This window comes from Pseudoxanthomonas sp. YR558 (genome assembly GCF_900116385.1).
Lineage (GTDB): Bacteria > Pseudomonadota > Gammaproteobacteria > Xanthomonadales > Xanthomonadaceae > Pseudoxanthomonas_A.
The window spans coordinates 342,193-795,224 of the sequence record NZ_FPCI01000002.1 but is presented as its reverse complement, the minus strand read 5'-3'; the positions used below and the strand labels follow the sequence as shown (position 1 = coordinate 795,224).

Annotated in this window: 441 protein-coding genes, 1 tRNA gene, 2 other RNA genes, 5 pseudogenes and 2 riboswitches (2 of these 451 only partly in view); of the genes and pseudogenes, 212 read left to right on the top strand and 237 right to left on the bottom strand. The window is 66.8% G+C overall.

Features of this window, described 5'->3' with window-relative positions; translation table 11 throughout:
• Together BM365_RS15320 and BM365_RS15315 are read left to right on the top strand one after the other, a co-directional pair.
• A protein-coding gene (locus tag BM365_RS15320; RefSeq protein ID WP_093490359.1) for a GspH/FimT family pseudopilin crosses the window boundary here: on the top strand, window positions 1-334 show its 3' portion. It extends 254 nt beyond the left edge of the window; only the last 334 of its 588 coding nucleotides appear in the window; its start codon lies beyond the left edge, outside the window; the stop codon is at window positions 332-334.
• Window positions 335-440: 106 nt separating this feature from the next.
• Window positions 441-517, top strand: a tRNA-Asn gene (locus BM365_RS15315).
• A gap of 51 nt (window positions 518-568) precedes the next feature.
• Here the strand turns inward: BM365_RS15315 and BM365_RS15310 are convergent.
• Genes BM365_RS15310 through BM365_RS15285 form a run of 6 tightly spaced genes read right to left on the bottom strand, consistent with a single transcriptional unit; the run spans window position 569 to window position 7,459 of the window.
• Window positions 569-1,000, bottom strand: a complete 432-nt coding sequence (locus BM365_RS15310; protein WP_254772711.1) for a type IV pilin protein — start codon at window positions 998-1,000, stop codon at window positions 569-571.
• A 19-nt stretch (window positions 1,001-1,019) separates the two neighbouring features.
• Window positions 1,020-4,691 carry a pilus assembly protein gene (locus BM365_RS15305; RefSeq protein WP_093490357.1) on the bottom strand — a complete coding sequence of 1,224 codons (3,672 nt, stop codon included), beginning with the start codon at window positions 4,689-4,691 and terminating at the stop codon, window positions 1,020-1,022.
• A 59-nt stretch (window positions 4,692-4,750) separates the two neighbouring features.
• A complete protein-coding gene (locus BM365_RS15300) occupies window positions 4,751-5,332 on the bottom strand; it encodes a pilus assembly PilX family protein (RefSeq protein WP_175502101.1) in 582 nt (193 codons plus the stop codon).
• Window positions 5,329-6,348 (bottom strand): PilW family protein, encoded by a 1,020-nt coding sequence (locus BM365_RS15295; RefSeq protein ID WP_093490355.1) that lies wholly within the window; start codon window positions 6,346-6,348, stop codon window positions 5,329-5,331. Before BM365_RS15295 ends, BM365_RS15300 begins: the two co-directional genes overlap by 4 nt.
• Window positions 6,345-6,851 (bottom strand): type IV pilus modification protein PilV, encoded by a 507-nt coding sequence (pilV, locus tag BM365_RS15290; protein ID WP_233210827.1) that lies wholly within the window; start codon window positions 6,849-6,851, stop codon window positions 6,345-6,347. The genes BM365_RS15295 and pilV overlap by 4 nt, the downstream gene beginning before the upstream one ends.
• 8 nt (window positions 6,852-6,859) lie before the next feature.
• Entirely contained in the window at window positions 6,860-7,459 is a 600-nt protein-coding gene (locus BM365_RS15285) for a GspH/FimT family pseudopilin (protein WP_233210826.1), read from the bottom strand.
• Window positions 7,460-7,589: 130 nt separating this feature from the next.
• Between BM365_RS15285 and BM365_RS15280 the strand changes: the two genes are divergently transcribed.
• Window positions 7,590-8,639 carry a sensor histidine kinase gene (locus BM365_RS15280; RefSeq protein ID WP_233210825.1) on the top strand — a complete coding sequence of 350 codons (1,050 nt, stop codon included), beginning with the start codon at window positions 7,590-7,592 and terminating at the stop codon, window positions 8,637-8,639.
• Window position 8,640: 1 nt separating this feature from the next.
• Here the strand turns inward: BM365_RS15280 and ppnN are convergent, their stop codons facing one another.
• The 5 genes from ppnN to grxD all read right to left on the bottom strand — a co-directional run bounded on the left by ppnN (window position 8,641) and on the right by grxD (window position 15,469).
• Window positions 8,641-10,023 (bottom strand): nucleotide 5'-monophosphate nucleosidase PpnN, encoded by a 1,383-nt coding sequence (gene ppnN / locus BM365_RS15275; protein ID WP_093490353.1) that lies wholly within the window; start codon window positions 10,021-10,023, stop codon window positions 8,641-8,643.
• Window positions 10,024-10,152: 129 nt separating this feature from the next.
• A complete protein-coding gene (locus BM365_RS15270; protein WP_254772709.1) occupies window positions 10,153-13,569 on the bottom strand; it encodes a TonB-dependent receptor in 3,417 nt (1,138 codons plus the stop codon).
• 237 nt (window positions 13,570-13,806) lie between these two features.
• Window positions 13,807-14,409, bottom strand: a complete 603-nt coding sequence (locus BM365_RS15265) for a YhgN family NAAT transporter (RefSeq protein WP_093490351.1) — start codon at window positions 14,407-14,409, stop codon at window positions 13,807-13,809.
• Entirely contained in the window at window positions 14,406-15,152 is a 747-nt protein-coding gene (locus tag BM365_RS15260) for an SDR family NAD(P)-dependent oxidoreductase (protein ID WP_093490350.1), read from the bottom strand. Before BM365_RS15260 ends, BM365_RS15265 begins: the two co-directional genes overlap by 4 nt.
• The gene (grxD, locus tag BM365_RS15255) at window positions 15,149-15,469 is read right to left on the bottom strand and encodes a Grx4 family monothiol glutaredoxin (protein ID WP_056878201.1); all 321 of its coding nucleotides are present in this window, start codon (window positions 15,467-15,469) and stop codon (window positions 15,149-15,151) included. Before grxD ends, BM365_RS15260 begins: the two co-directional genes overlap by 4 nt.
• A gap of 157 nt (window positions 15,470-15,626) precedes the next feature.
• On the opposite strand from grxD, the gene BM365_RS15250 reads away from it, so the two are divergent.
• Together BM365_RS15250 and BM365_RS15245 are read left to right on the top strand one after the other, a co-directional pair.
• Window positions 15,627-16,205, top strand: a complete 579-nt coding sequence (locus BM365_RS15250) for a superoxide dismutase (RefSeq protein WP_093490349.1) — start codon at window positions 15,627-15,629, stop codon at window positions 16,203-16,205.
• Window positions 16,206-16,360: 155 nt separating this feature from the next.
• Window positions 16,361-16,786 (top strand): hypothetical protein, encoded by a 426-nt coding sequence (locus BM365_RS15245; RefSeq protein ID WP_093490824.1) that lies wholly within the window; start codon window positions 16,361-16,363, stop codon window positions 16,784-16,786.
• Between the two features lie 71 nt (window positions 16,787-16,857).
• On the opposite strand, the gene BM365_RS15240 is transcribed toward BM365_RS15245, so the two are convergent.
• Together BM365_RS15240 and purE are read right to left on the bottom strand one after the other, a co-directional pair.
• Window positions 16,858-18,000, bottom strand: coding sequence for a 5-(carboxyamino)imidazole ribonucleotide synthase (locus BM365_RS15240; RefSeq protein ID WP_093490348.1), 1,143 nt, complete (start codon window positions 17,998-18,000; stop codon window positions 16,858-16,860).
• A complete protein-coding gene (gene purE / locus BM365_RS15235) occupies window positions 17,997-18,506 on the bottom strand; it encodes a 5-(carboxyamino)imidazole ribonucleotide mutase (protein WP_056878198.1) in 510 nt (169 codons plus the stop codon). Before purE ends, BM365_RS15240 begins: the two co-directional genes overlap by 4 nt.
• Before the next feature lie 67 nt (window positions 18,507-18,573).
• Between purE and BM365_RS15230 the strand changes: the two genes are divergently transcribed.
• The 3 genes from BM365_RS15230 to BM365_RS15220 are packed head-to-tail and all read left to right on the top strand — an operon-like array spanning window position 18,574 to window position 20,044.
• Window positions 18,574-18,843 (top strand): Trm112 family protein, encoded by a 270-nt coding sequence (locus BM365_RS15230; protein ID WP_093490347.1) that lies wholly within the window; start codon window positions 18,574-18,576, stop codon window positions 18,841-18,843.
• Window positions 18,840-19,706, top strand: coding sequence for a carboxylating nicotinate-nucleotide diphosphorylase (gene nadC / locus BM365_RS15225; protein ID WP_093490346.1), 867 nt, complete (start codon window positions 18,840-18,842; stop codon window positions 19,704-19,706). The genes BM365_RS15230 and nadC overlap by 4 nt, the downstream gene beginning before the upstream one ends.
• A gap of 2 nt (window positions 19,707-19,708) precedes the next feature.
• On the top strand, window positions 19,709-20,044 hold the full coding sequence (locus BM365_RS15220) for a DUF3301 domain-containing protein (protein ID WP_093490345.1): 336 nt from the start codon (window positions 19,709-19,711) through the stop codon (window positions 20,042-20,044).
• Window positions 20,045-20,065: 21 nt separating this feature from the next.
• Here the strand turns inward: BM365_RS15220 and BM365_RS15215 are convergent, their stop codons facing one another.
• The 6 genes from BM365_RS15215 to BM365_RS15190 all read right to left on the bottom strand — a co-directional run bounded on the left by BM365_RS15215 (window position 20,066) and on the right by BM365_RS15190 (window position 25,077).
• On the bottom strand, window positions 20,066-20,512 hold the full coding sequence (locus tag BM365_RS15215; RefSeq protein ID WP_093490344.1) for a ClpXP protease specificity-enhancing factor: 447 nt from the start codon (window positions 20,510-20,512) through the stop codon (window positions 20,066-20,068).
• A gap of 62 nt (window positions 20,513-20,574) precedes the next feature.
• Window positions 20,575-21,210: a glutathione S-transferase N-terminal domain-containing protein gene (locus tag BM365_RS15210; RefSeq protein ID WP_093490343.1), complete on the bottom strand. Its 636-nt coding sequence runs from the start codon at window positions 21,208-21,210 to the stop codon at window positions 20,575-20,577.
• Window positions 21,211-21,390: 180 nt separating this feature from the next.
• The gene (locus BM365_RS15205; protein WP_093490342.1) at window positions 21,391-22,137 is read right to left on the bottom strand and encodes a cytochrome c1; all 747 of its coding nucleotides are present in this window, start codon (window positions 22,135-22,137) and stop codon (window positions 21,391-21,393) included.
• Complete coding sequence (locus tag BM365_RS15200) at window positions 22,130-23,389, bottom strand: cytochrome b (protein ID WP_056878191.1); 1,260 nt, start codon at window positions 23,387-23,389, stop codon at window positions 22,130-22,132. The genes BM365_RS15205 and BM365_RS15200 overlap by 8 nt, the downstream gene beginning before the upstream one ends.
• A 3-nt stretch (window positions 23,390-23,392) precedes the next feature.
• Window positions 23,393-24,004 (bottom strand): ubiquinol-cytochrome c reductase iron-sulfur subunit, encoded by a 612-nt coding sequence (gene petA, locus BM365_RS15195; RefSeq protein ID WP_093490341.1) that lies wholly within the window; start codon window positions 24,002-24,004, stop codon window positions 23,393-23,395.
• A 167-nt stretch (window positions 24,005-24,171) separates the two neighbouring features.
• On the bottom strand, window positions 24,172-25,077 hold the full coding sequence (locus tag BM365_RS15190; RefSeq protein ID WP_093490340.1) for a lytic transglycosylase domain-containing protein: 906 nt from the start codon (window positions 25,075-25,077) through the stop codon (window positions 24,172-24,174).
• 216 nt (window positions 25,078-25,293) lie between these two features.
• Between BM365_RS15190 and miaB the strand changes: the two genes are divergently transcribed.
• The gene (gene miaB / locus BM365_RS15185) at window positions 25,294-26,730 is read left to right on the top strand and encodes a tRNA (N6-isopentenyl adenosine(37)-C2)-methylthiotransferase MiaB (protein WP_093490339.1); all 1,437 of its coding nucleotides are present in this window, start codon (window positions 25,294-25,296) and stop codon (window positions 26,728-26,730) included.
• A 9-nt stretch (window positions 26,731-26,739) separates the two neighbouring features.
• On the opposite strand, the gene BM365_RS15180 is transcribed toward miaB, so the two are convergent.
• The 5 genes from BM365_RS15180 to BM365_RS15160 are packed head-to-tail and all read right to left on the bottom strand — an operon-like array spanning window position 26,740 to window position 30,884.
• A complete protein-coding gene (locus tag BM365_RS15180; protein WP_093490338.1) occupies window positions 26,740-27,171 on the bottom strand; it encodes a hypothetical protein in 432 nt (143 codons plus the stop codon).
• 34 nt (window positions 27,172-27,205) lie between these two features.
• Complete coding sequence (locus tag BM365_RS15175) at window positions 27,206-28,291, bottom strand: ABC transporter permease (RefSeq protein WP_093490337.1); 1,086 nt, start codon at window positions 28,289-28,291, stop codon at window positions 27,206-27,208.
• Window positions 28,288-29,214 (bottom strand): ABC transporter ATP-binding protein, encoded by a 927-nt coding sequence (locus BM365_RS15170; RefSeq protein ID WP_093490823.1) that lies wholly within the window; start codon window positions 29,212-29,214, stop codon window positions 28,288-28,290. The genes BM365_RS15175 and BM365_RS15170 overlap by 4 nt, the downstream gene beginning before the upstream one ends.
• 13 nt (window positions 29,215-29,227) lie before the next feature.
• The gene (locus BM365_RS15165; protein ID WP_093490822.1) at window positions 29,228-30,187 is read right to left on the bottom strand and encodes an HlyD family secretion protein; all 960 of its coding nucleotides are present in this window, start codon (window positions 30,185-30,187) and stop codon (window positions 29,228-29,230) included.
• On the bottom strand, window positions 30,177-30,884 hold the full coding sequence (locus tag BM365_RS15160) for a TetR/AcrR family transcriptional regulator (RefSeq protein WP_093490336.1): 708 nt from the start codon (window positions 30,882-30,884) through the stop codon (window positions 30,177-30,179). Before BM365_RS15160 ends, BM365_RS15165 begins: the two co-directional genes overlap by 11 nt.
• A gap of 152 nt (window positions 30,885-31,036) precedes the next feature.
• Between BM365_RS15160 and BM365_RS15155 the strand changes: the two genes are divergently transcribed.
• The 10 genes from BM365_RS15155 to BM365_RS15110 all read left to right on the top strand — a co-directional run bounded on the left by BM365_RS15155 (window position 31,037) and on the right by BM365_RS15110 (window position 41,276).
• Window positions 31,037-31,330, top strand: coding sequence for a hypothetical protein (locus BM365_RS15155; protein ID WP_093490335.1), 294 nt, complete (start codon window positions 31,037-31,039; stop codon window positions 31,328-31,330).
• A 27-nt stretch (window positions 31,331-31,357) separates the two neighbouring features.
• Window positions 31,358-32,341, top strand: coding sequence for a PhoH family protein (locus tag BM365_RS15150; RefSeq protein ID WP_093490334.1), 984 nt, complete (start codon window positions 31,358-31,360; stop codon window positions 32,339-32,341).
• A 24-nt stretch (window positions 32,342-32,365) separates the two neighbouring features.
• Window positions 32,366-32,854, top strand: a complete 489-nt coding sequence (gene ybeY / locus BM365_RS15145; RefSeq protein WP_093490333.1) for an rRNA maturation RNase YbeY — start codon at window positions 32,366-32,368, stop codon at window positions 32,852-32,854.
• Between the two features lie 2 nt (window positions 32,855-32,856).
• Complete coding sequence (locus tag BM365_RS15140) at window positions 32,857-33,423, top strand: hypothetical protein (RefSeq protein ID WP_093490332.1); 567 nt, start codon at window positions 32,857-32,859, stop codon at window positions 33,421-33,423.
• A 71-nt stretch (window positions 33,424-33,494) separates the two neighbouring features.
• Window positions 33,495-34,370, top strand: coding sequence for an HlyC/CorC family transporter (locus BM365_RS15135; protein ID WP_093490331.1), 876 nt, complete (start codon window positions 33,495-33,497; stop codon window positions 34,368-34,370).
• Entirely contained in the window at window positions 34,363-35,541 is a 1,179-nt protein-coding gene (locus tag BM365_RS15130) for a lipoprotein N-acyltransferase Lnb domain-containing protein (protein WP_175502100.1), read from the top strand. The genes BM365_RS15135 and BM365_RS15130 overlap by 8 nt, the downstream gene beginning before the upstream one ends.
• Window positions 35,542-35,586: 45 nt before the next feature.
• On the top strand, window positions 35,587-37,608 hold the full coding sequence (locus BM365_RS15125; RefSeq protein ID WP_233210824.1) for a glycoside hydrolase family 97 protein: 2,022 nt from the start codon (window positions 35,587-35,589) through the stop codon (window positions 37,606-37,608).
• A 226-nt stretch (window positions 37,609-37,834) separates the two neighbouring features.
• Window positions 37,835-38,848, top strand: a complete 1,014-nt coding sequence (gene corA / locus BM365_RS15120; protein ID WP_093490328.1) for a magnesium/cobalt transporter CorA — start codon at window positions 37,835-37,837, stop codon at window positions 38,846-38,848.
• Window positions 38,849-38,960: 112 nt separating this feature from the next.
• Complete coding sequence (locus tag BM365_RS15115; protein ID WP_093490327.1) at window positions 38,961-41,048, top strand: carbon starvation CstA family protein; 2,088 nt, start codon at window positions 38,961-38,963, stop codon at window positions 41,046-41,048.
• Between the two features lie 3 nt (window positions 41,049-41,051).
• A complete protein-coding gene (locus tag BM365_RS15110; protein ID WP_093490326.1) occupies window positions 41,052-41,276 on the top strand; it encodes a YbdD/YjiX family protein in 225 nt (74 codons plus the stop codon).
• 139 nt (window positions 41,277-41,415) lie between these two features.
• Here BM365_RS15110 and BM365_RS15105 read toward each other — a convergent pair whose 3' ends face one another.
• The 3 genes from BM365_RS15105 to BM365_RS15095 form a co-directional block, all read right to left on the bottom strand.
• Window positions 41,416-42,675 (bottom strand): DUF819 family protein, encoded by a 1,260-nt coding sequence (locus BM365_RS15105; RefSeq protein WP_093490325.1) that lies wholly within the window; start codon window positions 42,673-42,675, stop codon window positions 41,416-41,418.
• A 61-nt stretch (window positions 42,676-42,736) separates the two neighbouring features.
• Complete coding sequence (locus BM365_RS15100; RefSeq protein WP_093490324.1) at window positions 42,737-44,806, bottom strand: alpha/beta hydrolase family protein; 2,070 nt, start codon at window positions 44,804-44,806, stop codon at window positions 42,737-42,739.
• Between the two features lie 93 nt (window positions 44,807-44,899).
• Window positions 44,900-46,885 (bottom strand): OPT family oligopeptide transporter, encoded by a 1,986-nt coding sequence (locus BM365_RS15095; protein WP_093490323.1) that lies wholly within the window; start codon window positions 46,883-46,885, stop codon window positions 44,900-44,902.
• Between the two features lie 112 nt (window positions 46,886-46,997).
• Here BM365_RS15095 and BM365_RS15090 point away from each other — a divergent pair, with 112 nt between their 5' ends.
• Window positions 46,998-48,809 carry a peptide MFS transporter gene (locus BM365_RS15090; RefSeq protein ID WP_233210823.1) on the top strand — a complete coding sequence of 604 codons (1,812 nt, stop codon included), beginning with the start codon at window positions 46,998-47,000 and terminating at the stop codon, window positions 48,807-48,809.
• Window positions 48,810-48,855: 46 nt separating this feature from the next.
• Here BM365_RS15090 and rfbD read toward each other — a convergent pair whose 3' ends face one another.
• Genes rfbD through ssb form a run of 5 tightly spaced genes read right to left on the bottom strand, consistent with a single transcriptional unit; the run spans window position 48,856 to window position 52,780 of the window.
• Window positions 48,856-49,743, bottom strand: a complete 888-nt coding sequence (gene rfbD, locus BM365_RS15085) for a dTDP-4-dehydrorhamnose reductase (RefSeq protein ID WP_093490322.1) — start codon at window positions 49,741-49,743, stop codon at window positions 48,856-48,858.
• Entirely contained in the window at window positions 49,740-50,297 is a 558-nt protein-coding gene (gene rfbC / locus BM365_RS15080; protein ID WP_093490321.1) for a dTDP-4-dehydrorhamnose 3,5-epimerase, read from the bottom strand. Before rfbC ends, rfbD begins: the two co-directional genes overlap by 4 nt.
• Window positions 50,294-51,181 carry a glucose-1-phosphate thymidylyltransferase RfbA gene (gene rfbA, locus BM365_RS15075; RefSeq protein WP_093490820.1) on the bottom strand — a complete coding sequence of 296 codons (888 nt, stop codon included), beginning with the start codon at window positions 51,179-51,181 and terminating at the stop codon, window positions 50,294-50,296. Before rfbA ends, rfbC begins: the two co-directional genes overlap by 4 nt.
• A gap of 10 nt (window positions 51,182-51,191) precedes the next feature.
• Complete coding sequence (gene rfbB / locus BM365_RS15070; RefSeq protein WP_093490819.1) at window positions 51,192-52,247, bottom strand: dTDP-glucose 4,6-dehydratase; 1,056 nt, start codon at window positions 52,245-52,247, stop codon at window positions 51,192-51,194.
• A 44-nt stretch (window positions 52,248-52,291) separates the two neighbouring features.
• A complete protein-coding gene (gene ssb, locus BM365_RS15065; RefSeq protein WP_093490320.1) occupies window positions 52,292-52,780 on the bottom strand; it encodes a single-stranded DNA-binding protein in 489 nt (162 codons plus the stop codon).
• A 153-nt stretch (window positions 52,781-52,933) separates the two neighbouring features.
• On the opposite strand from ssb, the gene BM365_RS15060 reads away from it, so the two are divergent.
• Window positions 52,934-53,932, top strand: a complete 999-nt coding sequence (locus BM365_RS15060; protein WP_093490319.1) for a polyprenyl synthetase family protein — start codon at window positions 52,934-52,936, stop codon at window positions 53,930-53,932.
• A 16-nt stretch (window positions 53,933-53,948) separates the two neighbouring features.
• Here the strand turns inward: BM365_RS15060 and BM365_RS15055 are convergent, their stop codons facing one another.
• The 4 genes from BM365_RS15055 to BM365_RS15040 form a co-directional block, all read right to left on the bottom strand.
• Entirely contained in the window at window positions 53,949-54,731 is a 783-nt protein-coding gene (locus tag BM365_RS15055; protein WP_093490318.1) for a dienelactone hydrolase family protein, read from the bottom strand.
• Between the two features lie 74 nt (window positions 54,732-54,805).
• Window positions 54,806-56,209, bottom strand: coding sequence for a UDP-N-acetylmuramoyl-L-alanine--D-glutamate ligase (gene murD, locus BM365_RS15050; protein WP_093490317.1), 1,404 nt, complete (start codon window positions 56,207-56,209; stop codon window positions 54,806-54,808).
• Entirely contained in the window at window positions 56,190-57,545 is a 1,356-nt protein-coding gene (murL, locus tag BM365_RS15045; protein ID WP_093490316.1) for a UDP-N-acetyl-alpha-D-muramoyl-L-alanyl-L-glutamate epimerase, read from the bottom strand. Before murL ends, murD begins: the two co-directional genes overlap by 20 nt.
• A gap of 66 nt (window positions 57,546-57,611) precedes the next feature.
• Window positions 57,612-60,236, bottom strand: a complete 2,625-nt coding sequence (locus BM365_RS15040) for a bifunctional aspartate kinase/diaminopimelate decarboxylase (RefSeq protein ID WP_093490315.1) — start codon at window positions 60,234-60,236, stop codon at window positions 57,612-57,614.
• Between the two features lie 87 nt (window positions 60,237-60,323).
• Between BM365_RS15040 and BM365_RS15035 the strand changes: the two genes are divergently transcribed.
• Both BM365_RS15035 and BM365_RS15030 read left to right on the top strand, forming a co-directional pair.
• Window positions 60,324-61,202, top strand: coding sequence for a PhzF family phenazine biosynthesis protein (locus tag BM365_RS15035; protein WP_093490314.1), 879 nt, complete (start codon window positions 60,324-60,326; stop codon window positions 61,200-61,202).
• Between the two features lie 32 nt (window positions 61,203-61,234).
• Window positions 61,235-62,113, top strand: coding sequence for a PhzF family phenazine biosynthesis protein (locus BM365_RS15030; protein WP_093490313.1), 879 nt, complete (start codon window positions 61,235-61,237; stop codon window positions 62,111-62,113).
• 118 nt (window positions 62,114-62,231) lie between these two features.
• Here BM365_RS15030 and BM365_RS15025 read toward each other — a convergent pair whose 3' ends face one another.
• The 4 genes from BM365_RS15025 to BM365_RS15010 form a co-directional block, all read right to left on the bottom strand.
• Complete coding sequence (locus BM365_RS15025) at window positions 62,232-63,905, bottom strand: amidohydrolase (RefSeq protein ID WP_093490312.1); 1,674 nt, start codon at window positions 63,903-63,905, stop codon at window positions 62,232-62,234.
• A 143-nt stretch (window positions 63,906-64,048) separates the two neighbouring features.
• The gene (locus BM365_RS15020) at window positions 64,049-64,750 is read right to left on the bottom strand and encodes a glycine zipper 2TM domain-containing protein (RefSeq protein WP_093490311.1); all 702 of its coding nucleotides are present in this window, start codon (window positions 64,748-64,750) and stop codon (window positions 64,049-64,051) included.
• 70 nt (window positions 64,751-64,820) lie between these two features.
• Window positions 64,821-65,516: an alpha/beta hydrolase gene (locus BM365_RS15015; RefSeq protein WP_158253486.1), complete on the bottom strand. Its 696-nt coding sequence runs from the start codon at window positions 65,514-65,516 to the stop codon at window positions 64,821-64,823.
• On the bottom strand, window positions 65,513-65,947 hold the full coding sequence (locus tag BM365_RS15010; protein ID WP_056878156.1) for an OsmC family protein: 435 nt from the start codon (window positions 65,945-65,947) through the stop codon (window positions 65,513-65,515). The genes BM365_RS15015 and BM365_RS15010 overlap by 4 nt, the downstream gene beginning before the upstream one ends.
• 203 nt (window positions 65,948-66,150) lie before the next feature.
• On the opposite strand from BM365_RS15010, the gene fusA reads away from it, so the two are divergent.
• The 8 genes from fusA (at window position 66,151) to BM365_RS14970 (ending at window position 72,123) form a co-directional block, all read left to right on the top strand.
• Window positions 66,151-68,196 carry an elongation factor G gene (gene fusA / locus BM365_RS15005; RefSeq protein ID WP_093490309.1) on the top strand — a complete coding sequence of 682 codons (2,046 nt, stop codon included), beginning with the start codon at window positions 66,151-66,153 and terminating at the stop codon, window positions 68,194-68,196.
• Between the two features lie 246 nt (window positions 68,197-68,442).
• Window positions 68,443-68,841, top strand: a complete 399-nt coding sequence (locus tag BM365_RS15000; RefSeq protein WP_062351169.1) for an HU family DNA-binding protein — start codon at window positions 68,443-68,445, stop codon at window positions 68,839-68,841.
• A 137-nt stretch (window positions 68,842-68,978) separates the two neighbouring features.
• Window positions 68,979-69,620, top strand: coding sequence for a tellurite resistance TerB family protein (locus BM365_RS14995; protein WP_093490308.1), 642 nt, complete (start codon window positions 68,979-68,981; stop codon window positions 69,618-69,620).
• A gap of 3 nt (window positions 69,621-69,623) precedes the next feature.
• Window positions 69,624-70,193: a M23 family metallopeptidase gene (locus BM365_RS14990; RefSeq protein WP_093490307.1), complete on the top strand. Its 570-nt coding sequence runs from the start codon at window positions 69,624-69,626 to the stop codon at window positions 70,191-70,193.
• A gap of 107 nt (window positions 70,194-70,300) precedes the next feature.
• Window positions 70,301-70,612: a DUF3861 domain-containing protein gene (locus tag BM365_RS14985; protein WP_233210822.1), complete on the top strand. Its 312-nt coding sequence runs from the start codon at window positions 70,301-70,303 to the stop codon at window positions 70,610-70,612.
• Window positions 70,613-70,640: 28 nt separating this feature from the next.
• Window positions 70,641-70,940 (top strand): helix-hairpin-helix domain-containing protein, encoded by a 300-nt coding sequence (locus BM365_RS14980; protein ID WP_093490305.1) that lies wholly within the window; start codon window positions 70,641-70,643, stop codon window positions 70,938-70,940.
• A 53-nt stretch (window positions 70,941-70,993) separates the two neighbouring features.
• Window positions 70,994-71,563, top strand: coding sequence for a DUF1439 domain-containing protein (locus tag BM365_RS14975; protein WP_158253485.1), 570 nt, complete (start codon window positions 70,994-70,996; stop codon window positions 71,561-71,563).
• Window positions 71,564-71,577: 14 nt separating this feature from the next.
• Window positions 71,578-72,123, top strand: coding sequence for a DUF1439 domain-containing protein (locus BM365_RS14970; RefSeq protein ID WP_175502099.1), 546 nt, complete (start codon window positions 71,578-71,580; stop codon window positions 72,121-72,123).
• A gap of 21 nt (window positions 72,124-72,144) precedes the next feature.
• Here the strand turns inward: BM365_RS14970 and BM365_RS14965 are convergent, their stop codons facing one another.
• Complete coding sequence (locus BM365_RS14965; RefSeq protein ID WP_093490818.1) at window positions 72,145-74,364, bottom strand: DUF5916 domain-containing protein; 2,220 nt, start codon at window positions 74,362-74,364, stop codon at window positions 72,145-72,147.
• 113 nt (window positions 74,365-74,477) lie between these two features.
• Window positions 74,478-74,951, bottom strand: a complete 474-nt coding sequence (locus BM365_RS14960; RefSeq protein ID WP_093490302.1) for an SET domain-containing protein — start codon at window positions 74,949-74,951, stop codon at window positions 74,478-74,480.
• A gap of 123 nt (window positions 74,952-75,074) precedes the next feature.
• On the opposite strand from BM365_RS14960, the gene BM365_RS14955 reads away from it, so the two are divergent.
• Entirely contained in the window at window positions 75,075-75,641 is a 567-nt protein-coding gene (locus BM365_RS14955) for a c-type cytochrome (RefSeq protein WP_175502098.1), read from the top strand.
• 15 nt (window positions 75,642-75,656) lie between these two features.
• Here BM365_RS14955 and BM365_RS14950 read toward each other — a convergent pair whose 3' ends face one another.
• Window positions 75,657-75,860, bottom strand: coding sequence for a hypothetical protein (locus tag BM365_RS14950; RefSeq protein ID WP_093490301.1), 204 nt, complete (start codon window positions 75,858-75,860; stop codon window positions 75,657-75,659).
• 205 nt (window positions 75,861-76,065) lie between these two features.
• Here BM365_RS14950 and BM365_RS14945 point away from each other — a divergent pair, with 205 nt between their 5' ends.
• The 16 genes from BM365_RS14945 (at window position 76,066) to BM365_RS14865 (ending at window position 93,759) form a co-directional block, all read left to right on the top strand.
• Window positions 76,066-76,527 (top strand): SUF system Fe-S cluster assembly regulator, encoded by a 462-nt coding sequence (locus BM365_RS14945; RefSeq protein WP_093490300.1) that lies wholly within the window; start codon window positions 76,066-76,068, stop codon window positions 76,525-76,527.
• A 15-nt stretch (window positions 76,528-76,542) separates the two neighbouring features.
• Complete coding sequence (sufB, locus tag BM365_RS14940; RefSeq protein ID WP_056878144.1) at window positions 76,543-77,982, top strand: Fe-S cluster assembly protein SufB; 1,440 nt, start codon at window positions 76,543-76,545, stop codon at window positions 77,980-77,982.
• Between the two features lie 76 nt (window positions 77,983-78,058).
• Window positions 78,059-78,823: a Fe-S cluster assembly ATPase SufC gene (sufC, locus tag BM365_RS14935; protein ID WP_093490299.1), complete on the top strand. Its 765-nt coding sequence runs from the start codon at window positions 78,059-78,061 to the stop codon at window positions 78,821-78,823.
• Window positions 78,823-80,085: a Fe-S cluster assembly protein SufD gene (gene sufD, locus BM365_RS14930; protein ID WP_093490298.1), complete on the top strand. Its 1,263-nt coding sequence runs from the start codon at window positions 78,823-78,825 to the stop codon at window positions 80,083-80,085. The genes sufC and sufD overlap by 1 nt, the downstream gene beginning before the upstream one ends.
• A complete protein-coding gene (locus tag BM365_RS14925) occupies window positions 80,082-81,329 on the top strand; it encodes a cysteine desulfurase (protein WP_093490297.1) in 1,248 nt (415 codons plus the stop codon). Before sufD ends, BM365_RS14925 begins: the two co-directional genes overlap by 4 nt.
• Before the next feature lie 39 nt (window positions 81,330-81,368).
• Entirely contained in the window at window positions 81,369-81,908 is a 540-nt protein-coding gene (locus BM365_RS14920) for a GNAT family N-acetyltransferase (protein ID WP_093490817.1), read from the top strand.
• Window positions 81,905-82,237: a non-heme iron oxygenase ferredoxin subunit gene (locus BM365_RS14915; protein WP_093490296.1), complete on the top strand. Its 333-nt coding sequence runs from the start codon at window positions 81,905-81,907 to the stop codon at window positions 82,235-82,237. Before BM365_RS14920 ends, BM365_RS14915 begins: the two co-directional genes overlap by 4 nt.
• A 587-nt stretch (window positions 82,238-82,824) precedes the next feature.
• Window positions 82,825-85,116: a TonB-dependent receptor gene (locus tag BM365_RS14905; protein WP_093490294.1), complete on the top strand. Its 2,292-nt coding sequence runs from the start codon at window positions 82,825-82,827 to the stop codon at window positions 85,114-85,116.
• A gap of 64 nt (window positions 85,117-85,180) precedes the next feature.
• Window positions 85,181-85,867: a Fe2+-dependent dioxygenase gene (locus BM365_RS14900; RefSeq protein ID WP_093490293.1), complete on the top strand. Its 687-nt coding sequence runs from the start codon at window positions 85,181-85,183 to the stop codon at window positions 85,865-85,867.
• A 99-nt stretch (window positions 85,868-85,966) separates the two neighbouring features.
• A complete protein-coding gene (locus BM365_RS14895) occupies window positions 85,967-86,422 on the top strand; it encodes a hypothetical protein (RefSeq protein WP_139227446.1) in 456 nt (151 codons plus the stop codon).
• A 104-nt stretch (window positions 86,423-86,526) separates the two neighbouring features.
• Window positions 86,527-88,938, top strand: a complete 2,412-nt coding sequence (locus BM365_RS14890) for a TonB-dependent receptor domain-containing protein (RefSeq protein WP_093490291.1) — start codon at window positions 86,527-86,529, stop codon at window positions 88,936-88,938.
• Window positions 88,939-89,046: 108 nt separating this feature from the next.
• Entirely contained in the window at window positions 89,047-89,682 is a 636-nt protein-coding gene (locus BM365_RS14885; protein ID WP_093490290.1) for a PepSY-associated TM helix domain-containing protein, read from the top strand.
• Between the two features lie 28 nt (window positions 89,683-89,710).
• Complete coding sequence (locus BM365_RS14880; protein WP_093490289.1) at window positions 89,711-90,244, top strand: DUF2271 domain-containing protein; 534 nt, start codon at window positions 89,711-89,713, stop codon at window positions 90,242-90,244.
• A 31-nt stretch (window positions 90,245-90,275) separates the two neighbouring features.
• Complete coding sequence (locus BM365_RS14875) at window positions 90,276-91,088, top strand: DUF4198 domain-containing protein (RefSeq protein WP_093490288.1); 813 nt, start codon at window positions 90,276-90,278, stop codon at window positions 91,086-91,088.
• 41 nt (window positions 91,089-91,129) lie between these two features.
• Window positions 91,130-92,122: an FAD:protein FMN transferase gene (locus tag BM365_RS14870; protein ID WP_093490287.1), complete on the top strand. Its 993-nt coding sequence runs from the start codon at window positions 91,130-91,132 to the stop codon at window positions 92,120-92,122.
• A 53-nt stretch (window positions 92,123-92,175) separates the two neighbouring features.
• The gene (locus tag BM365_RS14865; protein ID WP_233210879.1) at window positions 92,176-93,759 is read left to right on the top strand and encodes a sulfite reductase subunit alpha; all 1,584 of its coding nucleotides are present in this window, start codon (window positions 92,176-92,178) and stop codon (window positions 93,757-93,759) included.
• A 7-nt stretch (window positions 93,760-93,766) separates the two neighbouring features.
• Here the strand turns inward: BM365_RS14865 and BM365_RS14860 are convergent, their stop codons facing one another.
• Together BM365_RS14860 and BM365_RS14855 are read right to left on the bottom strand one after the other, a co-directional pair.
• On the bottom strand, window positions 93,767-94,372 hold the full coding sequence (locus BM365_RS14860; RefSeq protein ID WP_093490285.1) for a HutD/Ves family protein: 606 nt from the start codon (window positions 94,370-94,372) through the stop codon (window positions 93,767-93,769).
• Window positions 94,373-94,648: 276 nt separating this feature from the next.
• Window positions 94,649-94,984: a ComEA family DNA-binding protein gene (locus BM365_RS14855; RefSeq protein ID WP_093490284.1), complete on the bottom strand. Its 336-nt coding sequence runs from the start codon at window positions 94,982-94,984 to the stop codon at window positions 94,649-94,651.
• A 230-nt stretch (window positions 94,985-95,214) separates the two neighbouring features.
• Between BM365_RS14855 and BM365_RS14850 the strand changes: the two genes are divergently transcribed.
• Window positions 95,215-96,705 (top strand): M20 family metallopeptidase, encoded by a 1,491-nt coding sequence (locus tag BM365_RS14850; RefSeq protein ID WP_093490283.1) that lies wholly within the window; start codon window positions 95,215-95,217, stop codon window positions 96,703-96,705.
• A 136-nt stretch (window positions 96,706-96,841) separates the two neighbouring features.
• Window positions 96,842-97,108, top strand: a complete 267-nt coding sequence (locus BM365_RS14845) for a GlsB/YeaQ/YmgE family stress response membrane protein (RefSeq protein ID WP_093300722.1) — start codon at window positions 96,842-96,844, stop codon at window positions 97,106-97,108.
• A 69-nt stretch (window positions 97,109-97,177) separates the two neighbouring features.
• Here the strand turns inward: BM365_RS14845 and BM365_RS14840 are convergent, their stop codons facing one another.
• Window positions 97,178-98,584: a mannose-1-phosphate guanylyltransferase/mannose-6-phosphate isomerase gene (locus tag BM365_RS14840; protein WP_093490282.1), complete on the bottom strand. Its 1,407-nt coding sequence runs from the start codon at window positions 98,582-98,584 to the stop codon at window positions 97,178-97,180.
• 72 nt (window positions 98,585-98,656) lie between these two features.
• Between BM365_RS14840 and BM365_RS14835 the strand changes: the two genes are divergently transcribed.
• The 5 genes from BM365_RS14835 to BM365_RS14815 are packed head-to-tail and all read left to right on the top strand — an operon-like array spanning window position 98,657 to window position 102,248.
• Entirely contained in the window at window positions 98,657-99,673 is a 1,017-nt protein-coding gene (locus tag BM365_RS14835) for an aminoglycoside phosphotransferase family protein (RefSeq protein ID WP_093490816.1), read from the top strand.
• Window positions 99,670-100,374 carry an N-acetylmuramate alpha-1-phosphate uridylyltransferase MurU gene (gene murU / locus BM365_RS14830; RefSeq protein ID WP_093490281.1) on the top strand — a complete coding sequence of 235 codons (705 nt, stop codon included), beginning with the start codon at window positions 99,670-99,672 and terminating at the stop codon, window positions 100,372-100,374. Before BM365_RS14835 ends, murU begins: the two co-directional genes overlap by 4 nt.
• A 48-nt stretch (window positions 100,375-100,422) precedes the next feature.
• Window positions 100,423-100,983, top strand: a complete 561-nt coding sequence (locus BM365_RS14825) for an RNA polymerase sigma factor (protein ID WP_093490280.1) — start codon at window positions 100,423-100,425, stop codon at window positions 100,981-100,983.
• Entirely contained in the window at window positions 100,973-101,362 is a 390-nt protein-coding gene (locus BM365_RS14820; RefSeq protein WP_139227445.1) for a hypothetical protein, read from the top strand. Before BM365_RS14825 ends, BM365_RS14820 begins: the two co-directional genes overlap by 11 nt.
• A 10-nt stretch (window positions 101,363-101,372) precedes the next feature.
• Window positions 101,373-102,248: a PDZ domain-containing protein gene (locus BM365_RS14815; RefSeq protein ID WP_093490278.1), complete on the top strand. Its 876-nt coding sequence runs from the start codon at window positions 101,373-101,375 to the stop codon at window positions 102,246-102,248.
• 1 nt (window position 102,249) lies between these two features.
• Here BM365_RS14815 and hda read toward each other — a convergent pair whose 3' ends face one another.
• Genes hda through BM365_RS14800 form a run of 3 tightly spaced genes read right to left on the bottom strand, consistent with a single transcriptional unit; the run spans window position 102,250 to window position 105,203 of the window.
• Window positions 102,250-102,957, bottom strand: coding sequence for a DnaA regulatory inactivator Hda (hda, locus tag BM365_RS14810; protein ID WP_093490815.1), 708 nt, complete (start codon window positions 102,955-102,957; stop codon window positions 102,250-102,252).
• Between the two features lie 23 nt (window positions 102,958-102,980).
• Entirely contained in the window at window positions 102,981-104,144 is a 1,164-nt protein-coding gene (locus BM365_RS14805; protein ID WP_093490277.1) for an AI-2E family transporter, read from the bottom strand.
• A 12-nt stretch (window positions 104,145-104,156) separates the two neighbouring features.
• The gene (locus tag BM365_RS14800) at window positions 104,157-105,203 is read right to left on the bottom strand and encodes a DUF2066 domain-containing protein (RefSeq protein ID WP_233210878.1); all 1,047 of its coding nucleotides are present in this window, start codon (window positions 105,201-105,203) and stop codon (window positions 104,157-104,159) included.
• Between the two features lie 206 nt (window positions 105,204-105,409).
• Between BM365_RS14800 and purM the strand changes: the two genes are divergently transcribed.
• From purM to BM365_RS14775, 5 genes are read left to right on the top strand one after another with little or no spacing between them, the layout of a single operon-like run.
• The gene (purM, locus tag BM365_RS14795; protein WP_175502111.1) at window positions 105,410-106,426 is read left to right on the top strand and encodes a phosphoribosylformylglycinamidine cyclo-ligase; all 1,017 of its coding nucleotides are present in this window, start codon (window positions 105,410-105,412) and stop codon (window positions 106,424-106,426) included.
• 8 nt (window positions 106,427-106,434) lie between these two features.
• Window positions 106,435-107,055: a DUF2238 domain-containing protein gene (locus tag BM365_RS14790; protein ID WP_093490274.1), complete on the top strand. Its 621-nt coding sequence runs from the start codon at window positions 106,435-106,437 to the stop codon at window positions 107,053-107,055.
• A complete protein-coding gene (gene purN / locus BM365_RS14785; RefSeq protein WP_093490273.1) occupies window positions 107,052-107,705 on the top strand; it encodes a phosphoribosylglycinamide formyltransferase in 654 nt (217 codons plus the stop codon). Before BM365_RS14790 ends, purN begins: the two co-directional genes overlap by 4 nt.
• Before the next feature lie 49 nt (window positions 107,706-107,754).
• Entirely contained in the window at window positions 107,755-108,438 is a 684-nt protein-coding gene (locus tag BM365_RS14780) for a DUF3108 domain-containing protein (protein ID WP_233210821.1), read from the top strand.
• Window positions 108,439-108,440: 2 nt separating this feature from the next.
• Window positions 108,441-109,130, top strand: coding sequence for a DUF3108 domain-containing protein (locus BM365_RS14775; RefSeq protein ID WP_093490271.1), 690 nt, complete (start codon window positions 108,441-108,443; stop codon window positions 109,128-109,130).
• 47 nt (window positions 109,131-109,177) lie between these two features.
• Here the strand turns inward: BM365_RS14775 and BM365_RS14770 are convergent, their stop codons facing one another.
• The 3 genes from BM365_RS14770 to BM365_RS14760 are packed head-to-tail and all read right to left on the bottom strand — an operon-like array spanning window position 109,178 to window position 111,079.
• The gene (locus BM365_RS14770; protein WP_233210820.1) at window positions 109,178-109,519 is read right to left on the bottom strand and encodes an EF-hand domain-containing protein; all 342 of its coding nucleotides are present in this window, start codon (window positions 109,517-109,519) and stop codon (window positions 109,178-109,180) included.
• A complete protein-coding gene (gene murA / locus BM365_RS14765) occupies window positions 109,516-110,787 on the bottom strand; it encodes a UDP-N-acetylglucosamine 1-carboxyvinyltransferase (RefSeq protein WP_093490270.1) in 1,272 nt (423 codons plus the stop codon). Before murA ends, BM365_RS14770 begins: the two co-directional genes overlap by 4 nt.
• Before the next feature lie 52 nt (window positions 110,788-110,839).
• Entirely contained in the window at window positions 110,840-111,079 is a 240-nt protein-coding gene (locus BM365_RS14760) for a BolA family protein (RefSeq protein ID WP_093490269.1), read from the bottom strand.
• A 53-nt stretch (window positions 111,080-111,132) separates the two neighbouring features.
• Between BM365_RS14760 and BM365_RS14755 the strand changes: the two genes are divergently transcribed.
• The 17 genes from BM365_RS14755 to BM365_RS14675 all read left to right on the top strand — a co-directional run bounded on the left by BM365_RS14755 (window position 111,133) and on the right by BM365_RS14675 (window position 126,109).
• On the top strand, window positions 111,133-112,137 hold the full coding sequence (locus BM365_RS14755; protein ID WP_093490268.1) for a KpsF/GutQ family sugar-phosphate isomerase: 1,005 nt from the start codon (window positions 111,133-111,135) through the stop codon (window positions 112,135-112,137).
• 60 nt (window positions 112,138-112,197) lie between these two features.
• Entirely contained in the window at window positions 112,198-112,743 is a 546-nt protein-coding gene (locus BM365_RS14750) for a KdsC family phosphatase (protein ID WP_093490267.1), read from the top strand.
• Window positions 112,740-113,303: an LPS export ABC transporter periplasmic protein LptC gene (gene lptC / locus BM365_RS14745; protein WP_093490266.1), complete on the top strand. Its 564-nt coding sequence runs from the start codon at window positions 112,740-112,742 to the stop codon at window positions 113,301-113,303. The genes BM365_RS14750 and lptC overlap by 4 nt, the downstream gene beginning before the upstream one ends.
• On the top strand, window positions 113,281-113,790 hold the full coding sequence (gene lptA, locus BM365_RS14740; protein WP_093490265.1) for a lipopolysaccharide transport periplasmic protein LptA: 510 nt from the start codon (window positions 113,281-113,283) through the stop codon (window positions 113,788-113,790). The genes lptC and lptA overlap by 23 nt, the downstream gene beginning before the upstream one ends.
• Window positions 113,790-114,509: an LPS export ABC transporter ATP-binding protein gene (lptB, locus tag BM365_RS14735; RefSeq protein WP_093490264.1), complete on the top strand. Its 720-nt coding sequence runs from the start codon at window positions 113,790-113,792 to the stop codon at window positions 114,507-114,509. The genes lptA and lptB overlap by 1 nt, the downstream gene beginning before the upstream one ends.
• A 45-nt stretch (window positions 114,510-114,554) precedes the next feature.
• Window positions 114,555-115,994 (top strand): RNA polymerase factor sigma-54, encoded by a 1,440-nt coding sequence (locus BM365_RS14730; protein ID WP_093490263.1) that lies wholly within the window; start codon window positions 114,555-114,557, stop codon window positions 115,992-115,994.
• Window positions 115,995-116,255: 261 nt separating this feature from the next.
• Window positions 116,256-116,576, top strand: a complete 321-nt coding sequence (gene raiA, locus BM365_RS14725) for a ribosome hibernation-promoting factor, HPF/YfiA family (protein ID WP_093490262.1) — start codon at window positions 116,256-116,258, stop codon at window positions 116,574-116,576.
• 159 nt (window positions 116,577-116,735) lie between these two features.
• Window positions 116,736-117,686 (top strand): HPr(Ser) kinase/phosphatase, encoded by a 951-nt coding sequence (gene hprK / locus BM365_RS14720; protein ID WP_056878463.1) that lies wholly within the window; start codon window positions 116,736-116,738, stop codon window positions 117,684-117,686.
• A complete protein-coding gene (rapZ, locus tag BM365_RS14715) occupies window positions 117,683-118,609 on the top strand; it encodes an RNase adapter RapZ (protein WP_093490261.1) in 927 nt (308 codons plus the stop codon). The genes hprK and rapZ overlap by 4 nt, the downstream gene beginning before the upstream one ends.
• 104 nt (window positions 118,610-118,713) lie before the next feature.
• Window positions 118,714-119,106 (top strand): PTS sugar transporter subunit IIA, encoded by a 393-nt coding sequence (locus tag BM365_RS14710; RefSeq protein ID WP_093490260.1) that lies wholly within the window; start codon window positions 118,714-118,716, stop codon window positions 119,104-119,106.
• On the top strand, window positions 119,099-119,368 hold the full coding sequence (locus tag BM365_RS14705; RefSeq protein ID WP_093490259.1) for an HPr family phosphocarrier protein: 270 nt from the start codon (window positions 119,099-119,101) through the stop codon (window positions 119,366-119,368). The genes BM365_RS14710 and BM365_RS14705 overlap by 8 nt, the downstream gene beginning before the upstream one ends.
• 1 nt (window position 119,369) lies before the next feature.
• Window positions 119,370-121,091, top strand: a complete 1,722-nt coding sequence (gene ptsP / locus BM365_RS14700; RefSeq protein ID WP_093490258.1) for a phosphoenolpyruvate--protein phosphotransferase — start codon at window positions 119,370-119,372, stop codon at window positions 121,089-121,091.
• Window positions 121,092-121,295: 204 nt separating this feature from the next.
• A complete protein-coding gene (mgtE, locus tag BM365_RS14695) occupies window positions 121,296-122,657 on the top strand; it encodes a magnesium transporter (protein ID WP_093490257.1) in 1,362 nt (453 codons plus the stop codon).
• Window positions 122,658-122,666: 9 nt separating this feature from the next.
• Entirely contained in the window at window positions 122,667-123,278 is a 612-nt protein-coding gene (locus BM365_RS14690) for a DUF1294 domain-containing protein (protein WP_093490256.1), read from the top strand.
• A gap of 49 nt (window positions 123,279-123,327) precedes the next feature.
• Entirely contained in the window at window positions 123,328-124,131 is an 804-nt protein-coding gene (locus tag BM365_RS14685) for a carboxylesterase family protein (RefSeq protein ID WP_233210819.1), read from the top strand.
• Window positions 124,132-124,133: 2 nt separating this feature from the next.
• On the top strand, window positions 124,134-124,409 hold the full coding sequence (locus BM365_RS14680) for a hypothetical protein (protein ID WP_093490255.1): 276 nt from the start codon (window positions 124,134-124,136) through the stop codon (window positions 124,407-124,409).
• Between the two features lie 140 nt (window positions 124,410-124,549).
• Window positions 124,550-126,109: a GGDEF domain-containing protein gene (locus BM365_RS14675; RefSeq protein WP_093490254.1), complete on the top strand. Its 1,560-nt coding sequence runs from the start codon at window positions 124,550-124,552 to the stop codon at window positions 126,107-126,109.
• An 18-nt stretch (window positions 126,110-126,127) separates the two neighbouring features.
• On the opposite strand, the gene BM365_RS14670 is transcribed toward BM365_RS14675, so the two are convergent.
• The 3 genes from BM365_RS14670 to BM365_RS14660 all read right to left on the bottom strand — a co-directional run bounded on the left by BM365_RS14670 (window position 126,128) and on the right by BM365_RS14660 (window position 128,191).
• Window positions 126,128-127,072, bottom strand: a complete 945-nt coding sequence (locus BM365_RS14670; protein WP_093490253.1) for an aspartate carbamoyltransferase catalytic subunit — start codon at window positions 127,070-127,072, stop codon at window positions 126,128-126,130.
• Window positions 127,073-127,092: 20 nt separating this feature from the next.
• Window positions 127,093-127,542 carry a Holliday junction resolvase RuvX gene (gene ruvX, locus BM365_RS14665; protein ID WP_093490252.1) on the bottom strand — a complete coding sequence of 150 codons (450 nt, stop codon included), beginning with the start codon at window positions 127,540-127,542 and terminating at the stop codon, window positions 127,093-127,095.
• Window positions 127,543-127,624: 82 nt separating this feature from the next.
• Window positions 127,625-128,191, bottom strand: a complete 567-nt coding sequence (locus BM365_RS14660) for a YqgE/AlgH family protein (RefSeq protein ID WP_093490251.1) — start codon at window positions 128,189-128,191, stop codon at window positions 127,625-127,627.
• Between the two features lie 98 nt (window positions 128,192-128,289).
• Here BM365_RS14660 and BM365_RS14655 point away from each other — a divergent pair, with 98 nt between their 5' ends.
• The 3 genes from BM365_RS14655 (at window position 128,290) to BM365_RS18270 (ending at window position 130,748) form a co-directional block, all read left to right on the top strand.
• Window positions 128,290-128,835 (top strand): DNA-3-methyladenine glycosylase I, encoded by a 546-nt coding sequence (locus BM365_RS14655; protein WP_093490250.1) that lies wholly within the window; start codon window positions 128,290-128,292, stop codon window positions 128,833-128,835.
• 90 nt (window positions 128,836-128,925) lie between these two features.
• A complete protein-coding gene (locus tag BM365_RS14650) occupies window positions 128,926-130,440 on the top strand; it encodes an acetyl-CoA hydrolase/transferase family protein (RefSeq protein WP_093490249.1) in 1,515 nt (504 codons plus the stop codon).
• Between the two features lie 176 nt (window positions 130,441-130,616).
• Window positions 130,617-130,748 (top strand): hypothetical protein, encoded by a 132-nt coding sequence (locus BM365_RS18270; RefSeq protein ID WP_255412328.1) that lies wholly within the window; start codon window positions 130,617-130,619, stop codon window positions 130,746-130,748.
• Between the two features lie 392 nt (window positions 130,749-131,140).
• Here the strand turns inward: BM365_RS18270 and BM365_RS14645 are convergent, their stop codons facing one another.
• The 6 genes from BM365_RS14645 to BM365_RS14620 form a co-directional block, all read right to left on the bottom strand.
• Window positions 131,141-132,064 carry an RHS repeat-associated core domain-containing protein gene (locus BM365_RS14645; RefSeq protein WP_093490248.1) on the bottom strand — a complete coding sequence of 308 codons (924 nt, stop codon included), beginning with the start codon at window positions 132,062-132,064 and terminating at the stop codon, window positions 131,141-131,143.
• 12 nt (window positions 132,065-132,076) lie between these two features.
• The gene (locus BM365_RS14640; protein WP_093490247.1) at window positions 132,077-137,698 is read right to left on the bottom strand and encodes a hypothetical protein; all 5,622 of its coding nucleotides are present in this window, start codon (window positions 137,696-137,698) and stop codon (window positions 132,077-132,079) included.
• Between the two features lie 224 nt (window positions 137,699-137,922).
• Entirely contained in the window at window positions 137,923-138,432 is a 510-nt protein-coding gene (locus BM365_RS14635; protein ID WP_093490246.1) for a DUF6622 family protein, read from the bottom strand.
• A 165-nt stretch (window positions 138,433-138,597) separates the two neighbouring features.
• Window positions 138,598-139,137 carry a hypothetical protein gene (locus tag BM365_RS14630; RefSeq protein WP_139227444.1) on the bottom strand — a complete coding sequence of 180 codons (540 nt, stop codon included), beginning with the start codon at window positions 139,135-139,137 and terminating at the stop codon, window positions 138,598-138,600.
• A gap of 184 nt (window positions 139,138-139,321) precedes the next feature.
• Window positions 139,322-140,452, bottom strand: a complete 1,131-nt coding sequence (locus tag BM365_RS14625) for a PilT/PilU family type 4a pilus ATPase (protein WP_093490244.1) — start codon at window positions 140,450-140,452, stop codon at window positions 139,322-139,324.
• Window positions 140,453-140,511: 59 nt separating this feature from the next.
• Window positions 140,512-141,549 carry a type IV pilus twitching motility protein PilT gene (locus tag BM365_RS14620; RefSeq protein WP_093490243.1) on the bottom strand — a complete coding sequence of 346 codons (1,038 nt, stop codon included), beginning with the start codon at window positions 141,547-141,549 and terminating at the stop codon, window positions 140,512-140,514.
• A gap of 93 nt (window positions 141,550-141,642) precedes the next feature.
• Here BM365_RS14620 and BM365_RS14615 point away from each other — a divergent pair, with 93 nt between their 5' ends.
• The 3 genes from BM365_RS14615 (at window position 141,643) to BM365_RS14605 (ending at window position 143,716) form a co-directional block, all read left to right on the top strand.
• Complete coding sequence (locus BM365_RS14615; RefSeq protein WP_093490812.1) at window positions 141,643-142,326, top strand: YggS family pyridoxal phosphate-dependent enzyme; 684 nt, start codon at window positions 141,643-141,645, stop codon at window positions 142,324-142,326.
• Between the two features lie 30 nt (window positions 142,327-142,356).
• Window positions 142,357-143,199 (top strand): pyrroline-5-carboxylate reductase, encoded by an 843-nt coding sequence (gene proC, locus BM365_RS14610; RefSeq protein WP_093490242.1) that lies wholly within the window; start codon window positions 142,357-142,359, stop codon window positions 143,197-143,199.
• A gap of 61 nt (window positions 143,200-143,260) precedes the next feature.
• Window positions 143,261-143,716: a DUF4426 domain-containing protein gene (locus BM365_RS14605; RefSeq protein ID WP_093490241.1), complete on the top strand. Its 456-nt coding sequence runs from the start codon at window positions 143,261-143,263 to the stop codon at window positions 143,714-143,716.
• Between the two features lie 167 nt (window positions 143,717-143,883).
• Here the strand turns inward: BM365_RS14605 and BM365_RS14600 are convergent, their stop codons facing one another.
• Genes BM365_RS14600 through pdxH form a run of 3 tightly spaced genes read right to left on the bottom strand, consistent with a single transcriptional unit; the run spans window position 143,884 to window position 145,733 of the window.
• On the bottom strand, window positions 143,884-144,678 hold the full coding sequence (locus BM365_RS14600; protein WP_093490240.1) for a cobalamin-binding protein: 795 nt from the start codon (window positions 144,676-144,678) through the stop codon (window positions 143,884-143,886).
• Between the two features lie 3 nt (window positions 144,679-144,681).
• Complete coding sequence (gene aac(6'), locus BM365_RS14595) at window positions 144,682-145,134, bottom strand: aminoglycoside 6'-N-acetyltransferase (protein WP_233210818.1); 453 nt, start codon at window positions 145,132-145,134, stop codon at window positions 144,682-144,684.
• A complete protein-coding gene (gene pdxH / locus BM365_RS14590) occupies window positions 145,131-145,733 on the bottom strand; it encodes a pyridoxamine 5'-phosphate oxidase (RefSeq protein WP_093490238.1) in 603 nt (200 codons plus the stop codon). Before pdxH ends, aac(6') begins: the two co-directional genes overlap by 4 nt.
• 32 nt (window positions 145,734-145,765) lie before the next feature.
• Here pdxH and BM365_RS14585 point away from each other — a divergent pair, with 32 nt between their 5' ends.
• Window positions 145,766-146,602: a kinase gene (locus BM365_RS14585; RefSeq protein WP_233210817.1), complete on the top strand. Its 837-nt coding sequence runs from the start codon at window positions 145,766-145,768 to the stop codon at window positions 146,600-146,602.
• 144 nt (window positions 146,603-146,746) lie between these two features.
• On the opposite strand, the gene BM365_RS14580 is transcribed toward BM365_RS14585, so the two are convergent.
• Window positions 146,747-146,950, bottom strand: a complete 204-nt coding sequence (locus BM365_RS14580; protein WP_056878080.1) for a dodecin family protein — start codon at window positions 146,948-146,950, stop codon at window positions 146,747-146,749.
• A gap of 103 nt (window positions 146,951-147,053) precedes the next feature.
• On the opposite strand from BM365_RS14580, the gene BM365_RS14575 reads away from it, so the two are divergent.
• Genes BM365_RS14575 through BM365_RS14555 form a run of 5 tightly spaced genes read left to right on the top strand, consistent with a single transcriptional unit; the run spans window position 147,054 to window position 150,722 of the window.
• Entirely contained in the window at window positions 147,054-147,596 is a 543-nt protein-coding gene (locus tag BM365_RS14575; RefSeq protein WP_093490237.1) for a shikimate kinase, read from the top strand.
• On the top strand, window positions 147,593-148,696 hold the full coding sequence (gene aroB, locus BM365_RS14570; RefSeq protein ID WP_093490236.1) for a 3-dehydroquinate synthase: 1,104 nt from the start codon (window positions 147,593-147,595) through the stop codon (window positions 148,694-148,696). The genes BM365_RS14575 and aroB overlap by 4 nt, the downstream gene beginning before the upstream one ends.
• A gap of 9 nt (window positions 148,697-148,705) precedes the next feature.
• Entirely contained in the window at window positions 148,706-148,960 is a 255-nt protein-coding gene (locus BM365_RS14565) for a WGR domain-containing protein (RefSeq protein WP_093300856.1), read from the top strand.
• A gap of 18 nt (window positions 148,961-148,978) precedes the next feature.
• The gene (gene hemE, locus BM365_RS14560) at window positions 148,979-150,049 is read left to right on the top strand and encodes a uroporphyrinogen decarboxylase (RefSeq protein WP_093490235.1); all 1,071 of its coding nucleotides are present in this window, start codon (window positions 148,979-148,981) and stop codon (window positions 150,047-150,049) included.
• Between the two features lie 40 nt (window positions 150,050-150,089).
• On the top strand, window positions 150,090-150,722 hold the full coding sequence (locus tag BM365_RS14555; protein WP_093490234.1) for a hypothetical protein: 633 nt from the start codon (window positions 150,090-150,092) through the stop codon (window positions 150,720-150,722).
• A gap of 9 nt (window positions 150,723-150,731) precedes the next feature.
• Here BM365_RS14555 and BM365_RS14550 read toward each other — a convergent pair whose 3' ends face one another.
• Both BM365_RS14550 and BM365_RS14545 read right to left on the bottom strand, forming a co-directional pair.
• Window positions 150,732-151,685, bottom strand: a complete 954-nt coding sequence (locus BM365_RS14550; RefSeq protein WP_093490233.1) for a hypothetical protein — start codon at window positions 151,683-151,685, stop codon at window positions 150,732-150,734.
• The gene (locus BM365_RS14545; RefSeq protein WP_093490810.1) at window positions 151,685-155,254 is read right to left on the bottom strand and encodes a hybrid sensor histidine kinase/response regulator; all 3,570 of its coding nucleotides are present in this window, start codon (window positions 155,252-155,254) and stop codon (window positions 151,685-151,687) included. The genes BM365_RS14550 and BM365_RS14545 overlap by 1 nt, the downstream gene beginning before the upstream one ends.
• Window positions 155,255-155,363: 109 nt before the next feature.
• Here BM365_RS14545 and BM365_RS14540 point away from each other — a divergent pair, with 109 nt between their 5' ends.
• The 3 genes and pseudogenes from BM365_RS14540 to BM365_RS14530 all read left to right on the top strand — a co-directional run bounded on the left by BM365_RS14540 (window position 155,364) and on the right by BM365_RS14530 (window position 157,205).
• Window positions 155,364-156,035, top strand: coding sequence for a YceI family protein (locus tag BM365_RS14540; protein ID WP_093490232.1), 672 nt, complete (start codon window positions 155,364-155,366; stop codon window positions 156,033-156,035).
• Window positions 156,032-156,598, top strand: a pseudogene (locus tag BM365_RS14535) (cytochrome b); the annotation flags it as partial. The gene BM365_RS14540 and the pseudogene BM365_RS14535, both read left to right, overlap by 4 nt.
• Before the next feature lie 46 nt (window positions 156,599-156,644).
• Window positions 156,645-157,205 (top strand): YceI family protein, encoded by a 561-nt coding sequence (locus BM365_RS14530; RefSeq protein ID WP_093490230.1) that lies wholly within the window; start codon window positions 156,645-156,647, stop codon window positions 157,203-157,205.
• Here the strand turns inward: BM365_RS14530 and BM365_RS14525 are convergent.
• Both BM365_RS14525 and BM365_RS14520 read right to left on the bottom strand, forming a co-directional pair.
• Window positions 157,174-157,788, bottom strand: coding sequence for a DUF3365 domain-containing protein (locus tag BM365_RS14525; RefSeq protein WP_139227443.1), 615 nt, complete (start codon window positions 157,786-157,788; stop codon window positions 157,174-157,176). The two genes, BM365_RS14530 and BM365_RS14525, sit on opposite strands and share 32 nt — an antisense overlap.
• Window positions 157,789-157,889: 101 nt before the next feature.
• A complete protein-coding gene (locus BM365_RS14520; RefSeq protein WP_093490228.1) occupies window positions 157,890-158,117 on the bottom strand; it encodes a glutaredoxin family protein in 228 nt (75 codons plus the stop codon).
• A gap of 72 nt (window positions 158,118-158,189) precedes the next feature.
• Between BM365_RS14520 and BM365_RS14515 the strand changes: the two genes are divergently transcribed.
• Window positions 158,190-159,572, top strand: coding sequence for an L-serine ammonia-lyase (locus tag BM365_RS14515; RefSeq protein WP_093490227.1), 1,383 nt, complete (start codon window positions 158,190-158,192; stop codon window positions 159,570-159,572).
• Here the strand turns inward: BM365_RS14515 and BM365_RS18080 are convergent.
• Entirely contained in the window at window positions 159,559-159,966 is a 408-nt protein-coding gene (locus BM365_RS18080; RefSeq protein ID WP_199186242.1) for a helix-turn-helix transcriptional regulator, read from the bottom strand. The two genes, BM365_RS14515 and BM365_RS18080, sit on opposite strands and share 14 nt — an antisense overlap.
• 268 nt (window positions 159,967-160,234) lie before the next feature.
• Between BM365_RS18080 and BM365_RS14505 the strand changes: the two genes are divergently transcribed.
• Window positions 160,235-163,267 carry a ligand-binding sensor domain-containing diguanylate cyclase gene (locus BM365_RS14505; protein ID WP_093490226.1) on the top strand — a complete coding sequence of 1,011 codons (3,033 nt, stop codon included), beginning with the start codon at window positions 160,235-160,237 and terminating at the stop codon, window positions 163,265-163,267.
• Window positions 163,268-163,368: 101 nt separating this feature from the next.
• On the opposite strand, the gene BM365_RS14500 is transcribed toward BM365_RS14505, so the two are convergent.
• From BM365_RS14500 to BM365_RS14490, 3 genes and pseudogenes are all read right to left on the bottom strand, one after another.
• Entirely contained in the window at window positions 163,369-164,445 is a 1,077-nt protein-coding gene (locus tag BM365_RS14500; RefSeq protein WP_093490225.1) for a homoserine dehydrogenase family protein, read from the bottom strand.
• The gene (locus BM365_RS14495) at window positions 164,442-165,665 is read right to left on the bottom strand and encodes an O-succinylhomoserine (thiol)-lyase (protein WP_093490224.1); all 1,224 of its coding nucleotides are present in this window, start codon (window positions 165,663-165,665) and stop codon (window positions 164,442-164,444) included. The genes BM365_RS14500 and BM365_RS14495 overlap by 4 nt, the downstream gene beginning before the upstream one ends.
• Window positions 165,662-166,615: pseudogene (locus BM365_RS14490) on the bottom strand (homoserine O-succinyltransferase); the annotation flags it as partial. The gene BM365_RS14495 and the pseudogene BM365_RS14490, both read right to left, overlap by 4 nt.
• A gap of 181 nt (window positions 166,616-166,796) precedes the next feature.
• Window positions 166,797-166,913, bottom strand: a riboswitch (SAM riboswitch).
• 113 nt (window positions 166,914-167,026) lie between these two features.
• Between BM365_RS14490 and BM365_RS14485 the strand changes: the two are divergent.
• The 6 genes from BM365_RS14485 to BM365_RS14460 all read left to right on the top strand — a co-directional run bounded on the left by BM365_RS14485 (window position 167,027) and on the right by BM365_RS14460 (window position 173,941).
• Window positions 167,027-168,118 carry an NHL repeat-containing protein gene (locus tag BM365_RS14485; protein WP_093490222.1) on the top strand — a complete coding sequence of 364 codons (1,092 nt, stop codon included), beginning with the start codon at window positions 167,027-167,029 and terminating at the stop codon, window positions 168,116-168,118.
• Window positions 168,115-169,044 carry a peptidoglycan DD-metalloendopeptidase family protein gene (locus BM365_RS14480; protein WP_139227442.1) on the top strand — a complete coding sequence of 310 codons (930 nt, stop codon included), beginning with the start codon at window positions 168,115-168,117 and terminating at the stop codon, window positions 169,042-169,044. Before BM365_RS14485 ends, BM365_RS14480 begins: the two co-directional genes overlap by 4 nt.
• Window positions 169,045-169,118: 74 nt before the next feature.
• Window positions 169,119-170,735, top strand: a complete 1,617-nt coding sequence (locus BM365_RS14475; protein WP_093490220.1) for a peptide chain release factor 3 — start codon at window positions 169,119-169,121, stop codon at window positions 170,733-170,735.
• A gap of 129 nt (window positions 170,736-170,864) precedes the next feature.
• Entirely contained in the window at window positions 170,865-171,107 is a 243-nt protein-coding gene (locus BM365_RS14470) for a hypothetical protein (protein ID WP_139227441.1), read from the top strand.
• A gap of 112 nt (window positions 171,108-171,219) precedes the next feature.
• Window positions 171,220-171,897, top strand: a complete 678-nt coding sequence (locus tag BM365_RS14465; protein ID WP_093490218.1) for a PAQR family membrane homeostasis protein TrhA — start codon at window positions 171,220-171,222, stop codon at window positions 171,895-171,897.
• Between the two features lie 172 nt (window positions 171,898-172,069).
• Complete coding sequence (locus BM365_RS14460; protein WP_233210877.1) at window positions 172,070-173,941, top strand: AsmA family protein; 1,872 nt, start codon at window positions 172,070-172,072, stop codon at window positions 173,939-173,941.
• A gap of 9 nt (window positions 173,942-173,950) precedes the next feature.
• On the opposite strand, the gene BM365_RS14455 is transcribed toward BM365_RS14460, so the two are convergent.
• The 3 genes from BM365_RS14455 to mtgA are packed head-to-tail and all read right to left on the bottom strand — an operon-like array spanning window position 173,951 to window position 176,150.
• Window positions 173,951-174,379, bottom strand: a complete 429-nt coding sequence (locus BM365_RS14455; RefSeq protein ID WP_093490217.1) for a CBS domain-containing protein — start codon at window positions 174,377-174,379, stop codon at window positions 173,951-173,953.
• A complete protein-coding gene (locus BM365_RS14450; RefSeq protein ID WP_093490216.1) occupies window positions 174,339-175,370 on the bottom strand; it encodes a glycosyltransferase family 2 protein in 1,032 nt (343 codons plus the stop codon). The genes BM365_RS14455 and BM365_RS14450 overlap by 41 nt, the downstream gene beginning before the upstream one ends.
• Before the next feature lie 3 nt (window positions 175,371-175,373).
• On the bottom strand, window positions 175,374-176,150 hold the full coding sequence (gene mtgA / locus BM365_RS14445; protein WP_093490215.1) for a monofunctional biosynthetic peptidoglycan transglycosylase: 777 nt from the start codon (window positions 176,148-176,150) through the stop codon (window positions 175,374-175,376).
• A 90-nt stretch (window positions 176,151-176,240) separates the two neighbouring features.
• Here mtgA and BM365_RS14440 point away from each other — a divergent pair, with 90 nt between their 5' ends.
• The 4 genes from BM365_RS14440 (at window position 176,241) to BM365_RS14425 (ending at window position 181,336) form a co-directional block, all read left to right on the top strand.
• Window positions 176,241-177,524 (top strand): aspartyl/asparaginyl beta-hydroxylase domain-containing protein, encoded by a 1,284-nt coding sequence (locus BM365_RS14440; protein WP_158253484.1) that lies wholly within the window; start codon window positions 176,241-176,243, stop codon window positions 177,522-177,524.
• Entirely contained in the window at window positions 177,521-178,411 is an 891-nt protein-coding gene (locus BM365_RS14435; RefSeq protein ID WP_093490213.1) for an Hsp33 family molecular chaperone HslO, read from the top strand. The genes BM365_RS14440 and BM365_RS14435 overlap by 4 nt, the downstream gene beginning before the upstream one ends.
• A 120-nt stretch (window positions 178,412-178,531) precedes the next feature.
• Entirely contained in the window at window positions 178,532-179,395 is an 864-nt protein-coding gene (locus tag BM365_RS14430) for an XOO1806 family protein (RefSeq protein ID WP_093490807.1), read from the top strand.
• A 96-nt stretch (window positions 179,396-179,491) separates the two neighbouring features.
• On the top strand, window positions 179,492-181,336 hold the full coding sequence (locus BM365_RS14425; RefSeq protein ID WP_093490212.1) for a tetratricopeptide repeat-containing sulfotransferase family protein: 1,845 nt from the start codon (window positions 179,492-179,494) through the stop codon (window positions 181,334-181,336).
• Here the strand turns inward: BM365_RS14425 and BM365_RS14420 are convergent.
• From BM365_RS14420 to sucC, 7 genes are all read right to left on the bottom strand, one after another.
• Window positions 181,276-182,247, bottom strand: coding sequence for a class I SAM-dependent methyltransferase (locus tag BM365_RS14420; protein ID WP_093490211.1), 972 nt, complete (start codon window positions 182,245-182,247; stop codon window positions 181,276-181,278). The two genes, BM365_RS14425 and BM365_RS14420, sit on opposite strands and share 61 nt — an antisense overlap.
• Window positions 182,248-182,364: 117 nt before the next feature.
• Window positions 182,365-184,914: a TonB-dependent receptor plug domain-containing protein gene (locus BM365_RS14415; RefSeq protein WP_093490210.1), complete on the bottom strand. Its 2,550-nt coding sequence runs from the start codon at window positions 184,912-184,914 to the stop codon at window positions 182,365-182,367.
• Between the two features lie 329 nt (window positions 184,915-185,243).
• On the bottom strand, window positions 185,244-186,143 hold the full coding sequence (locus tag BM365_RS14410; RefSeq protein ID WP_093490209.1) for a DUF4097 family beta strand repeat-containing protein: 900 nt from the start codon (window positions 186,141-186,143) through the stop codon (window positions 185,244-185,246).
• A 10-nt stretch (window positions 186,144-186,153) separates the two neighbouring features.
• On the bottom strand, window positions 186,154-186,633 hold the full coding sequence (locus tag BM365_RS14405; RefSeq protein ID WP_093490208.1) for a hypothetical protein: 480 nt from the start codon (window positions 186,631-186,633) through the stop codon (window positions 186,154-186,156).
• Entirely contained in the window at window positions 186,630-187,205 is a 576-nt protein-coding gene (locus BM365_RS14400) for an RNA polymerase sigma factor (RefSeq protein WP_233210816.1), read from the bottom strand. The genes BM365_RS14405 and BM365_RS14400 overlap by 4 nt, the downstream gene beginning before the upstream one ends.
• A gap of 117 nt (window positions 187,206-187,322) precedes the next feature.
• On the bottom strand, window positions 187,323-188,201 hold the full coding sequence (gene sucD, locus BM365_RS14395; protein ID WP_056878046.1) for a succinate--CoA ligase subunit alpha: 879 nt from the start codon (window positions 188,199-188,201) through the stop codon (window positions 187,323-187,325).
• Window positions 188,202-188,228: 27 nt separating this feature from the next.
• A complete protein-coding gene (gene sucC, locus BM365_RS14390) occupies window positions 188,229-189,398 on the bottom strand; it encodes an ADP-forming succinate--CoA ligase subunit beta (protein WP_093490206.1) in 1,170 nt (389 codons plus the stop codon).
• A 200-nt stretch (window positions 189,399-189,598) separates the two neighbouring features.
• Here sucC and BM365_RS14385 point away from each other — a divergent pair, with 200 nt between their 5' ends.
• A complete protein-coding gene (locus BM365_RS14385; protein ID WP_093490205.1) occupies window positions 189,599-191,221 on the top strand; it encodes a sensor histidine kinase in 1,623 nt (540 codons plus the stop codon).
• Between the two features lie 80 nt (window positions 191,222-191,301).
• Complete coding sequence (locus BM365_RS14380) at window positions 191,302-192,702, top strand: sigma-54-dependent transcriptional regulator (RefSeq protein ID WP_093490204.1); 1,401 nt, start codon at window positions 191,302-191,304, stop codon at window positions 192,700-192,702.
• Window positions 192,703-192,750: 48 nt separating this feature from the next.
• Here the strand turns inward: BM365_RS14380 and BM365_RS14375 are convergent, their stop codons facing one another.
• A complete protein-coding gene (locus BM365_RS14375) occupies window positions 192,751-195,789 on the bottom strand; it encodes a spermine/spermidine synthase domain-containing protein (protein ID WP_175502097.1) in 3,039 nt (1,012 codons plus the stop codon).
• A 484-nt stretch (window positions 195,790-196,273) separates the two neighbouring features.
• Between BM365_RS14375 and BM365_RS14370 the strand changes: the two genes are divergently transcribed.
• The 9 genes from BM365_RS14370 to coaE all read left to right on the top strand — a co-directional run bounded on the left by BM365_RS14370 (window position 196,274) and on the right by coaE (window position 206,090).
• Window positions 196,274-196,684 (top strand): pilin, encoded by a 411-nt coding sequence (locus BM365_RS14370; protein WP_093490202.1) that lies wholly within the window; start codon window positions 196,274-196,276, stop codon window positions 196,682-196,684.
• Window positions 196,685-196,753: 69 nt separating this feature from the next.
• Window positions 196,754-198,802 (top strand): tetratricopeptide repeat protein, encoded by a 2,049-nt coding sequence (locus tag BM365_RS14365; RefSeq protein ID WP_093490201.1) that lies wholly within the window; start codon window positions 196,754-196,756, stop codon window positions 198,800-198,802.
• Window positions 198,799-199,770, top strand: a complete 972-nt coding sequence (locus BM365_RS14360; protein WP_093490200.1) for a glycosyltransferase family 2 protein — start codon at window positions 198,799-198,801, stop codon at window positions 199,768-199,770. The genes BM365_RS14365 and BM365_RS14360 overlap by 4 nt, the downstream gene beginning before the upstream one ends.
• Window positions 199,767-200,378, top strand: coding sequence for a class I SAM-dependent methyltransferase (locus tag BM365_RS14355; protein ID WP_199186241.1), 612 nt, complete (start codon window positions 199,767-199,769; stop codon window positions 200,376-200,378). The genes BM365_RS14360 and BM365_RS14355 overlap by 4 nt, the downstream gene beginning before the upstream one ends.
• Before the next feature lie 92 nt (window positions 200,379-200,470).
• Window positions 200,471-201,280, top strand: a complete 810-nt coding sequence (locus tag BM365_RS14350) for a hypothetical protein (RefSeq protein WP_139227439.1) — start codon at window positions 200,471-200,473, stop codon at window positions 201,278-201,280.
• A gap of 149 nt (window positions 201,281-201,429) precedes the next feature.
• Entirely contained in the window at window positions 201,430-203,172 is a 1,743-nt protein-coding gene (pilB, locus tag BM365_RS14345) for a type IV-A pilus assembly ATPase PilB (protein WP_093490197.1), read from the top strand.
• Between the two features lie 117 nt (window positions 203,173-203,289).
• Window positions 203,290-204,546, top strand: a complete 1,257-nt coding sequence (locus BM365_RS14340) for a type II secretion system F family protein (protein WP_093490196.1) — start codon at window positions 203,290-203,292, stop codon at window positions 204,544-204,546.
• 9 nt (window positions 204,547-204,555) lie between these two features.
• Entirely contained in the window at window positions 204,556-205,419 is an 864-nt protein-coding gene (locus tag BM365_RS14335; protein WP_093490195.1) for a prepilin peptidase, read from the top strand.
• Window positions 205,420-205,469: 50 nt separating this feature from the next.
• On the top strand, window positions 205,470-206,090 hold the full coding sequence (coaE, locus tag BM365_RS14330) for a dephospho-CoA kinase (protein ID WP_093490194.1): 621 nt from the start codon (window positions 205,470-205,472) through the stop codon (window positions 206,088-206,090).
• 10 nt (window positions 206,091-206,100) lie between these two features.
• On the opposite strand, the gene BM365_RS14325 is transcribed toward coaE, so the two are convergent.
• From BM365_RS14325 to BM365_RS14315, 3 genes are all read right to left on the bottom strand, one after another.
• Window positions 206,101-207,051: a Nudix family hydrolase gene (locus BM365_RS14325; protein WP_093490193.1), complete on the bottom strand. Its 951-nt coding sequence runs from the start codon at window positions 207,049-207,051 to the stop codon at window positions 206,101-206,103.
• A 105-nt stretch (window positions 207,052-207,156) separates the two neighbouring features.
• Window positions 207,157-209,910, bottom strand: coding sequence for a preprotein translocase subunit SecA (gene secA / locus BM365_RS14320; RefSeq protein WP_093490192.1), 2,754 nt, complete (start codon window positions 209,908-209,910; stop codon window positions 207,157-207,159).
• Window positions 209,911-210,084: 174 nt separating this feature from the next.
• Window positions 210,085-211,035, bottom strand: coding sequence for a M23 family metallopeptidase (locus BM365_RS14315; RefSeq protein WP_093490191.1), 951 nt, complete (start codon window positions 211,033-211,035; stop codon window positions 210,085-210,087).
• An 8-nt stretch (window positions 211,036-211,043) separates the two neighbouring features.
• Between BM365_RS14315 and BM365_RS14310 the strand changes: the two genes are divergently transcribed.
• On the top strand, window positions 211,044-211,511 hold the full coding sequence (locus tag BM365_RS14310) for a DciA family protein (protein ID WP_093490190.1): 468 nt from the start codon (window positions 211,044-211,046) through the stop codon (window positions 211,509-211,511).
• A gap of 201 nt (window positions 211,512-211,712) precedes the next feature.
• Here BM365_RS14310 and lpxC read toward each other — a convergent pair whose 3' ends face one another.
• From lpxC to mraZ, 15 genes and pseudogenes are all read right to left on the bottom strand, one after another.
• Window positions 211,713-212,627 (bottom strand): UDP-3-O-acyl-N-acetylglucosamine deacetylase, encoded by a 915-nt coding sequence (gene lpxC / locus BM365_RS14305; protein ID WP_093490189.1) that lies wholly within the window; start codon window positions 212,625-212,627, stop codon window positions 211,713-211,715.
• 213 nt (window positions 212,628-212,840) lie between these two features.
• Window positions 212,841-214,067 carry a cell division protein FtsZ gene (gene ftsZ, locus BM365_RS14300; protein WP_093490188.1) on the bottom strand — a complete coding sequence of 409 codons (1,227 nt, stop codon included), beginning with the start codon at window positions 214,065-214,067 and terminating at the stop codon, window positions 212,841-212,843.
• A gap of 84 nt (window positions 214,068-214,151) precedes the next feature.
• On the bottom strand, window positions 214,152-215,387 hold the full coding sequence (ftsA, locus tag BM365_RS14295; RefSeq protein WP_055940270.1) for a cell division protein FtsA: 1,236 nt from the start codon (window positions 215,385-215,387) through the stop codon (window positions 214,152-214,154).
• Window positions 215,384-216,160: a cell division protein FtsQ/DivIB gene (locus BM365_RS14290; protein WP_093490187.1), complete on the bottom strand. Its 777-nt coding sequence runs from the start codon at window positions 216,158-216,160 to the stop codon at window positions 215,384-215,386. Before BM365_RS14290 ends, ftsA begins: the two co-directional genes overlap by 4 nt.
• Window positions 216,160-217,119, bottom strand: a complete 960-nt coding sequence (locus BM365_RS14285) for a D-alanine--D-alanine ligase (protein ID WP_093490186.1) — start codon at window positions 217,117-217,119, stop codon at window positions 216,160-216,162. The genes BM365_RS14290 and BM365_RS14285 overlap by 1 nt, the downstream gene beginning before the upstream one ends.
• On the bottom strand, window positions 217,116-218,567 hold the full coding sequence (murC, locus tag BM365_RS14280; protein WP_175502109.1) for a UDP-N-acetylmuramate--L-alanine ligase: 1,452 nt from the start codon (window positions 218,565-218,567) through the stop codon (window positions 217,116-217,118). Before murC ends, BM365_RS14285 begins: the two co-directional genes overlap by 4 nt.
• On the bottom strand, window positions 218,567-219,667 hold the full coding sequence (murG, locus tag BM365_RS14275) for an undecaprenyldiphospho-muramoylpentapeptide beta-N-acetylglucosaminyltransferase (protein WP_093490185.1): 1,101 nt from the start codon (window positions 219,665-219,667) through the stop codon (window positions 218,567-218,569). The genes murC and murG overlap by 1 nt, the downstream gene beginning before the upstream one ends.
• Window positions 219,664-220,968, bottom strand: coding sequence for a putative lipid II flippase FtsW (gene ftsW, locus BM365_RS14270; protein ID WP_093490184.1), 1,305 nt, complete (start codon window positions 220,966-220,968; stop codon window positions 219,664-219,666). Before ftsW ends, murG begins: the two co-directional genes overlap by 4 nt.
• Complete coding sequence (gene mraY / locus BM365_RS14265) at window positions 220,968-222,053, bottom strand: phospho-N-acetylmuramoyl-pentapeptide-transferase (protein WP_093490183.1); 1,086 nt, start codon at window positions 222,051-222,053, stop codon at window positions 220,968-220,970. The genes ftsW and mraY overlap by 1 nt, the downstream gene beginning before the upstream one ends.
• Window positions 222,043-223,422 carry a UDP-N-acetylmuramoyl-tripeptide--D-alanyl-D-alanine ligase gene (murF, locus tag BM365_RS14260; RefSeq protein WP_093490182.1) on the bottom strand — a complete coding sequence of 460 codons (1,380 nt, stop codon included), beginning with the start codon at window positions 223,420-223,422 and terminating at the stop codon, window positions 222,043-222,045. Before murF ends, mraY begins: the two co-directional genes overlap by 11 nt.
• Window positions 223,419-224,903, bottom strand: a complete 1,485-nt coding sequence (locus BM365_RS14255) for a UDP-N-acetylmuramoyl-L-alanyl-D-glutamate--2,6-diaminopimelate ligase (RefSeq protein ID WP_093490181.1) — start codon at window positions 224,901-224,903, stop codon at window positions 223,419-223,421. The genes murF and BM365_RS14255 overlap by 4 nt, the downstream gene beginning before the upstream one ends.
• A 134-nt stretch (window positions 224,904-225,037) precedes the next feature.
• Window positions 225,038-226,747: pseudogene (locus tag BM365_RS14250) on the bottom strand (penicillin-binding transpeptidase domain-containing protein); the annotation flags it as partial.
• On the bottom strand, window positions 226,744-227,007 hold the full coding sequence (gene ftsL / locus BM365_RS14245) for a cell division protein FtsL (protein ID WP_093490179.1): 264 nt from the start codon (window positions 227,005-227,007) through the stop codon (window positions 226,744-226,746). The pseudogene BM365_RS14250 and the gene ftsL, both read right to left, overlap by 4 nt.
• Complete coding sequence (rsmH, locus tag BM365_RS14240) at window positions 227,004-227,972, bottom strand: 16S rRNA (cytosine(1402)-N(4))-methyltransferase RsmH (RefSeq protein ID WP_255412327.1); 969 nt, start codon at window positions 227,970-227,972, stop codon at window positions 227,004-227,006. Before rsmH ends, ftsL begins: the two co-directional genes overlap by 4 nt.
• Complete coding sequence (mraZ, locus tag BM365_RS14235) at window positions 227,969-228,415, bottom strand: division/cell wall cluster transcriptional repressor MraZ (RefSeq protein WP_056878016.1); 447 nt, start codon at window positions 228,413-228,415, stop codon at window positions 227,969-227,971. Before mraZ ends, rsmH begins: the two co-directional genes overlap by 4 nt.
• Window positions 228,416-228,733: 318 nt before the next feature.
• Between mraZ and BM365_RS14230 the strand changes: the two genes are divergently transcribed.
• Window positions 228,734-229,492, top strand: a complete 759-nt coding sequence (locus tag BM365_RS14230; protein WP_093490178.1) for an NRDE family protein — start codon at window positions 228,734-228,736, stop codon at window positions 229,490-229,492.
• A gap of 214 nt (window positions 229,493-229,706) precedes the next feature.
• Here the strand turns inward: BM365_RS14230 and rnpB are convergent.
• The 4 genes from rnpB to rsmI form a co-directional block, all read right to left on the bottom strand.
• Window positions 229,707-230,056, bottom strand: an RNA gene (rnpB, locus tag BM365_RS14225) — RNase P RNA component class A.
• A 140-nt stretch (window positions 230,057-230,196) separates the two neighbouring features.
• Entirely contained in the window at window positions 230,197-232,011 is a 1,815-nt protein-coding gene (locus tag BM365_RS14220; protein WP_199186240.1) for a DUF885 domain-containing protein, read from the bottom strand.
• Window positions 232,012-232,114: 103 nt separating this feature from the next.
• On the bottom strand, window positions 232,115-233,908 hold the full coding sequence (locus BM365_RS14215) for a DUF885 domain-containing protein (protein ID WP_199186239.1): 1,794 nt from the start codon (window positions 233,906-233,908) through the stop codon (window positions 232,115-232,117).
• Window positions 233,909-233,953: 45 nt separating this feature from the next.
• Entirely contained in the window at window positions 233,954-234,775 is an 822-nt protein-coding gene (gene rsmI, locus BM365_RS14210) for a 16S rRNA (cytidine(1402)-2'-O)-methyltransferase (RefSeq protein WP_093490176.1), read from the bottom strand.
• A gap of 214 nt (window positions 234,776-234,989) precedes the next feature.
• On the opposite strand from rsmI, the pseudogene BM365_RS14205 reads away from it, so the two are divergent.
• Window positions 234,990-236,255, top strand: a pseudogene (locus BM365_RS14205) (penicillin-binding protein activator); the annotation flags it as partial.
• A complete protein-coding gene (locus BM365_RS14200; protein ID WP_093490174.1) occupies window positions 236,245-236,622 on the top strand; it encodes a YraN family protein in 378 nt (125 codons plus the stop codon). The pseudogene BM365_RS14205 and the gene BM365_RS14200, both read left to right, overlap by 11 nt.
• Window positions 236,623-236,625: 3 nt before the next feature.
• Here BM365_RS14200 and BM365_RS14195 read toward each other — a convergent pair whose 3' ends face one another.
• Window positions 236,626-238,029 carry an FAD/NAD(P)-binding protein gene (locus BM365_RS14195; protein ID WP_093490173.1) on the bottom strand — a complete coding sequence of 468 codons (1,404 nt, stop codon included), beginning with the start codon at window positions 238,027-238,029 and terminating at the stop codon, window positions 236,626-236,628.
• A gap of 233 nt (window positions 238,030-238,262) precedes the next feature.
• Here BM365_RS14195 and BM365_RS14190 point away from each other — a divergent pair, with 233 nt between their 5' ends.
• Window positions 238,263-239,648, top strand: a complete 1,386-nt coding sequence (locus BM365_RS14190) for an FAD-binding oxidoreductase (protein WP_093490172.1) — start codon at window positions 238,263-238,265, stop codon at window positions 239,646-239,648.
• Between the two features lie 14 nt (window positions 239,649-239,662).
• Here the strand turns inward: BM365_RS14190 and thiL are convergent, their stop codons facing one another.
• The 13 genes from thiL to BM365_RS14125 all read right to left on the bottom strand — a co-directional run bounded on the left by thiL (window position 239,663) and on the right by BM365_RS14125 (window position 249,371).
• Window positions 239,663-240,616 carry a thiamine-phosphate kinase gene (gene thiL, locus BM365_RS14185; RefSeq protein ID WP_093490171.1) on the bottom strand — a complete coding sequence of 318 codons (954 nt, stop codon included), beginning with the start codon at window positions 240,614-240,616 and terminating at the stop codon, window positions 239,663-239,665.
• 7 nt (window positions 240,617-240,623) lie between these two features.
• The gene (locus tag BM365_RS14180) at window positions 240,624-240,875 is read right to left on the bottom strand and encodes a Pathogenicity locus (RefSeq protein ID WP_093490170.1); all 252 of its coding nucleotides are present in this window, start codon (window positions 240,873-240,875) and stop codon (window positions 240,624-240,626) included.
• 1 nt (window position 240,876) lies between these two features.
• On the bottom strand, window positions 240,877-241,344 hold the full coding sequence (gene nusB / locus BM365_RS14175) for a transcription antitermination factor NusB (protein WP_056878008.1): 468 nt from the start codon (window positions 241,342-241,344) through the stop codon (window positions 240,877-240,879).
• A 38-nt stretch (window positions 241,345-241,382) separates the two neighbouring features.
• Window positions 241,383-241,850 (bottom strand): 6,7-dimethyl-8-ribityllumazine synthase, encoded by a 468-nt coding sequence (gene ribH / locus BM365_RS14170; RefSeq protein ID WP_093490169.1) that lies wholly within the window; start codon window positions 241,848-241,850, stop codon window positions 241,383-241,385.
• A gap of 58 nt (window positions 241,851-241,908) precedes the next feature.
• Window positions 241,909-243,003, bottom strand: coding sequence for a 3,4-dihydroxy-2-butanone-4-phosphate synthase (gene ribB / locus BM365_RS14165; protein ID WP_093490168.1), 1,095 nt, complete (start codon window positions 243,001-243,003; stop codon window positions 241,909-241,911).
• Entirely contained in the window at window positions 243,000-243,602 is a 603-nt protein-coding gene (locus tag BM365_RS14160; protein ID WP_093490167.1) for a riboflavin synthase, read from the bottom strand. Before BM365_RS14160 ends, ribB begins: the two co-directional genes overlap by 4 nt.
• A gap of 138 nt (window positions 243,603-243,740) precedes the next feature.
• A riboswitch (FMN riboswitch) is annotated at window positions 243,741-243,939 on the bottom strand.
• Window positions 243,940-244,022: 83 nt separating this feature from the next.
• Window positions 244,023-244,784, bottom strand: a complete 762-nt coding sequence (locus BM365_RS14155; RefSeq protein WP_093490166.1) for a class I SAM-dependent methyltransferase — start codon at window positions 244,782-244,784, stop codon at window positions 244,023-244,025.
• An 8-nt stretch (window positions 244,785-244,792) separates the two neighbouring features.
• Entirely contained in the window at window positions 244,793-245,887 is a 1,095-nt protein-coding gene (gene ribD / locus BM365_RS14150; RefSeq protein ID WP_093490165.1) for a bifunctional diaminohydroxyphosphoribosylaminopyrimidine deaminase/5-amino-6-(5-phosphoribosylamino)uracil reductase RibD, read from the bottom strand.
• 3 nt (window positions 245,888-245,890) lie between these two features.
• Complete coding sequence (locus BM365_RS14145; protein WP_093490164.1) at window positions 245,891-246,394, bottom strand: GNAT family N-acetyltransferase; 504 nt, start codon at window positions 246,392-246,394, stop codon at window positions 245,891-245,893.
• A 3-nt stretch (window positions 246,395-246,397) separates the two neighbouring features.
• Window positions 246,398-246,934, bottom strand: coding sequence for a transcriptional regulator NrdR (nrdR, locus tag BM365_RS14140; RefSeq protein WP_056878001.1), 537 nt, complete (start codon window positions 246,932-246,934; stop codon window positions 246,398-246,400).
• A gap of 1 nt (window position 246,935) precedes the next feature.
• The gene (locus BM365_RS14135) at window positions 246,936-247,469 is read right to left on the bottom strand and encodes a hypothetical protein (protein ID WP_093490163.1); all 534 of its coding nucleotides are present in this window, start codon (window positions 247,467-247,469) and stop codon (window positions 246,936-246,938) included.
• 11 nt (window positions 247,470-247,480) lie between these two features.
• Window positions 247,481-248,737, bottom strand: a complete 1,257-nt coding sequence (gene glyA, locus BM365_RS14130; RefSeq protein WP_093490162.1) for a serine hydroxymethyltransferase — start codon at window positions 248,735-248,737, stop codon at window positions 247,481-247,483.
• 136 nt (window positions 248,738-248,873) lie between these two features.
• Window positions 248,874-249,371, bottom strand: a complete 498-nt coding sequence (locus BM365_RS14125; protein ID WP_093490161.1) for an RcnB family protein — start codon at window positions 249,369-249,371, stop codon at window positions 248,874-248,876.
• A 220-nt stretch (window positions 249,372-249,591) separates the two neighbouring features.
• Between BM365_RS14125 and ettA the strand changes: the two genes are divergently transcribed.
• The gene (ettA, locus tag BM365_RS14120) at window positions 249,592-251,259 is read left to right on the top strand and encodes an energy-dependent translational throttle protein EttA (RefSeq protein ID WP_093490160.1); all 1,668 of its coding nucleotides are present in this window, start codon (window positions 249,592-249,594) and stop codon (window positions 251,257-251,259) included.
• A gap of 75 nt (window positions 251,260-251,334) precedes the next feature.
• On the opposite strand, the gene BM365_RS14115 is transcribed toward ettA, so the two are convergent.
• A complete protein-coding gene (locus BM365_RS14115; protein WP_104367915.1) occupies window positions 251,335-252,303 on the bottom strand; it encodes a DUF3667 domain-containing protein in 969 nt (322 codons plus the stop codon).
• Window positions 252,304-252,322: 19 nt separating this feature from the next.
• On the opposite strand from BM365_RS14115, the gene BM365_RS14110 reads away from it, so the two are divergent.
• Window positions 252,323-253,405, top strand: coding sequence for a methyl-accepting chemotaxis protein (locus tag BM365_RS14110; RefSeq protein WP_093490158.1), 1,083 nt, complete (start codon window positions 252,323-252,325; stop codon window positions 253,403-253,405).
• A 14-nt stretch (window positions 253,406-253,419) separates the two neighbouring features.
• Here the strand turns inward: BM365_RS14110 and BM365_RS14105 are convergent, their stop codons facing one another.
• Window positions 253,420-253,743, bottom strand: a complete 324-nt coding sequence (locus tag BM365_RS14105; protein WP_093490157.1) for a Rieske (2Fe-2S) protein — start codon at window positions 253,741-253,743, stop codon at window positions 253,420-253,422.
• Between the two features lie 90 nt (window positions 253,744-253,833).
• On the opposite strand from BM365_RS14105, the gene BM365_RS14100 reads away from it, so the two are divergent.
• The 4 genes from BM365_RS14100 (at window position 253,834) to BM365_RS14085 (ending at window position 256,856) form a co-directional block, all read left to right on the top strand.
• Window positions 253,834-254,106, top strand: a complete 273-nt coding sequence (locus BM365_RS14100; protein ID WP_093490156.1) for a hypothetical protein — start codon at window positions 253,834-253,836, stop codon at window positions 254,104-254,106.
• A 65-nt stretch (window positions 254,107-254,171) separates the two neighbouring features.
• Window positions 254,172-254,879, top strand: coding sequence for a fumarylacetoacetate hydrolase family protein (locus BM365_RS14095; protein ID WP_093490155.1), 708 nt, complete (start codon window positions 254,172-254,174; stop codon window positions 254,877-254,879).
• 79 nt (window positions 254,880-254,958) lie between these two features.
• Window positions 254,959-255,360, top strand: a complete 402-nt coding sequence (gene mscL, locus BM365_RS14090) for a large-conductance mechanosensitive channel protein MscL (RefSeq protein WP_093490154.1) — start codon at window positions 254,959-254,961, stop codon at window positions 255,358-255,360.
• A 92-nt stretch (window positions 255,361-255,452) separates the two neighbouring features.
• Complete coding sequence (locus tag BM365_RS14085) at window positions 255,453-256,856, top strand: M28 family peptidase (protein ID WP_093490153.1); 1,404 nt, start codon at window positions 255,453-255,455, stop codon at window positions 256,854-256,856.
• A 3-nt stretch (window positions 256,857-256,859) separates the two neighbouring features.
• On the opposite strand, the gene BM365_RS14080 is transcribed toward BM365_RS14085, so the two are convergent.
• From BM365_RS14080 to cysD, 7 genes are all read right to left on the bottom strand, one after another.
• On the bottom strand, window positions 256,860-257,726 hold the full coding sequence (locus tag BM365_RS14080; RefSeq protein WP_093490152.1) for a TrmH family RNA methyltransferase: 867 nt from the start codon (window positions 257,724-257,726) through the stop codon (window positions 256,860-256,862).
• Between the two features lies 1 nt (window position 257,727).
• Entirely contained in the window at window positions 257,728-259,227 is a 1,500-nt protein-coding gene (locus BM365_RS14075) for an alanine/glycine:cation symporter family protein (RefSeq protein WP_093490151.1), read from the bottom strand.
• A gap of 117 nt (window positions 259,228-259,344) precedes the next feature.
• Window positions 259,345-259,896 carry a GNAT family N-acetyltransferase gene (locus tag BM365_RS14070; protein WP_093490150.1) on the bottom strand — a complete coding sequence of 184 codons (552 nt, stop codon included), beginning with the start codon at window positions 259,894-259,896 and terminating at the stop codon, window positions 259,345-259,347.
• A complete protein-coding gene (locus BM365_RS14065; protein ID WP_093490149.1) occupies window positions 259,889-263,023 on the bottom strand; it encodes an efflux RND transporter permease subunit in 3,135 nt (1,044 codons plus the stop codon). The genes BM365_RS14070 and BM365_RS14065 overlap by 8 nt, the downstream gene beginning before the upstream one ends.
• Window positions 263,024-263,028: 5 nt before the next feature.
• On the bottom strand, window positions 263,029-264,126 hold the full coding sequence (locus tag BM365_RS14060) for an efflux RND transporter periplasmic adaptor subunit (protein ID WP_093490148.1): 1,098 nt from the start codon (window positions 264,124-264,126) through the stop codon (window positions 263,029-263,031).
• A 151-nt stretch (window positions 264,127-264,277) separates the two neighbouring features.
• Entirely contained in the window at window positions 264,278-266,167 is a 1,890-nt protein-coding gene (cysN, locus tag BM365_RS14055) for a sulfate adenylyltransferase subunit CysN (protein WP_093490147.1), read from the bottom strand.
• Window positions 266,167-267,078 carry a sulfate adenylyltransferase subunit CysD gene (gene cysD / locus BM365_RS14050; RefSeq protein WP_093490146.1) on the bottom strand — a complete coding sequence of 304 codons (912 nt, stop codon included), beginning with the start codon at window positions 267,076-267,078 and terminating at the stop codon, window positions 266,167-266,169. The genes cysN and cysD overlap by 1 nt, the downstream gene beginning before the upstream one ends.
• Window positions 267,079-267,280: 202 nt before the next feature.
• On the opposite strand from cysD, the gene BM365_RS14045 reads away from it, so the two are divergent.
• The 6 genes from BM365_RS14045 to BM365_RS14020 all read left to right on the top strand — a co-directional run bounded on the left by BM365_RS14045 (window position 267,281) and on the right by BM365_RS14020 (window position 274,300).
• Window positions 267,281-269,146 carry an assimilatory sulfite reductase (NADPH) flavoprotein subunit gene (locus BM365_RS14045; RefSeq protein ID WP_093490145.1) on the top strand — a complete coding sequence of 622 codons (1,866 nt, stop codon included), beginning with the start codon at window positions 267,281-267,283 and terminating at the stop codon, window positions 269,144-269,146.
• Between the two features lie 85 nt (window positions 269,147-269,231).
• Window positions 269,232-270,950 (top strand): assimilatory sulfite reductase (NADPH) hemoprotein subunit, encoded by a 1,719-nt coding sequence (gene cysI, locus BM365_RS14040; protein WP_093490144.1) that lies wholly within the window; start codon window positions 269,232-269,234, stop codon window positions 270,948-270,950.
• Entirely contained in the window at window positions 270,947-271,660 is a 714-nt protein-coding gene (locus BM365_RS14035; protein ID WP_093490143.1) for a phosphoadenylyl-sulfate reductase, read from the top strand. The genes cysI and BM365_RS14035 overlap by 4 nt, the downstream gene beginning before the upstream one ends.
• Before the next feature lie 140 nt (window positions 271,661-271,800).
• A complete protein-coding gene (locus BM365_RS14030) occupies window positions 271,801-273,063 on the top strand; it encodes a sensor histidine kinase (RefSeq protein WP_093490803.1) in 1,263 nt (420 codons plus the stop codon).
• A complete protein-coding gene (locus BM365_RS14025) occupies window positions 273,060-273,830 on the top strand; it encodes a LytR/AlgR family response regulator transcription factor (RefSeq protein ID WP_093490142.1) in 771 nt (256 codons plus the stop codon). Before BM365_RS14030 ends, BM365_RS14025 begins: the two co-directional genes overlap by 4 nt.
• Before the next feature lie 110 nt (window positions 273,831-273,940).
• Window positions 273,941-274,300: a hypothetical protein gene (locus BM365_RS14020; protein ID WP_175502095.1), complete on the top strand. Its 360-nt coding sequence runs from the start codon at window positions 273,941-273,943 to the stop codon at window positions 274,298-274,300.
• 10 nt (window positions 274,301-274,310) lie between these two features.
• On the opposite strand, the gene BM365_RS14015 is transcribed toward BM365_RS14020, so the two are convergent.
• A complete protein-coding gene (locus BM365_RS14015; RefSeq protein WP_093490141.1) occupies window positions 274,311-274,655 on the bottom strand; it encodes a hypothetical protein in 345 nt (114 codons plus the stop codon).
• Window positions 274,656-274,738: 83 nt separating this feature from the next.
• Entirely contained in the window at window positions 274,739-275,722 is a 984-nt protein-coding gene (locus BM365_RS14010; RefSeq protein WP_056877977.1) for a LysR family transcriptional regulator, read from the bottom strand.
• A 166-nt stretch (window positions 275,723-275,888) separates the two neighbouring features.
• Between BM365_RS14010 and cysG the strand changes: the two genes are divergently transcribed.
• Window positions 275,889-277,349 carry a siroheme synthase CysG gene (gene cysG, locus BM365_RS14005; protein ID WP_233210875.1) on the top strand — a complete coding sequence of 487 codons (1,461 nt, stop codon included), beginning with the start codon at window positions 275,889-275,891 and terminating at the stop codon, window positions 277,347-277,349.
• A 21-nt stretch (window positions 277,350-277,370) separates the two neighbouring features.
• Window positions 277,371-278,345: a cysteine synthase A gene (gene cysK, locus BM365_RS14000; protein WP_093490140.1), complete on the top strand. Its 975-nt coding sequence runs from the start codon at window positions 277,371-277,373 to the stop codon at window positions 278,343-278,345.
• 6 nt (window positions 278,346-278,351) lie between these two features.
• Here the strand turns inward: cysK and BM365_RS13995 are convergent, their stop codons facing one another.
• The 5 genes from BM365_RS13995 to BM365_RS13975 form a co-directional block, all read right to left on the bottom strand.
• The gene (locus tag BM365_RS13995; RefSeq protein ID WP_139227438.1) at window positions 278,352-278,816 is read right to left on the bottom strand and encodes a DUF6265 family protein; all 465 of its coding nucleotides are present in this window, start codon (window positions 278,814-278,816) and stop codon (window positions 278,352-278,354) included.
• A 221-nt stretch (window positions 278,817-279,037) separates the two neighbouring features.
• A complete protein-coding gene (locus tag BM365_RS13990; protein WP_093490138.1) occupies window positions 279,038-279,424 on the bottom strand; it encodes an SMU1112c/YaeR family gloxylase I-like metalloprotein in 387 nt (128 codons plus the stop codon).
• Between the two features lies 1 nt (window position 279,425).
• Window positions 279,426-280,982 (bottom strand): DHA2 family efflux MFS transporter permease subunit, encoded by a 1,557-nt coding sequence (locus BM365_RS13985; RefSeq protein WP_093490137.1) that lies wholly within the window; start codon window positions 280,980-280,982, stop codon window positions 279,426-279,428.
• 140 nt (window positions 280,983-281,122) lie between these two features.
• On the bottom strand, window positions 281,123-282,214 hold the full coding sequence (locus BM365_RS13980; protein WP_093490136.1) for an HlyD family secretion protein: 1,092 nt from the start codon (window positions 282,212-282,214) through the stop codon (window positions 281,123-281,125).
• Between the two features lie 8 nt (window positions 282,215-282,222).
• A complete protein-coding gene (locus BM365_RS13975) occupies window positions 282,223-282,696 on the bottom strand; it encodes a MarR family winged helix-turn-helix transcriptional regulator (RefSeq protein ID WP_093490135.1) in 474 nt (157 codons plus the stop codon).
• Window positions 282,697-282,812: 116 nt separating this feature from the next.
• Between BM365_RS13975 and BM365_RS13970 the strand changes: the two genes are divergently transcribed.
• The gene (locus BM365_RS13970) at window positions 282,813-283,424 is read left to right on the top strand and encodes a DUF6498-containing protein (protein WP_093490134.1); all 612 of its coding nucleotides are present in this window, start codon (window positions 282,813-282,815) and stop codon (window positions 283,422-283,424) included.
• A 75-nt stretch (window positions 283,425-283,499) separates the two neighbouring features.
• Here BM365_RS13970 and BM365_RS13965 read toward each other — a convergent pair whose 3' ends face one another.
• The 7 genes from BM365_RS13965 to gap form a co-directional block, all read right to left on the bottom strand.
• On the bottom strand, window positions 283,500-284,504 hold the full coding sequence (locus BM365_RS13965) for a class I fructose-bisphosphate aldolase (RefSeq protein ID WP_056877970.1): 1,005 nt from the start codon (window positions 284,502-284,504) through the stop codon (window positions 283,500-283,502).
• 138 nt (window positions 284,505-284,642) lie between these two features.
• Entirely contained in the window at window positions 284,643-286,112 is a 1,470-nt protein-coding gene (gene pyk / locus BM365_RS13960) for a pyruvate kinase (protein WP_093490133.1), read from the bottom strand.
• A gap of 268 nt (window positions 286,113-286,380) precedes the next feature.
• Window positions 286,381-287,022, bottom strand: a complete 642-nt coding sequence (locus BM365_RS13955) for an HAD hydrolase-like protein (RefSeq protein WP_093490132.1) — start codon at window positions 287,020-287,022, stop codon at window positions 286,381-286,383.
• A complete protein-coding gene (locus BM365_RS13950; RefSeq protein WP_093490131.1) occupies window positions 287,019-288,194 on the bottom strand; it encodes a phosphoglycerate kinase in 1,176 nt (391 codons plus the stop codon). The genes BM365_RS13955 and BM365_RS13950 overlap by 4 nt, the downstream gene beginning before the upstream one ends.
• 73 nt (window positions 288,195-288,267) lie before the next feature.
• Window positions 288,268-289,632, bottom strand: a complete 1,365-nt coding sequence (locus BM365_RS13945; protein WP_093490130.1) for a DUF3999 family protein — start codon at window positions 289,630-289,632, stop codon at window positions 288,268-288,270.
• Window positions 289,629-292,364: a DUF2339 domain-containing protein gene (locus BM365_RS13940; protein WP_093490800.1), complete on the bottom strand. Its 2,736-nt coding sequence runs from the start codon at window positions 292,362-292,364 to the stop codon at window positions 289,629-289,631. Before BM365_RS13940 ends, BM365_RS13945 begins: the two co-directional genes overlap by 4 nt.
• A 245-nt stretch (window positions 292,365-292,609) precedes the next feature.
• A complete protein-coding gene (gene gap, locus BM365_RS13935; protein ID WP_093490129.1) occupies window positions 292,610-293,614 on the bottom strand; it encodes a type I glyceraldehyde-3-phosphate dehydrogenase in 1,005 nt (334 codons plus the stop codon).
• 163 nt (window positions 293,615-293,777) lie between these two features.
• Here gap and BM365_RS13930 point away from each other — a divergent pair, with 163 nt between their 5' ends.
• The 6 genes from BM365_RS13930 to BM365_RS13905 all read left to right on the top strand — a co-directional run bounded on the left by BM365_RS13930 (window position 293,778) and on the right by BM365_RS13905 (window position 297,924).
• On the top strand, window positions 293,778-294,398 hold the full coding sequence (locus BM365_RS13930) for an OmpW/AlkL family protein (RefSeq protein WP_093490128.1): 621 nt from the start codon (window positions 293,778-293,780) through the stop codon (window positions 294,396-294,398).
• Window positions 294,399-294,455: 57 nt separating this feature from the next.
• Complete coding sequence (locus BM365_RS13925; protein ID WP_093490127.1) at window positions 294,456-295,271, top strand: S1/P1 nuclease; 816 nt, start codon at window positions 294,456-294,458, stop codon at window positions 295,269-295,271.
• A gap of 137 nt (window positions 295,272-295,408) precedes the next feature.
• Window positions 295,409-295,786 carry a molybdopterin-binding protein gene (locus BM365_RS13920; RefSeq protein WP_093490126.1) on the top strand — a complete coding sequence of 126 codons (378 nt, stop codon included), beginning with the start codon at window positions 295,409-295,411 and terminating at the stop codon, window positions 295,784-295,786.
• A gap of 26 nt (window positions 295,787-295,812) precedes the next feature.
• A complete protein-coding gene (gene modA / locus BM365_RS13915) occupies window positions 295,813-296,598 on the top strand; it encodes a molybdate ABC transporter substrate-binding protein (RefSeq protein ID WP_093490125.1) in 786 nt (261 codons plus the stop codon).
• Between the two features lie 7 nt (window positions 296,599-296,605).
• Window positions 296,606-297,307: a molybdate ABC transporter permease subunit gene (gene modB / locus BM365_RS13910; RefSeq protein ID WP_093490124.1), complete on the top strand. Its 702-nt coding sequence runs from the start codon at window positions 296,606-296,608 to the stop codon at window positions 297,305-297,307.
• Complete coding sequence (locus BM365_RS13905; protein WP_093490123.1) at window positions 297,307-297,924, top strand: molybdenum ABC transporter ATP-binding protein; 618 nt, start codon at window positions 297,307-297,309, stop codon at window positions 297,922-297,924. Before modB ends, BM365_RS13905 begins: the two co-directional genes overlap by 1 nt.
• A gap of 38 nt (window positions 297,925-297,962) precedes the next feature.
• Here the strand turns inward: BM365_RS13905 and BM365_RS13900 are convergent, their stop codons facing one another.
• The 3 genes from BM365_RS13900 to BM365_RS13890 form a co-directional block, all read right to left on the bottom strand.
• Entirely contained in the window at window positions 297,963-298,403 is a 441-nt protein-coding gene (locus BM365_RS13900) for an energy transducer TonB (protein WP_093490122.1), read from the bottom strand.
• Between the two features lie 113 nt (window positions 298,404-298,516).
• Window positions 298,517-300,073: a TonB family protein gene (locus BM365_RS13895; protein ID WP_093490121.1), complete on the bottom strand. Its 1,557-nt coding sequence runs from the start codon at window positions 300,071-300,073 to the stop codon at window positions 298,517-298,519.
• Window positions 300,063-300,431 (bottom strand): BlaI/MecI/CopY family transcriptional regulator, encoded by a 369-nt coding sequence (locus BM365_RS13890; protein WP_093490120.1) that lies wholly within the window; start codon window positions 300,429-300,431, stop codon window positions 300,063-300,065. The genes BM365_RS13895 and BM365_RS13890 overlap by 11 nt, the downstream gene beginning before the upstream one ends.
• Window positions 300,432-300,541: 110 nt before the next feature.
• On the opposite strand from BM365_RS13890, the gene BM365_RS13885 reads away from it, so the two are divergent.
• Entirely contained in the window at window positions 300,542-302,485 is a 1,944-nt protein-coding gene (locus BM365_RS13885) for an acetyl-CoA hydrolase/transferase C-terminal domain-containing protein (protein WP_093490119.1), read from the top strand.
• A gap of 61 nt (window positions 302,486-302,546) precedes the next feature.
• On the opposite strand, the gene tkt is transcribed toward BM365_RS13885, so the two are convergent.
• From tkt to BM365_RS13820, 13 genes are all read right to left on the bottom strand, one after another.
• Complete coding sequence (gene tkt / locus BM365_RS13880; RefSeq protein WP_093490118.1) at window positions 302,547-304,544, bottom strand: transketolase; 1,998 nt, start codon at window positions 304,542-304,544, stop codon at window positions 302,547-302,549.
• 99 nt (window positions 304,545-304,643) lie between these two features.
• The gene (locus BM365_RS13875) at window positions 304,644-305,957 is read right to left on the bottom strand and encodes a dicarboxylate/amino acid:cation symporter (protein WP_175502094.1); all 1,314 of its coding nucleotides are present in this window, start codon (window positions 305,955-305,957) and stop codon (window positions 304,644-304,646) included.
• A gap of 141 nt (window positions 305,958-306,098) precedes the next feature.
• Window positions 306,099-307,778, bottom strand: a complete 1,680-nt coding sequence (locus BM365_RS13870; RefSeq protein WP_093490117.1) for a BatD family protein — start codon at window positions 307,776-307,778, stop codon at window positions 306,099-306,101.
• The gene (locus BM365_RS13865) at window positions 307,775-309,535 is read right to left on the bottom strand and encodes a VWA domain-containing protein (RefSeq protein ID WP_093490798.1); all 1,761 of its coding nucleotides are present in this window, start codon (window positions 309,533-309,535) and stop codon (window positions 307,775-307,777) included. Before BM365_RS13865 ends, BM365_RS13870 begins: the two co-directional genes overlap by 4 nt.
• Window positions 309,532-310,554, bottom strand: coding sequence for a vWA domain-containing protein (locus BM365_RS13860; RefSeq protein ID WP_093490116.1), 1,023 nt, complete (start codon window positions 310,552-310,554; stop codon window positions 309,532-309,534). The genes BM365_RS13865 and BM365_RS13860 overlap by 4 nt, the downstream gene beginning before the upstream one ends.
• Entirely contained in the window at window positions 310,551-311,003 is a 453-nt protein-coding gene (locus tag BM365_RS13855) for a DUF4381 family protein (protein WP_093490115.1), read from the bottom strand. The genes BM365_RS13860 and BM365_RS13855 overlap by 4 nt, the downstream gene beginning before the upstream one ends.
• Window positions 311,004-311,005: 2 nt before the next feature.
• Window positions 311,006-311,902 carry a DUF58 domain-containing protein gene (locus BM365_RS13850; protein WP_093490114.1) on the bottom strand — a complete coding sequence of 299 codons (897 nt, stop codon included), beginning with the start codon at window positions 311,900-311,902 and terminating at the stop codon, window positions 311,006-311,008.
• Window positions 311,903-311,930: 28 nt separating this feature from the next.
• Window positions 311,931-312,944 carry an AAA family ATPase gene (locus BM365_RS13845; protein WP_093490113.1) on the bottom strand — a complete coding sequence of 338 codons (1,014 nt, stop codon included), beginning with the start codon at window positions 312,942-312,944 and terminating at the stop codon, window positions 311,931-311,933.
• Window positions 312,945-313,105: 161 nt separating this feature from the next.
• Window positions 313,106-315,031 (bottom strand): type IV pilus secretin PilQ, encoded by a 1,926-nt coding sequence (locus BM365_RS13840; RefSeq protein WP_093490112.1) that lies wholly within the window; start codon window positions 315,029-315,031, stop codon window positions 313,106-313,108.
• Between the two features lie 14 nt (window positions 315,032-315,045).
• A complete protein-coding gene (locus tag BM365_RS13835; RefSeq protein ID WP_093490111.1) occupies window positions 315,046-315,573 on the bottom strand; it encodes a pilus assembly protein PilP in 528 nt (175 codons plus the stop codon).
• Window positions 315,570-316,286: a type IV pilus inner membrane component PilO gene (gene pilO, locus BM365_RS13830; protein ID WP_093490110.1), complete on the bottom strand. Its 717-nt coding sequence runs from the start codon at window positions 316,284-316,286 to the stop codon at window positions 315,570-315,572. Before pilO ends, BM365_RS13835 begins: the two co-directional genes overlap by 4 nt.
• On the bottom strand, window positions 316,283-317,053 hold the full coding sequence (locus BM365_RS13825) for a PilN domain-containing protein (protein WP_093490109.1): 771 nt from the start codon (window positions 317,051-317,053) through the stop codon (window positions 316,283-316,285). Before BM365_RS13825 ends, pilO begins: the two co-directional genes overlap by 4 nt.
• A complete protein-coding gene (locus tag BM365_RS13820) occupies window positions 317,053-318,111 on the bottom strand; it encodes a pilus assembly protein PilM (RefSeq protein ID WP_093490797.1) in 1,059 nt (352 codons plus the stop codon). The genes BM365_RS13825 and BM365_RS13820 overlap by 1 nt, the downstream gene beginning before the upstream one ends.
• Window positions 318,112-318,327: 216 nt before the next feature.
• Between BM365_RS13820 and BM365_RS13815 the strand changes: the two genes are divergently transcribed.
• A complete protein-coding gene (locus tag BM365_RS13815; RefSeq protein ID WP_093490108.1) occupies window positions 318,328-320,754 on the top strand; it encodes a penicillin-binding protein 1A in 2,427 nt (808 codons plus the stop codon).
• A 100-nt stretch (window positions 320,755-320,854) separates the two neighbouring features.
• Complete coding sequence (locus tag BM365_RS13810) at window positions 320,855-321,508, top strand: hypothetical protein (RefSeq protein WP_093490107.1); 654 nt, start codon at window positions 320,855-320,857, stop codon at window positions 321,506-321,508.
• An 86-nt stretch (window positions 321,509-321,594) separates the two neighbouring features.
• On the opposite strand, the gene BM365_RS13805 is transcribed toward BM365_RS13810, so the two are convergent.
• The gene (locus BM365_RS13805) at window positions 321,595-321,984 is read right to left on the bottom strand and encodes an Lrp/AsnC family transcriptional regulator (RefSeq protein WP_158253483.1); all 390 of its coding nucleotides are present in this window, start codon (window positions 321,982-321,984) and stop codon (window positions 321,595-321,597) included.
• 119 nt (window positions 321,985-322,103) lie between these two features.
• On the opposite strand from BM365_RS13805, the gene BM365_RS13800 reads away from it, so the two are divergent.
• The gene (locus BM365_RS13800; protein WP_093490105.1) at window positions 322,104-322,604 is read left to right on the top strand and encodes an isochorismatase family protein; all 501 of its coding nucleotides are present in this window, start codon (window positions 322,104-322,106) and stop codon (window positions 322,602-322,604) included.
• A 54-nt stretch (window positions 322,605-322,658) separates the two neighbouring features.
• Here BM365_RS13800 and BM365_RS13795 read toward each other — a convergent pair whose 3' ends face one another.
• The 7 genes from BM365_RS13795 to BM365_RS13765 all read right to left on the bottom strand — a co-directional run bounded on the left by BM365_RS13795 (window position 322,659) and on the right by BM365_RS13765 (window position 332,633).
• Window positions 322,659-323,948 carry a citrate synthase gene (locus tag BM365_RS13795; RefSeq protein WP_093490104.1) on the bottom strand — a complete coding sequence of 430 codons (1,290 nt, stop codon included), beginning with the start codon at window positions 323,946-323,948 and terminating at the stop codon, window positions 322,659-322,661.
• A gap of 261 nt (window positions 323,949-324,209) precedes the next feature.
• A complete protein-coding gene (locus tag BM365_RS13790) occupies window positions 324,210-324,452 on the bottom strand; it encodes a type B 50S ribosomal protein L31 (protein ID WP_056877932.1) in 243 nt (80 codons plus the stop codon).
• 74 nt (window positions 324,453-324,526) lie between these two features.
• A complete protein-coding gene (locus BM365_RS13785) occupies window positions 324,527-325,465 on the bottom strand; it encodes a nucleoside hydrolase (protein ID WP_093490103.1) in 939 nt (312 codons plus the stop codon).
• 68 nt (window positions 325,466-325,533) lie between these two features.
• A complete protein-coding gene (gene recG, locus BM365_RS13780) occupies window positions 325,534-327,639 on the bottom strand; it encodes an ATP-dependent DNA helicase RecG (RefSeq protein ID WP_093490102.1) in 2,106 nt (701 codons plus the stop codon).
• 86 nt (window positions 327,640-327,725) lie between these two features.
• Window positions 327,726-330,176 (bottom strand): TonB-dependent receptor, encoded by a 2,451-nt coding sequence (locus tag BM365_RS13775; protein ID WP_093490101.1) that lies wholly within the window; start codon window positions 330,174-330,176, stop codon window positions 327,726-327,728.
• A 57-nt stretch (window positions 330,177-330,233) separates the two neighbouring features.
• On the bottom strand, window positions 330,234-331,394 hold the full coding sequence (locus BM365_RS13770; RefSeq protein WP_093490100.1) for an SO2930 family diheme c-type cytochrome: 1,161 nt from the start codon (window positions 331,392-331,394) through the stop codon (window positions 330,234-330,236).
• Window positions 331,395-331,397: 3 nt separating this feature from the next.
• The gene (locus BM365_RS13765) at window positions 331,398-332,633 is read right to left on the bottom strand and encodes a parallel beta-helix domain-containing protein (protein WP_093490099.1); all 1,236 of its coding nucleotides are present in this window, start codon (window positions 332,631-332,633) and stop codon (window positions 331,398-331,400) included.
• Between the two features lie 120 nt (window positions 332,634-332,753).
• On the opposite strand from BM365_RS13765, the gene BM365_RS13760 reads away from it, so the two are divergent.
• A complete protein-coding gene (locus BM365_RS13760) occupies window positions 332,754-333,797 on the top strand; it encodes an AraC family transcriptional regulator (RefSeq protein WP_199186238.1) in 1,044 nt (347 codons plus the stop codon).
• A gap of 6 nt (window positions 333,798-333,803) precedes the next feature.
• On the opposite strand, the gene BM365_RS13755 is transcribed toward BM365_RS13760, so the two are convergent.
• From BM365_RS13755 to BM365_RS13735, 5 genes are all read right to left on the bottom strand, one after another.
• Window positions 333,804-334,187, bottom strand: coding sequence for a RidA family protein (locus tag BM365_RS13755; protein WP_093490098.1), 384 nt, complete (start codon window positions 334,185-334,187; stop codon window positions 333,804-333,806).
• Window positions 334,188-334,347: 160 nt separating this feature from the next.
• Entirely contained in the window at window positions 334,348-336,519 is a 2,172-nt protein-coding gene (locus tag BM365_RS13750) for a RelA/SpoT family protein (RefSeq protein ID WP_093490097.1), read from the bottom strand.
• Between the two features lie 127 nt (window positions 336,520-336,646).
• Entirely contained in the window at window positions 336,647-336,946 is a 300-nt protein-coding gene (rpoZ, locus tag BM365_RS13745; RefSeq protein WP_056881700.1) for a DNA-directed RNA polymerase subunit omega, read from the bottom strand.
• A gap of 135 nt (window positions 336,947-337,081) precedes the next feature.
• Window positions 337,082-337,699 carry a guanylate kinase gene (gene gmk / locus BM365_RS13740; protein WP_093490096.1) on the bottom strand — a complete coding sequence of 206 codons (618 nt, stop codon included), beginning with the start codon at window positions 337,697-337,699 and terminating at the stop codon, window positions 337,082-337,084.
• The gene (locus BM365_RS13735; RefSeq protein WP_093490795.1) at window positions 337,696-338,556 is read right to left on the bottom strand and encodes a YicC/YloC family endoribonuclease; all 861 of its coding nucleotides are present in this window, start codon (window positions 338,554-338,556) and stop codon (window positions 337,696-337,698) included. The genes gmk and BM365_RS13735 overlap by 4 nt, the downstream gene beginning before the upstream one ends.
• Before the next feature lie 111 nt (window positions 338,557-338,667).
• Between BM365_RS13735 and rph the strand changes: the two genes are divergently transcribed.
• The 11 genes from rph (at window position 338,668) to BM365_RS13680 (ending at window position 347,523) form a co-directional block, all read left to right on the top strand.
• Complete coding sequence (rph, locus tag BM365_RS13730) at window positions 338,668-339,393, top strand: ribonuclease PH (protein WP_093490095.1); 726 nt, start codon at window positions 338,668-338,670, stop codon at window positions 339,391-339,393.
• A gap of 4 nt (window positions 339,394-339,397) precedes the next feature.
• Window positions 339,398-339,787, top strand: a complete 390-nt coding sequence (locus tag BM365_RS13725) for a VOC family protein (protein ID WP_093490094.1) — start codon at window positions 339,398-339,400, stop codon at window positions 339,785-339,787.
• Between the two features lie 4 nt (window positions 339,788-339,791).
• Window positions 339,792-340,385, top strand: coding sequence for an RdgB/HAM1 family non-canonical purine NTP pyrophosphatase (rdgB, locus tag BM365_RS13720; RefSeq protein ID WP_093490093.1), 594 nt, complete (start codon window positions 339,792-339,794; stop codon window positions 340,383-340,385).
• Between the two features lie 3 nt (window positions 340,386-340,388).
• On the top strand, window positions 340,389-341,543 hold the full coding sequence (gene hemW / locus BM365_RS13715; RefSeq protein ID WP_093490092.1) for a radical SAM family heme chaperone HemW: 1,155 nt from the start codon (window positions 340,389-340,391) through the stop codon (window positions 341,541-341,543).
• 87 nt (window positions 341,544-341,630) lie between these two features.
• Complete coding sequence (locus BM365_RS13710; RefSeq protein WP_093490091.1) at window positions 341,631-344,132, top strand: DUF1631 domain-containing protein; 2,502 nt, start codon at window positions 341,631-341,633, stop codon at window positions 344,130-344,132.
• Complete coding sequence (locus BM365_RS13705; RefSeq protein WP_093301292.1) at window positions 344,129-344,476, top strand: PilZ domain-containing protein; 348 nt, start codon at window positions 344,129-344,131, stop codon at window positions 344,474-344,476. Before BM365_RS13710 ends, BM365_RS13705 begins: the two co-directional genes overlap by 4 nt.
• Window positions 344,477-344,543: 67 nt before the next feature.
• Window positions 344,544-345,884, top strand: coding sequence for a Xaa-Pro dipeptidase (gene pepQ, locus BM365_RS13700; RefSeq protein WP_093490090.1), 1,341 nt, complete (start codon window positions 344,544-344,546; stop codon window positions 345,882-345,884).
• Window positions 345,885-345,906: 22 nt separating this feature from the next.
• Window positions 345,907-346,239 carry a hypothetical protein gene (locus tag BM365_RS13695; RefSeq protein ID WP_343124178.1) on the top strand — a complete coding sequence of 111 codons (333 nt, stop codon included), beginning with the start codon at window positions 345,907-345,909 and terminating at the stop codon, window positions 346,237-346,239.
• A gap of 45 nt (window positions 346,240-346,284) precedes the next feature.
• Entirely contained in the window at window positions 346,285-346,665 is a 381-nt protein-coding gene (locus BM365_RS13690) for a VOC family protein (protein ID WP_093490089.1), read from the top strand.
• 15 nt (window positions 346,666-346,680) lie between these two features.
• Complete coding sequence (locus tag BM365_RS13685) at window positions 346,681-347,076, top strand: YciI family protein (protein WP_093490088.1); 396 nt, start codon at window positions 346,681-346,683, stop codon at window positions 347,074-347,076.
• A 9-nt stretch (window positions 347,077-347,085) separates the two neighbouring features.
• Window positions 347,086-347,523, top strand: coding sequence for a GFA family protein (locus BM365_RS13680; protein WP_093490087.1), 438 nt, complete (start codon window positions 347,086-347,088; stop codon window positions 347,521-347,523).
• 7 nt (window positions 347,524-347,530) lie between these two features.
• Here BM365_RS13680 and BM365_RS13675 read toward each other — a convergent pair whose 3' ends face one another.
• Both BM365_RS13675 and BM365_RS13670 read right to left on the bottom strand, forming a co-directional pair.
• Entirely contained in the window at window positions 347,531-348,856 is a 1,326-nt protein-coding gene (locus BM365_RS13675) for an aminopeptidase P N-terminal domain-containing protein (RefSeq protein WP_093490086.1), read from the bottom strand.
• On the bottom strand, window positions 348,856-349,398 hold the full coding sequence (locus BM365_RS13670; RefSeq protein WP_093490085.1) for a UPF0149 family protein: 543 nt from the start codon (window positions 349,396-349,398) through the stop codon (window positions 348,856-348,858). The genes BM365_RS13675 and BM365_RS13670 overlap by 1 nt, the downstream gene beginning before the upstream one ends.
• A gap of 202 nt (window positions 349,399-349,600) precedes the next feature.
• Here BM365_RS13670 and BM365_RS13665 point away from each other — a divergent pair, with 202 nt between their 5' ends.
• The 7 genes from BM365_RS13665 (at window position 349,601) to rpiA (ending at window position 354,639) form a co-directional block, all read left to right on the top strand.
• Window positions 349,601-351,796 carry a putative bifunctional diguanylate cyclase/phosphodiesterase gene (locus BM365_RS13665; RefSeq protein WP_233210815.1) on the top strand — a complete coding sequence of 732 codons (2,196 nt, stop codon included), beginning with the start codon at window positions 349,601-349,603 and terminating at the stop codon, window positions 351,794-351,796.
• Between the two features lie 101 nt (window positions 351,797-351,897).
• Window positions 351,898-352,119: a TIGR02449 family protein gene (locus BM365_RS13660; protein WP_056881811.1), complete on the top strand. Its 222-nt coding sequence runs from the start codon at window positions 351,898-351,900 to the stop codon at window positions 352,117-352,119.
• Window positions 352,116-352,412: a cell division protein ZapA gene (locus BM365_RS13655; RefSeq protein WP_093490083.1), complete on the top strand. Its 297-nt coding sequence runs from the start codon at window positions 352,116-352,118 to the stop codon at window positions 352,410-352,412. Before BM365_RS13660 ends, BM365_RS13655 begins: the two co-directional genes overlap by 4 nt.
• An 84-nt stretch (window positions 352,413-352,496) precedes the next feature.
• Window positions 352,497-352,682: non-coding RNA, 6S RNA (gene ssrS, locus BM365_RS13650), on the top strand.
• 206 nt (window positions 352,683-352,888) lie between these two features.
• Window positions 352,889-353,491, top strand: coding sequence for a 5-formyltetrahydrofolate cyclo-ligase (locus BM365_RS13645; RefSeq protein WP_093490082.1), 603 nt, complete (start codon window positions 352,889-352,891; stop codon window positions 353,489-353,491).
• The gene (locus BM365_RS13640) at window positions 353,488-353,955 is read left to right on the top strand and encodes an EVE domain-containing protein (protein WP_093490081.1); all 468 of its coding nucleotides are present in this window, start codon (window positions 353,488-353,490) and stop codon (window positions 353,953-353,955) included. The genes BM365_RS13645 and BM365_RS13640 overlap by 4 nt, the downstream gene beginning before the upstream one ends.
• A gap of 33 nt (window positions 353,956-353,988) precedes the next feature.
• On the top strand, window positions 353,989-354,639 hold the full coding sequence (gene rpiA / locus BM365_RS13635) for a ribose-5-phosphate isomerase RpiA (RefSeq protein WP_056881718.1): 651 nt from the start codon (window positions 353,989-353,991) through the stop codon (window positions 354,637-354,639).
• A 10-nt stretch (window positions 354,640-354,649) separates the two neighbouring features.
• On the opposite strand, the gene BM365_RS13630 is transcribed toward rpiA, so the two are convergent.
• A complete protein-coding gene (locus tag BM365_RS13630) occupies window positions 354,650-355,039 on the bottom strand; it encodes a helix-turn-helix domain-containing protein (protein WP_093490080.1) in 390 nt (129 codons plus the stop codon).
• A gap of 151 nt (window positions 355,040-355,190) precedes the next feature.
• On the opposite strand from BM365_RS13630, the gene BM365_RS13625 reads away from it, so the two are divergent.
• From BM365_RS13625 to BM365_RS13615, 3 genes are read left to right on the top strand one after another with little or no spacing between them, the layout of a single operon-like run.
• Window positions 355,191-355,655, top strand: a complete 465-nt coding sequence (locus BM365_RS13625) for a hypothetical protein (protein ID WP_139227437.1) — start codon at window positions 355,191-355,193, stop codon at window positions 355,653-355,655.
• A gap of 59 nt (window positions 355,656-355,714) precedes the next feature.
• Window positions 355,715-356,158, top strand: coding sequence for a DUF192 domain-containing protein (locus tag BM365_RS13620; RefSeq protein ID WP_093490078.1), 444 nt, complete (start codon window positions 355,715-355,717; stop codon window positions 356,156-356,158).
• A 38-nt stretch (window positions 356,159-356,196) separates the two neighbouring features.
• Entirely contained in the window at window positions 356,197-357,045 is an 849-nt protein-coding gene (locus BM365_RS13615) for a SirB1 family protein (protein ID WP_093490077.1), read from the top strand.
• An 18-nt stretch (window positions 357,046-357,063) separates the two neighbouring features.
• Here BM365_RS13615 and BM365_RS13610 read toward each other — a convergent pair whose 3' ends face one another.
• Window positions 357,064-357,288, bottom strand: a complete 225-nt coding sequence (locus BM365_RS13610) for a rubredoxin (protein WP_081420492.1) — start codon at window positions 357,286-357,288, stop codon at window positions 357,064-357,066.
• Between the two features lie 35 nt (window positions 357,289-357,323).
• On the opposite strand from BM365_RS13610, the gene thiE reads away from it, so the two are divergent.
• The 6 genes from thiE to BM365_RS13580 all read left to right on the top strand — a co-directional run bounded on the left by thiE (window position 357,324) and on the right by BM365_RS13580 (window position 363,183).
• Entirely contained in the window at window positions 357,324-357,962 is a 639-nt protein-coding gene (thiE, locus tag BM365_RS13605; protein WP_093490076.1) for a thiamine phosphate synthase, read from the top strand.
• Between the two features lie 102 nt (window positions 357,963-358,064).
• Entirely contained in the window at window positions 358,065-359,357 is a 1,293-nt protein-coding gene (gene hemL, locus BM365_RS13600) for a glutamate-1-semialdehyde 2,1-aminomutase (protein WP_093490075.1), read from the top strand.
• Window positions 359,354-359,983: an HAD-IA family hydrolase gene (locus tag BM365_RS13595; protein WP_093490074.1), complete on the top strand. Its 630-nt coding sequence runs from the start codon at window positions 359,354-359,356 to the stop codon at window positions 359,981-359,983. Before hemL ends, BM365_RS13595 begins: the two co-directional genes overlap by 4 nt.
• 66 nt (window positions 359,984-360,049) lie before the next feature.
• Entirely contained in the window at window positions 360,050-361,174 is a 1,125-nt protein-coding gene (locus BM365_RS13590) for a type 1 glutamine amidotransferase domain-containing protein (RefSeq protein WP_093490073.1), read from the top strand.
• A gap of 3 nt (window positions 361,175-361,177) precedes the next feature.
• Window positions 361,178-361,867 carry a response regulator transcription factor gene (locus BM365_RS13585; RefSeq protein WP_093490072.1) on the top strand — a complete coding sequence of 230 codons (690 nt, stop codon included), beginning with the start codon at window positions 361,178-361,180 and terminating at the stop codon, window positions 361,865-361,867.
• Window positions 361,864-363,183, top strand: a complete 1,320-nt coding sequence (locus BM365_RS13580) for a sensor histidine kinase (RefSeq protein ID WP_093490071.1) — start codon at window positions 361,864-361,866, stop codon at window positions 363,181-363,183. The genes BM365_RS13585 and BM365_RS13580 overlap by 4 nt, the downstream gene beginning before the upstream one ends.
• Here the strand turns inward: BM365_RS13580 and BM365_RS13575 are convergent.
• The 6 genes from BM365_RS13575 to BM365_RS13550 form a co-directional block, all read right to left on the bottom strand.
• Window positions 363,158-364,390 (bottom strand): acetylornithine transaminase, encoded by a 1,233-nt coding sequence (locus BM365_RS13575; protein ID WP_093490070.1) that lies wholly within the window; start codon window positions 364,388-364,390, stop codon window positions 363,158-363,160. The genes BM365_RS13580 and BM365_RS13575 overlap by 26 nt on opposite strands.
• Before the next feature lie 80 nt (window positions 364,391-364,470).
• On the bottom strand, window positions 364,471-365,001 hold the full coding sequence (locus tag BM365_RS13570; protein WP_093490069.1) for a cysteine hydrolase family protein: 531 nt from the start codon (window positions 364,999-365,001) through the stop codon (window positions 364,471-364,473).
• Between the two features lie 25 nt (window positions 365,002-365,026).
• Window positions 365,027-365,464 carry a VOC family protein gene (locus BM365_RS13565; RefSeq protein ID WP_093490068.1) on the bottom strand — a complete coding sequence of 146 codons (438 nt, stop codon included), beginning with the start codon at window positions 365,462-365,464 and terminating at the stop codon, window positions 365,027-365,029.
• 7 nt (window positions 365,465-365,471) lie between these two features.
• Window positions 365,472-365,879 carry a DoxX family protein gene (locus tag BM365_RS13560; RefSeq protein WP_093490067.1) on the bottom strand — a complete coding sequence of 136 codons (408 nt, stop codon included), beginning with the start codon at window positions 365,877-365,879 and terminating at the stop codon, window positions 365,472-365,474.
• A 35-nt stretch (window positions 365,880-365,914) separates the two neighbouring features.
• On the bottom strand, window positions 365,915-366,736 hold the full coding sequence (locus tag BM365_RS13555; protein ID WP_093490066.1) for an SDR family oxidoreductase: 822 nt from the start codon (window positions 366,734-366,736) through the stop codon (window positions 365,915-365,917).
• A 40-nt stretch (window positions 366,737-366,776) separates the two neighbouring features.
• Window positions 366,777-367,373: a phosphotransferase gene (locus BM365_RS13550; RefSeq protein WP_233210874.1), complete on the bottom strand. Its 597-nt coding sequence runs from the start codon at window positions 367,371-367,373 to the stop codon at window positions 366,777-366,779.
• 129 nt (window positions 367,374-367,502) lie between these two features.
• Here BM365_RS13550 and BM365_RS13545 point away from each other — a divergent pair, with 129 nt between their 5' ends.
• Entirely contained in the window at window positions 367,503-369,509 is a 2,007-nt protein-coding gene (locus tag BM365_RS13545; protein ID WP_093490065.1) for a bifunctional DedA family/phosphatase PAP2 family protein, read from the top strand.
• A gap of 8 nt (window positions 369,510-369,517) precedes the next feature.
• Here the strand turns inward: BM365_RS13545 and BM365_RS13540 are convergent, their stop codons facing one another.
• From BM365_RS13540 to BM365_RS13525, 4 genes are all read right to left on the bottom strand, one after another.
• Window positions 369,518-370,096: an LON peptidase substrate-binding domain-containing protein gene (locus tag BM365_RS13540; protein ID WP_093490064.1), complete on the bottom strand. Its 579-nt coding sequence runs from the start codon at window positions 370,094-370,096 to the stop codon at window positions 369,518-369,520.
• Between the two features lie 100 nt (window positions 370,097-370,196).
• Window positions 370,197-371,582: a S8 family serine peptidase gene (locus BM365_RS13535; RefSeq protein ID WP_093490063.1), complete on the bottom strand. Its 1,386-nt coding sequence runs from the start codon at window positions 371,580-371,582 to the stop codon at window positions 370,197-370,199.
• 289 nt (window positions 371,583-371,871) lie between these two features.
• Window positions 371,872-373,230, bottom strand: coding sequence for a UDP-N-acetylmuramate:L-alanyl-gamma-D-glutamyl-meso-diaminopimelate ligase (gene mpl / locus BM365_RS13530; protein WP_255412326.1), 1,359 nt, complete (start codon window positions 373,228-373,230; stop codon window positions 371,872-371,874).
• Window positions 373,231-373,315: 85 nt separating this feature from the next.
• Window positions 373,316-375,025, bottom strand: coding sequence for a cellulase family glycosylhydrolase (locus BM365_RS13525; protein ID WP_199186236.1), 1,710 nt, complete (start codon window positions 375,023-375,025; stop codon window positions 373,316-373,318).
• A 185-nt stretch (window positions 375,026-375,210) separates the two neighbouring features.
• Between BM365_RS13525 and BM365_RS13520 the strand changes: the two genes are divergently transcribed.
• Complete coding sequence (locus BM365_RS13520) at window positions 375,211-376,395, top strand: S1 family peptidase (protein WP_093490062.1); 1,185 nt, start codon at window positions 375,211-375,213, stop codon at window positions 376,393-376,395.
• A gap of 73 nt (window positions 376,396-376,468) precedes the next feature.
• Here BM365_RS13520 and BM365_RS13515 read toward each other — a convergent pair whose 3' ends face one another.
• Entirely contained in the window at window positions 376,469-377,047 is a 579-nt protein-coding gene (locus tag BM365_RS13515) for an adenylate kinase (RefSeq protein WP_093490061.1), read from the bottom strand.
• Window positions 377,048-377,168: 121 nt separating this feature from the next.
• Between BM365_RS13515 and BM365_RS13510 the strand changes: the two genes are divergently transcribed.
• From BM365_RS13510 to BM365_RS13500, 4 genes are all read left to right on the top strand, one after another.
• On the top strand, window positions 377,169-378,425 hold the full coding sequence (locus BM365_RS13510) for a 6-phosphofructokinase (protein ID WP_093490060.1): 1,257 nt from the start codon (window positions 377,169-377,171) through the stop codon (window positions 378,423-378,425).
• 7 nt (window positions 378,426-378,432) lie between these two features.
• On the top strand, window positions 378,433-378,825 hold the full coding sequence (locus tag BM365_RS13505; RefSeq protein ID WP_093490059.1) for a DUF488 domain-containing protein: 393 nt from the start codon (window positions 378,433-378,435) through the stop codon (window positions 378,823-378,825).
• 71 nt (window positions 378,826-378,896) lie between these two features.
• Entirely contained in the window at window positions 378,897-379,028 is a 132-nt protein-coding gene (locus BM365_RS18265; protein WP_255412325.1) for a hypothetical protein, read from the top strand.
• A gap of 32 nt (window positions 379,029-379,060) precedes the next feature.
• Complete coding sequence (locus BM365_RS13500; RefSeq protein WP_093490058.1) at window positions 379,061-379,429, top strand: nuclear transport factor 2 family protein; 369 nt, start codon at window positions 379,061-379,063, stop codon at window positions 379,427-379,429.
• On the opposite strand, the gene BM365_RS13495 is transcribed toward BM365_RS13500, so the two are convergent.
• On the bottom strand, window positions 379,426-379,944 hold the full coding sequence (locus BM365_RS13495; RefSeq protein WP_093490057.1) for a hypothetical protein: 519 nt from the start codon (window positions 379,942-379,944) through the stop codon (window positions 379,426-379,428). The two genes, BM365_RS13500 and BM365_RS13495, sit on opposite strands and share 4 nt — an antisense overlap.
• 253 nt (window positions 379,945-380,197) lie before the next feature.
• On the opposite strand from BM365_RS13495, the pseudogene BM365_RS13490 reads away from it, so the two are divergent.
• Window positions 380,198-382,225: pseudogene (locus tag BM365_RS13490) on the top strand (sodium-translocating pyrophosphatase); the annotation flags it as partial.
• 60 nt (window positions 382,226-382,285) lie between these two features.
• Window positions 382,286-382,621, top strand: coding sequence for an OmpA family protein (locus tag BM365_RS18200; protein ID WP_233210873.1), 336 nt, complete (start codon window positions 382,286-382,288; stop codon window positions 382,619-382,621).
• 61 nt (window positions 382,622-382,682) lie between these two features.
• Here the strand turns inward: BM365_RS18200 and BM365_RS13485 are convergent, their stop codons facing one another.
• On the bottom strand, window positions 382,683-383,234 hold the full coding sequence (locus BM365_RS13485; protein WP_093490055.1) for a hypothetical protein: 552 nt from the start codon (window positions 383,232-383,234) through the stop codon (window positions 382,683-382,685).
• 139 nt (window positions 383,235-383,373) lie between these two features.
• Window positions 383,374-384,405: a LysR family transcriptional regulator gene (locus BM365_RS13480; RefSeq protein ID WP_093490054.1), complete on the bottom strand. Its 1,032-nt coding sequence runs from the start codon at window positions 384,403-384,405 to the stop codon at window positions 383,374-383,376.
• Between the two features lie 354 nt (window positions 384,406-384,759).
• Here BM365_RS13480 and BM365_RS13470 point away from each other — a divergent pair, with 354 nt between their 5' ends.
• From BM365_RS13470 to BM365_RS13440, 7 genes are all read left to right on the top strand, one after another.
• Window positions 384,760-385,203, top strand: a complete 444-nt coding sequence (locus BM365_RS13470; protein ID WP_093490052.1) for a hypothetical protein — start codon at window positions 384,760-384,762, stop codon at window positions 385,201-385,203.
• On the top strand, window positions 385,200-386,006 hold the full coding sequence (locus tag BM365_RS13465) for an SDR family NAD(P)-dependent oxidoreductase (RefSeq protein WP_093490051.1): 807 nt from the start codon (window positions 385,200-385,202) through the stop codon (window positions 386,004-386,006). The genes BM365_RS13470 and BM365_RS13465 overlap by 4 nt, the downstream gene beginning before the upstream one ends.
• A 130-nt stretch (window positions 386,007-386,136) precedes the next feature.
• Window positions 386,137-387,345: an efflux RND transporter periplasmic adaptor subunit gene (locus BM365_RS13460; RefSeq protein ID WP_093490050.1), complete on the top strand. Its 1,209-nt coding sequence runs from the start codon at window positions 386,137-386,139 to the stop codon at window positions 387,343-387,345.
• Between the two features lie 90 nt (window positions 387,346-387,435).
• Window positions 387,436-390,606 (top strand): efflux RND transporter permease subunit, encoded by a 3,171-nt coding sequence (locus tag BM365_RS13455; RefSeq protein ID WP_093490049.1) that lies wholly within the window; start codon window positions 387,436-387,438, stop codon window positions 390,604-390,606.
• Between the two features lie 31 nt (window positions 390,607-390,637).
• Window positions 390,638-391,387 carry an SDR family oxidoreductase gene (locus BM365_RS13450; RefSeq protein WP_093490048.1) on the top strand — a complete coding sequence of 250 codons (750 nt, stop codon included), beginning with the start codon at window positions 390,638-390,640 and terminating at the stop codon, window positions 391,385-391,387.
• A complete protein-coding gene (locus tag BM365_RS13445; protein WP_093490047.1) occupies window positions 391,381-392,796 on the top strand; it encodes an efflux transporter outer membrane subunit in 1,416 nt (471 codons plus the stop codon). The genes BM365_RS13450 and BM365_RS13445 overlap by 7 nt, the downstream gene beginning before the upstream one ends.
• A gap of 150 nt (window positions 392,797-392,946) precedes the next feature.
• Window positions 392,947-393,465 carry an acyloxyacyl hydrolase gene (locus BM365_RS13440; RefSeq protein ID WP_158253482.1) on the top strand — a complete coding sequence of 173 codons (519 nt, stop codon included), beginning with the start codon at window positions 392,947-392,949 and terminating at the stop codon, window positions 393,463-393,465.
• 143 nt (window positions 393,466-393,608) lie between these two features.
• Here BM365_RS13440 and BM365_RS13435 read toward each other — a convergent pair whose 3' ends face one another.
• The gene (locus tag BM365_RS13435) at window positions 393,609-394,139 is read right to left on the bottom strand and encodes a lipocalin family protein (protein ID WP_233210872.1); all 531 of its coding nucleotides are present in this window, start codon (window positions 394,137-394,139) and stop codon (window positions 393,609-393,611) included.
• 139 nt (window positions 394,140-394,278) lie between these two features.
• The gene (locus BM365_RS13430) at window positions 394,279-394,635 is read right to left on the bottom strand and encodes a BON domain-containing protein (RefSeq protein WP_093490044.1); all 357 of its coding nucleotides are present in this window, start codon (window positions 394,633-394,635) and stop codon (window positions 394,279-394,281) included.
• A gap of 172 nt (window positions 394,636-394,807) precedes the next feature.
• Here BM365_RS13430 and BM365_RS13425 point away from each other — a divergent pair, with 172 nt between their 5' ends.
• Entirely contained in the window at window positions 394,808-395,848 is a 1,041-nt protein-coding gene (locus BM365_RS13425) for an oxidoreductase (protein ID WP_093490043.1), read from the top strand.
• 156 nt (window positions 395,849-396,004) lie between these two features.
• On the opposite strand, the gene BM365_RS13420 is transcribed toward BM365_RS13425, so the two are convergent.
• Window positions 396,005-396,595, bottom strand: a complete 591-nt coding sequence (locus tag BM365_RS13420) for an HAD family hydrolase (protein ID WP_093490042.1) — start codon at window positions 396,593-396,595, stop codon at window positions 396,005-396,007.
• Window positions 396,596-396,599: 4 nt separating this feature from the next.
• Complete coding sequence (soxR, locus tag BM365_RS13415; protein ID WP_093490041.1) at window positions 396,600-397,076, bottom strand: redox-sensitive transcriptional activator SoxR; 477 nt, start codon at window positions 397,074-397,076, stop codon at window positions 396,600-396,602.
• A 68-nt stretch (window positions 397,077-397,144) separates the two neighbouring features.
• Here soxR and BM365_RS13410 point away from each other — a divergent pair, with 68 nt between their 5' ends.
• A complete protein-coding gene (locus BM365_RS13410; protein ID WP_093490040.1) occupies window positions 397,145-397,717 on the top strand; it encodes an NADPH-dependent FMN reductase in 573 nt (190 codons plus the stop codon).
• A 52-nt stretch (window positions 397,718-397,769) separates the two neighbouring features.
• Complete coding sequence (locus tag BM365_RS13405) at window positions 397,770-399,617, top strand: ABC transporter ATP-binding protein (protein WP_093490039.1); 1,848 nt, start codon at window positions 397,770-397,772, stop codon at window positions 399,615-399,617.
• A 161-nt stretch (window positions 399,618-399,778) separates the two neighbouring features.
• Here BM365_RS13405 and BM365_RS13400 read toward each other — a convergent pair whose 3' ends face one another.
• The 7 genes from BM365_RS13400 to BM365_RS13370 all read right to left on the bottom strand — a co-directional run bounded on the left by BM365_RS13400 (window position 399,779) and on the right by BM365_RS13370 (window position 404,675).
• Window positions 399,779-400,222 (bottom strand): hypothetical protein, encoded by a 444-nt coding sequence (locus BM365_RS13400; RefSeq protein ID WP_093490038.1) that lies wholly within the window; start codon window positions 400,220-400,222, stop codon window positions 399,779-399,781.
• Window positions 400,223-400,288: 66 nt separating this feature from the next.
• Window positions 400,289-401,599 carry a PQQ-dependent sugar dehydrogenase gene (locus BM365_RS13395; protein ID WP_093490037.1) on the bottom strand — a complete coding sequence of 437 codons (1,311 nt, stop codon included), beginning with the start codon at window positions 401,597-401,599 and terminating at the stop codon, window positions 400,289-400,291.
• Window positions 401,600-401,662: 63 nt separating this feature from the next.
• Window positions 401,663-401,857 (bottom strand): CPXCG motif-containing cysteine-rich protein, encoded by a 195-nt coding sequence (locus BM365_RS13390; RefSeq protein ID WP_056881760.1) that lies wholly within the window; start codon window positions 401,855-401,857, stop codon window positions 401,663-401,665.
• On the bottom strand, window positions 401,857-402,144 hold the full coding sequence (locus BM365_RS13385) for a DUF3247 family protein (protein WP_056881761.1): 288 nt from the start codon (window positions 402,142-402,144) through the stop codon (window positions 401,857-401,859). Before BM365_RS13385 ends, BM365_RS13390 begins: the two co-directional genes overlap by 1 nt.
• Window positions 402,145-402,202: 58 nt before the next feature.
• Window positions 402,203-402,880, bottom strand: coding sequence for a type 1 glutamine amidotransferase domain-containing protein (locus BM365_RS13380; protein ID WP_093490036.1), 678 nt, complete (start codon window positions 402,878-402,880; stop codon window positions 402,203-402,205).
• A 96-nt stretch (window positions 402,881-402,976) separates the two neighbouring features.
• On the bottom strand, window positions 402,977-403,882 hold the full coding sequence (gene gnd, locus BM365_RS13375) for a phosphogluconate dehydrogenase (NAD(+)-dependent, decarboxylating) (protein ID WP_093490035.1): 906 nt from the start codon (window positions 403,880-403,882) through the stop codon (window positions 402,977-402,979).
• A gap of 94 nt (window positions 403,883-403,976) precedes the next feature.
• Window positions 403,977-404,675 (bottom strand): alpha/beta fold hydrolase, encoded by a 699-nt coding sequence (locus BM365_RS13370; protein ID WP_233210814.1) that lies wholly within the window; start codon window positions 404,673-404,675, stop codon window positions 403,977-403,979.
• A 115-nt stretch (window positions 404,676-404,790) separates the two neighbouring features.
• Here BM365_RS13370 and BM365_RS13365 point away from each other — a divergent pair, with 115 nt between their 5' ends.
• Both BM365_RS13365 and BM365_RS13360 read left to right on the top strand, forming a co-directional pair.
• Window positions 404,791-405,690, top strand: a complete 900-nt coding sequence (locus BM365_RS13365) for a TIGR01777 family oxidoreductase (RefSeq protein WP_093490033.1) — start codon at window positions 404,791-404,793, stop codon at window positions 405,688-405,690.
• Between the two features lie 270 nt (window positions 405,691-405,960).
• Window positions 405,961-406,431: a GNAT family N-acetyltransferase gene (locus BM365_RS13360; RefSeq protein WP_093490032.1), complete on the top strand. Its 471-nt coding sequence runs from the start codon at window positions 405,961-405,963 to the stop codon at window positions 406,429-406,431.
• 1,038 nt (window positions 406,432-407,469) lie between these two features.
• Here the strand turns inward: BM365_RS13360 and BM365_RS13355 are convergent.
• Complete coding sequence (locus BM365_RS13355) at window positions 407,470-407,865, bottom strand: low affinity iron permease family protein (protein ID WP_104367913.1); 396 nt, start codon at window positions 407,863-407,865, stop codon at window positions 407,470-407,472.
• A 159-nt stretch (window positions 407,866-408,024) separates the two neighbouring features.
• Between BM365_RS13355 and BM365_RS13350 the strand changes: the two genes are divergently transcribed.
• From BM365_RS13350 to BM365_RS13340, 3 genes are all read left to right on the top strand, one after another.
• The gene (locus BM365_RS13350) at window positions 408,025-408,411 is read left to right on the top strand and encodes an MmcQ/YjbR family DNA-binding protein (RefSeq protein ID WP_093490031.1); all 387 of its coding nucleotides are present in this window, start codon (window positions 408,025-408,027) and stop codon (window positions 408,409-408,411) included.
• A 119-nt stretch (window positions 408,412-408,530) separates the two neighbouring features.
• The gene (locus tag BM365_RS13345; RefSeq protein WP_093490030.1) at window positions 408,531-408,944 is read left to right on the top strand and encodes a VOC family protein; all 414 of its coding nucleotides are present in this window, start codon (window positions 408,531-408,533) and stop codon (window positions 408,942-408,944) included.
• 91 nt (window positions 408,945-409,035) lie between these two features.
• Entirely contained in the window at window positions 409,036-410,304 is a 1,269-nt protein-coding gene (locus tag BM365_RS13340; protein WP_093490790.1) for an RNA polymerase sigma factor, read from the top strand.
• 6 nt (window positions 410,305-410,310) lie between these two features.
• Here BM365_RS13340 and BM365_RS13335 read toward each other — a convergent pair whose 3' ends face one another.
• Both BM365_RS13335 and BM365_RS13330 read right to left on the bottom strand, forming a co-directional pair.
• The gene (locus tag BM365_RS13335; RefSeq protein WP_158253481.1) at window positions 410,311-412,050 is read right to left on the bottom strand and encodes a caspase family protein; all 1,740 of its coding nucleotides are present in this window, start codon (window positions 412,048-412,050) and stop codon (window positions 410,311-410,313) included.
• 238 nt (window positions 412,051-412,288) lie between these two features.
• Window positions 412,289-412,807 carry a DUF1993 domain-containing protein gene (locus tag BM365_RS13330; RefSeq protein ID WP_199186235.1) on the bottom strand — a complete coding sequence of 173 codons (519 nt, stop codon included), beginning with the start codon at window positions 412,805-412,807 and terminating at the stop codon, window positions 412,289-412,291.
• Window positions 412,808-412,945: 138 nt separating this feature from the next.
• Here BM365_RS13330 and BM365_RS13325 point away from each other — a divergent pair, with 138 nt between their 5' ends.
• Window positions 412,946-413,461: an adenine phosphoribosyltransferase gene (locus BM365_RS13325; protein WP_093490028.1), complete on the top strand. Its 516-nt coding sequence runs from the start codon at window positions 412,946-412,948 to the stop codon at window positions 413,459-413,461.
• A 21-nt stretch (window positions 413,462-413,482) separates the two neighbouring features.
• Here BM365_RS13325 and BM365_RS13320 read toward each other — a convergent pair whose 3' ends face one another.
• Entirely contained in the window at window positions 413,483-413,695 is a 213-nt protein-coding gene (locus BM365_RS13320) for a hypothetical protein (RefSeq protein ID WP_093490027.1), read from the bottom strand.
• 312 nt (window positions 413,696-414,007) lie between these two features.
• The gene (locus tag BM365_RS13315; RefSeq protein ID WP_158253480.1) at window positions 414,008-414,472 is read right to left on the bottom strand and encodes a transposase; all 465 of its coding nucleotides are present in this window, start codon (window positions 414,470-414,472) and stop codon (window positions 414,008-414,010) included.
• A gap of 372 nt (window positions 414,473-414,844) precedes the next feature.
• Between BM365_RS13315 and BM365_RS13310 the strand changes: the two genes are divergently transcribed.
• From BM365_RS13310 to BM365_RS13300, 3 genes are all read left to right on the top strand, one after another.
• Window positions 414,845-415,423, top strand: a complete 579-nt coding sequence (locus BM365_RS13310; protein WP_158253479.1) for an ECF-type sigma factor — start codon at window positions 414,845-414,847, stop codon at window positions 415,421-415,423.
• A 105-nt stretch (window positions 415,424-415,528) separates the two neighbouring features.
• Window positions 415,529-416,161 carry a cysteine hydrolase family protein gene (locus tag BM365_RS13305; protein ID WP_093490024.1) on the top strand — a complete coding sequence of 211 codons (633 nt, stop codon included), beginning with the start codon at window positions 415,529-415,531 and terminating at the stop codon, window positions 416,159-416,161.
• Window positions 416,162-416,372: 211 nt separating this feature from the next.
• Window positions 416,373-416,795 (top strand): hypothetical protein, encoded by a 423-nt coding sequence (locus BM365_RS13300; RefSeq protein ID WP_093490023.1) that lies wholly within the window; start codon window positions 416,373-416,375, stop codon window positions 416,793-416,795.
• Between the two features lie 63 nt (window positions 416,796-416,858).
• On the opposite strand, the gene BM365_RS13295 is transcribed toward BM365_RS13300, so the two are convergent.
• Window positions 416,859-417,695, bottom strand: coding sequence for a hypothetical protein (locus BM365_RS13295; RefSeq protein ID WP_093490022.1), 837 nt, complete (start codon window positions 417,693-417,695; stop codon window positions 416,859-416,861).
• A 193-nt stretch (window positions 417,696-417,888) separates the two neighbouring features.
• On the opposite strand from BM365_RS13295, the gene BM365_RS13290 reads away from it, so the two are divergent.
• Complete coding sequence (locus BM365_RS13290) at window positions 417,889-418,329, top strand: DUF4124 domain-containing protein (RefSeq protein ID WP_139227434.1); 441 nt, start codon at window positions 417,889-417,891, stop codon at window positions 418,327-418,329.
• Between the two features lie 84 nt (window positions 418,330-418,413).
• A complete protein-coding gene (locus tag BM365_RS13285; RefSeq protein ID WP_093490020.1) occupies window positions 418,414-418,992 on the top strand; it encodes a mechanosensitive ion channel family protein in 579 nt (192 codons plus the stop codon).
• Between the two features lie 21 nt (window positions 418,993-419,013).
• On the opposite strand, the gene BM365_RS13280 is transcribed toward BM365_RS13285, so the two are convergent.
• The 4 genes from BM365_RS13280 to BM365_RS13265 form a co-directional block, all read right to left on the bottom strand.
• Entirely contained in the window at window positions 419,014-420,255 is a 1,242-nt protein-coding gene (locus BM365_RS13280) for an MFS transporter (RefSeq protein WP_093490019.1), read from the bottom strand.
• A gap of 60 nt (window positions 420,256-420,315) precedes the next feature.
• Window positions 420,316-420,765 carry a hypothetical protein gene (locus BM365_RS13275; protein WP_093490018.1) on the bottom strand — a complete coding sequence of 150 codons (450 nt, stop codon included), beginning with the start codon at window positions 420,763-420,765 and terminating at the stop codon, window positions 420,316-420,318.
• 22 nt (window positions 420,766-420,787) lie between these two features.
• Window positions 420,788-421,405: a hypothetical protein gene (locus BM365_RS13270; RefSeq protein WP_093490017.1), complete on the bottom strand. Its 618-nt coding sequence runs from the start codon at window positions 421,403-421,405 to the stop codon at window positions 420,788-420,790.
• 75 nt (window positions 421,406-421,480) lie between these two features.
• Entirely contained in the window at window positions 421,481-422,770 is a 1,290-nt protein-coding gene (locus tag BM365_RS13265; RefSeq protein WP_139227433.1) for a glycoside hydrolase family 2 TIM barrel-domain containing protein, read from the bottom strand.
• An 86-nt stretch (window positions 422,771-422,856) separates the two neighbouring features.
• Between BM365_RS13265 and BM365_RS13260 the strand changes: the two genes are divergently transcribed.
• Entirely contained in the window at window positions 422,857-423,243 is a 387-nt protein-coding gene (locus tag BM365_RS13260) for a DUF6165 family protein (protein WP_093490015.1), read from the top strand.
• A 6-nt stretch (window positions 423,244-423,249) separates the two neighbouring features.
• On the opposite strand, the gene BM365_RS13255 is transcribed toward BM365_RS13260, so the two are convergent.
• The gene (locus BM365_RS13255) at window positions 423,250-423,450 is read right to left on the bottom strand and encodes a hypothetical protein (RefSeq protein ID WP_093490014.1); all 201 of its coding nucleotides are present in this window, start codon (window positions 423,448-423,450) and stop codon (window positions 423,250-423,252) included.
• 75 nt (window positions 423,451-423,525) lie between these two features.
• The gene (locus tag BM365_RS13250) at window positions 423,526-423,921 is read right to left on the bottom strand and encodes a helix-turn-helix domain-containing protein (protein ID WP_093490013.1); all 396 of its coding nucleotides are present in this window, start codon (window positions 423,919-423,921) and stop codon (window positions 423,526-423,528) included.
• Between the two features lie 258 nt (window positions 423,922-424,179).
• Here BM365_RS13250 and BM365_RS13245 point away from each other — a divergent pair, with 258 nt between their 5' ends.
• From BM365_RS13245 to BM365_RS13230, 4 genes are all read left to right on the top strand, one after another.
• Complete coding sequence (locus BM365_RS13245) at window positions 424,180-424,518, top strand: hypothetical protein (RefSeq protein WP_093490012.1); 339 nt, start codon at window positions 424,180-424,182, stop codon at window positions 424,516-424,518.
• A gap of 310 nt (window positions 424,519-424,828) precedes the next feature.
• Window positions 424,829-426,694 (top strand): gluzincin family metallopeptidase, encoded by a 1,866-nt coding sequence (locus BM365_RS13240; RefSeq protein WP_093490011.1) that lies wholly within the window; start codon window positions 424,829-424,831, stop codon window positions 426,692-426,694.
• Window positions 426,691-427,965 carry an MBL fold metallo-hydrolase gene (locus BM365_RS13235; RefSeq protein ID WP_093490010.1) on the top strand — a complete coding sequence of 425 codons (1,275 nt, stop codon included), beginning with the start codon at window positions 426,691-426,693 and terminating at the stop codon, window positions 427,963-427,965. Before BM365_RS13240 ends, BM365_RS13235 begins: the two co-directional genes overlap by 4 nt.
• A gap of 15 nt (window positions 427,966-427,980) precedes the next feature.
• On the top strand, window positions 427,981-429,186 hold the full coding sequence (locus tag BM365_RS13230; protein WP_093490009.1) for a patatin-like phospholipase family protein: 1,206 nt from the start codon (window positions 427,981-427,983) through the stop codon (window positions 429,184-429,186).
• A gap of 214 nt (window positions 429,187-429,400) precedes the next feature.
• Here the strand turns inward: BM365_RS13230 and BM365_RS13225 are convergent, their stop codons facing one another.
• The 3 genes from BM365_RS13225 to BM365_RS13215 all read right to left on the bottom strand — a co-directional run bounded on the left by BM365_RS13225 (window position 429,401) and on the right by BM365_RS13215 (window position 432,006).
• Complete coding sequence (locus tag BM365_RS13225; RefSeq protein ID WP_093490008.1) at window positions 429,401-430,171, bottom strand: hypothetical protein; 771 nt, start codon at window positions 430,169-430,171, stop codon at window positions 429,401-429,403.
• Between the two features lie 69 nt (window positions 430,172-430,240).
• Entirely contained in the window at window positions 430,241-431,704 is a 1,464-nt protein-coding gene (locus BM365_RS13220; protein WP_093490007.1) for a hypothetical protein, read from the bottom strand.
• Window positions 431,701-432,006 carry a hypothetical protein gene (locus BM365_RS13215; RefSeq protein ID WP_093490006.1) on the bottom strand — a complete coding sequence of 102 codons (306 nt, stop codon included), beginning with the start codon at window positions 432,004-432,006 and terminating at the stop codon, window positions 431,701-431,703. The genes BM365_RS13220 and BM365_RS13215 overlap by 4 nt, the downstream gene beginning before the upstream one ends.
• 240 nt (window positions 432,007-432,246) lie before the next feature.
• Here BM365_RS13215 and BM365_RS13210 point away from each other — a divergent pair, with 240 nt between their 5' ends.
• Both BM365_RS13210 and BM365_RS13205 read left to right on the top strand, forming a co-directional pair.
• A complete protein-coding gene (locus BM365_RS13210; protein ID WP_139227432.1) occupies window positions 432,247-432,678 on the top strand; it encodes a hypothetical protein in 432 nt (143 codons plus the stop codon).
• Window positions 432,665-433,006, top strand: coding sequence for a hypothetical protein (locus BM365_RS13205; protein WP_093490788.1), 342 nt, complete (start codon window positions 432,665-432,667; stop codon window positions 433,004-433,006). Before BM365_RS13210 ends, BM365_RS13205 begins: the two co-directional genes overlap by 14 nt.
• Before the next feature lie 12 nt (window positions 433,007-433,018).
• Here the strand turns inward: BM365_RS13205 and BM365_RS13200 are convergent, their stop codons facing one another.
• The gene (locus BM365_RS13200; RefSeq protein WP_093490004.1) at window positions 433,019-433,660 is read right to left on the bottom strand and encodes a hypothetical protein; all 642 of its coding nucleotides are present in this window, start codon (window positions 433,658-433,660) and stop codon (window positions 433,019-433,021) included.
• A 206-nt stretch (window positions 433,661-433,866) separates the two neighbouring features.
• Between BM365_RS13200 and BM365_RS13195 the strand changes: the two genes are divergently transcribed.
• Both BM365_RS13195 and BM365_RS13190 read left to right on the top strand, forming a co-directional pair.
• On the top strand, window positions 433,867-435,294 hold the full coding sequence (locus tag BM365_RS13195; protein WP_093490003.1) for a M20/M25/M40 family metallo-hydrolase: 1,428 nt from the start codon (window positions 433,867-433,869) through the stop codon (window positions 435,292-435,294).
• Window positions 435,295-435,335: 41 nt separating this feature from the next.
• Window positions 435,336-435,593: a hypothetical protein gene (locus BM365_RS13190; RefSeq protein WP_139227431.1), complete on the top strand. Its 258-nt coding sequence runs from the start codon at window positions 435,336-435,338 to the stop codon at window positions 435,591-435,593.
• A gap of 60 nt (window positions 435,594-435,653) precedes the next feature.
• Here BM365_RS13190 and BM365_RS13185 read toward each other — a convergent pair whose 3' ends face one another.
• The 7 genes from BM365_RS13185 to BM365_RS13150 all read right to left on the bottom strand — a co-directional run bounded on the left by BM365_RS13185 (window position 435,654) and on the right by BM365_RS13150 (window position 440,754).
• Entirely contained in the window at window positions 435,654-435,896 is a 243-nt protein-coding gene (locus tag BM365_RS13185) for a DUF2789 domain-containing protein (RefSeq protein WP_093490001.1), read from the bottom strand.
• Between the two features lie 146 nt (window positions 435,897-436,042).
• The gene (locus BM365_RS13180) at window positions 436,043-436,396 is read right to left on the bottom strand and encodes an FKBP-type peptidyl-prolyl cis-trans isomerase (protein ID WP_093490000.1); all 354 of its coding nucleotides are present in this window, start codon (window positions 436,394-436,396) and stop codon (window positions 436,043-436,045) included.
• A 133-nt stretch (window positions 436,397-436,529) separates the two neighbouring features.
• A complete protein-coding gene (locus BM365_RS18195) occupies window positions 436,530-437,072 on the bottom strand; it encodes a hypothetical protein (protein WP_233210813.1) in 543 nt (180 codons plus the stop codon).
• 30 nt (window positions 437,073-437,102) lie between these two features.
• Window positions 437,103-438,869: a hemolysin gene (locus tag BM365_RS17880; RefSeq protein ID WP_139227430.1), complete on the bottom strand. Its 1,767-nt coding sequence runs from the start codon at window positions 438,867-438,869 to the stop codon at window positions 437,103-437,105.
• A 2-nt stretch (window positions 438,870-438,871) separates the two neighbouring features.
• A complete protein-coding gene (locus tag BM365_RS13160; RefSeq protein ID WP_139227429.1) occupies window positions 438,872-439,270 on the bottom strand; it encodes a hypothetical protein in 399 nt (132 codons plus the stop codon).
• A 255-nt stretch (window positions 439,271-439,525) separates the two neighbouring features.
• On the bottom strand, window positions 439,526-439,900 hold the full coding sequence (locus BM365_RS13155; protein WP_093489996.1) for a hypothetical protein: 375 nt from the start codon (window positions 439,898-439,900) through the stop codon (window positions 439,526-439,528).
• Between the two features lie 386 nt (window positions 439,901-440,286).
• Window positions 440,287-440,754 (bottom strand): hypothetical protein, encoded by a 468-nt coding sequence (locus BM365_RS13150; protein ID WP_093489995.1) that lies wholly within the window; start codon window positions 440,752-440,754, stop codon window positions 440,287-440,289.
• Between the two features lie 613 nt (window positions 440,755-441,367).
• Here BM365_RS13150 and BM365_RS13145 point away from each other — a divergent pair.
• Complete coding sequence (locus BM365_RS13145) at window positions 441,368-442,138, top strand: hypothetical protein (RefSeq protein WP_093489994.1); 771 nt, start codon at window positions 441,368-441,370, stop codon at window positions 442,136-442,138.
• A gap of 86 nt (window positions 442,139-442,224) precedes the next feature.
• Here the strand turns inward: BM365_RS13145 and BM365_RS13140 are convergent, their stop codons facing one another.
• The 13 genes from BM365_RS13140 to BM365_RS13080 form a co-directional block, all read right to left on the bottom strand.
• Entirely contained in the window at window positions 442,225-443,223 is a 999-nt protein-coding gene (locus tag BM365_RS13140) for a hypothetical protein (protein ID WP_093489993.1), read from the bottom strand.
• A 302-nt stretch (window positions 443,224-443,525) separates the two neighbouring features.
• Window positions 443,526-443,951 carry a hypothetical protein gene (locus BM365_RS13135; protein WP_139227428.1) on the bottom strand — a complete coding sequence of 142 codons (426 nt, stop codon included), beginning with the start codon at window positions 443,949-443,951 and terminating at the stop codon, window positions 443,526-443,528.
• On the bottom strand, window positions 443,948-444,700 hold the full coding sequence (locus tag BM365_RS13130; RefSeq protein ID WP_139227427.1) for a hypothetical protein: 753 nt from the start codon (window positions 444,698-444,700) through the stop codon (window positions 443,948-443,950). Before BM365_RS13130 ends, BM365_RS13135 begins: the two co-directional genes overlap by 4 nt.
• 216 nt (window positions 444,701-444,916) lie before the next feature.
• On the bottom strand, window positions 444,917-445,297 hold the full coding sequence (locus BM365_RS13125; RefSeq protein ID WP_175502093.1) for a hypothetical protein: 381 nt from the start codon (window positions 445,295-445,297) through the stop codon (window positions 444,917-444,919).
• Between the two features lie 91 nt (window positions 445,298-445,388).
• Window positions 445,389-445,607 carry an XAC0095 family protein gene (locus BM365_RS13120; RefSeq protein WP_093489990.1) on the bottom strand — a complete coding sequence of 73 codons (219 nt, stop codon included), beginning with the start codon at window positions 445,605-445,607 and terminating at the stop codon, window positions 445,389-445,391.
• A 275-nt stretch (window positions 445,608-445,882) separates the two neighbouring features.
• Entirely contained in the window at window positions 445,883-446,575 is a 693-nt protein-coding gene (locus tag BM365_RS17875; protein WP_139227426.1) for a DUF6988 family protein, read from the bottom strand.
• Window positions 446,568-446,954: a hypothetical protein gene (locus tag BM365_RS13115; RefSeq protein ID WP_093489989.1), complete on the bottom strand. Its 387-nt coding sequence runs from the start codon at window positions 446,952-446,954 to the stop codon at window positions 446,568-446,570. The genes BM365_RS17875 and BM365_RS13115 overlap by 8 nt, the downstream gene beginning before the upstream one ends.
• Before the next feature lie 124 nt (window positions 446,955-447,078).
• On the bottom strand, window positions 447,079-447,558 hold the full coding sequence (locus tag BM365_RS13110) for a hypothetical protein (protein ID WP_093489988.1): 480 nt from the start codon (window positions 447,556-447,558) through the stop codon (window positions 447,079-447,081).
• Between the two features lie 779 nt (window positions 447,559-448,337).
• Window positions 448,338-449,666 carry an AAA family ATPase gene (locus tag BM365_RS13100; RefSeq protein WP_093489986.1) on the bottom strand — a complete coding sequence of 443 codons (1,329 nt, stop codon included), beginning with the start codon at window positions 449,664-449,666 and terminating at the stop codon, window positions 448,338-448,340.
• A 244-nt stretch (window positions 449,667-449,910) separates the two neighbouring features.
• Window positions 449,911-450,972 (bottom strand): DUF4062 domain-containing protein, encoded by a 1,062-nt coding sequence (locus BM365_RS13095; protein ID WP_093489985.1) that lies wholly within the window; start codon window positions 450,970-450,972, stop codon window positions 449,911-449,913.
• A gap of 66 nt (window positions 450,973-451,038) precedes the next feature.
• Window positions 451,039-451,839, bottom strand: coding sequence for a TSCPD domain-containing protein (locus BM365_RS13090; RefSeq protein WP_093489984.1), 801 nt, complete (start codon window positions 451,837-451,839; stop codon window positions 451,039-451,041).
• A 124-nt stretch (window positions 451,840-451,963) separates the two neighbouring features.
• On the bottom strand, window positions 451,964-452,539 hold the full coding sequence (locus tag BM365_RS13085) for a hypothetical protein (RefSeq protein ID WP_093489983.1): 576 nt from the start codon (window positions 452,537-452,539) through the stop codon (window positions 451,964-451,966).
• Between the two features lie 144 nt (window positions 452,540-452,683).
• Window positions 452,684-453,032 carry the 3' portion of an adenosylcobalamin-dependent ribonucleoside-diphosphate reductase gene (locus BM365_RS13080; RefSeq protein WP_093489982.1) on the bottom strand. It continues 1,802 nt past the right edge of the window, so the window shows 349 of its 2,151 coding nt (coding positions 1,803-2,151); the start codon falls outside the window, past its right edge; it ends in the stop codon at window positions 452,684-452,686.

Genomic DNA, 453,032 nt, shown 5'->3' with positions numbered 1-453,032 from the left:
CCGCGGAGACGGTGCCTGCCGACAGGACAGCGACTGGAGCGATCATTGGCTGACCTTCCGGGATCCCGACGGCAATCGCCAGCCCGATGAAACGATTGACCTCTATCGGAACGATCCGGCCCCTCGAAGCCCCAGGCTTCGCATCTACTCCACAGCAGGGAGGCGCGAATTGAGGTACCTCCCGACCGGCTACAGCTCCGGGAGCAATCTGACATTGCGCGTGTGCTACGACGGTGAAGTCAGTGGCCTGGTGGTCGTCAACAACGCTGGCCGCGTGCGCACGGCGCGCCCCACCCAATCCGAGCCTTGCAGCGAAGCCCCGGACAGCCTTTGAATTCAAGGTTTTGCGGGCACCCCCCTGCTGATCCAGTGAAGCACCCGCCCCATTCCGCTCGAATGACTTGCCCCGGCACGGAACCCGCCGCTACAATACGCGCCCCGCCCGAATAGCTCAGCCGGTTAGAGCACTTGACTGTTAATCAGGGGGTCGTTGGTTCGAGTCCAACTTCGGGCGCCAGATAAATGCAAGAAACCCGCGCTGAGAGGCGCGGGTTTTTTGTTTGCGGGTTCACCAGCATTGATCTGCGGAGGTGGCAGTTCCGCCCTCTCCACGCACCCCTTGCTGGTTGATCGTCAACGTACCGCAAAGGGTATCTCGAGTCGCCTGGGCGCCGGTTGGCACGATCTGCATCGAGTAAGTCTTTGCAGCGGGCGTCCCTACAAAGCTGGGAGCGGCGTAGTGAGCAGCCACTTCAGCGTCACAGGTGGGTGGCGTGGCATTCACGTAACTGAGGTTGGTGGTGTAGTACCTCTCCATGAACTGTGCACCCTGCTGCAGGCAGGAGGCCGCGGCCGCCCTGCGCGACTTAACAATCTGATCCTGATAAGTCGCCACTGCAATGGCTGTCAGGATGCCCACGATTGCAATCACCACCAGCAGTTCGATCAGGGTGAACCCCGCACCGCTACTCCTTTGTATATCCACGTTATGACGCTTCATGCTCATCTCCCCTGTCGAATCAGTCGCCTACCACCTCACGCCACGACACGCGTGCGGGCGCGAGCACGGAAGAATTCGTCTTGATGACGTTGCTTTCCGCGTTGTCCATGTTGGTGAGCATCACATTACCCACGAAAATCGGGTTGTTTGGACCGCTGGGCAGCCCGAGGCCGGATACAACCGCGCCGTTCGACAAGTCACTATTGTTGAAGTTTCCGTCGTTGTTCAGATCGAAGAATGTGGAGTTCAGCCGTCCGCCTGTGAACGGATTGATCGCCATGATCCAACCGCGACCGCTCGGGTCGCAGACGCTGGTGTTGTCCGGGATGCGCGTAGTGCCGATCAACGCCAAGCCCTGGAAAATGTTCGGCACCACCATGCGTTCACCTTCGGCACCTCGCACTGGCGAGACCAGGTCCATGTACCACCCATTGACACTGGGCGTGGTCACGGCATCGATCACGCGGGCGCCGAGTCCATTCGCCAAAGTGGATTCGCTCGTGATAGCCACCCGCTGCAGCACATTGCGACCGCTGATGGCCGCACCTCGATCGATCAGGCCATACCAGCTTTGGACCTGGACGTCAGAAAGGTCTTCTTCATTGACGTACTTGCCCGTGCCGACGTAGACCCACGTATCGTTGTTGTTCGGATTGCGCGAGACGGTCGGCGTCGCGGTGATCGGCTGGGCGATGGCGCCATCCGTCGCCTGGAACATCGAGGTTACCGTCGGCGTGCCGGCCAGGTTACCGAACCGCCACAGGTTCCCGCGCAGGTCGCCTGCATAGACCCGGTCGACGAAGTCGGTTGCACCCGTGTTCCACACATTCGGGCCGGACAGACCGTTGTCGCCAGCTACGCCGGTGCTCGCCGTCGTCACCACACCATTGTTGAGTCGGATCGAAACCAACTGCGCGGTGCCGCCGCTGCCATTGGGGCCGTTGCCAATGAAGACTCGCCAATCCCCATCCGCCACCTGCCCGATGATCGGCTTGCCCAGCGAGTTGCCCATCGCCGGGATATCGGTCGCCGTCTTCTCCCACAACAACTGGACGCTGGACGGGTTGGTCACATCCAACGCGTAGACGCCGCGCCCGCCCCGTCCCATGGTGCCCACAAGAATGGTGCGCCACTGGCCTCCCCAATACGCATCCGCCACCGTGATGTCGCCGTCCACGTAGTACTGATGGACATAGTTGGGGTCCGCCAGTGCGGCCAATCGCGGAATCACTTGCGATGGGATGAAGGCGAAGGTTTCCGCGCCCGTCGTCGCATTGAAGCCATGCAGCATGCCGTCGTTGGCACCGACGTAAACGGTCGGTGTGCGCGTGGCATTGGCAAGCACGAACGCCATGTAATCGTCGGCACCCGTGAATTCAGCACCATAGAACAGGCGTGAGTTGGGGGCGCCTACATAGACGGGTTGCGAATTGACGATGTCGCCCAGCACGCTCTGACGCGTGCGGAGGGTGCCCGCCGGCATCTCGTTCGTGCGGTCGCCGCGGATATAGTCGACCACGGACTGGGTCCCGAGTGCCGTTGCCTGCGACAGCAGAGTGAAACGCTGCAACGCACCCGCATTGTTGATGTAGATCTGCCGATTGACGAAGTTCGCCGGGAACTGCGAGCCCGCCGTCCAGGCCTGCGTCAGCGCGCCGGTGTTCTGGTTCACGTTGTAACCCACCAACTCGCCACGCCACGCGCCGCTGTAGAACTGCGCCTGGTACGTCATGGCGCCCGTCTCCAGCTTGGTGGTATTGGACGCGAACGAGCCGCCCGAACCCCGCATGTCCTGAACGATCTTCGCGAAGACCTGCTTCAAGCTCTCCACCATCCTCGCGGCTTCAGCAGCCACGTAGAAATTGGCAGGACGTTTGAAGCTGGTCACGCCGTTCACGTACTGATTGGTGGCCCACCACTGCGAGTCTGCCAATGGCGTGACATTGGTATCGGGGTTGTAGCCGGCCGGAACGGTGAAACCACCGTACTTGGTCGCCAGCGAATACTGGTTGGTGTGCGGCGTCTTGTAGTCGCGGTTCTCCACCACGTCCACCCAATACGTGGAAATCGTCTGCTTGCCGGCGATCGGGTTAGCGCGCGTGGCCGGACGGATGTCACGGGTGTGTGCATCGTAGGCCAATGCCGCGATGTAAGCGGAGTTGTTGTGCGCGGAAACGTTGAAGTACGTGGGAGCAGAGCGCGCCGTGGCATCCGCGTCGTTGAACCCTTCCATACGCCAGATGTTCTTCATCATCGCAACGACGTCAACGGACGTATCTGCCGTGACTTCCGCGGGCTTCGCCGGCTCGCCCACCGCGCTGGTCGCGCCTGGAAGGTTCTTGTCGCGCCATGTATTCGTGTCTCCGACACCAAGAATGACGTTGGTCTGGCACGAGTAGCGGATCGGGTCATCCCAATCCGTGATCACCGGGAATCCGTCGGCCAGTTGGCGGTCGCCACTGACCACCGCATAGGAGGGAACGTTGCCCTGCCGTTTGAAGTAGCGCAGCGCTGTGTAGTAGAGCTCGCTGACATTGTCGTAAGACTTCGCGTTGCGTCCCGTCTCCATCTGCCCGAACTTGTTCAGATAGTTGATGACGCCGCTATCGACGATGCTGGCGTTGGTATTGGTCGCGTCGGTGGCATCCGGATTCTGGTAGAGGATGCCGGTCACCGGATCCCACTCCCGATTGGGATTGCCCTGCGCGCCCGACTCCGGGAAATTGCTCGCGGGTCCAACGAACTTCTGCCGCGCGCGCATGACACCGCCTTCAGGCTCGGTGCCGCCACCGTTGTTGAGGTAACCGAAGATGCTGTACCGAATGCTGTTGGCGTACTGCTGGATCAAACCTTCCGGCTTCGCGACCCCGCTGTAGCTGGAATTGCAATTGGCTTCCAGCATTCCGGCGACGCACACGGCGACGCGCACACTGACTTCGAATACCACATTGGCCTGGCTGACCTGGACGCCATTGACGGTGATGTTGGTACTGTTCAGCGAGTGGGAGGCCGGATCGTATGCGACGGGCTGACCCGTACCGGGGTTGTTGTTGCCAAGCGCAGTGGCGTTGGCGCCACTGGTGAAGCGCATCTTGTTGCCGAGGCCATCGATGCGCGTGCGGATGGTGTCCCAACTGGCCGCCGTCGCTGCATAAACCGCGATCGCGTTCGGGCTACCAGGGTAGGTGCGGCGAGGGAAGTTGGCCGTCGCGCTCTCGCCACCATCCCGGTCAGCCTTCGCCTTCTCAATCCAGGTCGCCGTCGTCGTGTCGCGCACACGATAGCCACCGGTCAGGGCCGAGCGGAACGGATCGATCGTCTGGGTGGCCGCCCAGTTCATGTAGTTGCCACTCCACAGTGCGCCTGCGCATGTATGCGCTAAGGATGCGGAGTTCGGAGCGAAGTGACGCTCGCTTTCCGTGGCGCTGTAGACGTAGCTGTAGCACTTCTCCGAATCGAAGTAGCCCACGTACGTATTCGTCGCCACGTAGTCACCGAAGTTGGCCACGCTGATCAGCGTGGGGAACTCCACCGAAGGCACGAGCGCAAGGTTGCCCGGCACATCACGACCGATCGACAGCGGCTTCTGGGAGATGTTCAACGAAGCCGCTGGAAAGGCGCTCGCAACGGCGAACACACCGATCAACACCGCAATGGTGCGTTCCCTCGCCTTCCGCAGTGCGGAGCGCATGTGCGGCTCCTGACGACGGGGCGACTCCGACTGGAAAGATTCAAGCGTCATCGCACACCTCACTTGACCACGATGTTGGACTGCAGGACCACGACGGCCCGGTCATTGGCGGACGGATCATGACTACGACCCGTGATTCGATAGAAATGCTGCAGCGGAACGCCGCCCGCGCCACCGTACTGAGCGCTGTTGGCGCTACTTGCCAGCGAGAGATCGTCCTCGTTGGTGTATTGACCCATGTACTCGATGTAGTACTGGGGCGCCCCCGCTCCGCTCGCCAACGTCTGGATGTTGGTCGTGGCATTGGTCCAGCAGTTCCGGCCCCCGGAGCACCCGGTGGTCCCAGAAAGCGCGTTGGCGGGGATCGACGGGCAGGTAACGCCGGCCGTCGAACAGTTGAAGCCTATGATTGCACCGGCCAGCTCAGCGGCCTGCACCGCGGCTTCGGCATCACGCAGGGCGGTTTCGGCCGACTGGAAGGACAAGCTGCGGTCGTAAAGATTCGCGCTCATGCGCTCGTCCAGCAGCGTGGTGCGCAGCACGGCCAACCCCAACAGTGTCATGACCAGCAGCAGAATGAGCACGACGACAAGGGACGCGCCTCGCTGATGCATCGGCGAACAGGGTCCAGGCGGCTTCATGAGTTGCGATTCCTCACCGTAACGGTGTTGGCAATGGTGCGAACGACGGGCGCACCATCAACGCGCTCGTTGCTCTGCAATGTGAGGACCACGCGCACCGCAGTGACCTGCGCCCAGTTGGCTACCGCGTTGGCGTCCTGGTAGTCGGTGCCACCTGCCGACAGATACTGCAGTTGCAAGTCCTGTACGCCTTCGGCGACTTCTTGGACTGTAGACGCAGGTGAGGCACCGCTACTCGTCAACATCACCTGATAAAGCGAGCGCCTCGTCGGGTCGCTGCTACTCACCCCGACGTACCAAGCCGTCGCCTTCAACTTGGCGATCACGGAGTTGGGTCCGTAGGTGTAGTAGGTGCTCGGATTGGGGATGCATGGCACCTGCATGGGATACTTCAATGATTTGCTGCAGTTGCCTGGCGTGCCCGTACCGCTATTGTGGACGATCGTCACGTTGGACGAACTCGCGTTTGTGATCTGGAAGATGGCGGCCTGGATGAAGTCGCATACCATGACAATGTCGCCATCCACCAGTCCATGTGCGGTGGTATTGACTTTGAACTGCGCGGAATTTGGTTTGTGATCAACCACCGTCACGTCGCCGCTGGCGCCAGAGCGCAACTCAACGGCATCGGTGCCCGCGATCCGATTGCCCGTTGCAGTACCGGTTGTGACGGTTGGCAAGGCTTGAGCGGCTTGCCCGTCGTATCCCCGAATCCCATCACCCCACGCCGTACCCCAGGCAGAAGTGTTGTTGAGCACGTTGACGATCGGCACTTTGGCCGAACAGGGTGAACTTGCGGTCTGACGCAGCTCGCGCGCCAGCAACTCGAAGGCCACTCTACCGTTTTCCTGCACGAAGCTGAGGTTGTCGGCGGAACGGAACACCTGGCGATTCGACATGAAAATGCCGATGGCGGCGCCGACCACCAGAAGACCCAGGACCAGCGCGATCATCAACTCGATCAGACTGACACCACGCGCCGTGCGCGCGCTACTGAAGGAATGCCTAGCTTTCATATGCGCACCGCCGTGACGACTCTGTTCCGCGCCGCAATGCCATCCTGAAGGGCGGCAGGCGCGGTTTCCGTATTGTTGCTACCGCGTGAGTCATCCCAATCGACCGTTACCACGAACTGATTGCCGTTCTGTACGATGCTTGCGCAGGCAGTGTTGCCCATAGAATGCGTGTTTTGCATGTCAGCGAACCACGCATGGATATCTTTCAGCGCCAGCGTCGCACCCGTCGCCGGTACAGTGCAGGTGCGCGTCATGTTGTAGTCGCCGGCGATAGCACGCTGGCGGTTGGCCCGCATCGCATCCAGGATCGAATAGGTCTGAATGGTCGCCTGAGTCCGCTCGAGAGCGCTCTGGTTGTTGCGAAGTGCTGTCGCCTGCATGGCAGCCACACCTAGCAGGCCAATACCCATGACGAGCACAGCAACCAGCACCTCAATGAGGCCAGCTCCTCGCTGTGAACGGGGGGGTGCAGAACGCAGACTCATGATTTCAAGTGGCTCCATCTTTGACCTCAAGGGCAGGCGCCCGTGCCCGCAGGCGTTGTGACGGCGATTCGACTGCCTCCCGCCAACGTGACCGAGCGCTTGTTCTGCGCCGGCTGCGTGGTGGGAATGCAGACATTGAGTGTGTTATTGACCAATACACCCGTGGCATTGACGCGCACCATGCCATCGGCACGGAACGTCAGCGATTGATTGGTGCTGCGGACCTCGAGGGGTGCTTTGATACTGCTCGAGCGGAGCAAGACCTCGCCGCCATCCACGGCAGCGTTGCCGTTGGTATCGACGAAACTGATCCAGCGTGTCCAGGTTGCGCCTGCAGCGGTATTACACGTCGCTCCATCCGTGCTTCTGCACACCGTCACGCGTCGATTGCTACGCAGCGCCTCCAGCCGCGCTTCCTGCAAGCCCGCCACCAGCTCATTGGATTGAGCAGCGAGCCGATTGGAGTTGATCAGCGCGGTGAAGCTGGGCACCGCCATGGCGATGAGCACTGCCAGCACCGCGAGCGTGATGATGAGCTCCACCAGCGTGAACCCCGAGGCCATACGCCTGGACGGCATGCCGATGCGCCCCCTGCCCGGTCCGACGGTGTACGTGCACAGATGCATGCGCAGCTTCCCCTTTAACGTGCCGCTACCCTAGGGCACGTCGTCCCGACCAGCCAGAGGTTTACCGATGGACGGGCTGGCCGGGGGGGCCAGCGGCAGGCGGCTGCATCCCGGGACTCGCCGATGCATCATGGGCGCCATCGCCCTGCCCGGTCCCTGCATGTCCCCCTCCCGCCCAGCTCCCCCTCTAGACGCCTTGTGGCAAAGCTCGGTGGTGGTGTGGGTCCTGCTGGCGGGGGAGGGTCTGGCGGCCATCCTGGCCTTGGCCCCAGCCGGCGATGGAAATCGGTGGATCCACTTCGGGGTGGGTTCGCTGGCTATCCAGTGGATCCTGCTGACCACGCTTGGCGCGCTCTACACCTTGCGACGCCCTCTCTCCTCCTGGCGCCCGGCGAGCGTGGCCTATGTCGCACTGATCCTGCTCGTCGTGTCCACCTGGCTGGTCTTTGGATTGAGCACATGGCTCTTGGCTGATCTCTGGCCCATGGACCAGGCCGAGCGGCTGCGATGGCTGGTGCGGCTCACCGCCTTGGCGCTGACCGTAGGGGCGCTGGGGTTGGCGGCGTTCCAGAACCATTGGCGCGCACGCCAACTGGCCGTCCGCGTCGCGCACTCCGAGCTGGAAGCCCTGCAAGCCCGCATCCGCCCCCACTTCCTGTTCAACACACTCAATACGGGCGCGGCGCTGGTGCACCAGCGCCCGGAAGAAGCCGAACGATTGCTGCTGGATCTGTCGGACCTGTTCCGTGCGGCGCTCGCCGGGCCGCGCGAAATCAGCCTGGCGGACGAACTATCGCTGGTGCGTCGCTATCTGGAAATCGAAGGCCTGCGATTCGGCACTCGACTGCGGGTGGAATGGCAGCTCCCGGACGTCTTGCCGTCCTTGGTGGTACCCGCCCTTTCGATCCAACCCCTGGTCGAGAACGCAATCCGGCACGGCGTAGAGCCGGCGGCCAGCGGGGGCGATGTCAGCGTCGAGGTCGCCGAAGCGGCAGGCTTCGTGCAGATCACGGTAGCCAACGGATTGCCCGCCTCGCCCGTGCGCCCCACGGCCGGACACCAGGTGGGGCTCAGTTCCGTCAGGGCGCGGATCCAAGCCATGACCCAGGGGCGCGGTAGCGTGGAGACCCAGGCGAAGGACGGCCGTTACACCGCTGTCCTTCGCCTGCCGATGCAGTGACTCAGGTCACCACGCGGTAACAGGGCTTGTACTCGCCCGCGATCTTCATGCGCCGCTGTTCGACAAAGGCGCGCAGCAACGCATCGAGCGCCTGCATCATCGCGGGGTCGCCATGGATTTCGAAGGGGCCGAACTCTTCGATCCGGCGCATGCCGTCCTCCTTCACGTTGCCCGCCACAATGCCGGAGAAAGCACGGCGCAGGTCCGCCGCCAGGTCGTGGACAGCGCGGCCCGGACGCAGCTGCAGCGCCGCCATCGCTTCGTGCGACGGGATGAAAGGCTGCTGGTAGTCCTCGGGAATCTGGACGGCCCAGTTGAAGAAGAACGAATCCTTGTGCTCGATGCGGTACTCGCGCACACGACGGATGCCCGCGACCATCTTCTTCGCGACCGCCACCGGGTCACCGATGATGATCTCGTAGCGCTCCGCAGCCTCATCGCCCAGCGTCAGCCGGATGAAACGATCGATCTGCTCGAAGTAAGGCGCAGCGATGGTCGGGCCGGTGAGGATCAGCGGGAACGGCAGGTGCGCATTCTCGGGGTGGAGCAAGATGCCGAGCAGGTAGAGGATTTCTTCCGCGGTGCCGACGCCGCCGGGGAATACCAGGATGCCGTGGCCGATGCGGACGAAGGCCTCCAGGCGCTTCTCGATGTCCGGCATGATGACCAGGTGGTTGACGATCGGGTTCGGCGATTCGGCGGCGATGATGCCCGGCTCGGTCACGCCGATGTAGCGGGTCTTCGCACGGCGCTGCTTGGCGTGCGCGATGGTCGCGCCCTTCATCGGTCCCTTCATCGCGCCCGGCCCGCAGCCCGTGCAGATATCCAGGCCTCGCAGGCCGAGCTCGTAGCCGACCTGCTTGGTGTAGAGGTACTCGTCGCGCGAGATCGAATGGCCACCCCAGCAGACGACCAGGTTCGGATCGGTCGGTTTGAGGATGCGCGCATTGCGCAGCAAGCCGAACACCGCATTGGTGATGCCGGCCGAGGACTCGAGGTCGGCGGCATATTCCGGACCCAGCTCGATCGCCGTGTAGGCCAGATCACGCACGACGGCGAACAGCAGTTCGGCCACGCCGCGGATGATCTCGCCATCGACGAAGGCCATCGCCGGCGCATTGATCAGGTCGATGCGCACGCCACGATCCTGCTGCAGGACCTGGATGTCGAAGTCGGGGTAGAGATCGCGCGCCGCGCGCGGATCGTCCGAAGCGCTGCCACTGGTCAGCACGGCCAGTGCGCAACGGCGCAAGAGTTCATGCATGCCGCCGCTCGAGGCGTCACGCAGGCGCGCCACTTCGGCGCGGGAAAGCACGTCCAGTCCGCCGCGCGGGTAGATCCGCGCGTCCTGCACCGGCAACGCCCTCGATGCCGTTTCGCTCATGGGTCTTCCTGTTTTCTGTCGTCAGGGGCGGGACTTTAGCGCAGTCCCGCAGGCAAGAGGAGTCCGCCCAAAAAAGAACGGCCGGGTTTCCCCGGCCGTTCGATTTCACGCATGGTGCGAGTCGCTGGATCAGAACTCGTACTTCAGGCCCACCTGCAGCGACCACTGCGAGATACCGTTGGTCTGGCTGTCCGCATTGGTCGGCAGGCCCAGGGCCGTCGACTGGCCGAACTCCGGCACGCCGTTGAGGTTGCCACGGTAGCCGTAGACGTACTGGCCGTTGTAGATGCCCTGCAGGCTCGCCACCGCATTGTTGGCGTTGAAGCCGTAGTCGATGACGTGGCCCCAGTCCTTGTTGATCAGGTTGCCGACGTTCTGGATGTCCAGCCAAACCTTCGACTTGTGACCCTTGAAGAAGCCGGGGAGCTCCTGGCTGATACGGATGTCGAACGTGTTCACCCAACCGGTGGTGAAGCCGTTCTCCGGCGCATAACTGCCCTTGTAGCGACTCAGGCCTTCCTGGGTCGACAGCCATTCCCAGAAGCGGGCTTCCATTACCGGATCAGCCGTGAACTGACCGGTCGCGCTCAGGCTGCCGAACAGCACGTCGCCCGGGCCCGCCGGCACGTAGAACAGGTCGTTGAAGGTACGGTTGTCGCCATTGGCGTCGCCCGTGAAGATGTAGCTATACGGACGGCCGCTGCGGCCTTCGTAGAACAGGCCGACCTGGGTCGCGTAGTCGCCGAAGAACTTGTGCGACCAGTTCACCGAACCGCTGAAGCGGTCCTTGATCTCATAGCGCGCCGTGGAGCTGGTGGGCTCGTTGATGCTGAAGCCATACTGCGAACCGTAACCCGAGCCGGCGGTGGAGCTGGTCAGCGCGGACACTTCCTCGGCGTTGGTGCGGGTGTAGCCGATGCTCCAGGACCAGTCGCTGTCGCTGGAGAAGGGCTTGGTCAGCGAGACCGTCAGCTGCTGGCCCTTGCCCTTGTTGGTGTTCTCGAGCAGGAACACGTCACCGAAGTACGTATTGCGGCCGGTGCGCGCACCATTGGGTGCCAGCGCACCGGTGCCGGCGCTGGTGTTGCCGAACGGGCGAGCGCTGTTCGGGTTCCAGTACAGCACGCGACCATCGGGACCGATGTAGCCCGGACCCACGTTGAGCGTGCGGTAGAACAGGCCGTTCTTGACGTCGGTCAGCAGCAGTTCGGCCGACGCGACGACGCCGTTCCACGGAGTCTCGACATCGATGGCCAGGTTGGCCTTCCACACCGACGGCAGCTCGAAGTCGTCGCTGATCGCGTTCACGTTGCGTACGCCGGCGCCGCCCGCGGGCACGTTCTGGTTCAGGCCATCGGGGCTGAACGGCACCAGCGTCGGGTTGGTGTAGTTCTGGTAGGAAATGTAGTTCATGCCCGTGCTGCTGTAGGCATTGCCCACCCACACCTGCGGCGCGTCGCCCTGGAACAGACCCACGCCACCGCGCAGCTGGGCCGGACGCTCCCAGTCGAACGTGTAGTTGAAGCCGAAGCGCGGCTGGATGATGTAGTCGCCGTTATAGGTGTTGTTGTTGGCGATGCCGAAACCGCCCGTGTAGGTACCGCCGGTGCACGCGGCGTTCGCGGTGCCGGGAGCGGCGGCGAAGCACTCGTTGAACGGCGGGTTCGGGCTGGCTTCCGGCTTGTCGGCGCGCACGCCCAGGGTCAGCGTCAGGTTAGGCGTGACGTACCAGGTGTCCTGCACGAAGAAGCCGAGCGACTTGTTCTTGTAACGCGCGGCGATCGCATCCGGATCGGTCGGGTTGGTCTGCAGGTCGTAGTCGAAGTAGCGACCATTGATCAGGTTGCTGAAATCCGAAGCGCCATTCACCAGCGGCACGTAGAAGCTGTAGTTGCCCCACGAGTCCTGCAGGAAGAAGTTGTAGATCTCGTTCTCGCTGTACTCGGCGCCGAACTTCAGGTCGTGGTCGCCCAGGGTCCAGGTGGCCGCACCGAAGTAATTCCAGGTCTCGGTCAGCAGCGCATTGCCGGGCGAGCTGCGCTCGGTGCCCAGGCGGATCGCGTCGAGGCCGGCGAAGCTGTTGCTGTTGGTGCCGATCGGGTTGTTGTTGCCGTTGGTCGTGATGCCGTCGTCGAAGTAGACCTGGATGGTCGGCGCGTTGGTCGGGCTGACGCGGACGGCGGAGTAGTCGCGGTAAGACACCTTGAACTCGGTCGAGAACGTCTCGGACCAGTCACTGAACAGCTGGCCGACGTAGCTTTCCACGGTCTTGACGTGGTTGAACCAGTTCGAGCTCAGGGCCAGCACGCTGGCGGTGGACGCTTCAGGACGGATGCGGTTCTGCTCCAGCTTGCTGTAGCGCAGGCTGGCGCGGTGCGCATCGCTGATGTTCCAGTCCAGCTTCAATGCGTACTCTTCCAGCTCGGTGTCGCCACCGCCGCTCAGGTCGCCCGCGTCGAAACCCCACACATCGCGCGCGATACGCTGCACTTCGGCCACGTCGGCGGCGTCGAAGTCCGCGCCACCCGAGGACAGCGGGTTGGTGCCCAGGGTCTTGCCGGCCGGACCGATGTTGGTCTGCTTGAACTTCTCGTAGTTGGCGAAGAAGAACAGCTTGTCCTTGATGATCGGGCCACCCAGCGTGATGCCCCAGGTCTTCTCGTCGTCGTATTCGTCGAAGGGCAGGCCGGTGACGTCGATGGTGGCGCCCGCCACGCGTGCGGGGTAATCACCGAACCAGTCGCCGTCACGGTAGGTGCCGTACACCGAACCGTGGAATTCGTTCGTGCCGGACTTGGTCACGGCATTGACGTTCGCGCCGGCTGCACCGGACATGGTCACGTCGTAGTTCGACAGGTTGATGTCGATGGCCTCGATGGCCTCCATCGACACCGGCTGGCGCTGCGTCGGCATGTTGTTGCCTTCCAGGCCGAAGGTGTCGCTGGCCGACACGCCGTCGATGGTGATCTTGTTGAAGCGCGGGTTCTGGCCGCCGGCGGTGATGCTGCCCGACGCGCGGTCGCTGAAGGTCACGCGCGGATCCAGGCGCATGTAGTCCTGGATGTTGCCGTTCACGGACGGCAGGTTCTCGATGGTGACGCGGTCGACGCTGGTGCCCGAGCCCATCTTGGTGGCGCTGAACACTTCCGAGCCACCGGCAAAGCCCACGGCGGTCACGGTTTCCAGGGTGGTCAGGTCGCCGGTCAGGGCGGCGTTGACGGTGTTCACCTGGTTCAGCGTCAGGAACACATTGTCTTCGGTCTTGGTGCCCGAGCCCGACTTGGTGATGGTCACCTGGTAGGGACCACCGACGCGCAGGCCGCGCGCGGTGTAACGGCCGCTCGCGTCCGTGGTGGCGCGGCTGACCGTACCGGATTCGACGTGGGTGATGGTCACCTCGGCGCCGACGACGGGCTGGCCGCCATTGTCGGTGACCAGGCCACCCACACCCGCCGAGGTGCTCTGCGCAAAGGCAGGCGCGGCGGCAAGTGCGGCAACGAGGCCAAGGCTGAGCTTGGACATGCGAAGACGACGGGATTGGTTCATCGGATAAACCTCAGGTACGGGAGTGATGTGGCGAAGCGGCTGACAAGACGTGCGGAACCGGCCGGTAAGGTCGGTTCAAGAGGGCGTGCTAGGGGTTCCCATGGCCCACGCGGCGTCCGCGGAGGTTAATAACAGGTTAACACGATAGGACCATTTTGTGACCGCGGCATGACAATCTTCCGCGGTGCAACATGACAGCCAGAGACGCGCGTTCGGGCCGACGTGCGGCCTTCCAGATCAGATGTTGGGCGGCGTCAGCTTGAGGTAGGTCCCCACCCCGTCCAGCACCATCTGGACGGAGATGGCGACAAGAAGCATGCCCATTAGCCGCTCGATCGCGGTCAGTACACTGCGACCCAGCCACTTGTACAGCACGGTGGCGGAAATCAGGATCGCGGCCGTCGCGGCCCAGGCGATCAGCAGAGCCAGGCTCCAGTCGCCCAGCCGGTCGGGCTCGGAACTGCCCATCAGCATCACGGCCGCCATGCCAGATGGGCCAGCGACGAGGGGGATGGCCAGCGGCACGATGAAGGGTTCGCCGCCCGGGGTTTCGCCCATGAGGCCCTCGGGGCGCGGGAAGATCATCCTCACGCCGATCAGGAACAGCACGATGCCGCCGGCGATAGCCACGGATTCCTGGCGCAGGTGCATCAGTTCCAACGCGTACTTGCCGCACCATAGGAACAGCATCAACACCGCCAGCGCGATGAGGAGTTCCCGGACCACCACGATGCGCTGCCGGCGCGTCGGCAGCGGCTTCAACACGCTGAGGAACACCGGGATGTTGCCCAGCGGATCCAGGATCAGGAACAGCAGCATCGCCGCCGACAGGATGGTCATGCGCGCACTTTCCAGACCTGCCCGCGGTGGGCGGCGCCAGCAGATGACAGCAGCGTGACACAGGCGCCGGCGTAGTCGGCCGCCTCACGCGCCTGCAGATCGGTGTCGTCCGCATAGGCGCGCGACCGTAGGCCGGTACGCATCGGGCCCGGCTGCAACGCGGAAACACGCACCGACGACGAGGCCAGCTCCGCGTGCAGCATGCCCACCATCGCGGCGAGTCCATGCTCGGCGATACCGTAGGCGCCCCAGTAGGGCTGGCGTACACGCTCGAGGTCGTCCAGCGCGAACACGAGCGCTGCGTCCTGCGACTGTCGCAGCAGCGGCAGGCAGGCCTGCGAAAGCCACCATGGCGCCGTCAGGTTGATGTGCACGACCCGCGCGAACGCCGCAGGATCGGTGTGTTCCAGCGGCGTCAGCCCCTTGAACTCGACAGCACAGTGCAGCACGCCATCGAGGCGACCCAGTTCGGCACGCAACCGATCGGCCAGTTCCGCATAGTCGTCGGGCGTGGCGCCTTCCAGGTCCAGCGGATACAGCAACGGCTCCGCGCCGGCCTGCGCGACCGCGTCGTAGACACGATTCAATTTCGGCACCTTGCGGCCCAGCAGCACCACAGTCGCGCCCGCCTGCGCGCACGCGACAGCCGCCGCGCTACCCAGCCCGCCGTGCGCACCACTGACCAGGATGACGCGCTGGTCCAGTGCGCGCGGCGCGCGGGTGGGCAATCCGATCAGGCTCACGGCGACAGGGCCTCGGCGACGATGCGCTGGAGTTCGCCGGACTCGTGCAGTTCGAGCGTGATGTCGCAGCCGCCGATCAGCTCGCCGTTGATGAAAAGTTGCGGGAACGTGGGCCAGTTCGAGAAGCGCGGCAGGTTGGCGCGGATCTCGGGCTCTTCCAACACGTTGATCGTGTAGAGATGTTCGGCGCCCGCTTCGCGCAACGCCTGCATCGCACGACTGGAGAAGCCGCACATCGGGAACTGCGGCGTGCCCTTCATGAAAAGGACGATCGGGTGGCCATCCACTTCGGCCTGGATGCGTTCCATCACCGGCATGCTGATTTCTCCTTCCTTGACGGTTTGGCAACCACCGTCGGGTACACTTTCGGTCCGCTCCGCAGGCCTCGCCGGCGGATTGCCCATTGTAAGCCTTCGCATCGCCCCGACGATGCCCGGCATGCCCTTTGACCCGCCTAGCGTAAGGAACCGAGCCATGGCCATCGAACTGCCCCCCCTGCCCTACGACCGCACCGCCCTGGAGCCGCACATCTCCGGCGAGACCATCGACTTCCACTACGGCAAGCACCACAAGACCTACGTGGACAACCTCAACAAGCTGATCGAAGGCACCGAGCTGGCCGATGCGTCGCTGGAAGAAATCGTGCGCAAGGCGCAGGGCGGCATGTTCAACAATGCCGCGCAGGTCTGGAACCACACCTTCTACTGGAACTGCCTCAAGCCCAACGGTGGCGGTGAGCCGACCGGCAAGCTGGCCGAGCTGATCAACAAGACCTTCGGCGACTTCGCCAAGTTCAAGGAAGAATTCACCAAGACCGCCATCGGCACCTTCGGTTCCGGCTGGGGCTGGCTGGTGCAGCGTCCGGACGGTTCGTTGGCGTTGGCCAGCACCTCCAACGCCGCCACTCCGCTGACCGGCGAAGACAAGCCGCTGCTGACCATCGACGTGTGGGAACACGCCTACTACATCGACTATCGCAACGCACGTCCGAAGTACGTCGAGTCGTTCTGGGCCCTGGTCAACTGGGACTTCGTGGCCGGCAACCTGCGCTGATCGCGCACAGGCACCGCACGTTCGAACGGCCGGAGAAACCCGGCCGTTTTCTTTTCGCGACACTGGCTGGCTGATGAATGCAGTCCGGCAGCACGTCAACAACCGCAAGCATGCAGGCGTTCCCGGGGGCGTGGTCCCACCCCGAGGAGAACACCATGGCATTGCGTTACGGATTGGCTGGATCCCTGCTCACCGTCCTGCTGGCGATGTCGGCGAACGCCGACGCCGCGCCACGGGACCGCGACAACAACCCACCCGGCCCCATCGGCGGCCGCGGCACCAACTGGGAGAATCCGCCAGGCTGGAAGGGCGGCCCGGGCACATCGCCAGACCGCCGCTGGTATCGACACGGCGGCAAGCGCTACGAGTTCGTCGTGGTCAAGAACGGGTACTACTTCAATCCCCAGTACGGCTACTGGCACCCGCGCTACGGCCTGTGGAACCAGGCCAAACGTTGCTGGTTCGACCTGGACAACAATCCGCCGGGCCCGCGTGGCGGTCGCGGCACGAACTGGGAGAATCCGCCCGGCCCGAAGGGTGGACCGGGCGCATCGCCGGACCGCTTCGGCCGCTGCCGCTGACGCGTAGCCACGCGCAATGAAGAACGGCCGGATGATCCGGCCGTTCTTCGTTCCGGCGATGGCGGCCGATGTCAGTCGGTAAGGCGCGCGATGACGGGGGCGACCTGCGCCTGGCGCGCCAGACCGACGCCGATGCGCGCCAGCGCATGCGCGAGCGCTTCCGCGTCGTCGGCGCGGACGGTGGCGTGTCCCACCTTGCGCCCACCACGCGATTCCTTGCCGTAGTCATGCCAGTGACCGCCGGCTTCCTGCAGCACCGGCGCGGCGGCAGGCATCTCGCCGATCCAGTTCAACATGCACGCGTGCCCCAGCACGCGCGTGTCGCCGAGCGGCAGGCCGAGCACGGCACGCAGGTGGTTCTGGAACTGCGACGTTTCCGCACCTTCGATCGTCCAGTGCCCCGAATTGTGCACGCGCGGCGCCATCTCGTTGGCCAACCATTGGCCATCGCGATGGAAGAGCTCCAGTGCGAATACGCCGACATAGTCCAATGCTTCAGCGAGCTTGCGCGCATGTTCGCGGGCAGCGTGCGCCAGCGCCTCATCGATGCGCGCGGGCGCCAGGCTGGCCGACAACACACCATCGACATGCCAGTTCTCGGTGAGCGGCCACGTGCGGAATTCGCCATCGCGGCCACGCACCGCCACCACCGATAGCTCGCGCTCGAACGGAATGAAGGCCTCCACGATCAGGCCCACCGTTTCCGCCTGCGTACCCAATGCTTCCCAGGCGGCATCGACATCGCCGACGGAACGCAGGCGGAACTGGCCCTTGCCGTCGTAACCCAGCCGACGCGTCTTGAGGATGCAGGCGCCACCGAGACGCTCCACTTCCTCACGCAGTTGTTCGTACGAAGCGACATCGGCGAACGCGCCCACCGGGATGCCCAACTCGCGGAACAGCGTCTTTTCGACCAGCCGGTCCTGTGCGACGGCGAGCGCGCGTGGATTGGGGAACACCGGGACGCGCTGCGCGAGCCATTCCGCGCTTTCCGCCGGCACGTTCTCGAAATCGAAGGTGGCCACGTCGACCTTCGACGCGAATTCGGCCAGCGCGGCTTCATCGCGGTAGTCCCCGACGAGCAGTGGCGCGAACTGACCCGCGCAGGCATCCGGCGCGGTGTCCATCACGAGGAAGCGCAGGCCCAGCGGCGCGCCCGACAGCGCGAGCATGCGTGCCAGTTGGCCACCACCCAGGATGCCGACCGTCGTCATAGCGGTTGGCGCGGGTCGTCGTGCGCCATCACGTCATCGGTCTGGCGCGCGCGGAATGCGGTCAGCGCGGCGCCGATGGCGGGGTATTCCGGGGCAAGCAGCGCCGCGGCGAACAAGCCTGCGTTGGCGGCGCCCGCATTGCCGATCGCGAATGTCGCCACCGGGATGCCCGCCGGCATCTGCACGATGGACAGCAGCGAATCCATCCCATTGAGCGCCTTCGACTGCACCGGCACGCCGAGCACCGGCACCGCAGTCTTGGCCGCAAGCATGCCCGGCAGGTGGGCAGCGCCGCCAGCACCGGCGATGATGGCGCGCAGGCCGCGCGAGGCGGCCTCATCGGCGTACGAGAACAGCACATCGGGCGTGCGGTGCGCCGAGACCACCTTCACCTCGTAAGGCACGCCCAACGCATCCAGTTTCTGCGCGGCGTGCTGCATGGTGTCCCAGTCGGAGCGGGAGCCCATCACGATGCCCACCACGGGGCTGGAAACGCTGGCGGTCATGGCCGTCCTCGGTCGCAAAGACGTATTCTACCCTCCTGACTGAACCACCGATCGAGTCCCGACCTCCATGGACCGCAAACTGCTGGACCTGCTGTGCTGCCCCACCACCCGCCAACCGTTGGCCGTGCTCGACGCGCGTGGCCTTGAAACGTTGAACCGCGCGATCAGCAGCGGCCAGGTCAAGCGGGCCGATGACACGGCGGTCACGGACCCGCTGCGGGAGGCGCTGGTCACGCACGATCGCAAGATCGCGTATCGGGTCGACGACGGCATTCCGGTCCTGCTCGCCGAAGAGGCGATCGCCACCGCCCAGGCAGACGATTTCCCCACCCGATGAGCCAGCGCCCGACGCCCCCGCCCGAGGACGTGATCCGCGACGATGTCGCGCGCGCGTTGGCCGAGGACGTCGGTCCCGGCGATATAACCGCCGCGCTCTTGCCCGACACCGCAGACATCGCCTACCTGCTCTGCAAGGAAGCAGCCGTCATCGCCGGGCGCCCGTGGTTCGATGCCTGCCATCGTGCCCTCGATCCGGATGTACGCATCGAATGGCGCGTGCAGGAAGGCGATCGCGTGGCGGCCCGAACCGTACTGGCGACGCTATCCGGTCGCACGCGTGCCCTGGTCACGGCCGAGCGCGCCGCGCTGAATTTCCTGCAGACGCTGTCCGGTACCGCGACCACCACGTCGGCGTATGTCGATGCGGTGCGCGGCACCGGCTGCACGATCCTCGACACGCGCAAGACGCTGCCCGGCCTGCGCCTGGCGCAGAAGTACGCCGTCCGCTGCGGCGGCGGGCGCAACCATCGCATCGGCCTGTACGACACCGTGATGCTGAAGGAGAACCACGTGCGTGCCGCTGGTTCGCTCACCGCGGCAATCCGCGCCGCGCGGTCCGCGCAGCCGTCATTGCCGCTGATCGTCGAGGTGGAAACGCTCGACCAACTGGATGAGGCGCTATCGGAGGGGTGCGAACGCATCCTGGTCGACGACTTCGATGCCGTTACCCGCCGCGAAGCCGTGCGGCGCGCGAAGGCAGCGCCTTACGACGGCCGCATTCCACTGGAAGTTTCAGGCGGCGTGGACATGACGACGCTCGCCGGGATCGCCGCCGACGGGGTGGATTTCGTCTCTATCGGCGCGCTTACCAAGCACGTACGCGCCATCGACCTGTCAATGAAGCTAGGGCCCGCACCTTGAGCATGTCGCCGCTCAGCGCATTGCTGTGGATGGTGGCGGCCGCAGCGGCCTTCGCCTACTGGAATGCCGCGCGCGCCGCTGCAGAGCGCGCCGGCGTGCTGGGTCGCAACGCCTGCAAGGCAGCCGGCGTGATCTGGCTCGACCAGAGCGTGCACGCCGCGGGGCTCCGGGTGTGCCGTGGCGAAGATGGCTGGCTAGGCTTCGAGCGCAGTTTCCGCTTCGAGTACTCGCACGACGGCATCGACCGGCATGTCGGTCGCATGGTGTTGCGCAAGGGCGAGTTGGTGTCGTTCGTGGGACCGGTCGTTCCGTCGGTCACGCCGCTCGACCTGCACTGACCGCGCTGCGCCCGCAGCGCGCTACTTCACCACGCGCAAGAACGGCGGACGCTTGCCTGGTGTCGGCGGGGTCTCGTCATCGGGCGGCGTATCGTGCGATGGCGGCTCATCGTCGCCGTCGGGTTCCGGGCCGGGAGCCACATCATCAGGCAACGCCATGCCCTGCCCCGTCTCGCGCGAATAAATCGCGAGCACGGCGCTGATCGGAACGTACACCGGATGACTGACGCCCCCGAAACGTGCGGTGAAGCTCACCGCCTCGTTGTCGATCATCAGCCGCACGACCGCGCGCTCGGCGATGTTGAGCACGACCTTGCCTTCCTTCACCGCGCTCATCGGCACCTGCACACCTGCCTGGGTGGCATCCACGAGCAGGTGCGGCGTCATGCCGTTGTCCGCGATCCACTCGTTGAGCGCCCGCAGCAGGTACGGGCGGTGGCTGGTCATGCGGGAGGAATCGTCGGTCATGGAAGTCTCTGGAGCCGATCGCAAGCGACGCTTACGCGCGAATCGGCTGGGCGGGATGCCGGCTAGGCCGGGATCTCGCGAAGCTTCTTCTCTGCGTCCGTCAGACTGCGGATGAAGCCGGGGTTGCGGAAGATGCGGTTGCCGTAATCCTCGATCGCCTTGCCGTCCTTCGGCAGCGGCACGTCCAGTGAAGGCAGGCGCCAGATGATCGGGGCCATCGCGCAATCGGCGAGGCTCATTTCGGGATTGAGGAAGAACTTGCTCGCCTTGAACAGCGGCACCGACGCGGTCAGCAGTTCCTTCAAGCGCTTCCGACCGGCTTCGGCCTGCTGCTTGTTGCCCAGCTGGATCGCCTGCACTTGCGGCACCCAGTCATGCTCGATACGCAGCATCGCCAGGCGCAGTCGCGCGCGGGAGAGCGGATCCACCGGCATCAGCGGAGGATGTGGATAGCGTTCATCCAGGTATTCGCTGACCACCGAAGCGGCGTACAGCACCAAGTCGCGCTCCACCAAGGTGGGCACGGAATGGTAGGGATTGAGGTCGATGAGGTCTTCGGGCGGGTTCTGCGGATCCACCGGCACCAGGTCGTAACTCACGCCCTTGGCGGCGAGTACCAGCCGCACGCGGTGGCAGAGCACATCATCGGTGGAGGAAAACAACGTCAGTGTATTGCGCATACGTGGACTCGCAGCCATTCACGGCTCTCCGACGACCGGAATCCGCCGATCGCACCGACGCCACCGGCCCCTTGCCGAAGGTCGCCCCGGTCCCTGAGTGTGCAATCACCGCCGGAAAAAGCCAAGCAACCCCACGCCCGGCCAAGTCCGTCTACGGCGCGGGCGTATGCCCGCGCCGTGGCGGCGGATGCGACGCCCTTAGTGGACGTCCTTCCAGTACTCCTCCTTGAGGAGGTAGGCCAGGAACGTCAGCGCTGCCAGGAACAGGATCACCCACACGCCGATGCTCTGGCGCTTCAGGGCCGCCGGCTCGCCGACATACTCCAGGAAGTTGGTGATGTCGCGCGCGGTCTGGTCGAACTCCTGCGCGCTCTGGCGACCGGCCTGCGCCACCTTGAGGCCTTCCACGTGGCGCTCGCCCGTCGCTGGATCGGCGGGGCCGAACTCCGCGTGCTGCAAGCCCTGCAGTTCCCACAGGGGGTTCGGCATGGAGGCGTTCGGGAACAACTTGTTGTTCCAGCCCAGCGGACGCGATTCGTCGAGGTAGAACGACTTCAGGTAGGTGTAGATCCAGTCGCTGCCACGCACGCGGGCGATGACGCTCAGGTCCGGCGGCATCTTGCCGAACCACTTCGTCGCCGGGTCGTGCGGCATCGATACCTGGACCTGCTCGCCGAACTTGGCGCCGGTGAAGTTGAGGTTGTTCATCACCTCGTCTTCGGTCAGGCCCAGGTCTTCGGCCATGCGCGAATAGCGCATGTACTTCAGCGAATGGCAGCCCGCGCAGTAGTTCATGTACAGCTGCGCACCGCGCTGCAGCGAGGCGCGGTCGCCCAGGTCGTTGCCGGCCTGCAGCGTGGCGCCGCCTTCTGCGGCGAACGCGGAGAACGAGATCAGCAACCCGCTGGCGAATACAGCTAGGCGAGAGGCGAAAGTCTTAGTCATGCGTCGTCACCCGCTCGGGCACTGGCTTGGTCTTGTCGATCTTGGTCCAGATCGGCATGGTCAGGAAGAACAGGAAGTAGAAGCCGGTCAGGAAGCGGCCGATGATGGTTTCCACCGGATCCGTACCCGGGCCCGCACCGATCTTGCCCAGCCACACGAAGCAGATCGCGAACACGCCCAACAGCACCTTCGACAGCACGCCGCGGTAGCGGTACGACTTCACCTTCGCGCGGTCCAGCCACGGCACCAGGAACAGGATCGCGATCGCACCGAACATCACCAGCACGCCGCTCAACTTGTGCGGCACCACGCGCAACATGGCGTAGTACGGCGTGTAGTACCACACCGGCTTGATGTGCGCGGGCGTCACCAGCCTGTTGGCCTCGGTGAAGTTGTCGTGCTCGAGGAACCAGCCACCCATGGCCGGGGCGAAGAACACGATGAACGCCGCCAGGATCAGGAAGCCACCCACGTAGAAGCCGTCCTTGACCGTGTAGTACGGGTGGAACGGCACGCCGTCGGCCGGCGCGGTCGGCGACCAGCGGTTGCCCTTCGGGCCCTTCTTGATCTCGACGCCATCCGGGTTGTTCGAGCCCACTTCGTGCAGCGCGAAGATGTGCAGCACGACCAGCAGCAGCAGCACCAGCGGCAGTGCGATCACGTGCAGGGCGAAGAAGCGGTTCAGCGTGGCGTCGCCGGGCAGGTAGTCACCCATGATCCACTCGGTCAGGCCGTTGCCGATCACGGGGATGGCACCGAACAGCGAGATGATCACCTTGGCGCCCCAGAACGACATCTGGCCCCACGGCAGCACGTAGCCCAGGAAGGCTTCGGCCATCAGCACCAGGTAGATCAGCATGCCGAGGATCCACACCAGCTCGCGCGGCTTCTGGTACGAGCCGTACATCAGGCCGCGGAACATGTGGATGTAGACGACGATGAAGAACAGCGAGGCGCCGGTGCTGTGCATGTAGCGGATCAGCCAGCCCCACTCAACGTCGCGCATGATGTATTCGACCGAGGCGAAGGCTTCCGCCGCGCTCGGCTTGAAGTGCATCGTCAGGAAGATGCCGGTCAGGATCTGGTTGACCAGCACCACGATCGACAGCACACCGAAGATGTACCAGATGTTGAAGTTCTTCGGCGCGTAGTACTCGCTCATGTGCTTGCGGTACACGGGCATGAAGCCCGGCGCGCGCGCATTGAACCAGTCCATCAGGCCATCAGCGGTACGGGTGATGATGTTCGCCATGGCTTAAGCGCCCCCCTTCGGGTCGACGCCGACGATGATCGTCGTGTCGTTCTCGTAGTAGTGCGGCGGCACCACGAGGTTGGTGGGCGCCGGGACGCCCTGGAACACGCGGCCGGCCATGTCGAAGCGCGACTTGTGGCAGGGGCAGAAGTAGCCGCCCTTCCAGTTCGGGTCGTACGGCTCGGGCTTGATCTCGGCGGCCATTTCCGGCGAGCAGCCCAGGTGGGTGCACAGACCGACCAACACGGAGATCTCGGGCTTCAGCGAGCGCGTTTCGCCCGTGATGTAGGCCGGCTGCTGGTCCTTGTTGGACGACTGCGGGTCGCGCAGGTTGGCATCCAGCGTCGGCAGCGCGTCCAGGATCGCCTTGGAGCGCTTGACGATCCAGATCGGCTGGCCGCGCCATTCCAGGATCAGGCGCTGGCCTTCCTGGAGGCCGCCGATGTCGGCGGTCACCGGGGCACCGGCCAACTTGGCCCGGGCGCTCGGATTCCACGACTTGATAAAAGGTACAGCTGCAATACCGGCACCCACTGCACCCACCACAGCGGTGGTCGCAGTCAGGAACCGGCGTCGGCCCGTATTCACAGGCCCATTGACCCCATCGATGGCCATCCGGCACTCCGCAAAACAATCAGGTAGCTAAAAAGGCTGCCAAGGCCGCACCTCAAACATCGGTGCGGGCCGCAAAAGACGGCAAAGTGTAACGGAAGGCTTAATCGGCCGACAACGGCTGCCTTGAAATCAAGGAGTTGCGCGCGCATCGGCGCGCCCGGGACGACTCAGCGTGCGGCAACGGCCTGGCGGTAGCGGTCGGCCAGCACGGCCACGCGCTCCACATAGCGCTGCGTTTCCTTGTACGGCGGAACGCCGCCGTGGCGGTCCACGGCACCCTCGCCGGCGTTGTAGCCCGCGGCGGCCAGGGTCAGGTTGCCGTTGAAGCGCTTCAGCAGCCACGCCAGGTACTGGGTGCCGCCACGGATGTTCTGGCCGGCGTTGTAGCTGTCGCTCACGCCGAACCGGCGCGCGGTGGCGGGCATCAACTGCATCAAGCCCTGCGCGCCGGCATGGGACAGGGCGAGCGGGTTGTAGGACGACTCGGCGTGCATGATCGCGCGGATCACCGCCTCTTCCACGCCGAATTCGCGCGCCGCAGCGGCGATCTCGGCCTGGTAGGCGCCGGTATTCAGGCGCAGGCGGCCGAAGTCCACGCTCGGGTTGCCGCAGGCGAAGCAGGTTTCGATGTAGCTGTATTTGATCGTGCGCAGGCTGGCGACCTGGGTGCCGCCGCGCGGACGCGCACTGGTGTAATGGCGCACGCCGTCCTTGATGTAGGAGTAGACCTGCCCACTGACCACGCGGCGCGGGCCGGTGGTCGGCGCGGCCGCAGGCGTCGCGGCGGCCGGGACGACGGCGCTGGCAGAATCGGAAAGCGCCGGGGTGACCGCAGCGCCCAGCGCCGGCGCTGCAGGCGGCGGCGTCGCCGGACGCGACACGGTCGTGACCTGTGCGGGGCGGCTGCGATCCGGGGTATAGCGGCTGATCACTTCGCAGCTGGCGCCACTGACGCGCTTGCTGACGTAGTTCGGCACACCGTCAGCGCCGGTGCACTTGTACAGCGTGCCCGCGCTGGCCGGCAGTGCGGTCAACGCGGCCAGCGTGGCCAGAAGCGTCAGAGTCCCCCTCATGGCGCGCAGTGTCCCCAATTCGCCAGCAGTTGCCAAGTCCTTGTCCAACAAAGGTTTCCTCCAATCTGTGCGGCCGGTCGGAGTTCCAACAGCCGGCGGCACGGCGGCCAGGGATGGCCTGTTACCCGCTATCAACGCCATCCGGCACGGGTTCCGGCCGCCCCCAGCGCGTAAACTACGCGGCCCTGCCCGCCCCACCCGACTGGATTAAGCGCCATGACCGGGACGCAAGCCCCCGACCTGCCGACCACGGCCGGCACTGCCGTGACCGACCCCACCCTCGTTCCCTTGCCCATCGGTCGCCCGCGTGCGCCCGAGCAGGTCCGCGGAAAGCTGTACATCAAGACCCACGGGTGCCAGATGAACGAGTACGACTCGGCCAAGATGGCCGACGTGCTCGCCGCCTCCGATGGTCTCGAGCTGACCGACAATCCCGAGGAAGCGGACGTGGTGCTGGTCAACACCTGCTCCATCCGCGAGAAGGCGCAGGAGAAGGTCTTCAGCCAACTGGGCCGCTGGAAGGCGCTGAAGGCCGGCGGCCGCGACGTCATCATCGGCGTCGGCGGCTGCGTGGCTTCCCAGGAAGGCGAGGCGATCGTCAAGCGTGCGCCCTACGTGGACCTGGTGTTCGGCCCGCAGACCCTGCACCGCCTGCCGGAACTGATCCGCGCCCGCCGCGAACAGAACAAGCCGCAGGTGGACATCAGCTTCCCCGAAATCGAGAAGTTCGACCGCCTGCCCGAGCCGCGCGCCGAAGGCCCGTCCGCGTTCGTGTCGATCATGGAAGGTTGCTCGAAGTACTGCTCGTTCTGCGTGGTGCCCTACACCCGCGGCACGGAAGTCAGTCGTCCGTTCGAGGACGTGCTGGTGGAAGTGGCGCAGCTCGCGGCGCAGGGCGTGCGCGAGATCAACCTGCTCGGCCAGAACGTCAACGCGTATCGTGGCCCCTACGGCGACGGTGAATTCGCCGACCTGGGCCTGCTGATCCGCACCATCGCCGAGATCGACGGCGTCGGCCGCATCCGCTTCACCACCTCGCACCCGTTGGAGTTCAGCGACTCGCTGGTGGACGCGTACCGCGACGTGCCGCAGCTGGCCAACTTCCTGCACCTGCCGGTGCAGGCGGGCAGCGACCGCGTGCTGTCGGCGATGAAGCGCGGTTACACCGCGCTTGAGTTCAAGCAGAAAATCCGCAAGCTGCGCGCGGTGCGGCCCGATATCTCGATCAGCTCGGATTTCATCGTCGGCTTCCCGGGCGAGACCGATGCCGATTTCGAGAAGACGATGAAGCTGCTCGAGGACGTCGGCTTCGACCAGAGCTTCAGCTTCATCTACTCGCGTCGCCCGGGCACGCCTGCCGCGGACCTGGAAGACGACACGCCGGACGCCGTGAAGCATGCGCGCCTGGAGCGCCTGCAGCAGCACATCAACGCCTATGCCGCCGGCATCTCGCAGCGCATGGTCGGCACGGTGCAGTCGGTGCTGGTGGAAGGCCCGTCGAAGAAGAACCCGAACGAGTTGACCGGCAAGACCGAGAACATGCGCTCGGTGAACTTCCCCGGCCATCCACGCCTGGTGGGCCAGTTCGTCGACGTGGTGATCACGGAAGCACTGACCAATTCGCTGCGCGGCCGCATCGCCGGCACCGACTGACGTCGCACCTCAGCCGACGGCGGGCAGGGGCACGCCGTCGCGCTCGTTATCCCAGATCATGTGGATGATCTTCCAGCCATCCTCGCCCTTGTAGAGCTGGATGCTATTGATGCCGCGGCGTTCCGCCACCGCATCGCTGGGCGCGTGGCGGGCCTCGTAGGCGCTCCAGACGTGGGCGATGTTGCCGAACACGCGGATCTCGCGCCCGGTCTCCACTTCGAAGAAATCCATCTCCGCCAGTAGGGCATCGGCGTTGGCGCGGTATTCCGCCAGCGAGAACGACAGCCGCCATGGCGTTCCCTGCGCATCGACGCCCGTGCGGATCTGGCGGCAGTCGGGATGGAAGACATCGTCCTGTGTCGACCAATCGCGCGGGCCCGCCGGGCCCGAGATCATCGCGTACATGGCATCCACCACCGTACCGATCGCTGCTTCGTCCATCGCTCGCCCCTCTCGCCGGAAGAGCGCCAGCCTATCAGTCCAGCCGCTTGCGGAACCGCAGGATCGCCGCCGTCATCATCACCGTGGTGAAGGCCAGCAACGCGAGCACGTCCGGCCATAGCTCCCACAGGCTGGCGCCGCGCAACATCACGCCGCGAATCAGGCGCAGGAAGTGGGTCAGCGGCAGCGCCTCGGCGATCCACTGCACGACCTTCGGCATGCCGGCGAACGGGAACATGAAGCCGGAGAGCAGGATCGACGGCAGGAAGATGAAGAACGTCATCTGCATCGCCTGGAACTGCGATTTCGCGCCGGTGGAGATCAGCAGGCCGAGCGTCAGGTTCGCGACGATCAGCAAACATGCAGCGATGTAGACGTGCAGCAGACTGCCGCCCAGCGGCACTTGGAACAGCCACATGCCCAGCGCCAGCACCACCGTGGTCTGGACGAAACCGATGGCCACGTAGGGCAACACCTTACCGATCATCAGTTCCGCGCTGCTGACGGGCGTGGCGATCAGCAGCTCCATGTTGCCGCGTTCGCGTTCGCGCACGATCGCCACGCCGGTGAACAGCACCATCGTCATCGTCAGGATCACGCCGATCAGCCCCGGTACGATGTTCACCGCCGAGCGCCGTTGCGGGTTGTAGAAGCCGACCACGCTGATCGTGCGCGTCGCCAGCGGGCTGCTGGTGCCGTCCAGGGGCATCTGCGCCAGCTGCGCCGCGGCGCTCTGCACGGCGTTGTCGCTGCCGTCGACGAAGATCTGTACGGCTTCGCGGCCTTCCGCACGGCGACGCTCATAGTCCGGCGGGATCACCACGCCGATGCTGATCTCGCCCCGGCGCATCGCCTGCACGAGTTCCTGCGGCGTCGCGGCTTCCTTCGTCGGCGTGACCACGCCGGTGGCGACAATGTCCATCACCAGCGCGCGGGACGCGGCCGTGCGCGACTGGTCGGCGATGCCGGCGGACAGATCGCGCAGGTTCGTGTTGATCGCATAGCCGAACAACAGCAACTGCATCACCGGGATGCCCACGATCATCGCCAGGGTGATGCGGTCGCGCCTCATCTGCCGCAGCTCCTTCACCATCACAGCCATCAGGCGGCGGAATTTCAAGCGGCCTCCTCGCGCGCCGGCTGGCCGCGCGTGGCGGAGACGAACACGTCTTCCAGATTGGCCGGCGCCGCCGATACCTCCGCGTTGATGCCGGCCGTGCGCAGGCCCTGTGCGATGCGGTCCGCCGCCTGTCCATTCTCGGCCAGCAGCACGCGCAGCACGTTGCCGATCTGCGCCACGCTGATCACGCCGGGCAGGCCGACGAGGACTTTCTGCGCCTGGCGCGGCTCCGGGGCCTCCACCACCAGCGTGCGGCCAGCGAGCTCCCCCGTCAGCGCATCGGGCGTGCCGTCCGCCACCAGCACGCCACGATCGAGGATGGCGATGCGATGGCAGCGCTCGGCCTCGTCCATGTAGTGGGTGGAGACCAGCAGCGTGGTGCCGGCGTCGGCGAGCTCGAAGAGCTTCTCCCAGAAATCACGGCGCGATTCGGGATCGACCGCGCTGGTCGGTTCATCGAGGAAGAGCAATTCCGGCGAATGGATCACCGCGCCCGCGAGCGCGAGGCGCTGCTTCTGCCCGCCGCTCATCGTGCCGGCCAATTGCTTCTGCCGGTCCTGGAAGTGGTACTGCTCGACCAGTTCATCGATGCGACGCCGCGCCTGTGCGCGCGGGATGTCCTGTACCGCGGCGAGGAACTCGAGGTTCTCGCGGACAGTGAGGTCTTCGAACAGCGAGAACTTCTGCGTCATGTAGCCGATCCGCGTGCGCAGTTGCTCGGCTTGTTCCGGGATGCGCAGGCCCAGCACTTCGATGTCGCCCGCGGTCGGCGTCAGCAAGCCGCACAACATGCGGATGGTGGTGGACTTGCCGGAGCCGTTGGGTCCGAGGAAGCCGTAGACGTTCCGACGCGGCACATCGAGGTCGACGTCGTTCACCGCGACCAACGCACCGAAGCGTTTGGTCAGCCCGCGGACGCGGATCGCCAGCCCCTCATCATTCGTCGCCATCGGACACCACCTGCAGCGGCGCGCCCACCGGAAGGCCGGCGGCATCCTTGCCCAGGCTGATTTCAGCGAGGTAACTCAGGCGCGCGGCGTCCTGGCCGGTCAGCGCGAAGTACGGCGTGAAGCTGGGCTCGCTGCGGATCATCCGCACGCGGCCCTCGTGTGTCGCGCCCTCGCCTTCCAGGCGCACGCGCACCGTGTCGCCGACTTTCAGCCGGTTGCGCATCGCCTGCGGCAGGTACACGCGCGCATACGGCGCATCGCCGACCAGCATGACCGCGAGCGGCGCGCCGACCGGGGCCTGGTCACCCAGCTTGTACGGCAGGCTGTCGATGCGACCCGCACGTGGTGCGACGATGTTGAGCTTTTCCAGCGTCACCGCCTGCACCCGCGCCTGTGCGTCCGCCGATGCGACGGCGGCCTCGCCTTGGGCGACCTGTTCGGTGCGCGTGCCGTGTTCCAGCTCCAACAACGCGGCCTGCGCCAGGCGCACCTGCGCCTGCGCGCTCTGCGACGCCGCGCGCGCGCGATCCACCTCGGAGGCAGCGACCAGACGCTGGCGCCCCAGCGGTTGCAGGCGCGCGTAATACGCGTCCGCGTCCCGGGCCTGCGCTTGCGCGGCCGCCAGGCTGGCACGTGCTTGAGCGATGGCCTCAACGCGCGGACCGGCGCGCAGTTCTGCCAAGGCTTCGCGACTCTGCGTCGCTTGCGCCTGCGCGGCGGCCAGTTGCGACTGGGTGCGCGCCAGCTCGAGCTGCACCAACGGCGCCCCTGCGGCCACCTGCTGGCCTTCGCGCACGTCGATGCGCACGATTTTCTCGGCGACCGGCGACGGAAGCGTCACCCGGTCCCATTCCAGCGTGCCCAGGGCCGCGGGCGCGTCGGCGGCGCAACCGGCCATCATCAGGATCGCGGCCGCCATCGCGCCGCGTTGCAGTTCATTTCGCATGGTCCAGCTCCAGTCCACGGTCCAGCAGCACCAGCGTGTGCCGGCGCAGGTCGTTGAAGTCGATATCGTCGGCGCCAAACAACTGCCGCCAGATCGGCGCGCTCGCCATCGGGAACATGGTCAGCCCGATCAGCGACACCATCAGCAGGCGCGGGTCGAGGTCCGGATTGAGCTGCCCGGCCTGCTGGGCGGCGGCGAAGCGGCCGGCCATCATCTTCGGCAGCAGCGGGCCGACCTGGCTGATCATCATCTCGCGCAGCGCGCCGCCTTCGCAGAGGATCTCGCGCACCCACAGCGTCGGCAGCCAGGGATGCTGCGCCACCACCCCGCCGATGCCATGTACGAAACCGGCGATCAGGCCCGCGACGTCTCCACTACCGGCCTGCATGACCGGTGCGCGCATCTGCGCCACCACCGGCAGCAGTCGCTCGGCCACCACGGCCTCCTGCAACTGGGCCTTGTCGCCGAAGTAGTAGTGCACCAGTGCCGGCGTCACGCCCGCCTCCGTGGCGATGTCGCGCAGCGAGGTGGCCGCGATCCCACGCCGGACAAAGCAGGCCAGTGCGGCGTCCAGCAGGGTGGCGCGCAGGTCGGCGGTCTCGGCAGTCGGGCGGCGCCCGCGGGTGCGCTTGCGGGGGTCCGGCGCAGGCGTGTCCGCCTGCGTGCTGGAGCGGCTGGAGGGCTTTTTCGTCGTCATGGCGATTATTTAATTTTATGATTAATTAAATTTCAAGCCGATTCCGACGAACGGCACACGGCTGGCCGGTCCGTGGCGCCCGCGCTACGCTGCGCGCCCGCCTTGCGTTTGTCAGGATCGCCGCCATTTCCTCGGATAGCCCCCGCCTGTGGGTGTTCACGCTGGAAGCCCGGCCGCGTGCCGACAGCCCGGACTTCGCCGAAGCCGGCGGCGCGTACGTCACCTGCTACCAAAAGCCCGGATTCGCCGACGACCCGATGCGACGCGCCTCCGAGTTCATCCGCGAACAGGGCTGGGTCGTCCTCGCTGTCGAAGACGAACCCGCCCAGGTCGGTCGCGACGAAGCGCCCAATGCGGAACACTTCGACCAAGCCCTCGTCGAGGACGAGGTCTACGTCTTCAACCAGTGGCCCGTCGACGACGCTGACGACCAGACGCGTCACTAGCCAACGAACCGAACACTCCCCTGCCCCATGACAGAACCCAGCAAACGCGAATTCGCCCTGGAACCCGAGAACACCGAACGCCTGGCCAATCTCGCCGGCCCCTTCGACGCGCACCTGCGCCAGATCGAACTGCGGCTGGGCGTGGAGATCGCCAACCGCGGCGCGGTCTTCCGGGTCACCGGCCCGGAGAAAGCCGTCGTCGCGACGGAGAAACTGCTGCATTCCCTCTACGAGGAAGCCGCCGGCGAAACCTTCGACAGCGAGGCGATCCACCTGCGGTTGAACGCCGCCAACGTGGAGCGCGTCGCCGAGGACGGCTATGAGCCGCAGGACGTGGCGATCAAGGTCAAGCGCGGCACGGTGCGCGGCCGTGGCGCCAACCAGGCCAAGTACCTGCATGCTATCGCCACCCACGACATCAACTTCGGCATCGGCCCGGCCGGCACCGGCAAGACGTTCCTGGCCGTCGCCAGCGCGGTGGAAGCACTGAACGAGTCGCGCGTGCAGCGCCTGATCCTGGTGCGCCCGGCGGTGGAAGCCGGCGAGAAGCTGGGCTTCCTGCCCGGCGACCTGTCGCAGAAGGTCGACCCGTACCTGCGCCCGCTGTACGACGCGCTGTACGAGATGCTGGGCGTGGAGAAAGTGGTCAAGTTGTTGGAGAAGAACGTCATCGAGATCGCGCCGCTGGCCTACATGCGCGGGCGCACGCTCAACGATGCGTTCGTCATCCTTGACGAGGCGCAGAACACCACCATCGAGCAGATGAAGATGTTCCTCACGCGTATCGGTTACGGCAGCACCGCCGTCGTCACCGGCGACCTGACCCAGGTGGACCTGCCGAAGCACCAGAAGTCCGGCCTGAAGGACGCGCTGGAGGTATTGCGCAACGTCGACGGCATTTCGTTCACCTTCTTCACCAGCCGCGACGTGGTGCGCCACCCGCTGGTCGCGAAGATCGTGCGGGCTTACGATGCACGCGACGGCAAGGACGCGGAAACCGGCCCTGCCTGATCCCCTCCGTCGACAGCGATCGTCATGACCCAAGGCCCCGTCCGCCTCGAAGTCTCCGTGAACTACGCGTTGCCCCGCGCCGGCATTCCCTCGGCGGTGAGCTTCCGCAAATGGGTGGCCGCCGCGCTGGCGGGCCGGATCCGCGAGGCCGACCTGGCGATCCGCATCGTCGACAGCAAGGAAGGCCGCGCGCTCAACCGCCATTACCGTGGCCGCGACTACGCCACCAACGTGCTGAGCTTCCCGGCCGAGATGGCCGAAGGCGTGAAGCTGCCCAAGGGCGTGAAGATGCCGCTGCTCGGCGACCTGGTGATCTGCGCGCCGGTCGTGGCGCGCGAAGCCCGCGAACAGAAGAAGCCGCTGGCCGCGCATTACGCCCACATGACCGTCCACGGCACCCTGCACCTGCTGGGCTGGGACCACGAGGATGACAAGGAAGCCGAGTGCATGGAGCAGCTCGAACGCGAGATCCTCGCCGACCTCGGCATCGACGACCCTTACGCGGAAGACTGACCATGCTGCGCACCCTGCTGCTCGCGTCCTGCGTGGCGCTGGCCCTGCCGTTCGCCGTGCGCGCGCAGGCCACCACGAGCGACCTCGCCTCACTGATCGAATGCCGTGGCGACATCGCCGACCTCACCGCGCTCGCCCCCGCGCTGGAAGACCCGCTGAAGGCCGTCGCCCTCGGCTGGCAGCCGCTGCCGCAGGCGAACATGTTCATGACCGAATACCGGCTGGCCTCGCCGATCCGCGTGTTCGGGAAAGACACCGACCACATCGCCTTCACCGGCGGCAGCGTGATGGCGATCCTGGACCTGCCCGATCCGCGACCGTTGGCGAAGGAACTCGCGCTCGAAACCGCCATCGATACGCCAGCCAAGGCCATGTTCGGCAAGGAACTGCGCAGCGAGGAAACGCGTGACGCGAAGAACGGCAAGGTATTGATCGAGTCCGTCGTCCTCAACGTCAGCAACGTCGCCTCGCACCCGGGGAAGACGCTCGTGGGTTGCAGCTACAGCCTGGACGTGCCCGAAGAGGAAGCGCCCGAGGACGCCACGCCGGCGGAACCCGCCGGCGCTTGACCCTGCCTGCAGCCGTGCCCCAACCGGGTTAGACTGGCCCCCACGCCCGACCGGGCGCACACCCCCACGAGATGTCAGAAGACGACAGTACCCACGCGCCGGATGGCTCCGACAAACCTTCGGAGAAACGGCGCACTTGGCTGGACCGCCTCAGTTCGGCGTTCTCCGGCGAACCCAGCACACGCGAAGACCTGGTGGCCCTCCTGCGCGACGCGCAGTCCGACGGCCTGATCGGCGGCGATACCCTGAAGATGATGGAAGGCGCCATCGATGTGGCCGACCTCACCGTGGGCGACGTCATGGTCTCGCGCTCCCAGATGGTCTCGCTGCCCGTCGAGGCGCGCTTCCTCGACCTGATGAAGCAGGTGGTCGAATCCGGCCACTCCCGCTTCCCGGTGCATGGCGAGAACAAGGACGAGATCCTCGGCATCCTGCTGGCGAAGGACCTGCTGCGTGGCGTGGTGGCCGACAACGGCCCCGGCAGCGTGCGCGAACTGCTGCGGCCCGCGGTGCTGATCCCGGAGTCGAAGAAGCTCAACCTTCTACTGAAGGAATTCCGCCTGTCGCGCAACCACATGGCGATCGTGGTGGACGAGTACGGCGGCGTCGCCGGCCTGGTGACCATCGAGGACGTGCTGGAGCAGATCGTCGGCGAGATCGACGACGAACACGATGAAGCCGAGGACGGGGCCGCCTTGATCGCGGCGCAGGCCGATGGCCAGTTCGTGGTGGACGCGCTCACGCCCATTTCCGATTTCAACGAGCGCTTCGGCGCGGACTTCCCCGACGACGAGTACGACACGGTCGGCGGGCTGGTGACGGCCGCGATCGGCCACCTGCCGGAAACCGGCGAGGAGCTGACGCTGGGCCGCTTCATGTTCCGCGTGGCGCGCGCGGATGCGCGACGCGTGCACGCCTTCCACGTCGGAGTGCTGGCCGATGCGTAGCCTGGCCACGCGCCTGGCGCTGCTGGGCGCGCTGTGGCTGCTGGCGGCGAGCGCCTGGGCGGCGCCACGGATCGGCGTGGCGACCATGCAGCCGGGCGAAGTCTTCTTCGAACGCTTCGGCCACAACGCCATCGTCGTGGTCGACCCCGCCAATGGCGATGCGATCTCATACAACTTCGGCTTCTTCGATCCGTCGGAAGCCGACTTCGTCGGCAACTTCGCCCGCGGCCACATGATGTATTACCTGGTCGCGCTGCCGTTCGAGCAGGACCTCGCGCAGTACCGCGACAGCGGACGCGGCGTGTCGCTGCAGTGGCTGGACGTTACGCCCGAACAGGCGCAGGCCCTGGCCGACGCACTGGCCGAGCGTGCGCGCCCGGAGAACGCGCGCTACCGCTACGACTACTTCACCTCCAACTGCTCCACGCAAGTGCGCGACGCACTGGATGCCGCGCTCGGCGGCCGTTTGAAATCGCAGCTCGCCGGCCGTTCGCGCGGCAACACCTTCCGCAGCGAAGCGGTGCGCCTGGCCTCGCCGGCGACGTGGATGTGGCTCGGCTTCGATGTAGGCCTGGGGCCGTCGGCGGACAAGCCCATGTCGCGCTGGGAAGAAGCCTATGTACCGATGCGCCTGGCCGACAGCCTGCGCGAGGCGAAGAACGCCGCGGGACGTCCGCTGGTGCAGTCCGAGATGCAATTGCTGCCGCACCGGATCGCGGCCGAACCCGCCGAGACGCCGCGTCGTTGGTGGCCATGGCTGGCCGCTGGCGTTGCCATCGCGTTGTTGGTCGCATTCGTGGGCCGTCGGAACGCGCGCGTGGTCGCGGCGCTCGCGCTGCCGTTGTGGCTGGTGTGCTTCGTGGCGGGCGCGCTGCTGGTGTATCTCTGGGGCTTCACCGAGCACTGGGCGGCGTGGGCCAACCGCAATCTGCTGCTGTTGAACCCGCTGTGCGTGTTGCTGATACCCGGCGCAATTGCCGTGCTGCGCCGCCGCATCCCGCCCGCGTGGTTCGGCTGGCTTACGGTCGCCATCGCGGTGGGCGCCTTGGTCGCATGGTTCCTGCACTGGCTGCCGCTGCGGCTGCAATACAACCAGTCGTGGATCGCGTTGCTGCTGCCGGTGCACCTGGCACTTGCATACGTATTCATGCCCCGACGCTTGTCGCACTGAGCCACGCCACGCACGATGCGGCCCTCTGCTTATCGCGAGGGTCGCATGTCCCGTTTCCTCCTTCCGCTCCTCGTCCTGCTGTCCAGCGCCACCGCGCATGCCGCACCAGGGCCGCGTGTCGCCTCGCCCGACGGCTCCATCGTGGTGGAGCTGTCCACCGACAACGATGGCAGGCCCGCGTATGCCGTCTCGCGCAAAGGCCAGCCGGTCATCGCCTCGTCGCGGCTTGGCTTCCTGTTGGTGGACGCGCCCAAGTTCGAGCGCAACATCGAGATCGTCCAGCCGCGCACGCGCTCCTTCGACGAGACCTGGGAGCAGCCTTGGGGTGAGCGCCGCTTCATCCGCAACCACTACAACGAACTGACGGTCACGCTGAAGGAGAAGGCCAAGCCCTTCCGCAGCTTCGACGTGGTGTTCCGCGTGTTCGACGACGGCGTCGGCTTCCGCTACCGCTTCCCGAAGCAGCCCGGCCTGGAGCAGGTGAAGATCAGCGAGGAGCTGACCGAGTTCTCGCTGGCCCGTGACGCGACCGCGTGGTGGATTCCCGCCGGGGAATGGAACCGCGAGGAATACCTGTACCACCGCACGCCCGTGCAGCAGGTCGGCGATGCGCAGACGCCGATCACCTTCAAGTTCGAGGACGGCACCCACGTGTCGATCCACGAAGCCGCGCTGGTCGACTACAGCGGCATGAACCTGACCCGGGTCGACGGCCGCAAACTGAAGGCGGACCTGACACAGGGCATCGGCGAGGGCAAGGTCGTGCGTGCCGCGCCGTTCGATACGCCGTGGCGCACGCTGTTGCTGAGCGACGATGCCGCCGGCCTGGCGATGTCCGGCCTGACCCTCAACCTCAACGAGCCCAACGCGCTCGGCGACGTGTCCTGGGTGAAGCCGATGAAGTACGTCGGCGTGTGGTGGGAGATGCACCTGGAGCTGAAGAGCTGGGCCTCCGGCCCCAAGCACGGCGCCACCAACGAGAACGTCCGCAAGCACATCGATTTCGCCGCGAAAAACGGTTTCGGCGGCGTGCTCGTCGAAGGTTGGAACGTGGGTTGGGACGGCGACTGGTTCGGCAACGGCGAGGATTTCAGCTTCACGAAGTCGTATCCCGACTTCGACCTCGAAGCGCTCAGCCGCTACGCCCGTTCGAAGAACGTCGTGCTGATCGGCCACCACGAGACCTCGGGCAACGCCGCGCACTACGAGTCGCAACTCGATGCCGCGTTCGACCTGTACCAGCGCGTCGGCGTGCCTGCGGTGAAGACCGGCTATGTGGCCGATGCCAGTCAGGCCAAGGTCACCGGCACCGACGGCAAGCGCCACTACGCGTGGCACGAAGGCCAGGACATGGCGCGCCACCACATGAAGGTGGTGACTGAGGCGGCGAAGCGCCATATCGCCGTCAATCCGCACGAGCCGATCAAGGACAGCGGTCTGCGCCGCACCTATCCGAACTGGATCACCCGAGAAGGCGCGCGCGGCATGGAGTTCAGCGCCTGGGGCCAGCCCGGCAATCCCCCGGAGCATGAAGCCAACCTGGTGTTCACCCGCCTGCTCGCCGGACCGATGGACTACACGCCGGGCATCTTCGGCATGAAGACGCGCTCCACCGACGGCATCGCCACCACCTGGGCCAAGCAGCTCTCGCTGTATGTCGTCATCTACAGCCCGCTGCAGATGGCCGCGGATCTCCTTGAGAACTACGAGAAGAACCCGGCGCCGTTCCAGTTCATCAAGGACGTGCCGGTGGACTGGGACGACACGCGCGTGCTGAACGGTGAAGTGGGCGACTACGTGACCATTGCCCGCAAGGAGCGCGGCGGCCCCAACTGGTACCTGGGCGCGCTGACCGACGAAGACGGCCGCACGCTCAGCGTGCCGTTGTCGTTCCTCGACGAAGGCCGTCGTTACACCGCGCAGATCTATCGCGACGGCGACAAGGCGAACTGGAAGACCGCGCCGCAGGACATCGTGATCGAGGAGCGCAGCGTGACGCGCGACGACACGCTGACGCTGAAGCTGGCACCGGGTGGCGGCCAGGCGATCCGCTTCGTCGCCCAGTGAGCTGCCCCCGGCTTTCTGTAGGAGCGACGTGAGTCGCGACCGCGGAAGCGGAACACCCATAAAAACGGAAGGAGCACGGATCCTGAGGAAAGAGCCGAAGCGCCCTCCACAGGATCCGTGCGTAAGGGGCTTCCAGGCGTGTCATTCGCTTGGTCGCGACTCACGTCGCTCCTACAGGACGCGCACGGGCTTGTCGGACGCGGCTCCGTGGCGCACGATTCACGCCATGAATGATGTCGCCACCCCCGCCAAGAAACCCATCCTGCCCCAGTGCGTCATCAATTGCGTGGTCTACGACCACGGTGGCAAGCGGCGCGACATCAGCCTGGATGAGATCAGCGACGTGCTGGCCGTCGACGACGGCAGCTTCATCTGGGTGGGCCTGTACGAACCGGCGGACACCATCCTGGAGAAACTGCAGGAGGAGTTCTGCCTGCACGACCTCGCCGTCGAGGACGCGCAGAACGCGCACCAGCGTCCGAAGCTGGAGGCCTACGGCAACTCGCTGTTCGTGGCTGTGCATACCGCGCAGGTGGTGGACGACCGCATCAAGTTCGGCGAGACCCACGCCTTCCTCGGTCCGCGCTATCTGGTGACCGTGCGCCACGGCGCCTCGCTGTCGTATGCGCCGGTGCGCGAGCGCGTGCAGCGCGAACCCGAACTGCTCGCGCTCGGTCCGTCGTATGGACTCTATGCGGTGCTCGACTACATCGTCGACAACTACCGGCCGATCATCGACCAGTTCAAGCAGACGCTGGACACGCTGGAGAAGGACATCTTCGCCGACACCTATCGCCGGGTGACGGTGGTGAAGCTGTACGAACTGAAGCGCGAACTGACCCAGATGCGTCTGGCGGTGGCGCCGCTGCAGGACGTGCTGGCGCAGCTGACCCGCTCGCAGAGCACACTGATCCCCGAAGAAGTGCGGTTGTACTTCCGCGACGTGCAGGACCATGTGCTGCGCGTCAATGAATACACCGACACGCTGCGCGAAATGCTGACGACGGCGCTCAGCGTGAACCTCTCGCTGGTGACGCTGGCCCAGGGCGAGATCGTCAAACGCCTGGGTGCCTGGGCCGCACTGCTCGCCGCGCCCACCCTGATCACCAGTTGGTACGGCATGAACTTCGAGCACATGCCCGAGCTGGGCGGACGCTTCGCCTACCCCATCCTGATCGCGGGCGTGGCGCTGGCCTGCTTCGGCCTGTACCGGCTGTTCAAGCGTTCGCGCTGGCTCTGAGCGCCCTACGCCATCGGATTGCGACCAAAGTTGAAGGCTGAATCGGCCGTTACGGATTGACCGGCCTCCCGCATGGGGTGACCCTTGTCCCGACTTGTCGGAGGGTTCCCGAATGAATGGTTTTTCCAAGATCGGCTGGGCGGCGCTCGCGCTCCTCGGCGCAGGGTGTCTGGGCGTCGTGGCCTTGCGCCAGGGCGAGCAGATCAGCGCGCTGTGGATCGTCGTGGCGGCGGTGTCCATCTACCTGGTGGCGTACCGCTACTACAGCCTGTACATCGCGAAGAACGTGATGGGGCTGGACCCGACCCGCGCGACCCCCGCGCACATCAACAACGATGGCCTGGACTACGTGCCCACCAACAAGCACGTGTTGTTCGGCCACCACTTCGCCGCCATCGCCGGCGCCGGCCCGCTGGTGGGCCCGGTGCTCGCGGCGCAGATGGGCTACCTGCCCGGCATGCTCTGGCTGATCGCCGGCGTGGTGCTCGCGGGCGCGGTGCAGGATTTCATGGTCCTGTTCATCTCCAGCCGCCGCAACGGCCGCTCGCTGGGTGATCTGGTCCGCGAGGAAATGGGCCAGGTGGCCGGCACCATCGCGCTGTTCGGCGCGTTCCTGATCATGATCATCATCCTGGCGGTGCTGGCGATGATCGTGGTGAAGGCGCTGGCTGAAAGCCCGTGGGGTATGTTCACGGTGATCGCCACGATGCCCATCGCGATCTTCATGGGCATCTACATGCGCTACATCCGCCCCGGCAAGATCGGAGAGATCTCGGTGGTCGGCATCATCCTGTTGCTGCTGGCCATCTGGTTCGGCGGCAAGGTCGGCGCGCATCCCACGTGGGGCCCGGCGTTCACCTTCACCGGCACCCAGATCACCTGGATGCTGATCGGCTACGGTTTCGTCGCCGCCGTGCTGCCCGTGTGGCTGCTGCTGGCGCCGCGCGACTACCTGTCGACCTTCCTCAAGATTGGCGTGATCGTCGCGCTGGCCATCGGCATCGTCATCGCCAGCCCGGAAGTGACCTCGCTGAAGATGCCGGCGCTGACCCAATTCGCCAGCACCGGCGACGGTCCGGTGTGGAAGGGCGGCTTGTTCCCGTTCCTCTTCATCACCATCGCCTGCGGTGCGGTCTCGGGCTTCCATGCGCTGATCAGCTCGGGCACCTCGCCCAAGCTGCTGGCCAATGAAACCCACACCCGCTACATCGGCTACGGCGGCATGCTGATGGAATCGTTCGTCGCCATCATGGCGTTGGTCGCGGCCTCGATCATCGAGCCCGGCGTCTACTTCGCCATGAACAGCCCCGCCGCCGCCATCGGCACCAGCGCGGTCGACGTGGCTGCGAAGGTCAGCAGTTGGGGCTTCGTGGTGACGCCGGAAATGCTGACGCAGACGGCGCACAACATCGGCGAAAGCACGATCATCTCGCGCGCCGGTGGCGCACCGACGCTGGCCGTGGGTATCGCCGTGATCCTGCACGACGCACTGCCGGGCGGCGACGCGATGATGGCCTTCTGGTATCACTTCGCCATCCTGTTCGAAGCGCTCTTCATCCTGACCGCAGTGGATGCGGGCACGCGTGCCGGCCGCTTCATGCTGCAGGACCTGCTGGGCAACTTCATCCCGCCGCTGCGCAAGACGGATTCCTGGGGCGCGAACGTCATCGGCACCGCCGGCTGCGTCGCGCTGTGGGGTTACTTCCTGTACCAGGGCGTGGTCGATCCGCTGGGCGGCATCAACACGCTATGGCCGCTGTTCGGCATCGCCAACCAGATGCTTGCCGGCATCGCGCTGATGCTGTGCACGGTGGTGCTGTTCAAGATGAAGCGCGACCGCTACGCCTGGGTCACCGTCGTCCCGGCGATCTGGCTGCTGATCTGCACGACCTACGCGGGCCTTATCAAGATCTTCGACAGCAACCCGGCGGTCGGCTTCGTCGCCCAGGCGAAGAAGTACCAGGCCTCCATCGCCGACGGCCAGCTGCTCGGCGCGGCCAAGAGCATGAGCCAGATGCACCAGGTGGTGATCAACAGCTACGTCAACACCGGCCTGACCGTCCTGTTCCTGTTCGTGGTGTTCAGCGTGCTGCTGTATGCGGTCAAGGCGATCCTGAAGGCGCGCGCCAGCAGCGTGCGTACCGATCGCGAGTCACCGTACGTCGCGCTGACCGACGAACAGCAGAAGGCCTGGCTGTAAGCCATGGGCACGGAACTCGTTCCGCTCTCGCACTTCGCCACGCACAAGCGTGTGTGGCGGAGGCTGGTGCAGACCGCGCGCCTGTGCTGCGGCATTCCGGACTACGACAACTACGTCCGGCATGTGCTGGAGAAGCACCCGGACCGCGAGCCGATGGACTACAAGACGTTCTTCCGCGAGCGGCAGGAAGCGCGGTTCGGCGGCAGGAGCGGGTTCCGCTGTTGCTGATCGATTCCGTCAGGCAAACAAAAAGGGCGAAGCCGGTAGCTTCGCCCTTTTTCGTTCCGGCTTTCCTGTAGGAGCGACGTAAGTCGCGACGTTGATGTTCCCGGTCGCGACTTACGTCGCTCCTACAGTGGAGTCCGTATCAACCCTGCCCCGCCATCGCGCGCAGGCCAACGCCGACCGCGTACGCCGCCACCGTGCCGGTGGCATAGCCCAGCGCACCCAGCAACGCGCCGACCGGCGCGAGCGAGGGATGGAACACCGAGGCCACCACCGGCGCCGATGCCGGCCCGCCGATATTGCTCTGCGAGCCCATCGCGAAATAGAAGAACGGCACACGCAGCAGCTTGCCCAGCAGTGCCAGCAGCACGATGTGCACCAGGATCCAGATCACGCCCAATGCCAGCAGCCACGGCTTGTCGGCCAGCGAGCCGATATCCATCTGCATGCCGATGCAGGCGATGAGGATGTACAGGAACAGCGCACCGATCTTCGACGCGCCCGCACCGTCCAACTCGCGCGCACGGGTCAGGCTCAGGCCCAAGCCGATCAGCGTCGACAGCACGACCACCCAGACGAACGGCTCGTGCAGGCTCACCTGCTTCGCCCATGCGAAGCCGCCAAACCAGGCCGACGCCGGTCCGGCAACGGCGTGCGCGAGACCGACCGTACCGAAGGCGATCGCCAGGATCACCATCAGGTCCGTCAACGTGGTGACCCGCTCGTGCTGCTTCTGATAGGACGCCAGGCGTTCCTTGAGTTCCTCGATCGCGCGCGTATCGGCGCCCGTATGCGCATCGATGGCCTTCGCACGGTTCGCCAGGAAGATCAACACGGCCATCCAGACATAGCCGACCGCGACGTCGATGACGACGAACTGGCCGAACGTGGTCTCGTCGACCTGGAAGACCTCCTTCATCGCCACCATGTTCGCGCCGCCGCCGATCCAGCTACCCGCCAGCGCGGCCATGCCGCCCCAGGTATCACCGGCCACGGTTTCCGGATGCACCGCATCCATCACGCCGAACGCCACGAATGCACCGATCATCACGCTGGCCGATGCCGCCGCATACATCACCAGCAGCTTGGGACCCAGTTTCAGCACGCCCTTCAGGTCGATGGTCAATGTCAGCAACACCAATGCCGCCGGCAGCAGCACGCGGCTCGCGACCGGGTTGTAGAGCTTGCTGGCGGCGCCGTCGATCAGGCCGACGCTGTTGAAAATGCCGGGAATGAAGTAGCACAGCAGCAGCGCGGGCACGTAGGTGTAGAACTTCTTGAAGAAGCCCGTCTCGCGCGAAGACGTCCAGAACACCACGCCCAGCGTGGCGGCGATCAGGCCGAACAGGACGATGTCATTCTGGATGAGCGCAGTGGAAGGTTCGGTGGCTTCGATCGCCATCGGTGGGTTCTCCTTCAGTCAAAGAGAAAGGGCCGGCATGACCGGCCCTTTCGAGAAAGCGTCAGCGGCCGATGTGCTGCTTCAGCCACGCATTGACGGTGTCGTGCCACAGGATGCTGTTCTGCGGCTTGAGCACCCAGTGGTTCTCGTCCGGGAAGTACAGCAGCTTGGATTCGATGCCCTTGCGCTGCAGCGCGGTGAACGTGGACAGGCCCTGATCCACCGGCACGCGGTAGTCTTTCTCGCCCTGCACCACCAACATCGGCACGCGCCACTTGGCGATGTGGTTGACCGGGTTGAATTTCTCGATGTTCTTCGGCACGTCGTAAGGAGTGCCGCCGTTCTCCCACTCGGTGAACCACAGCTCCTCGGTGACGTAGGCCATCGAGCGGATGTCGAACACGCCGTCGTGGTTGACCAGGCACTTCCACGGCTCGTTCCAGTTGCCGGCGATCCAGTTGATCATGTAGCCGCCGTAGCTGGCGCCCAGCGCGCACGCGTTCTTGCCGTCGAGGAAGGCGTACTGCTTCTGCGCCGCCGCCCACCCCTTCTGCAGGTCTTCCAGCGGGCGGTCGCCCCAGTGCTGGCTGATCGCGTCGGTGAAGGCCTGGCCGTAACCGGTCGAGCCGTGGAAATCGATCATCACCACCGCGTAGCCCTGGCCAGCGTAGGTCTGCGGGTTCCAGCGATAGCTCCAACCGTTGCCGAAGCTGCCCTGCGGGCCGCCGTGGATCAGGAACGCCACCGGGTATTTCTTGCCTTCCACGTAGTCGTGCGGCTTGACCACGTAACCGTGCACGGTCTCGTTGTTCCAGCCCTTGAAGTTGAACTGTTCGAAGTCGCCGAACGAGACGTCCTTCAGGACCTCATCGGCGCTGGGCGTGATCGCGCGCAACGTGGTGCCGACGTCATCGCTGGTGGCGTAGATCACGTCGCCGGACTTCAAGGTGTTGCGCGACAACACCAGCGTCTTGCCGACCATGTCGAACGCCGAAACGCTACCGTCGCCGACGATCTTGCGGGCCTGACCGCTCTGGATATCCACCGAGAACAAGGGGTGCTCGCCGATGTCCTGCGCGGTGGTATAGATCCGTTGACCGTCTTCCGAGAGCACGATGCTGTCGGCGCTGCGATCCCAGTTCGGTGCGATCTCGCGGACTTTCCCGTTGTCCAGGTCCATCGACATCAGGCCGTAGCGGTCGGCTTCGAAACCCGGGCGCTTCATCGCGCGGTAGAACAACGTCTTGCCGTCCGCACTGAACACCGGGCCGGTGTCCCACGCAGGGTTGGCGGCAGTCAGGTTGACGGGCGCGCTGCCGCCGTCGGCGGCGATCTTGTACAGGTCGAAGTTGGTCGACCACGCCTCGCCCTTGTCGGCGACGCGCACCGATGCCACCACCGAGGCGCCGTCCGGCGACCAGGTGTACTCATCGGCGCCCCCGAACGGCTTGGACGGCGCGTCGCCATCCAATCGGTCCGTCAACGACGTGGCCGTGCTCACGGCCTTGGCCTTGGCACCCGGCAGCGCCGCCACGAACAGGCGGCTGCGGCGGCCGTCGGCCCAGGTATCCCAATGGCGGACGAACAGGCCGTCGTAGACCACGCCGGTGCTCTTCTTCGCCGCAGTGGCGTCGAGCTTCTTCTGCGTGCAGGCGAAGTCCGCCTTGCAGTCGGCGAAGGTGTCGGCGCTGAACAGCACGCGCGTGCCGTCCGGCGACAGCTTGTAGCTGGCGATGTCCAGCGCGAACGCCGTCAGCTGGCGCGGCGTGCCGCCGGCCAGCGGCAACGCGTAGAGCTGCTGGATGCCCGACTTGCCGCTGAGGAAGTAGACCGTCTTGCCATCGGGCGAGAACGCGGGCGAATTGACGTTCCAGCCTTCGGGCGTCAGGCGCTTGGGCGGGCCCATGTCGCGCGTCAGCAGGTTGCGGAACCACAGGCTGCTGCTGCCCTTGGTCACGTCGGCATCGACCACGCGCTTGGCGAACAGCACGGTGCTGCCGTCCGGCGACAACACGGGCGAGGCAACGCGATCCAGCTTCTGCAGGTCGCGCACGTCGAGGCCGCGCGCAGCGGCCAGCGACGGCAGCGCCACCAGCAGGCAGAAGGGCAACAGGGCGGATTTGAGCTTCATCCGGGGCTCCGGCAACAGGGAAACCCCGATGTTAGGCGCTAAGCGCGCCGCGGCGCAAAGGCGTGAAGTCACGCCCTTGCGCCGTGTATTGGCTTAACGGGGGCCGGGTTCGGCGTCGCCCAGCGCCTTCGACTTGGCGCCGGTGCGGTAGAGCAGCCAGCCCACGATCGCCAGGATCACCAGGCCGACGATCTCGCCCTGCTGGAAGGCTTCCGGCAGCACCAGCACGTCGCGATCCTTGGACACGTAGATGGCGATGCCGACCGCGATGCCCATCAGCGCTTCACCAGTGATCAGGCCCGCGGCGAACAAGGTGCCGGGACGGTGGATGCGGTCGCGCGCCTCCTCGTCCTTCGTGCCGACCATGCCGTGGCGCTTCTCGACCAGGTAGGCGAGCAGGCCGCCGAGGAAGATCGGCACCATCAGCTCCAGCGGCAGATAGATGCCGATCGCGGCAGCCAATACCGGCACGCGGAAGCTGCTTCCCTTGGCTTTCAGCGTCTCGTCGACGGCGATGATGATCGCGCCGATGATCGCGCCGATGCCGATGACGCCCCACGGCAGTTCGCCCCCGAACAAGCCCTTGGCGACCGACGCCATCAGCGTGGCCTGCGGGGCGGAAAGCGGATTCGGATGCTCGGCCGTCGGTGCACCGATGCCGTAGGCTTCGGACAGGATGTTCAGCACCGGCGCCATGATCAGCGCGCAGGAGAATGCGCCGATGCCCAGCATCAGCTGCTGCTTCCACGGGGTCGCACCGACCAGGTAACCGGCCTTGAGGTCCTGCAGGTTGTCGCCACCCACGGCCGCCGCGCAGCACACCACCGCGCCGATCATGATCGCGGCCACGGCGCCCAACGGCGCCCCGCCGGAACCGACCGCCATGCGGCCGCTCTCGCCGAGCAGCAACAGCAGCACGACGGAGGCGAACAGGATGGTAGCGATGGTGATGCCCGACACCGGGTTGTTCGACGAACCGACCAGGCCGGCCAGGTAGGCCGATACGGACACGAACAGGAAGCCGGCCACGATCATGATGATCGCCATCGGGATGCTGACGTGCCACACGCCGACGATGGCTTGGTACAGCAGCAGCAGCGGCAGCACGAAGACCACCAGCGCCACCAGCATCCACTTCATCGGCAGGTCGCGCTCGGTCTCGGCGACATCGGCGCCACCGGAACCGGCGCGCGCGGCGGCGATGCCGCTCTTCACGCCCGACAGCAGCGACTTGCGCAGCGAGAACAACGTCCACACGCCGCCGATCAGCATCGCGCCCACGCCCAGGTAGCGGATCTTCGCCGACCAGATGGCACCGGCCACATCTTCGGCACCTGCGCCTGCAACGCTCTGCGCCAGCGCAGGATCGGTACCCATGAAGAACATGTGGTACAGCGGGATGGCGATGTGCCAGGACAGGATGCTGCCCGACAGCACCACGATGCCGATGTTCAGGCCCACGATGTAGCCCACGCCCAGCAATGCCGGCGACAGGTTGGTGCCCATGTAACCGAGGTACTTGCCGAAGAAGCCTGCGCCCGCGGCGGTGTCGGGGATCAGGCGCATGCCGCTGTGCGCGGCGACCTTCAACACGGCGCCGATGGCGGCGGAGAACGCCAGGATCTTCAGGCCAGGGCCCGGATTCTCACCGGCCTTGAGCACTTCGGCCGCGGCCTTGCCTTCGGGGAACGGTAGCGGCTCCTCGACAATCATCGAGCGGCGCAGCGGTACCGAGAACAGCACGCCCAGCAGGCCGCCCAGGCCGGCGATTGCGAGCACCCAGGAGTACTGGAAGTCCTGCCAGTAGCCCAGGATGATCAGCGCGGGAATCGTGAAGATCACACCGGCCGCGATCGACGAACCGGCGGAGGCGCCGGTCTGCACGATGTTGTTCTCCAGGATCGTGCCGCCGCCCAGCAGGCGCAGCACGCCCATCGAAACGACGGCCGCCGGGATGGCGGTGGCCACGGTCAGGCCGGCGAACAGGCCCAGGTAGGCGTTGGCGGCCGACAGCACGACGGCCAGCACGATGGCCAGCACCACGGCGCGGAAGGTAAGTTGCGGGGTCCCCGAGCTCATTGCATGTTCCCGAATTGCGGAAAGCCGACACGCTAGCGTCCGCTGCCCGGCAAGTCCAGCCGGAACGGGCGCCGTCGCTATACTCGCCCCGGAATCCCCGCCGGAGCGGCCCTTGCCCCCCCTCGCCCCCGCGGCTACCGGCCGCGACGACTTCCTGGGTCATCCCAAGGGGGTCTACGTCTGCTTCTTCACCGAGATGTGGGAGCGCTTCTCCTTCTACGGGATGAAGGCGCTGTTGCTGCTGTACCTGACCAAGTACCACCTGTTCGCGGACGGCGCGGGCTACGACCTCATCGGGGCCTACGGCGGACTGGTCTACTGCGTGCCGGTGATCGGCGGCGTGCTGGCCGACCGCTGGCTGGGCATGCGCAAGGCGGTGGTCTTCGGCGGGTTGCTGCTGGTGGCCGGCCATGCGGGCATGGCGCTGGAAGGCTCGGCGGCGACCATGGACGCTGGCGTGGTCACGCGCGATGAAGGCGCGCTGCGCACGATGTACGTGTCGCTCGCGCTGATCGTGATGGGCGTGGGTTTCCTGAAGCCCAACATCACCGGCATCGTCGGCCGCCTGTATCCGGCGGGCGATCCGCGCCGTGATGGCGGCTTCAGCCTTTTTTACGCCGGCATCAATCTCGGCGCCCTGCTCGCCTCGCTGGTGTGCGGCTATCTCGGCGAGACGCTGGGCTGGAAGTACGGTTTCGGCGCCGCCGGCATCGGCATGCTGCTGGGCCTGGCGATGTTCCTCTGGGGCCAGCGCTACCTGCAGGGCCACGCCGAACCGCCTTCGCCCGCGGCGCTCCGCGCACCGATGTTGGGTATCCCTCGGGAATGGCTGATCTACGCCGGCGCCGCACTGGGTGTGCTGCCCGTGGCGTGGCTGATGTGGGCGGCGGCCAACGGCGCGTTCGCGCTGGGCGGCGAATTCTCGCTCGCACTCGCGCTGATGCTGCTGGTGCTGGCCACGGTGCTGGCGTGGTTCCTCTGGTTCATCACCACGCAGTGCACACCGGTGCAGCGTCGCCAGATGCTGGCGCTAATGGCGCTGATCTTCATGTGCCTGGTGTTCTTCACCCTGTACGAGCAGACGTACGGCTCGTGGGTGATGTTCACCGACCGGATGCTGACGAAAGACCTGTTCCCGTCGCTGGTACAGCCGGCATCGGTAGTGGTCTGGTCGGATAGCGTTACCGCGAACATCGCGCTTTTCCTCGGCAGCGCGCCGTGGTCCACCTGGGCGCTGGTGGCGATGCCGCTGTCGTTCGTGATCGCGTCGCGCTGGTCGGAGCGGAGCACGCGCACGGGGCCGCCGCGCGCCTTGTTCCTCGGCACGGCCGCGCTGATGGTGGTGCTGGTACTGCGTGATTCGTTGGTGCTGCCGCAGACCGCCGGCTCGCTGACCTACCTGGGCGCGATGTTCCTGGTGGTGCTGGCGCCCGTGTTCGCGTGGCTGTGGGCCACGCTGGGCCGGCGCGGCCTCGATCCGTCCAAGCCGGTGAAAGGCGCGCTTGGTCTCTTGTTCGGGGGTCTGTCCTTCATCCCGCTGGCGCTCGCGGCGCAACAGGTAGGCGATACCGGTGTGATCGCGAGCGTGTGGTGGCTGGTGCTGGCCTACCTGCTGCTCGAGATCGGCGAAATGTGCCTGGCCCCCGTCAGCCTGGCCGCCGTCACCGAACTGTCGGTGCCGCGGGTGGTGAGCTCGATGATGGGCATGTGGCTGCTGGCGACCGCATTCTCGGAAACGCTTGCCGCGCAGTTCGGCAAACTTGCAGCGATGGATATTCCAGACGACGGCACGCTCGATATCGCGCACGCGGCCACCGGCTTCGCCGACCTGTTCTGGCTGATGATGTGGATCGGCCTGGGATGCGCCGCGATCGCCCTGCTGGCTTCACCGTGGTTGCGGCGGGCGATGCGCACGACGGACTGAACGCGTTACTCAAACGATGTGCGGCTAACCCCGGAATGAAATGGAATCAGTCGCCGAACACCCGCTGCAAGCCGACGCGCCACTCGGGCAGCGGATGTCCAAGCACGGCTTCCAGCTTGCCGATGTCGAGACGGGAGTAGCCAGGACGACGGGCACGCGTGGAGTAGTCGGATGTGGCGATAGGGAGCACTTTGGGCGCGCGCGCGATTAGCCCGCGTGTCGCAGCTTCCTCGAAGATGGCTTCTGCGAATCCATGCCAGCTCGTTTCGCCACGAGGCGTCAGGTGGAATGTCCCCGACGGAGCGTCCTGCTTGCGAAGCAGTTCCGCCGTCACGTCCGCGATCAGTGCCGCCGGCGTAGGCGTACCCACCTGGTCCGCGACAACGCGCACCTCGTCGCGATCCGCGCCGAGCCGCAGCATCGTCTTCATGAAGTTATGGCCGTGTTTGCCATACACCCACGCGGTGCGCAGGATCAGATGGCGACCGCCGGCCGACCGGATCGCATCTTCGCCAGCCAGCTTGCTGGCGCCGTAGACGCCCAGGGGCGCGGTCGGGTCGTCCTCGCGATAGGCGCGCGCGCCCTGGCCATCGAAGACGTAGTCGGTCGAGTAATGCACGAATGGAATGCCCCGCGCGGCGCTGGCCCGTGCCAGTACGCCCGGCGCTTCGGCATTGGCGCGAAAGGCCGCGTCGGCGTCATCCTCGGCCTTGTCGACGGCGGTGTAGGCGGCCGCATTGACGATCGCGCTCGGCGCCACGCGCTGGACCAGATCGTCCAGGGACGCGAGATCGTCGAAATCGGCCACTTCACAACGCACGCCATCGGGAAGTTCACCGGATCGCGTGGTCACGACGACTTCGCCCATCGGCGCCAGGCTGCGTCTCAACTCATGCCCGACTTGGCCGTTGCCGCCCAGTATCAGGACCTTCATGGCGTGTACGTCGGCAGTCGCTCCGGCACCACGTCCGCCAGCAGCGGCGCGATGGCGTCCTTGGCCGACAATTGCGGATCGGTCACGGGCCAGTCGATGCCGATGGCCGGATCGTCCCAGCGTACGCCTGCGTCCGCCGCTCTGTCGTAGACCGCCGTGCACAGGTAGCTGAACACCGCGCGCTCGGAGACGACCGCGAACCCATGCGCGAATCCCTCCGGAATCCAGAACTGTCGCTTGTTCTCGGCGCTGAGCATGACGGCAGCCCACCGCCCGAAGGTCGGCGATCCACGGCGGATATCGACGGCGACGTCGTATACCTCGCCCTCCAGCACGCTGACCAACTTGCCTTGCGGATTCGGCCACTGGTAATGGAGGCCACGCACGACGCCGCGCACGGAGGCAGACACGTTGCTCTGGACAACCGTGAAATGGAGCCCATGATGGGCATAGCGATCGGCATTCCAGCTTTCGAAGAAGAAACCCCGCTCGTCGTCGAAGACGGCAGGCTCCACGACGACGCACCCCTGCAATGGCGTCTGGATGACCTTCACCGCACGACCCCGCGCGCGACCAGCGACATCAGGTACTGCCCATAACCACTCTTGATCAACGGAGCCGCCAGCTTCTCGACCTGGGCGGCGTCGATCCAGCCGTTTCCGAACGCGATTTCTTCCGGACAGCACACGCGCAAGCCTTGCCGCGCTTCGATCGTCTCGATGAAGTTGGATGCTTCCAGCAGCGCTTGGTGCGTGCCGGTGTCCAGCCATGCATGCCCACGCCCAAGGGGCTGCAGGTGCAATGCACCCTGCTCAAGATAACGGCGATTGAGATCGGTGATCTCCAGTTCGCCACGCGCCGAGGGCTTCAGCTCGGCAGCGTACTCGCTGGCCCGGCCATCATAGAAGTACAAGCCAGTGACGGCGTAGTTGGAGCGCGGCGAGATCGGTTTTTCCTCGATCCCGATCACGCGCCCTCCCTGGTCGAACTCGGCCACCCCGTAGCGTTCCGGATCATTGACCCAGTACCCGAAAACCGTGGCGCCCTCTTCGCGCGCGTTCGCCCGGCGGAGCATCTCGGTGAATCCATGCCCGTAGAAGATGTTGTCGCCCAGCACCAGGCAGCTCGGCTTTCCACCGACAAACTCCTTGCCGATCAGGTAGGCCTGCGCCAACCCATCCGGACTCGGCTGCACTGCGTACTGGATATCCATGCCCCACTGGGAGCCATCGCCCAACATCGCCTTGAACAACGCCTGCTCGTGCGGCGTGTTGATGACCAGCACCTCACGTATCCCCGCCAGCATCAGCACGCTAAGCGGGTAATAGATCATCGGCTTGTCGTAGACCGGCAGCAGTTGTTTGCTGATCGCCCGCGTCAGCGGATAAAGGCGAGTACCCGAGCCGCCCGCGAGGATGATGCCCTTGCGCGTTCCCATCGTTCCCATGTCAAAACGCCTTGCCGATACGTTCGAGGCGGTAGCTGCCATCCAGCACGCGCGTCGTCCAGGCTTGATTGGCCAAGTACCAATCCACCGTTTCCACGATACCTTCCCCGAAGGTGTATTCGGGCTCCCAGCCCAATTCGTCGCGCAGCTTGGACGCATCGATCGCATAGCGGCGGTCATGGCCCGGGCGATCCGTCACGAAGATGATCTGGCTGCTCCGCGGTTTCCCGTCGGTGCGCGGCACCCGTGCATCGAGCAGTGCGCAGATGGCGTGGACTACGTCGAGGTTCTGCATTTCGGCGTTGCCACCGATATTGTACGTCTCCCCCACGCGCCCCTTCTCCAGGACGGTAAAAATGGCCTCACAATGGTCGCCGACGAAAAGCCAGTCGCGGACATTCCGGCCATCTCCGTACACCGGCAGCGGCTCTTCGGCGAGCGCACGCGCGATGATCAGCGGGATCAGCTTTTCGGGAAACTGGTACGGGCCATAGTTGTTCGAGCAGTGAGTCGTCAGGACCGGCAGGCCGAACGTGTGATGGAAGGCGCGCACCAGATGATCCGATGCCGCCTTCGATGCGGAGTACGGCGAGTTGGGCGCGTAGGCCGTGACCTCCGTGAACGCACCGGTCTCGCCCAGCGAGCCGTAAACCTCGTCCGTCGACACGTGCAGGAAGCGGAACCGATCGCGCGCGCCGTGTTCGAGGTCCTTCACGTGATCGCGGACGCATTCAAGCAATCCGAGCGTACCCACCACATTCGTCTGGACGAACGCGGCCGGTCCGTCAATGGAACGATCGACATGGCTCTCCGCAGCAAAATTGACCACAGCATCCGGCCGGTGCTCGGCCAAGAGTCGCGCGACGAGCGCGCGGTCACCGATGTCGCCCTCCACGAACACGTGCGACGGGTCGTCCTTGATCGACGCCAGCGTGTCCACGTTGCCGGCATAGGTAAGAAGATCCAGGTTGACCACCTTCACTCCGCGCGCGACCGCACGCAGGACGAAGTTACCCCCGATGAATCCGGCTCCGCCGGTAACAAGCCATGTCGGCACGCACAACTCCTGCTGGATCGGTCACGACCGCGAAGAGCGCGAGATCAGAACGGAATGTCGTCGTCCGCGAAATCGTCCATCGGCGGTGCCTGTTGTGCGGCCGGCGCCTGGCGACGCTGCGACTGGCCACCGCCCTGGTTTCCGTAGTCCTGGCGCGGTGCGCGGGCCGGGCGGTCACCGCCGCCACCGCCACCGCCCTCACGGCCGCCCAGCATCTGCATCTCGTCGGCGATGATGTCGGTGGAGTACTTTTCCTGACCGTCCTGGCCGGTGTACTTGTCGTAGCGGAGCGAGCCCTCGACGTACACCGAGCTGCCCTTGCGCAGGTATTCGCCGGCGATCTCGCCGAGCTTGCCGAAGAACACCACGCGGTGCCATTCGGTGCGCTCCTGCTGGTTGCCGTCCTTGTCCTTGCGCACGCTGGTGGTCGCCAGGCTGATGCGGGTGATCGCCATGCCGCCCTGGGTGTAGCGGGTTTCGGGGTCGTTGCCGAGGTTGCCGACCAGGATGACTTTATTGATGCCGCGGGCCATATCGATATCCGTTCAGGGATGCCCGCCGAGCGCGGGCAAAGACCAGTGGAGTATACCCGGCAGGCCCCCACCGTCGGCCGCCGCCGCAGTCCTGCGTAGGAAATCCCCGCCATGTAACGCCTATAATTCAGCCACTTCCCGAATCCTGTCCCCATGGCCGTCGTCGAATCCCCCCGCCCCGCGCTCGGCCTGGCCGACATCCAGTCGCTCGCCCGCGCCGACATGGGAGCGGTCGACGCCCTGATCCGGGCCCGCCTGGCGTCCGATGTCGTCCTGATCAACCAGATCGCCGACCACATCATTTCGGCGGGCGGCAAGCGTTTGCGGCCCATGTTGGTGGTCCTGGCCGGGCTGGCCTGCGGTCCCAGCACGCCGGATCACCACCAGTTGGCGGCCATCGTCGAGTTCATCCACACCTCCACCTTGCTGCACGACGACGTGGTGGACGAATCCGACCTGCGTCGCGGCCGCAGCACGGCGAACGCCCTGTGGGGCAACGCGCCGAGCGTGCTGGTCGGCGATTTCCTGTACTCGCGCAGTTTCCAGCTGATGGTGGAACTGGACCGCATGGACGTGATGCGCCTGCTGGCCGACACGACCAACCGGATCGCCGAAGGCGAAGTGCTGCAGCTCCTGCACGTCCACAACCCTGACACCGACGAAGCCGCCTACCTGCGCGTGATCGAGCGCAAGACGGCCGTCCTGTTCGCGGCGGGCACGCAGCTCGGCGCACTGGCGTCCGGCGCCGACGCCGCCACGCAACGCCGCCTCTACGACTACGGCATGGCCCTGGGCTATGCCTTCCAGATCGCCGACGATGTGCTCGACTACACCGCCGATGCGGAGGCGCTGGGCAAGAACCTGGGCGATGACCTGGCCGAGGGCAAGGCGACCCTGCCGCTGATCCATGCCATCCGCCACTCGGATGCCGCCACGGCAAACCGTTTGCGCGCGATCGTGCAGGCCGGCGAAGCGGATGCGATGCCCGAGGTGCTGGCGGCGATCCGTGCGACCGGCGGGCTGGACTACAGCCGCGAGCGCGCGCACCACTACGCGACACTGGCCGAGCAGGTGCTCGACGACCTGCCGGCCTCCGATGCGCTGGCCGCACTCCGCGGCCTCGCACGCTACGCGGTCGAACGCGGGCACTGAGCGCGCCCGCGCCCGGTCAGCGGACGAATACGTCGGCGAAGAAGTCCGCCATCATCCGGTAGGCGCGCTTTGCCGACGGCGCGTGATACACGCAACCCGGCGGATTCTGCGCATCGGATTCGGCGAAGCAGTGCACCGCACCGCCGAAGCTGACGAACTGCCAGTCGGCCCCGGCCTTGCGCATTTCGTCCTGGAATGCGGTGATCTCCGTCGCGGACACATACGTGTCGTCGCCGCCGTTGAGCACCAGCACCGGCGACTTCACCGGACCGCTCGCGGGCAGATCGGTGGCGAGCCCACCGTGCAGACTGACCACGCCGGACAACGCATCGCCCGCACGGACCAGTTCCAGCACCGTGCTGCCACCGAAGCAATAACCGAATGCGCCGATGCGGGTCACATCGACCAGTGTTCCGGGTTGCTGCTTCAGCACCTCGACCGCCTTCTGCACGCGAGCGCGCAATTTAGGCCGGTCCGCGCGCATCGCGGTGGCCACCGGTCCGGCTTCGGCATCGGTCTTCGGGCGGATACCCTTGCCGTAGACATCGGCCACCAGCACCACGTAGTCGTCGCCGGCGACCAGCTGCGCTTTCTCGATCGCGGACGCGCTCACGCCTTTCCAGTTGGGCACCATCACCAGGCCAGGGCGCGGCTTCTTCACGGCATCGTCGTAGACGAGCACACCGGCGAACGTGTCACCGCCGATCTTCCATTCCACCGGCTTGGCGACGGGCGCCGCCAGCAGTGCGGGCGACCACAGCAGGGACAGCAGGCAGGGCAAGAGCAACATGCGGCGCATCGCGCGACCTCCTTGGGGGATGGCCTGCGAGTGTACGCCGCCGGTGTTCAAGCGATTTGACGAGGCATGCGGCCTCAGCCGGCACCCAAGCCGGGAATCGACGTGATCGCGTCAGGGTCGAACCCAGCGAGTTCCGCGAAGTGGCGGCCGCGCGCCACGTAGTCGCGGTACTGACCGAAGCTCGGGGCGCCGGGCGACAGCAACACCACGCCCTCACCACCCAACGCCTCGCGTGCGGCGGCGATCGCCTGCGGCAATGTCTCCACGCCGATCAGCGTGAACCCCACCTCGCGCGCCACAGGCGCCAGCAAGGCGTGGATACGCGGGCCGTTGGCGCCCATCGTGATGATGGTGGCCGGCGCGTCATGGCGCATGTGCGAAGCGAAATCGGACCAGTCCACCCCACGGTCGTGCCCACCCACCAGCAGCGCGATGCGCCGACCGGCGAAGCACTCCAGCGCGGCGAGCGTGGCGTGCGGCGTGGTGCTGATCGAATCGTTGACCCAGGTGATGCCGTCGCGCGTACCCATCGCCTGCAGGCGGTTGGGCAACGGACGGAACGACTGCGCATGCGCCGCCAGCGGCAGCGCATCGATGCCCCGCGCTTCCAGCGCAGTCAGCACGGCGCACAGGTTGCTGCGGTTGTGGCGCCCCGGCAGCGGTAGCGGGCGGGTATCCATGACGAACACGTCGCCGCGATACAGGTCGTCCTCGCGCAGATGCCAGCCCTCGGCATGATTGAACCAGCGCACGGCGATGCGCGGCAGCTCAAGCGCAGCCAGGCGCGGATCGGCGGCGTTGAGCACGGCGATGCGCGGGTGCGCACCAGTGACGAGCTTCAGCTTGTCCTCGATGTAGCGTGCTTCGCTGCCGTGCCAGTCCAGGTGCTCGGGAAACAGGTTCAGCACGATCGCCACGTCCGGGCGTGCGCCGCTGTCGGCGACATCACCGGTCTGGTAGCTGGACAGCTCGATGGCCCACTCGTCCGGCGCCGGCTGCGGATCCAGCACTTCGAGCATCGGCAAGCCGATATTTCCGGCCAGCACCGTGCGTCTGCCTGCCGCGCGCAGCAGGTGCGCCAGCAGCGAGGTGGTGGTGCTCTTGCCCTTGGTACCGGTGACGCAGAACGTGTGCGCGACCACGCCGTCGGCGCCCGCGTGTTCGCCGAACCACAGACCGGTGCCGCCGATGAAACGCGTACCGGCGCCCGCCGCAGCCACCGCGGCGGGCGTGTTCGGGCTGATCCCGGGCGACTTGATGACGATCTCGAACGCCGACAGGCGCTCGGCGGCCACTTCGGTTTCCATCGAGAGCAGCGGATCGCCCAGCGCCGCGGCCTCTGCGGCTTCCTGCGCGTTGCAGAACAGCGTCAGCGGCAGCGAGGGAAGCCGCGCGCGCACCGCGTGATGGGCGGCGCGACCTTCGCGCCCCCACCCCCACAGCGCGACACGCCGTCCCTCAAGCTGCGAAATTCGCACGCAGGCGCTCCCACAGCGCGACGGGGATGCGGTGCTCGCCGCCGATCTCGAGCAACGGCGCCACGACCAGTTCCGATGCGTCGAGTTGCGGCCGGATCTCGCGGTTGAAGCGCGCGACGATCACGTCCTCGCGCCACTCCGGCCGGTCGCCCAGCGTCGCCATCGCGGCGCGCGACTCCTGGCCTTCGCCGACGCACTCGAACGGCTTGTGGTCCTGGTACTCCAGCAACGCGTCGAAGCCGCCCGTCTGGTTGGCGTCATCCAGCAGATTGCGGCCGAAGATGCCGACCAGGCGCGGCTTAGGCATGAACGGCGCCAGCGCGAGGAATACGAAGTGACACTTCGGGCAAACGCCGCACCAGCGATTGGTGGGGCGCTCGCCGAGCAGATGGAAATTGCGGTTGCAGCTGGAGAAATGCGCGTCGTAATGGTCGGTGCGTGCGAACTGCCGCGCCACCGCGAGCTCCGACAACGGACGCAGCAGCGAGTAGTACTGCAGGTCGGCGGCCACGTGCGACTGCACGTGCGCGCCGAACGCGCTCTCGAACGCCCAGCCCTTCGACCACTGGTGGTTCACCTCGCCGGTGCCGGGGATCATGCTGCCGTAGCTGGCCGAGCGCTCGTTCGAGAACACCACCTGGTCCACCCCGTGCAGCAGCGCCGCCAGCACCATGATCGCCGAGTTGATCGCGGTCACCGGGATGTGCCCGTTCCACGCGCCCTGGCGGTTGTATTCGAACAGCTCCGGTGCCAGCGCGCGGCCGATGTTGAGCGTCGGCAGGCCCGTGCGCGCCGCGCAGGCCGCGATCAGCTGCGAACCGCCGATCCAGGTGACGGTCTGCGCGATACCCGCGCCACGCAGGGCCTCGATGCTGACCAGCGAGTCCTTGCCGCCGCCGATGGCGACCAGCGCGTGCTCGCGCAGCCCCGCCGACGGCGCGGCCGACGGCGCCTGGGCACCGACCGGGAAGCGCACGCGGCCGTGCAGGCTCAACCCGTTCCGGTAGGCGAACTCGCCCAGGCCGTGCACGTACACCTGCTCCATCAGCACGGCGGTGGCCGCGTCGATCGCGTAGCCGTCGATGCGGATCTCGTTCGGAACGGCCGCCTTGTAATAGCTAACGCCAGTGATCAGGTGCAGCAGGCGCACCGCCTGCTCGACCGCCTGCGCACGCGTGGCGTCCAGCACGAACGGCGCGCCCGGGACGGTCACGGTCTCGGTCAGCTCCGGACCGTCATCGAAGGCGTACACCAACCGCGCGACACCGGTCTCCGCATCGAAGGAACAGCGGACGAAACGGAAGGTGCGGATGCTGGATTTGTCGAACGTCGTCATGCGTGATCCAAGGAAAGAGCGATCGGCCGTCGATGGCCGGTTGAACAGAAAGCGCGTGCGGCGGCCTTAACCCGGATCGGCATCGCCGACCTCGATGACGTCTTCCGCAGGCAAACCCCGCAGGTTGTAGTGGCTCGCCATCACGAACCCGTACGCGCCGGCATCGGAGAACAGCAGCACATCGCCTTCCGCGGTCGCGGACGCGAGCTTGCGGCGCTTGCCGAAGATGTCGCTGGACTCGCAGATCGGCCCGACCACATCGAAGGGCTCCTGCGCTGGGTCGTCCAGTCGCGACAGGTTGGCCACGTCGTGCCAGGCGTCGTAGAGCGCGGGGCGCACCAGCGTGTGCATGCCGGCATCGCTGCCGACGCGGCGGATGCCCAGCTTCTCGACCACCTGGGTCACGTTCGCCAGCAGCGCGCCCGACTCGGCCACCAGGAAGCGACCGGGTTCGATCACCAGCTGGTACGCCGGATAAGCGGCCTTGATCGCGGCCAGGCCCTCGCCCCAGGCAGCGAGGTCGAATGGCTCATCGCCCTCGGCGTAGGGAATCGGCAGGCCACCGCCGATGTCGATCGTCTCGATGGTGCCGATCTGGTCGGCCAGCCCGCCGAGCTCATCGGCGATCTGGTTCCAGTGCTGTGCGCTTTCCACGCCGCTGCCCAGGTGCGCATGCAGGCCGACGACGCGCACGTCGATCGCGCGGGCCGCCGCGAGGAAGGCCTCCAGCTTGGCCAGCGGCAGGCCGAACTTGGAGGTCTTGCCGCCGGTCTTCACCTTGTCGTGATGGCCGTCGCCGCGCCCCAGGTCGACGCGCAGCCACAGGCGGCGGCCGCGGAAGACCTCGGGCCACTGTTGCAGCGCCTCGACATTGTCGAGAGTGACGTTGATGCCGCGCTCCAGCGCGAATGCGTACTCCTCGCGCGGCGCGAAGCTCGGCGTGAACAGCACGCGCTCCATCGGCAGCGCCGGCACGACGTCGAACACGCGCTCCAGCTCGCCGCGCGACACGCACTCCAGGCCGAAGCCCTCTTCCACCAGCGCCCGCAGGATGGCCGGGTGCGAATTGGCCTTGATCGCGAAGAAGCGATGATCGACGGCCGTGATCGCGGCCAACGCGCGGGCACGGGCGCGGACGATGTCCAGGTTGTAGACGTAGCGCGGCGTGCCGGCCTGCGCCAGCGACAGCAGCCGTTCGCGGGCGGCAGGCGCACTCCACCAGCGCACACCGCGATGGCGGACAGCACCGTTGATCTCGCGCCAGCTGGGGCCGAACACGCTGGCCTCTTCGACGGGCATGGCACCGCTGTCGATCAACGCCTCATGCAGCAGCGGCAGCATGCCGTCGGCATCGGCCTCGTCGATCACGAAGGTCAGGTTGAGGTCGTTGGACGACTGCGAGATCAGATGCACACGCTCGCGACCGAACATCGCCCACACATCGGACAGCTTGTGCAGTAGCGACCGCATGCCGCGCCCGACCAGGGTGATGGCCGTGCACGGTGCGATCACCTTCACCCGGCAGATCTCCGCCAGGTCGGCCGACAGCGCGGCCAGCACGTCGGTGTTCACCAGGTTCTCGCTGGGGTCCAGCGACACGGTCACGTTGGTCTCCGACGAACCGATCAAATCGACCGAGAGACCGTGCTTCTTGAAGCGCGCGAACACGTCGGCCAGGAAGCCGACCTGCTGCCACATGCCGATGCCTTCCATCGACACCAGCACGATGCCGTTGCGCCGGCTGATCGCCTTCACACCCGGCACCGTCAGGGCATTGCCGTCGATGGTGGTGCCCGGCAACTCAGGCCTTTCGGTATCGAGGATGGCCATCGCCACGCCGGCATCGCGGCACGGCTTGATCGAACGCGGATGCAGCACCTTCGCGCCGGTGGTCGCGATTTCCTGCGCTTCGTAGTAATCCAGTCGCGTCAGCAGGCGCGCATCGGGCACTTCGCGCGGATTCGCGCTGAACATGCCGGGCACGTCGGTCCAGATTTCCACGCGCTGCGCACCGAGTAGCGCACCGAAATACGCGGCGGAGGTATCCGAGCCGCCGCGGCCGAGGATGGCCGTGCCGCCATCCGCATGCCGCGAGATGAAGCCTTGCGTCAGCAGCATCGTCGCCGGTTGGCCCGCGAACGCGTGGCGCCAGTCCTGGTCCGGCGCGGTGTTGCACGACACCGACAGCCGCTGCGCCCACGGGCTCTGGTTCGGCAGGAAGTTCGCCTGCAGCCAGTGCCGCGCATCGACCCAGCCGAAATCCAGCCCCTGCGCGCGCAGGTACGCCACGCCGAGCGTGGACGACAGCAGTTCGCCCTGCCCCAGCACCTCGGCCTGCCAGTCGAGCGCGCGGCTCACGGCGCGCGGATCGGTCAGCAGGTTGCGCAGCGCCGCCAGCCGGTCGCCGAGCACGGCATCGGCGTCCAGCTCGAGTTCCGAGAGGAATTCGCGATGGCGCTGCTCCAGCTTCGCCACGCGTTCCGCGCTGTCGGCCGCGCCGTCGGCGATGGCGGTCAGCTCGTTGGTGACGCCGGACAACGCCGACACCACGACCAGCACGCGCGCGCCCTGTTCGTCCGCCCGCTGTTTCGCCAGTTTGCCGATCGTGTTCCAGCGATGGCGACGCGACACCGAGGTGCCGCCGAACTTGAGGACGATCCAACGATCAGACGCGGGGGTGGCAGAGGGCATGGATAGAATGGGGAGGGATGCCCGAACCCTTCGGGCGTGAACCGTCGATTCTAGCCGAAGCCCTCGCGCGCGACCGGACCGTACCGCATGCAACGAACCTCCCATCGCTACCTGCAGGTCGACGTCTTCGCCGATCGCCCCGGCGCGGGCAATCCGCTGGGCGTCGTACTGGACGCCGGTGGCTGGGACACGGCGCGCATGCAGGCGTTCGCCGCCTGGACCAATCTGTCGGAGACGATCTTCTTCCTGCCCCCAAGCGCGCCCGACGCCAGCTACCGCATCCGCATCTTCACCCCGCGCCAGGAGCTGCCGTTCGCCGGCCATCCCAGCGTGGGCGCGGCATGGGTCGCGCTGCACGCCGGCCTGGTGCCCGCCTCCGCGACGCTGGTGCAGGAATGCGCGGCGGGCCTGCTTCCCGTGCGGGTGGAGGGCGACGGCCCGCAACGCGCGATCCGCCTGCGTGCGCCACGGGCGTACCCGGTGGAGGTCGCTGCCGCTCTGCCTGAGCGCGATGCGGTGCTCGCCTCGCTGCCTACGGCAGGCCTGCCCGCCGCGCTCTGGAACAACGGCCCCGTCTGGTGGCTGGTGGAACTGCGCGAAGCAGCCGCCGTGCGCGCCCTGCAGCCGGACCTGCCGGCGATCGCCGCGCTGACACAGGCCACGGGTGCGGTCGGGCTGGCCGTCTTCGGCCGCGCCGGCGCGCACGACGATCATGAGCTGGCGGTACGCGCGTTCTGCCCCGCCGACAACATCCCGGAAGACCCGGTCACCGGCAGCGTCAACGCCTGCATCGCGGCCGCGCTGAGTGCCGCGGGCACGTTGCCCGGCACTGCGGGCCGCTATCTCGCCAGCCAAGGCCGCGAGCTCGGCCGCGATGGCTGCGTTCACCTGACGGTGGACGACGAAGGCGAGGTCTGGATCGGCGGTCAGGTGCAGTCGGTCATCGACGGCCAGGTGACTTGGTAAGCTGCGCGGCCCCCACGCGACAACGCCCCCCCATGACCCTCCGCCGCTACGTCCAGTTGGACGTGTTCGCCGACCGCCCCGGCGCGGGCAATCCGCTGGCCGTCGTTCTCGATGCCGCCGGCCTCGACGATGCCGCCATGCAGGCCATCGCCCGCTGGACGCGCCTGCCCGAAACGACGTTCGTGTTCGCGCCCACCCAACCGGGCGCGAGTTACGCCGTGCGCATGTTCAGTCCACGCCGCGAAGTGCCGTTCGCCGGCCATCCCAGCGTCGGCACCGCGCACGTGGTGCTGGAGGCGGGCCTGGCCGCGCCGGTCGACGGCCTGCTGATGCAGGAAGGCGTCGTGGGCGTGTTGCCGTTGCGTGTCGATGGAGACGGTGCGGACCGCACTATCGCTGTGCGCACGCCGCGCGCGACGGTGGTGAAGGAAGGCGATCCCTCGGGCGACCGTCTGCTGGGCGCCGCCCTCGAAGGCCTCGCGCCGGGCGAGCTGCCCCCTGCTCTCGTCGACGGTGGCCGCCGTTGGTGGCTCGCCGAGGTGCGCGACGAAGCCACGCTCCGCAGCGCCTTACCGGACTGGGACGCGATCAGTGCGTTGGCGCGCGCTACCGAGAGCATGGGTGTCTGCGCCTATGCGCGGACGCCGGGCCGCGACTACGACCTGGCTGTGCGCGCCTTCGTCGGCGCGCCCGCCGCCTTCGAGGACGCGGCGTCAGGTGCGGCCAACGCGACGCTGGCCGCCTGGCTCGCATCGCGCGACGCGTTGCCCGGTCGCGACGGACGCTACGTCGTCAGCCAGGGCCGCGAAGTGGGCTACGACGCGCGCCTGCAGTTGCGCGTGGACGCCGCCGGCGATGTCTGGTCCGGCGGCCATGTGCGCACCATCGTGACCGGTCAGATCGACTGGTAACGATGGCGGCTTCTTGTGGGAGCGACGTCAGTCGCGAACGCGCAGTCCTTGAATGCGCCAGGGGCGACCGGTCGCGGTGAGCCATCGCGACTGACGTCGCTCCCACAGAGGCAAGAACTTACTTCACCTCGTACACCGGCTTGCCGTCCACCCAGGTCGAGCGGACGTGCAGCGCATCGAGCTGTTCGCCCGGCACGGTCAGCGGATCCTCGTCGAGGATGACGAAGTCCGCACGCAGGCCGGGAGCGAGCTTGCCCACCTCCGCCTCGTCGTGCGCCGCCCATGCCGCATCGGCAGTGAAGCCGCGCAGCGCTTCGGTCGCACTCAGGCGTTGATCGGGCATCCAGCCACCCGCGGGCGCATCGTGTCCGTCCTGGCGCGTCACCGCGGCGTGTAGTCCGCGCCGCGGATCGACCGATTCCACCGGGAAATCCGACCCCAGCGCCAGCTTCGCGCCGCTCGCCTGCAGGCGCTGCCACGCATAGGCGCCCTTGATGCGCGTCGGGCCCAGGCGATCCTGCGCCCAGGGCATGTCCGAGGTCGCATGCGTGGGTTGCATCGACGCGATCACGCCCAGCGCGGCGAACCGCGGGAACTCCTCCGGTGCCACCACCTGTGCGTGTTCGATCCGCCAGCGATGGTCGGTCTTCGCGGCATCGCCCAGCACGCGGGTGTACGCATCCAGCACCAGCCGGTTGCCGCGGTCGCCGATCGCATGCGTCGCCACCTGCACGTGGCAGCCGCGCGCCTTGCGCATCGCCGCTTCCAGCGCCGCCGGCTCGGTCACCAGCAGGCCGCGGTTGCCCGGGTCGTCGCTGTAGTCCTCCAGCAGCGCGGCGCCGCGGCTGCCGAGGGCGCCGTCGGCGTACAGCTTCACGCCCCGCATCTGCAGGCGGCCGCCCGCGTGGCGATACGGGCCGTGCGCGCACAGATCCGCCAGTGCGTCGCCGTTGCCGTCGGCGTAGGTATCGATGCGCAGCGGCAGGCGCCCTTCATCGGCGAACTGCTTCATCAGCGCCAGGTCCTCGCGCGACACGCCCATGTCGTGCACCCCCGTCAGGCCATGGCGCACGGCTGTCTGCGCGGCCTTCTCCAGGGCCTGTCGGCGATAGGCCGCATCGGGCGCCGGCACCACCGCGTTGACGAGCGACATGGCCGCATCGACGAACACGCCGCTCGGCCGCCCGTCCACGCGTTCGATGCGCCCGCCGTCGGGTTGCCAGTCGCCGGTCAACGGGCGCGACGCACGTGCCGCCGCCACGCGCAACGCCGCGCTGTTCGCCCAGCCGGCATGGCCGTCGACGCGCTCGAGCCAGACGGGGCGGTCGGGAAACGCAGCGTCCAGGTCGGCGGCGGTCGGGAACGTCTTCTCGGGCCAGTCGTTCTGGTCCCAGCCGCTGCCCAGCAGCCATGCATTGGTGGGCAGTTGCTTCTCGTACTCGCGCAACCGCGCGATCACGTCGGCCTTGTCGCGCGCATCCACCAGGTCGGCGCGCATCAGCGCGTAACCCAGACCCATCACGTGGCCGTGCGCGTCGATCAGCCCGGGAATGACGGTCTTGCCAGCGGCATCCACGCGGCGCGCATCGGGGTAGCGCGCGCGCAATTCATCCGCGCCGCCGACCGCGAGGATGCGGCCCCGCGCATCCCAGGCGATCGCCTGCGCGACCGGGTGCGCCGGATCGGAGGTGTGCACGCGCCCCGCCGTCAGCACGTGGACCTGTGCGTGGGCCATGCCCGCGATGACCACGCATCCCACGCCGAATCCCGTCAACCACGCCAGACGCCGCATGCCGCTCTCCCGTATCGGTCCAGGGCGCGACTATGCGCAATGGCGCCGCGCACGGCAATAAAAAGAGGGGCCTTGCGGCCCCTCGCTTGCGGCATACCCCTGTCCTGCGACGCTGCGTCCGCAAAAGAAACCGGTGCGAAGGCTTATTCGGGACGGACATCCACGCGGATGCGGATGCGGTCGCCGGGATGATGGTCGGTGCGGGTGTGGTAGGTACGGTTGCCGTACTCGTAGGTCACGTCGTATCCACTGACGCGACCGTCGCCGTAATAGTCATCGCCGTAACGACTGTTGCCGGCAGGCACCGGATCGCAGACGCGCACCTGTCCCCGCTGCACGCGACGATCACGCTGCGCGTTGTCGTAGATCGAGCGCCCCGCCATGCCGCCCACCATCGAGCCGACCGCGGTACCGACATAACGGCCGCTGCCGTCGCCGACCTTGCTGCCCAGCACCGCGCCGGCGATGCCGCCGATCACGGTGGCGACAGTACGGCCCGATTCGTTGCTGCGGTCGGGATAGCGGCGATCGCCGTAGTAGCTGTCGTCGCCGTAACGATCATCGTTGTAACCGTCGTTGCGGTAGCCATCGCGATAGGTATCGCGTGCGTAGACGTCATCGGCTTCACGGTAATAGCAACGCTGGCCCGTCGTCGTGTTGGTGTAGCCGTCATTGCGGCCATACCCGTTGTCGATGACCGGGTCGACGCGCACTACGCGCGCGTAGTCGTAATAGGGTTCGTCGCCGTAGCGGTCCGTCGTGCCGTAATAGCGCGTGGACTGCGCGGATGCCACGCCGGAAGCGAGCAGGCCGATGGCCAGCACGGTGGCGGATAGACGCTTCATGTCGGGTACTCCCCCACGCCGGATTGGCGTGCTGGCATGCTCGGCTGATGCGGGTGAAACATGGCTGAACTCAGCCGGTTTTCGCGGCCCGGTTTAGCCATTCGACAGCTTGCGCGGCAATGCCGGCCGCTTCGCGCCCGAGCAACGGCCCGACATGCGAACCTGAAACCGTTTGCAGCACGTCCGCGCCCCACGCCTCGGCCATCGCGCGCGCGATCGCAGGCGGCACGTCATCGTCATGCGCGGACGCCACGCACAGCACCGGGCATGCGGGGCGTTCCGCCGCGACACCGCCATGGGCTTCACGAAGCACGGCGCCGGACTCGTCGCGCCAGTGGCGGAACGCGTACAACGTCGTTGCGTCGTCCGCCTCGGGCAGTGCCCTGCGCGTGCCGGACAATCGCGCGTCGCGCCGCCATGGCACCACATCGGGCCAGTCGCGTGCCGGCATGTCCACGTGCCACGGCGCCGGCGGCAACGGATTCACCAGCACCACCGCATCCGCACCCTCGGCGGCATCCAGTACGAGCAATCCGCCCAGGCTCGCACCGACCAGCACGCGCGGCCGCGGCAATGCCGCCAACGCCGCGCGCACCTGCGCCTGGTAGTCCTCGATATGCGTGGCCGCCACGTCGCCACGCACGGGCATGAGGTCGGGGGCCGCCACCTGGAAGCCCGCCGCCTCGAACACGCCACGCCACACATTCCACTCCCAGCCGCCACCGCCCGCGCCGTGCACGAACAAGGCGGCCCGTGCGCCCGTCAAAGCAGGGTCGCCTCCAGCGATACCGGCACCGACAGCGCGCGCGAGATCACGCAACCCGCCTTCGCCTGCTGGGCGATCTCTTCGAACTGCGCCGCGCTGATCCCCGGCACGCTCGCCGAGACGGTCAGCTTGATCGCGGTGATCGTCGGGCCTGGATCCATGCCCGGTTCCATCGTCGCCTCGGCGCGCGTCTGCAGCTTGTCGGGCGTGAAGCCCGCCTTGCCGAGCACCGCCGACAACGCCATGGTGAAGCAGCCGGCATGGGCGACCGCCAGCAGTTCTTCCGGATTGGTGCCCTTCTCGTCGCCGAAGCGGGTCTTGAACGAATAGTTCTGGCCTTCGAACAGGCCGCTCTGCGGCGTGCTCAGGCTGCCCTTGCCGGACTGCAGATCGCCAGCCCACACCGCATCCGCGTAACGCTTCAAAGCCATGGTCGTGCTCCTCGGGTCAGGGGAAGCGAAGGGTACACCGAGGGATGTTCACGCCATGTACCGCAGTGCGACTTGACCCCTCCCCCGCACGCGCGGATGCTGGCCGCCCGCCATGACCGCCCGCCGAGCGCACGCTCACGGGACGCGCTCAGCCCGGACAGCCATGACGGCCCTTCGACCCAACCTACGGGAGGAACGGCCTCATGTCGTACAGCACACAACAGATCCGCAACGTGGCCCTGGCAGGCCACCCCGGCGCCGGCAAAACAACGCTCTTCGAAGCCCTGCTGCATGCCGGCGGCGCCCTCCAGGTGGCAGGCACCATCGAACGCGGCACCACGGTCTCCGACCACGACCCGATGGAGCGAACGCGTGGCCACTCCATCGACACCGCCATCGCCAGCACCGACCACGGCGGCATGCACGTCAACCTGATCGACACGCCCGGCTATCCGGAATTCCGCGGCCCCGCCCTGTCGGCGTTCTCCGCGGTGGAAACCGCATTGATCGTCGTCGATGCCGACAGCGGCGTCGCCCACGGCACGCGGCGACTGATGGATCGCGCCTCCCAGCGCAACCTCTGCCGCGCCATCGTCATCAACAAGATCGACCACGAGGGTGCGGACTGCGCCGGTGTGCTCGCCGCGCTGCGCGAGGAGTTCGGCGCCGAAGTGCTGCCGCTCAACCTGCCTGCCGACGGCGGCAAGGCGGTCATCGATTGTTTCTGGCAATCGACCGGGACGTCCGACCTGGGCGATGTCGCCGACTGGCACCAGAAGATCATCGACCAGGTGGTGGAGATCAACGAAACGGTGATGGAGCACTATCTGGACCTAGGCGAAGGCGGCCTGTCGGGCGAAGAACTGCACGATGCCTTCGAACAGTGCCTGCGCGAAGGCCACCTGGTGCCGGTGTGCTTCGCCTCCGCGCGCACGGGCGTGGGCGTGAAGGAACTGCTGGACGTGGCCGAACGCCTGTTCCCGAATCCGGCCGAGGCCAATCCGCCGCCGTTCGTGAAACTCAATGGCGCCGGTCCGCAGGCGATCGAGGCCGTGCCCGATCCGCGCGCGCACGTCATCGCCGACGTCTTCAAGATCGTCAACGATCCGTTCGTCGGCAAGCTGGGCATCTTCCGCGTGTACCAGGGCACGCTGAAGAAGGACACGCAGTTGTTCGTCGACGACGGCAAGAAGCCGTTCAAGGTCGGCCACCTGTTCAAGCTCAAGGGCAAGGACCACGTGGAAGTCGACCAGGCCATCCCCGGCGACATCGCCGCCGTGGCCAAGGTCGAGGACCTGCATTTCGACGCCGTGCTCCACGACAGCCACGACGAGGACCACATCCACCTGGCGCCGATCGATTTCCCCAAGCCGATGTTCGGCCTGGCGATCGAAGCCGCCAGCAAGGGCCAGGAACAAAAGCTGTCGACCGCCCTGCACAAGCTGTCCGAAGAGGATCCCGCGTTCGTCGTGGAGCACCAGCCGGAATTGAACGAAACGGTGATCCGCGGGCTCTCCGACCTGCACCTGCGGGTGATGCTGGAGCGCCTGAAGGAACGGCACGGCGTGGAGGTGAAAACGCGGCCGCCACGCATCGCCTATCGCGAGACCATCGGCGCCAGGGCCGAAGGCCACCACCGGCACAAGAAGCAGACTGGCGGTGCCGGGCAGTTCGGCGAGGTGTTCCTGCGGGTGGAACCGCTGCCGCGCGGCAGCGGCTTTCAGTTCGCCGATGAGGTCAAGGGCGGCACCATCCCCGGCCAGTTCATGCCTGCCGTGGAGAAAGGCGTGCGCCAGGCGCTGGGCGCGGGCGCGCTCGCGGGCTATCCGATCCAGGACGTGCGGGTGACGGTCTACGACGGCAAGCATCATCCGGTGGACAGCAAGGAAGTCGCGTTCGTCGCGGCCGGCAAGAAGGCGTTCCTCGATGCCGTGTCCAAGGCCCGACCACAGGTGCTGGAACCAGTCGTGGACCTGGAGGTCGCCGTGCCGGAAGCGCAGGTCGGCGACATCACCGGCGGTCTGGCCGGAAAGCGCGCACGCATCAACGGCACCGATGCGGTGCGTGGCGAGATCGTGGTGAAGGCGCAGGTACCGCTGGCGGAACTGGACGGCTACGCGGCCGAGCTCAAGTCGATGACCGCGGGACAGGGACGCTACAGCCTGGACTTCAGCCACTACGAGCCGGTGCCGCCGAACGTGCAGCAGAAACTGGTGGACGCCTACAAGCCGCACCACGACGAAGAGTGAGTTGTGCAGGTGCGGCATCCGGTCGCAGACACGCGCCGGATGCCGCCCCAGGCGCACATCCGCACCCGGAATAAGGGCATTCCATGCGGTGATTTCCGCCACTTCGGGTGCCGAATCGAAAAAAAACCGAAAAAAAGCGGCTTTCGATGCCAATCGCTCTTGGCGGCGCGAATGCTTTGCCCTACATTTCGCTTGCCGATGCGATCGGCCCGATTACCCAACCACTCGACCGTAGAGACAGGACACATGGCAAAGAGCACCAAGAAGGCCGCGCCGAAAAAGGCCGCCAAGAAAGCTGCACCGAAGGCCGCCGCCAAGCCGGCCGCGCCGAAGCCGATCAAGGAAGCGCTGAGCAAGTCGGGCCTCGTCGCCCACATCGCCGAAGCGACCGCCGTCGCCGCCAAGGACGTCCGCGCCGTGCTGGCCTCGCTGGAAAGCGCCGTGCACGCCTCCGTCAACAAGAAGGGCGCTGGCGCCTTCACGCTCCCCGGCCTGCTGAAGATCACGGCCGTCAACGTGCCGGCCAAGCCGAAGCGCAAGGGCATCAACCCGTTCACCAAGGAAGAGCAGTGGTTCGCTGCCAAGCCCGCCACGGTGAAGGTCAAGGTTCGTCCGCTGAAGAAGCTGAAGGACGCCGCAGCCTGATCGCTGCGCACCTCGCGTGACCCGAACGGGACGGCCATGCCGTCCCGTTTTTTTTGGCATGCCGTAAGTCACGCTTGCGAACGACCGTCATCGCCCGCAGATACTCTGCTCGGTCCCCAACGCAAGGTGCGCCACGCATGAAGATCCAGGGTTTCCTCGACCATCTGCTCAAGTCCTCCAGCGGCCAGGGCAGCGTGCTCAATGCCGACTTCGGCAAGGGCGCGATCACCGGCGGCGCGCTCGGCCTGCTGCTCGGCAAGAACAAGACCTCGCGCAAACTGGCCACATATGGCGGGCTGGCGGCGATCGGCGTGATGGCGTACCGCGCCTACAACGACTACAAGCAGCAACAGGGCGGTTTCGCCGCCGGCGCGGGTCCGCAGACGGTGGACCGGTTGCCGCCCCCGCAAGCGGAGCTGCACAGCCAGGCGATCCTGAAGGCGCTGGTGGCGGCCGCGAAGGCGGACGGCCACATCGACACGCGCGAACGCGAGGTGATCGAAGGCGAGTTCTCGCGCATCGGCACCGACGGCGAGCTGCAGCAGTGGCTGCACGCCGAACTGGAAAAGCCGCTGGACCCGTCCGAAGTCGCACGCGCCGGCAGCACGCCGGAGATCGCCTCGGAGATGTACCTGGCCAGCCTGATGGTGGTCGACGAGCAGAACTTCATGGAACGCGCCTACCTGGACGAGTTGGCGAAGCAGCTGCGACTGGATCCGTCGCTGAAGGCGCAACTGGAGCGCCAGCTGGCGCAACCGCAGCCGCCGCCGCTGCCCTGACGGATGCGCCCCGCCGCCCACCGCCTGCGCCGCCTGGCGTGGACACTACTGTGGCTGGCGGTGCTACTCGCACTGCTCGCATGGGCATGGGGCCAACCCTTCATGGCCTCGCCGCGCATGCTGTGGGACGTCTCGCGTGCGCCGCCACCGGCAGCGCTTCCGGTACCGGTGGACGGCGTGCATGCGAAACAGATCGCCGATACTTTCGGCGCGCCGCGCGGCACCGACCGCACGCACCAGGGCGTGGACATCTTCGCCACGCGCGGCACGACCATCCGCAGCGCCACCCGCGGCGTCGTGGTCGCCGTTCGCGATGGCGGCCTCGGAGGCCGGCAGGTGTGGGTGCTGGGCCCGGGTCGCGAGCGGCACTACTACGCGCACCTCGACGACTGGGCGCCCGGCCTGTCCACCGGCCAGGTGATCCGCGTGGGCGACGTGCTGGGTTTCGTCGGCACGTCGGGCAATGCGCGCGGGACGCCGCCGCACCTGCACTACGGCATCTACGGCGCGCAGGGCGCCTACGATCCCCTGCCGCTGTTCCGGGCCGGCGCCGCGTCCACGACCGTTCGCTGAACCACGCCGGCCGGCGGAACAGTCCATCACGGCGCGCCCCCTCGTTAGGCCTGCCGGGCGCGCCTATCTTGGCCATGGTCCCCACCGCGCCCCCCGCGCACGCCCCCATGCCCAACAACACCCACCGCTACCGCATCACCGTCACGCCCATCGAGGACGATGGCCTGCAATGCAATGGCCGCTGCACGATCGAATTCGAGCACGCCTGCCACGACGACTGGATGCGCACCCTCGAGAACATCCAGCGCCAGCGCGGCTTCAGCGGCGACGAACGCGCCGCGCTGGTCGTCGGCACCAAGCTGCTGAGCGGGCTGATGCTCGACCACCGCAAGGACGCCGATGACCTGTTCGCGCCGCTGCGCCCGCACATGGGCGAGTTCATCCGGACGCTGAAAGAACGCACCCGCGACGCCGGCTGACACGCGCGCAGCGCGGTAAGCTGCGGCCATGAAAGCCCGTCATGCCGACCACGCCAGGATGCTCGAGGACATCCCCAACATCGGGCCGTCCATCGCCAGCGATCTGCGCGGCATCGGCATCGCCACACCGCAGGCGCTGGTGCAGCAAGACCCTTATGCTCTGTACGCACGCGTGAACGCAGCCACCGGCCAGCGCCATGATCCCTGCCTGTGCGATTGCTTCATCGCCGCGGTGCGCTTCATGGACGGCGGACCGCCCACGCCGTGGTGGCATTACACGGACGAACGCAAACAGCATTTCGCCCGGCACGCCGGCATCGCCGGTTAGGGTCCGGACAGGCGCGCCCGGCTATGGTGCGCCGACGTCTTCCGGAGCCCACCATGCGTACCCGACGCCATTTCCTGACCGCCACCCTCGTCGCGGGCGCCACGCTCGTGCTGGCGGGCTGCAGCACGCTCAACGCGGTCACCGGTTTGCTGGGCAACCAGATCAACTTCACCCAGCCGCAGTTGCAGCGCTACCTCAACCAGAGCTTCCCGCGCGAGTTCGACAAGCTAGGCGGCCTGGTGTCGGCCACGCTGACCAACCCGCGCCTGAGCATCCCCTCCGGCGACAACCGCCTGCGCCTGGATTTCGACATCGGCGTCAGCGCGCTGGGCGCGCGCGATGTCAGCCGCGGCCACTTCGCGCTGGCCAGCCGGCTGCGCTACAACCCGGCCACCCAGGGCCTGCATCTGGACAATCCGGAAATCCTGTCCGTCGACGTGCCCGGTGCGGGCTCGCTGATGTCCGGCGGCACCCGCCAGCTGGTCAACACGGTGCTGCAGGAATACGCGCGCAACGAGCCGGTCTACAAGATCGACAGCGACGTGCTGCGCCGCCTGCCGGCCAGCAAGCGGATCGGCAACCCCCAGATCGAGGATGGCCGCGTGGTCATCCCGCTGCAGTGAGAGGTGTCGCGATGATGAAATCGTTCCTGGCGATGCTCGCCCTGCTCGTCGCGCCGATGCTGGCGTCGGCGGCCACGCCGTCGGTGCTGCGCTTCGATGCGGGGCAACTGCAGGCCGCCGCGCGCGCCGGCTTCCCGATGGAGGAGTCGCTGCTGGAAGGCTTCGCCTCGCTGACCCTCAGCGATCCCGATGTGCGCATCCCGACGCCGGGCGAACGCGTCCGGCTGCAGATGAACTACGACATCGCGCTGGCCACCGGCGAACGCCTGGAGTACGGCAACGTCGTGGTCAGCAGCGGCCTGCGCTACGACCCGGCGACGCGCGGCCTGCATCTGGTGGATCCGCAACTGGAACACCTGGGCACCGGGGCCGGTGGACGCGGCCTGCCCGGCGGTTCGCGCGAGGTGCTGCAGGACCTGATCCGCGAATACGCCCGCACCCGTCCGCTCTACCAGCTCAGCGCCGAAGACCTCACCCAGGTGCCGGGGACCCTGACGGCCGATTCGCTGCGCATCCGCGATGGCCATGTCGAGCTGACATTGGACGCCGCCGCACGCTGACGCGCTGCGACGGTCGCGTCCTCACAGTTCGAAGCGGTAGCTCAGCTTCACGATCAGCTGTTCGTCGTTGCGCAGGCTGAAACTGTCGCGCAGTGCGTCGTCGGTGCCGTCCGTGCCGACCAGTTGTTCATAGCCGCCGCGGGCGTACACCACGTACAGGTAGGACAACGGCGCGAGTTCGTAGCGGTAGCGCACCTGGAAACCGAGGTTGCGCACCTGGAAGTCCTCGACCGTGTCGCTGGCCGCGACCGCGTGCCCGGCGGCATCGAAGCGCCACGCATCGTGCGCCCGCGCACTGATGGCAATCGCCTCCAGCTTCACGCGCAGTTCCTGGCGCGGATCGATGTTCCAGTCCAGGCCGGCGCGCAGCGTCGTCTCGCGGCCATCGAAAGCACCGACCAGGTCGCCCTGCGCGGCGCCCTGCCAGATCAGCCAGTCGGGCCGGTGCACGACATTCAAGCCCGCGTTGATGCTGAAGGCGTCGTTGATGAAGTAGGTGGCGCCGTACCAGAAGGCCGAGCCCAGCTTGCGGTTGCCGGCCAGCCCGCCGCCGAAGGCTTCCACCTCGACCTCGTGCGCCCAGTTGCCCTTGCGCGGGCGTTCGTACTCGAAATACGCATTCAAGTTCGTCGGCAGGCGCACGATGCCGTTGCCGCGCAGCAGCGTGTCGTTGAGCCCGGCGCTGTTGACGTTGATCTGGGCGTACTCGTAACTGCCGTCGCGCAGCTGGCCTTCGCGGCTCATCCGGAACTGGTCGTTGAGCTTCTCGCCATGGTTGTTGTGGCTGCTGCTCACGCGCCAGCGCCAGTCCTTGGACGAATAGCGCGATGTGTCCGGCAGGTCGGTGAACCGCTTGCGCGCTTCCCAGTGCAGGTAATTGGTGCTGTTGCGCGACAGGTAACCGAAATCGTTGAGCTGCAGGTCGTTGCCGAAATGCATGGCGATCCACTGCTGGCGCCAGCCATGGTCCATTTCGTAATCGGCCCAGACGGTGGCGCCGTAGTCCTGCACGGTGTCGCCCGCCTGCTCGATGCGGCTGCCCAGCAGGCGCGTGCGGATGTTCCAGCGCGCGGTCGGCCGCCAGTTGTGGTCCACGCCGAGCACGGTGGCCTCGCGGTCGCGGGCGTCGTCGTCCACGCGGGTCAGCATCGCGCCGAGGTTCTGCTTGTCGAAATCGCGCACCACGCGCAGCGCGTTGAAGCGCCGGCCCAGCGCGCCATCCTCGTCGGCCGAGAACAGGCCGTAGTTCACCCGGCCCAGGCTGCCGTTCAACTTCACCGCCGCGGTGATGTCGCCGGTGCTGCCGACGCGGCGCGTATACAGCTGCTGGCTGAAGTCCGACGGCGTGGTCAGCTCGAAGATGCCCTGGTTCTCCGTGAAGAACGGGCGCTTGTCGCTGATGAAGGTCTCGGTGGCGCTGAAGTTCACCACCAGGTCGTCCGCTTCCACCTGGCCGAAGTCCGGCTTGACGGTGGCCGACAGCTGGAAGCGGCCGTTTGGCTTCCAGAAGATGTCGGCGCCGCCATTGAAATCGCTGCCGCCGCCGACGTTGTCGTACAGGCCGGACACGTAGGGCGTGATGGCGAGCAACGACTGGTCGTACCGCGCGACGGTGATCGGCGCGAAATCCGACAGGAAGCGCGGACGCTCGAAGCTCGCCTGCGGCCACGCCATGCGCTCGCCGGTGGAGCCGATCACGCGGGCCAGGAACACCTTCAGCGTACGCTGGCCGTCGGTACCGTCGCGCATCGGCGCGGTGTGCCACGGGATCAGCAGTTCGACCGACCAGCCCTGCTCGTCCTCGGTCACCGCATGCCGCCACTGGCCGTCCCAGTCGTCGCTGAACTGGTTTTCGTTGGTGATGATCTCGTCGGCGATGCCGCCGGTGGAGCTCACGGTGAAGGCATAACCGGTGCGTCCGTCGCCATCGAAATCGATGAAGGCGTTGACGCGGTCGACCTGCGCGTCGAAATCGCGCTGCACCTTCTGCCGCGTGCGCGGCACGCCGGGCGGCTGGGTATTGCGGAATGCGATCGCCAGGCCGTCGGGCGTGGCCAGCACCCAGGCTTCGGTGGCGAGCGAACCGGGTTCGCCGGTCAGCGGCTGGGTCTTGCGGAAGTCGCTGACGTGCCGCGCGTCTTGCCATTCGGCAGGATCGATGCGGCCGTCGATCTCGACGGCCTGGGCCACGGTGCACGGCAGGGCCAGCGCGAGCAGGCCGGCGAATCGGGTCAGGGTCATGGCGTTCGGGTGGTGGTCCGGTGCGCGCACGTTATCGACGCGGGGCGGATGCCACACCTGCCTTCGGTCATTTCAACCTTTCGGCATCCTGCGGCATCCGTGCCTGGGAGAGATCAGCGCCCTTTCTTGGGCTGCAGCATGGTGCCCGTGCATTTCTTGCTGCCGCAGCGGCAGGCCCAGATCTTCTTCAGACGCGCGGTGTGCGGTTCGTCCAGGGTGATGCCGTAGTTGTAGGTCAGCTCTTCGCCGGCCTTGATGGCGCGGATCGCCTCGATGAAGACCTTGTCCTTCTTGCGGTTCTTGCCGTCGTGCTCCTCGATCACCGCCTCGCAGTTCGGGTCGCAGCTGTGGTTGATCCAGCGCGCCTTGTTGCCCTTGTGATTGGCGTCGATGACGTAATCGTCATTGAGGGTGAAGAGGAAGGTGTGGCCGGTTTCGACGTCGCCGGCGTCATCGGCGTCGACTTCGTCGTGCGTGCGCCGCTTGCCCTTGTATTCCACCACCCGCTCGCCCTTCTCGATCGGGGCGATGGCGAACACGCCGTTGCCGTGGATGTCGGATTGGCGGGCTTCGATCTTGCGGGGCATGCGGGGGTCCGGTGGAAGGGAGAAAGGGGGATTCTCGCCCATGCGCATGGCGTTTCCCAACTTTCGCTCGCCTGAACGCTTCGGTGGCGGCGCGTGGCCGGTCTATGCAGGACGGCGCGTTCGATGCCCGTTCCCCTTATTGCGACCACCACCATGCGCGCCAGCCCGCTCCTGCTCGCCACCGCTCTGTGCCTCACCCTGTCCGCCTGCCAGCCGGCGGCAACGCCGACGGCGGCCCAACTGCCACCCCCCGCGCCCCGCGACACCGAGCTGCTCGCCCGCGGCGAATACCTGGTGCGGACCACCGGCTGCAACGACTGCCACACACCGGGCTACGCCGAATCCGGTGGCACCACCGACAAGGCGGGCTGGCTGGTGGGTTCGCCGATGGGCTTCCACGGGCCGTGGGGCACTACCTACCCGAGCAACCTGCGGCTGCGCATGCAGCAGCTCACCGAAGCGCAATGGCTGGAATACAGTGCCAACCTGCGTACCCGCCCGATGATGCCGGACTTCGCCGTGCGCGCGATGACCGAGGAAGACCGTCGCGCGATCTACCGCTTCGTGCATTCGCTCGGTGCCGCCGGCCAGCCCGCGCCCGAGGCGCTGCCGCCGGGACAGACCCCGCCGGCGCCCTACCTCGGCCTGGTGTTGCCGACCCCGTCGGCGGACGCGCCTGCGGCCCACTGAAGGCCCGGGGCCGCCTCACCAGGGGAAGAGGCGGCCGTTGAACATCCAGACCAGGCCCAGCGCCAGGCCGAACACCGTCCAGAACAGCTGGCCCAGCCCGCGGAACAGCTTCACCGCCAGGTAGACGCCGCCGATGGCGAGCAGCACGCGCCAGAGGAAGCCCTGATCCAGTCCGTCGGCGGACGGGGCGGAACCGGAAGAGGCGTGGGAGGTGTTCATCGAAGTGTTCCTGGAAGGGACTGTCCGGAAGTGGACAGGGCCCATGTTCCCGATGTGCGGGGCGCCGCATCAGTCGCAGCCGTCAACCATCGCAGGTGACATTCGTCAGCCGGCGCGCCCTCGCCTGAACGGGGAAAACCCCGGGGTTTGAGCCGGGCGGCCTGAAAGCGTACAATTTCGGTACGTTTTCCGAGTTCCCTCCCCCATGCTCCGCGTCACCAAGCTGACCGACTACGCCACCGTGGTCCTGACCGTGCTCGCCGCCCGGCCGGGCCAGGTGCTCAGTGCCTCCGATCTGGCCGAGCATTCCGGCCTGGAAACCCCGACCGTCAGCAAGGTGCTGAAGCCGCTGGCGCAGGCCGGTCTGGTGGAAGGCCTGCGGGGCGTGCACGGCGGCTACCGCCTGAGCCGCGACGCGGCCGAGATCACCCTGGTGGAAATCGTGGAAGCCATGGAAGGTCCGCTCGCGATGACCGAATGCAGCCAGAGCGAGAGCCAGTGCGGCATCGCCCACCAGTGCGGCGCGCGCGCGAACTGGCGCCTGATCAACGACGTGGTGGCCGACGCCCTGCGCGGCTTCACCCTGGCGCAGATGGTCGCGCCTCCTCCCTCTTCTTCCGACGACGTGCGCAGGCGATCCATCGCCGTGCAGGTCGCGACCCGCTGAACCGTAGGCAGCCCGATGGCCACCGAGAACGCTGAAATCCTGGAACAGCTGGGACGTCGCTACGACGCCGGCTTCATCACCGACATCGAATCCGATTCGTTGCCGCCCGGCCTGGACGAGGACGTCGTCCGCGCCCTGTCGGCGAAGAAGAACGAGCCGGAATGGATGACCGAATGGCGCCTGGCCGCCTATCGCCACTGGCTGACGATGCAGGCCCCGCACTGGGCCAAGCTGAAGATCGGCCCGATCGATTTCCAGGCCATCAGCTACTACAGCGCGCCGAAAGCGAAGTACGCCTCGCTGGACGAGGTGCCGCAGGAACTGCTGGACACCTACGACAAGCTGGGCGTGCCGCTGCACGAGCGCGCGAAGCTGGCGGGCGTGGCGGTGGACGCGGTGTTCGATTCCGTCTCCGTCGGCACCACCTTCCGCAAGGAACTGGCCGAGAAGGGCGTGATCTTCTGCTCGATGTCCGAGGCCATCCACGAACACCCCGAACTGGTGAAGCAGTATCTGGGCAGCGTGGTGCCGGTGGGCGACAACTACTTCGCCGCGCTCAACTCCGCGGTGTTCTCCGACGGCAGCTTCGTGTTCATCCCCAAGGGCGTGCGCTGCCCGATGGAACTGAGCACCTACTTCCGCATCAACGCGGGCCACACGGGCCAGTTCGAGCGCACCCTGATCATCTGCGAAGACAAGGCCTACGTCTCCTACCTGGAAGGCTGCACCGCGCCGATGCGCGACGAGAACCAGCTGCATGCCGCCGTGGTGGAACTGGTCGCGCTGGAAGACGCCGAGATCAAGTACTCGACGGTGCAGAACTGGTACCCCGGCGACGAGGAAGGCCGTGGCGGCATCTACAACTTCGTGACCAAGCGCGCCGAATGCCGCGGCGACCGCAGCAAGGTGACGTGGACGCAGGTGGAAACCGGTTCGGCGATCACCTGGAAGTACCCCTCCTGCGTGCTGCTGGGCGACGACTCCGTGGGCGAGTTCCACTCGGTCGCACTGACCCACCACCGCCAGCAGGCCGACACCGGCACCAAGATGATCCACGTGGGCAAGCGCACCAAGTCCAAGATCGTCAGCAAGGGCATCAGCGCCGGCCGGGGCCAGAACACCTACCGCGGCCTGGTGAAGGTGGACCGCAACGCCGACGGCGCACGCAACTACACCCAATGCGACAGCCTGCTGATCGGCAAGAAGTGCGGCGCGCACACCTTTCCCTACATCGAAGTGAAGAACCCCACCGCGACGCTGGAGCACGAGGCCACCACCTCGAAGATCTCCGACGACCAGCTGTTCTACTGCCGTGCGCGCGGCATCGGCCAGGAAGACGCGGTCTCGATGATCGTCGACGGCTTCTGCAAGCAGGTCTTCCGCGAGCTGCCGATGGAGTTCGCGGTGGAAGCCAAGAAGCTGCTGGAAGTGTCGCTGGAAGGCAGCGTCGGGTAAGGCGGGCTCCGGCCCGCTATCGCAGCAAACACGTACATACACGGTGGGCCACGGCCCACCCTACGGGAAACGCACCATGTTGAAGATCGACAACCTCCACGCCAGCGTCGCCGGCAAGGACATCCTCAAGGGCCTCTCGCTGGAGGTGAAGCCGGGCGAAGTGCACGCCATCATGGGCCCCAACGGCGCCGGCAAGTCCACGCTCGGCAACATCCTGGCCGGCCGCGAGGGCTATGAGGTCACTGCCGGCAGCGTCGAGTTCGACGGCAAGCCGCTGCTGGAACTGGAACCGGAAGAGCGCGCCGCCGCCGGTGTGTTCCTGGCATTCCAGTATCCGGTCGAGATCCCGGGCGTGAACAACACCTACTTCCTGCGCGCGGCGCTCAATGCCCAGCGCAAGGCGCGCGGCGAGTCTGAACTGGATTCGATGCAGTTCCTCAAGCTGGTGCGCGAGAAGCTGGCCGTGCTGCACCTGAAGGACGAACTGCTGCACCGCGGCGTCAACGAAGGCTTCAGCGGCGGCGAGAAGAAGCGCAACGAGATCTTCCAGCTCGCCGTGCTGGAACCGAAGCTGGCGATCCTCGACGAGACCGACAGCGGCCTGGACATCGACGCGCTGAAGAACGTCGCCGATGGTGTCAACGCGCTGCGCTCGCCTGACCGCGCCTTCGTGGTCATCACCCACTACCAGCGCCTGCTCGATTACATCAATCCGGACGTAGTGCACGTGCTGGCCGGCGGCCGCATCGTCGAGACGGGCGGCCCGGAGCTGGCGCTGGAGCTCGAGCAGCACGGCTACGCCTGGATCAAGGACCGGGTCGCCCCGGAGCAGGCTGCCTGATGAGCGCGCTGCTCGATTCCCTGTCCGCCGGCTTCAGCGGCGACGCCGCGCGCCGCGCGGTGCTCGACGAGGCGCTGCGCGACGGCCTGCCCGGCCCGCGCACCGAAGCGTGGAAGTACACCTCGCTGCGCCAGCTGGAACGCCGCAGCTTCGCGGCCGTCGATGCGCTGCCGTCGCTGGACCCGATGCTGCTGGCCGACATCCCGGCGCCGCGCGCGGTGTTCGTCAACGGCCGCTACTCGGTGGCGCTGTCGCTGACCACCGATTTGCCGGACGGCGTCAGCCTGCAGCTACTGTCCGAGGCGCTCGCCGACGGCGGTGATGCGGCGCGCTTCCTGCAGCGTCGCTTCGAACGCACCGATGAAGTCTTCGCCCGGCTCAACGCCGCATTGGCGACCGAAGGCCTGCTGCTGCGCGCCGAAGCCGATGTGCGCAGCGAAAAGCCGCTCCACCTGGTCTTCATCGGCACCGACGACGGCGCCGATCGCGCCTGGCACCTGCGTAATCTGATCGAACTGCGCGCGGGTGCCTCGCTGACGGTGGTGGAGCACCACCTCGCCGCCACGCCACACGCGCACTTCATCAACGCGCTCAGCCATGTGCACCTCGCCGTCGGCGCCACGCTGTCGCACGCCCGCGTGCAGACGGACAGCGACCGCGCCACCACGCTGCTCCGCACCGATGCCGTGCTGGCGCGCGATGCCGATTACCGGCGCGTGGACCTGGAACTGGGCGGGGCATTGTCCCGCCATGAACTCAACGTGCGCCTGGAAGGCGACAACGCGCGCCTGGCGGCGAACGGCGTACTGCTGGCCGGCGGACGACGCCACGTCGACACCCGCCTGGGCATCGATCACATCGGTCGCGATACTGCCTGCGAACTGACCTGGCGCGGACTCGGCGCCGGGCGGGGTCGCGCGGTGTTCCATGGCGGCATCCTGATTCGCGAAGGAGCCGACGGCACCGACGCTGCGCTGTCGAACAAGAACCTGTTGCTGTCGGACAACGCCGAGATCGACACCCAGCCGGTGCTCGAAATCCACGCCGACGAAGTGAAGGCCGCCCACGGCGCCACCGTCGGCCAGCTCGATGCCAATGCCCTGTTCTACCTGCGATCGCGCGGCCTGACCCAGCCGGAAGCGCGACAGCTGCTGACCACCGCGTTCTGCCGCGAACCGCTGGGCGTGATCGAAGACGTGAGCGTGCGCGATGCATTGCTCGCCCGCGTGGACGCCGCGCTGGCGGCAGTGGAGGCGGGATGAACCGCGAAGTCCTGACCGACGCCGGCACCGCCATCGATTGGGCACGCGTCCGCGAGGACTTCCCCCTGCTCGCGCGGCGAGTGAACGGCAAGCCGCTCATCTACCTGGACAGCGCCAACACCGGCCAGAAGCCGGTGTCGGTGATCCGGACGACCGACGACTTCTATCGGCAGCACAACGCCAACGTCAGCCGCGCAGTGCACACCCTGGGCACGGAGGCGACAGAGGCCTACGAGGGCGCCCGCAGGACGCTGGCGCGCTTCCTCAACGTGCGTGCGGACGAACTGGTGTTGTGCAGCGGCACCACCTTCGCGATCAACCTGGTGGCCTACTCGTGGGCGCTGCCGCGCCTGAAGGCCGGCGACACGATCCTGGTGTCGCGCATGGAGCACCACGCCAACATCGTGCCCTGGCAACTGGTCGCCCAGCGCACCGGCGCGACCATCAAGGTCGCGGAGATCCACGCCGACGGCACGCTCGACCTCGATGCGCTGTACACCGCGATGACCGGCGACGTGAAGCTGCTGGCGATCACCCATACGTCGAACGTGCTGGGCACGGTCAACCCGGTGCGCGAGATCTGTCGCGAGGCGCGCAAGCGCGGGATCACGACGGTCGTCGATGGTTCCCAGGCCGTGCCGCATCGCGCGATCGACATCGCCGCCATCGGCTGCGACTTCTACGCGCTGACCGGCCACAAGATGTGCGGGCCCACCGGCACCGGCGCCCTGTGGGCGCGTAAGGAACACCTGCAGGCCATGCCGCCGTTCATCGGCGGCGGCGAGATGATCAAGGAAGTGAGCTTCGACGGCACGGTGTTCAACGACTCGCCGCACAAGTTCGAAGCCGGCACGCCCAACATCGCGGGTTTCATCGGGCTGGGCGCGGCCGTGGACTACCTGGATGCGCTGGGCATGGCGAACGTCGAAGCCCGCGAAGCCGAACTGCTCGCGCACGCCACCGAAGAGCTGGACCGGATCGAGGGCCTGCGCATCTTCGGCCGGGCACCCGACAAGGCCGCGGTGGTCTCGTTCCTGATCGAAGGGGCGCACGCGCACGACCTTGCCACGCTGCTGGACCTGGAGGGCGTCGCCGTCCGCTCCGGTCAGCATTGCGCGCATCCCTTGCTGCAGTTCTTCGGCGTCGCCGCCACCCTGCGGGCTTCGTTCGCGTTCTACAACTCGCACGAGGATGTCGAGCGCTTCATCGCGGCCCTGAAGAAAGCGCGCAGCCTGCTGGCCTGACGCTGGGGTAAAAGGGGTTGCCGCCCTACAATGGGCGGCATGGATACCCTGACCTTTCGCTCCGCCGTCCCCGCCGACATTCCGGCCCTCGTCGCCCTGGTGACCTCCGCCTACCGCGGTGATGTCAGCAAGCAGGGCTGGACCACCGAAGCCGACATGCTCGATGGCCAGCGCATCGATCCGGACGTGCTCGCCCGCGACATCGAACGCGACCGCAGCCGCATCCTGCTGGCCGAGCGCGACGGCGTGCTGTTGGCCTGCGCGCACGTGGCAGAGGATGAGGGTGCGGGCTACTTCGGCATGTTTTCCGTGCGGCCCGACCTGCAGGGCGGCGGCGTCGGCAAGGCCATGCTGGCGGAAGCCGAACGCGTGGCGCGCGACGAATGGCGGTTGCCCGCGATGCGGATGACGGTGATCGACATCCGCGACGAGCTGATCGCGTTCTACGAACGCCGCGGCTACATGCGCACGGGCATCAAAAAACCCTTTCCCTATGGCGATGAGCGTTACGGCATCCCCAAGCGCGACGATCTGCGCTTCGAGATCCTGGAGAAGCCGCTGGCGGGGGCTATCGCGTGAGCGAGACCTGGACGTTCGTCTGCGCTACCGGTGAGCTGCTGCCCGGCGAACTGAAGACCGTGTTCGACGAAGTGACCGCGACGCCTATCGTGGTGCTGAACCACGATGGCGACCTGTACGCACTGGAAGACAAATGCAGCCATGAGGATTTCGAGTTGTCCTCGGGCCACTTCGACCCCGCCGAGGCCAGCATCGAATGCGTCCTGCACGGAGCCCGCTTCGACGTCCGCGACGGGCGCGCCCTGTGCGCGCCGGCCTACTCGCCGGTCGCCAAATTCCCGGTCCGGCTGGAGCACGGGGGCATCTGGACCCGGGACGACCGCGACTGACCCTCAGAATGTGAATATTCTGTTGTAATCGCAAATCATTCTCATTATCCTGTCGCACCCCTGCGGCAGATCGCCGCAGCCCGCCCCTCCGAGGCCCCGGTGCCGCGCGTCCTTCGCCCAGTCCTGCCGACCGCCGTTTGCCTGCTCCTGGCATGCGCGATGCTGTTCGCGGGCGGGCTCTTCGCTACCCCCGTGCATGCGACCGCCGACGCCAAGGGCCCGCTGGTCGAGGCCGCGGCGAATGAAGACCTTGCGCTCAGCGCGAGCGACAGCGAGGTCGACCACGCCGCTTTGCCGATGCCTGCAGAATCCGAACCGGCGGCCGGCGCCATTCGCGCCCTCGCCTCGCGATGCCCCCTCGGCGGGCGATATCTCGCTGCGCTCATGCACGACGGTCCACGCGCACGGTCCCCCGCCTATCGCGGCTGCGGGCCTCCTCGCTGACTCCCGTCTAGGCGCCGCGCGTTTCCGCGCGATGCCTCCGTTTCTCCTGCGCGCCGAACGCCGTGCACGGCCCGAACCCGTTCTTTCCCTCTGCCCCGTAGCTTTCGCCACCGGGTCATCCGCTCAAGCACACAAGGATGCCTATGAACCTCCGTCTCTCTCCCCTGACCGCCGCGCTGCTCATGGCGATCACCGCTCCTGCACTCGCCGCGCCCGGTGGTGACGTGCCCGCCGACGCCGCCATGCAGGCCAAGGAACTGGACACCGTCGAGGTGCACGGTGAGCGCGTCCAGAAAGCCAGCTCGCCGAAGTACACCGAAGACCTGGTCGACACGCCGCAGACGATCACCGTGGTGACCAGCGAAGTCATGGCGCAGCAGAACCTGCTGGGCCTTAAGGACGTGCTGAGCACGCTGCCCGGCATCACCTTCGGCGCTGGCGAGGGCGGCGGCGGCTATGGCGACAGCATCAACCTGCGCGGCTTCACCGCCAGCAGCGACATCACCACCGACGGCGTGCGCGACAGTGCGCAGTACACGCGCAGCGACACATTCAACCTCGAATCGATCGAGCTGATCAACGGCGCCAACTCGGCCATGTCCGGCGCCGGCTCCGTCGGCGGCACCATCAACCTGGTCAGCAAGACCGCGCGCGAGGGCGATTTCAACACCTTCACCATGGGCGCTGGCTCGGACAAGTACAGCCGCGTGACCGCCGATAGCAACGTCGACTTCGAGAACGGTATCGCCGTCCGCTTGAACGCCATGGGCCATACCCAGGACGTGCCCGGCCGCGACGAAGAATTCAAGCACCGCTGGGGTTTTGCGCCGTCGATCGCGTTCGGCCTGGATTCCGACACCCGCTTCACGCTGAGCTACCTGCACCAGCACGACAACAACATGCCGCAGTACGGCGTACCGTTCGCATTGAGTCCGTTCAACGACGGCCCGCTGCCGGGCGTGGATCGCGAAACGTATTTCGGCTACCGGAACACGTCGCGGCAGGAAAGCGATGTCGACATGCTGACCGGCGTATTCGAAATGGATTTCGGCGACCATGTCGGCCTGCGCAGCCTGGCGCGGTTGCAGCGCGTCGAGCAGTACACGAACGCCACCGCACTGCAGGGTTCATGGTGCCTCCCGAACAACACCAACCCGTACACCGGCCAGGCCTGCGTGGGCCAGCCCGCAGGCACGTGGAATCCGAATGGCGGCCCGCGCGGGCTGGTACGCGATACCGAGAATTTCATCGCCCACAGCCAGACGGACCTGACGGCCAGCTTCAGCACGGGCGCCGTGCGCCATGACGTCGTCGTGGGCGTGTCCTTCAGCAAGGAGGACTTCGAACTCGACACCGGCACAACCTTCCGCAATCCCGACGGATCCACGACGGGCATCACCTACCCGATCCAGAACTTCGACAACCCGTACAACGTCTGGACCGGCCCGCAGAACTACTTCCGCACAGGCCGCACCGAGGGCAGCCTCAACAACCAGGCGGTGTACGTATTCGATACGCTGAAGTTCGGCGACCAATGGTTGTTGAACCTGGGCGCGCGCTACGAACACAACGAAGGCGACACGGTGAATTACGCTGTCTCCACCACGGGCCAGATCACTGGTGTGAGCGGCGTCTTCGAGAACGAGGACGATCTGTTCTCGTACCGCGCAGGCCTGGTGTATAAGCCGGTCGACAACGCCAGCGTCTACCTGTCCTACGCCAACAGCAAGACGCCATCGAAGTCGTCGGTCAATGGCGCGTGCAGCGCGGTGACGTGCAACGTCGACCCGGAAACCGCGGTCAACATCGAGCTGGGCACCAAGTGGGACGTGCTGGAGAACCGATTGGCGGTAACCGCCGCACTGTTCCGCAATGAGCGCCAGAACTACAAGGTGGCCAGCGTCGACCCGTTGCAGCCAGAGCAGGTGCTCGACGGCAAGGCGCGTGTGGACGGTATTGCTTTGGGCGTGGCCGGCAACATCACGCGCGAGTGGGCGGTGTTCGCCAACTACACGTTCCTGGATAGCGAAGTCCTGCAGAACGCGGCCGATGGTGCCCCCAGCGATCCGGTCAAGGGCAACGAACTGACCCAGACGCCGCGCCATTCGGCGAGCCTCTGGAGCACGTACGAACTCGGCGACTGGACTTTCGGTTACGGCGCGACGTACCAGGGCAGCTTCTATCCGAACAACTCCTCTGCCACGGCCTACCTGGAGACGGAGGCCTACTGGGTCCACCGCGCGATGGTCGGTTACCAGATCAATGAACGTATCGGCCTGCAGCTCAACGTCAGCAACCTCTTCGACGAGGAGTACTACACCGGCATCCGCAACAACCTGACCGTCAACGGCGCGGGCGTGGTTACCGCCGGCAACGGCTGGGCCAATCCGGGCGAAGGCCGCTCGGCGGTGCTGACGGCCACGTTCCGGTTCTGAGTCACCCACGCGACACGGCCCCGCCCATGCACAATGGGCGGGGTTTCTTTTCGAGGCGAACCGCATGTTGCTGGCGATCCCGGATGTCCTGACTCCCGCGCAGGTCGCGCAAGCACGGGCGCGGCTGGATGCCGCCGATTGGGCGGACGGCCGCATCACCGCGGGCTATCAGTCGGCCAAGGCCAAGGACAACGCGCAGTTGCCGGAGGATTCGCCGGCCGCGCGTGACGTCGGCGCGCTGATCCTGGACGCGCTCTCGCGCAACAGCACCTTCTTCTCGGCGGCGCTGCCGAGGCGCATCTATCCGCCGCTGTTCAATCGCTACGATGGCGGCCAGTCCTTCGGGTACCACGTCGACAACGCGATCCGCTACGACCGCAGCCGCGGCGGCGTAGACCCCGTACGCACGGATCTTTCCGCCACGCTCTTCCTGAGTGCACCGGAAGACTACGACGGCGGCGAACTGATCATCGAGGACACCTTCGGCACCCAGAGCGTGAAGCTGCCGGCCGGCCACATGGTGCTCTACCCCGGCACCAGCCTGCACCGGGTGACGCCGGTGACGCGCGGTGCGCGCGTGGCTTCGTTCTTCTGGCTGCAGAGCATGGTGCGCGATGATGGCCAACGCCGGCTGATGTTCGAACTGGACGTCTCCATCCGTCGCCTGACCGCCGACGTGCCCGAGCACCCTGCGCTGGTGCAACTGACCGGCGTGTATCACAACCTGCTCAGGCAGTGGGCCGAGACCTGACCGGCACAAACAAGATCCAACCTCGTTTGCACTTGATAAGTATTCTCATTTAGAATGTTCATTACGGCCCGCCGATATGGCGTGCCCACGGGGACATTCTTGAACCAGCTGCCTGATAAGCCGTTAGACCTGCACATCCCGGGCATGGCGCATTCGCCGTGGCGCCGGATGGTGGTTTGGGCGGTCCTGGTCGCGGGTCTGGCCGCGCTGCTTGGCGCCTATCTCCCCGCCTCCTCCGGCGTTGCGGGAGGCACTGTCGTCGAAGCGGCCAGCGCACCGTCTTTCGTCTTTCACGACATCCGCACCCCCGACGAGCCGCGCGAAGAGCAGCACCGCGAGACGCCTGCGAAAAAGGCCCGGCTGACGGCACTCAAGGTGCTGACCCAACGCGCAGCAGGCCCGGCGCAGAGCACAGCGTTCCATCTGCAGACTTCACCAGCGCCGTTGGACACGGATTCACAGGCATCCCTGTCGCGCCTCAACGCCCAGGGCGCGCCGCTCAGAACCGATCCCGCGCTGAGCCTCCATCACGGACAGGCGCCTCCGGCCGCCTGATCCGCATCGTGCGGCCCGCATGAGGCCGTCGCTGTACTTCGCTCAACACAGCCGCGCATCCGCGCGATGGCTGCCTCTTTCTTTCATCCCATCCAAATGACCCCATGAACGTCACTCGTACGTCCGTGCGCGCGCCGCTGCGCCGCAACCGCCTTGCCCTCGCCCTGCTGACCCTCGCAGCCTCACCGGCCGTCGCCCAGACCGCTCCGGATGCTTCCGGTGCCAACACGCTTGATACCGTGGTGGTGACGGCTTCCGGCTTCGAACAGAAGATCACCGACGCGCCCGCGAGCATCAGCGTGATCACGCGCGAAGAACTCGCCAAGCGCCCCTACATGAGCCTGTTAGACGCCGTGCGCGACCTGGAAGGCGTCGACGTGGGCGAAACGCGCGACAAGACCGGTCAGGGCACGATTTCCATGCGCGGCATGGGCTCGGATTACACGCTGATCCTGGTTAACGGCAAGCGCCAGAACAACCATGGCGATATCTACCCGAACAACTTCGCCGGCAACCAGTTCAACCACATCCCGCCGCTGGATGCGATCGAGCGTATCGAAGTGATCCGCGGGCCGATGTCCACGCTCTACGGTGCGGATGCGATGGGCGGCGTGATCAACGTCATCACCAAGAAGAACCTGGACACCTGGAGCGCGTCGGCCACGATCGGCCGCACCTTCGAGACCGATGACCAGTTTGGTGACGACACGACGGTGGATTTCTACGTCACGGGTCCGCTCGTCCGTGGCGTGCTGGACTTCAGCGCGCGCGGCAGTTGGTACGAGCGCGATGCGTCGAATCCGGTGTACGCCCCCGTCACCGATCCGGCGGGTGTCACCCACACGCGGCCGCTGGGCTTCGGCAGCGGCGGCAAGACGGTGGACAACACCAACAAGGCCGGTGGCTTCAGCCTGGATTGGACGCTGTCGGACAACCAGACCCTGACGTTCGACTACGACACCTCACGCCAGGAATACGACAACAGCACCAAGATCAACGACTCGGGCGCGGAGGAATATCCGGTCGGCACCGTCGACAGCATCGCCAGCATCTGGTCCGCAGGTAACGCCTGCCTGGGCGCGGCCGGCACGAACGCCAGTACTTGCGCGGCCAATGGCGGCACCTGGGGACGGCGTGCGAATCCGCGCGTGGGCTACGGCCCCACCCAGGAATTCACGCGTGAAAGCTGGTCGCTCACGCACGAGGGCACGTGGGCATTCGGCAACAGCCTCGTCTCGCTCGCGCACATCGCCACCAACAACGATGGCCGTACGCTGCCCTTCACCGTGGCCGAGCGCGAACAGCTGCTGGCGATGATCGATGGCACGGGCGCCTACGCGGGCATGAGCCTGGCCGATCGGCGCGCGCTGGCGGAATCGACCTTCCTGCCGCGGCCCAAGCGCACTCTGGAGAGCCGCCAGTACACGCTGGATGCCAAGGTGGACATGCCGTGGCAGTGGCGTGGCGACCACACCTTGGTGCTGGGCACGCAGGTGATCCGCGGCGAATTGGAAGACGGCGTGTTCGGCATGGAGGCCGGTACCCCGAGCGCGGTGCAGGAGCACAACATGTACTCGGTGTTCGCTGAAGACACCTGGCGCGTGACCGAACCGCTGGCGATCACCGCCGGCCTGCGCTACGACGACCACGAAGTATTCGGCGATCAACTCAGCCCGCGCCTGTATGGTGTGTACACCGTAAGCGACCAGTGGACGGTCAAGGGCGGCATCAGCACGGGCTTCAAGACGCCGAAAACCACCCAGTTGTACGACGGCATCATCGGCTTTGGCGGCCAAGGCACCACGCCGTTGTTCGGCAACCCCGACCTGCAGCCGGAAACCAGCACCAGTACGGAACTGGCCCTGTATTGGCAGCACCCGGATGGGCATGGCTTCAACGCGACCGTGTTCCGCAACGAATTCGACGACAAGCTCTCCACCGAGAGCTGTGGTGTGGGACTGGCCTTGGCCTGCCCCACCGGCGAGTACGCCGACCTCGGCTATGTCAGCGGCAGCGTGCCGGTGAACATCGACGAGGCCGTGGTCCAGGGCGCCGAGCTGGCCGGGCGCTGGCAGATCAGCGAGCGGTTCGGGTTCCGTGCCAATTACACCTACACGGACAGCGAGCAGAAGAGTGGTCCGTCGCGCGGCCTTCCGCTGGGCAACAGCGCCAAGCACATGGCCAACGCCACGCTCGATTGGCAGACCACCGACAGGTTCAACCTGTTCCTGAGTGCGGAAGTCCGCTCCAAGCGCTATCGCGGCGTGGACGCTGTCACTGGCGCCCCGCAGTACTGGAAGGACTATGAAGTGTTCCACCTGGGCGCCGCGTACAAGGCCACCGACTGGCTCACGATCAATGCCCGCATCAACAATCTGCTCGACCGCGACTTCACCAGCTACGAGTACTCGTTCGTCGACAACAACGACGGTACCTACACGCTTTCGGCCCAGGACGACTACAACAACAAGGACAAGGCACGCAGCGTCTGGTTGAGCTTCAACGTCAACTTCTGACGTCTCGGTGCGTTCCCCTCCGGGCCGGGAGGGGAACGCCCTTCAATTGAGAGCCATTCTCATCTGTGATGTAATGGCCGTCCTGCTTCCACGCTATCGAGACCCTGTTTGTCCCCAACCGCCTCTCCTGCCCTGCAACAGCAACGCCGCGGCTTCTGGCTGCGCACGCTGCACCAGTGGCACTGGATCAGCTCGGCGGTCTGTCTGGTGGGGATGCTGCTGTTCACGATCACCGGCATCACGCTCAACCACGCGGCGCGGATCGAGGCCAAGCCCGAGGTCAGCAACCGCACGGCCACGCTGCCGGCGACGGTGCTCGCGGGCCTGGGCGACCGGCAGGAAGGCAATGCGCCGCTTCCACCGCCCGTCGCGGGCTGGCTGGAAGACGAGCTGTCGATCGCCGTCGGCGCACGGCAGGCGGAATGGTCCGATGTCGAGGTCTATCTCTCGATGCCCGGCCCGGGTACCGATGCCTGGCTGAGCATCGATCGCGAAACCGGCGCCGTGGAGTTCGAGCGTACCAACCGCGGCTGGATCTCCTACTTCAATGACCTGCACAAGGGCCGCAATGCCGGCACCGCATGGAGCTGGTTCCTGGACATCTTCGCGGTCGCCTGCCTGGTGTTCTGCATCACCGGGTTGTTTCTGCTCTACCTGCACGGGCGCCAGCGCCGCATGACCTGGCCGATGGTCGGCCTGGGGCTGCTGGTACCGCTGCTGATCACCCTGCTCTTCATCCATTGACCCCTTCCACGAACCCACGAGTGACCGCATGTCGAAGATCGCCGTCCACACCACGCTGACCATCGCGCTCAGCGGCCTGCTGGCCACCCCGGCGTATGCCGCCACCCTGGACATCAGCGTTGAAGTTCCCAAACTCAATGTCGCCGAGTACCACCGTCCTTACGTGGCGATCTGGGTCGAGGGGGCGGACCAGAAGGTCGCCGCCAATCTGTCGGTCTGGTACCAGCAACGCGATACCGCCGAAGGCCATGGCACGAAGTGGCTGCCCGACATGCGCCAGTGGTGGCGCAAGTCCGGCCGCACGTTGAAGGTGCCGGTGGATGGCGTGACGGGTCCGACCAAGCCGGTGGGCAAGCATGCGCTGAGCTTCACCGATAAGCAGCCCGAACTCGCCAAGCTGGCGCCGGGCGAATACACGCTCGTCGTCGAAGCCGCGCGCGAAGTCGGCGGCCGCGAGCTGCTGAAGATCCCCTTCAGCTGGCCGGGCAAGAAACCGCCGCAGACCGGCAAGGCGCAGGGCACCACCGAGCTCGGTGCCGTCACGCTGACCGTCAAGCCCTGATTCCCTTCCACGTACGCAGCTGGAGATTCCGATGAAGCGTTCCCTCGCCGTGGCCATCGCCCTGGCCTCCGTCATTCCCGCCAGCGCCCTGGCGCACAAGGCCTGGATGATGCCGTCGCAGACGGTCATCGCCGGCACCAACCCGTGGATCACGGTGGACGCTGCCGTGTCCAACGACCTGTTCTATTTCAACCATGTGCCGCTGCGCACCGAAGGCCTGGTCATCACTGCGCCGGACGGCAGCACGGCGGAGGCGCAAAACCTCGCCACCGGCAAATACCGCACCGTGTTCGATGTCGAACTGAAGCAGCAGGGCACCTACCGCATAGCGACCATCAACAAGGGCCTGATGGTCCGTTGGGAAGGCGCGGACGGCAAGCCGGCCGGCCTGCGCGGCGCAAAGCCCGAAGACCTCGCCACCAAGGTGCCGAAGGACGCGAAGAACCTGCAGGTCTCGCAGTCGCTGGGTCGCATCGAAACCTTCGTGACCAACGGCTCGCCGAACGACACCGCGCTGAAGGCGACGGGTGAAGGTCTCGAATTGATTCCGGTGACGCACCCCAACGATCTGTTCGCCGGTGAAGCGGCGAAGTTCAAGATGCTGGTCGATGGCAAACCCGCCGCCGGGCTCGAATTCGAGATCACCCGCGGTGGCACCCGTTATCGCAATGCGCAGGAAGAGATCAAGGTCACCACCGACGCCAACGGTGAATTCAGCGTTACCTGGCCGGAAGCCGGCATGTATTGGCTGGAAACCGGCACGGAAGACACCAAGACCACGATCCCGCAGGCCAAGCAGCGTCGCCTGAGCTACGTGGCCACGCTGGAAGTGCTGCCGCAGTAATCCGCACCGCGCCGCCGGATACGATCCGGCGGCGTTTCTGCATGAACGCGACTCTCCCCGCTCCTCCTGCACCGAACGTGCTCACGCAGGCCCTGCATGGGCAGACGATGGGCACGACCTGGTCCGTGCGCTTCCACACGTCTGCTCGCTGGGATCTACATGCCCTGCATGATGCCGCGCAATCGCAGCTGGATCGCGTAGTGGCGCAGATGAGCACCTGGGAGCCGGATTCCGATATCAGCCGCTTCAATCGTGCGGATGCCGGTACGTGGTTCCCGTTGCCCGAAGACTTTGCCAACGTGCTCACCGCCGCGCTGGACGTCGCCGCGCGTAGCAATGGCGCTTTCGACCCCTCCGTGTCGCCGCTTGTCGCCGCGTGGGGTTTCGGCGCGCACGCCGGTGCCCGCGTGCGCCCGTCCGATGCTGCGCTTGCGCATGCACGGAGGAGTGTCGGTTGGAAGCAACTGTCGTTCGATCAAGCGGCCGGTCGCGTGCTCCAGCGCGGCGGCATCACCCTCGACCTCTCGGCTATCGCCAAGGGCTATGGCGTGGACCTGGTGGCTTCGCTGCTGCGCCAACGCGGCATCGAAAGCGCCCTCGTCGAAGTCGGCGGCGAACTCTACGGTTACGGCCGCAAGGCCGATGGACAGCCGTGGCGGGTGTTGGTCGAGTCCTCTCCCGACGAAGAAGCCGACAACGAGGGATTGGAGCCCCGCGTGCTGGTTCTGGACGGAGTAGCGGTCGCGACGTCGGGCGATCGTTGGCATGCGTATGAGCGTGACGGTACCCGTTACTCGCACACCATCGACCCGCGCACCGGTGCGCCCGTCCACGATGTCGCGGCGGCCGTCACGGTCGTCGCGGAGACGGCGATGCACGCCGATGCCTGGGCAACGGCGCTGACCGTGATGGGCACCGATGCAGGCTTGGCCCACGCTTCGGCACTCGGCCTTGCCGCACGTTTCCTCGAACGAACCCCTGATGGTTTGCTGGAGCGCGTAACGCCCGCCTTCGAACGGCATCTCGACGCATGAGTCCGTCGACTTCAGGGTCCGGTCTCCGCGCACGCGCCGGCAATGGCTTGGCCATGCTGGCGCTCGCTGCCGCAGGCGGATTCATGGCGTCATGGCAAGGCGGCGATTGGTGGGTGGCGACGCCCGCGATGGGCCGGTGGGCTGCGGCGGGTGTGGCACTGCTCGCCTATATCGGGCTGACGGCAGGATGGTTGTGGTTTGCACATCGGCGGGATCGCGCGACGTCACCCGGCGGCACCGTGCCGCATGACGCGACATGGGTCGTGCATGCCAGCCAGACCGGCTTCGCTCTCGAGCTGGCAGACTTGACAGCGGCCTCGCTCCGCGCGGCGGGCATGCCGGTGCAGCGCGCGGCGCTGGAACACCTGGATAGCGATCGATTGGCCGCCATCAGGCAGGCGTTGTTCGTCGTCAGCACGACAGGTGAAGGCGATCCGCCGGACCCGGCATTGGGTTTCGTGCGCTCTGTGATGGGGAAATCCGCCACGCTGGCCAACTTGCGTTACGCCGTTCTGGCGTTGGGCGACCGGGAATACCAGCACTTCTGCGCCTTCGGCCATCAACTCGACGACTGGCTGCGTCGGCACGCGGCGCAACCCCTGTTCGATCTCGTCGAAGTCGACAATGCCGACGACGGCGCGCTCCGCCATTGGCAGCATCATCTGGGACAGATCAGCGGCGGCACCGACCTGCCCGACTGGGATGCACCTCGATACTCAACGTGGACGCTGGTCGAACGCCTGGAACTCAATCCTGGCAGCGTCGGCGGTAGCGCCTTCCATCTCGCCCTTGCACCTCCCACGGGAACGACGCTGGACTGGGTGGCGGGCGACATTGTCGAGATCGGTCCACGGCATGCCCGCGCGGACGTCGACGTTTTCCTCGCATCGCGGGGCCTTGCTTCCGAAGCCCGGGTGAGCTGGCAAGGCGAGACCTTCACTCTGGCGGACGTGATCGCGCGCAGCCAATGGCCGTCGGCGCAACTCATTTCACCTGACACCACCCCGCAATCATTGGCGGATGCCGCGCTGCCCTTGCCGCACCGTGAGTACTCGATCGCCTCGATCCCAACGGACGGTACGCTGCAGCTGCTCGTACGCCTGATGACGCGCGATGACGGCTCGCCCGGTTTGGGAAGCGGTTGGCTTTGCCGACACGCGGCGCTCGGCGATGGCATCGCGTTGCGTATCCGCCGCAACCCCAACTTCCACGCACCTTCCGCAACCGTACCGATGATCCTGATCGGCAACGGTACCGGACTGGCGGGACTGCGCGCGCATCTGCGCGCGCGCGCGCACGCGGGCGCTCATCGCAACTGGTTGTTGTTCGGCGAGCGGCAACGGGCGCACGACTATTTCCATCGCGACGAACTCGAACACTGGCACGCGGGTGGACATCTGGAGCGGCTGGACCTTGTGTTCTCCCGAGATGGCGACCCGCATCGCTATGTACAGCACGCACTGCGAGCGCACGCCGAGACGCTGCGCGAATGGATCGGTGCCGGCGCAGCACTCTATGTCTGCGGCAGCCTGGAGGGCATGGCGCCCGGCGTTGACCAGGTGTTGCGCGATGTGTTGGGCGACGCGCAGGTGGAAGACCTGCTGGCCGCGAGCCGTTATCGTCGCGACGTCTACTGACCCGCCATCAAGGCGAAATATCGCCCGGCGCGAGTGTTTGGATGCGAATGGCGAGCAACTCACCCCCGCCATGCAGTGCGTAACGCTTGCGGCCCTCAGGAGAGACGAGCAGCGCGGTGTCCCCGCTCCATAGCGCGGGCAGATCGTCCACCACGTCGAACTCGGCCTGCCCGGCGAGCAGATGAATAGCCCAGGTAACGCCAGGCTCGGCAAAGAACAGCATGGGCCCGACCAGTGGGCGGTGGAACAATTCCGCATGCACCGTATCGCGCCGCCACATCAGGTTGAAATCATGGGTGATTCCGTCGACGAGCTCACCCATTACTCCCTCTTCGCCACGGAAACGGCTTCGCTCGTGCGGGGGTAACAGCTCAACGCATCGGCCATCCTCGAAACGCAAACGAAGTCCGTTTCCGCGCAGCAATACCAGTTCCCGATCGATGCCAGGGAACGATGAGAACGCCGCATCACGCTCGATCTCCGCGATCGACAGCCGCCAGTTCCAAGCATTGTCATCGGGAACCCGCACAATCTCGCGCGTCCATCCCAGGCCGTTCTTCCAGCGCTCGCGCCGATACTCATTCGCTGGAATGACGTGCGATCTCTCGAACATGGGACCCCCGAAGCCGAAGTGCGATTCTAGCGCTATCGGAATCGTCGCCCATGCCCACGCATACGCCCGAAAAGCACATCGCCCGGACGCGCTTCGCGTGCCCGGGCGATGTTTACCTCCGTGTCGGCTCCTGCCTGACGCCAGGCTCCCGCCTGGCCCTTGCGCTTCCATCGCGCGAAAGGTACGTCCTTGTCGGCATCCTGCCTGTTTCCCCCCGGCATCCTGCCCCTGCGCAAGGTGTCCACGTCCTGTGGAGCTGCCTCGCGCGGGAATTGATCAGCGCCTGGCCACCGGCTTCGGCTTGGCTGCGCTCGCGGCGGCAGGCTTGGCTTGCGCCGCGCCACTGCGCAGTTCGATCCGCTCCCGGTTCTGCTCTACCAGACTCAGGCCGATGCCCTTCACCATGGCCAACTCTTCAGCGCTCTTGAACGGACCATTGGTCTTGCGGTACTCCACGATCGCGGCAGCCTTGGACGGCCCCACGCCAACCAGCACCCGGTCCAGCGCGGCGGCGTCGGCCGTATTGATATTGACCTTCTCCGCCGCCAGCGCCGGCACGACCAACAGCAACGACAGCGCGATGGCCTTGGCAAACTGGATGAACGACTTCATGACGACTCTCCTTGTGACGTTGGACTCTCCATGGATGACGGATGCGTCGCCGTATCCGCCATGTTCCCGTCGCTTGCGACGGTGTGGAAAGTCTCCAGCGCCCACGGCAGCCAAGGTATCGCCCCGACGCGCGCGGGTCTGCCCGTAAACCCCCCGCCGCCATGTAGGAAAAGTCCTACCCGCCGGGGGCGTAGAATGGGCGGTCACCGCATTCAGTGCCCGGAGTTGCCATGGATACCGCCAAAGTCGACCGCTACGTTGCCGAGAAATGGGATGACGAGATCGTCCCGCAGTTGGTCGAATACATCCGGATCCCGAACAAGTCGCCAATGTTCGACAAGGATTGGGTGGCCAATGGCTACATGGAGCAGGCGGTGCAACTGATGGAGCGCTGGGCCAGGGCCCAGTCAGTGCCCGGCATGCAGGTGGAGGTGGTCCGGCTGGAAGGTCGTACCCCACTGATCTTCATCGAGATTCCGGCCACTGGCCCGGAAACGGGCGCCGACACGGTGTTGCTGTACGGTCACCTGGACAAGCAGCCGGAGATGACCGGCTGGGACGACGACTTGGGACCTTGGGTGCCGGTCATCAAGGGCGACAAACTGTATGGCCGCGGCGGTGCCGATGACGGCTATGCGATCTTCGGTTCGCTGGCCGCCATCCAGGCGCTGCAACAGCAGGGCGTGCCGCACGCGCGCTGCGTGGTGCTGATCGAAGCCTGCGAGGAATCCGGCAGCTACGACCTCCCTGCCTACGTTGACCACCTCGCCGACCGCATCGGCAAGCCCTCACTGGTGGTCTGCCTGGATTCGGGTTGCGGCAACTACGAGCAATTGTGGTGCACGACCTCGCTGCGTGGCCTGGCCGGCGGCAACTTCACGGTCAAGGTGCTGGAGGAAGGCGTCCACTCGGGCGATGCCTCCGGCGTCGTGCCTTCCAGCTTCCGTCTGCTCCGCCAGTTGCTGTCGCGGCTGGAAGATGAGCAGACCGGCCGCATCCTGCCCGATGGCCTCCGCGTCGAGATTCCCGCAGACCGCCAGGCGCAGGCGCAGGAAGCCGCGCGTGTGCTGGATACGGCGGTGTTCGACAAGTTTCCGTTTCTGCCCGGCATGACGCCGATGGCGAAAGATCTCGCCGAACTGGTGCTAAACCGCACGTGGCGCCCTGCCCTGTCCGTCACCGGCGTCGACGGCATGCCGCCGTTGTCCTCAGCGGGCAACGTGCTGCGCCCTTACACATCGGTGAAGCTGTCGCTGCGCCTACCGCCGACCCTCGAAGGCAAGCAGGCCGGCCAGCTGCTGAAGGAGCTGCTGGAAAAGGATCCGCCCAACGGTGCGCAGGTCAGCCTGGAACTGGAGAAGGCCAGCACCGGCTGGAATGCGCCGGCGATGTCGCCATGGCTCGAGAACGCTATCGACGCCTCGAGCCGCGAGTTCTTCGGCAAGCCCGCGATGTACATGGGCGAAGGCGGCACGATTCCCTTCATGGGCATGTTGGGCGAGAAGTTCCCCGGCGCGCAGTTCATGATCACCGGCGTGCTCGGCCCGCACTCCAACGCGCATGGCCCGAACGAATTCCTGCACATCCCGATGGGCAAGAAGGTCACCGCCTGCGTAGCGCGTGTGGTCGCCGAACATCATGCCGCCAGCGTGCGCGGCGAAACGACGGGCGTGGCGGCCGTGGCCGGCGGCGAGCAACACGGCGACCACGGCTGCTGCTGATCGGCTGACAGATTGAGGCAGTAGAAACGCCGGGGGAACCCGGCGTTTTTTGTATCCACAATGCGCGGGGATAGCCCACCACACTGAGGCCTGCTAGGCTCGCATCGCCCCACACCTTCCCAACCGGAGCGATTCGATGGAACAGATTTTTGGTGGCGGTATTCTCTGGACCCTGCTCATCGGCTTTCTCGCTGGCCTGCTCGCACGTGCGCTGAAACCCGGCGACGACAAGCTTGGCTTCTTCATGACCATCGTGCTCGGCATACTGGGTGCACTGTTGGCCCGCTTCATCGGCGGCGCACTGGGCTGGTACAGCCCGGGCGAACCGACCGGCTTCATCGCCTCGGTGATAGGAGCGATCCTCCTGCTGGTGATCTACGGCTTCGTCCGCAAGAAGAAGTGATCCGCAGACAAAAAAGGCCCCGCATCCGCGGGGCCTTTTTCTTTGCATCGAACTCAGCCGGCAGAACGATCACTGGCTGCGGCCGTACACGTCCTCGAACCGCACGATATCGTCCTCGCCCAGGTAGCTGCCGGACTGTACTTCGATCAGTTCAAGCGGCACCTTGCCCGGGTTCTCCAGGCGGTGCTTCACGCCGAGAGGGATATACGTACTTTCGTTTTCCGACAGCAGCAGCACTTCGTCGCCACGCGTCACCCGCGCGGTCCCGCTGACCACGATCCAGTGCTCGGCACGGTGGTGGTGCATCTGCAGGCTGAGCGAAGCTCCCGGCTTGACCTTGATGCGTTTCACCTGGTGGCGCCCGCCGTTGTCGACGGAATCGTAGCTGCCCCACGGACGGTGCACTTCGCGGTGCAGGATGGCCTGGCTGCGCTGCTCCTTCTTCAGCTGCGCGACAACCTGCTTGACCTCCTGCACGCGGTCCTTGCGCGCGACGAGGACCGCATCGTCGGTTTCGACCACCACGATGTCGTCCACGCCGACCAGTGCGACCAGGCGCTGCGAGTAGGCGTAACTGTTGCGGCTGTCCACGGCGATGACGTCGCCATGGTGCGCGTTGCCGTCGGCATCGCGCTCAGCGACATCCCACAACGCAGACCAGCTGCCTACATCGTTCCAGCCGATGTCGACCGGCAGAACCATCGCGTGATCGGTCTTCTCGAAGACCGCGTAGTCGATCGAGTCGGACGGACAGGCGGCGAAGGCCTCCTTTTGCAGACGCACGAAATCGCCATCGTGGCGAGCCCCCGCATGCGCCGCGCGCACCGCTTCGACGATGTCGGGACGGAAACGCGCAAGCTCTTCGATGTACCGGCTGGCGCGGAACAGGAACATGCCGCTGTTCCAGTAGTAGCCACCCGCGTCCAGATAGGACTGGGCGGTGGCGCCATCGGGCTTCTCGACGAAGCGGGCAACCTTGCGCAATCCGTCGCCGGTTTCGGCCTGGATGTAGCCGAACCCTGTCTCCGGTGCATCGGGCACGATGCCGAAGGTCACCAGCGCGCCCGCATCCGCCGCCGCCGATGCCTCGCGCACGGCGCGCTGGAAGCCGGCGACGTCGCGGACAACGTGGTCGGACGGCAGTACCAGCAGCAAGGGATCGGCGCCGCCGGCCATCGCTTGCAGGGCTGCTGCAGCGATCGCGGGCGCAGTGTTGCGGCCGACCGGCTCCAGCAGGATCGCCGGCACCGGTGCGCCCACCTGGCGCAGCTGCTCAGCGACGAGGAAACGGTGTTCCTCGTTGGCGACCACGATCGGCGCAAGGTCGGCCAGCGCTTCGGCGCGCCGCCAAGTGGCCTGCACCATGGTGTCGTCGCTGGCCAGCGGCAGGAATTGCTTGGGGTAGGCCTCGCGCGACAGCGGCCACAGGCGCGTGCCAGAGCCGCCGGAAAGCAACACAGGTTGGAGTTTGGCCATGCCAGCCTCGCAAGTCGGTAGGGCGCCAGTTTACCCTGTAGCCCTTTATCGCCTGTGCCCGACCGCAACCGCATGAACCCTACGATTCAGGACCCTTCCGGGCGCGGCGCCCAGCGCCTGGACTGGGCGCGCGGAGCGCTCGGCGACCCTTACGCGCAGCTCGAGCGCGCATCGATGGATGCCGGCTTCCGCAGCTACTGGCGCAGCCTCGGCGATGGCCCCGGGCGCATCGTGATGGATTCGCCTCCCGGCCTGGAGGACGTTCGCCCCTGGTTGGCCATGCGCGAACTGCTGGCGAGTGGCGGCGTGCGCGTGCCCGAGGTGCAGGCCATCGACATCGAGCACGGTTTTCTTCTGCTGGAAGACCTGGGTGGCCCGACGCTCGCGCACGTCATCAGCGACGATAACGCCGACACTTGGTTCGATGCCGCCCTCGAACAACTGCTGCGCCTGCAGGCGATCACCCCGCCGGAGGGCATGGGCGAGTTCGGGGAAGCACTGTTGCAGCGCGACGCGGGCTTGTTCGACGAATGGTTCCTGCGTCGCCACCTGGGGCTGACGCTGGGTTGCGGCGAAGCCGAAGGACTGGAACTGGCCCAACGCCGCCTGATGGACAACGCGTTGACGCAGGCGCGCGTGCTGACCCATCGCGACTTCATGCCGCGCAACCTGATGCCGGTGGCACCCGGACCGGCGGTGTTGGATTTCCAGGACTGCGTGCGCGGACCGGTCGCATACGACGCGATGAGCCTGTTCAAGGATGCGTTCCTCAGCTGGCCGCTGGAGCGCGTGGATGGATGGTTGGCTCGTTATCACGCGCGTGCCACCCGTGCGGGCCTGCCGGTGCCGGAACTGAAAGTGTTCTTGCGCGACGCGGACTGGATGGGCATCCAGCGGCACCTGAAGATTCTCGGCATCTTCTCTCGCTTGCACTACCGCGACGGCAAGACCCGGTATCTGCCCGACGTGCCGCGTTTCATCCGCTATCTCGACGAAGTGCTGCCGCGCTATCCGGAGCTGACGGGCCTGCGCACATTGCTTGATGACCGCATCAAGCCGGTCCTGCACGCCCGCGGGGAGATCGCATGAAGGCGCTGGTCTTCGCGGCGGGGCTCGGCGAGCGTATGCGACCGTTGACCGACCGCACGCCCAAGCCGTTGATCGAAGCCGGCGGCAAACCGCTGATCGTCTGGCACTTGGAGAAGCTGGCGGCGCTCGGCGTGCAAGACGTCGTCGTCAACACCAGTTGGCTGGCCGACCGCTTCCCCGAGACGCTCGGCGATGGCACGCGCTGGGGTCTGCGCATCCACTACCTCTACGAGGGCGAAACGCCCTTGGAAACCGGTGGCGGCATGCTCAATGCGCGCCCGCTACTGGGCGAAGCGCCGTTCCTGCTCGTCAATGGCGACATCTGGACCGATTTCGACTTCGCTCGATTGCCACGAGAACCGGCCGGGCTGGCGCACCTGGCGCTGGTGGATCCGCCCGTCTTCGCTCCGCGTGGAGATTTCGCGCTGGATGCGGCGGGTACATTGCATCGCGAGGGCGAACACCGGCTCACGTATGCAGGCTTAGGCATCTACCGCCCCGCCTTGCTCGACGACTGGCAAACACATGCGTCAGCTCAGGTTCGCGAGACCGCCGTCGGGAAGCCGCGGTTCCCGCTCCTGCCATTGCTGCATGCCGGCATGGCGGATGGGTGCATCACGGGGGAGCGCCTGTCGGGGCGCTGGACCGATGTCGGTACGCCGGAGCGGCTGGCGGAACTGAACCGGGAGCTCGCGCCTTAGCGTCCATGGGTGCGACGGAAAGCGTCCTTCGCACGTACTGTGGACCGTATGGATGCCCGCGTTCCCGACCACGCCCCCGCCACGGAAGCACAGTTGCTCCGGCAGGCGCGCCGTGGCGACCAGGCAGCGTTCGAATCGCTGTATCACGACCATGCGCGCGCGGTGCACGCGTTGGCGCTACGGCTGACGGGCAACGCTGCGGAATCGGAAGACATCGTGCAGGAGACCTTCCTGCGTATGTTCGGCTTCCTGTCGGGTTTGCGCGAAGACACACCGCTGCGGCCGTGGCTGAAACGCGTGGCCGCCAACCTGGCCATCGATCGATTGCGCCGACAGCACCCCGCCGGCAAGGAGGCCGACCTCGCCGCCCTGGTGGATGAGACCCAGCTGTCGGCCTCCGATGCCGCCGACGCGGAAGCCTTGTTGCGACGATTGCCACCGCTCGCCCGTACTGTCGTATGGCTACACGAAATGGAGGGCTGGTCGCACGAGGACCTCGCCCGTCGCTTCGGCCGCACGGCCAGCTGGTCCAAGTCGCTGTTGTCGCGTTCGCTCGCCCGGTTGCGCGAAGGCCTCGAGCCCCACGGAGATGTTTCCCATGACCCCTGAATCCATCCAGGCACGCCTAGCTGCCCTCCCAGAACCGGCATTGCCGTCCTCGTTGTGGCCGCGCCTGCATCTGGCGCGCGTGCGCCAGCGGGAGCGACGCCGACGCTTCATCGCGGGCGGCATGGCGGTGCTGGCCTTGGTCGCGCTACCGTTCGTCTATACGCGCATCGTCTCGCCTCCCGCTCCGCCGCCCGATGCTTTCGCCGCCGGTCCGCGCGCCCCGCTACACGAGGAGCCGCTGCGCATCGTCGATCGCGAACTGCAGCACGCGTATGAACGTGGCGCCAGCGAACAGGAATTGCAGCAGCTGTGGCAGCGACGCCAGGCGATCGCGCGCAGTGGAAGCACGAACGTCGTTCCCCAACCTTTTGAAATCTGAGGTCCCCGCAATGAACACCTCCCGCATGCTCACGCGCACGCTGCTCGCCGCGACCTTCGCGGCCGGCATCGCTTCAAGCGCCGTCGCACAGTCGACGCGCGAACTGGACGCTGCCCTGCTGCAGATGTCGGAGCGGGGCGACCTCAAGGACACCGGCAGCCCGCAGGTGATCCAGAAGCCCGCCCAGGTCCGCTATGAATTGGGTGCCGTCATCGACGTGCGCTCTGCGCAGCGGGCCGGATTGCCCGTGCTGGCGCTGACGCCCGACGGACCTGCGGCACGGCTAGGGCTGAAAGTCGGCGACAGGCTGGTCGGTTTGAATGGTGTGCGGCTGGACGGTGCGACACCGCCTGCGCCGCTGTTGGAACAGGCGATGCAGCGGGGTGAGGGCCGCGTCGCCGCGGAGGTGTTGCGTGGTGGCACCGCTTTGAAACTCAATGGGATCGCAGGCGTGGTGGCGGTGCCCGCGTACCGCATCGAGATCGGTACCCAGGCGAAGGGCGCCTGTGGCTTCGTCACCACGCACGGCGGCGTCGTCCCGAAAAGTCGGGACGTCTTCCATGCCGACATCACCACCATCGATGGACGCAGTACGCCGCTGCAACCGGCTAACCGCCATCGTCTGGCGGTGGGTCAGCACGTGCTGGTGGTGCGTGAGTTCATCGATACGCATCGTCTGAACTCGGCGCAACTGTTCCAGATCAACAAGATGAAGCGCTTTGAGATGGCCAAGGCGTACAAACCACTGGTGGTCGACGTCAAACCGAACATGAGCTACCGCATCGGCGCACGCCTGCTGCGCGACAAGCTCGACACCCAGAGCCTGCGCGACAACGCGTACTGGGAGCCGGTGGTGTGGGAGGAAGTCGCAGAGCGGTGCCCCTGAGTCAGGCCGCCGGCGGCCTTCCACTGCCCAAGGTCTGCCGCAGGAACGGCACGGTGATGCGGCGTTGGGCGGCGAGCGAGGCCCGGTCGAGCGTGTCCAACAACGCGACCAGCGCACCCAGATCGCGCTGGGTATGGGTCAGCAGCCAGTCCAGCGCGGCATCGTCCACCACCAGGCCGCGTCGGTGCGCACGTTCGCGCAGGACGTCGCGACGCCCTTCATCGTCCAGCGGATCCAGCATGACGCGCATGCATTGCTGTAGGCGCGAGCGCAGGTCCGGCAGGCCTAGGCCGAGTTCGTCCGGAATGCCTCGCGCGGTGTAAAGCACGCCCTGTGCCTGCGCGCGCGCGCGATTGTGGAAATCGAACAGCGCGACTTCATCCTCGCGATTGCCCGCGATGGCTTCGAGGCCATCGAGCGCGATCACGTCGTAGCCATCGAGGGCTTCCAGCGCATCGCGCGCTCGCCCGGCTGCCGCCATCATGGGCAAGTAGGCTGCACGGCGCCCCTGCTGCTCGGCGGCCGCGCACATGGCCAGTGCCAGATGGGTCTTTCCGGTACGCGAAGCGCCTGCGATGTAGGTCCACGTCGCGTCGGCCTGCGCGGCCAGCGCCCGCAAGCCAGGCAAGGCGCCGTCCGGTGGCCGGACGAACGTTTCGAATCGTTGGTCGGCGGGATAACGCAGTGCCAAGGGCAACTGCGGCCCCACGCTCGCACCGCCCGGGGTTTTGCTCACGGCGCTTCGGTGCCCCGCTCAGATGCTTGTTCCACGCTGCCCTTGTCGATGTAGGAGTCCAGCAGGATGGCCGGCCTGTCACCCGCGTAGAGACGGCTCTGGGTATAGCGCTCGTGGGCGAACCGCAGCAGCACGTTCGCGATCGCGGCGATCGGCAGCGCCAGCAGCATACCCAGAAATCCGAATAATTGACCTCCCGCCATGATGGCGAAGATCACCGCCACCGGATGCAGGCCGATGCGATCACCGACGATGCGCGGCGTGAGCACGTAACCTTCCAGCATCTGGCCGACGACGAACACGCCCATCACCATCGCCACCAGCGACCAGTCGCCGCCGGACTGCACCAGGGCCGCAATCACGCCCAGCACGATGCCGCTTGCCGTGCCCAGATACGGCACGAAGCTGATCAGGCCGGCAATGATGCCGACCAGCAGACCAACCTTGAGGCCCACCACCGACAAGCCGATCGCATAGATGGCGCCGAGCGCCAGCATCACCAGGAACTGGCCGCGCAGGAACGCACCGAGGACCTCGTTCGATTCGAGCGCCAGCCGGTTGACCGTCGCGATATGGTCGCGCGGCACCAGCGCGGCGATGCGCTCCACCAGCAGGTCCCAATCGCGCAGGAAGTAGAACGTCAGGATCGGCAGCAGTACCAGGTTGGCGATCCACGCCATCACCGCGAAACCGGAGCGCGAGAAATAACCGAACAGCGTCGCCGCGACACCGCCTGCCTGCTGCCAGTGACCGCGCACCCACTCGGTCAGTCGATCCGGATCCAACCAGGCGACCAGTTCCAGGCCCGTCCTGCGCTCGATCCAGGGCAGCGCCGTCTGCACGAACCAGTCGCGATAGGCGGGCAGCGATTCGATCACCGTCACCACCTGTCGCTCGATCATCGGCACCAGGATCACCAGCGCGAGCACCAGCAACAGCAGCATCAGCGTGAACACCAGCACCACGGCCGTGGTCCGGGAGCGCCCCGTGCGCTCCAGACGATCGACCCACGGATCGCCCAACCAACCCAACAACGCGGCGCAGACGAACGGCGTCAGCACGGGCGCCAGCAGCCATATCAGCCACCCGACGATCAGGGCGATGAACAACCATTGCCAACGGCGGGCCAGCGTTCCTACCGGCGTGGAAGAAAGGTCCATGCGATCCCCTGGTCAGCGCATCTGGAAGGCCGGCGGCTCGCCTTCGCCGCCGGTGAACGGTGCCTGGTCGCCCATCGTGCGGCGGAAGCCGGCCAAGCCGGAGACCAGTTCGAGATCCAGCTCCAGCGTGTCGCCGCTGGCGCGTACCGGCGTGATGCGGCGGACGACGGCCATCTTCTGCAGGTGGCCGGTCAGGCGCAGGTAGTCGTCGGTGCTGCGAACCCCGGTGAACAGCACACGGTAGGTGCCGGCGGGACCGGCGGTACCGCGCTTGCCGTAGCGCTTCACCAGGGCGTCGGCCGTGCCATCGGCGCCGGACGACATCGCGCGCCTTGCATCGGCGTCGGTGACCGACCACTTCGCCAGGACCTTGCCGGCATCGACGAACACCCAGTCGGCCGTCCAGCCGCTCTTGTCGCGGTACAGCTTGCCGATGAGCTGCATGGGTGGGCTGTAGCGCGAGGAGGCGCGTGCGACGGCCGCGGTGTCCTGACGCCAGATCGCGCCGACCAGCGCCTGCTCCGCGGCGCCACCACCTGGAAGGCCGAGGCTGTAACCACGCTCGACCGCGCGATTGAGCAGCGGGCGCGCGGCATTGGACTGCGGCAAACCGACCAGGCGCGGACCGCTGCCATCGTTGATCGCCAGCCAGACCACCGGCTTCGGTCGCGGCTGTGGCCAGATCGGCAAGCCGAGCGCGCCGGCGAGGCCATTCACCTGGTCTTCGTCGAAGCGCACGACCAGCGTGGTGCGGAACGTGGGGGCGCCGGAGGCCGACGTGCCCTGGTCCTGCCGGTAGTCGTAACCCTCGACATAGTCCTTGGCGTTGCGCAATTCGGCACCCACGCCAGGGCGCGACATCACGCCGCGGTCGCCCGACAGCTTGCCGAGCACGCTGCCCAGCGCGCGCGCGAAGCCGCCCTGACGCTCGGCCTCGCCCTGGCCGTTCACCGGCACTTCCGCTTGGTACAAGCCGCGCGCCGACACGGCGTCGCCTTCCGTGCGCAGGCCGGACTGGGCCTGCACCTGGGGCGTCGTGGTCAAAACCGCCAGCAACATGGCGGCGGCGAGGGCGAAACCAGAAATCCGGCGCATCGAGCGTCCTTGAGCTCTTCTGACCCCTCGAATTGTTGCCCGAATGGCATGCCCTCGCCAACGCCGGCCGTTCAGGCCAGCCGATTCCGGTGGCGATTCCTTTAAAATCACGCCTCTTGCCCCGCCGAAGACCGCCCGTGACCCAGCCGACGACGCCCGCCCCCACCCCGATGACCTATCGCGACGCGGGTGTCGACATCGACGCCGGCAACGAGCTGGTCGAGCGCATTAAACCGTTGGTCAAGCGCAGCTTCCGCCCCGAGGTGATGGGTGGCCTGGGTGGCTTCGGTGCGCTGTTCGACCTGTCGGGCAAGTACCGCGAACCGGTGCTGGTCTCCGGCACCGACGGCGTGGGCACCAAGCTCAAACTCGCGCAGCAGCTGGGCCGCCACGACACGATCGGCATCGACCTGGTCGCCATGTGCGTCAATGACGTGTTGGTGCAGGGCGCAGAGCCGCTGTTCTTCCTCGACTACTTCGCCACCGGCAAGCTCGACGTCGACACCACGGTGGCCGTGGTCGGCGGCATCGCGCGCGGCTGCGAACTCTCCGGCTGTGCGCTGATTGGCGGCGAAACGGCCGAAATGCCGGACATGTATGGCCCGGGCGAATACGACCTCGCTGGCTTCTGCGTGGCCGCAGTGGAGAAGTCGCGCCTGCTGGACGGCGCCAAGGTGCGCGCCGGCGACGTGCTGATCGGCATCGCGTCCAGCGGTCCGCACTCCAATGGTTATTCGCTGGTCCGCCGCATCTATGACCGCGCCGGTCGCCCGTCCGACATCGACGTCGGCGGCGTGAAGCTCGCCGATGCGCTGATGGCGCCGACCACGCTCTACGTGAAGCCGATCCTGGAACTGCTGCAGGCGCACGACATGCACGGTATGGCGCACATCACCGGTGGCGGCCTGACCGAGAACATCATCCGCGTCGTTCCCGAGGGTCTGGGCCTGGAGATCGACGCCAGCGCATGGGCGCTGCCGCCGGTGTTCGACTGGCTGCAGCGCGAAGGCGCCGTCGAGAACAGCGAGATGTGGCGCACGTTCAACTGCGGCATCGGCTTCGTGCTTGTCGTGGCGCCGGACCAGGTGCCGGCCGTGCAGGCCGACCTGGCGCGCCTGCAACTGGCGCACTGGCAGATCGGCCAGGTAGTGCCGTCCCAGGGCGGCGAGCGCGTCCGCATCGGCTGAGCCGCGCGATGTCGCGCGCCAACGGGATCGCCTTCGGCCTGACGCTGGTCGTGTTCGCGGCCAGTTGGATCGCGCCGCGCTGGCCCGTCGAACAGGCCATGCACAGCAGCCTCACGGTGCTCGGCCTGGGTTGGCTGTGGTGGCATGACCGTCGCTGGCCATTGCAGCCGCTGCACTTCGCGCTCATCTGCGGCTTCATCGTGGCGCACTGCATCGGCGCACGCTGGCTGTACTCGTACGTGCCATACGACGCGTGGCTGCAATCCGCGATCGATTGGTCGCCTGCAGAGGCGTTCGGCTGGCAACGCAACCACTTCGACCGCTTCATCCACCTGATGTACGGCGTGTGCTTCGCACCGGCGGTCTGGCACTGGCTTCGCCAACGCTGGCCGGCACTGACGATGGGGCAAGCCTTCGGTATCGCGGTGATGCTCGTCATGTGCAGCAGCCTGGTCTACGAATGGCTGGAATGGGGGATCGCGCTGACGATGTCGCCGGACGCCGCCGAGTCCTACAACGGTCAGCAGGGCGATGTTTGGGATGCCCACGCCGACATGCTGCTGGCCACGCTCGGTGCCCTCGCGACCTGGCCGCTGGCGCGCGCCGAGCGCAGGCAGGCCGCGCCATGACGGCCCGCATCGCGGTGCTGGCGTCCGGCAGGGGCAGCAACCTGCAGGCGATCCTTCGCGCCATAGAAGCGGGCACACTGGATGCCGAGATCGTGGGCGTGTTCTCGGACCGTCCCGCTGCGCCCGCCCTACAACTTGTGTCCGCCGCGGCCCGCTGGAGCGCCAAGCCCTCCGGCTTCCCCGATCGATCGGCCTACGAAGCCGCGCTGACCGACGCGGTGGCCGCATCCCACCCGGACTGGGTCGTCTGCGCCGGCTACATGCGCATCCTCGGTGAAGGCTTCATCGCGCGCTTCCGCGGCAGGTTGCTGAATATCCACCCGTCGCTGCTCCCCAAATATCGCGGCCTGTACACCCACGCCCGAGCATTGGAGGCCGGCGACGCCGAGCACGGGGCCAGCGTGCATTTCGTGGTGCCTGAACTCGATGCGGGGGCCGTCATTGGCCAGGTTCGGATCCCCATCACGGCCGGCGACACCCCGGAAACCCTGGCAGCGCGCCTGCTGCCCCGGGAGCACGCCCTGCTGGTGGCCGCCCTGCGTCTGGCGACGGCGGGTGAGTTAGCTGAACAGGGGGACACGGTGTTCCGTCATGGTCAGCCGCTATTAAATCCCCTGTCTCTAGATTCAGCCGACCGTTTCAATCCCTAAGCTTCGCTCCCCCCGAATGCTCCTCCACCTCCGCCTCCCCATCCTTGGCTTGCTCCTGGCCGGCCTCGCAGCGCCCGCGCAGGCGCTGGAGCCGTTCGTGGCCAGTTACCAGGCGTACAACGAAGGCAAGCTGGCAGGCAGCGCGAGCATGAAGGTCGCGCCGCGTGGCGGGGAGCAGTGGCAGATCGACCTCAACGTGAAGGGCACGCGCGGCTTCGCCCGCCTCGCGGGCTTGAACATCGAACAGAGCACCGTCTTCGACGTGGAAGGTGATCTGTTCCGCCCGCGCAGCCAGGCCACGGTTCGCCATGCCCTGCTGATGGGCAAGAAGATGGTCGGCACCTACGACTGGGCCAACCACACGGCGCAGTGGCAGGGCGACATCAAGAAGAACCGCAGGGCTCCGCTTTCCCTGCAGACCGGCGACCTGAGTGCGCTGCTGATGAACCTTGCGGTCATCCGCGACGCGGCACCGGGCCGCCAACTGAGCTACCGCGTGGTCGACAACGGCCGCGTACGGGAATACGCGTACGCGGTATCCGCCGAGCCAGAGACGGTCCAGGTGGATGATCTGAGCTACAGTGCCTTGCGCGTCAGCCGTACCAACGGCGGCAACGACGAAACCATTTTCTGGGTCGCCGATGGCGTCCCCACCCCCGTGCGCATCCTGCAGCGGGAAGACGGTCAGGACGGCATCGATCTGCGCCTGGTCGAATACCAAGGAGTGCCCTGAACATGACCACGAACGCCTTCCGCACCTCGCGCCTGTTGCTTGCCGCTACGCTGTTCGGCGCGGCCACTGCGCCGGCGCTCGCTGTCGAAGCCTTCACTGCGAACTACAACGCAAGCGCCCTCGGCATGAGCGGCGAAGGCCAAATGGTCGTCGCGCCACAGCCGGGCAATCGCTGGCAGTACACGTTGACCGTGCGCAATCAGGCGGTCGACCTCAGCCAGAAGACGGTGTTCGACGAGCAGGACGGCCGCATGCGTCCGTTGAACAGCAGCGACAGCTCGCGCCTGCTGATCAAGAAAAAGAACGTCAACACCGTGTACGACTGGTCGAAAGCACAGGCCACGTGGACCGGAGACATCAAGCCCGATCGCGCAGGCCCGGTGAAACTGCAGGCGGGCGACATGGACGCCCTTCTGGTCAACCTGGCCATCGTGCGCGACGTCGCCGCAGGCAAGCCGCTCACCTACCGCATGGTCGAGAACGGGCGCGCCAAGGCGATGACCTACCAGGTCGCCGGCAAGGAGCGCATCACCGTCGGCGGCAAGGCGCAGGATGCCACCAAGGTCGTGCGGACCGACGGCGACAAGCAGACCATCGTGTGGGTGGTGGCCAACGCGCCGGTGCCCGCGCGCATCCTGCAGCGGGAAAACGGCCAGGACACTATCGATTTGACGCTGAAGTCCTGGCGCTGAGTCGTCGCCTTCCCGTCAGAAAAAAGCCCGGCGTTGCCGGGCTTTTTTTATTCCTTGACCGGCGACGCGTCGGCCTGGAACACGGTTTTGCAATCCATCCGGATCGTGCCCGCCCCGCTGCGCCACGCGAACGTATTGCAGTGCCGCTGGCCATCCTGCTTCTGCTCCACCACGACAGTGAAGATCGATTGTGCGATCTCACCCTGCGTCACCGTGCCGTCGCCGTTCCAGTCCATGTCCTGGGTAGTGATGCCATGGGTAGCGGCCGAGCCGGTGTAGTGCAGCCATGCCACCAGCGCGAGCAGCGCCACGACGATGCCGAGCAGGATCTTGCGACGCAGTGGGAACCGTGGCCGGATGCCCGACAGTTTCGGATCAGGTCGCGTCACGACACGCGCCTGATCGTCGCGCCCAGCCCACCAAGTTTCTCTTCGATGTTCTCGTAGCCGCGATCCAGGTGATAGATACGGTCGATCGTGGTCTCGCCGTCTGCCACCAAGCCTGCCAGGATCAGCGATGCCGACGCCCGCAGGTCGGTCGCCATCACCGGCGCGCCACCCAGCCGCTCGACACCACGCACGATGGCCGTATGGCCTTCGACGCGGATGTCGGCACCCAGGCGCAGCAGTTCGTTGACGTGCATGAAGCGGTTTTCGAAGATCGTCTCATTGATCACGCCCACGCCGTCCGCCACGCAGTTGAGCGCCATGAATTGCGCCTGCATGTCGGTGGGGAATGCGGGATACGGCGCCGTGGTCAGGCTGACGGCCTTCGGACGCTTGCCCAGCATGTCGAGGGTGATGCTGTCGGCGGTGGTCTCGATCTTCGCGCCGGCCTCGGTCAGCTTGTCGAGCACGGCTTCCAGCGTATCGGGGCGCGCGTTGCGCACGATCACCTTGCCACCCGTCATCGCACCGGCGACGAGGAAGGTACCGGTCTCGATGCGGTCCGGCACCACCGAGTGGCGTCCGCCGCCCAGGCGTTCGACGCCATGGATCACGATGCGCGAGGTGCCCGCGCCCTCGATCTTCGCGCCCAGCGCATTGAGGCATTCGGCCAAGTCGGTGACTTCCGGCTCCATCGCGGCGTTTTCCAACACGGTGGTGCCTTCGGCCAGCGTAGCGGCCGCCATGACGTTCTCGGTGCCGGTCACGGTGACCATGTCGAACACGAAGCGCGCGCCCTTCAGGCGTGCGGCGCGGGCCTTGATGTAGCCGTTCTCGACGGTGATCTCGGCACCCAGCGCCTGCAGGCCCTTGATGTGCTGATCGACCGGACGCGAACCGATCGCGCAACCGCCGGGGAGCGACACCACCGCCGCGCCATGGCGCGCGACCAAGGGGCCCAACACGAGGATCGAGGCGCGCATCGTCTTGACCAGTTCGTACGGCGCCACGAACCGGCTGACGGTGGTCGGATCGACAGTGATGCCGCGTCCTTTCGCCAGCGTGCCCTCGTCGATGGTGATGCCGGCGCCCAGCTCGCCCAACAGTTTCACCGTGGTCACCACGTCGTGCAGGTGCGGCACGTTGGTGATCTCCACCGGCGCGTCCGCCAGCAGGGTCGCGCACAGGATAGGGAGCACGGCGTTCTTGGCGCCGGAGATGGTGACTTCGCCGTTGAGCGTGTTGCCACCGGTGACGATGATCTTCTGCATGGAAGTCCGGAAGGAAAGGTCGGAGAGGAGAGGGGGACGGAAGCGCGGCGCGTCAGTGCGCCGCGGCCGCTTCTTCAGGCGTCAGCGTGCGTAGCTGCAAAGCATGGATCTCGCCGCCCATGCGTTCGCCCAGGGTGGCGTACACCATGCGGTGGCGGGCCAGCGGCAGCTTGCCACGGAAGGCCTCGGCCACGACGGTGGCCTCGAAATGGACGCCATCGTCGCCCTGGACGTCGGCCTGGGCACCCGGCAAGCCGGATTCGATGAGTTTACGGATGGTTTCAGCGTCCAACGGGCTTTCCTAATAAAATACCCGGCCATTCTAACCGTCGGCGCCCCATCCGCATGTCCCAGCCGAACCCCCTGTCCCGGTCCGTCCCGCCCGCCAGCCTGGCCGCCAGCGGACGCCGGGTCATCGAGATCGAGGCACGCGCACTGGATGCCCTCGCCGCCCGCATCGACGGTTCGTTCTCGGCCGCGTGCCAGGCCATCCTCGCTGGGCAAGGTCGCGTGGTCTGCACCGGCATGGGCAAGTCCGGCCACGTAGCGCGCAAGATCGCCGCCACGCTCGCGTCCACGGGCACGCCCGCCTTCTACGTTCATCCGGGCGAGGCGGGCCACGGCGACCTGGGCATGATCACCGACGCCGACGTGGTGCTGGCCTTGTCGTATTCGGGCGAGTCGGACGAAGTGCTGATGCTGCTGCCGGTACTCAAGCGCCAGGGCAATACCGTCATCGCCATGACCGGTCGCCCGCAGTCCACGCTGGCGCGCGAAAGCGACATACACCTCGACGTCAGCGTGCCGGCCGAAGCGTGCCCGCTGGATCTTGCCCCCACCAGCAGTACCACCGCCTCGCTGGCGATGGGCGATGCGCTGGCCGTAGCCCTGCTCGATGCCCGCGGCTTCACCGCCGACGACTTCGCCCGATCCCACCCGGCCGGCAGCCTTGGCCGCCGCCTGCTGCTGCACATCACCGACGTCATGCATGCTGGCGACGACGTGCCTCGCGTGGACGTCACCGCCACCCTCAGCGAGGCGCTGGTAGAGATGAGTCGCAAGCGCCTGGGCATGACCGCCGTGGTCGATGCCGAAGGACGCCTGGCGGGGCTCTTCACCGACGGCGACCTGCGCCGCACCCTCGACAATCCCGCGCTGGACCTGCGCAACGCGCACATCGCCGACGTGATGACGCGCCAGCCCAAGACCATCGGTGCGGACCAGCTCGCCGTGGAAGCGGCGCGCCTGATGGAGACCCACCAGATCAGCGGACTCCTGGTAGTGGACGATGAACAGCGCCCGGTCGGCGCCCTCAACATTCACGACTTGTTGCGCGCCCGCGTGGTGTAACCGGGTGTGGTCAACGACTCCCGGCTTGCCGTCCCTCCCTCCCCACCCCATCCTGTCACCATGCCCCTGCGCCATCTCCACGACCTGACCGATGATGTGCTGGCACGCGCCACGCGCATCCGCCTGGCGTGCTTCGACGTGGATGGGACACTGACCGATGGCCGCATCTTCCTGGACGGCGAGGGCCGTGAGCAGAAGGCTTTCCACGTGCAGGACGGCCAGGGCCTGGTGCTGCTGAAGCGGGCCGGGATCGAGGTCGCCTTCATCACCGCTCGCGGCGGCACCGTCGCGGTGGCGCGCGGGCGCGAATTGGGCGTGCAGGTCTTCACCGGCATCAAGGACAAGCTGGCGAAGGTGCGCGAGCTCTGCGCGACGCTGGAGATCGGACTGGACGAGGTCGCCTTCATGGGCGACGACCTGCCCGATGCGCCCCCGTTCGATGCCGTCGGCCTGGCCATCGCGCCCGCCGACGCGCACCCCTGGACCGCCCGCCGCGCGCACTGGCAGACCCGCCGCGCCGCCGGCCAGGGCGCAGCCCGCGAGGCCTGCGACCTGCTGCTGGGCGCGCAGGGCCACGCACCGGTGTTCGAAGGGGGCATGGCATGAGCTGGCGCGCCATCCTCGGCTTGGTCCTGCTGGCCGCCGCCATCGTCAGCGGCTGGTCGGCCTGGAAGAATCGCGACATTCCGCCGCCGAACCGCGTGCTGGCCGACCGCTCCGACTACGTCATGCGCGATTTCGAGATGATCGCGCTCAACAGTGAGGGCACGGAGGCCGTAGCCGTGCGCGCGCCCCTGATGACGCGCGATCCCCGCGACGAGACCTACACCATCACCACCCCGCTGTTCCTGCTGCCCGAGGAACAGGGCCGCTCGTGGGAGCTGCGCTCGAAGACCGGCTGGCTCAGCGCCAAAGGGGAGGAGTTGCGTCTGCGCGGCGACGTGCACGGGACCTCGCCGGCAGGCAGCGCGCGGAAAGCGGATTTCCGCACCGCATCGCTGAACGTATTCCCCGACCGCGACCTCGCCCAGACCGATGACGAGGTGACGGTCACCCAGCCCGGCTCTAGACTGACCGGGCGTGGCTTTGAGACCAATCTCAAGACCAAGGCTTACGAATTCAAATCCCAGGTGAAATCCATCTATGAACCGCGTTCTGCTCGCTAGCGCCGCACTGCTGCTCCTGCTGCCTGCCGCAGGTGCGATGGCAAAGTCCACGGACCGCAACCAGGCCATGTCGATCGATGCCGGCGGCCAGTCCGGCAACCTGGAAGGCGATGGCAAGACCGTGCTGTCGGGTGGCGTCGTGGTCACCCAGGGTTCGCTGGAGATCCGCTCGAGTGCGGCCGAGATCTACATGGCCGGCGGCGAGATCTCGCGCTCTGTGTTCACCGGCAAGCAGGTGAAGATGAAGCAGCAGATGGACAACGGCAGCTGGATGGACGCCCAGGCCGACCGTGTCGAATACGACATGAAGACCGAAACCATCACCTTCATCGGGAACTACACCGTCAAGTCGGATCGCGGATCCAACAGCGGCCAGCGCATGGTCTACAACACCAAGACCGGCAACATGCAGGCCGGCGGCGACGGTTCGCGCATCAAGACGGTGATCCAGCCGAAGTCCGCCGCACCCGCCCAGGGCAAGAACTGATGTTGATCGCGAAGGGACTACGCAAGCGCTACAAGCAACGCGAGGTCGTCGCCGACTTCGGCCTGACCCTGCAGCCGGGCGAAGTGGTCGGCGTGCTCGGCCCGAACGGCGCGGGCAAGACCACCTGCTTCTACATGATCGTGGGCCTGGTCGCCGCCGATGCCGGCACCATCGAACTCGACGGCAAGGACATCACCGCCGAGCCGATGTATCGCCGCGCCAAACTCGGCGTGGGCTACCTGCCGCAGGAACCGTCGGTGTTCCGCAAGCTGTCGGTGAGCGACAACATCCGGCTGGTGCTGGAACTGCGCGAGGACCTGGATGCGGCCGGCATCGACCGCGAACTGGCATCGCTGCTGGACGAACTGCAGATCACCCACGTGGCCGACCAGCTGGGCGCCAGCCTCTCCGGTGGCGAGCGCCGGCGCGTGGAGATCGCGCGCGCCCTGGCCGCCCGCCCGCGGCTGATGCTGCTCGACGAACCCTTCGCAGGCGTCGACCCCATCTCGGTCGGCGAGATCCAGCGCATCGTGAAACACCTCAAGGATCGCGGCATCGGCGTCCTCATCACCGACCACAACGTGCGCGAAACCTTGGGAATCTGCGACCGGGCGTATATCCTCAATGCCGGTAGCGTTCTGGCGCAGGGGGCCCCGGACGCATTGCTGGCCAATCCGGACGTACGCCGGGTCTATCTGGGCGAGACCTTCCGCCTGTGATCCCCGTCGGCGGCCCTTGGCCGCCACGGGTTTCCAAGGTCGGGAATGAAGCCACGCCTTCAGACATCGCTGGGACAGCATCTGGTCATGACGCCGCAGTTGCGTCAGGCGATCCGGCTGCTGCAGATGTCGACCACGGAACTCGAAGTCGAACTGACCGAGGCCGTCGAAACCAATCCCCTCCTCGACTGGGTGGAATCCGACCAGGAACCCGCCGCGTCCGGCAGCAGTGAAGACGACGCGCCACCTGCCGAACGCACGCGCAGCGAGGACGGCGATGGCGAGGGCGGCGAAGCCCCCGATGACTGGTCTCCCGATGATGGTCCCTGGACCTCGTCCGGCGGCGGCTCCTTCGACGACGACGAGAACGGCAGCCCGGCCGAACGCGTGGTCGAGGCCGATACCCTGCATGGCCACCTGCTGTGGCAGCTCCACCTCTCCCACCTGTCCCCCCGCGACCGCACGATCGGGGCCGCGCTGATCGACGCGCTGGAAGACGATGGCTATCTCCGCGAACCGATCGCCGGCATCGCCGAAGCGTTGCGTCCCGAGATCGAGGCGGCCGAGGAGGACATTCTGGTCGTGCTGCACCAGGTGCAGCGCTTCGATCCCGTCGGCGTGGCGGCACGCTCGCTGGGCGAATGCCTGCAGCTGCAGCTGTCGGTGCTCAGCGACGATACGCCCGGCAAGGCGCTCGCGATGAAGATCGCCGAGACCGCGCTGGAGCGCCTGCCCCGCAGCGGTGTGGCCGGCATCGCACAGGAAATGAAGCGCCCCGTCGCCGAGGTCGAGGAGGCCGTGCAACTGCTGCGCACGCTCGATCCCAAACCCGGCGCCCAGGTCGGCGACCTGTCGCATGACACGTACGTCGTGCCCGACTGCGTGGTCTGGCGCCAGCGCGGCGTGTGGCGCACCGCGCTGGCCGGCAGCGCACTGCCGCGCATCACCATCCATCGCGGCTACGAGCAGATGATCCGCCAGTGCGGCGACAGCGATGCCGGTTATCTCAAGACGCAGCTGCAGGAAGCGCGTTGGCTGCTCAAGAGCGTCGAGGCGCGCGGCGAGACGCTGCTCAAGGTGATGCGCTGCCTGCTGCACCAGCAGGCGGGGTTCCTGGAATTCGGCGAGCAGGCCTTGCGCCCGCTCACCCTGCGCGACGTTGCCGAAGACGTCGGCCTGCACGAATCGACCGTGTCGCGCGCCATCGCGCGCAAATACGTGCGCACGCCGCGCGGCACCCTGCCCATGCGCGCCTTCTTCGCCTCGGGCATCGATACCGAAGGCGGCGGCGAGGCGTCCAGCACCGCCATCCAGGCGATGATCCGGCGGCTGGTGGATGCGGAGAACCCGCGCAAGCCGCTTTCCGACGCCAAGCTGGCGGACCTGCTCAAGGCGTCCGGCATCCCGGTGGCACGCCGCACCGTGGCCAAGTACCGCGAAGCGCTGAACATCCTGTCTTCACACGAACGCGTGCGCATCGCCTGAACCGCCGAGCGGCGCAAACCGTTTTCGTGACCGCGTCCCGCTCTCCCAAAACACTTTTCTAACACCTCGCCGCGCGTGCGAAAAAAAGCACGCGGACGGTTGATAGTTGCCGCCAACGGGTCCATCTTGTCCCTGAAGGCACCGCTTTCCATCGACCAAAAAAGGAGGATTTGCAGGAACCCCAGACACTGCTGCGTTGTCATTTCCCATGACACGCGTTCCGCGCAACCGCGCGGCTCTACAGACCCGAAGGAGGCACACATGCGTATCGAGACTTACGGCCATGAAATCGAAGTCACTCCCGCCCTGCGCGAATATGTCGAGACCAAGCTGAAGCGGCTGGAACGCCACTTCGATCAACCCTTCGAAGTCCGTACGCAACTGGGGACCCGCAAGCCCGATTACCTGGCAGAAGCCACGATCAACGTCGCTGGCCGCACCCTGCACGCCGATGCCGGCGCGCAAACCATGTACGCCGCCATCGATGTCCTGGCCGACAAGCTCGATCGCCTGCTGGTGAAGCACAAGGAAAAACGTTCCGACGTCCAGCGCGTCGGCGTACGCGGCGAACTGATCGGCTGAGCCGTCGCGCGGCGATCGCCGCGCCCTGTCCCCGGGCCGCTCCGCGACGGAGCGGCCCCTTGCGGTCGCGAAGCACGCACCGGCCCTTTACACTGGCCCGGCCGATTCCACCGTCCGCATGCGAACCGGCGCCCTCTTCCTGCCGGCCGCTTCCGCATGATGAATACCAGCATCACCGCCCGCGAACTGTTCGACCACCAGAAGGACAAGCTGGTCCTGCGCTGGCTGGCGGGCCAGAAAGGCGAGAAGCGCGTGCTGGAAGCCGGCGATACCCTCTCGCGACGTCCCTCGCTGGCCGGCTATCTCAATGCCGTGTATCCCAACAAAGTGCAGATCCTCGGCACGGAAGAGCTGACCTGGCTCGACTCGCTGGATTCGCGCCAACGCTGGGAAACCATCGAGAAGATCGTGCAGGCCAAGCCGCTGGCCCTGGTCATCAGCAAGAACCAGTCCTGCCCCGAGGACCTGCGCGAAGCCGCCAACGAGAACGATACGCCGCTGTGGGTCTCGCCCAAGCGCGGCCACGAACTGCTCAACCACATCTCCTACCACCTCGCCCGCACGCTGGCGCCGCGGGTGACGCTGCATGGCGTCTTCATGGAGATATATTCGATCGGCGTGCTGATCACCGGCGAAGCCGGATCCGGCAAGAGCGAACTCGCGCTGGAGCTGCTCAGCCGCGGGCACCGCCTGGTCGCCGATGACGCGCCCGAATTCACCCAGATCGCGCCGGACGTGCTGGACGGCACCTGCCCCGAGCTGCTGCAGGACTTGCTGGAAGTGCGCGGCCTGGGCGTGCTCAACGTGCGTGAGATGTTCGGCGATACCGCGGTGAAGAAGAACAAGTACCTGCGCCTGATCGTCCACCTCACGCGCCCGATGACCGAGCCCAACCCGCACGGCTACGAGCGGCTGACCGGCGACTCCGGCACGCGGCACGTACTGGACCTCGATGTGCCGCTGATCACCCTACCGGTGATGCCCGGCCGCAACCTGGCCGTGCTCACCGAAGCGGCGACGCGCTTGCACATCCTGCGGACCAAGGGCATCGACCCCGCCGCGATGTTCATTGCGCGCCACAGCAACCTGCTCGAGCGCAGCACACCATGACGGACCCTATCGTCCCGCAGGCCGACCCGGCGCACGACGAGCACGGCACGCCGGCCCCGCCCGCGCCCACCGTCGTCATCGTCAGCGGCCTGTCCGGTTCGGGGAAGTCGGTTGCGCTGAAGACCTTCGAGGATCTGGACTACTACTGCGTCGACAATCTGCCGGTGGACCTGCTGCCTTCGTTCGTGCGCAGCCTGATGCGCGAGGACGAGCTGCCGCCGAAGATCGCCGTCGGCATCGACGTGCGCAGCCGCCAGAGCGACCTGTCCCGGTTGGCACAGTGGCGCGCCGCGCTGGCGCAGCTGGGGCTGGAAGGCCGGTTGATCTTTTTCGACGCCAGCGACGAGGTCCTGTTGCGGCGCTATTCCGACACCCGCCGCCGGCATCCGCTGGGCCATGGCGGCCTGTCGCTGCAGGAAGCCATCCGGCAGGAGCGCGCCATCGTCGAGCCGTTGCGCGGCGAAGCCGATGTCATCATCGACACCAGCCAGCTCAACGTGCACCAGTTGCGGCGCCGGATCATCGCCGAGTTCGCCTTCAACAAGAGCGCGCAGCTGTCGCTGCTGTTCGAATCCTTCGCCTACAAGCGCGGCGTGCCGGCCGATGCCGACTTCGTGTTCGATGCCCGCGTGCTGCCCAACCCGCACTGGAACCCGGACCTGCGCCCGTACGCTGGCCGCGACCCGAAGGTGCGGGCGTTCCTGGACGCGCAACCGGAGGTCGCCGAATACGTCGGCCAGGTGAGCGGCTTCCTGGACACCTGGCTGCCGCGCCTGCGCGGCGAGACCCGTAGTTACGTGACCATCGCCTTCGGCTGCACGGGCGGCAAGCACCGCTCGGTCTACCTGGCCGAGACGCTCGCCCGCCATGCGCGCGAGCAGGGCTGGGAGGAAGTGGCCACCTTCCACCGGGAACTGGACTAGCGAGAGCAGGACTGACCGGAGACGGACTGACGCCCGAACCGGGCGCCGCATCGTTCCATCCGCGCGGCTTCCAGCGCGTCATGTCGGTCTGTTAACGTTCCTGCATGGCCTGTGGCATTCTTCTTGTGACTCATCCCGGCGTGGGTGCGGCGATCCTCGCCGTCGCCACGGCGCTGTTGCGGCAACTGCCCCTGAAGGCGGAGGCCTTCGAGGTGCCGTTCGATGCCGACCTGGAGGCGCTGCTCCCGCAGGCTTCCGCCGCGCTCCGGCGCGTGGACGGCGGCGACGGCGTGCTGGTGCTGACCGACCTGTACGGGGCCAGCCCCAGCAACCTGGCGGCCAAACTGGCCCGCCTGGGGACGCCGGTCCGGCGCGTTTCCGCGCTGAGCCTGCCGATGCTGCTGCGGGTGATGAATTATTCGGAACAGGGACTGGACGAACTGCCGGCGACCGCTGCCGCCGGCGCACGCAATGGAGTCATTCACGACGATGCTTGAGCGCGAACTCACCATTTCAAACCGCCTGGGCCTGCACGCGCGCGCGACCGCCAAACTCGTGCAGACGCTGTCCGGTTTCCGCTGCAACGCCACGCTGGCGGCCAAGGGCCGCGAGGTGAACGCCAAGAGCATCATGGGCGTCATGCTGCTGGCCGCCGGCCAGGGGACCCCGGTGACCGTCCGCATCGAGGGCGAGGACGAAGCCGCTGCGATGCAGGAAGTCGTCTCGCTGTTCGAGCGACGATTCGACGAGGACGCCTGAGTTGAGGGCGCTGCTGCCGGGCCATGGAGCGTCGCGCGGCAGCGCGCTGGGACGCGCCCGGGTCAGGCTGCCGCATGTCCTGGAGGTCGCCGAGCAGCGCATCCGCCAGGACCAGATCGACGATGAACTGGCGCGGCTGCACGAGGCTGTCGACGCCACCCGCCGCGAGATGCACAGCCTGCGCGCACGCCTGCATGGTGCGTTGGCCAAAGAGGTCGGCGAGTTCCTCGACCTGCACGCGCTGCTGCTCGACGACCCCGAACTGCTGCACGGCCTGGATCAACTGATCCGCACCGGCCGTTACGCCGCCGATTACGCCCTGCGCCTGCAACGCGACCGGCTGGCCGCCGTGTTCGACGGCATGGACGACGCGTACCTCAAGAGCCGCATGGACGATCTCGACCATGTGATCGGCCGCATCCACGCGCACCTGCACCAGCGCGCGACCGATACGCCCGGCGTGGCGGGCGAAATCCTGGTCAGCGACAACGTGGCGCCGTCGGAATTGGCGGAGCTCCAGCAACAGGGCGTCGTCGCCGTGGTCACGGCCGCGGGCAGCGCGCTGTCGCACAGCGCCATCCTTGCGCGCAGCCTGCACCTGCCACTGGTGGTGGGCAACGCGCAGGCCCTGCAACGCATCAACGACGGCGACGTGCTGCTGGTGGATGGCAGCACCGGCGAAGTCGTGGTCAACCCCGACCCGGACGACCTGCGCCGCTACCGCGAACGGTTGCGCGACGCTGCACGCGAAGCACGCGAGCTCGGCCGCCTGCGCTCCAAGCCCAGCCGGACCCGCGACGGTGTCGACATCGCGCTGTGGGCCAATGCGGAATCGCTGGAAGACGTCGCCAATGCGCATGCGCTAGGCGCCGCCGGCGTCGGTCTTTACCGCACCGAGTTCCTGTTCCTGCAACGCCGCGAACTGCCCAGCGAGGACGAGCAGTTCCAGGTCTACCGCGACCTTGCGCTCGGGATGAGCGGGCGGCCGGTGACGATCCGTACGCTCGACCTCGGCGCCGACAAGGCGGACCGCACCGGCCTGGTGGTGGGCGACGAGGACAATCCCGCACTCGGCCTGCGCGGCGTGCGGCTGTCGCTCGCGCATGCCGACGTGTTCGACACCCAGTTGCGCGCCATCCTGCGCGCCTCGGCCTACGGCCCGGTGCGCATCCTGGTGCCGATGGTCAGCGGCCGCGAAGAACTGCTGGAAGTGCGCCGGCGCCTGCGCCGCGTCGGCCTGCAGCTGCGCAAGCAGGGGCACGAGGTCGCCGAGCACGTCGAACTCGGCGCGATGATCGAAGTACCCGCGGCCGCGATCGCCTTCCACGGCTTCGTGGACGTGGTCGACTTCGTCTCGATCGGCACCAACGACCTCGTCCAGTACCTGCTCGCGGCCGATCGCAACAACGAAGCGCTGGGCGAACTCTATTCGCCGCTGCATCCGGGTGTGCTGCGCCTGCTCCGGCACGTCATCAGCATCGGCGCCGAGCACAAGGTGCCGGTGGCGATGTGCGGCGAGATCGCCGGCGATGCCACGCTCGCGCCGATGTTGCTGGCCCTGGGCCTGCGCGAGTTCAGCCTGCATCCGGCGACCTTGCTGGAACTGCGCAAGGCGATCCGCGAGAGCGACCTATCGGACCTACAGGCCCGTGCGGCGAAACTGCTGCAGGCGCGCGACCGCGCCGGCATCGAGCGCTGGTTGAAGGCCGCCACCGCAACCTGACCCTGCCGCTGTGGGAGCGACGTCAGTCGCGATGGGGCGCCTGTGGTGGTCGATCGCGACTGACGTCGCTCCCACACCCCACGCTTCGTTCCAGCCCTTCCTGCAGGGTGTCCATAAATCGCAGGCCGGGCGATAATGGCGGAATGAACGCTTGATGCCCCGGTCGCATCCGCCTGACGGATCGGCCCCATTCCGGAGTACCGAATGGTCGAGACCATCCGCCACGACAAGACCGCACGCCAGTTGCGCCTGCTCTCCGACGCGCTCGACAGCGGTCGGCTGGGGCCCGTGCGTCGGTTGGTCAACACCTTGTCGCCCGCGGAGATCGGCAACCTGCTGGAATCGCTGCCGCCGGGCAAGCGCGAAGTCGTCTGGGGCCTGGTCGATCCGGAAGACGACGGCGAGGTGCTGGTGCACGTCGGCGACGAGGTGCGCGAAAGCCTGCTGGCGGACATGGACACCGACGAGATCGTCGCCGCGGTCGAGGACCTCGACATCGACGATCTCGCGGACCTGGTCGAGGACCTGCCCGACACCGTCATCGACGAAGTCCTCAAGTCGATGGACCGCGAGAACCGCGAGCGCCTGGAACAGGTGCTGTCGTACGCGGAGGACACCGCTGGCCGCCTGATGAACCCGGACGTGGTCACCGTGCGCGCCGACGTCAACGTCGACGTGGTGCTGCGCTACCTGCGCCTGCGCGGCGAACTGCCGGACCACACCGACCACCTGTACGTGGTCAGCCGCCGCCACCAGTATCTGGGCCGCGTGCCCCTGGCCGCGCTCGTGACGCACGAGGACACCACGCCCATCAACCGGCTGATCGACGACGAGCAGCCGGCCATCGACGTGGGCGAGAGCGCGCAGGAAGTGGCGCGCCAGTTCTCCGACCATGACTGGGTGTCGGCGCCGGTCGTGGACGACAACAACATCCTGCTCGGCCGCATCACCATCGACGACGTGGTCGACATCATCCGTGAACAGGCCGAGCACCAGGCGCTGGGCGCCGCCGGCCTGGACGAGGACGAGGACCTGTTCTCGCCGGTCAAGCGCGCCGTGCGCGGCCGCGTGGTGTGGCTGGGCATCAACCTGTTTACCGCGTTCATGGCCGCCAGCGTGATCGGCCAGTTCGAGATGACGCTGGAGAAGATCGTCGCGCTCGCCGTGCTGATGCCCATCGTCGCCGGCATCGGCGGCAACGCCGCGGTGCAGGTGCTGACGCTGATGGTGCGCGGCCTCGCGCTGGGCCAGGTGGGCGCGAGCAACGCGCGCATCCTGCTGTGGAAGGAAATCCGCGTGGCGTTGATCAACGGCGTGCTGATCGGCAGCATCGTCGGCGTGATCGCCTTCGTCTGGTTCCGCAGCCCGTTGCTGTCGCTGGTGATCGCGATGGCACTCGTACTCAACTTCTGCGCCGCCGCCACCGCTGGCGTACTGCTGCCGCTGCTGCTCAAGCGGATGAACATCGACCCCGCCGTCGCCGGCACCGTCGTCGTCACCGCCGTGACCGACGTGATGGGCTTCTTCTGCTTCCTCGGCCTGGCGACGTTGATCCTGCTGCACTGAGGCCTGCGCATGGAGCGACTCGGCAAGGTCAGCGAATGGAACGACGACCGTGGCTTCGGTTTCGTCGCCCCGCTCGATGGCGAGCCCGCGCGCGTGTTCTTCCACGTCCGCGACTACCGGCTCGACGGTCGTCGTCCCGAGGTCGGCGAGTTGGTGAAGTTCACCGCGCAGCGCCAGCCCGACGGCAAATGGCGCGCACAGGCGGTACGCCGGACGGTTCCGGTCGCGCGCCATGCCAAGCCCGCCGCACGCGCCGCCGCTACGCCCCGCCCCGCTTCCCCCCTCGTCGGTGCGACAGCGGTGGTGCTGTACGCGCTCTTCATCGGCTGGGCGATCCGCGGCGACAGGCTTCCGTTCGAAGCGGTGTTCGTGGCGCTCGGGATGTCGGCCATCACCTTCGTCGTCTACGCGCTGGACAAGCATGCGGCGCAGACGGGGCGATGGCGCACGCCGGAGTCCACGCTGCATCTGCTCGAACTCGCCGGCGGCTGGCCCGGCGCATGGGTCGCGCAACAGCTGCTGCGGCACAAGTCGCGCAAGCCCGGTTACCGCGTCGTGTTCTGGCTCATGGTGGTGCTGCACGGCGTTGCCGTGGCCGCCTGGGTGTGGACGCGCGCGTGAACACGACGGGGTATCCTGCGCGCATCGTCGCCCCCGGATGCCTGCCTTCATGCGCCTTCCCTTCCGCTTCGCCCTCGCGTCCCTGCTGCTGGTCCTGATGAGCGCCTGCCAGACCGTCCCCACCTCGACCACCGGCGAGTTCGTCTCGCGCGAAGTCGCGTTGAACGGCAAGACCTACCGCTACCAGGTCTTCGTGCCCGCCTCGCGCTTCCGTTCGGGGGCGGTGCCCACCGTGCTCTTCCTCAACGGCTCCGGCGAGCGCGGCAGCGACGGCGTGAAGCAGACGATGGCGGGGCTCGGGCCGTACCTGCGCCAGCACGCGGCGGACTTCCCGGGGCTGGTGGTATTCCCGCAGGCGCCGGACGACACCGAATGGACCGAAGACGCGGGCCCGATCGCCTTCGCCACACTCGAGGCGGCGATGCGCGAGTTCAAGGGCGACCCGGCGCGCGTCTATCTCACCGGCATGTCGATGGGCGGCTATGGCACCTGGGAACTCGCACTCCAGCAGCCCACCCGCTTCGCCGCCCTGGTGCCGATCTGCGGCGGCGTCACCGTGGACTGGACCGACGCGCGGCCCGGCCTGCGCGCGCGCACGGTGGGCAACGCGGCCGACCCGTTCGCCGCCACCGCGCAGCGCCTGAAGGACGTGCCGGTGTGGATCTTCCACGGCGGCAAGGACGACGTGGTGCCGCCCTCGCAGTCGCGCCGCATGGATGCCGCGCTGAAGGCCGTCGGCGCGCGCGACGCGCGCTACACCGAGTTCCCCGACGCCAACCACAACAGCTGGGATGCGACCTACGCCTACGCCCCGATGTGGGACTGGCTGTTCGCCCAGCGCCGGGGCCGCTGAGCATGGCGGAACTGGTCGAAGACTATTTCGCCGACGGCTGGCGCGAACGCCCGCTGGCCTGCCCCTGCGGCTGGGAAGGCGATAGCCGCGGCATGGCGATGGAGCTGCACGACGCCGTCACCGACTACGCGTGCCCCACCTGCGGCAACCTGCTGCTGATCGTCAGCCACCCCGATCTGGCCCAGGTGCGGCAGGCCGCCGCGGCCGGCAATGCGGAAGCCGCCGGCCAGTTGGCCATCATCGAAGAAGCCCTGGCCCGCTTCCCGCCCGCCGACTGAGCCGCGGCCCCGGTCACGCTTCGCCGACGCCGCGGGCCCCGGACGCCATCGCACCCTCAACCGCCGCCGATCCCGGCCGATAACCCGGCATCCCCTGGTGGCTGACGGGCATCCGCCCATGGCCGTGCGAGCGACTTCCGATGGCTGACGCAGCCGACGACAACTCCGGAATTTCTGGCGGCCTCCGCCGGTTTTGGTCGCGCCGTCGCGAGGCCACCGAATCCTCATCGCACGAGCTCACCACGACGGGCACGGCCCGTTCGCGACCTGCGATCAGCAGCGCGCAGTTGCAGGCCCTGTTCGCCCATGCGGAAGAACCCGCCGCCCTGCTCTCCGCCTTCGCGTACGGCGTCGCCGGCCTGCCGGGCGAACTGCAGGGCATGGGCGAACGCCTGCAGTCCGCGCATGCCGACGGCGATTGGCCACGCTATGGCCGCGCGATGCGCCAGCTCATCGACAAGTACATCCGCACGATCCTGGACGAGCCGTTGTCCGGCGAAGCCGAGCAATTGCGCGACCTGCTGCACCAGTTGCTCGCGGGCGGCATCGAGCACCTGCTGCGCGACGACGCCGCCCTGCTGCCGCAGGCGCATGCCCTGGCCGACCGCGTCCGCCAATGGCAACCGGCGCAGGCGCTGGACCCGCTCGGCGCGGACCTGAAGGAACTCTGCCTGCAGGTCGGCCTGCGTACGCACGAAGTCAACGACGCGCAGGAACTGATGCGCAGCCTGTTCGACCTGCTGCTGGAGAACGTCGGCGAACTGATCGAGGACGGCAGCTGGCTGCAGGACCAGATCGGCGCGGTGCGCCAGCTGCTGGCCGGTCCGCTCGACCGCACCTCGCTGGAGCAGACCCGCGCCGGCCTGCGCGAGGTGATCTACAAGCAGGGCCTGCTGAAGCAGGGGCTGGCCGAGTCGAAAGCCTCGATGAAGGACATGATGGTCACCTTCGTCGAACGCCTCGACGGCATGGCCAGCAGCACCGGCGAGTACCACGACCGCATCACCTTCCACGCGCAGGCCATCCGCGAGAGCCGCAGCATCGCCGAACTCGGCAAGCGCATGGAAGACATCCTGCAGGACACGGCCGACGTGCAGGCGCAGGCGCTGCGTGCGCGCGACAGCCTGATCGAGGCACGCCGCGAGGTGGAAGCCGCCGAACAACGCGTCGCCGACCTGGAAGTGGAACTGCAATCGGTCTCCGAACTGGTCCGCGTCGACCAGCTGACGGATGCATTGAACCGCCGCGGCTTCGACGAACTGTTCAAGCGCGAATCCGTCCGCGCCCTGCGCAGCGGCCAGACCCTGAGCCTGGCGATGCTGGACCTGGACGACTTCCGCCACATCAACGCCGCGCACGGCCACCTCGGCGGCGACGCCGCGCTGTGCCACGTGGTGGTGATGGCGCGCGCCACGCTGCGCGCGAGCGATGCGATCGCGCGCTTCGGCGGCGAAGAATTCGTGCTGCTGCTGCCCGATACCAGTTTCCTGGAAGCCACCGGCACGCTGGAACGCCTGCGCGGCCGGCTGGCCCACAAGCCGCTGATCCACGATGGGCGCGGCGTGATGGTGACCTTCAGCGCCGGCGTCGCGCGCTGGCGGCCGGGCGAATCGCAGGACGAACTGCTCGCGCGCGCCGACCGCGCCATGTACCAGGCCAAGCAGGCCGGCAAGGACCGCATCGTCGCCGCCGAGGAATGACCTCGGCGCGACGGTGCCTCAGCCCAGCAGCGTCTCCAGCACTGCCATGCGCACGGCCACGCCGTTGCTCACCTGGCGCAGCACCAGCGATTGCGGACCGTCGGCGACTTCGTCGGTGATCTCCACGCCGCGGTTGATCGGGCCGGGATGCAGCACCACCGCATCCTTCGCCGCGCGGGTCAGGCGGGTGGCGTCGAGGCCGTAGTCGCGGTGGTAATCCTCCAGCGAGGCCACCAGCCCTTCCTCCATGCGCTCGCGTTGCAGGCGCAGCATCATCACCGCGTCCACGCCGTCGAGCATGGCGTCGAAATCCTGGCCGACCTCGCAGCCGGCCAGCGTGCCGTCGTCCGGCAGCAGCGACTGCGGGCCGCACACGCGGATCTCGCCCGCGCCCAGCGTGCGCAATGCGTGCAGGTCCGAGCGCGCCACCCGCGAGTGCTTCACGTCGCCGACGATCAGCACCTTCATTTTCGAGAAGTCCGGCCCCTTCGCCTGGCGCAGCGTCAGCACGTCCAGCAAGCCCTGGGTGGGATGCGCGCTGCGTCCGTCGCCGGCGTTGATCAGTGCCGTGCCCTCGCCCGCCTCGGCGGCCAGCGCGGCGACCGCGCCGTCATCCGCGTGGCGGACGATGAAGCCGCGCACGCCCATCGCTTCCAGGTTGCGCAGCGTGTCGCGCGCGGTTTCGCCCTTGCGTGTGGACGAGGTGGACGCGTCGAAGTTCAGCACGTCCGCGCCCAGCCGCTGCGCGGCGATGTGGAACGAGCTGCGGGTGCGGGTGGACGGTTCGAAGAACAGCGTGCAGACCGTGGTGCCGTCGAGCACCGTACGTCGCGGCGTGCGCCCGAGCGCCGCATCGCGGATCTGGCCGGCGCGGTCGATCAACCGGCACAGGGTTTCGCGGGGCAACCCTTCCAGGGTCAGCAGGTGCCGCAGGCGTCCATCCGAATCGAGTTGTGGGGTCATGGGGCGTCGTGTGAGGGAAGTCAGGTCAGCTGGGTCGCGTCGTGCGGCGCGGCCAGCCAGCGTTCGATGATGACGGCCGCGGCGACGGCATCCAGCGCCGCGGCATCGCGGCGGCGCTTGCGGCCTTCGGCACGGTCCTGCGCGAAACGTTGCGAGGCTTCGACGGAACTGGTGCGCTCGTCCACCAGCACCACCGGCAGGTTGTAGCGCACGCGCAGTTCGCGCGCGAAGGCATGGGCGCGCTTGCGGATCGGCTGGTCGCCGCCATCGAGCGTCATGGGGTCGCCGACCACGAGGCCGTCGGGTTTCCATTCGGCATGCAGCTTGTCGATGGCCGGCCAGTCGGGGCCGTGGCCATGCACGTCGATCACGGCCAGCGCGCGTGCGCCGGTGCCGAAGGCGCTGCCCACCGCCACGCCGATGCGGCGGGCGCCCACGTCGAATCCCAGTACGGTGCCGTCCAGCTTCATGCCACCTGCCTCCGTTCGGAAAAACGCATCCCATCCTGCACCCGCGGCCGTGGAGAACGCGTCGGCAAGGGCGCGCGCAGGCTCATGCGTGGCCGCTGTAATCGGTCAGCCGCGTCATGTCCACGCCGATCCGCTGGCCGGCCGCCTGCCAGCGCCGCTCCAGCGGCAGCGCGAACAGCAGCTCGGCGTCCGCGGGCGCGGTCAGCCAGCTGTTCTCGCCCAGTTCGTATTCCAGTTGCCCGGCACCCCAACCCGCGCAGCCGAGCGCGACGATCGCATGCGCGGGGCCGTCGCCGGCCGCCATCGCTTCCAGGATGTCGCGGGAGGTCGTCAGGTAAAGGCCGTCGGCGACTTCCATCGTCGACTCCCAGGCACGCAGGCCGTCGTGCAGCACGAAGCCGCGCTCCGGGTGCACCGGGCCGCCGGCAAGGACGACCTGCCCGGCCAGCTGGGGGTCCTGCGCTTGCAGGTTCATCTGCCGCAGCACTTCGCCCAGCGTGTACTCGGAAGGCCGGTTCACCACCACGCCCATCGCGCCTTCGTCGTCGTGCTGGCAGATCAGGGCCACGCTGCGGGCGAAGTTCGGGTCCGACAGCGCCGGCGACGCGATCAGCAGCTGGTTGGCCAGGGGCGTGGCGACGTCTTGCATGGCCGTCATTCTAGCCCGCCGCGCACGGGCGCGCCCCTGCGGACAGGAACGGTCCGCGATGCCGCCTAGAATGCGCTGTCCCCCTTCTCGCCTTCCCTATGTCCGGCTATTGCGACGTCGCCCACGGCCATCCACTGCACGGCCCCTACCACGACCACGAATACGGCTTCCCGCAGCGCGAGGAAGCGGTGCTGTTCGAACGCCTGCTGCTGGAGATCAACCAGGCCGGCCTGAGTTGGGAAACCATGCTGCGCAAACGCGAGGGTTTCCGCGCGGCCTACAGTGGCTTCAGCGTCGACAAGGTCGCCAGGTACGGCGAACGCGACCGTGCGCGGCTGATGGCCGACGCCGGCATCATCCGCAACCGCCTGAAGATCGAAGCGGCCATCCACAACGCCCAGGTCATCCAGGGCCTGCGCCGCAGCCACGGCGGATTCGCCGAATGGCTGGATGCCCACCACCCGCTGGGCAAGGCCGAGTGGGTCAAGCTGTTCAAGAAGACCTTCCGCTTCACCGGCGGCGAGATCACCAATGAATTCCTGATGAGCCTGGGCTACCTGCCCGGCGCGCATCGCGAGGATTGCCCGGCGTTTCGCCGTGCCGCGAAACAGCGGCCGCCGTGGATGGCCCGCGGCGGGCATTGATCCACCGCAATTCCGGCGTTCCACGATGGTCGTATGCTGGAAGCCGACCCCGGACTCGATAATGTCCGTTTCGCGCCAGCCTTCCCTCCCATGTCCGAAGACCGCATCCGCAACGTCGCCCTGCGCGACCGCCTGACCACGCCGGAGGCCGCCGCCGCGCTGATCCAGCCCGGCGAGACCGTCGCGATGAGCGGCTTCACCGGTTCGGGCTATCCGAAGGCGGTGCCGCTCGCCCTCGCCGCCCGCATCGGACACGCGCACGCGGCGGGCCAGCCGTTCCAGATCAAGCTGATGACCGGCGCCTCCACCGCGCCGGAACTCGACGGCGCACTCGCGAAGGCCGATGCCATCGCGCTGCGCATGCCGTTCCAGAGCGACCCGGACGCGCGCAAGCGGATCAACGACGGCACCCTGGACTACATCGACATCCACCTCAGCCACGTCGCGCAGCACGTGTGGTTCGGCTTCTACGGGCCCATCGATACGGCCGTGGTGGAAGTCTCGGCGATCCGCGAAGACGGCACGCTGGTGCCCTCGACCTCGGTCGGCAACAACAAGACGTGGCTGGACCTGGCGAAGAAGGTGATCGTCGAGGTCAACGACTGGCAGCCGGCCGGCCTGGAGGGCATGCACGACATCTACTACGGCACCGCCCTTCCGCCGCACCGCAAGCCGATCCCGCTGGAACACGTGCAGGACCGCATCGGCGATACCGCGCTGCATTGCGATCCCGACAAGATCGTCGCCGTCGTGCGCACGCACGGCCCCGACCGCAACAGCCCGTTCAGTCCGATCGACGCGACCAGCGAGCGCATCGCCGCGCACCTGATCGCGTTCCTCAAGCACGAAGTCGCGCAGGGCCGCCTGCCGGCGAACCTGCTGCCGCTGCAGTCGGGCGTGGGCAACATTCCCAACGCCGTGCTGGCGGGGCTGGCGAAGAGCGGTTTCCGCGGCCTCACGGCGTTCACCGAGGTCATCCAGGACGGCATGCTCGACCTGCTGCGCGATGGCGTGCTGGATGTCGCTTCGTGCACCGGCTTCGCATTGAGCCCGGAGGCGAACGAGGTGTTCAAGCGCGACATCACCTTCTACCGCGAGCGCATCATCCTGCGCACGCAGGAGATGTCGAACCATCCGGAACTGGTCCGCCGGCTCGGCTGCATCGGCATGAACGGCATGATCGAGGCCGACCTCTACGGCAACGTCAATTCCACCCACGTGATGGGCAGCCGCATCCAGAACGGCATCGGCGGCTCGGGCGACTTCGCCCGCAACGGTTTCATGTCGGTGTTCCTCAGCCCCAGCACTGCGAAAGGCGGCAGCATCTCCGCGCTGGTGCCGATGGTCAGCCACGTGGACCACACCGAACACGACGTCTCGGTCATCGTCACCGAACAAGGCCTGGCCGACCTGCGCGGCCTCACCCCCAAGCAGCGCGCCCGCACGCTGATCGACAATTGCAGCCACCCTGACTACCGCGACGCGCTGCAGGACTACGTCGACCGCGCCCTGCACCACAGCTACGGCAAGCACACCCCACACCTGCTACCCGAGGCGCTGTCGTGGCACCAGCGGTGGTTGGAATCGGGAACGATGAAGAGCTAGGCGCCTTCAAGCGTTCGCCCCATCCACCTAGGTTGGGGTGAACGAAGTGAACCCCAACGCCGTACGCCGTCTGCGACCGTCAACCAGCGCGTAGCGCAGTCGCCATCACCCGTTGGAAGTGCCCAGACGACGTGCATGTGATCGGGTAGAACCATCCACGCGATGATGTCGAACGAATGCCGCTGCTTGACGACACGGACCGCATTGCGGAGATCGTCGACGTGATCGATCAGCAGCGTGCCGGAACGTTCGGGCGGATTGCCAATAAAGATGCAGGTCCGCTTGGCCGGTACGCCGATAGCCTATGACTCATCATCTCCTCCGCGCGCCAGGGCCCATAAGCCATAACCTTTACCCTCGGTTCTTACTTGCCTTCGCGAAAAAAAAATTAACGATATTCGCTCCTCCAAGGTATATGGATATTCCGACGTAAGGAAGAGCCCACGTAATCAGCAAGAAAGGAAACCAATCGGATAGACGTCCTCTAGCCCTAACAACGTGGTATGTGCTGAGCACCATACTGGCAAGGGACAAAATTAACGTTCCTCCAAGTAATATGCCAACTAAATACTCAATATGCGGATTGACGGAACTCTCTTTCGCATAATAATCAAAACCAACTGCGGCTAGCGCGAAGATTGCCAATATTAGAGCCGTCGATGCTGCGCACGATGAAAATCTATACTCATTTACCAACATTTCAACAGTTTTTTGCGTCATAGCACCGCTTCTCCTTGTGTGGCGACTTGACCTCTAACTGATGATCGCCACTACCTTTGGGGGATTCATCCTGCTTGCCGGATCCAGTGAGCGCCTTCACTGCTTTTCCAAGATCTATCGAACCGGTTGCCTTAATGATCACAGCGCCAACCGAACCTGACAATTCCGCGCCTTCTTCATTCGCACTGAGTTCTGCACTCTTCCTTCCAAGTACGCCACCGCCTGGGCTCGATTCTTCACTGTAAACCTGACCATTTCTTCCTTGATATGAGCGCTCGGATGAGCCTACATACCCAGCAGCATAGTTACCCATCTCGATAGCTGCTGACGGGCCAGCAACCTCCTCAAACGCATAAACATCGGGAGCCAGAGTCGCTCCACCACCGTAAGTGGCAGATCCTGCACCCAACGAAACTTTTACCGGGCCAATCTTCACTTTCGCTTCAAGTGAGGCGCCCAAAGCTATTTCGATCTTGAAAGAATCCCCCAACGCCTCCCAATCGATCCTCCCATCTGGATCAACGAATCGATATGGGTTGTTTGCTGCATATCTATAGCGATTGAATCCGGAGATCGGATTGTCATAGGCAGTGACAGGATCATTGGAGAGAAATCGCGCTACAGTCGGATCGTAATACCGCTGCTGCATATACGTCAGCCCGGTCGCCGCATCCTGCACATGCCCGGTGAACCCCGGCCCATCCGTCAGCGGCCGGTTGATCAATTGCCCATAGGGCTCGTACACACTGCGTTCGATCACCGCACCGGCGCTGTTGGTCACCGCGACCGGCGTGCCCAGTGCGTCGGTGTGGATGTACTCCACGGCCGTCTGCGCCGACGCTACTGACGCGACGGCGAGCCACACCGCCAGGACCACCACCATGCGAAGGAGATACCGTTCCATGTCTTCTTCTCCTTAGAGCGTGTAGGGGCTGGACCAGGCCGAGCAACCGACGGCATTGCAGGCGCGTACCCAGTACTGCCGCGTGCCGATGCCTGTTCCCGATACGAAGGCGTTCGGTCCGCTGTACAGCGGCGATCTCGCCCCCGTCCCCACCTTCATCTCCACGTCGTAGTACGTGGCGCCCGTCGAGGCATTCCATGCGACGTACCAGTACGTCACCGCGGGCTGGGAATTCTCGTCCCGCTCCTTCCAACCGCTGAGTCCGGTCGGTACGGCTGGAACGTAGGACACCACGGTATTCGCCGTTCCCGAATACGGTCCGCATCCCGCTGCATTGCAGGCGATCGCACGATAACCGTAGGTGGCGGGCGCGCGACCCGCTATGCCAACAGAGGCTGCAGCGCCGTTGTACAACGTGCTCCAACCGCCACCGCTCACCTGCTCCTGCAACTGATAGCTGGTCGCGCCACCCACAGCGCTCCAGCTGACGGTGTAACTGCCTGTGCCGTTGCTGGCAGGCGCGGATACGCCCGGTGCGCTTGCCGGTGCGTAGAGCACCTGCACCGTGCCCGTCGCCGAGTACGGCCCGCAGCCGGCCGCATTGCAGCCCTTCACCCGGAACGCGTAACTACCCGCTGCCTGCCCGCTGTAGCTTTGCCCTGTGCCCGCACCGTTGTAGACCGCGGTCCATGCGCCGCCGTTGTCGCTGCGCTCCAGCGTGTAGGCGTTCGCCCCGCCGACTGCGGACCAGCCAACCGCATAGGCCCCATTGGCACCCAGCGCGGGAACACTAATGGTGGGTGTAGCCGTCGGCGCATAGATCGCCTGCACCGTGCCGACCGCCGACTGCGGACCGCAACCGGCCGCGTTGCACGCCGACACGCGGAACGCATAGGTCCCCGCGGCTTGCGCGCTGTAGCTCACGCTGCCGCCGGCGCCGCTGTAGACGCTGGCCCACCCGCCGCCATTGATGCTGCGCTCCAAGGTGTAGCTGGTAGCGCCGCTGACGCCCGTCCAACTGACCGTGAAATTTCCCTCCGCGCCAACGGCCGGAACGCTCAGCGACGGCGCCGAAGCAGGCGCGTGCACCGACTGCACCGTGACGGTGGTCGAGTAGGGTCCACAGCCCGCGGGGTTGCACGCCTGCACACGGTAGGCATACGAACCCGCAGCCTGACCGCTGTAGGACTGGCTCAAAGCCGTGCCCGTATAGGCAGCGCCCCACGCCCCCCCATTGACGGCGACTTGCAGCCTGTACTCCGTAATACCGCCGAGCGCGGTCCAGCTGACCGCATAGTTGCCGCCCGCCGCCGTCGTCGGCGCACTCAGTGCCGGTGCGGTAGCGGGTGGGTACTGAACGGCCACCGCGGCGGTCGTGCTCCACGCACTGCAACCTGCATTGAGGCAGGCGCGCACGCGATAGCCATAATTACCGGCCGGCTTGCCCGACACCGCCAGGCTCAAGCCGGTGCCGCTGTAAGCGGATGTCCAGGCGCCACCGGACACCGCTTCTTCCACCTGGTAACCCGTCGCCCCGGCTGACGCGGTCCAACTGACGGTGTAACTGCCCGTCGTGTTGAACGAAGGTGCGGTCACCAGCGGCGTGGCAGGCGCTGTGGAATTCACCACGCGCGCCACCAGGCTGCCGCCCAGGTAGACGTACCGCGTGGTCTTGGCCTGGCGCAGGTCGTTCTCGTACAGCAACTGACCCGACTGGCTGTACAGGCTGTGTTTGTCGGCCGTGGTGCGATCCAGCACACGCCGACCCAGGCCATCGTAAGCGTAGGTGCTGTTGCCCGGCGCATCGCGCAGACGGTTACCGTAATCGAAGCTGTAGGCCTGGCCGTTCTTGTTGGTCAGGTTGCCCTGCACGTCGTAGTCCAGGCCCACGATAGTGGCGCCGGCCGAGTTCTTGATGTTGGTCAGGCGGTTGTTCGTGTAGACGTACTCGGCGTAGTCCTTCGCACCGGTGCGGGTCCAGGAGGTCAGGTTGTCCAACACGTTGTAGGCGAACTGGTGCACCTGTCCGCCACCGCTGGCCGCGAACGCCGGCGAACTGGCCGTCAGCAGGCGGTCCAGACCGTCGTAGGTCATCGCGCGGTTCTGGTTGCCGTCCCGCCAGTCGAGGATCGATTGCACGTTGCCGTTGCGGTCGTAGGCGTACTCGTTGTCGAGCACGCCGCCGCTGTCGATCACGCGACTGGGCAGCTGGCGCGCGTTCTGCGCCATCGAATGCACGATGCCGTTGCCATAGGTGAACTGCTTGATGCCGCCATTGGGGTAGTACTGCACACCGGTGGCGTAGCTGCCCGCCTGGGTCGCCTGGCCGAGCGCATTCGGTGCATACCCTACGGTCAGCCCGGGCGCTGCCGTGGCCGACAGTGTGCCGTTGCCGTCGTAGCTGTACCCCACCGTCAGGTCAACACTGCCCCACTGCTGGCGCTCGCTGACCAACTGGCCGCGGTGCGTGTAGCTGTAAGTGTTGGTGACACCCAGACCGGTGCCATTAGCGGTGGTCAACGAGGCCTGCTTGCCGTCCTTGAAGTAGGTGAAGGCCGTGTTGCCCAAGCCAGGGCTGGGGAACGCCAGGGATGCGACGCGGTTGCGGGCGTCGTAAGTACGGGAGACCTTGCGGGCCAACACAGCGGCGTTGGACGCATCGGCGCAGCCCAGCGTCGCCGCCACACCCGCGGCCGACCATGTCAGGTTGCCCGCGCCGTCGTAGCCCATCAACGTGGCGCCGGTCTCGGGCTCCACACTGCGGCACAGCTGCTGATGGGCGTCGTAGTCGTACGTACGCGTCACCAGCAGGCTACCGGTGGCATTCCGGCGCGTGATCGACAGCGGCTTGCCGAAATCGTCGCGCGCGATATCGGTGATCGCCCCTTCAGGATGCACGATTTCCACAGGCCAGTCCGTCGAAGGGCTGCCATAGGCCTTGAAACGCGTGGTGACGGACGCCGAGCGGGGATTGGTCGTGGTGATGCGGAATTGGCTTTCGTAAGCCGTCAGCGCCGTCAGCGGCCCATGCTCACTGTCCTGCGAAACGGATTTGGCACGACCGAGCCCGTCGTACTCACTCCACATGCCACTAGCTAGTGCATCGGTGGTACCAGGGTAGGAAGCGAACGTGGTACGACCGTCATGATCGTAGGTAAAGCGGGTAAAACGCTGCGTACCGGCGACGTTGGTGGTGTCGTACTCCCTGACCACCAGCGGCTGCCAGCGGGCATCGTAATAGCTGATCTTGCGGGCGTTGCCGGTGCTGATCGTCTGCCGCCAATGACCCGCAGCAATGCCGTACTCGGCAGCCGCCACCTTTTCGAACAGCAGCGTGGTCGGGTTCCACGTCACGGTCGGCTGGGTGACCGGATCGTCGCAGGCGCCGACCGCGGTTTCGGACGGATGCGCGAGCTTGTTCAAGCGGCCCATGCTGTCGTAGCCATAGCAGGTCGTGTCGCCCGTCTCGCTGGTGACCGACGTGATCCAGCCGTTGTTGTCGACGAGCGCGGACTGCGTTGATCCCGACAGCGCCTCAGGCGTGGCCGGATACTGGATCATCCGCGGAATGCCGCGATGCCAGTCGCTCACCGTGATGACGTTGTTGTTGCCGTCCTTGACGGTGGCCAGCGTGCCGTTGGCGTTGTAGGTGAACGTCTGTTGCAACTTGCCGAACGCCGACTTCGTCAGCGGTAGCGCCGATGTCGGGCTGTAGGTTGTCGCTTCGGCGACGACCCCGTTGACCGAACGTTGTTTCGTCTGGCCCAGCACCCACGCCGCCGTGTTGTCCTCGTACACGGTCGCGACCGTCTGGCTGTAGGAGGTCACCCCGGGCGTCACCAGCTCGCTGCGTTGGGTCGCCTGGGTCGGCCTCACGAGTACGTCAAAGCCGGTCGTCGTGTTGAAGAACGAGGCCCCCTGCTGCGTGACTTTCGAAGACAGCAGCGGACGGTTGTACTCGCTGCGCCCCCTTATGTACTCGTACGCCAACGACTCGCCCATCCAGTCCGGGAAGGGCATGGTCCCGATCTGGGAGGTCTGCAGATAGGTGTTCTCCTGACGCGTTAGGACGGTCGACCCCTCGCGCACTTCCCGGCTCAGCAACTGCGCTTCGTTGACTAGCGCATCCGTGCCGAACACTTCCACCACTGTGCTGCCGTCCGGCCGGGTGGAGGTGACCGTGCGAGTGCCGTTGATCGCATAGCCCTCTGGCACCTTGTTCTGGAAAGTGTCCAGATGCTGGAACTGCCAGGTCTGATTCGCTGGCAGGCCCGGGCCCGACAAGGTCTTGCGCTTGACGGCCAACACGTCGTATCGCATGGGGACCAGCGGTTGGCGTTCACGCCAGGTGATCTGGACGCCGTCCGGCGCGCTGACTTCGCCGCAGAAACTGTTCGCACCATCGAGGTTGGAGCGATAAAGCCGGTTGTAGCCCAGGCGATAAACGCCTTGCGCACCCGACGGGTGGGTCATCGTGAGATCGGCTTCGATGCCCGCCAGTGACCGCATCAGCTGACACGTGATCGGGTAGTCGAAGGTATCGGTCGTCAGCGGCACGAACCGGCGTAGATCGACCATCGCGCTGGTTGAAAAGCCCCAGCTGCTGCCGTCTGGCTGAGTGACCGACGTCAGCAGGCCGTCGGCGTAGCCATACTGGAAGGTGCGCGTGCCTGCGGTAGCGGAGGCGATGCGCCCCCCACTGTAGCTAAGGCTGATGGCACGGCCATCGCTTGCACTGATTGAAGTTAGATTGGTTCCGGACCACGTGTAAGTCACGTAGTTCCCAAAGCGGTCTTCGACGCGTGTCGGATACAGGCGATACACACGGCGACCAATTTCAGCCTCAATGCGCTGGGTCGTGCTCGTGTTCTGGATGTATGCGGAGCCACGCATGGGGCGCTCGGCGTAGCTGACCATCCAGTCGAACCAGTAACGGGTGCCATCTGGAGCCAGCGCCAGAAAGCCCTCACCCGCCTGCCCGCTCTGCAGCGTAGCCAGACACCCGAAGTGCCATTGACTCTTCGTCGTCAACGCCGTCCAACTGCCGGTGGTCGGCGCCGGCAAGGTGCCACCCGCCGGCCGGTAGAGCAACTGATCTTCACCTCCACCGGGGATATTGAGCTGGAGACCGTTCCAGAAACTGTAGCTGGCAAAGTTGACGTAACCAGCGATCAGCACGTCGCTGGGACGGAACTGGTTGTACGTCGTCGGTGACGAACACCGCGCCTGCGGCGTAGCCGTATTGACGACCCAACCCTGAGTCTCTGTGTAGGTGCCGGTAAGGTATGGCAGATCCAGATCCCACTCGCCAAACGGATAACCGCGCCACAGGTTTTCGTCGTTGTTGTAACTAGGCGACTTGTTGCCATCCACGATGAGGCGGCGCCTCAACGCGACCGGAAGGGCATCGTTGCCGGGCAGTGAAAGGTCGGTCTGCGAGAACGAAACACCGCCCGTGTAGGTGCTGATTTCTTCACCGAACAAGTCCGGGCCGAGCGCCTTGATATGGATGGCGTGCTTCTGCGGTCCGATGACCTGCTCGCCGTAGCTGATGGCTTCGATGGCGGCCGCTGCCGGCACCGCGAACAACAGAACAAACCCGGCCAGCATGGCCGCCTTCCCCTGCTTGCGCATCTTCCTGCCCCTTTGGACAGCCATCATGGCCGTCGCATTCCATCCTTGCTCGGCGCACGTCCGCACCTCGCCCCTTCGCGGAGAGTAGAGGCAGAGATGACATAAAGAGAAGATGCAGCAACACGTAAATGCATGTACGCGCGGCGCTGTGCGCCACGTCTTCTTTCTCATGTATCCAAGTTAGCAATCACATGCCTTCATCCGGCATGTTCCGTACTTTTCACTCAGGCGCTGCGCTCGACCAGGCGCGGCGACTTCATCACCCCCAGCACCCGCAACGCGCGTGCCATGAACAGGCCACTGAAGAGGCCGTACGTGCCGGCCACCACGACGACGGCCATCGTCGCATCGAGGATGCCCGGCTTCGTGGCATGGATCACGGCCACGGCGTACTTGAAGAAGAAGATGCCCATCATCAGCGCCAGCGGTAACCAGCTGCCGGGTACGGTGAACTGCTTCGTCGATGCGTCGTAGGACGCGCGGCGCGATGGAGTTCGCGCCAACGCGATGGCGACCACGGCGGCCCACGCGCAGGCCCAAGCGGCCAGCGCGGCGAGGTGCGCGTCGAAGGTCGACCAGACCGAGTACAGCGACCACGCCAGCATGGCGACCGGCAGCACGATGAGGCGGCCGCGCGAGACCTGGCGCGTCCTGCTCTGCAGGTAACCCAGGTAGACCAGGCCGACGAACAGGCCGAAGACCCAGAGGGGCGTGTGGGAGAGGATCTGCGTCATGGGGCAAGGGTCCGGGAGAGGCCGACACCGCGTCGGTTCATGCACATCTTCAGACCCGCCCGGCCGTCCGTGAGGTGCCGGAAGTCAACACTTTCAGGTGCCGGAGGTCGTGGCGCCTACCCGCCTCGATCCACTCCGTTGACCTGTGCCGGCCTCGGCAGCCGATCAGAGTGCGCAGCCGCGACGGCTCATCGAAGCCTGGATCGTATTGGCGCTGGAGGGGCTGTTGCGCATGGCGCGGCGAAGTTCTTCGCAAGTCACGTCCTTGAGGAACTGCTGGTAACGGCCGACGAACGAGCTGTCGTGGAGGGTCACGTTGAGCCGTGACGGTGCCTCGAACGCGTGCTTCTCCTGGCGAGCGAAGAGATCACGCTCGCCCGCGCGCAGCGGCGCAGCCGGCAGCGAGAGCACCAGCGGCCCTTCGCCCTGCGATGGCAGCGTCGGCGCGTCGTGCGGCACCGTCTCCGGAGGCGTCGCCGACATGCGCGGCGCGGGTCGCGGGCGTGCAGGCAGCGACGGCAGGTTCGGGCGCGACGCCACGGTGCGTGGGACCACGGTCGGGCGCGCGACGAAGCGCAGGCGTAGGCGATCGCTGTCCTCCGCCATCCGTCCCTGCCCCGGCGGCCGGGAGACCAGCAGCACAACGCCGAAACATGCATGCACCAGCACGACCACGACGACGGCGACGATCCTGTCCCTGCGCATGCGTTCCATCCTGGTGGCGAGCGAGTGTGCGAATGGCTCGCCACCCTACCTGCACGATCACTGCACCACGCATCGCGGCGCGAACACGTTCAGAACGAAGTCAGCCCCATGTAAGGGGAGGGTTAAACGCCCATGAAAAAGGGGCGGTCGCCCGCCCCTTTCCGTGCGACGCGTCGTGCGGAGGTCAGCGGACTTCCGCGATCTCCACGCCGTCCAGGCCCTGCGCCAGCGTGCGGGCGTCGCCGCCCTGGGCCAGCTTGATGCGCAGGCGCACTTCGTTCTGCGAATCGGCGTAGCGCAGTGCGTCCTCGTAGCTGATCTCGCCGGCCTGGTACAGCTCGAACAGGCTCTGGTCGAAGGTCTTCATTCCGAGGTTGGTGGATTCCTTCATCACTTCCTTCAGCTTGTGGATCTCGCCATCGCGGATGTAGTCCTGGATCAGCGGCGTGCCGAGCAGTATCTCCATCGCCACGCGGCGGCCCTTGCCGTCCGGCGTCGGGATCAGCTGCTGCGCGACCACGCCCTTGAGGTTGAGCGAGAGGTCCATCAGCAGCTGGGTGCGGCGGTCTTCCGGGAAGAAGTTGATGATGCGGTCCATCGCCTGGTTGGCGTTGTTGGCGTGCAGCGTGCACAGCACCAGGTGGCCGGTTTCGGCGAAGGCGATGGCGTGGTCCATGCCTTCGCGCGTGCGCACCTCGCCGATCATGATCACGTCCGGCGCCTGGCGCAGGGTGTTCTTCAGCGCCGCATCCCAGCTGTCGGTGTCGATGCCGACTTCGCGTTGGGTGATGATGCAGCCCTCGTGCTTGTGCACGAATTCGATCGGGTCCTCGATCGTGATGATGTGACCGGTGGAGTTCTGGTTGCGGTAACCGATCATCGCCGCCAGCGAGGTGGACTTACCGGTACCGGTGGCGCCGACGAAGATGATGATACCGCGCTTGGTCATCGCCAGCGTCTTGATGACCGGCGGCAGGTTCAGCTCTTCCACCGTCGGGATGCGGGTCTCGATCCGGCGCAGCACCATGCCCACCTGGTTGCGCTGGTAGAAGCAGCTCACGCGGAAGCGGCCCACGCCGGCGACGCCGATGGCGAAGTTGCACTCGTGGGTCTTTTCGAACTCCTCGCGCTGGCCCGGCGTCATCACGTTCAACACCAGGTCGCGCGACTGCTGCGAGGTCAGCGGCGTCTGCGTGATCGGCGAGATCTTGCCGTGCACCTTGATGGACGGCGGCATGCCGGACGTGATGAACAGGTCCGACGCCTTCTGGTGCGCCATCAGCTTGAGGAAGGAGGTGAAGTCGATGGTGCTCATGGGTCTGCTCCGTAGGCGAGGCGGCGGTCAGGCGGCGTAGCGCCGCGCGGGCCCTGCCGTCATTCGAACAACCGCTTGTCCTTCGCGTATTCCTTGGCCTGCTGGCGGGTGATCAGCGCGCGCTTCACCAGGTCCTGCAGGTGCTGGTCCAGGGTCATCATGCCGCTCTGCTGGCCGGTCTGGATGGCCGAGTACATCTGCGCCACCTTGTCCTCGCGGATCAGGTTGCGGATGGCCGGGGTGCCCACCATGATTTCCCACGCCGCGGTGCGGCCGCCGCCGATCTTCTTCAGCAGCGCCTGCGAGATCACCGCGCGCAGCGATTCGGACAGCATCGAGCGCACCATCGGCTTCTCGCCGGCGGGGAACACGTCGATCACGCGGTCGATGGTCTTGGCTGCCGAGCTGGTGTGCAGGGTGGCGAACACCAGGTGGCCGGTTTCCGCGGCGGTCAGCGCCAGGCGGATGGTTTCCAGGTCGCGCAACTCGCCGACCAGGATGTAGTCGGGGTCTTCACGCAGCGCCGAACGCAGCGCCTCGTTGAAGCCGTGCGTGTCACGGTGCACTTCGCGCTGGTTGATCAGGCACTTCTGCGAGGTGTGCACGAACTCGATCGGGTCCTCGACGCTGAGGATGTGCCCGTACTCGTTCTTGTTGATGTGGTCGATCATCGCCGCCAGCGTGGTCGACTTGCCCGAACCGGTCGGGCCGGTGACCAGAATCAGGCCCTGCGGCTGCTGGATCAGTTCGCGGAACAGCGGCGGGCAGCCCAGGTCTTCCAGGGTCAGCACTTCCGACGGAATCGTACGGAAGACGGCGCCGGCGCCGCGGTTCTGGTTGAAGGCGTTGACGCGGAAGCGCGCCAGCGACGGGATCTCGAACGAGAAGTCGACCTCGAGGAATTCTTCGAAGTCGCGCCGCTGCTTGTCCGACATGATGTCGTAGACCAGCGCATGCACCTGCTTGTGGTCCAGCGCCGGGATGTTGATGCGGCGCACGTCGCCATCCACGCGGATCATCGGCGGCAAGCCGGCCGAGAGGTGGAGGTCCGAGGCCTTGTTCTTTACCGAGAACGCCAAGAGTTCGGCGATATCCATGACGCTGCTTCCCCAAGTTGCTGCGAACTGGAACGTTCATTCCCCGAAGGGCAGTATAGCGCCCTTGCCGTTCCCGCCAATGGTTGGATGAACATGCTCGCCGACACCCTCAGCGAGACCCTGCAACACCTTGAAAACGCAGCGAAAGCCGCACATCGGCCAAGCCCTGCGCTGTTGGCCGTCTCCAAGCTGCAACCGGCCGCTGCCGTGGCCGAACTGGCGCGCGCCGGACAGCGCGCCTTCGGCGAAAACTACGTGCAGGAAGCCCAGGCGAAGATCGGCGAACTGGCGGATATGGGCCTGGAATGGCACCTCATCGGCCACCTGCAATCGAACAAGGCAGAACTCGCGGCGCAGCTGTTCGATTGGGTGCAGACGGTAGACCGTCACAAATTGATTGGCGCTCTGTCACGCTATCGCCCTTCCGATCGTGCGCCGCTCAATGTGTTGGTGCAGGTGAACATCGATGATGAAGCCAGCAAGCATGGCTGCCCGCCTCACGAGGTCGCCGCCCTCGCCGATGCCATCGCGGCCGAACCGCGCCTGCGCCTGCGCGGGCTGATGGCGATTCCCGCGCCCCACCCCGACACCGCCCGGCGCATCGACGCCTTCCGCCGCATGCAGGCGCTGCAGGACGAGGTGGCGGCGACGCATCCCGGCGTGGATACCCTGTCGATGGGCATGAGCGACGACTATGCGCTCGCCGTCGCGCACGGCGCCACGATGGTCCGCATCGGCACCGCCCTGTTCGGCGCGCGCCCGCCGCGACCCGCCTGACTCCTTTCGACTTTCCCGAGGCCTGACGCCATGACTCCTTCCACGTCGCGTGTGCTGACGCATCCCCTGGCCTTCATCGGCGGCGGCAACATGGCGCGCAGCCTGATCGGCGGCCTGCTCAAGCGCGGCGCGGAGCCCTCGCGCATCCGCGTGGCCGAGCCCAACGAACCGCTGCGCGCCGCGCTGGCAGCCGACTTCGGCGTACAGGTGTTCACCGAGGCCGGGGAAGCGGCCTACGGCGCGGACACCTGGCTGTTCGCGGTGAAGCCGCAGGTCATGCGCACGGTGTGCGAATCGCTCGCGCCGATGGCGCAGGCGCAGCGCCCGCTGGCCGTGTCCATCGCCGCCGGCATCACCGTCGCGCAGATGCAGCGCTGGCTGGGCGGTGGCGTGCCGGTGGTGCGCAGCATGCCCAACACGCCCGCCCTGCTCGGTGCCGGCGTCACCGGCCTGCATGCGAGCGATGAGGTCGACGCGACCGGGCGTGAGCGCGCGGAACTGCTGCTCTCCGCCGCGGGCCCGACCGTCTGGATCGATGCCGAAGCGAAGATGGACGCCGTCACCGGCGTGTCCGGCAGCGGTCCGGCCTACGTCTTCCTGCTGGCGGAGGCGATGGAATCGGCGGCGGTAGCCGAAGGCCTGTCGGCCGACGCCGCGCGCACGCTGGTGCTGCAGACCGTCCTGGGTGCGGCGCGCATGCTGACCGAAAGCGGCGAGACACCGGCCGAATTGCGCCGCCGCGTGACCTCGCCCAACGGCACCACACAGGCGGCGATCGAGACCTTCCAGGCCGGCGGCTTCGAAGCCCTCGTTGCTCGAGCCGTGCGTGCGGCGACCGCACGGGGCGGCGAACTGTCTGCGGCGAACGATTGACGCCGCATCCGGCCCGCTCAGCACCTCGTAACGTACCTACGACACACAGGCACCGACGCCGATGAAACTCCTGATCGCCCCCCTGGTTCTCGCCCTGTCCTTAGTCGCCTGCTCCGGCGGTGAGACGCCGCGTGCTGCCGAATTCGTCCCACCGGCGCCCGCCGAAACCGACTTCGGCAGCCTGCGCGTGCGCTACAACGCGCTGCCGACGCTGGCGCTGAGCGAGCCCGTCGCGAAGCAGTACGGCGTGCAGCGCGATGCCGGTACCGCGCTGGTGCTGGTCGCCTTGCGCGAGGTGAAAGGCGCCGAGGAACTCGATGCCGACGGCGACGTGAGCGTCACCGCGCATGACCTCTCGGGTGCGCGCCAGGTCGTCACGCTGCGCAAGGTGGACGCCGGCGAGTACACCGACCTGATCGGCACCGCGCGTATCTCGCCGCGCAACTCCTATCGCTTCGAGATCGTGGTGCAGGCCGGTGGCCGCACGGAAACGGTGAAGTTCCAGCGGAATTTCTGAGGTCGGTGGGACCCGATGTAGGAGCGACGTAAGTCGCGACCGCACGCCGTCCCTATCGAACTGGCCGTTGCAGAACACCGTGATGATGACGCACCCGCCCTATCGAACGAGCGGATGGCGTCTGGTCCGCGGTCGCGACTTACGTCGCTCCTACAGAAGCGTCAACCTCAGGACTGGCGAGCCGCCCACGCCTGCACGATCGCCGCGATCGCCTGCACGCCATCGGTCAGCGCGGCCGGCCCGGGCTGCAGGATCAGCGGAGACTTGATCTCGTGCAGTTCGCCGTCGCGGACGGCGGGGATCGCCTCCCACCCTGGACGTGCCGCTACGCGCTCGGGCCGGAACTTCTTGCCGCACCATGAGCCCAGGATGAGGTCGGGTGCGCGCCGCACCACCTCGCTGCCGTCGGCGAGGATGCGGTGCTTGGCCAGCGACTCGCGCGCCATCTCCGGAAACACGTCGTCGCCCCCGGCGATGCCAATCAGCTCGGACACCCAGCGGATACCGGTGATCTGCGGTTCGTCCCACTCTTCGAAGTACACCGTCGGCCGGCGCGGCAGCCGCGCCGCCTGCGCACGGACATCGTCCAGTCCGCGCGCGAGCGTGTCGGCGTACGTGTTGGCGCGCGTCGCGGCGCCCACCAGCGCGCCCAGCCGCCGCACGTAGTCGACGATGCCGTCCACACTGCGATGGTTGCTGATCCACACCTCCACGCCCTGCCGTACCAGCTCGGCGGCGATGTCGGCCTGGATGTCGGAAAAGCCGATGGCGAGATCCGGTTGCAACTTCAGGATGTCGTCGATCTTCGCGCTGGTGAACGCGCTGACCTTCGGCTTCTCCTTGCGGGCCTGCGGCGGACGCACGGTGAACCCGCTGATGCCGACGATGCGGTCCTGCTCGCCCAGCGCGTACAGCGTCTCGGTCGGCTCTTCGGTCAGACAGACGATGCGGCGCGGGCCCATGCGTCAGGGGTCCAGCCGCTTGCGGAAGTAGACGACGCGCTCGGTCTCTTCGAAACCGCAGGCGGCGTGCGCGGCATGGCCGCCGGTGTTGTCCAGCAGCGCATCGGAAGCCAGTTCCGTGCAGCCCCGCCCGCGGGTCCACGCCTCGATCGCGGCGACCAGCGCGCGGCCCACACCGTGGCCACGCCATGCCGGATCCACGTACCAGCCTTCAAGAAAGCCCACCGGCGAGCCGTCGGTGCCATTGACGTAGTCGTGGCGCAGGCCGGCTTCGGCCAGGCCGATGGCGCGGCCGTCGGCATCGAACGCCAGCACGGCGAGCGCCGACGCCGCATCCCACGCGCGTGCTTCCTCACGCAGCTCGGCGAGGTCCGCATCCGGCCACAGCGCCAGGCGCAGGCTGGCCCAGGCCGCCACGTCGTCCGGCGTTGCGACCGCGATGCGGATGGCGCTCAAGGAAACAGCATCCGCTTGCTCCACGCGCCCGCGGCATCGCATTCGTAGCGCCAGCGCTCGTGCAGGCGGAACTGCGCGCCATACCAGAACTCGATGGCGTCGGGCGCCACGCGATAGCCGCTCCAGCCCGCCGGCCGTGGCACGTCGCTGCCGTCGAAGCGCGCTTCCACCTCGGCCATGCGCGCTTCGAACGCTTCGCGCGAGTCCAGCGTCTCGGACTGGATCGATGCCCACGCGCCCAGCTGGCTCTGGCGCGGACGGGAGGCGAAATACGCATCGGCCTCGGCGTCGCCGACCGGCGTCACCGCGCCTTCCACGCGCACCTGGATGCCGGCCTCGCGCAGGCTGCGCCACAGGAACAGCAACGCAGCGCGCGGATTGTCGTGCAGTTCGCGGCCCTTCTGGCTGTGCGTGTGCGTGTAGAAGACGAAACCGCGTTCGTCGAACGCTTTCAGCAACACCGTGCGCGCGGACGGATGGCCGTCCGGCGTGGCGGTCGCCACCGTCATCGCATTGGGTTCGATTTCGGTGCCCGCGGTCTTCGCTTCGCCGAACAGCGTGGCGAACGTGGACAGGGCCTCGGCGTACAGATCGGTCATGGCATCGCAACGGCAGCGCCCGCATCCCGGGCATGCGCTATTGTCGCGCGATGACGACACCCGTGCATCCCGAGGGTTTTCCAGCGCTGCTCGTCGACGACGCGCTGCGGACGGCACGCGCATCGCGGGCGACCCCTCCGGTGTTCGCCATCACCGGCCTGCAGGGCAGCGGCAAGTCGACGCTGGCGGAGCAGCTCGCGGCCCGGGCGCGCGCAGAAGGCCTGCGCGTGGCGGTGCTGTCGCTGGACGACCTGTACCTGACCCGCGCGCAACGGCAGCGGCTCGCGGCCGAAGTGCATCCCTTGCTCGCCACGCGTGGCCCGCCCGGCACCCACGATGTGGCGCTGGGGTGTCGCGTACTGGATGGGTTGCGCAACGGCGAAGCGGTGGTCCTGCCGCGCTTCGACAAGCTGGCCGACGATCGTGCGCCCGACGATGCCTGGACACGGATCGACGGCCGCGTCGACCTGGTGGTGTTCGAAGGCTGGTGCCTGAAGGCGATGCCCGAGGACGACGCCGCGCTGGCCACGCCGATCAATGCACTGGAGCACGACGAGGACGCGGACGGCCGCTGGCGCCGCCATTGCAACGACGCCTTGCGCAACGATTACCCGGCGCTGTGGTCGCGCATCGATGCGCTGTGGTTCCTGCAGCCGCCCGGCTTCGAGATCGTGCGCACCTGGCGCTGGGAACAGGAGCAGGCCCTCGTTGCGCGCGACCCGCAGCGGGCCGGCATGGACCGCGCGCAACTGGACCGCTTCATCCAGCACTACGAACGCACCAGCCGGCACCTGCTCGCGACGCTGCCGGCGATCGCCGAACGCGTCGTCAGGCTGGATGACCAACGAAGGCCGCTCTTGCCGTTGTAGGAGCGACGTCAGTCGCGACCGCACGGCTTGGCGAACGGAAGAACCCGACGTTGGGCGTGTGCGGAGCCGGCCGATGAACTCCAGGACCCCGCAGGTCAGCGGTCGCGACTGACGTCGCTCCTACAAGAGATCCGCGCCGCCCCCTCACGTCACCACGAAGCTGATCCGCAGGTTCACGCGCCACTCGGTGACGTTGCCGCCGTCGTCGGTGACGACCTTGATCTCGTTCACCCAGGCGCCCTTGATGTTCTTCACGGTCTCGGAGGTCTTCTTGAGGCCGACCTTCACCGCATCTTCCATGCTGGTCTTGGACGAAGCGTTGACCTCGATGATCTTGGCGACGGACATGGTGCGTTCCTCTTCGGTGGCCCGGCCGATGCCGGGGAGCCACCGTAGTCCCGTCGGTGTTAAGGCCGCGCCACGCGCGGGCGGTGCTAGCATCTAGCCCATCATGAATCCGGCCCCCAACCTGATCCTCGTCGGCCCCACCGGCGCGGGCAAGACCTCCATCGGCAAGCGCGTGGCCGAACGCTTCGGGCTGGCCTTCGTCGATGCGGACCAGGCCATCGTGGACCGCACCGGCGCCAGCATCGCGACATTGTTCGAACACGTGGGCGAAGCCGGCTTCCGCGAACGCGAGAAAACCACCCTGCGCGAGCTGCTCGCCGGCCACGGCCAGCTGGTCTCCACCGGCGGCGGCGCGGTGCTCGATGCCGACAACCGGGCCCTGATGAAGCAGCGCGGTTACGTGGTCTACCTGCAGGTGAGTGTGGACGCGCAGCTGCGCCGCCTCGGCCGCTGCACCAATCGCCCGCTGCTGCAGCGGCCGGATCGCGAACAGGTGCTGCAGGAGATGGCCACGCTGCGCGAACCGCTGTACCGCGAGATCGCCGATCTGTCCTTGGACACCAACGGGCTGACCCCGCCGGAGGCCACCGCCCGCCTGACCCAGCTGCTGGCGCACCGCTGGCAGCCCATCGAAGAGAACGCATGAACCACGCACGCACCGTCGATGTCGGCGGCGAGATTCCCTACACCATCACCATCGGGCCGGGCCTGCTGGGCGACGGCGCCGCGCTTGTGCGCCATGTGCGCGGCCGGCACGTGCTGCTGGTCAGCGATTCGGTGGTGGCGCCGCTGTATGCAGGCGCCGTGCGCGAGGCGCTGCATGCCGCGCGCCCGGATCTGGCCATCGGCACCTTCATCCTGCCGGCGGGCGAAGAGTCGAAGACGCTGGCCCACTTCGGCCATGCCATCGAGGCGCTGGCCACGCTGGGCGCCACCCGCGATGCCTGCGTGGTCGCGCTCGGCGGCGGCGTGGTGGGCGACCTCGCCGGGTTCGCGGCCGCCTGCTGGATGCGCGGCGTGGATTGCGTGCAAGTGCCCACGACGCTGCTGTCGATGGTGGATTCGTCGGTGGGTGGCAAGACCGCGGTCGACATCCCGCAGGGCAAGAACCTGGTGGGCGCGTTCCACCCACCGCGCGCGGTGTTCGCCGATACGGCGGCGCTGGCCACGCTGCCGCCGCGGGAACTGCGCGCTGGCCTGGCCGAGGTGATCAAGTACGGCGCGATCCGCGATGCACGCTTCTTCCAGTGGCTGGAACAGGAACGTGCAGCGCTGCTGGCGATGGACGGCGAAGCGCTGGCCCTGGCGATCGCGGCCAGCTGCGAGCATAAGGCGGAGATCGTGGCTCGCGACCCGCTGGAGAAGGGCGAGCGCGCCCTGCTGAATTTCGGCCACACCTTCGGCCACGCCATCGAAACCGAACAGGGTTATGGCGGCCTGGGCAACGACAACCTCAACCATGGCGAGGCGGTGGCGGTGGGCATGGTGCTGGCGGCGCGGCTGTCCGCGGAGCTGGGCCTGGCGCCCGCCGCGGACACGGACCGCCTGGAAGCCTTGCTGGCGGCCTACGGCCTGCCGGTCCGGATGCCGGCCGGCCTGGCGCCCGAGGCCCTGCTGGCCCGCATGCGCCTGGACAAGAAGAACCTCGCCGGCCGCCTGCGGCTGGTGCTGTGGCGCGGGCTGGGCCAGGCCGAGGTGGTGCCGGACGTGGACGAAAGCCGGGTGTTGGGCGTGCTGTCCGGCTAAAATGTCGCCATGCGCGTCTTCCTCCAGCAACGCCCCGACGCGGGCGAAGCGCCCCGCTACGTCCAGCTGACCCTCCAGCCCGATTTGTTCGGGGGCTGGGAGCTGTTGCGCGAAACCGGCCAGATCGGCGGCCGCGCCACGCTCAAGCGCGAGCAGTACCTGCTGCAGGACGAGGCCAATGCGGCCTTCGAGAAAGCGCGCGACAGCCACCTCAAGCGCGGCTTCCAGCTGATGTTCGCCCGCGGCGCCGACGCGCCCAAGTAACCCTTTCCCGGAACCACGATGACCGCTTTGAAGAACGATCGCTTCCTGCGCGCGCTGCGCCGCGAACCCGTGGACTGCACGCCCGTCTGGCTGATGCGCCAGGCCGGCCGCTACCTGCCGGAGTACCGCGCCACGCGCAAGGAAGCCGGCAGCTTCCTGGGGATGGCGAAGAATCCGGAGATCGCCTGCGAGGTGACGCTGCAGCCGCTGCGTCGCTACGACCTGGATGCGGCGATCCTGTTCTCGGACATCCTGACCGTGCCGGACGCGATGGGCCTGGGCCTGTACTTCGTCGAAGGCGAGGGCCCGAAGTTCGAACGTACCGTGCGCAGTGCCGCCGACGCCGCCAAGCTCGGCGTGCCGGACATGGAAACCGAGCTGCGCTACGTGATGGACGCGGTGCGGGTGATCCGCCGCGAACTGGACGGCAAGGTGCCGTTGATCGGTTTCTCCGGCAGCCCGTGGACGCTGGCCTGCTACATGGTGGAAGGCGGCGGCAGCAAGGACTTCGCCCGCATCAAGGCGATGGCGCTGAACGAACCGGCCGCGCTGCACCGCCTGCTGTCGGTCAACACCGATGCCGTGATCGCCTACCTGGCCGCGCAACGCGCCGCCGGTGCCCAGGCGCTGCAGGTGTTCGACACCTGGGGCGGCGTGCTGAGTCCGGCGATGTACCGCGAGTTCTCCCTCCCCTATCTGCAGCGCATCGCGCATGAGCTCGACCGTGGCGAAGGCGCGGAGCGCACCCCGCTGATCCTGTTCGGCAAGGGCACCGCGGCCTATCTGGAAGCGCTGGCCGCCACCGGCGCCGAAGGCGTGGGCGTGGACTGGCTGATCGAACTCGGCGATGCCGCGCGCCGCACCGGCGGCAAGGTCGCGCTGCAGGGCAACCTGGACCCGGCCACGCTGTACGGCTCGCCCGAGGCGATCCGCGCGGAAGTGAAGCGCACGCTGGACAGCTACCGCGACGGCAACGGCGGCTCGCGGGAGGGCCATGTGTTCAACCTGGGCCACGGCATGTCGCCGGACATGGATCCGGAACACGTCGCCGTCCTGGTCGATGCGGTCCATACGTTCAGTAGGCGATGAATCCCGCGCGGCCCCGCCGCGCCCCACCCGGAGTGACGCAATGGAATGCCGCCACCTGCTTGCCCCCGCCGCCGCCGGCCTGTTGCTGGTGGCCGGCGTGCGCGTGCGCGCCGAGGAAGCGGCGCCCCGCACCTTGCTGGTCGCCGGAGGCGATTTCCCCGCCTTGGTGATGGTGGTGCCCGCCGAACAGGCGGGCTTCGGCCGCGAGATGCTGCCCGGCTGCGACCGCATCCGCGCGCGCCGCCTGGACGAACTCGCGCCCGGCTGGCGCACGCGGGTGATGCGGGTGGAACTGGACTGCGAGGACACGTTGGCCGACGACGCGCGCGACGCGCTCACCGCCGTCACCGCGCGCGCGGTGCTGCAGCCGGATCGTGTGCGGATGGCGGACCAGCCTGTCGCCGAAATCCGGCTGATGGATTCGCAGCGCTGGGGCGATCATCAGTACGTGGTCGATGCGCCCTACGCCACTGCGGCACCGGCGCTGCGCCGGCTCGTGGAAGATGCCTGCCGCCAGCGCACGCTGGCGCAGGAAGTCCCACTGGAGACCTGCACGATGGTGGAAGCGGATGCCGGCTTCTACCTGCCGCACGATGCGGTCGGTGGCATCTGGATCCATGCCGATCCGGATGACGCCACTCGCACGCTGTACGTCGAAGCCTGGGCCGACTGAGCGACGGCGTCAGCCCAAGCCAGAGCGCGGGCTCCTGAGCCGTGGCGCGGTGCCATCGCTGCCCTCGCCCGGAAGCCGGTACTCGAAGCGGATCTCGCGCATGCCATCGGGTACGGCGACCTCCATCATCTCGGGCGACACGCAACGCCCGCGCAGCACGTCGCGGATCGACTGCGCCTCGTTCCGCAGCCGCGCCGCGTCGCCTTCACGCGCGATGACGCTGGGCCGCAGGTAGACCGCATCGTCGGCGATCCACATTTCCTCTTCCTGCCCGTCGTTGGTGCTGGCCAGGATCGCGTCCGGTCTCGGGCCGTCCGCCGGCATGGGGCGCGCCTGCAGCACTTGCCGGCACGCGCCGGTATTGAAGATGCGGACATCCGCGGCGAAGCCTGCCAGGAGCATCTCCGCCTGCCGCTGCGCGTCCTCGTCGGATGTCTCGTCGGCCTCCACGCTGTACCGGATCTTGACGAAGTACAGGTCACGCACCGTCATCGCCAGCACCGAGCGGTAGCGCGTGTCGCGCATCGGCATTTCCATGACGAAGGAACGGGCCTTCAAGGCCAGATGGCCGAGCATTCGCTCGCCCATGACCGGCGCCGTCGTAAAGGTCCGCGCTTCGCCCAGACGCACCTCGCCTTCGTTGCGCTGACGCGCGATCTGCACGATCTCGTCGACACCCTGCTGGAACGCCCGCTCGAAGACCGGATCGAACATCACGCCGGCCGGATACAGGTACAGGTCCATCCAGCGATCCTGCTTGCGGGTGTCCTGATAACGCACCGCGACGCCCAGCTCGGGCTGCTCGAAGCGTTTTTCGCCGACGGATTCCCAATCGCCCACGCGCAACGGATACAGCGCACGCGTATCGGTGATGTAGTCGCCCAGCAGCGGCGGCTCCGGCGACTCAGCCCACGCCGGAGCGACCATCACCATCAAGGCGACGATCCAGCAACGCATCTTCATCACGAGGCCTCCCCCGGCTCGACATGGGCCGCATGTCCCCGCAGTACGGCGATCACCGTCGCGAGCATGTCGCCAGTGACAGGCTTGCGGATGAACTCGTCGAAGCCTGCCTGCCGCGCCGCAGGTTCGGCTTCCGCGTCGGTGCGCGCGGTCAGTGCGACCAGCGGCGTCGCGATGCCGCGCATCCGCAACTGCTGCGCCAGCGCCATGCCATCGAGCCCGGGAAGATCAAGGTCGAGGAAGGCCACGTCGAAGGCCGCCCCCGCGACTTCCGTCAACGCCGCCAGACCATGCGGCGCGTGGGTGACCCGATGCCCGCGCGCGCGCAGCAGGCCAGCCACGACGTCCGCGACGGTGGCGTCGTCTTCGACCAGCAGGATCTCCAGCGGTCCCGATTCCGCATGCGCATGCACGGCCTCGCCCACGGTCGGAGCGGCGATGTCGCCGCTGCCGGTGGCCTGCAGGCCTGGCAGATCGACGAAGAACCGCGTGCCCTTCCCGGGTGCGCTATCGACGGCGATGCGCCCGCCCATCGCGACGGCGAGTTCCTGGCAGATCGCCAGTCCCAGACCGCTGCCACCGTAGCGCGCTGTCGTCTGCGCGCCTTCAGCCTGTTCGAAGCGACGGAACAGGCGTTCCTGCTGCTCGGCGTTGATGCCGGGGCCGGTGTCGCCGACTTCCAGGCGCACGCCCTGCCCCGCCATCGGCAGCGCCCGCAGCGAGACGTGCCCGGCCTCGGTGAACTTGATCGCATTGCCCAGCAGGTTCAGCAGGATCTGGCGCAGGCGCAGCGGATCACCTCGCACGATGCGCGGCACACCGGCGGCGACGCCGTCGTGGAAGGCGAGCCCGCGCTTGCCGGCCACCGGGCCCATCAAGGCCACCACGTCGCTGAGCAACGCATGCAGGTCGAACTCCACCTGCTGCAGTTCCAGTTTTCCCGCTTCGATCTTGGCCAGGTCGAGCGCATCGTTGACCAGCCGCAGCAAGTGCATGCCGGCGCGCTGGATCGCATCGGTATAGCCCTTCTGCCGCGTATCCAGCGGCGTGGCCTGGAGCAGTTCGGTCATGCCCAGCACGCCGGTCATCGGCGTGCGGATCTCGTGACCCAAGGTGGCGAGGAAGCGCGTCTTCGCCAGCGAGGCCTGTTCCGCGATTTCGCGCTTGTGCTCGGCCAGTTGCCATGCGCTGCGTCGGCGCACGCGGCGCCGGTAGGCCGCGCCGAGCGCGAGCAAGAGCAGAACACCCAGCACCGCGAACAGGGCCAGCCCCCACGCGCTGCGCCACCACGGCGGCAGCACGTGCACGGCCAGCACCTGTTCGCGTGCGGCATTACCGGCGGCATCGAACGCCTGGATACGCAGACGGTAACGACCGGGCGTGAGCGCGGAGAACACGCGCTCGCCGCTGGCACCCTGGTCGACCCAGCCGTTGTCGAAACCTTCGAGAAGCGAACGATACCGATTGCCGAGGGGATTCTCGTAGCTGAGCAGCCGCGTGCCGACGAGCAGCTCGTGGTCTTCGGGACGCAGTTCGATGCCTTCGCCTGCCGGCAGGTGGATCACGCTGTCGCCGCGGCTGACCTGCAGGCTGTCGAGCACGAGATTCGGCGTCACCGGACGCGGATCGGGCAGGTGCGTGTCGAGCAGCGCGACCGAACCATCCGCTGCGGTCGTGACCAGCAAGCCTTCAGTCGTCATCAGCAGGCCGCGATCATTGAGCTCCTGGCTCAGCAGGCCTTCGCGCACACCGAAGTTGCGCAGCAGCGCGCGCGAGCCGCGCAGGTTCGCATCAATGCGGAACAGGCCGCGGCGCGTGCCCAGCCAGACGCGGCGTTGCGGGTCGACCGCCAACCCGGTGGACTCCACGGCGGGTAGTCCCTCGGCTGCGCCGATGCGACGCTCGCGGATCCACTTTCCACCCTCGTGCCGCCATGCTTCCACGCCCGACATGCGATGCAGCCAGAGGCGGTCGGCGTGTTCGAACGCGAAGGCGTAGACGCGGTCGGTGCCCATCTCCGCCACCGCCGAGAAGCGTTCCGAGGTCGGATCCCACTGCAGCATGCCTTGTGCACCGCCGACCCAAGCGCGCCCATCCGGCGCGACGGCGATGCCCTCGATATCGGGCAATCCGGTACCCGCATCGGGGTCCTTCAAGATGGTGCGCAGCACGTGTCCGTCGGCGTCGCGCTGCTGCACGCTGCCCATCTGCGTGACCAGCCAGACGCTGCCGTCCGCGCCTTCCACCAACCAATCGATCGACGTGGAATCGGGTACGGCATCGTCGCCTTCGTGCGCCCATTCCGTTCTCGCACCCGTCGCCGGATCCACGCGCATGAGCCCATTGCGATGACCGATCCACAACAGCCCGCGCCGATCCTGCAGCACCGACGTCAACCGCAGCTCGGCGAGCGCGGCTGCGTGATGCGCCAGCGGCGCGACATGGCCGTTGCGGGTATCCAGGCGTTCGACCTTGCCGGTGCTGCTGGCCATCCACAGTCCACCGGGACCGGCTTGCGAAAGGCCGCGATACAGACCGCCGCCGAGCCCCTGCGCTGTCGAGAACGCCGCGATACGGCGCCAATCCGAGCGAAGGTAGGCGAGGCCGCGCGTCGGTACCGGCACCCACAGGCCGCCGTCGGGCAGCGCGAGCACCGTCTGCAGCACGCGGCCGATGCCGACACCTTGCGCGTCGTAGTTCACCGGCGCGGGTGCGCGATCGCCTTCGGTACGCCACAGTCCGCCCTGGCTGGCCAGCCAATACTCACCCTGCCCGTCGCTGGCCATCGCAATGACGGCATTGGGGCGGGCGAACATCGGCGACCAGGGCGGCGATACCCAGCGCCCATCCGCGAGGCGACGGTGCACGCCATCGGACGCGCCCACCCACAGCGTGTCGGCATCGGCCGTGACCGAGTAGATGATCAGATCTTCGCCTGCGGGCAAGGCGACACGCTGCACGCGCCCGCCTTCGACCTTCGCCAGCCCGGACATCGTGCCCGCCCACAGCACGCCCTTCGCATCGAACGCAAGCGACAGCACGTTGTCCGACGGCAGGCCTTGTGGGTCGGCAGCGTCGGAGGCGAACCGCGTGATGCGGCCATCACCCGCCAGCCGGTGCAGTCCGCCGCCGAACGTGCCGAACCAGACATCGTCGCCGCGACTGGTGATCGCGAAGACATCATCGCTGCCCATCTGCGGATGGTCGGCCTGGCGGTAATGGCGGAAGCCGGCGCGGTTGGCGCCCATGACGCTGAGCCCACCGTTCTCTGTCGCCACCCAGATCCTGTCTGCCGCATCGATGTGCAGCGCCTGCACGACGTTGCCGGGCAGCGAGGCCGCGTCGGCCGGATCGTGGCGCCACACCTTGAAGCCGACGCCGTCATAACGCGCCAAGCCATCCCAGGTGGCGACCCACAGGTAGCCCGATCGATCGCGTGCGAGCGCGGGGATGGTGGCGGACGGCAAGCCATCACCGGCGCCCAGCAGGCGGAAGCGCGGAATCTCGGGCACCGTCGCCTGCACGGACGCGCAGACCCACCACAGCAGCAACAGCCATCCCGCGCGCATCGCCATTCCTGCCTGCCCTCGTCCCTGTCGACCGTTCCGGCATCGTCGCAACGGACCGTTGCACGTGCAAGCGGGGTATCTTCATGGGCCGGCCCCTAGAATCCGCCCCATGCCCGGATCGTCCGCCCGCCGCCTGCTGTTGAGCTCGCTCTTCCTGCTGGCCTTGTTGCCCGCCGCAGCGCGCGCGCGCGATGCGTTGGCCGAGTACCGGCTGGACCCGGTTCACACGCGCGTGATGTTCGCCCTCTCGCACGCGGGGTTCTCCAAGGCCCTCGGCACCGTGTCCGGCAGCACCGGCACGCTGGTGTTCGATCCGGACGACTGGACCCGCGCGAAGGTCGACGTGCGCGTGCCGATCGCCCGCGCGGACCTCGGCGACGCCGACTGGAACAAGGCCACGCTGGCGAAATCCCTGCTCGATGCCGAGGGTCATCCCGAAGCCCGCTTCGTCTCCACCCGCGTCGAACCGGTCGATGCGACGCATGCCCGCGTGCACGGCGACCTGACCCTGCGCGGCGTCACGCGCGAGGTCGTCCTGGATGTGGTGCTCAACGCCGCCAAGCGCCATCCGATGCCGCCGTTCCGCCGCACGGTGGGCTTTTCCGCCACCACCACGCTGAGCCGCGCCGACTTCGGCATCACCGCGTGGAAGTCGGTGATCGGCGACGAGGTGGAGCTGCGCATCGAAGCCGAGGCCACCTACGACGGCAAGGCCGACGATGATGCGCCGGCCACCGACACCCCGCCTTCCCCACCCCCACCGCCGGAGCCGACGCCATGACCTTGAAGAACACCGACGACCGTTGGGGTGCGGTAAGCCAGCTATTCCACTGGGTCATCGTCGTGCTGATCCTGGTGATGGCGTATATCGGCCTGACCATGGGCGACCTGCCCAACGGTCCACGCAAGATCAATATCTATGCGCTGCACAAGTCGATCGGCCTGACAATCCTGGCGCTGGTCGTGCTGCGCGTGCTCTGGCGCGTGTACGCCGGCGCCCCGGCGCCCGTCGCCGGCACGCCCACGTGGCAGCAGCGCATCGCCTCGGTGACGCACGTGTTGCTGTATGCCCTGCTCTTCGCGATCCCGTTGTCCGGCTGGGTGCTCAATTCGTCGGCCGGCTATCCCCTGCAGTGGTTCAAGCTGTTCAACCTGCCGGCGATCACCGGCCGCAACGACGGCGTGCACGAAGCCGCCGAAGGCGCGCACGAGCTGCTGTTCTGGGTGCTGGTGGTGCTGGTGGTCGCGCACGCCGGTGCGGCGCTGTACCACCACCTGTTCCAGGGCGACACCACGCTCACCCGCATGCTGCCGGGACGCCGCAAGGCCCTTGCGCCGGCACCCGTCGCGGCGCCCGCTCCCTCTTCCCCCACTCCGCAGGATTCCCCCGATGAAAACCCCTGATCGCGCGCGCCTTGCGCTCGCCTTCCTGCTGCTCGCCACCGCAGGCCACGCGGCGGCCGCCGATTACGTGCAAGCCCCTGGCTCGACGCTGGTGTTCGCCAGCAACTACCAGGGCGAGACCTTCACCGGCAAGTTCGGCAGCTTCGCCACCACGATGAGCTTCGACCCCAAGCAGCTGGCCACCAGCAAGCTGGACGTCGCCATCCAGTTGGCGGGCACGCAGACCGGCAACAAGGACCGCGACGACACGCTGGTGTCGAGCGATTTCTTCAACGTGGGCAAGTTCGCGCAGGCGCGCTACACGGCGACCAAGTTCCGCGCGCTGGGCGGCAACCAGTACGCGGCCGACGGCACGCTCACGCTGCGCGGCGCGAGCAAGCCGGTGACGCTGACGTTCACCTGGACGCCCGGCGCGCAGCCGGTGCTGACCGGAAAGGCGACGGTGAAGCGGCTCGACTTCGGCGTCGGTGGCGGCGACTGGGCGGACACCTCGACGATCCCGAACGAGGTCGCGATCAGTACGAAGGTCGTGTTGAAGCCGCGTTGATACCCTGGGGCCGGCAGTCCCGCCGGTCGGTCGCATCCGGCGCCACGGTGACGCGGCCCAGCCCGTAGCTGAGGGCACCCAACACATCGCCCTCGCGGTGGTCGCGATGGCACGCCAGGCAATCCAGGCGGGCGCGGATGGGTCCCATCGCGCGCTCGCCGCTTGGTCCTGCTTGCACCACGATGTCGGCGCCACTGACCAGCCTGGCCAAGGCCTCGCGCTCCCACGCCTGCAGTGTGCGGGTCGACGTGGGTAACGCGGGCATGGCGGCATCATCGTCGCGGTGCTGGAAGCCCATGAACCCCGCGCGATGGACGACGGGAGGATCGTGCCGGGCGACGCCGACCAGTTCGACGTCGAACACGCAGCGCCCTTTCTCGCCTACGCCTTCGAACTGGTAGTGGCGCATGCGCGCCATCATCGGCGTGACCCGCCGCTTGCCGAATCCCTGGCTGTCGATGAAGGCCTCGACGAAGGCGTCGTGCATGCGGCGCAGGGCCGCGTCGTCTTCGCCCGGGGTTTGGCCGCGCGCGATCGGCGCACCGATTGCGATCACGGCAAGCACCAGCAACCCCCATCGCATCCGACCCATCGGTGAACCCCCGTACACAGACGACGCCAGCCTAGCCCGCCACGCTCACGCCGGGATGTCGCGTGCAGCCACCGTTTCGCGGACGGACAGCTTCAGGGTTGCAGGAACGCGGCCACGGCCTCGACGCCGAACGGCCAATCCAGCTCCGCACCGCTGTCGCTGCGATGCAACACGGGCACGCGGATGCCGTAGCGCGCTTCCAGCGCGTCGTCCTCATCGATGAAAACGCTTTCGAACTCGGGAATCCGCGCGTTCGCCAGCACGTCGAGGGCAAGGTCGCAGAGGTGGCAGTCGTCGCGCTGGTAGAGGATCAGGGGCATTGCAGCTACGGAGTGAAAGGCGACGGGTGCGTACCTGCTTAGAATAGCCGCCTTTCCGCAGCGGCTCGCAGCATGGCAGTCAGTACGTTCGACCTGTTCAAGATCGGCATCGGCCCCAGTTCCTCGCATACCGTCGGGCCGATGCGCGCCGCGGCGCGCTTCGTCGCGCGCTGGCTGGTCGATGCCGGGCGCCTGCAGGACGTGGGGCGGATCCGTGCGGAAGTGTTCGGTTCGCTCGCGCTGACCGGGCGTGGGCACGGCACCGACAAGGCGGTGCTGATGGGCCTGGAAGGCCACTATCCCAACGAGATCGATCCCGACATCATCCCGCCGGCGCTGGAGCGCATCCGCACCGGCAAGCGCATCCGGTTGGGCGGCACGCACGAGGTCGCCTTCGATGAGAAGCGCGACCTGTTGATGAACAAACGGCAGAAGCTGCCGTACCACACCAATGGCATGCGCTTCACCGCGTACGACGCCAACGACGAGGTGATCGCCACGCGCGATTACTATTCCGTCGGTGGCGGTTTCGTCGTCAACCAGGACGACGCGGCGGTGGACCGCATCGTCGCCGACGAGACGCCGCTGCCGTACCCGTTCAAGAGCGGCGACGAGTTGCTGGCGCAATGCCAGCGCAGCGGCTTGAGCATCGCGGCGTTGATGTTCGAGAACGAGAAGGCCTGGCGCAGCGAGGACGAGATCCGCGACGGCCTACGCGCGATCTGGAACGCGATGCAATCGTGCATGGCGCGCGGCATCCGCGAGGAAGGCACGCTGCCCGGCGGCTTGCACGTGTCGCGTCGCGCACCGACGCTGCATCGCGAGCTGTCCAGCAAGCCGGAAGCCGCGATGCGCGATCCGCTGACCGTGCTGGACTGGGTGAACCTGTATGCGCTGGCCGTGAACGAGGAGAACGCCGCCGGCGGCCGCGTGGTCACCGCGCCTACCAACGGCGCGGCCGGCATCATCCCGGCGGTGCTGCACTACTACGATCGTTTCTGCCCGGGCAACAGCGAGCAGCGCGTGTTCGACTTCCTGCTCACTGCGGCGGCCATCGGCATCCTCTACAAGGAGAACGCCAGCATCAGTGGCGCCGAAGTCGGCTGCCAGGGCGAGGTGGGCGTGGCCTGTTCCATGGCGGCCGGCGGATTGGTCGCCGCATTGGGCGGCAGCCCGAGCCAGGTCGAGAACGCGGCGGAGATCGGCATGGAACACAACCTGGGCCTGACCTGCGACCCGATCGGCGGCCTGGTGCAGATCCCGTGCATCGAGCGCAACGCGATGGGCGCGGTGAAGGCGATCAACGCCAGTCGCATGGCGATGCGCGGCGACGGCAAGCACAAGGTGAGCCTGGACAAGGTCATCAAGACCATGCGCGACACCGGCCGCGACATGCAGGACAAGTACAAGGAAACCAGCCGCGGCGGGCTGGCGGTCAACGTCATCGAGTGCTGACGGCGCCGCAAGCGCGGGCGTCCCGCGCACAGGCGGCATCGGCACGGTTGTCGCGCAGGGCCATGTCCTTGCCGATGGTGTAACCGAACCAGACCACCAGCAGGACCAACAGCATCGCCATCACCAGCCAGGCGGGGAGCCTGGCGGCGGGCGGACCCGTCATTGCTTCACTGGACGTTACCGACATGACGCCTCCATCGGCGGTCAGATCGCTCACCGCAACGTCCAGGGCCGAGGCCAGCGCCAGGCAGGTGTCGTGGGACGCGCCTGCGCCCGATTCGATCCGCTGCAAGGTGCGGGTACTCAAGCCGGCGACCGTCGCCAGGTGTTCCTGGGACCAAGCGCGCTGCTCGCGCAGGGTCCTGATCCTTCGTGCATCCAGTTTCATGTCCATGGGCGTGGGGGCGTCGCTGCCAGTGTAAGCGGGGCCTGATCGTCGCCCGGTGACGCCGCGCCGACCACGACACCGACCCGCCACCGGGCCGACAGCCTTGCGAGGCAGGGCTTTCGCGCCCTTTAGACACACCGTTGCGGGCCGATACGGTAGAGGTAAACAGACTTACCGGAGACGCGCCCTGTCCGATCACACGGACAAGACCCGCCGCGGCCGGCCTTCCTGGCGGCGTCGACTGGCGGCGTGGTGCCTGCCCTTGCTGGGCGGGATGGCGCTGCTTTGCCCGTCCGCGCACGCGTTGGACCCCTCCAAGTCGTTCCATCACTACGTCCGCAACCACTGGAGCCTGGAACAGGGCCTGCCCCAGCTCAGCGTGCTGGCGATCGCCCAGGACAAGCCCGGCTACCTCTGGTTCGGCACCCAGGCGGGCCTGAGCCGTTTCGACGGCGTGCGCTTCACCAACTTCGACCTGGACAACACGCCCGAACTGCCCAGTACCTGGATCCAGGCGCTGCGTACCGACCGCGACGGCCGCCTGTGGATCGGTACGCCGCAGGGATTGGCGGTAAGGGAAGGGAACCGCATCCGCGCCGTTCCCTTGGCACCGGGCGAAGCGGCCGGCGTGGTGGACGTGCTCGCCTTGTCGGCCGATGCCGCCGGACGGCTGCTGGTGGCGACCAGCCGCGGCGTGATGGTGGTCGCCGACGGTCGCCTGAAGATGCTGCACCCCATCGCCGATGGCGGCGCGCTGGCCCTGCATGTCGATGAGGACGGCGCGCTCTGGGTGGGTGGCCGCGGTCGTGTCCACCTGTTCGACGGCGAAGGCGAACGCACGCTGCCCCTGCCCGACGCCGCATCGCTCAACACGATCACCTCGCTGGCACGCCACGATGGCCGCCTGTGGGCGGGTACCGATGCAGGCCTGTTCGTCCTGATGGGCCGCCAGTGGCATCGCCATGGCGACGTGGCGGCCGCCAGCGGCGGCATCCAGGCGCTGCACGAAGATCGCGACGGCATCCTGTGGGCGAGCACGCGTGACATTGTCTACCGCCTGCGCCGGGGCCGGCTGCTGGAGCGGATCCGCGGCGACGGGCCGCTGGCGGAGATCCGCGCGTTCTACGAAGACCGCGAATCCAACCTCTGGCTGGGCAGCAACAACGAGGGCGTGAGTCGAGCATGGAATGGCTGGACGCGCCGCTACAGCCGCGCCGAGGGCTTGTTGCAACCGCTGCTGTGGTCGACGGCGCAAGGCCCCGATGGCCGCATCTGGGTAGGCAGCGACGATGGCGTGAGCGTGCTCGAGGACGGCCGCTACCGCCTGCTCGTCCCGGGGCCCGCGTTGCCGCATCCCGCCGCCTACAGCCTGTTGCCGGAAGACGGTCAGACCTGGATCGGCACGCGCGACGGCGTTGCGCTGTACCGCGACGGCCGGGTGCAGCGACCGCGCGTGCTCGACGCCCTGGATGCCGCGCAGGTGAATGGCATCGTGCGCGACCGCCAGGGACGACTGTGGTTCGCCACCAGCACGGGGCTTTATCGTTGGGATGGCGGTGACCGCCTGCGCCATTACGCCACGAAAGCCGGCTTGCGCGACGCGCGCGTCCGCGTCTTGCTGGAAACGCGTGACGGTCGAATGCTCGTGGGCACGCAGAGCGGGTTGTACGAATTCATCGACGAGCGCCTGGTACCGGTTCCGCTCACCGGGACTGGCATCGATGCGCCCCACATCGTCGCGTTGCACGAACTGGCGGGCGGCCAGTGGCTCGCCGGCGCGCTGTCCGAGGAAGTGATGCTGGTGTTCGATGGCCAGCGTTGGACGCGGCTCGACAAGACGCGCGGCATTCCCGCGAACGCGCCGTTCTTCTTCGCCGAGGACGGCAACGGTTTCCTCTGGGTCGGTGGGCTGCGTGGCATCTACCGGGTGCAGGTGGCCGACATCCTCGCGGCCACGCAGGACCCCGCCAAGCGCGTCACGGCGCGCACGCTGCTCAACGAGCGCGGCGACCGCCATGGCGGCCAGAAGGGCGACTGCTGCAACGGTGCCGGCAACAGCCGCGGCTTCATGACCGACAACGCGGTGTGGTTGCCCACCCGCGACGGCGTGGTGGTGATGGCGACGGACCAGCCGCTGGACAACGATTACGTGCCGGAATCGGTGATCGAGCGCGTGCAGGTCCAGGGCCAGTGGCGACCCGCCGATGCGGCGGCGATGTGGTCGCTGCCCAACGCCGCGCGCGACCTGCGGTTCGAGTTCACCACGCTGAGCTTCCAGGCCTCGGACCACATCGACATCCGCTACCGGTTGAAGGGCTACGACGAAGCATGGAAGCTGCTGGACGATCCGCACCAGCGCAGCGCGACCTACACCAATCTGCCTGCCGGGCGGTACGTGTTCGAGGTCATCGGCACCAATAACAGTGGCGTGTCCGGGCGTGCGGCAGCGATCCAGGCGTTCACCATCGCGCCCTATTTCTATGAGAGCCCCTGGTTCTACGTGCTGTTGGCGATGGCGCTCGGCGTGTTGGTCCTGCTGTCCAACCGTTGGGTCCTGCGTCGACACCAGAACCGCAACATCGCGTTGGAGCGCCTCGTGCAGCAGCGCACGCTGGACCTGCAGCAGGCCAACCGCCAACTCGAAGCGATCAGCCTCACCGATCCGCTGACCGGCCTGCACAACCGCCGCTACCTGACCCGCCAGCTGCCGGCCGACATCGCGTACTACCAACGCATGCCAAAATTCGCCACGGGCGCGGACGTGCTCGCGTTCGTACTGCTCGACATCGACCATTTCAAGTCGATCAACGACGGCCACGGCCATCAGGCCGGCGATCACGTACTGCAGACCGTCGCGCATCGCCTGCGCACGCTCTCGCGCGACGGCGACTACGTGATCCGTTGGGGGGGCGAGGAATTCCTGATGGTGTTCCGGCCGATGCCGCGGCACGACCTGCACGCGCTTGGCCGACGCATCTGCACCGCCATCGCCAGCGAACCGGTGGATGTCGCCGGCAAGCGTCTCCAGGTGACGGCGTCGCTTGGCGTGATCGGTTATCCGCCCTTTCCCGAAGCACCCGATCTGTTGGGGTGGGAACAACTCGTCTCGCTGGCGGATCGTGCACTGTACGAGGTGAAGGCGCACGGGCGAAATGGCTGGGCGCTTTACGAAGCCTCGCCGTCGCCCTCGCCATTGCCCGATGCCGACCACGTGCGCCGCGACCCCGGCGAGCTCGTGCGAGACGGCCACCTCACGCTGCGTGGCCCGCACCATCCCACAGCAGCGGCGCCATCGCCGTCCGATTGACGGCAGGTGGCCGTTCCTTAGCCGGCGTCATCCGTGCACCACAAAGCGCCGGCACGCTCCAATGCCGCCTCGTTGTCCGCACTGAAGTGATGTGCAAACGATCAGCGCGCCGTCGCGATCGCCAGCACGTCATCGAGCAACGCAGCGGCGGTGACATCGGCGCCTGCGCCCGGCCCCTGGACGACCAGCGGCTGTTCGTCGTAGCGGTCGCTGTAAATCGCCACCCGGTTGTCGGTGCCGCTGCCGCCACACAACGCGTGATCGGTCGGCAGCACCTGCAGGCCGACGCTTGCGCGTTCCGTGTCGAAACGGCCGACGAAGCGCAGCCGGCCGCCGTTGCGATAGGCATCCTTGAAACGCGCCGCCAACGGCGCATCCAACTGACCAAGCGCGCCATCGACGCTGTCCAGGGGCAGCGCCGCGAGTTCGGCGGGCACCAGCGATTCCACCCGCACATCGGCCTGCTCCAACGGAAGGCCCGCGGCGCGCGCGAGGATCAGCAACTTGCGGCGCACGTCCTCGCCGGACAGGTCGATACGCGGATCCGGTTCGGTATAGCCCGCCTGACGCGCCTGGCGGACGAAGCCGGAAAACGGACGCATGCCGTCGTAGTGGTTGAACAACCAGGCCAGCGACCCGGACAGCACGCCTTCGACGCGGTGGATGCGGTCGCCGCCGGCCACGAGCGCGCGCAGGCTGCGCAGCAACGGCAGGCCCGCGCCGACCGTGGCGGCTTCGCCATACCGTGCGCCCGATGTCGCCCCTGCGTGTTCGATGGACTGCGCGCGTGACAGTGCACTGCCCGAGCCCAGTTTGTTCGCCGTCACGACATGCACGCCACGCGACAGCCACTCGGCGTGCCAGCCCGCGACGGCGTCGCTGGCGGTCGCATCGATGACGATGTCGCCCGCGTGCAGCGCTTCGGCTTCCGCCCAGGGCGGCAGATCATCATCGCGAACGTCGGCGCGATTGGCTGCCTCCAGCGCGCGTTGCGGCGCGCCCGCGCAGTCGTGCAGGGCGCGGGAGTTCGCCAGCCAGGCCAGCGTCGGCAGCGCTACGTCTCGCGCCTGCAAGCGCTGGTAGCGGGCCACCAGCGCGCTGCCTACGACGCCCGTACCGAGCAACGCGAGTCGCGGTGCACGGCGTGCGGCGGTGCGCAGCGGGACGACCGTACTCATGCGTCGGCGAGCTTGCGTTTGGAGTCGGCCACGACCGCCTCGGCGCGCGCAAGCGCCGCGGCGATATCAGCCAGCAGGTCGTCCGCGGCTTCGATACCGACCGACAGGCGCAGCAGGCCGTCGGAGATGCCGGCCTTGGCGCGCGCTTCCGGCGTCATCGCCGCGTGCGTCATCGTGGCCGGATGCGCCACCAGGCTTTCCACGCCACCCAGTGATTCGGCCAGGGTGAAGTAGCGCAGGCCCTCGACGAAGGCGCGCACGGCTTCTTCGCCACCTTCGAGCTCCAGGCTCAGCATCGCGCCGAAGCCCTTCTGCTGGCGCGCCGCCACCGCATGGCCGGGATGGGTGGCCAAGCCCGGGAAGTAGACCTTCGACACCGCAGGATGCGTCTCCAGCAACGCGGCGATGGCGTCGGCGTTTTCCTGGTGCGCGCGCAGGCGGGCGTCCAGCGTGCGCAGGCCACGCAGCGTCAGGAAACTGTCGAACGGCGAGCCGGTCAGGCCCAGCGCATTCGCCCACCACACCAACTGCTGGTGGGTCTCCGCATCGCGCGCGATCACCGCGCCGCCGACCACATCGCTATGGCCGTTGATGTACTTGGTGGTGGAATGCAGCACGAGGTCGGCGCCGAAGGCGATCGGCGTCTGCAACGCCGGCGACAGGAAAGTGTTGTCCACCACCGTGCGTGCGCCGGCCTTGTGCGCAGCCTCGATGACGAAGCGCAGGTCGGTAATCCGCAGCAGCGGGTTGGACGGGGTTTCGATCAGCACCAGCTTCGGCGACTGCGCCAGCGCATCGGCCAGCGAACGCGGATCGGTCAGGTCGGCGGTGATCAGCTCGAAGTGGCCCTTCTTCGCCAGCGCGTTGAACAGGCGCCAGCTGCCGCCGTACGCGTCGTGCGGCACCACCAGGCGGTCGCCCGGTTCCAGCAGCGCATTCAACACCAGCGTGATCGCGCCCATGCCGGTCGCGGTGACGACGGCGCCGGCGCCGCCTTCCAGTTCGGCCAGCGCTTCGGCCAGCAGGTCGCGGGTCGGGTTGCCGCTGCGGGTGTAGTCGTACTCGCGCTTCTGCGCGAAGCCGGCGAAGCTGAAGTTGGACGACAGCACGATCGGCGGCGTCACCGCGCCATAGGCGGTGTCGCGGTCGATACCGGCGCGCACGGCGGCAGTGGCGGGACGACAGGGCGCGTCGGTATCGGTGGGGGTGTAGCTGCTCATGCGGAATCTCCGGCGGCGCGCAGGGCCGAGGTCAGGATGGAATCGATGCGGTCGGTTTCTTTCAGGAAGGCGTCGTGGCCGTAGGGCGAGCGCAGCACGCGCAACTGGCCCAGCGTGCCGAGGCCTTCCACCAGCGCCACGGAATCGGACAGCGGCACTAGGCGGTCGCCTTCGACGGCAACCACCAGCGTGGGTACGCGCACCTCGGCGGGGTCGACGCGGTGCAGATCGATGGATTCGGACAGGCGCACGTAAGCGTTCACCGGCGTACGTGCGACGTACTGCGCGCCGGCCGCATCCAGGTAATCCTCGGCAGCCACGCGCACGCGGCCATTGACGATCTCGGGCGCCGCGTCGAAGCGCTCGCCGAATTCCTCCGGCGTGCGGTAGCTCAGCATCGCGAACTGGCGTGCCAGCGACAGGCCCTGCGCGTCCGCACACTGCAGCTGGCCGAGCGTCACCGCGCGACGTTGCAGCGCGCGCCACGCGGCGGCATAGGGATGGGCGCGGTGCGCGCCGCTGACCGCGATCAGCTTCTCCACGCGATCGGGGTGGCGCACCGCGAACTGCAGGCCCACCAGCGCGCCGTAGGAATAGCCAACGAAAGCCTGCAGACGCGCGATGCCCAACGCCGACAGCAGCTTGGCGATGGCGTCGGCCTGGTCGGCCGTATCGATCGGGGCGTCGAGGCGGCCGTCGGCGCCGACAAAATCGAACGCGAGCAGCTGCCTGTGCGCCGGATCCAGCGCGCGGCCTTCGCCGACCAGCGCGTTAAGCCAACCGGCTTCGGCGAACACGTCGCTCGCCGCCAGGTGGCGATGCGCGGAGATGCCGCCGGCGACGAACACCACCGGCGCGCCGACCGCGCCCTGCAACTCGTAGCGCAGCGTGACCGCCCGGTTGCCGGCGTGGCGCATCGACAGTTCGACCACGACCTCGCCCCGCACGGCACGCGGTGCGTCGTCCTGTAACGAGGGAATCGCCGCACTGTCGATCGACGACGGTTCGGCAAGGCGGTTGAGCGCGGGACTGGCGTAACTCATGGCGGCTTCCGGTGGGCATCCCTCGCGGGACGGGACTACACCACCGAGCTTCGCGGAGCTCGCGTTCGCCGTGCTGAGGGCACGGTACGAACCATCTTCCGGCAGACGCTGAGGTCCCCGCAGGATTTGGCACCACCACGGCGCTTGCGCGTCGCTGGCTGCCCCGGCTTCTTCGGGCCTGTCCCTCTGCCGGTCTCGATGGTGAGGGTACTTTGCCGGGCGCCGGGACGGATGTCAATCGCTTTATTCGGATGAAGCGATGGACTTTGAACCCGGTCACGCTGCCCCGCGTCCGCGGGATCACGCATAATTCGCGCCATGATCCGGAAATGCCTTATCGGCGGTCTCTGCGCGGTGCTGCTGGCCGCCTGCTCCACCGCCCCCCTGCACACCTCCACGCCCCCGGCGCCCGCCCCGAAGACCGCGGCGGACGCCATCGTCCCGGAAGCCTGGGTGTCCGAGCCGGTACCCGGTGACGAACTGGACTCCCTGGTCGCCTGGCCCACCGAAGACGGCAGCGTCTGGCTGATCGCCACCGCCAAGGCCACCCACCATCTGGCCCTGTACGACGCCGACACCGGCCAGCGCCTGCGCACGGTCGGCGGCCCGGGTTCAGCGGTTGGCCAGTTCAACCGCCCCAACGGCATTGCCGTGTTCGGCGACCTGCTGTTCGTGGCCGAGAGGGACAACCACCGCATCCAGGCCTTCCGCCTGCCCGAGTTCGCGCCGCTGGGTGCCTTCGGCGCCGACGCCCTGCGCGCGCCCTACGGCCTGTGGGTGCACGAAACCGCGCCGGGCGAGTTGGAGCTCCTGGTCACGGACAGCTTCATGGCCGATTTCCGCACCATGACGCTGCCGCCGATGGAGGCGCTGGACGGCCGCGTGAAGCGCTTCCGGGTACGCGTGGAAGAAGGCGGCAAGCTGGAAGCTTCGCTAGTGGAGCAGTTCGGCGATACCGGTCCGGCCGGCGCACTGCGCATGGTGGAGTCCATCGCCGGCGATGCCGTGCACGATCGCCTGATGATCGCCGAGGAAGACCGTCGCGTCGGCTCCACGTTGCGCGACTACTCGCTGGCCGGCCGCTACCGCGGCCACAGCCTGCCCACCTTCGACGCCGATGCCGAAGGCGTCGCGCTCTGGGCGTGCAGTGTCGAGGAAGGTTACTGGGTCGCCGTGGACCAGCTGACGCCAACCCGATTCCGCGTGTTCGATCGCGCCACCCTCGCCCCTGCCGGCGTCTTCTCGGGTCGCGTGACCTCTAACACCGACGGCGAGACCGTCTACGCCATGCCGACCAAGCGCTTTCCGGCAGGCGCGCTGTTCGCGCTGCACAACGACGTGTCGCTGGCCGCGTTCGACCTGCGCGACATCGGCCACGCGCTGAAGCTCCGCGAAGACTGCCTGCGGTGAACATCCGGTGGGCCATGGCGGCGCTGTGCGGCGCGGCCCTGCTGCTCGCCACCGTCGGCGACCTGTCAGCTGCGCGCCTCTACCGCTGGAAGGACAAACAGGGTTACACCCAGTACGGCGACCAACCGCCGCCGCCGGACCAACTGGCCGGCAACGCACTGGACGTGGTGCGCTTCCGCAATCCACCCAGCGCGCTGGTGCGGCTGCGCCTGGAGAAACAGGGTCTTCGTTACGAAGCTTGGGCCGACAACCTGATGCACGGGCCGGTGGAAGTGCAGTTGGGTTTCCGCCGCCAACGCGACGTGCGCAGTGCCCCTGCCCTGCCCGCCCGCGCGGTGGTGCCGGCGCGCAGCAGCGTGCTGGTCGCCAACATCAGCGTGACCGATCCGCTGCGCGGCGGGGATTTCGAACTGACCCTGGACGGCATGCCCGGCGATCCCGGCAGCCGGCCGCAGGACTACGACTACCGCCTGCCGTTCGACTACGGGCGCGTGCGCGTGGACCAGGGCCCCGGCGGCCGCTTCAGCCACAGCGATGCGCAGAACCTGCATGCGGTGGATTTCGCGGTGCCGGAAGGCACCCGGATCGTCGCCGCGCGCGAGGGGCTGGTGATGCAGGTCGAGTCCGACTTCGACAAGGCCGGCCTGAACCGCGAGAAGTACGGCGGCCGCGCGAACTTCATCCGCATCCTGCACAGCGACGGCAGCATGGCGCTGTACGCGCACCTGAAGGCCGAGGGCGTGCAGGTGCGCGTCGGCCAGTACGTCCGTAAAGGTCAGTACATCGGGCTGTCCGGCAACACCGGCTTCTCGACCGCGCCGCACCTGCATTTCGTGGTGCAGGCCAACCGCGGCATGCGGCTGGAATCGGTGCCGTTCCGGATGTTCGGGCCGTTGGGTCAGCTGCAGTTCCCGTCGGCGCGCTGACCGGCGTCCGCGCCGGCACCCCGGTATAATCGCGCCCTTCCCGCCTTTCCAGTGCCCGTCCGGGCGCCCGCCCCATGTCCGATCCGAACAGCGCCGTGGCCAACGAAGCCACCCGTCGCCGCACCTTCGCCATCATTTCCCACCCCGACGCCGGCAAGACCACGCTGACGGAGAAGCTGCTGCTGTTCGGCGGCGCGATCCAGATGGCCGGCTCGGTGAAGGGTCGCAAGGCCGCGCGCCACGCGACCTCCGACTGGATGGCGCTCGAAAAGGAGCGTGGCATCTCGGTCACCTCGTCGGTCATGCAGTTCCCGTACGAAGGCAAGATCGTGAACCTGCTCGACACGCCGGGCCACGCCGACTTCGGCGAGGACACCTACCGCGTGCTGACCGCGGTCGACAGCGCGCTGATGGTTATCGACGTGGCCAAGGGCGTGGAAGAGCGCACGATCAAGCTGATGGAAGTCTGCCGCCTGCGCGACACGCCCATCATGACCTTCATCAACAAGCTCGACCGCGAGGGCAAGGACCCGATCGATCTGCTGGACGAAGTCGAAAGCGTGCTGGGCATCCAGTGCGCGCCCGTCACCTGGCCGATCGGCATGGGCCAGCGCCTGAAGGGCGTGGTGCACTTGATCACCGGCGAAGTGCACCTGTACGAACCGGGCCGCAACTTCACCCGTCAGGATTCGACGATTTTCCCGTCGCTGGATGCGCCTGGTCTGGCGGAGAAGATCGGTGAGGAAATGCTGGCGCAACTGCGCGATGAGCTGGAACTGGTCCAGGGCGCCAGCCATCCTTTCGATAAGCAGGCCTATCTCGACGGCAAGCAAACGCCGGTGTTCTTCGGCTCGGGCGTCAACAACTTCGGCGTGCAGCCGCTGCTGGATTTCTTCGTCGAGCACGCACCGTCGCCGCAGGCGCGCGAAACCACCGGCCGCGAAGTGCAGCCCGACGAGAACAAGCTCACCGGTTTCGTCTTCAAGATCCAGGCCAACATGGACCCGCAGCATCGCGACCGCGTGGCGTTCATGCGCGTGTGCTCGGGCCGCTTCGAGGCGGGCATGAAGACCTTCCACGTGCGCAGCGGCAAGGACATGAAGCTGGCCAACGCGCTGACCTTCATGGCCAGCGATCGCGAAATCGCCGCCGAGGCCTATCCCGGCGACGTGATCGGCATTCACAACCACGGCACGATCTCCATCGGCGATACGTTCACCGAGGGCGAGGCGCTGTCGTTCACGGGCATCCCGAACTTCGCGCCGGAGCTGTTCCGCCGTGCGCGCCTGCGCGATCCGCTGAAGCTCAAACAGCTGCAGAAGGGCCTCGCGCAGCTGAGCGAGGAAGGCGCCACCCAGTTCTTCCGCCCGCTGATGAGCAACGACCTGATCCTGGGCGCGGTCGGTGTGCTGCAGTTCGACGTGGTGGCCTACCGGCTGAAGGACGAGTACGGCGTAGACGCCTCGTTCGAGAACGTCAGCGTGGCCACGGCGCGCTGGATCCGCTGTGACAACGCGAAGAAGCTGGAAGAGTTCCGCGACAAGAACGCGATGAACCTCGCCCTGGACGCGGCCGGCCAGCTGGTCTACCTGGCACCGACGCGGGTCAACCTGCAGCTGGCCCAGGAGCGCGCGCCGGACGTGCAGTTCCTCGCCACGCGAGAACACGCGCACAGCGTCGATCTGGGCTGAGCCGCCGCCGCACCCGGCGTTTCATTGGTTACGCTTGCAACGGCCGCGCGCCCCAGGATTCCTCCCGTCACGCCGATCCGCTACGCTTCCCGGGCCGCCATCCGGCGGCCATATTCGGGGAGATCAGGGATGTATTTTCTAGGGGCTTTGTTGCTGCTGGCGGGCGCCATCTGGATGACCGTCAATGCCGCCAAGAAGGACGGCGCGGTCGCGGCGATCCTGTGCTTCATCTGCGGCTTCTACACCATCTATTACGGCATCAAGAACTTCGCCGAAAACAAGGTGCCGCTGATCCTGTTCCTGGTGGGCCTGGTGGTCTGCGTCGTGTTCCGTCCGGACATGGCGGCGATGAGCGGGGCCGCGGCGATCTGATCCGCCACGCCCCGCACGGAAGAGGGCTCCGGCATTACCGGAAGCCCTCTGTCCGCTGACCCGCGAACGCGCCGGTCATGCACCTCGTGCTGCATTGCGGTAACGTGACCGCATGAGCCGCTCCTCTTCCCTCCAGTCCCTGCGCGCACGTAAGCGGGCCGACCACCTCGTCGACCTTCGCGACGAAATCGCCAGCGCCCTCACGCACGGGCTGGGCGCGGTCGCCGCGCTCGCCGGTGGCGCCGTCCTGATCACCCTCGCCGCGATTTACGGCGACGGCTGGCAGCTGGGTGCCTCGATCGTCTTCGGCATCACCCTGCTGCTGCTCTACACGGCCTCCACGCTGTACCACGCCATCCAGCACCCGGTGGCAAAGGGGCGCCTGAAGGTCTTCGACCACTGCGCCATCTATCTGCTGATCGCCGGCACCTACACGCCCTTCACGCTGATCGGCCTGCGCGGGCCTTGGGGCTGGGGCTTGTTCGCAGCGATCTGGACGCTGGCCATCGCCGGCGTGGTCTTCAAGCTGTTCTACACCGGCCGCTTCAAATTGCTGTCCACCATCATCTACATCGCGATGGGGTGGCTGGTGGTCGTCGCGATCAAGCCGATGCTGCAATCGATCGATGGCTGGACACTCGGTTGGCTGTTCGCCGGCGGCCTGTTCTACACGCTGGGCACATTCTTCTATCACCGCGAATCGATCCGCTACTCGCATGCGATCTGGCATCTGTTCGTGATCGGCGGCAGCGTCTGCCACTTCGTCGCCGTGACCAAGCAGGTGCTCTGACGCGCATGTGAAGCCGTCGCGAGGTTCATGTCCCGCACATGAACCGATGACGGCCGATTTCGCGGCGCGTGAACGCACGGGCTTCAACCATGGGGCCATGAACGACGCGCTCCGCCCCCGCCGCCGTTTCGCCCTGCGCCCGCTCTCGCGGTCGCGTGCCGTGGTGCTCGGTATGTTCGCTGCGCTCATCGTGGTCGGCGCCCTGCTTTTCGAATGGAATTGGTTGCGCGGCCCGATCGAGCGCGTCGTGACGTGGAAGACGGGGCGCGCATTCGACATCGGCGGCAATCTCGATGTCGACCTCGGCCGCGTGACCACGATCCGCGCCGATGCGCTGAGCTTCGGCAATGCGACGTGGTCGAAGACACCGGCCATGGCCGTGGCGGATCGCGCGGAGTTGAGCGTGGCGGTGTGGCCGCTGATCTTCCGCCGCCAAACGCACCTGACGTCCATCCGCCTGACGCGGCCACGGCTGCGCCTCGAGTTCGGCCCCGACGGCACCGGCAACTGGGTTTTCGGCGACAACAGCGGCGAGAGCCGTCTCCGCTACGACGGCCTGTGGATCGAAGGCGGACGACTGGTATTCGTCGATCCCAAGCGGCGTACCGATCTCGACATCCAGATGGACAGCGTCGCCGGCGACGGTGCCGCGTCGCCGTCGGTGGACGTAAAGGGCAAAGGCCGCTGGGCCGGCAGTGCCTTTACCGTCGCAGGACGCGTCGAGTCGCCGCTGGCGCTGCGCCAGACCGACAAGCCGTACCGCATCGATCTGCGTGCGACCGCCGGTCCCACGCGGGCACACGCGCGTGGCACGGTGCTCGATCCCTTCCGGCTGCGCGACTTCGACCTGCGTCTGATGCTCGCAGGCCAGAACATGGAAGACCTGTTCCCGCTGATCGGTGTGGCGACGCCCTCCTCGCCGCCCTACCGCTTGGACGGCCGCTTCACCCGCGACGGCAACACGTGGCACTACGACGCCTTCAACGGCATCGTCGGCGACAGCGACTTGGGTGGATCGGCCAGCGTCACCGTGGGCCGTGACCGTCCGTTGCTGAAAGCGAATCTGATCTCCAAGCGTCTGGACTTCGATGACTTGGCCGGTTTCGTTGGCGCGCCACCGCAAACCGGCGGTTCTGAGGCGAGCAATGCGGAACAGCGCAAGGAGGCCGCCGAACTCGCCGTCGACGCACGCGTGCTGCCGGACACGCCCTACGATCTGACCAAGCTGCGCGCGATGGATGCCGACGTTCGCTGGAAGGCGCACCGCATCAATGCGCCGAAGCTGCCCATCGACGACATGGATGCGCACCTGTTGCTGGACGCCGGACTGCTGCGCCTGGAACCGCTGAATTTCGGCGTGGCGCAAGGCGACATCCGTTCGACGATCCGCATGGACGCCCGCAGCGACGTGATCCGCACGCGGGCCGACATCGCCGTGCGTGGCCTCGACCTCGGCAAGCTGTTCCCCACCGCGCAGCTGACCCAGAGCGCGATCGGCCGGATTGGCGGCAACGTATCGCTCACCGGCACCGGCAACTCGATCGCCGGCATCCTCGGCAGCGCGAATGGCGACATCGCCCTGGGCATGGGGCGCGGCCAGGTCAGCAACCTGCTGATGGAACTCGCCGGCCTGGATATCGCCGAAGCGCTGAAGTTCCTGCTGACGAAAGACAAGACGGTGGCGGTGCGGTGCGCGTTCGGCGATTTCGCGGTGAAGGATGGCGTGATGCAGACGCGCACGCTGGCCTTCGACACCACCGACACGATCATCGTTGGCAAGGGCCAGGTCAGCTTGAAGGAAGAAGCGCTGGACCTGGAACTGAAGCCGCGACCCAAGGACCGCAGCATCTTCGCGCTGCGCTCGCCATTGATCATTGGCGGCACGTTCAAAGACCCGTCGTTCCGGCCGGACTTCAAACGCCTCGGCCTGCGCGGCGCCACGGCGCTCGTGCTGGCGAGCATCACTCCGCCCGCTGCATTGCTGGCGACGATCGAAGTAGGCCCTGGCGAAGACAGCGGCTGTGGCGGGCAGTACGCGAAGTAGCCGTGTCGCTCAGCCGGCGATGTAGCGTTGAAGCTGGTCGAGTTCCACCTGCTGGTCTTCGATGACCGCCTTGACCAGGTCGCCGATCGAGATCACCCCCACGATGGCATCGCCCTCGCTCACCGGCAGATGGCGGATCCGGTGCGTGGTGACCACCTGCATGCAGTGGTCGACGGTGTCGTCGGGACCGACGGTGACGACCTTCGCCGTCATGATGTCGCGCACCGGGGTGTTGGACGACGACCGCCCCTGCAGCACGACCTTTCGCGCATAGTCACGCTCGGACACGATGCCGCACAGTCGCGGCCCCTGCATGGCCAGCACGGCGCCCACGCCTTTCTCCGCCATCAGCTTGATGGCGTCCAGGACGGAGGCGTCGGGAGATACCGCGAAGACTTCAGGGGTCTTGGACCCCAGCAAATGACGAACCGTGCGCATGGCGATCTCCGGGGTGGGGAGCGGGTCGGTCTGGTGCAGGCAAGGATACTCCTGCCGCCCCGGGTTGCCACGTATCCACCAGGTACAGCGGCCGCTGCTTGGACTCCTCGTACAAGCGCCCCAGGTATTCGCCGATCAATCCCAACGCGACCAGCTGCATGCCGCCCAGGAACAGGATCACCGTCATCATCGTCGGCCAGCCGGCGACCGGGTCGCCCCACAGCAGCGCTTTGAGCACCACCCAGATCGCGAACGCGAAGGCGAGCACCGCCGTCATCACGCCCACGTAGGTCGCCACGCGCAGCGGCGCAGTGGAAAAGCTGGTGATGCCTTCCAGGGCGAAATTCCACAGCTTCCAGAAACCGAAGCTGCTCCGCCCCGCTACCCGTGCCTCACGGTGATAGGGCACGGCGATCTGGTTGAAGCCGACCCAGCCGAACAGCCCTTTCATGAAGCGATGGCGTTCGCGCAGTTCGCGTAGCGCGGCCAATGCACGTGGCGACAGCAACCGGAAGTCGCCGGTGTCGGCGGGGATCGGCGTCTTGGAGAGACGCCCGATCACGCGGTAGAACGCATGCGCGGTGCTGCGTTTGATCCAGCTTTCGCCGTCACGCTCTACCCGCGTGCCGTGCACGTTGTCGTACCCGGCCTGCCATTGGCGTACGAACTCGCCGATCAGTTCCGGCGGATCCTGTCCATCGGCATCGAGGATCAGCGCAGCGCCGGCCTGCACACGATCCAGGCCTGCGGTCAGCGCCGCCTCCTTGCCGAAGTTGCGCGACAGGCGCAGGGCGGACACGCGCGGATCGACTGCCATCAGCGCCTGCAGCACCGCCCAGGTGCCGTCCTGGCTGCCGTCGTCGACGTACAGCACGCGACCCTCGATGCCCGGCAATGCATCCAGCGTGGCCGCGATGCGCGGCTGCAGCAGCGGGATCGCCTGGGCTTCGTTATAGGCGGCAATCACGACGGTCAGCAGGGGCGCTTGCATGCGTTACAGGCTCTCCAGATAGGCCTTGCCACCCAACTGCCCCACCTGTCGCTGGATCCAGCGCGCACGGCGTTGCACGTAGGGGCCCGGGTTCGCGGCGTTGTAGCGCCGGGGCGCCGGGAGCACCGCCGCGAGGCGGGCGCTCTCGGCGGGTGTCAGGCGCGCCGCATCCTTGTTGAAGAAACGCACGGCCGCCGCCTGGCCACCGTATACGCCGTTACCGAACTCAGCCACGTTGGCGTACACCTCAAGAATGCGCGATTTCGGCCAGAGCGTCTCGATCAGCAGCGTGTACCAGACCTCCAGGCCCTTGCGCGCCCAGCGCGACACCCGGCTCTGGCCCTGCCACAGGAACAGGTTCTTGGCGACCTGCTGGCTGATCGTGCTGGCACCGCGCAGGCGCGTGGCCGGACGGCCGCGCTTCTCGGCGCGCGCCGTCATCCGCTTGTTGTGGGCCTGTGCCTTTTCGATGGCAGCCAGGTCGAAGCCATGGTGGGCGGCGAAGTTCTGGTCTTCGGCCGCCACCAGCGAAACCGGCAGGCTCGCCGCCATCTGGTCCAAGTCGCGCCAGTCGTGCGCCAGACGGAGCCCCCATTCACCTTCGCCCCACGCCTCGATCTGGCGTGCCGCCATGAACGCCGTAAAAGGCGGATCGACGAAGCGCAGCACCGCCACCTGCAGGATGCTGGCGGCGGCGAACAGAAAAGGGGCCGCCAGCAACCAGCGAAACCAGCGGCGGGCCTTACGAGGGCGGGAAGCATCGGGGCTGCTGTAATTCAAGTTACCGACACCAAGTGTTCAGTTCTCGTTATTCTGCGACCTGCCGCCCCTTCTTGTCTCGCCACCATGTCATCTCCGCCGCTCTCGGCCATGCCCGACGCCCTGAAGCAGTTGCTGGAGCAGGCGAACTGGTGGTCCCAGCAGAACCAGCCGGAGAAGGCGGCCGGCTGCTGGCGAAAGGCACTGGAGCAATTCCCCGATACGGCGCCCGCGCTCAACGGTCTGGGGACGTACCACTTGGCCCGGGGCGATCTGGCCGACGCGCAGCGCTTCCTGGAACGCGCCGCCGCCGTCTCGCCGCAGCCGGCGATGGCGTATGCCAACCTGTCGCGCGTCCACTCAGCCCGAGGCGATCGGACCCAGGCGCTGACCGCCATCAAGCAAGCCATCGACGCGGAGCCCACCGCGTGGGGCGCTCACGTGGAGAAGGCGCGACTATTGCAAGGCTTGGGGCGCGAACGGGAGTCCGCCTCTGCGTGGTCGTCGGCCATGTCCTACATGCCGCCCGCCTTCATGCAGGCGCCTCATATGCAGGCCCTGATTAACGAGGCCAATGCCGCGATCAGCGCCAACCAGGCGCAGCTGCGTGATTTCCTTACCTCGCACATGCAGGGCGCGACGCGCACGGGATCGCCGCGCGAACTGGAGCGGTTCGAGCATTGCCTGGATATCGTGACCGGACGTCGTGCCTTCGTGACGGCGCGCCCGTTGACACTCCCCTTCCCTCGCCTGCCTGCCATTCCATTCTTCCATCGCGAGGACTACGACTGGGTGCCACGGGTCGAATCCGCATTTCCCGAGATCCTGGCGGAGCTGGAGGGACTGCTCGCTCAGCAGCGCTCGTTCGAACCCTACGTGCAAACGCCTGCAGGCGAACCCATGGGGCAGTTCGCGACGCTGGACCGCAAGCTCGACTGGGGTGCCTACTTCCTCTGGCGCAACGGCCGACGCATCGACGCACAGGCCGACCTGTGCCCGCGAACTGAAGGGACGCTGCTCACGCATGCCCCGCTCAACACGATTTCCAACCGGGCGCCGGTCGCGTTCTTTTCAGCCCTGAAGCCAGGCACGCACATCCCACCCCACAATGGCGCAACCAATACCCGTCTGACGGTCCATCTGCCGTTGATCATCCCGCCGGATTGCGCCCTGCGCGTAGGCGGCGAAACGCACGTTTGGAAACCGGGCGAATTGGTGATGTTCGACGACACCATCCAGCACGAGGCCTGGAACTTCAGCGACCGGCTGCGCGTGGTCCTCATCTTCGACGTTTGGCACCCGATGCTGACCGACTTGGAAAGGCAGCTGGTCGCCCATACCGTGGAAGGCATCATGGCCTACTACGGCGAAGGCGCCGACCTCGGAGAACTGTGAGCACCGACCTCGACACCCTGACCCGCTTCCTGCTTCCTGCCGCCGGCGTCCGCGGCGTGGCGGTCCGCCTGGACGAGACCTGGCAGACCGTCGCGGGCCGCGCCCACTACCCGGCCGCCGCGCGCGAACTCCTCGGCGAAGCGGTAGCCGCCGCCGCGCTGTTCACAGGACACACCAAGGTCGACGGCCGCCTGTCGATCCAGCTCCGCAGCCAGGGCGCCCTGCGCACGCTCTTCGCCGAATGCACGGCGACAGGCACGGTGCGCGGCATCGTCCAGGTGCAGGACGGTCTGGACGCGCCCCGCGATCTCCAGGACCTTGGCGAAGAAGCCCTACTGGCCATCACCATCGAAAATCCCGGCCTAGACCCGCGCGAGCCCCAGCGCTACCAGAGCCTGGTCGGCCTGCAGGCCAGCCGACTGGCCGAGGCGTTTGAGGACTACTTCCGTCAGTCCGAGCAACTGCCGACTCGCCTACTGCTCGCCGTCGACGAGAGCCGCGCCAGCGGTCTGATGCTCCAGAAGCTGCCTGGGGACGAGGGTGACGCCGATGGCTGGAACCGGGCCGGCGCCCTATTCGAGACCCTGGGCGAGCCCGAGCTCCTAGCCGTTCCCACCCGGGAACTGCTCCACCGGCTGTTCCACGAGGAAGCCCCGCAAATCCTGACAGAGAGCCCAGTTCGCTTCGGATGCTCTTGTTCCCGCGAGCGGGTTGCGAGCATGCTGCAATCGTTGGGGGAAGAAGAAGCAACGGCCGCTCTGGCCGATGGCGTGGCGGAAGTCCGTTGCGAGTTCTGTGGGCAGGAATACCGGTTCACCCCCTCGCAGATCGCGGAACTTTTCAGCCTGCCGCCGGTCGATGTGGAGGCGCCGGGTCGTTTGCAGTGATCCGGCGGTCGGGCAGCCGCCCCCGGGGACTTGTTAAAGAAACATAAACGGCATAGCATCAGTTCCCCTTCGGGAGGGGAACTCCGGGTTGTCCTTAGGAGTCTGAAGCGAGCCATGAACCTGCGTAGCCTGACACTGTCGCTTGCCCTGCTGCTCGCCTCCGGCGTAGCGGTGGATGCGCATGCGCAGAAGGCGCCGCGCAAGCCCATTGCGGAGCCTCAGGCCACGGCCCTCCCCATCTGGAACAACGACGGCAAGGTCGAGGCGGTACTGCTGCTGGAGCCCACCGGCGAGGCCGAGGCCGGCGCCCGCTGGCGTCTGGGCCGCAACACGTTGACCACCGCCTTCGGTCTGGATAGCGGAGACGCGCTCGGTCTGGTCTGCAACCGCAAGGCAGGTGTGGTCGGCAACATCGGCAACCTCGCCAGCCACTGCATGCTCGCCACGCTGGGCGACGACGACGACGACACGGACAGCCAGCGGATAGGCGCCTCGGCGGTGCTGAGTCGCCCCGGCGGCAAGTTGGGCCTGTCGGCCGGCACCGGTCGCGATACGCTGCCCGCTTGGCTCTCTTCGGGCCGCGCGACCGGCCGCATTGAACAGAACGATCTGGCCGTGTTCGGTCAGAAGAACATCGGCCGCGAAGGCTTCGTGTCGATCGGTGGCGCCGTGGCCAAGGCCACGCTCGTGCCCGCCTCCGACCTGCCCGCCTTCGCTGACCGCTGGAACACCCGCAGCTTGACCGTGGGCGGCGGCTATGGCCCCTTCAGTGCCAATATCATCGGCCGTGTCGTCGACGTGCCCGGCCAGCCCGGCAAGTGGGAAGGCCTGGGCCTGGGTCTGACCTGGCGCACGCCATGGAGCGGCCAGCTGACCGTGGGCGCGGAAAACGTCATCACCCGCGGCAAGAACCCCTTCTCGCTGACCAACGAGAATGCCGACGAAGGCACCGTGCCCTACGTGCGGTACGAACAGGATCTCTGATCCTCATTCGCGCGATGTCTGCCGTCTACGGTGGATTTCTCCACCTGGCCCGTGTCGCTGTAAGACAATAAGGGCTGTGTTGGCGACCTCGACGAGATGAACAAGCAAGGCTCGGCCGCTGCGGCCATCCATCAGGCAGTCGCCGCCGAGCGCGCGGGTCAGGTCGATACCGCTCTATATTGGCTCGAACAAGCCTCCTCGTCCGAAGGACACGATCCGACGCTTCAGCGCTTCGTGGCGCACGCCGCCTTGCGTCTCGGCAACGCAACGCTCGCCCTTGCAGCGATGGCGCGTGCCGTGGAACTCGCACCCAATGACGACGAACTACGATTCCAGTTCGCCTGCCTGCTCGCCCATCAGGGTCGTCATGTAGAAGCCGTGGTGCACTTCCGTGCAAGCCTGCTTGCACAGCCGCAGAACGCCGAAGGGCGCCGCCTGTTGGGCGTCACTCTGCAACGTCTCGGAAGGCACGCGGAAGCGTTGGCGCCACTCCGCGAAGCGCATGCGCTGGCGCCCGGTCACGTGCGCATCCTGGAGACACTCGCCGAGTCGGAGTTCCATGCAGGATATCCGGACGATGCGCTTCCGCTGCTGCAAGCCTTGAACGATGCGCGGCCAGGCGAGCCCCGCACGGCGCTCCGGCTGGCGGAGACGTTCAATCGTCTGGGACGTCACGAGGAAGCGAGGGCACTGCTGGCCTCTGCTGCGATCACGGCCGAAGATCCGAGCGATGTGCTGGTCGCACTCGCGCAGACTGCCGAGGATCAGGGCGATCGCGACGCCGCAAGGCAGGCATATCACGATGCGCTGCTGGTGCGGCCCGGCTGGGCATTCCCGCTGAGCGGTCTGCTTGGACTGGATCGCGCCAAAGCGGACGATACTTTGGTCGAGCACGCGGAGAGGTTACTGGACGACCCGGCGTTACCCGACCCGGATCGCGCCCTACTGGGCTACGAACTGGGCAAGGTCATGGACGGCCGCAAACGCTATACCGATGCGATGCAGTGCTGGCGGCAAGCCAACGATGCGCGGCAGCGCATGGTTGGGCCCGCTAACCTGGACACGTTCGGTCGACAGATCGTCACGATGATGGAGACGTTGACAGCAGAGCGGCTGCAGGCGATTCATGGTCGCTGGCCAGGTAATCCCGACCCTCGCCCTTTGTTCATCGTAGGCATGCCGCGTAGCGGCACGACGCTGACCGAGCAGATTCTCGCCGCGCATCCGTCCGGATTCGGCTGCGGTGAGCTACCGGACATCGGCCTCATCGTGCGCAATCTCCCCGGGAGTATCGGCCCCGGCGCGACCTGGCCCGAATGCGTAGAGACCTTGAGCCACGATGCGCTGGAGGCAGCCAGCCAGCGCTACCTGCGGGCCGCCACCCGCGGTGCACCGGAACACGCGCTACGCTTGGTCGACAAGCTACCCTTGAACTTCCATGAGCTCGGGCTGATCTCGCTGCTATTTCCGAACGCGAGGATCGTCTGGTGCCGGCGCGATCCCCGCGACATCGCGGTATCGGTGTACAGCGAGAACTTCGCGCTTGAGGAACGCCTGGCGAACGACTTGGGCGCGATCGGACACTACATCAATTTCCAGACGCGACTGATGCGGCACTGGCAGAATTCGGTTCCATTGCCGATCCTCGAATTGACCTACGAGGACTTAGCGCGCGATCCGGAACCCTGGGCCCGCACGATCATCGATTTTGCCGGCCTGCCCTGGGATCCAGCCTGCCTGGAGTTCCATCAGAACGAGCGCGGCGTGCAGACGCCGAGTCGCTGGCAGGTCAAGCAACCGATCTATACCCGCTCTATCGGTCGCTGGCGGCACTACGAGGCGTATCTCGGGCCACTGCTCGACGTCCTGGAGCCGGATACCTATCCCGCCATGTCCGATGGACCGGCTACCCAAGCCCAACCCACGATGCCTTCGGCTTGACGGAGCACGCATGACGAAATTTCTGCATCGGGCCTAAGCACGGAGAAGCGGCGACTCAATTCCTCCAGCGCCGCGTCATCAAGCGCGTGATCCACCATTTCCGCTGTGCGCAGCCGAGCGTCGTCCAGTTCCGCTGCATACGCCTGCAGCGCATGGATCGCAGGCGACGGATCTCGCCCGACACTCGCTACCAGACGATGGATCGCGTCGCGCGCCTCCAGCAGTAGATCGGGCGCCACAGAGACCGCCGCACGCTGCGCCAGCACAGCCATGGCTTGATTGTAGAAACCGCGCGCCGCCCTGGCAGCGCTCGTCGGGGTAGCCCCCTCTCGAATGCGGGCGATAAAGGGAACCACGTTCGAGGCCGCCACAAGAAGTCCTTCTTCGGTGCGCAGCCATGCATGGTGCTCCAGTTCCTCACGCCCGACTTTCATCAGCACCGACTCCGTGTGATGCATCACCAATGCGATACGCGCGTTGGGACGCGCCACACGATCGCACTCAGCCAGCGCAGCTTCGCGATCCGCGTACTCGAATCCGTACTGACTGACGACCTGATCGAAACTGGCGTCGCCGAATGGCAACGCTTCGATACGCACGCCGGAATGGAATTGGATGCGCGCATGGAGGACGGGGTCGTGCCAGGCAGGCGCAACGGTGGACAGATCGACGGCATCAATCTCGACGGCATCGCCGAGCAGGTCGTGCATCAACGACGGAAGCGGCCCATTGCCGGTAGCGACGTCAAGGATTCTCGTTCCTCCCGCACCTTGGGAAAAGTGCGAGCGCCAGAACTCACCTATGGCACCCTCGTAATTCCGATCGGACGCGTCCGCGCAGGAGTGGAGGCGACCACTTGCCCAGTACGCCGTCCACGCTTGCCTACGGGTGGCTTCGCCATCACTGCTCATCGTAGACCTCCGATCAAGGACGCATGCTGACACTTCGGGCGCGACACGTCTCCCTTACTCCCCAAAAAAAGAAGGCCCCGTTTCCGGGGCCTTCCAAAACACCGTACTACAGCTTTATCAGAACTGCTGCGTGTAGCGGATGTAGGTGGTGCGACCGTACGCATCGTACAGGTAGAAGTTCCACGGACGGCCGTCATAGGCGACCAGCTCCGGATAACGGTCACCGATGTTGGTGGCACCAACAGCGATGGTTGCGTTCCACGGGGCCTTCCAGGACAGCTGCAGATCGTTGGTCGCGTAGCCGCCGACGCCGAAGCCGCCGGGGGTCTGCTGACCGTCGATGTAGTTGATGCCCCAGATCGCGCTGAAGTCACCCAGCGACCACTCGTTCTGCAGGTTGGCGCGCAGGTCCGGCGTACCGAGGCGGCCGGCGTAGTCGATCGTGCCGCTGACGTCGGTGATCTCGTACTTGTTGATGTACGAAACCGACAGGCGGTTCTTCAGCTTGCCGGCGCCACCGAAGTCGAAATCGGTGTTAGCGCGGAAGTCGTAACCGTCGGTCTTCAGCGTACCCACGTTGCCGTAACCCGCGATGATCTCCAGCACGCGACCGGTGACCGGGTCACGCGTGATGCTCAGGCCGGCCGGGATGGCGCCGTAGGTGTCCGGATCCAGATCGCTGTTGATGATGTCCTGCGCCGAGATCTGCGAGATGTTGTCCTCGACCTCGATGTTGTAGTAGTCCAGCGACAGGTCCAGCCAGTCGACCGGGTCATACACCACGCCCAGGCTCCACTGCGTGGACTGCTCGGACGACAGGCCCGGGTTGGCGATGAAGAACGTGTCGACCTGCACGGACTGCGGGACGCCACCGCCGTTGGTGCAGTCGGCGTTCAGGCCGGCGAACACGCAGCTGGCGGGATCTTGCACCGGCTCGGCCGAGAACGAACGGGCGGCGGTCAGGATATCCAGACCCGGGGCGCGGAAGCCCTGGCCGTACGAACCACGGAAGGTCAGGTTATCCAGCGGCTGCCAGCGCGCAGCGACCTTCGGCGAGAAATCGTTGCCGTAGTCGCTGTACTTGTCGTAGCGACCGGCGACGGTCACGTCGAACGAGCTGGTGAACGGGAACAGCCACTCGAAGTAAGCCGAGGAGACTTCGCGGCCACCGGCCGACGAACCACCCGACGAACCCAGCACCACGCCAGCGCGCGACAGCGAGTCGTAGATGTCCTGGTACTGCTCTTCGCGGTATTCGGCACCGACGATGGCGTTGGAGATGCCGCCGCCCATTTCGAACAGGTCGAACGAGACGTTACCGAACCATTCCTTCGTCTTGAAGAAGGAGTCGCGGCCGATCGTGGCGGTGAACGAGTCCAGCGTCTGCTGGCTGGCACCGAAGGGGTCGGTCAGCAGGTAGTTACCGGCGTCGATCTGCTGGTTGGCCAGGCTCTGGATGATGTAGCCGTAACCCAGTTCGTTGTACTTGTAGTTGGTGCGACGGGCACCGAACTCGACGGCGATCTTGTCGGTCAGCTGGCCCTGGAAGCCCACCAGGAAGTCCGCGTTGTTGGCGGTGGTGAAGTTGTCGCGGTTACCGGCCGCAGCGAAGCGGTGGTAGTAGTAGGTCGGACGACCATCGCCCACCCACAGGTCCTGCGAGGTGCCTTCCGACGCCCACACCAGACCCGGGACCGGCGCATAACGGCCGAACGACTCGACGCGGGTGTTGGTGGCGCTGAGGTAGACGTTCCAGTCGTCGTTGATCTGGTACTCGCCGAAGGCGAAGACCGAGGTGTTGTCCACCGAGGCTTCGTTGGCGGCGACCGAGTTGAAGTCGAACGAGCAACGGCCGTTCGGCTGCGCCCAGAACGTGCCGGTGCAGTCGAAGCCCGGAACGGCGCCGACGGTGCGGGTGTTCGGGTTGTAGACGTTGTTGCCGTAGATGGAGACGCCGAGCGTCTGGCCACCGATCTGGTCACGCGTGAAGACCATGCCGCGGCTGGACTTGGACGCGCCGCCGACCAGGCGACCACGGTCGCTGGACACACCGAACACGGCGGAGGCGTCTTCCAGATCACCACCGGTGACCTTGGTCTGGCCCTTGCCGTAACGCAGCTCGGCGCCGTTGAAGTCCTTGCGCAGGATGATGTTGACCACGCCGCCGATCGCGTCGGAGCCGTACACGGCCGAGGCGCCGTCGGACAGGATTTCGATGCGCTCAACAGCAGCCAGCGGGATGGCGTTGACGTCCGTACCGGACGAAGCCGACATCGGGTTGGTCGGGGCACGGCGGCCGTCGATCAGCACCAGCGTACGGCCCGAACCCAGACCACGCAGGTCGATGCTCGCCAGCGACTGAGCGGAGCTGCCCGACTGCGGCTTGAAGTTACCGAACGAAGCGAAGGTGCTGTCACGCAGCACGTCGGCCACGGACACGTCGCCGGAAGCGTCGATGCTGGCGCGGTCGATCACGATGACCGGCACAGCGCCTTCGATGTCGGCGCGCTTCAGGCGGGAGCCGGTGACCTCGATGCGATCCAGGGTCTTGGCTTCGGTATCGCTGCTGGCAGCTTCCTGGGCGAACGCATTGCCCGTAGCCAGCGAGGCGGCGCTGGCGAACAACGCAAACTTGATCGCGTTGGGCAGCTTCTTGAGGTTAGTCATTAGAGGCTCTCTCTCCAAATGTTCATCAGTAAAGCCAAAGCCTCGCGGCCCAGGCCAATGGTTCAGACGCATGAATGACAGCGACTGGTGTCCGAAGGATAACGTAAATTTTACGGCGATGAAAAGAACCCGCTGATTTTCTGAGAAAAAAGCGTTTTTTCTTGCCATATCAGTTACTTGCGAAACAGTTTCGAGTGCAACGAAAGTGGAGCTGACATGCCGCACGTCGGGCGGATCCCATTTGCGAGGCGAGGACGCCTATTCATAAAACGCAACGGGGCCGCGATGCGGTGTCGCGGCCCCGTCAGATTCCGATGACGTTCTGAGTGTTACTCGACTCGCACTTCGGCGCTGCCGGAGAACGTCTCCACACTCACGCGCGCGCTCCCATCGCCGTAGCGCGTCGTGAAGCTCGATCCGGGCCCACGACGCTTTTCGATGGTCACACCTGTCGCCTTGAGCGAGCCGCTGAAACTCTCTCCGCTCACCTGCGCGGACACGTTCTTCGGCAGGCGAAGGATCAGGTCGCCACTGACGGATTCCATGCTGATCTCGCCTGCAGGCGCCACGTCGGTGCTGACCTCCACGCGACCACTGACCGTGCTTGCGCCCAAGTCGCGGACTTTCTCGCCGTTGACGATCACTTCGATACGTCCGGACACCGTCTCTGCGTCGATCTCGCCGGCAAGGCGGCCACGCAGCAAGATCGAACCGCTCACGGTGGCGACATCGACATCGTCGCTGTTGAGCGTCAGGGTGGCATTGCCGCTTACGGTCTCAACGTCGGCCTTTCGCGGGGCGGCGGCGGCCACGACGTTGCCGCTCACCGTGCTGATGGACAGCTCGCTGGACGCCAGTCCGGTTACATGCACATCGGCGGCCACAGACTCGACATCCAGATCGGCACGCAGCGGCACCATCACCACCAGATCGGTCGGACCGGTCTTTTCGCCGCCCCAGCCGTTGTTCTTCGGGTAGCGCACCTCGATGCTGACCTGCGGGCCAGAACCGTCGATGTCCAATTTCTCCACGCCCTTGCCGAGCGTGCCGGTAACCTGCACTTCGTTGCGCTCCCAGCCGCGCACTTCGATGCGGCCCTTGAGGTTGCTGATGTCCACGCGGCCGCGCGCATCCAACGGGCGGGTCTCGTTGATGGCGGTCTGGGCGAGTGCCGTGGGCGCAACCAGCGCCATCGCCAGCAGCAGGGAGAAGGAAAGTGTCGTACGCATGGGGAACTCCTCAGGTCATGGCCGCGCGCTGGGTCAACACCAGGCGACGGGCGTAGGTACGGCGCAGTTGGTCAAGCAGGAAGCGCGCGTTGGGATCGGTGGCGATGGCATGGCGGATCTCGGCCGCGCTCTCATCCAGCGCATGCAGCGCCGGGGCATACTCGGGCGAACCCTTGGCCTGCACATCCAACTGCGCGAGCGCGCCGGTGTAGTCGCGGGTCAGGGCGGCAGCCTCGCGCTGGATCACCGCATCGCCGGTAGGCGTACGCTGCAGCTGCCACGTCACGGTAACGGCCAACAGCACTGAGGCGGCCAGCGCGAACGGTGCCAGCGCCCGTCGCTTCGGTGCGGCGGCGTGCTGGGGTGCCGATGCCAGTCGCGCGGCGATGTCGGGCCACAGGTCGCGCGTTGGCGGCGTGTCCTGGCGCAGCGCGCGCAATTGCCAGCGCAATGCGTCATCGGACGGCGAAGTGGGATCGTGGGGATTCATGCGTGTACTCCTAAGCGCTCGCGCAGCAAGTGCCGCGCACGGTGCAACTGGGCCTTCGAACTGCCTACCGCCATGCCCAGCTCGGCGGCGATCTCTTCGTGCTTCCAGCCTTCGACGTCGTACAGGACCAGGACTGCGCGGGCGCGCGGCGGCAGGGTGGCGACGGCCCGCTCCAGGTCCATCGACAGGGCCGTGGTCTGCCCCGCACTGTCGGCCAGGCCCAGTCCCTCGATGGCGTCCTCGTCCTCGTCGAAGCGGGGACCGTTGCGGCGGCTGCGCAACTCCATCAGCGCGGTATTCACGGCCAGCCGATGCAGCCAGGTGCCAAAGGCGCTTTCGAACCGGAAGGCCGGCAGCGCCTGCCACGCTCGCACGAAAGCTTCCTGGGTCAGGTCCTCCGCACGGACGCCGTGGAAGCCCACCAGACGTTGGATGACGCCGTGCACGCGTCCGGCGTGGCGACGATAGAGCGCCTCGAAGGCTTGGGTGTCGCCGCCCGCGGCAGACCGCGCTAACGCGATGTCCACGGCGGCGGCCGCATCCGGCGAGGGGCTGTCGGCGATGGGTTCCATGACGGTTGCATTCAGCATACTGACTACGATGCCCGTTCGTGCGGGAAGGTTTAAGGAGCCGGAAAACGCAGAAAGCCGCCCGGAGGCGGCTTTCTGCGAGGCCGGTGGCGGCTGGCCTTACTTCTTCAGGCGGGCCGCGATGGCCGCACCCAGGTCGCCCGGCGAACGCACCGTGGTGACGCCGGCGGCTTCCATGGCGGCGAACTTGCCTTCCGCCGTGCCCTTGCCGCCGCTGGCGATCGCACCGGCATGGCCCATGCGCTTGCCGGCCGGGGCCGACGCGCCGGCAATGAAGCCCACGACCGGCTTCTTGACGAACTGCTTGATGTACTCGGCGCCGGCTTCCTCGGCGTCGCCGCCGATCTCGCCGACCATGATGATGCCTTCGGTCTGCGGGTCTTCGTTGAACAGCTTCAGGCAGTCGACGAAGTTCAGGCCGTTGATCGGGTCGCCGCCGATGCCGATGCAGGTCGACTGGCCCAGGCCCACTTCGGTGGTCTGCTTGACCGCTTCATAGGTCAGCGTGCCCGAGCGCGAGACGATGCCGATCTTGCCGGGCATGTGGATGTGGCCCGGCATGATGCCGATCTTGCACTCGCCCGGCGTGATCACGCCCGGGCAGTTCGGGCCGACCAGCACCGTGTCCGGATGGGCACGCGTCAGCACGTTCTTGACCCGCAGCATGTCCAGCACCGGGATGCCTTCGGTGATGCAGACGATGACCTTGATGCCGGCCGCAGCCGCTTCGAGGATGGCGTCGGCCGCGAACGGCGGCGGCACGTAGATGACGGACGCATCGGCGCCGGTGCTCTTGACGGCATCGGCGACGGTGTCGAACACCGGCAGGTCGATGTGGGTCGTGCCGCCCTTGCCCGGGGTCACGCCGCCGACCACCTGGGTGCCGTACTCGATCATCTGGGTGGCGTGGAAGGTGCCCTGCTGGCCGGTGAAGCCCTGCACGATCACCTTCGTGTTCTTGTTGATCAAAACGCTCATGGAAGATTCCTGGTTCGGTGACGTGGATTAGGCGGCGGCCTTGACCGCTTCAACGACCTTCTTGGCGCCGTCGTTGATGTTGTCGGCCGGGATGATGGCCATGCCGCTGTCGCGCAGCAGCTGCTTGCCTTCTTCCACGTTCGTGCCTTCCAGGCGGACCACGACGGGCACCTTGACGCCCACTTCCTTCACCGCAGCGATGATGCCCTCGGCGATCATGTCGCAGCGGACGATGCCGCCGAAGATGTTCACGAAGATGCCCTCGACCTTGTCGGAAGACAGGATCAGCTTGAACGCCTCGATCACGCGCTGCTTGTTGGCGCCGCCGCCGACGTCGAGGAAGTTCGCCGGCTCGCCGCCGTTGAGCTTGATGACGTCCATGGTGGCCATCGCCAGGCCGGCGCCGTTGACCATGCAGCCGATGTTGCCGTCCATGGTCACGTAGTTGATGTCCATCTCCGAGGCCAGCACTTCGGTCTCGTCTTCCTGGCTCTTGTCGCGCATGGCGACCAGGTCCTTGTGGCGGAAGCTGGCGTTGTCGTCGCTGTTGAACTTGCCGTCCAGCGCGTACAGGTTGCCGTCGTCCAGGATCGCCAGCGGGTTGATCTCGACCAGCGCCAGGTCCTTCTCGTTGAAGATGCGGTACAGGTTCACCATGATGTTGGCGAACTGGCCGGCCTGCTTGGCGGTCAGGCCCATCTTGAAGCCGAACTCGCGGCCCTGGTACGGCTGCACACCTTCGACGAAGTCGACATTGAGGCTGTGGATCTTGTCCGGCGTCTCGGCCGCGACCTGCTCGATCTCCACGCCGCCCTCGGACGAGGCGATGTAGGTGATGGTGCGGGTGCCGCGGTCCACCAGGACCGACAGGTACAGCTCTTTGACGATCTCGCCGGCGGTGGTCACCAGCACCAGATTGACCGGCAGCTCGACGCCGGCGGTCTGGTAGGTGGCCATCTTCGTGCCGAGCATCTTGGCGGCAGCCGCCTTCACATCGTCGGTGGTCTTGCAGAACTTGACGCCGCCGGCCTTGCCGCGGCCGCCTGCGTGGATCTGGGCCTTGACCATCCAGGGGCCATTGCCGAGGGACGTGGCGGCTGCGACCGCTTCGTCCGCCGTGGAGGCGACTTTACCGGCCGGGACCGGGATGCCGTACTCGGCCAGCAGCTGCTTGGCCTGATATTCGTGGAAATTCATGCGTCACCGTGGGTAGGGAACAGAAGACATCGCCCACGGCCAGTGCCAGGGGCAGTGTCGTGGGCAAGCCCCCTATTGTCGCCGACCGGGGCGGGGGGCGCAAAACCTCGGGTCTAAGCCTTTGGTGGAAAAGGACTCGCTGGGCCATGCGGGGGCCGTCATGCCTATACTGTGGGCCTCGCTACAGGGGAAGTACGCGTTTGCGCCAGGCCCAGTCGCTCCTGTCCCGCATCGAATCGGTACCGCGCCGCGAGCTGTATTTCTTCGCGCTGTACCGGCTTCTGGAAGCGGGAATTCTGGCTGCACTGTTGTTCAGCCCCCTCGGCGAAGTGCTGGGCCAGCCCAGGCACGCCGAGCTCGGCACCGCCGTCACCATCGGCTACCTGGTCCTTGCCCTCGTCCTGTTCTTCGTGGGCCGCAACGTCGGCTGGTTGACGTGGATCGTCTTTGCGAGCGTCTGCATCGATGTCGCGGCCGCCGCCCTGGCGACCCATGCCCTGCCCGGCGCCACCGCCGGCATCGCGATGATGCTGCTGTTCAACGTATCGGCGGCAGCCCTGCTCCTACCCTCCACGCGGATGGCATTGCTGGTGGCGCTGATCGCGATCGCGGCGCTGTTCGGCGAGTACTTCTTCACCCTGTCCCACGACAGCACGACGAGCCGCTCGGTGGCCGAGGTCATCATGTTCGCGGTCAGTTATCTGGCGCTGGCCTACCTGGCCCATCAGGCCGGCCAGAAAGCGCGGACGAGCCAGGCATTGGCGGACAAGCGCGGCGAGGAAGTCGCCAACCTGTTCGAAGTCAACGAACTCATCATCCGGCGCATGCGCACCGGCGTGCTGGTGGTCGATGCCGACAACCACATCAAGCTGGCCAACGAAGCCGCGAGCTTGCTGCTGGGCGATGGAGCCGATGGCCAGGGCACGGACGGGAAAGGCGTTTCGCTGCTGCACGCCGCGCCCGAGCTTGCCCGTCGCCTGCAGCGCTGGCGCAATGGCTGGCAGACGGACGAATCGCCGATGCAACTATCGCCGGAGCAACCGGAGGTCCAGCCCCGATTCGCCCGCCTGCTGGCGGACAGCGAGACTTCACTGATCTTCCTGGACGATGCCACCGTAGTCTCCCGCCGCGCCGAGTCCCTGACCCTGGCGGCCCTCGGCCGCTTCTCGGCCAGCCTCGCGCACGAAATCCGCAACCCCCTAGCTGCGATCAACTATGCCGTGCAGCTGCTGGAGGAATCCCAGCAAGTCACCGACGGCGACCGTCGCCTGCTGCAGATCATTCACCAGCAATGCCAGCGCACCAACGGCATCGTCGAAAGCGTGCTGGGCCTGGCCCGCCGGGAACGCGCGACGCCGGAGCACGTGGACCTCAACAGCTTCGTCCGCCGCTTCGTCGACGAGTACCAGCAGACCCTGTCGATCGAGACCGATACGCTGGAGCCCATCATCGGCGCCCGGCCGGTTCCCGCGCTGGTCGATCCCCGCCATCTGCAGCAGGTCGTCACCGTGCTGGTGCAGAACGCACTCAACTACGGCCGCCTGCCGGGCGAATCGGCGCGGGTGCGCCTGCGGGTGTTCAACGCGGAGGGTCGGCCGACCATCGACGTGATGGACCGCGGCCCGGGCATCCCGGAGGCGGTGGCCGCCCAGTTGTTCCGCCCTTTCTTCACCACCTCCGAGCACGGTACCGGGCTGGGCCTCTACATTGCGCGCGAACTGTGCCGTGCCAACCAAGCCACGCTGGAGTACGTACCCGTACCCGGCGGCGGCAGTTGCTTCCGCATCACCCTCCCAGGTCCGCACGCATTGTTGCCGGCCTGAGCGGGACGCCCCGCGGCGCTCGCCTATCATGATTAACATTCAGCCGTTACACTGGCCGTACAGGGGCATGAGGGGGATGCATGAATCAAAGCCGTAGCGCCCTGATCGTCGACGACGAACGCGATATTCGTGAGCTGCTGACGCTGACGCTGGGCCGCATGGGCCTGCGCATCGACACCGCAGCCAACGTGGGCGAAGCCCGCGAATTGCTGACCCGCAATACCTACGATCTCTGCTTCACCGACATGCGCCTGCCCGACGGCAACGGCATCGATCTGGTGGGCGAGATTTCGCGCAACTATCCGAATACGCCGGTGGCGATGATTACCGCCTTCGGCAATATCGAGCTGGCAGTCGAGGCCCTGAAAGCTGGCGCCTTCGACTTCGTCAGCAAGCCGGTCGACCTGGCCGTGCTGCGCGGCCTGGTGAAGCACGCACTGGAACTCAACAACGCCGAGCGCGCCCCGCCCCCGCCTCCCCCGCCGGAGCAGGCCAGCCGCTTGCTGGGCAACTCTGCCGCCATGGCGTCCCTGCGCGAAACGATCGGCAAGGTCGCCCGCAGCCAGGCGCCCGTCTACATCATGGGCGAGTCCGGCACCGGCAAGGAGCTCGTTGCCCGCACCATCCACGAGCAGGGCGCGCGCGCGTCGGGCCCGTTCGTGCCGGTGAACTGCGGCGCCATCCCCGCCGAGTTGATGGAAAGCGAGTTCTTCGGCCACAAGAAAGGCAGCTTCACCGGCGCGCATGCCGACAAGCAGGGCTTGTTCCAGGCGGCCAACGGCGGAACCCTCTTCCTCGACGAGGTCGCCGAACTGCCGCTGCCGATGCAGGTCAAGCTGCTGCGCGCGATCCAGGAGAAGGCCATCCGCCCGGTGGGTGCGTCCAGCGAAGTGCAGGTGGACGTCCGCATCCTGTCGGCCACCCACAAGGACCTCGGCGAGCTGGCGGCCGACGGTCGCTTCCGCCACGACCTGTACTACCGCATCAACGTGATCGAGTTGCGGGTGCCGCCGCTGCGTGAGCGCACCGGCGACCTGGCCCAGCTGACCAGCGCGATTCTCGAACGCCTGGCCAACCAGCATGGTCGGATGTCGCCCTCGGTATCGCCCGAGGCGATGGAGGCATTGGGCCGCTATGCCTTCCCCGGCAACGTGCGCGAGTTGGAGAACATCCTCGAGCGCGCCCTCGCCATGTCCGAAGGCCACAGCATCGAGATCGACGACCTGTACCTACCCCAGGCCCCGGCCGGCAAGAAGTTCGGCGTCGATTTCAGTCCCGGCGAAGTCATCCGCGACGCCCCCGGCGCCGTGGACGTAGACCCCGCCGCAGGCGCCCTGCCCGACTACATTGAGCAACTCGAACGCGCCGCCATCCAGAAGGCTCTGGAAGAAAACCGCTGGAACAAGACCAAGGCCGCCGCCCAGCTTGGCATTACCTTCCGGGCGCTGCGCTACAAGCTGAAGAAGCTGGGGATGGAGTAGGCGACCAGGCATCCCGGCCGGGATGCCTGGTTACGCTCTCGGTAAGCGTCAGCGCGCTGAGGATTGCCTCGCCGCACCGGTCGAAAGCGCGCGCTGCCACACATCAAGGTAACGACGCACGTACATCAGGCGCGGGGATGGCGGCAACGTTTCTTCGTACTGCTTGCTCAACGCGGTCGCCTGCGCGGCATCGCCTTGAGCCAAAGCGCCGAGCTGCGCAAGAACGAGCATCTGCTCCTTAAGGAAAGGGCTGACTTGCTCATCTGAATAAGTCAACACCTTGACCGCAGCGGGTAACACTCGCTCCCAATCACGTGCAGCGCCCGCCGCCAGCGCATCCAGCACATCGAGCACTGCCTGAGGCTGCCCCTCGCGGGCGATCCATGCGGGCGATATCCAGACGCCGACCTGCTCTTCCGCAGGCAGCTGCGCCAACGTGCCCTCGGCGATCGACGATGCGAGTCGCGTCCATAGCAGCAGATCCTGCTCCGGCACAGGCTGCGCAGACTGTTGCAGCAAAGCCATGGCCTGCGGCAGCAGGCTGGGGTCGTCACCGAACAATGCCGTCGCCGGCTTTCGCTGCAGCAACGTCTCGCGCACCGCTAGCGCGGCCCGCTTCGACTTTGCAAAGCGTGAGTGAACGTCGTACTGACTCAGGTCGGCGGATACCTCCCGCCTGCCATCCAGAACCTCCAGAACAGGCATGCCGCTATCTACAAGGTCCAGCAACGATAGTGCGGACTCCTGCTTGAAGCGACTCTTCGGCGCGTTCAACGACACGACCGGGAAGAAGTCCGAGTGAGGTCCCGCCCCCGCGACGCGCACAAAATTTGCCAGCACTTCCGGGCCGCCGATCCGCCGCATTGCGAACTCTTGCGGCGAGCGCAGACCCACACGCGGAAGCTCCTGCATCAACGGCCCCTGCATGATCGCCGACCAGTTGGGCTCTGAGGACTTGCCCGTGCGCGCCAGGATCAAGAAGTCGCCTGCGTTGGTGACATACAGATCGCTATCCGGAAACACCTGGACCAACGCGGCGATCATCGTACCCAGAAGCTCGTCGTTGAGCTCGTAGGCCTGCACCCATTGCACCAGCATGCCGTCCTGCTTCAGGTGACGACGAAGGAAGTCGTAGAACTCCACGGTGAACAGGCTTGCGACGCCACTGACCCACGGATTCGAAGGCTCGGACACGATGACGTCAAACTTCTTGTTGCCCATCGAGAAGTAAGTGCGCGCGTCGTCGATGTGGAGCTTCGAGCGCGGATCGTCGTACGCTCTAGCGACACGCGTTCCGAAATTGCGCGCCGCGTCGTGCATCGACTGCTCGATCTCGATCGTGTGGACTTCCTTCGGCACCGAGCTACCCAACAACGTATGCGTCGTCAGGCCCGATCCCCAGCCGATCACCGCGATCTCCTCGGGCTTGGGATGCATCACCAGCGGCAGCGCGCCGGCCATGATCATCGTGACCTCATCCGCGGTGGTCGCTCCCGCCATGTCCGGGATCAGAGAAGCATCGGGCTTGCCGTTCGTAGAGATGTTGACGATACCGTCCGGGCCCACGGAGCTCGAAACCGTGGCGGTCTTACCGTCATGCAAGTAGAGAATCTTCACTTGATCCGAAACCGTTGCGCGTGCGGTACGGAAAACACCGGCGACCAACGCACGTGGATCGTGCTGCCCCCATACCAGGGTGGCGCCGCCGACCACGAGCGTCGCGACACTCGCCAACACAAGGCCCAGCGAGCGGGGCTTGGGGCTGATCGCGTGCAACAGGTACAGGCCCAGCACCGCATCCGCAACACCCGCGAAAATGATCGATAGGCGAACGCCCATCAACGGGATCAGGACGTGCACCATCACCAGCACGCCGATGATGGCACCCAGCGTATTGGTCGCATACACGCGGCCGATCTGCTTCTCGCCACCCCCGCGCCGCAGGAGCGCCAGCGTGAAGAGCGGCAGCGTCATGCCAGCGAAGAAGGCGGCCGGGAACATCACCAGCAGCGAGATCAACGCGCTGCCAGCGCTGAACAAGGTGTATCCGTTGTCGGTCCGCGACAGCGACTGCATCATCCAGCCGACCCAATGGAACGACCGGCCCAGCACCACCACCGAGACGAACGCGGCCAGGCCCATGAAGACCTGCGCGTAGGCCGCGTAACGGATGGCGTCGACGATGCGCGCGGCGTTGCGGCGCACCCACAACCCGCCGAACGCCAGGCCGAGGATGAAGGCTGCCAGCATCAGTTCGAACGAATGGATCGTGGTGCCGAGCGCCTGATTCAGCAAGCGGACCCAGCCAATCTCGTAAATGAAGGACGTCGCCCCGGTGATAAAGGAAGCCACCAGCACCACGAGGGAGAGCCTGCGGATATCCACGCCACTCGCATCACCGCTGGCAATCGCCGGGGCGGCAGACTCAGCCGCCGGAGACTCCGCTTGTGGATCCGAATCCACCGATTTCCAAACCAACCAGGCGCCGAGACCCACAAGAATGTTCAGCAAACCCGCGGTCATCATGGTGCCCGGCATACCCAGGGCCGGCAGCAGCAGGAACGCTGTCGCAAGCGCACCCAGCGCCGCGCCAAGGCTATTGCTGAAATAGAGCCCACCGAGCACTTCGCCGGCATTGTTGGGCGCCAACCGCAGATAGCCCGCACTAAGAATGGGAAAGGTCATGCCGAGCAGAATGCATTGCGGCACCATCAGCAACGCGCCGCTGAGCCACTGGTACGCGTGACCCGCTACGGACGAAGACAGCGTCGGCAGTACCGTTTGTTGGGAAAAGTCGACGTACGCAACAAACAGTGGATGGAAGACCAATCCAATGAAGCCGATGATCAGCTCGATGATGCCGTAAGCGAGGATCAGGTTGCGCCAACCCGTACTGCGCCGACTGGCCAGCCAGGCACCCAGCGCCATGCCCCCCATAAAAATCCCGAGAACCAGCGTTTGGGCATACGCGGCATGGCCCAGGACCAACCCGAGGTAGTGAGACCAGATGGATTGGTAGATCAGCCCGGCGAAGCCGGACACGATGAACAGGCCGATCAGGGCACGGCCAAGCGCTGCGTTCCGCATATGAGTCCTAGAGACATTCCCCGCCGGCAGCATACTCAAGCCCGGTCACCACGTCACAGTGTCTACTCCGTCAACATCCACCGGGGCGTTCCCGGCATGAGGCCGGGTTGTGGCCTATCAACCCGAGTGACGCGGAACGTCACAAAGTGACAAAATTTTCCCGTGACGGGCTGCGCAGTTGGAACATCCCTGCAAGGAGGCGGCAAACACGCCGATTTCCAATCTGTGATCGCCCGCAGGAATGACCCACGGTCCGGATACACATCACCCCCAAATGATGCGATAGTCCGCCCCGACTTCGGCGTCTGGGTTCCATACCGGGGAAGGTTTGGGGGAACCGCTGGGGGCTCTGAAAGTTGGCACACATCCTGCTCCATATACCTAGCCACGTGCAGCCGTAAGCGCGGCGCCCACGGTCCAACGCTAGGGACACGGGGCTTGTGTGTCCCTACCAACCAAGCCAAATCCTGAAAGGGGAATTGTTATGAAGAAGAACATGCAGGGCTTCACCCTGATCGAATTGATGATCGTCATCGCCATCCTGGGCATCCTGCTGGCCATCGCCATCCCGGCCTATCAGGATTACCTGGCTCGCGCCCGCGCCGCCGAAGGCCTGAACATGGCCGCCCCGGCCAAGCTGGCCGTGTCTGAAGCCACCCTGGGTTCGGCCGACGGCAAGACCCTGCCGCCCACCTCGACCGCCGCTGGCTACACCGCTGCGACCTCGAAGTACGTGGCCAGCATCAAGATCGCCGCCGGCGTCATCACCGTGACCACGAAGAACACGGGCTGCGCCGCAGACCCGGTGTTCACCCTGACCCCGGCCACGGGTACCGGCAAGGTCAACTGGACCTGCACCTCGGGTTCGGCCTGCGCCCCGGCCTCCTGCCGCTAAGGCTGGTTGCACCGCGCTGTATCCAGGACCCCGGCGCAAGCCGGGGTTCCTGTTTCTGGGGCTGACATAATGCGCAGCCGCTCTTCCGGAACCGCCCGCTTGCCTTCGAATCCGGCTCTGCTCTCTGGCCCGCCGCGCGACACCGCCCGCTGGCGCTTTCGACTGGCAAGCCTGCTGACGGCCCTCCTCGCCGCCGCCATCTACTGGCCCGGCTTGGCAGGCGGATTCGTCTTCGATGACTTCAGCTTCATCGTGGCCAACAGGGACCTCCACGTCGAGCGCTGGGCGTTGGGCGACTGGGTACGGGCGGCGATGTCCTTCCCGTCCGCCCATCAGGGCCGCTGGCTGACCATGCTCAGCTTTGCCGCGAATCACATCGCCCATGGGCTGGATCCGTTCGGCTACAAGCTGGTTAACCTGGCCATTCATCTGCTCAATGGATGGCTGGTCTACAAGGTCTCGCGCGGATTGTTCGCTTTGTGGACCGCACAGCGCCCGGAACAGGCGCTCCCCGACGAAAGCCAGCGCTGGGTGGCTCTGCTGGTGGCCGCGCTTTGGCTGTGCCTACCGATCAACCTGACCGGCGTGCTGTATGTCTCGCAGCGCCTGGAATCGCTCTGCAATCTGTTCGTCCTCGCCGGCCTAGCCTGGTATCTACGCGAACGTATGAACCTGCTGCTCGGTCGCGGCAGCCCTCTTCGCCTCGCCGCGGCACTGATCGTCCCCACCCTCCTGGGCCTGCTTGCCAAAGAATCGGCGATCCTGCTTCCGCTCTATACCGCCTGCATCGAGATCGTGTTCTTCCAGGACCCGAGAAGCCGCCCCCTGAGGCGACCCATCGTGCAGCTCTATGCCGCGCTGTTGATGGTTCCCTTGTTTGTTGGAATGTATTGGCTGTCGACCTGGCTCGGCACCGAACAGAGCTATGCGCGCCCGTTCACCATCGCGGAACGCCTGCTGACCGAAAGCCGGGTAATGCTCCACTACATGCAGTGGACGCTCCTGCCCCAACCCAACGACCTGACCCTCTACCACGACGATGTATTGCTATCGAGGGGTTTGATGTCGCCGCCGTCGACATTGCTGGCTATCCTGGTCATCCTCGGCCTAGTGGTAGTTGCCGCGCTCCAGCGCCATCGGCGCCCAATGCTTAGCCTCGGCATCGCCTGGTTCTTCGGCGGGCACCTTCTGACCGGCACCATCATCCCGCTGGAGTTGGTGTTTGAGCATCGCAACTACTTCCCCGCGATGGGTCTGCTGCTGGCCTTGGTTCCGACGCTCTACGCGCAGTTCGTCTCGCGCCGGGGAGCGCTGATCGCCGCCGCACTGGTGATGTTGGGCTTCTACACGTTCTCGACGGCCTTGCGTTCTGTGGAGTGGGGCGATCCGAGCCGTCTGGGGTTGTCGGAAGCGCGCAAACGACCGGAATCCCCCCGCGCCCAGTACGAATTTGCCCACAATTATTTGACCCAGGCGGGTGAGGACAAAGCATCACCGCTACGGCGGGAAGCACGGCAGGCCCTGGAACGTTGCCGTCGAATGCCAACGGCCGATACGCAGTGCGATGCAGCCCTTATCCTGGATGCCAATAGGACCAACCAGGTGCCGGATCCCGACTGGTGGACCTCGTTGACCCACAAGCTTTCCACGCGCACGCCCAATGTCAGCGACTATTCTGCTGTGATGGTCCTGATGCAGTGCCAAATCGCAGGGCGCTGCTACTACCAGCCTGTCGAACTGGAAGCAGCGATCACCGTGGTGATGTCGCGCCCGCACCCCGGCCCGTTGTGGGTGGATCTTGCAGCACAGTTCGAAACCTTCTTGGCGCGGCGCCCGGAGCGGGCGCTCGCATTGTTCGCGGAAGTCGTGCGGCTGGAGCCAGGCAACACGATCACGCTGAGCAACCTGGTTCGCGCACAGATCCTCTTTGGGCGCCTGGACGATGCCGAGCGCGGCTTGGACGTGATCCGACGAGCCAACCGCGTGGGCGCGTACGATGACTTGGTATCGGGACTGGAAGGCGATCTGCAACGAGCGAGGCTTGGACAAGCCTCGCCAGCGACCTCTCCACCTGCATCATCGGCCACCACCGCGCCACAGGACGCTCCGGCTCCATGAAGATCGTCATCCAGATTCCCTGTTACAACGAGGCCGAATCGCTGCCCGTAACGCTGTCGCACCTCCCCAGAACGTTACCGGGATGCGACGAAGTCGAGTGGCTTGTTGTCGATGATGGGTCGGCCGACGACACCGCGCTCGTTGCCCAAGAGCGAGGCGCGCAGCACGTTGTCCGCCACCCGGTGAACCAGGGCCTCGCCGCCGCGTTCATGACCGGCTTGCAGGCGGCCATCGACCGGGGCGCGGACATCATTGTCAACACGGATGCGGACAACCAGTACGATGCCCGCGATATCGAAGCCTTGATTCGTCCAATCCTGGATGGCAAGGCCGAAATGGTCATCGGCGCGAGGCCAATCGCGGACACGGAGCACTTCTCCTGGATCAAGAAGAAGCTGCAGTCGCTGGGCAGCGCCGTCGTGCGACTGGCCAGTGGAACCTCGGTGCGCGACGCGCCCTCTGGATTTCGCGCGTTCACCCGCGATGTGGCGATGCGGCTGAATGTCTTCAGCTCCTACACCTACACCCTGGAAACCATCATCCAGGCTGGCCAAAGCAACATCCGCGTCGTCTCGATCCCGATCCGCACGAACCCGGATCTGCGGCCGTCCCGCCTCGTGAGGAGCATTTCCCGCTACGTCTGGCGCTCTGCCTCCACGATCGTCCGGATCTTCGCGACCTACCGGCCCCTCACATTCTTCTGGATGGCCTCGGGCGTCTTCTTCGCCGCGGGTCTCGGCATGGGCAGCTGGTACCTCTACTTCAAGTTCATCGGGGAAGGCGCAGGCCACGTGCAATCGGCGATTCTCGCCACCGCTTGCGTGATCATCGGCTTCCTGCTGGTCATGATGGGATTCATCGCCGACCTGATCGGCGTGAATCGCCGACTGCTCGAACGCATCGACTGGCGCCTGAAACGCCTGGAACAGCGCGCGGTGTCCAGCCCGTCGCAGGAGCGATCGCCGTGAACCTTCCGATCAGTCAGCCAGCCGGCAACCACTACGACAAATACGGTACCCGCAACCCGATTGCGCGACAGCTGATGCACGGCTTTCTGTCGGACTTTGATCGGCTGGCCGCACATGTCCCTGCAGGCGACGCGCTCGAAGTCGGTTGCGGCGAAGGGGAACTCTCGATCAGGCTCGCTCGCAAAGGACGCCGCGTAAAGGGGTGCGACATTGCGGGCGAGGTCGTCGACGAGGCACGTCGGCGCGCCGAACTGGCGGGCGTCGATATCAGTTTCCGCGTCGAGGGCATCCAGAGCCTGACCCCGGCGGATGCCTGCCCATTGGTCGTCTGCTGCGAAGTACTCGAGCATCTCGACGATCCCGAGGCCGGGCTGGACACGCTGGCCGAACTGGCATCCCCTTGGTTGCTGACCAGTGTGCCGCGCGAGCCGATATGGCGAGTGATGAACATGGCTCGAGGCAAGTATCTCGCCGACTGGGGGAACACCCCTGGACACCTCAATCACTGGAGCCGTAAGGGCTTTCTGAAGTTCCTCGGCAGACGCTTCGACATCGTGCAGGTTGCCTCGCCCTTGCCATGGACGATGGCGCTGTGCCGGAGCCGATGAGGCCCTGGAGAGCGTCTGCGGCGGCGGCTTACCGATGGCTGGGCCGTGGCTTGGCTGCGGCAGCCTTGGTGTTTTTGGCGCACCAAGGACGGATGCACCGCCACACAGCTATTGGTGCGTTCGAAGAACTCTCGTTCGCCCGTACCGCCTCGTCGCTCTTGCTGTACATCGTGGCTTGCCTGGTGTTGTCACTGGCGTGGCCGTTGACGTTGCGCGGGATAGGCTCTCCCGGCATTCCATTGCGTCCATTGGCAGCGCTGCATCTTCGTGCGCAGTTGTCGAAATATCTTCCGGGCGGGGTATTCCATTTCGCCCAGCGACATATAGAAAGCCTACGTTGGGGCTTTAGCCACGGAGAGCTCACCGTGGCACTGGCGGCTGAAGCCGCACTGCTTCTGGGCACGGCGTCGCTGGTCGCGGTTGGCATCATCGGGGATCCTCGGCTGGCGCTGCTCCCGGATTGGCTGCTGCCGTTGACCTACGCGATGCCGCTCGTCCTTCCTGTCGCTTGGCTCGGGCTCCGAATGTGGTCTCGCCGTATCGACAACGGCATGCGGCACATCAAGTTGGTGCCGCTGCTCTGCGTGGTCGGCATCGATCTGGCTTTTTTCCTTCTCAGCGGGCTCGCCTTGCTGACATTGGGCAACCTTGAAGGCGATCCTGCGTTCTGGCTGGGCTGGCTTGCGTTGGCTTGGTTATGCGGCTATCTGGTCCCGGGAGCGCCGGGTGGCATCGGCATCAGGGAGACGGTGCTGGTGCTGGGATTGGCGCACGCCATAGGCTCGGGACAAGCCCTCGCCCTCGCTTTGGCGTACAGGGTAGTCACCCTGTCTGCGGACGGCATATGCACCGTGCTCGGTTTCCTGTTGAGCGGAAGCTCCTCAAAGGCGGACGGAAACTAGCGCCCACGGTGCCGCATCGCGTCACGTTGTGACGCAGCGCTCGTTCGGCGGCCAAGCCAGTGCCCGGCCGCGCGACGCCTGCGCTAGAGTGTGTGCTGGCCCGCTTCTTGCAGGGTCACCAATAGCCGAAGCACCAGGATCCGATCGCCATGAACGCTGTCGCCAGCACCAACGCCAATCTCGTGGGCATCACCGGCATCGCCCGTCGCCTGGTCATGGATGGCGCTATGGACGAGGCCGCCGCCCGCAGCGCGATGGCCAACGCCACGGAGGCCAAGGTCCCCTTGGCGCAATGGGTGGCCGAGAAGCGGCTGGTGGCGCCCGCCCATCTCGCGGCCGCCAACGCGATCGAGTTCGGGATGCCGCTGATCGATACCACCTCCTTCGATCCGGCACATAACGCGCTGAAGCTGGTCAGCGAAGAGCTGATCCAGAAACACCAGGTGCTGCCGCTGTTCAAGCGCGGAGGCAAACTATTCGTTGGTACCAGCAATCCCACCCAGACTGCGGCCCTAACGGAGATCCAGTTCCACACCAATTTGGTGGTGGAGCCCATCCTGGTAGATGAGGAGCAACTGCGCCGCACGCTGGATCAGTGGCTCAATGCCGCCAGCAGCCTGTCCAGCAGTTTTGCGGGAGGCGACGACGAGGGCTTGGACAACCTGGAGGTCGGCACCGACGACGACATGGGCGCGAACGCCGATAGCGCAGTCGACGCCAAGGGCGACGACACTCCTGTCGTTAAGTTCGTCAATAAGGTGCTGGTGGATGCGATCAAGCGGGGCGCGTCCGATATCCATTTTGAGCCTTATGAAACGGACTACCGCGTGCGGCTGCGCATCGATGGCATCCTCAAGCAGGTGGCCAAGGCACCGGTCAAGCTGAGTGCACGCATCGCCGCGCGATTGAAAGTGATGTCGCAGCTGGATATCGCCGAGAAGCGCGTACCGCAGGACGGTCGCATCAAGCTGAACTTGTCCAAGACCAAGCAGATCGACTTCCGTGTCAGCACCTTGCCCACGCTCTTCGGCGAGAAGATCGTGCTGCGTATCCTCGACGGCAGCGCGGCCAAGCTGGGCATCGACAAGCTGGGCTACGAGCCCGACCAGCAAAAGCTGTTCGAGGACGCCATCCAGAAACCGTACGGCATGGTGCTCGTCACCGGCCCTACCGGCTCGGGCAAGACGGTGTCCCTGTATACGGCGCTTGGTATCCTGAACGATGAAATCCGCAATATCTCCACGGTCGAAGACCCGGTGGAAATCCGGCTTCCAGGCGTCAACCAGGTCCAGCAGAACACCAAGCGCGGCATGACCTTTGCTGCGGCGCTGCGTAGCTTCCTGCGTCAGGACCCGGACATCATCATGGTCGGCGAAATCCGCGACCTGGAGACCGCCGAGATCGCGATCAAGGCCGCGCAGACCGGCCACATGGTGCTTTCGACGCTGCACACCAACGACGCGCCGCAGACCATCGCGCGCCTGATGAACATGGGCATCGCCCCGTACAACATCACGAGCTCGGTGACCCTGGTCATCGCCCAGCGTCTGGCCCGCCGCCTGTGCCCCAAGTGCAAGAAACCTGTCGAGCTGCCACAGAAAGCCCTGCTTGCGGAAGGCTTCAGCGAAGCGGAGATCCAGGCCGGCTTCACCCTGTACGACGCCGTCGGCTGCGACGAGTGCACCGAAGGCTACAAGGGCCGTACCGGTATTTATCAGGTCATGCCCATGTCTGACGAGATTCAGGCCATCGTATTGGAGGGTGGCAACGCGATGCAGATCGCAGCCGTCGCCCAGCAGGCCGGTATCCGCGACCTCCGTCAGTCCGCCCTGATGAAGGTCCGCCACGGCGTCACCAGCCTGGCCGAGATCAACCGCGTCACCAAGGACTAAAGGGGCGCTGCGTAAACCCTGCCCCCCGTCACACGGGGGGTGCTTCCCATGGGCCGATAACCGGCTACCATGGGCAGAGACAGTCCGGTTGGGGAAAGCCGGACAGGGGAAAACCTAATGGCCGTCACCCGTTCCGCCGTCAAGAAAGCACCCGCGCCCGTTCGCGAGAACCCGCTGAACCTGTTCGTCTGGGAAGGCACCGATAAGCGCGGCGTGAAGATGAAGGGCGAGCAATCGTCCAAGAACGCCAACTTTCTGCGCGCCGAGTTGCGCAAGCAAGGCATTACGCCCTCCGTCGTCAAGGTAAAGCCTAAGCCGTTGTTCGGCTCAGCGGGCAAGCCTGTATCGCCGAAGGAAGTTGCGTTCTTCAGCCGCCAGCTGGCCACGATGATGAAGTCCGGCGTACCCATCGTGACATCGCTGGAGATCATCGAGGGCGGCCAGAAGAACGTCCGCATGACGAAGATGATCGAGCAGATCCGCTTCGACATCGAAAGCGGCTCGTCCCTTTCCGAAGCGATAAGCAAGTTCCCCGTCCAGTTTGATGAGCTGTACCGCAATCTGGTGCGCGCAGGCGAAAGCGCGGGCGTGCTCGAGACGGTGCTGGATACCATCGCCAGCTACAAGGAGAACCTGGAAGCGCTGAAGGGCAAGATCAAGAAAGCGCTGTTCTATCCTGCAGTGGTGATCGCGGTCGCCCTTCTGGTGAGCGCGATCTTGCTGATCTTCGTGGTGCCCCAGTTCGAGGCAGTCTTCAAGCAATTTGGCGCAGACCTGCCCGCGTTCACCAAAGTCATCGTGGGCGCTTCGCGCTTCATGGTGTCCAACTGGTACATCGTATTCGGCACCATCTTCGCCGCAATTTTCGCATTCATCTATTTCAAGAAGCGCTCCCTGGCGTTCCAGCATTTCCTCGACCGGGTGATCCTGAAGGTGCCGGTCATCGGCCAGATCATGCACAACTCGGCGATCGCCCGGTTCTCGCGCACTCTCGCGGTGACCTTCAAGGCCGGTGTGCCGCTGGTCGAGGCTCTCGATACGGTTGCCGGCGCCACCGGCAATACGCTTTATGAGAAGGCGGTCTTTCGTATCCGCGATGACGTCGCCGTGGGCTACCCACTCAACATGTCGATGAAACAGGTAAACCTGTTCCCGCACATGGTGATCCAGATGACCGCAATCGGTGAAGAGGCCGGCGCGTTGGATACCATGCTGTTCAAGGTGGCGGAGTATTACGAGCAGGAGGTCAACAACGCGGTCGATGCGCTGTCCAGCCTGATCGAGCCGTTCATCATGATCTTCATCGGCGGCGTGATCGGCGCCATGGTCATCGGCATGTACTTGCCCATCTTCAAGCTCGCGGCGACGATGTAAGCTGGCCTAATGGCATTCTTGGATCAGCACCCCGAACTGGGGTACCCGGTGGTGGCAGGCCTCGGCCTGCTGGTGGGCAGTTTCCTCAACGTCGTCATCCTGCGGCTGCCGCGGCGGCTGGAGTGGGAGTGGAAGCGCGACGCCCGCGAGGTGCTCGAAGAGCCCGAGATCTACGACCCGCCCCCACCGGGGATCGTGGTCGAGCGCTCGCATTGCCCGCACTGCAAGACACCGCTGTCCTGGTACGAGAACATCCCACTGTTCAGCTGGCTGGCCTTGCGCGGCAAGTGTCGCCACTGCAAGGCACCCATCTCGCCGCAATACCCGCTGGTCGAACTGCTGACCGCCTTGCTGGCCGTGGCGTCGGTATGGCGATTCGGGTTCGGCTGGCAGGGGTTCGGCGCCGCGTTGTTCAGCTGCTACCTGGTGGCCCTGAGCGGCATCGATCTGCGTACGCGGCTGCTGCCCGACCAGCTGACCCTGCCACTGATGTGGCTCGGTTTGATTGGCAGCCTGGACAACCTCTACATGCCCGCCAAGCCGGCGCTACTGGGCGCCATCGCGGGCTATGTATCGCTGTGGCTGGTCTGGTGGTTGTTCAAGCAGGTGACCGGCAAGGAAGGCATGGGGCGGGGCGATTTCAAGCTGCTCGCTGCCATCGGCGCCTGGGTCGGGCTCAACGGCGTGCTGCCGACGATCCTGCTCTCGTCCGTCGTCGGCGCGGTGATCGGGTCGGTGTGGCTGGCCTTGAAGGGCCGCGATCGGGCGACGCCGATCCCGTTCGGCCCCTACCTGGCCATCGCAGGCTGGATCGCGTTCTTCTGGGGCCCGCAGATCATCGACGCTTACCTGCGCTTCGCCGGCCTGAAGTAGACCGCGCCCGTCGTCAGGCAGGCCCGGTCCGCACGCTCCATAATCGGCGCATGAGCGATTACTTCATCGGTCTGACGGGCGGCATCGCGTCGGGTAAGAGCGCACTCGAAAAGGCTTTCGCCGCCCACGGCATTACCGTGGCCGACGCCGACCTGCTGGCACGTGCCGTGGTGGAGCCGGGAGAGCCCGCCCTGGCGGCCGTGGTAGCGCATTTCGGCGACGGTGTGCTGCAGGCGGATGGCCGCCTGGATCGGGCGGCTTTACGGGTGCGTGTGTTCAACGACGAAGCCGCGCGACGCGCATTGGAAGGCATCCTCCACCCTGCCATCCGCGCTCGCCTGCAGGCGATCTGCGTCGCGGCGACCAGCCCTTACGCAATCGCCATGGTGCCGTTGCTCACCGAAGGCGGCGGGCGCTCGGCGTATCCGTGGCTCCACCGGATCCTGGTCGTGGATGCGCCTGTGGAAGTACAGCGCGCGCGCCTGATGCTACGCGATGGCATCGATGCCGCGTTGGCCGACAAGATGATGGCGGCGCAGGCCACGCGTGCGCAGCGGCTCGCCATCGCCGACGATATCGTGGTCAACGACGGCGACCTCGAACATCTGGTTCGCGCTGCGGACGCGCTGCATGCGCGCTATCTCGCGTTGGCGGCCGCAACGACCACCTGACGCCTGCCGCTTATGCGGCAGGCCAAAGCCCACGGATCGCCGCGATGCCTTGCGCGCCATGCTGCCGGGCCTGGGTGATGTCCGCCGGCTGCAGGCCGCCGATGGCGTAAAGGGGCAGCGAAACGTTTTCGCGCAGGCCCGCGAAGCCGGGCCATCCCAAGGGGTCGCCTCCGGGGTGCGTCTCGGTCGGGAACACGCTGCCGACGACTGCGAAGTCGCATGCGATCGCTTCGGCCTGCCGCAGTTCGGCGGCCGTATGGCAGGACGCAGCAACCAGGACATCTTCCGGCAGGGGCCGGAATACCAAATCGGGCAGTTGCGAAGCGCGCAGATGGACGCCTACGCCTAGCGTGCGCGCCAGTTCGATATCGCCGTTGAGCAACACCTCCGCGCCGGCGGCACTGCAGCAGGCGACCGCTTTGCGGGCGAACTGCTCCCACGCGTCGCCAGAAAGACTGCGCGCGCGCACATGCACGCGGCGGACACCCTGGGCCAGGGCGCGCTCGAGCGACGCCATCCAGAGGCTCGTGTCCGTGGGCTCGGGGGTGACCAGATACCGGTCCGGATGCAGCAGCGCGGCCACGACCGGACGGTCGGCGGGCGGCATGGCGTAGCGCATCAGTTTGTCCGGGACGACCCAGGCCAGCGCCTGCCCTTCATGCCCTCGCGGCGTGCCCTTCCAACCGGCGAGGTGGCGGACTTCGAGCTTCAGGCGCTTGTCGGGGTACTGCTGCGGCACGCTGATGATGTGCTCGCCCACTTGCGCTTCGATGCCCAGTTCTTCGCGCAATTCACGCACCAGCGCGTCTTCCGGGCTTTCGCCGGGCTCGCGCTTGCCGCCAGGGAATTCCCAGCGCCCGGCCAGATCCCGCCCCTCGGTACGTCGGGCCAGCAGGATCCGTCCGCGGGCGTCGGTGATGACGGCGGCCATGACGTGGATCGAACGCAACGGGGTCAGCATGGTGGAACTTTGCCGGGAACCGGCCGGTAGACGCAAATATCCCCGTGCTGAAAAAGGAAAAGCCGCGCAGTGCGCGGCTTTTCCAGGCGGTCCCGGGCGGGGACCTCAGGCCAACTGGCCGTGGCAGTGCTTGTACTTCTTGCCGCTGCCGCACGGGCACGGGTCGTTGCGGCCGACCTTGGGTGCGTCGCGCTGCGCCGGCATCGGTCCGGACTGCACATAGCCGCCTTGCATGGCCGCGGCCTGTTGCGCCTGCTCCGCTTCCTCGTCGGCGCCGTAACCGCCCGCTTCCTGGTGCTGGAACTGCATCTGCCGCGCCTGCGCCTCGGCCATCGCGCGCTCCTGCGCCTCCAGTGCGGCGACTTCCTCTTCGCTGCGGATGCGCACGCGCGACAGCAAGGTCACGACCTCGCTCTTCACCCGCTCCAGCATGCCGGAGAACAGTTCGAAGGCTTCCTTCTTGTACTCCTGCTTCGGCTGCTTCTGCGCGTAGCCGCGCAGGTGGATGCCCTGGCGCAGGTAGTCCATGCGCGCGAGGTGCTCCTTCCAGTTCTTGTCGAGCACGGTCAGCATGATGTGCTTCTCGAGCGCGCGCATGGTTTCGTCGCCGACCACCTGCGCCTTCTCGGCGAAATGCGCGTCCATGCCTTCCTGCACGCGGCGCTCGATCGTTTCCGCATCCAGTTCCTCGGCCTCTTCGCGCCAGCGGCTCACCGGCAACAGCACGCCCATTTCCTCCCCGAGCTCGCGTTCCAGGCCCTGCAGGTCCCACTGGTCGTCCACCGAGTTCGGCGGAACGAAGCGACCCACCAGCTCGGCCACCACGTCGCCGCGGATGCCGTCGATGTTCTCCTGCACCGTCTCGGCTTCCAGCAACTCATCGCGCTGGGCGTAGATCACCTTGCGCTGGTCGTTGTTGACGTCGTCGAAGTCGAGCAGGTTTTTGCGGATGTCGAAGTTGTGCGCTTCCACCTTGCGCTGCGCCTTCTCGATCTGCCGGCTGACCAGCTTGTCTTCGATGACGTCGTCTTCCTTCATGCCGATCAGCTTCATCGCCTTCTGGACCCAGTCCGAGGCGAAGATGCGCATCAGGTTGTCTTCCAGCGACAGGTAGAAGCGGGACGAACCCGGATCGCCCTGACGGCCCGAACGGCCACGCAGCTGGTTATCGATGCGGCGCGATTCGTGGCGCTCGGTGCCCACGATGTGCAGGCCGCCGGCGGCCTTCACTTCATCGTGGCGCTTCTGCCATTCGGCCTTCACCGCCGCGCGTGCAGCATCGTCGGCCTCTTCGCCCAGCGCTTCGTACTCGGCTTCCAGCGAACCGCCCAGCACGATGTCGGTGCCGCGGCCCGCCATGTTGGTGGCGATGGTGATCGCACCCGGACGGCCTGCCTGCGCGACGATGTGCGCTTCGCGCTCGTGCTGCTTGGCGTTGAGTACCTCGTGCGGCACGCCGGCCTTGTTGAGGAAGTCGGACAGCATTTCCGACGTCTCGATCGACGTGGTGCCGACGAGTACCGGCTGGCCGCGCTGGTAGCACTCCTGGATGTCGGCCAGCACCGCCTTGAACTTGCCCTGGCGGTTGAGGAACACCTGGTCGGGCGAATCCTTGCGCACGGTCGGGCGGTTGGTCGGGATGACGATCACCTCCAGGCCGTAGATGCTCTGGAACTCAAACGCTTCCGTGTCGGCCGTGCCGGTCATGCCGGACAGCTTCTTGTACATGCGGAACAGGTTCTGGAACGTCACGCTGGCCAGCGTCTGGTTCTCGCGCTGGACCGGCACGCCTTCCTTCGCCTCGACCGCCTGGTGCAGGCCGTCGGACCAGCGGCGGCCCGGCAGGGTGCGGCCGGTGAATTCGTCGACGATCACCACCTCGCCGTCGCGGACGATGTAGTCCACGTCGCGCTGGTAGATGGCGTGCGCGCGTAGCGCGGCATTGAGGTGGTGGACGACGGACAGGTTGTTGGCGCCGTACAGGCTGTCGTCCTCGCTGACGATGCCGGCCTGGCGCAGCAGCGCCTCGGCATGCTCCATGCCGGCCTCGGACAGGTGGACCTGCTTGCCCTTCTCGTCGACCCAGTAGTCGCCCTCGGCTTCTTCGTCGGCCTGCTTGTTGAGCTGCGGCACGATGCGGTTGACGCGGATGTAAAGTTCCGGCGACTCGTCGGCGGGGCCCGAGATGATCAGCGGCGTGCGCGCCTCGTCGATCAGGATCGAGTCCACTTCGTCGACGATGGCGTAGTGCAGCCCGCGCTGGAAGCGATCGTCCTTGGACATCGCCATGTTGTCGCGCAGGTAATCGAAACCGAATTCGTTGTTGGTGCCGTAGGTGATGTCGGCGGCGTACGCGCCCTGCTTATCGCCGTGCGGCATGCCCGGGTAAACCACGCCCACGCTGAGGCCGAGCCAGTTGTACAGGCGGCCCATCCATGCGGAGTCGCGGCGGGCGAGATAGTCGTTCACGGTGACGACGTGCACGCCCTTGCCTTCCAGCGCATTGAGGTAGGTCGGCAGCGTGGCGACCAGCGTCTTGCCTTCACCGGTGCGCATCTCGGCGATCTTGCCCAGGTGCAGCACCATGCCGCCGATCAGCTGCACGTCGTAATGGCGCATGCCCAGCACGCGCTGGCTGGCCTCGCGGCAGACCGCGAAGGCCTCGGGGAGGATCTTGTCCAGCGCCTCGCCGTTGCGGATGCGCTCCTGGAACTCCGGTGTCTTCGCCTTCAGCTGCTCGTCGGTGAGCTTGCGCAGCTCCGGCTCCAGGGCATTGATCTTGTCGACGATGCGTTGCAGCTGCTTGAGCAGGCGCTCGTTGCGACTGCCGAAGACACGGGTAAGCAGGTTGTTGATCATGTAGGGAACCGGATGGGAAAAGGACGCCGGGGCGCCGCGCTGGCGGCAGGCCCAAAATGAAACAGGGCGCAAGGCGCCCTGTCTGGCAACACCGTATTGTAGCTTGGGGCGCCGCCGGGGGAATCAAGACCGGCGATAGGACCGCCGGTTCCCCGTTTGGTTCCGCAGCCGGCCTCAGCCGCGCTTGACCTGTCCGACCGGCGTCGGGCCTTCACCCAGGAACTTGCGCGGATTGACCACGCGCCCGTTCTCCCACACCTCGAAATGCACGTGCGCACCGGTCGAACGGCCGGTGGAGCCCGCCTTGGCCACTTCCTGGCCCACGCGGACCAGATCGCCGGCCCGCACGCTGAGGCGCGAGTTGTGCGCATAGCGGGTGACGTAGCCGTTGCCGTGGTCGACGTCGATCACGTTGCCATAGCCGCCCTTCACGCCGGCGAAGCTCACCACGCCGTCGGCCACCGACAGCACCGGATCGCCGACGCGCGCCTTGAAGTCGATGCCCTTGTGGTTCTGTCCACCGCCGCCGAACGGATCGGCGCGGCCACCGAAGCCGGAAGTGATGTAGCTGTTGGCGATCGGCATGCGACCCGGGGTCGCGTTCTTGTCCAGCTCGCGGTTGAACAGCAGCGCTTCCAGCACGGACAGCTGACGGCCGGATGCCGCGAACTGCCGCTCGAGGTTGTCCACGCCCTCCTTCAGGTCCGCCGGCTTCATGTCGTAGGAAACGTCGTTACCACCGACGCCCACCGGCTCGTTGAAGTCGAACTCGCCGTCCTGCAACTGGCCCACGCGGGTCAGTCGCTCGCCCAAGGCATTCAAGCGGTTGGCCTGCGCCTGCAGCTCGCCCAGCCGCGCGGCCATGGCATTGATTTCCTGCTGGGCGCCGCGGCGCACCTGCTCCAGTTCCGCATCGCGCTGGCCGGCCTGCGACTGCAGCAGCGACACCTGGCCCATGCCGATCGCACTGCGGCCACCGACACCGACGAGCAGGCCGGCGGCGACGAGCACCGCGGCGCTCGCGAGCGGGCGCGCATGGAAGGCGAGGCGGATCCGGTACGCACCATGGGCGGACGCATGGGCCCACCAGGTACGCGTATTGTTTACGATGGTCTTAAAGCTCATAGATACCGATGTCTGATTCGAAGTCCAAGCCGCGCCGCGCCGGCATCGCACAACCTGCATTGCAGGCTGCCCTGACGGATGCCGCCACCGACCCGGTGCGTCGCGCCATGTGGCTCGACGCCTTGGAACAGCAGCTTCGCCCCTGCCTTCCGCCTGCCCTCGCGCCGCATTGCCGGTTGGCGAACGTGGCGGGCAAACGGCTCGTTTTTATCGTCGACTCCCCCGTCTGGCATGCCAGGCTTCGCCTGGCCGCACCCGAGCTGATCAACGTGGCCCAATCCATCGGACTGGCGGTCACCGAAGTCACCGCCAAGACGAGCCTCGCGCCGCAGGTGAAGCCTGCGCAGGGCCCGGTCGTACCCGTGTCGGAGGCTTCCCGTAGAGGACTGCAAGCGGCCCTCGACCTCCTGTCCGCACCGGACTCCGCCGGTACACCCCCCCAGAAGGGGAGCCATCGTGGCAGGCGGAAAATTTGACCCGGCCATCACGAAGGACGGGGCATGGTACCGGCCACCGCCTATCGGGTCGTTAGCCAAAGGTTAGGAAAATGTTATTTCCGGACCTGAAATCTGACCCAGTTCACAGTTTCGCCAAGGCGTAACCATTCGCACACCACCGCGTGATCGCGGTAGGAAACCGGGCGACAGCGGGGTCACCGTCCGGAGCGGACGGGCGTCTCAGACCGCCAGGGCAGGCGTCGCATAGGTGACCGGGGACGGCGCGATGCCGTTCTCGAACGTCACTTCTTCCCAGGCCGAGGTCTCGGCCAGCAGCGCGCGCACCAGCTTGTTATTGAGTGCGTGGCCGGATTTGAAGCCCTCGTAGGCGCCCAGGATGGGGCGGCCGGCGAGGTACAGGTCGCCGATGGCGTCCAGGATCTTGTGGCGGACGAATTCGTCCGTGTAGCGCAGGCCGTCCTCGTTGAGCACGCGGAACTCGTCCAGCACGATGGCGTTGTCCATCGAACCGCCCAGGCCCAGGTTGCGCTCGCGCATGTACTCGAGGTCGCGCATGAAGCCGAACGTGCGGGCGCGCGCGACTTCCTTGATGTAGGCGCCCGTGGAGAAGTCCACCTCGGCGCGCGACTGCGAAGCCGGGATCATCGGGTGATCGAACTTCACCGTGAAGCCCAGCTTGAAGCCGTCGTAGGGTTCGAAACGCGCCACCTTGTCGCCTTCGACCACTTCGACCGGGCGGGTGATGCGGATGAAGCGCTTCGGGGCGTCCTGCTCGGCGATGCCGGCGGACTGGATCAGGAACACGAACGGGCCCGCCGAACCGTCCATGATCGGCAGCTCGGCCGAGGACAGCTCAACGTAGGCATTGTCGACACCCAGGCCGGCCATGGCCGACATCAGGTGCTCGACGGTCTGCACCTTGGCGCCCTCGCAGGTCAGGCCGGTGCACAGCGTGGTCTCGGTGACCAGCTCGGCGCTGGCCGGGATTTCCACCACCGGCTCCAGGTCGATGCGCCGGAACACGATGCCGGTGTCGACCGGCGCCGGACGCAGCGTCATGTAGACCTTCTCGCCGCTGTGCAGCCCCACGCCCGTCGCGCGGATCACGTTCTTGAGGGTGCGTTGCTGGGCCATCAGGTGGGGTCGCAGGTGGGGGAACCTTGGCGGGGCAGCGAGAATATCACGCAATTCGCTGAATCTTAACGAAAGAACCGCTCTGTCCCACGCCTGAAACAACGTACTGGTAAGGCGTTCCGGAAAGGGCTGCCGGGCCGGTGGGCCCGGCAGCGAAGGGACATGGCGTTGTCGTGCGGGTAGAGCCCCTCCCCTCGCGGGGAGGGTGTTTCGTTAGTCGGCCTGGCGGCGGAGGAACGCCGGGATGTCCAGGTAGTCCGACGGCAGGTCGGCGGCGACCGGTGCGGAGGCCGGCGCCGACGGTGCGGCCGAGGAGGCGCCGCGACGCAGGCCCAGGCCGCTGGTGGCGGCGCTGATCGGATCCATCGAGAAGCCGTCGTCGATCGGCATGCCGGTGGTGGCGTCGCGAACCAGCTTGATCGGCGCGCGCATCGGCTCGCGCAGGTCGCTGCCACGGCCGACCGGCTGGCGGGCGGCGTTGCGGTTCAGGCCGGTGGCGACCACGGTCACGCGCACTTCGTCCTGCATGTCCGGATCCAGCACGGTGCCGACCACGACGGTCGCGTCTTCCGAAGCGAAGCCTTCGATGGTGCGGCCCACTTCGTCGAACTCGGCCATCGTGAAGTCCGGGCCGGCGGTGATGTTGACCAGGATGCCGTTGGCACCGTTGAGGTTGACGTCGTCCAGCAGCGGGTTCTGGATCGCGGCCTCCGCGGCGGCCTGCGCGCGGTCGTCGCCGCGGGCGCTGCCGGTACCCATCATGGCCAGGCCCATCTCGCTCATCACGGTGCGCACGTCGGCAAAGTCGACGTTGATCAGGCCGGGACGGACGATCAGGTCGGCGATGCCCTGCACGGCGCCGAGCAGCACGTCGTTGGCGGCGCGGAACGCCTGGATCATCGTCGCATTGCGGCCCAGCACGGTGATCAGCTTTTCGTTCGGGATGGTGATCAGCGAATCGCAGTGGTGGCTCAGTTCCTCGATGCCCTTCAGCGCGACCTGCATGCGGCGGCGGCCTTCGAAGGGGAACGGCTTGGTGACCACGGCGACGGTCAGGATGCCCATCTCCTTGGCCAGCTGTGCCACGACCGGCGCGGCGCCGGTACCGGTACCGCCGCCCATGCCCGCGGTGATGAACACCATGTCGGCGCCGTCCAGCGCGTCGATGATGCGCTCGCGGTCTTCCAGCGCGGCCTGGCGGCCGACTTCCGGATTCGCGCCCGCACCCAGGCCCTTGGTGACGTTGCTGCCGAGTTGCAGCTGCAGCTTTGCACCACAGTTCTTGATCGCCTGCGAATCGGTGTTGGCGGTGATGAACTCCACGCCGTCCACGCTGCCGTTGACCATGTGCGCCACGGCGTTGCCGCCGCCGCCGCCCACGCCCACGACCTTGATCACTGCATTCGGGGCCATCTTTTCAACCAGTTCGAAATGTGCCATGTCCTTGTCCTCGTTTATTTAGTTATGTGGTGCTGGTGGAACGAACGTCGTGACGCTTACTCGACTCGCGGAATGCCGCCCTGCTCAGAACTCGCCGCGATACCAGTTCTGGAGTTTCTTGAACCAGCTGCCCGCCTTGCCCGTGGGCAATGACGGACGCCGGGGGTGTTCGATCTGGCTGCCCATCAGCAGCAGGCCTACGCCGGTGGCATGCACCGGGTTGCCGACCACTTCGCCCAGCCCGGTGACGTGCTGCGGGATGCCGACACGCACGGGCATCTGCAACATCTCTTCGGCCAGCTCGACGACACCTTCCATCTTCGCGGCGCCACCGGTCAGCACCATGCCCGCGCGCACGCGCTCCTCGAAGCCCGAACGGCGCAGTTCGGCCTGCACCATCTCGAAGATCTCCTCGTAGCGCTGCTGCACGGCCTGCGCCAGCGCATGGCGCGGCAGGCGACGCGGCGGGCGGTCGCCCACGCTCGGCACCTGGATGCTTTCTTCGGCCGTGGCGAGCTGGGCCAGCGCGCAGGCGTAGCGCACCTTGATCTGCTCGGCTTCCGGCGTCGGCGTGCGCAGCATGTGCGCGATGTCGTTGGTGACCTGGTCGCCGGCGATCGGCAGCGAGGCCGTGTGGCAGATCGCACCCTGCACGAATACCGCCAGGTCGGTGGTGCCCGCGCCCATGTCGACCAACACCACGCCGAGTTCGCGCTCGTCGCTGGTCAGCACCGCCACGCTGGAGGCCAGCGAGGAGAAGATCAGGTCGTCGATCTGCAGGCCGCAGCGCTGCACGCACTTGCTGATGTTGGCGGCCGCGGACTGCGCGCAGAACACCAGGTGCGCGTCCACCTCCAGGCGCACGCCGGTCATGCCGACCGGATTGCGGATGCCTTCCTGCGAGTTGTCCAGCTTGTACTCGCGCGGGATGGCGTGGAGGATCTTCTGGTCGGCCGGGATCGCCACGGCCTTCGCCGCTTCCAGCACGCGGTCCAGGTCGCCCCAGGTCACTTCGCCGTCGCGGATCGGCACGATGCCGGGCGAGTTCCGGCACTGCACGTGGTTGCCGGAGATCGACGCGTAGACCGAGCGGATCTCGCAGCCGGCCATCAGCTCGGCCTCTTCGATCGCACGCTGGATCGACTGCACCGTGGATTCGATGTCCACGACGACGCCGCGCTTCAGGCCACGCGATTCGTGCGAGCCGATGCCGATCACTTCGATCGGATTGCCCGGGGCGTACTCGCCGACCAGCGCCGTCACCTTGGACGTGCCGATATCCAGCCCGACGATCAGCGATTTGTCACCCTTGCGATTCATGTCCTGCCCTGCGAATGACCACCTGCGGCCGCAACCGGCGCAGGCAGCGTGGAAGTTTCGGTGTGCGGCGCTCGCGGAGCGTCGCCCCAGCTGAGCGCAAAGCCGTTCGTGTAGCGCAGGTCCGCACGCAGCAGCGGCTGCGCCTGCGCGGCCAGCAACTGCGGCAGCATCCGCGCGAAGCGGCCCAGGCGCGGACGCGCGTCGGTGCGACCGACGACGACCTGCGTGCCGTTGCCGAGCAGCAGCGACCAGCTGCCGCGTGCGTCCATCACCAGCGTGGTGACGTCCAGCCCCATCGGCGCGAACAACTGCCGCGATTCGTTGTAGAGCGCGGTCACTTCCTGCACCTGCGATTCCGGACCGCCCAGTTGCGGCAGCTTGAGTCCGGCCAGCTCCTTCGGCATCGGGAACAGGCGGCCATGCTCGGAGAGCAGCTTGTCGTCGCCCCAGCGCGCGAACGGCTTGTGCTCGATCACGCGGATCTCCAGCACATCCGGCCAACGCTTGCGCACTTCCGCGCGCTCCACCCATGGCAGGCGCTCGACCGCATGCTTCGCGTCATCGAGGCGCACCGCGAAAAACCCGCGCTTCGCGTGCGGCAACACCACGGCGCGCAGCTGCGCCGGATCCACGCGCGCGAATTCGCCCTGCACGCGCAGCGTGCTCAGTGGCCAGCGATCGGCGCCGATCCAGCCGTTCACGACGGCCACGACCGGCAGCGCCACCAGGGCCAGTGCGAGCAACCAGGCGAGGATGCGCAGGGCGGCGTTCATCAGCCCACCACCTCCGGCACCGTCTGCTCCAGGATGCGCCAGCACAGCGCTTCGAAGCCGATCCCGATGTTCGCCGCCGCCTTCGGCACCAGCGAATGGCTGGTCATGCCCGGCGCCGTGTTGACTTCCATCAGCATGAAACGGCCGTCGGCATGGCGCATCACGTCCACGCGCCCCCAGCCGCTGCATCCCGCCGCGCGGAAGCCCGCCAGCGCCAATGCGCGGATCGAGGCTTCGTCGCCGCCATCGTCCAGGCCCGGGCACAGGTACTGCGTGTCGTCAGCGATGTACTTGGCGTGGTAGTCGTACCAGTCGCCGGCCGGCACGATGCGCACCGACGGCAGCGCCACGTCGCCGAGGATGCCCACGGTGAACTCGCCGCCGGTGAGCATCTGCTCGGCGAGCAGTTCGCCGGCATACGTGCTGGCGAATGCCTGTGCGGGTGCGAGATCGTCTTCACCCATCAGACGGAAGACGCCGACGCTGGAGCCTTCCGCGGAGGGCTTCACGAATACCGGGAAGCCGAGCGAGCGCGCCGCGGCGGCCAGATCGCCACCAGCGGGAATGCGCTCGAAGCGCGCGGTCGGCAGGCCGGCCGCTTCCCATACCTGCTTGGTGCGGATCTTGTCCATCGTCAGCGCCGAGCCGAGCACGCCGGGGCCGGTGTACGGCACGCCGAGCGATTGCAGCAGGCCCTGCAGCACGCCGTTCTCGCCATCGCCGCCATGCAGGATGTTGAAGACGCGATCGACCTTGCCCGCACGGATGGCTTCGACCAACGCGGGAATGCCGTCCACGGCGAAGGCCTGGACGCCGCGTGCCAGCAGCGCGTCGAGCACGTTCTGCCCGGAGTTCAGCGACACCTCGCGCTCGCTGGAAACGCCGCCCAGCAACACGGCGACGCGCCCGAAGCGGGCCGGATCGTCGAAGCGCGGCGGCGGCACGGCGATGGCGGTCATGCGCCCTCCCGCCGATTGAAGCCGTGCGACGCGATGTGCTGCGACATGTGGCCGATGTCGCCGGCGCCCATCAGCAACAGCAGGTCGCCGTCCTGCAGTACATCCGGCAGCACGTCGACCAGGTCGGCGACCTGGCTGACCACGACCGGTTCGTTGCGGCCGCGTGCGCGGATCGCACGCGCGAGCGACTTGGCATCGGCACCGGCGATCGGCTGTTCGCCCGCGGGATAGACCTCGCTCAGCACCAGTGCGTCGGCTTCAGACAGTACTGCGGCGAACGCATCGAACTGGTCGCGCGTGCGGCTGTAGCGGTGCGGCTGGAACGCGACCACGAGGCGCTTGTGCGGCCAGCCACCACGCGCAGCGGCGAACACGGCCGCCAGTTCCTTCGGATGGTGACCGTAGTCATCGACCAGCTGCACGCGCGCGCCCTGCGGCGTGGTGATCTCACCCAGGTCGTTGAAGCGGCGACCGATGCCGGCGAACTTCTCGAGCGCGGCGGCGATGTTCTCCGGCGACACGCCCAGCTGCCAGCCCACCGCGGCGGCGGCCAGCGCGTTCAGTACGTTGTGGCGGCCCGGCAACGCGAGGCTGACGCGGATGCTGGCGTCCTCAGGCAGGCGCAGGGTGAAGTGCATGCGCCCGCCTTCCTGCTCCACGTCCTCGGCACGCACGTCGGCATTTTCGGCGAAGCCGTAGCTCATCACGTGGCGCGGGGTTTCCGCGGCGATGGCCGCGACTTCGGGATCGTCGATGCACAGCACGGCGAGCCCGTAGAACGGCAGGCGCTGCAGGAATTCGGCGAAGGCCGCCTTCACGCGCTCGAAGTCGTTGCCGTAGTTCTCCAGGTGATCGGCATCGATGTTGGTGACGATGGAGATCAACGGATTCAGGCGCAGGAAGCTGCCGTCGCTCTCATCCGCCTCGGCCACCAGCCACTGGCCATCGCCGAGCTTGGCATTGGCGCCCGCCGCCAGCAGCTGGCCGCCGATCACGAAGGTCGGATCCAGGCCGCCCTCACTGAGGATCGCAGCCGCCAGGCTGGTGGTCGTGGTCTTGCCGTGCGTGCCCGCCACGGCGATGCCGCGACGGAATCGCATCAGCTCGGCCAGCATCGCCGCGCGCGGCACGATCGGAATGCGCTGGCTGCGCGCCTCCATCAACTCGGGGTTGTCGTGCTTGATCGCGCTGGAAACCACCACGCAATCGGTACCCAGCACGTTGGAGGCGTTATGGCCGCGCATCACGCGCGCACCCAGCGACGTCAGACGGCGCGTGGCCGCGTTGTCGGCATTGTCCGAGCCCGAGACCTCGTAGCCCAGCGTGCACAGCACTTCGGCGATGCCGCTCATGCCGGAGCCGCCGATGCCGACGAAGTGCACCCGGCGGAACTCCTTGGCCAGGTTGCCGGTGTGTTGCAGGCGGCGCTCGCGTGCAGCAGCCATCATCATGCCTGCGTCCTCATTTCAGTTGCTTCCTCAAGAATGATGTCCGCGATGCGGTCGGCCGCATCGGTCTTCGCCAGCGCGCGCGCGGCGTCCGCCATCGACTGGCGGGTGGCGGCATCGTCGGCAAGCTGGCGCAGCGTCGTCGCCAACGCATCGGCCAGGGCGTCGTCCTGCTTCAACAGCAGGGCTGCGCCGCGCTCGACCAGGTATTCGGCGTTGCGGGTCTGGTGGTCGTCCACGGCCTGCGGGAACGGCACCAGCACACTGCCTACGCCGACGGCGCAGAGCTCAGCCAGCGTCGACGCGCCCGCGCGGCAGACGACGAGGTCCGCCCACACGTACGCCGCCGCCATGTCGGTGATGAAGGCTTCGACGCTCGCGGCGACACCGGCATCGGCGTAGGCCTTGGCGGCCTCGTCGCGCAGCTTCTCGCCGCACTGGTGGCGCACTTCGACGGCACCCGCCGGCAATGTGGCTAATGCACGCGGTACGGCCATGTTCAACGCGCGTGCGCCCTGGCTGCCGCCCAGCACCAACAGGCGCAGCGGACCATTGCGGCCGATCAGGCGTTCTGCCGGCGGCGCGACGGAGGCGATCTCTTCGCGCACCGGATTGCCGACCACTTCCTCGCGGCCCGGAAACGCGCCGGGGAAACCCGACATGATCCGGCGCGCAACTTTGGCGAGCATGCGATTGGTGAAGCCGGCAGCGCGATTCTGCTCATGCACCAGCAACGGTGTGCCCATCAAGCGCGCCGCCACGCCACCGGGTCCGGAGGCGAAACCACCGAAGCTGACCACGGCGCGAGGCGCGCGACGGCGCAGCACGAAACCCGCGGCGCGGATCGCACGCAGCACACGCACCGGCGCGCCGAGCAGGGCGAGCTTGCCCTTGCCGCGCAGGCCGGTGATCGCGAGCGTGTCCAGTTCGATGCCGTGCTGCGGCACCAGTCGCGTTTCCATGGCGCCGTCCGCGCCCAGCCACACCACCGGCACACCGCGCGCGCGCAGCACTTTGGCCACAGCCAGCGCGGGGAAGATATGACCGCCGGTCCCACCGGCCATCATCATCACGGGTGCAGGGGAGGTCGCGGTGTTCATGCGATCCTCTCGAAGGTAGGTTCGACACGCGAACGCAGGCGGCTGGTGCCACGCAGCGTCTCGGACAGCGACGGCGCCGGCTTCGGCGTTGCCGGCGCAGCATCGGCGGGCGTCCGCGTTTCGCCACTCGGCGTGGTCTGCAGTGCTTCGCCACGCAAGGCGACCTGGCGCTGGGTGCGCTCGAGTTCGTAAGACACTCGCAGCAGCAGACCCATCGCCACGCACGTCATCAGGATGCTGGAGCCGCCCGAGGAAATCAGCGGCAACGTCAGGCCCTTGGTCGGCAGCAGGCCCAGGTTCACGCCCATCGACACGAAACTCTGCATGCCGATCCACAGCGCGACACCGAAGGCGACGTAGCCGGCGAAGTGCCTGCGCATCTCCACGCAGCGCAGGCCGATCACGAAGGCGCGACCGACCAGTAGCGCGTACAGCGCGATGACCAGGCAAACGCCGACGAAGCCGAGTTCCTCGCCGATCACCGAGAAGATGAAGTCGGTATGCACTTCCGGCAGGTAATTGAGCTTGAGCACGGAACCGCCCAGGCCGATCCCCGACCATTCACCGCGACCGATCGCCATCAGCGCATTGGTCAACTGGTAGCCGCTGCCGAACGGATCGGCCCACGGATCGGAGAACGAGGTGAGGCGACGCATGCGGTACGGCTCGGCGATCGCGATCACGGCGAGGATGGGCAGACCCACCAGCACCGGGCCGAACATGCGCGGCATGTTCACGCCACCCAGCACCAGCATGCCGGCGGTGATCGCCAGCAGCAGCGAGGACGAACCGAAGTCCGGCTGCATCAGCAGCAACGCGACCAGCAGCACCACCACGCCCAGCGGCTTGAGCATCGCCGCCCAGGTCGCGTTGACCTCGTCGCGGAAGCGCACCAGGTAGCTGGCCAGCCAGACGATGAAGAACACCTTCACCACTTCCACGACCTGGAAGTTGGACACGCCCAGGTTGATCCAGCGGTGCGCGCCTTTCACGCTGACGCCCAGGCCCGGCACGAACACCATCAACAGCAGCACCACGCAACCTAGCAGCAGCAGGTGGTTGCGCGCCTCGATGCTTTTGAGTTCGGTACGGGTAACCCACCATGCCAGGCCCGCGCCCGCCACCAGGAACATGCCGTGGCGGATCAGGTAGTAGAACGGGTTGCCGTGCTGGTAGATGGACGCCGATGCGACCATCACCACGCCCAACGACGCCAGCGCCAGCATGGCGCCGAGCAACCAGGGGTCGAAACGGCCCCCGATGGCTTCCAGTCGCGTGGCTTGGCGCGGCGTGTCGTTCATCAGCGCACCTTCAACGTGGCCAAGCCGACGAGGACGAGGACGACGGAGATGATCCAGAAGCGCACGATCACGCGCGGCTCGGGCCAGCCCTTCAGCTCGAAGTGGTGGTGGATCGGCGCCATCCGGAACACGCGCTTGCCGGTCAGCTTGAACGACGCGACCTGGATCATCACCGACAGTGTCTCGATGACGAAGATGCCGCCCATGATCACCAGCACCAGTTCCTGGCGGACGATCACGGCGATGGTGCCCAGCACCGCGCCCAGCGCCAGCGCGCCGATGTCGCCCATGAACACCATCGCGGGATAGGTGTTGAACCAGAGGAAGCCCAGCCCCGCGCCCGCGATGGCGGCGCAGATGATCGTCAGCTCACCGGCGCCCGGCACCTGCGGGATCTGCAGGTAGTTCGAGAACACCGCATTGCCCGACGCGTAAGCGAACACGCCCAGCGCGCACGCCACCAACACGGTGGGCATGATGGCCAAGCCGTCCAGGCCATCGGTCAGGTTGACCGCGTTGGAGAAGCCGACGATCCAGAAGTACGCGATGGCGACGAAGCCGATGCCCGCCAGCGGCATGGCGATCGACTTGAAGAACGGCACGTAGAAGGTCGTCGCCGCCGGCACGTCGGCGTACAGATACAAGTACAGGCCGGCGGCCAGGCCGAAGATCGACTGCAGCAGGTATTTCCAGCGCGACTTCAGGCCGTTCGGATCGCGACGGACGATCTTGATCCAGTCGTCGTACCAGCCGATCACGCCGAAGCAGACCATGACCAGCAGCACCACCCACACGTACTTGTTGCGCAGGTCGCCCCACAGCAGTACCGAGGCCGCCACGGTGATCAGGATCAGCGCGCCGCCCATCGTCGGCGTACCCGCCTTGGAGAAGTGCGACTGCGGGCCGTCCTTGCGGATCGGCTGGCCACCCTTCAGCTGGCCGAGCTTGCGGATCACCGCCGGGCCCAGCCACAGCGACAGCGCCAGCGACGTCAGCGCGGCCAGGATGCCGCGGAACGTCAGGTAGCCGAACAGGCCGAAGAAGTTTTCCAGGCTCTGCAGCCAGCGAGCCAGTTCAAGCAACATGCGGTTTGTCCTCCCCGGTGGACAGCAAGGCGGCGACGATCCGGTCCATCGCGCTACCACGCGACCCCTTGACCAGACAGCGCACGCCGGCCCGCAGGTCGGCGCGCAGGGCGTCGGTCAGCGAGGCGTGATCGTCGAATGGATGCGCGCCCTCGCCGAACGCGGCGGCGGCGGCGGCGCTGAGCGGACCCAGCGTGTACAACCGGCGGATGCCGGCGCTCTTGGCCCGCCGGCCGGCGTCGGCATGCAGCGCCTCGGCGTCCGCGCCGAGTTCGCGCATGTCGCCCAGCACCAGCCAAGCCTCGCCGTGCGCCTGGGCGCTGGCCGCCGCAAGCGTATCGATGGCGGCCATCAGCGAACCCGGATTCGCGTTGTAGCTGTCGTCGATCACCACGGCACCGTTGGCCAGCGTGCGAGCGACCTGGCGGCCCGCCACCGGCTGCGCGGCGGACAGGCCTTCGGCAATCGTCGCCAGCGACACACCGCAGGCCATTGCGATGGCCGCGGCAGCGAGTGCGTTCGACACATTGTGGCGACCCGGCAGATGCAGGTTCACTGGCACTTCGCCATGCGGCGCCACCAGGATGAACTCCGTACCCTCGGCACCGGGACGCAGCGCGCGCGCGGTGATATCGGATGTCGCTTCGAGGCCGAACCGCAGGATGCGGCGGTCCGGCACGCGGCTGGCGAAGTACTCGGCGAAGGCATCGTCGGCGTTGATCACCGCGGTGCCGTCGGCCGGCAGCGCTTCGTAGATCGCGCCCTTGGTCTCGGCCACGCCCATCAGCGACCCCATGCGCTCCAGATGGGCGGCGGCGATGTTGTTCACCAGCGCCACTTCCGGCGTCACGATGTCCGTCAGGTAGGCGATGTCGCCCGGCTTGCCGGCCCCCATCTCGTACACCGAGAAATCGGCGTCGTCGGGCGCATCGATGACCGCCATCGGCAGGCCGATTTCGTTGTTGCGGTTGCCCGGGTTGAAATAGGTGACGCCGGCGCGCTGCAGGATGGCCACCACCAGCGTCTTCACCGTCGTCTTGCCGTTGCTGCCGGTGATGGCGACCGCCTTCTCCACGCGGTCGCGCTGCAGGCCGGCCGCGATGCGTGCCAGGGCCAGCAACGTGTCGGGTACGACGACCTGCGGCACGTCGACCTTCACTTCATGGTCCACCAGGACGGCGGCCGCGCCCCGCATGGAGGCGTCGTAAGCGAAGTCGTGGCCGTCGAAACGCTCGCCGCGCAGCGCCACGTACAGGCTGCCGGGTACCAGCGTGCGGGTATCGTTCGTCAACGAGCCGATTACGAGATCGTCGCCGAGCAGTTCGCCGCCTGCCCAGTGCGCCAGCAATGAAAGGGGAAGACGCTTCATGCGCGTTCCTCCAGGGCCTTGCGTGCCACGGCGGTGTCGTCGAACGGATGCTTCACGCCCTGGATGTCCTGGTAGGGCTCGTGGCCCTTGCCGGCCACCAGCACGATGTCGTCGGCGCCGGCCAATGCGATGGCGTGTGCGATCGCCATCCCGCGGTCGCGCTGCACGGTGGCCGAAGCCGGACGCGCGAAGCCGGCGAGGATATCCGCCACGATGCGGTCGCCGTCCTCGGTGCGCGGGTTGTCGTCGGTGACGATCACCACGTCCGCCAGGCGCTCGGCGATCTCCGCCATCTGCGGACGCTTGCCGGCATCGCGGTCACCGCCGCAGCCGAACACGCAGACCAACCGACCCTGGACATGGTCGCGCAGGCTGGCCAAGGCCTGTTCGAGCGCATCCGGCGTGTGCGCGTAGTCGATCACGACCAGCGGCCGGCGCTGGCCCGACGCATCGGTGTCGCCGCCCAGGCGGTTCATGCGGCCATGGATGGGCAGCAGGCGCGACAGCGTGCGCGCGATCTCGGACGGCGTATCGCCGAGCGCGTACAGCACACCGGCAACGGCCAGCAGGTTGTCGACATTGAAGCGGCCCAGCAGGCGCGACTGCACCGGCTGCAGCTCGTCGCCGATCACCAGATCGAACGCGATGCCGCTGCCGTCCAGGCGCAACGCATCGGCGCGCACCGTGGCCTCGCCTTGGCCACGCGAACTCACGCCCACGCGCTGCAGGCCATGCGGCAGGCGGGCGAACAGGTCGCGGCCATACGCATCGTCGAGGTTGATGACGCCCGCTTTCAATCCGCTACGCGTGAACAGCAGCGACTTGGCCGCGCCGTAGCGCTCCATGTCGCCGTGGTAGTCCAGGTGGTCGCGCGTGAGATTGGTGAATACGCCCACGTCGAAATGCACCGCATCGACGCGACCCTGGTCGAGCGCATGCGAGCTCACTTCCATCGCGACGGCTTTCGCGCCGGCATCGCGGAACTGCGCCAGCAGTGCATGCATCTGCAGCACCAGCGGCGTGGTGAACCCGGTGGGCACCACTTCGCCGTACATGCCGGCACCGAGCGTGCCGACCGTCGCGCAACGGACGCCGCGCAGGTGCCACGCCTGCGCCAGCAACTGGACCGTGGACGTCTTCCCGTTGGTGCCGGTGACGCCCACCATCTTCATGTCGTGCGACGGCGCCGCGTGGAACCGGTCCGCCATCGCGCCCATGCGTGCGCGCAGGCCCGGCACCGGGATCGCATCGCGCGGCGCTTCCAGGCCATCCGGCACAGGCGGCTCGAACAGGACGGCGCTGGCACCGTTCTCCTTCGCCTGCAGGGCGAAGTTCAGGCCGTGCGCGCCGAAGCCAGCGATCGCGACGAACGCATCGCCCGGCTGCACGGCACGGCTGTCCAGCGTGAGCCCGCGCACGACGATGTCGCGCGGCACGTCCACGTCGGGCAGCAGTTCGGCGAGGGCCATCATCCGCCTCATCGTGCCGCTCCCGTCGCCGGCAACGCAGCGTGCGGCGCGTCGAAGGCGGAAGGGTCCGTCATGTCGATGGCGTCATCCACGACCGTCGTCGGGACGGCAGCCGGCGCGACACCGCCCGGCTTCTGCGTGTTCTTGGCCTGCGCGGCGAGCCAGGTCTCGATATCGTCCGGCGGCACGTCCATCAGGCGCAGCGCACCATCCATCACGTCGTGGAATACCGGCGCGGCAACCAAGCCACCGTAATAACCGCCTTCCTGCGAATCGTTGATCACCACGACGGCGGCGAAGCGCGGATTGCTGGCCGGCACCAGGCCAGCGAAGAACGAGGCGTAGCGTCCTTTCGCGTAGCCGCCGCCGGCCGCGATGCGGGCGGTACCGGTCTTGCCCGCCACGCGATAACCCAGCACCCCGGCGCGCTTGGCGCCGCCCTGGGTCACGACGGTTTCCATCATGCCGACGACTTCGCGTGCGATCGCCGGATCCAGCACCTGGGGCGCCTCCGCACGCTGGCCCTTCACGAAGGTCGGCGTGACCAGCCTGCCGCCATTGCCCAGCGCCGAGTAGGCGCGCGCGATCTGCAGCGGCGTCACCGCCAGGCCATAGCCGTACGACATGGTCGCCTTCTGCAGGCCGTTCCAACGATCCGGCGGTGCGAGCACGCCAGCCGATTCGCCCGGAAAGCCGCTACCCGGCTTCTGTCCGTAGCCGAAGCTGTGGATGCTGTCGTAGAAGTAGGTGTTCTGCAGCTTTTCCGCGATCTTGATCGACCCGATGTTCGAACTCTTGGTGATCACACCAGTGACGGTCAGCACGCCGTTGTTACGGGGCACGTCGCGGATGGTGTAGCGGCTGTTCAACGCCATGTAGCCAGGGTTGGTGTTGATCAGCGTGGAAGGCGTCACCACGCCGGCCTTCAATGCCGTCGACACGGTCAGCGGCTTCATCGTCGAACCCGGCTCGATCATATCGGTCAGCGCGCGGTTGCGGCGCGCGTCCGGCTTCACCCGCTCGATCGCATTCGGGTTGTAAGTCGGCAGGTTGACCATCGCGAGCACTTCGCCGGTGGCGACGTCCATGATCACGATCGAGCCGCTGCTGGCCTGGTGCTCGAGCAGCGCGTTGCGCAACTCGCGGTGCGCAAGGTACTGGATGCGGCGATCGATGCTGAGCGTCAGGTCCTTGCCCGGCTGCGCAGAGCGGATCAGGTCCACGTTCTCGACGATGCGGCCGCGGTTGTCGCGGATCACCTTCTGCGCGCCCGGCGTGCCGCTCAACCATTCGTCGAAGGCCAGCTCCAGCCCTTCCTGGCCGCGGTCGTCGATGTTGGTGAAGCCCAGCACGTGGGCCATCGCCGGCCCCTGCGGATAGAAACGACGGAACTCGCGCTGCGAGAACACGCCAGGAATCTTGTGCGCCAGGATCTTCTGCGCCTCGTCCGGGTTGATCCGGCGCTTGAGGTACAGGAATTCCTTGTCGGCCTTCTGCGACAGCCGGTTGGTCAGGTGGTCGAGCGGCACGCCCAGCGCCTGAGCCAGTTCGGGCAGTCGGTCAGGCGCCTTCAGCAGTTCCTGCGGATTGCCCCACACCGATTCCACCGGCGAGGACACCGCCACCGGCTCGCCGTTGCGGTCGGTGATCATGCCGCGCGAGGTCGGGATTGGGATCTCGCGCAGGAAGCGCGCATCGCCCTGGCGCTGGTAGAAATCGTGGTTGATCAGCTGCACGTACGCCGCGCGCCCGACCAGGCTGATCGAGCACAGGCCCATGGCGCCCAGCACCAGTGCCAGGCGGCCGCGCAGGTTGAAGCGCGCGCGGTTGCGGTTCTTGGCAGGCGCGGCGTTCATGGACGCACCACCACGATGTCGGCCGCTTCCGGCGACTTCATGCCCAGGCGCACGCGGGCGATCTGGTCGATGCGGGTCGCCTCGGCGACCGTAGCCTGCTCAAGCTGCAGGCGACCGAATTCGACGTTCAGTTCGTCGCGCGCGCGCTCCAGCCGCGTCACCTCGTCGAACAGCACGCGGTGGCGATGGCGCGCATAGACCACCCCGATCGCCGAAGCGATGCTGGCCAACACCAGGACGACGAGCAGGAAGCGCGTCATGCCGCGACCTCCAGCTTCTCGGCCACGCGCAGCACCGCGCTGCGGGCGCGCGGATTCGCCGACACCTCGTCGGGCTCGCCCTTCTGGCCGCTGCCGATGGCGCGCAGCGTGGGTACGAAGTGCACCGCGACGGGCAGACGGCGGTTGGCCGGCGGCGCCTTCGCGTGCTTGTTGATGAACTGCTTGACGATGCGGTCTTCCAACGAGTGGAAGCTGATGACGGCGAGCCGGCCACCGACCTTGAGTCGCGCCAGCGCGGCATCGAGACCGGCCTCCAGGTCCGCCAGTTCGCGGTTGATGTGGATGCGGATGCCCTGGAAGCTGCGCGTGGCCGGGTGGATCTTCTCGCCGCGCGGCATCACCGATGCGATCACCGCGGCCAGGTCGCCGGTGCGGGTGAACGGTTGGGTGGCACGGCGGGCGACGATGGCGCGCGCGATGCGGCGGCTCTGCTTTTCCTCGCCATAGGTCCACAGCACGTCGGCGATCTCGCGCTCGTCGGCGCGTGCGATCCACGCCGCTGCGCTCTCGCCGGACTCGGGGTCCATGCGCATGTCCAGCGGGCCATCCTTGCCGAAGCTGAAGCCGCGCTCGGCGACGTCCAGCTGCGGCGACGACACACCCAGGTCCAGCAGCACGCCGTCCAGGCCGCCTGCGGTTTCGTCCCATTGGGCCAGGGACGCGAAGCTGCCACGGAAGATCGACACGCGCGCATCGCCCGCGAACGTCTGTTCGGCATGCGCGATCGCTTCGGGATCCTTGTCCATCAACAGCAGCCGGCCTCCCGGGCCGAGTTGTTGCAGCACGCCGCGCGCGTGGCCTCCGCGCCCGAAGGTGCCGTCCAGGTACGTTCCGTCCTCTTTCACCTGCAGCCCTTCCATGACCTGCGTGTACAACACCGGCAAGTGCAGCGCTGGGAGGTGACCGGCCGGCGCGGACTGCCGCTTGCCGTCACCCGTCCTCACAAGCGCAGCTCGAGCATGTGTGCGCTCAGATCGTCGTCAGTGAGGGTCTGACGGATCTGCGCGTGGTGCGCCTGCTCGCTCCAGAGCTCGAACTTCTCGCCCATGCCCAGCAGCACGGCTTTCTTCTCGATACCCACCGCGCTGCGGTGGCTGGCGGGGATGCTGATGCGGCCGTTGCCATCCAGCTCCACCGGAGAAGCCGCGCCGATCAGTTTCAATTGCAGGCTGCGATGGGCGCGCTGGGTGCTGGGCAGCTTGTTGACGTCGTCGCGGACGCGCTGCCAGACCTTCTCGGGGTACAGGTAGAGGCTGCCGGCTTCGAACGGGTTGTAGGTGATCACCAGGCGGTTGCCGCAGTCGCGCGCGACGACATCGCGGTACGCGGTGGGCACCGCGAGCCGTCCCTTGTCGTCCACTGTGATGGCGGTCTCACCTTGAAACACAACCCCTGCCCTTCGATCTGCCGCTGGACGGTCATTGAACCACGAAAAACCACTAAAACCCGGGTTTTCCCTCTGCTACCCACCTTAGCACCGCGCACAGGGTTGTCAACAGGAAACCGAAGGGGAAATCGCTTGGCGGATCAATGGCTTGCAGCGAACTTCAGAGACTTGTTCAAACCTTATCCACAAGTCGCTGTTTCGTCTCAAATTTTAAGATTTGGCGATGATTCAGTGAGGTGACCGTCGCTTCACATGACGCACCTGTTGTCGGGGGCGCGCGGAGTGGAAGTGCGCAGACCGGGGGTCCAGAATCGGGGCATGTGCCTGGTCGCGCTCGCCTGGAATGTCCACCCCCGCTGGCGGCTTGTGCTGGCCGGAAATCGGGACGAATTCCATGGTCGCCCCACGGCAGGGCTGGCCGCCTGGACGGAACCGGCGGACATCCTGGCCGGCCGCGATCTGCAATCGGGGGGCACCTGGGCCGGCACCGACCGGCAGGGCCGGGTTGCGGTGGTGACCAATGTGCGGGACCCCGCCATCGTCGTCCCCGGCGCACCCTCCCGGGGCCAGCTCGCAACCGGATTCCTGGCCTCGCCCGATGGCGCCGACCATCGCACCGCGGGCTTACTGGTGGCGGCGGAGTCCTTCGCCCCCTTCAACCTGGTGCTGGCCGACGCGACGACCTGCGAGTACCTCAGCAACTACCCCACACCTCGCCGCATTCCGTTGGCACCGGGCCTGCACGGGCTCTCCAATGGCGACCTCGACGAGCCCTGGCCCAAAACGGTGGCACTGAAGGCGCGGCTCGCGGCATGGGTCGCCGCCGGCGATGACGATGTCGATCCGCTATGGAAGGCGTTGGCGGACGAAACACCCGCACCCGACGACCACCTTCCCGATACCGGCGTAGGACTTGAACTCGAACGCAGGCTCTCGCCCGCCTTCATCCGCGATGCTCGCTACGGCACCCGTGCGAGCACGCTCATTGCGATCGACCACGCGGGCCATGGCTGGATCAGCGAGCGGCGTTTCGGTCCGGACGGCGTGTTCGAGGGCGAGACGACGTTGCGGATCTAAACTGGCGCGTAGCCAGCGCTATCGAAGCAGGAGGCTCGCCGTCGCGACTTACGTCGCTCCTACAGGGAACCCTGTGATCGCTCGCCTTTATCCGCCTCCTGAGTCAGGGGGCGGCGAGCGCAGCGCGCGAGCGGGGGTGGCAACAAAGACCTGGGGCCCAAAGTTCGCAACGCGAACTTTGGGAGCTTCAACGCGCTTCGCGCGTTGAAGCTGGCGGCGGAGCCGGCCGGTAAGCCGGGTTCTGTCGTGGACAGTCATTCCTCTAGGCGCAACGTCACCATTACGCTCAAGCAACCTACCCGGAGACACTGCGGGCCGCAGCATAGCCTCCCTATTTGGTCTTGCTCCCGGTGGGGTTTGCCGTGCCGGTCCGTTGCCGGACTCGCGGTGCGCTCTTACCGCACCATTTCACCCTTGCCGTCCTGCCGAAGCAGTCTTAGGCGGTATCTTTCTGTTGCACTTTCCGTCGGCTCGCGCCGCCCAGGCGTTACCTGGCACCGTGCCCTGTGGAGCCCGGACTTTCCTCGGCATTGTTTCCAATGACGCGACTGTCTGGCCGACTCCGCCGACGCGCATTCTACGGCTTCGCCGTCGAATACCCCAATGTCTGCTGCGCAGATATCGGGCACCGCTGCGCACGTCCACACCCCCATGCGCGCCAAAGGCGCGAATCGCCCCCTGACTCAGGGGGCTGGCCCCGCGCCCTATAGCGCTTTGCGCGGCGCTCCGGTGATCCCCGCCATCAGCGCCGCTGCACCACCGAGGACGTCCATCGGAAGCGGCCCGGACGCCAGGATGAAGTCGTTGTAGACGCGCGTGTCGAACCGCGCCCCCAAGCGCTGCCGCGCTTTCTCGCGCGAAGCAACGATCTGCTGCTTGCCGACCATGAAACTGCAAGCCTGCCCCGGGTAGACGCAATAGCGGTCGATCTCGCGCTCGGCGGCGTCGCGATGTTCGCCGGCGTTGGCCACCATCCAGTCGATGGCCTGCTGGCGGGTCCAACGCGCGTGATGGATGCCGGTGTCCACCACCACGCGGCAGGCGCGGAACAGTTGGCCTTGCAGGTAACCGATGCGGCCGACCGGATCGCCGTCATAGGCACCGAGCTCATCCGCCAGTTGTTCGGCATACAGGGCCCAGCCCTCGGTCCAGGCCGAAAAACGCACCGACCGCCGGAACAGCGACAGTCCGCCTGCCTCGCGCAGGACGCTGTCCTGGAAATGGTGCCCGGGTATCCCCTCATGGTGCAGCAGGGTCGGGATGCGCCACAGGGCGTTCTCCGCGACCGAGCGCAGGTTGAGGTAGATGGTCGAGGGTTGGGCGGGATTGCTGCTGGCGCTGTAGAAAGCGCCCGGCGCGCCGTCCTGGATCGCGGGCGAGATGCGCTGCACTTCGACCGGTCGATCCGGAATCACGTGGAAACCACGCGGCAGCAGGCCCTTGATCCGATCCAGGTGTGCGCTGGCGTAGTCGATGATCGCCTGGCGTCCCGCTTCCGTATCCGGCTTGAGGAAGCGCGGGTCGCGATCCAGGGCGGCCATGCGCTCACCTACCGATCCGCTTGCCAAGCCCTGCGCACGCAGCAGCTGATCGATCTCCGCAGACAGTTCCTTTACCCAGGCCAGGCCGAGTTGATGCAGGTCCCCCGGCGCATGGCTGGCCGTGGTGTTCGAATGCAGAGCCGAAGCGTAGTAGGCCTCGCCGTCGGGCTTGGCCCAGATGCCCGCCCGATCGTCGGCGCGGGGCAGCAAGGCCGCGAGTGCCTCACTCTGCCGTTGCAGGGCAGGAACGATACGCCCGACGAAGATCGCGGAGGCGCGACTGTCCAGATCGGCAATCCCGGCATCGCGTGCACGCGCGAGCGCCGACGTCGTCAGTGCATTGCCGTTCGGCGCGGCATCGCGCAAGGTCGCGAGCTGCTTCAGGGTCTTGGCCAGAATGAAATCCGGCGGGATGACACCCAGACCTGCGTCGTGCTGGATCTGTTCGGTCTCCTGGTCCAGGGCGACAGCGAACTGGCCCAGCCTGTCCAGATAGCGGTCGGCATCCGCCGCGTCCTTCATGGGCGAGCGTCCGCCGATATCCTCCGGCAGCCAGAAGTAGGCACCGTTCATCTGGCTGACGACGTAAGGGCTGGGTCGCAGGTTGATGTCGGAAAAGCCGTAGCGCCCGTACTGGTCCGCCATGGCCTCGTAAACGAAGCGGGCCGTGTCGTAGTCCAGGGCCGCAGCGGCCGAAAGTGCGGCACGGTCGATCCCGCCCAGTTCGTCCAGGCGCCGCACCGTCGCCTGTCGGTGACGCGCGCGTGCGGCCAGCGAATAGTCGGCCAGACGATCCGGCCCACCCTCCTCTGCCTTCAGGGCCTGGGCATGGCGTTCCAGTAGGTCCGCCAGGCGGACGTCCTCGGCTGGCGCAGCCCCCGTCGTGTCGGAGACAGGATTCGAACCGGCCATGCGCGCGGCCAGGGGCCACGTCATGCCGAGCGCCACGGCGCCGACCAGCAGTTCACGACGACGCATCAGGTGCACCTCCAAAGCAAGGCGTCTTGAGCCTCGAGTGCCGAGAGGCCGGAACGCAGAATGAGATCACGCAATCTCTCCGAACAGGACGCGCGCCCAAGACCTACTGCGCCCCCTCGCTCGACATCAGCCAGCGGTCGATCTTGGCTTCCAGCACATCCAGCGGCAGGGCACCGGTGTCCAGCACCTGGTCGTGGAAACGCCGGATGTCGAAATCCGGGCCCAAGCGCTCGGTCGCGCGGCGCCGGAGCTCCTGGAACTTCAGCTCACCCACCTTGTAGGCGCAGGCCTGGCCCGGATTGGTGATGTAGCGATCGATCTCGACCGCCACGTCGCGCGGTGCCATGGAGGTGTTGGCCAGCATGTAGTCGATCGCGCGTTGACGGTCCCAGTGCAGGGCGTGGAGACCGGTGTCCACCACCAGGCGCACGGCGCGCAGCATCTCCATGTCCAGGTGGCCGAACCACTGGTAGGGATCGGTGAACATGCCCAGTTCCTGGCCCAGGGATTCGGCATACAGGCCCCAGCCCTCGGTGTAGGCGGTGGCCGGCACCTGGCCGAAACGCAACAGCTCCGGCAGGCTCTCGTCCTCCTGGACCAGCGAAATCTGGTAGTGGTGGCCCGGCACGCCTTCGTGCAGTTGCAACGTCTCCAGGGTCGGGATGGGACGCGTGTTCAACATGGCCATGTTGAAGTACAGGACGCCGGGCTCCGACGCGTCCGGCGGACCGGCGCGGTAGTAGCCCGTGCCCCTCTGGTCTCCCAGCGCCGGCAGCGGACGCAGCTCGAATTCGGCACGCGGACGACGCGAGAACAGTTCAGGCATCCGCTCCCAGACCTTTTTCTCGATGCGTTCGAAGTGGTCGATGAGGTCTTCCGGTTTGGAATAGTAGAACCGGGGCCCGGTGCGGACGTGTTCGAAGAAGGCCGGCAGGTCGCCGTCGAAGCCGGTCGCCTGGCGCGCCTGTTCCATCGCGGCGCGGATCCTGGCCACTTCAGCCACGCCGAGCTGGTGGATCTGCTGCGCGCTCATCTTCGTGGTGGTGTGTTGGGCCAGCAGGGACGCATAGACCCGCTCGCCGTCCTTCATCGCCCACAGGCCTGCGCCATCGGTGGCGCCCGGCAGATAGCGTTCGCGCAGGAACGTGCGCCATCGCTCGTAGGCCGGAGTGGCGCGACCTTCGATGGCCTGGCGATACGCGGCCTCCAGGCGGCTGCGGTCTGCCGCTCCGATGGCGTCAGGGAAACGCGTCACCGGGGAGTAGAAGGGATTTTCCTCGACCGGCAGCTTCAGGAAGGCCTCGACCTGCCCCAGGACGTTGTTCACCACCACCTTGGGCGGGTGATAGCCCTGGGCCATGCCCTGCTCCATCCGATCCACCGTGCGGTCCATGAAGTCGGCGAAGCCCCCGAGCTGGGCCAGCCCCACTTCGTAGTCTTCGACCGTCTTGAAGCGCGCGCCCGACAGGTAGTCGGGGAACTCGACGTGCAAACCGAAGGAGGCGTTCAACGGCACCAGGTTACGGATCGCATGGATGCCGCTGTCGATTTCGCCGAGCGCCTGCTCGGCCTGGTAGCGGAACGCGTCGTAGGCGATCTGGTCCTTCTCGGCCAGGGAGGCGCGGTCTATGCCGGCCAGGCCCGACAGTTCGGCCCGCTTGTTCGTCGCCAGCTGCCGGGCAAAGGCCTCGCTCTGGGGGTCGACGAAAACGGCCCCGGTCGGGGGCAGGCCGCGCTCGGCGAGACGCAGTGGATTCAGCGCGTCATCGGCCTTCTGGCTCTCCGCCACCAGCCGGCCAAAACGCGCACGGGCGTCGGGCTGGGTCCACGCGATCGCAGCGGGCGATACAGCCACCACGACCAGCATCGCGACAGCGGCCATGAGCCGTTCACGCATTCTCATCTTCATCCCCTTGCATTCGAGGCCAGCCAACACGGCCCACTACCGCGCGCCATACAACTCCTTCCTCGGCGCGCCGGTGATCTCGGCAGCGAGCTTGGCGGCGGCCGACGGCGGCAGGTGGGCGTTGAGCAGCGCGTAGACGCGACGACCCTCGGCGAGCTGCGCCGTCTCGTCGTCCGGCGCGCCCTGCACCATGACGACAAACTCGCCCTTGCGCTGGTTGTCGTCGGCGTCGACACGCGCCTGCAGGTCGGCCAGGGTGCCGTCGAGGACGGTTTCGAATAGTTTGGTCAGTTCGCGCGCCAGCACGGCCGGCCGGTCGTCGCCGAACGCGGCGCGCATGTCCGCCAGCGACTCCGCGATGCGGTGCGAGGACTCGTAGAACACCAGCGTACGGGCTTCACCTGCCAGGCGCTGCAGTTGCTCGCGTCGCGCGGACGCCTTCGCCGGCAGGAAGCCTTCGAACGTGAAGCGGTCGCTCGGCAACCCCGCCACGCTCAAGGCCGCGATGGCGGCGCAGGCGCCGGGCAACGGGCTGACCTTGATCCCGGCCGCGCGCGCGGCGCGCACCAGGCGGAACCCGGGGTCGCTGACCAGCGGCGTGCCGGCGTCGCTGACCAGCGCCAGCGCATCGCCCGCCTGCAGGCGTTCGACGATCCGCTGCGCCAGGGCGTCCTCGTTGTGTTCATGCAGCGCCACCAGCGGCGTGGAGACGCCGAAGTGCGCCAGCAACTGGCCGCTCCGCCGCGTGTCTTCGGCGCAGATGGCGGCGACCGAGCGCAGCACCTCCAGCGCACGTGGGGTCAGGTCGCCCAGGTTGCCGATCGGGGTGGCGACGATGAACAGGGTTCCGGCGGGCATTCCAGTGGGGTTCCTTGGCTGAGGGTAGAATCGTAGCCGGTTCCCCTGCCTGAAGCCGACGATGCCCATGGACCTGCACGATGCCCGCACGATCTCCACTCGCGTGCGCCTAGGACGGACCCTCGCCGCGCTGATGCTCGCCTTCGTGCTGGTCAGTTGCGCCACCACGTCGGGAACGGGACCGGCCACCTCGACGGCTCGCGTCTCGCCCGCGTTCGCCAGCGCCGCCACGCTCGCCCGCCAGGACGGTGCGCTCAGTGGCCAGGCCCGCAGCGACAACGCACGCGAGATCGATCGCCTGCTCGGCACGCTCGACGACGCCACGCTCGCCCGCGATGCCGCCACGCTGCCGGCCGGCGACCCGCTGTACAACTTCGCCGGGCGCGCGCTGCAGCGCCGCGGCCTGCCCCTGCCGCGCCCGTTCGATCGCGGCAACCAATGGCATTTCGATGCCGGCAACCGCCCTGTCGCGGATGCGGACGGCTATCGCCCGCCGATGAAGCTGGCCGTGCTGCTGCCGCTGTCGGGCAACCTGGCCACCGCGGCCGCACCGGTGCGCGACGGACTGCTGGCCGGCTACTACGGCGAGCGTCGCCGCCGTCCTGAGATCCAGTTCTACGACACCACCGGCACCGCCGCCGGCGCAACGGCGGCGTATGCGCGCGCCGCCGCGGAAGGTGCGGACTTCGTGGTCGGCCCGCTGGGTCGCGATGAAGTGAGCGCCTTGTTCCAGCAACCCAATCTCGCGGTGCCGATGCTGGTGCTCAACCGCGGCACCGTGCCGCCGCCTGATGGCAAGGCCGGCTTCTCGCTGGCGCCGGAAGACGACGGCATCGCCGCCGCCGAGTACGTGCGCGCGCGCGAGCGCAAGACCGTGCTGATCATCGAAGGCAGCGACGACAACGGCCGTCGCGCCTCGCAGGCGTTCCGCGAACGTTTCGTCGAACGCGGCGGCAAGGTCGCACGCGTGATCAGCGTGCCCGAGACCCCGGGCGACCTGTCCGCTCCGCTCGCCGCCGCCGCGCAGGAAGGCGTGGATGCCGTGTTCCTGGCGGTGCGTGGCGCTACCGCGCGCAGCCTGACGCCGCAGCTCGCGCTGGCCGGTCTGGGCGGCAAGACCCGCGTGGGGACTTCACAGCTGACCTCAGGCACCGGCAAGGCCGAAGACGACGCAGCGCTGGACGGCATCGTGTTCCCCACCGAGACCTGGACCTCGCGCGGCGTACCCGCGTTGCCGGCGGCGAGCATGACCGGCGAACGCGTGCCGACGGCGCGTGGCCCGGCCGCCCGCCTGTTCGCCTTCGGCTACGACGCCTGGTTGTTGACGGCGTATCTGGAAAAGCTCGCACTGGGCGCCAACACCGACATCCGCGGTGCCACCGGCCGCCTGCAACTCGATGGTTTCGGCAACGTCGTGCGCGCGCCGTCGTGGTCGACCTTCAGCGGCGGCCAGGCCGTGCCCGTCGCGGATGGCGGCTGACCGCCGTACCGACGGGCGCACGGCCGAAATCGCGGCCCGCGCCCTGCTGCTGAAGGCAGGCCTTACCGAGATCGCCGCGAACGTGAGCTACCGCGGCGGTGAACTAGACCTGGTAATGCTCGACGGCAGCGCAACCGTGGTGTTCGTCGAAGTCCGCTACCGGCGCTCGCGCGCCTTCGGCGGGGGTGCGGCATCGGTCGACACGGGCAAGCGCCGCAGGTTGATCCATGCGGCACTGCGTTTCCTGCAGGACCACCCGAAGTACGCCAACGCACCGTGCCGGTTCGATGTGGTCGACGCCGACGGCGATCCCGCCGCGCCGCGCCTGGAGTGGATCCGCGACGCGTTCCGCGCTGACGACGCCTGATTTCTACAAGCCGGCGGAAAGGGCGAGCTCCCGCGCCACCGCACCGCGCCGTGCAACGCCTGCGCACGGGGTTTCCTGCAGCCGCGACGCCAGCGCCGCCGCCGCGGCGCGCAGCTCGGGGACGGCCGTGATTTCCCACAGCTGCCCACGCAACAGCGGGCCGAGGCAGAACAGCCCGCGCACGACGTCGCCCTGACGGTCGCGCACCTGCAGGTCGTCGCCCGCCTGCACGCCGAGGCCATGCGGATCCGCCGCCAGCAGGCCTGCGTCGACCAGGTGCGAAACCAAGGGGTGCGTGCTGCGGACGATGTCGGTATCGAGTCCGGTCGCGCGGATGATGCAGTCGTACTGTTCGACATCGACACGGTCCTGGCCACGCCCCCGCAGCAGCACCTCCGCGCCCTGCGCGCGCAGGCCGGCGCGCAGCAGGCGGGCAGCGCGCACGCGCAGCTGTCCACTCGCCTGCAGCGCGGCCAGGGTATCGGCGACGCGCGGCGCAATGCGATGGCGCGCCACTTCCCAGTACGAACGCAGGTGGCGCAGGAAGCGCGCACGTTCGCCTGCAGGCAGGCTGCGCCAGAACGCCTGGGTGTGCGGTCGCAGCGCATCCACGACGCTGCGCCAGTCCGGCGCCACACGCACAACCGAACGCACCGCCGCGAGCAGCCCACGCACGCTGCGCCCGCGCAGGGCGATCTGCACGCTGGGAGGCAGCTCGATCGCCTCGCCCGGCCTCGCCGCATGCGCCTGGGGCAGCAGCCCGTGTCGAGAGATCGCGGTCAGCGCGCCACGATGCCCGCGCGCAACGAGCGTGGCCGCCACGTCGGCCATCGTCAGGCCAGTGCCGACGATCAGCACACGCGCATCGGCGGGAATACGATCCAGCGCATCGTCCTGCCATGGCCAGCCGATGTAGCGTGCGCTATGCGCCAGTCGCGGGCCGATGCCGGCCAACCGTTGCGGCGGCAGCGCACCGACGGCGAGCACCACGCGATCGCTGGCGAAATAGCCGCCATCGTCCAGATGCACGCGGAAGCCGTCGCCGACGCGACTGACCGCGATGGCCTCCTGCCGCACCAGCGACAGGTTCCCCGCCGTTTCGTTGGCCTCACGCAGGCGTTCCGCAAGATAGTCGCCGTACGCGACGCGCGGCAGGAATTCGTCCTTGCCCCGTTCGCCCAGGCTCAACCAGCGCGCGAAGCCGCCGGCATCGTCGTACTGCGCACCGAGATGTCCCGCCCGCACGTTCAGCAGATGCTCGGGGCGCGCCTCGCCATACGCGACGCCGCGCGCAAACGTCTCGTCCACACCGACCAGGCAGACGTCCGGCGCGCCGGCGTCGGTCGATGCCAGCAAGGTCGCCAGCGTACTGCCGCTGAAACCCGCTCCCACGATGGTGATGCGCATGGTGTCTCTCCGGTCGGTTGGGCCGGCGTTTTCTATCAGGCGTGTTCGCGATGGTTGTAAGGAATCGGTTAGCGCGGCCGTGTCGAATGACGACGCAGGGCACGTACTTCCCTGCATCCGTTGATTTACCGGGCCTGACGCGCCATCGCGCGCGAACATGGCGATCCGGCATCAACACATGCCGCGACAGCATCAATGCAGGACGCCGCGCGACGAATCCGTAGAATGCACGCATGGATGCAACGCTGCCCCCCGACCTGCACACCGCGATGTCGGCCCGCCTGGGCGATGGCTGGCTGACCGGCGATGCCTGCCGTCCGTTCGGCGGCGATGATTCGCGCCGATGGGCGATGCCTGCCGCCGTCGCATTGCCGCGCACACCCGACGATGTGGTCGCGCTGGTGCGCGCATGCCGCCTGCAAGGCGTGCCGATCATTGCGCGCGGGGCCGGCACTGGCACCACCGGGGCGGCAGTGCCCACGCAGGGCGGCGTGGTGGTGTCGTTTTCGCGGATGAACCGCATTCTTGACGTGCGCGCAGCCGATCGCTGCGTGGTGGTGGAACCTGGCGTGGTGAATGGCGAGCTGCAGCAGGCGCTGATGCCGCATGGCCTGTTCTGGCCGCCGGACCCGTCCAGCGCGGACCTTTGCAGTGTGGGCGGCAACCTTGCGACCAACGCCGGGGGGCCACGCGCGGTGAAGTACGGCACCGCGCGCGACAATGTCCTGGGCCTGGTCGCGGTGACAGGCGCCGGCGAGTTGATCCAGTGCGGCGGCGCGTACACGAAGGATGCGACCGGCTACGACCTCACCCATCTGCTCGTGGGCAGCGAAGGGACGTTGGCCTTGATCGTCGAAGCGACGCTGAAGCTCGCGCCCCGTGCACGCGCGCAAGCCGGGTTGCGCGTGCTGTATCGCGACGCCGCCACCGCCGCGGCGGCGGTCTCGCGGATCATGGCGCGGCCGGCGACGCCGGCAATGCTCGAGTTCATGGATCGCAGCGCTATTGCGCTGATCCGCCGCAATGGCAGCGACGTGCCCGACGCGGGCGCGATGTTGCTGGTCGAGGCCGATGGCGACGACGACACGCTGCCCTATGCATTGCAGGCATTGGCCGAGGCGGCGGAAGGCGACGGCATGATCGCGCTGGATGTCGCGACCGACGGCGGCGCGCGCGACCGGCTTTGGGCCGCGCGCCGCGCACTGTCGCCGGCGCTGCGCACGATCAAGCCCGGCAAGATCAACGAGGATGTGGTGGTGCCCGTATCGCGCATCCCCGACCTGGTCGCCGCCATGGAAGCGCTGTCGCATGAGGTGGATCTTCCGGTCGTCGTGTTCGGCCATGCCGGCAACGGCAACCTGCACGTCAACCTCATGTACGACGACAGCGATGCCGCCGAGACAGCGCGCGCGCACGCCGCATTGCCGAAGATCTTCATGCAGGTGCTGGCGCTCGGCGGCACGCTGTCGGGCGAGCACGGCATCGGCCTGAGTAAGCGCGATTTCATGGCCGACGCGTTCACCACCGCCACGCTGGATGCGATGCGCGCGGTGAAGGCGGCGCTGGACCCGGATGGCATCCTCAATCCGGGTAAGGTATTACCGCCACGCCAGGGTTGAATGCGGGAGCGCCGCTAGACGCTGTCGAAGTGGTCGTAGCCCCGTCGCACCGGCTGCCAGGGTTGCCCATCACGCCTTAGCGCTTGCACCGCTTCGCCTTCCACGATGTAACCGATGCGCGTCATCGGCAGGTCGAGCTGCGACGCCAGCGCGAGGATGCGCTCGCGTTCTTCAATGGGCGCGGTGAAGCACAGCTCGTAGTCATCGCCACCACCGGCTTGCAGCGCGATGCGATCCGCTTCGCTGACGGCATTCCGCAGTGCGTCGGAGGCGGGAAGCGCTTCGACGTCGACACGGGCCCCGACGTTGCTGCGCGCACACACATGGCCGAGGTCGGCGAGCAGTCCATCGGAAACATCGACGCACGCGGTCGCGATGCCGACCAGGGCACGGCCGGCGTCAACGCGCGGCGTCGGACGATCCAGACGGCCACGCAACAGGAGTGAAGAGGGACGCTCCAGGTGAGCGAGACCACCGGCGGCATCCCCGAGCGTGCCGGTGACCCAGACGTCGTCGCCAACGCGCGCACCGTCTCGACGCAAGGCGCGACCGGGCGCGACCAGGCCCATCGCGGTCACCGACACCGACAGCGGCCCGCGCGTGGTGTCGCCGCCGATGAGCGCGATGCCCTGCCGCGCGGCGAGCACGAGGAAGCCATCGAGGAATGCATCGATCCACGTCGGGTCGGACTGCGGCAACGACAGCGACAGCGTGCACCAGGCGGGTTCCGCGCCCATCGCCGCCAGGTCGGAGAGATTCACCGCCAGCGCTTTCCAACCGATATCGGCTGGCAAGGTGCCTTCCGGGAAATGCACGCCGATGTTCAACGTATCGGCGGTGACGACCAGCTGCCTGTCCGGCGGAGGGGCCAGCAAGGCGGCGTCGTCGCCGATGCCGAGCACGATGTCGTCGCGTGTGCCAACACGCGCGCGGATGCGGGCGATCAGGTCGAATTCGCCGGCGCCCATGGCCGTCTCAGGCGCGCAAGCGCGCCAGGTCGATGGCGGCCTGCACCGCCCCGCGGGCCTGCGGGCTGTTCTTCCAGCATGAGGAGCCGGTCAATCCGGCCGCGCTGTTGACGATTTCGGACGCATCCGCGGCGGCCAGCTGGCGCAGCGAGGCGATGCCCATCTCCTCGAGCCGCTGGACAACGGTGGTGCCGACGCCCTTCACGGCGAGCAACGCCGCGCGTTCTTCCTCGTCAAAGCGTGCGTTGCCGCCCGCCATGTCAGCGCCGCGCCTGCGCCTCGGCCGGGCGCCAGTCGACGGCGGCATGGTCGAGCACGCCGTTGACGTAGGTGTGGCCATGTTCGGCGCCGAAACGCTTGGTCGTTTCGATGGCCTCGTTGATGACCACGCGGTACGGCACGTCCAGGCGATGGATCAGTTCGTAAGCGGCGATGCGCAGCACGGCACGTTCGATGGGGTCGACTTCTTCGACGGCACGGTCGAGGAAGGGCAGCAGCGCCTCGTCCAGCGACGCGCGGTGCCGCACGACGCCCCGCACCAGGTCCTCGAAATACTCGAGGTCGGCGATCTCGTGCGCTTGTTCGTGCGCGAACTGCGCGATCACCTGGCCGACCTCGCCCCCCGACATCTGCCACGCGTAGACGGCTTGCAAGGCGCGACGGCGGGCGCGCGCACGGGTGACCGGATCGACGCCGTCCTTGCGGTTGGAATGGGGATGTCGGCTCACGGTGGCTCCTGTGCTGCGTGTTCGTTACGTTCGGAAGATCAGGACAGCTGCGCGAGCAGGTGCGCCATCTCGATGGCGGCCAGCGCCGCTTCTTCACCCTTGTTGCCGTGGCTGCCACCGGCGCGCGCTTCCGCATCCTCAATGCGTTCCACCGCCAGCACGCCGTTCAGCACGGGCACGCCGGTATCCAGTTGCACGCGCATCAGGCCTTCGGCACAGCGATCGGCGACATGCTCGTAGTGGCGCGTGTCGCCACGGATCACGCAACCCAAGGCGATGATCGCCGCGTGCTTGCTGCCTGCTGCAAGACGCGCGGCGGCGACGGGGATTTCCCAGGCACCGGGCACGCGGACCACGTCGACGGATGCCTCGCCCACGCCATTGCCGGCCAGGCTCTGGCGCGCACCGGCCACCAGCACATCGGTGATGCGCGGGTTCCAGCGGCTGGCGATGATCGCGAAGCGGGCGCCGTCGGGCGCGCGCAGATCGCCTTCGTAGTGGGACATGGCGGGTTCCTTGGGGGTGGGCAAGTCTACCAGCCGGGGCGACCGGCCGGTCCGGGGGTCATGGCTGGACGTACTCGACCACGTCAAGGCCGAATCCGGCCAGGCCGACCTGCCGACGCGGCGTACCGAGCACGCGCAGCCGACCCAGACCCAGGTCGGCCAGGATCTGCGCGCCGGCGCCGTTGCGGCGCCACTGGCCCACGTCCTTGGCATTGGCGCGCACCTCAGGCTGCTTGCGCAGGCGGGCCAGCAGGGCCTCGGCGTTGCGGGGCTCGGAGAGCACCACCATCACGCCCTGCCCTTCGGCCGCGATTGCGCGCAGCGCGTCGGTCGCATGCACGCCGAAATCGTCGCGCCGCCAGTGCAACAGGTCGCTCAACGCGTTCTCCACCTGCACGCGCACCAACGTCGGCGTGGCCTTGTCCGGTGCGCCGCGAACCAGGGCGAAATGCAGGTCGTGGGCGATGCGGTCGCGATAGGTCACCAACCGGAACGGGCCGAACTCGGTCTCGATCTCGCGCTCGTCGATGCGCTCCACCGTGTGTTCCGTGGCCAGCCGATAGGCGATCAGATCGGCAATCGACCCCATCTTCAGGCCGTGCTCGCGCGCGAACACTTCCAGTTCCGGACGCCGCGCCATGGTGCCGTCCGGGTTCAGCACTTCGACCAGTACGCCGGCCGGCTCCAGGCCCGCGAGCAACGGCAGGTCGTTGGCGGCTTCGGTATGGCCGGCGCGGGTGAGTACGCCACCGGGTTGGGCGATCAACGGAAAGATGTGGCCGGGTTGGCTGAGGTCGGCGGGCTTCGCATCGGGACGCACCGCGGTGCGCACCGTGTGCGCGCGATCGTAGGCGGAGATGCCGGTGGTGACGCCTTCGGCCGCCTCGATGCTGACGGTGAAGTTGGTGTGGAACTGCGCCGTGTTGGTCTGCACCATCGGTGCCAGGCCCAGTTGCGTGCAGCGCTCGCGGGTCAGCGACAGGCAGACCAGGCCACGCGCGTGGGTGACCATGAAGTTGATGTCGGACGGCTTGACCAGCTCGGCCGCCATGATCAGGTCGCCTTCGTTCTCGCGGTCCTCGTCGTCGACGATGACGACCATGCGGCCGTTGCGGATTTCCTCCAACAACTCGGGAATCGGGGCGAAGTTCATGCGCTGCTCCTCTCGCCCAGCAGGCGCTCGACATAGCGCGCGACCAGGTCGATTTCCAGGTTCACCGCATCGCCGACGGCGGTCTGCGAGAACGCGGTGTGCGACACCGTGTGCGGGATCAGCGCGACCTCGAAGCCTTCGCCGTCCACTTCGTTGACCGTCAGGCTCACGCCATCGACGCAGATCGAGCCCTTCTTCGCGACGTACTTCAACAGCGGCGCCGGGGCGGCGAATCGCCAGCGTTGCGCGCGCGCGTCCTCGTGCACCGACAGCACGCGGCCAACGCCGTCGACATGGCCGCTGACCAGGTGGCCACCGAGGCGGTCGGTCGGACGCATCGCCCGCTCCAGGTTCACCAGCGCGCCTGCGGCCAGGCCGCCGAGCGTCGTCAGCGAGAGGGTTTCGGTGGAGGCGTCGGCCTGGAAGCTGGCGGCGTCGAACGCGATCGCGGTCAGGCATACGCCGTTGACCGCAATGCTCTCGCCCAGCTGCACCGCGTCGAACGGCAGCGTGCCCACGGCCACGGTCAGTCGGACGTCGCCGCCGACGGGTTCCAGCGCCGCGATGCGGCCGACGCCTTCGATGATGCCGGTGAACATCAGCAGGCCTCCTGCAGGAGGACGGGGAAAGCGGTGGGAAGCGTAGAAGGCATGCAACGTCTCTCGCGAAAGCAAAGCGGAGACGCCTCCGGGCGCGAAGGCAGGCGCACGACGCCGCGCTTGCGCGCGGTTCGGCGATGCCGTCTTCTTTCATCCGGACTATGACCGTCGGCTCCGGCATCTGACCGGATCTGCTGACCCTTCGGTGGCATTGGAAAGTCCGCACAGGAATGTGCGGGCTCTTGCGAGGGAATCGCATGCCGCCCAAGGCGCTCGCGGGCTCGTCGCTGGGCGACCTACCGCCGGTGGGGAATCGCACCCCGCCCTGAAGACGTCGTTGGTGGTGTGCCGGCGAACCGGCCCGCGCATTCTACACCCCACCTCCGGCGCAGGCCGGCGAACGGAGTGTTCCGCGGGGTTTCAGGCCGGCTTGCGGCGCAGGTGCAGGATCAGCGGCCAGCGCATAGTGCGCACCCGCTGCGGATCGCCCCAGACCTCGGCCAAGGCTGGCGTGTGGGCGTAGACCGGATCCTCACCCGTAGCCGCGCGGTAGCTGCCGGTGGCCGACAGGCTGCCGAAGTAGCCCAGCAGGGTGGGCAGGTTCCATTCGGCGGTCAGCCACAAGCGCGGCGTGGAGATGATCTCGAACGGCCACACGTAGTCGCCGTAGCCCATGTCCACGTCGGCGCGTTCCGGCGGCCAGTATGGGTCGATGTCGTCGCGGACCTTCTCGGCCGCTTCGGCCAGGTCGTCCTCGAAGATGATGTCCTGGTAGGTCCAGGCCGCCAGCACACCGCCCGGGCGCAGCACGCGCTCGCAGGTGGCGAAGAAGCGGTAGCGGTCGAACCAGTGCAGCGCCTGCGCCACGGCGACCAGGTCCACGCTGGCGTCAGGCAACGCGGTCGTCTCCGCCGGTTCGACGGCCAGGCTGACGTTGCCGCCCGCTTGGCCCTGCGCCCAATGACGCTCGATCTGCGCCGCGCTGGGGTCGGTGGCATGCACATGGGCGAAACGGGTCGCCAGGCCGCGCGTGGCCTGTCCGCTGCCGGCGCCCGGCTCCCACACCTGGGCGGTCGCGGGCACGGCGTCGGCGATCACGTCGTACAACGCATCGGGATACGTGGGGCGGGAGGCGACGTAGACGTCGGCGACCCCGGAAAAATGGTCCTTGAAGGCCACCATGGCGAGCGTCAGCGGGCAGGTTGCAGCAGGAGACGGTGATCTTCGCCAATCATGCGGCTGTCCACAATCTCCAGTTTCAGCCGCTCCGCCATCGCCTGGATGCCCAGGCCGCCGAAGAGCGGCCGCGCCTGGTCGCCCAGCAGCACCGGCGCCATGTACAGCAGCACCTCGTCGGCCAACCCGGCCGCCAGGAACGCGCCGGCCAGGGTGGCGCCGGCTTCCACGTGGAGTTCGTTCACCCCGCGCTGCGCCAGCAATTCCAGCACCGCCTTGAGATCGAAGTTGCTGCCCGTCGCCGGCGCCACCACGCGTTGCACGTCGGTTTCGCGCGGCGGTTTGGCGTCGGCGGTATGCACGTAGAGGGTCGGCGCGCCGCCCTGGCGCACGTTGCCACGGGCGACGGTCGCCAGCCCGGGGTCCAGCACCACGCGCAGCGGCGGTTCGAACGCGGTGTCGTCGCCGAAGCGCACCGTCAGCGACGGATCATCGGCCAGCACCGTGCCGGCGCCGGTCAGGATCGCACCGGCGCGCGCGCGCCAGCGCATCACATCGCGGCGCGAGGCCTCGCCACTGATCCACTTGGAATCGCCGTTGGCCATCGCCGTGCGGCCATCCAGGCTGGTCGCCAGCTTGATCCGCACCCACGGCCGCCCACGTTCGATCCGCGACAGGAATCCGCGGTTCAAGCGCCGCGCCTGGGCTTCCATCAGGCCCGACTGCACCACGATGCCAGCCGCGGTCAGCTTGTCGAAACCCGCACCATCCACCTGCGGGAAGGGATCTCGCATGGCGGCGACCACGCGGCCCACGCCAGCGGCGATCAGCGCATCGGCGCAGGGGCCGGTGCGCCCGGTGTGCGCGCAAGGCTCCAGGGTGACGTAGGCGGTCGCACCGCGCGCACGATCACCGGCGGCCTGCAAGGCGAATACTTCGGCATGCGGCTCGCCCGCCTTCTGGTGCCATCCCTCGCCGACGATCTCCTCGCCCTGCGCGATCACGCAACCCACCATGGGGTTGGGCCGCGTCGTGTAGGCACCGCGCTCGGCCAGGCGCAGCGCGCGCGCCATGGACTGGTGGTCGAAGGCGGAGAAGGCGATGGACATGCGTCAGCCGTGCGACGAAGGGGCGCCAGTATGCGCCACCCGCTCGGCGGGCACGATCGACATGATCACGACCGGCGTGCCGTGCAACATCGTGCGCTCTTCGACCTGCCAGCCGAGCGCGGCATAGAAATCCTCGTGCCACAGCGTGAACAGCCGCAACACCGCAACGCCCTCGCCGGCCGCATGCGCGACGGCCGCGTCGACCAGTACGCGCCCGCCACCCCGCCCTCGCGTCTCGGGCCGCACGTAGAGACTGCCCAACCAGGGGCTGCCGCGATCCTGCAACGCCGGCGCATCCTCGATCAGCAGACTGACCGATCCCAGCAGCGCTTCGCCCTCCATCAACAGCAGCGTGGTGGGCAGCGACGTGCGCGTGGCGTGATCGGCCAGTTCAGCCGTCGCCGCTTCCAGCGTCCAGTCGTCGTAGAGCGGCCCCCACTCGGCGTGATGCCAGGCGGCGAGGTCCGGAATGTACTGCGGGTACAGGCCGATCGCGTCGATGCGCACGGCTCAGCGCTTCTTGTTCTTGTCCGCGTGCTTGTCGAACGGGACGACGTCGCCGCCCAGCAGCGAGAGCTGCCCAGCACCGGCCGGCAGATCGCGCTCCAGCTTCTCGATCTCCTCCCGGAAATCGGCGACATCCTCGAAGCTGCGGTACACCGACGCGAAGCGCACGTAACCCACGTGGTCGAGCTTGCGCAGCTCGTTCATCACGAACTCGCCGATCTTGCGCGAGGCGATCTCGCGCTCGCCGCTCATGCGGATGCTGTGCACCACCGCGCGCACCGCGGCCTCGATCTGCTCTTCCGACACCGGCCGCTTCTGCAGCGCGCGATCGAAGCCGGCGCGCAGTTTGCGCGCATCGAACGCATCACGACGACCATCGCCCTTGATGACCGCCGGCAGCTTGATCTCGATGTTCTCCAGCGTCGAGAACCGCTCCCCGCACGCCTCGCACTCGCGACGGCGCCGGATCGTGGCGCCGTCCTCGGACACGCGCGAATCGATCACGCGGGTGTCGGTGTGTTGGCAGAAGGGGCAGTGCATGTCAGTTCTCGAAGTCGATGGGCATCACGCTATGGAGGCCGCGACCCTTGTAACGCGAGGGCTCGAACCTGAACCCATCGATCAATGCCAACAAAGCGTCGTTGTATGCCGGAGCGGTACTGCAGGTCACCAGCTTGTCCAGCACCTGGCCTTCGCCGTCAACCAGGACGTAGACCTGCGCCTGGAAACCATGTCGCGCCTTGCCGGCGAAGGCAAAACTCATCGTCGGAACGTGAAGCATCCGCGCCGCGGACCAGGAGGCACGGGAGAGATCGACCCCATCCTCCTGCGGCCACACCTCATTGCGATACGCGAACCTACGGAACTCGGCGTGGGTCGCAAGGGCCGTCAATCCCTTCTTGCATGGGAAGTAGCCCGCCGGGGCAGATTCCACATACGCCTCAGGCGCGGTGAACACGGGCTCCTTCAGCACAGTATCAGCCGCTGAGGCCGGCAGACCCAACGACGCCACCGCGAAGAGGGTCAGGAGCGTGGCGCTCTCGATCCGTCTTGGCGGTAGTGTGCGTACGCGCATGCAACCGCCTCTCAGCTGCCGTAAACCGGATATTTGCGGCACTGCGCGGTGACGTTGTCGCGCACCTTCGCTAGCACCGCTTCATCGCTCGGCGCGTCCAGCACGTCGCAGATCCAGTTGGCCAGATCGATGCAGTCCTGTTCGCCATAGCCACGCGTGGTGACGGCCGGCGTGCCGATGCGCAGGCCCGAGGTCACGAAGGGCTTGCGCGGATCGTTCGGCACGGAGTTCTTGTTGACGGTGATGTGCGCCTTGCCCAGCGCCTCTTCCGCGTCCTTGCCGCTGACGTCCTTGCCGATCATGTCGACCAGCATCAGGTGGTTCTGGGTGCCGCCGGAGACGATCTTGTAGCCGCGCGCGATGATCGTCTTCGCCATCGCCTGGGCGTTCTTCACGACCTGGGCCTGGTAGCTCTTGAACTCCGGCTCCAGCGCCTCCTTGAAGGCCACGGCCTTGGCCGCGATGACGTGCATCAGCGGACCACCCTGGATGCCCGGGAAGACGATGCTCTGCAGCTTCTTCTCGATCTCTTCGCCCGCACCCTTGGCCACGATGATGCCGCCACGCGGGCCGCGCAGCGTCTTGTGGGTGGTCGAGGTGACCACGTGCGCGTGCGGCAGCGGGTTCGGATAGACGCCGGCGGCGACCAGGCCCGCGACGTGCGCCATGTCGACGAACAGGTAGGCGCCGACCTTGTCGGCGATCGCGCGGAAGCGCGCCCAGTCCACCACCTGCGAATAGGCGGAGAAACCGGCCACGACCATCTTCGGCTTGTGCTCCAGCGCCAGCTTCTCGACTTCGTCGTAATCGATGAGACCCTGGTCGTTCACGCCGTACTGGACGGCGTTGAAGATCTTGCCCGAGGCGTTGACCTTGGCGCCGTGGGTCAGGTGACCGCCGTGGGCCAGGCTCATGCCCAGGATGGTGTCGCCGGGATTCAGCAGGGCGAAATACACGGCCTGGTTGGCCTGCGAGCCGGAATGCGGCTGCACGTTGGCGTAGTCGGCGCCGAACAGTTGCTTCACGCGGTCGATCGCCAGTTGCTCGGCGATGTCGACGTACTCGCAGCCGCCGTAGTAGCGCTTGTGCGGGTAACCCTCGGCGTACTTGTTGGTCAGCACGCTGCCCTGTGCTTCCAGCACGCGCGGGCTGGCGTAGTTCTCGCTGGCGATCAGCTCGACGTGATCCTCCTGCCGGCGCGCCTCATGGGCGATGGCCTGGGCCAGTTCGGGATCGTAGGTTTCGATGCGGGCGTCGCGCGGGAACATCGGGTCTCCGGGGCTAGAGCGGGCGGGGTTTCCGATTGTATCCCGCCGGGGGGCCGGCCACGACCCGCCCTCTCCCCTGCCCGAAAAAGGAAAAGCGCGCCGAAGCGCGCTTTTCCCGTGGCCGGAGGGGTCCGGCTCAGTGGTGCAGGATCAGGTCGGCGATGATGCCGGTGGCGATGGCCACCATCAGCATGTTGCCGCGGTCGTCCCGCACCCAGTGGTAGCCGCGGGGCGGACGACGCAGGTCGTAGTAGTCGTAGTCGTTCACCACGTAGACCGGGCCGCGGTAGTAGTCGCGGTAGCGCTGGCCCTTGGCCCAGCGGTGGTAACCGGGCGCCGGGCGATAGACGACACGCTGCGGCGGCGCGTAGTAGCGGCGATCATCGTAACGGCGGTCGTAGCGGTCATCGTAACGGCGACCATCCCGGTAACCGTTGCGGTAGGCATGGCGCTGGTCGCGGCGGTCGTCGCGGCGATCATGGCGATCGTCACGGCGGTCATCGCGCCAATCGCGGTCGTAGTGCTGGCGGCCACGGTCACGGCCGCGGTCGTCATCGCGCGCCAGCGCCGGGGCGGTGGTGGCGATCGCCAGCACGGCGATGGCCAGGCCCTGGAAGAATCGACGGCTGTTCATGGCAACTCCGTTGTTAGGGGTACGTGAGGCCATGATGCGCATTGCGTCTGAACCGTTTCCCGCTGGAAAACGGTTACGCGACAACAGTCCCAAAACGCTCGGATCCCGTTCAGCCAGCGGCCCCAGCGGCCTGAACGGCTATACTGGGCGCCTTCCCCATTTCCACCTGCTCGCCTGCCGGTCCCCGGTCGGGTGACGGGCCCTGCGTACCGGAGCCTGCATGTCCTCGCAATACATCTACACCATGAACCGGGTCAGCAAGGTGGTCCCGCCGAAGCGGCAGATCATCAAGGACATTTCGCTGTCGTTCTATCCCGGCGCGAAGATCGGCTTGTTGGGTCTGAACGGCGCGGGCAAGTCCACCGTGCTGAAGATCATGGCGGGTGTCGACAAGGATTTCGAAGGCGAAGCGCGCCCGCAGCCCGGCATCAAGGTCGGCTACCTGGCGCAGGAGCCGGAACTGAATCCCGAGCACACCGTCCGCCAGGCCGTCGAAGAAGGCGTGGGCGATGTGCTGCAGGCCCAGGCGGCGCTGGAAGCGGTCTACGCTGCCTATGCCGAAGAAGGTGCGGATTTCGACGCGCTCGCCAAAGAGCAGGAACGCCTGGAAGCAATCCTCGCCGCCGGCGATGCGCACACGCTGGAGAACCAACTGGATGTCGCGGCCGATGCGCTGCGCCTGCCGCCGTGGGACGCCATCGTCGGCAAGCTGTCCGGTGGTGAGAAGCGACGCGTCGCGCTGTGCCGCCTGCTGCTGCAGAAGCCGGACATGCTGCTGCTCGACGAACCGACCAACCACCTCGATGCCGAGTCGGTCGAGTGGCTGGAACAGTTCCTCGCCCGCTACACCGGCACCGTGGTGGCCGTCACCCACGATCGCTACTTCCTCGACAACGCCGCCGAATGGATCCTCGAGCTGGATCGCGGTCGCGGCATTCCGTGGAAGGGCAACTACACCGACTGGCTGGTGCAGAAGGACGAACGCCTGAAGCAGGAAGAGAACCAGGAAAAGGCGCGCCAGAAAGCCATCCAGAAAGAACTGGAATGGTCGCGCCAGAACGCCAAGGGCGGCCGCTCGAAGGGCAAGGCCCGCCTGGCCCGCCTGGAAGAACTGCAGTCGGTCGATTACCAGCGTCGCAACGAAACCAACGAGATCTTCATCCCGCCGGGTGAGCGCCTGGGCAACAACGTCATCGAGTTCAAGAACGTCTCGAAGAAGTTCGGCGACCGCCTGCTCATCGACAACCTGAGCTTTCTGGTGCCCGGCGGCGCCATCGTCGGCATCATCGGCCCGAACGGCGCCGGCAAGTCGACGCTGTTCAAGATGATCACGGGCCAGGAAAAGCCGGATTCCGGCACGATCACCACCGGCCCCACCGTGCAGCTGGCCTATGTCGACCAGAGCCGCGACAAGCTGGAAGGCAACCACAACGTCTTCCAGGAAATCTCGGGCGGCCTGGACATCCTCAACATCAATGGCGTGGAGATCCAGTCGCGCGCGTACATCGGCCGCTTCAACTTCAAGGGCCAGGACCAGCAGAAGATGGTCGGCTCGCTGTCCGGTGGTGAGCGCGGCCGCCTGCACATGGCCAAGACGCTGCTGCAGGGCGGCAACGTGCTGCTGCTCGACGAACCGTCGAACGACCTGGACATCGAAACCCTGCGTGCGCTGGAAGACGCGCTGCTGGAATTCCCCGGCAACACGTTCGTCATTTCGCATGACCGCTGGTTCCTGGACCGCATCGCCACCCACATCCTCGCCTTCGAGGGCGACTCGCACGTGGAGTTCTTCCAGGGCAACTACCGCGAGTACGAAGAAGACAAAAAGCGTCGCCTGGGCGAAGAAGGCGCGCGTCCGCACCGCCTGCGGTTCAAGGCGCTGAAGTAAGCCACCCGAGGCTTGCTGGGCGCCTCAACAAAAAAGCCGGCGAAAGCCGGCTTTCTTGTTCGCGCGTCAGATGGATCAATGGGTCATCGCGACGAATACGTAAGCCGCGGCCAGGGTGATCAGGCCCTGCACCAGCATGAAGCCCCCCAGGCCCACCAACGTACGCAACGCGGTGGTCCAGACCGCGTGGTTGCGGAACAACTGGACGAGCGAGAACACGGCGTAGAGGGACGCCAGCGCGACGGACCATTCCTGGGCATGCGGTACCCAGTTCCGCACGAGGATGGCTAGCGCCATGAAGACGAACGTCTGTACCGTCAGGAAGGCGGTCACGACGAGCCATTCGGGATAGTTGAGGCCCCTGCCGCGGAACGCGAGCCAGAACGCAGCGGCCTCGAATGGCAGGAGGAAGAGGGTGACGACGGTGAGGTGGGCGTTTATCCAGTCCTTCACCATGTTGAAGGTGCCCATCGCGACAGCGGGATCGACGCCCGAACCCGGCTGCATGGCACCCGATTCCGAAAAGCCTGCCTGCATCGCGGAGCCCAGCAGGTCGCCACCCAGCAGATACTTGCCGAGCAGCACCACGGCGGCGGCCGAGATCATCAGCAGCAGTAGAGGTTTCACCTGCTTCGCACGCCGCCCTTCCAGGTAGCTGCGGATCAGATGCCCCGGCCGCAGCATCAGTTCCTTGAGCGAATAGAGGATGCCGCGATCCATGTGGAGCACGCTGTGCTCCAGCTCGTGACCAAGGAAATGCCAGTCGATGCGATGCACCGGCGTGGGTTGCCCGCAGGCGGGACAGAACTTCTGTTGGAGATCGGCGACGGCTCGGCCGCAGTTGATGCAGATGCTCGCGTCGCCCATGCCGGTCCCCTTTCCGTGGTCGGCGGATTCTAGGTGAAGCGCCGCGCGAACGTCCAACAAGCCCGCCCCCAGTCGCCCCATCGGAGGGAAAACATGCACCGCGAAGGTGCCGGTTAAAGCGGTCGCGAGGTTCGCCGATAGCGCTTCAATGACGACCATGCGCGAACGCACGGTCACCCTCTATGCAAGGAGCCCCATGAACGCACGCGCCGCCGCCCCCACCGACGACGCCGGTATCGACGACCACATCCAGTCCGTCTCCGGACTGTCGGACGCGCTACTGAAGCAACTGCGGCAATCGCTGCAGAAGATCGACGAGATCAACCGCATCACCCGCATCATCTCGATGAATGCCCGCATCGAGGCCGTGCGCATCGGCGCGGCCGGGCGCAGCTTCGGGGTGATCGCCGAAGAAATGGACACGCTCTCGCGCCGCGTCAGCGATACCGCGCAGGAGATCGACCGCATGGCCGGCCGCACCAGCACCGACCTGCGCGAACGGCTTGAGCAGCTGCAAACCGACGTGCGCCGCACCCGCCTGACCGACCTGGCGCTGGCCAACATCGACCTGATCGATCGCAACCTCTACGAGCGCAGCTGCGACGTGCGCTGGTGGGCCACCGATGCGGCCGTGGTCGCCGCCGTGCACGATCCACAGCCAGCGGCCCTTGCTCACGCCAGCCAGCGCCTCGGGCAGATCCTGGATTCGTACACGGTCTACTTCGACCTGGTGCTCGCCGACCTGCACGGCAACGTGATCGCCAACGGGCGACCGCGGCAGTACCGGTCGGTGGGCCAATCGGTGGCCCAGCAGCCCTGGTTCCAGTCGGCGATGGCGACGCAGAGCGGCGAGGCGTTCGGCTTCCAGTCGATGCATGCCAGTCCGCTGGCCGGCGGCGAACGCGTACTCGTCTATTCCTGCACCGTGCGCGAGGGCGGGCGCGTGCAGGGCCGACCGCTGGGCGTGCTGGGCATCGTGTTCCGCTGGGATGCCCTGGCGCAGACCATCGTCGAACACACACCGCTGTCCGATGCGGAATGGAGTCGCAGCCGTGTCTGCATCGTCGACAGCCAGGGGCAGGTGCTGGCCGACACGCAGTCCGTCGGCGCCGCGCCTCGACTCGACTTTCCCGGTCGGGCCACGCTGTTCGCCGAACCCCGCGCCGCCACCGCACTTGTGCTCGACGGTCGGCCGCACTGCGTCGCGCAGGCCGCGTCACCCGGCTACGAAACCTACCGCACCGGCTGGCACTGCGTGATCCTGCAAGGCACCGGCTGAGCCGGCGCGACGACTCAGGCGAGCCACACCTCACCGTCGCGGATCTGCACCGCGACGGCATGCAGGGCATCGCCCCGGCACGGCCCGGCGACACAGTCGCCGCGCTGCAATTCGAAGGAGGCGCCGTGGGCCGCGCAGACCAGATGCCCGTCCTTGCTCTTCAGGAACTGGCCCGGCGCCCAGTCCAGGCGGCGACCCGCATGCGGACAGACGTTGAGCCATGCGCGGACCGCATCGCCATCGCGATGGAGGATGAGGGATTCCGCATCGTCGCCGATCGTGGCCTCAACTTCGGCAAAACCCCCGTCGGCGATGTCATTCAGTGCAGTCAGTCGCATACGGCTTAACGAAGTTCTCACACGGTCATGTAACGGTCATCCGATACTGCGCGCACCGGCCCCCGCCGCATTCTGTCACGACGCAACGCCATGTACGCACGCCACTTTCAGTTCAACGCCTTCCGCAACGCGTTCGCGCCCCGCAAGCCGCGCCATCCGCTGCTGCGCCTGGGTATCGGTCTGCTGGGCCTGGCCGTGTTGGCGGTGCTGGTGTTCTTCAGCGTGTTCGTGGGTGCGGCGATGATCGCCGGCGGGCTGCTGTACAAGCTGCTGCGCCAGCGTGGCAAGCCGGTCGCGCGCGACAACGCGATGGAAGGCGAATACCAGGTGGTCAGCAAACCGGTCCTGCCGCTGCCGCGCTGAGCGACGCCTGCGCGGGACGTGGTTCCCGCCTACACTCTGCGGCTCTCGATTCGCTGGACCGTCGCATGTCCGACATCATCCCGACCCCACCGGTGCCTCGCGTCCCCGTGCGCGGTGGCGGCACCTTTCCGGTGCGGCGCATCTTCTGCGTGGGCCGCAACTTCGCCGACCATGCACGCGAAATGGGCGCTACAGCGCCTGCATCGAAGGCCGAGCGCGGTACGCCCGTGTTCTTCCACAAGCCGGCCGATGCCATCGTCACCGGCAACGCGGACGTACCCTACCCGCCCGGCACGAACGACTTGCACCACGAGATAGAACTGGTCGCCGCGCTGGGCGTTGACGCGCCCGCGGGCGAGCTGTCGCGCGAGGCGGCGCAGGCCCTGGTCATCGCCTACGGCGTCGGCCTGGACCTGACCCGCCGCGACCTGCAGGGCGCCGCCAAGGCCAAGGGCCTGCCGTGGGATACCGGCAAGGGCTTTGATCATTCGGCCCCCATCAGCGAACTGGTCGCCGCCGCGGATGTCGGGGCGCTCGATGCCCGCACGCTGACCCTGCGCGTGAACGGCGATGTCCGCCAGCACGGCGCGCTGCACGACCTGATCTGGGACGTGCCCGACATCCTGCACGAGCTGTCGAAGCTCTATGCGCTGAAGGCCGGTGACCTGGTCTTCATGGGTACGCCGGCGGGCGTCGCGGCGCTGGTACCGGGCGATGCGTTCGTGGCCTCGCTCGATGGCGTGGTGGAGTTGCGCGGGCGCATCGCGGGTTGATTCCCCGCCTTGCGTCATCGACGCACGGGGTTATAGTCCACGCCAGTGGCGTGTCGGCGCCGTTCACGGAGATCACTCGATGGGCATGGTCAGCGAGTTCAAGGAATTCATCGCACGCGGCAACGTGGTCGACCTCGCCGTCGGCGTGGTGATCGGCGCAGCGTTCGGCAAGATCGTCAGCAGCCTGGTCGATGGCATCGTGATGCCGCTGGTGGGACTGCTGCTGGGCGGCGTGAAGTTCAGCGACCTGGCGGTCACGCTGCGGGCTGCCGAAGTGGATGCCGCCGGCAAGGAAATCGCACCAGCGCTGCTGCTGAAGTACGGCGCCTTCTTGCAGACCACCATCGACTTCCTCCTGATCGCCTTCGTGATCTTCCTGGTCCTGAAGGCCTACAACCGCGTACGCGCGCCGGCACCCGCGGCCGCCACGCCCGAGGACGTGCTGTTGCTGCGCGAGATCCGCGACGCGCTGAAGAAATAACGAACGCGGCGTTCCGTATCGGCAACGCCGTCGACGGAAACACGGGGCCACGGGCTGCTAAGCTCGTGGCCTTCGTTTTTCCGGGACTTTCCATGCGCCTTGCTCCGTTGCTGCTCGCCCTGGCCGTCACCGCCCCCGCTTTCGCCGCGTCGCGCGAAACCCGTATCCCCGATACCTCGCTCGCCACCGCCGCGCAGCTGCGCGAACAGGCACTCGCCGACCGCACCGGTTGGAACGTCGTCGAATCGCTGACCACGGAAGTGGGCCCGCGCCTGGCCGGCAGCGAGGCCGATGCGAAAGCCGTGGCGTGGGCACAGGCGAAGTTCAAGGCGCTCGGCTTCGACAAGGTGTGGATCGAACCGGTGACGTTTCCGAAGTGGGTGCGTCGCAGCGAGCGGGCCGCCGTGCTCGGTGGACACGCGCAACCGCTGACCGTCACCGCCCTCGGCGGCAGCCCGAAGGGCACGGTGGAGGCGGAGATCGTCCGCTTCGCCGACCTGGCTGCGCTGGAAGCCGCGCCCGCGGGATCCCTGGCCGGGAAGATCGCCTTCGTCGACTACCAGATGACCTCCGCACGCGATGGCAGCGATTACCGCAACGGCGGCGCGATCCGCTCGAAGGGCCCGTCAGCCGCGATCCGCAAGGGCGCGATCGCCTTCCTGATGCGTTCCGCCGGCACGGATAACCATCGCGTCGCGCATACCGGCATCACCCGGTTCGACGAAGGCCTGACGCCGGTGCCGTCGGCATCGCTGACCATCCCGGATGCCGACCAGTTGGCGCGCCTGCTGCAACGCGGTCCGGTGCGCGTATCGCTCGCGCTGGATTGCGGCTGGGACGGCGAGTACACCTCGCACAATGTGATCGGCGAGATCACCGGACGCAGCCTGCCGAAGGAGGTCGTGGTGATCGGCGGCCACCTGGATTCATGGGACCTCGGCACCGGTGCGATCGACGACGGCGCCGGCATCGCCATCACGATGGCCGCCGGCCACCTGATCGGCCAGCTGAAGCAGGCGCCGAAGCGCACGATCCGCGTGCTCGCCTTCGCCAACGAGGAGCAGGGCCTGTACGGCGGCAAGGCGTATGCGGAGAAGCACCTGGCGGACATCACGCGCCACCAGATCGGCGCGGAGAGCGATTTCGGCGCCGGTCGCATCTATGCGTTCAACACCGGCGCGCCGGACCACGCGCGCAAGGCCACTGAGCAGATCGCGCAGGCGCTGGCGCCGCTGGGCATCGAGTACGCGCCCGGCAAGGGCAGCGCGGGCCCGGACATCAGCCCGTTCGCGGCAAAGGGCATGGCGTGGGCGTGGCTGGCGCAGGATGGCAGCGACTATTTCGATCTGCACCACAACGCAGACGACACGCTCGACAAGATCGACCCGGCCGCGCTGGCGCAGAACGTGGCGGCTTACGCGGTGTTCGCCTACCTGGCGGCGGACGCCGAGGGCGACTTCGGCAGCCAGCTCAAAGAGACCGCCGCCACCGAGTGAGGCTCAGCGGGCGCGCTGCGCCCACTGCGCCAGGAACACCGCCGTGGCAGCGGCCACGTTGAGGCTCTCGACGGCGCCGCTGCCGGGGATCGACAGGCGCATATCACAGGCATCGGCGAGGCGTGCATCCATGCCCTCGCCCTCCGCGCCCATCACGTAGACGAGGCGCTGCGGCAGTTTGGCGGCGAACAGGTCGTCGCCACCGCGCACGACGGTGGCGGCGAGCGAAAAGCCTGCATTGCGCAGCTGGGCGGCGGCGTTGTCCGCCTGTCCCATGCGTACCAGCGGCACCTGCTCGGCGCCGCCCTCGGCCACGCGTGCCGCCGCGCCGGAGATCGCCAGCGTCGAATCACGCGGCAGCAGGATGCCGGCAACGCCGAAGTGCGCGGCCGAGCGCAGGATCGCGCCGAAGTTGTGCGGGTTGCCCACCCCGTCGAGCCACAACGCGGCGACGGGCTTGCCTTCGGGCAATGCGCGCAGCCAGTCCGACATCGGCAGCGGCTCGACCTTGCGCACGTCGGCCACGATGCCTTCGTGGTGTGTACTGGCCGCGAGCCGGTCGAGATCGCCTTCTTCCACCACGCGGTAGCCGACGCGCTGCTTCACGCACCACGCCAGCAACGGCTTCAAGGCCTGGATGCGCGACTCGGTCAGGTAGACCTTGCGGATCGCGTCCGCGCGCCTCGCAAAGACCGCCTGCACGGCATTGAGGCCGTACAGGCGGAGTTCGTCGCGCGCGCTGCCCGCGGGGCGCTCTTCGCGCGGCGCGGGCGCTTGCGGCGGCCGCGGCGCCGCATCGCGCGGCGGCCGCCGCCGATCGGGCGGATTGCCCGGTGGACGCGGCGGCCGGCTGTTCCAGGGATTGCTCACGTCAGGCCTTCGTCTTCCAGAAATCGGCGTTGCGGATGCCCAACGCATCCGGATCGAACGTCGGGTCCAGGCCCAGCTTCTTCTGCCGCTCGTAGTCGCGCAGCGCGATCAGCGCCGGCTTCTGCAGGATCAGGATCGCGATGACGTTCAACCACGCCATCAGACCCACGCCGATGTCGCCCAGGGTCCAGGCCATCGCGGCGTTGTGGTACGCGCCGAAGATCACCATGCCCACGATGCCCACGCGCAGCAACAACGTCGCCAGCGGGTGGGTCTTCTTCGTGCCGGCCAGGTAGGTCAGGTTGGTTTCGGCCATGTAGTAATAGGCCATGATGGTGGTGAAGGCGAAGAAGAACAGCGCCAGCGCCACGAAGCCCGCGCCCCAGCCCGGCAACACCGATTCCACCGCCGCCTGGGTGAACATCGCGCCTTCGGACGGCTGCACGCCCGGCACGCCGGAGAAGATCTCCACCAGCGTTTCCTTGCCGTTCTCGGTAACGCTCTTGAACGTGTTGTACATACCGGTGGACAGCACCAGGAACGCGGTCGACGTGCACACCAGCATAGTGTCGAAGTAGATCGCGAATGCCTGCACGTAACCCTGCTTGGCGGGGTGCGAGACCTCGGCGGCCGCGGCGGCGTGCGGGCCGGTGCCCTGGCCGGCTTCGTTGGCGTAGATGCCGCGCTTGACGCCCCAGATGATGGCCTGGCCGATGATCGCGCCGAACGCCGCATGCGCGCCGAACGCGCTGGAGAAGATGTCGGCGAACATCGTCGGCACCTTGTCGGCGTTGACGATCATCACGATGACCGCCATCAGGATGAAGCCCAGCGCCATGAACGGCACCACGACCTCGGCGAACGTGGCGATGCGCTTGATGCCACCGAAAATGATGACGGCCAACAGCGCGGCCACGCCCAGGCCGATCCACAGCTTCATGCTGCCCATGCCCCCGACGGCTTCACAGCCGCCGGTACCGCACAGCACGTTGCTGGCGCTGTCGGCAATGGCATTCGCCTGCACGCCCGGCAGCAGGAAGCCCGCCGCCACCACCGTGGCCAGCGCGAACGTCACCGCGTACCACTTCAGGCCCATCGCCTTCTCGATGTAGTAGGCCGGGCCGCCGCGGTAGCGGCCTTCGCCGTCTTTCTCCTTGTAGATCTGCGCCAGGGTGCACTCGATGTACGAGGTGGACGCGCCCAGGAAGCCCATCACCCACATCCAGAACACCGCACCGGGGCCGCCGTAGGCGATCGCGGTGGCGACGCCGGCGATGTTGCCGATACCCATGCGGCCGGCCATCGAAATGGCCAGGGCCTGGAAGGAGGACACGCCCGCTTCGGATTTCTGCCCGGTGACGGTCAGCCGGCACATCTCGGCGAAGCCGCGGACCTGCATCACGCGGGTGCGGAGGGTGAACCACAGGCCGGCACCCAGGCACAGCGCGATCAGCGCGTTGCTCCAGATGATGCCGTTCAACCAGTTGAAAAAGGCTTCCACGGGGATGCGTCTCCGTCGTTCGTGCGTGCGCTGGGATACGGGAAGGCGGCGCAGGGCGCCGCCGGGTTCCTGCAAGATAACCGCAACACGCGCCGCTGCGCAGTCCCCGCCGGCGTTTCAGCCCGGCCAGACCCGCCCGAACAGCCTCAGGTCGTGCAGTCCGTCCGCCTTCCGGATCGCGGCCCGTCGGCAGCCTTCTTCGGCGAAGCCGTTCTTTTCCAGCACCCGCGCGGAGCCCGGGTTGGTATCCAGTACGTTGGCCTCGATCCGGCGCAGTGCCAGTGCAGGTACCACCCATTCCACGTACGTGGCGACCACGCGGGTCATGTGGCCCTGGCCCCAGTGCGCGCGTCCGAGCCAGTAGCCCAGTTCCGCGGCATGGCCCCGCTCGCCCGCGTGCGGGCGCACGGCGATACCGCCGCAGGCTTCGCCATCGATCTCGATCGCGAACACCGGATGCCGGAAATCCACCACATGTCCGGCCAGGAAAGCCTCGCCGTCAGCGCGGGTGTATGGATGAGGGAAACGCTCGCTCAGGCCATGCGGCACCTGCGGATCGTCAGCGTGGCGCAGCAGGGCATCGAGATCGTCCTGCCGCCACGCGCGCAGCAGGAACCCGTCGCCCGCGATGCGCACGTCCGCATGCGGGCGCGCGCCGGCGTCAGCCATGGCCGCCAACGGAGGGCGTCTCGGCTTCCAGCTTGCTCAGCTCGTGCGCCACCGCTTCGGGCGAACGCGTGAACGGCGCGAGCAACGCGTAGAACGCCGGCACCACGTACAGCGACAGCAGCGTGGAGAAGGTCACGCCGAAGATCACCACGATGCCGATGGTGGCGCGACTGGCCGAACCCGGGCCGCCGGCGAGCACCAGCGGCACCGCGCCCACGACCGTGGCTACGGACGTCATCAGGATCGGGCGCAGGCGCACGCGTGCGGATTCGGCGATGGCCTGCGCCACGCTGGCGCCATCGTCGCGCAGCTGGTTGGCGAATTCCACGATCAGGATGCCGTTCTTCGCCGCCAGGCCGATCAGCATCACGATGCCGATCTGGCTGAAGAGGTTCAGCGTGCCGCCCGTCACCCACAAGCCAATCAACGCGCCCAGCACCGCCAGCGGCACCGTCAGCATGATGACCAGCGGGTGGACGAAGCTCTCGAACTGCGCAGCCAGCACCAGGTAGACGATCAGCAGCGCCAGCGTGAACGTCAGCAGGATCGCGCCGCCTGCTTCCTGGTATTCGCGCGACTCGCCCTTCCAGTCGATCTGCGCGTAATCCGGCAGCTCTTCCGATACAGCTTGCCGTGTCCATTCCAGCGCCTCGCCCATCGTGTAGCCCGGCGCGAGGCCGGCGCTGATGGTGATGGCGCGCAGGCGGTTGAAGCGGTTGAACGTGCCCGGCTCGGCGATCTCGGTAAGCGTCACCAGGTTAGACAGCGGAATCAATGCACCATCGCTGCCACGCACGTAGGTCTGCGCCAGGTCTTCGGTGTTGGCGCGCTTCTCACGGCCGGCCTGCAGCATGACGTCGTATTCCTCGCCGTTGTCCACGTACGTGGTCACCTGGCGCGAACCCATCATCGTTTCCAGCGTGCGGCCGATCTCCTGCACCGACACGCCCAAGTCGGCGGCGCGGTCGCGATCGATGTTCACGCGCATCTGCGGGCGCGTTTCCTTGTAGTCCGAATCCGGATCCTGGATGCCCGGGTTGGATTCCATCCGCTGCAGAATGCGGTCGCGCCACTGCGCCAGTTCGGCGTAGTCGGGGCCGCCCAGCACCAGCTGGTAGCGCTGGCCGCGGCTGCCGACCAGGCCGCCGGCCACGTTGGCGCGCGCCTGCACGCCGGGCAGCTTGGAGAGTTCGGCGCGCAGGCCGTTGACCACGTCATCGGTGGTGGCCTTGCGCTCGTGCCAGTCCTGCAGGAACACAATCACCTGGCCGGTATGCATGTCGTCGCTGCCGCCGAAGCCGCGCGGCACGCGCGAATTGGCGCGCTCGATCGGCTTGTCGCCGCCGACCTGCCCCATCACGATGCGCTCCACCTGCTGCATCTGGTTGACCATGTAGTCGAAGCCGGCCCCTTCCGGTCCGTCCACCATCACGAAGAAGCGGCCACGGTCCTCTGCGGGCGCCAGCTCGCTGGGCACGCGCAGGCCGAGCACGACGATCGCCACGCCACAGAGCGCCATCGCAAGCAGCACCAACCCGAGGATGCGCTTGCCGCTCAGCGACACCAGCCGTTCGACGTGATGGCCGTAGCCGGTGCTGACGCGGTTGAGCGTGCGGTTGGTCCAGGCATTCAATCCGCGTGGCTCGGTGTGCGGCTTCACCAGCTTGGACGACATCATCGGCGTCAGCGTCAGCGCGACGAAGGCGGAAATCGCCACCGCCGCCGCCAGCGCGACCGACAGTTCGCGGAACAGGCGACCGGTGTTGCCTTCCATGAAGCCCACTGGCAGGAACACCGCCACCAGCACCGCCGTGGTCGCGATCACCGCGAACGCGACCTGCGTGGTGCCGCGGCGTGCCGCGACCAGCGCCGGTTCGCCCAGGTCGGCGCGACGCTGCACGTTCTCCAGCACCACGATGGCGTCGTCCACCACCAGGCCGATGCACAGCACCAGCGCGAGCAGGGTCAGCAGGTTGATCGAGAAGCCGAACGCATACAGCGCGATAAACGCCGAGATGAGGCACACCGGCACCGTCACCGCGGGGATCAGCGCGGCGCGCAGGCTGCCGAGGAACAGCCAGATCACCAGGAACACCAGCACCATCGCCTCGCCTAGCGTCCAGTACACGCGCTCGATGGAAGCTTCGATGAAGGTGGTGCTGTCGAACGCGACGAAAATGTCCGTGCCTTCCGGCAGCGTCTGCTGGATCACCTCGGCCTCGGCGCGCGCCGCGCGGGCCACGTCCAGCGCGTTCGCGGTCGAGGTGCGCACGATGCCCAGGCCGACGTTCGGCACGGCGTTGCTGCGCAGGTAGGAGCGGCGCTCTTCCGCGCCCAGTTCCACCTGCGCCACATCGCCCAGGCGCACCACATAGCCGTCCGCGCCCTTGCGCAGCGGCAGCTGCGCGAACTGTTCGGGGCGCTGGTAGCCGCGCTCGACGCGCAGGGTGAAGTCGCGCGTCTGCGATTCGATGCGGCCGGCCGGCAGTTCGACGTTCTGCGCACGCAGCGCGGTCTCCACATCGCTGGTGGTCACGCCGCGCGCGGCCATCGCCTCGCGGTCCAGCCAGATGCGCATCGCATAGCGCTGGCCGCCGCCCAGCTGCACGCGGGCCACGCCATCGAGCGCGGACAGCCGGTCCAGCACGTAGCGGTCGGCGTAGTCGGTCAGCTCCATCGTGTCCATCACGGTGGAGCGCATGTTCAACCAGATGATGACGTCGGCGTCGGCCTCGACTTTCGAGATCTGTGGCGGATCAGCTTCTTCCGGCAGGCGGTTCATCACCCGGCTGACGCGGTCGCGCACGTCGTTCGCCGCGGCCTCGATGTCGCGGCTGAGGTTGAATTCGATGGTGACGTCGGCGCGCCCGTTGCGGCTGCTCGACTGGATGGTCTTGATGCCCTCGATGCCGGACAGGCCGTCCTCGAGGATCTGGGTGATGCGCGTCTCGACCACCGCGGCCGACGCGCCGGGGTAGTTGACTTCCACCGATACGATCGGCGGATCGATGTTGGGCAGTTCGCGCAGGGTCAGGCGCAGGAAGGACATCACGCCCAGCACGACCAGCAGCAGGCTGACCACCACCGCGAAGACGGGGCGCTTGATCGACAGATCGGAGAGCTTCATGGCGCTCAGCCCTTGCCGTCGGCGGCGGGCGCGTCCTGCTTCGGCGGCGCGGCCGGCGCGGCATCCGCCACCTTCACGCCGGGGCGCAGCTTGCCGGTGCCGTCGATGACGATGCGGTCGCCCGCGGCCACGCCTTTCAGGATTTCCACCTGCCCGTCACGGCGCACGCCGGCGGTGACCGGTGCCTGCTCGACACTGCCGTCGGCCTTCACGCGGTACACGAAGGAGTCGCGCCCCACCTGCACCACCGCGATCTCCGGGATCACCAGCGCCTGCCGCTCGGGACGGAACAGGCGCACGTCGAGCAGCATGCCGGGGCGCAGCTTGCGGTCGTCGTTGGGGAACACGGCGCGCACGGTCACCGCGCGCGTGGTGGGATCGATCCGCGCATCGACGGTCTCGACCTTGCCTTCGAACGTCTCGCCCGGGAACGCGGTCGCGCCCGCGGTGACGGCATTGCCCACACCGACCGTGGCCAGCGCGGCTTCCGGCACCTGGAAGTCGACGTACATGCGCGAGACATCGTCCAGCGTCGCGATGGTGCTGTTGGCGGTGATCAGCGAACCGGGGCTGACCTGGCGGATACCCAACACGCCGGCGAACGGCGCGCGCACGCTGCGGTCGCCGATGTCGGCGCGCGCCTGGCGCACGCGGGCGGCGGCAGCGTCGCGCAAAGCGAGCTGCGTATCCAGCTGCGAGCGTGCGATCAGTTGCTGGTCGGCCAATTCCTTCTGCCGGCGGTACAGGCGGTCGGCTTCCGCATAGGTCGCCTCGGCCTGGACCAGGGCGGCGTGCGCAGCGTCGCCTTTCAGGGTGACCAGCGTCTGGCCCGCGGAAACCTGCTGGCCGCTTTCGAAATGCACGTCCTGGACGATCTCGCTGACCTTGGCGGTCAGCGTCACCGACTCACGCGCCTTGGCCGTGCCGAGGGCCTGCAGCGTGTCGTTCCATGCCGAAAGCTGGACCACGCGGGTGGTGACCGGAATGGGGCGCTCGGCCGCGTTGCCGTTCGCCTTCGCCTGCGGCTCCGAGCCGCCGCACGCGGCGAGCAGCAGGAGCGGCAGGACGGCCGCAAGGCGGAGGGTTCCGGATCGGCTGAGCATGGATCATCCCGTAATCTTCGTTATCCACGCAGTTTAGCGAGCCCGCGTGACATACGCTGCCGTCGATGCGGCGATTCGTGCCTGAAACGCGCCGAAGGGCGCGCGGTGCACACAGCCGACCATGACCAATGACCCTTGTGGCGACCGCCCGTCAGTCGAGTCCGAGATGGGCCAGCACCTGCAGGGCCAGCGCCTCCGGATCGGCGCCCCCCGCATCCAGGTGCAGATCGGGATGTTCCGGCGCCTCGTACGGCGAATCGATGCCGGTGAAGTTGGGGATCAGCCCGGCGCGCGCCTTCTTGTACAACCCCTTCACGTCGCGCGACTCGGCCACCGACAGCGGCACGTCGACGAAGACCTCGACGAACTCGCCGTCGTCGAAGCGCTCGCGTGCCATCCGGCGCTCGGCGCGGAACGGCGAGATGAAGCTGACCAGCACGATCAGGCCCGCATCGGTCATCAGCTTCGCCACCTCGGCGACGCGGCGGATGTTCTCCACGCGGTCCTCGTCGGTGAATCCGAGGTCGCGGTTCAGGCCGTGGCGCACGTTGTCGCCGTCCAGCAGGAAGCTGTGGTAACCCAGCGCATGCAGGCGCTTGTCCACCAGGTTGGCGATGGTCGACTTGCCCGCGCCGGACAGGCCGGTGAACCAGAGCACCTTCGGCGTTTGGCCTTTCTGGCGCGCACGCGCGGCCTTGTCCACGTCGACGTGCTGCCAGTGCACGTTGCCGGCGCGGCGCAGGGCGAAGTCCAGGGTGCCGGCACCGGCCGTCGCATTGTCGTAGCGGTCGATTAGGATGAAGCCACCGAGTGCGCGGTTGCGCGCATAGGCCTCGAAGGCGATCGGTTCGTCGAGGCTGAGGTTGCAGTAGCCTACCTCGTTGAGCTCCAGCCGCTTCGCGGCCAGGTGCTCCTGGGTGTTCACGTCGATGCGGTGCTTGATCTCGGTGACCGTGGCCGACACGGTGCGCGCGCCGATCTTCAGCAGGTAGGGCCGGCCCGGCAGCAGCGGCGCATCCGACATCCACAGCAGGTGGGCGGCGAACTGGTCCGCCACTTCGGGCGGATCGCCGGCGGCGGCGATCACGTCGCCGCGGCTGATGTCGATCTCCTCGGCCAGGGTCAGCGTGACGGCCTGCCCGGCCGATGCCGACGTGACCTCGCCGTTGGCGTCCAGCACTTGGGCGACGCGTGTGCGGCGCGACGATGGCAGCACCACTACCTCGTCGCCGGACTTCACCTGCCCCGCGGCGATCGTGCCGGCATAGCCGCGGAAGTTCTGGTGCGGGCGATTTACCCACTGCACCGGCAGGCGAAGGCCGTCGCCGCTTTCCTGCGCCTCCACCTGCACCTGCTCCAGGTGCTCCAGCAGTGCGGGCCCGGCGTACCAGGGCGTGCGCGCCGAGCGCGACGACAGGTTGTCGCCTTCCAGCGCCGACAGCGGGATGCAGGTGACCTCGGCAATGCCCAGGCGCTGCGCCAGCGCGCGGTAGTCGGCGACGATGCCCGTGAACACAGCCTCGTCGAACCCCACCAGGTCCATCTTGTTCACCGCCAGCACCACGTGCCGGATGCCGAGCAGCGAGACGATGTAACTGTGCCGATGGGTCTGAGTCAGCAGGCCCTTGCGCGCATCCACCAGCACCACGGCCAGGTCCGCGGTGGACGCGCCGGTGGCCATGTTGCGGGTGTACTGCTCGTGGCCCGGGCAGTCGGCGACGATGAACTTGCGCTGGTCGGTGTCGAAGTAGCGGTAGGCCACGTCGATGGTGATGCCCTGCTCGCGCTCGGCGGCCAGGCCGTCCAGCAGCAACGCGTAGTCGATGCGCTCGCCCTGGGTGCCGTGCTTGCGGCTGTCCTTCTCCAGTGCAGCCAATTGGTCGTCGAACAGCCGCTTGCTGTCGTACAGCAGGCGGCCGATCAGGGTGCTCTTGCCATCGTCCACGCTGCCGCAGGTGATGAAGCGCAGCAGCGGCTTGGCTTCGTGCTGCTTGAGGTAGCTGCCGATATCGGTGGGCATGTTGCCGGAAAGCTCGCTCATCAGAAATAGCCCTCCAGCTTCTTCTTCTCCATCGACGCACCCGGGTCGTGGTCGATCACCCGACCCTGGCGCTCGGAGCTGGTGGTGACGAGCATCTCGGCGATGATCTTCTCCAGCGAGTCGGCCTCGGACTCGATCGCGCCGGTCAACGGATAGCAGCCCAGCGTGCGGAAGCGCACGCGACGCTGCTGCGGCACTTCGCCCTCGCGCATCGGCAAGCGGTCGTCGTCGACCATCAGCAGCGCGCCGTCGCGTTCGACGACGGGCCGCTCGGCGGCGAAGTACAGCGGGACCACCGGGATGTTCTCGCGGTAGATGTAGAGCCAGATATCCAGCTCGGTCCAGTTCGACAGCGGGAACACGCGCACGCTCTCACCGGTGTTGATGCGGGCGTTGTAGAGGTTCCACAGCTCCGGACGCTGGTTCTTCGGATCCCAGCGATGCTTGTCGTTGCGGAACGAGAACACGCGCTCCTTGGCGCGCGATTTCTCCTCGTCGCGGCGGGCACCGCCGATGGCTGCATCGAAGCGGTAGTGGTCCAGCGCCTGTTTCAGGCCCTGGGTCTTCATCACGTCAGTGTGGACGGTGGCACCGTGGGTGATCGGGCCGATGTCGCGGGCGATGCCATCCGGATTGATATGCACGCGCAGGTCCACGCCGGTCTCGGCGGCGCGCCGGTCGCGGAAGGCGATCATCTCGCGGAACTTCCAGCGCGTGTCCACGTGCAGCAGCGGGATCGGCGGCCCGGCCGGGGCAAACGCCTTCAGCAGCAGGTGCAGCAGCACCGAACTGTCCTTGCCCACCGAATACAGCAGCACCGGATTGCGGAACTCGGCAGCGACCTCCCTGAGGATGTGGATGCTTTCCGCTTCCAGGCGGTCGAGATGGGACAGGCGGTGTACGGCGGTCATCGAGAGGCGCGGCAGGGCTAGAATCCGGACGCGCTAGCCTAGCAGGGCTTCGCTTGATGGCCGGGAGGGCCGCCAGTATTCGGCCGCGGGCTCATGCCGACGAAATAAGCGGGGGACATAAGCCCATAACCATGCGTCCTTTCTGCCCGCGGGAACGGGTTCCTAACATCGACCGTCCCAGTCGCGCCCGTGGGCCCTGCCGATGTCCGCCACCCAGCCTGTCCTCGCCCCCATCCCCCTCGCGGAGGAACGGCGGGCGCTGCTGGCCCAGGCGGTGTCCGGCCTGGATGGCGCGAGCCTGTGGTGGATCTCCGGCTATGCCGCTGGATTGGCGCAGGCCCAGCTGGCGCCGCAGGCCTCGCCCGCCGCGTTGCCGAAAGCGATCGCCCCGGCCGCCGGTGCGCAGGCCGCGCAGCGCCTGACCATCGTCTACGGCAGCCAGACCGGCAACGCACGCCGTGCCGCCGAGGCGCTGTCCCAACAAGCCGAAGCCGCCGGACTGTCGGTCCGCCTGTTGCGCGCAGACGCCTACCCGCAGCGCGAACTGGCCAGCGAGCGCCTGCTCTATATCGTCATCAGCACCCAGGGCGAAGGCGACCCGCCGGACGACAGCATCGGCCTGGTCGAATTCCTGCGCGGCAAGCGCGCGCCCAAGCTGCCGGAACTGAAGTACGCCGTGCTCGGCCTGGGCGATTCCAGCTATGCCGACTTCTGCGGCATCGCGTCGCGGCTGGATGCACGCCTGGCCGAACTCGGCGGCAGCCGGCTGTTCGCTGCGGGCCTGGCCGACCTCGACATCGACACCGTCGCCACGCCATGGCGCGAACAGGCCCTGGCCCACGCCCGCGACCTGCTGAAAGCACCGGCGGCGGCCACAACCCCGTTGGCGACCGTCACCCCGCTGCGCCCGGGTCACGCCGCCGCGTGGTCGCACGAGCACCCGTTCCCGGCCGAGCTGCTGCTCAACCAGCGCATCAGCGGCCGCGACTTCAAGGGGCCGCGCTTCGGCCAACACGGCGCTGCCGACAAGGATGTGCGCCACATCGAGCTGTCGCTGGAAGGCAGCGGCCTGCAGTACGAGCCCGGCGATGCGCTGGGCATCCGCCATCGCAATCCTGCCGCGCTCGTCGATGCGGTGCTCGATGCGCTGCACCTGGACGGCAACGCCGCGGTCAGCGAAGGTAGCGACACCCTGCCGCTGCGCGAGTGGCTGGCCGCGCGCCGCGAACTGACCCGGCTGTCGCGCCCGTTCCTGGCCACGCATGCGGCGCATGCGCAGGCGGAGGAACTCAACGCGCTGCTCGCACCCGCACAGAACGCCGCGCTGGCGCAGTTGTCCAACACGCACCAGCTGATCGACGTGCTGCGCCGCTGGCCCGCCGGCTGGAGCGCGCAGGAGCTGGTCGCCGCGCTGCGCCCGCTCGCGCCACGCCTGTACTCGATCGCCTCCAGCCGCAAGCGCGTCGGCGAGGAAGCGCACCTGACCGTCGACGTGCTGGGTTACGAAGCGTTCGGCCACGCGCATGGTGGCGCGGCCAGCGGTTTCTTGGCGGCGCTGGACGAAGGCGACCAGGTGCCGGTGTACATCGAGGCCAACGAGCGCTTCCGCGTGCCGGCCGACGGCAGCCGCGACATCCTGATGATCGGTCCGGGTACTGGCGTGGCGCCGTTCCGCGGCTTCGTGCAGGAGCGTGCGGAGACCGGCGCGCGCGGCCGCAACTGGCTGTTCTTCGGCGCCCCGCACTTCAACCACGGCTTCTTCTACCAGAGCGAGTGGCAGGACGCGCTGCGCAGCGGCGAACTGCACCGCCTGGACCTGGCGTTCTCGCGCGACCAGGCGCGCAAGATCTACGTACAGGACCGCCTGCGCGAGCGCGGCCGCGAGGTTTACGACTGGCTGCAGAACGGCGCGCACCTGTACGTCTGCGGCGCCATAGGCATGGGCAAGGACGTGCACGCCGCCTTGCACGCGATCGTCGTCGAGCACGGCGGGCTGGACGAGGATTCGGCGCGCGAGTACCTGGTGAATCTGCAGACGGAGGGGCGCTACGGGCGCGACGTGTACTGACGACCCCGCTGTTGTAGGAGCGACGTAAGTCGCGACCTGCAACCTTCCGGTCGCGACTTACGTCGCTCCTACAGTGAAACAGCCGATGAGCAACCATTCCGTCGAAGACATCAAATCCGAGAGCCACCGCCTCCGCGGCAGTCTGCTCGACAGCCTGGCCGACCCGGTCACCGGTGCACTGCGCGAATCGGACCAGACCCTGATCAAGTACCACGGCAGCTACCAGCAGGACGACCGCGACCTGCGCGACGAGCGTCGCCGGCAGAAGCTGGAGCCGGCCTACCAGTTCATGATCCGCACGCGCACGTCCGGCGGCGTGGTCACGCCGGAGCAATGGCTGAAGCTGGACGCGATCGCCACGCAGTACGCTAACCACTCGCTGCGCATCACCACGCGGCAGGCGTTCCAGTACCACGGCGTCATCAAGCGCGAACTCAAGGCCACCATGCAGGCCATCAACGCCGCGCTGATCGACACGCTGGCCGCCTGCGGCGACGTCAACCGCAACGTGCTTGTCGCGGCCAATCCGCTGGAATCGCGCGCGCATGCCGAGGTGCAGGCGTGGGCAGCGAAGCTGTCGGAACATCTGCTGCCGAACACCCGCGCCTATTACGAGATCTGGCTGGACGAGGAACGCGTGGCCGGCAGCGGCGAGGAAGAGGAGCCCATCTACGGCGCCACCTACCTGCCGCGCAAGTTCAAGATCGGCTTCGCGGTGCCGCCGGTCAACGACGTGGACGTGTTCGCCAACGACCTCGGCTTCATCGCCATCCTCGAGGACGGCGTGCTGGCCGGCTTCAACCTGGTGATCGGCGGCGGCATGGGCGCGACCCATGGCGATGCGGAGACCTATCCGCGCGTCGGCAACGTAGTCGGTTTCATCACACCCGACCAGTTGCTTGAGGTCGCCACGGCCGTCGTCACCACCCAGCGCGACCTCGGCAACCGCGAGCTGCGCAAGCGCGCGCGCTTCAAGTACACCATCGACGACCACGGCCTGGACAAGGTGGTCGGCGAGATCGAACGCCGGAGCGGCGTGGTCCTGCAGCCCGTGCGCGCCTTTCGTTTCGACCACAACGGCGATCGCTACGGCTGGGTGGAAGGCGAGGACGGGCGCTGGCACCTGACCCTGCACCTGTTCGCCGGCCGCATCGCCGACACCGCGCAGGCCACCCACCTGACCGGCCTGCGCGAGATCGCCAACGTGCTTCGTGGCGGCGCTGTCGAACAGCATTTCCGGATGACGCCGAACCAGAATCTGGTCATCGCCGGCGTGCCCGCGGGCGAGCGCGAACGCATCGACGCGCTGGTGAAGACGCACGGGCTGGATGCCGGCGAGCGCCTGGGCACGGCGTTGCAGCGCGCGGCGGTCGCCTGCGTGTCGCTGCCGACCTGCGGCCTGGCGATGGCGGAGGCCGAGCGCTACCTGCCCGACTTCACCGACCGCCTGCAGCCGCTGCTGGAAAAGCACGGCCTGCGCGATGCGCCGATCCTGCTGCGCATCTCCGGCTGCCCGAACGGCTGCTCGCGCCCCTACCTCGCCGAGATCGCCCTCGTCGGCAAGGCACCTGGCCGCTACAACCTGATGCTCGGCGGCGACGCGCGCGGCCAGCGCCTCAACACGCTGTACCGCGAGAACATCGACGAAGCCGCGATCCTCGACACCCTCGACGGCCTGTTCGCGCGTTATGCCGGCGAACGCGCCGACGGCGAAGGCTTCGGCGACTTCCTCCACCGCAGCGGCCTGGTCGCCCTGCCGTCGTACCCCACCCACCGACAAATCGCACTGGAACTGCACGCATGAGCGCCCCCGCCCTTTCCCTGGACACCGACCAGATCGCCGAGCACAACGCCTGGCTGGAAACGCAGACGGCCGAGCAGCGTGTCGCCTGGGCGCTCAAGCACGGCCCGGCGGAAGCGGCGATGTCCTCGAGCTTCGGCGCGCAGGCCGCGGTGCTGCTGCACATGGTGTCGCAGCAGAAGCCGGACGTGCCGGTGATCCTGATCGACACCGGCTACCTGTTCCCGGAGACCTACCGCTTCGCCGACGAACTGGTCGAGCGCCTGAAGCTCAACCTGCAGGTGTTCCGCCCGCTGGTCAGCCGCGCCTGGATGGAGGCCCGCCATGGCCGCCTGTGGGAACAGGGCCTGGTCGGCATCGAGCAGTACAACAGCCTGCGCAAGGTGGAACCGATGAAGCGCGCGCTGAAGGACCTGGGCGTGGGCACCTGGTTCACCGGCCTGCGCCGCACGCAGTCCACCAGCCGTGCGAACGCGCCGGTACTGCAGCAGCGCGAGGCCCGCTGGAAGATCAACCCCATCGTCGACTGGACCGACCGCGACGTCTGGCAGTACATGAAGCAGCACGACCTGCCTTACCACCCGCTGTGGGAACAGGGCTATGTCTCGATCGGCGACTTCCACACCACGCGCCGCTGGGAACCCGGCATGCGCGAGGAAGACACCCGCTTCAACGGCCTGAAGCGCGAGTGCGGCATCCACGTCGAGGTCTGATGGCGACCCCGGTGGCCTGACGCATTCGCGCCGGACCAGCCCCGTTTCATCGCCGGATCGCCGGGTCCGTCGCGGCCCCCCTTCCCTCTGCGGATGACCCCGTTATCCTCCACGGCACTCCCCAAGCCGTGGTGTCCGACGTGTTCCCCAGCCTGCTCCTGATCATCCGCATCCTCATCGCCTGGTCCGGCGCGATCCTGATGGCGGGCCTGGTGTGGAACGGCATCTTCGAACAGACGTTCCTGTCCGGCGGCGCGAGCTGGCTGTTCAACCTGGCAGCGACGCTGGTGATGATCTCGGTGCTGATCGGCACGATCAGCCACCTGCGCCGCATCTGGCTGATCACCGGGCGCCTGGACAGCGTCGCGCTGTCGAGCCGCCAGCGCCGGCAGATCGAAGTGCCGCTGGACACCGCCGCGGCCTTCGCCCTGATCGAAGGCGCGCTGCGCGAACTGCCGCGCGCGGAAGAGATGGAAAGCGCTCCGGACAGCCTGCAGGCGCGGATCAAGGTACGCCGCGTGGACAGCTTCGACGGCCCCAGCCAGCCTTCGCGCTTCAACATCATGGCGCGCTTCGCGGTGAAGCGCGACCTGGTGCAGGCGACGGTCACGCCGGGCAACGGCACCAGCAGCATCACCCTGATGGTGGGCCCGGATGCCAGCGCGTGGCTCGACCTGTTCGTGCTCGACGATGGCGTCAACGTGGAGAACGCCGAAGCCGTCACCCGTGCCATCACCCGCCGCGTCGCCGACCAGCGCCGGCAGGAACAGGCCGATGTCGTGAAGACCGTCAGCGAGAAGGAACTGACCGTGGCGCGCCTGAACCTGCTCAACGCGCAGGTGGAACCGCACTTCCTCTACAACACGCTGGCCAGTGCGCAGGTGCTGACCCGCACTGATCCCCCGCGCGCCGACATCATGCTCGGCCATCTGATCCAGTACCTGCGCAGTTCGCTGCCGCGCACCGACGACACATTGTCCACGTTGGGCGAGGAACTCGAGCGCACTCTGGCCTACCTGGAAATCCTGAAGATCCGCATGGGCTCGCGCCTGAACCTGCAGGTGGAAGTGCCCGATGCGCTGAAGTCGGTGCCCATGCCCTCGATGATGCTGCAGACGCTGGTCGAGAACGCCATCAAGCATGGCTTGGAACCCAAGACCGGCGGCGGCACGATCTGGATCCTCGCCCGCAAGCACGACGATCACGCCACGCTCACCGTCGCCGACGACGGCCAGGGCTTCGGCGGCCAGAGCGCCGGCACCGGCATCGGCCTGAAGAACCTGCGCGAACGCCTGCGCCTGACCTTCGGCAACGACGCCTCTTTCGCCATCGTGTCCAACTTTCCCAGTGGCGTCGCCGCCACGCTGACGCTGCCGCTCGACGGCAAGGCAGGTGCCGCATGAATTTCCGGGGCGTGATCGCCGAAGACGAGGAGCTGCTGCGCACCGCGCTGTCCTCACTGTTGAAAGAGGCGTGGCCGCAGTTGGAGATCGTGGCCGAATGCGAGGACGGCGCAAGCGCGCTGGAATCGATCGCCGAGCTGCAGCCGGACGTGGCCTTCCTCGATATCCGCATGCCCGGCCTGACCGGCATCGAAGTCGCACGCGGCCTGGCCGATGCCAGCCCGCGCACTCAAGTCGTGTTCGTCACCGCCTACGACCAGTACGCGGTCGATGCGTTCGAACAGGGTGCCATCGACTACCTGCTGAAGCCGATCACGCGGGACCGCCTGCTGGCCACCGTGCAGCGCATCCAGGCGCGCGCGGCGGCCGGACATCCCGACGGCGCGACGCTGGACGCCTTGCTGCGTCACCTGTCGGCGCGCGAGATGCCGTCGTCCAAGCCGCCGCTGGTGTGGATCACGGCCAGCGCAGGCAAGGACACCAAGCTGATCATGGTGGACGACGTGGCCTACTTCCAGGCCGACAACAAGTACACCACGGTGATGACGGCCGAAGGCGAATCGCTGTTGCGCACGCCGCTGCGCGAATTGCTCGATTCGCTGGACGCCACCACCTTCAAGCAGATCCACCGCTCCACCATCGTCAACATGAAGGCCGTGGCCTCGGTCAGCCGCGACGACACCGGTCGCGGCCGGCTGAAGCTGAAGAACCGACCGGAAACGCTGACCGTCAGCCAGCCCTTCATGAGCCTGTTCCGCAACATGTAGCGCCGACGTAAACCCTGCCGCCTTGTGCGGCATCCAACGTGGCATCGCCGGCATGGCGCTCACGCGCCGTGGTGGGCATGCCCTTGCCGAATGGAAACCGAGGAATCGCCATGCGCATCATCACGTCCCTGATGTCCTGCCTGCTGGCTCTGGCAGGATGCAACGAGAAGCCCAGCGTCACCACGATCCACCACAGCAGTGAGAATGGCGTGGACACGCTCTTCAGCAAGACCACGCTGCGCGATGGTGTGGCGAGGTTCGAGTGCTTCGCCAGCGAGAGCGGGCAATGCCACTATCGCGTCTACACCGAACAGTGCCCCGCGCCAGCGCCCGGCGAGAATCCCGCGGCGTGCGCACGTACGTCGCTCGAGGATTTCACCCTGGCGCCCGGCAAGACGCATGAGATCCGTGGCCTGCCGGCGGGCTATCGCGAATGCGTCGGTGCGCTGGCGGACGCCGGCTGCGGATGACGCACCGGCGTCATCCGCCGCAGTGCGCGCCTTCCATCGACTTGCCGCCGCAGGCGAGGCACTTGCGGTACTTCTGCCGCTGCCGGTCGTAGCGCACGCGCGACATCATGCCGCCGCAGGCGCAACGCAACTCCCGGCCGCGCGCCCAGCGGTAGAGCCGCCAGGTGGAATGCAGCGCCCAGGCCGTGCCCAGCAGGATCGCGAGCAGGAACGCGAGCGAGGCCAATCGCTGCGGCGTAATCTCGCCCAGCGTGCGCCCGGTGCGAGTGACGGCTTCGGCGGTGGCGAATCCGCCCACGGCGATCACCGCCGCCGGCACGTACATGCGCACGACCATCTTGGAAATACGGTTCATGGGGATGCCGACACATGCCCGGGAAGATGCCGCCAGCGTCGCCCGGACGCCGGCCTCCGTCAATCACGGCAACGGGTGATCGCTCAGCTGGTGATGGTCTGGGTCAGCGCCTGCCACGTGGGCGGTTCGGGCCAGTCCGGATCCTGATTGCCGTCGATCACCCGGCGCAGGTCGCGGCGATCGATCTGCGGCGCCAACGCACGCACCAGATCGAGTGCGTAATCGCGCAGCACGCGTTCGCGCGGCAGCACGGCCCACGCGATGCATTCCTTCACTTCCGCCGGCGCCGGCCACGCGCGCAGGTCGGTGTCCGCAGCGCTGACCGCCATCTCCGCCAGCAGGCCCACGCCCAATCCGGCACGGACATAGGTCTTGATCAGATCGGCATCGAGCGCGGTGAGCGCGATGTTGGGTTCCAGTCCGACCTTGGCGAAGGCGCGCTGCAATGAAGAGCCAGGACGCGTCGAGGATTCGTAGCTGATCAACGGTTGCTCGGCGAGGTCGGCCATGGCGGGCACGCCGCCTGCCTGTTCCAGCGCATGCCCGCGCGGCACCAGCACCAGGCGGCGCCAGCGGTACAGCGGCACCGCGATGCCGGCCTGCGGCTGGTCGCCGGCGGTGCTGACCACGGCCATGTCGGCATCGCCCTGGGTCAGCAGGTCGAGCGCGGTGCTTTCCGGCGCCTGCTGCAGGTGGACGCTGACCTGCGGGTAGTCGCGCTTGATCTGGGCGATGGCCGGCGGCAGCACGAAGCGCGCCTGCGTATGCGTGGTCACCAGCACCAGCTGGCCCTGGCTCTCGCGGCGCTGGTTGGCGGCGTAGGTGCGGATGTTGTTGGCCTCGGCCAGCACCAGGCGCGACCGCTCGATCACTTCCTGGCCGGCCGGCGTCACGCTCTCCAGGCTGCGGCCCTTGCGGACGAACAGCAAGAAGCCGAGCTCGTCCTCCAGCTGCTTGAGCTGCTTGGACAGGCCGGGCTGGGTGGCATGCACGCGCGCCGCCGCCAGCGTGATGTTCAGGTCGGCATCGGCGATCGCCACCAGGTAGCGGAGTTGGGTCAGCGTCATCGGCGTGGGGCGCGGAGAGGCCCACCGGAGGGGGCCTTGGACTGTAGAGGATTTCCCCGGACCGTAGCCGGCAGCGCTTATAACCGCAAGACATATGGTGTTGTTGGGATGTCATTTCCGGCGGCTATGACCGGGCAGTACGGTCAACAATCCACCCTTGCCCGCCCTGCCCGTGAGCGCTCCGCTGTTTCCCCTGTTCGCCGACCTGCAAGGCCGCCAGGTACTGGTCGTGGGCGGCGGCGCCGTCGCAGAACGCAAGACCGACGCGCTGCTCCGCACCGGGGCGCAGGTGCGGGTGGTCGCACCCGCGCTGACGGCCGCACTGGCCGGGTGGCACGCAGCAGGCCGGATCGCGTGGCGGGAAGCGGTGTTCGAACCCTCGCAGCTCGATGACGCCTGGCTGGTGGTCGCCGCCACCGGCGACCGGGTCGTCAACCGCGCCGTCGCCACTGCCGCCGAAGCGCGCCGGCTGTTGGCCAACGTGGTCGACGACGCGACGCTGTCCAGCTTCCAGGTGCCCGCCGTCGTGGAGCGCGGGCCGCTCCAGGTCGCCATTTCCAGCGGTGGCGGCGCGCCGATGCTGGCGCGGCACCTGCGCCGCCAGTTGGAAACGTTGTTGGATGATTCGTGGGCCTCGCTCGCCGCGTTGTTCACGCGCCAGCGCCATCGCATCCGCCAACGCTTCCCGCGTACGGCCGACCGGCGGCGGTTCTTCGAGAAAGTGCTGGCGGGTCCGTTGCCGCGCCTGTTCCGCCAACACCTGCACGCGCAGGCGGAACAGCAGTTCCTCGCCATGCTCGACGAAACCGCGGCGCAAACGTGCGGCGGAACCGTTGCGGTGGTGGGCGCGGGCCCCGGCGATGCCGGCCTGCTGACGCTCAACGCGCTGCGCGCGATGAACGAGGCAGACGTCATCCTGCACGACCGCCTGGTCAGCGAAGACGTGCTGCGCCTCGGCCGCCGCGACGCGACCTACCTCGAAGTCGGCAAGTCGGCGAACGGCCACAGCACGCGCCAGGACGATATCCACGCACTGATGCTGGAGCATGCGCGTGCGGGCAAGCGCGTGGTGCGCTTGAAGGGCGGCGATCCGTTCGTATTCGGACGCGGCGGCGAAGAGCTGGAATTCCTGCGCGCGCACGGCATTCCCTACGAGGTCGTGCCCGGCATCACCGCCGCCGTCGCGTGCGCGGCGTATGCGGGCATCCCGCTCACGCATCGCGACCATGCGCAGGCCGTGCGACTGGTCACCGCCCACTGCAAGGATTCGCTGGACACGCTCGACTGGGCCGCGCTGGCGCAGGAGCGGCAGACGCTGGCCGTCTACATGGGCGTGGCCGGACTGGAGGGCCTGCGCGACCGCCTGCTGGCGCACGGTCGCGCGCCGTCCACGCCGTTCGCCATCGTGGAGAACGGCTCCCGCCGCGAGCAACGCGTGCTGAACGGTACGCTGGCCGATCTGCCGGAAACCGCGCGTTCTCATCAGGTGCGCTCGCCCGCCCTGCTGATCCTGGGCGAAGTGGCCGCGCTGGCCGGCACGCTGCACTGGTTTGGGCAGCCACCGATCGGCATGGCCCACCCCACACATTCCCGCAACCTTCCGGCGCCCACACTGCAGGCCGCCTGACCGTTCCCACCTGGAGATTCCATGGCCATCTACGACAGCATCCTGGACACCGTCGGTCGCACCCCGGTCGTCAAACTGCACCGCATCGCGCCGGAGCACGTCACCCTCTACGCGAAGGTGGAGTCGTTCAATCCCGGCGGCTCGGTGAAGGACCGCCTGGCGCTGGCGATCATCCTCGACGCCGAAGCCAAGGGCCTGCTGAAGCCCGGCGACACCATCATCGAAGCGACCTCCGGCAACACCGGCGTGGCGCTGGCGATGGTGGCCGCCGCGCGCGGCTACAAGTTCGTCGCCACGATGGTGGAGACGTTCTCGATCGAACGCCGCAAGCTGATGCGCGCCTACGGCGCCAAGGTGATCCTGACGCCGGCCGCCGAGCGCGGCAGCGGCATGGTGCGGCGCGCTGAGGAACTGGCGAAGAAGCACGGCTGGTTCCTCGCCCGCCAGTTCGCCAATCCGGCCAATCCGGCCTATCACCGCCAGACCACGGCGGCGGAAATCCTGCGCGATTTCGCCGGCCGTCGACTGGACCATTTCGTCACCGGCTGGGGCACGGGCGGCACGCTGACCGGCGTGGGCGAAGTGCTCAAGGTCGCGCGCCCTGAAGTGCGCATCACCGCCTCCGAACCGGCAGGCGCTTCGCTGCTGCTCGGCAAGGAATGGCAGCCACACAAGATCCAGGGCTGGACGCCGGACTTCGTGCCGGAGGTGCTCAACCGCGAGGTCGCCGACGAGATCCTGCCGGTCACCGACGTGGAGGCGATCGCGACCTCGCGCCGCCTCGCCGCCGAGGAAGGCATCTTCGTCGGCATCTCCGCCGGCGCCACCGTGGCGGCCGCGCTGCAGGTCGCGCAGAAGGCCAAGCCGGGCGACGTGCTGCTGGCGGTGCTCCCGGATACCGGCGAGCGCTACTTCTCCACACCGCTGTTCGAAGGCGTCAACGAAGGCTCCGACGACGAATGGCTGGCCTCGCTGGGCGACGCGGCGCTGCCGTAATCGGTGTCAGGACGACGGCGGCGCGACGCAATCGCGCCGCCACGTCCATTCCATCGCCTTGCCGTCGTCGCGCCCGTCATCGACGCGCGCATGCAGCGTATCGGCGTCCGGCCGCGAGTAGATCACGCGCTTCGGGAAGTCATGCGCGGGATTGGCGAACACGACGCGATCCGCTTCCACCCGCTCCGCCGGAAATGCGGTGACGGCGCTGCCGTCGGGCTGCGCGAGGAATACCCAGCGCCCGTCCTGCTGCGCGATGCGCATGAACTCGAAGCCGATCGCTTTGCCGTCACGCGTATCGCGATGCATGCCGACCAGCAGCCCGCCGCGCGGCGCCATCCAGGCTTCTTCGCTGAAGGTTTTTCCACTCGCGCCGCACCAGTGGCCCGTTAGCCAGTCCAGTTCCTGCGCGCCGGCCTGCGTTGATGCCAGCGCCAGCAATCCCGCCATCAGCTGTTGTGAAGATCGCATGGCGCCCTCTCGTGAGCGAACGGCCCGCACATTAGCAGCCTCCCTGGGCGCTGGCGAGCTCGCGCCTTCTGTAGGAGCGACGTCAGTCGCGACCGCAGACCGTGACGATAATGAAGCGCGATCGAGCGCTGCACTCAAAGATCATCGATCTTCTTTCGAATACCTGCGGGTCCGGATTTCTGGTCGCGACTCACGTCGCTCCTACAGACAAGCAACGGCGGCTAGCCTTCGTACAGCTCCAGCGGTAGGTCATCCGGATCGGCGAAGAAGGTGAAACGGCGACCCGTGTACTCGTCCACGCGAATCGCCTCGCTATCCACGCCGTGCGCGTGAAGATGGGCGACGGCGGCATCGAGGTCGGCGACGCGCAGGGCAAGATGGCGCAGGCCGCAGGCTTCCGGTCGCGACACGCGCGGCGGCGGCGAGGGGAACGAGAACAACTCGACCTGCGTGCCATCGGGCAGCGCCAGGTCGAGCTTCCACGAATCGCGTTCGGCCCGGTAGTGCTCGGCGACGACGCGCAGACCGAGCACCTCGGTGTAGAAGCGCTTCGACCGCGCGTAGTCGGACGCGATGATCGCGACGTGGTGCAGGCCCTGCAGGTCCATCTCAGTGCGCCGCGGCGGCATCCGCGCCGCCACCGCCGCCGGAGGGCGCCTTGCCGCCGCGCATCAGCAGCACCAGCGGCATCGACACCAGCGTCAACAGCATCATCAGCTTGAAGTCGTTGAGATAGCCAATGGCCGCGGCCTGCCGGTTGACCTCGGCATTGAGCAGGGCCAAGCCGGTGGCCGTGGACGGATTCATCGCTGCAGGCAGCAGCGTGGTTTCCGCACCGAACGCCGGAATGCGCGCACCGATCTCCGCGTGGTTCACCTGCATCGCGCGCGACAGCATGGTCATCACCACCGAGATGCCGACCGACGAACCGATGTTGCGGACCAGGCTGAAAAGGCCGGCGGCTTCGGTGCGCTGGTGCGGCTCCAGCGTGGCGTAAGCCACCGTCGAGATCGGCACGAACACTAGGCCCAGGCCCATGCCCTGGACGACGCCGAGCCAGACGATGGAGTGCATGGACGCGTTCGGCCCGAATTGGGTCATGCCGTGCAGCGAGGCCACCATCAGGCCCATGCCGACCAGGATCGGCCAGCGCGCATCGATGCGGCCCAACAGGCGGCCGACGATCATCATGCTGAACATCGTGCCTACGCCACGCGGCGCCAGCACCAGGCCGATGGTCAGGACCGGATAGTTCATCAGCGTGCTGAGGTACGGCGGCAGCAGCGCCAGCGTCGCGAACAGCACGATGCCGACGACGAAAATCAGCGCGCAGCCGACCGCGAAGTTGGCGTTCTTCAACAGGCCCAGGTCGAGCAACGCGTGGTCGCGCTTGCGCCACCACCACAGGCCGTAGGTATAGAGCGCGAGGAAGGCGATCGCGGCTTCGATCTGGATCTCGACGCTGCCGAACCAGTCCTCGCTCTGCCCGCGGTCCAGAAACAGCTGCAACGCACCGATGCCCAGCGCCAGCAGCGCGAGCCCGATGCCGTCCAGCGGCCGCTCGTGCGGCACGTCCTTCTTGACGCTGGCCATGATGCCGACCAACGCGAGGATGCCGATCGGCAGGTTGATCAGGAACACCCAGTGCCAGCTGTAGTTCTGGGTCAGGAAACCGCCGAGCGGCGGGCCGAGGATCGGACCCACCATGATGCCCATGCCCCACATCGCCATCGCGGCGCCGTGCTTCTCCTTCGGGAAGGCATCCAGCAGCAGCGACTGCGAGATCGGCACGAGCGAAGCGCCGAACACGCCCTGCAATACACGGAACAGCACCATTTCGCCGATGCCGCTGGCGATGCCGCACAGCAGCGAGGCGACGGTGAAACCACTGACCGCGATGATCAGCAGGCGGCGACGGCCGAGGCGGCCGGCCAGCCAACCGGTGACCGGCGTCAGGATCGCGGCGGCGACGATGTAGCTGGTCAGCACCCACGACACCTGGTCCTGGGTGGCCGACAGCGAGCCCTGCATGTCCGGCAGCGCGACGTTGGCGATGGTGGTGTCCAACGCCTGCATCAGCGTGGCCAGCATCACCGAGCCGACCAGCAGCGTGCGCTTGCCGGTGTCGTCCTGCGCGGGTGCAGCGGGAACGGCGGTTGTGCTCATGGGAAATTCCGTAAGCGATCGGCGTGCGGACGGCACGACGATCCAGAGGTCACCCGGGGCGCGGCGTCAGCGGGGCCGGGCCCCACCACAGTGCCCTCGCCCGCATCCGCGCACGCCCGGGATGACATGGAAACAGGGAATCAGCGCGCGGCGGTGGCGCGGCTGGACGCCGTGCCGCCGTCGCGCAGTTCGACATGCACGTCGGCGCTCATGCCAGCGCGCAGCTGCGGCGCATCGGTGGCGGCGCCATCGATCTCGAGACGCACGGGAATGCGCTGCACGATCTTCACCCAGTTGCCGGTGGCGTTCTGCGGCGGCAGCACGCTGAACTCCGCGCCCGATGCCGGTGCGATGGACGCGACGTGCGCCTTCCACTTCACGCCCGGATAGCTGTCCACTTCGATCGTCGCGTGCTGGCCGACCTTCATCTTTTCCAGCTCGGTTTCCTTGAAGTTGGCTTCTACCCAGATCGGCGAGGTCGCCACCAGCGGCATCGCCGTCTGGCCGACGTTGATGTACTCGCCCACCTGCAAATCGTGCAGACCGACGATGCCGTCGACCGGAGCGCGCACTTCGGCGTGGTCCAGATCGAGGCGGGCCTTCGCCAGCATCGCCATCGCGGCGCGGTACTCGGGCAGGTCCTGCGTGGGCGTGCCCGGGCTGCCGCTCAGCGAGGCGGTCGCTTCGGACTGGCTGGCGATGGCGTCGGCCAGGTCGGTGCGCGCTTCGGCGACCGCGTGGCGCGCGTCGTCCAGCATCTTGCGCGAGACCAGCTGTTGGCTGGCGAGCTGCTGCATGCGCTGCAGGTCGCGCTGCGCCCAGGTCAGCGTTTCGCGCGCGGCCTGGATCGAGGTGCCGGTGCCGACCACCTTGGCGCGGCTCGCGTTGGCGGAGTTCGCCATGCGCGCGACCAGCGCCTCGTTCTGGGTGACGGCGATCGTCAGCGGATCGGCATCGATGCGGAACAGCAGGTCGCCCTTCTTCACCGGCTGGTTCTGCTGCACGGCGACTTCGACCACGCGCCCGCCGACCTGCGGCGCGATCAGGATGCGCTCGGCCTTGATGTAGGCGTTGTCGGTGCTGACTTCGCGACCGGAAGCGACGTATTCCCAGCCGAAGAAGCCGGCGACGGCCAGCGGCCCGGCGATCCACAGCCACACGGGCACGCGACGGCGCTTCGGCGCGGAGGGTTTTGCGGCGTTCTCGCCGGCTTCGTTGATCTTGCTGGTCATGGTGGGATTCAACTCTTGCGGAGGGAGGACTCGCCGCGACTGGCGCGGTCGAGCTGGGAGAGGTTTTCGCGGATCTGGCCGAGTACCTTGAGGGCGGTGGCGAGCTCATCGGCATCGATGCCGGCCAGGCAGTCCTCGCGGACCGACACGGCCACGGCTTCGATGTCGTGCATCACCGCATCCGACGGCGGCAGCAGGTGCAGGCGCCACACGCGGCGATCGTCCGGATCGCTGCGGCGTTCGACGAAGCCCGCCTTCTGCAGACGGTCGATGACGCGCCCGACGGCGATCGGCTCCATGTCGAGCAGGTCGGCCAGTTCCGACTGGGTGATGCCCTCGCTCTGGTGAATGCGCTTGAGCGCGCGCCACTGCACGCGGGTCAGGCCCAGGTGGGAGGCACGCCGGTCGAACACCCGGCCGAACAACCGGCTCAGGTCCGCGATCAGGTAACCGATGGTGCTGTTGCCGGTTGGGGTCTTCATGGCTGCCTATGATATAGCTGCTTAGGCAATAATGTTGCAGGCAAGAGAATTCCGTTCAGTCTGGCGACGGCCAGACGCCCGTCCTGCAAGGCCCGACGCTGCCGTATCCTGAACGGATGCGCCCCTCCGCCCTCGCCCTGCTCGCTTCCAATGCCCTGACCCTGGCGCTGGCCCTGATCTTCGATTGGGAGACCGGGTGGCTGGTCTGGCCCTACTGGATCCAGAGCGTCGTGATCGGCTGGTACGCCCGCAAGCGGATGCTGGCCCTGCGCGACTTCACCACCGAGGGCTTCACCTCGGGCGGCCAGCGTGTCAGCGAGGACGAGGCCGGCAAGCGTTCGACGGCCAGCTTCTTCTCGCTGCACTACGGCTTCTTCCACGCCGTTTATTTCGTCTTCTTGTGCGTGCACCACACCGTGGCGAACCCACGCGACATCGCGCTGCTGGCGCTCTGCGGGTTGTCGTTCGTCTATTCGCAGCAGCAGACCTACGCCGTGCAGCACGACGCCGACGTAGAGGGCAAACCCAGCCTGGGCGCGCTGATGTTCCTGCCCTACCTGCGTGTGATCCCGATGCACCTGATCATCCTGGCCAGCGCCGCGCTCGGCAGCGGCCTGCTGATGACGCTGTGCTTCACCGTGCTGAAAACGGCCTCCGACCTGACGATGGATTACGCCGACCGGCGGATGGCGGAGAACGCCGCGAAACGGGCGCGCGCGCAGGCATAACGAAAAACGCCGGCTTTCGCCGGCGTTTCATCGACCACGGACTGCCGCTGGGCAGTCATCGCTGAGCGCGGGCGCTCAGCCTTCCCACTTGCCCAGCGCGGCCAGGCCGTTTTCCTTGGCGCGCTCGTACACCACGGCCTGCGCCTTGGCGAAGTTGCCCTTCAGGTCCTGCGACCACAGCTTCAGCGCGGCCTGCTGCATGGCGCGGCCGTACGAGAAGCTCAGCGGCCACGGCAGGCTGCCGAGCTGGTTCATCGCATTGAGGTGGGCGGTGGACTGCTCGTCGGTCTGGCCGCCGGACAGGAACACGATGCCCGGCAGGATCGCCGGCACGGTGCTCTTCAGGCACATCACGGTGGATTCGGCTACTTCGTCGACGTCGGCCTGCTCGTCGCTGTCCTTGCCGGCGATGACCATCGACGCCTTCAGGATGGTGCCTTCCAGCAGCACGTTCTGCTCGTACAGCGCGCCGAACAGCGAACGCAGCACGGCTTCGGTCACTTCGTAGCAGACTTCGATGTTGTGGTCGCCGTCCATCAGCACTTCCGGCTCCACCATCGGGACCAGGCCGCATTCCTGGCACAGCGCGGCATAGCGGGCCAGCGCGTGGGCGTTGGCTTCGATGCAGGTGCCGGACGGGATGTCTTCGCCGATGGTGATCACTGCACGCCACTTGGCGAAGCGTGCACCCAGCTTGTAGTACTCCTTTAGGCGGTCGCGCAGGCCGTCGAGACCCTCGGTGACCACTTCGCCCGGGCAGCCGGCCAGGGCATGCGTGCCCTTGTCCACCTTGATGCCCGGGATGATGCCGTGCTCGCTCATGTACTTGGCGAACGGCACGCCGTCCTTGGTGGACTGGCGGATGGTTTCGTCGTACAGGATGGCGCCCGAGATGTAGTCGGACAGCTTCGGCGTGGTGAGCAGCAGCTCGCGGTAGGCGCGACGGTTCTCTTCCGTGTTCTCGATGCCCACGCCCTGGAACCGCTTGGCGATGGTGGTGGTGGACTCGTCGATCGCGATGATGCCCTTACCCGCGGCCACCATGGCCTGGGCGGTTTCGGCAAGCTGTTCGATGCTCATGGGGTTCCTGGAGAAGCGGCGGGAAAGATACCAATTGTAGCCCGCTTGGCGGTGCCCGCGGGTGACGACGCACGGGGCACGCCACCGCCGCGCCCGCATGCGGACGCTGCTGGACCTCGCCCCGTCCGGGGAAACCGGTTACAGCTCGCCGAGGCCCTCGGCCTTGCCCCGCTCGCCCATCTGCAGCAGGCGCAGCGTATTGGTGGCGCCGTGCTGCTCCATGTGGTCGCCGCTGGTGAAGATCACGCGGTCGCCCTCGGCCAGCAGCGCACGATCGTGCAGCACGCGCATGGCGTCGCGCGCAGCCTCGCGCGGCGCCAGGCCGCGGCTGTCGAACGCGATCGGGAACACGTCGCGGATCATCGCCATCTTGCGGCGCGCGCCGTCATGGCGCGAGAACGCGTAGATCGGCGCGCTCGAGCGGAAGCGCGACAGGAAGCGCGCGGTGCCGCCGGATTCGGTCATCGCGACGATCGCGCGCACGCCGATGTGCTCGGACAGGAACATCGTCGCCATCGCGATCGCCTGGTCGGCGCGCTCGAGGTTGCGCGGCGCCTTCTCGAAATCGGTATCCATTTCGAACTGCTTCTCGGCACCCAGGCAGATGCGCGCCATCGCTTCCACGGCACGCACCGGGTAGCTGCCGGCGGCGGTTTCGGCGGAGAGCATCACCGCGTCGGTGCCGTCGATCACGGCGTTGGCCACGTCGAGCACTTCGGCGCGGGTCGGGATCGGGCTGTCCACCATCGACTGGAGCATCTGCGTGGCCGTGATCACCACTTTGTTCTGCGCCAGCGATTCGCGAATGATCTTCTTCTGTAGGCCCGGCAACTCGGCATCGCCGATCTCCACGCCCAGGTCGCCACGCGCCACCATCACCACGTCGCTGGCATCGACGATCTCGGTCAGGTTCTCGATGGCTTCGGTACGCTCGATCTTCGACACCAGCGCGGCATCGCAACCATGCTGGCGCGCAATGCGGCGCGCTTCGTTCATGTCCTCGGCATTGCGGCAGAACGACACGGCGATGAAATCCACGCCGATGTTCTCGGCGACGTAGGCGATCAGCTCGCGGTCGCGCTCGGTCAGCGCGCCCAGCGACAAGCCACCGCCCTGCTTGTTGAGGCCCTTGCGGTCGGACAGCACGCCATCGTTCAACACCGTGCAGACGATGCGCTCGCCATCGACCTGTACGACTTGCAACTGCATCAGGCCATCGTCGAGCAGCAGCACGTCATCGGCACCCACGTCGCCCGGCAGGCCGAGGTAGCTGACGCCGACCTGGTGGATATCGCCGGGAGGCGCATCCGCGCTGGCGACCAGGTCGAAGCGATCGCCCTTCTTCAGCACGATCTTGCCTTCGGCGAAACGCTCTATGCGGATCTTCGGTCCCGGCAGGTCGGCGAGGATGCCGACCTCGGCGCCCACGCGCTGTGCGGCGAGGCGCACGGCGGCCGCCCGCTTGGCCTGTCCCGAAGGATCGCCATGCGAGAAGTTCAAACGCACCACGTTGACGCCGGCACGGAACAATTCCTCGAGCACGCCGGGCGGGTCCGTCGCCGGTCCGAGGGTGGCGAGGATCTTGGTACGGCGCTGGCGTTCGGTCATGGTGCGGATTCCCTGAAATCGCCGCAAACGCTACCACAGCGATTGAACGCCGCAACGACCGGCGATCATCATGCCCGCATGCTGTCCCGGGACAGCATGCGGGATGCTGTCGCATGCGGATCGAAACCGCTGTTTTCAAGCACTTTCACGCGATCCGGCCACGCCACGCTACTGGTATTTTTTTGGTCTGAGCGGAATGGCGGGATGTTGCGCGCGCACACCCGACTGCGCAAACGCATCGGATGAAACGCGCGTTTGATCGCGTTACTCAGGCGAACAGCGGCGCCAGTTGTGCAGGCGATTTCGCCAGATGATCCGCGCCCGCATCACGCAGTTCCTGCTCGCCACCGAAGCCCCACAGCACGCCCACGTTGCGCATGCCGTGGTGGCGCGCGCCTTCGATATCCATGCGGCGGTCGCCGATCATCCAGCAAGCCTCTGGCGTCAGCGCTAGCCGGCGGAGCGCTTCGCCGATGAGATCCGCCTTGTGGCTCAGGCGACCGTCGGCGGTGGCGCCGATGATCTCCTCGAAGCGGTGGCCGAACGGCAGGTGCGCGAGGATCTTGCGCGCATGCGGTTCGTTCTTCGCGGTGACCACAGCCAGCCGGTGGCCGTCCGCGTGCAAGGCTTCGATAGTCTCGCCGATGCCGGCGTAGACCTGGTGCTCGAGCCAGCCATGCGACTCGAAGCGTTCGAGATAGTGTTCGATCGCGGCTTCGACCTTGGCCTGATCACCCAGCAGCGGCATGAAACTGGTACGCAGCGACGGACCGATCCAGCCACGCAGCTCGGCGTCGGTAGGCACCGGATGCTCGAGCTGCGTCAGCGCATGCGCGACACAGCGGGTGATGCCGATGGCGGAATCGATCAGCGTGCCGTCGAGATCGAAGAACAGCGTGGGACGGCTCACGCGCCGCGCGCCTCCAGGGCGGCGACGGCGGGCAACGTCTTGCCTTCCAGGAATTCCAGGAAGGCACCACCACCGGTGGAGATGTAGCTGACGTCGTCGGCGATGCCGTACTTGTCGACCGCCGCCAGCGTGTCGCCGCCACCGGCGATGGAGAACGCCGCGGACTGCGCGATCGCGCGCGCCAGCGTTTCCGTGCCCTTGCCGAAGGCATCGAATTCGAACACGCCGACGGGGCCGTTCCAGACCACCGTGCCGGCGGACTTGATGAGCTCGGCGTACCGCAGCGCGGTCTCGGGGCCGATGTCGAGGATCAGGTCGTCCGCGGCCACGGCTTCCACTGCCTTGACCGTGGCCGGCGCATCGGCCGAGAAGGCCGTCGCGACCACGACGTCGGAAGGCAGCGGGATGTCGGCGCCGCGCGACTTCGCATCGGCATCGATCTTCTTCGCGGTATCGATCAGGTCCGCTTCGTACAGCGACTTGCCCACTGCATGGCCGTTGGCGGCGATGAAGGTGTTGGCGATGCCGCCACCGACGATCAGCTGGTCGACCTTGCCGACCAGGCTGGTCAGCAGTTCGAGCTTGGTGGACACCTTGCTGCCGGCCACGATGGCGAGCAGCGGACGTGCGGGGTTGGCCAGCGCCTTGTCCAGCGCGTCCAGTTCGGCCATCAGCAGCGGGCCGCCCGCTGCAACGGCAGCGAAGCGGATCACGCCATGCGTGGAGGCCTGTGCGCGGTGGGCGGTGCCGAACGCGTCCATGACGAAGACGTCGCACAGCGCGGCGTACTTCTTCGACAGCGCTTCGTCATCCTTGCCCTCGCCGATGTTCATGCGACAGTTCTCGAGCAGGACGACCTGGCCCGGCTGCACGTCGACGCCATCGACCCAGTCCTTCACCAGCGGCACGTCCACGCCCAGCAATTCGGAAAGTCGTGCGGCGACCGGCGCCAGCGAGTCGGCTTCGCTCCACACGCCCTCCTTCGGACGTCCCAGATGCGAGGTGACCATCACGGCCGCGCCCTTCTGCAGCGCCAGCTTCAGCGTCGGCAGCGACGCGGTGATGCGCTGCTCGGAGGTGATCCGGCCTGCGTCGATCGGCACGTTCAGATCCTGGCGGATCAGCACGCGCTTGCCGGTCAGGTCGAGGTCGGTCATGCGGACGATGGGCATCGGGGGGTCCTGGGCGGCCGGAAAGACGCCTATTGTCCCGGCTGTGCGCAGGCACCGCAAACCGCGGACGAGCTCAGGCGGCGGGCCGGCTGCGCAGCAGGCTAAAGGCGAACGCGGCGACCAGCACTGCGCCCAGCAACAACAAGCCCCACAACAGCCAGGCTTTCCAGTCGCGTGGCGTCGGCGGCGGCACGAGGGCCGCATCGCCGGCCAGCGCCTTGGCAGGCGACAGGTAGGCGGGTGCCGGCTGCCAGTCCTCGCCCCGGTCACGCCGAAGCGCATCCACCAGTTCCGGCATCGGCACGGAGGCCCGGCGCGCGGCCGCACTGCCGGCCACCAACGCGTACGGCGGCGTGCCCTGGGCCAGGAACACCATCACCTCGGGCCGGTAACCCAGGCGCAGCGTCGGCGCCTGATCGGGCAGCGGTCCCCGACTGCGCAGCCGCCATTCGCGGTCGCGCACAGGCCCGCTGGACAGCGGCTGGTCCGGCGAGGCGCTCGGACGGTCGCCATCGACGCGATACGCCACCCAGGGACCCGCCCGCAGGCGCCACGGCGTGTCGTCCGCATCGCGGCTTTCGAGCGTCCATTCGCCCACCGCGAAATCGTCCATCGCCAGGTCGACCAGCGCGATCGGGTAGCGTCCGTCGCTGCGGTAGACGAAACCGTCGACGCCCTGTTCGCTCACGCGTCGACCTTGCAGCTCCGACCACGCCACCGTCTGCTGCAGGTGCACGGCATCCAGCCGCACGCGGATCTCGCGGATCGGCAGCGCTGCCGCCGCATCCAGTGGCACGAAGCGCACATAGCGGAAGCCGGCGCGGATCGGCGCTTCGTCATGCAGCAGCCGCTGCGTGCCCCGCTGCAATTCCATCAGCGTCACGCGCGCTTCCATCACGTCCCATGTCTGGAGGTCGTGGCTGCCTTCCACCCTGAAACGCGCTTCGCGCGGCTCGCCCGGGTCCCACGTGATCTCCAGCGCTTCGGGATTGTCGCGGATGCCGCTGAGGTCCACGAGGAACGCACGCCCGGTGTCGGCCGCGGGCGTACCCCCGCTGGCCTCGATGCGGACGATGCGTCCGTGCTCACCGAACTGTGCGGAAACGCTCGAGGGCTCTCCCGCGCCCGGTGCAGGCGTGGGCAGCGGGAACCACGGCACCACGATGCGCCGTGCCGGCAGGGCCGTCGGCTGCTCGGGGCCGAACAACGCGGCGGACACGGGCTTGCCCTGCGCGTCGAGCACGTTGACGTCGCGCAGGTCAGGCCACGCGGTGGTCGCATACACGCTGCGATCGAGCTCCACGCGGTAGGCCCCGGCGCGCTCGGCGGACAGCGCTAATGGCCAGCGCTTGGCGTAGGCGCCTTCCGGTTTCGACTGTGCGGACGCGACGGGCGATGCCGCCATCAGGACCAGTGCGGTCAGCAGGAACATCCTCATGCGGCCGCCTCCTCCGAATCCGCGCGACGCGGCGGCGCCGGCGCCAGGTAGCCCACCACCGTGCACAGCACGCCGTAGGCGATGAACGAACCGATGCCCAGCAGGTTGCCGAGGTGCTGGCGGTCCACCGTCAGCAACTTCAGCAGTACCACGCCCATCAGCAGCGCGCCGGCCAGCCACAGCATGCGCTGTCCGCGCCGCGAACCGATCACCCAACTCAACACGCCCAGCACGCTCCACACGATGGTGAGGCTGGTCTGCGCGAGGCTGCTCGACAGCAGTCCGTCGCTCCACGGCACACCACCCCAATGATGGACGGCATGCAGCACGACGGACGTGATCCAGACGAAGGCGGCCGTCGACAGCAGCACGATCTGCGGGGGCGCGATGCGGCGGTCCTCGGGCATCCACCAGCGCAGCAGCAACACGAGCACGGCGAGCTGCGCGAGCTCCATCGGGTTCACCACGGGAATCCAGGGCAGCGGCATCGCGTTGCCGGCGATGAACAGCGACCCCACCCACCACAGGCCAAGCGCCGCGAACAACACGCCCAGCAGCGGCGTGCGCCAGCCATCGAAGCGATCGCCCAGCGGCGCCGACAACCAGCCCCAGCGGAACAGTGCCAGCGCGACCACGACCAACCACGGCAGCGCGATCAGGCCGGCCGTCCAACCCTGACCCATGCCTTCCAGCCAATCGGGCAACCACGCCATCAGCAGGCTGGCGACCATCGGCCACACCAGCCACCAGACGAACTGCGCCGCACCCGCGAGGCGATGCTCGCTGTCGCGCAGGCAGAGCAGGCTGCGAATGCCGAGTACCGCATAGGCCAGCCACGCCCATGCGCCGTGACCCGCGAACGGCTGCTGGTGCACGTCCGCCTGCCACAAGGCCAGCGGCACCGCGGCAGCCAATGCTGCCAGCGTTGTCCACGCCAGCCCGCTCGAAGGACGACGGCGATGCACCTCGGCGGCCAGCCACCCCGTCAACGCGGCGAACGCGAGCATCGCATCGGGTTCGTCCCGATGGCCCAGGTAGCGATTGATCTCGATCACGCCATTGCCCAGCCACCACGCCAGACCCCATGCGTAGTAGAGCCCTGCGATGGCGCCCGTGCGTCCGCGATAACTCCACGCACTGGCCAGGCCGGCCAGCGCGATCAGCAGCGCGCTCATGAAGGGCACGTTGGCGAACATCGGGCTGCCGATGGCTTCGAGCCCGCCGCTCGGCGTCCAGGCATCCGCACGCGCGATGAAGAAGGCGAACGCCGCCGCCATCTGTAGGCCTGCGCCGGTCAGTTGCGGCAACAGGCGCGACTGACGCAGACCCAGCCAGACCAGCGCCGCGCCTTCCAAGGCGAATACGCACGCCGTGGCCTGCGCCGACAGCGCCAGCGGCACCGCCAGCGTGGCGAAGCCGACCGCCAGCAGGGCATACGACTGCGCAAGGACGTCATAGTTTTCGCGACGGCGCAGCAGCCACGACAACCCGGCATACAGCACGCCCAGACCCAGCGCGCAGAACGCCAGCGGCAGTCGGCTGTCCTCGAACGCGCCACCCTGCATCAACCCGGCCTGCAGCGAGAACGCGACCAGCGGCATGCCGAACACCAGGCAGCCGTCGATGAAGTCGCGCCGGCTGGCCGGCTGGCGGCGCGCGAACAGCAGCGGGATCAGCAGGTAGAACACAAAGAACAACGCCAGGAACGGCTGCGTGGTGCCGTACTTCTCCGGCGCGTAATCGAACAGGCCCCACGCGGTACCGATGCCGAAGGTGAAGGCGAACCCGAGCAGGTTCAGCAGGCGCCAGGACTTGTACCAGGCGATGCCGACGATCGCCGCGTTGAGCACGGCGTAGTACGAGAACAGGGCGACGTGATTGCCGCTGCCCGTCGACAGCCAGATCGGCGCGAGGAAGCCCGCCAGCAAAGCGAAAACCGCCAGCGCCTTCGCATCCTGCAGTACGGCCAGCATGCCGGCGCCTGCGACCAGCGCGATGCTGAGCGCGAACGCCGCGCCGACCGGCATCAGGCCGAAGATCTTGAAGGCGGCGAACACCACCAGCAGCAGCACGCCGATCGCGCCACCCTGCAGGCTCAGCGCGAACACGCGGTTGCTCTCGCGCTTGCGCCATGCGAACACCAGCGCACCCAAAGCAGCGGCGGCAACGCCGGCGAGGCGAAGTTCCGGCGGAAGCGTGAACCAGCCCTGGTCCGCGCCGTACTTCAGCAGCGCGGCGACGCCGGCGAACAGCACCAGCATGCCGATCTTCACCGGCACGTTGCCGACGGTGAACCAGCGCTGCACCGCGCGGACCGCGGTGGTGGCGAAATCCGGACGCGAGGGCGCGACGGGACGCGGGGGCCGTGGCGGCAGCGGCGGCGTGGCGGGGGCCGGCCTCGGCGCTGCCGGAGCTGGCGGAATCGGCGGCGGCCCGGCTGCCTGGCTGGGTGCCGGGGGCGCAGCGGCGGGCGCTGGACGCGGTGGTGGTGCGGGCGCGGCGTCGCGCATCAGATCCGCCAGTGTGGGTCCTTCGTCCACGACGGGCGCCGCAGGCGCAGCCACCGTGCTGGCAGGCGCAGGTTCCACGACACGCGCGGTGCGCAGCTGCGCGACCTGCGCTTCAAGCGTCGTGACGCGGCGCTTCAGGCCGCTGACCGACACCAGCGCGACGATGAGCAGGACAGGCATGGCCAACACGGCCAGCCCCACCAGGACCAACAACCCGACCACGTCATCCATTCCCCGACCTCGCCTGTGCGTGTTTCCGGTGCAAGGACGCGGAATGCCGCGTCCTCCGGCCGTCCGTGCAGCCGCGTCCGCAGCCTCGGGCATGGCCCGGGGATTTGCAAGATTCCGATCCGCGGGTGGCCGAGGACGGCGCGCCCGGTATCACCTGGCGATACCCGGAAACGACACGGGCGCCCTGGGGCGCCCGTGTCGGGAGGCGAGACGGCCGGTCCGGCCGCTACGCGGGCTTACTTGCCAGCGACCACGCGGACCATTTCCAAGCACTTGTTGGAGTAGCCCCATTCGTTGTCGTACCAGCTGACGATCTTGACGAAGGTCGGGTCCAGCGCGATGCCGGCCTCGGCGTCGAAGATCGAGGTGCGGGTGTCGCCGCGGAAGTCGGTGGCGACCACCTTGTCCTCGGTGTAGCCCAGGATGCCCTTCAGTGCGCCCTGGCTCTGCGCCTTCATCTCGGCCTTGATCTCTTCGTACGTGGCCGGGTTCTCGAGTTCGGCGGTCAGGTCGACCACCGACACGTCGCTGGTCGGCACGCGGAACGACATGCCCGTGAGCTTCTTGTTGAGCGACGGGATCACCACGCCGACGGCTTTCGCCGCGCCGGTGCTGGACGGAATGATGTTCTCGAGGATGCCGCGACCGCCGCGCCAGTCCTTGTTGCTCGGGCCGTCGACGGTCTTCTGCGTCGCGGTCGCCGCGTGCACGGTGGTCATCAGGCCGCGCTTGATGCCCCACTTGTCGTGCAGCACCTTGGCGATCGGCGCCAGGCAGTTGGTCGTGCACGACGCGTTGGAAATGATCGCTTCGCCGTTGTAGGTCTTGTCGTTGACGCCATAGACGAACATCGGCGTGTCGTCCTTCGACGGGGCCGACAGGATGACCTTCTTCGCGCCGGCATCGAGGTGCTTCTGCGCGGTGGCCTTGTCGAGGAACAGGCCGGTGGACTCGATGACGACGTCGGCGCCGACTTCGTCCCACTTCAGGTTGGCCGGGTCGCGCTCCTGGGTCAGGCGGATCTTCTTGCCGTTGACGAACAGCGCGCCGTCCTCGACCTTCACGTCGCCGTCGAAACGACCGTGCACGGAGTCGTACTGCAGCATGTACGCCAGGTAGTCCGGTTCCAGCAGATCGTTGATGGCGACGATCTCGATGTCGTTGCCGAAATTCTGCACGGCGGAACGCAGCACGTTGCGTCCGATGCGGCCGAAGCCGTTGATACCCACCTTGATCGACATTGCTCAGGACTCCTGCGGCCGCGCCTGGCGCGGCGGGGTTGACGGGGGCCGACATTCTAACAGGCCGCCCCGCCGGCACGTCCCCGCGGGCATTGATCAGGATCAAGGCGGCATGAGGAACGCGGGCAGAGACTGGCGCCACATTCCAACGAGCGTCACCACCATGAAGAAGACCCTGATTCCGATCGCCATCGCCCTCGCCTTCGGCGCCGCCGCTCCCGCCTTCGCCCAGTCCAAGGGCGACTGGACCCTGGGCGTCGGCGTGCACCAGGTGAACCCGAAGTCCGACAACGGCACGCTGGCCGGCGGCACGCTGCCGCTCGACATCGACAGCGACGTCAAGCCGACCATCACCTTCGAATACTTCCTGCGCGACAACCTGGGCCTGGAAGTGCTGGCCGCGCTGCCGTTCAAGCACGACATCGCCGTCGACGGCGTCGGTACCGTGGGCAGCACCAAGCACCTGCCGCCGACCGTGTCGCTGCAGTACCACTTCAACAGCAAGGGCAAGGTGTCGCCGTTCCTCGGTGCCGGCCTGAACTACACCACGTTCTTCAGCGAAGACACCAAGGGCGCGCTGGAAGGCACCGATCTGAAGCTGGACGACTCCTGGGGCCTGGCCGCGCACGCGGGCATCGACATCAAGGTCAGCGAGCGCGGCGCCGTGCGCGTGGATGCGCGCTGGATCGACATCGATACCGAGGTCAAGGTGGATGGCGCCAAGCTGGGTACCGCGAACATCGACCCGCTCGTGTACGGCGTGGCTTATGTCGTGAAGTTCTGAGCCGCGATCCGCACGCAACGCGCAATGGGGACGGCCCGTGTCGGTTAAAGTACCGGCATGGTCCGTCCCCTTCTTATCGCCGCCACCCTCGTTGTTTTCCTCGCCGGCGCCTTGCTGCCCGCGCCTGCCCTCGCGTGGGGGCCGATGGGCCACCGCCTGGTGGCGCAACTGGCCTGGGACGATCTGACACCTGCGGCGCGCCGTCAGGCTGAGATGCTGCTGAAAGGCGAACCGGATGCCACGCTGGCCGGCATTGCGAGCTGGGCAGACGACCTGCGCGACAGCGATCCCGTGCTGGGCAAGACGACGTCGCGCTGGCACTTCGTCAATATCGGCGAACACGACTGCGCGTACGAACAAGTGCGCGATTGTCCGAACGGCAACTGCGTCGTCGAAGCGATCAGGACGCAGGCCGCGATCCTGGCCGATACCAAGCGCACGCGCGCAGAGCGGTTGCAGGCGCTGAAATTCGTCGTGCACTTCGTCGGCGACGTGCACCAGCCGCTGCATGCCGGCTACGGCCGCGACAAGGGCGGCAATGACGTGCAGATCAATTTCAACGACCGCGGCACCAACCTGCACACCCTGTGGGACAGCCGCATGCTGCTCTCCACGGGCCGCAGCGAAGCCGACTACCTGCTTCGTCTGCGCGCGCTGCCGCGTCCGGCCCTAGGCGCCATCGCATTGCCGCCTCCGTCGGCCGACTGGGCCGAGCAATCGTGCCGCGTGGTAACGCAGCCCGGCTTCTACCCGCGCCGCGCCAAGCTGGAACAAAGTTACGTGGACCAGCACCTGCCCGTCATCGAGCAGCAATTGCGCGCCGGCGGCGTGGCCTTGGCCGCGGTGTTGAACCAGGCACTCGATACCCACTGATCCGCACACGGGAGCGTCCCATGAGGCATCGGTTCCGCAGATTCGTCCTGATCCTGTGCTGTCTTGGAACATCGGTCGCGACAACGTTCGCGCAATCGCACGCCGCGCATGCGCCCGCTTCGCCGGCGCCGGCCCGCATGGAACTGGCCTGGGACGCGGAGCTGATCGCAGGTCTACCACGTCACGACGTCACCATCGATGTGCACGGCACGCCGGTGCGATGCGAGGGCGTCGCCCTCGTGGACCTGCTGCGGCGCGCTGGTGCGATGCCGGCGGAGCCGCTACGCGGCGCACACCTTGCGCGCCGTGTGGAGGTGGTGGCGAGCGATGGCTACCGCGTGGTGTTCTCGCTGGGCGAACTGGATACCACGCTCGGCAAGCAGGCGGTCTACGTGGCGGATCGCTGCGACGGCAAGCCCCTGGACGCACGCGAAGGCCCTGCACGACTGCTCGTTCCCGGCGACAGCAGGCCGGCGCGCAGCGCACGGCAGATCAAGACCTTCATCATCGAATAGCGTCCCTTCCCCCAAGGAGTGCCTGCATGAACCTGTTTTCGCTCCGCTCATCGCTCGTCGCCCTCGCGTTGGTCGCTTCGCTGCTGATCCCCGGCATCGCACGCGCCCAGGACCATACCGGCCTCACCGTCTTCGCCGCCGCCAGCCTGAAGGAATCGCTGGACGAAGCCGCCGCGGCCTACCAGAAGCAGACCGGCGTACCGGTGCGGGTGTCGTATGCGGCGAGTTCGGCGCTGGCGCGCCAGATCGAACAGGGCGCGCCTGCCGATGCCTTCTTCTCCGCCGACCTGGAATGGATGGACTACCTGCAACAGCGCGACAAGCTTGAACCCGCCACGCGACGCAACCTGCTGGGCAACCAGCTGGTGCTGGTCGCACCGAAGGCGAGCAAGGCGCGCGTCGACCTGAAGCGGCCCGCCACCTTCCTCGCCGCGCTCGGTGACGGTCGCCTGGCGGTAGGCCAGACGCAGACCGTGCCCGCGGGCAAGTACGCCAAGGCCTCGCTGGAATCGCTGTCGTTGTGGAACGGTGTCAAGGCGCGGCTCGCCGAATCCGAGAGCGTGCGCGCGGCGCTGATGCTGGTGGCGCGCGGCGAAACGCCGCTGGGCATCGTGTACGCCTCCGATGCGAAAGCGGAACCGGCCGTGCGCGTGGTGGCGACGTTCCCCGAAGACAGCCATCCGCCGATCATCTATCCGGTCGCCGCCCTGCGGGGCCCGCGATCGGCGCAGGCGACGCAGTTCGTGCAATGGCTGGCCTCCCCTGCCGCCGATGCGATCTTCACGCGGCGCGGATTCGCGGTGAAGGACTGACGCCTTCGTGTTCGATGCGTTCACCGCGGAAGAACTCACCGCGATCCAGCTCAGCCTGAAGGTGGCGCTGGTGGCGGCGCTCGCCAGCCTGCCATTCGGCGTGCTGGTCGGTTGGCTGCTGGCGCGCACGCGCTTCCCGGGCAAGGCGCTGCTGGATGCCGTGGTGCACCTGCCGCTGGTGTTGCCGCCGGTGGTGATGGGTTACGCCCTGCTGGTGACGCTGGGTACACAGGGCACGCTAGGCGCCTTCCTGAAGGAACATCTTGGCCTCGTGTTCGCGTTCCGCTGGACCGGTGCGGCACTGGCCTGCGCGGTGATGGGCTTCCCGCTGATGGTGCGCGCGATCCGTCTGTCGCTCGAAGCCACCGACCGCCGCCTGGAACAAGCCGCGTCCACCCTGGGTGCCGGCCCGTGGCGCGTCTTCTTCACCGTCACCTTGCCGCTGGCCTGGCCCGGCCTGGTCGCCGGCAGCGTGCTGGCCTTCGCGAAAGCGCTTGGCGAGTTCGGCGCCACCATCACCTTCGTCTCCAACATCCCCGGCGAGACACAGACGCTGTCCTCCGCGATCTATGGCCTGATGCAGGTGCCCGGTGGCGAAGCCGGCATCTGGCGCCTCGCTGCGGTCGCCGTGGCGATCTCGCTGGCGGCGTTGCTCTTCTCCGAGTGGCTGGTGCGCCGCCATCACACACGCCAGGGCGAGGACAGCTGATGCTGCACCTGGACATCGAACTGCGGCGCGGGCACTTCCATCGCCACGTACGCATCCAGGACGACGCGCGCGTGATCGCCCTGGTGGGGCCGTCCGGCGCGGGCAAGACCTCGGTCCTCAATGCCATCGCGGGACTGGTGACGCCGGTGGCCGGGCGCATCGACGTGGACGGCCACTGCCTGTTCGACAGTGCGCAGCGCATCGACGTGCCGGTGCACCAGCGCCGCATCGGCTATGTCTTCCAGGATGCGCGGCTGTTCCCGCACCTGGACGTACGCCGCAACCTGCTCTACGGGCGCCACGGCGGGCGTGGCGCGCCCCGCTTCGGATTCGATGCCGTCGTGGAGTTGCTCGGCATCGCAACGCTGCTCGGTCGCCGCACGCGCAACCTGTCCGGCGGCGAAGCGCAGCGCGTCGCGATCGGTCGTGCATTGCTGTCGCAGCCCTCGTTGCTGCTGTTCGACGAGCCGCTGTCGTCGCTGGACCAGGCCCGCCGCGAAGAACTGATCCCCTACCTGCAGCGCGTGCGCGACGAAATCCGCCTGCCCATCGTCTACGTCAGCCACCATCCGGACGAAGTACGCCGCGTGGCCGATTCCACGCACACCCTCGACTGACGCCGTCCCATCTCCGAGGCACGCACAACCAGCCGGTATCAGCGCTTGGCCGTGGCCACGCGCTGCCTGCCCTCGCGGATCTCGAAGGTGAAGGCATACGCCAGCGTGACCGGCACGGCACGCGCCTGCACGCGTTCGCCGGCGCAGCCGTATCCGTTCCAGTCCCGATCGCGACTCAAGGCGTCCGGATAGTCGCAGAACATCGCGGGTTCGAAGGTCCATCCCGACACCGCGGAAAGCGCGGCATCGCGCAACAGCGGCTGCGCGGCGCCATCCGCGCAGCCTGCCTGACGCAGCGGGGCGACCTGCGTCGCCTTGCCCTTCTCATCCACCACGAACGCCACGCACAGCGTGAACGCCGGCAGTTCGCGCGGCATGCCCGCCGACGGGAATGCGGGGCCGGCCGTGTCGACGGGCACCGGGTAGACGAAGGCCTGGTGTGGCGCTATTTCGTAACGCCCGGCCGCTTCAGGCAACAACAGACGCTGCTCGATGCTATCGACGCGGTGCGCGCAGCCGTTTGCTAGGCACGCCGCGATGAAACAGGCGCCAGTGCGCCATAACGCGTGCCGCTCCCCTTGCTCTCGTCGGCTCATGCAGCAGGTTGGTCGACCGCGGCAGCCTTTTCAGCGCCATCCTCAGCGCTGCCGTCGATGTCGTACCGAATGGGCACGCGCACCCAGCCTTCGCCGCGCATGCCATTCTCCGTCGGCGGCTCAAACGTCCATTCCCGGGCAGCCGCGAGCGAGGCTTCGTCAAACAGGCCGGCGGGCTCCGATGATTCCACGACGGCTTCACGCACGCGGCCATCGGGGCCGACTCGCAACTTCAACACCACCAGCCCGCTCTGGCCGCGCGCCTTCGCGTCTTCCGGGTAGGCAGGCGCGGGCTGCTTCGGCACGCTGGCCGCGTCCGGCCCGGGCGCGCCGTCGTGCCGACTGACGATCATCGACAGCGCAAACGTCGAGCTGCCATCCGGCGGGGTCACCTCGATACGCATCGCCTTGCCGAGCAGACCCATCAGTACCGGTTTGGACACGGGCTTGCCGTCCACGCTGATGTCACCGGCGAGCCTCACCTGGCCTTCTGCCGCAGGATCGACGACCAGCTCAATGCGCCACGCGCGGCCGGCTTTCGTCGTCGAAGCGAAACCCACCTTGCGGCCCGGCCAGTCGCGCAGGACAACGTCCTGGCGTTCGCCATCGACCTCGAGCGTCGCGCCAATCCGGTAGTGGAAGTCGTGTGCGCCCTGCGCCTGCGCGGCGGGTTGCGCAGCCCACGCGGCGATACCGGTGCCTGCGACCAGCAGCATGACCAGGGTGGCGGCCGCGAACCGGCGGGCGCGGCTGCGCAAAGGGTGCTTCAGCATGGCGATCCTCTCCTTGAGTGGGTGGTGGTGCGTCCAGTGGCAGCCCACGGGCAGCGGAATGCCGGCAAGATGCGCCTTCAGCATCGCTTCGCCGTAGGTGCGGCGCTCGCCGGGATGGCGTGCGACCACGGCCGCATCGCAGGCGAACTCCTGGTCCAGGCGATGCAAGCGCGACGCGAGGTGCATCAGCGGGTTGAACCAGAACAGGCTGCGCAGCAGCGCGGCGAGCAGGTTGCCGAACAAGTCGCCGCGGCGGATGTGCAGGCGCTCGTGGCACAGCACCAGCGCGCGCTCAGCGTCCGTGTAGCGGTTGTCGAAGTCCGCCGGCAGCAGGATCTTGGGTCGCAGCACTCCGTAAGCCGCCGGAAGGCCCGCGCTTTCGCTCGCGCGCAGCACGCCCGGCGCGGCTTCCGTCATCGGCCCCACGGCACGGATGAAGCGCCGCTGCTGCGCGATCAATCGCGCGACCATCAGGAGGGCGCCGACGCCCCATAACGCGAGCAGCAACGCCGGCAATGCCGACCACGACGCGTTCGCTTCGACGGCCGCCACCGATGCCGGTTGCAGCACGACAACCTGCGGCAGCACCCACTGCGTCTCGGCGTGGCGGGCCGGCACCAGGACCGCCACGCAGGCCAGCGGCACGCAGATCCACAGCGCGTGCGCAGTCGCGGCGCCGAGGTGACGACGCAGTGGGACACGAAGGGCCAACACCAGCAGGATGGCCAACGTGCTGGCGATGGTCGCTTCGAGCAAGGCCATCATCGCGTCATTCGCCATCGTCGAGCTCCGCAATCAGACGTTTCAGTTCGGCGATGTCGGCCGAGGAAAGTTTGCGCTGTTCGCTGAAGTGGGCGACCAGTGGCGCCACACGCCCCCCGAACAAGCGATCGACCAGCCCCGCGCTCTGCTCCGCCAGCCAGGCATCGCGGCTGAGCACGGGCGAATACAGATAGCGACGTCCCTCCTTCTCCGCCTGGATCGCGCCCTTGTTGAGCAGGCGGTTGAGCAGGGTCTTCACGGTCGGCTCCGCCCATTCCGCGCGGCCGGCCAAGGCAGCCACCACGTCTTCCGCGCTGGCGGGATGGCGCCCCCACAACACGTCCATCACCACCGCTTCCGCATCGCTGATTGGCATACGTTTACGCCTGTAATTTTTATTGATTACGCCCGTAAACGAAAACCGTGTCAAGCCCTCCTGCGCGCCCATTCGTCGGCGGATCACCTGGCTTCGCCTAAGCTGCGCACATGACCCCACGCCACCTGACCGATCTCGACGAAGCCGTCGACCTGCTCCTGGCCCACACCTACGGCCCGCTGCGCATGGGTGCGCCGCTCGGCATCGGCAAGCCGCACCGCCTGCTCAATGCGCTTTACCGGCGTGGCGTAAAGGACCCGTCGCGCCCGTGGTCGCTCTACACCGCGCTTTCGCTCGATCCGCCTATGGGTGGCAAGGGGCTGGAGGGACGATTCGTGACGCCGTTCGCCACGCGGCATTTCGGCGACGACTTCCCGCGGCTGGATTACGTGCAGGCGATGAAGCGTGATGCGCTGCCCGCGCACATGGAAGTGGAGGAGTTCTACATGCAGGGCGGCGCGCTGCTCCGCTCCACCACCGCGCAACGCCTGTACGCCAGCCTCAACTACACGCACGTTGCCCGGGCGCTCGCCGACCGCGCACTCAACGTGATCGTGCAGAAGGTCGCGCGCGAACCGGGCGGCACGCGGCTCTCGTTCTCGTGCAACAACGATCTGACCCAGGATGCTGTCGATGCCATCGTGGCGCGCGGCCTGCCGCGCCCCTTGCTGGTGGCGGAGGTCGATCCGCAGCTGCCGTGGATCGGCGGCACCGCGGCGGTGGACGAAGCCTACTTCGATATCGTCATCACCCCGCCTGGCCCTTATCCGCATCTGTTCGGGTTGCCGCGCCAGCCGGTCTCCGATGCCGAATACGCGATAGGACTGTATGCGAGCGCATTGGTGCGGGACGGCGGCACGCTGCAGATCGGCATCGGCGCGCTCGCCGATGCGCTATGCCATGCGCTGGTGCTGCGCCACACCGACAACGCCACTTACCGGCGCATCCTGGCCGCCCTCGATCCCGCGTTGGAGCAACACCCGGCGGTGCTCGCCAGCGGCGGCCTCGACCCGTTCGCCCTCGGCCTGTACGGCTGCAGCGAGATGGTCAACGAAGGTTTCAAGCGATTGGTCGAAACCGGCGTGATCCGGCGCAAGGTGGTGGACGACGAAGCGCTGATGCGGCGCATCGCCGACGGCACGGCCAATCTCGGCGACCAGGCGCGGCTGGAGCGCGATGGCGAGTACCTGCATGGCGCGTTCTACCTCGGATCGCCCGCGTTCTACCAATGGTTGCGCGACCTGCCGGATGACCAGCGCCGTGCCATCGGCATGCGCCGCATCAGCCTGATCAACGAACTGCAGCGCGACCACGAACCACTCGCCCGCCTGCAGCGTCACGACGCCCGCTTCTTCAACTCCTGCATGATGGTCACCGCGCTCGGTGCGGCCGTCTCAGACGGACTGGAAGACGGCCGCGTGGTTTCGGGGGTCGGCGGCCAGTACAACTTCGTCGACATGTCCAACAGCCTGGACAACGCACGCAGCGCGTTGATGTTCCGCGCCGTGCGCGACGATGCCGGCGCGCCCGCTTCCAACGTACGCTGGAACTACGGCCATACCACCATTCCCCGCCACCTGCGCGACCTGTACGTCAACGAGTACGGCATCGCGGACCTGCGCGGCAAGAACGACGAGGACTGCGTGATCGCGATGGGTGGCATCACCGATGCGCGCTTCCAGTCCGCACTGGTGGAACGGGCCAAGCGCGAGGGCAAACTGCGCAGCGGCTTCCATGCGCCGGGCCACTGGATCGACAACACGCCCGTGCACCTGTCGGCGCGCCTGCGCGCCTTTCGCCACGACGGCACCCTGCCGGACTATCCGCTAGGCAGCGACTTCACCGAGGTCGAACAGCGCATCGTCAAAGCCCTGGGTTGGCTGAAGGCCAACACCGCCACCCCGTGGAAGAAAATCGCGACGGTGGCCAAGGCGTTGGCGGCGCGGCCCGACGACGAGGCCGCGATGGCGCGCATGGCGCTGGCGCAACCGGCGACGCTGGGCGAACGCCTCGAAGCCAAGCTACTGGCGCTCGGACTGCGCGAGACGCGCTGATCGCGGGCAAGAAAAAGCCGGGCGATGCCCGGCTTCTTCTCGTTCCTGCGATGCGCCCTGCTCAGAGCGACGTCGCAGCCTCGACCACCGCCTCGGCGGTGATGCCGAAGTGCTTGTACAGCGCGTCGGCCGGCGCGGAGGCCCCGAACGTGGTCATGCCGATCACCGCACCGTCCAGGCCCACGTACTTGCCCCAGAAATCGGCGATCGCCGCTTCCACCGCCACGCGCTTGCGCACGGCCTTGGGCAGCACGGCCTCGCGGTAAGCCGCGTCCTGGCGATCGAACACGTCGGTCGACGGCATCGACACCACGCGCGTCTTGATGCCCTGCGCGTCCAGCGTGGCCTTCGCCTGCGTGGCCAGGCCAACTTCCGAACCGGTGGCGATCAGGATGACGTCGGGCGTGCCCTCGGCATCGGCCAGCACGTAGCCGCCGCGTGCGATATCGCCCACCTGCGCCTCGGTGCGCGGCTGGTGCGGCAGGTTCTGGCGCGAGAACACCAGGCAGCTCGGGCCGTCCTGACGGACGATGGCCTGCTTCCACGCCACCGCCGATTCCACCGCGTCGCACGGACGCCACACGTCGTTGTTCGGGATGTAGCGCAGCGAGGCCAGGTGTTCGACCGGCTGGTGGGTGGGACCGTCTTCGCCCAAGCCGATGGAGTCGTGCGTGTACACGTGGATGGCGTGCGCCGGGATCAGCGCGCTCATCCGCACGCCGTTGCGCGCGTAGTCGCTGAACACCAGGAAGGTGGCGTCGAACGGCACGAAGCCGCCGTGCAGCGCCAGGCCGTTCGCGATCGCGGTCATACCGAACTCGCGCACGCCGTAGTACACGTAGTTGGCGTTCGGATCGGTGGTGGACACCGACTTGCTGGCCTTCCACAGCGTGAGGTTGGAGTGCGCCAGGTCGGCCGAGCCGCCGACCAGCTCAGGCAGCAGCGGCGCGAACGCTTCGATGGCGTTCTGCGAGGCCTTGCGCGAGGCGATCACCGGGCCTTCGGCCTGCACCTTGGCGATGTAGGCATCGGCCTGGGCGACGAAGTCGGCGGGCAGCTCGCCCGAGGCACGACGCTCCAGTTCGGCCGCCTGCTCCGGGTACTGCGCGGTGTAGGCAGCGAGCAGTGCGTTCCATTCGGCTTCCAGCGCCTTGCCGGCCTCGACCTTGTTCCAGCCGGCGTAGATGTCGGCCGGCACTTCGAACGGACCGTACGGCCATTCCAGTGCGGCGCGCGTGGCCTCCAGCTCGTCCTTGCCCAGCGGTGCGCCGTGGCTGGATTCCTTGCCGGCCTTGTTCGGCGAACCGAAACCGATCGTGGTGCGGCAGCAGATCAGCGTGGGCTTGTCGGTGGCCTTCAGCGCGGTATCGATCGCGGTCTTGATCTCGACCGGGTCGTGGCCGTTGACGTTGCGCACGACCTGCCAGCCATAGGCTTCGAAGCGGGCCGGCGTGTCGTCGGTGAACCAGCCATCGGTGTTGCCGTCGATGGAAATCTTGTTGTCGTCCCAGAAGCAGACCAGCTTGCCCAGGCCCCAGGTGCCGGCGAGCGAGGCGGCCTCATGCGACACGCCTTCCATCAGGCAGCCGTCGCCCATGAACACGAAGGTGCGGTGATCGATGAGGTCGTGGCCTTCGCGATTGAAACGCTGCGCCAGCAGCTTCTCGGCCAGCGCGAAGCCGACCGCGTTGGCGAAGCCCTGCCCGAGCGGGCCGGTGGTGGTTTCCACGCCCGGAGTCTCGTGGCGCTCGGGGTGGCCGGCGGTCTTGCTGTGCAGCTGGCGGAACTGCTTCAGTTCCTGCAGCGGCAGGTCGTAGCCGGCCAGGTGCAGCAGCGCGTACTGCAGCATCGAACCGTGGCCGTTGGACAGGATGAAGCGGTCGCGGTTGAACCAGTGCGGGTTCGACGGGCTGTGGCGGTAGTAGTCGTTCCACAGCACTTCGGCGATGTCGGCCATGCCCATGGGCATGCCGGGATGGCCGGAGTTGGCGGCCTGCACCGCGTCGGCGGCGAGGAAACGGATGGCGTTGGCGAGCTGGCGGCGGGTGGGCGTCGTCATGGGGATTCGGAACAGGGGGCGGCGCCCGGCGGGCTGCGGGCCGCCCATTGTCCCACCCCCTGCCCGCCCTGTCGCGGTTGCAGCGTGCTTTCCGGGGTGTTAGCCCGGCTGGCCCGGCAGTTTCACGTCAGTGCGTTCGCCCTTGGCCACCAGCGACGCCAGGGTCAGGTCGCCGGTGACGTTCAGCGTGGTGCGGCACATGTCGAGGAAGTGGTTCACGCCCAGGATCAGGCCGATGCCGATGGGGTTCACGCCCACCATGGCGCAGATCAGCGCCACCACCGGCAGCGAACCGGACGGCACGCCGGCCGTGCCGATGCCGCCCAGGATGCACACCAGCATCACCATGAACTGCTGGCCCAGCGACAGGTCCACGCCGAAGAACTGGGCCAGGAAGATCACCGTCACGCCCTCGAACAACGCGGTGCCGTTCTGGTTGGCGGTGGCGCCCACGGTCAGCACGAAGCGCGACACCGTGCGCGGCAGGCCCAGCTTCTCGTCGGCCACGCGCAGCGCGGTGGGCAGGGTCGCGTTGCTCGACGCGGTGGAGAACGCCATCACCATCGCTTCCTGCGCGCCGCGGAAGAACGTCAGCGGCGAATAGCCGGCGAGTTTCAGCGCGACGGAGTAGCTGACCAGCAGGTGCAGGCCCAACGCCAGCACGACTACGCCCACATAGGCACCCAGTCGTACCAACAGATCGAAGCCGAAGATCGCGGCCAGGTTGAACATGAAGCAGGCCACCGCGTACGGGGCCAGCCGGATCACCAGGCCGATCAGCGTCATCGAGATCTCGAACACGCCCTCGATGCCGCGCTTGAGGATGCCGGTGTTCTCCGACGGCGTCAGCACCAGGCCGATGCCGAACATCACCGCGAAGAACATCAGCGACAGGATCGCCGCGTTGCTCGACGCCGCGCCGATCACGTTGTCGGGCACGATCGACAGCAGCATGTCCATGCCGGTCGGCTGACTGCCGACGCTGGCGACGATTTCCTTCGTGCGCTCGGCGTTCTCGGCGATCAGCTGCTGCGCCAGCGCAGGATCTACGCCCACGCCCGGCTTCAGCAGGTTGACCAGCACCAAGCCCAGCAGCACGGCGATCGCGGATAGCAGCACCGTGTAGGCCAGTGTCTTCCAGCCGATCCGCCCCAGCGCGCGGATGTCGCCCATCTCGGCGATGCCGCAGACCAGCGCGGAGAACAACAGCGGCACGATCAGCATGAAGATCAGGTTGAGGAAGATCTTGCTGAACGGCGTGGTGACGTACTTCGTGACGTCCTGCACCCAGCCGGCATCGCCCTGTCCCGTCGCGTGCACGATGAGTCCGACCAGCAGGCCGACACCGAAACCGATGGCCATCTTCCAGTGCAACGGCAGCTTGGCGCGGGTGGCGGGCTTGGCGTCGGTCATCGGCGAGTCCTGCGAAGGCAAAGTCGGGAGCTTAGCAAACCCGGCAGCGCGCTCCGTCGATACACGACGGGTCGAACCGGACAGGTGGGGACGGCATCTCTGCCATCGCCAAGGAGAGGACGAGCGTGCGTCCGCTTTCCCTCATCGCGGATAGAGCGGCGGCAGGGGTTCGTCCACGGCGAGTGGACCCGCCGTCTTCCAGTCGGGACCGCCGCGGAAGGCTTCGCGCAACGCCGCCCTTGCCTGGCCCGCATCGCCGCCAGCCCAACGGGCGCGGCGCAGCAGATCCACCGCCGTGCGCTGTGAAGACGAAGCGAGCCGGCGATGCAGATCGTCGAGATCGACGGCGGCCGGGCGCGCCATGCCACGCAGCACGTCCTCGATGTCGTCGAGCTCGCCTGCATCCAGCGCACGCTTGAGGTCGGCCGCGGTGTGCGTGGCCGGTACCGTGGTGTCCGGTGCCCCGGCTTCGGCACGTACACGCGTGCGTTGGCCCGACGAAGCAGCGGCGCGCCGCGTCAGCGCCCACACCAACGTGACCAGCCACAACACGGCGAACCCGGCGGCCAACCAGGGCCACAGGTGGGGCGGAACGCGGCGTTCGCCCTCCAGCAGGATGTCGTCGCCAGCACCGGTGGTCGTCGTGGCCGCACCGCGCGACGCGCTCGTGGCCGAGGCGGATGAAGGCGCACCGCTTCCGACCACGACGGGCAGGGTCAGGTCGGGCAGCGTCGCGCGCCGCGCCGCGCCCGCGCGCACGTCCCACCACGCCATCGCCGAGCCCGGGATCACCAGCGTGCCCGCCTGCGAGGGCACGATCGAATAGCGGCGCGTCAGCGTCACTTGCGGCGTACCGCCCACGAAACGTTCGTCGAACTGCGGCGGCTCGGCGAAGACCTGCGCGCCGGGAACCGACGGCGCGGGAACCTCCGGCAACTGCGCCTGCGTGGCCCCGATGACCGTCGTCTCGATGGTGAACGTGCCCGCTTCGCCCGTGCGCAACTGCTGCGGCACTGCGGTGTAACGCAGGCGCAGGTCGCGCACCGGCAGCCAGGGCTGCGGCGCACCGGCCGGTTGCGCGCGCACCTGCAGCGCGCGCGGTGCGCCGGTGATGTTGACCTCGCGGCTGTTGCCGCCCAACAGGTCGTCCATCCAGCCGCCGGCACCACGCCCTTCGAAGCGCGCACCCGGCAGCGTCAGCGCGCCGCTGCGCTCGGGCACCAGCAGGAAGCGACGCTCGGCGGTGCTGTAGCGTCGCCCGTCGATCTCGCGGCTGGACTGCACGATGTCGCCGACGCGCTGCAGCAGCGCGCCGTCGGGCGGATCGAGATCGAGTTGTCCCGACACCAGCGGCGTGGCGTAGTACAGCCGCACCGTCACGCCGACCGATTGCTGCACGTAGGGGCTGGGATCGTCCACTTCGGTTTCGACGAACACCAGGCCGTTGGACGCCGCGCGCGCCGTCGCCGTAGCGCCGACCTCCAACGTCAGCGGCGCCGTGCGCTCGTTGCCCACCTGCAGCGCGGGGATGGCCAGCGTGCCGGCGCGTCGCGGCCGCAACGTCAGCGAAAACGTCGTGCTGGTGCTCATGCGTCCGTTCACCAGCCGTACGCTCCGACTGTCGGATTGGCCTTCCACTTCGAAATCGCGCATGAGCGGCGTGAGATCCGGGGTGGCGGACACCGCATCGGTCTCCACGTTGAGCGTGACCGCCTGGCCGAGCACGACCTGCGGCTGCTCCAGCCACGCGCGTGTCGCCGCGAGCAGCGAGGTCGGCCACACCATCAGCACGGCCAGCAGGATCCAGATGCGGTACTTCATTGCCCTTCCTTCTGCCGGCGATCGTGTTCGAGCCGGAACTTCGCCTTGAGCAGCGAACCGGGCTCGTCCGGCACGCGCTTCAGCCATGCATCGACCGCTTGCCTGCGCTCGCGCTGCTCCGCGGTTTCGGTCTGCACGGCAGGCGCATTCTGCGACGGCTTTTCAGCGCGCTGTCCGTCCCGCTCGCCCATCGCCGCGCGCATGCGTTCGCGTTGCGCCGCATCGGCGGCGGCCTGTGCTGCGGGATCGGGCGACGGCTTGGGCGGCGTACGTTGCGGCGGCGTGCCCTTGCCCGCCTGCGCCTGGCCGGGCTTGCCCGAGGGCGATGTCGATGCGTCTTGCGGCGACGGCTTCTGTCGCTGACCTGCCTGCTTTCCGTCCGATGCATCGCCCTTAGCGCCCGAGGAGGCCTGGTCGCCACTGCCCTGCTGCCCAGGCTTGCCCTGCCCGTCTCCCGGTGAAGGCGGCCGTTTGCGCGCGGCGTCGACCGCACTGCGATTGGCGACCGCATCGGCCATGCCAGGCTGCAATCGCAGTGCGCGGTCGTAAGCCGCCACGGCATCGTCGTAACGCTGCTGCTTCGCCAGCGCATTGCCCAGGTTGTACTGACCCTCGGCCGTATCGATGCCGTTGAAGGACTGCTCCGCAGAAGCGTAGTCGCCTTGACGGTATGCGTCAGCGCCTCGCTGCAACTGCGCATGCGTGGCCTGGTCGCTGCGCTGCCACCAATCGACCCCGGCAGCACGCGCAGGCGATGCCATCGGCAGCCACAGCGCGCCCACCAGCACGAGTACCGCACCACGACGGAACCACAACAGCGCGAGCGCCATCAACGGGATCAACAGCCAGTAGCCCTCGTCGCGCCACGCCTTGCCGCCGCCAGGCGCGGTGGACACGCCCACGGCGTCCAGTGCCGGCGCCGCGATACCGAGCGCGGCGAAGTCCCCGTCGTCGGTCGAGGCCGGTTCGTACCGCCCTCCCCCTGCAGCGGCCAGCGCACGCAGGGAACCCGCATCCAGCGCCGCATGGCCGATCGTGCCATCGGTCCCGCGATAGGCGGCGCCGGCCGGCGTGCCCAGCCCGAGTACGGACACGGTGTATCCCTTCCCGCGCGCCGCGGAAGCCGCCGTGGAGGCCTCACCGCCCGCGCGGTCGGTCAGCACGAGGATGTCGCCGTTGTGGAAATCCGCTTGCGACAGCAGGCGCGTTGCCCAAGCGATGCCGCGATCGGCGCGCTGGCCGTCCACCGGCATGATCTCGGGCGAAAGCTCGTCGAGATACAGGCGGATATTGGCCGCGTCGTCGGTCATCGGGGCGACCGTGAACGCATCGTCCGCATACACCACCAGCGCCACGGGGCTACCCGCGCGCGCATCGAGTAAGCGCGCGAGCTTGGCCCGCACCTGCAACAGGCGCGACGGCGGCAGGTCCGGCGTAGTGATCCGGCTGGACAGGTCCAGCACCAGCACCAGTGGGCGCTGGGCTTGCCACAAGGGCTGTTCGCCCTGTCGCCAGCTCGGCCCCGCCAGTGTCAGCACGGCCAATGCATAGGCCAGCGCGGCAGCGATCATGCCGGTGCGTGCGCTTCGCCCACCCCGCACGAGCAAGTGTCGCAGCAGGTGCGGATCGACATGGCCCTGCCAGGCATTCAGGCGATGTCGTTGCGCGCGCCACCACCACGCCAGCAGCGGCAGCGCGAGCAAGGCCCACAGCCAATGCGGGCGCAGGAAATGCAGCGCATGCCAGAAAGCGCTCATACGCGCCTCCGCGGCCACGCGAACGCCAGTAGCGCGAAGCCCAGCGCGGCGGCCAACGGCCACGCATAACGCTCGATGCGCGGACGCACGGCCTTGCCCGCCTGCTGCACCGGCTCCAGGCGGTCCAACTCGGCGTAAATGCCGGCAAGTTCGCCGGTATCGCGCGCGCGGTAGAAACGGCCCCCGGTTTGCGCGGCGACATCACGGAGGGTCGCCTCGTCGATATCTTCCGGCGAACTGGCCGGCATCGGCAACGGAATGCCGAACAAGCTCATTCCGCCATCGCTGCCGAAGGCGATGGTGTGGATGCGCACGCGCTCCTCCTTCGCCAGTTCCGCCGCCTTTTGTGGCGTCAGCACGCCGGCGGAGTTCACACCATCGGTCAGCAGGATCAGCACGCGCTGGCCTTCCTGCTGCGTGCGCAGTCGACGCACCGCCAGCGCGATGGCATCGCCGATCGCGGTTTCGCGGCCAGCGAGCCCGGCCACGGCATCGCGCAGTTGTTCGCGCACGGTCTGCAGATCGCGGGTCAGCGGTGTCATCGCGTAGGCGCGTTGGCCGAACACCAGCAATCCCACGCGATCGCCATCACGGCGATCCAGGAAATCAGCGAGCACGGCCTTCGCTGCGGTAAGCCGATCGACGACAGCACCGCCGAGCTCCATGTCGGGCTCGGTCATGCTGCCCGAGAGATCGACGGCCAGCATCAGGTCGCGCCCGCTCACCGGCGGCGTCACGGCGTCGCCGAATTGTTGGGGTCGCGCGACCGCAGCACACAGCAGGAACCACACCAGCCACGCCAGCGCCGCACCACGACCCTGCAGCCCCCGGCCACCCTGTGCGGCGATCGCCTGCACGGCGTTGCCATAGGGCACCTTGAGGGCATCCATCTGCGCGCGACGTGCGGGCAATGCCCAGCGCACCAGCCAAGGCAACGGAAACACCAACCACGCCCAAGGCCATGCGAAGCCGGCATAGCCGTCCTGCAGCAGCTGCAATGTCGGCAGCGAAAGGCTCATCGCTTCGCCGCCATCAGTTCGAGGAAACGCGTGCGTGCCGCGGCCAGCGCCGCTGCCAACTCGGCAGGATCGACATCGCGGCGATAGCCGCCATCGAGCAGCAATCTGCCCGGGCCTGCGCTGAAAGCACGACCCTGCCGGCCATCGAGGAACTGCAGCCAAGCCTCGCCTTCGAGTCGATCCGCGGAAGACGACACGCGGCGCGCCGCACGGCGCAGCAATTCCGATGCGGCAGCCACCTGCTCGGCCGGTGTCCGTCCCTGCGGTACCGCATCGAACCAGCGCTGCCACCGTTGGCGACGCCGATGCCGGTGCCAGCGCCACGCGACGAAGCACAGCACGGCGGCCAAGACGAGTGCAGCCACCAGCCACCACCCGGGTGCCGGTGGCCACCACGAGGGCGCCGGTGGCACATGCACATCGCGCAACACCAGCGTGTCCGGCGCCATGCTCAGGCCACCTGCGTTTGCGCGCGGCCCAGCGCGACCAGCCAGGCATCGCTGGCGGCATCGGTCGACAACGTGCGCACCTGCACGCCACGCGCGGGCAAGCGGTCCAATGCACGCGCGAGGGGCGCCTGGAATTCGCTACGCCAAGCATCGCGCTGCGCCGGGCTGGCGAGATCCAGCTCGACGCGTTGGTCGCCGGCCGCGAAAGGGAGCGACCGAGCGGGCGGATCGGTTTCCAGCGGGTCCGTCAGCAACAGCACGACGACATCATGATGGGCCGCGAGCGCCGTCCAGCGCGTATCCGGAATGGCGGCCACGCTATGCGGCTCTGCCAGCACCAGCAAGCGCGAGCCGGGGCGAAGCAGGCGCGCGGCATGATCGAGGGCGAACGCCAGGCCGACATCGTCCGCCGGTGGCTTCGCATACCAACGCACCAATGCATCCAGCACCCGCAACGCACCGCGCGTGCCCGAGGCGGGAGGCACCGGCGCTTCGGTCGCGCTGCCGCGCAGGATCGCCAGGCGGTCGCCCTCGCGCACCGCCTGCCACGCCGCGACCGCGCCTGCGCGCGCCGCCTGCACGGACTTGAAGCGCAGACGGGTGCCGAAGTACAGCAACGGGGAGGTGTCGGCGACGATCAGCGTCAGCCGTTCGCGTTCGGCCTGGAAGAGCTTGGTGTGGGTGCGGCCGCTACGCGCCGTCAGCCGCCAGTCGATGTGGCGAACATCGTCGCCCGCCACGTATTCACGGGACTCGGCGTACTCCATCCCGCGCCCGCGTAGTGGCGACGCCGAAGGCCCGGTGACGGAATGCCGCCCGCGCCGCGCGGGCGGCCGTCGCTGCGCGCTGGCCCGCAGCGCGATCAGTTCTTGCAAGGTTGGAACGATGCCGTCGCTCATGGAGGGTGCCGGGAGACGGAGCGCCCGATCAGGGCAGGGGCACCACGTCCAGCAGGGCCTTCACCAACCGGTCGCCGTCCCAGCCTTCCGCGGTGGCTTCATAGCTCGGCAGTACTCGGTGGCGGAGGACGTCCGGCGCGATCGCCCGGATGTCGTCGGGCGTCACGTAGTCGCGGCCCGACAGCCAGGCGCGCGCACGCGCGCAGCGCTCCAGCGCAATCGAACCGCGCGGGCTGGCGCCCCATGCGATGCGGCGTGCGAGCGCAGCGTCGTAGCGCGAGGCGTCACGCGAGGCGAGGACCAGTTCGATGAGGTAGCGCTCCAATGCCGGCGCCAGGTGCAGGTCCAGGACCTGCGCACGGGCGCGGAAGACATCCTCCAGCGGCATGCGCTCGACGACGGCGGAAACGGCCTGCATGTCGTCGCGCGCACGATCACGCGCCAACCGCAGGATGTCGGCCTCCGCCGCCGCCTCGGGGTAGCCGATCTTCACGTGCATGAGGAAGCGGTCGAGCTGGGCCTCGGGCAGCGGGAACGTGCCCTCCTGCTCGATCGGATTCTGCGTGGCCATCACCAGGAACAAGGCCGGCAACGGATAGGTGTGGCGTCCCACCGTCACCTGCCGCTCGCCCATCGCTTCGAGCAGCGCGGACTGTACCTTGGCGGGCGCACGGTTGATCTCGTCGGCCAACAACAGCGGATGGAACACAGGGCCCGGCTGGAACTCGAATCGCCCTTCCTGCGGGCGCCAGACCTCGGTACCGGTGAGGTCGGCGGGGAGCAGGTCGGGCGTGAACTGCACGCGCGCGAACTCGGCCTGCAGCCGGGAGGCCAGCGCGCGGATGGCGGTGGTCTTCGCCAGGCCCGGTGCCCCTTCCACCAATAGATGTCCGTCGGCCAGGAGGGCGATCAGCAGCCGCTCAACCAAGGCGGCCTGCCCGACGATGGTGTGCGACAAGTCCTCGCGCAATCGCGCAAACGCCCCGTGCAGCGTTGCGTGGGCATCCGCCGGCTGATCGGGACGGGCAGGGGAAGAATCCATGGGAAGGCCGGAAGTCGGTATGGAGGCCGATTTTGACCCAACCCCGGCCGGAAGGTTCACAGGACCATTGGCACGCGACGCCCCGATTCAGATACGGAGTACGCGCAAAGAAAAAGGGGGCCCAGGGCCCCCTTCTTCCACACCCAACGGTCCGGCTGCGCTCAACGGCGCTCGGCCACTCGCAGGACCTTCGGCGTGACGAAGATCAGCAGCTCTGCCTTCTCCTTGCTGCGACCCTTCTTCTTGAACAGGTTGCCCAGGAAGGGGATGTCGCCCAAGAACGGCACCTTGGCCACGCTGGCGCGATCGCTGAACTCGTAAACGCCACCGATCACCACGGTCTGGCCGTCTTCGATCAGGACGGCGGTGTTGATCTCGCGACGGGCCAGCTCGGGGACCGAGCCGTAGATGCCCAGGTCGACGAATTGGACCACTTCGTCCTTCTTGACGTTGAGGTTCAGGAAGACGCGGTTGTCGTCGGTGATGGTAGGCAGCACTTTCAGTTCGAGCAGGGCTTCCTTGAACTGCACGGTCGGCACGCTGTTGGTGCCGGTGCCACTGCCGGTGACGGTCAGGTAACCGACTTCACGACCCTGCTTGATCACCGCTTCGCGCTGGTTGGTGGTCACCAGGCGCGGGTTGGAGATCACTTCGCCACGGCCTTCTTCCTGCAACGCGGACAGTTCCAGGTCCAGGTCGAAGTTACGGCCCAGCAGCGTGTAGGCGATGCTCGCCGCGGTGTTGTCGATGAAGCCACTGGCCGGCAGGTTCACATTCATGTCGCGCGGCAGCACGCGATCCTCGCCGTTGCCTACGTTGACGTTGTCGACGATGTTGCCGCCGATGATCTGCGTACGATCACCGGAGCGACGACCACTGATACCGAAACGGGCACCCAGATCACGGGCGAAGGTATCGGTCGCGATGACGATCCGGCCCTCGATGATGACCTGGTCGACCGGACGATCGATGACCGCGATCAGCTCGCGCATCTGCGCGACCTTCTTCGGGATGTCGCTGATCATCAGGGTGTTGGTACGCTCGTCCGCGACCAGGCGGCCGCGCTGCGACAGGAAGCCATTCTCGTTCTGCGAGTTGCCGCTGTTACCACCGCCGCCACCGCCGCCGTTGCCGACGCCCTTGGCTTCCGTCAACGCCTTAAAGATCGCGCTGGCCGAGTGGTAGTTGACCTGCACGTAGTCGGTGATCAGGTCCTCGCGGTTCTCAATCGCGATGCGTGCATCTTCCTTATCCTGCTCGAACTTGGCCAGCTCGGGCTGCGGGGCGACCCACACGACATTGCCATCGCGTCGCTTGTCCAGGCCCTTGGCACGCAGGACGATGTCCAACGCCTGATCCCATGGGACATTGACCAAGCGAAGGGTGACGTTGCCCTGCACCGTGTCGGACGCGACGATATTGAGGTTGGATTCCTCGGCGATCAGCTGGAGGACGGTGCGCACCGGCACATCCTGGAAGTTGAAGGTCACCGGTCGGCCGCTGTAGCGGCGAGCCTCGCTGGCAACCTTCTGCGCCGCCGCGACGATGGCCGACGAGCTGGTGCCGGCCGAAGCGCCCGCACCGCCCACGGCCTTCTGACCCGCCCGCGGCACGATCTCCACGACGTACTCGTTGCCGGACTGGTACGCCAGCGATTCGAATTCGCCTCGCGTGCTCAGCACGAGCTGAGTGCCGCCGCCCTTGGACTGCGCCTCTACACGCTGGACCGGCGTTGCGAAGTCGACCACGTTGAGCGGACGCTGCAACGAGGCCGGAAGCGTCGCATTGCCGACATCCACGACGATGCTGTCGCCCTGGTTGCGGAGATCCGGCGAGGCGCCCTGCCCGTCGAACTTGACGATCAGGCGTCCCGCGCCGTCCTCACCGCGGCGGAAATCGATGTTGGAAACCGACACCGCTTGCACCGTTTTGGCGGAGGCGGTGGGTACGTTTGCCTGCTCACCCGGGGGCGTGGCGCCGGCGGCGCTGGCGGCTGCCAGCAGGCCGATGGCCAGTCCCAGAGAGCAGGCCCGGAGGGTGGCCAGGCGCCGGGACGGCCGCAGGCGGTAGGCGTTCGAAGCGGTCATCGTGTATCCCCCAATCATTGATCTTCAAGCGCAATCGACGCCGGCCGTTCCAGCCAGCCACCCGCGCCATCCGGCACTAATTCGACAAGTTCCAACCCATCTTCGCGGACCGAAGTGACCCGGCCATCGCTCTGCCCCAGGTAATTCCCCGGACGTACCCGGTAGGTGACCTTGTCGGGCCCCATCACCAGCGCCACCAGAGCTGCGCCTTTGCCGATCGTGCCGACCATGTCAAGGCTGTCCAGCGGATACTGCTCCAGCGTCTCCTTACGGCGATTGGGATCGGGTCGCAACCCGCCCCCTTCCGCGTTGTTCCAGGCGTCGCTGAAAGGATCGCGAAGGGTCTGTGCGGCATATTCGAACGTTTCGAACTGCTGCATCACCGGCAGTGGATCCAGGGGGGGCGCCGGACGCGCACGGACGTCCGTGACCCAGGTTTCCAGGTTCGGGGCATCGCCCGGCGTACTAGTCACGCCTCGGGCGCATCCGCCCACGAACACCAGCGCACCCAGCAGGAGCCAGCGCAAATCAGTGCGGATCATGGTGCTCCCCCTGCGGCAGGTGCGGGTGCGGGTGCGGGTGCGGGTGCGGGTGCCGGCTGCCCTGCGGCAGCGGCGGCAGCCGCGGCTTCCTGGTCCGCCACTTCCTTCTCATCCAAGTACCGGTAGGTCTTGACGGTGCCCGACAACTCGAGCGCGCCTCGATTGATCCCACCCTTGCCCGCCTTCGGCTGCAGCGAGATGTCGTGCATCGTCAGGATGACCACGCGCGGCAACGAGGCGACGCCGCTGACGAACGCACCGAACTGGTGATAGTTGCCCACCATGCGCAGCTGGATCGGCTTCTCGGCGTAGAACTCCTTCAGCGTTTCCGGCTCCGGCTGGAACAGCTCGTTGGCCAGTCCGCTGGAGAGCGCTGTCTGCGATATGTCGATGATCAGATCCGGCATCTCGGTCTTGCTCGGCAACTGGCGCAGCATCTGCTGCAGCACCTGCTCCATCTGTGCAAGCTGCTGCTTCAACGGCTCCAGATTGGCGGCCTTGGCCTGCTCCTTCTCGAAGTCCTGGCGCAGGCGTACTTCTTCCTGCTCCAAGCCGTCCAACGTCTCCGTCTTGCCCTTGATGAAGAGGAAGTAGGAGAAGGCGAGGATGAACAATGCGAGGATGACGCAGAAGCCGATTTTCGCGTTCTGTGGCCACCCGCCGATGTTGTTGAAGTCCAGATTGTTGAGCGACGTCTTCTTCTTCTGGCTCATGATGCGCTCCCGGTGGCCGGGGGAGTGTTACCTGCCGGCGTGGCGGGCGGCGGAGTCGTCGGCGCAGGGGCAGCTGGCGGTGTCGTAGGCGCGGGCGTGGCCGGCGCGGGCGACTGGCCTTCCAGCGGCGCCGGGGTGGGACCCGGAGCGGCCGGCGCGTCGCCCGCTGCATTGCTCGCCGCTTCCTGTTCGGCCGTCGGGTTCGCCAGGCGAACCGTCAGCTTGAAGACATACGGCAGCGCGCGGCTGGCACCCGTGTTGGTCAGCGTTTTGACCTCTTCGGGCTTCGCTTCGATGATCGCCAGTTCCGGCTTAGTCATCCAGCCCGAGGTCTCGAGGTTGCGCATATAGGTACTGACCCGCGCATTGGACTGCGCACGTCCTTCCAGCGTCAGGACCTCGCCATCCTGCTTGATGTTGCCGAGCATGACGCCGTCGGGAATGGTGCGCACCAGGGAATCGAACAGGTGCACCATCTGCGAGCGGTTGGCCTGCAGCTTTTCGATGACTTCTTTGCGCGCCAGCAACCGGCGCTTCTGTTCATCCAGGCGCTCGATTTCCTTGTTCTGGGCCTGGACCTTGGCGATCTCGGCCTTCAGGAAATCGTTGCGCTCGGTCTGGCCCGCCACCTGGCGGTCGTAATGGAACCACAGCAGGAACGACAGCAGCAGGCCAGCGGCGGCCGCGGCGCCCAGCATCACGTAGAAGTCGCGCTGCCGCTGGACGCGGCGCTCCGCGCGCCACGGGAGTAGGTTGATTCTTGCCATCAGTCGAAGCTCCTCAAAGCCAAGCCGGTGGCGATCATCAGCGCGGGAGCATCCTGCGCGAGCGCGTGCGCCTGCACGCGCGGGCCCAGGGTCATCTGCGCCAACGGATTGGCGACGACCGTGGGCACGCCCAGTTGCTCTTCAACCATCTCCGGCAGGCCGGGCAGTGCGGCGCAGCCTCCGGCAAGAACGATCTGGTCGACACGGTTGAACTCGCTGCCTGCGTAGAAGAACTGCAGCAGACGGCTGATCTGCTGGACCGTCGCTTCCTTGAAAGGCTCCAGCACTTCGACTTCGTAGCTCTCTGGCAGGCCACCCTGGCGCTTGGCCAGGCCAGCTTCTTCATAGGTAAGACCATAGCGGCGCATCACCTCGTCGGTGAGCTGCTTGCCGCCGAATACCTGTTCGCGGCTATACAGGCTACGACCGCGACGCAGGACGTTGAGGGTGGTCATCGTGGCGCCGATATCGACCAGCGCGACGACGCCATCCTGGGGCACCGGCAGGTCGTTGGCCATCAAGGCAAAGGCGTTCTCGACCGCGAAGGCCTCCACATCCATGATCCTGGCCGTCAGTCCGCCCAGTTCGAGCGCGGACTGGCGCAGCTCGACGTTCTCCGAGCGCGATGCGGCCAGCAGGACCTGCACCATCTCGGGATTGTTGGGCATGGGGCCCAGCACCTCGAAATCGATGTTCACTTCCTCGATCGGGTACGGGATGTAGTTGACGGCCTCAAGCTCGACCTGGGCCTCCAGGTCGCTTTCGTCCAGGTCGGCGGGCATCGGGATGATCTTGGTGATCACCGCCGAGCCGGCAACGGCCGCGGCCGCGTACTTGGCCTTGCTGCCGGCGCGGTTCACCGCCCGGCGGATGGCCTCGCCGACGGCCTCGACCTCGACGATGTTCTTCTCGACCACGGCATTGGGCGGCAGCGGCTCGACGGCGTAGTGCTCAACCCGGAAACGGTTGCCCACGCGGGAGAGCTGCAGCAGTTTCACCGCAGTCGAACTGATGTCGACGCCGATCAGCGGCGACTGGCTTTTTGGGAGTAGCCCCACGGTCTTTCCCCTTCCGACGGGCACAAGGCGCACGACGCGCGCCCACATTAATAACCAAGTTTTTACGCTTGGCAACCGCCGTTGACGTGGCTGTGCGGCTTGTCACGTTTCACGAGGGTTGTTCCCCAAGTCCCTGTTCCCCTTGGGATCACCTGTGGCAATCCCAGCGGTCATCTATACTCTGCCGCCACGAATTCTGCAATCGGAAAGCTCTGGATGTCCCGGTTCCGTCGTCTTCTCCGTTGGACCCTCATCACGTTCCTGATACTTGCCCTGGCCGGCGCGGTCGGCCTGGGGGTGCTGTATTACACGGTCTCGTCCAAGGTCCCGGACGTCCAGGCCCTGCGGAACGTCGAACTGCAGGAACCCCTCTACATCTATGCCAGCGACGGCCGCCTGATGGGTCTGTACGGGGAGATCCGCCGGTATCCGGTCCGGATCGACCAAGTGCCACCCCGCGTCAAGCAAGCCTTCCTCGCCGCCGAGGACAGCAAGTTCTACGAGCACAACGGCGTGGACCCGACCGGCATCGCGCGCGCGGTCTGGCAGATCGTCAGCCGCAAGGAGGGCCGTGTGGCCGGCGGCAGCACCATCACCCAGCAGGTCGCCCGGCAGTGGTTCCTCAGCTCGGAATACAGCTACACCCGCAAGCTGGTGGAAATGATGCTGGCCGTCCGCATCGAAAAGATGCTGACCAAGGACGAGATCCTCGAGCTTTACCTCAACAAGAGCTTCTTCGGTAATCGCTCCTATGGCGTCGCCGCAGCGGCCGAGTACTACTACGGCAAGACGCTGGACCAACTGACGCTGGCCGAGGCCGCCACGCTGGTGAGCGCACTTAAGTTCCCCTCCAGCGGCAACCCGATCAGCAACCCCGGCCGCAACCAGCAGCGCAGCGCGTATGTCGTGGAGCGCATGCGCGAGGACGGCTACATCACCGCGGCGGAAGCGGCGGCCGCCAAGGCGGAGCCGATGCACGCCAAGCCGCACGAGCGGCCGATCGAGGTCTACGCGCCTTACGTTTCCGAAATGGTGCGCCAGGAGATGATCGCGCGCTTCGGGCCCGAAGCCCTGACCAAGGGCTACCACGTCACCACCACGCTGGATGCCCCGCTGCAGGATGCGGCCAATGCCGCCGTCCGCGATGGATTGGGTCTGTACGACCACCGCCATGGCTGGAACGGCGTCGAACGGCATTTCGATGTGGCGGCCGATGCGGACGCCGCCGCACTGGCCACCCACCTGCGTGGCGTTCCTGCGCAGAACGGCCTGCAGCCGGTTGTCGTCGCGCGCACGAACGAGGATGGCAGCGCCACCGTCGTCATGGTCGACGGCAACGAGCTCACCCTGCCCGCCGCCGCCAGCAAGTGGACCGGTCGCACGCCCGCCAAACTGTTCAAGCGCGGCGATCTGACCCGCATCAAAGCCGGCAAGGAAGAGGGCAGTTACGTCATTGACCAGATTCCGCGCGCGCAGGCAGCGCTGGTCTCGCTGGATGCGAACAACGGTGCTCTTCGGGCGCTGGTCGGCGGCTACAGCTTCGCGGGCAACAAGTTCAACCGCGCCACCCAGGCCCGTCGCCAGCCGGGGTCCAGTTTCAAACCGTTCCTGTATGCCGCATCGTTCGAGAAGGGATTCAATCCTGCTTCGATCGTGCTCGACGCACCGGTCGTCTTCCGCGACCGCCGCGGCCACATGTGGCGCCCGCAGAACGATGGCGGCGGCTTCCGCGGCCCGATGCGCCTGCGCGAGGCCCTGGTGCAATCGCGCAACCTGGTGTCCGTCCGCCTGCTGGATGGCATCGGCGTGCCGTTTGCGCGCACGTACATCAGCCAGTTCGGCTTCGAGGAGGCCGAGCTGCCGCCCAACCTCTCGATGTCGCTCGGCACCGCATCGCTCACGCCGCTGTCGATGGCGCGCGCCTATGCGGTATTCGCCAACGGCGGATCGCGCGTGACGCCCTGGTTCATCGACGAAGTGAAGGACCGCGAGGGCAACGTGGTGTTCAAAGAGAACGCCGCGGTCGCTTGCCGTGGTTGCGGCCAGGGCCAGTATGGCAGTAGCACGCCGGCGAGCCAGGTGGTCGACGGTTTCAACTTCGGCCCCGCTGCTGCTGCGAAACCCGCGACGCCTGCCGCCGCGGAGAAGCCGAAGACCGAGCAGAAGCCGGCCGATCCGAATGCCGTCAGCGCGCCGCGCGCGATCGACGAGCGGACGGCGTACCAACTGGTCTCGATGATGCGCGACGTGGTCCAGCGCGGCACGGGTACTGCTGCCAAGGTGCTGGGTCGCGAGGACGTGGGTGGCAAGACCGGCTCCACCAACGACCACCGCGATGCGTGGTTCGGCGGCTTCGGGGGCCAATACGCCACGGTCGTCTGGGTCGGTCGCGACAACTTCCAGTCGCTCGGCTATCGCGAATACGGTGGCAAGGCCGCGCTGCCGATCTGGATCGACTACATGCGGGTGGCGCTCAAGGACAAGCCGGTGGCGTCGAACGATCCCCCGGATGGCATGGTCCAGGCCACGCTCAATGGCGCCACCGAGTGGGTGAAGGTCGAGGACATGGAGCGCCTGCAGGACTACGACCTGTACGGGCCCGAAGACGCCGTACCGGACGAAGAGGCCTTCGACATCTTCTGATTCTCTGCGGGTGAAGGCTCGATGACGGCGTCGCCTCGCCGTCATCGACATCACAGGAGCATGGTGTACATTCGACGCAGGTTCGACGCGGAGGCCTGCCATGCACCACGCTCGTCAACACGCCGAAACCCGTACCCGCGAGCGTCGCCAGCGGCTCGCCCATGAGGCTGCGCGGCTGATGGCCGAAGGCGGCATCCGCGATTTCCACCAGGCCAAGCTCAAGGCGGCCAGCCGGCTCGGCATCCACGACGACGCTTCGCTCCCGCGGAATCGCGAGATCGAGGACGCCTTGCGCACCTACCAGCGCCTGTTCGTCGGCGATGCGCACGCCGAAGGCCTGCGTCGTCGGCGCGAGGCCGCACAGCGCGCGATGGAGTTCCTGGCTGCTTTCTCGCCTCGGCTGATCGGTGCGGTGCTGGAGGGCACGGCCGACGGCAACGCGCCCGTGCAGCTGCATGTCCACAGCGACGACCCCGATGCGGTCACCCGCTTTCTTGAAGAGCACCACATCCCGGCCGAAGCGCGCACCCGCCGTCTACGCATGGACCGGGAGCGTGTCGCCGACCTGCCGGTGTGGGTGTTCAGCGCCGAGGAGTTGAGCTTCGATCTGACCGTGTTGCCGCACGACGCCTTGCGCCAGGCGCCACTGTCCGCGGTCGATGAAAAACCGATGAAGCGCGCCTCCGCTGCGCAGCTGCGCGAATTGCTGGCGGAAGCGGAGATCGCGGGTTACGAGTCCGACGCCTTCCGCTGAGGCCTCGCCGCGACAGCATCGCGATGGCGCTCTGGCCAGAACGCCCCCGTTCGACGTGCCGACGGTATCCGTACGCTGAGCTGCGCTCAGTCCTTCACGCGTCGCATTTCGCTGGCCACCTTGTAGCGGCCGAACGCCAGCAAGGCCTGCGTGAAGGTCTCCAGCGTCGCATCATCCTCGCAGGCGACGACCACGTGGTAGCACCCCTCGCCGGCGATCTTGCTTGCGCTCTCGACCTCGTCGCGCGCCTGCAGGAAGGCCTCGAAATCATCGAACCGCGGCGTATCCATGAACACCGTGACGAAGTAGCGCCGCAGGTCGCCGCGTACGACGGTGAAGCGGCGGATCGTGCCGTCGTCGACCATCTGTTGCACGCGCGTCGCCACCGCCTGCCCGGTCAGGTGCACCTGGCGGCCGAGCGCCTGCCAGCTGGCGCGCGCATCGCGCCCGAGGTGGCCCAGGAGGGTCCGGCTCATCTTGTCCAGTGGCATGTCTTTCAAACCTCAAGCAGGAGGGCCCGGATTCTTGCGGACTGCAATTCACGCGAACGGCTCAAGTTCCTAGCATGTGCGCACCGTCCCTCCCGAGGCAACGCATGAGCACCGCCCTGATCGTCATCGATGTCCAGAACGACTACTTCCCCGGCGGCGCGTTCCCGCTCTGGAACACGGAAAGCGCCCTGGAGGCCACAGTAGCCGCGATCACCCGCGCGAAAGAACGCGGCGAACTCATCGTGCTGGTCCAGCACGTATCAGCCTCTGCCGAGGCCGGCTTCTTCAAGCCCGACAGCGCGGGCACGGATATCCATCCGCGCATTCTCGCCGCCGCATCCGATGCGCCGGTGGTGGTGAAACAGTTCGCCGACAGCTTTCACCAGACGTCGCTCGCCGGGTTGCTGACGGAAGCCGGTGCGACGCACCTGCGGATCGCCGGGATGATGACGCAGAACTGCGTGGCGTTCACCGCAGTGTCGCCGGAGGCGGCGCGCTACCGCGTCAGCGTGCTGTCCGACTGCACGACCACGGTCGACGAGGCCATCCACGGGTTCGCCCTGCATGCCCTGTCCACGCGCGTCGAAATCGGCCCCGCCGCCTGACCGCGGACATGCAGAAGGCCCCTTTCGGGGCCTTCTGGCTGCCTTGCGGGAGGATCAACGCTTCCCGGTGGGCACGTAGTCGCGCGGCGCATAACCGGTGTAGATCTGGCGCGGACGGCCGATCTTCGCTTCCGGATCGACCTGCTGTTCCAGCCAGTGCGACACCCAGCCGGCGGTGCGGCCGATGGCGAACATGACGGTGAACATCTCGGTCGGAATCTTCAGCGCCTTGTAGATGATGCCGCTGTAGAAATCGACGTTCGGGTAGAGCTTGCGCTGGATGAAGTACTCGTCCTTCAGCGCGGCCTCTTCCAGGCGCATCGCCACTTCCAGCAGCGGATCGTCCACGCCGAGTTCGCCCAGCACCTTGTGGGTCATCTCGCGGATGATCTTGGCGCGCGGATCGAAGTTCTTGTAGACGCGGTGGCCGAAGCCCATCAGGCGGAAGCCCGACTCCTTGTCCTTCGCCTTGGCGACGGCAGAGGCGACGTTCTTCGCATCGCCGATCTCCTCGAGCATCTTCAGCACGGCCTCGTTGGCGCCACCATGCGCGGGGCCCCACAGCGCGGTGATGCCGGCGGCGACCGAGGCGTACGGATTGGCGCCGGTCGAACCGACCAGGCGCACCGTCGAGGTCGACGCGTTCTGCTCGTGGTCGGCGTGCAGGATAAACAGCAGGTCCAACGCCTTGGCGACGACCGGATTCAGTTCCAGCGGCTCGCTCGGCACTTCGAACATCATGTGCAGGAAGCGATCGACGTAGTCGAGGTTGTTGCGCGGGTAGCGGATCGGCCAGCCGATCGAATAGCGGTAGGCAGCGGCGGCCAGGGTCGGCATCTTCGCCAGCAGGCGGATCGCGGCCAGGCGACGCTGTTCCGGGTCTTCCAGGTCCAGCGTGTCGTGGTAGAACGCCGACAGCGAGGCGACCGTGCCGGCCAGCATGGCCATCGGGTGCGCGTCGTAATGGAAGCCGTGCAGGAAGTTCTTCAACGACTCATGCATCATCGTGTGATGCGTGACTTCATGCTCGAACTTCGCGAATTCCTGCGGGGTCGGCAGCTCGCCGTTCATCAGCAGGTACGAGACTTCCAGGAAGTTGGAGTGCTGCGCCAACTGCTCGATGGGGTAACCGCGGTACAGCAGCACGCCGTTGTCGCCATCGATGTAGGTGATGGCCGACTTGCAGCTGGCGGTGGCGGTGAAACCCGAGTCGTAGGTGAAAAGACCGGTTTCCTTGGTCAGCTTGGCGATGTCAACGCAATCGTTGCCAAGCGTGGGTTTCAGGACGGGCAGGACGACGGACTTGTCGCCCGCATTCAGCGTGACCTGGTCGAGTTCGGACACAGTGTGCGCTCCTTCGTGGGGAAACGCCGGCCGGAGGCCCGGTCGGCGTGTGACGGGAGTCCAGGGAGTGAACCTTGGATGACCCGAATTATCGCACACAGGTTCTGGAGCCGTCGCTCGACAGGGGACCAAAGTCAGACCAAAGAATGAGGCCGCGAACGCAACCGTGCGTTCCGATCGCGCGCGATATGCAGCGCGCGCAAACGCGAACGGCCGCGCACGAGGCGCGGCCGCAAGCGGATCAAGCGAACGACGGTTCGATCAGCGCGCGTAGCGCTTCTGGAACTTGTCGATACGGCCGCTGGTGTCGATGACCTTGTGCTTGCCCGTGTAGAACGGGTGCGAGGCCGAGGAGATTTCGACCTTGACCAGCGGGTATTCGTTACCGTCTTCCCACTTCGTCGTTTCCTTGCTGCCCAGCGTGGAGCGCGTCAGGATCTTGAAATCGGAGGTCACGTCGTGGAAGACGACTTCGCGGTAATTCGGGTGGATGTCGGCCTTCATGGCGGTAACACCGTGTAGCGGGAATGGAAGAGCGGCATTGTAGCCCGCCCTCCCCCATCGGCGCAACCCAGCCCTCAGCCGGCCGCCAGCGCGTCCCGGATCAGGTCCTGGAACCGGCCCTGGTCGTAGCGCAGCAGGATGTTGGCCTGGTCCGGCTGGCCACCCTCCCGGCGCCAGTCGACCACCGAGGCGCCACGGGCGTGTGCGCCCTGCAGTTCGATCGCCAGAGGACGCTCGGCCAGTTCCAGCGCGCCCTCCGGGGCGAGCACGAAGGCCATCGCCAGGGCGTCGGCGGCGAACCAGTGGTCGCCCCGCCGATCGGCCGACCACAATCGCGTCTTCTCGGAAATCCGGTCGTAGAACCGGGCACGATCGCTGTCGGCGGCGAGCCATGACGCGACCTGGTCGTGCGGCAGGCCGTGGGCGATCGTGGCTTCCCAGTCGGCCAGGTCGTAGCGGTCGAACGCCTGCAGCGTGATGTGCGCCGCTTCAGGGTCGAAGTAGAAATTGAACTCCGCCGCCGGCGTGATGTTGCCGTGGCAGGTGACCGCGCCTCCCATCACTACGAAGCGGGCCACGCGCTGCGGCAGCGTGGGGTCCAGCTTCAGTGCCAGCGCGATGTTGGTCAGCGGCCCCAGCGCGACCAGTACCAGACGGCCCGCGTGTTCGTGGGACAGGCGCAGGATCGCAAGCGCGGCGTGTTCCTCTTCCACTTGGCGCGCAGCCGGCGTGAAGCCGACGTCGCCGAATCCGTCCTGCCCGTGCACGTAGCCGGCATCCGGCGAGGGGTGCAGCAGCGGGGCCGGGGCGCCGGCGAACACCGGGATATCCTCGCGGCCCGCTACTTCGCACAGCTTCAACGCATTGCGCACGGTGTACTGCAGGCCCACGTTGCCCGCCGCGATGGTCAGGCCGACGATGTCATGGCGCGCATCGTTGAACGCCATCAGCAGCGCGAGGGCATCGTCGACGCCGGGATCGGTGTCGATGAGCAGGGGAATCTTGTCCGTCATCAGGCTTCGCTTCTTCTATCGGGGGTCGAGTCTCGCACCGATGGATGACCAGCGGAAGCCGCGCTGCATCATGCCGAGGCGTAGCGCGCCGCGCCGCCGACCCAACGATGGATCACGCGATCAGCGACCGCGGGATCATCGGCCAGCAGTCGCTCCGCCAACGCATGCACCTGCGGCAGCAGGCCCGCATCGCGGGCAAGATCGGCCACGCGGAAAGCGGCGAGCCCGGTCTGCCGGGTGCCCAGCAGTTCGCCCGGGCCACGCAGTTCGAGGTCCTTCTCGGCGATGACGAAGCCATCGTTGGTCTGGCGCATCGTCGCCAGGCGGTGCTTGGCCATCGCCGACAGCGGCGGCTGGTACATCAGCACGCAGCTGGACGCGGTTGCGCCGCGCCCCACCCGGCCCCGCAACTGGTGCAGTTGCGCCAGGCCCAGGCGCTCCGCGTTCTCGATGATCATCAGCGAGGCGTTGGGCACATCGACACCGACCTCGATCACCGTCGTCGCCACCAGCAGGTCGGCCTCGCCCTCCTTGAAGCGGCGCATCGTGGCCTGCTTGTCGGCCGCCTTCATGCGGCCATGCACCAGCGCCACACGCAATGCGGGCAACGAAGCGGAGAGTGCTTCGTACGTGGTCTGCGCGGCTTGTGCGACGACTTCATCGCTGTCGTCGATCAGGGTGCAGACCCAGTAAGCCTGTCGTCCCTCGGCGCACGCGGCCCGGATGCGTTCGACCAGTTCCGGCCGGCGCTCCGCGCTGAGCGCGACGGTCTGCACCGGCGTGCGGCCTGGCGGAAGTTCATCGATGGCGGAGACGTCCAGGTCGGCATAGGCCGCCATCGCCAGCGTGCGCGGAATCGGCGTAGCGGTCATCACCAACTGGTGCGGCACGCGGTTCCCGCCCGCGCCCTTGTCGCGCAGCGCAAGTCGCTGGTGCACGCCGAAACGGTGCTGTTCGTCGACGATGGCCAGTCCCAGATCATGGAAGACCACGGTCTCCTGCATCAGCGCGTGCGTGCCTACGACGACTTGGGCTTCGCCCGATGCGACCTGGGCCAGCACCTGCGCGCGCGCCTTGCCGGTCACCTTGCCGGCCAGCCACGCCACGCGCACGCCCAGGGGTTCCAGCCAGGCCTTGAGGTTGGCCAGATGCTGTTCGGCCAAAAGTTCGGTAGGTGCGGCCAATGCGACCTGCTTGCCGGCTTCTACCGCCAGCATGCCGGCCAGTGCGGCCACGACCGTCTTGCCGCTGCCGACATCGCCCTGGACCAACCGCAGCATCGGCGACGGCTTGCTGATGTCTTCGCGGATCTGCGCGAACACGCGTTGCTGCGCGCCCGTGAGCGAGAACGGCAGCGCTTTCACCAACGCCTTCACCAGTGTGCCCTTGCCCTTCAGCGCCGGCGCGCGATGCTGCTGCAGCGCCAACCGCTGCCTCCGCAGGCTGAGGTGGTGGGCCAGCAGTTCCTCGATCGCCAGCCGGCGCTGCGCCGGATGCGTCCCCAATGCGAGCGCGGCCACGTCCGCGTCGCGCGGCGGGCGATGCATCGTCAGCAGGGCCTCGCGCAGCGACGGCAGTCCCAGGCCTGCCAGCAGCGACGGAGGCAACAGTTCCAGCGCGTCGGCGTCGGGAAGGCGCTCCAGCGCCTGGCCGATGAGCTTGCGCACGGTGGCAGGCCCCAGGCCTTCGACGGCGGGATAGATCGGGTCCAGCGCGTCGCCGAGCGCGGCCTCGTCTCCGTCGCCTAGCACCCGGTAGCTGGGATGGATGATTTCCAGTCCGTGCTGTCCCGGCTTCGGGGTGCCATAGCAGCGGATGCGCGTACCCACGGCGAACTGCGCCACCTGCGCGGCACGGAAATGGAAGAAGCGCAGCACCAGCGTGCCGTGCCCCTCGTCGCCGACCGCCACCCGCAGCACGGGGCGATAGCGGAATCCGCGCTCCACCGCTTCCACCCGCCCCTCGACCTGCGCGGGCACGCCCGGCTGCAACAGGCGGATGGGCGTCAGCGTGGTGCGGTCCTCGTAGCGCAGCGGCAGGTGCAGCCACAGGTCCTGCATCGTCGTCAGGCCGCGCGCGGCGAGCTTCTCGGCCACGCGCGGGCCGACGCCGGGCAGGCGACTCAAGGGTTCGGCGGAGAGATCGACGACGGGGACGTTGCGACGCACGGGCATCGCACAAGGATGCCGCGATCGGCGGCAAACAAAAACCCCGGCATCTCACGATGCCGGGGCCCACGTCCAACGCGTCGCCGCGCGGATCAGAACTTCACGGCCACTTCCATCCCGTAGGTGCGCGGCTCGCTGATGGTCGCGCCCACGACACCGAGCGGACCGCGGCCATAGGTGTTCAGGCCCTTCACATACTGGTTGTCGAAGATGTTGTTGCCGTAGACGGCCCAGCTCCAGGTGCCCTGCGGCGACGTCCAGCCGACCCGCACATCGGTGCGTTCGCGCGGCTCGCCGATGTCCAGTAGTGCGTTCACGCCGCAGTCGCCCTGCAGATCCGAACCCGCATTGCAGCGCGTGCGCCCACGGTAGGCGTGGCGCGCGGAGAACCGCAGGTCGCCGCTGTCGCCCAGGCTCATCTTGTAGGCCGCGCCGACGGAGGCGGTGAAACGCGGCTCGCCGGTCGGCTCGCCGTTCAGGTCCACGCCCTCCGGCGTCACGTAGTCCTTGTACTTGGAGTCGATCCACTCGGCCTGCGCGTCCAGCGTGAACGCATCGGTCACCTTCCAGCGCATGTCGAAATCGATGCCGGTCGCCTCGAGATCGCCGGTGTCGAACACGAAGCGCGGGATGTCGACCGGGTTGTTGGGGTCGGGATCGATCAGCCGGATCGACTGGCGGTTGTCGTAGCGGTAGTGGAACAGCGATGCGTTGTAGGAGAAGCGGCCGAAGGACTGCTTGATGCCCACCTCCGCGTTCCACACGTCCTCGTTCTCGAATGCCGGCCCGATCTGCAACGCATTGAAGCCACCGGCCTTGTAGCCCTTGGCCAGCGAGCCGAACACCATCGCCTTGTCGTTGAAGTGGTAGTCCACGACGAAGCGCGGGCTGAAGTCACTCCAGCTGCGCTTATCGCGCACCAGCACGCCCTTGTTGACCATCGCCGGCGGATCGATGAACGCCATGTCGAACGTCAGCGTCTCGCGGGTGATCGGGATCCCCATCTGCGCCAGCGCGTCGAAGAAGCCCAGCGACTCCAGCAGGGCCAGCTTGGCTTCCAGCTCGGGCGCGTTGCGCGGCGTATTGAGCCAGGTGAAGTCCTTCTCGTCGCGGGTATAGCGCAGGCCGAAGGTCAGGTTGAGCTTGTCGGTGGCGCGCCAGATCACGTCGCCGAAGGCTGCATAGGCGGTCGTCGACAGCGTGTTGGTGAAGCGCTCGTTCCAGCGGTCGCCGACCAGCGACACCGGAATGCCCGCCATCTGCGCCAGCATGGAGGTGAAGCCGAACAGGCTGCCATCCGGCGTCGGCGCAATGCCAAGGTTGCGGACGATGTTGTCGACCGCTTCGGTATTCGTGTTCACCTCGCTGGTCTGGTCGGCGTCTTCCTTGAAGAAGCTGGCACCGGCCACCCAGTCCAGCCGCGCATTGCTGCCGGCGAACTTGAACTCCTGGTAGAAGGTCTCGTTGCTCTCGGTATTGACCGAATCGATGTACAGGTCGGCGCGGTTGGTGCCGTCCTCCTCGGTCTGGTTCAACGAGTCGTACTGCCGCCACGAGGTGGTCGAGGTCAGATGGCCCCAGTTCAGTGCGTGGTCGAGGATCAGGGTGACGCCATCGAACGTGCGCCACTCGGCATTGGTCGCATCGCTATAGGTCGGAGTGTCGCGCGGATCGAGGTAGTCGTCCGGGTCCACCGGCACCGGCGGGCGCTGCGGATAGGCCGGTAGCGGCACGATGCCGGTGGTCACCCGGCCGTTCTGGTCGAGGCTCTCATGGTCCCAGCTGATCAGCGCGGTCGTGTTCTCGCCCAGGCCCACCTGCCAGGCCGCACGCGTGGCCCACACGTTCTCGCCGCCCAGGTCCTTGCCGGTGGCACCGTCCTGGAACCAGCCATCGCTGTGGTTGAACAACGCGTTGAAGCGCAGGGCCGAGTTATCGCTGGTGGGGATGTTCCACATCGCATCGGCGTACTGCTTGCCGTAATTGCCCAGGCGCAAGCGCAGGCGGGCCTCAGTCTCATCCTGCGGACGACGGGTCACCAGCGAGATCGCGCCGGCGGCCGTGTTGCGGCCGAACAGCGTGCCCTGCGGACCCTTCAGCACTTCGATGCGCTCGACATCGACGAAGGGCAGCAGCACGCCGCCGCCGCGGCCGCCGTAGACGCCATCGACGAACACGCCGACCGCCGGATCGGTGCCGATGCCGAAGTCGCTGGTTTCCACGCCACGCAGGCGGAACGAAGGCTGGGTGGGCTGCACCGCGTCGACCACCAGCCCCGGCACGAACGCATCGATGTCGCCGAGGTTGTCCGCCGCCACATCGTCGAGCAGTTGCTGGTCGACAACCTGCAGCGCGATCGGCACGTCCTGCAGCTCCTGTTGCCGGCTCTGTGCGGTGACGACGATGGTGTCCAGGTTGGTAGCGTCCTGTTCGCCTTGCGGCGTCGACTGTGCCCACGCCGTGCCGCCCGTCCCCAGCACCACGCAGCTGCCGAACAGCGCGCGCCGCAGCCCGACCACCAGATTCCGTTGCGTCACTTTCATCACTCCCTCCCAAGAAGCGTTAGTGCGGACGCCGGCCTCACCGCGCCGGCAGCATGTTCACGGATTTCCCACGGCGACCCCGCAACTCCCCGGTTGCGCATTGATCCAGTCGCGTATCAACTGCAGGCCCTCGCGATGCACGACCGAGCGCCCCAGCTCCGGCATCATGATCGCGGGATCGTCGCTGTCCATGCGGAATTCGAAGATGGACGCTGCGGCATTGCCCGGCTCGATGTCGTGCAGGCGATTGCCGGTGCCCTTGCCGGCGGCGATCGGCTGCTTGCAGAAGCCCAGCTTCAAACGGTCCTGCGTGCCGGCGTCCAGCCAGAGCCCCGATGTAATCGCGGGGCCGGTCGCGCTGTGGCAATGGCCGCAGTTGACGTCAAGGTAAGCGCGCGCACGCGCATCCAGCGGCGCCGTGGCGTCCATCGCGTCCGCCAGCCGCGGCGGGCCCGCCGGCACGCCGGTCAGGTAGCCGACGCGCGCCAGGTGTGCGAGCTGGTTCTCGCGGCCGCCTGCATAGTCGAAGCTGCGGTTGAGATGGCGCGCCTTCGGCCCGATCGGCAGCAGCTTGCGCGACTTGTTGTCGGTGATGTGGCAGCCGCCGCACTGGTTCTGGTCGGGCACCTGATAGTTCACCGCCTCGCGCGCGCCGGCTGCATCCACCAGTTCCAGCGACACCAATTCGCCGGTGCGCTTGAGCGTGGCTTCGGTCTGCGCGTCGTTCCATACGTAAGGCAGCGCGACCCAGCCCTCCGCGCGATGCACCAGCAGGCGGGTCTCGATCAGGCGCACCTTGGCGAGATCGAGGGCTTCGCCGTCGAGCGAAGACTGCGACGGCGGCGTGCGCGCAACCGACTTGCCATCCCAGGCCTGTCCCGCGGGCAGCGGGTAATAGAAGGTCTTGCTGAGGATCGTGCCGACCGGGAAATCGAAACTCTGCTGGGCCTTGTACGTCGCCGATGTTCCCTCGGGCATCCACACCGTGCGCAACTTGTGCGCGTAGTCGCTGAAGAGCGGCGTGTTGAGGTCGTAAGGCACCACGCCTTCGTTGAGGCGCAGCTTCCCGTCTTCGATGCGGAGCACGCCCCACTCGTCCAACGTCTTCGGTTGCCCGTCGGCGAAGAAGTGAACGCGCGCGGCGGGGCCGCACGCGGCCAATCCGAGGCAGAGCACGGCCACAGCGAACAGCAAGCCGATGCGGTATCGCCCAGGCATGCCTTATCCGCGCTTGAGGTCGACGGCGGGCAACCGGGGCAGCTCGCAGTCGTGGGCCTTCGCATCCTTGCTGGGGTTCTTGTAGCCGCCGGGGCCATCGGCGTTGATGACGCCGCTGACACCACGCAGGCAGATCTGCGGACCCGCGGCCTTGCCGTCCACCTGGCGGTCCTTGTTGAAGTAGCCGTCCCACAGTACGTCGGGGAAGCTGCCGCCCAGGCCGTAGGTCGCCACCTTCAATGCCTTCAGGTCGAACCCATCCGGCGAGTCGCCGCCGCCGGAGAGCGTGTTGTCGTGGATGTAGATGCGTTCCGGGTACGGATCGAAGTTCGGCGACGCGCTGCTGTCCTTGTAGCCGGTCGAGTACACGCTGGAGACGATGATGTTGGCGGTGGCGTTGTCGCGGATCTCGTTGCCGAAGACTTCGATGTCGTCGTTGGAGTTGATCACGATGCCCGACCCGGCCGGCACGCTGGCCACGGGCGTGCCCTTCGCGCCGAAATTCTCGTGGTTGTTCGCGATGACCTTGTTGTTGTAGACGCGGATGTTGCCCCCCTGCTGCGACAGACCGGGCATGTTGAACACCAGGATGCCGCCGGTGTTGCCGGTGGCCACGTTGTCGTAGACATCGGCGTTGATGGTGTTCTCCACCTCGATGCCGGCCACGTTCTGCTCGGCGCGGCTGCGTCGCACGATGACGCCGTCGGACTGGCCCACGTAGATGCCGGCATCCGACGCGCCGATGGACACGGTGTCCTCGATCAGCACGTTCTTGGTCAGCACCGGATAGATGCCGTAGGCGCCGTTCTTCGTGCTGGGGCCACCGGTCCACTGCACCTTCACGCCGCGCACGGTGATGTTGGACGACTCACTGATCTTCAGGCCGTCGCCCTTCGAGTCCTCGATGGTGAGGTGCTCGATGGTGAAGTCGTCGCCGTTGACCAGCAGCCCCTCGGCACCGGCTTTCTGTCCCTTGAAGCTCAGCACGCTCTTGTCCATGCCGGCCCCGCGGATCGTCACCCCGCTCGCGCGCAAGGTCAGGCTGCGGTCGAACTGGTGGCGACCGGCCGGGATCTCGATGACGTCACCCGGCTTGGCGTCCAGCAGGCGCTCCTGCAGGGTGGCGGCGAACGCCGCGTCGGCGGCGGCCACGGTCGCCGTCTCGGGCGCCTTAGGCTGGCAGCCCGCCGCCAACAGCGCCAGCGCGCCGGCCACTGCCAAGGAAATGTTGCGCTGCATGAGTCTCCCCCTCCCATACGCCTGCGTAGTGGGGGCCAGTCTCGGGTGACATGACGCCCCACACGGAGGGCAGGAGCGGCATACTAAGGGGGGGAAAGCGGACAAGCTGGAGGGGCTGCGATGCGCTGGAAAACCGGACTCGGCAACCGCCTGTCGGTCGCCAACCTGCCCACCAACATGCTGTGCGGCCTGGTGCTGCTCGCCGGCGAATTCGGCGTGAATGCCGAAAGCTGGTTTTCCGGCATGCGCCTGAACGTGCAGGAGATCCACGACCCGCAAGCCCGCGTGTCGTACCGTCAGGCGAGCGAGATCATCCGCCGCGCGTTGCCCACATTGCCGATCGATGGCGTCGGCCTGGCCATGGGCGAAAAGCAGAACGGCGGCAACTTCGGCCTGCTCGGTCTGGCGATGAAGACCGCGCCGACGTTCGGCGATGCCGTGCAGATCGGCCTGGAGTATCAGCGCAACCTCGGCCCGCTGATGGACCTGGACCTGCAGGATCGCGATGACGGCGCGCTCGCCGTGGTCGCCACCGCGCCAGAGGAAGCGGCCGACCTGCTGCCCTTCCTGTGCGAGGAGATGTTCGCCAGTACGTTGATGCTGGCGCGCGAACTGGCCGGCCCCGAGTTCCGCCCGCTTCGCCTGGAGCTCGGCTATCCCGCCCCGCGTTACGCCGCACGCTACGCCGACCTGTTCGGCTGCGAGATCCGCTTCGACCAGATGCAGCACGCGATGGTGGTGGATCGTCGCTGGCTGGAGTTGCCTTTCGCCAGCTACAACCCGGTCACTTCACGACAGGCGCTTGCGCTGTGCCAGGCGCAACTCGCGGCGATGTCGCTGCGCGGCGAAACCACCGCGGCCGTTGAGCGGCAACTGCGTCCACGGCTGCGCGAGAATCCGCAGATGACCGATGTCGCCGCGGCGCTGCATTTGAGCGAGCGCACGCTGCGGCGCCAGTTGGCCGAAGAGAGCACGAGCTTCAGCGCGGTGCACGACCGCGTCCGCACCGAACGCGCGCTCGAACTGTTGCAGGACCCCGATCTGACCATCGCGGTCGTCGGCAGCCAGATCGGCTTCACCGATGTGCGCGAGTTCCGGCGCGCGTTCAAACGCTGGACCGGGCATACACCGAGCGAGGCCCGGTTGCCGGGCCCCATCGGATAGGCGCCGTCAGTCGAGCACCATTACCGCATCGACTTCGAAGGCGGCGCCCTTCGGCAGGCCGGACACCTCGATGGTCGAGCGCGCCGGATACGGCGCCGCGAAGTATTCCTGCATCACGGCGTTGACCGCGGCGAACTGCGACAGATCGGTCAGGTACAACCCGAGGCGCACGACGCGATCGAGCGAACCGCCCGCCGCTTCGGCGACCGCCTTGAGGTTGTCGAACGCACGGCGCGCCTGCGCCGCGATGTCGCCGTCGACCAGGTTGCCGGTGGCGGGATCCAGCGGGATCTGTCCCGAGAAATACACGGTGCCGCCGGCACGCACGGCCTGCGAATAGGGGCCGATGGCCGCCGGTGCGCGGTCGGTGTGGATGATCTGCTTGGACATGCGCGATTCCTGTGAGGATGACGGGATTCTACGTAGGGCGGGCCTTGGCCCGCCATCGCGACCGAGCGGATCACGATGGCATTGATGGGAAAGACGACACAAGCGGATCAAGCCGACGCAAGTACGGGCACCAGGACGGCGGGCCAAGGCCCGCCCTACGTCACTGCCGGCGCACGCCGTGCACGACGTTGAGGCGCCGCAAGCGGCGCATCACTTCGGCCAGATGGTTGCGGTCGCGCACCTGGATGGAGAAACGCAGCACGGCCATGTTGATGTCGCGCTCGAGGTATTCCACGCGCTCGATGTTGGACTGGCTCTTCGCCACCGCCGCGGCGACCTGCGCGAGCACGCCCGGGCGGTTCTCGACGTCGATGAGCAGGGCCGCATCGTAATCGCCGGTGACGTTGGCGTCCCAGGCGATCGGCACCCAGCGCTCCGGCGACTTGCGGAACTCGGCGACATTGGGGCAATCCAGCCGGTGCACCACGATGCCCTTGCCGGCCGTGTGGTAGCCCATGATCTCGTCGCCCGGGATGGGCTGGCAGCACTGCGCGAAACTGACCACGCCGCGCTCGCCGCCGGTGATCAGGATCTTCTCCTGCGAATGCTTGGAGTGGCCGCCGGCACGCAGCTCGGCGAACGCCGTCAGCGCCTGCGCCGCCTGCGCCGGCATCCAGTTGCCCAGCGCGACATCGGCCAGGAAGGCTTCCAGGCGCGGGTACTTGTGCTCGCTGAGGAAGGCTTCGAGGCGCTGCTGCGGCAGGCGTTCCAGCGAACTGTCGAGGTCTTCGAGCGCGCGGTCCAGCATGCGATGGCCGAGCTGCACGGCGTCTTCGTGCTCCAGCTGCTTCAACTGGTGGCGGATCGCGGTGCGCGCCTTGCTCGTCACCACGAACTCGAGCCATTGCGGCTTCGGCGCGGCCGACTTGGCGGTGATGATCTCCACGCTCTGGCCGCTGCTGAGCTTGGTGCGCAGCGGCACCAGCTTCTTGTCCACGCGCGAGGCCACCGCCTGGTTGCCGACGTCGGTGTGCACGGCATAGGCGAAGTCCAGCGCGGTCGCGTTGCGCGGCAGCGACAGGATCTTGCCCTTGGGCGTGAACAGGTAGACCTCGTCCGGGAACAGGTCGACCTTGACGTTCTCCAGGAACTCCAGCGACGACCCCGCCGCGCGCTGGTTGTCGATCAGCTCGACGATCCAGGCATGCGCGCGGTTCTGCGCGCTGTTGGGGGAATCCGTGCCGTACTTGTAGGTCCAGTGCGCCGCGATGCCGCGTTCGGCGATCAGGTCCATCTCGGTCGTGCGGATCTGCACTTCGATCGGCGAACCGTAGGGGCCGAACAACACCGTGTGCAGCGACTGGTAGCCGTTGGCTTTCGGGATCGCGATGAAGTCGCGGAAGCGCCCGTCCAATGGCTTGTACTGCGCATGCACCGCGCCGAGCGCGTGGTAGCACGCCGGCACCGAATCGACGACGACGCGGAACCCGAACACGTCCATCACCCGGTCGAAGCTTTTCCCTTCGCCGCGCATCTTGTTGTAGATGCTCCAGGGCGTCTTGACCCGGCTGACCAGACGGTGCTCGATGCCCTCCTTCGCCAATCGCTGCGAGAGGTGCGCCTCGATCTGCGCCATCGATTCGCGACGCATGACGGGCTGGCTGCGGATGTGCTTGTCGATCACCGCATGCCGCCACGGGTGCAGCGCGCGGAAACCCAGGTCCTGCAGCTCGGACTTCACCAGGTTCATGCCCAGGCGCTGGGCGATGGGCGCGTAGATCTCCAGCGTCTCGCGGGCGATCCGCGAACGCGCCTCGGCGCTCTGCGCACCCAGCGTACGCATGTTGTGCAGGCGGTCGGCCAGCTTGATCATGATCACGCGCAGGTCGCGCGACATGGCCAGCAGCATCTTGCGGAAGCTCTCGGCCGCCGCTTCCTGGCGGTCGCGGAACTTCAGCTTGTCCAGCTTGGTGACGCCGTCCACCAGCTCGGCCACGTTCGCGCCGAACTCGCCGGCGATCTCCTCGCCCGTGAGCGGCGTGTCCTCGATGGTGTCGTGCAGGATCGCCGCGATCAGCGTCTCCGCATCCATGCCCAGCTCAGCCAGCACACCCGCCACGGCCACCGGGTGGGTGATGTAGGGTTCGCCCGACTTGCGCGTCTGCCCGGCGTGCGCGGCGGCGCCGACTTCCCACGCCCGCCGCAACAGCGGCAGCTGGTCTTTCGGCAGGTAGGCCGCGGTCTTTTCGAACTGCGCCACGTAGTCCGGCGTCCCGTCGTCGTGCGAGGGCGCGGGCGTGCGGAGTGCCTTGACGGTGCGGCCTGAAGTCATGCCGCCAGCCTATGCCAGTCGGGTCGGAACGGCAACGCGCGAACGAGGCTCCATGAACGCACAAGGCCCGCTTTCGCGGGCCTCGGGTCATCGTCCGTTTCGATCGAAACGTCGGACGGCGCGAATCTCAGTCGTCGCCCTTGGACAGGTCGTCGTCGGCGACCACTTCCGCGGCGGCCCATTCCAGCGCTTCGCGCTCGGCGCGCTCGCGCTCGGCCTTCTCGACGCGGTCGATCAGTTCATTGTCGATCTTGCGCGCAGCGATCTCACGCAGCGCCAGCACGGTGGGCTTGTCCTGCGCTTCGGTGTTGTCGATCTGGGCATCGACGCCGTTGGCGAGCTGGCGGGCGCGCTTGGCGGCCATGGTGACCAGGTCGAAACGGTTGTTGACGACTTCCAGGCAATCTTCGACGGTGATGCGGGCCATGCGGGCTCCCGGCGACCGGTCGGGTCGCGCAGTGAATACGGAAAGGGGCGGCGATTGTAGGCAGCCACGCTTGGCAATGCAAGCCTTTCCTTGAAAATCAACTAGTTACGGGTGAAACTCCGTGCGAGGGCGGCGTCAATCGGCGAGCAGGGCCGCAATCAGTCCGGCGTGGCGGACATCCTGGGCCTCCCGACGCAGCCGGCTGGCGGTGAAGATGGCATGCATCTGGCCCACGGCATCGTCGAACACGTCGTTGACGATCACGTAGTCGAACTCGCCGTAGTGCGACATCTCTTCGCGGGCCGCCGCCAGGCGCCGCTGGATGACCTCCTCGCTGTCCTGTCCGCGGGCACGCATGCGCTGCTCCAGCGCCTGTCGCGAGGGCGGGAGGATGAACACGCTGACGGCATCGGGCACTTTCTCGCGCACCTGACGCGCGCCCTGCCAGTCGATTTCCAGCAGCACGTCCTTGCCTGCCGCGAGCTGGGGCTCCACCGACTGGCGGGCGGTGCCCTTCCAGTCGCCGTGCACGCGGGCGTACTCGAAGAAGTCGCCGGCGCGGATCATCGCTTCGAATTCGTCCGCGCTGATGAAGTGATAGTGCTGCGCATGGCGTTCGCCGGGTCGCGCGCCGCGCGAGGTGAACGAGATGGACAACGCGATCTCGTCATCGCGGGCCAGCACCGCATTGACGATACTGCTCTTGCCCGCCCCGGAGGGCGCCGCGACGATGTAAAGGGTTCCGCGCTTCATTCGATGTTCTGCGCCTGTTCGCGAATCTGGTCGATCAGCACTTTCAGCTCCACCGCGATATTGGTGGTGCGGATGTCCACCGACTTGGAGCCTAGCGTATTGGCTTCGCGGTTGAATTCCTGCAGCAGGAAGTCCAGCCGGCGGCCTACCGGTTCCTTCTGGGTGAACACGCGCCGGATCTCCTTGACGTGGCTGTCGAGGCGATCGAGCTCCTCGTCCACGTCCAGCTTCTGCAGCCACAGCACCAGTTCCTGCTCCAGCCTGCCTTGTTCCATGTTCTGGGCCACATCGGCCAGGCGCGCTTCCAGTTTCTGCCGCTGGCCCGCGCGGATCTGCGGGATCAGCGTACGCACTTCGCCGGCGAGCGCGGCGATGCCCTCCACGCGTTCGAGGATCGCCTCCACCAACTTGCCCCCCTCGCGCTCGCGCGCAGCGACGAACTGGCCCAATGCGCCATCCAGCAAGGCCAGCGCTTCGGCCTGCAGGGCCTCCATGTCCACGCCCTTGCTCTGCAGCACGCCGGGGAACTGCAACAGGTCCGTCAATTCGGTGCGCAGGTTGGGCAGACGCGAAGAAAGGTCTTGCGCCAGTTCGGAGAGCTGCGCCACGACGCGCGGATTGAGCTGCAGTGCGCCAGTGCCCTCCGGCGCACGCAGGCGCAGGGTGAGATCCAGTTTGCCGCGGGAGACGCGCGCCGCGACGCGTTCGCGCAGCGCGGGCTCGAGCACGCGCAGCTCGTCTGGCAGGCGCACGCCGAGTTCGAGAAAGCGGTGGTTGACCGCGCGCAGTTCGGCCGTGAGCGTGCCGCCCTCGGTGGTGCGTTCGGCGCTGGCGAACGCCGTCATGCTGCGGATCATGCGGGAGCCCATCGGGTCAATGAGCGGCGCATCTTAGCAGCCTGCGTGCCGTGCTCCCGGCCGGGCGGCGGCGGGCTGGTAAACTCCGTCCCCCTCATTGCGGATGCCCCCATGTCCTTCTCCCGCCCCAGCGGCCGCCAGCCCGACCAGATGCGCGACGTCAGCATCCTGCGCAACTACACCCGGCATGCGGAAGGGTCCGTGCTGGTCAGCTTCGGCCACACCCGCGTGCTGTGCACCGCCAGCGTGGACAACAAGGTCCCGGGCTTCCTGCGCGGCAAGGGCGAAGGCTGGGTCACCGCCGAGTACGGCATGCTGCCGCGCTCCACCCATACGCGCAGCGACCGCGAAGCGGCGCGCGGCAAGCAGGGCGGGCGGACGCTGGAGATCCAGCGTTTGATCGGGCGCACCCTGCGCGCCTGCGTGGACCGCGGTGCGTTGGGCGAGCGCACCATCACCCTGGACTGCGACGTGCTGCAGGCCGACGGCGGCACCCGCACGGCCGCCATCACCGGCGCCTACGTCGCGATGGTGGATGCGGTGAACTGGCTGAAGGCCCGCAACGAGATCAAGCGCGATGTGATCCATGGTGCGGTGGCGGCGGTATCGGTGGGCATCTACCGCGGCGTGCCGGTGCTCGACCTCGACTATCCCGAGGACAGCGACTGCGATACCGACATGAACCTGGTGATGAACGACGGCGGCGGCTTCATCGAGCTGCAGGGCACGGCCGAAGGCCACGCCTTCCGCCGCGATGAGCTGGACGCATTGCTCGCGCTCGGCGAAAAGGGCATCGGCGAGTTGTTCGCCGCGCAGCGTGCGGCGCTCGAGGGCTGACGCCATGTCGCGCCTGAGCCTGGTCACCTTGCTGGTTGACGATTACGACCGCGCCATCGCGCACTATCGCGATGCACTGGGTTTCGAGGTGCGCGAAGACACCGACCTCGGGGGTGGCAAGCGCTGGGTGCGTGTCGCGCCGGCCGGCGAAGGCACCACCGATCTGCTGCTCGCCGTGGCCAGCACCGACGAACAGCGCGCGCGCATCGGCGACCAGACCGGCGGGCGCGTCGGCTTCTTCCTGCACACCGACGATTTCTGGCGCGACCACGCGCGCATGTCGGCGGCGGGCATCGAGTTCCTGGAAACGCCGCGCGAGGAGAGCTACGCCACCGTCGTCGTGTTCCGCGATGCCTACGGCAATCGCTGGGACCTGCTGCAACCGAGGGGATGACCGCATGAAACTCGTCCTCGCCTCCTCCAATACCGGCAAGCTGGAAGAGCTCCGCAGCCTGCTGGCTGATACCGGCATCGAACTGGTCGCCCAGTCCGACCTCGGTGTCGAGGATGCCGACGAAACCGGCACCACGTTCGTCGAGAACGCCCTGATCAAGGCCCGTCACGCCAGCCTGCAGACGGGCCTGCCCGCATTGGCCGACGACTCCGGCATCTGCGTGGATGCGCTCAACGGCGCGCCCGGCCTCTACTCGGCGCGTTATGCCGGCGGCCATGGCGACGCGCAGCGCAATATCGACAAGTTGCTGGAGGCGCTGCACGACGTCGCCGGCGAGCAGCGCGGTGCGCACTTCTACTGCGTGCTGGTGCTGCTGCGCCATGCGCACGACCCGCAGCCGCTGATCGTCGAAGGCGAATGGCGCGGCCGCATCCTGCACGAGCGTCGCGGCACCGGCGGCCATGGCTACGACCCGGTGTTCTTCGACCCGCAGCGCGGCCAGTCCGCCGCAGAAATGCCGCTGGGCGAGAAGAACCGCATCAGCCATCGCGGCAAGGCGCTGGCCGGACTGAAGCAACGCCTGCTCGACCTTCCCTGATCCATGCTGATTCCCCCGCCCCTCGCGCTCTACGTGCACATGCCGTGGTGCGTGCGCAAATGCCCGTATTGCGATTTCAATTCGCACCAGGGCAAGGGCGCACTGCCGTTCGACGACTACGTCGACGCCCTGCTCCGCGACCTTGACCACGACCTACCTCTGGTCTGGGGCCGCACCGTGCAGAGCGTGTTCTTCGGCGGAGGTACGCCCAGCCTGTTCCCCCCTGAGGCGATCGATCGCTTCCTGCAGGGCGCGAGCAGTCGGTTGCGCTTCGCGCCCGGGCTGGAGGTGACGTTGGAAACCAACCCCGGCACGGCCGAGCATGGTCGTTTCGAGAACTACCGCGCCGCCGGCGTGAACCGCATCAGCTTTGGCATCCAGAGTTTCGATGATGCGAGCCTTGCGAAACTCGGCCGCATCCACGACAGCCGGGAGGCCGAGCATGCGGTCAAGCTGGCGCAGGACGCCGGCCTGGACAATCTCAACCTCGACCTGATGTATGCGCTGCCGGGGCAGACGCTGGCGATGGCGGAATACGACCTGCAGCGAGCATTCGCCCTGCAACCGGCGCATATCTCCCACTACCAACTCACGCTGGAACCGAACACGGTCTTCTTCGCCCGGCCACCGCAGGGCTTGCCAGACGACGACCATGCTTGGGACATGCAGGAGCACTGCCAGGCGCTGCTGGCCGAGGCCGGCTACCAGCACTACGAAGTCAGCGCCTACGCCCGCCCGGGGCGCCGTTGCGCGCACAACCTCAATTACTGGCGTTACGGGGATTACATCGGCATCGGGGCCGGCGCGCACGGCAAGATCACCGTGGGTGCAACGCAGCAGATCCTGCGGCGCTGGAAGGTCAAGCATCCCACCACCTACCTCGCCGCGGCGGGCACGCCCGTGGCCATCGGCGGGGACGACGACATCACGCCCGAACGCCGACCCTTCGAGTTCATGCTCAACGCGCTGCGCCTGCAGGAAGGCTTCGCCCTGGCCGATTTCGAGGCGACCACCGGCCTCGGCCGCGCGACCATCGCCGATGCCCTGGCACAGGCATTGCAGCAGGGCTGGGTGAGCCTGTCCGACACCCATGTCCGTCCGACCGCGCTGGGCCGACGCTTCACCAATGATGTGATCGAGCTCTTCCTGGACGCGTGACTCCACCATGCCCACCCGGCGATGGACGGATGCGCAGGCTGTACGGGGTGTGATAATGATGGCGCCACAGGGGAGCCCGCCGCACCGATGACCGCGCCACGACCGCCTTCGCCCGCTGCCGCGCCGACCACGATCGCATCGGCCGCGCTGCCTCCGCGCGTGCGTCGCGTGATGCAGAACCTGTTCGACCACGTATCCACGGATTTCATCACCGCGATCAACGCGATGCTGGTGGAGTTCGAGCAGCAGTTGTTCAAGCACGCCGACCAGGCCCGCAGCAACCACTTGCAGGCGCAGGTCTTCGTCGACCTGCGCGCATTGCAGAAGCATCGCACCGAGCTGGCGCCGCACTACATGTTCGGCCTCGAGGCCGAACTGGCTTCCATCCGCGCGCCGCGCACGGCGAGCGACGCGCCCTCGGCCGCTCGTCTGGACTACCAGACCCTGACCCTCGTCGAGGACGCGGTGATGGACCAGGAGATCGTGCTGCGTGAAGTCGCGCGCCGGCACGAGCAGCGCGGCAACGCGCAGATCCTGATGCTGGGCCAGCGCTTCGGCGTGCTCGCCGGACAGCCGGCCTATGAGGCGGAATCGTTGCCGCTGGGCCCGAACCGCCTGTGCCACGTGCTGAAGGAGGCCGCGGAGTGCCTGCAGCTGTCGCTGGATGCGCAGCTCGTGCTGTACCGCACCTTCGACCAGAAGGTGATGCTGAACTACGCCGAATGGGCCGGCACGGTGAATCAGTTCCTTTCGCGCGAAGGCATTCTGCCCGGCCTGGTGTACCAGCCGCGACGCGTGCGCGCGCAGGACGCCATCCGACGGAATCCGCGCGACGAGGGCGATGGCGCAGCGCGTCCCATGACCGGCTGGAATGGCCAGGGCACGTCCTCGCACTGGGCCACGCTGACGCCCGACCAACTGCAGGCGGTCGCCGGAGCCCTGATGGGTAGCAGCGCGCCTGAAACCGGCAGCGGCAGTACGCCACCGCCGCTCCCGCCGCGCGACGCCGCGCCCACGGACGCTGGCGCTGCCGCCGATGCCGCGGGCTCGTTCGAGGTACTGCAGAAACTGCTGGCCATCCGTCGTGGCGGCCTGCAGGCCGATGCCCAAGCGTTGGCAGGCGGAGCCGGCGCCCCGGGTACTCCTGGGATGTTGACCCAGGAACCGGTCGGTACCACGTCAGGGGCGTCGGTTGCCGGAGGCATGGGCGGCCATGCCGTGTCCGGCCAGGGTGGCGCCGCAGGTGCGGGCGCGCAGGCCGCAACACCTCGTCTGCTCCCTACGCCCGACGTACTGAGCACGTTGCAAGGCATGCAGGCCACGCCGCTTCCCGCCCGGACGCCCGACCAACCACGGCGCACCGTGCAGGATCTGCAGCAGGCCATGCTCGCCGCCGCGCGCGCGCAGCACGGCCCCAACGCCACGCTCGCCAGCGCGGACTCGGACACCTTCGAATTGCTGGACCTGCTCTACAACGAGATCGAACGCGAGGTGCAGCACGACGCCCCGGCCGCCGACATGCTCGTGCGCCTGCAAGTGCCGGTGATCCAGGCCGCATTGCGCGACCGCAACTTCTTCCTGCGTGCGCAGCACCCCGCGCGCGACCTGCTCAACACCGTCGCGGAGTCCGGCGCGACCTGGCTGGGCGAAGACGACGTCGACCCGCACCTGGTGCAGAAGCTGCACAAGGCCGTCGAAACCGTCGTGGAGACGTACGAAGGCGATGAAGCCGTCTTCGAGGACGCCCACCGCGATGTGCAGCAGCACCTGCAGGCCGCCGTGCGCAAGGCCGAACTGGCCGAGCGCCGGCAGGTCGAGGCCGCGCGCGGCAAGGACCGGCTGGAGATCGCCAAGCAACGCGCCGCCGAGACCATCGCATCCGCGATGGCCGAGGCCAAGCCGCAGAAATTCGTGCAGGCCCTGCTCAGCCAGGCCTGGGCCGACGTGCTCACGCTCACCCAGTTGCGTAACGGCGAAACCTCCGGCGAGTGGGCCGACCAGCTGCAAACCACGCTGGAGATCGTTGCCGCCACCACCACCGCGCAAGGTGCCAACCCCGAGTTGGCCGGCAAGGTGGAGAAATCTCTGGTCCAGGTGGGGTACCACGAGGACGAAGCAGCTGCGATCGCGCGTCGCCTGTCGAGCGCCGAGGAAGACGAGACCACCTCGCGCACCGAGCTCACCGCGCGATTGAAGGCGCGCGCACGCCTGGGCGGACAGAACGAGGTCAAGAAAAAGCCATCGCAGCCACGCACGCCGCAGGAACAGGAGTGCTACGACTACCTGCGCACGCTGCCGTTCGGCACCTGGTTCGAGTTCACCCGCAACCAGCAGGGCGACGTGCAGCGCCAGCGTCTTTCGTGGTTCAGCCCGGTCACCGGCAACGCGCTGTTCGTCAATCAGCGCGGGCAGCGCGTCGGCGAACATTCACTGGATACGCTGGCGCACCTGATGGCCAAGGGCCAGGCGCAGGTGGTCACCGAAGACCGCGGCCGCCTGATCGACCGCGCATGGAACGCCACGCTCAACGCGCTGCGCAGCCTGACTGGCCGCCGCGGCGACGCCGAACCCGCAGGAGACGCCGCATGATGCGCGAGTTCCGCCGCGCCCGCCGGCGCAACGTGCCCAAGCCGGTCGCCGTGTTCGACCTGATGACCGAACAAGTCATCGGTCGCCTGGGCAACCTGTCCGAATCGGGCATGCTCCTGGTGGCGACCGAACCGGTGACCGAGGACGCGCTGTACCAGTTGCGGTTCCACCTGCGCGACGACCGCGGCCAGGACGTGCCGATCGACGTCGGTGCCCACCTGCTGTGGTCCGCGCCGGCCAATACGCCCGGCCAGGCCTTCGCCGGCCTGCGCTTCCTGACCATCGACCGCGAGCCGCTGGAACGCCTGCGCCAGTGGGTCAACGCCGGGCCGGAAGCCGAATAGGACCCGCGCCGCGGCCTGCACGCGCCGGATGCGGCAAAATGGCGGTTCTCCCGCAAGAGCCTCCGCCATGAATGCACCCGCCGATCTCGCCGCCCGCCTCGTCCCGCTCTATGCGGACCACCTGGCGCTGATGAAGCGGCGTGCCGACGAGGCGCTGTCGCGCGGCGGCTTCGATCATCTGGTCGTGCCCAGCGGCACGCAGCACTGGCAGGTGTTCGACGACCGCGACTATCCGTACGCGGTGAACCCGCAATTCAAGGCCTGGCTGCCGATGACGCGCCTGCCCTACAGCTGGATGGTGTACACGCCGGGCGAACGGCCGAAGGTGATCTTCTACCAGCCGTTCGACTACTGGCACGTGGTGCCGGATGCGCCCAGCGGCTGGTGGGTGGACCACTTCGACATCCAGATCATCCGCAAGCCCGACGAGGCGATCGCATTGCTGCCGCCGGCCGCGCGCAGCGCGATCCTCGGCGAACCACAGAGCGCGCTCGGCGACTACACGCCGAACAACCCCGAGCCCGTCATCCAGTACCTGGAATACCAGCGCTCCTACAAGACACCGTACGAGATCGCGTTGATGCGCCAGGCGCAACGCCTGGCCGTGCGCGGCCACCGCGCGGCAGAAGCGGCGTTCCGCGCGGGCGAAAGCGAGTTCGGCATCCACATGGCCTACTGCACCGCCGTCGGCCAGGATGCCAACGACCTGCCGTACGGCAACATCATCGGCCTGAACGAACACGCGGCCGTGCTGCACTACACCGAACTGCAGCGCGTCGCACCGGCGCCGCTGCGCAGCTTCCTGATCGACGCCGGCGCCAGCTTCCATGGCTATGCCAGCGACATCACGCGCACGTATGCCTACGACACCGCCAGCGAATTCCAGGCGATGATCGATGCGGTCGACACCGCGCAGCAGGCGATGTGCGCCGGGGTGCGTAGCGGCGTGGACTACAAGCAACTGCACGTGGACGCGCATCTCACCTTGATGGGCATCCTGAAGGACTTCGGCGTGATCACCGTGTCGCCGGAAGCGGCGCTGGCCACCGGCGTCAGCGCCGCCTTTTTCCCGCACGGCCTGGGCCATCCGATCGGCCTGCAGGTGCATGATGTCGCGGGCTTCGCGGCGACGGATCGCGGCGGCCGCATCGAACGCCCCGCCGGCCATCCCTACCTGCGCATGACCCGCGTGCTGGACCCGGGCATGGTCGTGACGATCGAACCCGGCCTCTACTTCATCGACCTGCTGCTGGACGAAGTGAAGAAGAACGGCCACGCCGCCAGCGTGGACTGGGCGCGCGTCGATGCCTTCCGCCCGTACGGCGGCATCCGCATCGAGGACGAAGTGCTCTGCACGGACGGCGACGCCGACAACCTGACACGGCCGGCATTCGCAGAAGCGCGCTGAACCACGCTACGGGACGGCACGCATGATGTTCATGATCGGCCAAGGGGAACAGGTGGTGTCGGTCGGCCCGCCCGAACCGCACCATTGCCCGCGTTGCGACGAAATGCGCGAGTTCGAGCCGCAGTTCACGTACAAGTACGGCCGCTTCGACCTGCTGTTCGGGTTCGTCTACGGCCGGCGCTACCAGCTTGCCTGCCCCGTCTGCCAGCACGGCTGGCTGCTCGACGCGAAGGAAGCCGAGCGGCTGTACGGCCGCCCCAACATCCCTTTGCGCCTGCGCTACGGCCTGGTGTTCTTGTTGGGCGTGTTTGCAGCACTTGGTGCGGCTTCACTGGCGATGCCACCAGCGGGCTGACACACTCGCGCCTTCTGCACCATCACGACATCCACGGAGGTCCACATGGAACGCGTCACCGGCATCGGCGGCATCTTCTTCAAATCGGCGGACCCCAAGGCGCTCAGTGCGTGGTACCGCGACCACCTGGGCTTGGACGTATCCGATTGGGGCGGCGCGATCTTCCCGTGGGGCGGTGAAGGCAGCCCGGCCGGCATGACGATCTGGAGTCCGTTCAAGCAGGACACCACCTACATGGCGCCCAGCACCGCGAGCTTCATGATCAATTTCCGCGTGGCCGACCTGGACGCGTTGCTGGCCGCGCTGCGCGAGGAAGGCTGCAACGTGGTCGGCGATCCTCAGGTATCCGAGCAGGGCAAGTTCGGCTGGGTGCTGGACCCCGAAGGCAACAAGGTCGAGTTGTGGGAGCCGCCCGCAGGGCAATGACGGAGGCATGAGGCCATGACGACATCCGATTACCTGTTGATTTCCCGCGGACAGTGGGACGAATCTGCGTCGCCGCAGGACGTGCAGAACGCGATCGACCGCTTCTACACCTGGTACGAGCGCGGATTGGCCGAGGGCATGCTGAAGCCCGGCAGCCGATTGGAAGCGCGCAGCAAGTGCGTCACCCGCGACGGCATCACCGATGGGCCGTTCGCCGAAGCGAAAGAGCTGGTGGGGGGCTACTGGTTCATCGTGGCCGAGTCGCTCGAAGACGCTGCACGGATCGCCTCGGAGAATCCCTGTTTGGCCTTCGGCCTGACACTGGAGATCCGGCCGCTGGAAGCGGCGCGCGCCCGCGCCGAAGACCTGACCAATGAAACACCCGCGGCCTGGCGTTCCCGCGGCGGTTGATCCGCGCCGATGACTGCGACCCGCGCGACGCTCCAGGGCGGCTGTCATTGCGGCACGATCACCCTCGTGCTCTCCACCACGCGGGTACCCGCAGACACGGTGCCACGCGCCTGCGACTGCAGCTTCTGCCGCGCGCATGGTGCGGCATGGGTGTCGGACGCGAACGCGCAACTGATCATTCATGCGCATCGTCCTGAATGTCTACGTCGCTATCGGCAGGGCTCGCTGGCCGCGCAATTCCTGCTGTGCGGCGAGTGCGGCGTGCTGTTGGCAGTGCTGTTCGAGGACGGCGAGCGCACGTACGCGGCGGTCAACACCGGGTGCCTGGAGGAGCGCGACGCCTTCGCGCCCACGGCATCGACCTCGCCGCAGCGGCTGTCACCTGAAGAGAAGCTCGCGCGCTGGCGTCAGCTGTGGATTGGAGAGGTAAGCCTGCAGTTGATGTAAGCCGCCGTCAGGTGGACGCCATCACCGCTTCAATCTCGTCGGCGCTGCGCGCCAGCGCATCGGTCAGCACGACCGGGCCGTCGGCGGTGACCAGCACGTCGTCCTCGGTGCGGATGCCGATCCCGCGCCACTTCGCGTCCACCGTGGTGTCGTCGTGCGAGACGTACAGGCCGGGCTCGATAGTGAAGGCCATGCCGGGTTCCAGCAGGCGCGAATCGCCATCGATGCGGTAGTCGCCGACATCGTGCACGTCCAGGCCCAGCCAGTGGCCGGTCTTGTGGCGGTAGAACCGGCGGTAGTTGCCCTCGGCCAGGTGCTTCTCCAGCTTGCCCTTCAGCAGACCGAGCCGCAGCAGACCCTCGGTGAGCGTCTCCACCGCGGCCACGTGGCCGGCTTCGTAGGGCACGCCCACGCGTGCGCAACCCAGCGCGGCGCGCTGCGCATCGCCCACCAAGTCGTGCAGCGCGCGCTGTGCCGGCGTGAAGCGGCCGTTGACCGGAAAGGTGCGGGTGATGTCCGAGGCATAGCCGCGGTATTCCGCACCCGCGTCGATCAGCACCAGATCGCCATCGCGCGCCTGCGCGGTGTTGGCGCGGTAGTGCAGCACGCAGGCGTTATGGCCGGCGCCGACGATGCTGTTGTAGGCCGGCCAGGCGTCGTTCGCGCGGAACACGCGCTCCAGGTCCGCCTGCAATTCGTATTCGCGGATGCCGGGCCGCGCGGCACGCATCGCGGCCTGGTGCGCCTGCACGCTGATGTCGGCAGCGCGCTGCATCAGCTTGATCTCGTCCTTCGACTTGAACAGGCGCAGGTCATGCAGCAGGTGCCCGAGTTCGAGGAACTCGTGCGGCGGTTGCGCGCCCTGGCGGACCTGCGCGCGCACGTGGCGCACCCAGCCGATCAACTTGAGGTCGAAGTCGGCATCGCGGCCGAAGTGGTAGTACACCCGCGAACGGCCTTCGAGCAGCCCCGGCAGGATCTCGTCGAGATCGTCGATGGGATAGGCATCGTCCATCCCGTAGTCGTTGACCGCGCCATCCTGGCCGGCGCGCGGACCGTCCCAGCCCTCGCGTTCGGGATCGCGTTCGCGGCAGAACAGGATCGCTTCGCCATGCTTGCGGCCCGGCACCAGGACCAGCACCGCATCCGGCTCGGGGAAACCGCACAGGTACCAGAAGTCGGAATCCTGTCGGTACGGGTAGTGGGTGTCGTGGCTGCGGATGCGCTCGGGCGCGGCCGGCAGCACCAGGATGGCGTCGTTGCCGGCCATCCGCATCAGCTGCCGGCGCCGGCGGGTGAACTCCGCCGCGGTGATGCCGGTCAGCGCCTTCATCAGTTCAGGCTCCGGCGATGCCGGGGCCCGAGGACGCAATCACCGTGCAGCAGCAAGGCCGCGACGCGGACGAACTCTTCCAGTTCGGCCAGCGCGTCCTCGTCTTCCTCGTCCTCGCTGCTTTCGGCAGACGCCTTGGCGAGGCGCGCGAGATCCTGCAGCGCTTCCTGACCTTCCTCGGACAGTGGCGGCGTCGCACCCGCGGCGAGCCCGAACGCACCCAGGAACCCGCGGCACCAGCCGAACAGCGCTTCGGCGCGCTCGTCCAGAGAACGGTCGGCAGCAGGCAACAGCAGGTCGAACGAGAAACCGCGATCCTCGAGCTGGACGACGGCCGCTTCGCGCAACTGGTCCAGGACACTCCCCGCTGCGGGTGCTGGCAACGCATCGTCGGCCAGGGCGCGGGCCAGCCAGGTACCGTCGGCGGCACCGCCACCGGCGAGCCAGCCGCACAACGCGCCGTGCAATTCCGAGGCGTCCGTCGCCAGTCCCAGCTGGCGGGATGCCGCATCGACGGCGGCGATATCGGGAAGGTCGGGCATAGAAGAACGCAATCCGCTGCAGGTTTCGGACAACCCCGTGATTGTACCAACGAAAACCCGCATCCCGGCTTGTTGTGCGTGTGTACGCATGCCTACACTCCGGTATCACCTTGGCCCGGACGGTCCGTCCACCCCCATGCCGCCTCTTCCTGTCGCTGCAGTCCTCGCAACGGCCTCCCCGCTGTCGTCCCGGCCCCTGGTCATGGGCTTGGCGGGCGCGGTCCTGCTTGGCGTGGTGGTGATCGGCACGCGGCGCTGGTGGCAGGGCTGGCTGGCAGCGCGCCAAGTGCAGCCGGAGCCGCCGCGCAGCGAAACACTGCGCAATCGCGATGAGCGCCTGAAGCTCGCGCTGTGGGCTTCGGGCGAACAGTTCTGGGACTACGACCTGGTGCAGCGCCGGCTGTACCGCATGCGCGCGGACGAAAACGCCGTGCAGACGTCCGACATCACCGTGCTCACCCGGCAGGGCGAAGTACCGACCATCCACGAGGAAGACCTGCCGCTGGTGATGGAGCGGCTGCGCCTCCACCTGCAGGGCAAGTCGCCGATCTTCACCTCCGAACACCGCATGGACATGCTGGGCAACGGCACCTGGGTGTGGGTGCGCGCGCGCGGCCGCGTGGTGGAGCGCGATGCGGAAGGGCAACCGGTACGCATCGCAGGCACCGCGCGCGACATCACCGCCAGCCGCAACGCCGAGTACGAACACCGCATCGCCGGCGAAGTGATGCGCAGCATGAACGAAGCCGTCGCCGTGCTGGACTGGGCCCACCAGTTCATCACGATCAACCCGGCCTTCACCCGCATCACCGGCTACGCCGAAGACGAGATCATCGGCCAGCCGATGACCATGCTGGACAGCGACCAGCACGAGGACGCCTTCTTCGAACGCATGCATCGCGAGCTGCGCCTGACCGGGCGCTGGTCCGGCGAGGTGTGGAAGGTCCGGAAGGATGGCGAAGAGATCCTCTGCCGCATCGAGACCAACGTGGTGCCCGACGTCAGCGGCGAGCGTCCGCTGTACGTGCAGGTGCTCACCGACATCACCGAGCAGAAGCGCGCCGAACAGGAACTGCGCTACCTGGCCAACTACGACACCCTCACCAGCCTGCCCAACCGCTCGCTGCTGTCCGAGCGGCTGTCGCGCGCCATCGTGCGGGCGCGCCGCGAGCACGGACATGTGGCGGTGCTGTTCATCGACCTGGACCGCTTCAAGGACATCAACGATTCGCTCGGACATGCCACCGGCGACCGCATCCTGCGCGCCGCGGCGGCACGTGTGCAGCAGACCGTCGGCACCCAGCACACCGTCGCACGCCTGAGCGGCGACGAGTTCACGGTGGTATTGGAAGACATCAACGGCCTGCCCGACGCCGAGGACGTGGCGCAGCGGATCATCCAGGCATTCCGTGCACCGCTGAATTTCGGCGAACGGCTCGAGCTGGCGGTTTCGCCCTCGATCGGCATCAGCCTGTACCCCGAGCATGCGCAGGTCCCGACCGAACTGCTCAAGCACGCCGATACGGCCATGTACCAGGCCAAGGCGATGGGCCGGCACACCTACCAGGTGTATTCGGAAACGATGGACGAGAAGAACCGCCATCGCGCCATCCTGGCCAGCGCGCTTCGACGTGCGATCGACCGCAACGAACTCTCGCTGGTGTTCCAGCCGCGCCTGTCCATCTCGCGCCAGCGCATCACCGGCGTGGAAGCGCTGCTGCGCTGGGACAGCCGCGAATTCGGCATGGTCTCGCCGGCGCAGTTCATCCCGCTGGCCGAAGAGTCCGGGATGATCCTCGAGCTCGGCGCCTGGGCGCTGCGCGAGGCCTGCCTGACGCTGCGCAGTTGGCACGACGCCGGCCTGGAAGAACTGTCCGTCGCGGTCAACGTGTCCGCCACGCAGCTCCAGCGCGGCGACCTGCAGGCCGTGGTGGCGCGCACGCTGGAGGAAACCGGCATCCCGGCCAACCGGCTGGAGCTGGAGCTCACCGAAAGCGTCATCATGGCGAACCCCGAGCAGAACGCGGACACGCTGCGCGCGTGCCGTCGCCTGGGCATCTCGCTGGCGATCGACGATTTCGGCACCGGCTATTCGTCGCTGGCGTACCTCAAGCGCCTGCCGCTGACCACGCTGAAGATCGACCGCGAGTTCATCGGCGACCTGACCCACGACAGCGACGACGAAGCCATCACCAGCACCATCATCACCATGGGCCAGTCGCTGGCGCTGAAGGTGGTGGCCGAAGGCGTGGAGACGTGGGACCAGTACGAATTCCTGCGCAGCCACGGTTGCGACGAGGTGCAGGGCCACTGGGTCGCGCAGGCGCTCAGCCCGGACCAGTGCTTGCGGTTCATCCGCGAGTACTACCCAGGCTCCGGCATCCGCGTCGCTTCCTGAACCCGCGCGGGAGCGCTTCGAGCCCCGCGTCGCGACCGCCGTCGCATCCCCTGCCCGGCCGCCCTTGACCACCCGCCGAGCGCATGCCTATCGTGGCCGCCATGGACAATGCCGACCTGCTCGACCAGCTCCGCGCGCTCAGCGCGCGCATCCAGGACCTGGCGGACCGCTGCCAGCGGCTGTCCGAGGAAAACCGCAGCCTGCGCCACCAGCAGGAGCAACTGGTGGGCGAACGTTCGCAACTGCTGGCCAAGAACGAACAGGCGCGTTCGCGGGTCGAAGCGATGATCAGCCGCCTGAAATCCCTGGAGCAGCACACGTGAGCGCCACCGAGCCCGTCAGTGTCCACATCCTCGACCGCGAGTACACCGTGGGCGTTTCGCCCGACGAGCGCTCCGGCCTGATGGCGGCCGCCAAGCTGCTCGACAGCCGCATGCGCGAAGTGCGCGGCAGCAACCGCATGGCGGCCGTGGATCGCGTCGCCGTGCTCGCCGCACTGAACCTGGCACACGAATTGCAGCAGCTGCGCGATGAACAGCACGCGCGCAATCGCGATGTCGAACGCACGCTGCAGGACCTGCATCGCAAGCTCGACGCCGCACTCGGCGCGCCGTAACGGCATGCGCACCACACCGACTGCGGACTGAATCCGCCGACGAACGGGCTAGGCAACTTTTTTCAACTCGCTATACTGGCCTCGCGTCCTCTGCTGTCCTCGACAGCGCACGCAAACATTCGCCTTGTCCCTTAATGACGACCACGGGATGGCGACGGTACCGGGAGTGCAGGTCTGCCTCGCAGCGGAAAGCCCGATGGTTCCCCAGCCTTCCCACTTGAACCCCGGGTTCAAGGTCGTTTCGTGAGCATCGTTGATGGCGGAGGACGTATTTTTCCCGCGGCAGCGGCATCAGCCGCGACCCGGCCGGTCCTGTTGCACCCGCCCTTGAGCGGGATGACTTCGAAACGAAGCCGATTGCACCGGGGACCCGACGCCAAGGGCCGTGACTGACGCCGCTCCCGCGGTCCCACCCCGGCAACGCCGGGACGCATGCCGTAAAATTCGCGCATGTCCACCCATCCCTCCCCGCGACCATGACGGCACAGCGCGACGCGCTCCGCCGAGATCTGCGCGCACGCCGCAAGGCCCTTCCCGCCGCCGAACGCATCGCCGGGGCCGACGCGCTCGCTGCGCGCCTGTTGGCGCTGCCGTTCGCGCCATCGAACGGCTATGTGGCTGGCTACTGGGCGATGGATGGGGAGATCGGGCTGCACAGCTGGCAACTGCGCCTGCCAAAGAGCGTGGTCTATTGCTTGCCGGTACTGGCCGAAGACGAGGCCCTGCGCTTTGCGCCGTGGCGTCCCGGCGATGCGCTGGTGACCAACCGCTACGGCATTCCCGAACCCGACATCGATCCGCGCTCCGGGCTCTCCGCAAGCGAGATGGCGCTGATCGCCGTGCCGCTGGTGGGCTTCGACCGCGCGGGCCACCGCCTCGGCATGGGCGGTGGCTGGTACGACCGCACGCTGGCGTCCCGACTGCACCACCCCGCGCCGCCCTGGCTCGTGGGTGTCGGTTTCGAGGCGCAGCGCGTGGCTTCGGTCGGCGCCCAGGCCTGGGACGTACCGCTGGATGCGATCTGCACCGAACGCGACACCCTGACTCCCTCCACCGCTCCGCCGGAACACCCGCAATGACCGCACGCAAGCACTACTGGCTGATGAAGTCGGAGCCGGACACCTTCTCGATCGACAACCTGAAGAAGGTCGGCACGGAGCCGTGGAACGGCGTGCGCAACTACCAGGCGCGCAATTTTATGCGCGCCATGCAGGTCGGCGACGGCGTGCTGTTCTACCACTCCAACTGCAAGGAACCCGGCATCGTCGGCACCGCCACGGTGGCGACGGCGGCCTATCCGGACGACACCCAGTTCAATCCGAAGTCCGACTACTACGACCCCAAGAGCACGCGCGAGGAACCGCGCTGGTCGCTGGTGGACGTGAAGTTCGACCGCAAGCTCAAGCGCACGATCACGCTCGACGAGATCAAACAGCATGGCGACGCCCTCGGCGAAGGCTTCGCGCTGATCCAGCGCGGCAACCGCCTCTCCGTGTTGCCGGTCACCGCCGCGCAATGGAAATTCCTGCTCGCGCTCGAGTGAACCCCTTTCTCCCTTCCTGATACCGAAATTCCCATGAGCGAAGCAAAGCGCCTGGCCGGCGAAAAGGCCATCGAGTTCGTCGAGGACGGCATGATCGTCGGCGTGGGCACGGGCTCCACCGTCGCCTTCTTCATCGATGCGCTGGCGGGCATCAAGGACCGCATCAAGGGTGCGGTCTCCAGTTCCGACCAGAGCACCGCGCGGCTGAAGCAGCATGGCATCGAGGTGCTCGACCTCAACCACACCGGCACGCTGTCGCTGTACGTGGATGGCGCCGACGAGTGCGATCCGCACAAGCGCCTGATCAAGGGCGGTGGCGCTGCGCTGACGCGCGAGAAGATCATCGCCGAGGCCAGCAAGCAGTTCGTCTGCATCGTCGACCCGAGCAAGCAGGTGCCGGTGCTCGGCAAGTTCCCGCTGCCGGTGGAAGTCATCCCGATGGCGCGCAGCTTGGTCGCGCGCGAGATCCTGGCGTTGACCGGCGGTCAGCCGGTCTGGCGCGACGGCACGGTGACCGACAACGGCAACCTGATCCTGGACATCCACAACCTGTCGATCACCGATCCGGTGGCGATGGAGCGCGAGATCAACCAGATCCCCGGCGTCGTCAGCGTGGGCCTGTTCGCCCGCCGTCCGGCGGATATCGTCATCGTCGGCGGCGAACCACCGATCGTGCTGAAGTGATCGGAGGCGCCTAGGCGCTTTCCGACAAGGCCTTTACCAGTTCGCCGACGAGCTCGCGCTTCTTCGGCGGCAGCTGCAGGAAGGCCTCCACCACCTGTCGTTCGCGGCTGCCGGCGCCGGCCGGCCACGGCGGCCGCGCTTCCGCCACGCGCGAGCGCGGCGACATCCCGAACCGCAGCGCATGCGGTTCGACGCCGAGCAGATCGGCCATCACCTGCAGCTTGTCCTGCTCCGGCAGCGCGCGCCCCCTGAGCCAGCGCGAGACCGTCTGGAACGTGACGGAAGAGCCGCGATATTTCGCGTTGAAAAGATGGAACAGGACAATCGGGCGCGGCTCGTAGCCGGCCTGCTGCATCGCGTGCACGAGGCGTTGCGCGAATTTTTCTCGTTCGTCTGCCATGCCGGAAACTTACGCGCACGGGCAAGGGCGTGCATCACTATCAAAGTTAATTGACGCGAACATTTTGTGTTCATATATTCGGCAACCACCGGCATGCCGAACGCGCTCACACAGGCATCGCCGCAGCCCCCGGCAAAGCAAGGAGTGCTCCATGCCCATCTCACAGGACGTAACCGATTCACCGATGGACGCGGATGACGCAGCACCGGTCGCGCCGACGATCCAGGGAATCGACGACGGGCCCAGTCCGTTGGAGCAGGCATTGCAGGCGCTGCAATCCGGTCCCACCCAAAGCCTGGCCGACCCGGGCATCACCTTGCTGTCACCCGCACAGCTCGACCTGCTGTACATGGGCGCACGTCTGCAGGCTGAGCAGTGTCATGACGGTGTGCTGCTGTTGCTCGACCTGATGCACGGCGCACAGAGTCATGGCGCGCAACCCGATGCCGCACTGATGCAACGCTTCGTCGAGCAACTCCATCACCTGTGCCGCGACCAGCAGCGCTGGCACGCACTGGCCGACAACGCGGCGTACTACCGGGACAACCGCCGCGTGACGGACCGCATCGCGAGCTGGGTGCGAGTGCAGCTACCGGCGGACGCATCGCCCGGTTGAGCCGGCGCCGCGGTCGGGGCCATGGCGTAGACTGTCGCCCCCGATCGCCGGAAGCCGCCATGCACCGCATGTCCCCCGCCCTGCTCTCCGTCCTCCTGCTCAGCGGCTGTGCCAGTGGCGGTGAATGGGTCGAGATCGGCGGCAAGCGCTATACCGTCGAGATCGCCGACGACGACACCGAGCGCGCGCGCGGCCTGATGTTCCGCGACACGCTGACGGACGGCACCGGCATGCTCTTCATCCACGAGGCCGAGGAACCGCAGGCCTACTGGATGAAGAACACGCGCATCCCGCTGGACATCCTGTACTTCGATGCGGGCCGCAAGCTGGTCACCCAGCAGCGCAACGTGCCGCCCTGCTCGGCGGGCGACGCCTGCCCGTCCTACCCCAGCGACCAACCGGCCCGCTTCGTGCTGGAACTGAATGCCGGCGAAGCCGAGCGCCTCAAGCTCCAGGACGGTGCCGAGCTCACCCTCGGCAAGGGCATTCCGCCCGTCCGCTGAGGCTTGATTCGCGGTGGAATTGGCCCCAGTCTGTCGGCATGGGGGATCGACTGACATTGCCGGAATGGAATGCGTTGGCCAGCCAGCCCGATGAAACGGTGCCGCTGCTGGAAACTGCGCTGCTGATCGCGCGCGACGAATATCCCGGACTGGACCCCGACCTCTACGACACGCTGGTCCAGAGCCACGCGGAGCATCTCCGTCACGAGATCGCCATGATCGAGCCGTGGCCGCTGAAGATGGCGGCCATCAACCGACACCTGTTCGACGAACTCGGCTACACCGGCAACCACGACGAGTACTACGACCCGCGCAACAGCTACCTCAACGAGGTGTTCGAGCGCCGGCTCGGCAATCCGGTGTCGTTGGCGATGGTGCAGATGGAAGTCGCACGCCGGTTGGGCGTGCCGCTGGATGGCGTGTCGTTCCCCGGCCACTTTCTGGTGCGCCTGCCGGTCGACGATGGCCTGCTGGTGATGGACCCCTTCAACGGCGGCCGTCCGCTCGGCGTGGATGAACTGCGCGAGCGCGCCAAGCCGCACCTGGGGGGCGACATCCCCGACGACGCCGCGCTGTTGCACATCCTCAACCCGGCCTCGCACCGCGCCATCCTCGTGCGCACGCTGCGCAACCTGCATGGCGTATATGCCGAACGCGAGGAATGGGACCGCGCCGCGCGCTGCGCCGACCGCGTGCTCAAGCTGACGCCCGACCAGCCCGACGCCCTGCGCGACCGCGGCCAGGCGTACCTGAAGATGGATTACCGCGCTGGCGCGCAACGCGACCTCGCCCGCTACCTGCATCTGTCACCGGAAGCGAAGGACGCGGCGGAACTGCGCGAACAACTGGTGGAACTCAGCGCGGTGCGCACATCGCGGATGCATTGAGCGCATCCCTGGGATAGCTCAGGGTTCCAGCTCCACCATCTCGAAATCCTCCTTGCTGACGCCGCAGTCGGGGCAGGTCCAGTCATCGGGGATGTCTTCCCAGCGGGTGCCGGGGGCGATGCCTTCTTCCGGCAGGCCGTCGGCCTCGTGGTAGAGGAAGCCGCAGACCACGCACATCCAGGTGCGGAAGATGGTGGCGGTGGCGTCGGTCACGGGATAATGCCGGCTTGGAGGAGCGGCCATTGTCCCATCGCCGCCCGCGCACCGGAAGTTCGCCGATGACATCCCTGCCCCCGTCCGTCCGTAGCGCCCGCGGGCTGTACCTCATTACCCCGGAGGAGCCGGACACTGCCCGCCTGCTGGCGCGGGTGGCCGCCGTGCTGCCGCAGGCGACCTGGCTGCAGTACCGGCAGAAGGACGCGGACGCCGAACGACGCCTGGTGCAGGCCAAGGCGCTGCAGGCGCTGTGCGTCGACGCCGGCGTGCCGCTGATCGTCAACGACGACGTGGCACTCGCTGCCGCGGTCGGCGCCGCCGGCGTGCACCTCGGCGAGGACGATGGCGGCGTCGCCGCCGCGCGGGCGCTGTTGGGCCCGGAAGCCATCGTCGGCGCCTCGTGCTACGACGAGCACGTACTCGCCGAACGCGCGGTAGCGGCAGGCGCCAGCTACGTGGCGTTCGGCGCGTTCTTCCCGACCACGAGCAAGGTGACGACGCGACGCGCCACGCCGCCATTGCTGGCCGACGTAGCGGCGCTGGGCGTCCCGCGGGTGGCGATAGGCGGCATAACGCCGGACAATATGGGCCCGCTGGTGGCGGCCGGTGCCGACCTGGTCGCCGTGATCGGCGGCGTGTTCGAGGCGGCCGATCCGGTGGCCGCGGCGCAAGCCTACCGAGCAGGATTTGACGGAACCTGATGCTCCCCGTGGGAGCGACGTAAGTCGCGATGAGGCATCACGACTCTTCCATCGCGACTTACGTCGCTCCCACAAGACGACCTCCTATTTTCTGGAATCCCCATGAACCACGATCAGTCCCATGCCCTCTTCGCCCGCGCCCAGCAGTTGCTGCCCGGCGGCGTCAATTCGCCGGTGCGCGCGTTCAAGTCGGTCGGGGGTGAACCGTTCTTCGTGCAGCGTGCCGATGGCGCGTACCTGCACGACGTCGATGGCAATCGCTACATCGACTACGTCGGCTCGTGGGGCCCGATGATCGTCGGCCACAACCATTCGACGGTGCGCGAGGCGGTGCAGGCAGCGATCCAGGACGGCCTGTCGTACGGCGCCCCCTGCCCGGCCGAAGTGACGATGGCGGAAACGATCACGCGCCTGGTGCCGTCGTGCGAGATGGTGCGCATGGTCAACTCGGGTACCGAGGCCACGCTTTCGGCGATACGCCTGGCGCGCGGCGCGACCGGGCGCAACCGCATCGTCAAGTTCGAAGGCTGCTACCACGGCCACGGCGACTCGTTCCTGGTGAAGGCCGGCAGCGGCATGCTGACGCTGGGCGTACCCACCTCACCCGGCGTGCCGGCGGGGCTGAGCGAACTGACGCTGACGCTGAGCTACAACGACTTCGAAGGCGCCACGCAGCTGTTCGAACAGTACGGCAGCGAGATCGCCTGCCTGATCATCGAACCCGTCGTCGGCAACGCCAACTGCCTACCGCCGCGCGAAGGCTACCTGCAGCACCTGCGCGCCCTGTGCACGCAGCATGGCGCGCTGCTGATCTTCGACGAAGTGATGACCGGCTTCCGCGTGGCGCTGGGCGGCGCGCAGGCGCACTACGGCATCACGCCGGACCTGACCACCTTCGGCAAGATCATCGGCGGTGGCATGCCGGTGGGCGCCTACGGTGGCCGTCGCGACCTGATGCAGCAGATCGCGCCGGCCGGCCCGATCTACCAGGCCGGCACGCTGAGCGGCAATCCGGTGGCGATGGCCGCGGGTCTGGCGATGCTGGAACTCATCCAGGCGCCGGGTTTCCACGACCGCCTCGCCGCGGCGACAGCGACGCTCTGCGAAGGCCTGGAAGCCGCCGCGCGCGATGCCGGTGTGCCGCTGACCACCACACGCGTCGGCGCGATGTTCGGGCTGTTCTTCACCGACCAGCAGGTCGACACCTATGCGCAGGCCGTGGCCTGCGATACGGCGGCGTTCAACCGCTTCTTCCACGCGATGCTGGAACGCGGCGTGTACCTGGCGCCGTCGGCGTTCGAAGCCGGCTTCATGTCCAGCGCACACACGCCCGACGTCATTGACGCGACGATCGCCGCCGCCCGCGAGGCCTTCAAGGTCGTCGCCGCGGGATGAAGCCCCGCATCCACCAGGTGCTGTTCGATTTCGACGGCGTCCTGGCCCACTACCGTCACGAGGTGCGCATCGCGCACCTCGCCGCGCATGCGGGTTGCGCCTCCGAACGGGTGCGCGAGGTGTTGTTCGTCTCGGGCCTGGAAACCGAATACGACAGCGGTGCGATCGACACCGCCGCCTATCTCGGCCGACTGGGCGAGGGACTGGGGGTGATGGTGGATGAAGACACCTGGCTGCGTTCGCGCATGGCGGGCAGCACGGCCATCGACGGCGTGCTGGAGCGCATCGCAGCGCTGCACCCCGCCCTTTCCCTGGGCGTGCTGACCAACAACGGCGTGATGATGACGCACGCGATCCCTCGCATCGTCGCGCCGATGGCGTCCAGGATCGAAGGCCGCGTGCTGACCAGCGGCGGACTGCAGATGCGCAAGCCTGCCCCGGCGACGTTCACGCGTGCGCTCGACGTGCTGGGCTGGGATGCCGGCAGCACGCTGTTCGTCGACGACAAGTTCACCAACGTGCAGGGCGCGCGCGACGCCGGGCTGCATGCCGAAACCGTCACCGATGCGCGCAGCTTCGGCAAGGCGCTGAAGCGTTACGTGTTCGGCCCGCAGACGGGCTGGTAGCGCGCGTTTGAAGCTTGGTTGATCCGGGCGCAGGAGACTGGCGGCCTTCCCTCGGAGACCCGTCCCATGCCCCTGATTCCCAACGCCCTGCGCCGACTGGGCGCACTGCTTTGCTTCGCCGCGGCAATGCCCGCGCACGCCGCCATGCCGGACAAGGTGCTGATCGTTGTCAGCGGCGAAGGCCGCGACCAGGGCGAGACCCGCCCCGGCTACGAATTCGACGAGCTGTCGCAAGCCTGGCTGATCTTCAAGGCCAATGGACTGAAGGTGGACGTCGCCAGTCCGCAGGGCGGTGCCGTGGAAGCCGACAAGTACAACGCACAGGAACCTTTCAACGCAGCGTTGCTGGGCGATGCGGAGGCCATGCGTACGCTGGCGGCGACGCGTTCGACGCGCGAGGTGAAGGCGGCGGATTACGCGGCGATTTACGTCGTCGGCGGCAAGGGCGCGATGTTCGATCTGCCGCGCGACAACGCGCTGGCGGCGCTACTGGCCGAAGCCTACATGCAGGGCGCTGTGATCGGCGCGGTCTGTCATGGGCCCGCCGCGCTGGTGGACGTGAAGCTCGGCGACGGCACATCGCTGGTTGCAGGCAAGGCGATGACCGGCTTCACGAATGAAGAGGAAGCCGTGTTCGGCAAGCGCTGGGCGAAGGAGTTCCCGTGGCAGCTCGAGGATGCGTTGCGCGGGCGCGGGGTGCGGTGGCAGGAAGCACCGCTGATGATGGCGAAGGTCGTCGTGGACGGGCGCCTGGTCACCGGGCAGAACCCCTACTCCACGCCCGGCGTCGCCGACGCCATCGTGCGCGCGACCGGCCGCACGCCCGTCGCGCGCACGCCGTGGCGCGACGAGCTGACGATGGCGCTCGCGGCCCGGGCCCGCAGCGGCGATGTACGTGGCGCAGCGGATGCGCTGGCGCAGGATCGCGAGCGCTACCACGTGGACCTGCTGGGGCTGCTGGGCTACTACCAGGCGCAGGCGGCGGGTGGCGACGATGACCTGCGGCATGCACTGACCCTGATGCAGTTGGCGATGCCCTACATGGCGCAGCCGCAGCTGAAGCTCGGTGCCGCCGAGGCCCATCTCCGCCTGGGCGAACGGGAACAGGCGAAATCGCTGGTGCAGCAGGTGCTGGCGGGCAAGCCGGACATGGCCGAAGCTAAGGCCCTCCTGCAACGCATCGATGGTTGAACGATGACGGCACCTGCGACCCGCATCCTGGTGATCGAAGACAACGCGCCGCTGCGGGTGCAGTTGCAACACCTCTTCACCGATGCCGGCATGACCGTCGAGTTCGCTTCGGATGGCCTCAGCGGATTGCAGATGGCGCTCGACGCGCCGCCCGACGTGCTGGTGCTCGACGTGGGCTTGCCCGCACTCGATGGCCTGCGCCTGTGCGAGCGCCTGCGAGCGCAGGCCGATCGCCACGTCCCGGTACTGATGCTGACCGCACGCGACGCGTTGGAGGACAAGCTGCAAGGCTTCCGTGCCGGCGCCGACGACTATCTGGTCAAGCCGTTCGCGGGCGCGGAGCTGATCGCCCGCTGCCAGGCGCTCACGCAGCGACACCGCAGTGGCGAGACTCACGTCGTGCGGATCGGCACGCTGCGCATCGATCGTCGGCACGCACTGGCAACACGACACGAGCTCCCGCTCGACCTGCACCAGACGGCGTACCAGATCTTGCTCGCCCTGGCCGAGGCGTGGCCACGGACTTTGACGCGCAGCGAATTGATCCAGCGCCTATGGGGTGATGCGCCGCCGGAGTCGGATCCGCTGCGCACGCATCTCTACCTGCTCCGTCAGGCGCTGGACAAGCCGTTTGCCACGCCGATGCTGAAAACCGTGCATGGCGTGGGATTCCGGCTGGAAGCCGACGCATGAGCGCATCGCTCGTGCCACGCCGGCGACTACGCAACCGCATGATGCTGGTGTTCGCGGCGTTCACGCTGGTCCTGGCCGCGCTGTTCGGTCTTTACACGCTGCTCTTCGTCTACACGGTCGAGGACCAGCTGTTCGACACGCTGCTCGAGCGCGAGGCCGCGACGCAACGGGATCACTACGCCGCGCACGGACGCTGGTCTCCGCCGCGCAACGGCTTCATGAGCGTGGTCGAGCGGCGCGATGATCTTCCCGACGGGATCGGCCGCGTGTTGCGCGAGGAACCCGCGCGAAGGGAGTTCGCCGGCGCGGACGGACGCCACTACCACCTGCTTGCGCTGGATCCACCCGCGCCGGCCACGCGGGCCTGGCTGGTCGCCGAAGTCAGCGGCCTGCTCGCGGTGCGGCCGATGCGTGGGGAGATGCTGCAGCTACTGGCCTGGACCGGCGCCATCGCCGTGGCGCTTGCGCTGCTCCTCGGCGGTTGGCTGGCGCGACGGACGACGGCACCACTCTCGCGATTGGCGGACGCCGTCGGCGAAGCGACGCCGGAGCGACTGCCGCCGCACTTCGCTGCCGGCTTCCCCGACGATGAGGTCGGGCTCCTCGCACGTCGCCTGGACGACCTGATCGCCCGCGTCCGCGCCTTCATCGATCGCGAACGCGAATTCACCCGCGACGCGAGCCACGAACTGCGCACGCCACTGACCGTGATCCGTGCCGCCAGCGAGCGCCTTTCCGCCGACACGACGCTGAGTGTCGACGCGCGCGCCAGCGTCGAACATATCGGGCAGTCCGCCTCGCACCTGGAGCAAACCGTCGCCCTGCTGCTTGCGCTGGCGCGCGAACAGCCCGCGCCGCCAACGGCGTCGACACCGGTCACGCGTGTGCTCCCGGTGCTGGAGCGCGTCGTGGTGGAGCAGTCGCCCCTACTGGAAGGCAAGCACGTACAGGTGGCGGTCGAGGTACCCGCGGATCTCACCAGCACGCTGACGGTACCCGTGCTGCAGGTGCTGTTGGCCAACCTGATCGGGAATGCGTTCGCGCACACCCGCGAAGGCGACGTCGTCATCGTGGCCGACGGCGACACCCTCTGCATCAGCAATCCCGGACACGCGGTCCGCGAGGGCGATTTCGCGCCCTTCATGAAAGGCCAGGACAGCACCGGCTTCGGGCTCGGCCTGTCGATCGTGCGACGGCTGTGCGAACGGCACACCATCGACCTGCGATTCGAAGGCAACGCGGACGGCAGCACCGCCCGCCTTCGTCTCCGCCAGGACGCTCCCGGATCGCTCAGCTCGCCGTCGCGAACGCCCTGAGCGCGGCGTGCAGGCGTTTCAGTCCTTCACCCACTTCTTCGTCGGTGATGTTCAGCGCCGGCACGAAGCGCAGCACGTCAGGCCCGGCCTGCAGCATGAGCAGGCCCTGTGCGGCGGCGAGATCCAGCACTTCGCCTGCACGGCCCGCGTACTTCGTGTTGAGCACGGCGCCCAGCATCAGGCCACGGCCGCGTACCTGCGCGAACAAGCCGAGTTCGGCGTTGATCGCATCGAGTCCCTTGCGCAGCGCTGCCGACTGGCGCGCCACGTTGTTGGCGATCTGCGTGGATGCCAGTTTGCGCAGCGCCACGCGCGCCACCGCCGCGGCCAGCGGATTGCCGCCGAACGTGGTGCCGTGCGCGCCGAACTGCATCGCCTGCGCGACCTTCGGGCCGGCCAGCATCGCGCCAACCGGAAAGCCGCCGCCCAGCGCCTTCGCCAGGGTGACGATGTCAGGCACCACGCCGTCCTGCCAATGCGCGAATAACGTGCCGGTACGGCCCATGCCGGCCTGGATCTCGTCCAGCACCAGCAATGCGCCGTAGTGGTCGCACAGCGCGCGCACCGCGCTGAGGAAGCTCGGCGCGGCCGGCATCACGCCGCCCTCGCCCTGTACCGGCTCCAGCATCACCGCGGCCACATCGCCGCAGGACATCGCGATCTCGAGCTGGGTCAGGTCGTTGAAGTCGACATAGCGGAAGCCGCCGGGCAACGGCTCGTAGCCTTCCTGGTATTTCGGCTGCGCGGTCGCGGTCACGGTGGCCAGCGTGCGGCCATGGAAGCTGCCCCGGAAGGTCACGATCACGCGCTGGTCGGAGGGCCGGCCCTGCGAGGCCGCCCACTTGCGCACCAGCTTGATCGCCGCTTCGTTGGCTTCCGCGCCGGAGTTGCACAGGAACACCCGCTCGGCGAACCGTGAGGCGGTGACGAGTTCCTCGGCCAGGCGCAGCGGCGGCTCGCTGTAGAACACGTTGCTGGTATGCCAGAGCTTGCCGGCCTGTTCGGTGAGTGCGGCGACCAGGTCGGGGTCGTTGTGTCCCAATCCGCAGACCGCGATGCCGGCGGAGAGGTCCAAGTATTCCCGGCCCTCGCTGTCCCAGACGCGTGCGCCCTGGCCGCGCTCCAGGATGACCTCGCGCGGGCGGTACACCGGCAGGTAGTAGCGCTGGCCGTTGGCCAGCAGGTCGGCGGATGTCGTGGCGCTCATGGCGGCGGTTCGGCAGCGGAGATGGCGGCGTATTGTCGCCGATCGGGGAAGCGGCGCCAGCGGGCGCCGCAGCACGGGCCTCAGGCGGCGAAGGCGATCTCGGCGGCCGGCACTGCGCGGATGCCGACGCCGAAACTGCGGATGGCCGGCAGCGTGGCGTTGTGGTGTTCGCGGATCCGGCCGGCATCCGCGTGCGGCTTGTCGTGGGTCGTGTGCGCATCCGACGCCAACAGCACGTGGTAGCCGTGCGCCGCGGCGCTGCGCGTGGTGGTGTCCACGCAGAATTCGGTGGCGTAGCCGCAGAGCACCACGGCCTCCACGCCGCAGAACGACAGCACTTCGTCCAGGCCCGTGCGCAGGAAGGAATCCGGCGTGGCCTTGCGGAGGCGGTGGTCGCCCTGCTCCACCGCCAGCGCAGGATGCAGCGCCCAGCCTTCGGACTCGGGTGCCAGGTCGTCGGCCCGCTCGTGCTGCACGAAGATCACCGGCGCGCCTGCCTGCCTCGCCTTCGCCGACAGCGCGTTGATGCGCTCGATGACGGCGTCGGCGTCGGCCGGCGCCGGCTCGAACAGGCCACGTTGCACGTCGATCACGATCAGGGCGAGGTTCATCAGCGGTGCTCCTTGTTCGAATGCCTTACCAGCTTCCCGTATTCGCCATCGAAAGCCAAGGCTCCTGCGGCGGCAATGCCGCACCCTTCTGCAGCAACTCGATCGAGATCAGGTCCGGCGTGCGCACGAAAGCCATGCGGCCGTCGCGCGGCGGGCGGTTGATGGTGATGCCCTGCGACTGCAAGTGCGTGCAGAGGGCGTAGATGTCGTCCACTTCGAATGCCAGGTGGCCGAAGTTGCGTGCGCTGCCGTAATCCTCGGCTGGCGCACCGTCTTCCGGTGGCCAGTTGTAGGTCAGTTCGACCTCGGCCTCGGGGTTGGCCGGTGCACCGAAGTACACCAGCGTGAAGCGGCCCTGCGGGCTTTCCATGCGGCGGGTTTCGGCCAGGCCCAGGCCTTCGGTGAGGAAACGGCCGGTGGCGTCCAGGTCGTGGACGCGGATCATGGCGTGCAGGTATTTCATCGCGATCTCATTTCGTAGGGGAGGCGCGCGGGCGGTGTGCCCACGCGTTGGCCAGCAGACAGACCAGAATCAGCACACTGTACTCGGCACCGTTGCGCCCCAGCCCGACGACGAACCAGCCTGCCGGCGCATGCACCAGCCAGATACCGCACGCATAGATCGCAGCGAACACCAGCGCGATGGCGGTGACCCATCGACCTGCCGCGAATACGGGCGCAGCGACGAGCTCGAATGCCGTGACGAACCACGCGATCGCAAGCCCGAACGGAATTCCCTGTCCCTCCAGGAAACCGCCGAAGGGCGTCACTCCGTCGGCCCACACGCGTGCCACGCCATGGACGAAGAGCAGCGTGGCCAGTGCGATGCGGATGAAGGCCAATGCCTGGCGTGCAGGAAGTTCGGCGGACGACATCATCGTGGCTCCGGGTGGGGAGAAGAGAGATGGGTGCGTCAGGGGTCGACGAACAGGTCGGGCAGCAGCGGCTGCGAGGCATCGACGGCATAGCCCGAGAAATCGGTGATGCCGGTCCCGCGCAGTACCTCTTCGTCAATCAGGAAGTTCCCGTGGAAACCGCGCGCCTCGCGCACCAGCACGGCGTGCGCGGCATCGGCCACAATCTGTGGCGTGCGGCAGCGCGGGATTTCCACGCCCGGGATCATGTTCAGCGCGTCGGTGGCGATGATGGTGCGCGGCCACAATGCGTTGACGGCAATGCCCTGCGGACCGAATTCGCCGGCCAGGCCCAGCGTCACGAAGCTCATGCCCATCTTCGCCAGCGTGTAGCCGGTGTGCGGCGCCCACCATTTCGGATCCAGCGATGGCGTCGGCGCCAGCGTCAGGATATGCGGATTGGCCGCCTGCTTGAGGTAAGGAAGCGCGGCCTGCGCGCACAGGAAGCTGCCGCGCGCGTTCACCTGCTGCATCAGGTCGAAGCGCTTCATCGGCGTGTCCAACGCACCGGCCAGCCAGATCGCGCTGGCGTTGTTGACCAGGATGTCGATGCCGCCGAAGGCATCGGCGGTGGCGGCCATCGCGGCCTTCACCTCGTCCTCTTCGCGGATGTCGCACTTCAGCGCCAGTCCGCGCCCACCGGCCGCGTTCACCGCCTCGGCCGCGGTGTGGATGGTGCCGGGCAGTTTGGGATTGGGCACCGACGACTTGGCGGCGATGGCCACGTTGGCGCCGTCGCGCGCCGCACGCAGCGCGATGGCCAGGCCGATGCCGCGCGAGGCGCCGGTGATGAAGAGGGTCTTGCCGGCCAGCGAGGTCATAGCGTGCTCCGAGGAAAAGATCGGGTGGATGCGGATCCGCTCACGGCTTCGGCCCCTGCCCTTCGTTGTCTTCCCACTTCAACACCTTGCGGGTGATGAAGCGATACACCGGCTTGCCAGTGCGGAACCACAGATCGCGCAGCCAGGAGGTGCGCTTGAGCACGCGCTTCTCGACAGGCGTGAGCGAGGCGCCGCAGTACATGCGCTTGTGCTTGAGTAGATGGCGCAGGTCCTGGCGCGCCAGCAGGCGCATCCAGCGCGAGCGCGGGTGGCCGCGGGTGGCGAGCTGGAAATCGATGATCGCCGGGCGGCCATCTTCCAGGACCAGCCAGTTCGCTTCCTTCGCCAGGTCGTTGTGGGCGATGCCGCGGCGATGCAACTGCTTGAGCAGCCGGTGCGCGGCGCGGAAATAGGCAAGGTCGCCGCGGGGCGGCCGTTGGTACATCGCCGCGCCCTCCATGTAGCTGCGGTCGAGCCGGCGACCGGTCCAGTCCCGCAGCTGTGGCACGTCGGCCATGCCGGCGACCTTGCGCAGCGCCAACGCTTCGCGGCGCGCCAGCCACCAGGCGGGCAGCCTGAGCCACAGCGGCACGTGCGCGAGATCACGGCGCACGAATGGGCCATCCGGCCCCTGCATCAGCGAGATGCGCCCGAAGCTATCGGCCTTGAGTGCAGCGATTTCGGAAGGCGAGCGCAAGTCCACCTGGTCATTCTACCGTCCGAAGGGAGGGGGTGCCGGTCAGCGACCGCCGCCTATAATCCGCCGATGGATTCCACCTGGTTCGACTCCCTGCTGGCCTGGATCAGCGCGCATCCCGTGGCCGCGGGGCTGGTGATCTTCGCCATCGCCTTCTGCGACGCGGTGATCATCCTCGGCGCCATCGTGCCGGCGCTGCCGCTGCTGTTCGCGGTGGGCGTGCTGATCGGGCTGGGAGAAATCTCCGGCCCGTACGCCGTAGCCTGCGCGATGCTGGGCGCCCTGATCGGCGATGCGACCAGTTACTGGGTCGGCCATCGCTGGGGCCAGCAGTTGCGTACGGTGTGGCCGTTCCGTCGCTACCCGCAATTGCTGGACCGGGGCGAACTGCTGTTCCGCCGCAATGCATGGAAGAGCATCTTCGTGGCGCGCTTCGTCGGCCCGATCCGTCCCTTCGTGCCGGCGGTCGCCGGCATCTCGCGGATGCCGCTGCGCCGCTACGGCATGGCGAGCGCGGCAGCATGCTTGGCCTGGGCGGTGTCCTTCCTGCTGCCGGGCTGGGTGCTGGGCCATGCCTACGATGCCGTCGCCGCCGTCGCGGGCAGGCTGGCGCTAGTGCTGGGCCTGCTGGTCGTCGTGCTGGCGGTCGCCTGGGCACTGGTGCTGTACACCTACCGCTGGTTCGCGGCGCACGCCGATGCGCTGCTGGCGCGCGCACTGGCGTGGTCGCATGCGCATCCCGTGCTGGGGCGCTACACCGCGGCGGTCTTCGATCCGGGTCGTCGCGAATCCGTGCCACTGGCGCTGCTGGCGATCCTGTTGCTGGCCATCGTCTGGGTGTGGTTCGCGTTTCTGGTGATCGTCATCGGCCACGGCGAACCGCTGGCGATGGACGTGATGGTCTACGACCTGATGCGCGCATTGCGCAACCCCCTCGCGGACTACCCACTCGCCGCGATCGCGTCGTTCGGTGACGAACAGGTGCTCGCGCCGGCCTCGCTGCTGGTGCTGGCCTACCTGGCCTGGCGCAAGCGCTGGATGGCCGCGGCCCACTGGGTGGCGGCGCTGGCGTTCGGCCTGGCGCTGACAGCATGGCTCGGCGCATCGGTGGATATTCCGAAGCCGCCCTCGGTCAGCAGCGGCTTCGGCTTCCCCTCGATCGCGGTCACGATGTCGACGATCACCTTCGGCTTCTTCGCCGTGCTGATCGCGCGCGAGTTGCCGGGGCGCACGCGTGTGTGGCCCTACCTGGTGTCGGGCATCGTGGTAGCGCTGATCGGGTTTGCGCGCATCTACCTGGGCGCGCACTGGCTCAGCGACGTGATCGGCGGCATGCTGTTCGGGCTCGTGTGGCTGCTGGTGCTCGGCATCGCCTACCGCCGCCGCATGGTGCGTTCGTTCTGGATCAAACCGATCGCCTGGCTGTTCTACGGCGCTTTCGTGATCGCGGGCCTTTGGCATGCACCGCGCAACGTGGAGCACATGCTGGCGCAGTTCCAGACGCCGGTGATCGAACGCACGCTGGCTCTGCAGGACTGGTGGCAGCGCGACTGGCAGACGCTGCCCGCGCGTCGCAACGAGTTCGACGACGAACAGCGCTGGCCGCTGGACGTCCAGGTCGCCGGACCGCTGGCGCCGCTGAAGGCCGCACTCACTGCGCAGGGCTGGCGCGAGCAGTCGCAGGCGGGCTGGCAAGAAGCGCTGAACCTGCTCGATAGCGACTCGCCCGACAACGAACAACCCGTGCTGCCCGCGACGCTGGACACGCGTGCAGAAAGCCTGTTGATGGTGCGCGCGGGCGACCAGCCGGGCGAAGTCTTCGTGCTGCGTCTGTGGCCGGCGGATACGCGCCTCCAGCCCGGCAATGTGCCCCTGTGGATCGGCAGCGCTCAGGTGTTGCAGCAGCAACGCGCATTCAACCTGGTGCGCCTGTGGCGGCCGCTGCGCGAAGCCCGCACGGCGCTGGATGCGGTCAGCCAGGTCACCAGGGACCTGGATCACGCCATCGCGCCACATCCGGATTCCGGCCTGCCCGTCCTGCGGATCTGCACCACCGATGTCGACGCAGCGCGCTGAGCGCCGGGTCAATCGATCCAGTTGAGCAGGTGTTGCAGGCGCGCGTGGGGATCGTCTTCCTGGAGCACGCTGACGCGCTGCTCCGGCGTGATCGGCAACACCTGGGCGAGCCGCCAACCGACCCAGGCGGCATGTTCGAAGATGCGCGACGGCAGCTTGCTCATGTCGGTGCCGGTCTTTTCCATCATGGTCTGCAGCAAGGTGCCCAGCAGCGCGTGCTCGGGTCGCAACGCCTCATCGTGATCGGCAGCCAGCCACTCGACATCGGCCAACACCAAGCCATTGTCGCGCACACGAGTGCGATGCACGTGGAAGCGACGATGTCCCCGCACGCGCAGGGACAGAAGACCGTCCGCCCCCATGTCGAAGTCCTCGATCATCGCCTCGGTGCCATAGGCCGCCGGCGTGGCCGGCGCACCGACCTCACTTCCTTCCAGGATCAGGCAGACACCGAATCCGCCGCCCGACCGGCCGCAATCCCGCACCAGGTCGAGATAGCGCCGCTCGAAGACGCGTAGGTCCATAGCAGCACCAGGCAGCAGCACCTGCTGCAGCGGGAACAGCGGAAGGGATTCCAGTGATCGCATGCGGACAGTTTAATGGCCGATGTTCCACGCGGGGAAGCAGAAGAAGAAGGGCCACGCCGTCACCGGCATGGCCCTCGCGTCTTGCGCGGAACTCAGCGCATCACTGCGTGACGGCGCGGCTTGCGTTCACGCGCCCTGCACCGAACGTCGGATCATTGCCCGGCTTGCCGAGATCGTCCGCCGATGCGCGCAGGATGCGCTCCACGGCCGCCGGCGAGAGTTCGCCGCCATGCTTGCCGATGATCAGCGCCGCGACGCCGGAAACATGCGGTGCGGCCATGCTGGTGCCGGCGGACCAGCCATAGCTCGCCGTGCCCGAGGTCGTACTGAAGACCATGTCCCACACCCAGCACGGACGCGCGATGCCCTTGAACGTGCAGTTCTCGGTGCCGGGATAATCGTAGTTGCCGCCCGGCGCGCCGAAATGGATCGCCGACTGTCCATAGTTGCTGTAGCTGGCGCGGATGTCGAAGTCGGTGCCGGTGGGATTCTTGAGCCAGGCCAACGGACCCAAGGCGCTGACGGTGATGACGCCAGGCAGCTGGCCCGGGAACGAGCGCAGGTTCACCGTGGTGCACGTGCCGTCGGTATCGCAGACGCGGCCGCTGTCATGGTCCAGGTCGCGACCGTCGTTGCCGGCCGACGCGACCACAGTGGCATTCTGCTTGTTGGCGTACCGCACGGCGCGCGCGGTCGCGTTGACGAGCTCCGCCACTTCGCTGCCGCCCACCGGCAGGCCGCCGTTGACGCCCAGGCTCATGTTGATGACGTCCGCGCCGGCGTCGGCGGCGTGCACAATGCCTTGGATGATGGCCGCGAACGAGCCGCTGCCCGTGACCGGATCCAGCACCTTCACCGCGATCAGCTCCGCTTCGGGTGCGACGCCGATCGTGCCGATGCCGTTGTCCGCTGCGCCGATGGTGCCCATCACGTGCGTGCCGTGCGTACTGCCACTGGTGTTGCAGTAGGTCTGGCCAGCCACGAACGATGCGGATTTGGCGGTGTTGAGGTTGGGGATGATGTCCAGGTGCGCGCAGTACACGCCGGAATCCAACACCGCGACGGTCGCGCCGCGCCCCCGGTAACCCGCGTTCCAGGCACCTGCTGCATCGATGGCCGCGTGGCCCCACTGGAAGTCGAAGAAGCTGTCGTTGTCGCCGGATGCGGGCGGGTTCGCATAGTCGGCGGTGACCTCTTCCGCCGCGGCCGGCAGGTCGTACTGGATCGCGACGTCGGCGACGGCCGAGCGCACCGCGGGAATGCGGCCTGCATTCGTGCCGAACGCCGGGTTGTCGGATTCCACGATCGCCACGCCGATCTGCGGCAGGCGCGCCACGATGCGGCCGCCGGCGGCCTCGATACGGCCGGCGAGCTGGTTGTCGAAACTGTTGCTGTTCGCGGTCACTACGTAGGTGGCGGCGTGCGCCGCACCGGTGCACGCGAGTGTTGCGAGGGCGAGTCCAAGGGCCTGGGCAAGTCGGTTCATGCAGCATCTCCTGGGAATGGACGAAGGACGCGGCATCGCCGCGCGTGCGCCCACTCTAGTCATTCGGAATCCGGCTGCTTGCCACGTAGGGACCTCAGCCAACCGGCCAGCGAGCAGGGCGCCGATTCCGTACGCCGACGCATGCAGCCAGAAGCCTCGCAATGCCGCGGAGTCGAACCCCATGCACAAGCGCCGTGAACGATCCCATAGCGCTGCAACAGGCAGCTATGCCCCTTTCATTTCGCCTGGTTGTGAGGTGAAACCAAGACTACATGCGTGAAGGCGCTCCTCAGGTAGCCAGCGCCGCCAGGAACCGCCGCGGCGCACCATCGAACCCGCCATTCGACATGAAGACCACGTGGTCGCCGGGGCGTACGATTTCGCGCAATGCCGCGATCAGCGCATCGGCGTCCGGCACGGTACGAGCATCGCCGCGGATGGCGGCGACGACCTTCGCCGCATCCCACGCCAGTTCCGGACGGTGCAGGAACACCACCGCATCGGCGATGTCGAGCGAGGGCGCCAGCGCATCGGCATGCGCACCGGAGCGCATCGAATTGCTGCGCGGCTCCATCGCCACCACGATGCGCGCGGCGCCGACGCGTGCGCGCAACCCTTCCAACGTCGCATGGATCGCGGTGGGGTGGTGGGCGAAGTCGTCGTAGAGCGTGATGCCGTCATGCTGGCCGATCACTTCCAACCGACGCTTCACGCTGCGGAACGCCGCCAGCGAAGGCAGCACCGTGGCGATATCCACGCCGACGGCGTTGCACGCGGCCAGTGCCGCTAGGCCGTTGAGCACGTTGTGCCGGCCCAGCATCGGCCAATGCACTTCACCGATCTCCACGCCATTGTGGCGCACGGCGAATGCGCTGCCGTCGTCGCGGATCAAGCGCGCGCTCCATTCCAGCGAGGCGTCGAAGCCGAAGCGTTCGACCGGCGTCCAGCACCCCATCGCCAGCACCTCCGCCAAGCGCGCGTCCTCGCCGTTGACGATCAGGCGACCGCGGCGCGGCACCGTGCGCACGAGGTGGTGGAACTGGCGCTGGATCGCGGCCACGTCCGGGAAGATATCGGCGTGGTCGTACTCCAGATTGTTGAGGATGGCGACCAGCGGACGGTAGTGGACGAACTTGCTGCGCTTGTCGAAGAACGCCGTGTCGTACTCGTCCGCCTCGACGACGAATTCGCGGCCGCCGCCGATGCGCGCGGACACGCCGAAGTCCTCGGCGACGCCGCCGACCAGGAAGCCCGGCGAACGACCGGCCGCTTCCAGCAGATAGGTCAGGATGGTCGTGGTGGTGGTCTTGCCATGCGTGCCAGCCACGGCGAGCGTGTCTCGCCCGGGCAGCACGCGCTCGGACAGCCATTGCGCGCCGGAGATGTAGCGCCGGCCCTGGTCCAGTACCGCTTCAACCGCCTGGTTGCCGCGCGAGAGGGCATTGCCGATCACGATCTCGTCGCAATCCGGCGCGATGTTCTGCGGCTGGTAACCCTGCGCCAGCGCGATGCCGAGCTTCTCGAGCTGGGTCGACATGGGCGGGTAGATGGCCTGGTCGCTGCCTTCGACGGTATGGCCGAGTTCGCGGGCCAGAGCGGCCACGCCGCCCATGAAGGTGCCGGCGATGCCGAGGATGTGGATCTTCAAGACTGCGCTTCCGGAATGAGTCCGCGAACTTTAGCCGAGCGCGCCCGCTTAGGCACCCGTTCCACGACGAGGGCGTGATGGCGGTTCAGCGGGAAAAGCGCAGCGTTTCCAGGTCGATGCTGCCCGCCTCGGCCTTCACCACCAGCGTGTTGCGGCCGGGCGCCAGCGCCAGCGCGCGGAAACCGCGTGCTCGGCCGACCGCCTCGACCGACACGCCATTGAGCACCAGCGACACCCGGCCGTCGCCACGCCCCTCCAGGGCCAACCGGTAGCGTCCGCCCGCGGGCACCTCGAAGGTGTACTTCAGCCACTCTCCCTTTTGCAGACCGGCGACATGAAGGCGGCCCTCGGGGCCCTTGCCAAGATCGACGCCGTCGTTGCGATAGGTCATCGCCGGATTCCACACCACCCGCTCGCCGCCGTCGGAGATGTGGTGGTTGGCCGGCGTCAGGTCGTGGTATGCCACGCCGTCGCGGCCCATGTCGAAGTCGACGGCGGCGATCGTGCCACCTGCCTCGCCGATCGTGTGCGCCTTGAACGGCACCGCCTGGTCCGAATGCGGCGCGCGGAACAGCGCATCGATCACGTCGGGGTGCTGGACGTTGTTCTCATGGCGGACATCGTGGGAAGCGAACCGCATCAGAGCGGCCTCTGCCACTTCCGCCGACGGTTTCGGACCCTCTCCCTTCCAGTACGCCAGCACCGTGCGGTAGCCGTCGTTGGGCACGACCTGCAGCGGATTGTTGTAGCGAATCTTCTTCAGCGGCCACCACGCCCAGCCGATACCCTCGCCTTCGACCAGCGCCACGGTGCGCGCGAACCAGTCGTTGGAATTCTCGCCAGTCTCGCCCAACCACAGGGGCATGCGGTGCTTGTCGCGCAACGCGAGCATGTCCGCGATGCTGTCGGGCGTGGTGACGTTCCAGTATTTGTGGAAGCTGATCACCAGGTTGTCGTCCCACGGCCCGTCGTCGAGCACCCCGCGGTAGTTGTTGCCCCAACAGTTCCCCTCGATGACGATGATGTGGCGCGTGTCCACCTCGCGGATCGCACGCGTGGTGCGGACCAGCAGGTCCTTCAGCGGCGCGTTGCGGTTTTCCTTGCAACCGTTGGCATCGGCCTTGTCGGCGAATCCCCAGTTCGGTTCGTTGATGATGTCGTAGGCGGCGATGTACGGCTCGTCCTTGTAGCGCTGCGCCAGCTTCTTCCATAGCGCCACCATCTTGTCCTGGTGGCGCGGGTCGTCCCACAGCGAAGGTTTCGTGGGGTCGCGGTCGGCGATGTTGTTGTCGTTGCCTTGCCCGCCCGGTGCGGCATGCAGATCGAGGATCAGGTACAGGTCGTTGGCCTTGGCCCAGGCCAGCAGTTCGTCGGTGCGGCGGAAGCCTTCATCGACCCAGGTTTGCCGTCCCGCCACCGGCTCCTGATCCACCGGTAGCGTGTACAGCGCGTAGTGCATCGGCAAGCGCACGGAGTTGAAGCCCCAGCGCCCCATCGCGTCGATGTCGGCCTTGGTGGTGTGGTTGTCTCGCCATGCCTGATAAAAGGCATCGGCTTTCTCCGGCCCGATCAGCTCCGCGATGCGCGCGTGGATGCTGCGCTGCGTGCCGACCCCGTCGATGTCCAGCATGTAGCCTTCCTGGAGCATCCATCCGCCCAGGCCCATGCCGCGCAGGATCACCGGTTTGCCACGGGCATCGACGATCTGTGTGCCCTGTGTGCGCAAGAAATCTTTTTTTGCCCAGGCAGGCGACACCATCAGGCAAGCCAACAGCAGGCAGGCGATCTTCTTCACGGGAAGGGCTCCGGGTGTGAACGCGTACCGGACGTTACAGACCGCGCCTTCAACTCACAATCCACATGCGCGGGAAGTGATACGTTCGGCGCGCGGTTCCGCGACCCCAAGGATGCGCCCCCGCGACATCCCCAGGCAGCCACCGGTGCGGACCGCGCCACCCTATCCATTTCAGGAGCACCGGCATGCGTCAGATCGTTTCCCTGGTACGTCCCGCTTCGGCCCGGCTCGCCCTCGCCGCCACCCTCGCACTGGCCATCGGCCCGGCGATGGCCGCCGACGTCGACGCCGCACTGAAATCCGCGATGAAGCGTGACCTCGGCCTGTCCGAGCAGCAACTCGGCCAATACCTGAAGGTCGAGCGGCTCAATGCGCAGCAGGAACGGACCGCGGCGCAGGCCCAGGGCCGCAATTTCGCCGGCAGTTGGATCGAGCGCTCCCCGTCGGGCGATTTCCGCTGGGTGGTGGCCACCACGTCCGCCGGTGCGCGCTCGGTCACCGGTGCCGAGGTGCGGCAGGTGCGCCATAACCTCGACGCACTGGGCAACGCCAAGGCGCGGCTGGACGACGTGCTGGCGCAGGGCGGTCGCGCGCCGTCCGGTGTCTATGGTTGGTACGTCGACGTGAAGACCAACAGTGTGACCGTCAATGTCGCCCCGGGTGCCGACCAGGCAGCGGTCAATTTCATCGCCGCGAGCGGCGCGGATGCTTCCACGCTCCGTTTCCAGTCCATGGCCGATGCGCCGCGCCCGCTGGCCACGCTGCAGGGAGGCAGCGAGTACCTCTCCACCACCGCCACCGGCGCGTACTACTGCTCGGTCGGCTTCTCGGTCACGCGCAACGGCGCGAAGGGTTTCGCCACCGCGGGCCACTGCGGCGACGCCGGCGATGGCGCCAACGTGCTGGTCAAGCGCTCGCTGAGCCGCATCGGTACGTTCCAGGCCTCCAACTTCCCCAACACCGACCGCGCCTGGGTGCAGGTGGATGCGGCGCATACCCTGCTGCCGTCGGTCAGCGGTTATGGCTCGGGCGATGTCGCGGTGCGCGGCAGCGCCGAAGCGCCGGTGGGTGCGGCGGTATGCCGCTCCGGTCGCACCACGGGCTGGAAGTGCGGTGTGATCGAAGCCAAGAACGTCTCGGTCAGCTATGGCGCCGACGGCACCGTCAACGGCATGACGCAGGTGAAAGTCTGCGCCGAGGGCGGCGACTCGGGTGGCTCCTTCATCACCACCGCCGGCCAGGGCCAGGGCGTGCTCTCTGGCGGCAACTACAGCTGCAAGGGCAAGCAGGCGCAGCTGGCAACTAGCTATTTCCAGCCGCTAAATCCGCTGCTGCAGGCGTACGGCTTGACGCTCTCGACGACGCCCTGACCGGCAACGCATGCGCCAACGAAAACGCCCCGGCTAGCCGGGGCGTTTTTTTGTCCGAACGACGCCGTCGACCTCAGCCGACGGCCTTCTCCGGCGCGATCGATTCGGTGATCCGGGTGAAGACGTCGTCCAGCGAGCCGACACCGTCGACGACGGTCAATTCGCCCTGCTGGCGGTAGAAATCGATGACCGGCGCCGTCTGATCGGTATAGATCTGCAGGCGCTTGCGGACCGATTCCGGATTGTCGTCGGCGCGGCCTTCGGCCTTGGCGCGGCCGGCGATGCGCTCCACCAGCAGTTCCGTGGGCACTTCCAGCTGCACGGCGAAGTCGAACTTCTGCCCCAGCTTGGCCAGCAGCTGGCCAAGCGCGGCAGCCTGCACCAGATTGCGCGGATAGCCGTCGAGGATGAAGCCGGCCTTGGTGTCGTCGCGGGAGAACCGGTCTTCCAGCATGCCGAGCAGGATGTCGTCGCTGACCAGCTCGCCGCGTGCCATCACTTCCTTGGCTTGAAGGCCCAACGGACTGCCGGCGGCCACTTCGGCGCGCAGCAGGTCGCCGGTGGAAATGTGCGGTACCTGCAGGTAGTCCTTCAGGCGCGCTGCCTGAGTGCCCTTGCCCGACCCGGGTGGGCCCAGTAGAACCAATCGCATGCTGTAACTCCCGAAACTGGAATCCTGCGGGCGGTGGGTCGCGCCTGGCGCCGGGCGCCGCGCTGCACCGCGTCATCTGTGTGAAGCTTACCGCATCCCCGCACCCCGGAACGAACCCCACATGGCGTCTGGCACCCTACTTTATGCGCAGTCCGGCGGCGTCACGGCCGTCATCAACGCGTCGGCCTCGGCGGTCATCACCGAAGCGCGAGCCCGGAAAATCAAGGTCTTGGCTGCGCGCAACGGCATCCTCGGCGCCCTGCGCGAAGAGCTGATCGACACCAGCAAGGAGTCGGCCGCGGCCATCCGCGCCCTGGCCCATACACCCGGCGGCGCCTTCGGCAGCTGCCGCGTCAAGCTGAAATCCCTGGAGGCCGACCGGGCCAAGTACGAGCGCCTGCTGGCCGTGCTGAAAGCGCACGACGTGCGCTACTTCCTCTACAACGGCGGCAACGACTCCGCCGACACCGCCTGGAAGGTCTCGCAGCTGGCCCAGGCCTTCGACTACCCGCTGACCTGCATCGGCGTGCCGAAGACGGTGGACAACGACCTCGCCGTCACCGACACCTGCCCGGGCTTCGGTTCGGCGGCGAAGTACACGGCCGTCTCCGTGCGCGAAGCCGCGCTGGACGTGGCCGCGATGGCGGAAACCTCCACCAAGGTGTTCGTCTACGAGGCCATGGGTCGCCATGCGGGCTGGCTGGCGGCGGCCGCCGGCCTGGCCGGGCAGTCGCCGGACGAGGCGCCGCACATCATCCTGTTCCCAGAACGTGCTTACGACGAGACGCAGTTCCTGGCGCAGGTGAAGAAGGTCGTCGACCGCGTGGGTTGGTGCGTCGTGGTCGCGAGCGAAGGCATCCAGCACGCCGATGGGCGCTTCGTCGCCGATGCCGGCGGCGGCAAGGATTCGTTCGGCCACACCCAGCTGGGCGGCGTTGCGTCGTACCTGGCCGGGCGCGTGAAGGATCAGCTGGGCCTGAAGGTGCACTGGACCCTGCCCGACTACCTGCAGCGTTCGGCGCGCCACATCGCCTCGAAGACCGATTGGGAACAGGCGAAAGCCGTCGGCAAGGCCGCCGTGCAGTTCGCCCTGAAGGGACAGAACGCGGTGATGCCGGTGATCGTGCGCACGTCCGATGCGCCGTTCCGCTGGAAGATCGAGGCCGCGCCGCTGTCGAAGGTAGCGAACCACGAGAAGAAGTTCCCGCCCAACTTCATCCGCAAGGACGGCTACGGCATCACCGACAAGGCGCGCGCCTATCTGCAACCGCTGATCCGCGGCGAAGCCTATCCGCCTTACGGCACCGACGGCCTGCCCAAATACGTCGCGCTGAAAAACGTCGCAGTGAAGAAGAAGCTGCCGGCCTGGGAGGGCTGACCGCCGGATGGGCATCCGCATCGTCCGGCTCGGCAGCCCGCGCGCGAAGGACGAAGGCCTGCGTATCGGCACGGTGCGCCGACCACCGCGCGGCGTACCGAAATCCGAGTTCGCCTCGCAGGACTGGTACGACGTCTGGTATCCCGCGCTCGCGCCAAGCGCCGAGCTGGTGAAGGAAGCCCAGGACGCCGCCACGCCCAAGGCGTGGGCGGTCTTCGTGAAAAAGTACCGCGCCGAGATGGCCGCACCCGACACCGCGCGCATGCTGGACCTGTTGGCCGCGCTGTCGCACGGCAGCGATTTCTCGGTGGGTTGCTATTGCGAGGATGAGGCCCATTGCCACCGGTCGGTGCTGCGCGCACTGCTGGACGAACGCGGGGCAGTGCTTCTGGCAGGGTGACTTCAGGCACCGTCACAGCGACGGTGACGCTGCTAGCGTGGACGTCGTCGCTACGTCACAGGAATTACGCCATGTTCCGCAAAGTGCTCGTCGGTCTGCTTGCCGTCGCCGTCGGTCTCGCCATCGCGGGCGCCGGTTACCGATTCGGGCAATACCTTGCGCAGAAGGACGCTGGGAACCCTGCCGTGCGCGCCACGTCCTGATGACCCGCGTCCCATCGCGCTAGCATGGCGCGATGGACGATCTTCTCGCCGACCTGACGGCCCTCGAAACCGAACTCCACCACCCCGGCGCAACCTGCACGCGCGCCCGGCTGGAGCGCCTGCTGCACCCGGATTTTCACGAAGTCGGCCGCAGCGGCACGCGCTACACACGCCAGACGGTCATCGATTTCCTCTCCGACCGTTCTTCATTACCGCACGTCGTTGCCTACGACCATCGTCTGGAACGGCTCGCGGACGACGTGGCGTTGCTGCACTTCGCCTCGCACGGTACCGACGGCGACGGCGCACAGGTCCATGCCGCATTGCGCATGTCGGTATGGCGACGCACCGCCCTGGGTTGGCAACTGCACTACCACCAGGGCACGCAAACCAACCCCTAGCGGCAGGCCTTGCCTTCGACGTCCAGCTTCGCTGCGAACAACGTCAGCGAAGCCGCCTGCGCCGCGCCCGCGGCCTGCTGCTTTGCTTCCTGCAGGTAGATGCGCGACTGGCCTTGTCCATCGGCTGCAGGCGGGGCCGCGCTGCCCGGCTTGCGCCACACGCGCACCACGGCCTGCTGCGACGGGCACGACGCATTCGGCACGCGGATCACGTCATTGAGTTTCCAGCCGGCGGCGACCGAAGGCTTGGCCTTGTCGAAATCGACGAAGCGCGCGCGCGGCTGGCATTGCGGGCTGGTGCGGACAGGCGAGTAGCGATACGGCTGCGCCGCATCACCGGTGAACGCGCCCTCCAGGCGTGCACAGGCTTCCGGAATCTGGCGCAGGCTGTGCACCACGCCGGTCGCCTGCGCCTTCGCAGCGGGACGCTGGATCTCCGGCGCCGGATCGGCGGCGTGGGCCGCGGATGCGAGCAGGCAGGCGGCAAGCAGCGGGGCTGCGACACTGGGACGCATGGAGACTCCGGAACAAAACGGGACGTGGACCGCAAGGCTGGCATGGGGCGGCTGAACCCATCCGTCACATATGGCGGTGTGCACGCCATCCGGTCATACTCGGGCCAGCTCCAGGGAATTGTCTGAACACGGGTTTCGTGCTGCAGGGCATCGCAGCGGTCGAGTGCGCTCAATCGTTCAACAGGCTCCACCAGGATTGGGTTGCAAGTTCATGCGCTTCGCTGGACGACATCCATCAACCTTGGGAGGGGTCATGCTGGAACAACACGGTTTGACGCTGGCGCTGATCTGCGCCGGCGTGGCGATCATCTATGGCGTGGTAGCCGCGCGCTGGATCCTGAAACAACCCGCCGGCAACAGCCGCATGCAGGAAATCGCAGCGGCCGTGCAGGAAGGCGCCAGCGCTTATCTCAACCGGCAGTACACGACCATCGGCATCGCCGGCATCGTGCTGTTCGCACTGATCGGTTTCTTCCTGTCGTGGCCCAGCGCCATCGGCTTCCTGGTCGGCGCCGTACTGTCGGGCGCGGCCGGCTACATCGGCATGAACGTCTCGGTGCGCGCCAACGTGCGCACCGCTGAAGCCGCCAGCAAGGGCATGAGCGCGGCGATGGACGTGGCCTTCAAGGGGGGCGCCATCACCGGCATGCTGGTGGTCGGCCTGGGCCTGCTAGGCGTGGTCGGCTACTACGCCGTACTCCACCTGCACATGGGCTACACGGAAGCCGAGGCGTTGCACGCGCTGGTCGGCCTTGCGTTCGGCTCGTCGCTGATCTCGATCTTCGCGCGGCTGGGCGGCGGCATCTTCACCAAGGGCGCGGACGTCGGTGCGGACCTGGTGGGCAAGGTGGAAGCCGGCATCCCCGAGGACGACCCGCGCAACCCGGCGGTGATCGCCGACAACGTCGGCGACAACGTGGGCGACTGCGCCGGCATGGCGGCGGACCTGTTTGAGACCTACGCGGTCACCATCATCGCGACGATGCTGCTGGGCAGCCTGATGGCGGCGCAGGCCGGCGAACACGCGGTGCTCTATCCGCTGGTGCTGGGCGGCGTATCGATCATCGCCTCGATCATCGGCGCCTTCTTCGTCAAGGTGAAGGCGGGCGGCTCGATCATGGGCGCGCTGTACAAGGGCGTGATCGTGTCGGCCGTGCTGGCCGCGATCGCGTTCTATCCGATCACCACGCAGCTGATGGCCGATTCGTCCTACGGGGCGATGAACCTATACTTCTGCGCCCTGGTCGGCCTCGCGCTCACCGGCATCATCGTGTGGATCACCGAGTACTACACAGGCACGCAGTACGCGCCGGTCAAGCACGTCGCTGCGGCATCGACGACGGGCCACGGCACCAACATCATCGCGGGTCTCGGTGTGTCGATGCGTTCGACCGCGTGGCCGGTGGTGGCGGTATGCCTGGCCATCCTCGGCGCCTACGCACTGGGTGGCCTGTACGGCATCGCCATCGCCGCGACCGCGATGCTGTCGATGGCCGGCATGATCGTGGCGCTGGACGCCTACGGCCCGATCACCGACAACGCCGGCGGCATCGCCGAGATGGCCGAACTGCCGCCGGAGATCCGCAACATCACCGATCCGCTGGATGCGGTGGGCAACACCACCAAGGCGGTGACCAAAGGCTATGCGATCGGGTCGGCCGCGCTGGCGGCACTGGTGCTGTTCGCCGACTACACGCACAACCTGCAGACGGAAAATCCCGGTGCGGTATTCACCTTCGACCTGTCCAACCACCTGGTGATCGTCGGCCTGCTGATCGGTGGCCTGATCCCCTACCTGTTCGGTGCAATGGCGATGGAAGCCGTCGGCCGCGCGGCGGGCAGCGTGGTGGAGGAAGTGCGCCGGCAGTTCCGCGAGATCCCGGGGATCATGGCGGGCACCGCCAAGCCGGACTACAGCAAGGCCGTGGACATGCTGACGAAGTCGGCGATCAAGGAAATGATCGTGCCTTCGCTGCTGCCGGTGATCGTGCCGATCGTCGTCGGCCTGCTGCTGGGTCCGCAGGCGCTGGGCGGCCTGCTGATCGGCACCATCGTGACCGGCCTGTTCGTCGCGATCTCGATGACCACCGGCGGCGGCGCGTGGGACAACGCCAAGAAGTACATCGAGGACGGCCACCACGGCGGCAAGGGCAGCGAAGCGCACAAGGCCGCGGTCACCGGCGACACCGTCGGCGATCCCTACAAGGACACGGCCGGTCCGGCGATCAATCCGCTCATCAAGATCATCAACATCGTCGCGCTGCTGCTGGTGCCGGTGTTGCCGGTGAACGGCTGGCTGGGCAGCGCCACCTCGACGGAGGTCGCGGCGCACGCCGCACCGATGGCGGCCAGCGAAGTGGTGGATGGCCACGCGGCCAAGTTGTACTTCGACACCAGCTCGGCCGTGGTGCCGGCCGACACCAGCGCGCGCCTGGCCGGCGTGCTGGGTACGCTGCATGCCGACCCGAATGCCCGCGCACGGGTGTCTGGCTTCCACGACGCCAGCGGCGACCTGGCCGCGAACGAAGCCCTGGCCAAGCAGCGCGCGGAGGCGATCCAGCAGTGGCTGGTGGTCAATGGCGTGGCCGCCGAACGCATCATGCTGGACAAGCCGGCGCAGACCACCGGCGACGGCAATGCCGACGAAGCACGCCGGGTGGAAGTCACGGTCGAATGACCTGACCTTCCTGCGGCAACGAAAAAGGCGGCCTCGGCCGCCTTTTTCTTTTTCCCGCGCATCAGGTACCGGGTTGCAACGCCACCACCCGCACGTCGACGTCCTTGCAGGCGTTGTCGCGGCAGATGCCGTTCACCCAGGCTTCGCCGTTGCCGAACATCACGCCCTTGTAGTTGACCATCAGCTGCGAGTACTTCTGCTTCGTGATCGCATCGGCGATGGCCGGCGTGACGATGCGGTCGTACTCGCGCACGAAGGCCTCGGCATCGGCGACCTTCAGCGGCTCGCCATCGCGGACCGTGGTGAAGGGATAGTCGACCAGCGCGGCCACCGCAGGCGCATCGCGCGCAGCAACCGATTGTTGCAACTGGCGGATCACCGTTTCGTAGCGGACGTGGTCGCCGAGCACCTCGTCGATGGACTGGTTCACGGCAGAGGGATCGTCGACGACGGCCGCGACCTGCGTTGCGGGGACGGCAGCCGGTGCGGGCGACGACGTATCGGCGGACGCGGCGGTCGGAGCGGCCGCGACAGGCGCACGCGCGGGTTCCGGCGTCGACGGCGTACACGCCGCCAGCCACAGCACCATCGGGGTGGCGATCAGCTTCTTCATCGTGCGGCTTCCTGGTTCTGGTGGCGAACGTGGTGCGAAGGTCCGTCCCTGGCACGACAGCCGAGCTCCGGCGGTGCGCCCCCATGGTAGCGGGGGGCGCACGGACAAGCGTTCGGGAATCGTTAGCCGGGCGAACCCGTCAGCTCAGCACGTCGGCCAGCACCTTGCGCCCTACGGCCGCCGCTTCGGCTTCCACTTCCGGCGTGGCTTCGGCTGCCGCACGCGCCTCGGCCTGCTGCTTCAGGTACACCGGGCAGTGCTCCATCATGTAGTCGACGTCGAACTTCATCCGCTCGACCAGGAAGTCGACAAACGCGCGCACCTTCGGCGACTGCACATGCCCGCGCGGGAACACCGCGTTGAACTCGAATTCCGGCCCGGTCCAGCCCGCCAGCACGCGCTGCAGATGGCCCTGCTCCAGGTACGGCTTCACCATCACGTCCGCGCCGACCATCAGGCCTTCGCCGCAGAGCAGCGCGCCCTTCAGCGCGGCCGGATCGTTGGCCACCAGGATGGGATTGATCGGATAGTCCTGCTCGCCGTTCGCATCGCGCAGCGTCAGCGCGAAGCCGTTGCCGCGACGGTGCTTCTGCATGGCGAGCACGCGGTGGTGCTGCAGGTCGTTCGGATGCAGCGGTTCGCCGTAGCGCGCCAGGTATTTCGGGCTGGCGTAGACCTGCGTGCGCAGCGTGCTCAGGCGACGCGCGACCAGGTTGGAATCGGGCAGGTTGCCGATGCGCAACGCCACGTCGATCTCGCCGGAGATCAGATCCAACGTGTCGTTGGCGAGGATCATCTCCACGCGGATCTCAGGATACTGCGCGTGGAACTCGCCCAGCAGCGGCGCGATCTTGTCGATGCCGATCGAATACGGCGCGGTGAAGCGCAGCCAGCCGCGCGGACCCGCATGCAACTGGCTCACGGCGCTCGCGGCTTCGTTGAGTTCGCGAGCGATGCGCTGGCAGTGTTCGTAGTAGACGTTGCCGGCTTCGGTCAGGCCCAGCTTGCGCGTGGTCCGGTGCAGCAGCTGCGCGCCCAGGCGCGTCTCCAGTTCCTGCACTTTGCGGCTGACCGTGGTCTTGGGCAGGCGCAGCGATTGGGCGGCGGCAACGAAGCTGCCCTGCTCCACCACTTTGACGAAGATCAGGGTGTCGTTGAGGTCGTGGCTCATCGGTCTGGCTCCAGGGGGATGCGGGGCATTAGCCCGCTGACGGGATGATTATTCCCCTAAATCAGGACTAATCAAGTCCTCATTGGGGGCGTAACGTGCCACCCATCGTCCCAGCACGGGTTCCCTCGCCATGTTGCTCGCCCGCCTCTTCCAGATTCTGGACCACCCGACCGCCTCTCAGGAGGCCCCGTCCTATCAAGCGTTTCGCCGCTCCAAGCACCTGATCCGGCAGGAAGTCGCCGGTCCGGTGGTGGCGCCCCGTTCGCAGCGGGGAGGCGTCGTTAGCGCTGGCCGCCGTCTGGCCCGGCTGGCCTCGGCAGATGGGATTATCCCCGTCGCGGGAGTATTCATCCCATGAGCGGGACAGTTGCCCATCGCCGTCCGACGAACGGCTCGGCGTCCGATCAAGCGGCGCCGCTGCGCCTGGGCCGCTGCCAGTCGTTCGTCGCGGCCGCGCAGGATCGTGCAAGCGCCGAGCAGGATTCGGATATCGGCGATGCGCAGCGCGCCACCACACTGCACGGCATGCCCCGTTCCCTTCTCCGTGCCGCGCAGCGCTGGCTCGACGCCAGCGTGCGTCTGGTCGCCCGCGTCTTCCGCGCATCGGCCGCCCCGTCGTCACCCTCCCCCGCGACGGGTCGGCCGGTTTCGCGCGCGCTCTTCGCCGGCAAGGCGATGGGGTTCCGCGAGTTCACCGCGCCGCGCGCGTTCGCCAACGGCGAACGTTCGCGCCTGCGGGTGAAGACGACCGGCACCAGCGCGCGCGTCATGCCGCTGCGCATGCGGAGCCCGCAATGAGCCTCAGCCGCGACAGCCTGACCCCTGGCGCGCTGGTGCTCGGCGCAGGCGGCAACGTCGGTTTCGGCGTGGTCGGCGCGCTGCTCGAAGCCGGCAGCCCCGTGCTGGCGGTGGGCCGCGAAGGCCCGCGCATGAGCGCGCTCGCCGAGCACTTCGACGACGAACCCGGGCTCGACCTGCTGCATGCGCCGTGCATCCTCGACGACCGCGATGCCGCGCGCCTGGCCGAACAAGTCCGCGAGCGCGGCCGCCCGTTGCGCGCGGTGTTCGCCAGCATGGGCACGCCGCTGCAGAGCGGCCGGCTGCTGGACCGTCCGGCGAGCTTCCTGCTCGAAAAGCTGGAAGCCGACCTGATTCCGCACCTGGCGGCCGCCCGCCATCTGCTGCCGCTGCTCGCCGAGGGTCAACACACCGCCAACTACGTGCTGATCGGCGGCCCTTACGCCGAGCGCGGATGGTCCGGTTACGGCCACGCCTCGGTGACCGGCGCGGCGATGCGGATGCTGGCGCAGGTACTGCACGAAGAAGCGCAGGCACTGGGCGTGCGCGTGCAGCTGTTGTCGGTCGACAAGCCGGTGTGCACGCCTGAAAACGCGGTCAACGCCTGTGCCGAATGGCCGGATGCGCTGGCGGTCGGGCGCAGCGCGGTATCGCTGCTGACACGCACCGACAAGCGCTCGCAATCGATCGTCACCTGGACCGCGAAGGATGCGCAGCCGCCGGAGCGCATCGTGGCCTGCGATTTCGAAGAGGCTTTGTTCGCGGTCGCGGGCGCGAAGCGCAACGGACGCGCCTCGGCCTGACTGTCACGCCATACCGCCCTGCTTCGTCCTCGCGCCATGACCTGCCGATCCGCCGCTTGACCTCAAGCAAGCTTCAGGTTGCAACCTAGTCTTCCTTTCCTACCACCTCTCCCCCACGAGACCACCACCCATGAACACGAACATCTCCTTCTCCTCGGGTTCGCGACGCCTGCTGGCGCTGGGGGCCTTCAGTGCCCTCGCCCTCGCCGTGCTGGCCGGCTGCAGCGGCCAGGCCGCCGAGAACGGCGCGCCGCCCCCGCCGCAGGTCAGCGTCGCCGCCGTGCCGGTCAAGACCGTCAGCCAGTGGGACGAATTCAGCGGCCGCGTCGAAGCCATCGAGCATGTCGACCTGCGTCCGCGCGTTTCCGGCTACATCGACCGCGTCACCTACACCGAAGGCCAGGAAGTGAAGAAGGGCGACGTGCTCTTCACCATCGACGCCCGCAGCTACCGTGCCGAACTGGCGCGCGCGCAGGCCGAGTTGGCCCGCGCCCGCACCCAGGCCGAACTCGGCCGCAGCGAAGCCTCGCGCGCCAAGCGCCTGGCCGACCTGCAGGCGCTGTCCACCGAGGAGTACGAACAACGCCGCGCCAACGCCGATCAGGCGCAGGCGAACGTCGCGGCCGCGCAGGCCGCGGTGGAAAGCGCCCGCCTCAACCTGGAATGGACCCAGGTGCGCGCACCGATCGACGGCCGTGCCGGCCGCGCATTGGTCACCGCCGGCAACCTGGTCAGCGCCGGCGATGCCGCCAGCGTGCTGACCACGGTGGTCTCGCTGGACAAGGTGCACGTGCACTTCGACGCCGACGAGCGCGCGTTCCTGCGTTACGCCGAGATGGCGCGCAACGGCGAACGCCCGAGCGAACGCGATGGCAAGGTGCCGGTGCAGGTCGCGCTGGCCGACGAAACCGACTTCCCGCATGCAGGCGTGGTCGACTTCCTCGACAACCAGGTCGACCGCAGCACGGGCACCATCCGCGCCCGCGCCGTACTCGACAACGCCGACCGTGTCTTCACCCCCGGCCTGTACGCCCGCGTGCGCCTGCTGGGCAGCGGCGAGTTCAAGGCCGCGCTGGTCGACGACAAGGCCGTGCTGACCGACCAGGACCGCAAGTACGTCTACGTGGTCGACAAGGAAGGCAAGGCGCAGCGCCGCGACGTGCAGATCGGCCGCATGGCCGACGGCCTGCGCATCGTCGAGAAGGGCCTGGCCGCCGGCGACCGCGTGATCGTCAGCGGCGTGCAGAAGGTGTTCTTCCCCGGCATGCCGGTGGACGCCAAGGCCGTCGCGATGGGCGCGCAGGCGCCCGCACCGACCCAGGCCGTCGCCAAGAACTGACGCCACCCGCACCGCAATGATGGAACCCACGCCTGCCGCTGACGCGGCAGGTGGCGGGGACGCTCTTTCTTCTTTCCAGGAAATCCACCCATGGACTTCTCAAGATTCTTCATCGACCGGCCGATCTTCGCCGCCGTGCTGTCGATCGTGATCTTCGCCGCCGGCCTGATCTCGATCCCGCTGCTGCCGATCGGCGAGTACCCCGAAGTGGTGCCGCCCTCGGTCGTCGTGCGCACGGTGTATCCCGGCGCCAACCCGAAGGTGATCGCCGAAACCGTCGCCACGCCGCTCGAGGAAGCGATCAACGGCGTCGAGGACATGATGTACATCAAGTCCGTCGCCGGCTCCGACGGCGTGCTCTCGCTGACCGTGACCTTCAAGCCGGGCACCGACCCGGACGAGGCCGCCGTGCGCGTGCAGAACCGCGTGGCGCAGGCACAGGCACGCCTGCCCGAAGACGTGCGCCGGCAGGGCGTGACCACGCAGAAGCAGTCGCCGGTCTTCCTGATGGTGGTCCACCTGACCTCCAAGGACGGCAAGTACGACTCGCTGTACCTGCGCAACTACATGCGCCTGCACGTGAAGGACGAACTGGCGCGCATCCCCGGCGTCGGCGACGCGCAGCAGTTCGGCGGCGGCGACTACGCCATGCGCCTGTGGCTGGACCCCGACAAGGTCGCCTCGCGCGGCATGACGGCCAGCGACGTACTGCGCGCCGTGCGCGAGCAGAACGTGCAGGTCTCGGCCGGCCAGCTGGGCGCGGAACCGATGCCGAACGGCAGCGACTTCCTGCTGCCGATCAACGCCAAGGGCCGCCTGGAGACCGTCGAGGAATTCGGCAACATCGTGCTGAAGAGCGGCACCGATGGCGAGATCGTGCGCCTGGCCGACGTGGCCCGCATCGAGCTGGCCGCCGGCGACTACACGCTGCGCGCGCGCCTGGACGGCAAGAACGCCTCGGCGATCGGCATCTTCCAGGCGCCGGGCGCGAACGCGCTCGAGATCCGCGATGCCGTGGTGGCGAAGATGGACGACATCCGTCCGACCCTGCCGCCGGGCGTCGAGATCCAGTCGATCTACGACACCACCGTATTCGTGCGCGACTCGATCAAGTCGGTGATCACCACGCTGCTGGAAGCCACCCTGCTGGTGGTGCTGGTGGTGATCCTGTTCCTGCAGACCTGGCGCGCCTCGATCATCCCGCTGCTGGCGGTGCCGGTGTCGGTGGTGGGTACGTTCGCCGTCCTCCACCTGCTGGGCTATTCGATCAACACGCTGACCCTGTTCGGCCTGGTGTTGGCGATCGGCATCGTGGTGGACGACGCCATCGTGGTGGTCGAGAACGTGGAGCGCCACATCGAACATGGTGCGACCCCGCTCGAAGCCGCGCACCTGGCGATGAAGGAAGTCTCCGGGCCGATCATCGCGATCGCGCTGGTGCTATGCGCGGTGTTCGTGCCGATGGCCTTCCTGACCGGTGTCACCGGTCAGTTCTACAAGCAGTTCGCGGTGACCATCGCCATCTCCACGGTGATCTCGGCGATCAATTCGCTGACCCTGTCGCCGGCGCTGGCCGCCAAGCTGCTGAAGCCGCACGACGCGCCGAAGGATCGCCTGTCGCGCGTGATCGATGGCCTGTTCGGCTGGCTGTTCCGTCCGTTCAACCGCTTCTTCAAGCGCAACTCCGAGCGCTATGAAGGCGCAGTGGGCCGCACGCTGGGCCGTCGCGGCGCGGTGTTCGTGGTGTACGCCGTGCTGCTGGTGGGCGCAGCCCTGGTGTTCCGCGCAGTGCCGGCCGGCTTCATCCCGGTGCAGGACAAGCAGTACCTGATCGCCGGCGTGAAGATGCCCGAAGGCGCCTCGATCGAGCGCACCGACGCCACCCTGAAGAAGATGGCCGCCATCGCCATGCAGGTGGAAGGCGTCGAGCACGAGGTCGCGTTCCCCGGCTTGAACCCGCTGCAGTTCACCAATACGCCGAACAACGGCGTGGTGTTCTTCACCCTGAAGCCGTTCAACGAGCGCTCGCGCAGCGCCGAAGACATCACCGCGGAACTGAACCAGAAGTTCGCCGGCATCCAGGAGGGCTTCACCTTCGCCTTCATGCCGCCGCCGATCCAGGGACTGGGCAACGGCTCGGGCTGGTCGCTCTTCATCGAGGACCGCACGCGCCTGGGCTACGGTGAACTGCAGAGCGCGGTGCAGGCCTTCCAGGGTGCGGCGTCGCAGACGCCGGGCCTGGGCTTCCCGATCAGCAGCTACCAGGCCAACGTGCCGCAGCTGGACGCCGAAGTCGACCGCGTGAAGGCCAAGGCGCAGGGCGTGCCGCTGACCGAGCTGTTCGACACGCTGCAGACCTACCTGGGTTCGGCCTACGTCAACGACTTCAACATGTTCGGCCGTACCTGGCAGGTGATCGCGCAGGCCGACGGTCCGTTCCGCGACAACGTCGAGGACATCGCCAACCTGCGTACCCGCAACGCCAACGGCGAGATGGTGCCGATCGGCAGCATGGTGAACATCAAGCAGACCTACGGCCCCGATCCGGTGATCCGCTTCAATGGCTATCCGGCCGCCGACCTGCTGGGTGAAGCCGACCCGCGCATCCTGTCGTCGGGCGAGGCGATGGCCAAGGTCACCGAACTGGCGCAGCAGGTGCTGCCGACCGGCATGGGCATCGACTGGAGCGACCTGAGCTACCAGCAGGCGACCCAGGGCAAGGCCGCGCTGGTGGTGTTCCCGCTGGCCGTCCTGCTGGCCTTCCTGGTGCTGGCCGCGCTGTACGAAAGCTGGACGCTGCCGCTGGCGGTGATCCTGATCGTGCCGATGACGCTGCTGTCCGCGCTGGCCGGCGTGTGGCTGGTGGGCGGCGACAACAACGTGTTCGTGCAGGTGGGCCTGGTGGTGCTGATGGGCCTGGCGTGCAAGAACGCCATCCTGATCGTCGAGTTCGCCCGCGAGCTGGAGCTGCAGGGCAAGGGCATCATCGAATCCGCACTGGAATCCTGTCGCTTGCGCCTGCGTCCGATCATCATGACGTCGGTGGCGTTCATCGCCGGCACCGTGCCGCTGGTGCTGTCCAGCGGCGCGGGCGCCGAGGTGCGCTCCGTCACCGGCATCACGGTGTTCGCCGGCATGCTGGGCGTCACCCTGTTCGGCCTGTTCCTGACGCCTGTTTTCTACGTGGCCCTGCGCAAGCTGGCCAATCGTCCGCTGGTTTCCCACGCGCCCGTCGCCGACACGGCGACGACGCACCCCTGATCCAATCCCCCAACTCCCACGAGGTCATGCCATGAACGTTTCTTCCAAGATCGCCCTCGTCACCGGCGCCACCCGCGGCATCGGTCGCGAGACCGTCCGCCAGCTCGCCGAAGCCGGCGTGCACACGATCCTCGCCGGTCGCAACCGCGACAAGGCCGTCGAAGCCGTCCTCGACCTGCAGGCCCAGGGTCTGCCGGTGGAAGCGATCGCGCTGGACGTCACCGACGCCGCCAGCATCGCGGCCGCCGTCAAGGAGGTCGAGCAGCGCCACGGCAAGCTCGACATCCTGGTCAACAACGCCGGCATCCTGGTCGACGACGCGACGAAGGGCGTCTCCGGCCAGTCGCTGCAGACCTGGCGCACCACCTTCGACACCAACGTGTTCGGCCTGATCGAAACCACCCAGGCGTTCCTGCCGCTGCTGCGCAAGTCCGATGCCGGCCGCATCGTCAATGTGTCCAGCCTGCTGGGCTCGATCTCCGAGCACCAGAATCCGGCGTCCTTCATCTACGAGTTCAAGGGCGTGCCGGCCTACAACGTCTCCAAGAGCGCGGTGAACGCGTGGACCGTGCACCTGGCCCACGAGCTGAAGGAGACCGGCATCAAGGTCAACACCATCCACCCGGGTTACGTGCAGACCGACATGAACAAGTCCGGCGACCAGCAGAACGGCGAGCTGTCCGTGCCGGAAGGCGCGCGCACCAGCGTGCAACTCGCGCTGATCGGCAACGACGGCCCGACCGGTGGCTACTACTACTTCGACCAGGTGCTGCCATGGTGATCCGTCCGCTCGTCATCGCCGTCGCGTCGGTGGTGCTGGCCGGTTGCGTCACCGTGGGTCCCGACTACGTGGCGCCGCAGACCGCGCCCGCCACGCTGCAACACGCGGGCGCCGCCGAATACGTGGCCGACCATCCGGTCGCCGCGTGGTGGAGCCAGTTCGACGACCCGGTGCTCGACCAGCTGGTACGCGAATCGCTGCTCGCCAACCCCGATGTGCGCATCGCGGTCTCGCGCGTGGACGAAGCCCGCGCGGTGTTCTCCGAACGGCGCTGGGACCTGGCGCCGCACGTGACCGCCGGCGTGGAAGGCACCCGCACCAAGCAGCCCGTCGAGGGCCAGGGCCGTGTGGAGACCGACAGCTACTCGGCCGGCTTCGACGCGGCCTGGGAACTGGACCTGTTCGGTCGCGTGCGCCGCAGTGCCGAGGCCGCGCATGCGGACCTGCAGGCGCAGCGCAATGATCTGCAGGCGGCGCAGGTGACCGTGGCCGCGGAAGTAGCGCGCAACTATTTCGAGTTGCGCGGTACGCAGAAGCGGTTGGACGTCGCACGGCGGATCCTGGTCAGCCTGGGCGAGACCCAGCGCCTGACCGAGTCGCGCTTCGACCTCGGCGCCGGTAGCCAACTGGACGTGCAGAGCAGCCTCGCCCGCGTGAAGGCGGTCGAGGCCGAGGTGCCGCTGCTGGAGACCGCCGAAGGGCAGTCGCGCCATCGCCTCGCGGTGCTGGTCGGCAAGCGCCCCGGTGAACTCGATGCCCTGCTCGCCCCGCGCGAGGCCCCGGCATTCGCCAAGGCCTTGCCGATCGGCGACACCACCGAGCTGCTGCGCCAGCGGCCGGACGTGCGCGCCGCCGAACGTCGCCTGGCCGCAGCCACGGCGCGCGTGGGCGTCGCCACTGCAGACTTGTTCCCGCGGGTGAGTTTGCGCGGCTTCGTCGGTTTCCTGTCCGGCGGCTGGGGCAACCTGTTCAACGGCGACAATCGTGCCTGGCAGGTAACGCCCTCGATCAGCTGGGCCGCGTTCGACATGGGCAGCGTGCGTGCACGCCTGCGCGCGAGCGAAGCCCAGGCCGACGGCGTGGCCGCGCAGTACGAGAAGACCGTGCTGGGCGCGCTGGAAGATACGGAAAACGCACTGCTGTCCTATGCCAAGCAGCAGGCCCAGCTGAAATTCCGGCTGGAACAATCCGTTGCCGCGCGCCGTGCAGCAGAGCTGGCCGAAGTCCGGTATCGTGCCGGCTCGTCGGACTTCCTCACCCTGCTGGACGCCCAGCGCACGCAGCTCGCTGCGGATGATGCGCTTGCGCAAGCCGAGGCCGGCGTCAATGTCGGGGTAGTGGCGATCTACAAGTCGCTGGGTGGCTGGGGCGAGCAAGACGTAGCGGCTGCCCTCGCCGTGCAGCCTTGAATCGGCCATCACGCACCTTCCCCGATGATCCAGCGAATGCCGCGCCCCCGGGCGCGGCCCCTTTTCTCCTTCCGAGTGTCATCCGTGTCCGCTGCACACCGTAACGCTGCAAACCCTGCTTCGATCCCCTCGCCCCTTCTCCGCCGCTCCGTGCTCCGCCCGGTGTTCGGGTTGCTGCTGGCCGCCGCAACAACACAGGCCTTCGCCGCCGAGCCGCGTAGCGCGTGGTACGTGCAGGGCGGTGTCGCCGAGGACGCGCAATCGCTGACCGTCGGCATGAGCCGCGATTGGCAGTGGGAGAAGCAGTACCGCTACGGTCACATCAGCGGTCAGTGGCAGGGCGAAGTCGCACGCTGGCACAGCGACAGCCAGAACAGCACGCAGGTGGGCGTGACCCCCGCGCTGCGCTGGCGCCCGAACGGCTGGGACAACGGCTGGTTCGTCGAGGGCGGCATCGGCCTGAACGTCATCTTCCCCAAGTACGACACCCGGAAGAAGGAATTCAGCACCACCTTCAACTTCGGCGACCACATCGCCCTAGGCAAGCGTTTCGGCGCCGACCAGCAGCACGAGTGGTCGCTGCGATTCCAGCATTTCTCCAACGGCCGGATCAAGAATCCGAACCCGGGCGAGAACTTCCTGCAGTTCCGCTACACGCAGCGGTTCTGAGCGCCGCGCCACCCTTGTAGGAGCGACGTAAGTCGCGACCGCACGCCACAACGGCCGATACTGCGGCCGAATGCATGCTTCCTGATCCGGGTGGTTGCGTTGTTTCGGTCGCGACTTACGTCGCTCCTATACAGGCAGTACCGCTACCGCAGCGGCGCCGCCACGATCAGCGGCGACAGGTCGTATCCCATGGCCTCGGCTTTCGCCTTGAGCTGTTCGAACTGGGTGCGATCCATCGACGGTTCGCGCGACAGGATCCATAGGTAGTCGCGATCCGGCTCGCCCACGACAGCCCACTGGTAACCGGGGTCGAGTGCGATCACCCAGTAGTCGGCCCATACCCAGGGCAGCCACGACAGCCATTCCGGCGCGAAGCGCACCTCGAGGCGGCCAGGATGGCCCTGCACCGGCCGCGCGGTGCCCTGCGCCTGGTCGGTGCCGCCGTCCTTCGTCTTGCACGCGTTGAGCACGCCGACCTTGCCGGGGGCATCGAGTGAGTAGCGTGCGGTGATGTCGCCCACGCACTGCTTCTGGAACGACATCGGCAGATGCGCGATCTCGTACCACTGGCCCGCGTAGCGGGAGATATCGAGTTGCGGGACCGAGGTTACCGGCTCGGCGGCATGGGCTACGGCGCCGCCGAGGACGAGCGACACGGCCAACACACCGCGCATCACGGAAAGACGGTTCATGGGTTCGCTCCTTGAAACGGATGGACAGCCTTGCTGCGCGCGGCGCGCCGCGCCCTTCATGAAGGAGCGGGCGCATCCTACGTTGGGATACGCCCGCTCCGTGCCACACCCTGTCGGGGGATTACTTCGAGGCGAGCGTCAGGCCGCTGGCATCGACGCGGGTCACGCCCTTGATTTGCTTGGCGACCGCGACCGCCTTGTCCTTCTGCGCCTGGTTGGCGACGGCGCCGGTCAGGGTCACCACGCCATCAACGGTTTCGACCTTGATATCGAGGCCCGAAACGTTCTCGGTGGCCAACAGGTCGGCCTTCACCTTGGTGGTGATCCAGGCATCGCCCACGGGCTGCGAGGAGTCGTTCTGCGTATTCTCCTCGGGCTCGTTCGGTGGCGGATTGTCCGCGAGCGCATGGCCGGCGGAGAACAACAACGCCGTCGCGAGGGCGGCGGTCAGCAACGAACGATGGTTGGCAGTCTTCATGGAGTTCCTCCTTTTCGTATCGCGATGCCAGTCTCCGTGCGCCGCCGTACAGCGCACGTGAAAGAGACCGTGGCATTCAGTTACGTGTTGCGCGGGGTTCATGCACGTGCACGCGTGATCAACATGCGCGAAGCGCCTAAGATGTCCTCACCTTCTCTTCGCACGCCTTCGCATGATCACTCCCCTTCGCGTCGCCCTCATCGGCTACGGCTTCGTCGGCAGGGTGTTCCATGCGCCACTGATCGAGGCGACGCCTGGTTTCGCCCTGCACACCGTCGTCTCGCGCGACGCCGGCAAGGTGCACGCGGACTGGCCTGATGTGCAGGTGGTCGGTGACGCCGATGCGGCCTTCGCCGATCCTGCCGTCGACGTGGTGGTGATCGCATCGCCCAATGCCTCACACGCGCCGCTGGCGATCGCCGCGCTGGAACGCGGCAAGCACGTGGTTGTCGACAAGCCGTTCACGGTGACGTTGGCGGAAGCGCGCGATGTCATCGAAGCCGCCCGCCGTGCGGGCCGCCTCGTCAGCGTGTTCCAGAACCGTCGCTGGGATGCGGACTTCCTGACCGTGCAGCGCCTGGTCGGCGACGGCACGCTCGGCCGCGTGGCGGAATTCCATTCGCACTTCGACCGTTTCCGCCCCGTCGTGCAGGACCGTTGGCGCGAACACGACGCGCCCGGCGGCGGCCTCTGGTATGACCTGGGGCCGCACCTGATCGACCAGGCGGTGCAGCTGTTCGGGCTGCCGGAGGCGATCAGCGCCGACATAGCGCGGCTGCGCGACGGTGCGCAGGCGCCGGACTACGCCCACGCGACCCTGCGCTATCCCACCCACCGCGTGCACCTGCATGCGGGCACGCTGGTGGCGGGGAATGGGTTGCGCTTCGCCGTGCACGGTACGCGCGGCAGCTACCTCAAGCACGGGCTGGATGTGCAGGAGGACCAACTGCGCGCGGGCGTGGTACCCGGCGCGCCGGGCTGGGGCGTGGACACGCGCGCGGGCGAACTCGTGCGCGAGCGCGAGGGACGGCTGGTCGCGGAAGTCGCCCATGCCGAGGCAGGCGACTATCGCCGCTACTACGCCGCGTTCCGCGATGCCGTCCTGCAGGGCACCGCACCGCCGGTCACGCCGCAGCAGGCGCTGGACGTCATGCGGCTGATCGAGCTGGGGGCGCAAAGCAGCGAGGAACAGCGCAGCCTTCCCGTGGACTGACCGCTTCTCTGTAGGAGCGACGTCAGTCGCGACCGCACGCCCGCCGCTCTGTGGAACGATCAGGATGGATGCGTAGGTGGTTCGCACGGAGAAAGCGCCACGACATGCGAGGTTTGCGGTCGCGACTGACGTCGCTCCTACAAAAAAGCAGAGCCGTCAGGCCACGGAATGCCCGCGATAGGTCCGGTGATGCGCCATCGCCAGCATGGCGTTGTCTTCGTGCGTATCGCCGTAAGCGTGAATAGCGGCGTAGGCCTGCGGGTCGCACAGCGCGCGCACCCGGCGCACCTTCTCCTCACCGACGCATTGCGCCCCGGCATAGCCGGTGATGCGCCCATTGCGTTCGGCCAACACCGAACACAGCAGTTCGACGCCTTGCGTTGCGCACCACGGCGCGAGATAGACATCCAGCCCACCCGACACCACGACGATGCGATCGCCGCGCTCGCGGTGCCACGCCAGGCGCGCCATCGCCTCCGGACGCAGCACGTCCGGCAGCACCTCGCGCGCGAAAGCTTCGCCCTGCACACGCAGGCGCGAGGCATCCACACCGCGCAATCCCACCTGCACGATGCTGGCGCGGGTTGGATTGCCGGCTATCCAACCCCGGCGATAGCCGAACACCACCGGTGCCAGCAGCACGCCGCCGACCAGCAGCCGCGGCCGCGCGACGGCGTAGCGCATGAAATCCGGAAACGTCTCGCGCGTGGTCAGCGTGCCGTCGAAGTCGAAGAGCGCCAGATCCATCGCGTCAGCCCTCCGCTTCCAGCAACCGCGCACCCGGCCCGTCCTCGCCCAGTTCGTCCCACGGATTACGCAGCGGGCAGGCCTTCAACGACAGGCAGCCGCAGCCGATGCAGCCGTCGAGCTGGTCGCGCAGGCGGGTGAGGCTGGCGATCCGCGCATCGAGCGCGGCGTGCCAGCGCGCGGAGAGTTTCTTCCAGTCGGCGGCGGTCGGCGTGCGGTTCTCCGGCAGCGACGACAGCGCGGCCTGGATCTCTGCCAGCGGAATGCCGGTGCGCTGCGCCACCTTGATGACCGCCACGCGGCGCAACACTTCGCGCGGATAGCGGCGCTGGTTGCCGGCGTTGCGCCAACTGTGGATCAGGCCCTTGGATTCGTAGAAGTGCAGCGTGGAGATGGCGACGCCCGCGCGCGCGGCCACCTGGCCGACGGTGAGCTCCGTTTCGATGGGAGGATGCTGGGGGGAATGCTGTTTTCCGGGCATGGTGCATTGACCTCAAGAATGGTTGAGGTTCTACCCTGCGTTTCCCCGTCCTGGCAAGCGCAGCGTCCATGTCCGACCCTCTCCACCTGGCCCTGCTGTATGGCAGCACGCGCGAAGGCCGTTTCTGCGACACCGTCGCCGACTGGTTGCGCACGCAGCTGGCCTCGCGGCGCGACTACACCGTCGACGCCATCGATCCCGCCCTGCTCGATCTTCCGCACCGCCACGGCGGCGCACCGAGTGCCGACCTGGTGAATCTGCAACAACGCGTCTGGCGCGCCGACGCCTTCGTGGTGGTGGTGCCGGAGTACAATCATGGCTATCCATCCGCGTTGAAATTCGTGATCGATTCGGTCCAGGCCCACTGGCAGGCCAAACCGGTCGCGTTCGTCGCCTATGGGGGCCACAGCGGCGGCGTCCGCGCGGCGGAACAGTTGCGGCAGGTGTTCTCCGGCCTGCACGCGGTGCCGATCCGCGATGGCGTGTATTTCAGCCAGGCGTGGGACCGTTTCGACACCGGAGGCAGGCCGCACGAAGGCGACGCCAGCGAACGCGCCGCCCGCCGCATGCTGGACCAGCTCGCCTGGTACGGCCACGCGCTCCGCCAGGCGCGCGCGGCCTGGCCCTATCCCGCCGGCTGAGCCGGTACGTTTTCCCCGGCGCGCCGATGCGCGCCCACGATGGACCGACCCGATGTTCCGATTCTTCGAAACCCGCATCAATCCGTATCCGAAGGGCGAGCCGAGCACGCCGCCGCGGAAGCTGCTGCCGTTCCTGCTGCACTACTCGCGGCCGCTGCTGCCGTGGCTGGTGGCGATGTCGGTGCTGACCGGCGTGATCTCCGCGCTGGAGATCACCTTCTTCGACTACATGGGCCAGCTGGTCGACTGGATGGGCAGCACCGGCCGCGACAGCTTCCTGCAGGTGCATGGCCAGAAGCTGCTGTGGATGGGCGTGCTGGTGCTGGTGGCCTACCCGCTGCTGGTGCTGGTGCAGTCGCTGATCATCCACCAGACCATCTTCGGCAACTACCCGATGATCGCCCGCTGGCTGTCGCACCGTTATCTGCTGCGGCAGAGCGTGGGCTTCTTCCAGGATGAGTTCGCCGGCCGCATTTCGCAGAAGGTCATGCAGACCGCGTTGTCGATCCGCGAGACGGTGATGAAGCTGATGGACGTGTTCGTCTACGTCGTCGTCTACTTCGTCGGCACGGTGGTGCTGGTGGCGCAGGCCGACGTGTGGCTGGTGCTGCCGCTGGTGGTCTGGCTGGTCAGCTACCTGCTGCTGGTGTTCCACTTCGTGCCGCGCCTGCAGAAGGTGTCGATGGCGCAGTCGGATGCGCGCGCGCAGATGACCGGCCGCATCGTCGACAGCTATACCAACATCCAGACCATCAAGCTGTTCGCCCACACCATGCGCGAACAGGACTACGCCCGCGGCGCCATGGACGAATTCATGGTCACCGTGCATGCGCAGATGCGGCTGGTCACCCAGCTGACCGTCAGCCTGCACACGCTCAATGCGTTCCTGCTGGCCAGCGTGGCCGGTGTGGCGATCTGGGCCTGGCTGCAGTCGTCGATCTCGATGGGCGCGATCGCCGTGGCCATCGCCCTGGTGATGCGCATCCGCTCGATGTCGGACTGGATCCTGTGGGAAGTCGCCGGGCTGTTCGAGAACATCGGCACCGTCGAGGACGGCATGGGCACGCTGGCGCAGCCGCTGGCCATCGCCGACACCAAGGACGCGAAGGACTTGGACGTCGCGCATGGCGAGATCCGCTTCGACCACGTGAAGTTCCACTACGGCCGCGAGGCCAAGGTGATTGACGACCTGTCGCTGGTGATCCAGCCAGGCGAGAAGGTCGGCATCGTCGGCCGCTCCGGTGCCGGCAAGTCGACGCTGGTGAACCTGCTGCTGCGCTTCTACGACGTGGAAGGCGGACGCATCCTGATCGACGGCCAGGACGTGGCGCACGTCACCCAGGAATCGCTGCGCCGGAACATCGGCATGGTCACCCAGGACACCTCGCTGCTGCACCGCTCGATCCGCGACAACATCCGCTACGGCCGGCCCGACGCGACGGAAGAGGAACTGCTGCAGGCCTCCGAGCGCGCGCATGCCGACGAATTCATCCGCGGGCTCACCGATGCCAAGGGCCGCAGCGGCTACGACACCCAGGTGGGCGAGCGCGGCGTGAAGCTCTCCGGCGGCCAGCGCCAGCGCGTGGCGATCGCGCGCGTGCTGCTGAAGGACGCGCCGATTCTGGTGCTGGACGAAGCGACCTCCGCGCTGGATTCGGAAGTCGAGGCCGCCATCCAGGAACAGCTCTACGCGCTCATGGAAGGCAAGACCGTCATCGCCATCGCGCACCGCCTGTCCACCATTGCCGTGCTCGACCGCCTGATCGTGATGGACGGCGGCCGCGTGATCGAAAGCGGCAGCCACGAGGAACTGCTCCAGCAGGACGGTCTTTACGCCGCGCTGTGGCGCCGCCAGTCCGGCGGTTTCATCGGCGTGGACCTGGAAGACGTCGAGGCATAACGATGGACGTAGGGTGGGCCTTGGCCCACCGCCGCCGTGCCGGATCGCCCGCGATGGATGGCATTGAGGGTGATGGTGGGCCAGGGCCCACCCTACGAAGCTCCTCTCGGCATGAAAAAAGCCGCCGGTTTCCCGGCGGCTTTTTCTTTATCGAGCGACGCTCAGGACAGCCAGCCGCGCGCCTGCGCCTTGTTGGCGTACCACAGCAGGAACAGCGCGATCACCAGCAATACCGCCGGCATCACCAGTCCCACGGGACCATAGGCGGCCCACGCCGGTGTCACCACGTAGGCGCCGATCATCTGCACCAGCAGGGCGATCAGCGACAGCAGGAACAGGGTCCCTGCCCAGCGCTTCTTCAACAGCAATCCCAGCGCACCCAACACGCCGGCGAACACCGCCACCGCGAAGGCGATATTGAGCCAGCCGGGCGTGGCCTCGTAGACCTGGCGCTGGGCCTCGGTCATCGCCGCCAACTGTTCGGCGGACATGTTGACCTGCATGTACCACATGGCCACGCCGATCAGGTTCCAGACCAGCGCGAACAGGCCGATGATCCAGAAACCGAGCGAGCGCTTGGGTACAACGGTGGTGGTCGTGTTCATCTCCCCTCCCCAGGGTTGGTTGTCGGACCGGGGCCGAGCATACGCCGACCCGCCGCGATGCGCGCGTTACGGCCTCCGGGCCGGCGCCACCCGCCAGACCACGTTGCCGACATCGTCGGCCAGCAGCACGCCGCCGCGCACGTCCACGGCCACCCCCACCGGGCGGCCGCGCGCGTTGCCGTCGGCATCGAGGAAGCCGGTCAGCACGTCGACCGGCGCGCCCTGCGGACGTCCGTCGGCGAAGCGCACGAACACCAGCCTGTAGCCGGCCGGCGCGCGCCGGTTCCACGATCCGTGCTCGCCGATCAAGGCGCCGCCCTGCAGCGCTGCCGGCCAGCCCGCGCCATCGTGGAAGGCCAGCCCCAGTGCGGCGACGTGCGCGCCCAGCGCATAGTCCGGCGCAATCGCCGACGCGACCCGATCCGGACGTGGCGGCTGTACGCGCGTATCCACATGCTGGCCGTAGTAGCTGTACGGCCATCCATAGAACGCGCCTTCGCGCACTGAGGTCAGGTAGTCCGGCACCAGCGCATCACCGAGCTCGTCGCGCTCGTTGACGACGGTCCACAGCGCGCCGCGCTTCGGCTCCCAGGCCAGGCCGACCGGATTGCGCAGGCCCGACGCGAACACGCGGCGCGCGCCGCTCGCCACGTCGACCTGCAGGATGGCCGCGCGATCGGCTTCCATCGCCAGGCCGTTCTCGCCGACGTTGCTGTTGGAGCCCACGCCGACATAGAGATGCCGCCCATCGGCGCTCGCCAGCAGGCTCTTGGTCCAGTGGTGGTTGAGCGGCCCACCGGGCAGGTCGACCAGCTTCACCGGCGTCGCATCGCTCGCGGTCTGCCCCACGCGGTACGGCACGCTGACGATGGCATCGGCATTGGCGATGTACAGCCGCTCGCCGACGAGGGCCATGCCGAACGGCGAAGAGAGATCGGTGAGGAACGCCGTGCGCAGTTCGGCGGCGCCATCGCCGTCGGCATCGCGCAGCAGGGTGATGCGGTTGGCGCTGGGCGTCGCCGCGCCGGCCTTCTTCATCGTGCGCTTCATGAACCACGTGCGCAGGCCTTTCTTTTCGGCCGGCTTCGGCGGCGCGTTGGTCTCGGCGACCAGCACGTCGCCATTCGGCAACACGTACAACCAGCGCGGATGATCCAGTCCGCGCGCGAACGCGGTCACGTCCAAACCCGGCGCGGGGGTGGGTGCAGTGCCGTTCGGCCAGCCCACCGCCGGCGCGACGTTGACGGTGGGAATCCAGCGCTTTTCCGGCGCCGGCAGCGTCGGCTGCGGGCCGGTCTCCGCGGGCGATTGCGCGTGCCCCGTGCAGGACAGGCAGCCCAGCAACACCAGCGGCAGCAGACAGCGGATCGGCGACATGGCACGCGCTCCGGACGATGGCGGCGAGCCTAGGCACGCACGCGCGAACGCCGCGTCAACGGCTCAGGCCTCGTCCTGTCCCCAGGCGACCACGTCGATGCCGCCGTCCTCGTAGACGCTCACGCGCACTTCGATCGGCTTGCAGCAGACGTGGCAGTCCTCGACGTACTGCTGGTCGCCGGCCGAATCGTCGACCACCAGCGTGATCGTCTCGCCGCAGTACGGGCAGTCGATGTCGCTGGTGGGCAGCTGCGGCATCAGGCCGACCCCAGCGCCGTCACCGACGCGATCCGGTCCAGCCACAGGTAGTGGGTGACGTCCGGGCGCTTGCGGTCGTCGATGCGGACCACCGCGTTGAAACCTTCGTGGCCGTCGCCGTCGCGGAAGACCTGCACGCTGGGCCGCGTGGTGACCACGCCGGTGATCGATCCGCCGTCGGCGAGGTGCAGTTCCACCACCGCTTCGTCGGGCAACTGCAGGACCAGCGCCTCCATGCGGGCGATGTCGTCCTGGCGGGTGTACAGATGCGCGGGTGCCTGGTTCATCGGTCACCTCCTTGCGAATGCCACGCTACGCGCGCGGCGGTAAGCGGCCGTGAACGCGTCAGCGAAGCAGGCGCAGGACGTCTTCCGCCGCCGCCTCGGACGAGGCCGGGTTCTGACCCGTCACCAGCATGCCGTCGGTGACCACGTACGACTGCCACAGCGGGCCGCGCTCGTAGCGGGCGCCGTTCTTCTTCAGCACGTCCTCCAGCGAGAACGGCACCACCTCGGTCAAGCCGACCGCGGCTTCCTCCTCGTTGGAGAAACCGGTGACACGCTTGTCCTTCACCAGCGGCTCGCCGAGCGCGCCACGCGTGTGACGGAACACGGCCGGCCCGTGGCACACCGCCGCGACCGGCTTGCCGGCGGAGAACGTCTGTTCGATCAGGCGGATGGCATCCGCATCCTCGGCCAGGTCCCACAGCGGCCCATGGCCGCCGGGGAAGAACACCGCATCGAAGCTTTCGTCCAGCACGTCCTTCAAACGATGCGTGGTGGCCAGCGCCGACAGCGCCTCGGCATCCTCGTTGAAGCGCACGGTGGCCGCGGTCTGCGCATCGGGCGCATCGCTCTTCGGGTCCAGCGGCGGCTGGCCGCCCTTCGGCGAGGCCAGCCACAGCTGCGCGCCGGCGTCCTTGAAGACGTAGTACGGCGCAGCGAACTCCTCCAGCCAGAAGCCGGTCTTGTGGCCGGTGTCGCCGAGGCGGTCGTGCGAGGTCAGCACCATCAGGATCTTCATCGAGGTCCTCCAGTCGAGGGCGCCAGCCTAGCGATGCGCGCGATAAGACCGGGTGAGCCGCGCGCCCGCTGCGTTAACCGGTCCTGACCCGCGCGACTAGCTTTGCTTCACCGCATGCCCGCCGAATTCGTTGCGCATCGCGGCCAGCAACTTGTCGGCGTAGGAATCGTCGTCACGCGAGCGCAGGCGTTCCAGCAGCGACATCGTGATGACCGGCGCGGACACGTTGAGGTCGATGGCCTCGGCCACCGTCCAGCGGCCTTCGCCCGAATCGGCGACGTACGGCGCGATGCCGGCCATCTGCGGATTCTTCTTCAGCGCATCGGCGGTGAGGTCGAGCAACCACGACCGCACCACGCTGCCGTGGCGCCAGATCTCGGCCAGCGCACCGAGGTCGAAGTCCATCGCCTCCTTGTGCTTGAGGATGGCGAAGCCCTCGGCGTAGGCCTGCATCATTCCGTACTCGATGCCGTTGTGGATCATCTTGGCGAAGTGGCCCGCACCGCCCGGACCCACGCGGCCCCAGCCGGTGTCCGGCGTCGGCGCGAGGGTGGCGAACACCGGCTGCAGGCGCGCGACCGCGTCGGCGTCGCCGCCGATCATCAGGCTGTAGCCCTCGGCCAGGCCCCACACACCGCCGCTGGTGCCGCAGTCGATGTAGTGGATGCCGGCCTCGGCCAGCTGCGCGCCGCGACGCTGGGTGTCCTTGTAGTTGGAATTGCCGCCGTCGATCACGGTGTCGCCGGCCGCCAGCAGCGGACGCAGCTGCGCGATCGTGTCGTCCACCACCTGCCCGGCCGGCACCATCAGCCACACCACGCGCGGCGCGGGCAAGGCGGACACGGCGTTCTGCAGGTTCGCGTGCGGCACGATCCCGCGCGCCTCGGCCTGCTGGCGCGCCGCCTCGCCCGGATCGTAGCCGCGCACCGTATGCCCGCCGCGCACCAGCCGTTCGGCCATGTTGGCGCCCATGCGCCCGAGCCCGATCATCGCCAGTTCCATGTGTACTCCCGTGCGTTCAACGAAAAAGAAAAGGATGCGCCATTGTCGCGGCCGCGCGTGGCGACGGCGTGGATGCGCGTGCGCGCCGGCCGCGTCATGGCGCCTGCAGCCAGTCGCGCAGCATCGCGGTGGTTTCCTGCGGCACTTCCATCGGCGGCAGGTGGCCGCAGCGCGCGAACACATGCAGGCGCGCGCCGGCGATGCCCTGGTGCAGCAGGCGGGCCTCTTCCGGCAGGGTCATGCGGTCGTCCTCGCCCACGCCGACCAGCGTGGGCACGGCGATGGTGGGCAGCAGCGGCAGCGAATCGGGGCGGTCGATGATGGCGCGCTGCTGGCGCAGGAAGGCATCGCGGCCGACCCGCTGCGCCATCGCCATCACCTCCTCGCCCACCTCGCTCTCCACCCGGCTTTCGTGCACCAACTGCGGCAGCAGCTTGCGGGTGACGCCGGCGAAGCGCCCGGATTCGGCCAGCGCCAGGCCGGCCTTGCGCACGGCGAGCCGCTTCGGCGGATCGGTGCGTGCGCTGGTATCCAGCAGCGCCAGCCGCGCCACGCGCTGCGGCGCCTGGCGCAGGATCTCGAAGGCCACATAGCCGCCCATCGACAGGCCGGCCAGCGCAAACACCGGCGGCGCCGTCGCCAGCACGCGCGCGGCCATGCCGGCGACGCTGTCGTCGAGGGTCAGGTCGGCGGGGTGGACCGGGGCGAGGTCGGCCAGCGCGGCCGCGGGATCGCGCCACAGGCGCGCGTCGCACAGCAGGCCGGGCAGCAGGACCAGGGGAAGGGAAGCCATGGGCATAGTGTAGGCGCGCCCCCGCCGGCCGGCCGTCGATCGCCGCCCACGGTCCGTTCCACATCCGCAACACGCGCCGGTGCGTAAGCTTCCTCGGTCCTTGGCGAGCCCGCGCATGCATGTCCTGATCACCGGCGGTACCGGCTTCATCGGCCAGGCGCTCTGCGCCGCGCTGCTGCAGGCCGGCCACACCCTCAGCGTACTGACGCGCGACCCCGTGCGCGCCCGCGCGCAGCTGCCCGCCGCGGTGCGCGTCCTGGCCGCGCTGGAGGACGCGCGCGACGTGGAGGCCGTGGTCAACCTGGCCGGCGAGCCGCTGATGGCCGGGCGCTGGAATGCCGCACGCAAGGCCACGTTCCGCGCATCCCGCCTGGGCACCACGCAGGCACTGGTGGCCTGGATGGCGCGGCAATCGGTGCGCCCGCGCGTGCTGGTCTCCGGTTCGGCCATCGGCTACTACGGCCCGCGCGGCGACGAAGCGCTGGACGAATCCGCCGCGCCCGGCGACGACTTCGCCGCCCAGCTGTGCCGCGACTGGGAAACCGAGGCGATGCAGGCCGAAGGCCTGGACGTGCGCACCTGCCGCGTGCGCACGGGCATCGTGCTGGGTGCCGACGGCGGCGCGCTGGCGAAGATGCTGCCGCCGTTCCGGCTGGGTGCCGGCGGACCGATGGGCGATGGGCGGCAATGGATGAGCTGGATCCACCGCGACGATCTGGTGGGGATGCTGCAGTGGTTGCTGGAACGCGACCAGGCCGGCGGCGCCTACAACGGCACCGCACCCACGCCGGTGACCAACCGCGATTTCGCCCGCTCGCTGGGCGCGGCGCTGAACCGGCCGGCGATCCTCCCGACCCCCGCCTTCGCCCTGCGCCTGGGCTTCGGCGACATGGCCCAGCTGCTGCTGACCGGCCAACGCGTGTTGCCCGCGCACGCGCTGGCGGAGGGCTTCACCTTCCGCTTCCCCACGCTGGACGAGGCACTGGGCGATCTGCTGCGCGGCCCGGTGCAGTGACCGGCATGTCCGAGAGGCTTTTTGCCTGACGCGACATCCTTAGTGAGAGCAGAACGGACCTTTTTGGTCCTCGCGACACCGTTAGTGAGAGAAGAGAGGACCTTTTTCGGCCTCGCGATACCCTTAGTGTGAGAAGAACGGACCTTTTCGGTCCTCGCGACACTCTTAGTGAGAGAAGAGAGGACCTTCTTCGGCCTCGCGACATTCTTAGTGAGAGAAGAACGGACCTTTTTGGTCCTCGCGACACCCTTAGTGTGAGAAGAACGGGTCATGCCCACCCTCCGCCCCTACTGCCCCACCGATGCCGCCGCGCTGACCGCGCTGTACGCGCGCTCGGTACGCCACTACGGGCCGCGCGCGTACACGCCCGAGCAGGTCGCAGTGTGGGCAGCCACCGCCGATGTCGCTGAAACCGCGGCGCGCTGCGGCGACGGACGCTACGTGGTGGTGGCGCAGGATGATGCGGGCCCGGTGCTCGGGTTCGCCGACCTGGAGGCCGACGGCCACCTCGACATGCTCTACACCGCGCCGGAAGCCGAAGGCCTGCACGTGGGCTCGCAGCTGTATGCCGCCATCGAGGCGCATGCCCGGCGCCGCGGCCTGCGTCGGATCTTCGTCGAAGCCAGCGAACTCGCCCGTCCCCTGTTCGAACGCCGCGGCTTCACCCTGCTCGGCCGCAACGACCTCGTGATGGACGGCGTGGACATCCACAACTACCGGATGGAGAAGCGGTGGGTGTAGGGATGGCGCCGCTGGGCCTCCGTAGGCTGGGATGAAGCGGAGCGCAATCCCCGCGTCCATGGACGATGACGCGCCATGAACCACCACACATCGCGACGCTGGGATTCCGCGTTGCTCCATCCCAGCCTACGAACTACCGGATGGAGAGGCGGTGGGTGTAGGGATGGCGTGCCCCGCTATCCCCGCTTCGCCTTCCCCTGCTGCACCTCACGCGCCTGTCGCGCCATGTCTTCGTAATGCGCGCGCAGGTCGTCGAGTTCCTTCGCTTCCAGCTCCTCCAGGTCCAGCAGCGCGTTGTCCTCATTCCACCGGGCTATTGGGGCGGCGGGGCGAGAGCCTTTTCACGCACTGCGGGTGCGACTCCATTTATGAAGTAGGCCTCACACGAGTCATCACCGCACTTCTCTGAAAGTGTGTCTATGGATGTGCCAACACGGGTCAGCCGAATACTTGTCAAGCGTCCGACCTGCCGCTGCACGCCAGACGCAAGGCCACTGTCCTGCACGTCGTGAGCAAACTTGGCGTCTACTTGGTAGTAGCCAGCTGGATCATCGAATGTCGACTCCATGAGTAGCGATGACAAGTAGTCAGAACTGGCGGCAGCGTCACGACTCACGAACAGTAGCCGCGACCCTCTGGAATCAAAGTATCCGATGAACTCGACATACATCCCGTCGTACGAACTCGGCGATGTGACCAGCGAATACATCGAAGCCTGGCAAGGATCATGTTCCGAATTGCTCGCCTGACATTGCGCCCACGCAGGCAAGCCCGCGCGGGATCCAGTTTCATTCTGCGGACCCACTCTGCAACCGGCCAGCACAGTCAGAACCATTAACATAGAACATAGACGACCAAGAAACATTTGCCTCACCCCTCCTCAATCGAGTCGGCTACCGGTGCAATTCCGATATCCCAACTCATTATTTTCCGGAATCTTCGCAGTCAAAGCTCTTGACTGACCCATCGTGAATTGTAGTTGCACGCGCCTGAAGGTTCGGGGCCGCCAATAGGTCTCCGATTGCGGTGCTATCCCCGCTATCCCCGCTTCGCCTTCCCCTGCTGCACCTCGCGCGCCTGCCGCGCCATGTCTTCGTAATGCGCGCGCAGGTCGTCGAGTTCCTTCTCTTCCAGTTCCTCCAGGTCCAGCAGTGCGTTGTTGGCGCTGCGCGAGACGCGGATCAGTTCATCCAGCTTGATCTGCATCGCCTCGGTATCGCGGTTCTGCGTGTTCTGGATCAGGAACACCATCAGGAAGGTGATGATCGTCGTGCCGGTATTGATGACCAGCTGCCAGGTATCGCTGAAACCGAACAGTGGCCCGGTGACCGCCCACACCACGATCGTCCCCAGCGCGAGCGCGAAACACGCGGGGCGGCCGGTGAACGTGGAGGCTTTCTTGGCGAGGCGGGTGAAGGCGGAGGGATTGCTCATCGGAAACTCCTGGATGTCGCATGGACGTTCTACCCGGCACTGTAGCCGCAGTGAACGAAGACAGCGCCAAGCCGATCGCGTTCGACCGAGGACAGCCCCCGCCCTCGACCCACCCCAGCTGCACACCACGCGCGCCTTCGCGGCGCTAGCATCCCCTGCATGGATGTCGCCTCCCTCAAACGCCATTGCCGTGCCCTGCCGGGCAGCGTGGAAACGCTGTACGGGGAGCCCTCGAACATCCTGGTGTACGAGGTGGGCGGGAAGCGTTTCGCCTACTTCAAGACCAGCGAGCCGGAGCGGTGGCGCTTCAGCTTCAAGGTGGCGCCGGAGCGCTTCCTGGAGCTGACCGACCAGCCCGGCATCAAGCCGGCGCGCTGGCTGGGCAAGCACCGCTGGGTGACCGTGGTGGAGGTGTCCTCGGTGCCCGGCGCCTACCTCAAGGACCTGGTGGCGTGGTCCTACCGCCATGCCCTGGCCAAGCTGACCCGGCGCCAGCGCGAGGCCATCGCCGCGGCGGCGGCCGATCCCGGCGACGCCGTCCGCTGACGGACGCGCGGACCGGATGCATCTTCATCTCCGACGTTGTCGATTCCGGCCCTGCCGGTTCGTCGGAGAACACGAGCAGGCCGTGCGGGACCTGCACCCGACCACCCAAGGAGCCCATCATGAACGTCAATCCCTACCTGATCCTCAACGGCGACTGCGAAGCCGCCTTCACCTTCTATGCGCAAGCCACCGGCGGCGAGCTGGGGCCGATGATGCGCTTCGACGGCACCGAGGGCTGCGAGGACATCCCGGCCGACTACAAGCAGAAGATCATGCACACGCACGTGATGTTCGGGCAGACCGTGCTGATGGGCTCGGACAACCATCCGGCGTATCCGTACGAAGGCGTGAAGGGCTGCTCGGTGTCGTTGTCGGTCGACAGCATCAAGGATGCCGAACGCATCTTCGGCGCGCTGTCCGACGGCGGCCAGGTGACCATGCCGCTGACGCAGACGTTCTGGGCGGTGCGCTTCGGCATGCTGGTCGACAAGTTCGGCGTGCCGTGGATGATCAACTGCGAAAAGGATGCGTGATGGCGCGGGGCGCACGTGATGGACACGGTGACGCCCCTGTTCGCTGCGTTGCGGCTTTCACCGGCCGCGGCGCCGTGGTCTGATGCGCGCCATGTCGACATCCCCCACCCATCGCGCGATCGACGCCGTCTGGCGCATCGAATCGGCGCGCGTGATCGCCGGCCTCGCCCGCATGCTGCGCGACCTGGACCTGGCCGAAGAACTGGCGCAGGACGCGCTGGTCGCCGCGCTGGAGACCTGGCCCCGTGACGGCGTGCCGGACAATCCGGGGGCGTGGCTGATGACCACCGCCAAGCGCCGCGCGATCGACCGCCTGCGCCGCCTGCAGCTGCTGGACCGCAAGCACGAGGAACTCGCGCGCGAGCTGGAAGACATCCAGGACGAGCGCCGCAGCCGCGACGAGGATGCGCTCGACCACGACATCGACGACGACCTGCTGCGGCTGGTGTTCGTTTCGTGCCATCCGGTGCTGTCGATGGAAGCGCGCGTGGCGTTGACGCTGCGCCTGCTGTGCGGCCTGACCACGGACGAGATCGCGCGCGCGTTCCTGGCGGCGGAGCCGACCGTGGCGCAGCGCATCGTGCGCGCCAAGCGCACGCTGGCGGAGGCCGACGTGGCCTTCGAGGTGCCGCGCGGCGACGCATTGCAGGAGCGGTTGGCCAGCGTGCTGGGCGTGGTCTACCTGGTATTCAACGAAGGCTATTCGGCCACCAGCGGCGACGACTGGGTACGACCCGCGTTGTGCGAGGAAGCGCTGCGGTTGGGCCGCATGCTCGCCGCACTGACGCCGGCCGAGCCGGAGGTCCACGGTCTTGTCGCGCTGATGGAAATCCAGGCCTCGCGCCTGCATGCGCGCGTGGGCAAGGACGGCGAGGCCGTGCTGCTGCTCGACCAGGACCGCAGCCGTTGGGACCAGCTGCTGATCCGGCGCGGACTGGATGCGCTGGCGCGCGCGGAGCAGCTGGGTGGCGCGTTTGGCCCGTATGCGCTGCAGGCCGCGATCGCCGCGTGCCATGCCCGCGCACGCACGGCCGATGCCACCGACTGGGTGCGCATCGCCACGCTGTACGCCGCGCTGGCGCAGGTGAACCCATCGCCGGTGGTCGAACTGAACCGCGCGGTGGCGGTGTCGATGGCGACCGGTCCGGCGAGCGCGTTGCCGCTGGTGGACCGGCTGCAGGACGATCCGGCGATGAAGCATTACCACCTGCTGCCGAGCGTGCGCGGCGACCTGCTGTTCAAGCTGGCGCGGCACGACGAGGCGCGCGCCGAATTCGAACGCGCCGCCGCGATGACGCGCAACGCGCGCGAGCAGGCCTTGCTGCTGGCGCGCGCGCGCGAATGCGCCGCGGCGGGCTGACGCCAGCTACATCCAGCGCGCCAAGCGGATCTCCGGCCCGGCGAGTGCGGCGGTCTGGTCGTATTCCAGTTCGCGCAGCTCCTCCGAGGTGTACTTCACCAGGTCGCTGACCTTCAGGCGGCGACGGTCACCGGCGCCACCGCGCAGCATCTTCCGCCAGTTCTTCACCAGCGCGTAGGTGAACGCGCCATGCTGGATGGCGCCGTGTTCGTACTCGTAGGCGAATTCGCCCTCCTGGCATGCGTACACCAGCAACGGCATGTAGGGACCCTTGTGGCCCAGCCGCTTGCGCAGCTGGCGCGCTTGCGACAGTCGCAGCGTGCGCACCGGCAGCGCGTATCCCAACCGTCCGCTCATGTCGCCCAGCGGCATCGTGCTCTGGTCGACGGCGAGTTGCTTGCGTTCGGCGACTTCCAGCTCGCGCGGCACCCACATCTCGCGCGCCGCGTTCCACTTCATCGTGCGATGGCGAATGTCGTCCGGCGGATTGAGCCCGCGCATACGCGCCGGCCCGCCCTTGGACATGCCGCCCGAGTGGCAGCAATCCAGGATGATGCTGAAGTCCACGTCGTAGGGCAGCTGCACGTAGCGTTCGAACAGCCAGTCGTCGGTGAGCGCAGTGTCCTCGGTCCAGTCGAAATCGTAGGGGACCAGGGTCTCGTCCATGCGGTCGACCCGATCGCCCAGGCCATACGTGGGCAACTGCGCGCCGTGGCCGCTGTAGTAGAGGATGCGCTGGTCGCCGGGGCGCACGCCATCGAGCAGCCAGTCCACGCGCTCGCGGATGCCGTCGGCGGTGGCGCGCTCGTCCAGCACTACGCGGATGTCGCCGGCATCGAATCCCTGTTCCTGCAGCATGGCGCTCATCAGGAACACATCGTTGACGCAGCCGGCCAGGCGCTGGTCGGGATCGGGATACTCGTTGATGCCGATCAGCAGCGCGCGCTTCGGCGGCGTGGCCACGCGCGCTGCCACCGGCCGCTGCTCGCGCAGCGCGCGAGTGATGCGCGTGGTTTCGTCGTTGAGCACGTCGAACCAGAACGTGCTGACCGCCTGCGGATGGCGCAGATACTCCTCGGCGGCGTGGTCGGCGTTGCCGGGGATGTCGAAGTGCGTGTCCACCTGGCGGAAGTTGTCGGCGGTGATGGCCACGCGCGCGGTGAACACCGAGTCGAAGCGGTTGTAGAGGTGGTACCAGAAGCGCGCCTTCTCGATCGCGCTGAGGCGGCCGGCCTGGTACTCGCCGCGCACGAACGGATTGCCGATCTGCGAACCCAGCGAGACGAAATAGCGGCCGTTGGCGGTGGCGCGGGTGTCTTCGTGGGTGAAGGTGTCGTAGCAGACCAGCGAGCCGAGGCTGTGGCCGAGCACGACGTGCGGCTTCACCGCCTCGATGCGCTGGACCAGCCGGTCGCGCGTCTGCTTGCGGAAGGCGGCGCTCTCGACCCACTTCACCACCATGCCGGCGGTATGGCGCAGGCGCGAGTCGTCACCGCGTGCGCGCCGGAACGGTGCCGTGATGCCATTGGCCAGAAGACGCGCCAGGGCTTCCAGCGTGTCGCCCAGGCTCACCCTGTGCTGGGCGAAGATGTCGTCGTAGTGGCAGTAATGGATGTCGATCGCACGCTCGGCATCGATCTGCCGGCAGGCATCGTGGATCGCGTCTTCCCAGCTCTGTTGCCAGGCGCCCTCGGGCGGATGCTGGCCCACGCCGTGCACGCAGAGGATCCGTAATGCGGTCGCCATCGCTGCTTCCCTCGCTGATGTGGTCCCGGCGTCCGCGCATGCGACGGGTGTCGCATGGCGTGGAGGCCCGGACGACAGTATCGGAGGGCCGTGTCGCATGCCGTGACACGCGCAGCACTCCGTCGCCGCCGGGAAACCGGCTCCCCAGGGAAGCCGCCGCGCGGCAGGGATCGCGCGGCTCTTCCTGTCCAACGCCGGGCAGCGGCCGGAGCGGACACGCCGCCCCGGCGAGGGAATCTCAGGCGTCGGGACCCAGGTAGTCCAGCTTGCCGAGCGTGACGCCGTTGTGGCGCAGGATCGCGTACGCCGTGGTGACGTGGAAGAACACGTTGGGCAGCACGAAGCCGAACAGGTAACCGCGGCCATCGAACATGAGTTCGCCGCGCGTGCGCGTGGTCAGCGTGATCGTACGGTCTTCACTGCCCTGTAGAGCGGCTTCATCGAAGGTGCGCAGATAATCGGACACCGCATCGAGACGGGCATACAGTTCGTCGAAAGTGGTTTCGACATCGTCGAAGCGCGGCGACTCCGTGGCCGAGAGGCGCGCCACGGCGAACTTCGCGGTGTCCGTGGCGATCTGCACCTGGCGCACCAGCGGCAGCATGTCGGGTGCCAGGCGCGATTGCAGCAGGATGGCCGGTTCGTAGCCCTTCTCGCGCGCGTGGGCTTCGCCCTTCTCCAGCACGTGTCGTAGGTTCTTCAGCGCGCGCAGGAGGACGGGGACGGACGCGCGGTGCATCGTCAGAGTGGTGCTCATGGAAAACTCCCGGGAAGTGTGGAGCGCGAGAATAGCGGCGTATGTTCACGCTGATTAGCCGCCCGTGACGGGAGAGTGCATCCCATGCCGGGCCTGCTGCGCTAGGATCACCGCCCCTGCTTCCCGAATCGCCGCACCATGGCCTGGACCGACCTGATCCGCGACATCCCCGATTTCCCGAAACCCGGCATCCTGTTCAAGGACATCACGCCGGTGCTGGCCGACGGCGACGCGTTCGCCGAGGCGATCGGCGTGATGGCCGAGCCCTGGCGCGGCGTTGCGATCGATGCGGTCGTCGGCGTGGAGGCGCGCGGCTTCATCCTCGGCGCCGCGGTTGCCCGCGAACTGGGTGTGGGTTTCGTACCCGTGCGCAAGCCAGGCAAGTTGCCGGCGCATACGCTATCGCTGGACTACGGGCTGGAGTACGGCCGCGACAGGCTGGAAATCCACGTCGATGCGCTTCCCTCCGCGGCGCGCGTCATCGTCGTGGACGACGTGCTGGCGACCGGTGGCACGTTGAAAGCGGCAGTGCAACTTGTCGAACAACAAGGGGCGGAGGTTGTAGGCACAGCGGTGCTGGTGGAGCTGGGCTTCCTCGGCGCACGCGCCGGCTGGACGCACTCCGCCCCCCTCGAAGCGTCGGTCAACTACTGACGCGCTCCATCATCCGCAGCTTCAATCGGTCACGCGGGTGACGTAAGCACCTGTGCCGATGACCTGGAAGGTGTCGTTGTCGATCCGACGCACGTGGCTTCCATCTTCCAGCACGTAGATCGGGCGGGTATCCGTCGCTGCGTGAGAGGCTTGAGCGGCTTCGTCGTTGCGGATGAGCTGGATCCGGCAGCGTCGACCGGAAGCATCCTGTGCGGTGAAGACATGCGTGCTCATGTGCAGCTCCTGGAGGATCGGGAGCGCCAGCGTAGGCCGGTCGATGTTAAGCCGAGCACATCATCACGTGAGGGTCACCAAGAAAACGAGGGGGAGGCATTGCACCTCCCCCTCATGCGCCGAGGCGCGAGGCCTGCCCTGTGTCGGGCAGAGCAGGCGATGGACCGGCGCCATGGGGACGGGGCCGGTCCACTAACTGCCGGACGGGGGATATCGCCGGCAGGTAGCTTGCGGACGAGAGTGGTGGCAGAGGCGCCGCCCACTCTCGTCCGTATTCATGAACCCGCCTTCAGCGGGCAACCGTGCTGGACGCTATGAGGCCCGCATCACCCGACTGAGGTGTTTGGTGTTATTGCGCTGCAGATAGCGCTGCACCAATGCCTGCAGGTCCTGCGAACGCTGCTCTTGCGGGTCCAGACGCGCGATCACTTCGCCCCAGTTGCCATCCTGTGCCCAACGGATGAAGCGCACGTAGATGCCATGCCACGATCCGAACTCACGCGGCAGATCGGACCAATAGGCACCCGTCTGCGCCACCCAGAGCACAGCTTCGATGAAACGACGGGTATTGCCGCCGTGGCGGGCACGCGCACCAACGCGACCTGGCAGCGCGTTCATCAACATCTGCCATTCCTGCGCGCTAAGCCGTTGCATGATCGACCACTGGCTGATCGCGCGCGGTCCTAGGCCTTGCGGCAGCGAAGGCGCAGTGCCCACGCTCGCGACTGGTGCCTGGCCCGGCACATGCGGATCACGCTCGTCCCTCGACAGGACCATCGGCGCGTCATACCGCATGACGATCACCCCGCACGACCATCCCCTGCGTCAGCATCCCCACCGACAGGACATCCAGAAAACTCACACCACAGACTTTCTTCAGACTACGCATGGCACCCTCTTGTCGACATTCCGCGCTGACCCCTCGATGTCCGCAATTGCCCGCCTCTGCCCCCACCCGTCCCTTGCTGGAGGCCCCCATTCACGAAGTGGCGGTTACGGCTTGCATGACTGGCTTTCGCCGCGTCATATATGGAGTGAGATCGTGATCACAGGCGCAGTCCGGACATGACGGGACAGCGAGACCCAGACGGCCCCCCGAAGGGGACGGCGTTGCCGCAAATCCCCCCCTTCGCGGGGCCACTCCCCGCAGTGGACGAGCAATCCGTCACCCAGTTGCTGGGTGCGGTGGAAAGCGGCCAGGCAGGGGCTTGGAACCGCATCTATTCGCTGCTCTACCGCGACCTGCACCAGATCGCCCGCTCCCAGATCCGCCAGCAGCGGCGCGGCCACATGCGCTCGCCTACCTCGCTGATCAGCGAGACTTGGCTGAAGCTAGCCAGTGCCGACTTCAGCGTGGAAAACCGGGCCCATCTGGTCGCGTTGATCGCCAGGGCGATGCGCTTCGTCCTGCTGGACGAGGTACGTCGAGCGCTGGCCGAGAAGCGCGGCGAAGGCATGGACTTGCTGCCATTGGACGAGACCACCGAGCCCGCGCAGGGTTCGCGTCTGGAGCAATTGCTGATACTGGACGAGGCCCTGAACGACCTGGCCAAGCTGGACCCGCGGCTGGCCCAGGTGGTGGAAATGCGCTACTTCGGCGGCCTCAGCGAGCAGGAGATCGCCGGCGTTCTGAAAGTCACCGAACGCACCGTACGGCGCGACTGGCGCAAGGCACGCGCTTTCCTGTTCAGCCACCTGGGAGATGCCGGCGCGGACCTGCCACCCTGACGACGGACGGCGGCGGATGACCGCACGTCCGTGCAAGGCGGGACGCTCAGACGGCGCGATGCTCCCGGCGCGGGTGATGATCCGCGCCGCCAAAAGGACGCCGTCATGTCCATGCAGGGATACCCCGCCGGGCGCACCGCGCTGCTCTTCATCGATCCGTACAACGATTTCCTCTCGGAAGGAGGCAAGCTCTGGCCGCTCGTCGCGGAGGTCGCCCGAAGCGTCGACCTGCATGCACACCTGCGTGCCGTCGTGGCCTGCGTACGTCAGGCAGGGTTGCCCGTGTTCTTCGTCCCACACCATCGTTTTGAGCCAGACGACTTCAAGGGCTGGGACCATCCCACGCCCTACCAGCTAGGCGCGGCGCGCGTACAGCCGTTCGCGAAGGACAGCTGGGGCGCCGAATGGCATCCGGACTTCGTCCCCCAGCCCGGCGACATGATGGTCAAGGAGCACTGGGGCAGCAGCGGCTTCGCCAACACCGATCTGGACTATCTCTTGAAGCAGCACCGCATCACCCACGTCATCCTGGTGGGATTGATCGCCAACACCTGCATTGAAACAACTGGTCGGTTTGCTTCGGAACTCGGCTACCACGTCACCCTCGTCCGTGACGCCACCGCTGCGGCCAGCACGGCCGCGATGCACGCGGCACATGAGATCAATGCACCGACCTATGCCCACGCCATCCTCACTACCGATGGCCTGATCGATGCGTTGACCTCCCGCACGCGTTGAGTGCTTACCGCCTGAAGGTCCTGTGCGCGCCATGCTGGGCAGTACGTCGCACTCCTCGTCACATTTGCGGTAGGCATTCGCCAGGGGATCTCGCTCTACGCCCCGTCCGTGCGTGAAATTGCGACGACGTTGGCAGCCGGCGCCCCGGGGGTCCTCGCTAGCATGGTGGCCCCGGGGATGCCCTCGATTGCTGCTCGCGCAAGGAGCGCTGATGACGACCCACGCCGCTTCCGCCTTCGTCGGTACTTGGCACTTGCTTCCCGAGCAGTGCGACTACCAACTCGGGCGTCCGCCGCGCAGCGCGCGCTACAGGCTGTCATGCGCAAAGGACGGGAAACTATCTATCGCATCGGAATGGCTGAGTGCCAACGGCAAACGCTACCGCGTCGCGTTCGACGGACGCGCCGACGGTGTGCAGTACCCGTATCACAGCACACCGCACGCGGATGCGCTCAGCTTCGAGTCCGTCTCGCCCACGCAGCTCCACTCGACGACGTGGCACGATGGCCAGGAAGTGCAATGGTCGGAGCGCGAACTCGTCGACGACGACACATTGGTGATCCGCATGCATGGCCACTTGAGCGACGGTCGCCGCTACACCAATGTGGGCGTCTACCGCCGCCAGGCCAATTAATCCAAGTGGCCCAACGAGAAAGGCGCCCCTACGGGCGCCTTTCTCGTTCGCAGGGTGTGCGCGTCAACGCGTCTGCGTGCAGTTCTGCAACCAGAGCACGCGCTTGAAGTCATCGTAACGCAGGAACTGGCCCTTGAACGTCACCTTGTCGCCCTTGCGGAAGGTCAGCACGTTGGCCAGCTGGTTGGGCTTGAACAGGCAGGCCACACCCACGCGCGGCTCGTTGTCGCCCGGCACCTGCAACAGCCCAGAACCGGGCTGCGGGATCTCGAACGAGACGTTGTAGTCCTCGCCGTCTTCCTGCACGTAATCCACTCGGCCGCGCAACGCATAGTGGCGACCCTTGTGGCGCGCCGTCACGGCGACCGCGTTGCCTTTTGCCTCGCGTGCGATCTCACGCGAGAACACATAGACGTCCTTCACCGTTACGTCCGCGTTGTTCTGGGTCTTCGCGCCCTGCGCGGCGGCGGCGCGGCCTTCCTTGCCGCCCTTGATCTTGGCCAGCAGCTGGCACATGTAAGGGCGCATCGCGTCCGCTTTTGCGATCTGGCCCTTCTCGGTCTTCACCGTCATCTGCACCGTCGCCGCGTTGCCCTCGCCGCTGATGGCGATCAAGGTGGGGATGGCGCGCGTGGTGCCGGTGGAGCGCTGTTCCACCAGCATCGTGCCGGTTTCCGCGTCTTCGGTGATCACGTCCATCTTCTCGCCGATCATGATGCCCCGAACCTGGCCCATCGCATCCTTGACGGACAGATCGGGAACGGTGACGCGGCTGGAGAAATCGGTGCCGGAGAAGATGCTGCCGGACTTGCTGAAGTTGTCCTCGCATTCACCCGCCAGGGCGGCGGGCGCCACGCTCGACAATGCGAGCGCGATGGCGGCAAGTAGCTTGTAGGTCATGTGGTCCTCACATAGTGGAAGTGTCTGGCGATCCGGTACGACGGGTGCCGCTTCCTGCCAGCACCTGCGCCTGCTCCGGCGCCCGTGCATTCTTGCAAGCAGCGAGAACCTCCACAAGCGCCCGCGCGCCGGCCACCGTACCGCGGCCTTCCGCCCTACAATCCACAACCTGTTTCAATCATTCATCAAATCCATGGCGCCTCGCCAAGCCTTTCGCAGCCTGCTCTTTCTCTCACTCTCGGCGCTGCTGGTGGTTGCGTCCGGTGCACGGGCAGGGGAAGACGCGCCACCTCGCCCATTGCCTGCCACGGTTCAGGCCGATGTCACGGCGATCGCGGAACATCTGTCGAGCGTGCAGGAAGAGGCGCCTCCGCTCGCCTGCGGCAAGGCCGTCGAGAACGCGCGCTGGGGCGTCGAGACGATGCTGGAAGTGGGCGAGAAGAACCTGCGCGGCGGCTACATGACGCAAGCGGCCTACGATGCCGCCACACCCGCGCTGAAGGCACTGCTGGGCATACTCACCGTGCAGGACTGCGAAGCCGCCACGGGCGTCCGGCGCGATTTCTACCAATGCATGTCCAGCGACTACAACCACGTCTACGCGTGCGGCAAGGCGCATCCCTTCGAACCTTGACCCTGCAGGCGTACGCGGTCACCCTTTCCGCATGAAGACCTACACCGGCGTCTCGTGCGCGCACCCTTTCCGGCAGGCCTACCGATGAGCTGGCCCCAGCTCGCGGGCTGGCTGCGCGAAGGCGCGAATGTCGCCATCCCCATCGCTCAGGCGATGGCGATCCTGCTCGGTGCTTGGCTGCTCTTGCGCGTGCTGCGCATCATCGTGCGCCGCATCTGCGACAGCTACCACCTCCCGGCACAGGTCGCGGTCAGCGCACGCCGGCTGCTGGGCGTGCTGGTCTACATGTCGGCGTTTATGCTCGCGCTGGGCCGGCTTGGCGTGTCAGGCAGCGTGTTGTGGACGGCGCTCACCGGCTTCACCGCCGTTGCTGCCGTGGCTTTCTTCGCCGCATGGAGCGTGCTGTCGAACATCTTCTGCAGCGTGCTGATCCTGACCACCCGTCCGTTCCGCGTGCACGACCATATCGAAGTACTCGAGAACGGCGACAAGCCCGGCCTTCGCGGCCGGGTGATCGATATCAATCTGCTCTACACCACGCTGCTGGAAGAAGACGCGCTGCGCGGCGACACCGTGCTGCAGATCCCCAACAGCCAGTTCTTCCAGCGCACCACGCGCCGCTGGCGCTCGGGTTCGCCACCTGCGGCCTCTTCGCCGGAGTAACGAACCTCGTCGGCGCTTCGCTCAGCGCGACGACTCGCAAGCAACGGCATCGGCGGTCTCGCCTGCGCGCAACGTCTGCTGCGCCCATGCGTAGATCAACAGACCTGCCACCGCCATCGCTGCGCCGACATAGCCCGTCGAGGTCCACCCGAAGCCGGCGGTGATCGCCATGCCGCCCAGCCACGGGCCGAGTGCGTTCGCGGTGTTGAAGGCCGCGTGGTGGGATGCCGCGGCGAGCGTCTGCGCTTCGCCGGCCACGTCCATCAGGTGCGACTGCAGGATCGGGCCCAGCGCACCCATCAGGCCAATGCCCACCGTCGCCAGCAGGATCGTCGGCAACGTCTGTGCCATCAGCGGGAACAGCAGCAGCATCGCCACCGCCCACGCGAGCACGATCCACACGCCACGCAACTGCATGCGGTCGAACAGCCAACCGCCGACGAAGTTGCCGATCACGCCGCCCACGCCGAAACCGGCCAGGCCCAGCGGGATCCATGCCGGCGATACGCGCGTTACTTCCAGCATCGTCGGTGCCAGGTAGCTGAAGACGCAGAACATGCCGGCGAAACCGATCGCGCCGATGCCCAGCGCCTGCCACACCTGCACGCGGTTGAACGCGCGCAGTTCGTCCAGCGGATGCGCCTTGGCGCCGTCGATGCCTGCCGGCAACCAGATCGCCAGCAACGTGGCGGTCACCAGCGCGATCAGCGCGACGAAGGCGAATACCCAGCGCCAGTCGATCACTTGGCCCAGCCAGGTCGCCAACGGATTGCCGATGAGGATGGCCAGCGTCAGGCCCAGCATCACCAAGCTGATCGCGCGGCCGCGCTTGTTCGGGGGACTGATCGCCACCGCGGTCAACGCCGCCACGCCGAAGTAAGCGCCATGCGGCAAGCCCGCAATGAAGCGGAACACCAGCAGGCTTTCGTAGGTGGGCCCCAGTGCGCTGGCCAGGTTGCCCAGCACGTAGAAACCCATCAGCGCGAGCAGCAGCGTCTTGCGCTTCCAGCCCGCACCGAGGATCGCCAACAGCGGGGCACCGACAACGACCCCCAAGGCGTAGGCGCTGATCAGGTGCCCTACCTGCGGCTCGGTCACGCCCAGCGACGCCACCATGTTGGGCATCAGCCCCATGCTGGCGAACTCGCTGGTGCCGATGGCGAAGCCGCCCAGCGTCAGCGCGAACAGGATCAGGCCGATCTGGCGGGGCGTCAGCGCGTCGGCGACGGAAGGAAAGGCAGCGGAGGGAGGTGCGACGTCCATCCCGTCATTATGCTGCAGCGCAACAGCCGGGGTCGACCCTGCAGGTGGAACGCTGCGGGGTCAACCGCCGCGATATTCGGCCACCACGGCCTCGGCGTCCGGATTCGCACGGGCCCGCTTGCGGACGAAGACCACCGGGATCGGCCCGTTCATCACCGACATCACCCGATTGGCGTCGTCCTGGGAAGACAGCGTGCTGAAGTTCGCGTTCTGCGAGCGCGTGTACGGGATGCCGGCATCGTCGAGCCGGCGCGCCAGCACTTCCGCGCGTTGGGCCGCATCCGACGGACAATTCGCCGGCGCGAAGATCACCACGTGGTGCCCGGACTGGCCATCCGGCAAGGGGATATCGACAAAACCATGCTGGCTGGCGGCACTGGAGCCTTCGGCAGGTCCGCCCGTGACACGCGCGGTCAACGCCTGAACGGCGTCCCGGGGCACGTATTCGCGTGCCGCCAGGACGGCCAGGGCGGCCACCGCGATGAAGAAACCGGCCTTCAGCACATTCATCGCAGCGTCCGCTGGCGACCGATCACTTCGCGACGAATTTCAGCGGCCCCGTGTACTGCGGCCAGGCGATCGACGTGGGGCCGCGCACGTTCAGCGCCACCGGCGGGGTCTCGCCCGCCTCGTTCCGCACGCTCGCCATCAGCGTGGGCACGTAGAAGGTGCTGCCGAAGATCGCGTCCTTGCGGATGATGGGGTTGATCGACACCGTGGTGGTCTTGCCGGGTTCGATACGGAACACGACCACGTCTTCGTTGAAGAACGCACCGCGCTCCAGCACTTTCTTGACGCTGAAACTGGTGTGCATCTCCAGGCCGATGCCGGTCACGCGGTATTCGCCGGCCGGTAGCGACAGGCTTTCCTGCTGGCCGTAACGCGTCATGTGGTTGAGCGGAAAGTCGATGAATTGCTTGCCCACCATCGAGAACACCATCTTGCCGTCGCGGACGCCCCACTCCAGTCCGCCGCTCTTCAACTGTTCCGCCGCCTTGGCCGGCAGCTCCTGTTCGCTGGTGAACGGCTTGATCTCCACGACCAGGTTGCCCGTCTCCGGCGGTGCCGGTGGCGACGGCACCTGCTCCTGGGCAAACGCAGCCACCATCACGCCGGCCTGCAGCAGCAGGCCCATCATCCACTTCCGCATGTGATCCCCTTGAAGGCGCCCCCCCGGGCGCGTGGGGCTATTCCACCGCAGTCCGGCAGCACGCGCAATGCGGCGTCAGCGATCTTCCACCCGGAACGGCAGATTGGCGTAGGCCGCATGTCCCTGCCCGTCCAGCACTTCGACAAACAAACGGTAAGCGCCCGGCCTCTTGGGCGCATCGAAGCGCAGCCCGCCCTTGCCGTCTCCGTGCAGCGCGATCTTCACCGCCGGCGGCACGTCCTCGCGGTCGCCGCCGATGGTGGTGGCCGTGCTTTCGTGCAACACGGCCCAGCGATACTCCAGTGCATCCCCGTCCGCGTCCTGCGCCGCGATCTTCGCGGCGTAAGGCTTGCCCGCCTGCAGCGTCACACTCTCGGTGGCCACGCGTCCGTCCAGGTGCAACGGCGCCACCGACGGCGCACGATTGGAAGGCCAGGCGCCGGTCCACACGTACTCCATCGCATCCACCGCCGGCGTGCTCTCGCCGCCCGGCAGGAACAGGCCGTACCACGTCGGCGTGCGCTCCTGCTTGTTCCCCCACAGGAACACGTACGACCCCAGGCCCTGCGTCGTGTCCGCGGCGATCACCTGCTCGTAGCGCTGCTGCAACAGCTGCGCCTTGCGCGTGGCGTCGTCCTCCACCGGCGCTTTCCACGACGTCAGCGGACTTTCCCAATGGCCGGTGGGGCCCCACTCGGTGACGACGTAGGGACCCGTCCATCCACTGGTGCTGAGTTTTTCCGGCAATGCGCCGATGTCGCCATAGAGCTGGATGCCGATCAGGTCCAGCGACGGCGCGCGCGCTTTCAACAAGTCGATCAGCCGCTTGTCGAAGCCCGCCAGCGTCGTCATCACCGGGTGGTTGGGGTCTTCGCGATGGATCATGTCGGTGATCGCGCCCACCGCATTCCATACCTTCGGATTGCTGTAGTGCAGGTTCAGTTCGTTGCCCACCACCCACATCAGCACCGCCGGGTGATCCTTGTACAAGTTCACTTCCTTGCGGATGCGCACGAGCTGCGCGGCCACCGCGGCGTCATCGTCGTAATCGAACCCGTGCCGCTCGTTGCCCACCGCGATGCCCATCGCGATCTTGAGCCCGTGGCGCTGCGCCTCGTCCAGCATGGCCCGCACGTCGGCCACGTCGGTGCCGGTGTCCCAGGTACGGAACGAATTGCCACCGCGCGCGGCCAGCACGGCCGGCCCCGCACCCGCCATGCCGGCGCCCTTGATGCGGAAGGGCTGCCCGTCGACACGCATGACGTAGCGGCCGTCCTCGTGGGTGATCCGCACTTGCGATGGCGCGGCCATCGCGAGCGGGCACAGGCCGAGAACGAGCAACGCCACGAGGATTCGCTGCAGCATGCGGGAGGGCCTCCGGCCGGGTCGGGTGCGGGACCGCATCATGCCATGCGCTGCCCGCACACGAGGCACAGCGCTAGAATGCCCGTATGAACACCATCCAGATCCCCGTTTCCATCGGCGAACTCGCCGACAAGCTCTCCATCCTTGAGATCAAGACCGAGCGCATCGACGATGCCGGCAAGCGGGCGCATGTGCAGGTGGAACGGGAAGGCCTGGAGTCGTTGTGGTCGCCGCTGGTCGCGCAGCAGGCCGAACTTGCCCCGCTGATGCATGAACTTCGCGCAATCAACGAGCGCATGTGGGACGTACAGGACGCACTGCGGGCGAAGGAAGCCGCGCAGGCCTTCGATGCCGAGTTCGTCGAACTCGCGCGCTCGGTCGCCCGCCACAACGGCGACCGCATCCAGGTGAAGAACACCATCAACCGCTTGGCAGGCTCCCGCTTCATCGAAGAGAAGCAGTACCAGGCCTGAGGCCGCTCACGCGGCGCCGTGGCGCTCGCGGATCACGTCCAGGCGGTCGCGGTAGTACAGCGCGTCGGCGGCTTGCTTCGGCGGGTGCTCCGCCAGCCAGTCCACCGCCTCGCGCAGGATGGCCGTCTTGTCGGCCTCCGGCGCTTCCAGCGCCGTGTCCACGCGATCCAGTTGCAGGATGACCTCTTCGCGAGTGCTCTGGGACATCAGGGGATTCCTGTTGCAGGGGAACCCAGCCTAGTCCGCCCGTTGTGTGCGTCGTGTCAGCGTCGACACGCCATTTCAGGGCATCCGCACATCGTCGCCCGCTGGCACCACGACGCCACTCAGCAACTCGATGATCGTCACGGCCACTTGCTTCTTCGGCCGCGACAGGCGGCTGAGCGCTTGCAGGCCGCGGCTCTCCAGTGCGTCCTGTGCGAAATCCGTCAGCACCACCGCTTCGTCCGGCACGTCGTGATCCGGCCGCACCGGACCGCGTCCCGTCGCCAGCCACTCGAACGCAACGCCGGTCTCCACGGCGATCCGGATCAGATGGGCCACGTTGGGCGTGGTGCCGTGAGCGCTCTCCCATTGGCTGACCGCGCTGCGCTTCACGTCCAGGCGACGGGCGAGTTCGGATTGGGTGATGCGCGCCACGGCGCGTGCGCGGCGGATCCGCAAGGGCAAGGTCACCATCGCTCACCTCCCTGTTCGACGACAGCGCCAGTGATGCTGGCCTGCAAGCCACGCTAATCCAATCCTGCCCAGCCGGACTTACCGTCCGTCGCCGCATCCACTGCAGCGCAGCCGACCTGCATCCCTCGCGCGGAAGCGAGCGCCGCTGGACACCGTGCGTCGCGCCAACGCCGACGGACGGTGGCTCCGGCTAGCCGGTCCACCGCACGCGACGCGTCATTCCGGATGGGCACATCCCGCCCGACATCGGAGGTCGTCATGATCATCGCATGGCGCTACATCTGCATTCTTCGCCATCCCATCACCAAGATCTGCCTGAAGTGGATCCGCATCCCCATCATCGTCTGGGTCGAGCGGTTCTTCGAACTCCCGCCACGTCGTGAACCGCCGTGGTTCGGCGGCGAAGGTATCCGCCCGGAACTCGCGCACGACCTGCAGGTGCTGGCCACCATCGACGCGCTCGCGCAGACCTTGTCCGAAGGCCGTCAGAAAGCGCTGCTGCAGACAGTGCAGGCCCAGTTCGACGCTATCGAGCTGCCGGATGGACTCTCCATCACCTCGGACCGCGACCTGCCCGGCGGCGCGACGAAGGCGTGACAGGTGGGGCACCGTGGACGCAAAGGACGGCGTCCACGGCAACGCTCCGCCAGGCGCACGGCTAGAAGCACTTCCTGCCTGAAACGCGGATAGAGCTCGTTCTGCGCGCCAATACATGCATTTACCTGGCAGCCGCGGTGCGTGTCCTGGATATACCGTTTGTCGGAACCGCGTTCACCTCGATTGCGCCCCTCACGCGCGCCTGATACATCGCACCGTCGCGCCCATGCATCCAGGGGAAGGCGCGCGACTTACGAAGACAGAACGTTTCCATCGCATCGTCATGGAGGTCGTTGTGCGGAAGTCACCCTTGGATACGCGGCCCGAACGGCGCCCGCTTCGCATCTTCGCTTTCGATCCCATGATCGCGCGAGCCGGCGATCATCGCGTGACGGTTGAAATACCCTACCGTCCCATCGAGCGCGACGAGCGTTCTTTTCGCGATGATCGGCTGGAAGTGGTCGATTACGACGCCGCGACCCAGCGGTACTACCGCGCGGTCGACCTGGGCGACGACGAGATCGCCATGGCGCATGGCTTGGAGCCCGCCGAACATGACCCCCAATTCCATCAACAGATGGTCTACGCCGTAGCCTCGAAGGTCCTGGAGAACTTCGATCGCGCGCTGGGACGTCGGTTCCGCTTCCTCGGCGGCGACAGGCTTCGACTGTTCCCGCATGCGTTCCAGGGGCGCAACGCCTACTTCGACAGCGAACTCAATGCGGTGATGTTCGGCTATTTTCCCGCCGACGAGGAAGATCCGGGCGCCAATCTCCCGGGGCAGAGCATATTTACCTGTCTATCGCACGACATCATCGCCCATGAGGTTGCGCATGCCGCGCTCAGCCGGCTGCACGGCTACTACAACGAGCCGACCAACCCCCACGTCCCCGCATTGCACGAGGCGTTCGCCGACATCGTGGCGATGTTCCAGCGCCTGACATTTCCCGAGCTCGTTGCACCCGTGATCCGTGAAACACGCGGTGACCTGCTGGCGGAAAACAACATCATGCTCAATATCGGCAGCCAGTTCGGTGCGGCCACCGGAAAAGGGCAGGCGCTGCGGCGTATCGCTGGAAAGCCCGATCCAGGCCTCTTCTCCAGGACCAAGGAGCCGCATGCGCTCGGGTGGATCCTCGTATCGGCGGTCTATGAGGGATTCGTGCTGACTTACGTGCGCCGGACGCGCGATCTCCTCCGGTTGGCGACGGGGGGCAGCGGACGCCTTCCGGAAGGCGAACTGCACCCGGACTTGGTGAATCGCCTGACCTACGAATGCGTGCGCACGGCCCAATCCGTTCTATCCATGTGCATCCGTGCGACCGACTATCTGCCTCCGGTCGACCCCACGTTCAGCGATTACCTGCGCGCGATGGTCACCGCGGATTTCGAACTCAACCGCGCCGACGATTCCGGCCTGCGCGCGGACATGATCGAAGCGTTCAGGGCGCGAGGGATCAGGCCCGAAGCGGTGGGTTCGCTGGCCGTGCAGTCGCTGCTTCTGGAAGCCCAGGATTCGAGCGCCGCGCCGACCGACCCAGCACTGGCAGACATCGTCCGCAAGCTGCTTGGCTTCGGCGCGCGCCAGCTCGACCGAAACGCGACGCACCGTGGCGAAAGGAGGCGGGAACGCAAGCGGAACGTCAGCGAAAGTAGTTCGCCACAGGAATGGTCCGTCCAGCAGGTCAGATCCGTAGTGAGCGACGTGGTGGAAGAAGAATCCTCGCCTGAGCTGTCCGAGGACATCGAGCCGGAACCCGTGCTCCGTGATGTCGCCAAAGCCCTCCATGCCTGGGCGATGGAGAACAGGGCGCGCTTGAAGCTTGAGCCGGACTTGTCCATCGCGGTGCGTGGCTTCCATCCGGTGCATCGCATCGCCCAGAACGGCGAACTGCTGATCGAGATGGTGGCCCATGTCGTGCAGACGCCACGCGAACCGCAGCAACTCGGCGGCTTGACCTACCGGGCTGGCACCACGCTTATCGCAAGCATCGATGGGCGCGTCCGATACCTGATATGTAAACCGTTCCAGCAGGCCCGCGAGCAGCGTATGGCGCATTGGCTGGCCACCTTCGATGAAGAGAACGGCAGTTTCTGGCAGAGTCAGCAGCGCGCCGCCGATCGGCTGCTTGTCGCCTATTCGGCGCGGGCCATGGATGGGAGACGGTGGCGATGAGCGGCGAAGTCAAGATACGCATGTACAACGTCGGGTTCGGCGACAGCTTCCTGATAACGCTGCCCGACAATCGACTCATCCTCATTGACGCCGGATTCCATTCCCAGGGAAAGGGCGACTACAGCGGCGAAGAACTGGCCAGCCAGATCATCGAGAACGTCACCGACATCGCTGGCGAGGCCCATATCGACGTCGTCATCGCGACGCATCGCCACGCCGACCACCTGTTCGCGTTCAACTCCGCGGCGTGGGACGAAGTTTCCGTCGGCGAGGTCTGGCTGCCGTGGGTGGAGGATCGGCAGAACGAAAAGGCCATGAGGCTCTGGAAGAAGCAGCAGCTATTCGCCACGAATCTGGCAATGGCGCTTTCGTCGTTCCAGCTGGACAACGACGACCGGGAAAGCGTCGAGTTCATGTTGCGGAATGCAGGCGTCGACGTCCCCGGCTTCGCCGCCGCCGGGGGCTGGAGCAACACGCGGGCGTTGGACAGGCTCCACGAGGGCTTCGGCTACCGGCGCCGCACCAAACCACGCTTCCTGCCGGCGACCCGTACGTTCCCCGAAACCTTCACCACGCCTGAGCTTCCTGACGTCCTCATTCATGTGCTGGGCCCCCCTCGCGATCCCGACCTCATCGAGGAGCTGGATCCGGAGGCAGACGGTGAGACATACCGTGCGTTGGCGATGCGCGCCGCCGCTGCGAGTGGCGTGGGGGACATGTCGTCATTGACGGCGTTCGGCGCGGAGTGGCAGGTGGGTGTGGACGAGCCGTTTGGCGACGCCGGCCTTTCGCCTAACGAGATCAAGCGCCTTGAAGGGTTGGCGACGAGCGCGGATGCCGTGTTGGCAGCCACCCACGTGGACGACATGATCAATTCCACGAGCCTGGTGCTCGTGATCGAAGTGGGCAAGGCGAGGTTGCTCTTCCCCGGCGACGCGGAATGGGGCACGTGGAAGCGGATTCTCGCCAACGACGACGCGCGCGCACTCCTTCACAACGCCAACTTCCTGAAAGTCGGCCATCACGGGAGCCACAACGCGACGTCCAAGACACTGGTCGAGAACATCCTTCCCGGAAGAATCCCCGCAATGATTTCGACGCAGGCCGGTGCCGGGAAATATCGCAACAATATCCCGCTACCGGATCTGATGGCCGCATTGGATGCGCACGATATCCGGTTCGTGCGCAGCGACTCGCTGCCCGGTCGCCTCCCCAAGGGTTTCCGCAAGGGCGACCAAGGGAAGTGGGTCGAATTGTCCATTCCCTGCTGAACCGCGAGGCGCTTCATGATCGAAACCGACCAGCTGGTCCACGAGCCTGCCCGCACGGCCGGCGTCGTCCCGGAGGTCGCCATCGCGTTGTCCGGCGGCGGCTACCGGGCCATGCTCTTCCACACGGGCGTGTTGTGGCGTCTTGGCCAATGGGGATTCTTCTCCGGCCGGCCGCTCGCTCGGCTGGACGGAGCGGGCCATTCCATCGACGTGGGGCCGCTGGCCCGCGTATCGAGCGTCTCCGGTGGATCGCTGGTGTCGGCCATGCTCGGCCTGGCATACCCGAACCTGAGAGCGCTCGCAGGTACCGCGTTCGATGATGCTTTCCAGAATGAGGTGGTGACGCCCGTGCGGCGGTTGGCCGGCATCACCCTGGCGGGCAAGTCCGCGCTGGGAGCGTGGCAGGTGATAAAGAACGTCTTTCTTCCCGGCAGCGTCAATGAGCATATCGCCCGTGCTTACGATCGCCATCTCTATCGAGGGAAGACACTGCAGGACCTACCGGATGACGTGCGATTCGTCATCAACGCGTCCAATCTCCAGTCCGGTGCGCTCTGGCGCTTCTCCAGGCCTTTCATGCGCGACTGGAGGGTAGGAGAAGTACGTAACCCCGACGTGCGCCTGGCGGTCGCCGTGGGAGCTTCCTCGGCATTTCCTCCGGTGCTGGCGCCAGCCGAGCTCTCTCTTCGCGAGACGGACTACACGCCGCAAAGCGGAGACGGGCTGCAGCACGCGCCATTCACCACCCACCCCACGCTGGCGGACGGCGGCGTGTACGACAACCTCGGGCTCGAGACCTGCTACAAACGCTGCATGACCCTGTTCGTCAGCAATGCGGGTAAACCTTTCGAGCCGCTACCTTCGCCGTCCCGAAACTGGGCTTCCATCGGCGCTCGCTGCATCGACGTGATGGACAACCAGGTATTGGCTCAACGCAAGAGATTGCTTGTCGATGCCCTGAGGTCCCAGCAACGTTACGGCGCCTTCTGGGACATCCAGCAAGATATCGCCAAACATCCGTGCCAGCCCCGCCTACCCTGCCCTCCTGCGCGCACCCTGCAACTCGCCACCGTGGACACCGACCTGGCCAAGAAGGCATCCGCGCTTCAGGAACGCCTGATCAATTGGGGATACGCAAGTGCCGACGCGGCAGTCCGCTCGTGGTTCAACGCGAGCTATCCCGCTGCGACGGATTTCCCTTATCCCGCCGCCAAGGTCTGAATCGTGGCGGCGCTTGCACGCGCAATTCGGTGGCGCGGGTGGTGTCGTCGGACACCTCGTTGCTGGGAACACCGATGTCGCCCGCGCGCGTCTGTCCGGCAGGCAGGCAGTCCAGGGTGGGTCACGTTGGAAGAGGATATAGGGCACCCTTGGACGCCCCTCGTCTTTTGAACCAGCCCGCTGTGACGGAAGGCCCGGTGCGCGATGCCACCCGTCATTCCGCGTGCTTATGCGAGTACAGATCGACCAAGAATCCGGCCGACGCGACGAGCAGGAACGACCCCAGCAGTTGACCAACCACCACCGCATCCAGCTTGAACACACTGTTGGCGAAGTACTGGAGCACTATCCACGACACGGCGAAACAGCCCAGGAAACCCATCGCCTTGGCCACGCCATAGGCCGCCACTTGGGAACTCCGTATCAGCAGCATGACAAAGCAGAACAGCGCGCCACCCTCCATCGCCGAACGGAAGATCTGAGCGCTTCCTCCGTCGCCCACGACGGGGAACAACGTTTCCATTGCGCCGGAGACGAGCCCCGATACACCGGGCACCTGCGCAATCAGCATGGCCACTCCGATCCCGATCGCGGCCCTTACGGATGCGTCCAGCTTGGCAACCACCCATACAAGCGAGAACGAGATCAACGACGCGCCTTGGGGAGGCGAGTACCTCGATGGCGGCACGATAGGGGCCATGAACATGCAGATGGAAGCGAAGAACACCAATTCCTTCCATCTGTACACGCTCATGGAGTCCGCCATCCAGCAGGGCAGCACCACGAACAGTGCTCTGAGGAACACGCCGGGATCGAGCAGTGATACCGGCGGCAATTGCCGGCACAACGACGCATGCTGCGAGATCAACTTGAATTTGGTCGACATCGCCAACTGGAGACACCTGTCCGATGTCTCGACTCCCCAGAAGTAGCCCAGTACCGTCACGGTCACAAGCAGTTGCGACGCAATCAGTTCAGCGCTCATGCCACCCTCGCCTGCGCGATGATCGTCTCCCCTGGCTGCTTGCGTGTTGCCATGCGGCCGGCAACATCATCAATCCATCAACTTGAAGGGAGCGCCTATGAATATCGCGGCGTAGAACTGTTCCTCGTTCGTCCAACCCAGACGTAGTCCGCCCGTCAGGAAGCCCTTGTCGTCCGGAAACAGATAGATCGGGACGTCTACGCCGGTGTCCCCATTCTTGAAGTCGTGCACGGCCCTGACGCCGATGGCACGATCTCCCAGGCGCCAACGTCCCTCCGCATTCAGTAGGTGCTTTTCTTTGACGAGGGGGGCTCCGAGCGCGCCATTCACGCAGAGCACCACGTCCTGGCCATCGGTCGGCGTCGGACAGGCCACGCCGCTGCGCGCGCTCTTGTAGGCGCGCTGATAGTCGATGCCCACGGCGTAGTAAGCGCTCCCGGCCAGGGTGCCCGCGAAAACCCCGGCACCCCACGAGACCTCATCCTCCGTGTGCTTTGTCAGCTGCGACGGTTCGTAGTAGGTGTAGTCGTCGTGCCCGATCTTCAACCGAAAGCCCTGCAGCCAGGCGCGTCCGGGAACGGAGTAGCGAGCGGCGATCATCCTGGCGTCGGCGCCCACTTTCCCGCTTTCCAGCGCGCGTGCGTTGGCCACACGCAGCAACGTCGACAGCTCGCACTCGTTCATGGCAACACCCAGTGCATCGCACGCAGCGGGCATCTCGAACAGCAGCGAGTCGCCCGTGTTGTCCACGCGGCCCAGTGGCGCTGTCTTGATACGGGTGGCGTTATAAGTGAACTCGAACCCGTTGGTCAGCCCGTCCAGATCGACCAGGCCGGTCCCCACATCGTCCTCCTTGTCCACCGGCGCGGAGAACACCGCGCTTCTCGACCAGTACAGCGCCGTTCCTTGCGGATCGCCCACCGCGGTGGACTGATCCATCTTGAGCGACGCCCTTGCACCGGAACCGTTCGCGATCACCTGGAAACTCGATGCCTTCGGCGTGGCAGGTGCCGAGTTCAATCCGGTGTCGGTGAGCGTGAGCGCGGCGCCTGCGGATCCCGAACGCGTCCTGAGCTGGCAATCGGCCGCCTTGAAGTCGAATCCGTTTCTCTTCGCTGTCGCCAGCGCCTCCAACGTTTCGCGCCGCAGATCCGTAGTGGGCAGTGGCGCCGCGGGATCTCCATCGAAGCACACCGTGCGCGCGAACGACGACAATGTGGAAGACGCCGCGGGCAACGATGGAACGTCGGGCGGTGCGCGCCTGCGCTGTATCGCGTCATCGATCATCTTCTCGAGGCCTCTGCGCTGCGCCTCGGAGAAGCCTGGCACGTCCGCCGCCTCGATCCGGACTGACGCGACGGCACCGGCGACATCTGCATCGGCACTGCCCGCCTTGGCCATCGCTTTCTCGATCTCTCGCTGAATGACTGCTTCGATCTGTTGGAATTGCGCTCCATCGAACGGAGGATCGGCACGTGCGGCGCCGGGGAGCAAGCACGCGGCCAGGACCAGCACCCACAGTAAGGTCTTCATGTCTTGAACGGCCTCGCGCCGGCTTGGAAATCTTTGCCCGGAGGCACCTTGGACTCCTTGATCTCCAGCAACTTCGTCTCGCTCACAGCGATTTCCACGGACAACGTCTGTCCCGGTCCGCCATGGAACTGGTAGAAGAGGATGTAGTCCGTTGCGGCCGAGAGCAGGAGCAAGCCTTTCCCTTGCGGATTCAGCGCAATGGGCTGGGGGAACTCGGTAGCCTCGGCCAGTGATGCCCAGAGCATGGCCGCCCGGACACCTGCCGAGCGCTTCACGGTAATAACCGCTTCCAACGTCGTCATTTCAGCCTCCTATGCGTGAGTTGGCGGGCACAACGCTCGACCGCACTTTCCCTTGCCACGTCTGCTGGAGAAGTAGCGAATCTTCGAACGTCTCGACACCCCGCGCGCGCCACGCCCCCCATGCGCGCAAAGGCCATGCTTTCACAGAAAACGTGGACTGGATCACATCTACATATACTTACTAGACACGCGCCGACAAACGGCGTTGCGAAACTCCATGCATGCTCTCCAGGAGGCTCCATGACCCGATTCCCTCTCTGCCTCACCGCGGTGCTTCTGCTCCTCACCGCCTGCACGCCGACGTCGGCGGCGCGAAACGATCCTGCTCCCGCAGAACGATCGGTCACGCTCGCGTGGCAGCAGGAAGCCACCGTAGACGGGCTGTCTGTCCAGTTCGTCGGCTACCGCGACAGCCGTTGCCCCGCGGATGTCACCTGCGTGTGGGCGGGCGAAGCGCATGCATTCGTGTGGGTGTCCGGCCCGGGCATGGAACCGCACGTGGTCTCGCTGCCGTGGAACGGCGGTGGCGCGCAGCGCCCGCAGGACGCGAACCGCATCGGGGCACGCACGCTGTGGCTGGAGGCGCTGGAGCCGCGGCCGCGCACCGATGGCAAGGTGTCGCCGGGCGACTACCGCGTCGTACTGAAGGTCGGTGGCGTTGGCGCGAAGTAGTGCCGTGGCGCCCCGACTCACGCCGGACGGTCGCTACCTCATCGTGCGCGGCCGCCTGTGGCGCGCCGCCAATCCGCATCTGTCCGAGGCCGAGCGCACGGCCCTCGTCCAGCAGTTGATGCACGCACGGCGCGCGGTGAAGACCGCGCTCCATTCCGGAGATGCCCATGCGCTTCGGACAGCGCGCGAGGCGGTCAACGCCGCCAAGGTCGCGCTCGGCGAACGCGGCCCGGTCTGGTGGACCGACGGCGCGAAGGATTTCAACCGGCACCTGGTGAAGAACACCCCGTACGCGGCGTGGCATGCGGGCATCGAGGAAACGACGTAGCAGGCCGTCGGGTCAATGGCGGTGCGAGTAGTGGTAGGGCGCGGCGGTGCAACGCCAGTACGGGATCAGTTGCGCGCGGAGGCCCTTGAACGACGAGATGTCGAAATGGAAGGTAGCGAAGGATGCCGTGGGCGTGTGGCGCATACGCACTTCCATCTCGTGCGCGTTCTCCATCGCGGCCAACAGATCCTGGTCGCTGAACCAGACTTCCCAGTTGGCGGCGATGTCATGGGTGCGGTTGGGTGCGCCGATCACCCCCATCCCGGCGGGGAAGCGCTTGCCGTCGAGCAGGATGTCCACCTCGTCGGCATCCCAGCCCCGCGGCGGCGCTCCGTCCTTCCGCACGAAGCGCACCTGCAGGCTGGCGGTCATCAGGTCCGGCAGCTCGCGGACGGCCGGAAGGCTCGTCGCGTGCGACTCGTCGTCGGACCGGTGACTGAAGGCGATACCCAGGGTGATGGTTTCGTGGCGCGAACGGGTCTTCGCGTGAATGCGGTACTGCGCGGTACCCACGATGACGCCGCCCATCGAACTCTCGTGCCATCCCTCCACTTCGGTGTCCGGCAACACCGGCTTCACGCAGGATGCCTGCGCCCAACTGGTGGCCGGCAGCAGCGCCATCCACAGGGCGCACAGGCCCACGTAGTTCCTCATCGATGCCATCCCCTGGGTGTCGGCGCCCTCCCCAGGGCGCGCTGCGGGTACTACAGCACGGTTGCCGCGGCGCTGCCACCCTGCGGCGCACGGGTCCGTCTGCCGGAGCACCCTTCGCCCTCCCCCTTTTTGCACGCGTGGCGCCGCCATGAAAGTGGTAGCGTGACAGCCGCCCGACCGCGGACCTTCGTCCAGGAGATGCCACGATGAAACCGCTCCTGCTCGGTCCCACGACGCTCGTTCTCTCCCTGCTGATCGGCGCCACCCTGATGCGATCGGATACGCCGCGTGCCATGCGATCGCAGCCCATGCGCGCGTCCATGGCGTCGGATATCGCAGCCGCGAGCGAAACCTCTTCTTTGCGATTCGCCCGGATGAACAGGACGGCCACCCCGGTCACCACGACGGCGACGTCCTCCCCCACCGATCCTTTCGCCCCCGTGTACATCGTGACCTCGCCCGAGACGTACCAGGGCATCCGCAGCGTGGCCCGCAACCCGCTCGCACGGCGCGACAGCAGCGGCATGCCGGTGCTGATTTCCGAAACCCGCGCCGACCGCCTCGGCGAGATCAGCCGCTACGTGCACGTCAACGAGCACCGCTGCGGCGGCTACTTCGCGTTCCCCACGCGTGCGCAGGCCGAGGCCTTCGTCGCCGAGGGCCGGGCGAAGGACGCGATGGCGAAGACGCTGCTCGCCACCTACACGCTCGACAATCAGGACACCGTAAATGGCTGGTTGCCGCAAGTGCAGGAACAGCGGATCTACGACACCATCAACCACCTCTCGAGCTACCGCAACCGATACTTCGCCAGCACGCATGGCAAGACGTCGGCCGAGTGGATCCGCACGCACTGGCAGTCGCTCGCCGCCGGGCGCGACGACGTCACCACCGAGTTGTTCACCGCCTGCAGCAATTGCAGCACGCAGCCTTCGGTCATCCTCACCATCCGCGGTTGGGACCTGCCCGACGAGGTCGTCGTGCTGGGCGCGCACCTGGATTCGATCAACGGCAGCACACCGAACGACCCCAACCAGTTGGCGCCGGGCGCCGACGACGATGCCTCCGGCATCGCCACGCTCACCGAAACCCTGCGCATCGCGCTGGCCAACGGCTGGCAGCCGCGGCGCACGGTGAAGTTCATGGGCTATGCGGCGGAAGAGGTCGGCCTGCGCGGCTCCAACGCCATCGCGCAATCCTTCCGCGCCAGCGGCGTCAATGTGGTCAGCGTGCTGCAGGTGGACATGACCAACTACAAGTCCGGCGCGGTGACCGACATGAAGTTGATCACCGACTATTCCAACACCGCGCTGAAGAACTTCTTCATCACCCTGTTCGATACCTACCTGGCGCCGAGGGGCCTGACCCGCAGCAACACCGCCTGCGGATACGCCTGCTCCGACCACGCTTCATGGACGAACGCCGGTTATCCCGCCGCGATGATGTTCGAGGCCGGCGGCCCGAACGGCAGCTTCCCCTACATCCACACCACCCAGGACACGCTGGCGACGATGGGCGAATCGGCGCAGCACAGCGTCAAATTCGCCCAGTTCGCGCTGGCCTACCTCGGCGAAACGGCGAAGACACGCGGAAAGCTCACCGGTGGCCCGGCGCAGGTGCATACAGTGCCATGAGCATGTGGCGCATACGCCGACTCTTTCGATTCTTCACAGGCGTGGATCACACGCAACGTTGGCACCATGCCACGCGCGGCAACGAGCGCTACAGCATCGAACTGGCCGAGACCCGCATCCGCTTCACCCGCGACACGGGCACGCGCGAATCGTTCGGCGGCAACGACATGCCGTACCCGCGATTCCTGCGCAGCCAGAAGTGGCAGGCCCACGTGCGGGAGATCTTCGGCGATCGCGTGCTGGAGGCGCTGCTCGCGGCCGCGCGCGAGCGGGTCGGACAGGCAGGCGGCCCAACGTAGCCCGGGTACGGCCAACGGCCGAACCCGGCGACAAGGAAGGCTTACGCGGGCTAAGCAGCGTTACGCAGCGCTGCCGTGCAATGCCACGTTCAAGCGGTCCACCACCATCGCCCAGTCGGCGTCGTCGAGGCGTTCTTCGCGCAGCAGTTGCGCTTGCGCGGGCGACCAGAACGGGGCCTCTTCGAGGCGCACGTCATCCGGCAGCGGGGAGTGGGTGGCGATGAACTGCTGGATGCTCGCGTTGTCGTCGGGCAGGCCCAACTGGGCGAACAGCGTGGAGAAGGGGTGGACGGTGGGTTCCATGGTGGCGCCTCGTGGAGGGAGAGCGCCAGCCTACCCGCGCCTGCGTGAAGCCGGTAGCGAACGCTACTCGACCGTCAAAGGCGCACTCCAAAGTGCGTAACCCGGGCCCGGCGAACGGCCGTACCCGGGCTACGTGATGCGGTTACTCAGGTGCCCAGAAGTTCGACGTCGAACTTCAGGGTGGCGTTCGGCGGGATGACGCCGCCGGCGCCGCGAGCGCCGTAGCCGATCCTGGCGGGGATGATGAGGGTGCGCTGGCCGCCCACCTTCATGCCCTGCACGCCTTCGTCCCAGCCCTCGATGACCATGCCGTGGCCGAGGGCGAAGATGAAAGGCTCGCCGCGGTCCTTGCTGGAGTCGAACTTGGCGCCTTGTTCGCCGTTCTCGTACAGCCAGCCAGTGTAGTGCACGGTGACGTTGCTGCCGAGCTTTGCCTCGGCGCCGCTGCCGACGACGGTGTCTTCGAACTGCAGGCCGGAGGCGGTGGTGGTGAATGCCATGGGGGTTCCTTGTGGGTGATTCGCGTGGCGCCCAGTGTATCCCGCGGTCGCTATTGCGATAGCACAGGCAGCGGGAGTGCGAGCTTGCCAAAAAAAGGAAGGCGAGCCGAAGCTCGCCTTTCTTCTGCCGATTCTAATCCCGGGCTCGCGGCTTGGCTTGCTGATATTGGCGCTTGTCGCCGGCCCGCTGGCCCTTCGGATCGATGTGGACGCACACGCGGTCACCGCAGATGACAGCATCCGATGCGTAATAGGCTTCGAGAACGGGGATAGCGTTTTCGTAGCGCTCCAGTTCGTCTTTAACCGTGCTGAGTTCGCGGCGGTAGTAGCCCAGCACGACCCCACCGACGAGCAGTACCAGTAGCAGGGTCCCCGCAGTGGTCGCGAACCACATCCAGACGGTCTTGCTGGCCGCCTGCAGGTGAGCGGACGTGGCCGAGACGGCGCGTCCGTATTCGCTGGCAACCGGCGACACAGCATCCTTCGCTTCCGTGGCGATCTGGGCGCTGGCGCCCTTGACGATCCCGGCAACCTCCTGCCGGAACTCGTCCACCCGCTGTTGCAGGGATTGCATGTGCTGATCAAACGAAGCGCTCATACGCGCCTCGCGTTGGGTCATCTCCGAACGCAGCATCAAGATTGCCTTGATCGCGTTCCCTGCATCTCCGTCATTCATCCGTGAATTCCCACGCGTTCGTCAGGTGAATTACATGGCCATTGCCGGCCCTTGGCGCATCGGCAATTCCCGCTGCTCCTGCAGCTGATGCTCCACCGACTGCTGTTGGGCAAGCATCCGGTCGCCCACCTGCGCCATGTGCTGCCCCTCTGGAGATCGAGCCAGCTCGATGGCAAGCCGGTCGAGCGCCTGGCTGTCGCCAGCCACCAGTGCCGCATGGACCCCGCCCACATAGTGATCGTTGAACAGCTCGCGCGCAGGACCGGGTCTGTCCTGGTAACTTGCCCCTGCCTGCGGTGCTGTTTCCCGACCCCGTCCGTCCAGGGTGATCCCCAACTGGCCGTTCTGGAAGTTCTCGATCACCACGGGATCCCGGCGCGCGTGATCCGCCGCCAATCCATCGGTGACGGTCAGGTGGTTGTTCTCCAGCACGTAGCTGAACCGACCATCTTCACTGCGGTAGGTATTCTCTGCCTGCCCTTCATCGCGCATGCCGCCGGTCAGCGCAACCCCGCCCCAGCGCACCTCGCCCACCCCGTCGCTATCCATCACGGTATCGCCCGCGTCGACCACGTAGGTGTCCCGGCCTTCGCCGCCTTCCATCCGGTCGCGGCCCTGCGCACCGATCAGGATGTCGTCGCCGCGGTGCGACCGCAGGGTGTCGTTTCCCCCTTCGCCGATCAGCAGGTCGTTGCTGGCGATCTCGGCATTGCCCTGCATCCTGCGGGAGTCGAGGGTGGCGGCATGGTTCTGATCTATCGCTTCACCAGTCGTGTTGCGCTGTTCTCGACGTACCGCATTCTGGGTTCGGTTGTTTCCGGGGTGCTCGCGATCCACCATTGCCGCTTCTTGCAAGTCGCGGCCTGGATCGAGATGGATACGCCCCACATTGAAATTGGCGTCAGTAAGCCGATCCGATAGCTCCGGGTATTGTCGGCGCAGATCCTGTAGCAGCGCAGTACGCGCGGGTGCAAGCGCGTCGGCGATCGAGGAGACACGACCGTACTCGTTCACCAGCGCCGGATAGTCCCTGTTCGCTTGTGCGACACGGTTGCGACGAGCGGCCTCTCCCTCAACGGTAATGCCGAACTCCCGTTCGACGCGCTCAACTTCGTCGCGATGCAGTTGGAACGCCTGATACACATCGCGGGCCTGCTGAGGCGTGACATTGTCGGGATCATCGTACAGTCCGAACACTTCGGCTTCCGCAAACCGTCGCTTGCGAAGCCCCGCCTCTTTCGAATCCGCATCTGGATACTGCTCATCAAGCTCGTCGCTTCCCCAGCAGTTGTATCGCATCTGGAACCACGCTTCTGCGCGGTTGCCGCTGCGTATGGCGTCGAGCACAGGATGCTCAGGGACGTTGCGCTGTTGCGAACCGGAAAGACTGCCCACCCCTCGGTTGTAGGCTAACGAAACCACCGCGACTCTTTCGTCCGACAGGGGCATCCCAAGGCCGTCCGCAGGGCCCGCGTACTCTGTGAGGGAGGCCCGCAGCAACTTGTCCGAATCCGCTGCATCCAGTACCCGCGTGAAGGTCACGCCAATCCGGGTCTTCTCGGCGCTTGGCGCAGCCGCATCAATGGCCGCCAGCGTCCGCCACTGCTCTTGCGTCAAATCGATACCGGATTCCCGCCAGATCGCAACGTTGTTGTTTCGGTTGAACGTGTATCCCCAACCGATCGTCGCCATGCGATCGCCAATGTTCTGGGCACGGGCATGCAACCCCTCGGCCCCTACCACCACGAGTCGCAGCTTTCGATCGTACTCAGCCTGGCTCAATTCCCGATAGTCCATTATCAGTTCTCCTCCCTTCCTTGCACCGCGCTGCAGCTTTTTGCTTCGCTCTTCTTCGTTTCCGCCTGCGATGAAGCCGCAAGCGATCTCACCAGTACGCTATCCGTGGCAATGATGGCGATATCCGTCTCCCCACGCAGGATGCTATCCACCTCCTTCCAATGCAGATCGCCACCCTTCAGCGTCGCGCGTACCAACGCAATTGAGCCATTACGGTAGCTTTCCACCGCCAGAACAGCGGTGTCACCCACCACGGTGCCGACAATGCTTCCTTCGTCGACCTGCCGCAGGTTGACGAGTGCGCCGCCGAAGTCGCCACAAATGCGGTCACCGTCCTGCACGAGCGTCGCGTTGAAGCCGCCGCAATCGAGCGCCGGGTTGGTTCTGTCGCACCACTTCACTGACCAACTTCCCGTGAAGTCTGGCCTCGTCGTTTGCATCGGTGGGTTGAATGCACAACCAACCAATCCAGTGCAGGAAGCGATCAGAGCAAGTGCAGACGCTTGGACTGTGAATCTTGGAGCTGCCATGGGGTCCTCCTGACCTTGTCCTGACAGTTGGCAGTCTGCCAGCGATGGATGAGCGCCACAGTGATCTACCCTGCCGGGGACGGCATTGATCCTGGGCACGACACCTTTGGTGTGCCGTGCCTTCAATCAAGGCTCGTCATTTGAGGTCTCATCCGGCCATCGACAGGGAAGCGCCTTTAGATCATGCAACGCCGACAGTGCATGCTCTGACCTGTCGTCGCTCAGCACCCACGTTCCGCCGATGATGCTGTCCCCAGGCCACTCGCCTCGCACCGCAGTGCCGATCACGCGCCATTGCAGACCCTTGGGCGCAAGGGTCACGACAGCGACATTCTTCTCTCCGGTTCGCGCGTTGTCGATCACCAAGACGGCTGCATTGCCAACGACCGTGCCGAGCACCGAGCCCGGCTCACCTTCCTCCAGCTTGGACAGCCTCGGCGTTGCGGCGAAGTGTTGGCCACAAATTCGCTCACCACGTTGAATCAGATACAGGTCGAACATTCCACATGGGTCTCTCGGATATTTCCGGTCGCACCACTTTGCTGACCAAGCGCCGTTGAAATCCGCCTGAGGAGCCCGGATGGGTAGACCGGAGGCGCACGCGACCACGCCGGCACATAAGCCGACAACCACACTCACGCGGAGTCCGCGACTTGCAAGACGATTTCCATTGACCATGCACCCGCTCCCTGCTTGGTTCGATGCGCTTCAATGACGGATAGCTCTATCCGCGCTGTACGGTCTGACCAGGTCGGCGGCCTAGGCCGGCATCTGAAGCCTCCGTTTAACGCGCTCCCGGGTGCGCTGCGCTTACCCGAGCTACGTCTGACAGCCACGCCACAAGAAGGACGAGCCGAAGCTCGCCTTTCTTGTTGATGACGCGACGTTTACGCCGTCGGCTCGGGTTCCTGTCGTCGCTTGCGCTCGAACCGACTGCCCAACGCTTCGCGCATGCCTTCCAGGCCGTCGCCGCGGCCGGCCACCTTGAGGTGGGCGTAGCCCTCGAGGGACGCCACCATCAGGTCGCTGCCGAGGGCCATTTCGCTATCGACCATGCGTTCGTAGACGCGCTGCAGGCGGGCGATCAGCGGGCGCAGGATGTCGAGGGCCACCAGGTCGGCGCGGTATTCGTCCACGTCGAAGTTGCGCGGCAGCACGTCGGGGTGTTTGCCCAGGGTGATGACGGCCTGGCGGCAGAAGGCTTCGGATTTGTCGCCCATCTTGGTCAGCTCGCGGCGTTGATCGGGGGTCAGACCGATGAGGCCGGTGAGGTGCTGTTCCAGGGTGGCGATGGCGCCTTCGATGATGGCCTGGTCGTCGTTGCTGAGGTGCAGGGAGATGCGGTTCTGGCTCATGTTCACTCCATTGATTGCCGAAAGGACACGTCGGCGTTCATCGCCGACGATCGCAGCCTAGCGCGCGTGCGCGCGCAATGCCTCTCACATTGCGATGTGTGAGAAGGGGAGAGATGGAGCTCGGAATGTCATCGATGGAGCTGCAGAGCCCGATCGATGGCACTCGGCGTGTGAGATGCGGAGCTCCGAGCCCGGCAGATCGCATTCGGAATGCCATGGCATGGCATTCGGCGCGCGATCGATGGAGCTCGGAACGCGATCGATGGCTCTCAATGTGAGAGAGATCGAGCTCAATGTGCCATCGATGGGATTCGGAATGTGATCGATGGGGCTCGGAAAGCCATCGATGGCACTCACCTGCCCCGCGCGTGGGATTCCGAGCTCGATAGATGGAGCTCGGAGCCCCATCGATGGGGCTCAATGTGAGAGCGATGGGGCGTTGAGTGCCATCTTTGCCGTAGGGTGGGCCTTGGCCCACCACCCGGATCGCACTGCAACGCATGGGAAGGTGGACTGAAGCCCACCCTACGCGCTTCACTTGGGCGACGGAGGTCGTACGGCGGCGATGCCTCCCCCCCTGCCATGACGTGATTCCTCGGAGTGACCTTCCCAGATGAAAATCGGCCGTCTCATTCTCCTGCTTGTTCTCTTGTCGCTCCTTGGGATGCTGGCGTTCTGGCTCAAGAAGTCTTCACAAGAGGAGGAAGCGCCCCGGGGGCACACCCTCTCCGCTGACAATGGCGCTCCCGCAGCGCAGGGTTCGGCCGGTACCGTGATGCCCAACGGTGCACTCGGCGCACCAGGAGAGACGTCACTTCCCGCGCTTCATCGCGAACGCATTGAGGTCGGCGACGCCTTATGGGAAGCCACCACGCCCGAACAGGCCGCCTGGCTCAATCGAAACGGTTTCCCTACGTCGCAACAGTTGGCCGCCTTCAACGGCGCGAAAGCCGCTCAGTTGCCGTCTGACGGCTTGGCCCGCTCACCGGCGGATGTCACCGCCGCGGAGAGTGTCGCGATGAGCGATCCGTCGTCCAAAGCGCAGGCGCTGTCGGTTCTCAAGAACGCGAGCGAAGCCGGCTCTTCGTACGCGCTGCAAAGCCTGGCGCGGATCGCGCAGCTGTCTGAAGGCGATCCCGTCAAGGCAGAGGGCTACTACCGTGCAGCCATTCTGAGAGGTGACTGGCTGGTGGGCTTGCGCGAGACCCCTCGCCTGTCGCCGGAACAGAACTACGCGGCAGACCTTCGCGCGTTCCGCATCATCGCGCAGATCAACCTGTCGAGGAGGCAACGGGGCTTGCCTCCCCTCGCCATGGACGTACGTCCGGGCGCCAATGAAGCCCTCGATCAGCTGCTGCCAGCCACGAAACGACAGGGGCGTTGAGCACCGTAGGGTGGGCCTTGGCCCACCACCCGGATCGCACTGCAACGCATGGGACGGTGGGCTGAAGCCCACCCTATGCGCTGCGATTACCGCCCGTCACTCCCCTTCAGTTCGCGGGAGGCCGCTTCTTCGCTCGCCCACTTGTCCTCGATGGCCTTGAGGTGGTCGAGGCCGGCGGCGAGGCGCGGTGCCACGCGCGGCTGTTGCAGGGCGTCGTTATTGACGCCGACGCGTGCCAGCTTGGCCTTCCAGCCGTCCACCTTGGCCGCTTCGGCGCTCAGGGTCACCGGCAGGAGCTTGATGTGCGCCTGGTTCCATCCCATGCCCACGTCGAATTCCACGGCGTACTCCTTGCCTGCTTCCACGGTGGCGTTCAGCACGGACAGGCGCTCGGAGAAGGCGACGAAGGTGTGCTTGCCCGGCGCCACGCGAAGCTGCATGTACTGGCCGCCACGCAGGCTGCCTGCATAGCCCTCGCGGCTCCACAGCGAGAACGGGATCTCTGCAATCAGTTTCGCCGGGCGATAGACATTGATGACCGCGCTCTGTGCGTCGGGCGCCATCGGTTCTGCGGTGGTCGCGATCAGTCCCAGCCCCAGCAGTTCAGGATTGACCAGCAGGTTGTCGTAGCCGTCGTTGGGGCGCGTCTCGGCGAGCACCTGCTGCGGCTTGGTTTCTTTGACCAGCGTGAGGCCCTGCTCTGCGGCCACTTCGGTGATCTTGCCGCCCAGGTATTCCATCAGCAGATAGACCGTCTCGCCGGGCCGGTTGTCCACGGTGGTGTAGGCGAAGCCGGCCTTGGCCTGGACACCATTCAAGGTATTGAGCCCGGGCTTGAGCTTCAACACGACGTGGCCGCCGTTGTCCATGGCCGCCACGACCTTGTCGTTCAGCGCCACCCACACATCGCGACCGCCGCCGACGAACTTCTTCTCGCGGATCAGGTAGACCGTCGTTTCTTGGTCCTGAGTCGGCGCCGCGACGGGCGTCTCCGCGACGGCCTCCGTCTGTGCCGATACCTGGAACGGCGCCAGACTCCATGCCATCGCCAGCACTACACCCACCTGCTTGAACGCAAAGCGCATAACGTCTCCCCAACGTAGTTTTTGAAAAGAAAGAGGTTCCCCGGCACGTTCCCGCTCGCTGCGAAGACGGGCGCATCACCTCCACCCGTTTCCCCCTTCGCAGGGGCGTACTGCCTTGGCGGGCATTGTCGTACAAACCGGTGCCGAGCGAACAGCCAGCCACACGCTCCGGCGCGGATGGACATGTGGGCCAACGCCTCCCTGCCGGCTTCGGTGATTGCAGGAGCGTAGGGTGGGCCTTGGCCCACCGGCCGGATCACACTGCGACTCATGGGACGGTGGGCTGAAGCCCACCCTACGCGCTATCCCGTCTTGGCCGCGAACCAACGACGGCTGGATGGCATCAGCAGCGCGACGGTGGCCGCGATGCGCAACAGCGAGGCGACGTAAGCATCCCAATGTTCCATCGAGACGCCTCGCCAGAGCATGCGGACGAGGATGATCGCGGTGATCGCCGTGGTCAGCACGACCCATGCCCTCGCCCATCGCTGGCGCCTCCACAATGCGAACGCCATGAGCGCCGTGTAGACGCTGAGCACCGTCATCGCGGGAACGAACACCTCGGATTTCGACATGGGCGTACCGATGAGCGGAGCCACATCGAAGACACAGCCGATCAGGTAGCACGCCAAGGCGGCGGTCATCGTCCATGGCATGTGCGTTGGCGAGGGATCCGTCGCCGCGAGCGACGCATGGGGTGCTTCGTAGGGGTTGGATGGACGGCTCATGGCGATGCGGGTCCGGAGGCTGCTCGGGTTGGGAGCAGCGCCGTCCGGGTGATGCAGTGGAACGTGCCGTCATCCGCCCTGCCGACACGGCGGCAGGTTTCCATGCGGGTGATGGCAGAGCGCGGGATGACTTCCAGCTTCTCACTGGTGATCAGCACGCACATCTCGCTGCCGCATTGCATGACGAGCGCTGGCCGTACGTCCTCGTTCTCGGTGTAACCCAACACCCAATTGCGTTCGGTGGTTGCGAATGTAGCGAATGTCGCGATCTCCTTCTGTGCGTACTCCTTTGCGCGCTCCTTCGAGGGTTGGATGCCAAGATAGATAAGGCAAAGCACGAGCAGGAATATCAAAAGTGCGTTCATGAGCCACGTTCGCGCAGCATCCACCCCTGACACCACGGAGCGTGCGAGCCTGCGATGTTTCGGGTCCACCCTTCCCTCTCTCCGGAAAGAGAGGACGAGCGATCGAAACCAGCGGGCCGCGGCAAACAACGTCGGCATCGCGAAGGCGGTGAGCAGCATCACCACAATCAGGAGCACCAGCGACGCCCACGCAAGGATCGCTATCCAAGACGATCCCTCGACGACATGCCGGACAAACATCATTGCCCCGGCGCGAACGTAGTCGGCAGCAGACAAGCCCAATAGGGTTTCGCTGATTCCAAACTCGGCCCAATAGGACTCAAGGTAAGCCCAACCCATCAGGTAGAACGCTGGCACGCCAATGATGGTCAGCTTGGTTGCCACCTCAAGCACCGACTGCGCCTTGGACAAAAGGCCTCTACGAGCACTCATAGGCTACCCCTCCCTTGGCCAGAACTATGCCACGCACGTCATCACCCGTCAGGGTCACGGCCGCGACGATGCGGCCAGCGGTGTCGGTCAGGTGGGTACGTGCATGTAGCCAGGGTTAGGCCAACGGCCGGACCCGCGGGCACGGAAGCGTTACGTGCGTAGCACCACTCAGGGCGTCGCCGCGGCTTCGGCCGTTGGCGCGCGCACGGCGTTCCAGTTGAACAGGAAGTTGCGGTGTTCGGCCCAGGTCTGTCCCGTCGCGGTGTCGCCGGTCAGGCATACGGCGGTGTGGTACGGGCCTACGCCGTCGGTGGTGCGGAAGCTGGCGCAGAGGCGGCCGCGGCTTTCTTTCCAGCGGCCGGCTTCGATGGTGCTTTGGTAGAAGCTGCCGGTCACCGTGCCATCGGCGTTGAGCGTCAGCTGCATGGGCTGGGTGTAGGGCTTGGCGGGATCGGTGGTCAGGTCCACGCGCCAGGTGCCGTCCAGCGGCGTGGCGTGGGCGAAGGCAGGCGCGGCGAGAAGCAGGGCGAAAGCGAGGAAGCGGCGCATGGAGGATCCTGGCGTGTGGATTCCGAGGTGGTGCGCACTGCTTACGGTGGCCGGCGGCGGATCGGATGCACGCGCCGGCACGATGTGGGAGTTAGCTGGTCACGGCCGCGACGATGCGGTCGGCGGTGTCGGCCAGGTGGGTGAAGCAGTGGGCCAGGCCGGTGCGGGGCAGGACGAGGCTGTCAGGGTGTTCGTGCTCGGGGATGCTGAGCTGGGCCAGCAGGTGCAGGTGGTCGCGCAGGGCCTGCAGTTCGGCGTGGGCGTCGGTGGGCAGGTGGTAGCCGGGGTCGGTGAGCGTTCCGTGCTTCATGGCGGTGTCCTTCCGTGTGGAGCGAGGCGTGCCTGCGGGCGCGCGCTGCGCCCGCAGGGTGTCGGGAGGTTCGAAACCGCTGATAGACGGCGGGCGTATTTCCTCTCGCGAGGTGTTGTATTAGCCGCCCTCCCGACGCGGAACAGTCTGCGCCGGATGTGCCCGATGCCTTGGGCACAAAAAACCCACCGGGTTGTCGTAGGTGGGAACCGCTATCAGGGGAGATTCGACGCTCCTTGGAAGCGAGTTTGCGTCGCTGATGGCGGGGTGTCTATTTACATTTGTGGGGATATCGATGCCGTTGTCACGTCGGTGGCACTTGGCAAGCAATCGGCGTACTGACTGCGCAGTAACGGCAACGTAGGGGAAAGCAGGCCGTGGGCTGTGCGGACTGCTTCAGTAGCCATGATCAGCATGACATTGGCATTGATCAGCACTGAACCCATCTCCTGATGCGGGAAAGGCATCGAACTCTGTGCTACGGCACGGATGCCCCCATGTACATACGAATGCATGCCCCGCCACGTCGCTGCCTTCAGCGCCTCGAGGGGCGCCACAACGGAAGGCGGATGATGCTGCGAGATGGTCTTGAGCATCGCTTCGACGTCTGGACCCTTTCGGGTCTCTGCATCAGACCGCAAGGCCTCCGGGCGAGCAGATAGAAAACCATCTATCCACGCATCTTCCGCACCCTTGAGGGCCCACATAGTCCGGAGCAGCGCTTCGTAAGTGGGCCTGACTAATGTCGATGCAGACACATCGAGTCCGCTTTGAATCAACACTTGCTGGGCTTTCGTGTGCTGCCCAACTACGCTTCCAAAACCACGAACGACAGCCATTCGTCTGCTGGATGGAGTTGGCAGCTCTTCCCATAATGCATCAACTGCACTGCGGAGTAAGCGAGTCCCATACGCCACACGCTCCAGGCGCTCTATGGCTGCGAGAGGATTGTCGCCCATCTCAGGCATCGCACTCCGCCAGGCGCGCACCATCCTTACGAACGTAGGTGGTGACACTGCCAGTGTCCTCGTCGTGATTCTCCAGTACATCCCGCTTGGGCTGGATCGTCAGCGTGATGGGGATGGCATAGCCCTTCGCATTGGCCAGCATCTCCAATCGATCGCCACGCACCCGGTAGACGAGTTCGGTGCTGCCCTTCGCGCTGATGACCTGGCCCGTGCCGTCAGGCGCGAAGCGCAGGGCGTCCTTGGGGCTCTTGTCCGGGTTCTTGCAGAGGACCCAATCGCCGATGAGCCACGCGTTGGGGTTACTGGCCGGTTCTGCGGCTGCCGGAAGCGTGGCCGCAATGCTGAACAGCCCCGCGATGATGATGGTTGCGACCTTCATTGAGAAACCTCTTGATCGAAACCGTAGGGTGGGCCTTGGCCCACCTGTTTGCATGCGCTATTGGAAAGGTGGACTGAAGCCCACCCTACGCGCTCAGCGCGCTCGGCTTCTTCGCCAAACAACATCATCGGGTTACGCACCCCACAGACCGCGGCGTTACCGGATAGCAATCCTCGACGCCTGAGCCAGGGCAATAGACGTGATTCGACCGCGCCGTGATCTGGGTCCAGCTGTTGCCGTCGCGATAGAGCAGCGTGCCGCCCGCACAGCGGTAGCCGGGCGGGACGGGGTGAATGACGGCGACAGGACGGGGCGGAGGAATGGCGGCCGCGCGGACGGCGGTCTGCATCTCATGCTCCAGCTTGGCGCTCTCTTGCTCAAGCACGCGCATCGCTTCTTCGACATCGGGCCGCGCCTGATGGCGCTCATAGGCATTGAATATCAACAGCGCGCCCAGCACGCCGACGCCGACAGCCACGCCGATCTTCCAGGCGAAGCCTTCATTGCTTTGGGAGTGCGATTGCTGCGACGGACCACGATAGGAGCGCGGACGGAACTCCACGCCCTTCATGTCCTTGTCGAACCTGGGCTCCTGACGTTCCATGGCCTCCCCTTGCCTTATCGTCCCGACTGTTGGATATCGCTCCGCTCAACCCATCCTATGCTCTAGCGCTGCGTGACGTTAGGCCGTCACCAACTGCCTCTAAGCAGGCTTCTGGATTGGGCGTTGGCCGACCCACACGCTATGCTGGCAACTGCAGCCCCCTGCTTCTCACGTATGCTGAGACGACAAAAGAAAACTCACTGTCAGATCCACACTCTAGCCAAATCTGATTCTGGATCACCTGGCGCGATCCAGCGCTCGTAGCCGTCTCCCATGCTCGAACAAGGGTCTGAACACGATCGATCCTCTCGGCCCTGCGCTGTAGAAGCTCTGAGCGATTGAGGCGAAGCTGACCTGTGGTCACACATCCACGCTCGCTGCCAGCGTTACCAAGAACCATCGGCCCGGCTGCGTGTAGATGCCCTGAGGGATCATCCGCATATGGGTTCAATAGGGGAAGGTCCTCGTCGTGATAATTGCGCTTTCTGTTGTTGCAGATGGAGCATGCGTACGTGAGGTTAGAAAAGTCGTAGCGTAAGTTTGGGACGGCGTCCTTGGAGATGATGTGTTCGACGTCCCCGTAGTCGATGTGCGAAACCTTGGACTCGCAGTACGCGCACTTATCTGCTGTCTCCAGACGCAGCAAGGTCTTGATCGCGGGCGTCGAATATCCCCTCGCTAGCGAGTCGGGGATAGGTTCACCCGCGGCTGAAAGCGCAAGAAAGCGCTCAGTTCGGGCTGCCAGCTCCGCAACAATCTCCGGCGCCGGCACCGACTTGCTAAGTCGAATCACTTGAATCTTCCTTGCTAGAAGCGACTTTTGCGATGGTCTGTGGTATGTAGTTCTCCATTCCAAGCGCTTGCATCTCTTGTCGCAGTTGGCGCATAGATGCATCCGTGAAGTCGAGCTCGGAATACCGGAGAACGATCTCATCGAGCTTCGCCGAAACCCAGACCGGCCAAGTCGAATCAAGGCCTAAGACCTCCCTCAGGATCTCGTTCGCGCTGCCAGCCTTGTTGACTGTGTCGAGCTCCGTGCTGCATATCTTGTTCGACTCGTCATAGTCCAACACGAAAACATTGGAGTCAGGAACCGATCCAATAATGAAAGGACTATGGGTTGCAACAATGAATTGCACGTTTGGAAACGCCGAAATGAGATCCGACAGAACGCGCTTCTGAAGCTGCGGATGCAGATGATTCTCCGGCTCATCGATAGTGACAACGAATCGTTTTCCGGAGGGCTCAAACATGAATATCTGCCAAGCCAGCTCGATGATTGCAGACACTCCACCCGATACTGCATCGATCGAGAAATGGCCGCTCCTCGTCTCTAGGACCACATCTGGCACTATGACCCGCAAACGCTGAAATCCAAGCGAAGTAGGCAGCATCCTATGGAGGATCCGTTCGAATCCTTCGAAGATCTGTGCCGACTCCGGATCTGAGACAACTGCTTGGCTGCCGTATCCGAACGTCGCCAAAGCAATCAGTGTCTCCTTCATGTAGTAGTGCGGAGAGAACTGCGTGTGCGTTCCTTGCAGTCGCTGCTGCAGCAGATTCCGATACTGGTTGAAGACCTCGTTGCGTCGACGAGGCTGAGTCGGAATGCTCTGAACTTGCTGAATATTGAAGTGCGGTCGATGCGACGGAATGGCGAGGCCTTCGACGGGGGCTTGTGCTGTGACAGTAACGTCGTACACGTAGCTCACATTTTCAGCACTGACGAGAAGGCCTCCATTCATGCCGTCAGAGTACTGAATCGATCCGATAGGCCGGTGCTGCCCACGCGGTCCAGGGCCCAGCGGCTCCAGAGACACACTGGCCGTCAGTGATTCTAGAGCATCCTCCAGCCACCAATCAGTCGTGTAGCGCCTCTTATCTTGAGTGGCGGTCAGCTTCGAGGTTCCGACAAAGTTCTGGTGCCACCCAAAGTGACGGTTCAATAGCTGTAAGAGCGTCGACTTGCCCGCGCCATTCGCGCCGGTAACGATGGTGAGTTGCCGATGAAATCGGATGCTGACTTCTCGGAACTGGCGCCAATGATCCACCTTCAGAGCACTGAACGTGGTGGGACCGGGCTGCACTAGAGGAGAGGGACCTGGCATGAGAGCGAGCCTGTGTGATGGCGGGGGCAAGCTGTTGGGGTTGCGCTGACGTTAGACCGCCCACTAAGCGGTTGTCCAAGACTCATGTGACTACAGGCAAGGAAGGCCGGAATGGTCGATTACAGCAAGAAGATGGCAGAACGGTCGGCAAGCGTGATTTACAGAATGGCCCGAGAATAGCTTGCCCCTCCTACTCGACGGATTGGCGCTAACTCTAGCTAGCCGCGGCTCTCCAGTCGTCTGTCTAGTCGGGCTTTCCGGCCTTTCGGGATCTCGACGATCTGGGTGATTTAGGGGCATCAAGGAGAGGAGCACTAGCGACCAACTCCTCGAGGTCATCATCAAACAAGAACTCTGCAACCCCAAGCAACCTGCGGATCTCATTCAAGTCGAGCTGAGCAAGCTCGATCATCAGCGTTGAGGCCAGCTCAGCGGCGAGGTCCTCCTTCCCCGTCACCTTCTCCAAGGCTTCACAATACTCGTCGATCGACGTCGCCAGCCTTGTAACTTCGACAAATCTTTCCACGTCAATAGTAGAAACGTCATTCAAGTGTCTGAACCAGCGATTAGCCCTAACTGAGTCAAGGACTTTCGCATCGTGCAGGCGACGCTGCTCGGACGAGATCAGTACGGTCGAATTTTGAACTGTCTCGGAAACGACTGCCTCAAGATACTTTCTAAGCGTCTCATTTACTTCAGCCAACTGCCCGACTTGTGCGCTCAATGCATTGAGCTGCTGCTCACTCGACTTGCTATTCAGAAGCTCCCGAAAAAGCCCCGCCCATTGCTCCCGCAACCAAGCCTCAATGTCGCCGTACTTCTCGAAAGTCTTTACTGGATTGTTTCTCGGCTTCGAAAGCACCTCTTCAATCAGCCGAAAGATGTTTACCGAATCGACGTGCGCGTAGTTTATCTTTTCGTTATCTTTATTTCGCTGATACGTCATGTACTCCGCGTACACGCCAGCCTCAACAAAAATATAGATCGGCATGTCGCGACCGACCGCTGTCTCGTACTCGGTTTTCGTGATGCTCTCGTAGCGATCAAAAAACGTCCTGCTTTTTGGCCGCTTGCCGTCGCCGACCTCACTTCCATACCTACCGCCGACTATCAACACAAACATATCGGCGGCCTCAGCCTCTCTGTAACAAGACTGATCAAGAGGACGATCATGTGAGTACGCAATGTCACCCTTCTCGGAGAGAACCGACTCGTACCCTAGTGACTGAATGAACACATCTAGCGACGCTCGTATGTGCTTGAGGTCAAAGTAGGTGGAGCTGACGAAAACACGTGGACGAGCCATTCAACTTCCTTCCTTGAAGGTTGATCAATGCGACCAGGTCAACTCGATGCTTGTTCAGGCACACGCCTACCCGCACTTCGAATACCCACAGTTCAAACACGTCGCGCACCCGTCCATGATGACGAGGGCCTTGGTGCTGCACTTGTGGCAGAGGGTGGCGGAAGGCGGGAAGCTGGCGCCATCGCCGGTGACGGCGATGTCCTCGGCGGCGCCCTGGGCGGGTGCGGCCGGTGCGGCGGTCACGGTTTCGCTTACGTCAAAGTTTTTTTTTGCGCGGTCTTCGTACTGCTTGCGCTTCTCGGCCAGGATGGCGCGCTGGTGGGCGCTCATTTCCGGGTCGTGGATCAGACCGATCGACTTCATGTGCTCTTCGACGATGGCGCCCAGCTCGGCCACCAGCGACGGCATGTACACGCCACCGGCCTTGAAGTAGCCACCGCGCGGATCGAACACGGCCTTCATCTCGTCCACCAGGAACGTCACGTCGCCGCCCTTGCGGAACACCGCCGACATGATGCGCGTCAGCGCGACGATCCACTGGAAGTGCTCCATGGACTTGCTGTTGACGAAGATCTCGAACGGACGGCGCAGCTCGTGCTCCGTGCCGGCGTTGAGCACGATGTCGTTGATGGTCACGTACATGGCGTGCTCCACCAGCGGCGACTTGATCTTGTAGGTGCTGCCGATCAGGACTTCCGGGCGCTCGATGCGCTCGTGCATCTGGATGATGTTGTCCTGCGGGGTTTCCTTTTCTACCGTCTCGCGCGGCACCGACGCGGTGGCGACCGGCGCTGCGGCTTCGCGCGCCTTGTCTTCCGGGGTGAGCACGCTGTAGCCCTTGATTTTCTTGTCGATCTTGACGGCCATGACGGGGGAATCCTGTTCTTGTCTTGTTGATGGTGACGACGACGGGCGGGGCGATGGCCTTCCGGGCCGGCTCCCGCCCCAACCCTCCCCCGGATCCGGGGGAGGTGGGGTGAAGCATCAGGTCTTACTTACGGGCTGCTTTTTTCGCAGCTTTCTTCGGGGCTTTCTTCACGGCCTTCTTGGCCGCTTTCTTCGGGGCGGCTTTCTTCGCCACCTTCTTCGCGGGCGCCTTGCGGGCGACCTTCTTCACGGCTTTCTTGGCGGCCTTCTTCGCCGGCGCCTTCTTGGCGGCGGCCTTCTTGGCGACCTTCTTCACCGCCTTCTTGGCGGCCGTCTTCTTGGTGGCCTTCTTCGCTGCCTTCTTCGCTGCCTTCTTGGCGGGCTTCTTGCCGGTGACCTTCTTCTGCAGGCTGGCGGCTTCGGCCTTGGCGGCGGTGCTGGCGGCGGCCAGCTTCTTCTTCGCCTTGGCGACGGTCTTCTTCACTGCCTTGGCGGCCTTGTCGGTGCGCTTGGCCACGGCCTTCTTCGCCTTGGCGATGTCGGCGGTCACCGTCTTCTTGGCTTTCTTCGCGGCTTTCTTCGCCTTGGTGACGGTCGCGCTGGCGGTGGCGGCGACGGCCTCGCCGATTTCCACGGCCTTGTCCTTCACGCTTTCGGCGGCGCCGGAAAGCGTCGCGGTGACACCATTACCGTTGCTCATGTTGCCCTCCTGTGGGCGAGGTTGGTTGACGCTGCCGATGCTATACCCGATGGCGCGGGGTGGAACGGTGAAGCGGATGAATCGGTGGTTCAACTTTCCCCCCGCCGACCTGCGGCGAGGGGACGCGGACCGGCGAGGCGCCGGTCAGAACTTGCCGTAATAGCCTTCCTTCAACGCATCGAACAGGTTGGCGGCGGTGTGCATCTCGCCGTCGTACTCGATCTGCTCGTTGCCCTTGACCTCGATGACGCTGCCGTCGTCCAGCTCGAAGCGGTAGGTGGTGTTCTCCAGGTCGGCTTCCTTCACCAGCACGCCCTGGAAGGCGGCCGGGTTGAAGCGGAACGTGGTGCACCCCTTCAGGCCCTGCTGGTGGGCGTAGCGGTAGATGTCCTTGAACTGCTCGTACGGGTAGTCCGTGGGCACGTTGGCGGTCTTGGAGATGGAGCTGTCCACCCAGCGCTGCGCGGCGGCCTGCACGTCGACGTGCTCCTTC

Coding starts and splice junctions, on each gene's coding strand:
- BM365_RS15160 (WP_093490336.1), bottom strand. CDS start 30,884: ATGACGACGAAAAAGCCCTCCAGCCGCTCCAGCACGCAGGCGGACACG.
- BM365_RS13595 (WP_093490074.1), top strand. CDS start 359,354: ATGAAGCCCCGCATCCACCAGGTGCTGTTCGATTTCGACGGCGTCCTG.
- BM365_RS13785 (WP_093490103.1), bottom strand. CDS start 325,465: ATGACGGACAAGATTCCCCTGCTCATCGACACCGATCCCGGCGTCGAC.
- BM365_RS13645 (WP_093490082.1), top strand. CDS start 352,889: ATGACGGCACAGCGCGACGCGCTCCGCCGAGATCTGCGCGCACGCCGC.
- BM365_RS14335 (WP_093490195.1), top strand. CDS start 204,556: ATGGCATTCTTGGATCAGCACCCCGAACTGGGGTACCCGGTGGTGGCA.
- BM365_RS14315 (WP_093490191.1), bottom strand. CDS start 211,035: ATGAGCTTTAAGACCATCGTAAACAATACGCGTACCTGGTGGGCCCAT.
- BM365_RS13985 (WP_093490137.1), bottom strand. CDS start 280,982: ATGAGCACAACCGCCGTTCCCGCTGCACCCGCGCAGGACGACACCGGC.
- BM365_RS13565 (WP_093490068.1), bottom strand. CDS start 365,464: ATGAAATACCTGCACGCCATGATCCGCGTCCACGACCTGGACGCCACC.
- BM365_RS13825 (WP_093490109.1), bottom strand. CDS start 317,053: ATGGCAAGAATCAACCTACTCCCGTGGCGCGCGGAGCGCCGCGTCCAG.
- BM365_RS14550 (WP_093490233.1), bottom strand. CDS start 151,685: ATGAAGATGCGTTGCTGGATCGTCGCCTTGATGGTGATGGTCGCTCCG.
- BM365_RS13975 (WP_093490135.1), bottom strand. CDS start 282,696: ATGAAGACCCCAACCGGCAACAGCACCATCGGTTACCTGATCGCGGAC.
- BM365_RS13485 (WP_093490055.1), bottom strand. CDS start 383,234: ATGAAGAAGCTGATCGCCACCCCGATGGTGCTGTGGCTGGCGGCGTGT.
- BM365_RS14675 (WP_093490254.1), top strand. CDS start 124,550: ATGGCTGACGCAGCCGACGACAACTCCGGAATTTCTGGCGGCCTCCGC.
- BM365_RS13535 (WP_093490063.1), bottom strand. CDS start 371,582: ATGAACCGACTTGCCCAGGCCCTTGGACTCGCCCTCGCAACACTCGCG.
- BM365_RS15055 (WP_093490318.1), bottom strand. CDS start 54,731: ATGCGCCGCATGTTGCTCTTGCCCTGCCTGCTGTCCCTGCTGTGGTCG.
- petA (WP_093490341.1), bottom strand. CDS start 24,004: ATGGCCATCGATGGGGTCAATGGGCCTGTGAATACGGGCCGACGCCGG.
- BM365_RS13245 (WP_093490012.1), top strand. CDS start 424,180: ATGATCATCGCATGGCGCTACATCTGCATTCTTCGCCATCCCATCACC.
- BM365_RS13805 (WP_158253483.1), bottom strand. CDS start 321,984: ATGAGCCGGACCCTCCTGGGCCACCTCGGGCGCGATGCGCGCGCCAGC.
- coaE (WP_093490194.1), top strand. CDS start 205,470: ATGAGCGATTACTTCATCGGTCTGACGGGCGGCATCGCGTCGGGTAAG.
- ssb (WP_093490320.1), bottom strand. CDS start 52,780: ATGGCCCGCGGCATCAATAAAGTCATCCTGGTCGGCAACCTCGGCAAC.
- BM365_RS13545 (WP_093490065.1), top strand. CDS start 367,503: ATGGATTCCACCTGGTTCGACTCCCTGCTGGCCTGGATCAGCGCGCAT.
- BM365_RS13340 (WP_093490790.1), top strand. CDS start 409,036: ATGTCGACATCCCCCACCCATCGCGCGATCGACGCCGTCTGGCGCATC.
- BM365_RS13800 (WP_093490105.1), top strand. CDS start 322,104: ATGAGCACCGCCCTGATCGTCATCGATGTCCAGAACGACTACTTCCCC.
- pilV (WP_233210827.1), bottom strand. CDS start 6,851: ATGGAGCCACTTGAAATCATGAGTCTGCGTTCTGCACCCCCCCGTTCA.
- BM365_RS13120 (WP_093489990.1), bottom strand. CDS start 445,607: ATGAAGCACGGAACGCTCACCGACCCCGGCTACCACCTGCCCACCGAC.
- BM365_RS14825 (WP_093490280.1), top strand. CDS start 100,423: ATGGATGCCCGCGTTCCCGACCACGCCCCCGCCACGGAAGCACAGTTG.
- BM365_RS14555 (WP_093490234.1), top strand. CDS start 150,090: ATGGAATGCCGCCACCTGCTTGCCCCCGCCGCCGCCGGCCTGTTGCTG.
- BM365_RS15190 (WP_093490340.1), bottom strand. CDS start 25,077: ATGAGGGGGACTCTGACGCTTCTGGCCACGCTGGCCGCGTTGACCGCA.
- BM365_RS15040 (WP_093490315.1), bottom strand. CDS start 60,236: ATGCCCTCTGCCACCCCCGCGTCTGATCGTTGGATCGTCCTCAAGTTC.
- BM365_RS13155 (WP_093489996.1), bottom strand. CDS start 439,900: ATGTTCGACCTGTATCTGATTCAACGTGGTGAGCGAATTTGTGGCCAA.
- mscL (WP_093490154.1), top strand. CDS start 254,959: ATGGGCATGGTCAGCGAGTTCAAGGAATTCATCGCACGCGGCAACGTG.
- BM365_RS14110 (WP_093490158.1), top strand. CDS start 252,323: ATGAACGCACGCGCCGCCGCCCCCACCGACGACGCCGGTATCGACGAC.
- ftsW (WP_093490184.1), bottom strand. CDS start 220,968: ATGAACGACACGCCGCGCCAAGCCACGCGACTGGAAGCCATCGGGGGC.
- BM365_RS14705 (WP_093490259.1), top strand. CDS start 119,099: ATGCTTGAGCGCGAACTCACCATTTCAAACCGCCTGGGCCTGCACGCG.
- BM365_RS14060 (WP_093490148.1), bottom strand. CDS start 264,126: ATGCTCAGCCGATCCGGAACCCTCCGCCTTGCGGCCGTCCTGCCGCTC.
- raiA (WP_093490262.1), top strand. CDS start 116,256: ATGCGTATCGAGACTTACGGCCATGAAATCGAAGTCACTCCCGCCCTG.
- BM365_RS13775 (WP_093490101.1), bottom strand. CDS start 330,176: ATGAAAGTGACGCAACGGAATCTGGTGGTCGGGCTGCGGCGCGCGCTG.
- hprK (WP_056878463.1), top strand. CDS start 116,736: ATGAATACCAGCATCACCGCCCGCGAACTGTTCGACCACCAGAAGGAC.
- BM365_RS13895 (WP_093490121.1), bottom strand. CDS start 300,073: ATGGCGAATGACGCGATGATGGCCTTGCTCGAAGCGACCATCGCCAGC.
- BM365_RS13220 (WP_093490007.1), bottom strand. CDS start 431,704: ATGAAGACCTTACTGTGGGTGCTGGTCCTGGCCGCGTGCTTGCTCCCC.
- BM365_RS13345 (WP_093490030.1), top strand. CDS start 408,531: ATGAACGTCAATCCCTACCTGATCCTCAACGGCGACTGCGAAGCCGCC.
- BM365_RS14425 (WP_093490212.1), top strand. CDS start 179,492: ATGAACAAGCAAGGCTCGGCCGCTGCGGCCATCCATCAGGCAGTCGCC.
- BM365_RS14815 (WP_093490278.1), top strand. CDS start 101,373: ATGAACACCTCCCGCATGCTCACGCGCACGCTGCTCGCCGCGACCTTC.
- ppnN (WP_093490353.1), bottom strand. CDS start 10,023: ATGAGCGAAACGGCATCGAGGGCGTTGCCGGTGCAGGACGCGCGGATC.
- BM365_RS14950 (WP_093490301.1), bottom strand. CDS start 75,860: ATGAACACCTCCCACGCCTCTTCCGGTTCCGCCCCGTCCGCCGACGGA.
- BM365_RS14500 (WP_093490225.1), bottom strand. CDS start 164,445: ATGAGTACGGTCGTCCCGCTGCGCACCGCCGCACGCCGTGCACCGCGA.
- secA (WP_093490192.1), bottom strand. CDS start 209,910: ATGATCAACAACCTGCTTACCCGTGTCTTCGGCAGTCGCAACGAGCGC.
- ftsZ (WP_093490188.1), bottom strand. CDS start 214,067: ATGGCACATTTCGAACTGGTTGAAAAGATGGCCCCGAATGCAGTGATC.
- sufC (WP_093490299.1), top strand. CDS start 78,059: ATGTTGAAGATCGACAACCTCCACGCCAGCGTCGCCGGCAAGGACATC.
- BM365_RS13855 (WP_093490115.1), bottom strand. CDS start 311,003: ATGGCGCCGGACACGCTGGTGTTGCGCGATGTGCATGTGCCACCGGCG.
- cysN (WP_093490147.1), bottom strand. CDS start 266,167: ATGAGCGAGCTTTCCGGCAACATGCCCACCGATATCGGCAGCTACCTC.
- sufB (WP_056878144.1), top strand. CDS start 76,543: ATGGCCACCGAGAACGCTGAAATCCTGGAACAGCTGGGACGTCGCTAC.
- pilB (WP_093490197.1), top strand. CDS start 201,430: ATGAACGCTGTCGCCAGCACCAACGCCAATCTCGTGGGCATCACCGGC.
- BM365_RS13630 (WP_093490080.1), bottom strand. CDS start 355,039: ATGGCAGACGAACGAGAAAAATTCGCGCAACGCCTCGTGCACGCGATG.
- BM365_RS13430 (WP_093490044.1), bottom strand. CDS start 394,635: ATGAAGACTGCCAACCATCGTTCGTTGCTGACCGCCGCCCTCGCGACG.
- BM365_RS14575 (WP_093490237.1), top strand. CDS start 147,054: ATGAATCCGGCCCCCAACCTGATCCTCGTCGGCCCCACCGGCGCGGGC.
- cysI (WP_093490144.1), top strand. CDS start 269,232: ATGAGCAACCATTCCGTCGAAGACATCAAATCCGAGAGCCACCGCCTC.
- BM365_RS13355 (WP_104367913.1), bottom strand. CDS start 407,865: ATGAGCAATCCCTCCGCCTTCACCCGCCTCGCCAAGAAAGCCTCCACG.
- BM365_RS13765 (WP_093490099.1), bottom strand. CDS start 332,633: ATGCAGCGCAACATTTCCTTGGCAGTGGCCGGCGCGCTGGCGCTGTTG.
- BM365_RS13510 (WP_093490060.1), top strand. CDS start 377,169: ATGGCGTCTGGCACCCTACTTTATGCGCAGTCCGGCGGCGTCACGGCC.
- BM365_RS14160 (WP_093490167.1), bottom strand. CDS start 243,602: ATGTTCACCGGCATCATCGAAGGCGTCGGCCGCATCGCGGCGCTGGAA.
- BM365_RS14230 (WP_093490178.1), top strand. CDS start 228,734: ATGTGCCTGGTCGCGCTCGCCTGGAATGTCCACCCCCGCTGGCGGCTT.
- BM365_RS15310 (WP_254772711.1), bottom strand. CDS start 1,000: ATGAAGCGTCATAACGTGGATATACAAAGGAGTAGCGGTGCGGGGTTC.
- BM365_RS13280 (WP_093490019.1), bottom strand. CDS start 420,255: ATGGACGTCGCACCTCCCTCCGCTGCCTTTCCTTCCGTCGCCGACGCG.
- BM365_RS14520 (WP_093490228.1), bottom strand. CDS start 158,117: ATGCCCCTGATCCTCTACCAGCGCGACGACTGCCACCTCTGCGACCTT.
- BM365_RS14125 (WP_093490161.1), bottom strand. CDS start 249,371: ATGAACAGCCGTCGATTCTTCCAGGGCCTGGCCATCGCCGTGCTGGCG.
- pilO (WP_093490110.1), bottom strand. CDS start 316,286: ATGAGCCAGAAGAAGAAGACGTCGCTCAACAATCTGGACTTCAACAAC.
- BM365_RS13195 (WP_093490003.1), top strand. CDS start 433,867: ATGAAACCGCTCCTGCTCGGTCCCACGACGCTCGTTCTCTCCCTGCTG.
- BM365_RS13150 (WP_093489995.1), bottom strand. CDS start 440,754: ATGAGCCAGAACCGCATCTCCCTGCACCTCAGCAACGACGACCAGGCC.
- BM365_RS13665 (WP_233210815.1), top strand. CDS start 349,601: ATGGGCTTGGCGGGCGCGGTCCTGCTTGGCGTGGTGGTGATCGGCACG.
- ybeY (WP_093490333.1), top strand. CDS start 32,366: ATGACCCAAGGCCCCGTCCGCCTCGAAGTCTCCGTGAACTACGCGTTG.
- soxR (WP_093490041.1), bottom strand. CDS start 397,076: ATGCCCGGAAAACAGCATTCCCCCCAGCATCCTCCCATCGAAACGGAG.
- BM365_RS13615 (WP_093490077.1), top strand. CDS start 356,197: ATGGGGGATCGACTGACATTGCCGGAATGGAATGCGTTGGCCAGCCAG.
- BM365_RS13790 (WP_056877932.1), bottom strand. CDS start 324,452: ATGAAGGCCGACATCCACCCGAATTACCGCGAAGTCGTCTTCCACGAC.
- BM365_RS14955 (WP_175502098.1), top strand. CDS start 75,075: ATGCCCGTTCCCCTTATTGCGACCACCACCATGCGCGCCAGCCCGCTC.
- pyk (WP_093490133.1), bottom strand. CDS start 286,112: ATGACCGAACGCCAGCGCCGTACCAAGATCCTCGCCACCCTCGGACCG.
- BM365_RS14070 (WP_093490150.1), bottom strand. CDS start 259,896: ATGGCTGACGCCGGCGCGCGCCCGCATGCGGACGTGCGCATCGCGGGC.
- BM365_RS14890 (WP_093490291.1), top strand. CDS start 86,527: ATGAACGTCACTCGTACGTCCGTGCGCGCGCCGCTGCGCCGCAACCGC.
- BM365_RS14285 (WP_093490186.1), bottom strand. CDS start 217,119: ATGACCGCCATCGCCGTGCCGCCGCCGCGCTTCGACGATCCGGCCCGC.
- BM365_RS13920 (WP_093490126.1), top strand. CDS start 295,409: ATGGAACTGGCCTGGGACGCGGAGCTGATCGCAGGTCTACCACGTCAC.
- BM365_RS13410 (WP_093490040.1), top strand. CDS start 397,145: ATGTCCGACCCTCTCCACCTGGCCCTGCTGTATGGCAGCACGCGCGAA.
- BM365_RS14635 (WP_093490246.1), bottom strand. CDS start 138,432: ATGACGCAGATCCTCTCCCACACGCCCCTCTGGGTCTTCGGCCTGTTC.
- BM365_RS13505 (WP_093490059.1), top strand. CDS start 378,433: ATGGGCATCCGCATCGTCCGGCTCGGCAGCCCGCGCGCGAAGGACGAA.
- BM365_RS14835 (WP_093490816.1), top strand. CDS start 98,657: ATGAACCCTACGATTCAGGACCCTTCCGGGCGCGGCGCCCAGCGCCTG.
- BM365_RS13425 (WP_093490043.1), top strand. CDS start 394,808: ATGATCACTCCCCTTCGCGTCGCCCTCATCGGCTACGGCTTCGTCGGC.
- BM365_RS15060 (WP_093490319.1), top strand. CDS start 52,934: ATGGCCGTCGTCGAATCCCCCCGCCCCGCGCTCGGCCTGGCCGACATC.
- pepQ (WP_093490090.1), top strand. CDS start 344,544: ATGAATGCACCCGCCGATCTCGCCGCCCGCCTCGTCCCGCTCTATGCG.
- BM365_RS14540 (WP_093490232.1), top strand. CDS start 155,364: ATGCCCGGATCGTCCGCCCGCCGCCTGCTGTTGAGCTCGCTCTTCCTG.
- miaB (WP_093490339.1), top strand. CDS start 25,294: ATGACCGGGACGCAAGCCCCCGACCTGCCGACCACGGCCGGCACTGCC.
- BM365_RS13365 (WP_093490033.1), top strand. CDS start 404,791: ATGCATGTCCTGATCACCGGCGGTACCGGCTTCATCGGCCAGGCGCTC.
- BM365_RS13460 (WP_093490050.1), top strand. CDS start 386,137: ATGAACACGAACATCTCCTTCTCCTCGGGTTCGCGACGCCTGCTGGCG.
- BM365_RS15270 (WP_254772709.1), bottom strand. CDS start 13,569: ATGAACCAATCCCGTCGTCTTCGCATGTCCAAGCTCAGCCTTGGCCTC.
- BM365_RS14875 (WP_093490288.1), top strand. CDS start 90,276: ATGAAGCGTTCCCTCGCCGTGGCCATCGCCCTGGCCTCCGTCATTCCC.
- BM365_RS13690 (WP_093490089.1), top strand. CDS start 346,285: ATGGAACGCGTCACCGGCATCGGCGGCATCTTCTTCAAATCGGCGGAC.
- BM365_RS14690 (WP_093490256.1), top strand. CDS start 122,667: ATGGAGCGACTCGGCAAGGTCAGCGAATGGAACGACGACCGTGGCTTC.
- BM365_RS14200 (WP_093490174.1), top strand. CDS start 236,245: ATGGCGGCTGACCGCCGTACCGACGGGCGCACGGCCGAAATCGCGGCC.
- BM365_RS13115 (WP_093489989.1), bottom strand. CDS start 446,954: ATGAAGGTCGCAACCATCATCATCGCGGGGCTGTTCAGCATTGCGGCC.
- BM365_RS13695 (WP_343124178.1), top strand. CDS start 345,907: ATGATGTTCATGATCGGCCAAGGGGAACAGGTGGTGTCGGTCGGCCCG.
- BM365_RS15285 (WP_233210826.1), bottom strand. CDS start 7,459: ATGCATCTGTGCACGTACACCGTCGGACCGGGCAGGGGGCGCATCGGC.
- BM365_RS13500 (WP_093490058.1), top strand. CDS start 379,061: ATGGACGATCTTCTCGCCGACCTGACGGCCCTCGAAACCGAACTCCAC.
- BM365_RS13450 (WP_093490048.1), top strand. CDS start 390,638: ATGAACGTTTCTTCCAAGATCGCCCTCGTCACCGGCGCCACCCGCGGC.
- BM365_RS13845 (WP_093490113.1), bottom strand. CDS start 312,944: ATGGATTCTTCCCCTGCCCGTCCCGATCAGCCGGCGGATGCCCACGCA.
- ftsL (WP_093490179.1), bottom strand. CDS start 227,007: ATGACGCGCTTCCTGCTCGTCGTCCTGGTGTTGGCCAGCATCGCTTCG.
- BM365_RS14045 (WP_093490145.1), top strand. CDS start 267,281: ATGTCCGCCACCCAGCCTGTCCTCGCCCCCATCCCCCTCGCGGAGGAA.
- BM365_RS13185 (WP_093490001.1), bottom strand. CDS start 435,896: ATGGAACCCACCGTCCACCCCTTCTCCACGCTGTTCGCCCAGTTGGGC.
- BM365_RS14845 (WP_093300722.1), top strand. CDS start 96,842: ATGGAACAGATTTTTGGTGGCGGTATTCTCTGGACCCTGCTCATCGGC.
- BM365_RS15210 (WP_093490343.1), bottom strand. CDS start 21,210: ATGGCTGCGAGTCCACGTATGCGCAATACACTGACGTTGTTTTCCTCC.
- BM365_RS14630 (WP_139227444.1), bottom strand. CDS start 139,137: ATGCGCAGGGACAGGATCGTCGCCGTCGTCGTGGTCGTGCTGGTGCAT.
- BM365_RS13970 (WP_093490134.1), top strand. CDS start 282,813: ATGCGCCCCTCCGCCCTCGCCCTGCTCGCTTCCAATGCCCTGACCCTG.
- BM365_RS15140 (WP_093490332.1), top strand. CDS start 32,857: ATGCTGCGCACCCTGCTGCTCGCGTCCTGCGTGGCGCTGGCCCTGCCG.
- BM365_RS14025 (WP_093490142.1), top strand. CDS start 273,060: ATGAATTTCCGGGGCGTGATCGCCGAAGACGAGGAGCTGCTGCGCACC.
- BM365_RS14220 (WP_199186240.1), bottom strand. CDS start 232,011: ATGCGTCGTCGTGAACTGCTGGTCGGCGCCGTGGCGCTCGGCATGACG.
- BM365_RS14365 (WP_093490201.1), top strand. CDS start 196,754: ATGCGCAGCCGCTCTTCCGGAACCGCCCGCTTGCCTTCGAATCCGGCT.
- BM365_RS13980 (WP_093490136.1), bottom strand. CDS start 282,214: ATGACCAGCAAGATCAACGAAGCCGGCGAGAACGCCGCAAAACCCTCC.
- BM365_RS14565 (WP_093300856.1), top strand. CDS start 148,706: ATGCGCGTCTTCCTCCAGCAACGCCCCGACGCGGGCGAAGCGCCCCGC.
- BM365_RS14820 (WP_139227445.1), top strand. CDS start 100,973: ATGACCCCTGAATCCATCCAGGCACGCCTAGCTGCCCTCCCAGAACCG.
- BM365_RS14905 (WP_093490294.1), top strand. CDS start 82,825: ATGAACCTCCGTCTCTCTCCCCTGACCGCCGCGCTGCTCATGGCGATC.
- ribD (WP_093490165.1), bottom strand. CDS start 245,887: ATGTCCATCGCCTTCTCCGCCTTCGACCACCAGTCCATGGCGCGCGCG.
- BM365_RS14640 (WP_093490247.1), bottom strand. CDS start 137,698: ATGCGCAAGCAGGGGAAGGCGGCCATGCTGGCCGGGTTTGTTCTGTTG.
- modA (WP_093490125.1), top strand. CDS start 295,813: ATGAACCTGTTTTCGCTCCGCTCATCGCTCGTCGCCCTCGCGTTGGTC.
- BM365_RS14650 (WP_093490249.1), top strand. CDS start 128,926: ATGTCCGAAGACCGCATCCGCAACGTCGCCCTGCGCGACCGCCTGACC.
- BM365_RS13145 (WP_093489994.1), top strand. CDS start 441,368: ATGAAAATCGGCCGTCTCATTCTCCTGCTTGTTCTCTTGTCGCTCCTT.
- BM365_RS14620 (WP_093490243.1), bottom strand. CDS start 141,549: ATGGATATCGCCGAACTCTTGGCGTTCTCGGTAAAGAACAAGGCCTCG.
- BM365_RS13770 (WP_093490100.1), bottom strand. CDS start 331,394: ATGCCTGGGCGATACCGCATCGGCTTGCTGTTCGCTGTGGCCGTGCTC.
- BM365_RS14710 (WP_093490260.1), top strand. CDS start 118,714: ATGGCCTGTGGCATTCTTCTTGTGACTCATCCCGGCGTGGGTGCGGCG.
- BM365_RS13330 (WP_199186235.1), bottom strand. CDS start 412,807: ATGAGCACCACTCTGACGATGCACCGCGCGTCCGTCCCCGTCCTCCTG.
- BM365_RS14180 (WP_093490170.1), bottom strand. CDS start 240,875: ATGGCGGGCGGCAACGCACGCTTTGACGAGGAAGAACGCGCGGCGTTG.
- BM365_RS13270 (WP_093490017.1), bottom strand. CDS start 421,405: ATGCGGAAGTGGATGATGGGCCTGCTGCTGCAGGCCGGCGTGATGGTG.
- BM365_RS14615 (WP_093490812.1), top strand. CDS start 141,643: ATGCTCGCCGACACCCTCAGCGAGACCCTGCAACACCTTGAAAACGCA.
- sufD (WP_093490298.1), top strand. CDS start 78,823: ATGAGCGCGCTGCTCGATTCCCTGTCCGCCGGCTTCAGCGGCGACGCC.
- BM365_RS14945 (WP_093490300.1), top strand. CDS start 76,066: ATGCTCCGCGTCACCAAGCTGACCGACTACGCCACCGTGGTCCTGACC.
- BM365_RS13515 (WP_093490061.1), bottom strand. CDS start 377,047: ATGCGATTGGTTCTACTGGGCCCACCCGGGTCGGGCAAGGGCACTCAG.
- BM365_RS13465 (WP_093490051.1), top strand. CDS start 385,200: ATGAGCCTCAGCCGCGACAGCCTGACCCCTGGCGCGCTGGTGCTCGGC.
- BM365_RS14085 (WP_093490153.1), top strand. CDS start 255,453: ATGCGCCTTGCTCCGTTGCTGCTCGCCCTGGCCGTCACCGCCCCCGCT.
- BM365_RS14360 (WP_093490200.1), top strand. CDS start 198,799: ATGAAGATCGTCATCCAGATTCCCTGTTACAACGAGGCCGAATCGCTG.
- BM365_RS15215 (WP_093490344.1), bottom strand. CDS start 20,512: ATGACCGACGATTCCTCCCGCATGACCAGCCACCGCCCGTACCTGCTG.
- mgtE (WP_093490257.1), top strand. CDS start 121,296: ATGGTCGAGACCATCCGCCACGACAAGACCGCACGCCAGTTGCGCCTG.
- BM365_RS13370 (WP_233210814.1), bottom strand. CDS start 404,675: ATGGCTTCCCTTCCCCTGGTCCTGCTGCCCGGCCTGCTGTGCGACGCG.
- BM365_RS14580 (WP_056878080.1), bottom strand. CDS start 146,950: ATGTCCGTCGCCAAGATCATCGAGGTCAACGCTTCGTCCAAGACCAGC.
- BM365_RS14350 (WP_139227439.1), top strand. CDS start 200,471: ATGCACCGCCACACAGCTATTGGTGCGTTCGAAGAACTCTCGTTCGCC.
- thiL (WP_093490171.1), bottom strand. CDS start 240,616: ATGGGCGCCGGCGAATTCGACCTGATCGCCCGCATCCGCGCGCGTGTT.
- BM365_RS14475 (WP_093490220.1), top strand. CDS start 169,119: ATGTCCGATCCGAACAGCGCCGTGGCCAACGAAGCCACCCGTCGCCGC.
- gmk (WP_093490096.1), bottom strand. CDS start 337,699: ATGAAGCGCGGAACCCTTTACATCGTCGCGGCGCCCTCCGGGGCGGGC.
- BM365_RS18265 (WP_255412325.1), top strand. CDS start 378,897: ATGTTCCGCAAAGTGCTCGTCGGTCTGCTTGCCGTCGCCGTCGGTCTC.
- BM365_RS13480 (WP_093490054.1), bottom strand. CDS start 384,405: ATGAGCCACGACCTCAACGACACCCTGATCTTCGTCAAAGTGGTGGAG.
- BM365_RS13610 (WP_081420492.1), bottom strand. CDS start 357,288: ATGGCCGCTCCTCCAAGCCGGCATTATCCCGTGACCGACGCCACCGCC.
- BM365_RS17875 (WP_139227426.1), bottom strand. CDS start 446,575: ATGCCTGAGATGGGCGACAATCCTCTCGCAGCCATAGAGCGCCTGGAG.
- ftsA (WP_055940270.1), bottom strand. CDS start 215,387: ATGAATCGCAAGGGTGACAAATCGCTGATCGTCGGGCTGGATATCGGC.
- BM365_RS14505 (WP_093490226.1), top strand. CDS start 160,235: ATGGCGCTGCTTTGCCCGTCCGCGCACGCGTTGGACCCCTCCAAGTCG.
- murG (WP_093490185.1), bottom strand. CDS start 219,667: ATGAACACCGCGACCTCCCCTGCACCCGTGATGATGATGGCCGGTGGG.
- BM365_RS14525 (WP_139227443.1), bottom strand. CDS start 157,788: ATGCGATGGGGGTTGCTGGTGCTTGCCGTGATCGCAATCGGTGCGCCG.
- purE (WP_056878198.1), bottom strand. CDS start 18,506: ATGACCGCCAGCGTTTCCAGCCCCGTGGTGGGCATCGTGATGGGCTCC.
- BM365_RS14980 (WP_093490305.1), top strand. CDS start 70,641: ATGAAAGCCCGTCATGCCGACCACGCCAGGATGCTCGAGGACATCCCC.
- BM365_RS13495 (WP_093490057.1), bottom strand. CDS start 379,944: ATGCGTCCCAGTGTCGCAGCCCCGCTGCTTGCCGCCTGCCTGCTCGCA.
- BM365_RS13835 (WP_093490111.1), bottom strand. CDS start 315,573: ATGATCCGCACTGATTTGCGCTGGCTCCTGCTGGGTGCGCTGGTGTTC.
- BM365_RS13905 (WP_093490123.1), top strand. CDS start 297,307: ATGCTGCACCTGGACATCGAACTGCGGCGCGGGCACTTCCATCGCCAC.
- BM365_RS14415 (WP_093490210.1), bottom strand. CDS start 184,914: ATGACTAACCTCAAGAAGCTGCCCAACGCGATCAAGTTTGCGTTGTTC.
- BM365_RS13590 (WP_093490073.1), top strand. CDS start 360,050: ATGCCCCTGATTCCCAACGCCCTGCGCCGACTGGGCGCACTGCTTTGC.
- BM365_RS14290 (WP_093490187.1), bottom strand. CDS start 216,160: ATGAACGCCGCCCTGCGCATCCTCGCCTGGTTGCTCGCACTGGCCCTG.
- BM365_RS15105 (WP_093490325.1), bottom strand. CDS start 42,675: ATGGCGATCGAAGCCACCGAACCTTCCACTGCGCTCATCCAGAATGAC.
- BM365_RS13215 (WP_093490006.1), bottom strand. CDS start 432,006: ATGACGACGTTGGAAGCGGTTATTACCGTGAAGCGCTCGGCAGGTGTC.
- BM365_RS13285 (WP_093490020.1), top strand. CDS start 418,414: ATGAGCTGGCCCCAGCTCGCGGGCTGGCTGCGCGAAGGCGCGAATGTC.
- BM365_RS13585 (WP_093490072.1), top strand. CDS start 361,178: ATGACGGCACCTGCGACCCGCATCCTGGTGATCGAAGACAACGCGCCG.
- BM365_RS14495 (WP_093490224.1), bottom strand. CDS start 165,665: ATGAGCAGCTACACCCCCACCGATACCGACGCGCCCTGTCGTCCCGCC.
- BM365_RS14325 (WP_093490193.1), bottom strand. CDS start 207,051: ATGCTGACCCCGTTGCGTTCGATCCACGTCATGGCCGCCGTCATCACC.
- thiE (WP_093490076.1), top strand. CDS start 357,324: ATGACATCCCTGCCCCCGTCCGTCCGTAGCGCCCGCGGGCTGTACCTC.
- BM365_RS13085 (WP_093489983.1), bottom strand. CDS start 452,539: ATGAGCAACGGTAATGGTGTCACCGCGACGCTTTCCGGCGCCGCCGAA.
- BM365_RS15300 (WP_175502101.1), bottom strand. CDS start 5,332: ATGAAGCCGCCTGGACCCTGTTCGCCGATGCATCAGCGAGGCGCGTCC.
- murC (WP_175502109.1), bottom strand. CDS start 218,567: ATGATGGCTGCTGCACGCGAGCGCCGCCTGCAACACACCGGCAACCTG.
- BM365_RS13180 (WP_093490000.1), bottom strand. CDS start 436,396: ATGGCATTCACCACCACCGCCTCCGGCCTGCAGTTCGAAGACACCGTC.
- BM365_RS13390 (WP_056881760.1), bottom strand. CDS start 401,857: ATGCCGCAGCTGCCCACCAGCGACATCGACTGCCCGTACTGCGGCGAG.
- murF (WP_093490182.1), bottom strand. CDS start 223,422: ATGAAGCGTCTTCCCCTTTCATTGCTGGCGCACTGGGCAGGCGGCGAA.
- BM365_RS13300 (WP_093490023.1), top strand. CDS start 416,373: ATGACGACCCACGCCGCTTCCGCCTTCGTCGGTACTTGGCACTTGCTT.
- BM365_RS14455 (WP_093490217.1), bottom strand. CDS start 174,379: ATGCGCACGGTTCGTCATTTGCTGGGGTCCAAGACCCCTGAAGTCTTC.
- BM365_RS13305 (WP_093490024.1), top strand. CDS start 415,529: ATGTCCATGCAGGGATACCCCGCCGGGCGCACCGCGCTGCTCTTCATC.
- BM365_RS13710 (WP_093490091.1), top strand. CDS start 341,631: ATGACCGCGCCACGACCGCCTTCGCCCGCTGCCGCGCCGACCACGATC.
- BM365_RS14670 (WP_093490253.1), bottom strand. CDS start 127,072: ATGACCCCACAACTCGATTCGGATGGACGCCTGCGGCACCTGCTGACC.
- sucC (WP_093490206.1), bottom strand. CDS start 189,398: ATGAATTTCCACGAATATCAGGCCAAGCAGCTGCTGGCCGAGTACGGC.
- BM365_RS14190 (WP_093490172.1), top strand. CDS start 238,263: ATGGATGCAACGCTGCCCCCCGACCTGCACACCGCGATGTCGGCCCGC.
- BM365_RS15030 (WP_093490313.1), top strand. CDS start 61,235: ATGACCCTCCGCCGCTACGTCCAGTTGGACGTGTTCGCCGACCGCCCC.
- murL (WP_093490316.1), bottom strand. CDS start 57,545: ATGACGACGTTCGACAAATCCAGCATCCGCACCTTCCGTTTCGTCCGC.
- BM365_RS14015 (WP_093490141.1), bottom strand. CDS start 274,655: ATGAACCGTATTTCCAAGATGGTCGTGCGCATGTACGTGCCGGCGGCG.
- BM365_RS14865 (WP_233210879.1), top strand. CDS start 92,176: ATGCTGGCGCTCGCTGCCGCAGGCGGATTCATGGCGTCATGGCAAGGC.
- BM365_RS13925 (WP_093490127.1), top strand. CDS start 294,456: ATGGTCCGTCCCCTTCTTATCGCCGCCACCCTCGTTGTTTTCCTCGCC.
- BM365_RS13990 (WP_093490138.1), bottom strand. CDS start 279,424: ATGGACCTGCAGGGCCTGCACCACGTCGCGATCATCGCGTCCGACTAC.
- BM365_RS15130 (WP_175502100.1), top strand. CDS start 34,363: ATGCGTAGCCTGGCCACGCGCCTGGCGCTGCTGGGCGCGCTGTGGCTG.
- BM365_RS13965 (WP_056877970.1), bottom strand. CDS start 284,504: ATGAGCATCGAACAGCTTGCCGAAACCGCCCAGGCCATGGTGGCCGCG.
- BM365_RS14585 (WP_233210817.1), top strand. CDS start 145,766: ATGCGCTATTGTCGCGCGATGACGACACCCGTGCATCCCGAGGGTTTT.
- BM365_RS13810 (WP_093490107.1), top strand. CDS start 320,855: ATGCACCACGCTCGTCAACACGCCGAAACCCGTACCCGCGAGCGTCGC.
- BM365_RS15095 (WP_093490323.1), bottom strand. CDS start 46,885: ATGAGCTCGGGGACCCCGCAACTTACCTTCCGCGCCGTGGTGCTGGCC.
- BM365_RS14855 (WP_093490284.1), bottom strand. CDS start 94,984: ATGAAGTCGTTCATCCAGTTTGCCAAGGCCATCGCGCTGTCGTTGCTG.
- BM365_RS14680 (WP_093490255.1), top strand. CDS start 124,134: ATGGCGGAACTGGTCGAAGACTATTTCGCCGACGGCTGGCGCGAACGC.
- rpoZ (WP_056881700.1), bottom strand. CDS start 336,946: ATGGCCCGCATCACCGTCGAAGATTGCCTGGAAGTCGTCAACAACCGT.
- BM365_RS13225 (WP_093490008.1), bottom strand. CDS start 430,171: ATGAGCGCTGAACTGATTGCGTCGCAACTGCTTGTGACCGTGACGGTA.
- BM365_RS13405 (WP_093490039.1), top strand. CDS start 397,770: ATGTTCCGATTCTTCGAAACCCGCATCAATCCGTATCCGAAGGGCGAG.
- BM365_RS18200 (WP_233210873.1), top strand. CDS start 382,286: ATGGCGGCCAGCGAAGTGGTGGATGGCCACGCGGCCAAGTTGTACTTC.
- BM365_RS14850 (WP_093490283.1), top strand. CDS start 95,215: ATGGATACCGCCAAAGTCGACCGCTACGTTGCCGAGAAATGGGATGAC.
- BM365_RS13210 (WP_139227432.1), top strand. CDS start 432,247: ATGACCCGATTCCCTCTCTGCCTCACCGCGGTGCTTCTGCTCCTCACC.
- rdgB (WP_093490093.1), top strand. CDS start 339,792: ATGAAACTCGTCCTCGCCTCCTCCAATACCGGCAAGCTGGAAGAGCTC.
- murA (WP_093490270.1), bottom strand. CDS start 110,787: ATGCAGAAGATCATCGTCACCGGTGGCAACACGCTCAACGGCGAAGTC.
- lptB (WP_093490264.1), top strand. CDS start 113,790: ATGTTGATCGCGAAGGGACTACGCAAGCGCTACAAGCAACGCGAGGTC.
- BM365_RS13680 (WP_093490087.1), top strand. CDS start 347,086: ATGACTGCGACCCGCGCGACGCTCCAGGGCGGCTGTCATTGCGGCACG.
- BM365_RS15135 (WP_093490331.1), top strand. CDS start 33,495: ATGTCAGAAGACGACAGTACCCACGCGCCGGATGGCTCCGACAAACCT.
- rapZ (WP_093490261.1), top strand. CDS start 117,683: ATGACGGACCCTATCGTCCCGCAGGCCGACCCGGCGCACGACGAGCAC.
- BM365_RS13685 (WP_093490088.1), top strand. CDS start 346,681: ATGACGACATCCGATTACCTGTTGATTTCCCGCGGACAGTGGGACGAA.
- BM365_RS15035 (WP_093490314.1), top strand. CDS start 60,324: ATGCAACGAACCTCCCATCGCTACCTGCAGGTCGACGTCTTCGCCGAT.
- BM365_RS13385 (WP_056881761.1), bottom strand. CDS start 402,144: ATGAACCAGGCACCCGCGCATCTGTACACCCGCCAGGACGACATCGCC.
- cysK (WP_093490140.1), top strand. CDS start 277,371: ATGGCCATCTACGACAGCATCCTGGACACCGTCGGTCGCACCCCGGTC.
- rfbA (WP_093490820.1), bottom strand. CDS start 51,181: ATGGGAACGCGCAAGGGCATCATCCTCGCGGGCGGCTCGGGTACTCGC.
- BM365_RS14105 (WP_093490157.1), bottom strand. CDS start 253,743: ATGCGACTGACTGCACTGAATGACATCGCCGACGGGGGTTTTGCCGAA.
- purN (WP_093490273.1), top strand. CDS start 107,052: ATGACGGCCCGCATCGCGGTGCTGGCGTCCGGCAGGGGCAGCAACCTG.
- BM365_RS13290 (WP_139227434.1), top strand. CDS start 417,889: ATGGCGCCTCGCCAAGCCTTTCGCAGCCTGCTCTTTCTCTCACTCTCG.
- corA (WP_093490328.1), top strand. CDS start 37,835: ATGAATGATGTCGCCACCCCCGCCAAGAAACCCATCCTGCCCCAGTGC.
- glyA (WP_093490162.1), bottom strand. CDS start 248,737: ATGTTCCCGCGCGACGCCCGCATCGAAACCTACGATCCCGAACTGGCC.
- BM365_RS15295 (WP_093490355.1), bottom strand. CDS start 6,348: ATGAAAGCTAGGCATTCCTTCAGTAGCGCGCGCACGGCGCGTGGTGTC.
- rsmI (WP_093490176.1), bottom strand. CDS start 234,775: ATGCCCGCCGGAACCCTGTTCATCGTCGCCACCCCGATCGGCAACCTG.
- BM365_RS13445 (WP_093490047.1), top strand. CDS start 391,381: ATGGTGATCCGTCCGCTCGTCATCGCCGTCGCGTCGGTGGTGCTGGCC.
- BM365_RS13705 (WP_093301292.1), top strand. CDS start 344,129: ATGATGCGCGAGTTCCGCCGCGCCCGCCGGCGCAACGTGCCCAAGCCG.
- hemW (WP_093490092.1), top strand. CDS start 340,389: ATGCTGATTCCCCCGCCCCTCGCGCTCTACGTGCACATGCCGTGGTGC.
- BM365_RS13755 (WP_093490098.1), bottom strand. CDS start 334,187: ATGTCCAAGCAGATCATCCACACCGACCGCGCACCGGCGGCCATCGGC.
- BM365_RS13380 (WP_093490036.1), bottom strand. CDS start 402,880: ATGAAGATCCTGATGGTGCTGACCTCGCACGACCGCCTCGGCGACACC.
- BM365_RS14805 (WP_093490277.1), bottom strand. CDS start 104,144: ATGGACCTTTCTTCCACGCCGGTAGGAACGCTGGCCCGCCGTTGGCAA.
- BM365_RS14660 (WP_093490251.1), bottom strand. CDS start 128,191: ATGCAAGACGTCGCCACGCCCCTGGCCAACCAGCTGCTGATCGCGTCG.
- BM365_RS14100 (WP_093490156.1), top strand. CDS start 253,834: ATGTACGCACGCCACTTTCAGTTCAACGCCTTCCGCAACGCGTTCGCG.
- BM365_RS15150 (WP_093490334.1), top strand. CDS start 31,358: ATGACAGAACCCAGCAAACGCGAATTCGCCCTGGAACCCGAGAACACC.
- BM365_RS13670 (WP_093490085.1), bottom strand. CDS start 349,398: ATGCCCGACCTTCCCGATATCGCCGCCGTCGATGCGGCATCCCGCCAG.
- BM365_RS14340 (WP_093490196.1), top strand. CDS start 203,290: ATGGCCGTCACCCGTTCCGCCGTCAAGAAAGCACCCGCGCCCGTTCGC.
- BM365_RS13325 (WP_093490028.1), top strand. CDS start 412,946: ATGGCCTGGACCGACCTGATCCGCGACATCCCCGATTTCCCGAAACCC.
- BM365_RS14985 (WP_233210822.1), top strand. CDS start 70,301: ATGCCCAACAACACCCACCGCTACCGCATCACCGTCACGCCCATCGAG.
- rpiA (WP_056881718.1), top strand. CDS start 353,989: ATGAGCGAAGCAAAGCGCCTGGCCGGCGAAAAGGCCATCGAGTTCGTC.
- BM365_RS13890 (WP_093490120.1), bottom strand. CDS start 300,431: ATGCCAATCAGCGATGCGGAAGCGGTGGTGATGGACGTGTTGTGGGGG.
- BM365_RS13265 (WP_139227433.1), bottom strand. CDS start 422,770: ATGCTGCAGCGAATCCTCGTGGCGTTGCTCGTTCTCGGCCTGTGCCCG.
- BM365_RS13435 (WP_233210872.1), bottom strand. CDS start 394,139: ATGCGCGGTGTGTTGGCCGTGTCGCTCGTCCTCGGCGGCGCCGTAGCC.
- murU (WP_093490281.1), top strand. CDS start 99,670: ATGAAGGCGCTGGTCTTCGCGGCGGGGCTCGGCGAGCGTATGCGACCG.
- BM365_RS17880 (WP_139227430.1), bottom strand. CDS start 438,869: ATGGACTATCGGGAATTGAGCCAGGCTGAGTACGATCGAAAGCTGCGA.
- BM365_RS14020 (WP_175502095.1), top strand. CDS start 273,941: ATGCGCATCATCACGTCCCTGATGTCCTGCCTGCTGGCTCTGGCAGGA.
- BM365_RS13315 (WP_158253480.1), bottom strand. CDS start 414,472: ATGGTCCTGTCGAGGGACGAGCGTGATCCGCATGTGCCGGGCCAGGCA.
- BM365_RS13110 (WP_093489988.1), bottom strand. CDS start 447,558: ATGGAACGTCAGGAGCCCAGGTTCGACAAGGACATGAAGGGCGTGGAG.
- BM365_RS18195 (WP_233210813.1), bottom strand. CDS start 437,072: ATGAATGACGGAGATGCAGGGAACGCGATCAAGGCAATCTTGATGCTG.
- BM365_RS14065 (WP_093490149.1), bottom strand. CDS start 263,023: ATGAAGCTCTCCGATCTGTCGATCAAGCGCCCCGTCTTCGCGGTGGTG.
- BM365_RS13930 (WP_093490128.1), top strand. CDS start 293,778: ATGAAGAAGACCCTGATTCCGATCGCCATCGCCCTCGCCTTCGGCGCC.
- aroB (WP_093490236.1), top strand. CDS start 147,593: ATGAACCACGCACGCACCGTCGATGTCGGCGGCGAGATTCCCTACACC.
- BM365_RS18270 (WP_255412328.1), top strand. CDS start 130,617: ATGCCGCTGCTTGACGACACGGACCGCATTGCGGAGATCGTCGACGTG.
- BM365_RS14605 (WP_093490241.1), top strand. CDS start 143,261: ATGAAACTCCTGATCGCCCCCCTGGTTCTCGCCCTGTCCTTAGTCGCC.
- BM365_RS14800 (WP_233210878.1), bottom strand. CDS start 105,203: ATGTTGCTGGCGGTTTTGACCACGACGCCCCAGGTGCAGGCCCAGTCC.
- BM365_RS14730 (WP_093490263.1), top strand. CDS start 114,555: ATGAAGCCACGCCTTCAGACATCGCTGGGACAGCATCTGGTCATGACG.
- BM365_RS15280 (WP_233210825.1), top strand. CDS start 7,590: ATGGGCGCCATCGCCCTGCCCGGTCCCTGCATGTCCCCCTCCCGCCCA.
- BM365_RS14755 (WP_093490268.1), top strand. CDS start 111,133: ATGTCCCAGCCGAACCCCCTGTCCCGGTCCGTCCCGCCCGCCAGCCTG.
- lptA (WP_093490265.1), top strand. CDS start 113,281: ATGAACCGCGTTCTGCTCGCTAGCGCCGCACTGCTGCTCCTGCTGCCT.
- BM365_RS14035 (WP_093490143.1), top strand. CDS start 270,947: ATGAGCGCCCCCGCCCTTTCCCTGGACACCGACCAGATCGCCGAGCAC.
- BM365_RS14155 (WP_093490166.1), bottom strand. CDS start 244,784: ATGGTGGCCTTCAAGGACCATTTTTCCGGGGTCGCCGACGTCTACGTC.
- ruvX (WP_093490252.1), bottom strand. CDS start 127,542: ATGAAGCTGGACGGCACCGTACTGGGATTCGACGTGGGCGCCCGCCGC.
- BM365_RS13995 (WP_139227438.1), bottom strand. CDS start 278,816: ATGCGATCTTCACAACAGCTGATGGCGGGATTGCTGGCGCTGGCATCA.
- BM365_RS14485 (WP_093490222.1), top strand. CDS start 167,027: ATGATCCGGAAATGCCTTATCGGCGGTCTCTGCGCGGTGCTGCTGGCC.
- BM365_RS13560 (WP_093490067.1), bottom strand. CDS start 365,879: ATGATGTCGTCCGCCGAACTTCCTGCACGCCAGGCATTGGCCTTCATC.
- BM365_RS14645 (WP_093490248.1), bottom strand. CDS start 132,064: ATGGAACGGTATCTCCTTCGCATGGTGGTGGTCCTGGCGGTGTGGCTC.
- BM365_RS14095 (WP_093490155.1), top strand. CDS start 254,172: ATGTCCGACATCATCCCGACCCCACCGGTGCCTCGCGTCCCCGTGCGC.
- BM365_RS15110 (WP_093490326.1), top strand. CDS start 41,052: ATGGGCACGGAACTCGTTCCGCTCTCGCACTTCGCCACGCACAAGCGT.
- BM365_RS14135 (WP_093490163.1), bottom strand. CDS start 247,469: ATGCGCGTACGCACACTACCGCCAAGACGGATCGAGAGCGCCACGCTC.
- BM365_RS13250 (WP_093490013.1), bottom strand. CDS start 423,921: ATGGTGACCTTGCCCTTGCGGATCCGCCGCGCACGCGCCGTGGCGCGC.
- BM365_RS13735 (WP_093490795.1), bottom strand. CDS start 338,556: ATGATCCGCAGCATGACGGCGTTCGCCAGCGCCGAACGCACCACCGAG.
- BM365_RS15180 (WP_093490338.1), bottom strand. CDS start 27,171: ATGGACGAAGCAGCGATCGGTACGGTGGTGGATGCCATGTACGCGATG.
- lpxC (WP_093490189.1), bottom strand. CDS start 212,627: ATGGCCCAGCAACGCACCCTCAAGAACGTGATCCGCGCGACGGGCGTG.
- BM365_RS14465 (WP_093490218.1), top strand. CDS start 171,220: ATGAGCCGCTCCTCTTCCCTCCAGTCCCTGCGCGCACGTAAGCGGGCC.
- BM365_RS14655 (WP_093490250.1), top strand. CDS start 128,290: ATGTCCGGCTATTGCGACGTCGCCCACGGCCATCCACTGCACGGCCCC.
- ribH (WP_093490169.1), bottom strand. CDS start 241,850: ATGTCCCACTACGAAGGCGATCTGCGCGCGCCCGACGGCGCCCGCTTC.
- BM365_RS14925 (WP_093490297.1), top strand. CDS start 80,082: ATGAACCGCGAAGTCCTGACCGACGCCGGCACCGCCATCGATTGGGCA.
- BM365_RS14880 (WP_093490289.1), top strand. CDS start 89,711: ATGTCGAAGATCGCCGTCCACACCACGCTGACCATCGCGCTCAGCGGC.
- BM365_RS13090 (WP_093489984.1), bottom strand. CDS start 451,839: ATGGCCGTCAAGATCGACAAGAAAATCAAGGGCTACAGCGTGCTCACC.
- BM365_RS13200 (WP_093490004.1), bottom strand. CDS start 433,660: ATGAGGAACTACGTGGGCCTGTGCGCCCTGTGGATGGCGCTGCTGCCG.
- BM365_RS14970 (WP_175502099.1), top strand. CDS start 71,578: ATGAAATCGTTCCTGGCGATGCTCGCCCTGCTCGTCGCGCCGATGCTG.
- grxD (WP_056878201.1), bottom strand. CDS start 15,469: ATGCCGGTGATGGAACGCATCCAGGCCGAAGTGGATGGCCACCCGATC.
- BM365_RS15115 (WP_093490327.1), top strand. CDS start 38,961: ATGAATGGTTTTTCCAAGATCGGCTGGGCGGCGCTCGCGCTCCTCGGC.
- BM365_RS15000 (WP_062351169.1), top strand. CDS start 68,443: ATGGCAAAGAGCACCAAGAAGGCCGCGCCGAAAAAGGCCGCCAAGAAA.
- BM365_RS14600 (WP_093490240.1), bottom strand. CDS start 144,678: ATGGGCCCGCGCCGCATCGTCTGTCTGACCGAAGAGCCGACCGAGACG.
- rph (WP_093490095.1), top strand. CDS start 338,668: ATGTCCTTCTCCCGCCCCAGCGGCCGCCAGCCCGACCAGATGCGCGAC.
- BM365_RS15220 (WP_093490345.1), top strand. CDS start 19,709: ATGTCGCCGCTCAGCGCATTGCTGTGGATGGTGGCGGCCGCAGCGGCC.
- BM365_RS14545 (WP_093490810.1), bottom strand. CDS start 155,254: ATGCGCGCGGGATGGCTGTTGCTGCTGTGGTGGGTCTGCGCGTCCGTG.
- BM365_RS14410 (WP_093490209.1), bottom strand. CDS start 186,143: ATGCGTACGACACTTTCCTTCTCCCTGCTGCTGGCGATGGCGCTGGTT.
- BM365_RS14470 (WP_139227441.1), top strand. CDS start 170,865: ATGTATTTTCTAGGGGCTTTGTTGCTGCTGGCGGGCGCCATCTGGATG.
- nadC (WP_093490346.1), top strand. CDS start 18,840: ATGAGCCAGCGCCCGACGCCCCCGCCCGAGGACGTGATCCGCGACGAT.
- BM365_RS13135 (WP_139227428.1), bottom strand. CDS start 443,951: ATGAGCCGTCCATCCAACCCCTACGAAGCACCCCATGCGTCGCTCGCG.
- BM365_RS15025 (WP_093490312.1), bottom strand. CDS start 63,905: ATGCGGCGTCTGGCGTGGTTGACGGGATTCGGCGTGGGATGCGTGGTC.
- BM365_RS13360 (WP_093490032.1), top strand. CDS start 405,961: ATGCCCACCCTCCGCCCCTACTGCCCCACCGATGCCGCCGCGCTGACC.
- gnd (WP_093490035.1), bottom strand. CDS start 403,882: ATGGAACTGGCGATGATCGGGCTCGGGCGCATGGGCGCCAACATGGCC.
- nrdR (WP_056878001.1), bottom strand. CDS start 246,934: ATGCACTGCCCCTTCTGCCAACACACCGACACCCGCGTGATCGATTCG.
- BM365_RS14440 (WP_158253484.1), top strand. CDS start 176,241: ATGCCCGACGCCCTGAAGCAGTTGCTGGAGCAGGCGAACTGGTGGTCC.
- BM365_RS14375 (WP_175502097.1), bottom strand. CDS start 195,789: ATGCGGAACGCAGCGCTTGGCCGTGCCCTGATCGGCCTGTTCATCGTG.
- BM365_RS14310 (WP_093490190.1), top strand. CDS start 211,044: ATGTCTGATTCGAAGTCCAAGCCGCGCCGCGCCGGCATCGCACAACCT.
- BM365_RS13140 (WP_093489993.1), bottom strand. CDS start 443,223: ATGCGCTTTGCGTTCAAGCAGGTGGGTGTAGTGCTGGCGATGGCATGG.
- BM365_RS14790 (WP_093490274.1), top strand. CDS start 106,435: ATGTCGCGCGCCAACGGGATCGCCTTCGGCCTGACGCTGGTCGTGTTC.
- tkt (WP_093490118.1), bottom strand. CDS start 304,544: ATGACGACGCCCACCCGCCGCCAGCTCGCCAACGCCATCCGTTTCCTC.
- BM365_RS13550 (WP_233210874.1), bottom strand. CDS start 367,373: ATGCAGGGGCCGGATGGCCCATTCGTGCGCCGTGATCTCGCGCACGTG.
- BM365_RS13950 (WP_093490131.1), bottom strand. CDS start 288,194: ATGCCCATCGTCCGCATGACCGACCTCGACCTGACCGGCAAGCGCGTG.
- BM365_RS15165 (WP_093490822.1), bottom strand. CDS start 30,187: ATGCGAAATGAACTGCAACGCGGCGCGATGGCGGCCGCGATCCTGATG.
- BM365_RS13875 (WP_175502094.1), bottom strand. CDS start 305,957: ATGACCGACGCCAAGCCCGCCACCCGCGCCAAGCTGCCGTTGCACTGG.
- BM365_RS14920 (WP_093490817.1), top strand. CDS start 81,369: ATGGATACCCTGACCTTTCGCTCCGCCGTCCCCGCCGACATTCCGGCC.
- BM365_RS14450 (WP_093490216.1), bottom strand. CDS start 175,370: ATGCAAGCGCCCCTGCTGACCGTCGTGATTGCCGCCTATAACGAAGCC.
- BM365_RS14750 (WP_093490267.1), top strand. CDS start 112,198: ATGCCCCTGCGCCATCTCCACGACCTGACCGATGATGTGCTGGCACGC.
- BM365_RS14840 (WP_093490282.1), bottom strand. CDS start 98,584: ATGGCCAAACTCCAACCTGTGTTGCTTTCCGGCGGCTCTGGCACGCGC.
- BM365_RS13885 (WP_093490119.1), top strand. CDS start 300,542: ATGACCCCACGCCACCTGACCGATCTCGACGAAGCCGTCGACCTGCTC.
- BM365_RS13260 (WP_093490015.1), top strand. CDS start 422,857: ATGAACACCATCCAGATCCCCGTTTCCATCGGCGAACTCGCCGACAAG.
- BM365_RS15020 (WP_093490311.1), bottom strand. CDS start 64,750: ATGAAGCGTCTATCCGCCACCGTGCTGGCCATCGGCCTGCTCGCTTCC.
- ettA (WP_093490160.1), top strand. CDS start 249,592: ATGTCCTCGCAATACATCTACACCATGAACCGGGTCAGCAAGGTGGTC.
- BM365_RS14530 (WP_093490230.1), top strand. CDS start 156,645: ATGAAAACCCCTGATCGCGCGCGCCTTGCGCTCGCCTTCCTGCTGCTC.
- BM365_RS15240 (WP_093490348.1), bottom strand. CDS start 18,000: ATGACGACGGTCGGCATCCTGGGTGGTGGCCAACTGGCACGCATGCTC.
- BM365_RS14995 (WP_093490308.1), top strand. CDS start 68,979: ATGAAGATCCAGGGTTTCCTCGACCATCTGCTCAAGTCCTCCAGCGGC.
- BM365_RS13945 (WP_093490130.1), bottom strand. CDS start 289,632: ATGAGGATGTTCCTGCTGACCGCACTGGTCCTGATGGCGGCATCGCCC.
- BM365_RS14460 (WP_233210877.1), top strand. CDS start 172,070: ATGTTCGCTGCGCTCATCGTGGTCGGCGCCCTGCTTTTCGAATGGAAT.
- pdxH (WP_093490238.1), bottom strand. CDS start 145,733: ATGACCGATCTGTACGCCGAGGCCCTGTCCACGTTCGCCACGCTGTTC.
- sucD (WP_056878046.1), bottom strand. CDS start 188,201: ATGAGCGTTTTGATCAACAAGAACACGAAGGTGATCGTGCAGGGCTTC.
- lptC (WP_093490266.1), top strand. CDS start 112,740: ATGAGCTGGCGCGCCATCCTCGGCTTGGTCCTGCTGGCCGCCGCCATC.
- BM365_RS14215 (WP_199186239.1), bottom strand. CDS start 233,908: ATGCGTGAACGGCTCATGGCCGCTGTCGCGATGCTGGTCGTGGTGGCT.
- BM365_RS14685 (WP_233210819.1), top strand. CDS start 123,328: ATGCGCCTTCCCTTCCGCTTCGCCCTCGCGTCCCTGCTGCTGGTCCTG.
- BM365_RS14370 (WP_093490202.1), top strand. CDS start 196,274: ATGAAGAAGAACATGCAGGGCTTCACCCTGATCGAATTGATGATCGTC.
- BM365_RS13255 (WP_093490014.1), bottom strand. CDS start 423,450: ATGTCCCAGAGCACTCGCGAAGAGGTCATCCTGCAACTGGATCGCGTG.
- BM365_RS13125 (WP_175502093.1), bottom strand. CDS start 445,297: ATGCGCCGCTTCCTCGCTTTCGCCCTGCTTCTCGCCGCGCCTGCCTTC.
- proC (WP_093490242.1), top strand. CDS start 142,357: ATGACTCCTTCCACGTCGCGTGTGCTGACGCATCCCCTGGCCTTCATC.
- BM365_RS14965 (WP_093490818.1), bottom strand. CDS start 74,364: ATGACCCTGACCCGATTCGCCGGCCTGCTCGCGCTGGCCCTGCCGTGC.
- BM365_RS13850 (WP_093490114.1), bottom strand. CDS start 311,902: ATGAGCGACGGCATCGTTCCAACCTTGCAAGAACTGATCGCGCTGCGG.
- BM365_RS15125 (WP_233210824.1), top strand. CDS start 35,587: ATGTCCCGTTTCCTCCTTCCGCTCCTCGTCCTGCTGTCCAGCGCCACC.
- BM365_RS13640 (WP_093490081.1), top strand. CDS start 353,488: ATGACCGCACGCAAGCACTACTGGCTGATGAAGTCGGAGCCGGACACC.
- BM365_RS14775 (WP_093490271.1), top strand. CDS start 108,441: ATGACCACGAACGCCTTCCGCACCTCGCGCCTGTTGCTTGCCGCTACG.
- BM365_RS13295 (WP_093490022.1), bottom strand. CDS start 417,695: ATGACCTACAAGCTACTTGCCGCCATCGCGCTCGCATTGTCGAGCGTG.
- BM365_RS15265 (WP_093490351.1), bottom strand. CDS start 14,409: ATGACCATCCTGTCGGCGGCGATGCTGCTGTTCCTGATCCTGGATCCG.
- rfbD (WP_093490322.1), bottom strand. CDS start 49,743: ATGAAGGTCCTGATACTGGGCGGCAACGGCCAAGTCGGGCATGAGTTG.
- BM365_RS14400 (WP_233210816.1), bottom strand. CDS start 187,205: ATGGAACCCATCGCCGACAGCCCCTCGCCGGATGCGGCCGCCGCCGTG.
- BM365_RS15205 (WP_093490342.1), bottom strand. CDS start 22,137: ATGACTAAGACTTTCGCCTCTCGCCTAGCTGTATTCGCCAGCGGGTTG.
- BM365_RS13840 (WP_093490112.1), bottom strand. CDS start 315,031: ATGACCGCTTCGAACGCCTACCGCCTGCGGCCGTCCCGGCGCCTGGCC.
- BM365_RS13470 (WP_093490052.1), top strand. CDS start 384,760: ATGAGCGGGACAGTTGCCCATCGCCGTCCGACGAACGGCTCGGCGTCC.
- BM365_RS13865 (WP_093490798.1), bottom strand. CDS start 309,535: ATGAGCGCTTTCTGGCATGCGCTGCATTTCCTGCGCCCGCATTGGCTG.
- BM365_RS13350 (WP_093490031.1), top strand. CDS start 408,025: ATGGATGTCGCCTCCCTCAAACGCCATTGCCGTGCCCTGCCGGGCAGC.
- BM365_RS14380 (WP_093490204.1), top strand. CDS start 191,302: ATGAATCAAAGCCGTAGCGCCCTGATCGTCGACGACGAACGCGATATT.
- BM365_RS13580 (WP_093490071.1), top strand. CDS start 361,864: ATGAGCGCATCGCTCGTGCCACGCCGGCGACTACGCAACCGCATGATG.
- BM365_RS13095 (WP_093489985.1), bottom strand. CDS start 450,972: ATGGCTCGTCCACGTGTTTTCGTCAGCTCCACCTACTTTGACCTCAAG.
- cysD (WP_093490146.1), bottom strand. CDS start 267,078: ATGACCGCCGTACACCGCCTGTCCCATCTCGACCGCCTGGAAGCGGAA.
- BM365_RS15305 (WP_093490357.1), bottom strand. CDS start 4,691: ATGCGCTCCGCACTGCGGAAGGCGAGGGAACGCACCATTGCGGTGTTG.
- BM365_RS13555 (WP_093490066.1), bottom strand. CDS start 366,736: ATGACCTCGCTGGCCGGCAAGACCCTCTTCATCACCGGCGCCTCGCGC.
- BM365_RS13870 (WP_093490117.1), bottom strand. CDS start 307,778: ATGAAGTACCGCATCTGGATCCTGCTGGCCGTGCTGATGGTGTGGCCG.
- ribB (WP_093490168.1), bottom strand. CDS start 243,003: ATGAACTTCGCCCCGATTCCCGAGTTGTTGGAGGAAATCCGCAACGGC.
- purM (WP_175502111.1), top strand. CDS start 105,410: ATGACCTATCGCGACGCGGGTGTCGACATCGACGCCGGCAACGAGCTG.
- BM365_RS14860 (WP_093490285.1), bottom strand. CDS start 94,372: ATGTTCGAGAGATCGCACGTCATTCCAGCGAATGAGTATCGGCGCGAG.
- BM365_RS13760 (WP_199186238.1), top strand. CDS start 332,754: ATGCGCTGGAAAACCGGACTCGGCAACCGCCTGTCGGTCGCCAACCTG.
- BM365_RS14625 (WP_093490244.1), bottom strand. CDS start 140,452: ATGAGCACCATCGACTTCACCTCCTTCCTCAAGCTGATGGCGCACCAG.
- BM365_RS13235 (WP_093490010.1), top strand. CDS start 426,691: ATGAGCGGCGAAGTCAAGATACGCATGTACAACGTCGGGTTCGGCGAC.
- BM365_RS13400 (WP_093490038.1), bottom strand. CDS start 400,222: ATGAACACGACCACCACCGTTGTACCCAAGCGCTCGCTCGGTTTCTGG.
- BM365_RS14515 (WP_093490227.1), top strand. CDS start 158,190: ATGGCAGTCAGTACGTTCGACCTGTTCAAGATCGGCATCGGCCCCAGT.
- BM365_RS14870 (WP_093490287.1), top strand. CDS start 91,130: ATGAACGCGACTCTCCCCGCTCCTCCTGCACCGAACGTGCTCACGCAG.
- BM365_RS14975 (WP_158253485.1), top strand. CDS start 70,994: ATGCGTACCCGACGCCATTTCCTGACCGCCACCCTCGTCGCGGGCGCC.
- BM365_RS13750 (WP_093490097.1), bottom strand. CDS start 336,519: ATGACTTCAGGCCGCACCGTCAAGGCACTCCGCACGCCCGCGCCCTCG.
- BM365_RS14255 (WP_093490181.1), bottom strand. CDS start 224,903: ATGAGGCGGATGATGGCCCTCGCCGAACTGCTGCCCGACGTGGACGTG.
- BM365_RS15250 (WP_093490349.1), top strand. CDS start 15,627: ATGGCCATCGAACTGCCCCCCCTGCCCTACGACCGCACCGCCCTGGAG.
- BM365_RS14960 (WP_093490302.1), bottom strand. CDS start 74,951: ATGCCCCGCAAGATCGAAGCCCGCCAATCCGACATCCACGGCAACGGC.
- mraY (WP_093490183.1), bottom strand. CDS start 222,053: ATGTTGCTTGAACTGGCTCGCTGGCTGCAGAGCCTGGAAAACTTCTTC.
- BM365_RS13275 (WP_093490018.1), bottom strand. CDS start 420,765: ATGAATGTGCTGAAGGCCGGTTTCTTCATCGCGGTGGCCGCCCTGGCC.
- BM365_RS14195 (WP_093490173.1), bottom strand. CDS start 238,029: ATGCGCATCACCATCGTGGGAGCGGGTTTCAGCGGCAGTACGCTGGCG.
- BM365_RS13230 (WP_093490009.1), top strand. CDS start 427,981: ATGATCGAAACCGACCAGCTGGTCCACGAGCCTGCCCGCACGGCCGGC.
- BM365_RS14900 (WP_093490293.1), top strand. CDS start 85,181: ATGTTGCTGGCGATCCCGGATGTCCTGACTCCCGCGCAGGTCGCGCAA.
- BM365_RS14010 (WP_056877977.1), bottom strand. CDS start 275,722: ATGACGCTGACCCAACTCCGCTACCTGGTGGCGATCGCCGATGCCGAC.
- BM365_RS18080 (WP_199186242.1), bottom strand. CDS start 159,966: ATGGACATGAAACTGGATGCACGAAGGATCAGGACCCTGCGCGAGCAG.
- BM365_RS13520 (WP_093490062.1), top strand. CDS start 375,211: ATGCGTCAGATCGTTTCCCTGGTACGTCCCGCTTCGGCCCGGCTCGCC.
- fusA (WP_093490309.1), top strand. CDS start 66,151: ATGTCGTACAGCACACAACAGATCCGCAACGTGGCCCTGGCAGGCCAC.
- BM365_RS13570 (WP_093490069.1), bottom strand. CDS start 365,001: ATGAACCTCGCCCTGATCGTGATCGACGTGCAACGTGGCCTGTTCGAG.
- BM365_RS15200 (WP_056878191.1), bottom strand. CDS start 23,389: ATGGCGAACATCATCACCCGTACCGCTGATGGCCTGATGGACTGGTTC.
- BM365_RS13620 (WP_093490078.1), top strand. CDS start 355,715: ATGCACCGCATGTCCCCCGCCCTGCTCTCCGTCCTCCTGCTCAGCGGC.
- BM365_RS13420 (WP_093490042.1), bottom strand. CDS start 396,595: ATGGATCTGGCGCTCTTCGACTTCGACGGCACGCTGACCACGCGCGAG.
- hemL (WP_093490075.1), top strand. CDS start 358,065: ATGAACCACGATCAGTCCCATGCCCTCTTCGCCCGCGCCCAGCAGTTG.
- BM365_RS13395 (WP_093490037.1), bottom strand. CDS start 401,599: ATGTCGCCGATCCGCTGTCTGCTGCCGCTGGTGTTGCTGGGCTGCCTG.
- recG (WP_093490102.1), bottom strand. CDS start 327,639: ATGCCCGTGCGTCGCAACGTCCCCGTCGTCGATCTCTCCGCCGAACCC.
- BM365_RS13455 (WP_093490049.1), top strand. CDS start 387,436: ATGGACTTCTCAAGATTCTTCATCGACCGGCCGATCTTCGCCGCCGTG.
- BM365_RS13335 (WP_158253481.1), bottom strand. CDS start 412,050: ATGGCGACCGCATTACGGATCCTCTGCGTGCACGGCGTGGGCCAGCAT.
- BM365_RS13100 (WP_093489986.1), bottom strand. CDS start 449,666: ATGCCAGGTCCCTCTCCTCTAGTGCAGCCCGGTCCCACCACGTTCAGT.
- hemE (WP_093490235.1), top strand. CDS start 148,979: ATGACCGCTTTGAAGAACGATCGCTTCCTGCGCGCGCTGCGCCGCGAA.
- BM365_RS13540 (WP_093490064.1), bottom strand. CDS start 370,096: ATGCGATCACTGGAATCCCTTCCGCTGTTCCCGCTGCAGCAGGTGCTG.
- BM365_RS13675 (WP_093490086.1), bottom strand. CDS start 348,856: ATGAAGGCGCTGACCGGCATCACCGCGGCGGAGTTCACCCGCCGGCGC.
- BM365_RS13625 (WP_139227437.1), top strand. CDS start 355,191: ATGCCCATCTCACAGGACGTAACCGATTCACCGATGGACGCGGATGAC.
- BM365_RS13320 (WP_093490027.1), bottom strand. CDS start 413,695: ATGAGCACGCATGTCTTCACCGCACAGGATGCTTCCGGTCGACGCTGC.
- BM365_RS15245 (WP_093490824.1), top strand. CDS start 16,361: ATGGCATTGCGTTACGGATTGGCTGGATCCCTGCTCACCGTCCTGCTG.
- BM365_RS15010 (WP_056878156.1), bottom strand. CDS start 65,947: ATGGCTTTGAAGCGTTACGCGGATGCGGTGTGGGCTGGCGATCTGCAG.
- BM365_RS13815 (WP_093490108.1), top strand. CDS start 318,328: ATGTCCCGGTTCCGTCGTCTTCTCCGTTGGACCCTCATCACGTTCCTG.
- BM365_RS13725 (WP_093490094.1), top strand. CDS start 339,398: ATGTCGCGCCTGAGCCTGGTCACCTTGCTGGTTGACGATTACGACCGC.
- BM365_RS13575 (WP_093490070.1), bottom strand. CDS start 364,390: ATGAGCGCCACGACATCCGCCGACCTGCTGGCCAACGGCCAGCGCTAC.
- BM365_RS14420 (WP_093490211.1), bottom strand. CDS start 182,247: ATGAGCAGTGATGGCGAAGCCACCCGTAGGCAAGCGTGGACGGCGTAC.
- BM365_RS14990 (WP_093490307.1), top strand. CDS start 69,624: ATGCGCCCCGCCGCCCACCGCCTGCGCCGCCTGGCGTGGACACTACTG.
- BM365_RS14405 (WP_093490208.1), bottom strand. CDS start 186,633: ATGAATCCCCACGATCCCACTTCGCCGTCCGATGACGCATTGCGCTGG.
- BM365_RS13660 (WP_056881811.1), top strand. CDS start 351,898: ATGGACAATGCCGACCTGCTCGACCAGCTCCGCGCGCTCAGCGCGCGC.
- BM365_RS15100 (WP_093490324.1), bottom strand. CDS start 44,806: ATGAAGCTCAAATCCGCCCTGTTGCCCTTCTGCCTGCTGGTGGCGCTG.
- BM365_RS15230 (WP_093490347.1), top strand. CDS start 18,574: ATGGACCGCAAACTGCTGGACCTGCTGTGCTGCCCCACCACCCGCCAA.
- BM365_RS13860 (WP_093490116.1), bottom strand. CDS start 310,554: ATGAGCCTTTCGCTGCCGACATTGCAGCTGCTGCAGGACGGCTATGCC.
- gap (WP_093490129.1), bottom strand. CDS start 293,614: ATGTCGATCAAGGTGGGTATCAACGGCTTCGGCCGCATCGGACGCAAC.